Raw genomic sequence first — 461,373 nt, 5'->3', positions numbered from 1 at the left:
GTTCGAGGTTAACGAGTCAACTTGCTTTTGGTATGAGTAGTCCAATTCGTCGATGGTCGACCCCTGAACCTCAGCACGATCATTTATGTCCGCACAGTGTCCTCAAACCACCCATCTTTGAGAAGCTCTAGGCCTTGCCGCGTCTCGCGATCGAAGATCCTTCCCCATGCAACGCCGCTCGAGTGTTTCGTCCCCACAGAAATGACCCGCCCGAGCTCGCTGATATAGCGGGGAATAATCACGGTGATGTCGACCAAAAGTGTTGCAGGTCATAAGTCGTGGAGCTCGGGCGAGGAACGTTAAGTGGTGGCCGAAACCCGGGTAAGCGCTCCCTGGCCACGCAGATTCAGGAGGTCCATCCGAAGCCCCTCGCGTGTGGTACGCGAGGGGCTTCGGATGGACCGAATGCTTGGCGATCCTCCCGAGATTGTTCAACACTAGTCCCATTTAACAATCCTCATGAATCTAAACAAGCTGCCAGAAAAAGGAAAAAGGAACGACACCGTGCCATTGCGGCCGGTAGACCATAATTACTACAAAAAACACGGCCGTAACTGCGCATATGCCGTAAACGAGGAGGAACTTGAGCTTTGTATCGATCTTTCGGAATCGCAGCGCCACGTATAAGACAAGGAAAAACGAGGTAAACGTCGTCAGCCTCTGGAAGATGTTCACGAAGCAAGCGAGGAACTGGAAGACGACCTGGAGCATGGATCCATGAAAAAGAACCCTCTCCTCCCTGTCGTCATCCGAAGCCCCCACCCCAAACAAATGGGAAACGACAATCAGCAAAGCGTCCATGGCGGTCATGATCGGCGCCGCGAGCGCATCCCCCCCCGACCACGAGGACATGCTATACGTCGAGTACTTGTCAAAGTTCTTCTCAACGAAGCTCCACACGACATCAGGGGGAAAGGGCCAAAGCCAACGCGACGACGCCATAACCCAGCATGACTTTCTTTGTCGGTGCGAGCGCCGAGAGCGGAATGAGCGCGAGCATGACGATGGCGGTCGAGTGAAACAGGGAGCCGAAAATGACCGCCGCAGCGAAACGGATCCTCTTCCCGGACTCCAGCCAAGGTATCGCCGCGATGATGATTGCGGCGGCGATACCTTGGCGCATGAGGTTCATAAAGGAGGCGTACGTCAGAAGTGTCACATAGAGGAAGAGTGCGAGCACGGGATTGCAGTCCGACTTATAGACCACATACCCGACGCAGGCGGTCATGACCGCACTGGTGAAGAGAAGAAGGAGCTGCGGATTGGGGCTGACCACGTTCAAGGCCCGGAGGAGGTACAGGAACCCGGTTTCATACCAGGAGTGTGCCATCCACGCCGTCAGGTAAGCGTTCCAGTACTGGAGCGTATCCACTCCGACCGCATAGCTTCTCAGGCCGGAGAACGCGAACAAGACCAGGCAGGCCAAGATGATAAAGCATCGTCTCTCAGCATCCCCGCGCGACACGCCCGTGATTACACCGAGAACGAGAATCACGACTATTTCCATCAGATAAATCGTCATGCGCGCCCAATCACCTTGAGATAATCGGTTCGAATCGACTTGGCGATCGAGGGCCACGAAAACAACTCCGCAACGCGACGTGAGGCCAGGGCCATCTCCGCATAGGCCTCAGCAGAGCTGGCGGCGGCGACGATGGCTTCCCGCACGGATTCGGGAGAAAGGTCGCAGACCCATCCGGCTCCCTCTGCGAGGATGACGTCAGACATGTTGGTACCCGGGGTTACCACGCATGGCAACCCGTAGGCGCACGCCTCGAGCAGACCCATCGGCATCCCCTCGTAGCGTGATGTGAGGAGAAAGATGTCCGCGGCGCGCAGAACCGCATCCTTCGCATCCCCGTATACAGGGCCGCGAACGGCAACAACGTCTGAAAGCCCCGCGGCCTGTAGCTTTTTCTCCATCTCATTTGAGAAGCCGTTGACGGAGTTGCCGTAAATCGAGAGATGGAAGCGCGGTGAATCCGCGCGAGCATTCAACGGAGTAAGTGCTTCGAGGAGGATGTCCAATCCCTTTTGATAGGGCTCCACTCTGCCAACGAACACAATTTCAGGCACGTCGCCATGCCACGACTCCCGATGAGGGCGCTCCTTGGGCACTTCTATGCCGTTCGGCTCGATGAAGCTGTTCCGGTTCCATTTCTCGCCGGACTCATCGCGTTCCTTCTCGGTAAGGTAGTGGATCGCAGCGGCGCCTTGAGCGAAACGGTTGTAGAAAACGGCGTTGCAGATTCGTTTCTTAAAGGTTTTCTTCCCCTGGTCTCCGCTCGTGAGGGCGCAGTGCGGCTCAATCACATATGGTATACCCGAAGACAGCACGCCCAAGAGGGTCGCGTTGGGATGAAACGCATAAAAACCCTCGAAAACGATTAGGTCAGGGCCCCAGATTCGACTGGTGAAATCTTCAATGTTGAAAGCAAAGTCGTTAGGGTTCCTGTAGAAAGGAAGACCCCTCCATTCTTCGCGCTCGACAGGTCTCATGTTATACCAGACAACCTCTTCGAGTTCGGATAAGGCCCCGATCAGTGCAGGCACACAGTACGTAGGGCCCGCGAAGCCCTCAAACTCAAGGTTCGAGAGAAATAGAATCCTCATTCAGCCTCAATCCTAAATCCTTTTAAGCACCGCGTGCGTCAGCTGCCAGAACAGACAATACGCGGAATAGACTGGGTTTATCTTCTCCACTTTTCGGTAGGCGTTCCACGTGCGGGAAACTGCACGGAATTTATTAGCGGAGCGGGAGCCGCCATGTTTCCTGTTCTTTGCAAGCACCTCGTCGAGGCCGCCGGCTGGAACGCCACTCTTGAGGACCTGGAGCCAGACGACCATGTCTTCAGGGAAATCGAACGAATCCCCGAAATCGGGACAAACGAGAAGACTCAGGGGTATTTTCGAGAGGTCGAACGCGATGGTATGGCTGCAGGTCACGGTGTTCTTGAGAAAACCGTCGTAGTCGATGCTCTTGGGTACGTGTACGTAATTCCTATGCTGTCCGTCAGACTCAATGGTCTCATACGAGGTGAAACACATCCCCAGACCACAATCCCGCATGTACGCAAGCTGGTGATCAAGTTTATCCGGAAGCCATGCGTCATCGGCGTCCATGAACGCGACGAAATCGCCGGAAACGTGTTCGATACCGGTATTGCGCGACTTAGCCGCACCAACGTTGTGCTCGTTGGGATGAACCGAGATACGACGATCCTTATTCTCGTATTCCTTCGCAAGTCGAAGAGATGCGTCCGAAGAGCAATCTTCGACCACGATGAGCTCCCAGTTCTTATAGGATTGAGAAAGAACGGAGTCGAAGGTCTCGACAAGATACGGCTCAGCATTGTAGAGGGGCATAATGATTGAAACCAGGGGAGAATCGGTCATACGTTACTTCCCCCTCCTCATCGCCTTGAACGTTTTTACGAACACGCGGGTATCCAACCCGAGCGACTGATGGCGCACATAAAAGAGCTCACGAGCTTGCCTCTGACCACTTCTCCACGTGGATTCATTGCGGTCAGTCGCAGCCCACCAACCGGTGATGCCAGGCTTACATGCGAGCACCTCATCGCGTGCATCGCCGTATTCATACGTTTCCTCAAGTGTTACGGGACGAGGGCCAATGACGGATAAATCACCCGAGAGAACGTTAATGAATTGAGGAAGTTCGTCCAACGAAGTGCGGCGAAGAAAGCGGCCTACACGCGTGATTCGGGGATCATCGTCAACCTTCTGTTCGCGCTGCCATTGCGCCAACTGCTCGGGAGTCATGTACTTCTCAGGATGCTCGTGAGCATCAGAGACCATGGTTCGGAGTTTGAAGATATAGATAGGCTTGCCGCCCTTACCGACTCGCTTTTGGCGAAAAAACGGCTTGCCGGGAGAGTCAATCTCTATGGCGATGCATGCAGCTACGACGGGGATAGCCAATACCACACAGACGCCAGCAGAGAACACGATGTCAAAGGCTCGCTTGAAGGCAAAGTAGCCTGGCCCACCTTTCTTGGGAGCAGCAGCATTGGGATCGGCAGCGGGTGCCTTATAGCTTCCTGTCGCTACGAAACCTTGCGCCGGAGCAGGGTTCTCGACGGGAGGCGGAAATTCCGTCGCCACAGGAGCATGAGAGCCATTCTGCCGATCAATGACTTGACCGATCATTGACGTACCACAAGGAACATCAGTTATATATTCAGTTTTATCCGACACGTTCTCTTCCAACACTTCGTCCCCGGGTCGGGGATCCTCCCTGTTCTGTGTAGCGACCGTCTGCAGCTAGGCGATCGCCTTTTTAAAGTTGCGCATGACGCGCTGCTCGTTTGAAAGAACGGCAAGGCCAACGCGGGTGGTTACGCGCCGGCCGCACAGGTCGAGCTCCAAATAAGCAGTGCACTTGCGTCTATTAATGGTTTTGATGAGGCCTTCGTGGCCCAGCAGTGGACCAGCCGTTACTACGACCTGGTCGCCGTTTTTTTAGGGCCTCACTCATGGGCACTACGCGGTCTCCCCTATGCGTAAAGCTGCTTATGAGTTGGGCCTCTTCTTTTGCCAGCGGCACAAACTGACCGTCCTGGGCAAGCACCCGGGCAAAGTCGTCCATGCGCAGCAGATACTGTTGCACGGTGCGAGGGTCTGACGTATCGCAGATGAGATAACCGGGGAACAGAGGCTTGGTCGTGTTGACCCATTCGCCGTGTACCTTGATCTCGGTTTGATATTGGGGATAAAAGAGCTCTTGCATGGCACCAACCGGCACCATGCGCTCAATGCGCTCGCGCATTACGTCTTCGCGACCGTTAATGACTTGGATCACATACCACACGAGCACCACCCCCTTGCTGTCTTACGTGTGGCTCACGGGGTTTGGGTATGGCTTCGCCAGGGCGCTTGTGCGCAAAGGCGCTCCATATTCAAACCCTGAGCCCAGTCAGACAAGCACGTGGCTCTGCCCCACCGTGAACGGTATGTACAAATGCAGTTGCTAGAGGAGCGGACGCATATCGCAAAATGACCGCGCCCCAGTTGGCTGCGTGCGAGCCAGTCAAGCAGGTACGAAACTGGACCGCACGCAAACAGCTGTTGGACTGCTGTGGTTTGCCAAAGCAACTTATTGCACTACCTAAAGCGAACTAATTAATTAGACGCAAAAGCAAGAACAAAACGTGCATGGCAATCAATATTGGAGCTCGTGGTTTTTCTAACACCGCCGTTACGGCCGGATGCTGATCGACCCTGCGTTTTGCGACTTGCTGGAGCCGCGAGCACAGTTGAACTCATGTAACGTTAGGTATCCTAGCACAAGCTGGTAGCGAAACTGATTTGGCTTGTGGTGGACAACATATCGTTCATTTAGCGTGTTCAAGGGGGTTGTTTTGGGATGTTGTTCACATTGGCGCAGGATATTGGGGTGCTAACGGAGGTTATGGATGCTCCTGAAGCCCGAATTGACCAGCGAGGCGTTCTGGTAATTGCGTTTGTCCAACAAACTATGTACAGAGATGGGAAATAAATTGTGCAACTTTTTGTTGGCGTAGGTGGGGTTTGTGGCGCGTGGTTTTTTGGCATGAAAAAAGGCCTTCGGAATTCCGAAGGCCTTTGCATTCACGATGGTGGAGACGAGGGGGATCGAACCCCTGACCTCTTGACTGCCAGTCAAGCGCTCTCCCAGCTGAGCTACGCCCCCGTGACGAGGAGATACTATAGGGGAATGTTTTGCTTGATGCAAGAGGTTTTTGTTGAAACTTTTTCTTACGGGTTTTCCTGGGACGGGGCTGAATTGACTTATTTTGACTTCGGCAAAATAAGTCAATTAACCCACCGTCCCGATAAAACCCTCACGCAACAAATACGCTATCGCAGTTCCGACATGGACGGTTATCTTTGCAGTTGATCTTACTATGTTGCTAATGCCGGTATCGGCTAACAGGCCCAGCGGGGCGTGATCCAGTTCCCACTCTAGGCCGTGCTCGCTTACCTCGGTGTTGGGGGCTATGGCGATGATGGAGAACGTCTTGCCTTCGGCGCTTTCGATGGTCCACGATTCGCCTGCGTGCAAGATGCGGGCCGTGGTCTCGTCTTCGGCAATCCAGATAGGGGCATCCTCGTAGCCTGCGAGCAGCCCCAGTACGGAAAGCGCCATGTCCGGACGGCCGCCCGTAGCGCAAGTCGCAACTACTTCGGCACCCGGCCAGCGACGACGGACGGAATCGAGCGCCAGCGCCAGATCGGTATAGTCCTTGTACGGGTCGTGGCGCTCAACTTCAAAGTCGGTGGCGGCATCGACTAGCGCGCGACCCGCATCGCTCACCGTGTCGGCATCCCCCACATAAACGTCGCAGCCCAGGCCGGCGCCCAGCAGCGCGTCGAGTCCGCGGTCCACGGCGACAACGTGGTCGCACTCCCCCGCCAGCCTACGCAACAGATCTGCGCTCACCACCACGGGTGAGCCGCAGACCACTAATACCTTGCAAGCCACGGCCCTCGCCTATCCCTCAAATGCAAGCACGCGGGGCAGATCCAGCTCTTCGTAACTGTCGATAAAGATATCGCAATTGGCGCGCACGTCATCGCGCTTCATGCGGCCGTGCGGGTCATAAATACCCACACGCTTAAAGCCTGCGGTGCCAGAGCTCTTAAGGCCAAAGACTGCGTCCTCAAACACCCAAGCGCGCTCAAACTTTTGCCCATGGCGCTCATCTAGGCGGCGCAGCGCCAGCTCGTATACGTCGGGGAACTGTTTGGAGCGCCCCGCCTCGCCCGTCGTGGTAACAAACTCCATATAAGCGTCGAGCCCGGCGCCCGCAAGCGCAGACTTAACCAGCTCGGCCGGCGTGGACGTGGCAACGCACATTGCAATGCCCGCCGCCTTCGCCTGCTCCAAAAATGCAAGCAGGCCGTCGCGCGGCGGCACCTTGGAGTATCCATCGATCAGGATGTCGCTCAGCTCGCGATACAGCTCCTCGCCATTCGCGCCAATGCCCCACGTGTCGTGGTAGGCCTGGCACTCGTCTTCCAGTGACAGGTGCTCGAATTGGGCAAAGTCATCCACGGTCACGTCAATCCCGTGGCGGTGCAATAACTCTGGCTGAGCATAAGCCCAAACGGGGGTGCTATTAACCAGCGTGCCGTCGCAATCGAAAATAAAAGCAACCTTGGGAGCGGCGGTATGGGACATAAACGTACCTTTCGATGTCAAATGGTAAACAACCTGCTAAAAACGTTTTACCAAACGTAAACCTAACATTCTAGAAACCCTAATTGGTAAAGCTGTCAAGAGTTTTACCATCGCAATTCTGCCAGTGGTATAAACATGGCGCTTACCGATTAAACGCCACCGCAAATCCACTTTCGTCCATGAAACTAACGTACAGGTGTTATCGTAGTTTTTGTCGAAAGTTCCACCGAGCACGCGAGGTGGAACGAATCACAGAAACTTCGCCGTCCCTTCGATTCGTGCAGCCTTGGACCTTTCGCATCTAGTCACCAAGGCAACACGCTGCCGCGTCATGATGGGATCAAACGTGAGCGATACAAAGCTAAAGCCAACGGCTAAAAAGCCCGCAATCCGCAAACCGGCTCCGCACGCACCGGAGCTCTCCAAGGACGATGTCTACCTGTTTGGCATTGGAATGTGGGAGCGCAGCTGGGAAAAGATGGGCGCGCACCCCGACACGCAGAACCGTACGCGCGGCTGGCGTTTTTGCGTTTGGGCCCCCGACGTAAAGAGCGTCCATGTCATTGGCGAATTTAACGACTGGGATGAGGAAGCCAACCCGCTGGTGCCCGTGCATACGAGCGCTATTTGGGAAGGCTTTATTCCTGGCGCCGAGCAGGGCCAGCTCTATAAGTACCTCATCGAAACCAACGAGGGCGAAAAGCTTTACAAGGCCGATCCGTATGCCTTTAAGGCCGAGTGCCCTCCGGGTACCGCGAGCGTGCTGTGGACCCTCGATGGCTACAAGTGGAACGACGCCGCGTGGCTCAAGCGCCGCGCCGGCCACAACCATATGTCGCAGCCGCTCAATATCTATGAGGTGCATATTGGCTCGTGGAAGCGCCACGGCGACGCGCCGCAGGGCGAGCCCGACGAGTACGGCAACTACCCCGGACCCATGGATCCCTTCCCCGCGCAGCGCGGCGAGTTCTACACCTACGACGACCTGTCGGTGGAGCTCGTGGACTACGTGCGCGACATGGGCTACACGCATATCGAGGTCATGCCGCTTATGGAGCATCCCTTCGATGGCTCCTGGGGCTACCAGACGACCGGCTACTACGCCGCCACGTCGCGCTACGGCAACCCGCAGCAGCTCATGCACTTTATCGATGCGTGCCACGAGGCGAGCATCGGCGTGATCATGGACTGGGTGCCCGGCGGTTTTTGCGCCGACTCCCACGGCCTTGCAACCTTTAACGGCCACATGCTGTTTGAGCACGAGATTCACCCCAACTGGGGCACGCACAAGTTCGATTTCGCCCGCGGCGAGGTCCGCTCCTTCCTAGTCTCCAACGTGCTGTACTGGCTCGAGAACTTCCACGTGGACGGCATTCGCATGGACGGCGTGTCCAGCATGCTGTACCTCAACTTTGGCATCGACGATCCCGGCCAAAAGAAGTTCAACAAGTACGGAACCGAGGAAGACCTGGACGCCAGCGCGTTTATCCGCCAGGTCAACTGCGCCGTTGAGGCGCACTACCCCGACGTGATGATGATGGCCGAGGAGTCCACCGCGTGGCCGCTCGTGACCTACCCGCCGCAGGACGGCGGCCTGGGCTTCCACTACAAGTGGGACATGGGCTGGATGAACGACACCCTGCACTACATGCAGACCGATTTTCCATGGCGCCCCGGCAACCACGGGCTACTCACGTTCTCCATCATGTACGCCTTTACCGAGAACTTTATTTGCCCGCTGAGCCACGACGAGGTCGTGCACGGCAAGTGCTCGCTCATCGGCCGCATGCCGGGTGACTGGTGGCGCCAGTTTGCCGGTCTGCGTACGCTGGCCTTCTACCAGATGACGCACCCCGGTGCCAAGCTCAACTTTATGGGCAACGAGATCGGCCAGTTTATTGAATGGCGCTACTACGAGTCCATCCAGTGGTTCCTGACCGAGGAGTACGAGACCCACCGTCATCATCAGGCTTTTATCAAGGCACTTAACCACTTGTACACCGCCGAGCCCGCCCTGTACGAGCGCGGCTACACCGACGACGGCTTTACCTGGATTGACGCGGATAACTCTAAGCAGTCCATCGTGAGCTTTGTGCGCCAGGGCGAGGACGTCGATGACGACCTGGTGATCCTGATCAACTTTGACCCGGCGAGCTACGAGAGCTTCCGCGTGGGCGTGCCGCGCGAGGGTGACTGGGAGGTCATCTTTGATTCCGATCGTCTCGAGTTTGGCGGCAGCGGCTATGCGGGTGAGGAGCCCTACACCTGCTCGAGCGAGCCCTATCCCTGGAACGGGCAGATGGACTCCATCGAGATTAAGGTGCCCGGCCTGGCTGGCGTGGTGCTTAAGCGCCGCGGTCCCAGCAGCTACAAGCCGCCCGTGGTCGAGGAGCCCAAAAAGGCGACGCGCAAGCGTGCGTCCTCGGTGAAGCCCAAGACCGCGGCTGCCAAGAAGACTCCGGTTAAGGCGAAGGCCGCCGCAAAGCCCGCTGCCAAGGCTTCGGCCAAGTCCACTACGACCAAGAAGGCAGCCACTAAAAAGGCTGCTCCCAAGGCCAAGGCAGCTGCTGTTAAGGCTCCCGCCAAGAAAGCGTAACAAAGGTGTTACCACTGTAATTACCCGCCCCGCGGGGGCGTAGGATACAAGTCATAACCGTTCCGGGAGAAACATCCCCGGGGGAAAGGAACGTATGAATAAGATCTTCGACAACAAGCAGGAGTTTACTGAGCTCTATCGCGATGCCGTCATGAGCATTAGCGGCAAGAGCATCGAGGTCGCTAGCGACCTCGACCGCTTTAACGCCCTGGCCAAGCTCGTGGCCGAGAAGGCACGCACCGTTGCCACCAAGAGTGACGCCCGCGCCACCGCCGAGGGCAAAAAGCGCGTGTACTACTTCTCGATCGAGTTTTTGATCGGCCGCCTGCTCGACAACTACCTGCTCAACTTTGGCGTGCGTGACATGGTCGCCGAGGCACTCGACGACATGGGCTTTGACCTGTCCGTCATCGAGAACCAGGAGCCCGATCCGGCGCTGGGCAACGGTGGCCTGGGCCGTCTGGCCGCATGCTTCCTGGATTCCATGGCAGCCGAGGGCATTGCCGGCTACGGCAACGGCATGCGCTACCGCTACGGCCTGTTTAAGCAGGAGATCGTCAACGGCAGCCAGGTCGAGGCCACCGACGAGTGGCTTACCCACGGCTACCCCTGGGAGGTCCGTCGTCAGGACAAGGCCGTGACCATCAAGTTTGGTGGACGCGTCGAGGGCTTTGAGGAGAATGGCCGCACGTTCTACCGCACGGTGGACACGCAGGACATCCTGGCCGTCCCTTATGACATCCCCGTGGTGGGCTATGCCGGCGAGACTGTCAACAAGCTGCGCGTCTGGGCCGCCGAGCCGGTCGAGGAGCACTTCGATCTGGAGGCCTTCAACCGCGGCGACTACGCCCTGGCCGATGCCGAGCGCGCCGAGGCCGAGGCCATCAGCGCCATCCTCTACCCCAACGACGCCGGCGAGCACGGCCGTCTGCTACGCCTGAAGCAGGAGTACCTGTTTGTTTCGGCCGGCATCTACAGCCTGCTCGACACCTTTGAGAAGGAGCACGGCGAGAACTGGGAGCTGCTGCCGCAGTTTGTTGCCATCCATACCAACGACACCCACCCCGCCATGTGCGGCCCCGAACTCATGCGTATCCTCATCGACGAGAAGAAGCTCGAGTGGGACGACGCCTGGAACATCGTGACGCAGGTCGTGACCTACACCAACCACACCATCCTGCCCGAGGCTCTGGAGAAGTGGCCCATCGGCACGTTCTCCAAGCTCCTCCCCCGCGTGTACCAGATCATCGACGAGATCAGCCGTCGTTGGCACGAGTCGTTCGACACCACGCAGGAGGGCTGGCAGGAGCGTCTGCGTCAGACCGCCATCCTGTGGGACGGCGAGATTCGCATGGCCAACCTGTCCGTGATCTGCAGCCACAGCGTCAACGGCGTGGCCAAGATCCACTCTGACATCATCAAGAACATCGTGCTCAAGGACTTCTATGCCCTGACGCCCGAGAAGTTCAACAACAAGACCAACGGCATCTCGCACCGTCGCTTCTTTGCCGAGGCCAACCCCACCTATGCCAAGCTCGTGACCGAGGCCATTGGCGACGGCTGGCTTAAGGACGCCTTTGAGCTGGAGAAGCTCAAAGAGTTCCAGAACGACACCGAGTTCCTGAAGGCCGTGGGTGCCTCCAAGCGCGCCAACAAGGAGCGTCTGGCCGCCTACGTTAAGGCCGAGACCGGTCTGGTCATTGACCCCAACACCGTCTTCGATGTCCAGGTGAAGCGCTTCCACGCCTACAAGCGCCAGCTCATGAACATCATGAAGGTGATGGACATCTACAACCGCCGCATCGCCGATCCCAACTTCCATGTGACGCCGACGACCTTTATCTTTAGCGGCAAGGCTGCCTCGAGCTACACCTTTGCCAAGGAGACCATCCGTCTCATTAACTCCGTGGCCGACGTCATCAACAACGACGCCCGCGTGAACGAGGTCATGAAGGTCTGCTTTATCCCCAACTTCCGTGTGAGCAACGCCCAGCTCATCTATCCCGCCGCCGAAATCTCGGAGCAGATCTCCACGGCCGGCAAGGAGGCCTCGGGCACGTCCAACATGAAGCTCATGATGAACGGCGCCATTACGCTGGGCACCCTCGACGGCGCCAACATCGAGATCGCAGACCTGGCCGGTCGCGAGAACGAGGCCATCTTTGGCCTGACCGCCCCCGAGGTCGAGCAGCTCTGGGCATCCAACAGCTACTTTGCGTGGGATACCCTCAACGGCGACCGTGAGCGCCTGGGCCGCGTGATGGACGAGCTCAAGGACAACACCTTTGCGGGTCTTTCGGGCAACTTCGAGAGCATCTACAACGAGCTCATGAACAACAACGACCCCGACCTGGTCATGGCCGATTTCCGCAGCTACGTCGACGCCTGGGAAAAGCTCACGAACAGCTACGGCGACCAGGAGACCTGGAACCGCAAGGCCCTGCTCAACACCGCCTCCTCGGGCTGGTTCTCGAGCGACCGCACCATTCGCGAGTACCGCGACGAGATCTGGCACGCGTAAAGGCGCGCGAACTCCCCTATGCCAGCACGGCATTACTCGACGGGCGTGACGTTGCGCCGCGCCCGTTGCTAATGGGTTTAGGAACATCGATGACAGAAGGAGAAATCGATGAGTAAGAAAGAATGCATCGCGATGCTCCTCGCAGGAGGACAGGGCAGCCGATTGGGGGCACTTACCCAAAAGATCGCCAAGCCGGCGGTTAGCTTTGGTGGCAAGTTCCGCATTATCGACTTCTCGCTCTCCAACTGCTCCAACTCGGGCATCGACACGGTGGGCGTTCTGACGCAGTATCGCCCCTACCTGCTGCATGCCTACGTGGGCTCCGGCGAGGCATGGGATCTGGACAGCCGCGACGGCGGCGTGTCGATCCTGCCGCCGTATGAGACGCAGACCGGCGGCGCCTGGTATGCGGGCACGGCAGACGCCATTACGCAGAACCTCGACTACATCAAGGCCAACGACCCCAAGTACGTCCTGATTCTTTCGGGCGATCACCTGTATCGCATGGACTACCGCAAGATGCTCAAGACGCACATTGAGAACAACGCCGACCTCACGGTAAGCGTTATGCCCGTGCCGTGGGAGGAGGCCAGCCGCTTTGGCATCCTGACCACCGACCCCGAGGACGGCCGCATCACCAAGTTCACCGAGAAGCCCGATAAGCCCGATTCGAATCTCGCGTCCATGGGCATCTACATCTTCTCGGCCGACGTGCTGATCGAGGCGCTCGAGGAGGACGCTCTGGACCAGCGCTCGAGCCACGACTTTGGCAAGGACATCATCCCCAAGCTGCTCGGCGAAGGCAAGCGCCTGTACAGCTACGAGTTCCACGGCTTTTGGAAGGACGTTGGCACCATCGCCAGCTTCCACGAGACCTCGATGGATCTGCTGGGCAACAACCCCGAGTTCGATCTGTTCGACAAGCACTTCCCCATCATGTCCAACATCACCACGCGTCCGCCGCACTACATTGGTCCGGACGGCCGCTTGGACGACTGCCTGGTCTCCAACGGCTGCAAGATCTACGGTACCGCTCGCCACTCAATTCTTTCGACCGATGTCATCATCGAGGAGCGCGCCGTTGTCGAGGACTCCGTGCTGCTGCCGGGTGCGCACGTTAAGAGCGGCGCGCACATCTGCCGCGCAATTTTGGGCGAGAACTCCACGGTCGAAGAGGGCGTGAAGCTCGGCTCTGTCGATACCACCAAGGATACGGCCGTCGTTGGAAATGACGTCGTTATCGGGAAGGGGGAATGATCCGATGATCAATCGCAAGGCCATCGGTTATATCACCGCTAACTACTCTTCGACCTACGGCAGCGTGCTGCTCAAGGACCGCCCCATCGCGTCCGTTCCGTTTTTGGGCCGCTACCGCCTGATCGACTTCCCGCTGTCCAACATGATGAATGCCGGCATTAAGACCGTCGGCGTCGTCATGCCGGGCAACTACCGCTCGCTGATCGACCACGTGGGCTCGGGCAAGGACTGGGGCCTGGACCGCAAGAAGGGCGGTCTGTTCATGGTGCCCGGCAACGCGTATGGCACCACCAAGGGCGGCATGCGCTTCCTGCTGCGCGACATCATCTCTAACAAGACGCTGTTCCAGCGCTCGGACAAGCCCTATGTTGTGATGATGGGCACCAACATCATCTTTAATATGGACCTCAACACCATCATCGACGCGCACGAGAACTCCGGTGCCCAGATGACCGTGGTGTACTGCAAGGCCACGCGCAACGTCGACGACGAGACCAAGCTCGAAATTAACGAGAACGGCCGCCTGACGGGCGTGAGCGCCGGCGTCGTGTACGGCGACAACGCCTCTATGGACTGCTGCATCGTCAACCGCGAGACGCTGCTCGAGATCATCGACCATTACCAGGCCGCCGACTATCTGGACCTGCTCGAGGCACTCCAGGGCGACTTTGGCAACATCGACGTGTGCAGCTACGAGTACAAGGGCGAGGTCGTGGGCGTGTTTAGCGAGAAGTCGCTGTATCGCCGCAGCATGGACCTGCTCGACCAGACCGTGGCCGATCAGCTCTTCGATCCCGAGCGTCCGATCCTGACCAAGGCTCACGACGTGCCGCCTTCGCGCTATGCGACCGGCAGCCACGCGTGCAACTCGATCATCTCGGCCGGCTGCATCATCAAGGGCACCGTGCGTAACTCGATCCTGTCGCGCGGCGTCGTGGTCGAGGAAGGCGCTTCGGTGACCAACTCGATCATCAACCAGAGCTGCATCATCAAGAGCGGCGCCCGCGTCGAGAATGCCATCCTGGACAAGAACAACGTGGTTCCCACCAACACCGAGCTTCGCGGCACGCCCGAGAACATCCTGGTGCTGGGCAAGGCTCCGTTAACTTCCGACACCACCATCGTACGTTAACATTGGCACCGCAACATCGCTCGTAACATGTAGAATAGCCGCCCGGTTAGCGCCAGGCGGCTATTCTCGAATTGCAACATGGGAGACAATATGGCAGATTCCAGCAAAAAGATGCAGATCGTGTTTGCTTCGGCCGAGTGCGCACCGTTTGTTAAGACCGGTGGCCTGGGTGACGTGGCGGGCTCGCTGCCTGCAGCACTCGTGCGCGCCGGCGCCGAGGTTATCGTAATGGTGCCCAAGTACGCCACCATCAAGGACGAGTACAAGGCGCAGATGGAGCATTTTGCCGACTTTTACGTGAGCCTGGGCTGGCGCAACGAGTACTGCGGGTTGGAGAAGCTCGAGCGCGACGGCGTCACCTATATGTTCGTGGACAACGAGCGCTACTTTGCGCGCGACTATCCGTACGGCTTCTTTGATGACGGCGAGCGCTTTGCGTTTTTCTCCAAGGCCATCACCGAGAGCCTGCAGCACCTGCCCGAGGGCTTTGAGTGCGACATTTTGCACTGCAACGACTGGCAGACGGCACTGGCGCCCGTGTTCCTGCGCGAGTTCTACCAGGGCCTGCCGCTGTACGACCGCGTCAAGACCGTGTTCTCGATCCACAACGTGGCGTTCCAGGGCCAGTTTAGCGACACCGTGATGGAGGACATCCTGGGTGTGGCACATATTCCCGCAGCAGCTACGCAGCTGCGCTGCGACGCCTGCAGCATCAACTACATGCTGGGCGCACTGCACTATGCCGATGCCATCACCACGGTGAGCCCCACCTATGCGGGCGAGATCCAGACGCCCGAGTTTGGCGAGGGCCTGGACGGCGTGCTGCGCGAGCGCTCCTACGCGCTGCAGGGCATCCTCAACGGCATTGACGTGGCGGCCTTTGACCCGGCAACCGACAAGCGCATTGCCGCCAACTACACGGTTGACGACCGTTCCGGCAAGGCCGTGTGCAAGGCCAAGCTGCAGGAAGAGCTGGGGCTCGAGGTTCGCGACGACCGTCCGCTTATGGTGATGGTCACGCGCCTGACGCGCCAGAAGGGCTTAGACCTGGTCATGTACGCGCTCGACCGCATTTTGGCCGGCGGCGTGCAGGTGGCCGTGCTGGGCACCGGCGACCGCGACTACGAGGACGGCCTGCGCTACTTCCAGGACAAGTACCCCGGCACCATGGCCGCACGCATCGAATTTGACCCGGCGCTGTCGCAGCGCATGTACGCCGCCGCCGATATGTTCCTGATGCCTTCGAAGTTTGAGCCTTGCGGTCTGTCGCAGATCATCGCCATGCGCTACGGCACCCTGCCCATCGTGCGCGAGACCGGTGGCCTGAAGGACACCGTGCAGCCGTACAACGAGTTTACCGGCGAGGGCACGGGCTTCTCGTTTAGCAACTTTAACGGCGACGAGATGGGTGACGCGGTGTTCCGCGCGGCGCGCCTGTTCTGGGATAACCGTGACGCTTGGAACCAGCTGGTCACGCAGGCCATGAGCCAGGACTTTAGCTGGACGCGCTCGGCCGACAAGTATCTGGACCTGTACTTCTTTATGCAACCGGAGATTGAGAGGCCGGCGGCAGTTGTCGACGAGTCTGAGGCTGTTGCTGAGCCGGTGGCCGCGGAGGAGCCCAAGGCCGAGGAGAAGCCGGTTGAGGCTGAGCCCGCAAAGGCCGAGCCTGAGGTGAAGGCTGAGATTGCTCCTGAGGCAGAGGCCGAGGTCAAGCCCGCTGCAAAACCCGCAGCTAAGAAGACCACGACCCGCAAGACGACCGCTAAGAAGGTTACGACGACAAAGGCGGCGGCAACCAAAACCACCGCTACCAAGACAACGACCACGCGCAAGCGCACCACCGCAGCCGCCAAGAAGGCCGCCGAGGCCGAGGCTGCTCCCGAGGTAAAGGCTGAGGTCGCTGAGGCCAAGCCGGCCGCCAAGGTACCGGCAAAGACCGCTGCTAAGAAGGCGACCATGACCGCCAAGAAGTCAACGGCGGCCAAGAAGACCACGGATACGAAGTCGACGACCACGAAGGCAGCCACGACCAAGGCAGCCGCAAAGCCGGCCGCCAAAGTCGAGGAGACGCCCGCCGAGTCCAAGGCCGAGACAACCGTCGAGGCCAAGCCGGCCACCAAGACCACCACGCGCAAGCGCTCTACGACGACGGCCAAAAAGACCACGACCAAGGCTGCTGCTCCCAAGGCGGAGGCCAAGACCGAGGTAAAGGCCAAGCCCGAGCCCGAGCCTGCCAAGGAGACTCCGGTCTCCCCCGCCGCTCCGGCAGAGAAAAAGGCTCCGACCAAGAAGACCTCCGTCCGCAAGGCAACGGCTACTCGCAAGCGCCGCTAGCCCACAGACGATCAAAAACCTCATCAAACCCTAAGCAAGGGGCGCTCCAACCGGGCGCCCCTTCTCTGTAGGTAGTTGGTAAAACGATTTTCTAGGACAACCGTTCGCCGATGGTAAACGGATGTTGTTTATACAGCCTGTGTACAACAGATATACTTATATCCTGTGCGTAAAGCCCATGGCCAGCAGGCCATGATTCAATTGAACTGGACCGTACTATGAGATTGATACACAACAGCCGTCTGCCGCAGTTTCGCACTCCGTTTGGCGCTGTGACCACAGGAACTACCCTTTCGCTCTCCGTGATTCTGGAGGATGCCGACCCCAACCAGGCAACGCTCACCCTGCGTACCTGGGTCGATGAAGTCGGTGAGTCTCTGTACCCCATGACGCACGAGGGCGACGGCATATTTACCGCCGAGCTGGAGTGTACCGAGCCCTGTCTTATCTGGTACAGCTTTATCTGCAATATCGAGGGCCAGCCCGAGGTCCGCTTGGGTGCACCGCAGGGCCGCACCGGCGGCGAGGGTGTGACCTACGACTACGCCGAGGTCCCGTCGTTCCAGATTACCGTCTACAAGCACCGCGAGAACCGTCCCACCTGGTACGAGCGGGGCATGGTCTACCAGATCTTCCCCGACCGCTATGCCCGCGACGAGCATTGGCGCGAGCGTACGCTGGCCGAGATCGAAAAACCGCGCAACGGAATCCAGCGCCGCATGGTCGAGGACTGGAACGAGCCGCCCGAGTACGAGCGTGCCGAAGACGGCTCCATCAAGACCTGGGATTTTTACGGCGGCTCGCTCAAGGGTATCCAAAATGACCTGCCCCGCATTGCCGAGCTAGGCTTTACGGCCATCTACCTCAACCCCATCTTTGAGGCCGCGAGCAACCACCGCTACGACACGGCCGATTACACCAAGATCGACCCGATTCTGGGCACCGAGCAGGACTTTACGGAGCTGTGCAAGGCGGCCGAGAAGCTCGGCATTTCTATCATCCTGGACGGCGTCTTCAACCACACGGGCGACGATTCGATCTACTTTAACCGCTACGGCAATTATCCCGGCGTCGGTGCTTGGCAGAGCGAGGACTCGCCGTGGCGCGATGCGTTTTACTTCCATGAAGACGGTTCGTATGACTGCTGGTGGGGCGTGGGCAACATGCCCGCCATCAATGAGAGCTCCGAGCTGGTGCGCGAGAAGCTCCTGGGCAAGGACGGCGTGATTCGCAAATGGCTGCGCGCCGGTGCCCACGGCTGGCGATTGGACGTGGCCGACGAGCTTTCCGACGACTTCCTGGCCGAGATCAAAAAGGCCGTGCTCGCCGAAAAGCCCGATGCGCTGCTGCTCGGCGAAGTCTGGGAAGACGCCTCCAACAAGATCAGCTATGGCCATCTACGCCGCTATCTGCAGGGTTCTGAGCTCGACTCTGCCATGGACTACCCCTTCCGCGACATGGTCATCGGCTTTTTGATGGGCTACAAGAACGCATATCAGGCTGCCGAGGACATCGAGACCCTGCGCGAGAACTACCCGCGCGAGGCACTGGCCTGCGCACTCAATCTGCTTTCGAGCCACGACCGTCCTCGCATCATCTCAGTACTCGGCGGTGGCCCCGACGAGTCACAGCTGCCCGAGAGCGAGCGCAGCAAATGGCGCCTGGACGATAACTCGATGGGCCTGGCCAAGAGCCGTTTTTGGTTGGCGACGCTCATGCAGATGACCTTCCCGGGCGTACCCTCAATCTATTACGGCGATGAGTACGGCTTGGAGGGCCTCACCGACCCGGGCAACCGCCGTACCCTGCCGACCAAGGACCAACTCCACGACTTCGACACGCTGGCCATCGTTAAGAACGCGTCTGCCGTGCGCCGCGCGCTGCCCTTTATGGTCGATGGCGAGATCAAGGCCTTTGCGCTCAACGACGAAGTCTTGGCTTACACCCGCACGGGCAAAGACGGCGAGGCCGCGACGGTTATCATCAACCGCAGTCTGCGCAATTCGCACTGCGTGACGATCCCAGCGCTCGGCGAATGTGCAAGCGACGTTATCAGCGGCCACGAGTGCGAGATCCACAACGGTACCGTCACGCTCGACCTGTACCCGTTGGGCTCTTCGATCATCTATCACCATTCCGAGAAGCGCCTGCAGGAGCCGCTCGATCACGGCGCGGGCGTCGTGTGCCACATCACCTCGGTGCCGACCGATGACGGCAAACCCGGCACAATCGGTGCGCCCACGCGTCGCTTTATCGACCATCTGGCCGCCATGGGCATGCGTTACTGGCAGGTCCTGCCCGTCAATCCCACGGACTTCTTCCGCTCCCCCTACGCCGGCCCCTCGGCCTTTGCAGGCAATATCGACCTGCTGCCCGAGGGCCACGAGGAGCTGGCTGCCGACTTCGTCACCTGGAAGGCCCGCGGCGGCGAGGATGCCGACCCGCTGTACACGGCGTTTAAACATCGCAACGCCGACTGGCTCGAGAAGTACTGCGTCTACATGGCGGTAAAGAAGCACTTTGAGGGACTGTCACGCCACGATTGGCCGGCGGATGTCGCGCGCTACAACGAGTACCTGATCGATGACAAGCGATTCCACGACGAGGCCGAGCTGCAGGCGTACATGCAGTATCGCTTTGACCTTGCCTGGTGCGAGCTTATGAACTATGCACACAAGAAGGGCATCGAGGTCATCGGCGATATCCCAATGTATGTCTCGGACGATTCGGCCGACGCGTGGAGCGAGCCCGAAAACTTCTGGCTGTCCGACACCGGCAAGGCGATTGAGATTTCGGGGGCGCCGCCCGACAACTTTGCACCCGAGGGCCAGGTCTGGGGCAACCCCACCTTCCGCTGGGATCACATGAAGGAGAATGGCTATCGCTGGTGGCTCGACCGCCTGCGCCGTGCGTTCGCACTCTACGACCGCGTGCGCCTGGACCACTTCCTGGGTTTCCACAGCTACTTTAGCATCCCCGCCGGCAAGGCCTGTTCTGAAGGTCGCTGGCTGGCTGGTCCGGGCAAGGACCTGTTCCAGACGGCCTACGACGAGCTGGGTCCGCTCAACTTTATTGCCGAGGACCTGGGCTATTTGACGCCTGGTGTTCGCGCGATGGCTTCGACCTGTGGCTTCCCCGGCATGGACGTACTGGAGTTTAGCAACTACGACGTTCGCTGCGGAATTCATCCCACGCCGGGCAAGATCCTGTACACCTCGACGCACGACACCTCGACGCTTGCCGGCTGGTGCACGCACTCCTTTGCGGGCGGCGACGAGCCGAGCGGCATTGCATTGGCAGGCGAGCTCATGGGCAACGCCTTGGCCAGCGATGCTCCGCTCGTTATGATGCCGCTGCAGGACGTGCTGGGGCTGGGCGACGATGCACGTATGAACGTGCCGGGCGTGGCCACGGGTAACTGGACATGGCAGGCGCAGGAGGCCGACATTGCTGCGGCCGAACAGAAAACTGCGAAGCTCCTGCGCAGCACCCATAGATTCTGGGGCGAAGCGTGATAAAACCCCCGATATAGGGTACAGTTACAGCTGTTTGAATTTTTGCGGGCAGAGCGATCTGCCCGCTTTGTGCTGAAAAGGAAGTATTATGGCGCGCTACGATTACAAGTGCACGAGCTGCGGCAACGTGTTTGAGGTTGAGCACCCCATGTCCGAGACGCCCGAGGTCGTATGCCCTAGCTGCGGTGCCCCGGCATCCAAGACGTTTTCGGCCAGCGGCATTAAGTTCGACGGCAGCGGTTTCTACAACACCGACCAGCGCAGTGGCGGCTCCAGCACCAGCGCCACCAGTGGCTGCTGCGCCAACTGCCCGCATAACCACTAGTGACAAGCGGCCCCGCGATCAAGCCCGATCGCGAGGCCGCTTCTTTACGCTATAGGTAGCTAATTAATTTTTAATAATTAGCATATTTTAAAATCCGCCCATACCAGCAGAATAGGGATCGTCACAGGTACCATCGCTATACCAATGAGTAGACCCCACGTAATTGCCATTTTCGTCATAAACATCCATAGTTTTAATGACTACTTTGCCGCCGCCGTTAGAGGAGCCTCCCGAATAGCCGCTTCCACCAGAATAATTATTACCGCTATAAGAATTGTTGGAATAATTGTTTTGCTGAGAAGCCTGCTGCTGAGTCTGCGCCACTTCCTCTTGAGTCTTCGCCTCAGCCTCTGCTTTTGCCTTATTTACATCATCAATACGAGTTTGATAACGACTAATCTGTTCATTGATTTGATCAATGAACTTCTTAGAATCCTTTTTGGCATCTTCAAAAATAAGCTTCTGATTATCTTTATTAGAAATATCATTAAGAAGGCCATTGAGGCTATTAATATGCTGCTGGAGAGAGTCAGTATCTTCAGTAGAATTTACATCAAAATTAACATGGTCAGTTACAGAAGTATTCCACTCATCATTTTGAGCATTACGACAGTCTTTAATAATGGAATCGTATTTATTGAGCAACTTCGTCCAATCAGGGGAAGTGCCATCCGCATACTTAAAACTGTCATTAGAGATTTCTTTATTCAAAATCTCTTTATTATTTTGAGCATTTTTAATGGTATCAAGACGTTGCTCAAAAGTTAGTCCTTGATTCTCATTTTCATTGCAACAGCCTCAGGACTCAGCGCAACGCGTTGCGCTGAGTCCTGAGGCGCGAATCCGGGTAGGCAACCCCAGAGGGGCCGGAATCCCCCGGCCCGCGATGGAGGGAGGCCGGCATGTCCAGACCCAAGCCGTCCGGAAGGTCGTACGGGAGGCTCACGAGGCACGAGAGGAACACGGTCGAGAGGATGCTCGACCGCAACCGCAGCGCCCGCGAGATCGCCGCGGAGCTCGGCAGGTCGCCGTCGACCGTGACCAGGGAGGTGGCGGCGCACCGCTACGTCACCGCGCCGCGCTCGCGCTACGGCGAGCCCGCGCCCGCGGACCTGTCGGGGGCCTGCCCCAGGCTCTCCGCGTGGCCGAGGTGCTGCAACGGCTGCTCGCACAGGAGGGGCTACGGCTGCTCGAGGAGGCCCAGGGTGTTCTACAGCGCCAGGAGGGCGCAGGAGGCGGCCGACGCCGAGCTCTCGGCGAGCAGGTCCGGGATCGACGAGACCGAGGAGGGCGCCGCCGCCAAGCTAGCGGCCATCAGGGACGGGCTCGCGCGCGGGCTCTCCCCGCAGCAGATAGCGGCGACGACCCCCGGGCTCAGCGCCTCCACCGTCTACAGGTGGGTGGACGCCGGCTACGACGGCATGACGAACATGGAGCTCAGGCGCAAGGTCGGCTACAGGCCGAGGTCGCGCCGGGCCCCGAAGAGGGCGACGTCCCACTCGGCGCGCAGGTCGCACGCGTCGTTCCTCGCGCTCGGCGAGGACGCCTGCGCCGCGGCCTGGGAGATGGACACCGTCGAGGGCCCCAGGGGCGACTCCGCCAGGCTCCTCACGCTCCTGCACCGCCCGAGCCGCTTCCAGCTGGCCCTGCCGCTGCCGGACGGCACGTGCGCCTCGGTCCTGGCGGCGCTCTCCTCCCTGCGCGGGGTCCTCGGCGAGGACGGCGCGAGGCGCGCCTTCGGCGCCGTGCTCACCGACAACGGGAGCGAGTTCGCCGACGAGGGCGCCATCGCGGCGCTGTTCGGCGAGCGGGACGGCGAGACCAGGCTCTTCTACTGCGACCCCCGGCAGAGCCAGCAGAAGGGCGCGTGCGAGAAGAACCACGTGGAGATCAGGAAGCTGCTGCCCAAGGGCGCAGGGGCCAGGTTCGACCGGCTGACGGCGGCGGACTGCGCGCTGCTCATGTCGCAGGTGAACTCCGAGCCGAGGGGGGCGCTCGGGTTCCTGACGCCGGCGCGCGTGCTGCGGGCGGCCCTCGGGGAGGACGCCTCCGCCCTCATGGACGCGTTCGGGATAGAGGAGCTGGCGCCCGGCGAGCTCGACCTCACGCCCGGCTGCATCGACAGGGCCAGGGCCGCGAGGGGCGAGGGGCCGCTGGCGGGATAGGCGGCGGGCCGGGACATGGGCCGGAGGGCCCGTTGCGCTGAGTCCGGAACGGCTGCGCGGCGGGCTGGCGGAGCATGCGGCGGCGGCATGGGGGCACCGGCCTCCACAGCCTCTCCACCTGCGGAAACGAGGCGACGAGCAGGTGCCGGGGGCTATTTCCGCGTTGCGCTAGCTGCGGAAACGCGGGGCCCGTTCAGGCTGTTGCGTTGAGATTGAAAATCAACCCTCAAAAGTTAGTAACCCAGGATCAGCCTTAAAGGCAGCAACACTATCGCTAGCCTTTGAATACAAAACTTCAACCTGCTGATTATGTTCACTACATGCTTGTTTGTAATTGTAATCAGCATAACCACCGACACAACCAGCAATGAGCAGAGCAACAATACCGGCACCAATAATTACCCGCTTTTTAATCGAAGAATTCTCAACCTCTTCATTTTCCTGAGTATTATCTTCAGGATTGTCAATCTTGTCACTATTAAGTTCGTTCATTTTAACCCCTCAATATTAAATCTGCGAGCGGTTCATGCATCCAGAAACTTACCAAACCCAACCGCTTACTTTCATACCCCATTTATTAATCCCAGTTCCAGAAAAATCTTCCTTATGAGTTGCGGTGAAATAGGGACTGTTTGGTGGGTAGAAGCCGCTATTCAATCCCTATTTCACTGCAACTTAGTTGTTACTTGTGGACCAGGCGGGCGCAGAAGTGGCCGTCGTAGGAGTCGGCGTTTACCGGCACGCTTTGGAAGAGGCCTCGAGCGTTCTGGCGGACGGAGACGAGTTTCTTAGCCTGGGCAAACTCGGGCAGCTGCAGGATTTGCGCCTCGGAGAGCGGCGCCACGGTAAAGCCGGCACCCTCGGGAGAAGCCAGGAAGGCATCCACGACCTGAGTGTTCTCCTCAGCAAAAACCGAGCAGGTGGCATAGATAAGCTCACCGCCGGCAGCCACGCGCGCGGCGGCTTCCTTGAGCATCGTCTGCTGCAGTTTAGGAAGCTCAACCGTCACGTCCTTTTCGGTCAAGCGCCACGGAATCTCAGGATGACGGCGCATGGTGCCGGTACCCGAGCACGGGGCATCGATAAACACCGTATCGAACAGAACGGGTTTACCAAGCATCGCATCGAACGACGTGAGGACCGTATCGAGCTCGCACGCATCACCCGAGACGGTACGAACGCCCTTGATACCAGCCTTATGCAGGCGCGCAAGATTCTGATCACACTTGCGATCGTGCAAATCGAGTGCAGTGTGCTGACGGTCGTAGCCGGCACGCTTAGCCTGGCACATCATCACATACGTCTTGGTACCACGACCGGCGCCAATCTCTAGGCAGCGCCCGGGACGAGTAGCCGCAGTAGCGATGAGCTGAGCGTTAAGGTCCGAGGCCACGGCCGCCGCGCGTTCAAACACACCCGACGCAACTGTGGCCTGTGCATCGACCGGCGCATGGCAACCCGGGAACACAGGCGCAACAAACTGCGAGATATACGGATCGGGCTTGGTCGCAAAGGCGTTCTCATGCAGGGCCAGCGGAGCGGGGGCCAGATTACCGGCAAAGCTAAGCGCGCCCTCCGGTGTGTCAAACGAAGCCATAATACGAGCGCACAGCCAACGCGGCAGACCCAACAGGCGCGACAGACGAACCAATCGGCGCTCGGACTCATCGGCATCCGCCGCAGTGGCAAAGTCCTCGACGTTGTCCGCGACCTTATGCAGCACGGCATTGGCCAAACCGGCGGCAGACTTAGCTCCGCTGCGCACCAGCTCAACGCCCTGACTCACCGCAACGCGGCCAGGCGTATGCAGGTAGAGCATCTCAAAGGCCGAGATGCGAAGCGCCATGCGAACACGCGGCGCGACCTTTTTGGGTTTATCGAGAAACTGGTCGAGCAGCTCGTCCAAAATGCCCTGGGTGGCTGCAACACCAAGTGCCAAACGAGCCGCAAAAGCAGAATCGCGCTGGTCAATGGCCTTAGCTGTAGCGCGGGCAGAGAGCACGTCGCGTGCGTACATACCGCGGCGATCGGCCTCCATCAACACATCGAGCGCAAGCTTGCGCGCGGGGGAAAGCTTGCTCATGACAAAACACCCCACGTCAGATCGGCACCCTGCAGGCCGGCAGCCCAGGCAGAAGCAGCCATGGCACGCTTGCCATCGGGCTTAACCTCGAGCAGCTCAACCGCACCATCGGAAAGCCCCAGGTAGACACGCTTGCTCTTGACGGCAACAGTGCCCTCGCCAAGCGACACATCAGCCGGCGCAGCATCGAGCACGCGAACCGTCTTGCCGGCAATCACACAACGGGCGGGTGCGGTGTCAGACGAAGCCAGGACATGACGCACGCAATCGAGCGCCGACATCTGAGGATCCAAACGCATCTCCTGCTTAGAAATCTTGGCAGCATGCGTGACAAGGGACTCATCCTGCTCGGTCCACACCGCCGTGTCATCGGCAAGCGCGGGCAGCGTATCGGCCAGCAGATTACCGCCCAGCTGGCCAAGCTCCATCGTCAGTGCCTCGGCATGCTTACCGGCAACCGAGGTCGAGGCCTGCGCGCAATAAGCGCCGGTATCCACGCCATGTCCAATACGCATAATGGAAACGCCGGCAACATCGTCACCAGCAAGAATGGCACGCTGAATAGGAGCAGCGCCACGCCAACGCGGCAGCAGCGAAGCGTGAACATTCACAATACCGAGCGGCGCCATATGCAGCACCTCATCGGGCAAAATGCAGCCATAGGCAGCCACACAGAAAATATCAGCCTGCGCAGCCTGGAGCGCCTCAACAACCTCCGGCGTCATACGATTAGCCTCAACAACCGGCAACCCCAGCTCAAGCGCCTTGGCCTTAACGGGAGAAGGCTCAAGCTTCTTACCACGCCCACGAACAGCATCAGGACGAGTAATGACAAGCGCAATCTCGTTCCCAGCCTCAACAAGCGAAGCCAACGAAGGCACAGCAAAATCAGGCGTACCCATAAACACAATACGCATAGAGAACGTCTCCCCTCAACCAAAGCCGAGACGGCTACAAATAACAGCGGAAAGCCAAGTACCCAGCCCATCCGCAATAACATTTCAACAAGAACAAATATACCCAAAACCAAAGAAAGAGCCGCAATAAAAGCAGCTCTTCCAACAAAGCAATTATCAGCGAAGACGCCCCTCCCTGGCCCACGGCACCCGGGCGAGACAAGCAGCGTTAACGTAGTCCCCGGGGCACCCGTCTATATCGTCCCGCGCGCAGTTTCGCAGCGCAGCGAGAATGTTTGAGCACGGGATGATATAGGCGGGTGCCCCGGGGACGGACAAACCTACTCCGTCTCGCCCGGTCGAGCGCCGCGGGCCAGGGCGTCCTGGTACTCCTTGACGGCCTTGAGCCTCTGCATGGGCTTGAGTCGCTCGAACATGGTGTTGCCGTGCAGGTGATCGATCTCGTGCTGTAGGCACACGCAGAACAGATCGCCCGAGGCCTCGTAGCGAATCAGGCTGGCATCCAGGTCATACGCCTCGACGACGACATGGTCGGGACGCTCGATCTCGCAGCTAATGCCGGGAATGGACAGGCAGCCCTCGCTAAACGGCACCAGATGGTCGCTCTGCTCAACAATGACAGGGTTGATGAGCACGTACGGGTCATAGTCGTTCTTGTCGCTGTAATCGCAGTCGATGGTGACGAGTTGGATGAGCTCGCCGATCTGCGGAGCAGCCAGGCCGCAGCCGCCGTTCTCGAACATCATCTTCTTCATCTTCTCGGCAAGCGCCTCGATCGCTGGGGTGATTTCCTCGATGACAGCGCACTCCTGGCGCAGACGAGGGTCGGGCGACAGTACGATTCCGTTGGCTTCCATGGCCATCCTTTCGGGTTGTTACATCAAATCATAGGCGTCGACGTCAACACTCACGCTCACGCCACGCACGGAACCCACCTCTTTGAGGCAGGCATCGATATCATCAGAGACATGGTACCCCACGGGCGACTTCACAAGCAGGTGGAAGCGATAACGGTCCTTTGCTCTCTCGATTACACACGAAGCAGGGCCCAGCACCTGCGGCGCAGCACTCCCCGCCCTCAAAAAGTCGGGAGCGGCGACATGCCAGCGGCGCTTGAGGAGTTTCGCGATGCGACCGATGTAGTCTTGCGCTTCGTCTCGGTTCGCCGACCACACCAAGATGTTGACCAGGCGAACAAACGGCGGATACAGCGCGTCGCGACGCTGGTCCAGGTCGTAGTCGATAAAGATCGAACGGTCGTGCTCGGCGACGGCGCGAATGACCGGGTCCTTGGGCAGATAGGTCTGGATGATGACCTCACCGGGGCGATCGCCGCGACCGGCGCGGCCCGCGACCTGCTCCAGCAAATCGTAGGCACGCTCCCCCGCTCTAAAATCGGGCAGCTTTAACGCAAAGTCGGCATTGACCACGCCCACGAGCGTGACCTCGGGAAAGTCGAGGCCCTTGGCGATCATCTGGGTACCCAGCAGCACCGCGCAATCGGCCGCATCGAACTGCTCGAGCAGCTTTTTATGCGCGTCCTTGCCACGCGTGGAATCGGCGTCCATGCGAATGATGGCGACGTCCTCGGGCAGCATCTGGTGCAGCGCGTCCTCAATCTGCTGCGTGCCCAGGCCCATTTTTGCCAGATAACGACTGCCGCATTTGGGACAGCGGCTCGTGGGCGCCGGATAGGGTTGCACGCGCCAGGACGAACCGCAGGTGTGGCATTGCAACGTGTGCGTGCGTTCATGATACGTGAGCGCGGTGGAGCAGTGGTTGCAGGTGGGAACGCAGCCGCATTCGCGGCACATAAGGAACGGCGCAAAACCGCGGCGGTTGTGCAGCAGCACGGCCTTCTCGCGACGTTCAACCACGCGTTCCAAGCCTTCCATCAGCGGCTTTGAAAACATTGAGCGGCTGCCGTGCGAAAACTCGCGCCGCAGGTCGGCAATGCGGACCTCGGGCAGAACGGCGTGTCCCGGGCGCTCGGGCATCTCGGCACGAGTCCAGGTGGCACCGTTGTACATGCCGCGACGGCAGCGGTCGAGGGCCTCGGCAGAAGGCGTGGCCGAGCCCAACACAAGCGGGCAGCGATAGCGGCGAGCCATCTCGGCCGCCACCTCACGCGCGTGGTAGCGCGGGCTGGAACCCTGCTTGTAGCTGGTCTCATGTTCCTCGTCGATGATGATGAGGCCCAAGTCGCTGAGCGGGCAAAAGAGCGCCGAGCGGGCGCCCACGACCACACGTGCGGCACCGCTGGCGACCATATCCCACTGGTCCAGACGCTCACCAGCAGAAAGACGCGAATGGAATACAGCGACCGTCTCACCGAAGCGCGAGCGGAAGCGGCCGACAGTTTGAGCCGTCAGCGAGATCTCGGGCACGAGCACGCAGGCCGAACGGCCGGCCGCTAGCACGCGCTCGATGGCGGAGAGGTACACCTCGGTTTTGCCGGAGCCGGTGACGCCGTCAACCAGCACCACGTCGCCATGAGCGTCCAGACGGGCGCGCTCAATCTGTGCGAGTGCCTGTTGCTGACCGTTGGTAAGGGAGACCGGCGCCTTACCGCTTGCCGAGGACAGCGTGGTCTGCTCGTTGCAGCCACGCCAAGCACGGCGCTCCTCTACCACCACGACGCCGCGCTTTTCGAGCGCCTTGATGGTCGCCGACATGCTGTTATAGAGCAGGTTGAGGTCGCGCGTCGTGACCGGTCCGCACTGGAGCGCCTCGATGAGCTGACGCTGGCGAACGGCGGTTTTGGGCGGCGTATAGTCAAATCCCTCGGGCGTGAGCATGACCCAGCGGTTTTGGATAGGCTTGACGGCGGGACGTTCAACCGTCCACACGCCGTCGTCGCCCTTGACCACCCGCGGGCTGCCGCCCGGGGGCAAGAACAGGCGCAGACACTCGGAAAGCGTCGCGACATACTCGCGGCTCATCCAACGTGCGATACGGGCAGCCTCCGCGGTAAAGAGCGGTTTGCTGAGAATCGCCTCGACGGGCTTGATGCGCGCAGGATCGAGGACCTTGTTGCCTTGCAGGTCGCCCAGCTCAGACGCAATGTCAATGATATAGCCCGCGGCCGCACGGTTGCCAAAATGGACCAGGACCGTAGACCCGACTTGGGCCTCGTTGGCGAGGGATTGCGGAATGCCGTAAGCAAACGGCTCGGACAGCGCACGCGTCGGGATGTCGAGAACCACGCTCGCATAGGCGGCGACGGGTTCGGGTGCGGGCCCGGGCTGCGCCGGGGCGGCGGCAGGAGCCGCGGGCTTCGAAGCCTCCTCCGGTTCCGGCGAACCAAACAGCGACAGTTGCTCGGCCATGGCCCCAGCACCTCCCATCCCATTCGTCTTCAGAAACAAGAGCCCCGCTCGGGGTGAACGGGGCTCGGATACGTGCGTTTACACGGCTGCTACAGCGCCATCGTGCGGGCGCGGTCGATGCGCGCCAGGCAGTCGTCGCGGCCGACGAGTGCCATGGTCTCGCCCAGCGGAGGGCTCACCATGTTGCCGCAGACGGCAACGCGCACGGCTTGGAACACCACACGCTTCTTAAGGTCCATCTGCTCGGGCAGCGGTTCAAGCGCGGCGTCGATGTTGGCAGCCGTCCACTCGTCCACGCCCTCGAGCGCGGCCTTGGCGGCATCCAGAATGGCACCCATGCCCTCCTTGGCCAGGCCCTTGTTGACGGACTTCTCGTCATACTCGAGCGTCTCGGCCGTAGCGAAGATGGGAGCGGCGACGGTCACGGCGTCGGTCGGCATCTTGGTGCGCGGCTTGACGATGGCGGCAAGCGCATCGATCCAATCCTCGCCGTACTCGACATTGCCCTCGATGAGACCCGCCTCGTGCAGCTCGGGGACCATGATCTCGTCGGCAAACTGAGCATCGGACATGCCATTGATGTACTCAGCGTTGACCCAATCGAGCTTCTTGGGGTCAAAGGTCGCCGGGTTCTTGGAGATGCGATCGAGCGAGAACTTGCTGGCCAGGACATCGCGCGGGATGATCGTGGTCTCGCCGTCGAGCGACCAGCCGAGCAGCGCCAGGTAGTTGACGAAGGCGTCGGACAGGTAGCCGGCGTCGCGGTACTCCTCCACCGAGGTAGCGCCGTGGCGCTTGGAGAGTTTCTTGCCGTCGGCGCCCAGGATCATGGAGATGTGGGCGAACGTGGGCACGGGCGCGCCGAGGGCCTCGTAGACCATGACCTGACGCGGGGTGTTGGACAGGTGGTCGTCACCGCGGATGACGTGGGTGATCTTCATCATAGCGTCGTCGACGACGGTCGCGAAGTTGTACGTGGGCGTGCCATCGGAGCGGAAGATGACAAAGTCGTCGAGCTCCTTGGCGTCGAAGGTCACCTCACCGTGGACGGCGTCGTGGATGACGACGTCGCCGCGGTCCTCGGGCACCTTGATGCGCAGGACGTAGGACTCGCCGGCCTCGATGCGGCGGCGGGCCTCCTTGGGATCAAGATCGCGGCAGCGGCGCTGATAGCCCTGGAAGGGGTCCTTGCGCTCCTGCGCGGCCTTGCGATCGGCGTCGAGCTGCTCCTTGGTGCAGAAGCACGGATAGGCCTTGCCCTCGTCCCAAAGCTTCTGGGCAGCCTGCTTGTACAGGTCCAGGCGTTCGGTCTGGGCGTAGGGGCCAAAATCGCCGCCCACCTCGGGACCCTCGTCCCAGTCCAGGCCCAGCCAACGCATGGCGCGCAGGATGATCTGCGTGTTCTCGTCGGTGGAGCGGGTGGGGTCGGTGTCGTCGATGCGCAGGATGAACGTGCCGCCGTTTGCGCGGGCGAAAGCCCAGTTATAGATAGCGGTGCGGGCGCCGCCGATGTGCAGCTTGCCCGTCGGTGAGGGTGCAAAGCGGACGCGAACGTCTGATGCCATGGAAATCTCCTCGATTGCAGGATGGATGTCTAACTGCACCAGTATAAAGCATCAAAGCAACCTCCGCACATAGGGCACCGACCCAGTCATTGGGTAGCTAATTTTGGGACGGGGCTTTTTTAGCTACCCTATATCGAGATTGGTCTTAGGCTCCGAAGACTCCGGATTGGGTAGCTAAAAAAGCCCCGTCCCAAATTAGCTAACCAATGGCTCGGTGCGGAAAGGGTGTGAATGTTTGATTTACGCGCTATGATGTGCCCTTGCATAGAGAGCCCGGCGGAATGGTAACGGTCGCCGGGACACGTTTTTGAAAGGACAATCATGTCAGAAGAACTTCGTTCCATCCCGCCCCAACACGGGTCCTTTGTTTTTACGTCGGAGTCGGTGACCGAAGGTCATCCCGATAAGATCGCTGACCAGATCAGCGACGCCGTCCTCGACGCAATCCTCGCTAAAGAAATAGAGCTCCAGGAGCAGGGCTACATCGCCCCCAACGGCGTGCCGGCCAACGTGGAGAACGTCCGCTGCGCCTGCGAGACCCTCGTGACCACCGGCACCGTCATCGTCGCCGGCGAGATTCGCACCCAGGCCTACGTCGACGTACAGGAAATCGCCCGCGGTGTTATCCGCCGCATTGGCTACAACCGTGCCAAGTTCGGTTTTGACTGCGACACCTGCGGCGTTATGAGCCTCATCCACGAACAGTCACCCGATATCGCCCAGGGCGTTGACGAGTCCTTCGAGACCCAGACCGGCGCTACCACCGACCCGATCGACCTGATCGGTGCCGGCGACCAGGGCATGATGTTCGGTTATGCCTCCAACGAGACCAAGACCCTCATGCCCATGCCACACTACCTGGCAAGCCGCCTGGCCGAGCGCCTGGCCGCCGTGCGTCACGACGGTACCCTCGCCTATCTGCGTCCCGACGGCAAGACCCAGGTCACCGTGCGCTACGAGGAAGGCAAGCCCGTCGAGGTCACGACCATCGTCATCTCCACGCAGCACGCCGCCGAGATCGAGGACATGGGCAAGATCAAGGCCGACCTCATCGAGCACGTCATCACCCCGGTCATGGCCGCCGAGAACATGCCGTGGGACAACGCGGACATCTACGTGAACCCCACCGGTCGCTTTGTCGTGGGCGGCCCCATGGGCGACACGGGCCTCACCGGCCGCAAGATCATCGTCGACACCTACGGCGGCTACGGCCGTCACGGCGGCGGTGCCTTTAGCGGCAAGGACTGCACCAAGGTCGACCGCTCCGCCGCGTATGCCGCGCGCTGGGTCGCCAAGAACGTGGTCGCCGCCGGCCTGGCCGACCGCTGCGAAGTCGAGCTTGCTTACGCCATCGGCGTTTCCAAGCCCCTCTCAATCATGGTCGACACCTTCGGTACCGCGCATGTTGCCGAGGACAAGATCGTCGAGGCCGTAGAGAAGACCTTCGACCTGCGCCCGGGCGCAATCATCCGCGACCTAGACCTGCGTCGCCCCATCTACGAAAAGACGGCAGCCTACGGTCACTTCGGCCGCGAAGACGCCGACTTCACCTGGGAGAAAACCGATCGAGTCGAAGAACTCAAAGCAGCCTGCGGCCTGTAATTAAGAACCGCCAAGGTTTCAACGACATAAGCGCTTAAAAAAGAAGTACCGCTCCCAACCGGTACTTCTTTTTATTTAAACGGTGGTGAAGATGCTTCGATATGAGCCCACGCTGCGTCACCAGCTAATGAATTTTGCAGCACACGCGCCTCTACCATGTATCCTTAGTTCCGAGGGCTTTGGTATTTGGTCGGTCGCGAGTTCCGCACGAGCCGGAGAGCACTTAATGTGCTCTCCGTGCGAGCAGGACTGCCCGAGCAGGCGACCAAATACCAAAGCCCTCGGAACGACGGGACAAAGAAGGAGCAGCCATGGCAGGCAAGCCGCAAACACTAGCTACGACCTCGGCATTCGAGATCTTGGGCCCCGTCATGGTCGGCCCCAGCTCATCGCACACCGCCGGCGCCCTACGCTGCGCCCAAGTTGCCGCCAGCCTGCTGGAAGGCCGCATCACCAAAGCCACCTTTGGCCTGTGGAACTCCTTCGCCCACACCTACCGCGGCCACGGCACCGATCGTGCGCTCGTCGCGGGCATCCTAGGCCTCGACACCGATGACGAGAATATCAAGCAGGCCTTCGACCTCGCTCGCGAGCAGGGCCTCGAATATCACTTTGACATCAAGGGCGACGACGCCTCCATCCACCCCAATACCGTCGACATTGACATGGTAGACGACACGGGCGCCACGGCACAGGTCCGCGGCGAAAGTCTGGGCGGTGGGAAGATGCGTATCAGCCGCATCAACGGCGTCGGCGTCGACATCTCGGGCATGTACTCCACGCTCTTCGTGGCGCACCAGGATGTTCCCGGCGTACTCGCCGCACTCACGAACTTACTCGCCTACGCCCATGTAAACATCGCGTTTTGCCGTACCTACCGCACCGAAGTGGGCGGCCAGGCCTACTCCGTCTTTGAGACCGACGGCGCGCCCGACGACACCGTTATCCCCATGCTACGCAAACTCGACAATGTCGATTACGCGACCTTTATCGAGCTCCCCGGTTCTGCCTCGTCGCTCTCCCCCGGTGTCTCGGCAAAGGAGATCTTCGACGACGGCGAGCAGCTGCTCGATGCGTGCGAGGAACTGGGACTCAGCATCGGTGCCGTCATGGCCGTGCGCGAGGCGCGTCTGACCGGCGAGACCCACGCCGTCGCCGCCATGCGCCGCGTGCTCGACGTCATGCGCGAAGAGACCACAGCCCCTATCGCAAATCCGCAGCGCTCGCTCGGCGGACTTATCGGCGGCGAGGCCAAGCTCGTCGAAGCAACCCGCCGCAACGATTTGAGTGCAAGCCTGATGGGCGCCGTCCAGACCGACGCCGTTGCCCGCGCCATGGCCGTTCTCGAGCGCTCCGCTACCATGGGCGTGATCGTCGCCGCCCCCACGGCCGGCTCCGCGGGTGTTGTGCCCGGCTGCGTGCTGGCGCTCGCCGATCACCTTCAGCTCGACGACGAGCAGGTCATGGACGCGCTCTACTGCGCAGCCGCCATCGGTCTCAACCTCACCACGAGCGCCTGCGTCGCCGGCGCCGAGGGCGGCTGCCAGGCCGAGGTGGGAAGCGCCGCCGCCATGGCAGCCGCCGCTCTGGTGCAGATGCTCGGCGGCACGCCCGAGCAGGCTCTCGACGCCAGTTCCATCGCGCTGAGTAACCTGCTGGGCCTCGTTTGCGACCCCGTCGGTGGCCTCGTGGAGGTGCCCTGCCAAAACCGCAACGCCATCGGCGTGGCAGCGGCCTTTAGCTCGGCACAACTCGCCCTCGCAGGCATTAAGAGCTTGGTGCCGTTTGACCAGATGGCACATGTCATGCTCTCGGTGGGTCACGCGTTGCCGGCCACGCTACGCGAGACGGCAAAGGGCGGCATCGCGCAGGCACCGGCCGCACTTTCAGCCTGTGCAAAATGCGGTGTGTGCGGATAACGGCTAAGAACGACTCAAAGGTGGGACAAATGTCCCACCTCTTTTGAATGCCACCGTTTCCGTACCACAAACAGCAGGGCAATCGCTATAATGCAAGCCCAGTAAAAACACGATGAGCCGCAAGGCGAAATTCGAAGGATATGCATACGATGTCGCAAAACGATCGAACTCAACTGATTCCCGATCCGCAGCAGCCGAGCAGGCACGCCGGCGGCGTTCAGTCGCCGCGTCCTATCGCGCCGAGCCACGGTCAGCAGCGTGGTGCGGCAAACGCTTCTCAACGCCCGAACCAACAGCGACAGCAGCGTCAACAACGTCAGCAGCACCAGGCAAACGGCAATGCGCCCAAGCAGCCCCCCACGCACGCTCGAGGCGATCGCGGCCCCGCGCGCAAGTCCGCCGGCAACAATAAGTCGGGCAAAAAGACGACGCTCTTTGTCGTCCTGGGTCTAATCGTCATTGTCTATATCGTAGGCGTCGTAGCATTTTCGCAGGTAGCCTACCCCAACACCACCATCGCCGGCGTCGACGTCTCGTTCTCCAACGCTTCGTCTGCCGCCACCAAGGTCAACTCGGCATGGAAGCACTATAAGCTCACCGTGACAGGCGATGACTTTAGCTGGACCTATCAGCCCGAGTCCGATGAGCCCATTGTCGACGGCGAAGCTGCTGCAAAAGAAATCATCAACCACAACGAAGCCTTTATTTGGCCGGTCCGCCTTGTGGAATCCTTAAGCGGCAAGACCAAAACAACTGCTACCTCCAACGAAGTCGATCTTGATCAAGACGTCGACCTGTCCATGCTCTCCGACACCTTTGACCAAAAGAAGTTTGAGAAGGATCTGGGCGCTGCCATCGACGAGTTTAACGAGGGGCGTTCGGGCACGTTCGAGGCCAATAGCTCCTATGACGAGCAGGCCGGCAAGTTTACCGTCGAGAAGGCGCGCTCCAACGAAAAACTCAACCGCGAGCATGTCATTAAGTATGCCGAGCTCGAGCTTGCCTCGCTGGCCGAGACCGTAGATCTTTCCAAGCTCGGCAACGATGCCTATGAGCCGCTCAATGGAACGCTGACCGATGATCAGATTCAGGCCGCATGCGATGCCGCCAGCAACTTCCTGGGCGTCAACGTGACCCTCAAGCTCAACGGCGAGGATGCCGGCAAGGTTGATGGCAGCTCCGTGTTGCAGTGGATCAGCTTTGCCGATCCCGCCAACCCCACGCTCGATACGTCGCAGATCAGTAGCTGGGCAGCCGAGCTCGCCAACGGCTTTAATACCGTGGGCTCCACTCGCTGGTGGACGCGCGCCGATGGCAAGCAGTGCGCCGTCGAAGGCGGCGACTTTGGTTGGTCCATCGACAGCAGTTCGCTCGCCAAGCAGGTCGAGGACGCCATTAACAACAAGCAGACCGGCGAGATCGAGATCAAGTACTCCCAGAAGGCCGACACCTTTACCGCAAAGGGAGAGCCCGACTGGAAGGCGTATATCGACGTCGACCTGTCCGAACAGCACGCGCGCTACTATGACGAGAACGGAAATATCGTTTGGGAGGCCAACTTTATTTCCGGCAAACCGGGCGAAGACGCCACCCCCGAAGGCGTGTGGCAGATCAACAGCAACGACGGCGGCAGTACCCTGATCGGAGCCAAGGACCCCGAGACCGGTAAGCCCAAATACGAAAGCCCGGTGAGCTACTGGATGCCGTTCGAGGGCAATATGATCGGCTTCCACGATGCCACCTGGCAAAACGACAAGAGCTTCGATAATGCCGAGTCGTACAAGTGGTGCGGCAGCCACGGTTGCATCAACCTGCGCCTGGCAGACGCCAAGGCACTTCACGACCGCATCAAAGTCGGCCTGTGCGTGGTTGTCCACTCGTAGTACAACGCGCGCATTCCTACAACGTGGAACCACTGCGACCAATCTAACAGTTCCGAAAGAAACCGTCCTATGCGCCCGCCCCAACCGGTGGGCGCATATAATTATCGAGGTTCTTTCTATAAAGGAGACGCTATGCCGAATGTCCCCACGATCACCCCGGGCCCAGATGATACCGAGCGCACGCCCGAAGGTGCCACCGAAACGATTCCTCTGATTACAAACGTACATGCCGACAAGCAGAGCGGACGCACGAACGATACGGCCGAGATTTCCGATGAAGAGGCATATGCCAAGCTCAAGGCAAAGCGTGCCGAACGTCGACGCAAAAAGCTGATTCGTCGCGGTATTGCCGCCGGCGTCGTGGGTGCCATCGCGCTCACTGCCATTGTCGCAACCCTTGTTATCAATGCGCAGCCACAGGGCGCTAGCGATCCTGTGACCGACATGGCGACCGAGGGCACGTTTACCACAACGGTCGAGGCGAAAGGCCAGCTCAAACCCATTTCGTCCTCAGTGGTCTCCCCTTCTGTCGACGGAACGGTCGATTCAATCAACGTGCAGGCAGGCCAATCCGTCAACGAGGGCGACGTGCTTATGACCATTAAAAACGACGAGCTCGATCGCAACGTTGCCGAGGCGCAGCGTGCAGTTGCAGCCGCTCAAGAAGACCTCGCCAGCGCACAGAAAGCCGCAGCCGCTGCGCAGGCCACCCCAACGATGGACGATGATGGAGCTTCCGCAGCAGCTGGCATCACCGCCGCATCAGCGGACACAAACGCCGTATCGGCCGCACAGCGCAGCCTCGCATCGGCCCAGGCAAACCTCGATCAGGCGAACGCCAAGGCAGCCAGCCGTACGGTCACGGCCCCGAGCTCGGGCAGCATCGTGGAGCTCAACGCCAAGGTGGGCGCCACGGTAACAGGCGGCATGATCATGGGCGAAAGCGACACGAGCAGCGGAAAGCAGTGCATGCAGATCGCCGACCTATCTAAGATGAAGGTGACCGTGCAGGTGGGCGAAAAGGACATCGCCAAGATCGCCGTTGGACAGAGCGCCAACGTCACGTATCCCGCGTTTCCCGATATCGTGAGCCAGGGCACCGTCACGGCTATCGCGTCGGTGGCAAACTCCGATGCCGCCAACGGTGGCGGCGGCAGCGTAACCTTTAACGTCGACATCCTCATCGAGGCGCCCGACGCGCGCCTGAAGCCGGGCATGACGGCCGAGGTATCGGTGGTGACCGAGCAGCTCGACGACGTGGTGATGGTGCCGACGATGGCGCTCATGACCGAAGACGGCGAACACTATTACGTCAACGTGGCAACCGATGACGAGGGCAAGCAAACCCATCGCGTGAAGGTGGCCGTCGTGACGCAAAACGACAACGAAGCCGTAGTCGGCAAGACACAGGTCAAGCGCGACGACCAGGGCAACGAGATCAACCCCAACGTGCCGGTTACCAAGCTGCGCGATGGCGACACGCTCGTCATGGACACCGGAGCGGACGCAACGGCTGACGGCGGCTACAGCGCGGATTCGGGCAGTATGCCAGCCGATGAGGACATGTAATGCGTCCCGTTATCGACATCCGCAACGTGCACCGCATCTTTGAGAGCGAGGCGGGGTGCGCCCACATCCTGCACAACGTGAGCCTGGCGGTAGATCCCGGCGAGTTCGTCGCCATTACCGGCCCCTCGGGCTCGGGCAAGTCGACGCTCATGAACATCCTGGGCTGTCTGGACAAACCGACGGCGGGCGACTATTACCTGCAAGGGCTCAACGTGGCCGAGCTTGACGATGACGAGCTCACCGAAGTTCGCGCCCTGAGTATTGGCTTTGTCTTTCAGAGTTTCAACCTGCTGCCGCGCCTGTCGGTTATCGAAAACGTCATGCTGCCGCTGGCCTACACCAATGTGCCCCGTAGCCAGCGCGAAATGCGCGCCGTGCACGCGCTGCAGGCTGTCACGCTGCCCGTCGACCACTGGGACCACCGCATATCCGAGCTCTCGGGCGGCCAGATGCAGCGCGTCGCAATCGCGCGCGCCCTCGTCAATGACCCGCCCATCATTCTGGCCGACGAGCCGACGGGAAACCTGGACTCCGCCACTGGAGCGCTTGTGATGGAGACCTTCCATAAGCTCCAGAAGCGCGGCAAAACCATCGTGCTTATCACACACGACCCCAGCATCGCCGCCGAGGCCGACCGTGCCATGACCATCCGCGACGGTCGCATTCACGACGGCGCGTATATTCCACATGCACCGCGGACCCTGCGCAGCGCCGTAGATAGCCTGCCCATGATTTCCGCCTCCACCAACCCGCCGAAAGGAGTGGTGGCATGAGCGCCCGCGATCTCATCCAGGAAGCCCTTCACTCGCTCGAAGCCAACAAGGGGCGCAGCCTGCTCACCATCCTGGGCATTGTCATCGGCATCGCCTCGGTTATCGCCATGACTTCGCTCATCGGCGGTATCCAAAACAGCCTGGTCAACAGTCTGGGCCTCAATGCGGCACGCATGGTGCAAATCTATTCGTCGCAAGAACTCACCGAGTCGGACATCGAGAAGCTTCAAAAACTGGTGCCGCAGATAGAGCAGATCGGCATTGTCGACAGCGCGTATACCGAGTATAAGACCGGCGATAAAAGCTATACCGTCATGGCACAGGGTGTCGATAGCGACATGCTCGACGCCGTGGGGGCCAGCAAGCTCGTTGCGGGGCGTACCTATTCCCAGGCCGAGTCTCAATCAGGCTCGCGCGTGGCGCTCATCAGCCGCGGCGGCGCCGATCAGCTGTACGGCAACGAACAGGATGCGCTGGGGAAAACCATCAAGGTGTCCAACGGCGAGGTGCAGATTGTAGGCGTGATTGATGGCGGCAGCGACTCCATGGGCTCTCTCACGCTGTATATGCCACGCGAAACCATCTCAGGTCTGTTTGGCGACGAGAATCCCTCATTCCCCAGCGTGACGGCACTTGCCGCCGAGGGCACGGACATGGACGAGCTTTGTAAGACCATCGAGTCCAAGGTGCGCGCGATGAAGGGCATCGCGGAGGATGATGAGTACGACAGTGTATCGGCGACCTCCATGAAAAGCGCCATCGATGCGCTCAACTCCTTTATGGGCGCGTTCTCACTCATCATGGGTGCTGTCGCCAGTCTCTCGCTGCTTGTCGGCGGTATCGGCATTATGAACATGATGCTCACCAACGTGACTGAGCGCATCCGCGAGATCGGCATCCGCCGCGCTCTGGGCGCCAGTCGTCGCGATATCACCGCCCAGTTTTTGGCCGAGTCTTCGGCATTGTGCATCACCGGCGGTCTGCTGGGTGTCCTGATTGGCTATCTGCTGGCCTGGGCTCTTGCGATGTTTGCCGCAGGATCAGGGATTCTTGGCGAGCTCGGTGCCAGCGGGCAAATCACACCGAGCTTTTCAATCGCCACGGTGCTGCTGGCCTTCGCCGTCTCCGTCGGCATCGGCGTAATCTTTGGCTTCTACCCCGCTCGCCGCGCGGCAAAGCTCGACCCGGTGGAGTGCCTACGCTACCAGTAAGCCACCACCAACAAGTTGCGGTGAATTAGGGACTGAATACGCTATCTAGCAGCAAAAACAGACACTATTTCACCGCAACTTATTGAAGGGCTGCTTGCGCCAGTTCCGGGCGTCGTGCTCGAGCTTTTGGCGGATGACGGGCTTATACGGGTCGAGCTTGCTCGGGGCGCTCCTCCTCGCGGGTGGGAGGGCGCGCAGGCGCGGCGAGCGCCTAGCGCGCGAACTCGCGTAAAAGTGCGTCTTCCACTTCCCGAAGCGAAAGGGCCCCGCCTCCCTCGGCGGGACGGGTGACCACGATGCAGCGCGCTCCAGCGTCGCGCGCTGCGGCGAGCTTCTCAGCCGTGCCGCCTACGGTTCCCGAGTCCTTGGTCACAAGCCACTGGGCGCCCACCTGCCGAAGCATCGCCTCGTTGAGCTCGCGGGTGAAGGGCCCCTGCATGCCGATGACGTGCGACGGCGAAAACCCCGCGTCGATGCACTTCGTTATAGCACCGGGCAGCGGGAGCACACGCACGAAGAAGCGCTCCGCGAAATCGGCGACGCGCGTGTAGGGAGCAAGCTCCTTGCTCCCCGTCGTGAGAAGCGCGCGACCCGGGTTCTCGGAGAGAAAGCGCGCCGCGCAGGCGATCGACGCGACCGGCACGACGCCTTTGGGCAGCGCCTCGGCCGGGCGCGCAAGGCGCAGGCATCGTGCACCCACGGCGAGCGAAGCGGCCCGGATGTTGCCGCTTGCGAGCGTGGCGAAGGGATGCGTGGCATCGACGACGATGCACGCGCCGGAAAGCTCGCGCTCCATGTCGGCCTCGTCGAGCCTGCCCGCATGCACCTCGATGCCCGGAAGCTGGCCCAAAAGCTCGCCTCCGTACTCGGTTGCCGCGTAGGCACGGGCGGGGATGCCCGCCCCGCTCGCCCATTCGCACAGAAGGCGGCCCTCGGTGGTGCCGGCGAAGATGCGCAGCGCCGGCGCGGATGCGGGCGCCGTCACTTCGGGCCGCCTGGGCGCGTGATCTGGTAGAGCAGCGCGTTCATAATGGCGGCCGCCACGGTCGAACCGCCCTTGCGACCCCTCGCGACGATGGCCGGCACGCGTCGCGCGAGTAGCTCCTCTTTCGCCTCGACCACGTTCACAAACCCGACCGGCACCCCAACGACGAGCGCGGGCGCGATCTTCCCCGCGTCCATGAGCTCGGCGAGGCGCAGAAGTGCCGTGGGGGCGTTACCGACGGTCACGATGAGCGGACCCTCGATGCCGCAAGCTTTGTCCATGCTCGCAACGGCGCGAGTCGTGCCCGCGGCGCGCGCAGCCGCGGCGACATTAGGGTCGGCCATGTAGCACACGGCCTTGCAGCCGAGCTTTGCGAGCGCGGGCTTGCTTATGCCTGCGAGCGCCATGTTCGTGTCGGTGAGCACCGTGGCCCCTGCGCGCAGTGCGTCGAGAGCACAGTGCGCGGCGTCATGGGTGAATACGAGGGAATCGGCGTACGAGAAGTCGGCAGTGGTGTGAATGACGCGCTTCACGACGGGCTCTTCAAGCGGCGGGAACGTGCGGCCGCCGAGCTCTTCGGTGATGATCTCGAAGCTGCGCCGCTCGATGTCGCCGGGCGCCATCTCCTTGGAATCCATCTAGTACTCCACTCCTTCCCTTGCACCTATCCCCTGAGCGTAGGGGTGTTTCTCGCACCGCATCTCGGTTATGTAGTCGGCCTTCTCCACGATCTTGCGGGAAGGCGCGCGCCCGGTGAGCGCTACTTCGACGCCGCGCGCGGACATATCGAGCGCGCGGTCCACGAGCGCCTCGTCGACAAGCCCCTTCGAAAGCGCGTCGAGCGCCTCGTCGAGCACGAGCAGTCCCTCCTGCGCGCCCTCGAGCTCGGCGAGCGCGGAAGCGAGGTTCCCATCGTGCAGCTCGCGCGTCGCGGCAAGTTCTTCCGACGTCATGGACCAGGTAAACTTGTCCGACGCCTTCCCCGCGAACACGGGCACGCCGAAATGCTCGGCGAGCAGGCGCACCTCCCCGCTTTCGCCGTCTTTCAGGAACTGCACGACGACGACGCGGCGGCCTGCGGCGAGCATGCGAAGGGCGAGGCCCATCGCCGCCGTGGTCTTGCCTTTGCCGTCGCCATGATACACGTGGATCATACGCCCTCCTCGATAATGCGGTAGACATACTCCATGTCGAGCGCCACGCGCACGGAGTCGGCCAGGCGGTCGAACTCGCGCGCACGGTGATCGGCCGCGGACGCCGCGCCCACAGCACCCACGACGCTCTCGGGCAGGCCACGCATGCGCGCGAGCGAGCGCGCGAGGGCGAGCGCCACCCCCGGTTCGTCGAACAGGCCGTGGAGATAGGTTCCAAACACGTTTCCGCAGGCCGCGCCGTCTGGTTTGCCGCCAATCGTGCCCGCAGGGGCGCAGGAGACGATCGTTTCGCCGTCGTGGATCTCGTACCCGCGAGCCGTCATGCCGTTCCACACCGAGAACGCGCCTTGGGCGCCTGTGATGCGCAGCTCCGACTGGGCGAGGCGCTTTTCCTCCCTGAACACCGTACTTGCAGGGATGAGCCCGAGCCCGCGCGCGGTGCCAGCGCCTTCCCTGCCGTGCGGGTCGGAAAGCTCGTCACCCAAAAGCTGGTAGCCTCCGCATATGCCGAGCACCGGCGTGCCCGCACCCGAAAGCGCGCGTACACAGGCTCCGATGCCGCTAGCCGCAAGCCAGCGCGCGTCGTCGAGCGTGGTCTTCGAGCCGGGGAGCACCACCAGGTCGGGTCGGCCCAGATCGGTCGTCGAGGAAACGTAGCGCACGCCCACGCCGGGCACGCGCGAAAGCGGGTCGAAGTCGGTGAAGTTCGACAGATGTGGAAGGCGCACGACGGCGACGTCGATGACGCCGCGCGCCTCGCGGGCAGATAGGCGCGGCGCGAGCGAGTCCTCGTCGTCCAGGTCGAGCGTAAGATACGGCACGACCCCCACGACGGGAACCCCGCACATCTTCTCGAGCGGGGCCAAACCCGGGCGCAGGATTTCCACATCGCCGCGGAACTTGTTCACCACAAGCCCCCGCAAAAGAGCGCGATCCTCGGGCGCAAAGAGCGCGACCGTGCCGTAGAGCTGGGCAAACACCCCGCCTGGGTCGATGTCGCCCGCGAGCAGCACGGGGGAGGACACGGCGCGCGCGAGCCCCATGTTGACGATGTCGTTTTCGGCAAGGTTGATTTCGACGGGGCTGCCGGCGCCCTCGATGACGATGACGTCGTTTTCCTCCGCGAGCGAATCGAACGCCTCCAAAATCTGCGGCATGAACGCCTTCTTTCGCGCGAAGTAGTCCCTCGCAGCGAAGGCTCCCTGCGCCTTGCCGGCCATGATGAGCTGGCTTCGGTGGTCGCTTTCGGGCTTGAGCAGGATGGGGTTCATGCGCACGTCGGGCGCGATGCCGCACGCCTCGGCCTGCATGATCTGGGCGCGCCCCATCTCGAGCCCATCGGCCGTGACACCGCTGTTGAGCGCCATGTTCTGGCTCTTGAAGGGAGCCACGCGCAGGCCGTCCTGCGAAAGCACACGGCACAGCCCCGCCGCAAGCAGGCTCTTCCCCGCGTTCGACATGGTGCCCTGGATCATGATGGGCTTCGCCCTACCCACGGGTATCGACCTCCTTCGCCGAGCCTCGGCCATCCGCGCCCGCCATAGCGTCGCTGCAAGAAGCGCCGCCCCGTTCGTCGGGTTCGCCTTCGCCCGATGCGCCTTCCGCCCGAAGCGCGCGGCTGAACGCCATCGCAAGCCGGGCGTTCTCCTTGCGCGTGCGCACCGCGACGCGGCACCAGAAACGGGACAGTACCGAAAACGAGTCGCACGTGCGGACCAAAACCCCCTGTTTATACAGGCGCTCGGGGATGTCTTTCGCCGGCATGCGGACTAAAAGGAAGTTCGCATCCGACGGCACGACGGAAAGCCCGAGCGAGGAGAGCTCGTGGGAAAGCCACGCTCGCTCGCCCGCCAGTACATCGCGCGTGCGCGAGACGTATTCGACGTCTTCCAGGGCGGCGATGCCTGCGGCCTCGGCGACCGAGGAGACGGGCCACGCCTGTCCCGCCCGGCGAATCCCCTCGAGGAGTTGGGCGTTTCCGCTGATCAGATACCCCAACCGCAACCCTGCCATTCCGTAGAGCTTGGTGAACGCGGAGAGCACGGCCACATGGTGCGAACACGCGGCGCGTGCGGCCACGCTCCTTTCGCGGGCGTCGGGCGCAAATCCGAGGAAGCACTCGTCCACGACGAGCAGCGCGCCCACCTGCTCGCAGCGGCAAGCCGCGGCATCGATCACGCTGGGGTCGACGAGGCGCCCCGTCGGGTTGTTCGGATTGCAGAGGTACGCCACGTCTCCCGGCCCCTCGATCGCGCGGGCGAAGGAGGCGGGCACGTCGAAGTCGTCCGCTTCGGAGAGCGGGAACTCCTGCACGCATGCACCGTAGTACGATGCCGCCTCCGCATATTCAGAGAACGTCGGCGCGCACACGACGATGCGTTTCGGGCGCACCGCCGCAGCGAGCCGCCAGATGATGTCGGACGCGCCCGCGCCGCAGACGATAGTATCTTCGGGAATGCCCTGGGCGCGCGCTAGGGCGCGAACGAGGGCGAGGCTTTCCCTATCGGGGTAGGCGTCGATTCGAGAAAGCGACTTGCAAGCTGCGGCGACGGCGCGCGGCGAGGGGCCTGCCGGATTCACGTTCACCGAGAAGTCGATGAGATCGGAGGCGCCCCCTTCGCAACCGATGCCGAGCGATTGCGCGCTGCCCCCATGCGTACGGGCGCGCAGGATTCCCCCGGCAGCCCGGAGCGCGGCGTGGTCTTCCCTCATGCCATCGCCCCCAAGGCGAGCACGACCGCCGCGCGCGCGGCGCCGAAGACGACGAGCGCGCATACGGACGCGGCGAGCATGAGCCTTGTCGCCCGGGCGATGTCGCCCCACTCGATTTCGCGGGACGCGTCGCCTATCGTCGGTTTCTCAACGAGCTTGCCGAAATACACCGCGGGTCCTGCCAGGCGCAGCCCGAGCGCGCCCGCACACGCTGACTCGGTCTGCGCCGAGTTGGGGCTCGCATGGCGACGCCTGTCGCGGCGCCAGATGCGCGCCGCCCCGCGCGCGTCGAGCCCGACGATCGGGCACACGGCGATCATGAACAGGGCCGATAAGCGCGAGGGAATCCAGTTCACCGCATCGTCGAGGCGCGCCGAGGCGCGACCGAAGTCGATGTAGCGCTCGTTTTTGTAGCCCACCATGCTGTCGAGCGTGTTCACCGCCTTGTACGCCATGCCCAAGGGCGCACCCCCGATCATAAGGTAGAAAAGTGGCGCGATGACGCCGTCGCTCGCGTTCTCCGCCACCGTTTCCACGGCGGCGCGCGCGACGCCCTGCTCGTCGAGAACAGACGTGTCGCGTCCCACGATGAGCCCGACGGCTTCGCGCGCCGCGACAAGGCCGCCCTTCGAGAACGCGTGGGCCACGGCCAGGCTCTGGCGGCGCAGCTCGCATGTCGCGAGAACCTGATAGCTCGCCCATGCCTCGGCCACGAAGCGCAAGCCGGAGTGAACCATGCCGCAAAGATGTAGGATACCCCAGGTCAAAAGCCCACACGCAAGCGGAAGCGCCACGGCGAGCACAAGCCCTGCGGCACGCGTGCCCGCGGACGTTTGCGGGAATGCGCCTCGAAGGCGGCCTTCGGCCCACGTGATCGCGCGCCCCATGGCGACGACGGGATGGGGAAGCCAGCGCGGGTCGCCGAAGGCAAGGTCGGCCGCGAACCCGGCGGCGACGGCAAGAATCGTCATCACCGGGCATCGCCCCCCGAAGCGGGGCGAACGTCGCGAAGGCAGCGCCCATCCCAGGTGGCGGCCCATGCGCCGCCCGGCTCGGTATGCACGTCGAAATATCCCATTTTCGGGACAGCTAGCTCGGAGAGTAGCGCTTTCACGGTACCCGCGTGAACGACGAAGACGGCGCGCCTACTCCCCTGGGCGCGCTCCGATTCGCACGCCTCCCGAAACGCCGCGACGACGCGGCGGGTGAAATCGCTCTTGCCCTCGCCATGCGGGCAGCGCGTCTCGCACCAGGAGTCTACCCAGGCGTGGTAGCGCACATCCTCTTTAAGCTCGGCGGCGCTTCGCCCCTCGAAGTCACCGAAATCCATCTCGCGCAGACCGGGGCACGCCATAAGCTCCGCGTTCGGGAAGAGGATGCGAGCCGTCTGGTCGGTGCGGGCCATGCCGCTCGTGATAACACGGAACACGTCACGATCGCACGCGAGGTCGCGCAAAGCGCGCTCGCCCGCACTCGACAGGGGCTCGTCGGTGCCCGCCCCGCTGTAGCGATGGTCTTCCGTGCCCGCCGTGGCACCATGGCGCACGAAGACGACTTCCAAAGGCGCGCCCGCGCCCTGCGTCCCTCGAGGCGCATCGGCAAGGTTTCCTTTGATGACCTGGGGAATCCCGCACGTCATGCGCACGACGACGTCGGCGCGCGCAGCGAGCGCGCATCCCAGGCGCCCCGCGCGCTCGCGCCATTGGGCGTCTTCCGCACGCATGGGGACGACCCCCGAGCCGACCAAGGGCAGAATCACTGCGTCGAAGCCGATCAGCCGCTCGAGCGCCCGGTCAGCGTCGAGCGCGCGTACGAGTTCCTCAGCACGGTACGCGACACGGCCGGCAAAAGCCGCGGGCACGCCGCCCTCCGCAAGCTGCGCCGCGTCGACGAAATCGTCCGCCGCGAACCCGAGCCTTTCGCGCACGAAGGTCCTCTTCCCCGAATGCGCGCCACCTACCACGAGAATCATAGGAGCATGCCCCCCGCCACCAGCATGGCAAGCATCGCGAGCTCGGCCCATTGCAGAAACCATCCGGCCAAATCACCCGTCACCCCGCCGAAGCGGGACAGGGCAACATGGCGGTACCACGCGAGCGCCAAAAGCCCCGCCACCGCCATAAGGGCGCCGACGGCCTGAGCGCACGCGACCATCCCTGCAGCCGAAGCCGCAGCGAAAGCGCAAAGCGGCACGACGATCGCCGCGCGCTTCTTCGCAGGCGAGAGCCCCACGGCCATGCCGTCCGCCCGCGCGGCAGGCCAGCATTCTACGGCGAGCCCCGAAAGCGCGCGGGAGAACACGAGCGAGCACAGAAGTGCGAGGAACGACCCCGCCGTAAGCGGCAGCGCGGTGAACAGGGAAAACTGCAGAATAAGGTACACGACAACACCAATGACCCCGAAGGCGCCCGCCCGCGGGTCGTGCATGATCTCGAGCTTTCGCTCGCGCGGGGCCCAACTTGCAAGCGCATCGGAGGTGTCGCAGAGCCCGTCTAGGTGGATGCCTCCCGTCACCGCCACAGGCAACGCCACGAGCACGGCCGCGACGATGGTCGCGGGCGCGCCGAGCAGGTTCGCCATGTGCCCCCACGCCGTCATAAGGAAGCCTTCCGCAACGCCCACCAGGGGAAACGCGGCAAGCGCATGGGTTGATCCGAAATCGGTCCAGGCCGATTTCGGGACGGGGATGCGCGAGAACGTTCCGAACGCCGCGCCGATTGCCTCTGCTATCTTCACCTTGTAGGTCCTTCGCCTTTCATCCACACGGGAATCCCGCATACCACTTCGACTGCGCGGTCGGCCAGCGCCGCCACGCCCGCGTTCACGCGCGCGAGCGCGCGCCTCCATCCCTCGGTCCCCTCATCGTAGCGCATCCCATCGGCGAACACGTCGACGGAGACCACCACCGTATACGCAGCGGCCTGAGTGAGTCGTTCGATGCCTCCGAGCACCTCGCGCGCCACAGCGTCGGGGTCACGTGGGGACAAGCCGCCTTCCGCGAAGAGCTCGTTCGCAACCAGGTTGCCCACGTCCTCCAAAAGAAGCGTGCAGCCGCGCGGAAGCCCGGGCACTGCGGCGCCCACGTCACGCGTGCGCTCGAGGGTGGAAAACCCCTTGCCCTCGCGCATCGCCCGATGGCGCGCGATACGGCGGGTGCCCTCTTCCCCGAAGGGCTCCATCGTTGCCAGGTACACGCGGGGGCCGTCGTGCCCGAGGCACAGGGACTCGGCATAGGCGCTCTTGCCGCTCGCGGCGGCGCCGATAACGAACGTCACCGTCATTTCCCGGCCTCGAAATGCTCGTAAGCAGCCATGCCAGTCGCCGTGAACGTCTTCCCATCCCGGTACACGCGCAGCGCCGAATCCAGAAGGGGCAGATACGCCATGGCGCCCGCGCCCTCGCCCAAGTGCATGCCTGCGTCGAGGGGTGCCTTTATGCCGAGCTCGCGAAGGAGCTCCTGGCTTGCGGGTTCGCTAGATGCGTGGGTGCCCACGAGGTAGCCCAAGGCGTTGGGGCACAGGCGCACCGCGCACAGGGCCGCCGTGCAGGATATGACCCCGTCGAGGAGCGCCGGCGCCTTCGAGGCCGCGGCCCCCAGGTAGAAGCCACACATCGCCGCGATGTCGAAGCCGCCCACCTTCGAGAGCACGTCGATCGGGTCGGCGGGATCGGGCGAGTTCGCGTCGATAGCGCGCTCGACCACGTCGCGCTTGCGCGCGAGCGAGGTGTCCGAGAGCCCCGCGCCGCGCCCGACGAGGCTCCGCGCGTCCGCTCGGATGAGCACTGCGGCCACCGCCGCCGAGGTGGTCGTGTTGCCGATGCCCATCTCGCCCGCGGCGAGAAGGCGCACGCCGGCGCGGGCAAGCCCGCACGCGACGGCGATTCCGACCTCGATTGCGCGCACGGCCCCATCGCGAGACATGGCGGAGCCGTGCGCGATGTTGCCGCTCCCCCGCCGCACGTTCGCGCGCACCATGCGAGCGTCTTCTATGCCCCGGGCCATACCCACGTCGACGGGCACGACCTCGGCACCCGCGAACGCCGCCATGCGGCAGGCGCTCGTGGCCCCCTCGCACATGTTGCGCGCGACGGCTCGCGTCACGTCTTGCCCGCTTTGCGACACGCCCTCGGCAACGACCCCGTTGTCGGAGAAGAATACCGCGAGCGCACGGGGAAACTCGGCCACCTCGGCGCTCCCCTGAGCTGCGGCGATACGCGCGACGGCGTCTTCAAAGTCGCCCAATCCCCCCAAAGGATGCGCGATGGAATCCCACGCGGCGTACGCGGCGGCGCGGGCACACTCATCTGCGGGCGCGATCCGGGAGAGCGCGGCTTCGAGCACGGCGCCCGGCGCCGACGAGAACGCGCGCTCGACTTCCTCGCGGATGTAGGCAAGCGCGGTTTCGGTTGCTTCAGCCATGCCGTCTCCTCTCTGCGAACGACGCTGTGGCAGACGCGAACGCGCGCGCAACGTCGGGGTTCGCAGGATAGTACACATGCGGGAAGCCCGCAACCAGGGCCGGGGTGGTCGTCATGCACGGCCAGCCCTTGTCGCGCCGGGGCTTCTGCGCCCAGAAGTCGCCGCCCGGGCAGGTGGACTGCCAGTAGTGGAACTCGTGCGCGCGGATGCGTGTGCCGCGCGGCCCGTAGAGCCCGTAGCGTTGGGAAGTGAGCTCCACGTACCCGAAATGGGACAGCCTTCCCCCGTTCTCGCTTGCGCCCTCAAGGGCGCCCGCAACAGGCCAGCGCCGCCCCTCGCTATCGGAGATTTCGCGCTGCAGGTACAGAAACCCACCGCATTCGGCAACCGTCGGCATGCCGGATTCCACCGCACGCCGCACCGCCTCGCGCATCGGCGCGTTCTCGGAGAGCTGCCGCGCATGGAGCTCCGGGTAGCCGCCTCCCAGATAGAGGGCGCTTGTCCCCCGGGGCAACTCGCTATCACACAGGGGGCTGAAAAAGGCCAGCTCGCAACCCAGGTCCTCGAGCGCGCGCAGGTTCTCCTCGTAGTAGAACGAGAACGCCTCGTCACGTGCGACGGCGACGATGGGCCGCGCTCCCGCGATCGGCTCCAACCGGTAAGGTTCCTCGCGGATATCGGATGCCGTCGCCGCTATTTCGAGCAAGCGGTCGACGTCGACGCTCTTTTCCACCAGCTCGGCCATCTTGTCGATGCGCGCGGAGAGCTGCTCGACCTCGTCGGCGGTCACAAGCCCCAAATGCCGGCTTTCGAGCGAGAACGCATCGTCGGCGGGGATATTCCCCAAAACCGCGACACCCGTGTGCTTCTCGATCGCAGGCTTCGCGTAGGCGCAGGCAGCGGCGCTCGTCTTGTTCAGCACGACGCCGCGCACGTTCGCACAAGGCAGGAACTCGGCGATGCCGCGGATTACGGCGGCGAGCGATAAAGACGCCCCGCGCCCGTTCACCACTAAAACGACCGGCGTTTCCGTGTCGCACGCAACCTGGTAGCTGCTCGCATCGGCCACGCCGGGCGCCATGCCGTCGTAGAAGCCCATGACCCCCTCGAGCACCGCGACATCCGCGCCCGCGGCGCCGCGTGCGAGCAGGGCGCGCAGCGTCGGGGCGTCGGTGAAGAAGCCGTCTAAGTTGCCCGAGCGCGCGCCCACGACGCGACGATGAAAGAGCGGATCAATGTAGTCGGGGCCGCATTTGAAGGCCGCGCATGCAAGGCCGCGGCGCGCGAGCGCGCGCAGGAGCGCGCACGTAACGACCGTCTTGCCGCTCCCGCTCGAGGGCGCAGCGACCATGAAGCGCGGGATGGTCGTGCTCACCGGGCGCCGCCTTCCCCACCTGCACCACGCGCGCTGACGAGGAACACGGGGTTTTGCGCCTTCATAAGATGGTGCGAGCCTACAGCCTCGGCGCGGGCGGCCGACACCTGGCAAGCCTCGAACCCCTTAAAGCGCGAACCCGAGAGGAGCGCGCACGCCTCGGTGAGCGTCTCAACGGTGACGCATGGCACGCACAGGCGAACCTGCGAGTTCTTCTCGAGCGCCACCTCCACGATGGAGGGAAGCTCGCCCGCGCTCCCGCCGACGAACACGGCGTCGGGGACGGGCAGTATCGCGAGCGCTTCGGGGGCGACGCCGGGGACCGCATGCACGTTGCCGCACCCGAATGCATCCGCGTTCTCTCGGATGAGCCGCACGCCGGCCGCGTTGCGCTCGACCGCCCATACCGACCCCGCTCGCGCGACGAGCGCCGCCTCGATCGACACGCTCCCCGTGCCGGCGCCGACGTCCCACACGGTGTCGGTCGCGGTAAGGCGCAGCTTCGCGAGCGCGACGGCGCGCACCTCCTGCTTGGTCATGGGAACGTCGCCGCGGATGAAGAGCTCGTCGGGAATGCCCGAGGAAGCGTACGGCCAGCGGGAACTCGCGGCGCGGGATGCGCCCGCAGAGTCCGCCGCGGAAGAAGCCGCCGCGGGCGCAGACACGCCGGCCGGCACCTCGGAGGCTGCGCTAGAGCCCGCAGGCGACCCGGCGCCGCCTGCGAAATCGATAAGCATCACGTTCAAGTCGTCGAACGTCTGACCTGTGATTTCACTTGCGGTCGCGCAGGTGATGCGCTCGTCGGGGTACGACAGGCGCTCGGCCACCGTCACGCACGCGTCCCCGAAGCCCGCCTGCACAAGCTCGCCCGAAAGCCGCGAGGGATCTTCCCCGCCCGACGTGACGAGGAAGAGCTCACCTGCGCGCTCGGCCTCGGCCACGATGTCGCACGCCACGCCGTGAGCGCTCGCGAAGCGCCAATCCTGCCATGGACGCGCGAGGCGCGCGGCGAGATACGACACTGAGCTTATGCCGGGAATGACGCGCACGTCCACCTGCGCGTCGCCGGAGAGCGCCTCCACCAGGCGGCGCGCGCCGCTGAACAGCCCCACATCGCCCGTCATCACGACCACGGCGCGCTGCCACGACGCCGCATCGGTGAGCGCGGCGACGATGTCCGCCGTCTTCACGAGCTCGCATCTCACCACGTCGGGCGGCACGTCGATGCCGGCAAGCGCGCGATGAGCGCCGATGACCACGTCGGCGATGTCGATCGCGTCGAGCGCCGCGCGCGAGAGCAAGTCGGGGTTTCCGGGCCCCGCCCCGATGATCGTTACCTTTCGCATGGAATCTCCCGATACCCGCGCGGCGTGACCATACGGCCGCCTACGAGCTTCGTGTCCGCGTTGCCGACGAACACGGTGGTGAACATATCGGCGTCGATCTCCCCCAGCTCGGAGAGCCTGCACATGCCCGACTGCTGCCCCTCGCGCCCGATGTTGCGCACCCAGCCGCAGAGCGTGTCGGGGGCCTTCCATTCGAGCATAATCTTCGCCGCGCGTGAGAGCCTGTCGGCGCGCTTTCTGCTGCGCGGGTTGTACAAACAGATGCAGAAGTCGGCGCTCGCCACGGCGGCGAGCCTGCGCTCGATGACCTCCCATGGCGTGAGCAGGTCGGAGAGCGACACGACCGCGAAGTCGTGGGCAAGCGGGGCGCCGAGCACCGCCGACCCGCTCTGAGCCGCGGTGGCCCCGGCGATAACTTCCACGTCTACATCGGGGTAGTCCTCCGCAAGCTCCAGCACGGGGCTCGCCATGCCGTACACGCCCGCGTCGCCGCTGCACACGAGCGCCACGGCTTCTCCACTCTGCGCGCGCGAAAGCGCAAGGCGGCACCGTTCGACCTCGTGCATCATCGGCGTCGCGAGATGCGCCGCGTCGGGCACGGCGGCGAGCGCGAGCTCCACGTATTTCGTGTAACCCACAACGACGTCGGACGCCTCGAGCGCACGCCGAGCCGCAATCGTCATGCCGTCGGGGCCGCCCGGGCCGATTCCCACCACGAAGAGCTTTCCCATCACCGTTCCTTAAACGAAAGTTTAATAGTTACCTTGGAAAACGCGACGGTCACGCCGCCGTGAGCGAGCTTCGGGAAGATAAGTTTGCCCCCCTCCGCGAGCGCTGCCCGCTCGCACACGTTGTCGACCCCCACCGTCGCGCGCACGAAATCAGATGGCGAAACGCTGCCTTCGACCTGCGACAACTCCTCTGCGGAATACGTCGCAAGCGGGATATTGCGCGCGCAGCAGAAGGCGAGCAGACCCTCCTCGTGCGCCTTCACGTCGATCGTCGCCGCCTCGCGCACGGCCGAAGGCGAGATACCCACCTGCCCGCACGCGAGAAGAAACGCCTCCTCGATCGCTTCGGCGCACGCACCGCGACGGCATCCTATGCCCGCAACGATGCAGGGCACGACAAGGCGAAGCGGCTCGGGCGCAGGCGCCTGCGCCCGCACGCCCGCCGGCTTCCCCGTCTCACCGGCGGGCACGACCTCGCCCGTTGTCTCCGCCGCACGAACGGACGCACCTGCATTCGCGCCAGCGAACGGCGACACGACGATATCGGCCCGAGCGCGGTCGGACGCAATGTCAACCCCCTCAGGCGGCTGTCCCGAAATCGGCATGTCGGAATAGAGCGCCACGCGCCCGCCCGAAAGCAACCGCGCCGACACTCGCTTGATGGCCTCGGGATTCGAAACGGCGAGCCCCGCACAGCGCGCCCACGTATCCACCGCCCACACGCCGCGGACGTCGGTCGCCGTGGTGATGACGGGGATGGCCCCTGCCGCGCGTGCCACAGTTTGCGCAAGCTCGTTCGCACCGCCCAAATGCCCCGACAAAAGCGGGACGGCAAAGCGCCCCGCCTCGTCGATCGCCACAACCGCGGGATCGTTTGCCTTCGAGGCGACATGCGGCGCGATCGCCCGCACGGCGATGCCCGCCGCGCCCACGAACAGAAGCGCGTCCGACGCTTCCCACGCGAGCGCCGTCCATGCGCGCAGGTCGGCCTTCCCCTCGCCGAACCCGCGCGAAACGGAAACGTCCCAGCCAGGGTCGTCTTCACCTGTCTGCGCGCAATCGGAAAGCGCATGTGCGGTGCGCACCGCCAACGCATACCCCCTCTCAGTGAACGCTATGCAGGAAACCCTCATCTAGCGCACCACCATCGTCGAGAAGTAGCTGCCCCGATCGGGCACATCGTCGAGCGAGCGGTACACGCGCTCGCCCGGAAGCCCACAGTCCTCTACAAGCTCGGCACCGTCGAAGGCACCCTCCTCGCAAAGGAAGCGCTTCGTGTCCGCAAGCGAGCGGCGCGCCTTCATGACCACCTTCGTCCCCGGCCAGCCGATTGCACGGCGCACCCCGTACAGAACGCCTTTACTCATACGTCGCCCCCAATTTCCCGATAACTGCATCGGCGCCCGACGTGCGGAAAAGCTCGCGGCGCTCGGCGTCGAACACGACCGCGGCGATGTCGCATGCGCCCGCCGCGCGACGGCGCAACCTGTCCTCAATTGCCGCAGCGAGCGAGGCGCGCGCAGCGTCCCCAACGCCGGCGGCCTCGATTACCTCGAGCGCCGCCGTGGTCGTGACGGACGACATGATCTCGCGCACGGTCTTCGCGCCCGCGCCGGCCATGGCCGCGTGGGCGGCCAGAATCTCCGCGCGGCAGTCGGCGGTACGCGAATGGGTGTCCATGATGCCGCCCGCGACCTTCACCAACTTGCCGATGTGTCCCACAAGAAGGACATTGGTAAATCCCTCGCGAACGCAGCAGTCAATCGCATCGCCCACAAAGTTGGAGATGAAGACCACCGGCGCACCGTTTAGGTGGAAATGCCCCGAGATGAACTGCCCGCCGTAGTTGCCGGGCGTGAGCACGACTCCGCGCCGCCCCATAGCCGCATGCTGCCGGATCTCGAGCTCGATGCTGTCGCGCAAGGCAGCGAGGCTGCGCGGCTCGACGATGCCCGTCGTGCCCAGGATGGAGATGCCGCCCTCTATCCCCAGATGCGGGTTGAAGGTCTTTTTGGCAAGGGCAACACCCTCGGGTACCGAAATCGTCACAGCAATATTTCCAGAAAAGCCGTGCGCGGCGCACACCTCGCGCACCGCCGAAGTGATCATCGCGCGCGGCGTCGCGTTGATGGCGGCCGCCCCCACCGGCTGCTCGAGCCCGGGCAATGTCACGCGCCCCACGCCCACGCCGCCATCGACGGAAACTTCCGATTCGCGCGCGGGCACGTCCTTGCTGCCCGCAGCACCCGTGCCCGACCCCGCATGTTCCACGTGCGCGTACACGAGTACGCCGTCAGTCACATCGGCATCGTCGCCTGCGTCCTTTCGCACGGCGCACTGGGCGCACCCCTCGCCGATGCATGCGTCGACCACGTTCGCCTCGACGGGCAGCCCGCCGGGGGTGACGATCGACACGCGGCCGACGGGCTTTCGTGACAAAAGCATCTCGCAGGCCGCCTTCGCCGCGAGCGCGGCGCAGCTCCCCGTGGTGTAGCCGCAGCGCAGGCGGGTCGTCCCGGTATATATGTAGTGCTCGAAGGCCACGCTAGCTGCTCGCCTTCCGATACCCCGTGGAAAACGAAGGGTCGTAAAGCTTGCTGCGCTCGTACGACTCCGCTTGCGCGCCGTTGTGTGCAAGCCTGCCGCGAGCTCCGAGCACGCGGCCCACCACCACGAGCGCCGTGCGGTCGATGCCCTCTCGCGCGCCCGCATCGGCGAGCGTGCCCACTGTGCATCGCACCACGCGCTCCTCAGGCCAGGTCGCCTTGTACACGAGCGCCGCCGGCTCATCGGAGCTGCGGCCCGCGGCCAAAAGCTCGGCGGAAAGCTCGGCGAGCATACCCGAGCTCAGGAAGATGACCATAGTCGAGCCGCTTTCCGCCATGGTGCGCATGCCCTCGCCCGCGGGCATGGGGGTACGTCCGGAAAGCCGCGTGATCACGACCGACTGGCTGATTCCCGGCAGCGTGTATTCCTGGCGAAGCGCCGCCGCGGCACCGCAAAAGCTCGACACGCCGGGCACCACCTCGTAGTCCACGCCGCGCGCGTCGAGTGCGTCCATCTGCTCCTGGATGGCGCCGTACAGGCACGGGTCGCCCGTGTGCAGGCGCACCACTTCCTCGCCCCGCGCATCCGCCGCGCACATCACGTCGAGCACTTCCTCCAAGGTCATGTGCGCGCTGTCGTAGACGATGCAGGATTCCTTGCACTCAGCGAGCAGCTCGGGGTTCACAAGGCTCCCCGCCCAAACGACCACGTCGGCCGCGCGCAGAAGGCGCGCCCCGCGCAGCGTGATAAGGTCGGCGGCGCCCGAGCCAGCGCCAACGATATGAATCATCCGAGCCTTCCCTTCCCGTTTCTCATCGCAACCGTTGACGCCGCCATTCGCGCAGCGGACAAAACACGGCGCCTGCGGCGGCAATCGGCGCAAATACGCAGGCAGGAGGCGCAATGCCGCCCGCCCTGGCTTTGACACGTTCACAAGTGCCCACTATCATAGTAAAAGTTTCGGCAACGAGCATATGACAATCGGATAAAAGGAAATGACCGGCGCGGCGCCCGCACAGCCCGCGCTGGCTTGCGGAGGGAACCAGGTGGGAATCCTGGGCAAGGGACATTACTGTGTAGGACGCGCAGGCGAACCGCCTCGCGCCCCAAGCCAGACTGCTTCGCCTTTTCCTCACGGCATCGCCGTGGCGTTAGCTCCTTGTGAACCCCGAGGGGTGCGCTTTTCTTTCGCTTGTGCCGACAAGCAACTGTCGCCGGGGGACCGGCAAACCGAGGAAAGGAAAAACCATGTCCGACCAGATGTCACGCCGCGGCTTCATGGGCGCCGCAGCAACCGGAGCATTCGCGCTCGCCGGAGTCGCGCTCGCGGGCTGCTCCAGCACCTCCGCGAGTTCCGAGAAATCGAGTGAAAAGGAGAAGGCCGTGAAGCCGGTCATCCTCGTCACGAGCTTCGGCACGAGCTACAACGACTCGCGCCACATCACCATCGGCGCCATCGAAGACGCTATCCGCGAGAAGTACTGGCAGGACTACGACATCCGCCGCGCCTTCACCGCGCAGATCATCATCGACAAGCTGAAGAAGCGCGACGGCATCACGATCGACAACATGACCGAGGCGCTCGACCGCTGCGTGGAAGACGGCGTGAAGGAAATTGTCGTGCAGCCGACGCATCTCATGGCTGGCTTGGAATACGCCGACGTGAAAGACGAGCTCGACAAGTACGCCGACAAGTTCGACAAGATCTCGCTCGGCGACCCGCTGCTCACCTCCGACGACGACTACAAGAAGGTGGCCGCAGCCATTAATGAGAACATGGCGTCCTTCGACGACGGCAAGACGGCGCTGTGCCTCATGGGCCACGGCACCGAAGCCGATTCCAACGCCGACTATGCCAAGATGCAGGAAGTGTTCAAGAACGAGGGCTTGACGCAGTTCTTCGTCGGCACCGTCGAGGCTGAGCCGACCTGCGAGGATGTTATCGCCGCCGCGAGCGCCGCAGGGTACAAGAAGGCCGTGCTCGCGCCGTTCATGGTGGTCGCGGGCGACCACGCGAACAACGACATGGCAGACGAGACCGACCCCGACAGCTGGGCTGCGAAGTTCGTGGCCGCTGGCTTCGAAGTGACGTGCCTGCTCCAGGGTCTGGGACAGAACGCCGCGGTCGACGACATCTACGTCTCGCACGTGGACGACGCCATCGCCAAGCTGTAAACTCGCCGCGCACGGGGGCGCCGGTCGCGTCCCCGTGCAACGGGCATGCGCCTTCCCCGACCGACGGCGCATGCCCGTTGCATTCGCATCCCGCCCGCCCACCGCACGGCGCGGGCGGTCGAAGCGATTGAAAGGAACCCCCTCCATGTTGAAGAAAACCCTCGCCTTCGCCCTGTCAGCGGCGCTTTTCGCGTTCTCGCTCGCCGGCTGCGGCGGAAATTCAATCGACAGCGCAAAGGCAAGCGATGCCGATTCCCAGGAAAAGACCGAACAGGCGGCCGATGCGCCCGAGGGCGCAAGCGCTGCCCCCATCACCGCCGACAAGGTGGCCGACGGCACCTATCCGATCACCGTAGATTCCAGCTCGAACATGTTCAGGATTGTGGACGCCCAGCTCATCGTGGAAAACGGCTCCATGCACTGCGTGATGACACTTTCCGGCACGGGCTACGGCAAGCTCTTCATGGGCACGGGTGACGAGGCTGCCACCGCGAGCGAGGCCGACTTCATCCCCTATGTGGAAAACGCGGAAGGCAAGTACACCTACGACGTGCCCGTTGAAGCGCTCGACGAGGACACCGCCTGCGCCGCGTGGAGTATTAGAAAAGAGCAGTGGTACGACCGCACGCTCGTGTTCGAATCCGCCGGCGTCGATCTGCGCGCCGACGCACTGAAGTAACGCCATGCGGTCGATTCTTCCCAAGGGGGAAAACAGGAAGCGCCACAGAATCGCGGCGCGCGCGATCGCCTGCGTTCTCGTCGCCCTGCTCGCGCTTCCCTTCGCGGGGTGCAGTGCGAGCCCGAACGCGACCGGTGCCACGACGGGCTCTCAGGAATACACTGTGAGCGTCTCGCTTTCCGGCGGGTCAGGGCGCGCAAGCATCGCCTCACCCACCACAATTGTGAAGGATGGCGACACCTACACCGCGACCATCACCTGGTCGAGTTCGAACTACGACAAGATGACCATCGACGGCGTGGACTACGCGCCCATAAACGACGGCGGCAACTCCACGTTCGAGATACCCGTCACGCTCGACGAGGACATCGCCGTGTCGGCCGAGACCGTCGCCATGTCGACGCCGCACACCATCGACTACACGCTCCACTTCGACTCATCCACCATGAAGGAGAAATCGGGCGACGATGCAAGCGGCGACTCCCCCGCGGGAACGGCTTCAAGCGCCGCGGCCGACTTCCACAACCCAGATTTGGGCTGCGGCTGGGAGCCGACGGGGACGCTTCAGCTTGAATACGCCAAGCACTTCACTGTCGACGAGTTCGAAGGCGGCCTGCGGCTTATCTGCGTTTCGAACGGGGAGCGCTTCCTCGTGGTACCGCAAGATGCGAAGGTACCTGATGGGTTGAGCTCTGACATCGCGGTCATAAGGCGCCCCGCCGACAAGGTGTACCTCGTGTCGTCGGCGACGATGTGCCTGGTCGACGCGCTCGATGCGAACGACAATATCTTCATGTCGGGCACGAAGGCCGACGATTGCTCGGTCGCGGGCTTCAAAAGCGCGCTCGAAAGTGGGGCGATCGCCTACGGCGGCAAGTACAGCGCGCCCGACTACGAGCGAATATCGGCCTCGGGCTGCACGCTCGCCATCGAGAACACCATGATCAACCACACACCCGATGTGAAGGAAAAGCTGCAGAAGCTCGGACTCGTCGTGCTCACCGAACAGTCGTCGAGCGAGCCCGAAGCACTCGGGCGCGTCGAGTGGATTAAGCTTTTCGGCGTCCTGTTCGACAAGGAAGACGAGGCCGCGCACCTGTTCAACGAGCAGAAGGCCCGCGTCGAGCAAACGTCGAGGCTTGCGTCGTCAGGTAAAACCGTGGCGTATTTCTACATTAACTCGAACGGGGCCGCCGTCACGCGGCGGGCGGGCGACTACGTGGCGCAGATGATCGAGCTTGCAGGCGGCAACTACGCGCTCGATGACGCGCAGACGGCGTCGACGTCAGGTTCGTCAGTAACGCTCGAAATGGAGCGCTTCTACGCGACGGCGAAGGATGCCGACATCATCGTCTACAACGGCACCATCGACGAATCGGTTGCCACCTTGAACGACTTTGTAGGCAAAAACGCGCTATTGTCGCAGTTCAAAGCCGTGAAGAACGGCAACGTCTGGGTCACAAGCGCCGACATGTACCAGCAGATGACTTCTACCGCCGACATTATCGACGAGCTGCACGGGGCGTTCACCGGCGATGACGCGAGCGACTTCCATTATCTGAGGAAGCTCGGCTAGCACCATGAGAAGCCGACTTTCCATGACATACGACGAATCGGGGCGCGCCGCGCGGTGTCGCGTCGTGACGGCGCTGCTCGCCGTTGCCCTCATCGTGCTCGTCGGGGCCAACCTGTGCATCGGGAGCGTGCTCGTGCCCGCAGACCACATCCCCGGCATCCTTTCGGGCGGCGCGGCCAATTCCATGGAAAGCCAAGTCATCTGGGAGATTCGCCTGCCGCGCGTGCTTTCAGCCGTGCTTCTCGGCGGGGCACTTTCGCTCTCCGGGTTCCTGCTGCAGACGTTTTTCAACAACCCCATCGCCGACCCGTTCATCTTGGGCGTCTCCTCGGGCGCAAAGTTCGTCGTCGCGCTTACGATGATCGTGCTTCTGGGCGCGAACCAGGCTATGTCCTCGCCGGCCATGGTGGCCGCAGCGTTTCTGGGATCGCTTATCACCATCGGCTTCGTGCTCCTCATCGCACGGCGCATAAGTTCCATGGCCATGCTCATCGTGGCGGGCGTCATGGTGGGATACATCTGCTCGGCGGCGACGAACTTTCTCATCGCCTTCGCCGACGACCAGTCCATCGTGAACCTGCACAACTGGTCTTTGGGTAGCTTCTCGGGTTCGAGCTGGGACGACATCGCGGTCATCGTGGTCGTGGTGATCACCGTGAGCGCATGCGTATTCGCGATATCGAAGCCCCTTTCCGCCTTCCAGCTGGGAGAAGCCTACGCGAAAAGCGTCGGCGTGAACGTCGCACGCTTCCGCGTGGTGCTCGTCCTTCTAGCGAGCATGCTCTCCGCCTGCGTGACCGCGTTCGCTGGTCCGGTGTCGTTCGTAGGCATCGCGGTTCCGCATCTCGTGAAGTCGGCGCTGAAGTCGTCGAAGCCCATCCGCGTGATTCCTGCGTGCTTCTTGGGAGGCGCCATCTTCTGCGCGGGTTGCGATTTGATCGCGCGCACGCTGTTCTCTCCCGTCGAGCTTTCCATCAGCGCCGTCACTGCCATCTTCGGCGCGCCGGTGGTTATCGCGCTCATGCTGAAGAAGCGGGTGAGGTAGATGGGGGAATTCGTGCCGCGGCCCAAAACGCTCGGAGGGGACATTCCATGCTTAGACAGTCCTGAGCTCGCACGAAAGCGCCAGAAGACACTTTCGGCTCGTGCGGAACTGCGTGCGGAACGCCTCCTTCGAGCGGAGTCGAACCTCGAAACCCCGGTCGAAACGCAGGCTGACGGAGCGCCGCTTTTCCGCATAAGCGACCTGTCGGCGGGCTACGACAAGAAGGTCGTAGTCGAAGGCGTCGATCTGGAGGTTCGCGCGGGCGACGTCGTGGCGCTCATCGGGCCGAACGGCTCGGGCAAGTCGACCATCTTGAAAACCATCACACGCCATCTGGCACCGCTTGCCGGCGCGGTCGAGCTCGACGGGCGGGAGATTTCCCGATGGAAGACGGCGGAGTTCGCAAGGAACCTTGCCGTTATGCTGACAGATCGCCCCCGGACCGAGCTCCTCACCTGCCGCGATATCGTAGAGGCGGGAAGGCATCCCTACACCGGGCGAATGGGCACACTCTCGCCCGACGACCATAGTCGGGTCGACGAGGCCATGAAAACCGCACATGTGGAAGAGCTCGCCGAGCGCGACTTCATGCAGATAAGCGACGGGCAACGCCAGCGCGTCATGCTCGCACGCGCCATCGCGCAGGATCCGCGCGTGCTCGTGCTCGACGAGCCCACGTCGTATCTCGATATCCGCTACCAGATCGACCTGCTGCGAATACTTCGCCACCTTGCGAAATCGCGGAATGTGGCTATCATCATGTCCATCCACGAACTCGAGCTCGCGCAGAAAAGCGCCGACAAGGTGATTTGCGTGAAGGACGGCCGGGTCTTCCGCGCCGGCGCACCCGAGGACATATTCACGCGCGAGACGATTGGCGAGCTCTACGGCCTTAAACATGGCACCTTCAACGAGCGCTTCGGCAGCGTGGAAATTGGGCGCCCACACGGCGATGCGCACACGTTCGTCATCGCTGGCGCAGGTACGGGGTCGGCTGTGTTTCGCCAGCTCATCCGACAGGGCAAGGCGTTCTACGCGGGCGTTCTGCACGAAGGGGACATCGACTGCGAGCTCGCGCGCGACCTGGCGACGGAATGCGTGGCCGAGCGCGCCTTCGAGCCGATCGGGGATAAAACCATAGCCCGCGCCAAAGAGCTCCTCGTCCACTGCGCGCGCCTTATCGTGTGCCCCTCCGCCTTCGGCACCATAAACGCCCGCAACGCAGAACTCGTCGAGTTCGCACGCTCGCATGGTATCGAGGTCATGCGAGTATGCGAAGGCGCATCGGAGGATTCCCATTTGGAGTGGGAAGAATAAACTGGACTTTCTTTTAAGGATCCTCAGGCTACAGCTCCTACACCGGCGAGGTCTCCAAGGCGCCGGAGAACCTCGTGAACAGGGATTTCCACGCCGACGAGCCCAACTAGGCCTAATCCAAGCGAGATTCCAGACTCGACAGGCCATTAAGAGTCAGGTCGTTGGCGACCTCAGAGACGCGCTCGATAGGAACCGAGCCGTCAGACAGCGCCCACGTGCGATAGATACCGATAATACCCGACAGCAAAAACGCCAGATAATAGTCGAACATCTCGTCCTTGAGACCTTGGGGCAGCAGATCGCGTTCGGCAATCTCGTGCTCGAGCGGCGCACGAAGACGAGCCATAAAATCATCGAGCGGAATGTTCTCGATCAGCTGACGATTGAGCACCAAGTTGTTGCACAGTGCCTCGTTAACGGTTTTAAAGAAGGTCGCCGCCGCGCCAAGAGCGCGCTCATTGGTGTCGCCGTCCATTGAAGCAAGCGTTTTCTCGACCGAGTCGACAATCATCTCCACCACATCAACGGCAATGGCATCAAGCAGGCCGTCAACCGTACCAAAGTGAACGTAGAAGGTCTTGCGGTCGACATTGGCCTCGCGCGCGATGGCACTCACCGTAATGTCTGCCAGCGGCTTTTCCATGAGCAGGCGCTCGAAAGCCGAAAGGATGGCATTACGGCTGCGAACGATGCGACGATCAAGACGCGGTTTGCTGGTTGCCATGGGCGTGTCCCTTCGATATGCGAGCGTTCATCAACAGATGAGAGATAATCTACGTAAGAGGATTATCCCCCATACAGCACAAATATGCCTCGCATCATGAAGAACGCACGACTGCCCTACTGCGACTTAGGGTGCTTCTTCTTATTGAGTGCCGACGGAGATACGCGAATACCATCGCCTGTCTGGCGCACATAGGCTTTATGAGCCGGCTTAGCGGTCCCAGAAGCCTTCTGAGCCTGCATCTTGGGATCAACAGTTACAGCATTCGCGGGGTGCGGCTTAGTGGGCGTAGAGGGCGTCTGAGGCGTGCGGCCGAGCTTGCGCATCACGCGATCCCAGCGCGCATGGATGCTCTCGTTGTGGGCGCTCTTAAGGCCCAGCAGGGGCGCAGCCAAAATGGTCGGCGCAATAAACGTAATGAGGCGCCACAGCAGATAGCCAGCGGTCGAAGCCGACCCAAAGAAATGACCCAAGAACAATGCAAAGCCGCCCTCAGCGCCACCAGTTCCACCGGGCAGGGGGACCGCAGAGCTCAGCAGCTGGACAAAGGCGCTCGCGGCCATGACCGAGAAAAAGTCGACCTCGTGGTGGCCAAAGGCAAGCATCAGGAAATACGGAACCAGATAGAAAAACGCGAGCTGCAGCATGGTGATAAACACGGTGAGCAGCATGGAAGAAAAATGTCCGGCCGAAAGCTTGAACTTCTCGGAGAAGGAGTAGATCTCGCCATCGACAAACGTGCGCCATCCCTCGATCTTAGTGGCCGAGACACCAATGCGCTCAAGCCAATTGATGATGCAATGGGCGACGCGCGTGACGGTCTTAGGCATGAGCGCGACGGCGAAGATGCCCAGCAAGATGCAGCAGTGCCCACCAAAGCTAAAGACGCACAGCAACGTCATGTCGCCATAGCGCTCGGCAAAAAACGGCATGCGAGCAAGCAGTAGGATAGCGCCCCAGGCAACGAGGCCAAACTGGTACACGATAAAACGCGTGAATTGCGTGGCGCCGGCCTCGCCCACGTTTTGGCCGGCCTTGGTCAGGCGATAGATTTGAGCCGGGGTGGAGCCCATCATCATGGGCGTCAGGTTACCAAAGAAGATGCCACTCGCCTCGACCGAGATCAGGTCGCGGATGCCGACGGGCGAATTGGGATCGAGCCAGACGGCGATCGCATAGGCCACAATGCCAAAGAACAGGTACATGAACATGCAAAGACACGCGACAACGAGCCATGACGCCTGGACGCTCGACATAGCGGCCCAGAACTGCCCCATCTGCCCGGTTACCACCAGATAGACGATATAACCTACCAGCACGACGCCGATAAAGATGGCGCCGCGGCGTGCGCTCTTATTGTCATCTCCGCCCGAGGCCTCAACCTCGACCTGGGGCTTAGACGTATGCTGAGAGGACTCCGTCATGAGACTCCTTCTAACAGTCAAAATATCTTGGATATTGTACCCGTAAGGGCCATAGGCAGAACGCAAAGCTCTGGTTCAAACGGGAATTGCAGACGGTTGTTTGATAACAAAAAACCCGGACTTCCATGGGAAGTCCGGGTATCAGATGCGTGGTAGCCCGTACCAGATTCGAACTGGTGATCTCCGCCTTGAGAGGGCGGCGTCCTAAACCGCTAGACGAACGGGCCATAAGCCTCAGCAGAAAAGAAGTGGTAGCCCGTACCAGATTCGAACTGGTGATCTCCGCCTTGAGAGGGCGGCGTCCTAAACCGCTAGACGAACGGGCCACATGACATCTGCACTGCCGTGCTGCGAGGAAATATATTACGAGACAAAAAACGTCAGCGCAAGAAGAAATTCCAAATTGCCGAAAAATTGTCGTCAGGTTATGGAACACGCAGGTAAACTGGGTAGCTAATTCAAGTTGAGATGGACCAAAAGAGCTTCGCGATCGTTGGGAATATTGTCTTCGATCACGGCGTCGAGGGCGGAGTTGAGAAGCTGACCCAGTTCCGGCCCGGGCTTGACTCCGGCACGGATCAGGTCGCCGCCGTTGATGGCGAGCATCTTGAGCGTATGGGGCTCCCCTGCCTTCAGCAGCTCGTGCGCCAGCGCGCGCATCTCCTCAATCGTCTCAACGTAATAGAAGCACGATGGGGCCTTGCCAAGCGTGTCAGCACGCTTGAGGTCCATGAGCTCGTCAATCAGGCGGGCCGTGTCGACGCCCTCACCCGAAAGTGCGCGCATCATATTGAGCAGGCAGGAGCGCTCGGGGCGCAGCGCCTTATCGTGATATTTGATGAGCAGGCAAACGTCGCGCACCAGGTCGTGCGAGAGTGCCAGACGATCCATGATGACACGCGCCTTCTTGGCGCCGAGCTCGGGATGACCGAAGAAGTGTCCGCTTCCGGCATGATCGACCGTAAAGCAATCGGGCTTGGAAACATCGTGCAAAAACGCCGCCCACATAAGGCTCGACGAGGGCGCGACACCATCGCACAGCGCCAGCTCCCCTGCCACCGTCAACACGCGGGCGATATGCTCGTAGACGTTAAACGCATGGTAGACGCTGCGCTGGTCAAACCCGCGAGCGGGCGCGAGCTCGGGCACGGCGGCGCAAACAAGCTCGGGGTAGCGAAGCATCGCGTCTCCCCCGTGGCCGGTCGAAAGAATGCCTTCGAGCTCAATGCCCACGCGCTCGCGTGCCACGGCATCGAGCAGCGGCGCGCACTCGGCAAGCGCCTGTTTGGTCTTAGGCTCGATCATAAAATCGAGACGGCAGGCAAAACGCACCGCGCGCAGCATGCGAAGCGCGTCCTCGTTAAAACGACGCTTGGGATCTCCAACGGCGCGGATGAGCTTGCGCTTCAGGTCGCCCTGGCCATCGTAGCGGTCGACAAGACCGCGCTCGGGATGCCAGGCCATAGCGTTAACGGTAAAGTCGCGGCGCGCCAGATCGTCCTCAAGCGACGCCGCACGCTCCACACTCTGGGGGTGACGGCCATCGGTGTAAAAGCCGTCCAGGCGGTAGGTGGTGACCTCAATGCGCTCGTCATCGCAAATGGCCGTGATGCCGCCAAATTTAATGCCCGACTCAACCACGGCAATATCAGCCGCCTCGAGCGCCGCCTTGGACTCCTGCCACAGGCCGCTGCAACACATGTCCACATCGTGGCTGGGGCGCCCCATCAGGGCATCACGTACCCAACCGCCTACGTACCAAGCCTCAAGACCAGCCGCCTCAAGCGCGCGTAGGACACGGATGGAGGCATCGGTCGGCTGCGTACCGTTGAGCGAAACATTGCACATGCCTATGGCCTCCTGCGACTATCAAATTGGCTATCGATTGCATCTGCAAGAAGTCTAGCAAGAAACAGCCTCTACTGCACACGCAAGTCCGATAAACAAAAACGCATCCGTCTTGGTTTAAGACGGATGCGAATTAATCGAACTATTCAGGCGAGGTGCCGAAACTAGCAGACCTGGCGAACTTCGATGTTCTTCTTGTATTCGTCCACCTTGGCAAATTCGCCCAAACCGGGGCACTCGACCACGTTGGCGCCGGTGGCCATCGACAGGCGCAGGGCGTCCTCGACGCGCTCGGGGGCGTCATGCCACACGGACAGGAAGGCAGCGAGCGAGGAATCGCCAGCACACACCGTCGACAGCAGCTTGACGTCGAAGGTGCGGTTAGCAAACCAGATGTGCTTGCCGTTGGAGAAGTACGCACCGGCGCCACCAAGGGTCAGCAGCACGTTCTTGGCGCCCTTGGCATGAAGCTCAGCCATTGCGCCCTTAACAGACTCATCGTCGCCACCGCTCACCTTAATGCCAAAGATATCGAGCAACTCGTCGTCATTGGGCTTGATCAGCAGCGGCTCCATGACAATGAGATCTGCCAGCTGATGGCTCGAAATGTCGAGAACGAACTCGGCACCCTTGGCCTTGACGCGGCGCAGAACCTCGGCCAGGAAGCCCTCGGAAGTGTTGGGAGGCAGCGAGCCGCTGATTACCAGGCAGGTCATGTCATCGAGCGAATCGATGAGCTCAAACATCTCCTGCTCATTGGCCTCGTTGATGGCGGCACCGGCGTTGACCATGTTGTACTCGGTGTCGGGGCCGGCATTAAGGAACACGTTGACGCGCGTGATGCCGTCGGTCCACACAGGCTTGACGGGCACGCCCAGGGCCTCGGCGCCCTTAACGATGAACTCACCCGAGAAGCCGGCGAAGAAACCCAGGATCGTGGTGTCGACACCGTAGTGGTCAAGCGTAAACGAGACGTTGAGGCCCTTGCCGTTGGGCGTGTAGACGGCGTTGCGGGTACGCGTGACGGTATTGGCGTCAAGACCGTCGCAGGCGATGTTGTAGTCAATGGCGGGATTTGCAGTGAGCGTGTAAATCATGAATGTTCCTTTCACGAAGCAACGTGTTAATGAAAGTATATTCCACGCATCGACAAAAGGCTAGGACAACTCGGTGAACGGTGTGGAAGCGATGAAGTACGGCAGGACACCCCATTACAGTCTGAAGTGGGCCACCGATAAATTTCGATGGCGAGCATTCGGCGCATTGCCTACGATACGGGCAAGCCCCGAGGGGCCGCCGATCGGGCGCCTCCGGATGGCCGTCTGCCCCTGCCCCGTAGAGGGCCCGGGGGGTGTTGCCACCGGGGGCGCTCGCCGCTCCGGACGACTGATAGGAAACTGCCGGGCGCAAGCGCCACGGCCAGGTAATGTGGGTGTCGCAGGGAGGGGTTCCGATCGGCCTACCGATTGGAGGATAACACCGTGGCACCACCTAGAATGCCGGAAGCCGTCATCGGGCTCGATGTCGGGAAATTGTCCCATTGGGCATGCGTCGCGACCCGGGACGGCGAGATACTGCTGAGCGCCCCCGTCGCGAACAGGGAGGGCGATCTGGACTCGCTGTTCGGCCGCTTCCCCGACGCGCTCGTGGTCGTCGACCAGTCGCGCAACATAGGCGCCCTCGCGCTCGCCCGCGCCAAGGCGGCCGGGATGTCGGCGGCGTACCTACCGGGACTCGCGGCACACGGGGCCGCCAGGCTCTTCGCCGGCGACGCCAAGACCGACGAGCGGGACGCAATGGTCATCGCGAAGACGGCGCTGGGCATCCCCGACGCACTCCTGCCGGTCGGGGATCCGGGCCCGACGGTCGCGGCGGCGAGGGCGCTGGCCGCCCAGAGAAACTTCCTGACCTGCGAAAACACCAGGAGCAAGAACCGGCTGCGCAGCATCCTGCTGGAATCGTGCCCCGCCTTCGAGGCGTTGGTCGACCTGTCCGACGGTCCCCAGCTGAGGCTCATGGCATCCCTCGGCGGGGCCTGGTCGGTGGCCGACGCCGGGCCCCGCAGGGCGGCGGCGCTCACGCGCGGGGCGGCGCGCGGCAAGATCGAGGCCCTCGTCCGCTCGACGGCCTCCTCGACAAGGCCGGACGCGGCGGCCATCGCCGCCGAGGACCGGGCGGTGAGGCTGCTCGCGCGCAGGATCTCCGAGAACTCGGCGGAGATCGATGTGATCACGGCGGAGATATCCGCCCTCCTCGAGGGCGACGATACCTACCGATGCCTCCTGACGGTGCCGGGGATCGGCCCCAAAACCGCTTCCGAGCTCGCGATCTCCATAGATATCGAAGACTTCCCAAGCCACGACAGGCTCGCGTCGTACTGCGGCCTGGCGCCGCGCAACCGCCAGTCGGGGACCTCGATCTCCTCGGTGACGGCATCGCGCCAAGGCAACAAGAGGCTGAAGAACCTGCTCATATTCTCGTGCAACTGCCTTACCCGGACAGAGGGAAGATGGGGCGATTACTACGCTAGGTGCCGAGAGCGGGGCATGCCGCACGGCAAGGCGCTCAAGGCGCTGGCACGAAAGAGGCTGAAGGTCATCTACGCGATCATGCGGGACAGGGTGCCCTACGCCGCCTAGTCGAAGCGCTCCGAACAGATTGGAGCCCATCGGCCGAAAGGCCTGGCGTTAGCATGTCGCGATTCAATCTCGAAAACAGCATTGCCCAGTTGACAAAACTATAGGAACACCCCCCTGGCGGAACAAAAAGGCGCCCCGGCCGAAACCGGGGCGCCGCATGTGCACGAATATGTCGCGTTTCGATTACTGACGATCGAGCTTGCGGACAGCAACGCGCTTGCTGTACTCGTCGACGTGACCAAAGTCGCCAATGCCGACGGACTCGGCAACGTTAGCGCCGGTGGCCATAGCGAGCTTCATGGCCTCCTCGACGTTGTCGCGATCCCTGTACCACTTGTGCAGGAACGCAGCGAGGGTGCAGTCGCCGGCGCAGACGGAAGAAACCAGCTTGATGTTGAACTCACGCTTGGCGTACCAGATGTCCTCGCCGTTGGAGAAGTAAGCGTCGCCGCGGCTACCACGGGTGAGCAGCACGTTCTGAACGCCAGCGTCGTGAGCCATCTTCATGGCAACGCGAACCTCGTCGTCGGTGTCGACCGGCACGCCGAAGATGGCCTTCATCTCGTGATGGTTCGGCTTGATGAGCAGCGGCTTCTTGTGAGCGAGCTCCTTGAGCTTGTCGGAGGACAGGTCCAGGACGACGTCGGCGCCACGGGCCTGAGCGTGCTCCATGACCTGAGCCAGGAAGTCGGGCGTAGCTTTGGGAGGCACGGAGCCGGAAACGATCAGGCACTCGAGATCGCCCGCGGTGTCCAGGATGTTGTAGAGCTCCTCCTGGTGCTGCGGCGTGATCGGAGCACCCGGGTTCAGGATGCCGTACTCGTGCTGGCCATCGTTGACGTAGGTGTTAATGCGCGTGATACCGTCGGTCCAGACCGGGCGGCAGAGGCAACCCAGGTTCATGACCTCCTCGACGATGAACTTGCCCGTGAAGCCGGCGAAGAAGCCGAGCGCGACGGTGTCGACGCCCATCTTCTTAAAGGCGAAGGACACGTCGAGGCCCTTGCCGTTAGCCGTGTAGCTGGCCGAGCCGGTGCGGACGTTCTCGTCGGGCTCGAGCGGAGAGCTCGAAACCGTCATGTCGACAGCCGGGTTAGCGGTTAGCGTGTAGAACATTTACAGTACCCCCTGTATATATGAGGGCCGCGTGGCCGGCCCATTCCAACCACGCGGTTACCTCTGATACCAAATTAGCGAGCTGCGGACTCGAGCAGAGCCTTGACCTCGGCGGCGGTGTTGCAGGCGAGCGCCTTCTCGGCGAGCTCGTCGCACTCGGCCTTGGTCCACTGACTGATGGTCTTGCGGGCGCGCAGGATCGACGGAGCGCTCATCGAGAACTCCTCCAGGCCCCAGCTGATCAGCAGCGGCTCGAGCAGCGGATCGGCAGCGGCCTCGCCGCACATACCGACCATGATGCCGGCCTTCACGCCGCTCTCGATGATGTTCTTGAGCGAGCGGAGCACGGCGGGATAGTACACCTGGTACAGGTTGGAGATGGTGTCGTTGCCACGGTCGGCGCACATGGTGTAGCCGATCAGGTCGTTGGTGCCGATGGAGAAGAAGTCGGCAACCTCGGCAAGACGGTCTGCGAGCAGCGAAGCGGCGGGCGTCTCGACCATGATGCCGACCTCGATGTTCTCGTTGAACTTGCGACCCTCTTCGGTCAGCTCGGCCTTGCACTGCTCGACGAGCTCCTTGACAGCCAAGACCTCCTCGACGCAGGTGACGAGCGGGATCATGATCTTGACGTCACCGAAGGCGCTAGCGCGCAGCAGAGCGCGGAGCTGGACCTTGTACTGGTCGGGATTGGCCAGGCAGTAACGCACGGCGCGGAAGCCCATGAAGGGGTTGTCTTCCTTGACCATATGCAGATACGGAATCTTCTTGTCGCCACCCACATCGAGCGTGCGGATGATGACCGGAGCACCCTTGAGCGCGCTGGCGACCTTACGGTAGGCGTTGAACTGCTCCTCCTCGGAAGGAAGCTCAGCGGAGTCCATGAACAGGAACTCGGAGCGGAACAGGCCGATGGCCTCGGCGTCGTGATCGAGCGCGTTGGGCACGTCATCGGGGTTACCGATGTTGCAGGCGATGATCTTCTTGATGCCATCGGCAGTCACGGACGGCTTGCCACGGAAGGCCTCGAGGGCTGCCTTCTCGGCAGCGAAGGCCTCGGCCTTGGCGGTGTAGGCAGCGAGCGTCTCCTCGTCGGGATCGGCCTCAACGATACCCTTGCCACCATCGACGACAACGGTCATACCGTTGCGCAGCGCGGTGCAGCTGTTGGAAACCGAAAGGACAGCCGGAATCTCGAGGGCGCGCGCGATGATCGCGGAGTGCGACGTGCGGCCACCGGTCTCGGTGACGATACCGGCAACGTGGGCCTTATCGATCGTGGCGGTCATGGACGGCGTGAGGTCATGCACGACAACGACGGTGTTCTCGGGCAGGACGGAGAGGTCGACGACCTCCTTGCCCAGCAGCTCGGCCAGAATACCGGTGCGGATGTCGGCGATGTCGGCCGCGCGCAGACGGAACATCTCGTCGTCCATGGACAGGAACATGTTCTCGAACATGGTCGAGGTGTCCATGAGCGCCTGCTCGGCGCAGGTACCGCCGTCAATGGCGGCGTTGATGGCGTCGGTCATGCCCGGGTCCTGAGCCAGGACAATGTGTCCACTCATGATCTCGGCCTCGGCCTCGCCCACCGTCTCCTTCATGTGGTCGGCCTGAGCCTGGGTCTTCTCGCAGAAGACCGAAAGAGCGGACTGATAGCGCTCCTTCTCTGCTGCCGAATCAGCAACCTCGTGCGGCTCAAACGTCAAGTCGGGATCGACGGCGACCATGACGGTGCCGATACCGATGCCCTCGGAAGCGTTGACTCCCTGATACATTCCCATTCCTCTCTCCGTGTCATGTGATAAAGCGTTTTGCCATATCCATGACAAAAGAGCGCAGCTACCTTACAACAGGTCACTGCGCCCCCAAATATGAACTTAGTTGTTCAACATGCGACCCGTTTGAGTTCTACTCGCCAAGACCGCTCTTGATGAGCTCGATGGCAGCAGCCAGAGCCTCGGCCTCGTCAGCGCCGTCACACTTGACCTCGACCTCGGTGCCGCAGGGGATACCAGCAGCCATGAGGGCCATCGGGGACTTGCCGTTGACCTCCTTCTCGGGGGTGACGACCGTCACGTCACAGGCGTACTTGCCCATGGTGGAGGCGAACAGACCAGCCGGACGCATGTGCAGACCCTGAGGATTAACGAGGGTAGCCTTCTCAGAAACCATAGTTGACTCCTTTTTTGTGTTTAACCCCTGTCATGTATGTGGCAGGAGTCAGATTCACGACGTTGTTTATATTAACTCACATCAAACGGTTTTTCATTATGTTTCGGACGAATTGTTGGACAGATGTGTTTGTCGTCCGCTTGCTCGCCCACAGGGGGCCGGGTGCGGCCAGTGAGATTTCCTGCTCTACAGTCCTGCTCGCACGAAGAGCACATTAAGTGCTCTTCGGCTCGTGCGGAACTCGCGATAAATCTCACTGGCCGCGCCCGGCCCCCTGTGGGCGAGCAAGCTGCAGAAACTCGGTCGGTCCAGAGCAATATCGTGCGAACGGAATTCTGGCTAATGATCTGTTCGCGACAAAGACTCGATAGGTAGCCCCCTCTATGCCCTTTTGTAAGTTGCGGTGAAATAGGGACTGCATTTGGAGTTGAATCGTTTAAACAGTCCCTATTTCACCGCAACTTATGGGAGGGATAGAAAAAAGGCGGAGGCCCTGGGGAGGGACTCCGCCTTATATACAGGGGGCGATGTTATTCGCGGGCTGGGGGATTAGACCAGGCGGGCGTTGATCGTCTTGGCGATCTCGGCGGCGTCGGTGGAACCCTTGACGGTGGCACGGAAGTCCTCGTCCATGAGCGCCTCGGCGACCTTGGACAGGATCTTGAGGTGCGTGGTGCCAGCCTGGGCACCCGGGATGAGCAGGGCGATAGCCACGTTAACGGGAGCGCCGTCCATGGTGTCCCAACCGGTCACGCCGGACTCGTCCTTAACGACGATGACGGCAGCCTCGGTAATGGCGTCGGACTTGGCATGCGGGATGGCGAAGCCCTCCATCATGCCCGTGGTGCCCTCGGCCTCGCGAGCCAGGAAGGCGTTCATCACGGCGTCGGCGTCGCTGGCGATACCTGCCTTGACGGCCTGGTTGGAAACGAAGCTCAGAGCCTCGTCACGAGAAGCGAAGTCCTCGGCGACAAAGACATTCTCGACCTTCACGAAGTCGGCAGCCTCGGCCTTGGGGGCCTCGACGGCAGCGGCCTTGGGGGCCTCAACGGGCTTGGCTACAGGAGCGGCCTTCTGATTCTTCTCGAAGTCGTACTTCTTGAAGGCCACGAACAGGATGCCACCGACCACAGCGCCGATGAGGATCGCGAGGACCCACAGCGGACCGTTCTCGACAACAGGCAGGACCAGGAAGCCGCCGTGAGGCGCCGGATCGTGAACGTTGAAGAAGATGGTCAAGATGGAAGCGATGGAAGAACCGAGCATCATGATGGGCATGACGGGCCAGATGTTCTTGGTCATGAACGGAATGGCGCCCTCGGTGATGTGGGTGCAACCAAGGATGAGGTTGACGATACCGGCGTCATGATCCTCCTGGCTGAAGTACTTCTTGCCGACAACGACGGCGAAGGTGGTGATCAGCGGCGGAACGATGCAAGCGGCGGAGACGGCAGCCATGAAGTTGGTGCCGAAGTTGTAGGTCTCGGTGCCGACGCCAGCTTCGAGAGCGGTACCGAGCAGGAAGGTGCCAGTAGCGTAAGCAGCCTTGTTGACCGGGCCGCCCATATCAAAGGCGCACATGCAGCCGATGGCCAGGCCAAGAATCACCGGACCGGAGTTACCGAGGCTCTGCAGGAAATCCATCATACCCTGGTTAATGGCAGCCATGGGGCCGGAAATACCGAGCATGACCAGGCCGACGATGGCGGTAGAGCACAGCGGATACAGGAAGATTGCCTTCAGGCCATTAAGGCTCGCGGGAATTTTAGAGAAAACCTTCTCGAGCAGCAGGATGACATAGCCGGCGAGGAAGCCGCCGACGATGCCGCCCAGGAAGCCGAAGCCCACGCCGGCGCCACCGGCGTCGATCATGCCGGTCTCGGCGTTAACAGGCAGGCCCTGGATGGCAATCATACCGGCAACGAAACCGGGGACGAGCGCCGGGCGCTTGCCGATGGATTCGGCGATGTAGGCGGAAAGCACCGGAACCATAAGGTTCATGGCGATGCCGCCGATGATCTTGAGCATCGCAGCAAAGCTGTTGTAGTCGGCAGCCGTCGAATCAAAGGACGTGATGCCCCACAGGAACGAAATGGCGGTCAGAACACCACCGGCAACGACGAAGACCAGCATGTGGCTGACGCCGTTCATGAGGTGCTTGTAGATGACGTGGCCGATGGACTCCTTCTCCTCGACCTCGTCCTCGACATCGGCGGCAGCGGCAACCGTGTCGTCGCCCTTGGCGGCGAGCGCGCGGTCGATCAGCTTACCAGCAGCCTCGACAGACAGGGCCTTGGAAACACCAACGGAAACCATGGGCTTACCGGCGAAACGCTCAGCCTGGACATCCTTATCGGCTGCGACGACGACGGCCTTGGCACCGGCGATCTCGCTCTTGGTGAGCTCGTTCTCGACACCGACCTGGCCATGAGTCTCGACCTTAATGGTCAGACCGCGCTCGGCAGCTGCCTTCTCCAGCGCCTCCTTCGCCATGAAGGTGTGCGCAATGCCGGTCGGGCAACCGGTCGCGGCGATGATGTCAAACTTAGCCATGTGTCCCTCCTTCTTGAGTACAGCGCCCGCGGGCGCTCCCCTACACGCGCTTCGATGCGCGTTTTTCCACAACTGAAAGATACCAACCTACCGTCCGCGTGAGAAGAGACAAGGCGCAATTCTCCGGTGAAAGGTTCTTTCATAACCGTAAACGGCAAGTGAAAGTTTACCATCAACACTTGAAACGGCAAGGTGTATCTTGTAATTGAAAATGCCCGTATACTATGGCATTGCAAATCAAGTTAGATTTTCATGCCAACCAGGAGCCATCCATGACCGATAGTAGCAAAAGCGCACTTTCCCTCATTAGTACCCACCAGGGATACAGCGAGTCCGAGCAGCGCATTGTCGACTATATATTGGAGCACCAGTCCGAGGCGCCACGCCTCACGGCGGCTCAGCTCTCGCGCGCTGCCGCCACGTCCGAGGCGACCGTTTCGCGTTTCTGCCGCAAGCTGGGCTTTGGCAGCTTCCGCAGCTTTCAGTTTTCGTTGGCGCGCGACTTAGAGAGTCAGCGCAACGAGGGCCTGACCGACGAGGTCTCGCTCGACAACATGGAGCAGAGCCTTAAAAATATCCTCGCCGCCAAGGTGAGTGAGCTTAATGCGACCATCGACGGCATTGATCACGACACGTTGGCCGCAGTTGTACACGCGCTTAAGAACGCCGGCGTTATTGAGTTTGCGGCCGTAGGCAACACCAACGCCGTCGCGCTCGACGCGACGTTCAAGTTCTCGCAGCTGGGCCTGCGCTGCATGGCGAGCACCATTAGCGAGACATCAATCGGCTTTGCGCTCACGTTACGCCCGGGTGACGTCATCGTGCTAATCTCAAACTCTGGCAAATCGCGCCGACTGAATCGCATGGCAAAAGCGGCTCGCAACTGCGGCGCAACCGTAGTCGTCATCAGCAGCGATAGCAAGTCTCCACTTGCGCGCCTCGCCGACTACACCTTTAATACCGTCAATCACGAAGCGCTGCTGACAACGGGTGACTTCGCATTCTCCAAGATGAGCGCCACGATGATCATAGAGGTCATCTACAACTTCCTGCTGCCCGAAATCGAGAACGCCCGAGAGCATATCAGCTACTACGAAGAGCTCATCCAACCGGATAAGGTCGTGGAGTAAAACGCGAAGTGGGACAAAAAATTCAGTCTATTTTGTCCCACCAACACCGCTGATACGACCTAACCTCGAGCTTCTTCGAGCATCTGCTTTGCGTGCGCCAGGCTAGCCTCGGACTGATCGCCGCTCAACATGCGGGCGATCTCGGCGGTACGCGCTTCGCCGGTTACCTCGTCCAAATGCGTCTGGGGAACATCGCCTGGTTCCTTGCTGACAACATAATGCTTGTCGGCCATGACGGCGACCTGCGCCAAGTGGGTTACGACAATCACCTGATGCGTAGAGGCGAGATCTGCCAGCACGCCCGCGAGTGCACGCGCCGTGGAGCCACCGACACCGGCATCGACCTCGTCAAACACCAGCGTATCGACACCGTCCGCGTTACCGAGGACAACCTTGCTTGCAAGCATGACGCGGCTGAGCTCGCCGCCCGACGCAATGCGGCGCAGGGGACGTGGCGTCAAGCCGGCACCGCTGCGGTATAGCAGCTCGTAGCTCGAAGGACCAACGGGCGTCCACTCAGCACGGGGAAGATCGCGCGACTCCCAGACGAGCTCGGCACTACCCATCTCCAAGCGCGCCATCTGGCGGCCAACCTCGTGGCAGAAGCGCGGGGCCGCCGTATTGCGTGCGCGCTTAAGTGCCTTGGCAGCGGCAAACAACTCGCGCTCGGCGCTCCCGAGTGCCTCACGCGCCTTTTTGATCTGCTCATCGCCATCATCGACCAGGGACAGCAGCTCTTGCGAGCGATCGCGCATGGCAAAAACATCGTCCATGGTGGGACCCCACTGACGCAACAGGCCCTTGAGGTCGGAATATCGCTCACGCATGCGTGCGAGCTCGCGCGGGTCGAAGGCGACGCCATCGCGATAGGTACGAAGCTCGTTCGCGCAATCCTCAAGGGAGATACAGGCATCCGAAAGCGCATCGGCAATGTCGCCCAGTTTGCGATCGACGGTAGCCATTCGGGAAAGTTCTGCCACGGCGCTGTTCACGGCGTCGAGCGCTCCCCCTTCGGAGGCAAGCGATGCATGGGCATCGTTAGCTGTGGCAACCAGTACCTCGGCATGTTCGGAGCGCGGCAGCAGTTCCTCGAGTTCCTCATACTCGCCCGGTTTGGGGTCGACCTCGCCGATGCGCTCGAGCGCAAAGCGCGCTTCCTCGACGCGACTCCCCCGCGCACGTGAGGCCTCCTCGACGCGACGGACCTCCTTGGCAGCCGCGCGCGAGGCTTTAAAGCAAGCACGGTAGTGCTCGAGCGCCTCGAGCGCAGAGCGTCCCGCCCAGGCATCGACCATCGCAACGTGATGCGCCGGATCGAGCAAGCGCTGGTGCTCGTGCTGGCCGCACAGATCCATCATCACGCCGACGCGCTCCGAAAGCTCACGCACACTGGCAATGCGACCGTCAATCTTCACGCGGCTGCGGCCCTCGGCAGAAAGGCTGCGCTGTACGGTGAACCCCTCCGTGTCGTGAGGCCCGTCGAAGAGTCGCGCCTCGACGCTCGCCAGTGCCTCGCCCTCGCGCACCGTCGACGAATCCGCACGCTCGCCCAAAATTAGCTTGAGGGCCGAGAGCAGCGCGGTCTTGCCGGCGCCAGTCTCGCCAGTCAGGACAGTCAGGCCGGCACTCGGCACCAGCGTCGCCTCGCGAATGAGTGCAATGTTATAAACCTGCAGCTCATCGATCATGACGGACTCCGTAGAATACGCGGCTCACCGAGTTATAGAAGCTCTCGGGGCCGTAATCCAGCAGCAACACATCTCCGGGCCCGCGGCGCACCGCCACGCTCTCAACGGTGCCATCGCAGGTAATAAACTGTCCATCGATAGCGATCGCCGGAACGCTCGGGCGATCATCGGACATAAAGATTTCGACGACATCACTCGGCGAGGTCAAAAAGGCACGAGCCTGAATGGTGTGCGGCGCAATGGGTACGCAGACCATGCCCGTATAGTCGGGGCTCACGATGGGGCCACCGGCACTGAGCGCGTAACCCGTAGAACCAGTCGCCGTGGACACGACCACGCCGTCGCCACGCAGACGGTCGATATGATGGCCGGACACCGTGATGTCGAACTCGACCATATCGGACAGCGGACCGCGGGTAAGCGCCATGTCGTTGAGGGCGAAGGTGCGCACGACATCCTTCGTACCGTCTTCGCGCACGGACACGATATCCGCGGCGATGGTGGCGCGACGGCTCACGTGCAGCTCACCGGACAGGGCGTCGCTCACGACCTGCAGGATGTCGCGCTCCTCGGGGCTCGCAGCAGTTAGAAAGCCCAGGTGACCATAGGAAAGACCGAGGATAGGAATCTCACGATGGTTGAGGATGCGGGCAGCGCGCAGCAACGTACCGTCGCCGCCGAGCGTAATGACCAGATCGGAGCCGTCAATATCAGGCGTGCTCTGAATCTTGGATCGCTGGTCGGCAGCCCATGCGACCTCATAGCCCTGGCGAGTCAGCCAAAGCTCGAGCATCAGGCCGCTCTCGACCGCCTCTTGCTTGTAGTAATTGGGAACCAGAAAGACCTTCATAGCGTTGCAGCTTTCTCGCTCATAACCGATACCTGGGATTGCAGCTCGTCTTGCGAGCGATCGCCGGGGTCAAATCTCGTGCCGTACAGGAAAAACTCAACGTTGCCCTTGGCACCATGAATGGGCGACACGCACACATCGACCGGGAACAGGCCCTTGGCAGCAAAGAGTTCAACCGCCGCCACGAGTGTATCGCGGCGCACGGCGGGATCGGTCACAATGCCGCCCTCGCCCACCAGCGCCGCCGGAGCCTCAAACTGCGGCTTTACGAGCGTGCAGAATGCACCCGTAGGCGCCAGGCACGCCAGTACCGCATCGATAATGTTCGCGATGCTGGTAAACGAGACATCACACACAGCCAGGTCGATAGTGCCGGCATAGCCAAGCTCAGGCAGCTGCGTCACGTTTGTGCGCTCATGCAGCGTCACGCGATCGTCCTGGCGCAACGACCAATCGAACTGGGCGCGACCCACGTCCACCGAGACAACGGTCGCAGCTCCGCGCTTGAGCAGACAATCGGTAAAGCCGCCGGTAGAGCAGCCCACATCCAGACAGGCAAGGCCCGTCGGATTGATGCCAAACGCATCAAGCGCGCCTTCGAGCTTAAGACCGCCGCGGCCAACATAGGGAATGCGCCCCTTCACATGCAGCGGCAGCCCCGGGATCACCTTGAGGCCCGGCGAAGTCAAGCGCTCACCGCCACTCGAGACCAAGCCGGCCATAAGAGTGCGAAGGGCATCCGCGCGATCGGCGCAGATGCCCTGTGAAATCAGTTCGTCATCAAGACGCACGCGTTTCATGAATGCCATCAACCATTCGTATCCGGAGATGCGGCCTAGCTATCCTGGGATTCGTTTGCCGCATCCTCATCGTATTCCTGCTCGAGCTTGTCGGCCTCACGCGGCGTCAACTCAAACTTGTCGACCATATCGACCGCGCGGGAGCCCAGCTCAATCGCTTCGTCAAACAAATCGAGCGAACGCTCCAAGGAGGTATCCTTGGAGCGAACGGTAGCGATGATCTGATCCAGACGGTCCGAAATCTCATCAAAGTTACGGACAGAACCCTCTGGCATGGCTACTCCTCGACGGAGTCGGCCTCGACGGCCTCAGCAGCGTCCGCATCCTCGGCCAACACACCAGCCTCAGCCTGGGCAACCGCAACCTTAGCGGCAGCCTCGGCAGCCTGTGCCTCCTCGCGAGCGCGATCCTCGGCCAGCAGCTCCTGGTATAGGTCCTCGCCCGGCAGCTCCTCGCTGCGAGCGATCTTGCCCAGCACGCCGTTGACGAACGACGCGGACTGGTCGGTGCTATAGGCCTTGGCAAGCTCGACGGCCTCGTTGATCACGATGGCGTCCGAGACCTCCTCGTCGGTGAGGAAACGCATCTCGTAAACGGCGATACGCAGCAGATTGCGGTCGGCACCGGGCATGCGCATAAGATCCCAGTTCTTGGCAACGGAGCGCAGAGCGCAGTCGATGCGGTCGATATGCTCGTAGGCACCGCGGCACAGCTCCAGCGCATAGGGGTCGAGGGGACCCTTCGAGATCAGGAAATCACCCTCGAGGACGCGCTCGAGCGGGCTGTCCGTGGCCTCGGCCTGGAACAGCAGCTGCAGCGCCTGACTGCGGGCAAGCGTACGCCCGCGATAAACCTTAAGGCTCAAAGGTTACTCCTTGGGGAAAACGAGGCCGTCGATGCAAACGTCAACACGCTCAACCTCAACGCCAACCTGGGCATCGATGGCAGCGACCACGGCAGCGCGAACGGCCTCGGCGAGTTTCTTGAACGGATAGCCAAAGAACGCCACGACACGCACGGTGAGTGCGAGCTTGTCGCCAACGACCTCGGCCTCGACAGCCGGCTCGGAAGCCGGGGCCTTGGACGAGAGCATCATGGAGACAAGATTAGTGGCAAGGTCCTTGACGCCAACGGAGGCGATGCCCTCGACATCGGACACGGCGCGCGAGACGATGGCGGTCAGAACATCGGGCGAAATGCCGATGCCGTCAATCTTGATTTCTTGGGGCATGAGTCCTCCTAGAAGAGTTGGTTGCTAAACGCGGGAGACGAACTTGCCGTCGCGGGTGTCAACCTTGATGACCTCGCCCTCGTTGAGGTACATGGGGACCTGGATGACAGCGCCGGTGTCGATCGTGGCCGGCTTGGTGGAACCCTGGACGGTATCGCCCTTAAAGCCCGGGTCGGTCTGGACGATGGTGGTCTCGATGAACATCGGCGGGGTCACGCCCATGAGCTCATCGTCGGCGAAGAGCAGCTGGCAGATGTCATTCTCGCGCAGCCACTTGGAGTTCTCGCCCACCATGTCCTCGGGAACGGGAACCTGCTCATAGGACTCATTGTCCATGAAGATGTAGTCGGTACCATCGTTGTAGAGGTACTGGAACTCACGGGTGGTGAGCATGACGCTCTCGAACTTGGTGCCGGCGTTGCAGGTGTTCTCGACGACGCGGCCGCTCTTGATGTCGCGGGTCTTGTAGCGCACAAACGCGCCGCCCTTGCCCGGCTTGACATGCTGGAACTCGACGATGGTGTAGACCTTGTCCTTAATGCGGAGACCGAGGCCGTTCTTGAAGTCGGCGGTAGAAATGGTAGGCATAGCGACCTTTCTTGTTATGGGCAGAACGCACAAGCGTCCAAATTACATACGACCGAAATTATACACTTGCAGACGGCGCCTGCAGCGAGCGCATAAAAAGAGAACGCGGGGCGCCCGAATCATTTCGGACGCCCCGCCCCAAAAATCTATCGAAATGGGCTAGCAATCGATGACGTGCAGGTCGTGCGGGGTCTTGGTGAAGGGCTCATATCCGTTCTCGGTGACGACGCCGTAGTCCTCCAGGCGCACGCCGCCCACACCGGGCAGGTACACGCCGGGCTCCATGGTGATAACTGAGCCGATCGCGATGGTGTTCTTGCTGCGGTTAAAGTTGGGCAGCTCGTGGATGTCGATACCGACGCCGTGACCCAGACCATGGTTGTAGTAATCGCCATAGCCGGCATCGCCGATGATCTTCTTGGAAAGCTTGAAAATGTCGTTGCCCTCAACGCCCGGATGGATGGCGGCGACGCACTCCTCGTGCGTACGGCGCACGAGTGCGTACAGGTCGAGCTGCTCCTGGGTGGGCTCGCCCATCACGACAGTGCGCGTCATGTCGGAGCGGTAATCGCAATAACCCGCGCCATAATCCATGAGAACGAAATCGCCCTTCTCGATCACGCGGTCGCTCGGCACGGCATGCGGGTTGGCGGTGTTGGGACCGCTCGCCACGATGGAGCCGAAGGCAAGGCTATCGGCGCCGTTGGCGAACATAAAGTTCTCGAGCTCGTTGCGAACCTGCTTCTCGGTCATACCAGGCTTAATAAAGCCGAGCATGTGCTGGAAGGCGGCGTCGGTGATCGACTGCGCATGGCGCATGAGCTCGATCTCCTCGGCGTCCTTGATGGCGCGCATCTTGCGAATGTCGGCATGCATCAGCGGCAGCATGCAGGCGACGGAATGATCCTCCAGACCACGCTGAATACCCTGATAGAAGTTGATCTGCATGTCGTCCTCGACAGCGCAGACGCGGCACTTGTTGGCCGCGATTTTGCCGGCGACCCAACCGGGGATGGTGCCCTCGTCCATGTCGTAGACCCAGGGGCTGCCGGCGGGCGTGTTCTCCTCAAAGCTGTTGAGGTAGCGCGAGTCGGTATGGAACAGGCACTGGTCAGCCGTAATAAACGCCGCGTGCGGGAACTCGAAGGTGTAGTCGAAGACGCCCTTCACGCCCGTGAGCCAACGAAGATTGGCCTCGTCGCGTACCACGATAGCGTCGTAGCCGCGCTCGACCATCAGGGCACGGACACGTTCGATACGACCGGCAGGACCGGCAGCAATCTCAGACATGCAGATTCCTTTCTTATTGTCTCTATAAAGACGGGACGGGTCTCAACCGAACGTCGGAATCGCATGCGATCCGCAACCGATTGGAAACCCGTCCCACAACATGATACGAAAGACGATGGATGTCAATAAATCTTAGAGAAGTTCTTTGCGAGAAGCCAAGTAGGCGTGAGCATGGCGCTCAAGAACCTCGTCCTCAACGCTCGTTAGACGAATGGCGCCGAGTGCCGCGGGCAGCGGCAACATGCTGCGGTTCGAGCGAGCGAACTGCTGCTTGCGGAACTCCTCGATATATACGGCAGGCTCCAGATCGAAGGCAAGTTCCTCGATACCAAAGTCCTCCAGGCAGTCATCGACCTCAAAGACGTAATCGATATCGAAGTCGCAGGCATCATGTGCTAGGCGCGCCTCAAAGCGCATGCCCTCGGATAACAGCTGATAGGCAGGAACCTGCGAAGCAGCATCGCCCAAGCAAGCGCGCAGAGTACGCTCCCCCGTCTTGCCAAAATCGAGCGCATGGCGGGCGCTCGGGTTCGTGGCCATCAGTACGTCCTTACGGGCAGTCTGAGACCATTGAACTGCATTGACGAGCGCGACCTCCTCGCCCGCGAGAATCTCGGGAACGGTCTCAGTAAACTGATTCCAGCGGGACTTGCTGCTCGAAAGCATGGTACCAACAAGTACCACATAGCCGAGCTTGAGGTACTCGGGGTCCGCCTCGCGAACAAGGTCGAGGTCACACACGACCAAGCCCGGCTCAGGACGGAACGCGATAGCGGGAAGCGCATTGGCCGACGAAGCGACGAGCGGCTTCATGGTCGTCGCGACCGTGAGCATGGCGTCGAAGGTCGTCGGCAGCAACGCGCACTCGGTGCGGCCGCACCACTGATTGGCACACCAGCTAACAACCGAGCAGGTTGCGGCATCGCCAACGGCGACAACCAGATCGTCACAGGTAATGCCATTGGCAGTCAGGGCGCCAAAGATAGCATCGGCATCAGCAAGCGTGGCACCAGCAGGCGAAACCTCGAGGACTAGCGGCGACACGGCAAAACCGGCGTCGACCAGCGCATGCTCGACGACTTCACCAAAACGCTCGGATGTGGCGGTGTTCCAAACGACCATCGCGCGCTTAGGCTTGCCCACGGCCGAGGCAAACATACGCGACAGTTCATCGAACGCACCCAATCCGACACGGACATCGACGCTGCGGTTTTGGAAATTGATCAGTTGACGGCGAATCATAGCAGCCCACGCTCCAAAAGCATCTCGGCACAAAGGTAGGAAACGTCCTCGAAGGACTTGTTGCGAATATCAAGGGTAAGGTCGGCGGCCTGGCGATACAGCGGACGGCGATGCTCAAACAAGCGCGCGGCATGCTCGGGCGAGCGGAAATCGGGGCGCGTGTCGGACCGACGAATCTGGCGAATCGAATCCTCAAAGTCGCCCTCGAGGTACACGCACGTACCCATTTCGTGCATCAGCTCAATATTCACCGGCGTCTCGACAATGCCGCCCCCGCACGAAACCAACAGGCTGCGCTCACTTTGGAGCGAACGGAGCGCCGAGGTCTCGAGCTCGCGAAAACGATCCTCGCCCTCGGTCTCAAAAATCTCGGTTACCGACTTACCGCAACGGCGCACGACCAGTCGGTCGGTATCGATAAAACGCCGCTTGAACATAGTGCCGACGTTGCGCGCGAGCGTCGATTTGCCCGCGCCCAAAAAGCCGATAAAGAAGATATGGTCGCAGCCGTGTTTGGTGTGCTGGGACATGACGAGACCTATTCCTCGCAGGGAAGGTCGCGCAGGGCCCGGCGCTCAAAGATACGGAAGATCTGCGTATACCACAGGTCCTGCGTGGCCTGCGGCTTTACCAGGATGGTATCGACGCCGGCGAAGTTGCCGCTCCACACGTCCGTGTAGAGCTGATCACCGATCAGCACCGCCTCGTCGGCCGTGGCGCCGAGGCGCTTAAGACCCGCCTTGAGGGCAAACGGCGCCGGCTTCATGGCGTGGCTGATGGCCTCGAGTCCCAGCTCGCGTGCCGATGCCATGACCTGGTCGCGATGCCAGTTATTGGACACCATGCACAGCTTAAAGCCTTTGGCGCGGGCGGCGTCGAGCCAAGCGGAAATCGCGGCGGGGACCTGCTCGGTGTCGCGCGGCACCAGGGTGTTATCGCGATCGAGCAGAATGGCGCGTTTGCCGTCGGCCCAGAGGGTATTAAGGTCGATGCGATCGACCGAGGCAACGTATCGTTTGGGGCTAAAAATCCTCATGCTAATTCCAAGACTGTTGATGCTCTTCGTAGGTTTGCGAGAAGTACTCCTCGTCCTGCGTAATGTAGAAATACAGGTCATCGGAGTCGGTCGGCTCAAGCGTGGCCTTGAGTGCCTCGAGCGACGGAGAGCAGATGGGCGTGGGCGGTAGGCCCTCGTGCTTATAGGTGTTATACGGACTATCGCTCTGCAGGTCGTCGGCGGTAACCTCGCCACCGGTGACATACATCATGGTCGCATCGCTGTTGAGATAGCGCAGACCGTCGAGTTTGCCGGCAAGGCGGTTGTAGAAGACCGAGGCCACGTGCGCACGTTGATCGGCGTTGAGGCCCTCGCGCTCAACGATAGAGGCCAAGTTGACGATGTCGTAGTCGGACATCTCCACGCCGTAGCGTTCCTTGATCTTGGCTTCGCAGCTCGCAAAGTCAAGCGACTTGTACTCGGTCTTAAACTGATCGAGCATGGCGCGAATCACGTCATCGGCCGTCGGCGAATCGCCCAGCGAATAGGTCTTGGGGAACAAGAAACCCTCGAGCGAATCGTTGGCGGCGCCCTTAAGGAAGCTATAGTCGTCAACGTAGTTGGAGGCCTTGGCCTGGTTGAGGAAGTCTTCCTTAGAGATGCTGTCGTAGGCCTGGGCCACACGGTCGGCGACTTGATCGACCGTTAGGCCCTCAGGGATAGTCAGCGCATTGGAGCCCGCGTTGGGGCCTTCCATGAGCTGCTGAACAACCTTGGTCGCATCCATGAGTGTGGTGAACGAATAATCACCAGGCTTGAGCGACATATCGGCGTTGAGCTTTTTCACCGCCGCATAGTAATCCTTGGGATTTTCGACGATATGGTTCTCAGAGAGAATCGAGGCGATAGTATCGCCCGAGGCACCGTCGGGAATCGTGATAGTAACTTGCTGGCCAGCAGCGACTTTCGCATCCTCACCGCCAAAGAAGCCCTTGACGGCTGGCACGACAAAGAAAACGATCGCGACAAGCGCAAGCACGGCGACGACGCCACCGATAATCATAGGCACCGGGGAGCTTTTCTTTTGAGCACCGCGACGAGCATGCGTGTTGTAGCTCGAGCGGGTCGCCGGAGCAACGCCATGCGAACCACGAGCGTGATGCGAATGCGATTGGGGGGCCTGCGTTCGCTGGGTAGGTGCCTGCTGCTTAAAGCGGGTGCCGCCTGCAGGCTGGGCCGTACGAGCAGTGGGCTGCTGAGCCGCGTGAGAAGCCGAATGCTGAACCGAACGAGCAGAAGGCTGCTGACCCGTCCGTTGAACAGGTTGGGCCGAACGAGAGAAGGACTGCGCCGGGCGCGCGGCAGGCTGAGCTGCGTGCTGCGTCGGCTGTGCCGGACGCTGGCCAGGCTGGGCAGGGCGCGACGCCGGCTGCTGTGTACGATTCGGCTGGCGCGGATCGGAAGCACTAGGCATGCGAAACCTCCTCGTTTTTACGATCGAGCCACGTCTGCAAAAACAGGCTGGCGGCAATCATGTCGATCTTGCCCCTCATCTGCTTTTCGTTGAGTCCCTGCTCGCGCAGGATACGCTTGGCCTCTTGCGAGGACAGACGCTCGTCCTCAAACTCCAACGGAAGATCGAGCTCGTCGGCAATCTTTTGCGCCACAGCGGCAACGCGCTCGGCCTGAGGGCCGGGCTCACCGGCCATGGTCAGGGGACGTCCGCTTACCAGGATGTCGGGCTCATAGTCCTCAACCAGGTAGCGGAACGTCTTGGCCACACCGGTGACCTCGGCAGCCGGAAGCACCTTGACAGGCATCGCCATCTTGCCATCACGGCTCGAGACGGCGATGCCAATCCTGGTCTCCCCTATGTCCAGCGCGAGCGCAACCACAGCGACTTCTTAGATTCTTAGGCGCCGAGCGCGGTCTTAGCGGCCGCGAGGGCATCGGCGATGCCGGCAGCATTCTTGCCACCGGCCTGGGCCATGTTGGGACGACCGCCACCGCGACCGTCGACCAGACCCGCGATCTGCTTGATCACGTTACCGGCGTGGAAACCGGCCTTGACGGCGTCATCGGAGCCGGCAGCGAGCAGGGCCGGAGTGCCCTTCTCAGTCACACTGGCGACGACACAAGCGACAGGGCCGGCGACCTTCTGATGCACGGTATCCCATACGTTGCGCAGGTCGGCAGCCTCAAGGCCCTGGAGCTCAGCGACAACGAGCTTATAGCCGTCAAGCTCGACGGCGTCCTCGATGGCGCTGGAGATGGCGTCGGAGGAGCCACCGGTCAGAGCCTTCTTGAGCTTATTGGACGTCTCGCGCAGCTCGGCCTGCAGGTTCTCCACGCGGGCGGGAACCTCGTCTACGCGGCACTTGAGCGCAGCGGCGGCGGCGTCAACGAGTGCCAGGCGGTCGGCCATATAGTCGAGGGCACCCTTAGAGGTCACGGCCTCGATACGGCGGACATTGGAGCCCGTGGAGGACTCGGAAATGATCTTGAACAGGCCGATCTCGGCGGTGTTGGCAGCGTGTGTGCCACCGCAGAGTTCGCGGGAGAACGGCTGGTCCTCAGCGCCCACGGAGACGACGCGGACGACGTCGCCATACTTCTCGCCAAACAGGGCAACAGCGCCGGCAGCCTTAGCCTCGTCGATGCCCATGACACGGGTCACGACCGGCTTGGAAGCGAAGATCTGCTGGTTGACCAGGTCCTCAACAGCCTTGAGCTGCTCGGAGGACAGGGCCTCGAAGTGCGTAAAGTCAAAGCGCAGGTGCTCGGGCGTCACCAGCGAGCCGGCCTGGGAGACATGCTCGCCCAGGACCTGCTTAAGGGCAGCGTCGAGCAGGTGGGTGGCGGTGTGGTTGCGGCGCAGGAAACCACGGCGCTCGGCGTCGAGCGCGGCGGTCACGGTAGCACCGACGGTCAGCGTGCCCTCGGCAACGTGTGCGACATGGGCATACAGGCCGTTGTGGTTCTTGGTATCGGCAACGGTCAGAACAACGCCCTCGGCGGAAAGCTCGCCGGCGTCACCCTGCTGGCCGCCCATCTCGGCGTAGAACGGGGTGCGGTCGAGCACGACCTCGACGTCCTCGCCGGCGGCAGCGGACTCGACGGACTCGCCGTTGCGAACGATGGCGACAACCTTGGCACCCTCGATCGCATCGTTGTCATAGCCGTCGAACTCGGTCGCGGCGACCTTGTCGGAAAGCTCGACCCACACGTCGTTGAAGCTGCCCCAGGCATCGCCCTTGGCGTTGGCACGAGCGCGGGCCTTCTGGTCCTCCATGCAGGCGGTGAAGCCGTCCATGTCGACGTCGTGGCCAGCAGCGCCGGCGATCTCGACAGTCAGGTCAATGGGGAAACCAAAGGTGTCGTGCAGCTTAAAGGCAACGTCGCCCGGAAGGACGGAGCCGTCGGCAAGCGCTGCCAGGGCCTCATCCAGGTAGACGCGACCGTTGTCGAGCGTCGTGGAGAAGCGCTCCTCCTCGGAGGCGACGATACCCTTGACGAGCGCGACGTTCTTGAGCAGCTCAGGATAGGCCTCGCCCATCTGAGCGTTGACCTCGTCGATAAACTTGGTCAGGAAGGCGCCCTCGATGCCCAGCAGGCGACCGTGGAACACGGCGCGGCGGAGCAGGCGGCGAAGGACGTACTCGCGGCCCTCGTTACCGGGGAGGATGCCGTCGGAAATCATAAAGTCGACGGCACGGGAGTGATCGGCGATGATACGCAGCGAGCGGCTGGCACCGGAGTAATCGTCGGCGTCATAGGTCTTGCCGCTGATCTCCTCGCCCAGCTTGATGAGGTGCTGCATCAGATCGCCGTCGTAGTTGGCGGTCTTGTGCTGCATGATAGCGGCCATGCGCTCCAGGCCCATGCCCGTATCGAGGTTGCGGTGCGGCAGCTCCGGCATGGAGCCGTCCTCCTGGCGGTCGTACTGGGTAAAGACGAGGTTCCAGAACTCCAGGAAGCGGTCGCAGTCGCAGCCGGGCTTACAGTCGGGGCTGCCGCAGCCGACCTCCTCGCCCATGTCAAAGTAGATCTCGGAGCACGGACCGCAGGGGCCGGTGGGGCCGGCGGCCCAGAAGTTGTCGTCCTCCCCCAGACGCGAGATGTGGTCCTCGGCAACGCCCAGGGAACGCCACACGTCGTGGGTCTCGTCGTCCTCGGTAAAGACGGTGAAGTACAGGCGGTCGAGCGGCAGCTTGAACTCCTTGGTGATGAGCTCAAAGGCCCAGGCGCAGGCCTGCTGCTTGGAGACGCCGCCAAAGGAGAAGTCGCCGAGCATCTCAAAGAAGGACAGGTGACGGCCGTCCTCGCCGATGCAGTCGATGTCGTTGGTGCGGACGCACTTCTGGCAGGAGATCGCGCCGATCTCCTTCATGGTCTTCTTGCCCTGGTAATACTCCTTAAACTGGTTCATGCCGGCGTTGGCAAGCAGCAGCGAAGGATCGTCGGGGACGAGGGACGAAGAAGGATAGAGCTTAAGACCGCGCTCCTCAAAGAAGTTGAGGAACTTGGAGCGAATCTCAGCCGTAGTCATTGACGGGTAGTCAGCACTCATAGAGGGAATCTCCTCGGTTTCACATCGAAACAGTTCAAACGTAACGATATTACCATCCCACCGCGCCCATGCAAAAAAGAGGGCCGCCAAACAGCGACCCTCCAGCGAAAGTGCACGTTATTTGGGACCGAGCAAGCCTTTGAAAAAAGGCTGCTGTAGAATTACATATAAGAGTCACCCGGAAGGAGCGATCGATGAAAAGTAAACGATTTGTCCTGAATGCACTTCTGGTTGTAGCACTTTTAGCGCTCTTGGCCTTCTCATGCTGGTACGCAAACCAACCAGCATTTGGCTACTTATTGTATGCAGTAATGTCCGGCGATAAGGCTTACTACACTCTACGCGCAATTGACGTTCTCTTTTTCTATGTAGCCGGCCCCTTATCAATCGCTTTGCTCGCGTTTCTTGTCATTTACAACTTCAAGAAACGTTAATAGGACCTATTTAGAATCCGAATCGTCCATGGAACCGTCGATGCCGGTTTTGGTGTCGTCGTCCGTATTGGAATCATCATCCTTGGCGAAGGGGTTCTTGAAGAAGCCCGTCGCATCGGGCTGCAGACCCGAGAGCTTGATCCAGGGATTATCGAGCTCGGGCTTGGGCATGGCCTGGGCCTCGGGCGCAGTCTCGTTACCGATGAGCTCGGACTCATAAATGAAGGTGTCGTCGCCGAGCGCGTCGTAGGCGGCGACCGGGTTGTCATCGGCATCGCGGTACGGTGTGCCCTTAAAAACGGCGCCGTCATAGGCCACAAGCTGTCGGCCGGTCTCATTCTCGAAGTAGTACACGAAGATACCCTTGAGGGCCGCACACAGCGGGATGGCAATAATCATGCCGATGGGACCCATGAGTGCCGAGCCAATAACGAGCGCCGTGAGGCTCATGATGGGATGCACCTGCACTGAGCTCTGCATGACCTTAGGAGAAATCACGTTGTCTGTGACGTTTTGCGCGACCATCGTCACGATGAGCGTCCATAACGCCAACATGGGGCTGAACATGAAACCGAGCACCGTGGCGATTGCTGCGCTCACCCAAGGACCAACGACCGGAACCAAATGCATGATGCCGGTAAAGATAGCCATGAGCGCCGCATACGGATGGCCGATGATCATAAAACCGATAAAGGCGAGGAAACCACCGCAGATGGACGTCACGACCATACCGCGCATGTAGCCGCCGACAGAGCGAGAAAGGATGGCGACCATAAAGCGGTACGAGGTCTCCTTCTCCTGACCGATGATGGTGCAAATCTCGTGGTGCATGCGAGGGTAGTCGCAGGCCATCCAGTACGCAAGCACCAGACCAAGGAAGATCACGAACAACTGCGAGGCCGTATTGGTGATGAGCGGGAACACACCGCGGCCAAGCTCGGCAGCGATCTGAGACACGTACTTCGATGCCACGGTAACAAGCGACGAAAGATTATCGTCCAAATACTCCTTGAGCGGCGTGTTGTTGAGCGTCTTGGCATGCGAGATCATCTCGTTGAGATCGCCACCAGCAACACGAAGCTGCTCGGGCAGGCGGCTCAGGACTTCCATGATCTGGCCAAAGAGAATCGGCGACAAGATGCAAACGACACCGACGAGCACGGCAACAACAATAAGCGCGATAAGCGAACCGATGCCGCGATTCACGCCATGGTGCTCGAGCCAGTTGGTGATCGGGGACATCACAAAGGCAATGATGGAACCAACAGCGAGAAACTCGATAACCGGTGCCAGGATGCCCATAAGGTTAAAGATGACAGCAGCAATAACAATGCAGCCGACAACAGCCCAAATGCGCAGCGTCAGAATGCGGGTGTCGCGCAGCACGCGATCGGTTTGTTGGGGGTGCTCACTCATGAACGAATCATCACTCCGTCGGGGTCGATCTTGTCCTGAATCTTCTTAAGCGTGCGGCGCAGCAGACGCGAAACCTGCACCTGAGAAATACCAAGCTTCTTGGCGATCTCAATCTGGGTCATGCCCTTCACAAAGCGCAGCTCGATCACCTCGCGCTCGCGCGGCGAGAAATCACGGATGGCTTCCTCGATCACTAGACGGTCATCGGTAAAGTCGAGCTCGTTGTCGTCGTCGGCGTAACGGTCGAGAATCGAGGGGGCATCGTCGGAATCGGACGCACCAGGAGCCTCGATGGGCACCGAGGTATAGGCCGAAGACGATTCCATAGCCTCCAGCACCTCATCGACCGTCACGTCCAAGTACTCAGCGATTTCCTCAACCTTAGGCGAGCGCTGTAGCTCGTTGGTGAGCTTATCGGTAGCCTGGTTGACCTTGGCCGAGAGCTCCTGCAAGCGACGGGGCACGCGCACGCTCCAGCCCTTGTCGCGGAAGTGACGCTTAATCTCGCCCAAGATGGTAGGCGTGGCAAACGTGGTGAACTCGAGTCCGCGCTCAGGGTCAAAGCGGTCGATAGCCTTGAGCAGGCCCAAATAACCAACCTGCATCAGGTCATCGAGCGGCTCGCCGCGGTTCTTAAACTTGTTGGCAAGAAACCTTACCAGGTTCATGTGGGACATGACGAGCTGCTCGCGTGCGTCCGGGTCACCGGTCTCTTTATAGCGACGAAACAGCTCGCGGGTTTTCTCCTTGTCCCAAGCGGTCTTACCGCTCCGGGAACGTTCGGTCATATTAGATATCCGCCTTGAGGTCGAGGGAAAGCGTCAGGGGCGCCGTAGTCTTTTCGTAGGAGTCGCACACGCTCGCGAAGATGAGCTCGGCATACACCGCAGCCTGGTCGTCTTCATCGACCGTAGCCTGGTCCCCAAAGGTAATAGTCATGCCAACGTGGGTCTCATCGACATCGAATTTGATGGTGATGTCATCGCAGTCGACCGCGGTGCAACCAAAGATGAAAGCCTCCTCAGCAGCCATGCGGATGTCCTCGATGCGATCGACAGACATAGAGCACAGGGCACCAACGTTGGCTGCCGTCATGCGCACAAGGCGAGCGAGACGCGGGTCACCGGCAACGGTCAGCGTGATAGGGCAGTTTGCTTCGCTACTCATCGCAGGACTCCTCAGAGGTCTCGGCGGGCGTATAGGTGTAATACTGAGCCGGCTTGGATACAGACTTCTGACCATCATCGTCGCCCGCGGCGGCCTCGTCCTCGCCAATTAGGACGCGCTCGGTAGGCTGCTCGGCCTCCGCAGCGGCAGCGGCGAGCTTGCGATCGGCGTCGGCTGCAGGAGCCTTCACCTTATTGAAGAGCTTCTGCACAGCACCGGCGGCAGAGTCGGTCACGCTCGACACAGCATTGCTGGCCTCGGCCATGCTGCCCGTAACCTCGGAAATGTCGCGAACCACGGCTTCGACCTCTACGAGATTGGAGGTAAGGGCATCAACTGCCGTCTTGCTCGACTTAAGCAGCGGCTCCATCTGGGCAAGCGTCGGCGTAAGCTCATCGACAGCGCCATCGAGCTTTGTCACCACAGGCTGAGCCTCGGCGATGGTGTTGTTGAGGTCGTTCACGGTCTTATCGAGCGAGTCGACAACATTGCGGGTCTTGCGCAGGGTAAGCGCGAGCTCAGCGATGGCCCACACGCCGGCAACGGCGAGCAGCAGCAGGGCGATTTGAATGGGACTCATACAAGCCTCCCGGAAGAATCGAAATACAGACGCTTTTCATGGTACCCCAAAGGGGACCGAACATGCCAAGAGCAGCAACGTGGGACAAAATTATCAGCAGCTACTTCGGTGCATTCCCGCTGCGGTCGCGTTCGCTTTGCTCTACGCGCCATTCTTCCCAACCGCGGCCGGCAGGCTGCCAGAACACGCCGCGCTCCAGTCCCTCGGGCAAATAGCGCTGATCGACCCAGCCTTCGGGATAATCATGTGGATACTTATACACACCGTATTCATCGCTGCCCGGGCGATGGCGATCGCGCAGATAACTCGGCACCTCGCGAAGCCCACTAGAATGGATATCGGCCAGCGCCGCATCGATCGAAGCCTCACACGCGTTGGATTTTGGCGCCAAGCACACATAGAGTGCAGCCTGAGCCAGGTTAATGCGGCACTCGGGATAGCCAATGACCTCGGCAGACTTAAACGCGGCATGCGCCACCAAAAGCGCCTGCGGGTCGGCGTTGCCAACATCCTCAGAAGCGTGAATCATAATGCGGCGAGCGATAAACTTAGGATCCTCCCCAGCATCGATCATGCGCGCGAGCCAATAGATCGTGGCATCGGGGTCACTACCGCGCATGGACTTGATGAACGCACTGATGATGTCGTAGTGCATGTCGCCGTTTTTGTCATACGTAAAGCCGCGACGCGGGTTGGCAATCTTCACGTCATCCACGGTGATGGGATAGCGCTCCCCCGCCGCAGGCGCTGGCGTTCCCTCGGTATCGGGACGCGTGACGGCAATCTCGCTCGCAAGCTCGAGCGTCGTGAGCGCCGAGCGAGCGTCACCCGCTGCCAGCGTGCAAATGGTCTTGACCGTATCCTCATCGGCCGAGAACTTTCCGTTCAAGCCCTGTGGTGCCTCGAGCGCACGCTCAATAAGCGTGGCGATAGCCTCATCCTTCAGATGTTCAAGCTCCACCACGCGCCCGCGCGACAACAGTGCCGAGTTGACCTCAAAGTACGGGTTCTCTGTCGTAGCGCCAATCATAATGACGGTACGGTTCTCAACTGCATGCAGCAGGGCATCCTGCTGCGACTTAGAGAAGCGGTGAATCTCATCGATGAATAGAATGGTGCGGCGGTCGTAGGTATTCAGGCGCGTCTTGGCCTCGTCAATCACGCGACGCAGGTCCTTCACAGTACCCGTGACGGCGCTGACCTCGACAAACTCGCTCTTGGTATGGTTGGCGATAATGTGGGCCAGCGTCGTCTTACCCGTACCGGCCGGCCCGTACAGAATCACGCTCGAAAGCACGTCGTGCTCGATCGCGGCACGCAACCATGAGCCCTTACCGACGGCCTTTTGCTGGCCCACATACTCGTCGAGCGAATTGGGGCGCATGCGCACCGCAAGCGGCGCATTTTTAAAGGAACGCTCGCGCGTCGAGGCAGAAAAAAGGTCGTCCATAGCCATCCCGTGCATCCATCAAAATCGTTGTTCCTCAACAGTATACCGAAAATATACGAACTACCGTTCGTTAATATAGGTACGATGCGGAAACTTCAGCCCCGGGAACAGCTTGCTCGTCAGCTCACAGAAATAGCCGTCCGTCATGCTCGAAATGTAATCCACTACGGTCTGATCTTTATCATCCTGCCATGCATAGGTGCGATTGTAGTAGGAAAGCTGCCGCTCAATGCGCGAAATGTGATGCTTAAAGATATACGAAGACTCGTCGCCTTCGTTTATATCCTGCAGGCAACGGTCATAGAGCTTTTCGAACGCCTCGCGCAGCTCCGTTTCGGAGTCGCCCTCGATGCCGCCCTTGCTATAGATCTTCTCGTAGTTCTCGCGCTTAGCGCGGCGGATTTCCTCGAACAGGTCCTCGCTCATCTCGATGCGCGGCTTGCCATAGCTGTGCTCGACGATATCGATAGAGGCATGCGTGAGAATCCAGCTGTTGTATGCTCCGCCAAGCCCATCGTCAAAAGCGTCGGGTGACAGCAGGCCCGCCGCAATGGCGTCTTGGCGATCACGCCCCGCATAGGCAAGAATATCCGAGATGCGAACGACACAGCCCTCAAGCGTCATGGGGCGCAAGTGCTCAATTGCGCTATAGCCTGTGGCAATGCAATCCTCGACGGTTCGATCGAACTGGTCAAAGGAACCCATGTCCGAGAGCTCGAACACACGCTGCTCGTACTCGCCGTTGTGGCAGAGCACGCCATCGAGCGTCTGAAGCGACACGTTGCGACCGTACAGCGCATCGAGCACGCGGACCGACTGCACGTTATGGAAAAAATAACGACCCGTGCGCTCGTGATAGATATCGTTGAGGAATCGCTCGCCGGCATGGCCGAAAGGCGTGTGCCCCAAGTCGTGACCCAGACCGATCGCTTCAATCAGATCGCAGTTGAGCCCGAGGGCGCGACCGATATCGCGCGCAATGCGCGAGACGAGCTGCACGTGTAGACCACGACGCGACAAGTCGTCGTTGCTTCGAAAGCTAAAAACCTGCGTTTTGCCTGCATAACGGGTGTACGCCGGTAGATGGAGGATTTTTTCGGTATCGCGCATAAACGCCGGACGCATAAGCGTGCCTTTGTCCGCATCGCGATCGACACGACGAATGACCTGGTCGTCGTTGCAACGATACGGATTGACAGTGCCCGAAGCACGATTGGCGGCAATGCGCTCGACGAGCTCGGGCGACAACGCCGAAGGAATACGGTCCATACGCGCCTTGATGGCGGCCGTTTCTTGATTAGTTGCCATGGCATGCTCCTTAAGAACGATGCGCAATCGGTTACAGAGTGCAGCCCACGACCTCGATTATGGCAAAAATCGGCACTAAAAACGGGAGCAATGGCAGGGAGCGCGATTTTGTGAAGAGGCAGGAGAGGGCCAGGGCCAGGAGTGCGACGGCAAATGCCACGATGCCACCCATAGGGTCGAGCGTGCAAAGCGCGAAGAGTGCTTTGGCGTCCCCCATGCCAATCCCCGGGGCTTGACGAAGGCGCCGCCAGAGCGACTCAGTAAGCATAAGGGCAAGGTAGACGATGACCGCAAGACCGGCATGATCAAGTGCAGTGTTAACGCCCCTGTCGAGCCAAACGCCTGCTAACGCCGCCACGGCACATGCGCCGGCAAGCTCATTGGGAAACCGCCGCTCACGGGCATCAATCCACGCGCCGGCAAAGATGCAAATCCAAAACGGGATATAGATCATCGAAAACCTCCTTGAGCAGCTGCTCAAAAGCAAAAACCACCACAAAGGTGCCTGTCCCCTTTGCGGTGGTTTTGGTGGTGGTTATTTGGCGCCTTGCATGACCTCGTCAAGGGTAACGCTGACGGCGTGCTGCGTCGGGACCCAGTCGACCTTCAGGAACAGCGCGGCCACCGTGATGGGGATATAGCTGAACATAAAGATCGGGAAGGTAAACAGGTTAGTCACCAGACGCCACTTTTGCGGGCAGTGAATGTGCTTGTACTCAAAGATAGTCGTGAGCAGCGCCAGGATAAAGAAAGTCAGATACATCATGGCGAAGGTCATAATGAGCGAAGCGGCACAGGCCTGCATCTCGACTTCGGTAGCCAAAAAGCCGTGCGAGAGTCCACCCACGATCAGGAACGTCGCATTGGCGAGCATCAAGATGAGCGACAGCAGCATACCCGGGGCGATCGTCATGAACATGTCGTAGGCGGCAAAGCGATGGTAGCGGAAGGTCGACTTGACCAGGTGCTTACCGTAAGTAAAGAACACCTGGTAGAAGCCCTTGGTCCAACGCATGCGCTGTTTCCAGGACGCCTTAAACGTCACGGGTTGTTCGTCAAAGAACTCCGCCGGCGCATAGCCAATGCGAATGCCGTGAATGGCGCAGAACGTGGTGAACTGAATGTCCTCGGTCAGCGTGTGGAACTGCCAACCGTGCATGCCCTCGATAACGCTGGCGGAGATGAGGTAGCCCGAACCCGAGACAGCGCAAGAAGTCTTGCAGATATTGCGCGCGTTGTTGAGAAAGCGCGCCTCACGCAGGTACCAAGTGGCATTAGCTGCCGAGATCCACGAGCTGCCGAAGTTCTTGGAGTTACGATAGCTCGTGACCACGTGGAATCCCTGGTCAAAGGCATCGTTCATCTTGGACACGTAATCGCGGGAGATGACGTTATCGGCATCGAAGATAAAGTAGCCCTCAAACGTGTCGGGATACTCGTTAAGGATGCGATCAAAACCAAAGTCCATGACCCAGCTCTTACCCTTGCGGGCCAGGTCGTTGCGCTCATAAACGATGGCGCCCGCCTCGCGCGCGAGCTGCGCCGTGTTGTCGGTGCAGGCATCGGCGACCACGAAGACCTCGATAAGCTCGGACGGATAATCCTGATCCTTGATGGAGCGAACGAGGTTGGCGATCACGGCCTCCTCGTTATGCGCCGCGATAAAGAAGGCATAGCGGTGAAGTTTTTTGGCCTTGGGAGGCGCGACCTCGCCACGAAGAGCGCCAATGACAAAGAAGACCACCTGGTACAGAAAGCAGACCGTGAGCAGCGTAACCACAATCTGGTTAAAGATCACGATGGGCGTGTTAGTTTGTAAAAAGGCGAGCATGCAGGCTCCCGAGAACGCGTTACGTAAACAACCGTATATCATACCGCAGGCTTACCGAGTTCAAGAAACCACCTAATACCGGCTAGGCTTCGAGAAGGCCAAGCTGCGGGACGATGTCGTCGCCGGCGGCGGTGCGGCCAAGCGAGCGCGGGGCCAGGTCGTCAAGAACCGCAGCAAGATCCCAAGGCAGCTCGTCGCGGCATTCGATGCGCTCACCCGTCACGGGATGGTCGAATGCGACGCGCCAGGAATGAAGGAATTGCCTGGTCAGACCCTGATCGGCACGCGCATCGCACTTACCGTAGAGCGGATCGCCCACGCAGGCGTGGTTGATATGGCGCATATGCACGCGAATCTGATGTGTGCGGCCCGTAAACAGGTGGCACTCGACGAGCGTATAGCCGTCGTCGAAACGCGTGGAATCGAAGCGCTCGAGGACTTTAAAGGTCGTAATGGCCTGACGGGCAAAGGGGTCGTCCGAAACCGCCATCTTGACGCGGTCGCGCGTAGAACGGGCGATACCGGTATTGATGGTGCCCTCGTCCATGGCGATGTGCCCGTGAACGAGCGTGATATAGCGACGATCGAGCGTGCGCGTGCGAATGAGATTTTGAAGCGCGCGCTGCGTGTCGTCGTCCTTTGCCGCAAGCATGAGACCCGAGGTATCGCGATCCAGGCGATGCACGATCCCGGGGCGGTCCTCACCCTGTACGGTACCAAGATGGTCGATGCCGCAGTGGTAGACCAGAGCGTTCGCAAGGGTGCCGCTCTCGTGGCCATGGGCGGGATGGCACACCAGGCCCCGCTGCTTGGAGAGCACGATAAGGTAGTCGTCCTCGTAGCGGATATCGAGGGGAATGGCCTCGGGAATCACGTCGGTCGGGTCGTGCGGCTCGGGCAAGTCGACCGAGATGCGATCGCCGGCGCGTACGGCGCACTTTTTAGAGAGACAAGTCTCACCGTTGACGGCAACGGCGCCTCCCTCGATCAGATGCGCGCAGGCAGAGCGCGTGGGACAGCCATCGTTGGCGCCCAAATAGGCGTCAAGACGCTGACCAGCGGAATCGTCGGCAACAAGAATATGGATGTCGGCCATTAACGCTCATTCCTTTCGCGAATCTTGCGGGCACGCTCCCCACGCTGCTTGGCCTTGCGCTTAGCGCGGGCCTCATCACGGGCATTGAGCTCGGCAGTCGCATCAACCTCGCGGGCCGCGGGGCTCAAGAACATGTATCCGAAGAGGGCGAGCACGACGCCCAAGGTAATGCCGATATCGGCCACATTGAAGACGGGGAAGTCGATGAAGGTGGTGGCAATAAAATCGGTCACGAAGCCAAAGGCCAAACGATCGATAGCGTTGCCGATAGCACCGCCCGCAACCATCGCCATGCCCACAACCTCAAGATGGGCGAGCTGGGGTGCACGAATGAGGTACGCGGCAATAGCGACAATGACCGCCAGCGCCAGCACGGCAAACGCGATGCCATGCCCCTCGCCCATGCTAAAGGCAGCGCCGATATTGCGGACAAACAGGAAGTCGATCACGCCGGGGATAACAGTCACATGCAAAGCGTCGCCCACGGCACGAACCGCAAGCTTGGTCAACTGGTCAACAAGCAGCACAACGAGCGCCACCCCACCAGCAACACCCAACCGCCAACGCAAAGGCGGCGTCATATCCCCAGCACGACCCAAATCAATCCCCTACCCTCAAGAACATCGAATTACGTTTAATACAAAGAACTATCTTATATTGCCATACGCAGAACGCACGACATATCCACCAACGCAAGCGAAATAACCAGCTAAAAACGAAAGCGACATTCCGAATAACGGAATGTCGCTTAATAGCTTTCGACTAAAAACGCAAGTCGAAAGAAAGCCTCTAGCTCCAGCAATGGAAATGCCGCGTTATCGTCACCAACAGCGAAAACGTCCCTAAGCGAGCAAGGTGACGTGAAAGAGGAGGGAAGCGTACTTTGGTACGCGACCGACGATTGAACGTCAGATTGCCGCTTAGGGGCGTTTGCAGCGTCGGTAGGTTACGGCGTTCTACGAACGCCGTAACTTACAGCGCGTCAGCGCAGCGCTTGCAGATATGCGCGTGGCCGTTGTACTCGCCGACGGTGGTGCGGTAGTTCCAGCAACGATCGCAGCACTCGCCCTCGGCAGCCTCGATAGCGACGGAAAGCTCCTCGCCCTGGTTCAGCTCAACATCGGAGACGATGTAGAACTCGGCCAGGTCGACGGCCTTGTCGCCGGTCAGCAGCGCGTACATCTCGGCAGGAACGACCGCCTTAACGCGGACCTGCTGGCTCTTGGTGAAGGTGCCGGCGGAGCGGGCATCCTCGAGGGCCTTGGTCACGGCGCTACGAAGCTCGAGCGAAGCCTCGAGCACGCCCTCGAACTCATTGGCCTCGTCGATTGTGATGGGCGACTTGTACCAATCGAGCAGCGCGGCGTACTTCTGGTGATCGACGCAGCCGCCGGGCGCATAGGCCATGGCCTCGTCGACCGTGTAGGACAGGATCGGCTGCAGGTCGCGCATGAGCATCGAGAAGAGCTCGGCAAGCACGGTCTGGGCGCTGCGGCGCTCGAGCGAGCCGGGCTTGTCGCAGTACAGGCGGTCCTTCAGGGCGTCGAGATACACGTTGGAAAGCTCGGTAACCACGAAGTCATAAAGCGCACGGTAAGCGCGCGGGAACTCGTAGCAAGAGTAAGCGTCGTCGACCTCGGCCTGAACCTGGGTCAGACGGGCAACCATGAGCTTGTCGAGCGGCAGCAGGTCGGCAAAGGCGACACCGTCGGTCTCAGGCTCAAACTGGCCCTCGAGCTCGGAAAGCAGGAAGCGCAGCGTGTTGCGGAAACGACGGTAGGCATCGGACGTACGGGCAAGAATCTCGTGGTCGATGGACACGTCGGAGCTGGTGTCAACGGAAGCAACCCACAGGCGGATGATGTCGGCGCCCATCTCGTCACAGACCTTATTGGGGTCGATGACGTTGCCGAGCGACTTGGACATCTTGCGGCCCTGGCCGTCGAGCGTGAAGCCCTGCGAGACGACCGCCTTGTAGGGAGCATGGCCGTTGGCGCCCACCGAAGTGAGCAGCGAGCTCTGGAACCAACCGCGATGCTGGTCGGAGCCCTCGAGATACACGTCAGCCGGGTACTCAAGCTCGGGGCGATACTCGCAGACGGCCTTCCAGGACACGCCGGAATCCCACCACACGTCGAGGATGTCCTTATCGGCCTTGAGGTGATGGCCGCCACACTTGGGGCAGACGCAGGCCTCACCCAGGTAGCTCTCGGGAGCGTCGGTGAACCAGGCGTCGGAGCCCTTCTCGTGGAAGAGCTTGATGACGGCGTCGAGCGTGGCGTCGTTCATGACCTTCTCGCCGCAGTCGGCGCAGGTGTAGCTGGGGATAGGCACGCCCCAGTTGCGCTGACGGCTGATGCACCAGTCGGGACGCTGCTCGACCATGGCGCCAATGCGGTTGGCGGCGTGAGCCGGATACCACTTGACGTTCTCGCGAACCTCCTTGCCAGCCTGCTCACGCAAACCGGTCTTGTCCATAGAGACAAACCACTGGTCGGTAGCACGGAAGAGCACCGGGTGCTTGCAGCGCCAGCAGTGCGGATAGCTGTGCGTGATCTTCTTCTCGAGGACCAGGGTGCCGCGCTCGCGCAGGAACTCGATGATGTGCGGGTTGGCCTCATCGGTATCCATACCGCTGAAGGGGCCACCGGTGCCAAACTCCTCGCCGGTGTAGAACTTGCCGTCGTCATCGACCGGCATGCAGATGTCGGTAATGCCCTCCTTGAGGCAGGCAAAGTAGTCGTCGACGCCGTGGCCGGGCGAGTTGTGGACGATACCGGTACCGTCATCGACACCGACGTAATCGGCCAGCAGCGCCACGCCCTCAACACCATCAAAGATCGGCTGCTTGTAGTGGATGTGGTGGAAGGTCTCGGCGGGAACCACATAGGGCTTACCGTCGACCATAACCGGGGTGTACTCCCAACCAAACTCCTCGCAGCACTTGGGAGCCAGGTCCTCGAGCATGACCTCGGCACGACCCTCGTGCTCAACGGCGACATAGGCGGCGCCGGGCTTGAGAGAAACTGCCTGGTCGGAGGGGATGGTCCACGGCGTGGTCGTCCAGATGATAAAGTCGACCGGGCCGTCGAAGTTCTCGAGGCCTGCGGGCTTGGAGGTCATCTCAAAGCGCACGAAGATGGACGGGCTCGTCTCGTCGGAGTACTCAATCTCGGCCTCAGCGAGTGCGGTGTGGCAGTGCTTGCACCAATGGACGGGCTTGTGACCGCGATAGATCATACCCTTATCGAACATGGCCTTGAAGACCTCGATGTCGGCAGCGTCATGCTGGTGATAGAGCGTCAGGTAGGGGTTATCCCAGTCGCCGAGCACGCCCAGGCGACGGAAGCCGGCCTTCTGCAGCTCGATGTTCTCGACGGCGAACTTGTTGCAAAGCTCGCGGATCTTAGCCGTGGAGGTCTGGTTGAACTTCTCGGTGCCGAGCTTCTCCTCGACCTTATGCTCGATCGGCTGGCCATGGCAGTCCCAACCGGGGACATAGGGAACCTCATAGCCCTGCATCATCCAGTAACGGTTGATCATGTCCTTGGAGATCTTGTTCATGGCGTGGCCGATGTGAATCGGGCCGTTGGCGTACGGAGGGCCGTCGTGCAGCACGAACTTCTTGTGACCCTCGTTCTTCTTCAGAACCTGCTCGTAGACCTTGTTGTCCTGCCAGTCCTTGAGTCGCTTGGGCTCGGACTTGGAAAGACCGGCACGCATGGGAAAACCGGTCTTGGGCAGATTCATCGTCTGCTTGTACTCGTTTGCCACGGTACCCCTTTCATGTCGTGGGCGCGCACGCCCGTTGGGCACCAAAAAAGCGCCCGTCCCTACAAGCTGGGACGAAGCGCCACAAAACGGGCTATACGCCCGTAAAAGCTCTTCGTTTAACCACCCAGCTTAGATGCCCTCGCCCGCGTATTCGCGCGCTCGCATCCGTTACTCGGCTGGCCTGTATCGACGACCATCTCGGCGATATCTACTAAGACGTGCCTGCGCGGCACGTCCGTTGGGACCGCAGCTCCGGGGTGATTTTCATCGGTCGCATGCACGGGTTCTCAGCGCTCCCCGCTCTCTGTGGCATGCGGACGGCCGACTACTCGTCCCCATCAACGCTTATGCGGAGTATGCTAGCACGTTCCGCGCCGGCGAAAAACCCTCAACACTGGTTTCATACGTAAGAAATTTCTCGTGGTCGTTAGCCTTCTCTAGGAGCAAAATACCTGAAAGCACTTTAACTAACGAAAGAAGGCTGCCATGCGCACAATCGGAATGAGCGACTACACCGTCGGCGAGGATTGCTTTACCGAGCTGCCCGCCGCACTGGCGGAGTACGGCGCGAAGAAAGTCGCCATCATTGGTGGCAAGCGAGCCCTAGCTGCGGCGCTGCCGGGCATCGAGGCGGCGCTTGAAGGTACCGACGTCGAGATTCTGGAGACGCGCGTCTACGGCACCAACAGTACGCGCGCCAATATCGCCAAGGTCGTGAACTCCCCCGCTTGCCAGCAGGCAGACGTGCTTATCGCCTGTGGCGGCGGCAAGGCACTCGACACCGTCAAGACAGCGGCAATCGAGCTCAAGAAGATTGTCTTTACGGTGCCGACGATTTGCTCTAACTGTTCCGCCGCGACCGCCATTGCCGTCGTCTACAACGACGATGGATCGCTCGAGGGCTATTCGTACCCCAACCGACCGGCGCACATCTTCATCAATCCCAAGATCATCGCCGAGGCTCCGGCGGAGTACTTCTGGGCCGGCGTGGGCGACGCCCTGTCCAAGCAGCCCGAAGTCGAGTACGCCACGAGCGCCGGCGACCTGGAGCACACCGCCGGCCTTGGCCTGGCTCTTGCCCACACCTGTTCCGAGCCGCTGTTTACCTACGGTGTTCAGGGTCTTGAGGACGTTCGTCAGAATCTGTCGAGCGAGGCCGTCAAGCAGATCGCGCTCGACATCGTGGTCAACACGGGCTATGTCTCGAACCTGACCAACCAGAACGATTACTACTACAACTCGAGCGTGGCGCACGCGTTCTACAACGCCGCCTGCAGCATTCCGCGTGAGGGCACCTACCTGCACGGCGAAGTCGTAAGCCTGGGCGTGCTGGTGTTGTTCGCCTACACGGGCGACACCGAGAACCTTAAGCGCTATGCTGACTTCAACAAGCAGATGGGGCTGCCCGTAACGCTTGAGCAGGTCGGGCTTTCCGAGACCGATATCCCTGCCCTGTGCGAGCACGCGCACGCCACCAACGAGTGGAAGCAAGGCAACCCGGAGCCCTTCACCGACGAAAAATTCGCCGCCGCCATCAAGGCCGCCAACGCCTACGGCCACACGCTCTAGACCCAGGCCAAAACCACCACAAGGGAGCAGCACCTTTGTGGTGGTTTTTTATTGCTCCAGCATGCTGGGGTCGAACTCGCTAGCCGGGATCACGCGATAACCGTGGCGGAGCAGTAAATCAACGAAGACGCCGTTGCCCGCCGTAAGGGTGCCGCTGAATGTTCCGTCGTAGATGCGACCCGCGCCGCACGAGGGACTACGGTCCTGCAGGATGCACGCGGCGATCTCTTCCGGCCCGCCCGCCTGCTCGCACATATCGAGCGCTCGTTGGGCACCCAGGCGAAATTCGCGATCGACCGATATGCCCTCGCAGGTACGAACCTCTCCGTTCACAATCTCGGACGGCTTGCGCGGCGTGGGCAGGCCCCCAAAGACCTCAGGGCACACCAAGAGGACCTCGGTCCCTGTACGCTCGCAGGCCTCGACCAACTCGCGATGGTAGTTGTCGAGCCCGTTATACTTGCAGCTCTCGCCCATCAAGCAGGCGCTCACCACGATCTTCATTTCCATCCCTCTCAAGCAAAACGCCCCATTTGAGAAAGCTGCTCAAATGGGGCGTCGGCGTTTACTGGCTCGGCCGCGGCTTTACTGCTGCTTGGGCATCAGCGGATTCTCGCGCGTGAGGAGGTTCATGAACTCCTCGCCCGTGATGGTCTCCTTCTTATACAGATAACGAGCCAGCTCGTGGAGCTTAAACTTGTTCTCCTTCAGAATCTGCAAAGCGCGGTCGTGCGCATCCTCGATCAGCTTGGCGACAATCGCGTCCACGCGCTCGGCCGTACCGGGGGCGCAGGTGAGCGACGTGTCCTGATTGAGATACGCGTTCTGCACGGTACCGAGCGCCATCATGCCAAACTCGTCGGACATACCAAAGCGCGTCACCATATTACGGGCGAGCTTGGTGGCCTGCTCGATGTCGTTGGCGGCGCCGGTCGTCATCTCTCCAAAGATGAGCTCCTCGGCTGCGCGGCCACCGCAATAGACAGCGAGCTTGTCCAAGACCTCCTGGCGCGTCGTCAGGAAGCGCTCGTCCTCCTCGACCTGCATGGTATAACCAAGAGCACCGCTCGTGCGCGGCACGATGGTGATCTTCGTGACCGGCGCAGAGCCCTTCTGGCGAGCGGCAACGATGGCATGGCCGATCTCGTGATAAGAAACGACCTGCTTCTCGTGGTCGGACAGCACCGTGGACTTACGCTGTTGGCCGGCAATGACGACCTCCACCGACTCCTCGAAGTCGTCCTGGGTTGCACGCTTGCGACCCTCGCGAACGGCGCGCAGGGCGCCCTCGTTGATGATATTGGCCAGGTCGGCGCCCGAGGCACCGGGCGTGGCGCGGGCAATCGCGGTCAGGTCGATCGGCGGCTCGGTCTTCACGCTCTTGGCATGCAGCTCGAGGATGTTCTTGCGGCCGGTCAGATCGGGCAGCTCGACGGGGATGCGGCGGTCAAAACGACCGGGGCGCAGTAGAGCGGGATCGAGACTGTCGGGGCGGTTGGTTGCGGCAAGGACAACGATACCCTTATGGTTATCGAAGCCATCCATCTCGGTCAGCAACTGATTGAGCGTCTGCTCGCGCTCGTCGTTGCCGCTAAAGCCGCCGCCATCGCGCTTCTTACCGATGGTATCGATCTCATCGATAAAGACGATACACGGTGCCTTTTCCTTGGCCTGCTTAAACAGGTCACGAACCTTAGCAGCGCCGCGACCGACAAACATCTCAACGAACTCAGAGCCCGAAATGCTAAAGAACGGAACACCGGCCTCGCCGGCAACAGCCTTGGCAAGCAGGGTCTTACCGGTACCCGGAGGGCCAACAAGGAGAGCACCACGCGGCAGCTTGGCGCCGATCTCCTCGTAGCGCTGCGGCTTCTCCAGAAAGTCGACGACCTCCTTGAGAGACTCCTTGGCCTCTTCCTGACCGGCGACGTCCTTAAAGGTCACGCCCACGTCCTTGGAGGCGATCACGCGCGCGCCGGACTTACCCAGTCCGCCGCCGCCAAAACCGCCGCCGCCAAAGTTCATCGACGGGCCGTCATCGCCCATAGCCTTCTTCATGCGGCGGTTGAGCCACCAACCGATGAGGAAGAAAATCGCCATGGGAAGAATGAGTGTGAGCAGGTAGTAGGTCATCAAACCCGAGTTTTTATCGGGAACGACCGACTCCAGCGAAGCGCCAGACTCAAGCACGCGATCGGTAAAGCCCGCGTCATTCGGCACACCGGTCGTCTTGTAGGCGATGTTCTCGTCCTCGCCCTTCTTGGTGTAATAAATCGAGTAATCGTCCGTGTTGTACTCGACCTTGTCGACGCTCTTCTTATCGAGCGCTTTGACAAACGTCGAGTAATCGGTCTTCGTAATCTGCTGCGTGTGACCGATGTTGGGGAACAGAACGGTCGAGAGCACGAGGTAGACGACGAAGGCGATGAGCACGTAGAGAATCATATTCCGTCTACGTTTGTTGTCATCCATCTCCATCTGCTTGAACTCCATCTACTGGGGTTGATAATGCTTTCTAGAATACCCAACCCGGACGGCGATAAACCGACGCCGGGCACGAAAGGACAGAGATGGCATCACTGTAAGTCGGCAAGGTTCAAATCTATACAGGCGACGGCAAGGGCAAGACGACGGCTGCGCTGGGGCTCGCGCTGCGCGCGACGGGCTACGGGCTCGACGTTCTTAGGCTGCAGTTTGCCAAGAAACTGCACTGCGCCGAACACGATGCCGCGCCGCGCCTGGGGCTGCGCATCGTACAAGCTGACCGCGACACGCCCGAGGCTTGCGCCGCACAGATCATGGAGCTCGCATGCGAGCAGATATCACAGGTCGACGTTCTGATTTTGGACGAACTCGGCGAGGCCATGCGCCGCGGCTTCGTGACACGCGAGGATGTCGAAGCGCTGATCGCGATAAAGCCCGCCACCACGGAACTCGTGCTCACCGGCCGCGGGCTGCTGCCGTTGGCCGACCTCGCGGACTTAGTCACCGAAATACGTCCCATCAAACACTACTTCGACGAAGGCCTCCTAGCCCGCCAAGGCATCGAATACTAATTGATTCGTTTTCCGCCAACACCTACAGCTCATAAGGAAGTTGCGGTGGAATAGTACTTGTTTGACGGTCCGCAAGGGCTTTTCAGGAACTATTTCACCGCAACTTATCAGGGGTATCTGACGGATGAGCTAGGCGGTGGCGCGACCTAGCCAGTTGCCGCTGTGGTGGTAGATGGTGAACATGGTTGCGGTGATGAGCCAGGTTACGGGGTAAACCAGCAGTAGATGCTCGAGCGACGGATCGAAGGGCATGATCGCAAACACCCAGATCACCCTCAAGACAACGGTGCCAAAGATGGTGAGCATCATAGGCTGCAAACTCACGCCGGCGCCGCGGATGGAACCCGAGGCGTTCTCGATAATCGAGAAAATCGCATAGAACGGCGCAATGAAATGGAGGATAGTCGTGGTGTACGCCGAAATCGAAGCATCGTCGACAAACAAACGCGACAGCGGGCCCGAGAACACCAGCAGCACGGCAGACAGGCCACCAATGAGCATAAACGACAGCACGAGCGACGTATGGTAGCCCTTGCGCATGCGCTCGTAGTTGCGCGCGCCAAAGTTCTGCGCCGAGAACGTAGTGATCGATACGCCGAGCGCCTCGGTCACCATCCAGATAATGCCATCCAGGCGCCCAGATAGACCCCAAGCAGTCGTGACATCGGCGCCAAACGAATTAACCGACACCTGGATCAGCACGTTCGAGATCGAATAGGCAGCCGATTGAAAACCGAGTGGCAGACCACACGAGATCATACTCTTGCAAATACCGCGATCGATACCGAGCTTAGACAGCGAAAGACGCCATGCACCCGGAGCGCGCATCATGCGCAACACGATCATCGTTGCATTGGAGCAAATGGTCAGCGCCACCGCGATGCCGCAGCCCAGCGCCTCCATATGCAACACAGCGACAAAAATGATATCCAGCACCACGTTAACCAGGCAGCCAGAGGCAATGATCACGGCGGGGCCGCGCGTGTCGCCCACGGCACGCAGCAGTGCGGTTCCCATATTAAGCAGCAGTGCCGCAACCATCGCGGCAAAATAACAGCGAGCATAGGCCACGCCCTCGGCCAATAGTTCATGCGGCGTGTTCATAAGCACCAGCATGGGCTCAACGAACACTATGCCAAGAATCGAGAAAGCGATACCGCCCACCAGCGCGAGCGTCATGGCTGTATGGACCGAACGACTCAGTCGCTCATCATCGTGCTGACCAAAATACTGACCGGTAATGACCGCGCAGCCGGCGCCGGCGCCAACGCAAAAGCCAATGCAGAGCTCGGTGAGCACCATCGTAGCTTGAATGCCACCTAGCGCGAGCTTGCCGCCAAACTGACCGACGATATAGGTACCGATAAGCGTGTAGGCCTGCTGAAAAAACGAACTAAAAAAGATGGGAACGCACAGCGAAAGCAGCTGCTGCCAAATAACACCCTGCGTTACATCGATAGCCGTAGATTTCTTAGCCACACGCCCTCCCCAAAAGCGTACGTCAACCGACAAAACAGTAATTAAAGACCTAAGCTAATAGCAGCTTAGCACCGACCGACGTCGACCGAAACACCCCGAGTCAGAGCCCGGTGCAAACTATCTGCCTAGTGATACAGCCCCGGCTGGTAGTGATACTCGTTGCTCACGTGCGGGCACAGCTGCCAAAAGGCGACGGCACTCGCCGCGGCCACGTTGAGCGAATCGACCCCGTGCGCCATCGGAATGCGCACGGCTCGGTCGCAGCCCGCGATAGTCTTGGCGCCCAGGCCGGCACCCTCGGTGCCCATAAAGATCGCCAGGCGATCAACCTCCTGCAGCGCAGGATCGTCCAGCGAAACGGAGTCGTCCGTCAGCGCCATCGCAGCGCACGAAAAACCGGCTTCGTGCAGTGCCGCCAGGCCATCGTGCGGCCACACACGAGCCTCGCTGCCAATACGCGTCCACGGCACCTGAAACACCGTGCCCATGCTCACGCGGGCCGAGCGACGGTACAGCGGGTCGCAGCACGTCGGACTGACCAAAATACCGTCGACATTGAGCGCGGCGGCCGAGCGGAAAATCGCACCCACGTTCGTGTGGTCGACAATACCCTCGAGCACGCACACGCGCACCGGGCGCTCCCCCGCCGCCTCGACGACGCCACCCAAGAACTCATCAACCGGAATCTGCCGCGGGCGACGAAACGCCGCGAGCGCACCGCGCGTCACGTTAAAGCCCGTCAGCTGCTCCATGAGTTCCATGGAAGCCACGAACACAGGAACCGGACCTGCACCCTCGCGCACAACCAGGCGCTCAAACAGCGGCATCATCTGGTCGAGCCAGCGTTCGCCCAAAAGAAAGCTCACCGGCTCGTATCCGGCACGCACCGCGCGCTCAATAACCTTGGCACTCTCGGCGATAAAGATGCCCTTTTGCGGCTCTAGCACGCAGCGCAGCTCACGCTCGGTCAGTCGCACGTAGGCATCGAGCCGCTCGTCCTCGAGCGAATCAATTCGCAGAACCTCAACGGCATCAGTCATAGCAGCCTGCCCGCACCCTTCTTTACAGCACATCTATACCAAACGAGGCGACGCTAAGCGCCGCCCCATACATTCAATCAACCCGATAATACCGTTCACGCCAGGCGATTTACGCCTCAACGCGACGATACGTCACGAACTCATAATCGACACCCTCGTCGCCCTCGCCCGAGGCAATCGTGGCAACACCGCCACGCCACGCAATCTCCCACGCGGGATCGGCGTCCAAGTCGGGAAAGTACGTGTCCACGACATGCACGCAGTGGTTATGCGTGACCTCGGCCTCGACGCAATACGGCAAAAACTGCCGATACACATCGCCGCCACCGATCACCCATGCAACAGGCTCATAGGCAACCGCGGCGAGCGCTTCGTCAATGCTATGCACCACGTCGACGCCCTCGGGCGCAAAATCCTCGTCGCGCGTGAGTACGATATTGCGGCGGTTCTTGAGCGGACGCCCACCGGGAAAACTCAACAGGGTCTTGCGCCCCATAATAACCGGGCAACCTTTGGTGCACGCCACAAAATGGCGCATGTCGGCGCGATTGGACACCACCATGTCGCCCTCGCACCCAATGCCCCAATCCTCACACACGGCGACGATAGCAGATAGCTTACACGTCATGAGCACCACCTACACCGCAATGGGAATGTTCTTGACCTGCGGGCCGTGCTCATAGCCCTCGACGATCAGGTCATCGGTCGTAAACGCATAGAAGTCATGCACATCGGGGTTGAGCGTTACCTTGGGTGCCGCAAACTGCGGACGCTCGATAAGCTCGCGGACGATATCGACATGACGATCATAGATATGGGCGTCGGCGATCACGTGCAGCAGCTCACCGGGAATCATATCGACCGACTGCGCGACCATCATCAGCAAAATGGCGTACTGGCACACGTTCCAGTTGTTCGCGGCCAAAATGTCCTGGCTGCGCTGGTTGAGAATCATGTTGAGCGTCGGCTTGTCGTCCTGAGGACGCTGCGTCACGTTATAGGTCACGCTATAGGCGCACGGATAAAGGTGCATCTCGGACAGATCGCTAAACACGTACGTATTGGTCATAATGCGGCGACTATACGGCGTGTGCTTAAGGTCGTACAGCACACGGTCCATCTGGTCGAAGTCGCCCTCGGCGTAATGGCTCTTCTGACCAATCTGATAGCCGTAGGCTTTACCGATGGAACCGGTCTCATCGGCCCACTCATCCCAGATATGGCTGTTGAGATCATGCACGTTATTGGACTTCTTTTGATAGATCCACAGAATCTCGTCCATGGCAGACTTAAGCGCCGTACGACGCAGGGTGAGCGCGGGGAACTCCTCGCGCAGATCATAGCGCGCCGTGACACCAAAGTTTTTAATGGTATAGGCAGGGGTGCCGTCCTCCCACACCGGACGGACCTTTTGGCCCTCGGTGGTGGTGCCATGATCCAAGATATCGCGGCACATGGTTACAAACTGCTGATCAGCTTTGCTCATTGACCCTCCTGTCAGTCGCCTATAAGCGAGATTTATTGTAGCCCAGGCGCGCGAGTGTCGAATTGGACACTTAGTCCGGCACACGCAATGCACGGCAGCGCGGCTCCGCAAGCGGCAACGAGGCATCTTAGCCTTTTTCTGACATATGCCAGAAATGCCTTGCGCCCAACGACTAACGCGTTATCCTATTGTTGACATATGTCAGATAAGGAGTGTGCATGGCAGGAAGACGCGAAAAACTGCGCCGCGTCGGGATCATCCCCGAATACCGCGGCTTCACCCCCGATGGCCTGGCCAGCGGTGATGCCATCGACATGACCGTCGACGAGCTTGAGGTGCTGCGCCTGTGCGACCTGGAAGGTCTCAACCAAGAGGCGGTCGCCCAGCAGATGGGCATCGCCCGTGCAACGGTGGCGGCCATTTGCAGCCGCGCGCATCGCAAGGTGGCCGATGCGCTGGTCAACGGACGAGCGCTCGTCATCGAGGGCGGCAATATCGCGTACTCCCCCATCGCCTCGACGACGGCCGCATGGCCAGCAAAGGAGGTCGGCACCATGAGGGTGGCAACGACGTACGACAACGGCAACATCTTTATGCACTTTGGCCGCAGCGAGCAGTTCAAGATCTACGACATTCAGGACGGCAAGGTGCTCAACGAGCAGGTCGTGGGCACCGGCGGCACCGGCCACGGCGCCCTGGCGGGCCTGCTCGCCAACGGCGGTGTGGACACGCTCATCTGCGGCGGCATCGGCGGTGGCGCCATCAACGCGCTTGCCCAAGCCGGCATCACGGTATACGCAGGTGCCCAGGGCAGCTGCGACGCTTGCGTCGAAGCCCTTATTGCCGGCACGCTCGCACAGAACGGCGAGGCCACATGCGGCTGCCACGGCCATGACCACGGCCACGCCCACGAACACGGCGAGTCCTGCAGCTGCCACGACCATCACGAGCACGAGGGCCACGAGGGCTGTGGCTGCCACTAACGGCAAGCATCTCAACGTCAACACGCTTCCGCGCGTGCGACAACCTGCGAACGAACGGCGAAGGCCGCCTGGAATACGATCCAGGCGGCCTTCGCCATACACGACTCAATCAGTCGTTATTTCTTATTGCGCATCTGCGCTTCCATCTGGCGCAGCAGGTCCATATCGGACTTGGGGCCGCCCGTACCCAGGCCGCCCATGCCGCCCAGACCCATAGCGTCCAGGCCAGGGATATTGGGCATGCGCATCTTCTTGCCCTTCTTGCCCTTTTTGCCCTTCTTGCCGCCGGCCTGAGCCTGATTGGCCATCGTGCGCATGCGGCCCATCATCTTGTTCATCTCGCCCCACTGCTTCATAAGGCTATTGACCTCTGTGGGAGTCACGCCGGCGCCCTTGGCAATGCGGGCACGGCGCTGGCCGTTAATGATGGAAGGACGCAGACGCTCCTCCTTGGTCATCGACATGATGATGGCCTCGTTCTTGTCGAAGATGCCCTCGTCCAGGTTGCCGCCCATCTGGTTGAGCGCACGCTGGCCGCCGGGGAGCATGCCCAGGATGCCCTTCATGCCGCCCATCTTCTTGACGGCCTTCATCTGGTCGAGCATGTCATTCATGGTGAAGCCCTCGCGCAGCATGCGCTCGGCGGCCTCGAGCTGCTCGGCATCGGCGGCCTCCTGGGCCTTCTCGATAATGCCGACAACGTCGCCCATACCCAGAATGCGCTTGGCCATACGATCGGGGTAGAACGGCTCAAGCGAATCGGGTTTCTCGCCCATGCTCACGAACTTGATGGGCTTGCCGGTCACCTGGCGCACGGAAAGCGCGCCGCCGCCACGAGCGTCGCCATCGAGCTTGGAGATGATCACGCCGTCAAAGTCGGTGCGCTCGGCGAAGGTCGAGACGACGTTGACGATATCCTGGCCGGTCATGGCATCGACGACCATCAGCACCTGATCGGGCTTGACAGCCTTCTTGATATCCACGGCCTCCTGCATCATCTGCTCGTCGATCTGCAGACGACCGGCGGTATCGACGATGACCACATCGCGCAGGTGGTCGACGGCCTCCTGGATGGCACCCTTGGCAATGTCGACCGGGTGCGCGCCGTCACCGCGGAAGACTGGCACGCCGATCTCGCCACCGAGCGTGGCCAGCTGGTCGGCAGCGGCGGGACGATAGACGTCGCACGCGGCGAGCAGCGGCGAGCGGCCCTGCTTCTTGAGCAGGTAGGCCAGCTTTACGGCCGCCGTGGTCTTACCGGAGCCCTGCAGGCCCACGAGCATGATGACATTGGGAATGCGATTGCTAAAGACGAGCTTGCTCTCGGTTGAGCCAAGCATCTCGGTGAGCTCGTCGAGCACGATCTTGACGACGTTTTGCGCCGGCGACAGCGACTCCATGACCTCAGCGGTCATGCAGCGCTCCTTGGTCTTGGCGACGAACTCCTTGACGACCTTAAAGTTAACGTCGGCCTCGAGCAGTGCCATGCGAATATCGCGCATGGCCGAAGTAATATCGGCCTCGGTCAGCATGCCCTTGCCGCGCAGGCGGTCAAATGTGTCGTTGAGGCGATCGCTCAGGGAATCAAACACTAGTCACTCCTTAATTGGACTCGCCCACCAGGGCGCGGCAGAAATCTTTGGCATTGAACTCCTGCAGGTCATCGACCTGCTCGCCCACGCCCACGCGCAGGATCGGGAGCTTGAGTTTCTCGGCCACGGCCATGGCGATACCGCCCTTAGCCGTGCCGTCGAGCTTAGTCATGATAATACCGTCCAGGCCCAGCGCCTCGTTAAACTCGAGCGCCTGGTTCAGACCGTTTTGACCCGTCGCGGCGTCGATCACAAGCACGACCGAAACCGGCATGGGACCGGCGGCCATATTGGCGGCGCGCTTACGCGTCACGTTAACCACCTTGGCAAGCTCGCGCATGAGCTCAGGGCTCGTGTGCAGACGGCCGGCGGTATCGATAAGCACCAGGTCGCTGCCGCGCTTATCGGCCTCGTCGAGCACGTCATAGCACACGCTCGCCGGATCGGAGCCGCGGTCACGCTTGATAACCGGTACGCCAGCGCGCTGGCCCCACACATCGAGCTGCTCGATAGCGGCGGCGCGGAAGGTGTCGGCCGAACCGATCACCACGTTCTTGCCGCGGGCGGCCATGGCGCTCGCGATCTTGCCGACCGTAGTGGTCTTGCCGGCACCGTTAATGCCCACAAACAGCACGCAGCTCGGCGTATCGGAAAACGGATCGCGCTCGATGGGCACAAAGTGCTGCTCGAGCTGCTCGGCCAGGGCACGACGAAGCTGCGGAGCGGTCTTGAGGTTCTTCTTGGCCGCGGCGTCGCGCAGGTCATCGGAGACCTGAATGGCGATCTCGGCACCCATGTCACCCATGACGAGGGTGTCCTCTAAGTCCTCCCAAAAATCCTCGTCGACCTCGCCGCCAAAGTAAAAGACCTCGTTGAGGGCCTCGCGACTGCGCTCAAGTCCGCGCGAGAGAGCGTCAAAGAATCCCATTATGCATTCACGACCTTTCCGGTTTCGCGATCGAGTTTTTGCGAGACGACGCGACTGACGCCGTCGGCTTGCATCGAGACGCCATAGAGGACGTCAGCGTCCTCCATAGTACGGCGCTGATGCGAAATGACCAAGAGCTGCGTATCGGAACGCAACACATCGAGCGCGCCGATGAGCTTGGACAGGTTGGCGTCATCGAGTGCCGCCTCGACCTCGTCCAGCACATAGAACGGCACCGTGCGCGTGCGGTACACAGCAAAGAGCAGGGCGAGCGCCGTCAGGCTCTTCTCGCCGCCCGACATGAGCATCATCTTGGTGATGCGCTTGCCGCGCGGCTGCGCCACGACCTCGATACCCGTCTCGGCAGGATGCTCGGGATCGGTCATCTCCAGATGAGCCTGGCCGCCCGGGAAGAGCATAGCGAAGATCTCGCGGAAGTTCGCGTCGACCTTCTCAAACGTCACCAGGAACGCCTTGCGCATCTTGCGATCAATGGCCACCGTGATCTTGGTGAGCGCCTTGCGCGCGCTCTCCAAATCGGCCAGCTGCTCCTCGATGTAGTCGGCGCGGCGTTTGAGCTGCTCGTACTCCTCCATGGCAACTTGGTTAACGGGACCAAGGTTGTTGATCTGGCGCACAAGCTGGTTGAGTTCGCGCTCGGCGGCATCGCGGTCCGTGGGCGCCGGAAGCATGAGCGCTTCCTCGAGCACCGTCGTGCCATCGGCGGTAATGGCCTTGATGGCAGCCTCGACCTGCACCTCGAGCTTGCCACGCGCGACCTTGAACTCGTTTTGCGTGGCAGAGGCGGTATCGACTCGCTCCTTAGCGCGGGCAACCTCTGCCTTGGCATCCTCGATGGTCTTCTTGAGCGAAGCGGAGTCCGCCTCCTCCAGAGAGGCCTGGTCACGCAGGCGCGCTGCCCAATCCGACGCGCGTTCCAACAGGGCAGAATAGCGTTCGTGCATGGGATCGACGCGCAGGCGCAGCAGCTCGAGCGAGCGCGAGGCCTGGCGTGTTCCGCGGATACGACGGTCGATGCCCTCAAGACGATGCTCCAGGTCGGGCACGCGGCCCTTCAGCGAACGCAGGCGTTCGCTCGTCTGGGCTAGGCGAACCTTGGCGTCGGCGAGCTTGCCGGCAGCCTCGGAATCGTCACGGCGAACGCGGTCGAGTTCGTCGTTGGCCTCAGAAATCTGCAAGCCCAGATCGCTTGCCTGCGCGCGGGCCTCGTCACGCGAACGGGTGAGCTCGTCAACGCGCGGGCGCGCAGCGCGAACGGCTTCGGAGGCCTGCTCGCGGCGCTTGGAGGTGCGCACGCGCTCGACCTCGGCATTGTTGGCGCTTTGCTCCAAGCGGCCGATCTCGGAAAGCAGCGAGCGGCGCTCGCCCTCAAGACGGGCGATCTCACCGGCGGCATCGCCCTCGGCGGCACGGGCCTCCTCGACGGCAGCGTTGGCCTCAACGACTTGGTCCGAAGCATGCTCAAAGATGGCAGCCAGATCGGGTTCCAGGCCCTCGAGCTCACGGATGCGGCGCTTGCGCTCCAAGGCACCCGAAGCCTCGCCGGCATCAAGCCCCACGCGCACCAGGCCGCCGCAGGCGACGCGGGCGCCATCGGGGGTCACGTAAGTCACGCCTTCAACGACCGGCGCCGACAGCGCGGCAGCAAGATCGTCAACGACGTAATAGCCGCCGAGCAGCGCCTCGACGACGGGTCCGTAGCCTGCGCGCACGGACAGACGATCAACCAGGCGGGTACCGGCAGCGCCCTCAGCGGCGGTAGAGCCGCTCACGCCGCGCGCCACCAGCAGTGCTTCGCCCGAGGCCTTCTTTTGGTCCAGAGCCGCACGACCGGCACGCTCAAGCGTGGCGGCGTCATCAAACAGCAGCGCATCGATATCGCCGGCGAGCAATTGCTCAACCAGGCCCTCAAGCTCGCGCGGGGCCTCCAGCACGTCGCCCAGACGACCCAAGACATCGTCGCCCAGCGCACCCACCAGACGGCTCACGAGCGGCGAGCTGTCGGCCATGCGGGCATCGAGTTTCTTTTGGCTGGCAAGCTCCGAGCGCACCTCGGATAGCTTGTTGCGCGCCTCACTCTCGCGGGCACGCAGGTCCTTCAGGGCCGCGCGTGCCGTCTCGGTGGCCTCACGCGCATCAACCTGAGCCTGGCGCGCTTCCTCAAGAGCGCCCTCAAGCTCCTCGGCGCGGTCGCGACGGCTCTCGAGCGAGGCCATGACCTCCTCGAGCTGCTCGTCAATCTGCTCCAGGCGCGAGGCATACATGTTGTCCTCGACCTCGGCATTGCTCAGCGAGTCCTTCACCTTGGCAAGCTCGAGCGCGGCGTTATCGGCCACGCGCTGCACATCGCGTTGCTCACGCGTAAGCTGCGAAATCTGATTGTCGAGCGCCACGCGCCGCTCGTGGAGCTCAGCGGCGGCAGGACCAGCGGCGTCGACGTCCTCCTGGGCCTGCATGTGCGCACCGGTCACTTCCTCAAGCTGCGCACGCGCGTCCTCGAGCTCCTCGAACACGCGACGTCGCTGATGCTCGGAGCTCGAAATCTGCCCGCGCATGTCAGACAGGCGCGACACCATGTTGTGGCCCTTTTCCTCGAGCAGGCGCATGTCGGAGTTAATGCGGCCGACCACATCTTGCATATGACGGCGCTGCTCGCCCAGGTCGCCCACAAACAGGCCCTTTTCCTCGAGCATGACCTGAAGCTTCTCGAGCTCGCGCTCCTTTTCGCCCAAGCGGTACTGCGCAAGCTCCAGCTCGGCGGCGCCTTCCTTGGAACGGCTCTCCAGGTCGTTCCACTGCGACTGCAGCGAACGCAGCTCGTCGACGGCTAGCATCTGCGTAAGCTCGTTCGCACGCGAGGACAGCTCTTTGTACTTGCGCGCGCGATCGACCTGACGCTCCAACGGTCGCAGCTGACGGGCGATTTCCTTATTGATGTCGCGGGCACGCGTCAGGTGCTCGTCCATCGACTTAATCTTTTTGAGCGCACGCTCCTTGCGGCGCTTGTGCTTGGAGATGCCGGCGGCCTCCTCGATGAGGGCACGGCGCTCCTCAGGGCGGCTCTGCAAGATGGCATCGAGCTTGCCCTGGCTGATGATGGAATGTGTATCCTTGCCCAGGCCCGAATCGTGCAAGATGTCCTGAATGTCCATCAGGCGGCACGGGCTCGAGTTGATGAGGTACTCGCTTTCGCCCGAGCGATACATACGACGGGTGATGGCGACCTCGTCAAAATCGACGGGCAGCATATGGTCCGAGTTATCGAGCACAAGCGTGACCTCGGCGACACCCACCGGCTTGCGCGCTGACGAGCCCGAGAAGATGACATCCTCCATGGCCTGGCCGCGCAGCTGCTTGGCGCTCTGCTCGCCCAGGACCCACAGAATCGAGTCAGAGATGTTCGATTTTCCCGAGCCGTTGGGACCGACGATGACGGTCAGGCCCGGCTCAAACGTCATATGGGCGCGGTCGGCAAACGACTTGAACCCTTTGAGCGTGAGGGACTTGAGATACACGGTTCCTCGCTTACACGTGCTTCTTGTTCAGAATCACGCCGTTGGTGGTGTAACCCATGCGGTCGAGCGCTTCGAGCGCGGCGGCTCCCTCGGCTTCCTTCTTTGAGGAGCCGGAGCCGCGACCCTGACGAATACCATCGATCAACACCACGGCGGTAAAGGTGGGCGCATGCGCCGGGCCCTCGGAGCCAACGAGCTTGTACGCCGGGGGTTCGTGACCGTCGGCTTGCACGCACTCCTGCAAAAACGACTTGGGGTTCGCGGGATGCTCGGCGCGCTCGGAAGCCAAATGCGGCTTAAGCGTACGATGGATAAACTCCGCCGCAACGTCCCAGCCGGCATCCAGGTACAGTGCGCCCACGAGCGACTCGTAGACGTTCTCGAGCGCCGAATGCAGGCCGCGCGCACCGGTACCGGTCTCGGAGGCACCAAAGATGATGATGTCGTCGATGCCCAGCTCGTGAGAAACCTCGGACAGCGTAGCGCCCGAGACAAGCGACACCTTCAGGCGCGTGAGCTTGCCCTCGTCAAACTCAGGATAGGACTCAAACAGGGAGCGTGCGACCACAGCACCCAAAATGGAATCGCCCAAGAACTCAAGGCGCTCATAGCTGGCAGAAACCGGCTGGCCCTCGACTGCCGAGGGATGCGTAAGGGCCGCGCGCAGCAGCACCTTATTATTGAACTCGTGCCCCAGGATTTCCTGGGCACGCGTAAGTCGTTCGGATAAAGCCAAGACCTAGGCCTCCCTGGCGTTTTCGATCGCGTCGACGGCGTCGGCGACAGAGTTGAGCGAGAGTAGGGTCTCGTCATCGATCTCGAGGTTGAACTCGTCCTCGATAGCCGTAACCAGCTGCAGGCGCTCGAGCGAGTTGGCATCGAGGTCGTCAAAGGTGGTCTCCTCGCTAATTTCGGCAACATCGACGCCCAGAACGTCAGCAGCGACCTCGGCGATCTTGTCGAAGATTTCGGAGCGGTCCATAGCGCTTCCTCTCATAGTGCATGAATACCAAAAGAATGGTACCGCCCGGGCGGTACCAAGACACGGTTCTGATTCTACCCCACGACGTGCACCGCGAAGCACATAACAGCGCTCTAACTCGCTCTTATAAAACGATACCGTCCATAGAGTTGGCGACATTCTCGACCAGCCCGGCGCGCACGGCTTCGGCCGCCGCGAGCGCACCGTTTTTGACAGCCTCGACCGAGGTGGCACCATGGCCGATCAGGACCACGCCGCGCAGGCCCAAAAGAATCGCGCCGCCCTTGGCGTCGCCCGAAAGTTTGGCTTTAATCTCGCGCATCTGCTTTTTGATGAGCAGCGCGGCAATCTTGGTGCCGAGCGAAGACATAAAGACACCCTTGAGCTCCTGCAGCAAAAACTTGGCAGCGCCCTCGGTGGCCTTGAGCGCAATATTGCCCGACATACCATCGGCAACGACGACATCGAAGTTGCCTGAGGTGAGGTCGGTGCCCTCGCAGTTACCAACAAAGCCGGGAACGGCGGCCTTCATAGCAGGGAAACAGGCCTTGGTAAAGTTAGAACCCTTCTCGTCCTCGGCGCCGTTGGCAAGCAGACCGACGCGGGGATGCTCGATGCCCAGGACGACGCGGGCATAGGCGCTGCCCATCTGGGCAAAACGCACCATATCGTCAACCTCGACATCGGGGTTGGCACCCATGTCGCACAGCACCGTCAGACCGCCGGCGCGATTGGGCAGCGCATTGGTCAGACAGGGGCGCACCGGCTGCTTCTTGCCTTCGGCCTGATACCTAAACGGCGTCACGTAGGCGGTGGCAGCGGCGGTCATGGCACCGGTCGAGCCGGCGGAGAAGAACGCATCCGCGTTGCCCTTCTTAATGGCGCGGCAAGAAAGCACGATCGACGACTTACGCTTGGTCATCACGGCGCGAATGGGATCGTCATCCATGGCGATAACGTCAGGTGCCTCAAGGGCCTCAACACGTGCATGGGAAGCTGCAAAGGGATTGACGATTTCGGCCGGGCCAGTCGCCAAGACCTCGATATCGGGATCGGCGGCAAGCGCAGCCTCGATACCATCGAGAACAACCTGAGGTTTCTCGTCTCCGCCCACAACGTCTACACAAACGCGAACGTTACTCATATACATGCTCCTTATACAAAAATGGCCGACTCATTGAGCCGGCCATTGTGGTTCCATTTGGAACGGCATCGCATCCAGAGTATACCGTTACTCGATAACGATAACCTCGCGGTCCTTGTAGAAACCGCAGCTGGGGCACACGTGGTGCGGAAGCTTGACAGCGCCGCAACGGGGGCACGTGGACTGAGCCGCAGCCGAGATCTTCATGTTGGCGGAACGACGGGTGTGAGTGCGGATACGACCCTGCTTTTGTTTAGGTACGGGCATAGTGACCTTCCTTATGAACTATCCAGTGTGGCGATTACGCGCAAGTAGCGATACTACCACAGTTTTACTCATCAAGCTTGAGATTCTTCAATGCTGCAAATGGATTTTCCGTGGCAGCGGCCCATTCTGCCTCTGCCTGGGCGGCGCAATCGCATTGCTCGACGTTGAGATTGCAACCGCATGTGGGGCACAGACCACGGCAATCGGGCTTGCAGAGCACCACAAACGGCGTGTCCATAACGACCGCGTCATTGATGGGCTCACCCAGATCGACGATACGGTCCTCACCCAGGAGCTCGTAGCCGTCCTCGTAGGCCTCGGGATCCTCGGGCTCATCAAAGAGGTAGAACTCCTCAATCTCACCGGCAATATCAAACGAAGCGGGCTCCAGGCAACGGTCGCACTCGCCAGTGGCGTGCGCGCGGACCATACCGGTGAGCAAGACACCGGTACCGGCATTGGTAAAGACAACGTCGTAGTCGATGCCGTCCTGAAGCTGGTACTCCTTCTCGCCCACCGTGTAGGTGGCGACATCGACCTTACCGGTCAGCGGATACGAATCTCCAGGAAACTCGAGCTGCTCGGAAAGATCGACGGTAACGCTCGGGAACTCAGCCATTACCACTGACCATTCTGCTGGGCGGCACCCTCGTTAAGCTGCTGGCGACAACGGGTGACGGTGCCGGTCAGGCTCTTGAGGTTCTCCTCGAGGTGCGTAAAGACCTGCTCGGCGTAATCCTCGGCAGCATAGCGCGTCTCACGCTCATACTGCTGGGCGCGGTCGCGGATATCGTCGGCCTGCTGCTGCGCTAAGCGGACGATCTCCTGCTCACCGGCAATGGTGAGGGCCTGCTGCTGAGCATCGGCGATGATGGAATCGGCCTGAGCGGCGGCGGAAGCCATAAGCTCCTCGCGCTCCTTGAGGATACGGCGGGACTTCTGCCATTCCTCGGGATAGCTCATGCGAATCTCGTCGAGGATGTTAAAGAAGACGTCGGCGTCGATAACCTTCATCTGGGCGTTCTTGCCGAACGGCGTCTTAGCCTCTTCGATGAGCCCCTCGAGCTCGTCGACAAGACTCACGATCCTGTCGCCAGGAAAATTCTCGCCCGGCATCCGGTCTCCTTTCATAGGTAACATATCATCGTGTTAGTTTACCACATGCCACCAGGCATTAAAAAACGTCACGAAAAGCGATGTTTGAGCGCCTTGACCACATTGGACGGAACAAAATTAGAGACGTCGCTACCGAGCGAGGCAATCTGGCGAACCACCGAGCTCGAAATATAGCCGTACTGCGGCGCACTCATGACAAAGATGGACTCCAGCTCGTTATCCAGGCGGTAGTTGAGGTCGGCCTGCTGCAGCTCATACTCAAAGTCGGTCATGGCACGCAGGCCCTTGACCACGGCCCCTGCTCCCTGTTCGCGGGCAAAATCGACCAAGAGGCCGGTGAAGGGCAGCACCTCGACGCCGTCAATATCACCGAGCGCCTCACGGGCCAGCGCCACGCGCTCGTCGAGCCTAAACGTGGTGCCGACGCCGTTTTTGCCCTGCGACTCGGCAACGGCCACGATCACGCTGGGAAAAATGCGGCGGGCGCGACGAATGACGTCGATATGGCCAAACGTGATGGGATCGAAGGTGCCCGGGACGATTACGCGGTTAATGGTGTCACTCATGGGCATCCTCCGTGGGTGCGTCGCTATCGTTGCCATCATCCTCGCCGTTGCCAACCCAACGAAGCAGGTCGACCGAGGTTATGCCATAGCGCTTCTCCCGCATGGTCTCAAAGCCGGCCGGGTGAGCGCCCGTATCGGCCGCGGCGTGCTCAAAGAGCGCGTAGGCACCCTGCGCCAGCAAGCCTTGCTGAGCTAGGTTCTGTAGCAGCTCCTCGACCGGCTCAGCACCAAAAGCATAGGGCGGGTCGAGCAGAACCAGGTCAAAGGGACCGCCCGGCACGCGGCCGCGCGAAGCGCTTGCCAGCACGTCGCCCGTCACCACGCGCCAGCGTGCACGGTCGCGGCAGAGCGACTCGATATTCTTGGTAATCAGACGAGCAGCGTTGCGATCGATCTCGAACGTGGTGAGCGAGCGGGCACCACGCGAGAGCATCTCGATGCCCAAGGCGCCGGAGCCGCCAAAGGCATCCAGCACGCGGACCTCGTCCAGATCGAAGTCGAATGCCGACATGACCATAGATGCGCACGCCTCGCGCACGCGATCGGTCGTGGGGCGGGTGACATCGCGACCACGGGGCTCCTCGATCTTACGACCGCGCCATTCGCCGCCGATGATTCTCATCCTCCGCTGACCTCCTTAAAGATGTGTCGATACCGCATGGCGACCGCATCGCGCAGAGGACGCGTCGCCACGGAGTCAAGGTTGCAAGCATACCGCAAGAGCTCGACCGCGTCCAAATGGGCCCATTCGATCAATTCCTCGTCGGCATCGAGGTCAACAAAGCGCAAGGTCACGCCGCCATGCTGGCGGTAACCCAGGATTTCACCCTCGTGGCGCAGACGCAGGTCCATCTGGGCGAGCGTAAAGCCGTCCGAGGTCTTTTCGAGCGACTGGAGACGGTCTTGTGCCGCCGATGCGCCGCCGTTGCCCTTGGAGTGCGTCATAACCAGGCAGGTGCCCGACACGCTGCCGCGGCCCACGCGGCCGCGCAGCTGGTGCAAGGCAGCCAAACCAAAGCGCTCGCCATTCTCGATAACCATGACGGTGGCATTGGGCACGTCGACGCCCACCTCGACCACCGTAGTCGAGACGAGCACGTCAATCTCGCCACGCTTGAAGGCATCGATGACCCGATCCTTCTCCCCCGCCGGCATGCGGCCGTGAAGGCGCTCGATAGTGAGACCCGGCAGCGCCAGACGCAGGCGATCGAGCTCGGTCGCCGTATCGTGCAGCGGCACGGGGACCGTCACGCGGCCCTCGTCGTCGCGGGCGATACCGGGCACGTCCTCCAGCTCATCGGCCGAGTCACTCGGCTCCACGAGCGGGCAAATCACGTAGGCCTGCTGCCCCTTCTCGTGAGCCTCGCGAATGGCGCCATAGGCGAGGTCTCGACTCGACTCGGTGAGCACGCGTGTCGTCACGCCAGCGCCAGGGACTGGCCGATGGCGGATGATACTCGTGTCCAGATCGCCGTAGACCGAAAGCGCCAGCGTACGCGGGATGGGCGTTGCCGTCATAACGAGCAGATCGGCACCGGGGCCCTTCGCGCGTAGTGCGTTGCGTTGGCCTACGCCAAAGCGGTGCTGTTCGTCGATGACAACAAGCGACAAGTGCTTAAAGTTCACGTCTTCGGAAAGAACAGCATGGGTGCCAAAGAGGACATCGAGCTCGCCGGACTGCAGCTGCTCATGGATCCGCTCGCGCTCGGCCGCCGGAGTGGCACCCGTCAGAAGCGCCCAGGACATGCCGGTCTGCGAGAGCAGAGGGCCGGTCTTATCGGCATATTGGCGCGCCAGCACGCCCGTGGGCGCCATAACGCAGGCCTGCGTGCCGCTATCGGCAGCCACAGCCAGCGCGCAGGCGGCAACGGCGGTCTTACCGGTACCGACATCGCCCAGCAGCAGACGGTTCATCACGCGCCCGCCATCGCACATATCGTGCAGGATATCTTGGAACGCGGCCTCCTGCTCGTCGCTCAGCGAAAACGGCAGGGCTTGCTTGAGCACGGCCAGGTGCTCGCCCGCGGTGTGGGCATAGGGAACCACATCGACCAGACCGCCGTCGTTGCGCAGACGCAGCGCGAGCTGCAGGTACAGGCACTCCTCATAGGCCAAACGGCGGCGCGCAATGTCGCGCTCGGCCATACTCGAGGGAAAGTGAATCGAACGAAGCGCACGGGCACTGCTCATGAGCTTGCGCTTTGCACGCAGTGGTGCCGGGATGGGATCGAAGGGATTGCCGACGAGCTCAAGAGCACCGCTCACGATGCGACGCATCCATGCCTGGCTCACGCCGTCACTTACGTAGTGGACCGGCAAAATGGTACCCGCAGCACGACCGTCCTCAAGCTTTTCAAAGTGCGGCGAGGCCATCTGCTTAAAACCGTAGGCAAATTCAACCTTACCCATCACGGCCAGGCGGTCGCCCTGCTTAAGCTGCTGGGCAATCCAGGGCTGGCGGAAAAAGGCGACCTGCAGCACGCCCGTATCGTCAAGGAGTGAAACCTCGGTCACCTGCATACGCGGACGAGGCCGCTTTTGGACAATACGATCGACCGTGGCGATGATGGTGCACACGGCACCGATGGGCGCCATCTCGATGAACCAAGAACGGGTAAAGTCGAGGTATCGATGAGGGATATGGAGAAGGAGGTCCCCCACCGTCCGAATTCCCAGACGGCGAAGGGCCTCCTCACGTTTACCCGAAACATATTTGAGTCGCGCGATATCCTCGTCGAGCGCATTGCTCTGGGCAAAGCGCTCCGAGACGCGCGGCACGGAGCACAGCTCGGACATGGGCAGTTGCCTACTCGATCGAGAAGATCACGGGATAGAGCGGCTGCTCGCCACGATGGGCGTCGATCTCCAGATCGGGCTGAGCCTCCTCGATAGCGTCGACGATCTCCTGGAAGTCCTCATCGGACAGCTCCTCGCCGGCCAGAATCGTCAGCGCGTCACCCTCCTCTTCCTCCTGCATGCGGTTGATGCAATCGAGCGTGACCTGCTTCACGTCGGAGCCGACCACGTCAATGGAGCCGGCAATGATACCCATGACGTCACCGGAGTGAATAGGCGAGCCGTCGGAGGCGCTGGAATCGCGCACGGCACGGGTGACCTCGCCATCGCGGACCTCGCTGATGGCGTCGACCATAGCGGCGACGGCATCCTCGAGCTCGGAATCGGGCAGGACCGCAAACAGCGCGGAGAAGGCCTGCGGAACGGTCTTGGTGGGAACGACGGCGACCTTCTTGTCGGTGCAGGCAGAAGCTGCGGCCTCGGCAGCCATGCGGATGTTACCGTTATTGGGCAGGATGATGACTGAGGTCGCGTTGACCTGGTCCACCGCGCCCAGCAGGTCGGCGGTCGAGGGGTTCATGGTCTGGCCACCGGAGACGACCACGTCGACGCCAAGGGACTTGAGGATGTCGGCCTCGCCGGAACCGGCGGCAACGGCGACAAAGCCCAGCGCCTTGGCGGGCTCGGCGGCCTTTTCCTGATCCTCGTGGATCTTGGCGGTACGGTCGTGGGCCTCCATCTCCATGTTGTGGATAAAGACCTCATAGATCTGACCGAGCTGCAGCATGTGCTCGAGCACCAGGTTGGGGGTGTTGGAGTGCACATGGATCTTGTAGTCGGGATAGGCGCCCACGAGCAGCTCACAGTCGCCCATGGAGCCTAGGAACTTAAGGCACTCGTCCTCGTCAAACGGGGCGTCGGCCTTAAAGAGGAACTCGTTGCAGTAGCGGAACTCCGAGCCCTCCCAGTCGTCGTTAGCCTCGATCTCAACGCGACCAAGGGCCGCATCGCGGGCAGAGCCAGCGGAATCAAACGTGGCGGAGAAATCCTCGACAACGGTGCTGCGGCCAAGCGCGGCGGCAACAAAGTTCTCCAGGAAGATGGCAAAGCCAAAGGCGCCGGAGTCGACCACGCCGTTCTCCTTCAGAACGGGCAGCAGGTCGGGCGTGCGAGCAACGGACTGGTACGCCTCGACGACGATAGCATCGAGCGCATCCTCGGCCGAGAACTTCTTCTTCTCGCACTCATCGGCCTTGGTCGAGACATCGCGCAGGACCGTGAGGATCGTGCCCTCGATGGGCTTGCGGACAGCCTGGAAGGCAACCTTGACGGCGCGACGGAAGGCGAAGGCAATGTTGGCGGACGTAATAGGCTCGTCGGCAGAGACAAGACCCTCGGCCACGCCGCGAAGAATCTGCGAGGTAATAACGCCGGAGTTACCGCGAGCGCCCATGAGAGAGCCGTGGGTGATGGCACCGGCGATGGCCTGCATATCGGCATCGGCGGGAAGGGCAGAGAGCTCCTTGGTCACCGAGGCGAGCGTGAGCGACATGTTGGTGCCGGTATCGCCATCGGGTACGGGGAAGACGTTGAGCTTGTTGATCTCCTCGGCCTTGTCGGAAACGGCAGCCGCAGCGATCGGAAAACAGGTGCGAATGGTCTTTGCAATCATGGGTATTTGAATCTCCGTTTTCGGATGCTAGTTCAGACGGCTCTTGAGCGCGTCGATATGGATGCCGATCTTAAGGCTGGCGGGATCGATCTGGGCGATCTCCTGCAGGGTGAAGGCAACGGAGCTCGAAAGATTGTGGCAGACGGACTTCATGTTGACGCCGTTCTCGAGCACGACGTGAAGATCGACCGTAAGGCCGTTCTCGTCGGCGGAGACAAGCACGCCCTTGCGGAGGCGCTGACCGGCAAGCAGGCGCACGCTCTCGGCGCCTTGGAGCTGCTCAGCCATACCGACGACGCCATAGCACGTCATCGCGGCATAACCGGCAATATCGGCAATAACGTCGTTCGAGACGCTCAGGCTGCCGTTAATGGTCTCAGACACAAGAATCTCCTTATCTGGTGCTCGCGGCACCATGTCGTGGGAGCAATCATTGCAATATTCTACAACGACCGCGCCATGTTGAGGTGGTGGGTCGCGGGATTACATCCTCGACACGAAATGTTGATATGGCAACGTTCGAGTCAAGTGGTCGCGGCATGAAAAAACCCGCCGCATAAGCGACGGGTTTTACAACCTGGCTCCCCGGGTAGGACTCGAACCTACAACAGCGCGGTTAACAGCCGCGTGCTCTACCATTGAGCTACCGAGGAATTTAAAAGCCCAGCGGAATGGGCTGAGAAATTCTGGCTCCCCGGGTAGGACTCGAACCTACAACAGCGCGGTTAACAGCCGCGTGCTCTACCATTGAGCTACCGAGGAATAGGTGCATGCTCTCAAGCAACGAAGTTTATTATACGGACGAATCAGCTTAGGGCAAGAACTTTTTTGAGATTTTTTCCGACCTAGTCATTGGGGACGTCCCCAATGACCACATGAAAGCGCCCCCAAGCGGATGTGCTTGAGGGCGCTTCTTGCTTGACTAGCTTTCGATATAGTCTTTGAGCTTGCTGCTGCGGCTCGGGTGGCGGAGCTTGGCCAAGGTCTTGGACTCGATCTGGCGGATACGCTCGCGCGTGACGCCAAACTCGCGGCCGACTTCCTCGAGCGTGCGGGGATGCCCGTCGACAAGGCCAAAGCGCAGCTCGATAACCTTGCGCTCACGATCGGCAAGCGAGTCGAGCACCTGGGTGAGCTGCTCCTGCAGCATGGAGAAGCTGGCGGCATCGGGCGGAACGATAGCCTGGGAGTCCTCGATGAAGTCGCCCAGCTGGGAATCCTCTTCCTCGCCGATGGGGGTCTCGAGCGACACGGGCTCCTGCGAGATCTTCTGGATCTCGCGAACGCGGTCGGCGCTCATGTCCATCTCGGCACCGATCTCCTCGGGGGTCGGGTCGCGACCCAGGTCCTGAAGGAGCTGGCGCTGCACACGGACGAGCTTGTTGATGGTCTCGACCATGTGCACGGGAATACGGATGGTACGGGCCTGGTCGGCGATAGCGCGCGTAATGGCCTGACGGATCCACCACGTGGCGTACGTGGAGAACTTAAAGCCCTTCTGGTAGTCGAACTTCTCGACGGCGCGGATCAGACCGAGGTTGCCCTCCTGAATAAGGTCCAGGAACAGCATGCCGCGACCGACATAGCGCTTGGCGATGGAGACGACCAGACGCAGGTTTGCGCTGATGAGTGCCTGCTTGGCTTCGAGACCCACGTTCTCAATGCGCGTAAGACGACGCATTTCGGTACGCGTGAGCTCGAGCTCGCCTGCCTCGGCAGCCTCGAGCTTCTCGGTGGCCTCAAGACCGGCCTCAATCTTCATGGCCAGATCGACCTCTTCGGAGGCGGTCAGCAGGTCGACCTTGCCGATCTCCTTGAGGTACATACGGACCGGGTCGCCGGTCAGCATCACCGTGGAGGCATCGATGCCGCGCACGCGGGAGCGTGAACGGGACGTGCGCACGGTGCGCTTCTTCTTGCTCTTGGAAGAACCCATCTCGGCGTCGGCCTGACGGGCCATCTTGAGCTCGTGATCGTCGAGCGAGCCGGAATCGTGCTCGTCGTCGTCATCGAAATCGTCGGTATCGGTATCGTTATCGTCATCGTCGACGTCCATCGGGGCGTCGTCGTTTCCGCTCGCGGAGATAATCTGGATGCCGCTGTTGCGCAGCGCGGAATACACCGCGTTGAGCTGCTCATCAGTAACATCGATATCCTTCAGGGCGACCTGAATCTCGTCCTCGGTTACCGAAGTCCTGTTTGAGCCGTTGCCCATGAGCTTTGCAACGTAGGATTCCAGCCCAGTACCCGTGCTCTCAGTCTTTTTTGGCACAGATTCTCCCTTCGTAGTCCACAGGACTCAATACTTTAGCACACACATGGACGTCTATACCCAAAATAAAGACAGGATATAGGCGAGAATACGCTGGTTGACCACAACATCTAGGCCTGATCGGCGTCCGTGGTCTCCAAACCGATCAAACGGAACGGGTCGGCCACGCCTCCGATCGACTTTTGGAGCTCGCGCTGGCGCTGTGAATCTTGCACCGCCTGCACAGTCAGCACGCGACGGTCCTCATCGTCGAGTGAACGGTCCTGACGCAACTTGGCCTGCGCAGCTCGCATGCGACGTTTGATGGTGTAGAGCTCGAGCGTATCGAGCATAAAGACGATGTTCGTCTCGGTCGGGTGCTTACTCGTTGCCGAAATGCGCCCGGCGCTGACAAGCGACGCCGCCTCGGGACACACCGCGCGCGCCGCATCCATGCAGGCAGCAGGATCGGTGCCCGGCGGCGTCGCGAGCACGGCCCACGCAATGGACTCGTGACGCGGGTCGACCCACTCGATAGAACAAATGCGATCGGCATACGTGCGGAACAGATCGGGGTAGCTCGTGAGCATCGTCAGCAGCTCGCGCTCCCCCGCCAGGGATTTCCGCTCCAGATCGGTCAAAACGATCGGCATCGACGGAGCCGCCGCCGCGCTTGAACCATCGGCAACGGGCGCCGCGCTTTCCATCCCCGCTGGCACATCGATTGGCGGCAGATCCTCGTCGGCCTCCACCGGTGTCGCCCCATAGGCATCAAGCGGAACGTAGTCGTACGGGTCCTCCTCGACCGGTGCGGACACCGGCGGCGTCGCACCCGCGGCCCAGGCACCGCGAGACGTCCCCTGCGAACCAGACGCCCGACCGCCCGCGCTGCCCGAGCGCTCAGCTTGCACGCGTTGACGCTCGTAGTTCTGCTCACGGCGGCGCTCGGCATCCTCGCGCTTGGCGACATCGCGAAACACACGGCCCGAGCTCGCGCGCACGGTCTCCAGGTCCAAACCCAACAGATCGGCAATCTGGATAAAGTACGTGTCGATCATATAGCTGTCACGTAGCGGATAGATGAGCGTCAGCGCGTCCTCGAGCGCCTTGGCGCGACCGCCCGGTGTGGTAATGTCGCTCGACTCCTGTAGCGAACGGTACACAAAGTCCATGAGGGGCTCGGCGGCATCGATGCGCGCTTGCAGTGCCTCGCCACCATGCGCCGTGATGAACTCCATGGGGTCGTTGCCGTCGGGAAGCACCACGCAGCGAAGATCCATCGAATCCTGCTCGATAAACTGAATCGCGCGACGGGCAGCCTTTTGACCGGCAGCGTCGCCATCGAACATATATACAATGCGCTTGGCAAAACGAGTGAGTGTCTTAACGTGATGTTCCGTCAGCGCCGTGCCCAGCGTGGCGACAACGTTTTTGATCCCTGCCTCCCAGCAGGCGATGCAGTCGGTATAGCCTTCCACCACGATGGCGGTATCCTGCGCGACGATAAACTCCTTGGCCCAGTTAAAGCCATAGAGGTTTCGTTTTTTATGAAACACGCTCGTCTCGGCGGTGTTGAGGTACTTGGGCTGACCATCGCCCATGATGCGCCCGCCAAAGGCGATATTGTGACCCTGCTCATCAAAGATGGGAAACATCACGCGGTCGTAAAAACGGTCCGCGAGCTGCCCGCGCCCGCGGCTCACGGCCACATTGGCGTCAATCATCTCCTGCGGGGTAAAGCCCGCCTGCGACAGATGCGACACCAGCGCGTTGCGACCCGGCGCAAAGCCCAGGCAGTAGCGGCGACAGACGTCGCCGCCCATACCGCGGCTGGCGAAGTACTCGCGCGGACGGCTGTCCTTACCGCGCATAAGCATGGTGTGGTAGAACTGAGCCGTCTCAGCGCACAGGTCATAGATGCGGGCACGCTTGGTGCCTCGATCGCGCTGCGCACCGGTATCGTGCAGTTCAATGCCCGCACGGTCGGCCAAATAACGGATCGACTCGGGAAAACTCAGGTTCTCGCGCTTCATGATATAGGTGAAGACGTCGCCGCCCTCGCCGCAGCCAAAGCAGTGCCACACCTGCGTAGAAGGGATAATGTGAAACGAGGGGGTCTTTTCGCCATGAAACGGGCAGCAGCCCCAAAACTCATGGCCGCGGGGCTTGAGCTCAACCGTTTCCTGCACGATGGCAACCAGGTCCGACGCCGCGCGTACCTGATCTTTTTCCTCATCGCTAATCACGGATACTCACCCCCTGCTCACCCAAGTTATGAAGAATATCGTCGATATTACCCTCGACGGTCGCGATCAACTCGTCCAGGGAATCGAACACGCGAGACGGACGCAGCCAGCGCGTAAACGCCAGCGACACCGAGGCGCCATACAGGTCGCCCGCATAGCCGATCAAGTTGGCCTCGAGATGCGCCGAGGCGGCATCATCGGCATAGGTCGGCGGCAGGCCGACATTAACGGCAGCGGGCCATACGGTATCGTCGACCAGCACCAGACCCTCATAGACGCCATCGGCAGGCACCTGGATGCCGTCGGGCACCTGGATGTTTGCCGTGGGAAAGCCCATGTCGGAGCCCTCGTGACGGCCAGCCGCCACAACGCCGCGCAGCATATAGGGACGGCCGAGAAGCTCGGCAGCCAGCTCCACATGACCCTGACCCAGCTCATGGCGGACGCGCGTGGCGCAGACGGTCTGCCCGTTAACGCAGAGCAGGTCGTGACCGTAAACGTCAACCCCACGCTCAGCGCCCCAGGCGCGCATCTCGGCAACGCCCGAAGCGCCGCCGCGGCCGAGCCTAAAGTCGCTGCCGACACGAATGGAGCGAATGTCGACAACGCGCGACAAAAGCGCCAGAAACCCGACATGGTCGAGTGCCGCCACGGCAGACGTAAAGGGAACGGCCACCACCGCATCGACCCCGGTTTGGGCCAGGGCATGCAGGCGGTCAGCCGTCGTCATCAATTTTTGAGCGGGCGAAGGACTCACCACGACGTCCGGGTCAGGATCGAAAGTAATCACGACCGCTTTGCTGCCGTGATCATGCGCATCGCGAATAACCGCATCGATCAGCTCTTGGTGCCCACGATGTACGCCATCAAACACGCCAATGGCGATTGAAGCGGCACCCAAGAACTCGCACCCATCAAATGCATCGGCAGAAACGATAGGGGCCTCATCCAACTCACCCGCGAAAAAGATACGCGCGAGCTCGTGAGGCGCCAGCATCATCGAACACCGCCGATCGCCTGCGGAAAGACGTGCTCCATCACAAAGCGGCCGCCCTCGATACGAGCAAGCGCCTTCAATCCCCCATCGAGCACGAGCGCGAACGGCGCCTTCGCCATATCGAAATCCGCAAGCGCGCGTTCAACGGGAATGCGGCGACCACAAAGCAGGTCGTCTGCAAGATTACCCAGCAAATCGACACGCGTGGCACCAAGGGCGGCGATGGGATCCAGAGCGAAGCCGACAGCGGACTCGGCAGAGAGTTCCTCAACCGCATGACAGGCGCCAATGGAAACCACGCCGGAGGCCGTACGGCGCAGCGCGGAAATATGCGCAGCACTATCGCAGGCGCGACCCAGATCGCGAGCAAGCGCACGAATGTAGGTGCCTTTGCTTACCGAAAAGGCCACGGTCCAGACGCACGTTTCGCCCTCGCCGCTCACGGCGATCAGGTCGGCGGCATAGACCTCGACGGGGCGCGGAGGCAAGTCTACCGCATTGCCCTCGCGAGCACTCTTATAGGCACGAACGCCATTGACCGAGATGGCCGAAAAAGCTGGCGGCACCTGCAACTGCGGGCCAAGCATAGCGGCCAGCTGCTCACGAGCGTAAGCGAGATCGTGCAGCTCGGGGGCAACGGGTACCGTGCGGACGGCCTCGCCCTCCGCGTCATCGGTATTGGTCTCGACGCCAAACGAAATGTCGGCGACATAGCTTTTGGTATCGAGGGTTAGCATGCCCAGCAGACGGGTCGCCTGGCCGACGCCCACCACCATGACACCCGAGGCCATGGGGTCGAGCGTACCGGCATGGCCGACGCGTCGCTCATGGAGGGCGCGTCGGCACTGCGAGACCACATCGTGGGACGTGCAGCCCACCGGCTTATCGACAGCGAGCAGCATATTCAGTTGTGAAGGCGTACGACGAGCCATGTACCATCCAAAATGTTAGAGCTCGACGGTCACCGAAGCGGGATCCTCCCCCACCAGCTCGGCCAGCATGGGAAGTGCCACGGCGAGCGTCTCGCGAATCGTTCCGTTGTTGGAAAAGCCGGCGGCGGCATGATGCCCGCCACCGCCAAAGTTGGCAGCGATCTCGGACACATCGAGGTCACCCTTGGAGCGCAGGTTGCCGCGCACCTTGGTATCGCCCTCGATGCCCTTTAGGAACAGGCAGACCTCAACGCCCATCACCGAACGCACCACATCGACCAGACCGTCGCACTCATCCGAAGTGACGCCGCAGGCCTCGAGGTCGCTCTGGTACGCATAACTATATGCCACACGACCGTGCGCCACGGTCTTGATACGACCCATAACGATGGACTTGAGATGCAAGAACTCTACGCGCATGCTCTGGTAGACCTCGAGCGCGACGCGCGCCGGATCGGCACCGTGCGCGACCAGGCGCGAGGCGGCATGGAACGCAGCAGCATCGGCGTTTTGGTACTGAAAACGACCGGTATCGGTCACCAGGCCGCACAGCAGGCAGGTCGCGACACCGTTGCGAGCCACAATGCCGCAATTGTCTAAAAAGCGGTCGATGATCATGGCGCAGGCCGCGGCGCCGACGCACCTCAGGCTCAGCTCGGCAAATTCCTCACGCGCCGGATGGTGATCGAAGCACACCACATGAGACGAGCGGCGGAGCACCTCAGCGGAGTTGTTCAGACGCTCGACGACCGGCACGTCCACCGAGATGAAAAGGTCCGGATTGCCGGTATACGCAGATGCGGGCACCAGACGGTCGGCGCCCTCCATAAAGCGGTAGATGCGCGGAACCGGGTCATCGTCTGCCAGCAGCAGGGCAATGTCCTTGTTGGGGAAAAACTTCATAAGCGATAAGCCCAGACCCAGCACGGAGCCCAGGGCGTCACCATCGGGAGACGTATGTCCCGAAATCGCAATGGAGGACGCACCCTCGATGAGCTCGAGGATGCGTCGCTGAATATCTGCAGACTCGCACGATGCGAGGTCGGCGGAATTACTCATCTAAAGCTGCCTCCTGGGCGGCATCCGCTATGGGATAGCCGTCCTCGTCCTTTTCGATCGCAAGCGTGGCGGGAACGTTTTCCAGCGCGCGCGTGATGCGCTCGGCCTCATCGGTCGAGCGATCGATGCGAAAATCGAGCTCGGGCGTGACGCGCCAATCGAGCGAGCGGGCCAACAGGCTACGAATGCGGCCCTTGGCGCTGGCGAGCGCCTCCATGACCTCCTCGTAGCGGCTCGCGTCGCACGACACGTACACGCGCGCGAACGAACGGTCCACCGCGACCTCGACCGCGGTCAAGGTGACCAGGTCGAGACGCGGATCGGAAACCTCAAAGAGCAGGATATAACCGAGCTTCTCGCGAAGCTGCTCGCCCAGACGGCGGGTTGCCTGCGTTTGCTTCATAGCGCTACCCCCCTACTCGGTACGGGCAACCTGGTCGATGCGGTAGCCCTCAATGGTGTCGCCAGGCTTGATGTCCTGGAAGTTCTCCAGGCCAATACCGCCCTCGGAGCCGCTCTTGAGGCTCTTGGCCTCGTCCTTGTAGTGGCGCATCGAGGCGATTTTACCGTTGAAGACCACGATGCCGTCGCGCACCAGGCGCACAGAATCGGTCGCGGCGATCTCGCCCTCTTCGACGCGGACACCGGCGGCGATGCCGACCTTGGGCACCTTGAAGGTGTCCAGAACGGTCGCAGTACCCGTGGAGACCTCGACCTCGGTGGGCTTGAGCATACCGATGCGAGCAGCGTCGAGGTCCTCGAGGCACTTGTAGATGACGTCGTAGCAACGGATCTCGACGCCCTCGCGCTCGGCAGCGGAGCGGGCCTTGCCGTCGGGACGGACGCCAAAGCCGATGATGATGGCGTTGGAGGCGTCGGCCAGGACGACGTCGGTCTCGTTGATGGCACCAACGGCGGAGTGGATCGTGTTGATACGCACCTCGGACTGATCCATCTTGTCGAGAGAGTCCTGAAGGGCCTCGATGGAGCCCTGGACGTCGGCCTTGATGATCAGGTTGAGCTCCTTGACCTCGGCGTCGGCGATGGTCTCGAAGAGGTTCTCGAGCGTCACGTGCTTCACGCGGCTCTGCTCCTCGATACGGGCCTTGAGCGAACGCTCGTCGGCCAGCGCACGCGCCTCGCGCTCGTCCTCGAACACGCGGAACTCATCGCCGGCGTTGGGGACGGACTGCAGGCCCAAGATCTCGACGGCGTCGGAGGGACCGGCCTCGGTGACGGCGTTGCCCTTGGGGTCGAGCATGGCACGGACGCGGCCATAGGTGAGGCCGGCGACCAGCGTGTCGCCCACGCGCAGGGTACCGCGGGTCACGAGCACGGTGGCAACCGAGCCGCGGCCCTTGTCGAGCTTAGCCTCGAGGACGTTGCCCGATGCGAACGTATCGGGGTTGGCCTTGAGCTCGAGCACGTCGGCCTGGAGCAGCACGGTCTCGAGCAGGTCGTCGATACCGATCTTCTGCTTGGCCGAGATGTTGACGAACATGTTCTGTCCGCCCCACTCCTCGGGGATGATGCCGTACTCGGTGAGTTCCTGGCGCACGCGGTCGGGGTTGGCACCCGGCTTATCGATCTTGTTGACGGCGACGACGATGGGAACGCCGGCGGCCTTGGCGTGGTTGATCGACTCGATGGTCTGGGGCATGACGCCGTCATCGGCGGCCACGATCAAAATGACGATATCGGTCACCTTGGCGCCGCGGGCACGCATGGCCGTAAAGGTGGCGTGACCGGGGGTATCGATGAAGGTGATCTTGCGGTCGTTGATCATGACCTGCGAAGCGCCGATGGCCTGGGTAATGCCGCCCGCCTCGCCGGCAGCGACGCCGGTGTGGCGGATGGCATCGAGGAGGCTCGTCTTGCCGTGGTCGACGTGGCCCATGACGGTGACGACCGGGGCACGCGGCTTAAGGTCGGCGGGATCGTCGTAGAACGAGAAGGTGTTCTCCTCCTCGGGGGTAATGATCTTGATCTGGCGGCCCAGGTCGTCGGCAACGAGCTCGACGAGGTCGTCGGACATGGACTGCGTCATGGTAAGCGGCGTGCCCAGCAGGAACAGGCGCTTGATGATGTCGTTGGCAGGAACGTCGAGCGCCTCGGCGAGCTCCTGGACGGTAACGCCCTGGGAGACCTTGATGGCGTCGAGGTCCTCGGGGTTCACGCCCTGGGCCAGCGCCTCCTCAATCTTGCGCTCCTCCTGAGCCTTTGCGGCCTCGCGCTCGCGCTTCTCCTTGCGCTTTTTGCGACGACCGGTGGACTCGCGAGAGGCCTCCTCGACGGCGGCACGAGCCTCCTCGAGCACCTTCTCGCGGCTGTACTCCTCGGCCTCGCGAGCCATGCGGCTGTAGTGGTCCTCTTCGTTGTTGTGACCGCCCTTGCGCTTCTTGCCCTTACCCTGCTTGTCGGGGTTGGGGAAGTCCATGCCGGCAGCGACGTTGTTGCTGGCATTGGTGCGATGGCTGTGCGGACGGCTCTCGGAGGCGTTGCGCTCGGAGTTGTTATCGGAGGCGTTGCGATCGTTACGACGGCCACCGCGACGGTCGTTGTTGCCGCCACGACGGTTGCCGCGCTCGGCAGCGCGCTCGGCCTTGGCCTTCTCCTCGGCGTCCTTCTTCTCCTTGAGCACAGTCTCCTGTGCGGCGATCTGGTCGAGCAGCGAACGGAAACGCGAACCGGAGTCGGAAGCGGGAACGGCGCGGCGCTGGGCCTCGCGGGCAGCCTCCTCCTTCTCGCGGGCAAGGCGCTCCTGCTCAGCCTTCTTCTTGGCCTCGGCCTCGGCACGGGCGGCCTCCTCGGCAGCCTGGGCGGCGGCGAACTGGCGGCGCTCCTCCTCGCGTGCCTTCTCGGCGGCGATGCGCTCACGCTCGGCCTCGGCAGCGCGCGCTGCCTCCTCGGCGGCGGCTGCCTCCTCCTCGGCCTGCTTGGCGGCCTCGACTTCCTTGGCGCGGGCCTCGATCACCGAGGCGAGCTGCTTGCGGACCATGGCGACGTAAGCGTCCTCCAGGGCGGAGGAAGCGGACTTAGCGGGAATCTTCATTTCGGCAAGATGACCCATCAGTTCCTTGGAGGTCATGCCGAACTCTTTGGCCAGGGTGGACACACGGACTTTTGCCATATGACTTCACCTACCCTTTCTGGCACCTTGGGTGCCTAGAGACTGAACGAGCGTGGAAGACGCGCCGGGACCCGCCCGGCGCGAACGCGCGCTAGATCAGGTCCTCCGCATCATCGAAGGCGTCGGTGTCGTGGACACCGCAGAAACGGGAGCCGGGACGAGCCTGGTTGCGGCACTGGATACCGTCCTCGGACACGTACTCGCAGCGGCGGACGTCCTCGTCCTCCTCGTCACCGATCAGGTCGGCGGCGGGCTCCTCGTGAACGGGAACGTTCTTGAGGATGTCGGCGGCAAGCGTCTCGGACTTGATGTCGATGTGCCAGCCGGTCAGGCGCGCGGCGAGGCGGGCGTTCTGGCCCTCCTTGCCGATGGCGAGGGACAGCTGGTCGTCGGGCACGATGACGCCGGCGTAGGCCTTCTCCTCGTCGATGAGGACGCGGGTGACCTTAGCGGGCGACAGGGCGTTGGCGACGTAGACGGCCGGATCGGCATCCCACAGGATGACGTCGACGCGCTCGCCACGGAGCTCGCCCACGACGGCGCGAACACGGCTGCCCTTGGGGCCGACGCAGGCGCCAACGGGATCCAGGCGATCGTCGAGCGAGTGGACGGCGACCTTGGAGCGCTGGCCGGGCTCGCGGGCGATCGACTTGATCTGGACGGTGCCCTCATAGATCTCGGGCACCTCCTGCTCAAACAGACGACGCATGAGCTCGGGGTGGGTACGGGAGATGACAATCGGCGGACGGCTGTGCTCGCCACGAACCGGCTGCAGGTTGGAGTTGGGGTCGCGAACGTCGATGATCACGGCCTTGATGTGCTGGTTGTGCAGGTAGCGCTCGCCCATCGGACGCTCGTTGCGCTCGTTCTCGTAACGGCGCTGATCGAAGTGCGGCAGCTCGGCCTCGACGCCTTCGCGAATCTTGACGATCGTGAAGTCGGGCGTGGACTGCAGCACGGTACCGCTGATGAGGTCACCGATGCGGCCGGAGAACTCCTCGTAGATCTGCTCGCGGGCGGAGTTGCGCACGATGGCGTTGATCTCGGCCTTGGCGTGCTGGGCAGCGATGCGGCTCGTGTTCTTGGGGGTGACGTCGATCTCCTCGAACTCGGTGAAGTTGCCCTCCTCGTCCATGGAATCGTCGATCGGCTCCAGGCGGTAGACGTAGATCTTGCCGGTGGTGCGGTCGATGGTCACCTTGGCGCCCCACTCAAGATGCAGGATCTCGGCATAGCTCTTGGCGAGCGACTGCTCCAGGCGGTCGATCAGGTAGAGCTGGTCGATGTGCTTCTCCTGGCAAAGCTCCATCAGGGCGGACATCATGTCGGATGCTGCCATCTTACTTTCCTTCCTTCGCGGGCTTGAAGTCGTAGGTGGGCTTCAACTTGCACTTTTTAACATCAGAGAAATCGAGGGTGACGGACTCGCCGTCCTCGAGCTCGAGGGTCACGTCGGTCTCGGTCGAAGCGGCAATCTTGCCGGCGTACTTGCGACGGCCCTCGGTGGCGGTGGAGGTGAGCTCACAGTTCTCGCCCACAAAGCGGGCAAAGTCGCACGGGCGGCGCAGCGGGCGCGCCATACCCGGGCTCGACACCTCGAGCGTATAGCTCGAAGAGATGGGGTCGAGCTCCTCAATCACATCGCCGACCCACTTGGTGTTGGCCGTGACGTCATTGAGCGACAGGCTCTGGCCCTCGGCACCCTCGATACGCACACGCACGCAGGGGGCCTTGGTGGCACCCACGAGCTCGACGTCAACGATGTCGACATCGTGCTGGGGAGCAACGGCCTCGAGCGCGTCGATGATCGCCTGCTCGGTCTTAGTTTTGACCATTGCGGCACCTCCATCCATACAAAAAAGAAGCGGGGCCGAAACCCCACTTCTTTCAATTACAACTTCATTTGCAAGCAAACTATACCAATACCTGCGAAAACGTGCAAGCGTCAAAGAAATTCGCAGGTCAGCGCGCCCACAGCATCTCCACAAGAATAGGACAATTGACCGAAGACACCATGGCAGGTACATGCAAAACGAGGGACGGCCCAAACGGACCGTCCCTCGTTTATTGCATGTCAGCTTTGCGCGCAGCGCTTACTTGACCACCAGGTTGACCAGCTTGCCGGGCACGCAGATGGCCTTGACGACCGTCTTGCCCTCGAGCCACTTGGCGACGGCGGCCTCGGCGGCAGCCTGCATCTCCTCGTTGGAGGCATCGCGGGCAACGTCGACGCGGCCGCGGACCTTGCCGAGCACCTGGACCACGATCTGCACCGTGTCCTCAACGGACTCGGCCAGGTCGAACTCGGGCCAGGCGGCGGTGTAGGCGTTGCCCTCGCAGCCGAGGGCCTCGTGCCACAGCTCGTCGGCCCAGAACGGGCAGATGGGGGCAAGGACGCTCACGATATCCTTAGCCACGCCGTAGCACAGCGCCTTGTCGCGGGCGGTACCCTCGGTGGCGTTGAGGTAGGCGCTCGCCGCGTTGACGAGCTCCATGACGGCCGAGATCGCGGTGTTGAACTGGCCGCGATCGAAGTCCTCGGTGCACTTGGCGATGGTGCGGTGACGCTCGCGATAGAGCTTCATCGCAACCTCGTCGAGCGCGGACTTGTCGAAGGCCACGTTGGCGTCACCGGACTGGACGAGCTGCCAAACGATACGCCAGGCGCGCTTGATGAAGCGGTTGGCGCCCTCAACGGCCTTGGGATCCCAGTCGAAGTCCTTCTCGGGCGGAGCGATAAACAGGATCGCCAAACGCATGGTGTCGGCGCCGTAGGGCTCGATGACCGAGCTCGGGGGCACGACATTGCCCTTGGACTTGGACATGGTGTCGCCGTTCTCGTCCTTGACCATGCCCTGGCACAGCAGGTTGGTGAAGGGCTCGTCCACGCTCAGCAGGCCCAGGTCGCGCAGCGCCTTGGTAAAGAAGCGACTGTAGAGCAGGTGCAGAATGGCGTGCTCGATGCCGCCAATGTAGTTATCGACGGGCATCCAACGGTCGGCGGCCTCTCGGGAGAAGGGCAGCTTGGTGTTGTGCGGATCGGTATAGCGCAGGTAATACCAGCTGGAGCAGGTGAAGGTGTCCATGGTATCGGTCTCACGCTTGGCCGGGCGGCCGCACACCGGGCAGGTGGTCTCGTAGAACTCCTTGCACTCGGCAAGGGTCTCGCCTGCGCCCAGGTCAAGGTTCTCGGGCAGCGTCACCGGCAGCTGATCCTCGGGTACGGGCACGATGCCGCAGTGCTCGCAGTGGATGGCCGGGATGGGGTTGCCCCAATAGCGCTGGCGGCTGATGAGCCAGTCGCGCAGACGAAACTCGACCTTGCGACGACCACAGCCCATGGCCTCGAGGTCGGCCACGATTGCAGCCTCGCCCTCGGAGTGCTTACCACCGCGCATGCCGGTGTACTTGCCGGACTGGACGAGGGTGCCCTCGGCAGCGTGAGCGCAATCCCAGTCGACGGTCTCGGCATGGAAGGTATCGATGGTCTCGCCGCTGGCCTCGACGGCAGCGCGATCGTCATCGTCTAGGATGATCGGCACGATCGGCAGGTCGTACTTACGGGCAAACTCAAAGTCGCGCTGGTCGCCACAGGGAACGGCCATGACGGCACCGGTACCGTAGTCGGCGACGACATAATCGGCAACCCACACGGGGACCTTCTCGCCGTTGACGGGGTTTACCACATAGCGGCCCGTAAAGGCACCGTGCTTCTCGAGGGTGCCCTGGGCACGCTCGACGGCAGAGATATGCTTGGAGTCCTCGACGATCTTGGTGACGGCCTCCTCGTACTCCGTGCCCTCGACGAGCTCATGCAGGCCGGCGTACTCGGGAGCCAGGACAAAGAAGGAGACGCCAAAAAGGGTGTCGGCACGCGTGGTAAAGACGGTGATCTTGCCCTCATCGCCCTCGATGGGCTCGCCATCCTGGTCGCACAGGGTAAAGTCGACCTCGGCGCCCTCGGAGCGACCGATCCAGTTGGCCTGCATCTGCTTAACGCGCTCGGGCCAGCCGGGGAGCTTCTCCAGGTCGTCGAGCAGCTCCTGAGAGTACTCGGTAATCTTGTAGTACCACTGCTCAAGGTCGCGCTTCTCAGGCTCGGTGCCGCAGCGCCAGCACTTGCCCTCGGTAACCTGCTCGTTAGCCAGAACGGTCTTGCAGGTGGGGCACCAGTTGACCGGGTTCTTCTTGCGGTAGACCAGGCCCTTTTCCCACATCTTCTCAAAGATCCACTGGCCCCAGCGGTAATAATCGGGGCTGCAGGTCTTGACCATGCGATCCAGATCGTAGGAGAAGCCCATGCGCTTCATCGTGGCGAGCGCCTGGTCCATGTTCTTATACGTCCAGGCGGCAGCCTGCGTGTTGTGCTTGATGGCGGCGTTCTCGGCAGGCAGGCCAAAGGCGTCAAAGCCGATGGGATGCAGCACGTCATAGCCGCGCATGCGGGCCTGACGGGCCATGGCATCGCCGATGGTATAGTTGCGCGCGTGGCCCATGTGCAGGTCGCCCGACGGATACGGGAACATCTCGAGCACGTACTTCTTGGGCTTGCTGTCGTCGGTGTCGACAGCAAAGAGGTTGGAGTCCTCCCAGGCCTTCATCCACCGGGACTCGATGGCCTGCGCGTCGTAAACAGGAATCTCGTCCTTATGATCTGTGCAATCGCACATATCAGCTCCTTTGTTATCTCGGTTGGGGCGGGGCGTTCTTACCTTTGCTCGCTGCTGCGGACAGTCCTGCTCGCACGAAGAGCACATTAAGTGCTCTTCGGCTCGTGCGGAACTTGCAGCGAGCAAAGGTAAGAACGCCCCGCCACATCGTTAACTCGCATGATGATAGCAAATACAACAAGCGAGATGCCTGCGACTTGCAGGCATCTCGCTTTATCTAAATAACGTGGTTGGGAATCAACCTTTGTCTGAAACTCGTTCTAGCACGAACGGGTTTTCCAGGTGCCGCAGATTGCCGTGAAAGAGGAGCGTCGCGTACTTTGGTACGCGAGCGACGGTTTGAACGGCAAGGTGCGGTGCTTGGGAAAGCCGCTTAGCGGTAGCTGACGCTTTGCTGGGAGTCCTTCACGACAACGTCGTGGGCGCCGCCTTCGACGATGGAGGTGGAGCTGACCAGCGTTAGGCGTGCCTTTTCCTGGAGCTCGGGGATCGAGAGGGCGCCGCAGTTGCACATCGTGGACTTAACCTTGTAGAGCGTGCCGCCCACGCCGTCCTTGAGGGATCCGGCGTACGGGACGTAGGAGTCGACGCCCTCGACGAAGCTGAGCTTCGCGGCGCCGCCCAGGTCGTAGCGCTGCCAATTGCGAGCACGCGCAGAACCCTCGCCCCAGTACTCCTTCATGTACTGGCCGTTGACGTTGACGCGCTCAGTCGGGCTCTCGTCAAAGCGGGCGAAGTAACGGCCCAGCATCATAAAGTCGGCACCCATGGCAAGGGCAAGCGTCATGTGGTAGTCGTAGACGATACCGCCGTCGGAGCACACGGGCACGTAGACGCCGGTCTCCTCGTAGTACTCGTCACGGGCGCGGCAGACGTCGATCAGCGCGGTGGCCTGGCCACGACCGATGCCCTTGGTCTCGCGGGTGATGCAGATGGAACCACCGCCGATACCGACCTTGATGAAGTCGGCACCGCAGTCGGCCAGGAAGCGGAAGCCCTCGGCGTCGACAACGTTACCGGCACCGACCTTGACGTCCTCGCCGTAGTTGGCGCGGATCCACTCGATGGTGCGCTTCTGCCACTCGCTGAAGCCCTCGGAGGAGTCGATGCACAGGACATCGGCACCGGCCTCGATGAGCAGCGGCACGCGCTCGGCATAGTCGCGGGTGTTGATACCGGCGCCGACCATGTAGCGCTTGTCGTTATCGAGCAGCTCGTTGGGGTTAGTCTTGTGACTGTCGTAGTCCTTGCGGAACACAATGCCCATGAGGTGATCGTTATCGTCGACGATGGGCAGGGCGTTGAGCTTGTTGTCCCAGATAACGTCGTTGGCAACCTTGAGGCTGATGTTCTTGTCACCCACGATGAGCTGCTCACGCGGGGTCATGAACTCGGAGACCTTCGTCTGGTGGTCATCGCGGCTGGGGCGATAGTCACGGCTGGTGACGATGCCCAGGAGCTTACCCTTGGGAGTGCCGTCGTCGGTGACCGGCATAGTGGAGTGACCGGTCTTCTCCTTGAGCTCGATGACCTGCTCCATGGTCATGTCGGGGGTCAGCGTGGAATCGGACTGAACGAAACCGGCCTTGTGATCCTTGACGGCCTTGACCATAGCGGCCTCGGACTCGGCGCTCTGGGAACCGTAAATGAAGGACAGGCCACCCTCGGTAGCGAGCGCGACACCCATATCGACGCCCGAGACGGACTGCATGATGGCGGAAACCATGGGGATGTTCAGGGTGATTGCCGGCTTCTCACCGCGCTTAAAGCGGGTTAGCGGCGTCTTAAGAGAGACGTTGTTGGGGATGCACTGCGAGGACGAGTAACCAGGGACCAGCAGATACTCCGAAAACGTGTGGGACTCACCGGGAAAGAACGTAGCCATGTTTCTCCTTTTTCCATGCGACCGGTCGGCTGCAGGCCTCGTAGGACCCAGCCCAACCTTGGGCGCCCAATACTGGGGAAGTATCTTAACGCACTTTGACTGCTACAATGCATGATTTAAGAAGAGCACACGAGGGTTTGACGCAGGCTTTGCGTTTGCCCAGCAAACACTTTAGCGGGGAGACGTGGAGCGTATGGAGTACAAGACGACGGCAAAGTTGGTCATTCAAGCGTGCGACAAAGATCTGCCGGGCGTGTTTGGACACGGCTGCGTCTTGCTGCTGCAGGGTATCGCCCGCGAGCACTCGCTCAACCGCGCCGCCAAGAGCATGGGCATGGCGTATTCCAAGGCCTGGCGCATCGTGAACGAGGCCGAAGGTCAGCTGGGCTGCAAACTCATCGAGCGCGACGGCGCCCGCGGATCCACCCTCACCCCCGCCGGCGAGCGAGCCATAGCGGTCTACGAGGAGCTGCGGGCCGACGTCAACAACGTCATCGCCACCAAAGCAAGCGACCTCATCGCAAGCATTAAAGAGTAGCTAGTTTACGAAGGGCATTGTCTAGGGCGGACGCTACGACCAGGGGATTGTCGGTGCCGGCGAAGAGACGGATGGTGCTCCCCTGCTTGCCGCGTGGGGCCGAAAGGCGCGTCGCTGCGCCGCCGGCGAGCGATGTGCGGAACTCCCCCGACAAAGCATCGAACAGCTCCCCTGCGCTAAGCTCGATAAGATCGAATTCAACTGCCGGGCCAAAACCATGCTCGAGGATCCCCGTTGCAACCACATGGTCGGGATGCGAGCTCAGCCCGGGATAGCGCACGTTGCGTACCATCTCGTTCGCAGCCAAGTACTCGGCCAGCGCACGGGCGCGGTCGAAATGTGCCTGCATGCGGACATCGAGCGAGTCCAGCCCGCGCTCCAGCACACCGGCCTCGTCAGCAGGCATATCAAGCTTGGCCAAGCCACAGCCCTCAAGCAGGGCATGCGCGCACTCAGCCGCGGCATCCACACGATGACGCTTGAGCTGCGAGCGCGCCACCGAAGCGGCAACGAACTTGCGCGGCGCCTTACCAGCACACACGCGGTCGAGCGCCTCGAGCGACAGCACGGCACCCAGCCGCAGCGGATCGCAGCCAAAAGCCGACGCCACGGTGTTGTCCACAACCAACAGCGCATGGGCCTCGCGAGCCGCACGACCCAGCGCACGCAGATCGGGCACGCGCAGACCAAACCCGCCGATGGAGTTGACAAACCACCACAGGTGCGGCCCCTCGGCATCAAACGAAGCACCATAGCCCTCGGAAGCAGCAGCAAACGCCGCAACCGACGGCGGGTCCACGAGAACAACATCGCAGCCATCAAAGCCGCGCTCAAACGCATCGGTAAAGTCATCGGCAAACGCGACCAGGCGGTCACCGGGACGCACAATCCCCAGCTGAGACAGCGCTGCTGGCACATGCGAGGCCGCAAGCAACCGCACCTCACGCGCGCCGGCTCTCAAAGCCCAAGCCTCTTCTAGCTGTTGCACGTCCACGCGGCACCGTCCCTTCACAAACAAAAACCCACGATGCGGGTGTTACCCGCATCGTGGGCAACGGCTGCAGTATAGCGCCGATATGCGACGAATCGCCTAGATGTTGAGCGTGTGATAGTTCACGCTCGCACCCGGAGCGTCAACGGTCACACCATAGGCCTCAGGATAGATGCGCGTCGAGAACACCAGCGCGCCATCGTTCACAAACACCTCGACCGAGGAGACATCGCCAACAATGCGCACGTTACGAACCTCGTCGACGGGCTCCCAACGCACGGTACGACCGCAGCCGGCAGAAGCGCGACCCTCATCGGTAAATCGCATCTCAAAGCGCGAGGGCAGTCCGCCCTCGGCGGGCACATACGCCAGCTTCAGCTCGCCATCAACAATCGCGGTAAACGCGCCGTCGACACCGTCGACAGCAAGGTCAAAGCAGGTATCGCCGTCAACCTCCAACGAGCCCTCCCCCACACGCACCGAGGCATAATGGCGCTCGATCTCGCACGCCGGCTGCTGCAGCACCACGCCGCCGTCACCGGCCGTAAGCTCGCGCGGCACCGTCATGCAGTGCTGCCAGCCGCACGCCACGGTGGGCGCGTTGCCATAGGTCGGCTCATCGGACATACCCATCCAGCCAATCAGAATGTGGCGACCGTCCTCGGCCGTGAACTCCTGCGGAGCATAGAAGTCAAAACCGGCGTCCCACAGGCGGAACTCGCCCAGCTCATAGACACCGTCACCACCCGTAATGTCGCCCGTTACAGGCATGTAGCCCGCTGCATACACATTGCCGCGGTCCCAACGACCGCCCTCGAGCCCCTGGGGCGAGAACGACAAAAATGCAGCGGTATCGCCATTCGCATCGAGCTCGATATAGCCGGGGCACTCCCACATAAAGCCAAAGCGCTCGGGCGTAGACACACGACTCTCGAGCTCCCAACTCAGCATATCGGCCGAGCCATACACCAGGATCTCGCCCACATCGCGCCCGGCACCCTCGCCGTGCATGGCGCAAAATCGACTATCGACATGCGGCCCATCCACGCGACGACGCGCGCCCAGCACCATGTGGTAACGCCCGTCATCATCGCGCCACACCTTGGGGTCACGCACGTGGCAGGTCAAATCCTCGGGATAATCATCGGACGCCAGCACCACGCGCTTTTGGCTGAACTCCCGACCGGCAAGGCCATCAACGCTCTCGACATAAACAGTATCGGCGCGACGGCCGGTATTGACGTAGTCGTACGTGCCGTCCGCATCGGAAAGCTTAACGTTGCCCGTATAGAGCACGCGAATGCGGCCGTCCTCGGCAAGCGCGGAGCCTGAATACACGCCATGGCAATCGAACGGCTCGTCGGGCAGCAGCGGGGCGCCAACATATTCCCAGTTCATAAGGTCGCGGCTTGTGGCATGGCCCCACATCTTTACGCCACCGTTCACATCAAACGGGGCATACTGGAAGTACGCGTGAAACACGCCGCCCGCTTGGCAAAGACCGTTGGGGTCGTTGAGCCAGCCCGCCGGCGGCATAATATGGAAGCGCTGGCCATACGCGCCATGGCCGCACTCAGAGGCGGCAGCGTCAACAGCGGCAACCAGCTTTGCAAGGTCGCGGCCAAGTGCATTAGACATATCAAAGTCCTAACGGATCGAAAGTAACAAGGCGCCAGAGATCGACACCGGATACGGGAAACGCCCGCGAGCATACAACCCGCGGGCACCCTTCAATCAAAAGCTCTTAGGCCTGCTCGGAAGCCTTGGGCTCGTCCTTGTACAGGACAAACGAGACGCCAAAGGAAACCAGCGCGGCGACCGCAAACATGATCGCGTACTGCACGGGCTGGGCCAGGCACAGCAGGATACCGAAGATACCCGTAACGCCCGTACCGGAAGCGGCGAGCGAGGTGAGCGCGCAGACCAGGGCGCCGCAGCCGCCGCCGATGCAGCCAGCGATGAAGGGCTTAAAGAAGCGCAGGTTCACACCAAAGATGGCAGGCTCGGTAATACCCATGAAGGCGGACAGAGCCGAAGGAAGCGCTAGGCCCTTGATCTTGGCATCGTGGGTCTTAAAGGCAACGGCAAGCGCGGCGCCGCCCTGGGCGATGTTGGCGGCACTGGCAATGGGCAGCCAATAGGTCACGCCGTACTGGGCAAGCTGGCCCAGGTCGATGGCGGTGTACATCTGGTGAATACCGGTGACGACCGTGGGGGCATAGAACAGGCCGACGATAAAGGAACCGATGCCAAAGGGCAGGGTGAGCAGAGCCTGGATCAGACCGAGGACGGCATTCTCGGCCCACACAAAGACGGGACCGACAGCGATAAGCGTCACGAGCACGGTCACGAACACGGAGACAAGCGGGGTTACAAAGAGGTCGAACATCTCGGGAACGATCTTGTGCAGACGCTTCTCGAGGAAGGCAAGGATCGCGCAAGCGATGACGATGGGGATGACGTGGCCCTGATAGCCAACCCACTCAAAGCTGTACACGCCGGGAATGACGGTGACCATGGTCTGCACGCCCTCGGAGGCAACCGTGTAGGCGCTCTGCAGCGAGGAGTTGATGAACGCACCGCCGACGACGGCACCCAGGTACGGGTTGGCGCCAAAGGCCTTAGCCGCGGAGTAGCCGATTAGGATCTGCAGAATGCCAAAGGACGTTCCCGAGACCAGGTCGGCGATCTTATAAATAAAGTTATTGGTGTCGAGCGCGATAAAGCCGTTGGAGGCCATAAAGTTGAGGGCACTCATAATGCCCAGCAGCAGGCCCGAAGCCACGATGGCGGGGATGATGGGGACAAAGACATCGCCGAGCACCTTAATGGCACGCATAAAGATGTTCTGCTGCTGCGCCGCGGCCTCCTTGACCTCGGCCTTAGAGGCGGCATTGATACCGCCGAGGGCGATGAACTCGTCGTACACCTTATTGACGGTGCCGGTGCCAAAAATAATCTGGAGCTGGCCCTGGGCCTCAAAGACGCCCTTAGCGCCGTCGATATTCTCGAGGGCCTCCTTGTCAACCTTGGCGTTATCGGCAATCACCAGGCGCAGACGCGTGGCGCAGTGTGCGGCCGAAACAACGTTGTCGGCGCCACCGATGTTGTCGAGCACCTCTTGGGCTGATTTGCGGTAGTCCATGACTTCCCTTTCCTCCAACGGGCGCATGTGCACCCGGCCATCTTTGACACTTAAACTGTAATCGTTTTCAGTTTCATATGACTGCAATCGTTTTCATATAACGGTGAACGGTAGGAAAAAGCCGGCGAATGGTAGTTTTGAGACAAACATAAGGGCTCAGAGGCAGGCAGACGTGCCCAAAGCCTAGACATTCATAAGCTGATGGCCGAGCTTGAGCGTCTTGAGACCGCTCTCCCCCTCAACGCCATCGAGCGTGTTGAGCAACATATTGGTCGCCTCGACGCCACTGGTCAGGTAGCCATAATGCACGGTGGGAATGCCGCCCGTCAGCGCGCGCAAAAACGCATTGTCGCCAAAACCGCTCACGCGGTGTATACCCTCGCCCATGCCGCGAACCTCATCGATGGCACGCAGCGCGCCCGCCGCCATGGTGTCGGTCGCGCAGGCGATAAACGAAACATCGGGAGCGACGGAAAGCAGTTCACGCGCCGCACCATAGCCCGAGTCGAGCGTAAAGGACCCCTGGCGAATCAGGCTCGGATCAAGCGCCAAGCCCGCGGCGCGCAAGCCAGCCTCAAAACCGCGACGGCGGTCATAACCGGCCGCGCGGTCCCCCTCGGTAACTCCAATATAGGCAATCTTGCCGTCAACGCGACCCGCAAGCGCATGGCCCAGCTCAAAGGCGGCCTCGTAATCGTCGTGATAGACGCACGCCGCGCCCTCAACATTCTGGCCGATCAGCACGATGGGCACGCGGCACGACTCAATCGCCCGGCGATGCTCGTCTGTAATCATAGTTGCCACCAGCACAATGCCATCAACCGGATGGTTTTGGAACAAATCGAGGTATTCGAGCTCGCGATCGGCCGCGTTGTCGGTGTTTGCAAGCAGCATCTGGTAGCCACGGCGACCGAGCACCTGGCCAATGCCGGCGGTAATGCGGCTCACGGATTCCGAGTTGATCTTAGGCACGATGACGCCGATGAGCTTGGTGGAACCGGTGCGCAGCGCGCGAGCCTGGCTGGACCGCACGTATCCGGTCAGCTCAATCGCCTGCTTAATGCGCTCGGCCTTGTCCGTCGATATGTAGCCACCGTTGAGGTAGCGCGAGACGGCGGCGCTCGAAACGCCGGCCAGCTCGGCCACATCTTTCATCTTTACCACGAGTACCCCTGTCATTGAAATCGCTTTCACCATGATACCCGTGAGGAGCAACCGCATGACGTAGCGATTACATGATAGAGAAACGCGTGGAGACTAATGAGTCACTTGAGACATGACTAGCGATAATCACTTCGCAGCCAGTTTTACCAAACGAGAATCACCCTAGCTACATAATCGAAGAATGCGCCCATGTAGAGCTTGACCCAAGCAGTAGCCTCGCGGACTTTTCCTGGAGGGCCTCGGTGCCGAGCCTCGATGAGGCGCAGGACGGCCTCATGCCGGAGTTGCCGCATCAAGCATAGCCAACGAAGCGCGGGCGGGACGCCGCCAATGACCAACGCCCCAACAGTCAGTTACTCCTCCCCTCCCTAACATTCCCCAGAAAGTTCGCTATTGTTGACTGGGGTTCCCGTAAAAGAAACCCCAACAAAATAACTGCGGAGTGCTGACCTGGAGCTGCCTCCGGGCCCTATTGGCTACTCACCGAGAAGCTCCGCCATGAAATGGCCCCTTTACTACCCGCTCTGCGCGATTCGTGCACGTCCAACTTGTAGAGTAAATTCATCGCTCGCGTCGATTACGACCCCAGTATTTCCTTAGGAAACACACTCGATAAATCGTTAACACCCATAGCGAAAAGCACCTTTGTGCTGGCATCGTTACTGAGCTCGTCACTCAACTTGAGTGCATCAAGCAGTATATTTCGGCGTAACATCTTATAGTCATCCTCAGTCAGCACTAGCTCAAGATCGCTTAAAACCCCTACTAGATTGACATCGCGAGACGGAGACACCCTTGCGCAGAACAGACGCTCGTCATGCGCACAGATATTTCGAAAATCTTTAATGTGATCGTATGCAAGTCTTAGCCTTCGTGGGCTGATGCGCTTATGGACTTCATGCGTCTCGGAATAAAGGTCAGAAAACGACTTGGCAATGGAATTTCTCATGCTTTCTGGTTGAAACTCGAAAAACTTGAATGCCTGGCCAAGCATTAAATAATTCATAAGAACCCATACCGGCGTATTGTCGTGATTATTTTCATAATGACGAATGTAGTCCCTTTTATAATCACTGTTCCATTTTTTAGACCTACATAGCGCCTTCTCGAAATCACCGATAAGCGTGTCGATCTTTTTTCGATAGCCGGCCTCAGCCCGATAGGAATCTCTATCAAGGTATGCTTCTGGGTTATCTTTATGAGCCATGGCAAACCGATAAGAGCAGACGGTCTTAAGAACTGCTTCCGCCTTGTTAAAATACTCAAACATCAGCAGGCGCAACGTTCGATCGAATTCGAATAAACGATAGATATCAGAAAACTTGGTCCCTTTTACGAAAACCTCTTGGCCAGAGTCTTCCCGTTGGTCAAGAAACAAATCCTTGTAGCCGTTAACAACCGGATAGTATCCCTCACGCTCCAGAACTAAACGAGTATTGTTATCGCATTCGAGCCCACGGCTTTCAAGAATAGCAATCTGCTCGGTAATAGATTTAAATGGCTTATCCATATGGGCCCCTTAAACGCGAAAACCGCCTTTCGGCGGTTCCCACGGACCAAGCCGGACGTACCGTCGCAAGGCCTCATCACAACGTTTACTTTAAGGGAGAACTCGGGGGCCGTCAATCCAATACCACGAATCCCCCAAATCAGCCCTTAGAAGAGACCAAACGACCAATTCATGTGAAATAACCCCAAGCTCGTATTTCGCCACAACGAAGAAGTCATTTAGCGACAGCGGGCACGCTATTACGAGCCGCTGTCGCTATGGAGCCGCACCCTTATCCCCTCGGTGGGAAGGGATCGTGGCCATGGGAATCCCTTTCGCGGATTCTTCCGTCGCTACGATGGACGATCAGCTCAGACTCTTGATTGGAGCAAATGCGTCGACCGAGCTTTATCGCCTCGCTCTGGGTCGTCGTAACGAAAGAAGCGCGACTTGCCCCTTCGCCCTTAACCTGCCAATTGCCATCCGAACGCTTCGTAACGTGCTGATTTCTGCCTTTCATACTCACCTCGCCTTCAACTCTGAACTCGCCGATATGTCTACAGCATGAGATATGCGACAGATACCTACGTGCCGTTTTTCAAAAGTGTAGCCACTGGCGCGGACATAAAATGAAGCGCACGCAACGAGCACGTTGATGTTTTTGTCTTCCTTGATTATCAACTTCATCCGAACACTTCCCACATTCATCCGCACATGTGCGGATGAATGTGGGAACCCGATACCCTGAGGGCCGGACCGGCCGGCCCCGGGAGATCGGAGGACGGCATGTCCGGAAAGAAGAATAGGGGCTCCGCGAGGGCGGTCCCGAGGGCCTACGGAAGGCTCACGAGGCACGAGCGGGACACGGTCCAGAGGATGCTGGAGCGCGGGGCCTCGTGCAGGGAGATCGCGAGGGAGCTGGGCAGGTCGCCCTCGACGGTGAGCGCCGAGGTGGCGTCGCACAGGTTCGTGACGGCGCCGAAGTCCAGGCGCGGCGAGCGCGTGGACGCCTCCGCCGACCTGTCGGCGGCCTGCCCGCGCCTGGCCGCGTGGCCGCGATGCTGCAACGGCTGCGGCCGGTACCGCGCGATCGGCTGCAAGCGCCGCCCCCACGTCTTCTACGAGGCCCGGGCCGCGCAGCTGTGCGCCGACTCGGTCCTCGTCTCGTCCAGGCGCGGGATAGACGCCGACGAGCCCGCCGCGGCGGCCAGGCTGGAGGCGATAAGGGACTGCCTGCGCCGGGGGCTCTCGCCCGAGCAGATGGCGGCGCGCAACGGCGGCCCGGTGGACCTGTCGCCGTCGACCATCTACCGCTGGGTCTCGGCGGGCTACGACGGCATGACCAACATGGAGCTCAGGCGCAAGGTCGGCTACAGGCCGAGGAAGAGCGCCGCCGGCCGGGCGGCCACGCGCCACTCCGCCCGCAGGTCGCATGCCGCGTTCCTCGCCCTCGGGGAGGACGCGTGCGCCGCGGCCTGGGAGATGGACACGGTCGAGGGCGCGCGGGAGGACTCCGCCTGCCTGCTCACGCTGCTGCACCGCCCCAGCAGGCTCCAGCTCGCGCTGCCGCTGGAGGAGAAGACCGCCGGGTGCGTCGCGGACGCCCTGGGCGATATCAGGGAGGTCCTCGGCGCCGACGGCATGGGCAGGGTCTTCCGCGCCGTGCTCACCGACAACGGCGCCGAGTTCTCCGACGAGGCGGCGATCGCGGCGCTGCTCGGCGAGGGGCCGGGCGAGACGAGGCTGTTCTACTGCGACCCCGGGCGAAGCGACCAGAAGGGCGCCTGCGAGCGCAACCACGTCGAGATAAGGAAGCTGCTGCCCAAGGGCGCCGGAATCAGGTTCGACCGGCTCTCCCCGGCCGACCTGGCGCTGGCCATGTCGCACGTGAACTCCGAGCCCCGCGGCGCGCTCGGCTTCACGACGCCCGCCCGCGCCTTCAGGGCGATGCTCGGGGACGACGCGGCGGCGCTGCTGGACGCCTACGGCGTGGAGGACGTGCCGCTCGGCGAGCTCGACCTGACGCCGGGACTGATAGGGCGGGCGCGCGCAGAGAGGGGCGATGCCCCGCTGTCCTAGCCTGAAGGAAAAAACGGAATAGACGGACCGGCCGTCCGGCTGAGTCTGGGAAGAGGTGCCGGGCGGAGGGCGGAGCATGGCCACCGGACCCATCGAAACACATCTCCACCGTTCCTTCAACTGGGAAAACGGCGCCCCCGGACCCCAGGAGGGGCCGCGGGGGCGTTCAGCTAACTGCGGGAATGGCCTATTTGCTCAATGTGTTCGGCTGAGATCGGAAATCAACCATGTTTTTGTCTTCTGGCAGCCCTGCAAACCAAAGCGAAAGAGCAGAAAGGGTGCTGAAGTTCACATCCAAGGAGGTTCATATCGACAACCTGATGGACGAGCGCCTCTATATGAACGCGGCCGGGTACTACCATGGACTACCCGGCGAGCAGAGCGTTTCATTGGTAGCGTCTTTAGCGTACGGGATGGGCATCTACGCCAACTGGCTCTTACCGATCTACTGCATGTTCACGGTGCAAGAGAGCAAGATCGCAAACAATAGCGTCGTGATTATCGGGCGAATAAACGATGGGTACAGGAGCACCGACGCCAAATCGGTATCTTGCGAAATGACCACGTCGAGCGGCAGTTGAATCGCAAGATCAATTCTGGAAGTGACATTCCCCGCACGGATTCCCCCGCACGGCCTCGCGCAGCTATGTCAAGCATGCTGTAAAATAACGTCAAAAAAAGAGGGCCGACGCATCAACCCTCTTCAGGTGTCGCCCGAAGGCTTCCACCGCAATTGATTATATTTTAGTCGATATCCTATGTTTGTCTACGGGCCCAGCTCCAAAGAATGTCATCTCCATCTTTAGCATCCATCTTAGCTGCTGCTTCTTAAGAAGCAGCTATATAGCCACGAAGTGCATCCATCTTGCTCCTGGCCCCAGTCTTTACTATTTTATGAAAATCAGAGGAAGACAGAGAGCCGTGCAAGTCTTCCAGCACGCTAGAGTAGTTTCGAATTAACTGATAGCACTCAGTTTTGGAAACCATCATCTTTCTGAGCAGATAGACAATTAGGACGACATAATCAGTAATAGTTGAAAAGTCTATCGAAGGAACGCCAACCTCGGATGACAGCATCTGGCCAAGCTGATTTCCCACTTTTGCCCTCTTAAACCTAACGTCATAAACGGCACTGTTATGAGCAACCGCGTTACGGAGATCCTTGAGCACAAAGATAGTACGTTCGAGAAGCCCGGGACCGTCGTAATTGTTCGGAAGCTTTAGGTCATCGGATATGCTCTGTCTAACCGAGCCCTTTAAGCACGAATAGAAAACACCGAAGTTTCCTAGAGTCATGACCTCGAATAGCGCCCAAATAGGTAAGGGTTTATCACTGTCATAAAAATGCCTAACAACAGGGTTCTTGGAATAATTGTACTGAATCAATCTATTGATTTCCGCGCGCAGACCCAGGCGCTTTTTCATAGCAGCGCTATAGTCTTTACTTTTTCTAGGGTAATCACGGTACGCCACGAGCGTTCGAGAGAAAATATCCTCCAGCACGAACGAGTGAGAATCTTCAAGCACGGCTTCTAGCGTATAGTTCTTTAACGCAGTTTCAATAAACATTACGCTTGGATATAAGAGCGCCTTGACCGCCATATCAAACTCATTTAAGGCAATTACCTCGTCAAAGCTCGTTAAATCCAAGCAGTTGGAAGAATTGCCCACAAAACGATGACCCTTGTAGCCATGATAATAGCCGTAATTCTTCATCTTTCTTTTATGGACAGAGCCGTGCGTCTCTATCCCTTTATCCCTAAGATGTTTCATGAGGCCATTGAGAGTTTTCATTATGGGTCCTTAAGTGCGGAGCCGAAATTGAATTAATTATATCCGCTACCGGACACCACTAGAGCATTATCCCAATCGGTACCGTCCTCATTCCCCTAAAGCTGCAGCATATAACACGACTACGCCACCGGATCATTTGATGGCATCGCGAACGGATCGCTGCAGCTTATTCAACCGAAATTACGTCTCGCCTTGTTTTCGACTCCGTTCGATTTTCCACTTGCCCTTAGCCTCATCCCATGTTTCATGAATAGAATTGACCTCATCATGAACAACTTCCCTGACAAACTTCACCCAAACATCTAGTTCGCATCGATATAGACATTCCTGAGCGAATCGATCCGAGACCACCATGAAAGCAGCGGGTCTGGTATTGTCCCCAAAATCAAAACACGGAATAACAGCAGCATGAATCAGCTGATTTACAAACCGCCTGCCAGGAATACTCAGCTGGGAAGGCCGACCATAGTCGTACAAGTCATCGTCAGGAACGCGCCTAAGCAACGGCATCAGCTTATTTGTATTCCTGGGAGTTGCAGGATACGACACAATGTTCAGCTCATAGTCAGCCATCTCATCGCTTAACTTCCCCGCTTCAAACAAAGTGCGAACAATAAATGCAGAGAGAAGAAGGTCTCGCTCGACAATGTACTCCTTACGTTCAACAATTCGATTAAAGATAGAATGATGATTAGAACGGTAAGCATGCTTTGCTAAAAATCGAAAGCAGGAGACTAGTTCATCCATCATGCAACTGAGCTCTTTGCGCCAATAATAAGATTCCAATATCATCGCAACGCCGTATCTTCTCTGGACAAACTGTGTATGTAGACACTCACGGATCTATCCTTCCTTATCCAAGTAGAAAGTTTCTCGCTCTATTTGATCAGAAGTGAGATGGCACGAAACACAAAGGACGCACGACTATCGTAGGAAGTTGGCCCCGCACCAAAAATGCCCCTGCTAACATGAGGCGCACAAAGATGTCCAAAGCAGACGGGGCAAATCTTATCAATTTCGAACAATCCGAATAAGGCGATGAAATCAGAGTCGGTAAATCCAGACGGCAAATCGTAATCCTCGCGAAGCTCCGCTAAAGAAAGACCCAAGGTGTAAAAGGCGTTCTGCATCTCTGAAATTGCAGTCGAGCCAAGAGAAGCCCGCAACGCGTTGAATTTGGACGAATCCATTTGAAGCCCCTTGGACAAACGCCGCTGTCAACAGTTATCAATTCTAGGTGATACAGCCCTTCAGGAGGACGTGACTCACCTATGACTCGCGTAGAAACACCTGCACAGCAACAAAGGCGAAGACGTCGTCAATCGGAAGGTCTTGACGCATGACGCCTAGGTCCGCAAACAACGACAAACGTATTTCCCTCTTCGTATGACAGCCCAACACCCTAGAATTATTCGTGACAGTCGACGGATTTTAAAGTCTCAGTCAACTCGTTCAGCATGGTCGTAAGTCGAGCAATGAGTCTTTTCGCATCTTCTCTATGGTCTTCGGTGACCACATCGCCGTAAAGCCTATCGTATTTTGAGCCCTTGCCGTGCGCCGCCCCCGCCGACCGAAGGTTCTGAAGGTCACGGAGAGGCTTTAGATCAGCCACGATGTCATTCGCACTAAGAAAGACCTCCAGCTTGTTAATACTACCCTTCGCATCAGCGCCCTCTAGAGCACTTTCATCGATGTAGTCGACGAGGGCTCTCGTGAGGGCCATAGTCACGGCCTCAAATTCAGACTCGCCGTTGCCAGATGGAATGTGGATTTGTTCAAGAATGCCCTCGTCTGCACGGTGGAAAGGCCTGTACAGCGTCAAGCCAAACCGTTTGCTCCATGCTTTATCAAGTTCCATTCGCGCTCGCATAAGCATGGAAACAGGACCCGACGGATCTTTAAACCACATATTAAGCAAATCTGTCTTGAACACCTCATCGGAAATGTGCTGGTCAACGGGCGACATCTCGAAAGAGAGGAAATGGGTGCGCTCGCTCTCGGGAAGATCGCGCCCCAGATCGCCAAGATACACCATAACTCTGTCCGGATCGACATTGTCAATCTCGCACCTCCACTGGCTCCCACATGAAATGTGACGCTCGCTGACATCGAAGTAAGGGCTACTCCTGTACTTATCGAGTACAGCGGGCTTAAAGAAGACGGGAGTTAAGTAATGTGGGGCGCGAGGCTCCTTATCAAAGTAGGTGCCAAGCTTATTCGGGTCACATGTGTATCGAACGAGCGAGCCGTCAGGCCGTTCGCCGATGATGAACTCAGGGTACTGTTCTATTTTCTCATCGTACGGCCATACGCCACAAGTCTCGACGTCGCCGGGCTCGATAAAGCTTCGAGCGTAGAGCATCGACAGAAGATAGCCTTCATCAATATCGCTCGTGTACCACTGTCCGATATGGTAGTTTCCTCCGACTTCATCACTCTCTGCAATACACTCAGTGCTCCCCAAAGGAAAGCTGGACGAAGATGCCAGCCGCGCGTCCACAAAGTAGACGAAGAGGCATTGCTTAGCTGCAATAAAGCGCAGTATATATTTGGTCCTGACACGCACCTCGTCTCCAGCAAAGTCGACGACTTTTTCTCTCTCGCCACACTTGTCGACGCTATAGTAGCAACCGTCTTCGCCGCGGTAGAGCTCAAACAGCATGACAAATTCCTGGTTGACCAGAATCTGCGCTTGGTCGAGCGGATAGAAATACTGCTCGGCAACAATAAAGTCATAGCCCTCATCGCGTCCGTCATGATAAGTGACGCCATCTGCACATACGCAGAAGCCTGGTGAGAAACTGGAGGCATGCTTCAACCAATCATCACCTGCAAGAATCTCCTGTTTTCGTGTAAGGTCGGCAAAACAGCCAAAAACGGAAGGCCTTCCATCAGCAGCGTCATGGTGCGAATAGACGGTAGTCCATGCTCCGGAAAGGGGGTTCTTGACCAGCTCGATTACTTTCTCCTGCTCGAATGGTTTAGCGTCGAGCCCTAGCTTGGCTAAAACCCTTAAAACCGCTTCGTTCATATGCACCTCTTACCATTTGGCACCATCACCATAAATTGAAGCGAAAATGAACCGTGAGAAACTATCACGGACCAAAATCGTTTAAGGAAATTGTCCACCAATGCGGGGAAAAAGAAAAACCGCCAGGACGACGGTCGGAAGCTTTAAAAGACTAAGCGACAAGAAATAGAAGATATTCCCATCGGATCTGGCCAATGCATTCACCCATTAGCAAACGGCCTTGAATCGAATCGTACCAGCACTGCCGAGAAGACTAAACACAACACTTGATGAATAGCTTCCCGAACGGTGTCAGCCTAAAAATATGATGTACGCAATCAAACCGCCATCCATCAGAAGGCGTATTATCCTTCTTTATATTTCGAATTCTGTCAGAATCCTCAATCCCAAGATAATCGTCTTCTCCCTCGTAACGGTACGTTTCTCCGCTTAGCAGCTTCAGTCTCTCCAAGTTATTCAAATACAAAGACACATTCTCAGGACATTGAACGATAACATCGAATACGTTCGTATAATTTTCGCAAAGCACTCGCCACCGAGCTTTAATTGGCATGTCATCGTCTTCAACAACGCGCAAGTCAATAACCGGAATATGATCTTTACCGAGCCCTTTAGAGAGCCACGACATCATTTTGGCTTCATCGGGGGTTAGTTGCCCGATTATGCTAACAAAACTTGGATGGACGAGAGAAGAAACCCTTTTATCCATGGAGGACGCGAGTAAATTAACGTACAGGCCCCTTAAGTCCTGACTGTCATACGAATATGAAAGCTGCTGAATAGCCGGGACCACGACATTTGACGCAGGCTCACAGAAGCAATCCTCCGGGACGTCTTCCATCTTTTCTTCGATTTGCCGAATCGCCTCCTCAATATTGTTCTCACCGTTAACCACCCATTTCTTCCAGGGGCCAAGCAATACGCCAACGGTTCTGGGAACTAAACTCAGAGTGTCTCCGACCGATGAGAACACAGGATGCACAGCATCATCGTATGCTTTACTCAATACACCAGATGGCAGAGATGCAATTTCTTTGGAAAGCTCGCCCACTTTGTCTCTCCCTATTCATACCGACATCAAATCCATGATATACAACGCCCACATTGAGACAGTCAACAACGGGGTGATCGCAGCACCTAACGGCCTGATATTCTGAGCATCTCGCCTTCACTCACCTTCTTCTTGCACGACACATGTATCGCGTGTTCGCCCAAGATTGCAGTGCACGGCTTCAGCGCCGCACCCTTAACGGCGTTGAAGAAGTTCTCAAGAAACGGGGCGTTCATGTCGTAGTAGTTCATGTTCCTAAACAGCTCATAGATTGCCAGAAACGTTTGAGCAATGACCGCTACAACACTCATTACAAGAGCGTTGTAGGGCGACTGGGAAATCCAGATCAAGGACCTTAAGCCCAGTTGGGCAAACCAATCTCCAACGACCAACAATCCGTCTCGGGAAGCCTTAATAACCCATAGGGAAAGAAGTTGCGCATAAGGAGGTGACACATAATTTCTTTCACAAATTGACAAACACATAGAGGAACACGGTTCACGCGTCGTCATATGAGTTCAGGCGACCAAACAACAAATCATCGACGTAAGGGGCACGAGCCCCGTCTGCGAACATCGTATCGATCGACGATGGGTCGCTCGACGCGCTGCCCAAAGAGGAGGCGTCCGAGCTTGTCGGGGCCGAGCGCTATGAGAGGACGGCGGGCCGGGAGGCCTACCGCAGCAGCCACTACGCGAGAAATCTCGTCACCGGGGCCGAGTAAGTCGAGTTCAGCGTGCCGAAGCTCCGCGGGGCGGCCACAAGGACGGTGCGCGACGGGTTCGCCGAGACGCTTGCCTACACGGAATTCCCGCCGGAGCACTGGCGCCGGATCAGGACGAACAACGGGATCGAGCGCATTAACCGCGAGATCAGGAGGAGGACGAGAGTCATCGGGACCTTCCCGGACGGCAACTCGCCCCTCATGCTGGTGACGGCGAGGCTGAAGTACACAGTGGATCACGAGTGGAGCAAGAGAAGGGGCTGGACATGTCCAAACTAGAGGAGATGGACGAGCTGAAGGGAAAGGCGGAAGGCTAGAAGAGGACGGTACCGAGGACGGCTAAATCAATTTGCGAAAGAATCTTGACGGTGCCTCAATGCTCTATCAGGAACAAGGCAGCTGAGATTACCGAGCACAATTGGCTCTGCTCCGAGACAGACTAAAAGAGTACTATTTTTTCAGTCGTTTAGCCGTTTCTTTTCATAGGGTGTGATGTGAATGCTGTTTAATTTGATTATCCGTGCTGATGAAACCCTGCCCATGTTGACTTCTAGAATGTTTGAGCGAACTCCCGATGAGCTGGCGGACCGCTATAGAACTTCCACCAGCTTTGATTTTAATGCCCTCGCTCAGCTTCCTACTGTTATGGCGCGTGAATTTGAGTCGGACGATATGGGCGCCATGGCCAGGCTGGGCTATATGGACTCTCCGTCGATAAACCCAGTAATTTCTTCACCCGTTCTGCAGTTTCCATCGCATGCCTTATTGGATCTCGGCTTGCTCGATGAAAACTATTGGGAAAATAAACGTACTCATTGGAGGCTTTGCGAAGGGGACCCTTTTCGCCTGTTTTCAAAGTTTCTTGATGACCGTCCCTTGCCGGTCGAACCTGAAGCGTCTTCTGCGTGTGATCCAAATTTAATTGCCGTCATGATGCCATTCACCGAAGACCCTTCTATCGACCCTGTATATTTAGCGTTGGTCAAAGGCTCTAAGAGGGCGGGTAAGAAATGCATGCGCGTAGACGAGATGTTGACTCCCGTAGATATTACGGAAGACATATTTAATTTGATTGCGTCTAGCTCTTTGGTAATTGCTGATATTACCAATCTGAATCCAAACGTCATGTTGTTAGCGCCGGAATAATTTAGCCAAATATAGTCGGCCGAGATTGACCAATCCCGGCCGACCCATTTTAGCCAACACGCCCGCATCTATGACTTTCCTATCGCATTCCTACATCCCCTCGGGCTGGATCCCCCTCACCTTCACCGCCTGGGGGACGGCCTCCACCGAGTAGGTGTCAAGCTCCCTGCCGCGGTAGCTCGGGCCCCGCATCACGAACACCGACGCCTTGTCGAACAGCCTGCCGAGGGCGCAGAGGAGCGTGTCGTCGCCCGTGAAGAACTCATCCCACCCGCTCGGGGCGATGTTGCTCGTGAGGACCATCGCGTTCGGCCCCTCCTTCTCGTAGCGCCTGTCGACGACATCGAAGAACAGGTCGGTGCACGGCCTGTCGTAGACGCATCTCCCCACCTCGTCAACGATGAGGCACGACGGCTTGACGAGCGAGGAGACGACCCGCGAGGTGTTTCCCCGCTGGACGGCCTTCTGGAACCTGTCCCTGAGCTCGGTCGCCTTTATGTAGTAGGTCTTGAGCCCCCGCATGCAGCACTCGCGCCCGTAGGCCTGCGCGAGGTGCGTCTTCCCTATGCCGCCGGGCCCGACGAAGGCGACGTTGCGGTGCGCGTAGAGGTCGGCCAGCGACGGGAGCTTGCCCAGCGCGGCCGCGTCCCGGCCCTGGATCCTGGAGAAGTCGAAGCCCTCGAAGGTCTTGGGCTCGCGCCTGGGCAGCCTGCTCAGCCTCAGCAGCGTCTCGATGGAGGCGAGCCTCCTCTTCTCCGCAAGGTAGGAGAAGGTGGCTGCCACGGCGGCCATCTCCCCGTCGCCGAGGTCGAGGTCCGAGGCGAGGGTCGCGAGCTCCTCCGCCCCGACGGCGATCCCGAGCCTCGACGCGGCGTCGCTCGCGAGCTCGTAGGGGCTCGCCCCCGCGCCCGCCATCATTCGGCCCTCCCGAAGTCGAACCTCTCGAAACCGGGTTTCGTCCTGGGCGGGGCGATTTGCTCGACCACGGTCCCCACCGGCTGGGTCGGCAGCTCCTCGGGCTGCGCCGGCGATGTCTCCCACTGCCCCTCGCACCAGCTGTCGGCGCCGGTGCCGACGGCGTGGGCGACGAGCTCGCGGGAGAGGTCGTCGCTGTATATGTGCACTGTTAGCGCTAATCTAAAATTGACCACTTTCGCAAACGCATCTCGCCGAATGCGCTAACGCGCTTTCGCCGACCCCGCTAACGTACTTTCACCAACTGCGCTAACGGAACTATGCTCCGATCGGGTATCCGACCCGGGAGGAGCGGGATATGGAGCGAAACGTAATGGGAGAGCTGAACGTCTACAGGGGGTCCGGCGCGAAGCCGAACTTCAGCGAGATCGCGAGGAGGCACGGCATGGACCGGCACACGGTCGCCAAGTACCGGCGGGAGGGCGAGTCCGCCGCCGACGGGAGGTCCGCGAGGGGCAGCGCCTTCGACCCGCTCGAGGAGGTGATCCGCGCGAAGGCCCAGCTGCCCGGGATGACCAAGATGGCAGTCTACGCGTTCCTGCGCGAGGGCCGCGGGGAGGGGCTGCCCGGGTACGGCGCCTTCACCGCGTGGTGCCGGGCCCGCGACGTGCCCTTCGGGGGCGCGGGCGGCCGCGAGCCGCACCCGCGGTTCGAGACGCCCCCGGGCAGGCAGCTGCAGTTCGACTGGAAGGAGGGCATGAGGCTCGTCGACTCGGAGGGCGAGGTCTTCGAGTTCAGCGTGTTCACCGCGACGCTCGGCTACTCCCGGAAGCACCGCTTCATACCGGTCAGGAGCCGCACGCTCGACGACCTGCTGTCCTGCCTGCTCGCCACCTTCACCCGCCTCGGCGGCGTCCCGGAGGAGTGCATCACGGACAACATGTCGTGCCTGGTGACCGTCTCGGGCCGCAGGAGGACCAGGCAGGAGAGGGCGTGGCGGTTCGCGCGGGAGGCCGGCTTCGAGCTCAGGCTCTGCGCGCCGCGCTCGCCGCAGACCAAGGGCAAGGACGAGTCGGCCAACCGCTTCCTGAACCGCCTGCTCGCCTACGGCGGCGAGTTCACCGGGTGGAGCGGCCTCGCCGAGGCGGTGGCCCGGGTCGAGGCCCAGGCCAACTCGGAGCCGAACCGCACCACCGGCCTGCCGCCCGACGCGCTGTTCATGCGGGAGAAGGAGAGCCTGCGGCCCATCGGGAACCTCCGGCTCCTCGAGTCGATGGTGGGCGACGTGAGCGTCCAGACCGTCCCGCCGACCATGCTCGTCAGGGCCGCCGGCAGGGAGTGGTCCGTGCCCAGGCGCTGCATCGGCCGGCGCGTGAGCGTCATAGCGATGCCCGGCGGCCAGGTCGTTGTGAGGATGGCCGGCGAGGAGGTCGCCGTCCACGACGCCGCGTCCGGGCCGTCGAGGCCCATCAACTACGACCCCGACCACTATGGGCAGGCCCTCGAGGGGAAGCGGGGCCTGGCCGACGCGGACATCGCCGAGGCCGCGCGCGCCAACCTCGCGCTGCTCGACTCGCTCGGAGGGGCGTGATGGGCGCCGTCGCGGAGGGCAGCCCCTCGATCAGGGCGCAGGCGAACCTCTCCGCGCTCGGGCTGCACGAGATGGCGGCGTCCCTGCCCGACTACGTGAGGATGGTCGCCGCGGGCGAGCGGGGCTTCGCCTCCGCCCTCGAGGAGATGACGCGCGTCGAGGTCGCCGCCCGGGAGGTCAGGATCACCAACCAGCGCATACGTTCGTCGGGGTTCCCCTACGTCAAGGGGCTGGCGGACTTCGACTGGGACTTCCAGCCGTCGGTCCCGCGCGCAGAGATCGAGGAGCTCGCGACCCTGAGGTTCGTCGAGCGGGCCGAGAACGTCCTGTTCGTGGGGAGCCCCGGCGTGGGCAAGACGCACCTCGCCGTCGCGCTGGGCATCGAGGCGGTCAGGGCGGGGCGCGAGGTCAGGTTCGTGGACTGCGCCCGGCTCGTCGAGGACCTGGAGGACGCCTCGTCGCGCGGCATCCTCAAGAAGAGGCTCAAGTACTACGCCCACTCGAGGCTGCTGATCATCGACGAGCTCGGCTACCTCGACGTCGGCAGCGCGGGCGCGGACCTGCTGTTCCAGCTGATATCGACGCGCTACGAGCAGCGCTCGACGATCATCACCGCCGACGTGGGGATCGGCGGCTGGGGCAGGGTGTTCGGGGACGACGTGGCGGCGAGCGCGATCGCGGACAGGGTGTGCCACCACTGCCACCACTGCCACCTGGTCAAGATAGCCGGCAGGTCCTACAGGCTGAAGGACCTGCCGAGGGACGGACCCGTCAAGGCGTGACCGGAATCGGTGAAAATACGTTAGCGCAAGCGGTGAAGCCGCCTTTGCGCGAACGGCGCGTTTGATTAGTGAAACTGGTGAAAAATAGATTGACGCTAACATGCACCACGCGCCCCTCCCGGTTCACCCTGCACTCGCGGCGGACGTACCAGTAGGGCACGCCGTAGCGGTGCCCCTCGAAGCTCACGAAGCCGTCGAAGGAGATCTTCCGGCGCGGGCACAGGTACCGCTCGACCTCGGCCGTGACCTCGAGCGGCCTGGTGTTCGCCGAGCACGCCGCCTCGTGCTCGCGCATCGGGACGCATGCCGCCGCGCGCCGCCAGCGGCCTCCCTGCTCGGCGCACCAGAGGGCGGCCTCCCGGTTGAGGGCGTCAAGGTCGGTAAAGGACCTTCCCGCGAGGAAGTTCCCCTTCACGAAGCGGACGAGCCTCTCCACCTTGCCCTTCGTATAGGGGTGGCGCGGCCTGCACAACCTGGTGCGGAAGCCGACGACGCCCATGAACTCGGCGTAGTCGGCCTGCCAGACGGGCCGGCCGTCGGCATCGCGGCGGACGACCACGCTCTTCATGTTGTCGGTGAGCACGGTCGCGGGCACGCCCAGCGCCGAGAACGCGTGCAGCATCCCGATGAGGAGGTTCTCCTGGCGCGCGTTCGGGAAGAACTCGACGTGGGCGCCCCCGCAATGGTGGCAGACCATGGCGAAGCAGGCGATCCGCGCCCGCTCCCCGCCAGGGCGCTCGACCGCGACGAAGCCCCAGTCCATCTGGTAGGCCTCTCCGGGCGCCGTCCTGAAGCGCTGGCCGCGGCAGCCCTGCGGGGCCGCCTGCCGCCTCTTCGCGGGCACGAGGTCCCGGTGCGCGGCGATATAGGTCTTCACCGTGGTGAGGCCGCCGGCGTAGCCCTGGCCGAGCAGCCGCTCGAATATCACCTGCGAGTTGGTGACGCCCTTCCGCAGGAGGTCGTCCACCAGGCCGGTGTGGCCGGCGAGCACGCCCGGCGCGGCCCTCCTCCCGCTGTTCCCGTGGGGCAGGGCCCTGAACCCGTGTGCCCTGACCGTCCTCGCGCGGGAGCGGGTGAGCCCCGTCCTCCTGCAGAACTCCGCGAGGTTGCATGCCTGCGGGTCGAACCCGTCGCCCTCCTCCGCGGCCATCTCCCGGAGCGCCGCGTCTATAATCTCCTGTAGGTCATCGTGTCTCTCGTTCACCTCAATGGTCCTCCTAACGCCGGCGTGTTGGCACCACCAGCGTAGTGGCGGCGGGGAGGCACGGTGGCCATTATTCGGTGACCGGGATTGGTCAAAATAGTTTGACTATTAGCGGCTAAAATCGCCCGGCGCTAACAATGTTCGAAGTGGGCTATGCGATCGGAAGGGGCAAGCAGGCCATTTTGATATGCAAAGATGATGTTCCCCAGCTGCCTTTTGATATCAGCCACAGGAGGGTATTTACCTATAAGCGAGATAAAGACGGATTAGCGATACTTTCAGACAGGGTTATGAAAATCTTGACGAATGATCAGTGATTGCTTGCTCGCGTGGTCCGGCATGAGCCCCGGTACCCCCTATCGATAGTTTCCGGCCTCATGGAGCTGGCGCGTGTTGTCCTCGCCTATGCCGTACAGTTCTGCGGTCCCACTCGCCTGAAGGACAGGTGTTGATGTTAACCATGAAATGGTCCGAGTGATTACCAGGAAATAAGCGCCATGGGCACGAAAAATTGAGCAAATAAATCAATAGGGTCGCGCCCCGGGAACCGGGGCGCGACCCTCGCTGTACAGCTTCCCGTGCTGGCTACTATGGCTAGCCACCACGGGAAGAAAGAACAGATGGCCGCGCCCCTGGCCCCAGCGAAAGATATACGGTTCATTGAAGCAGCCGAACGCTCGAGGTCCGAAATCTGCATGTACACGGTCCGCGAGAACGATATCGTGGACAACACCGTGAAAATCCTGATACGAATGATCCGGGAGTTCGGGTGCGTGGACGGGTGAATCGGCATTGTGCAGTACGACTGCTTCGCGTGCCTCGCCGACAGACACATCGCCGAAGACGGAAACATGTACGCCCACGGCCCCATCTCCTACGGCGTCCCCGGGCCAAAACTGATTCGCGAGATCTTTGAGGGCATCCCGCACAATCTCGTTATCAAAACGCCCAAGTACGCTTACCAGCAGGAATATCGAATCATCGGGTCGCGCCCGGTCGAATGTCGTCTTTTACCAGACGAGAATCACCCTAGCTACAAAATTGAAGAATACGGTCATGCGGAGCTTGACCTAGGCAGCAGCCTCGCGGACTTTTCCTGGAAAGTCCCGGTGTCGAGTCTCGAAGAAGCGGAAGACGGCCTCATGTTGAAGCTCCCGCATCGCGTATAGTCAACCCAGTACAGGTCAGAGCGCCGCCGGGGACCAAAGCGGGACCGCTCCCCCTCCCCAACATCCCCCAGAAAGTTCGCTGATGTTGACTGGGGTTCCCGTAAAATAAACCCCAACAAAATATGTGCGGAGTGCTGGCCTGGAGCTGCCTTCGGACCCTATTGGCTGCTCACCGAGAGGCTCCGCTATGAAACGACCCCTTTACTACCTGCTCTGCGCGATCGCGTGCACGTCCATGGTCGGCGCGACGTTGCCTATGCCAGCCATTGCGGAGGCGATTCAGCCTCAAGAAACCGCCGAGCAGCAGGCGCAAGCCGACGCCACGAGCAGCGACACAGGCAAGGCCGAAGACGGCACCAACGCAAATGCGACAGCAGATACCGTAGAGGACGGCACCGCAACATCCACCGGCGCCAGCGCAGTCAACACGGAAAGCGCTGGCGGCACCCCCACCGCCAACGCCACAGACACCGCCGCGCCCGGCACCGCCGCCGCAACCGGCACCCCCGCCCCATCCCTCCGTGCCCAAGCCACCCCCACGCCCGAGGCCATCTCCGCCACGGCACAAACCGGCTACGCCCACTCCGCCACCGCAACCCAAAACGGCGTCACCTTCACCGTCTCGTGGAACGACGCCCCCGCGGGCACCGCGACGACCTTCCACGTAACCCAGGCCAACGGCTCGTCCCAGGCCAAAGCGCGCATGGACGTGCCCACCTATTGGGACGGCGGCAGCCAGGAAAGCGTCTGCGACCCGTCGCGCCAGGCATGGGCCAGCTACTACAGCCTTCGGGCCCGCGCTCGCGATCGGGCCCAAAGAATCCACGTGGGACCACAATTCACTTGCATGGAGCTAGCGAAGGTGCCTATCCCAAATCAGAAATGGTAAAACCAGCAGCAGCGCGATGCAGAGGGGCGCGGCCAGCAGAGTGACCACGCCCGAGTTGATGCGCTCGCGAATTTCTTGGGGGCTCAAGAGATGAGCTCGTTCACGCGCTTTTGCACAGACGCATAGAGGCTTCCGAGCTTCTTTGAATAGCCGGCGCGCCCCTGCTATGCGTCATACACGTTGCAATTGCCCCTACCTAGAAAGTGTATGGCACTTCGGTCAATCGCCGTTACGCTTTGGCCTACCTAGAACCGCAATCACGACGTTAACAAACACAAGCGCTGTTCCCAGCAGGAATAGCGCCAGGGAGGCGGCGATCCAGTTGCCGTCGGCGGTCTTGGGGAGCGTGACGGTGGAGACGCCAGCAGTCTTGGCCTTGGATGGCGTGGACGCCATGGTCTTGGTCACGGTCGTTTTGGTTGTCGTGATTGTCTTGGGCGTCGCAGCCGCGGGCTTTAGGACGGGATCCGTCGCGGACCCGGCACCGGGCCGCTCAACGGCAGGACCGGCACCGCCGGCCGGCTCGCCCGCGCCGCCGGGCACCTCGCGCCCGTCGGTCTCCCCCGGCGGCGCCGTGGCGCCCTGGGGCTCGATCACCACATGCGGCGCCATGTCGCCGGAAGCATTCGCCACGCCGCCGGCACCGAAGGCCCCTCCCGCAGGCGCCACGAACCGCGCAGACACAAGCGACCCGCCCGTGCACGCAACACCGCCGTCGGCACCGGTCGCATCGAGCCACGAGGCATCGACGGAAAGCCGACAGCCGGCCGCGCCAGCGCCAAGGCCCGCATCCTGCAGATACACGCCGTAGGCGCGCACGCCCGCTCCGGACCCGGCGCCCGCGGCAACGATGCGCCCGCCGCCGCGCACGGCCATGTCGCCTGCGATCACGCCGGCGAACGCCTCGTCCGTAATATCGGCCCCGTCCGCCCGGACATCGACGGTGCAGCCGTCCACCACGAGCGCCTGCGAAACGTGGATCCCGCACTGCGAGCCCGTCGCCGTCAGGGTCCCGGTGCCGCGAAGCGTCAGGTTGCCCCACACCTCCATACCGCACAGCGTGATGTCCGCATCGGGCGCATGCGACTCCGTCACGGAGTTTTGCCCGGCAAGCGTCAGCACCAGGTCGCCCTCGGCGCCGATGGCCCCACCCGCGTAGCCGTCAAGCTCCAGGTGGTCGGCATCGGTCCAGGCCCAGCCGGGGCCCGACGCGCCCGGCTCGCAGTACGTCGCGCCCGCGATGATGAGGCTCTCCGCGCCCGCGGCATAAGAAGGCCCGCCCAGCAAAACGCATAGGCAGGCCATGGCAGCGATCGCGATGTGATGACGGCTGGTGTGGGACTTGGCAGCAAACATACCCGCTCCGATCTTCGCAGGAGCCAATAGAATGTGCACCAGAAAATGCCCTGGTAGCAGCAGTTATTAGTTTAGCGAGATCGATGCGGGGGCAAAGATAAATCGCGTGGGTAATGTCGACAATTAGGTGTAAATCGTTTTGCCAGTCGGTGAAAGGAGGAATGCAGGGTTATGCGTTAAGACGCGCTATCTTTGACACTCACGTTGCATATAGCTTCTGGGAATCTACTACCCGTTCCAGTTTGCTTCACCTTCCGCTCGCATCAGAGCGCGCCAAAGCTCACTGAGTCGCTAACTCGCTGTAATTAGCGAAGACGATCCCCCCCCCCCCTCTATCCTGGATAAGACATGTAAAACCGATTTTATTATTCAGACCCTGTTGTTTATATATTCGTCTGTTGCCCCATCTCGAGAAATGATTTTGCATGGGTGCCCAATCACAATCGAATGGCTTGGTACGTCGCAGTTAACATAAGTGTTCGGTGCAACGAGAACGTCGTTGCCTAAACGAACGCCACCAACAATAGTTGAGTTGACACCAAGCCAAACGCAATCGCCAAGAACAGGCGCACCTTTTCGTTTGCCGCGGTTTTCCCGACCAATTGTCACACCTTTGTGCATATTGCAGTTGCGACCGATAACGGCATTCGGGTTTACCGTAATGCCAAAAGCGTGACCCAGATACAAGCCTTCGCCAATCGAGGTGGCAGGCGCGATCTCGAGACCATATTTGCAAGCCATCCTCTTTCGAAAAAGATGCCATAAAGGATTGTGCGAATTCTGGCACTTTCGAAGTAGCCAAACAAACCTCAAAGCATGGTTTGAGAGAATAGACCCCCCCCCAAAGCGAATACGGTCACTGCTGTATACATTCGACATTGCTATCACCCAGCTAATTCCCGTAGAACTCGCGATACCACTTCGCGAATTCACGAAGACCGTCCTCGAGCGGCGTTGCGGGTTTGTAACCAAAATCGCGCTCCAAGGCGCCAGTATCCGCATAGGTTACAGGCACGTCACCAGGCTGCATAGGAACGAGCTGCTTATGCGCCTCGAAATCGTAATCGGCGGGGAGCACGCCCTCCTCAACCAGCACACGCTGCAGCGTATCAACGAAGATCAGCAAGTTCTCGGGATTCGAATTGCCGATGTTATACACGCGATGAGCGGCCATTGGCAAACCATCAACACCGATCTTGACCTCAGGAGCGCCGTCCATGACCCTGCGCACGCCCTCCACAATATCGTCCACGTACGTAAAGTCGCGCTTACAATCGCCCATGTTGAAAATCTTAATCGTATCGCCACGACGCAACTTCTCGGTGAAGCCGAAGTATGCCATGTCGGGCCTTCCCATGGGCCCATACACCGTAAAGAAGCGCAGGCCCGTGGCTGGGATGGAGTAAAGCTTGGAGTAGGCCGCGGCCATTAGCTCGTTGGACTTCTTTGTGGCGGCGTACAGGCTCACCGGAGAGTCTACACGGTCGTCCTCCGAGAAAGGCACTTTCTCGTTGCCGCCGTAGACGGAGGAAGAGCTCGCGTAGACAAGATGCTTCACCGGGTGGCGCCTGCAAGCCTCCAATATATTGAAGAACCCTACCAGGTTGCTGTCTATGTAGGCCTTGGGGTTCTCGATGGAGTATCGCACACCGGCCTGGGCGGCCAAGTTCACCACAACGTCGAAGCCGTTCTCAGCGAACAGGCGCTCTATCAACGCGGCATCGCACAGGTCGCCGCGCACGAAGGCGAAACGCCCCGCCTTGTCCACCTCCGCCAGCATTCGCAGGCGAGCCTCCTTGATGCCAGGGTCGTAGTAGCTGTTCACGTTGTCCAGACCGATGATCGCGTCGTCGGTGGTTTCGAGCAGCCGCTTCACCAGAAACGCCCCGATGAAGCCGGCGGCGCCAGTGACGAGGACTTTTCTATCCTGCATATATACCCCACTCTTTCGTTTTAAGGAAGTCCTGAGATGGAACTCCCAACAAGTTAATTACAGACCTCAAAACGTTTTAAAGCCGCCGCCCTTGACCAGCTTCAGCAGCACCCTCCTACTCTTGGGCAAAGCAAAGCAAATCGCGAAATAGACAACGACGCACCCTACAATGTCCAACCCGACGCCAAGCCAGTTGCTAGATGCGAGTCCATACGTCACCCATGCAAATGCGCACATCATCGATGTGCAGAAAATGGGCTCCTTGAGCGACAACATAGTGCGCCCAAACGAAAGGCCAACCACGAAATATGTGACCACTTGGTTGATAGCAATCAAAAGGATTCTCAATCCCGCATCAGCCCACACGACGGCATCGAACCCTTGCATAGCCGCCACGGTCATAAGCGGCGTCATCAACACGAGGTACATCACCTGCACAAGCGTAGACACGCGCGGTTTACCAAGAGAGCGATACATCTCGCTGCTGTAGTATGAGAGCAGCACCATCGGCCCCTGCACCAGCCCATACAACCCGAACATGAGCGTCGCCTCGCCCCACTGATCGCCGAGCAACAGGGCCACCAAAGGCTCGCGGAATACGAAGATACCCGCAGACAACGGCAACAGGAACAATGCCACCATGAACTGGAAGCGTCGCAGATAAGCAACGTATTCTTCCCGATCAAACTGAAGGCGCGAAAGTGACGAGAACAAGATGGGCGTCGTAGCGTTCGTGATAATCCCGAAGCACCCGCTCACAAAGGTGACTGGCGTCTTGTAATATCCCAACTCAGCCGCACCCAGGAAATGCCCCACGATAAAGGTGCCCGCCCAAGAGGAAAGCCATATGGTGAACGACTCCAAAAGCGTCCATCCGCTGAATGAGAACATAGCCTTCAGCATGTTGAAGGAGTAGAAAAAACGCGGCTTCCACTCAGACAGCAGAGTCAGCCCCACTGCATTTACAATATTCGCCGCCAAAGTGCCAACGATAAGTGACCAGTAACCAAATCCCATAAACGCCAGTACAAGCGTCGAGCCGAAGTTAAGTAAGGTCGACGTCAGTCTCACCGGCATAAGCGACTTGAAATCGAGATTACGGTGGAACAACGCCATCTGAATGCTCGAAAACGACGTCAACGGGAGAGAGAGGCAGGCCACGGCCAAGGGAAAGCCCAGCGACGGATTGCCCACGAAGGTGGCCACCGGATCGTTGAATATGGCAATGAGACACCACAGGACCACCGATATGCCGAAGTTCGTCCAAAAGGCCACGTTAGCGTTGGCATGCAGGTCTTTTTTGTCTCGGAAGCTGTGTTGCACCAGGTACTTCTGGAACCCGGCGTCCGCGAACATGTCGGCAAAGCTCACTACCATGGTGACGGTCGCCACCATGCCAAACGCCTCTGGCGCCAGCAGCCTCGCTAAGACGAGCTGCGAGATAGGCGAGATGATTTTGGCGATAATCTCGGTTGCCAGAGACCACTTTGCCGCGCTTGCCGACCTCGCCCGGAGGTCTTTTGTGTCGGACATACTAAACCTCCATGAAGAAACGCCGGAGCGCGCTTACTGGCTGATTATCCATGCGCACGCACTGAATGCAGCTTTCGTTTGCCATCATTCCTCGTTTTCACGTTGGGGCAAAGAAACCATTTGCCCCAACGTCCTCTCCGCCTCAGCGGGGCTGAAAGGCGTAAACCCGCCCCACGGGTAGAAAGTCAGCTCGCCGACGAGAACGCGCCCCTTGCAGATGAAGAGGTCGACCCTCAAGAAAGGTACACCGTCACTCAGTTTCCTTGATAGCTCGAGCATCTCGCTGAGCTGCTCCGGGGCAGGGATCGTCTCTTCGGAACTCGCGTATCCCATCGCCAAAGGCAGCAGATTCCACTCAGTGTCGTAGAAATCGTTGTACCTCTTCTCAGAATCGTTCTTGTCCCCGTGGCAATAAGAAATCAGCCGGGGTTCCCCGTCAAAGCAGAAGAAGTCGAACTCGTCGATGCCTTCCCAGTTATCGTCTTCATCACGGGCATTATCGCCCTCGCTCTCCAAGAACTCCTCGGCGAACACGACGGGCTTCACGTTCTTGTAAGGCCATTCCCTGCACCCGTAAAAATAATTCTGCTTCAAATGACCCCGAAAAAAGTCCTTGGCACTGTTGAGATCGAAGTGTCCCTTGTCAGTGCAGATGAGCACGCCGCCGCAGTCGTGATTCGTTTTGAGTACGAACTTCTCCGGTAGCCCACTCACATCGATGTCATCAGCGGAATTCCAGGCGCCCAACGTCTTGACCACGTGCTCGGAGCCCACACGCGAGGCAATGAGGTCCTTAGCGCGGTACTTGTCGACCATGGTCGTGTACGCAGGGTTGTGATCGTTAAGCTTCAGCCACTGCATCTTCTCAGTGAAGGTCACCGGCGAGTCTATGCTAGGCCACATGCCCAACTTGGCGCGATGCATCAATCGAAGGTGCGTCCTGTCGGAAACCCATTTCGTTAGACCCTTCGACGTAAAGGCACAGTAGGCCATCCACGGGTCACTTAGGTATTTTTTAATTTTGCTTTCCATATATACAATTTCCTTAAGTCCGAGCTTAAACAAAGCGTTTTACTTTTTAATTCTCTGCGCTACACATGGAACAAGCCCTGGGCGTATGCAAACCACCAACGTAGACTTTGCTCGTATATGCCCGAAACGGTTTCGGGCACTATTTACCCCATCCAGACGAACGAATAAGACTCGATACCAAGCCCGGTATGAAGCAGATAGGCATAAAAGGCGTAGAAAAGGAACCAGACAACTAGAAAACAGCCAAGACAAAAACGGGCTTTTATTTTCCGAGCGTCCTTCACGAAGCCTCCGAAAATCACGGGGCCTAATACGGTGAAGTAATAGGCTATGCGGCCGGCGTTGGCAATCACATAAGAGGACGCCGAAGCCAAAATGCCTAAAGCGTAAAACACGAGCGGCATCCGGTTGGCTTTGAGCCGCGACGTTCCGTCGCTCTCAACCGGGGCAACATTCGCAGTTTCGCGGCTGACGAAATATGCGATCGCGAGGACGGTCGCCTGCGCAAAAACCATCAACCCGATGCTCGATTCGTTCACGGAGTAACGCGCATACCGGTCGACGAGCTTAGAGCCCGCATAAGCTGCCAGGAACAGCAGGGCAACCGATGCAAACATCTTCGCGGCGAACTGCGATCGGCTCTTGCTTTTGTTGGAAAATAGGTAGTAGATGAGGAATAGGACCCCTATCAGGGCGGACGCGTGCAAAAGAGCGCCAACAGCCCACCAAGCGCAAAAAAGCAACGGCTTATTCTGTTCTAAAAACCTGGTTGCGTAGAAAACCAGCGAGACTGCAATCATCTGGCACGTCAGACACATAGACAGCGGGAACACCGTTGCCGTATAGACGAACATCGCAAACGAGAGCGATGCCGTTCGTCTAAAATCCCAAAGCCTGAAAGCAAAAAAGGCGTTGGTGATCAGCGACTCGACGACGAGCAAGAACGAGTAATTGTTACAGATATGGAGCACCGCACTTGTGAAGACACCGTACGGAACGCTGAACGTATGGTTCCACATCGTGGTCCCATACGCGTAGAAGTACTCGATTCCCTCTTTATAACCCAGGGTATCCTGCCCAACCGCATACGACCTCAAGCCCCCGACGGCGGTAAGAAGAACCACGGCAGCGACCAGCCCAGCCTTACTTTTGCCGTTTTCCGACATGCGCGCAAGCGCCGCTGAAAGCAAAACGACAAGAAAGTAGAAAAGCGATGTTTCGATAAAGTTCATCCGAATACCAGCCTCACGAAACCGGGAAGCTCCGAATTGATTTCATAGCCCGAGCCTTTCAAATCCCTCGCACTGGCGCTTGACCCTATGCGATCCGCGGAGAGCGCGGCGTCGGCCCATTCGTCCAGAGCGTCGCCCAGACTTTTGTAAACGACGTTCTCGCAAATGCCAACCTCCCGCGTGATGGAGTCGCTAATCACGCAAGGGAGTCCGTTTGCCTGCGCCTCGACGACGACGTTCGGCAGGCCTTCGTAGACAGAGGGGAAGATGAAGACGTCCATAGCCGAATAGAGACGGCAGACATCGCTCCTAACCCCGGCAAACACCACCCTATCGGTCAATCCGAGCTCGGCAACGCGCCTCTCAACGGCCGTGCGTGTCTCGCCTTTGCCGACGAGAATGAGGACGGCGTCTGGCCTTCTCCGGGCGATTTCAGCAAAAACATCGACAAGGAAGAGGTGGTTCTTCTGCTCACTGAACCTCCCGACGTGCCCGACGACATAGGACTCGGCAGGAACGCCCAGTTCGCGCTTAACATCGTCCCGTGTCGAAGCGTCATAGGCGTAGTCCTCGAGGTTGAGCGCGTTCTTCATGAGATGGAAACGCGGCCCCGATACCCCCGCCTTGCCGAACATGTAGACGCCCGCCTCGGTAGACGGGGCGGCGAAGTCGGTCGCCGCAACCCTGACAAGGGGCTTGAAAAGATTGTGCAGCAGGGTCTCCTTTTTGCTGTTCGAAACTGTACCCGTGTTGCTTGACCTGAATATGGTTCTGGACACGCCTCCGAATCTCATGGCGAGCAAATCAAGACAGGAAAGACTGTGCTGAGACGACCTGACAGCACAGCAATAACCGCCGTCCCGGGCTATCTGCATGAGCCGCTTGAACGAAGCGACCGGCCCGGCCTCGGTCTTCTTGACTGTGTGCACAATTCTGCCGCCCATCGACTCGATTTCGGCGTCGTAAAAGCCCGGCACGTCGGACGACACACAGAAGTCGAGCTGATAGCGCGACTTGTCCAAAGCCCGGTAATACTTCATGAATACCGTCTCGGCCCCGCCGGTGTCCATCGAGGTCACGATATAGAGGGCCTTCTTCATTGGACGATCACCGCATCGGATTTCTCGATCAGCTTCTGCAGCGCCTTTTTAGCAATCGCCTTCCTGCGGTTGGCCGGAGATTCCTGATAGCGCTCGTATACCTCGGCCTTCACCGCGAACCTTGCGTCGCCTGAAAGATCCGCCATTGCGCGGAGCTGCGCTATATGTAGATGATGGTAGGCGGGAGAGGCGATACGCTTTTCCATGTCGTAATAAGACCAGAAGCCGGCGTCGTAGTCATCCAAATGGCAAGCCAACGTCTCCGCAGAGTGCTTGAATGGCCCGGCGAAGCGCGCGTCGACCAACGATGCGTCATAGAGACCGAAAAGGCTAAACACCCAACCGTTCATGACACTGCGCCTGGGGCGTTGAGGGTACTCCTCCAGGAACAGTTCTCCCCCGTCATGCGACGACACGCCGCCATTGTCCATGTCGATAAGCATGAACTCGGCAGCTTTCAGCGCCGCAACTCTATAGCACTCGTCCCCGAAAGCCGCATGGGCCCTCAGCAGCATCGAGCACCCCTCGCCTTGGGCCATCGAGGAGACGGAGTACTTAGCGCTGCCTATCGGACCAAATGCGTCCCAAGAGCCGTCATCCCGCTGGGCGCCGATCGCCCAATCCGAGCATACCCTTAGTGCGTCGAGAAAGCGCTCAACTTCATCCGACCTGAGAATGCTCAAGTCGTAACAGCCCAAACCGTATTGGAAAATGGCGATGGGGAAATGCACCCGCGCCCCACCGGCGATGACGCTAACAGGGACACCGCCCTCGTCGAGCAGAGTACTGCCAGTGACCTTGCCGGTCAAATCGTTGTAGTACCCGGACAACTGTCCGACATTATAGGCCCTGCCCATGCTCTGCTCTACGGCCACAGCCGTCTTGCCAGTGAGCATTTTGCTCCACCTTTTGAGCATGGTCATCTTCTGCGCAATCTGGCCCATCATTCACCTTCGTTTCTGTAATCGACTCCGAGCGAGCGCACAAGCCCCTCCACGTTGGCCTCCAAACGGAAGTCCCTCTCCCAAACGGCCCTTGCAGCGCGCCTCATAGAAGACCCTTCGGCCTTGCCCAAAAAGACGAATCGCTTTATGGCCGCGGCGACATCTTCCGGTCCACAGTCGCTAGGTAGGAGAAAGCCGTTGACGCCATCGCTTACTATCTCGTGGGTTCCGCCAACGTCCGTGGCGATGACGGGAATGCCGAATCCGCAGGCCTCCATGATCGAAAGCGGCAGGCCCTCGCTTGACGAGACGTTCACGAAGACGTCGAAATGCTTCGCTGCGTACTCCCCCAAAAGCGCGTCGTTCGGCAAAGCCCCCGCGAACTTCGCGGTGGAGTGCGTCAGCAACGAGCAGGCGGCCCTCGCCTCCTCGAGCTGTGGGCCGTCGCCGTAATGGGTCCATTCGACGCGAAGCCCTTCGGCATCAAGAAGGGTGACAGCCTTAGCAAGAAGAGGCACGCGCTTAACGTCGACAATACGCGAGCACGAGACGACCCGCAACGGGCAGGTCAACGGCTCGCCGGACTTGTCTGGCATCTCCCGCGTTCCGAGATAGGAGGTCGTCACCTTGCCCTCATGGCCCGGCCAGTTCGCGTTTATGTATTCCTCCCCGTCTTTCGAGCAGGGAAGCACTCCGGAAAGCTTGGATAGGAGGTATCCCCGGAAGGGCAAATAATGCACATGGGTACGATCTGCATACAGATCGTACCCATGTGCACGCGCAACGGCGCGTGCACATGGGTACGTGCCGGTCAGCCAAGCAGCGACCAAAGCGGTGTCGTAAAGCCAAAAGCTGTATATGTGCGTGGGCTCAAAGCCAAAGCGGACCAGTTCCTCCGCAAGCACGTCCGCCTTTGCCTTCGCCCTCGCGGCAAAGTAGCCCCGAAACACGCGCTTTCCGATTCCATGAACGGATTCTGTGGCATAGGCCTCACGAACGTCCGCACCGCCCAAAAGGGGAAACGCGATCCCTTTGACTGCAAGCAAAGCCTTGTCCTTGGAGGTATTACCGCAACCCAAGGCCAGGGGCGTCACATTGCCCGGCAGCGCGCAGGTGGGCGCGTCACCCGGCTGCGCCTCGGTCCCCACGGCGAGCACCTCGTCGAAATAGGTCGAAAGAACGCCTATCTCGTTCTCGAGATAGGACTCAGCGGCGACCTCGCCGCGGTTAAAGGGGAACCTCCTCGTCAGAAGGAGCAGCCGTCTCTTTTTTTTATCAGCAGTAATCGCCACAAATACTAATCCCTCTTGAATAGGTCGCGGGTATACACCTTGCCGGCAACATCGGCCAGATCGTCGCTCCACCGGTTGGCAATGATCACGTCGCACTCGGCCTTGAACTTCTCAAGGTCATGCGTCACCTCGGAACCGAAGAATTCCGGCGCGTCCAGCGTTGGCTCGTAGACAACGACCGGCACTCCCTTGGCCTTCACGCGCTTCATAACGCCCTGGATGGAACTGGCGCGGAAATTGTCGGAGTTCGACTTCATGGTCAGGCGGTACACGCCCGCCACGGGCTTCTCCTTGCCTTCGTATACCTTGTCCCACAGCAGTTGCAGTACCTCGTCTGCAATGTAGTCCTTGCGAGTGCGGTTGGCATCGACGATGGCCTCGATAAGGTTCTGAGGCACGTCCTTATAGTTGGCCAGCAACTGCTTGGTGTCCTTGGGCAGGCAGTAGCCGCCGTAGCCGAAGGAGGGGTTGTTGTAGTGGGAGCCAATGCGGGGCTCTAGGCACACGCCATCGATGACGTCCTTGGTGTTGAGTCCCCTCATCTCGCAGTAAGTGTCCAGCTCATTGAAGTACGCCACGCGAAGTGCCAGGTAGGTGTTGGCGAACAGCTTCACGGCCTCCGCCTCGGTGGTACCAAGAACGAGCTGCGGGATGCCCGTCGTGCCATCAGGGTTGGTGCGCTCAAGCTCGGCGGGGCCGACGCCTTGGGCGAGCAGCCCAGCAAACGTCTTTGCGGCCTTCACAGCTTCCTCGTCGTCCTTGGGCGCGCCCACAACGATGCGGCTAGGGTGCAAATTATCGTAGAGCGCCTTGCTCTCTCGAAGGAACTCGGGGCTGAAGATGATGCGGCTGTCGCCAAGCGTCTCGCGAAGCGACGAAGTGTAACCCACAGGGATGGTCGACTTGATGACAATCCAGGCCGTCGGGTTCACCGAGCGGATTGCCGAAATTGCGGCTTCAACAGACGAGGTGTCGAAAAAGTTGCGGTCCGAGTCGTAGTTCGTTGGCGTGGCCACGATGGCGAAATCCGCGCCTGTATAGGCCTCGGCGACGTCCACGGTTGCATGCAGGTCGAGCTTCCTCGTGCCCGCCTTAGCCTCGGCCAGGAAGAGCTCAATCTCGTCGTCCTGGATGGGCGACTGAAAAGCGTTAATCTTCTCTACCTTCTCGGAGACGATGTCGAGCGCGCGCACCTCGTTGTGCTGCGAGAGCAGAACGGCCAACGAGAGCCCCACATAGCCGGTGCCGGCGACTGCTATCTTCATTTTTTCGGACATATCATTCAACCTTTCGTTAAGAGCAGGCACACATATGAAATAGTTAGGATTTCGCCTTGCCGAAGAACTTCAGCGCCTCAGAGACGCAGGCGGCGGGCGATGAGGCAATGGCCTTTAAGGCGTAAATCACAGCCTGGCCTGGCTGGTTGCTGCGCTTCATAGCGAAGGCGAGCACGGCGTTGTGGCGAAATTCGATGTAGCGCACATCCTTCTTGCTGAGGCGCGGGTAGTAGCCGCGCACCACCTCGTGCCTTGCGACCTCGCCGTTTACCTTGTTCTTGCCAAGCGAGAGCCTCTCGCCGGAATGGAGGTACTGCCTCACGTGCACCTCGGGCATGTAGCCCATGTGGGCGCCAGCCTCTATGCAGCGCAGCATCAGCCACCAGTCTTGGCCGGTCGCCACCTCGCCGAAACCCTCAGTGCGGTCGAACAGGTCGCGCCTGAGCATATAGATGGCCGTTGGGCTTATCGGCGTTAGGAGGTGCGCGCGCAGCAGACCCTCGGTGGAGAAGTCCTCGCAATGGTCGAGCCTGCGGTGCTCCACAAGCCGGCCACGTTCGTCATACCACGAGACATCCTGCCAGCTCATGTCGAGGGAGTTTTCCTGCATGAAGGCGACCTGGGTGGACACCTTGTCAGGCAGGAACTCGTCGTCATCGTCGAGGAACGTGAGGTACTCGCCCGTCGCCTGGCGGCAGGCGTAGTTGCGCGCCGCCCCGCCGCCGGTCTGGCCGGAGGTGTGCAGCAGCCTAAAGTGCGGAAGGCTCGCGGCATAGGGGGCGACCGCCGCGTCGGTCTCGGCGCTTTCCGGCCACTCCGGCCGATTGTCGCTCACTACAATCAGTTCGATGTTCTCCGCGCCGTAGTCCTGCGCGGCGATTGAGTCCAGGGCCACGCGAATCCTGTCAGAGCGCTTGTAGGTCGGCACCACGATCGAGACGAGGGGTTTGTCAGCACTCATGCGCTACCTCCCCGTCTTCTTCTTGCCGAACATGACGCCAAAGGTCTTGAAGAAGACCTTCCAGTCTGCCTTGAGGCTGGCACCCTTCGCGTAGGCAAGCTCGAACTCCTGGCGCAGGCCGTTCTCGAAGGTCGCGAGGTTGCGCGGGCCCGACTGCCAGGCACCGGTAATGCCCTGCGGGACGGCAAGCACCTGCACCTGTTGCTCGTGCGTATAGTTCCCGAGCTCCTCGTAGGTGATGGCGCGAGGGCCGATGACGGAGAGCTGGCCCGCGAGCACGTTGAAGAACTGGGGCAGCTCGTCCAGGGAAGTCTTGCGCAGGACGCGGCCTAGCTTGGTGATGCGGGGATCGTTTGTGACCTTCCGCTCGCGGTGCCACTCCTCGATCTGCTCGGGGCTGAGGTACTTCTCCACGTCGTTGGCGTCGGCGACCATGGAGCGGAACTTGAGCACGCGGATGGGGCGACCGAAGCGCCCAGCCCGCTCGTGCGCATAGATGGGAGCACCCTTGGTGTCGGCCGCAATGAACGCGCAAAGAACCGTGCCAGGGATAAGAGCCACGACGCAGACGCACGCACTGAACGCGATGTCGAACGTGCGCTTCACGAAGCGGTAGCCAAGCGATCGCGTGTCGAGCGCACGGGACTCTGCAGCGAACTCGGGCGAGCCCGGGAGGCTCACCGCACCCGTGTTTGCAGCGGAGCCGACCCCAGCACCCGCCGTGCCCTTGCGCCGGTCCATGGCCCGAGCAATGAGCGTCGCCCCCACGGGCGCATTATTCTCTGTTACTTCTTTAGCAGTCACAATAAAACTTTCGTTCCTGTCCCCAGGAACCCCCCCCCCCAAATCCACAAATTCAAAAACCAAATAAATTGCCGGTGCAACGTATCCCTTACGTTTTGCTGGGAACGTCCAGCGGAAGCAGCTCCCTAAAAGCGGAGACGCCTTCGCCCACGTCCACCAGGCACCAGCGCTTATGACGGTCGACCTTTTTAACGCGGGCCTCTTGCCCCACAAGTGGACCCTGCTCTATGTGCAGCACGCCATCTTCTATGCGCGCCACGCTGTTGCGCACCACTCCGTCGTCGTCCAGCACGCTGCGGTACCACTCCTGCGCATCGTCCGGCATAGGCGCATAGGCCCGCTCCCTGCTGCCGGCAATGCGGCAGCCAAAGCTCAGTTGAGCCAAAGCCCTATCGAGCGCTGCGGCATCGTGCGTGGCGACGAAGAAATATTCCTTGTACATGGGTTTGGTTTGGAGCGACCAGGCGCCGTCCCGCTTAAACCAGAACTCCTTTTGCATCACAAAAGCGTCCTGCATCAGATCGTGCGGGATAATACGGCGGACCTTTTCGCAGGTCTCGCGCTCTTTACCGTTGGGGGTGTGGACCAGATACCAGCGGACGCGGCCATGCTGGCTGTTGGTAGTTGCGCCGTTGAATGCGCCCGGCAGTTGCTCTTGGCGCCGCGTTGTCTGCTCCATCTCTCGCCCCCTTTTCTGGCTTTGCGACGCACGCAAATACCGGGGCGTTTAGAACATCTTCTCGCTCGCAGCTAGGCGCAGTCGCAAAAGTACAGGTTTTTGTAGGGGGGTTATGGAGATGTGTCCTTTCGCGCCGCAATTTGTGCAATCTGGGAAAACAGTCCGAATTAACTTGTATAATGGCTCGCGTCGAAAGATACAAAAACCTGTACCTTTTTGCACAACAAAAAAGGCGCTCTACCAGCGGCTTTTTCTCGTTTTGGCATTAAAAAAGGCGACCGCCCTTTGTGGACGGTCGCCTTTCGTTGTTTCTGTTGGGTTGCCTTAGGCGCGGGTTTTAATCTCCTCGAGTACCTTGGCAACAAACTCGTCAACGCTCATCTGAACGGTCTCGTTGGAGCGATCGCGGACGGAGATGTTGCCGGCCTCGACCTCCTTCTCGCCCAGGATAAGCATGTAGGGCACGCGATCGATGCTGCGGGCCTCGCGGATCTTGTAGCCAATCTTCTCGTCACGGTCGTCGCAGACCACGCGGATGCCGGCCTCCTCCAGCTTGGCGCACACCTCGTGGGCGTAGTCGCGGCTCTTCTCGGAAACCGGAAGCGCCTTGACCTGCACGGGGGCCAGCCAGGTGGGGAACTTGCCAGCAAAGTGCTCAATCAGAATACCGATGAAGCGCTCGATGGAGCCAAAGCACACGCGGTGCAGCATGATGGGGCGCTTCTTGGTGCCGTCGGCGTCTACGTACTCCAGGTCAAAGTTGAGCGGCATCTGGAAGTCGAGCTGGACGGTACCGCACTGCCAAGTGCGGCCGAGCGAGTCCTCCAGGTGGAAGTCGATCTTGGGGCCGTAGAAGGCGCCGTCGCCCTCGTTGACCTCATAGTCCATATGCAGCTGCTCCAGAGCGGTGCGCAGGCCCTCCTCGGCGCGCGCCCAGTCCTCGTCGGAACCCATGGAGTCCTCGGGGCGGGTAGAAAGCTCAACGTGGTACTTAAAGCCAAACTTTTGGTACACGGAGTCGATGAGGTTGACCACGCCCACGATCTCGTCGGTCAGCTGGTCGGGACGCACAAACAGGTGAGCGTCGTCCTGGTTAAAGCAGCGCACGCGGAACAGGCCGTGCAGGGCGCCGCGCAGCTCGTGGCGGTGCACCAGGCCAATCTCGCCGGCGCGAATGGGCAGCTCGCGATAGGAATGCGGCTTGGAGGCGTACACCAGCACGCCGCCCGGGCAGTTCATGGGCTTAATGCAGTACTCTTCGTCGTCGATGACGGTGGAGTACATGTTGTCCTTGTAGTGGTCCCAGTGACCCGAGGTCTTCCACAGCTGCTTGTTCATGATGAGCGGCGTGGAGATCTCCACGTAGCCGGCCTTGTGGTGGATCTCGCGCCAGTAGTCCAGCAGCGCGTTCTTAAGGATCATGCCGTTGGGCAGGAAGAACGGGAAGCCGGGGGCCTCGTCGCGCATCATAAAGAGGTCCATCTCGCGACCGATCTTGCGGTGGTCGCGCTTCCTGGCCTCCTCCAGCATGTGCATGTGCTCGTCGAGCTCTTCCTTGGTGGCAAAGGCGACGCCGTTGATGCGGGTGAGCATCTTGTTGTCCTTGTCGCCCTTCCAGTAGGCGCCCGAGACGCCGGTGAGCTTAAAGGCCTTGAGGGCCTTGGTGTAGCAGATGTGGGGGCCGACGCACATGTCGATGTAGTCGCCCTGCTGGTAGAAGGTAATGCGGGCGTCGTCGTCCAGGTCGCCGATGTGCTCGACCTTGTACTTCTCGCCGCGCTCCTCCATAAGGGCGATGGCCTCGGCGCGGGGCTTCTCGTACACGGAGAACTTGAGGTTCTCCTTGACAATCTTTTTCATCTCGGCCTCGATCGCGGGGAAATCGTCCTCGCTGATCTTGACGCCCTCGGGCAGGTCGACGTCGTAATAGAAGCCGTTGTCGGTCGCGGGACCGTAGGCAAAGTCGGCCTCGGGATAGAGGCGCTTGATGGCCTGCGCCATGATGTGCGCGGCGGAGTGGCGGATGACGTGCGTGACCTCGTCCTGCGGGAGCTCGGCCACCGAACCGTCATTGTAGAGTGCCTTCATGGGTATGTTTTCTCCTCTCGGATGCCTGATGCAAGTGCGTGCGATGCGCTCGGCGTTTTTGACTTGCATCATTATAGGCAGGTTGCCTTGGTATACAAGCGCCCGCCGCACCTTAATGGCACGGCGGGCGATTTTCTACGCATGCTTCATCGTGTGGGGCGGGGTGCGCGTGTGGCTTGCGCGGGACGCGCGCTGCCCGTGGCTTGCGGCCGGCCCGGCGATGGATGCGTTACTGGATGCGAGTTCGGCAGTAGGGGCAGACCTTCCAGTGCGCATCGAGCGGGCGATGGCAGCTGGGGCAGACGTTTCGAACCTGGGTGTCGCACACCGGGCAGACGACGAAGTCCTTCTCGATGGGCGCGCCGCACTGCGGGCAGGTGCCGTACTGGGCAAGCTGACGCTCGCGCAGGGCCATGTCCAGCTCCTGCTCCTCGCGGTCGGCCGCGTAGGAGTGCGGGCGCAAGACCAGGTAGGCGATGAGGCCCACAAACGGGATGAGGGCGATGATGCCCCATGCCACGTAGGCGCTGGCGCCGCGGCGGCGAGCGTCGATGAACACATAGACGACCGACAGCACATACAGGGCGATGATAAAGCCGACGAAGGCATAGACGACGCCCATAAGCTGCGGCGACATGAGCTCGGAGATGTACTTGGACATTACAGGTACCTTTCGGAATATTAACAGTCCGGTCAAGTTTACCACGGGGTTTGTTTATATGGGACCACGGCTAGGGGCGGGGCTGGCGCGGACACAAACATCTCAATCTGTAACAGGTGGGAGCGGAATCCGGGTCTAGGTGTTACAGATCGAGACACAGGGGTCCCTCCGCGACTTCAATCTCGATCTGTAACATCTTGGGCCCCAAAACCCCTTTTACTGTTACAGATCGAGACATTCAAAATCCGCCGGAGGGTTTGTCTTGATCTGCCACTATTAACTGCGCCCGTTTTACCTGCTGGTTTGTTGGGAAATATCCCAATTTATCCCAAGTGCGTCGCAAACGGAACGCGCTACCTGCTCACGGGAGGAGCGAATATAGTGTCGCCCCGACACACCCGGCAGGGAGTGGCCCATGAGCATCTCCATGAGGTCCCAGGGCATGTGCAGCTCCATCACGCAGATGGTTCGCCACGAGTTGCGGAGATTCGACCATGGGATGTGCTCGATGCCCTCGGCCTCGCACCATTTCTTCCATCTATGATTGCACATCCCTCGGTTCATGGGCAGCCCGTCCCCGCAATCTGCTAGCCACTCGGAGCCTGCCGCGCGGCGCTCGCCTGCAATTTCGAGCAGGCGCCCGGCGGCATCCGGCAGCACCACGACGGTGCGTATGGACTTCCGCGTCTTGAGTACGCCGTCCGCCGTGGACTCGATGCCCGCTTGCTCCATCTGGCGCACGAGGTCGACCGTTGCGAGCGTTGTTGATCCTGCCGCGAATGGCAAGACCTCATCGGTACGGATGCCCAGCGACTCGCCCGAGCGACACGATCCAAAGCGCGCCATGATGAACGGCGCCTCGAGCGAGGTCCCGTGTAGCCGCCCCAGAATGCCCTTTGCCTCGGCGAGCGCGTACAGGCGCTTGGAGCGCTCGCGCGTCTTGCGCGTGGGCATGGTGTATTTCACGGTGGCGGCAAACGGGTCGATGGGCAGCACGACAAAGCCCGACACGGTGCCGTAAATCTTGCGCAAGGTGAGTAGGGCAGTGTCTGCCGTTGCTGCGGGGAGAGTCAGGAGCCATTCCTGCAGGTGCATGGGGCGCAGTTGGTCGACCGGCATCGAGCCCCACGCGGGGCCGACATAGTTTGTCCACGACCTTGAGACGAGGCTGCGGGTGTTCAGCGTGAGCTTGCCCACGGCGACCTGCGCCGCCATGGTCGGCTCGAGCCATGTGCCGTATGCCTGGGCGATGGTCGGCACCGGCTTGTCATCGGCACGCTCGACGTGGATGCGGTCGAGTTCGGCGCATGCCTCGCGATAGGTGCCGTACACCGTCTTGGTCTTACGTTTGCGTCCGCACGGCGTGTTCTACTGCCATCGGAGGATGTATTTCTTGCCACGCTTGGCCTCGGTGATTGAGCCCCACGCGCGGCGCCTCTGCTTGCGTGTCATATAATGTTCCAAGGTTGCCCGGAGCTATCTCCGTGTTACTCCGGCATCCTTGCTATCACCCCAACGCGCCAAGGTTCCAGCCGTGCGCGGTGGGGTTTCTTTTCGTTTAAGGTCTCCAATCTCCATAACGTGTTCGGTTTACATTTTGTTGCAATGCGGCATAATATGGGTAGCCCTTTGCTTAAAGCTCAGGACGTGGCCAGCCTCGGAGCCGAAATCCGGGGCCTTTTTTATGGGCGGATTTTCTCCACCAGCTCTCCTCTTTCGCTAATCTTGCAGGAATATTTTTTGTCCCCTGGATAGGCTGTTCTGAGGACATAGCCCTTTTTCGTTACGCCGAGGATAACGACATAGTCTTGATCGATTCCGGATGCGACAACTTGAACTTTGTCTTCGCGGCCCCTTTGCCTTTGAAGGTAAACGTTGGCGGGCACCCTGCCCTCCACTGTTGCTTTTAGGACCGGAAGCCTCACAACCCTGTTGAGATCAAGATTGACCAATGGGTTGAATTGCTCTCTGCTCTTCCCGTGCTTTGAGACGAGATGTAGCCATGTCGACTCGTATTGCATGTTTGTCACGGGGAACCCATCCCATGCAACAAGGTCCAGCAGATTGTCGTCATAGTATTCTCTTGAGAGATGTGACGCGCGCAGCATATCGCATGTAAGGCCTTGGTAGCAGGGCCCAAGGTCGAGATGCCCGTCGCGGTCGAGTGAGTATCCTGTTCGCATCACATATTCCTTCGTCCACGAAAGTGGAACACGTTGAACTTCTGCTCGGAAGGCCATGTCTCATAGCTCGCGAGGGTACTTGTATTTAAATTTCGACAGATGTCTCGGCATATTTGCAATTTTGCGGCACTTGACCCTTCGAGCTGCAGGTGTCCATTCCTTGAGGCGGCAAGGGCTCCGATGAATAAGTCTGCGAGCTGTATGAGGTCGTTCTCATGTGACTCGACTTCTTCGACAAATTTTACCGAGTTGCCAAATTGGAATGTGTCGATCAGGCACCTCCTCAATGTGTCCACTCGGTCACGTTCGTCAATGCGGCGATCGATAAATAGGCGGTATGAGTCTCTCCTGTCAAGCCAGTTGTTAAATACCTGGTAGTAGACCTTCTGAAACATTTCCTCAGTATCATCGAAGTTTGTCTCGCGCCTACTGACAACGACTGCGCGGAATCTCAGCTCGGAGTTTGAGAAGAACAGGTCAACCAAAGCCTGAAAGAAGGAAAGTCTGGACGGGCACACCGTTTTCCACCCGAATTCTCCCTGCACGTTGTAATAGGCCCTGAGTCGGTCAACCGTCCTTACAATCTCTCTCTTTTGGTCCAAGGGGCACATGATGCCTCCTATGGCCATAAAATCGTCTGCAAGAGAAGATGTGACGCAGCTTTCGTCACAATAAACGTTGCAGGTCGTGCGCTCCTCGTTTATATGCGCGGCATCACTTCCTGCTTCGCAGTTCGCCCGGACATCATTCGTGTTTAGCGGTCTCATGTGATCGCGCCCTTCTTCGGATTGCCAAATTTGTATCAGATATCGCGGTGCTAACGATTTGATTCGCGGCACCGCACCTAGGCGCCGAAGAGCTTCGCGAGCACACCGAGGGCCACCAACGCCTTGGGTACGAGATCCACGCTCTTCGTTGCAAGGTCGATGACCCTTACAGCGTGTTCGGCGAACCCTGCCCTGTTCTTCGCCTCGGCTGCCATGCGTGCCCGCGACAGCGCCAGCTCGAGTGCCTCTTTCGTCTCGTTGTCGAGAACGGGGTCGTTGCCGATTTCGGTCACCGCCTGGCTTACCTCTACCGAAACGTCCGCCGTCGCCGTGGCCTGCGAGACGCTGCTGGAGCTAACCGTCGTGCCGTTTCCGCTGTTCGTGAGCGTGGCCATGTTTGCCACGAGCCATCCCTTTGCGCGCTTTACGCCATCCAGAGTCTTGTCTCTGGGAATTGTTAGCGATCCGGTGCACCTGAGCGGGAAGGAAAACCCTTCCATCTGCAGCATGAGGTCGTCGATGTGTTCCTGGGTGCTCTCACCATAATCTCCCGCAGTGATGCAGTCACACTCGTAGATGAGATCCTCCACGTGCGTCTCCGCTAATGATTGAGACATTGTTATTACTCCTTCCCATAAATGAATTGAATAACGCGGCCTACGCGGACCTTACTTGATCCGCCTCCAGCCCTTCGCCTTCAGGCGCTGCAGCCTGAGCTTGGGACAGCTCGGCCTGGTCGCGTGCCGTCTCCAGGATCTTCGAGCACCTCTTCTCGGTGCTCTGCCGGTAGCAGGTGATCAGCTCGCCCTCCGCGCCCGCCGGCGCCGTCGGCTTGTCCTCGGGATGCTCCTCGTACCAGCCGAGCAGGTCGTTGGGATCGGTGTTGAATACTTCGCAGAGCGCACCTACGAGCTCTGCATTCGGATACCTCTCCTCGCGCTCCCAAGACTGAATAGTCCGGAATGACTTGCCGACATTTTGTGCAAGCTCCTTTTGGTTTAGCCCCAGGGCCTCTCGGCGCTCTCTTAGACGAAGGTTCATCCTCGCTCCTTTCTTTACGTTAAGCGAATAGTAAACAAAAAATGTCTTTACGCAAAAAAATGTTGCTTATTCGATTGATAGGGACATAAGACTGTTCGTCATTTAATTCAACATACAGAAAAACATCTCTAAGGAGAAACGAACGGATTTCAGTAAGGAGCTGGCGGGGAATATCCGCGCCGTACGCGCCCGAGCTGACCTTTCTCAGGCTGAAGTCGCTTCCAAGCTCGGAGTGAGCGTCAGCATTTTCGCGAAGTACGAGAGCGGCGATTACATTCCTGGAGCCGACAAACTCTTGGCCATCTCGCAGGTTCTTGGTTGTCCGCCCAACGACCTGATGGGCTGGAACACAGATGAGACCGCATAGGAATGGAGGAAGAGGGATGACCGGGAGGAACTACGAGCTGCCCGACGACATCACGACCCTGGGCGGCATGGTGATCTTTGAGTTAATAAATTGGGATATTCGGGGTGCACGCCCGCGTGGCTTTCATATCCCCAAATTATCCCAAGTGCGAGTGCTAACCCGTTTTTACGCGCTTGTGCCGTTGTTGCCGTACTTAAACCCGCAGGTAAGCAGTGTGTTCGTTTTTGTCGTTCTTTCGAGTCAGTACTGTAACATCTGGAACCCAAATCCTCGTCTAACTGTTACAGATCGAGACGATCGGTTGCCGTAGCTGTCGGCAGACGAGGCCAACATCCGTGCCGGGTCTCCCCTCGCCTGCCGTTGGCGGGTGTTGCGGGGCTGTTCGCCGCATTGCCGCCGCACTGGGGGTGTGCAGACCGTAGGATAGTCCTATTGACAGCCTGTCAACTCATCTGGGAGGCACTGTGACGGAAACGTTTGATATCGCGATTGTGGGCGCGGGCATTACCGGATGCGCCATCGCGCGGCAGCTCGCGCGCTATGACCTGTCCATTTGCGTGGTCGAGGCGGCTAACGATATTGCGCTGGGCGCGTCGAAGGCCAACGGCGGCCTGGTGCATGCCGGCTACGATCCGACACCTGGCACGGTTAAGGCGCAGGTCAACGCCCGCGGCTGCGAGTTATATGGCACGTGGGCCCAGGAGCTAGGCTTTTTGTTCCACCGCACCGGGTCGATGGTGTTGGGCTTTAACGACGAGGACCTCGCGCATCTGGAGCAGCTGCGCCAGAATGGCCTGGCGAATGGCGTACCCGAGCTGTCGATCGTCGGACCCGACCGCATCCACGAATTAGAGCCGCGCGCCAGTGCCGATGCAACGTGCGCGCTGTGGTGCCCATCGACTGGGTTTGTCGACCCGTTTGAGGTTGCCATCGCCGCGCTGGAGAACGCCGTGGCCAACGGGGTGACGTTTATGCGCTCCGCACCCGTGGAGGCGATTGAAGTCGCGGGGTCGGGCGGAGACGCGCACTTTACGTTGGCGACCCCCGCTGGCAACGTGCGCTGCCGTTACCTGATCAACGCCGCTGGCAACGGCGCCGCAGTCATCTCGCATATGGCAGGCGCCGAGGAATTCCAGATGGTCTGGCGTCAGGGCAACATCGTGGTGCTGGACAAGGAACCGCGCGCACTCATGCCGCTCTACCCCGTTCCCACGCCAGTGTCCAAGGGCGTTATCGTCACGGGCACCGTGCACGGCAACACCGTGATTACCGCGACAGCCGCCATTCGTGAGGCGGGCGACACGCAGACCTATGCGGACGACGTCAACGCGCTGCTGACCGGCGCACGCAAGCTGGTGCCCGATCTGGACACGCGCCGCGTGGTGCGCGCGTTTGCCGGCGGGCGTCCGGTCATTCAGGGTACGAACGACTTCTTTATTGGGCAGTCGGCCGTGGTGCCGGGACTGTTTCAGGCAGCGGGCATTCAGTCTCCGGGCGTGGCGAGCGCGCCGGCCATTGCCGAGCGCATGGAACTTGTGATGCGTAAGGCGGGCGTGGAGCTGCACGAACGGGACGACTGGGATCCGATTCGCCACGCGCCGGACGACTTTGACCGCGCGCCGCTTGCGCGCAAGGAAGAACTCATTGAGTCCGACCCCGCGTGGGGGCAGATTGTCTGCCGCTGCGAGACGGTGCCCGAGGCCGAGATAGTGGCCGCGATCCGACGCCACCCGGGCGCGGTTTCGGTCGAGGGCGTCAAGCGCCGCTGCCGAGCCGGCATGGGTCGGTGCCAAAGCGGCTTTTGCCAGAGCCGCGTGGTGGCGATTCTTGCCCGAGAGCTGGACTGCGACCCCAGCGAGGTATTACTGGAGGATGCCGGATCTTGGCTGGTCGAGGGACCGCTGAAGGGGGTGCGCTAGGATGGCGGAATTCGGATCGAGCGCGATTGATTGCGACGTCGTAGAAGCCGTGCAAACGCAAGTCTTTGACGTGGTCGTTATCGGCGGCGGACCTGCCGGCATGGCGGCCGCGCTGGCCGCGCATAAGGCAGGCGCACGCGTGGCCATCGTGGAGCGCGAGCAGCACCTGGGCGGCATCCTCCGCCAGTGCATCCACCCCGGCTTTGGCCTGTCGCACTTTAAACAGGAGCTCACCGGTCCCGAGTACGCGCAGCGCTTTATCGACCAGGTGCATGCAACCGATATTGCGCTGTTCCTGAACAGCATGGTGATTGGGATTGATTCAGGCGAGCCTGCGGAAGACACCGCGGTCCACACCGTCACGCTCATGAGCCCCACCGGCATGCTGCAGCTCACCGGACGGGCGGTCGTCCTTGCCATGGGTTGCCGCGAGCGTACCCGCAGCGAGATCAAGACCCCCGGCAGCCGTCCCGCTGGCGTGTTTACGGCCGGCCTGGCGCAGCGATACATCAATATCGAAAACCTCAAGCCCGGCTCGCGTGCCGTCATTTTGGGCTCGGGCGATATCGGGCTGATCATGGCGCGCCGCTGCACGCTCGAGGGGATTTCGGTCGAGGGCGTGTACGAGCTCATGCCGTACGCCAACGGCCTGCGCCGCAATGTGAAGAACTGCCTGGACGACTTTGACATTCCGCTGCACCTGTCCACCACGGTCACGCGCGTGATCGGGCACGACCGCGTGGAGGCCGTCGAGGTAAGCCAGGTCGACGAGCGCCTGGCGTCCATTGCCGGGACCGAGCGCATCGTTCCGTGCGACACGCTGCTGCTTTCGGTGGGATTGATTCCCGAGAACGAGCTTTCGGTTGCCGCGGGCGTGGAGCTTGACCCACGCACGCGCGGCGCCGTGGTGGACCAGAGCCTCCAGACAGGCGTGCCGGGTATCTTTGCCTGTGGCAACGTGCTGCACGTGCATGACCTGGCCGACAACGTGACGACCGAATCCGAGAGGGCTGGCGCAGCTGCAGCGGCGTACGCGCTGGGGGCTGGCGCGGGCGTCGTTCCGGACTGCGAGCTCACCGTCTCCCCTGCCGGCATTGCGGGATACGCGCTGCCGGGACGCATTACGGCTGTGACGCTCACCAAGCTTAACTTCCGCGTGCGGCGGCCAGTTGATACCGCCCGCGTGAGAATCTTGGCCGACGGCGAGGAACTGTTCGCCGGCAAGGTTCGCGCGTTTAAGCCGAGCGTTATGGAAAGTTTCCCACTGCCGGCAAAGGCGATTCAGCGCGCGCTCGACCTGGGTGCCAGCGGGATTGTCCTGTCCGTCGATCCCGTTGAGGAGGCATAGCTCATGAGCAAGAATGCGACCGAGACCTTGCAGTTCAACTGCACCACCTGCCCATCCGAGTGCCTCCTGACCGTAGAGGTGGAGCGCGACGCAAATGGCGCCGTGGTGGAAGTTCGCTCCGTGACCGGCAACAACTGCCCGCGCGGCGATAAGTTCGCACATCAGGAGCTCACCTGCCCCATGCGCGTGCTCACGACGACCGTGGCCGTCTCCGGCGGCGACGAAGCCCTGCTCCCCGTGCGCACGGCCGAAGCCATCCCGCTGGCACTCCACGCCCAAGCCATGGACCTCATCCGCGGCGTGGTCGTCGAGGCCCCCATCCGCATGGGCGACGTCGTGCTGGAAGATCTTCTCGGCACCAACATTGACCTAGTCGCCAGCATGAACATCGACCGAGCCCAAGTAGCTAATTAGGGACGGAGCTCTTTTAGCTACTCCACCATCCGCCCGGTCCTCCTCCGCAGTTGCGGTGAAATACGGACTGTTTTATGGCTTCAGGCCGCTAAACAGTCCGTATTTCACCGCAACTTATGAGGGCGCGCATGGGATGCAAAGGAGTGTCCCGAGGTGACGGCATAAAAGGAACGTCCCTATGTGCCGGGCTTGGGATACCATGGTGGCAGCCTAGCGAAAGGATGTTTCATGGCACATGTCGATGACCAGCGTGTGGCACGCGTGCTCGATGCGCTCGAGGCTCAGCACCCCGGCGCACAGCTGCTCGTAAACGACCCGTGGTCGATCTATTACCTGACCGGCTTTTATGCCGATATGCTCGAGCGTTTTTGCGGCGTGCTGCTCGCGCGCGATTGCGAGCCCGTGATCATGGTCAACGCCCTACATCAGCTGCCCGAGTACGACAATGCCCGCGTCGCCTACCACACCGATACCGATATCGTGACCGACGCCATCGCGAGTGAGATCGACCCAGCCAAGCCGCTTGGCATCGACACCGTCATGCGTTCCGGCTTTTTGATGCCGCTCATGGAGCGCCACGCCGCAAGCGAGTTTTTCCTGGGTGACTTTGCCGTCACCGCCGCACGCACCTACAAGGATGCCGCCGAGCAGGAGCTTATGCGCGTGTCCTCGGCCGCTAACGACGCCGTGATGGCCGATGCGATCAAGCTCGTCCACGAAGGCGTGACGGAACGCGAAATTGCCGACCAAATGCTCGGCCTGTACCGCAAGCACGGCTGCGAGGACTTTAGCTTTCCGCCGATCGTGAGCTTTGGCGCCAACGCCGGCGACCCGCACCACGAGCCCGACGACACCGTACTCAAGCGTGGCGACGTGGTGCTGTTCGACATCGGCGGGCGCCATCGCAACTACTGCTCGGACATGACGCGTACGTTCTTTTGGGGCGAGCCGGACGAGGAGACCGTACGCATCTACGATATCGTTCGCCGCGCCAACGAGGCCACCGAGGCGCTCATCGCACCGGGCGTGCGCATGTGCGACCTGGACCGTGCCGCGCGCGACGTGATTGAGGACGCGGGCTACGGCGAATACTTTACGCATCGCCTGGGTCACTCGATCGGCCTGCAGGACCACGAGCCGGGCGACGTCTCGCTCGTCAACGAGCAGGTCGTAGAGCCGGGCATGACGTTCTCCATCGAACCGGGCATCTACCTCCCCGACCGCACCGGCGTCCGCATCGAGGACCTTGCCCTGGTCACTGAGAACGGTGTCGAGATCCTCAACGCCTACCCCCACGATCCGGTCCGCCTAGACTAGGCAATGCGGCAAAGGGGCTGTCCCTTTGCCGCATCCTGCCAACGATTCGCCACGAAAGCGGGCTATCTACTACGTTTAACCCGCATGGGTCGACCATGCGGGTCTTTTTTAAAAACGAGTAAGCCGTCTACCTGCGGTTTTGATTTCACGATTTTCCGTGTGGTCGAGGGTAGTCGCCAAAACGTAGTAGATAGCCCCATTTCGTGGCAAGCGAGTCAACTCGGGGCACAGGGCAGCTAAAAAAGCCCCGTCCCAAATTGACTGCTTTTGAGTTGCGGTGATATACGGACTGTTTGAGGCTTCTGGCTTGTAAAACAGTCCGTATTTCACCGCAACTGATGAGGGGATGGGTTAACGGAGCAGCCCCGCTACTTCGCCGGCTAGGGTGATGGTGCCGGCGGCTACGAAGGGCTCGCCCGCGGCATCGAAGGCAGCGAGGGCCTCGGACACGCTCGGGTATACGCCCGCGAGCTTATCGGCACCCACCAGGGCAGCGAGCTCCTCTGCCGGCAGGGCGCGATCGGAATCGGTCTGGGTCACGACCGCGTGGGGGAACGCCGGAACCAGAACGTCAACGATACCCGCCACGTCTTTATCGGCCAGCGCTGCACACAGCAGCGTGGGGCGGTTCTCCACGCACGGATCGATCTCGTCCAGCGCGCTCACAAAGTTCTCGCAGCTCTGAGGGTTATGGCAGGCGTCGATCAGCTTGAGCGGATCGGTTCCCAGCACATCAAAGCGACCCGGCGTGGGGCAGCCCATAAGCGAAGCGTCGAGCGCATCGTGGTCGAGCTCGCGGCCAAGATAGCCCTCGCACAGCATAATCGCGCACGCAGCATTCTGCGGCTGATACGCCGGCTTGACCATGCTCGACGTATAGATGGCACGCGGCGTAGTACAGCTAAACTCCACGGTATCGCCTACATGCGCCGGTACCTTGGTCGTGGAATGGCTCACAACCAGCGGCACCACACCGCACTCGCGGCAGCGCGTATCCATTACGCGCTGAACGCTCGGCTCATGCGTGCCCTCGCCCAAAACAACCAATCGCCCAGGCTTAATAACCGCAGCCTTCTCCCCCGCAATGGCCTCGAGCGTATCGCCCAAAATACGTGTGTGATCGAGCCCAATACCCGTAATGGCAACGGCCACGGGATCAGTCGCACTCGTAGCATCCCAGCGTCCGCCCATGCCAACCTCAAGCACGGCAACATCCACGCGAGCCTCGGCAAACACCACAAGTGCAGCAGCCGTCAAAAGGTCAAACGGCGTGATGGTATAGGCGCGCTCCCCCGCCGCCACACGACGGGCATTCACTCGATGCCCCGCCTCAACAGCGGCCGAAACGCCACGGGCGAATGCCTCATCGCTCACGACGCATCCATCGACTTCCATGCGCTCGGGATAGCGTACCAGCTGTGGCGACGTATACAGCGCGGTCTTGAGCCCCTCACCATGAAGAATGGCAGCCGAAAAACGCGTAGTCGAAGTCTTGCCATTGGTACCGGCGACCTGAATGCAATCGAAATACTCGTCCGGACGTCCCAGCTCATCAAGCATATCGACAACTGTCTCAAGCAGAGGCCCAGCATCCCCAGAAATCCGCCCCGTATCAGCAGCAAGCCCAACAGCTTCATCAAACGAAAGCAACTCAAACGAGAACGGCACAGAATACGACCCAGAACGCTTAGCCATAACCCAAAGTCCCCTCAACATAAAAAGAGGCCCGAATCAACAACGAGCCCCTCCCATTCAAAATATCAGCCAAACACCGCTTTGCAGCGAGATCAAGGCCACGACCAAGTGGCCCTAACCCACCAGTTGCAAACAACCACGTAACCGCACTAGGAGCGGCCCGACGCTTTGCTCGATACAAGTTCCGCACGCAAAGGACAGCACTTAATGTGCTGTCCGTCTTGCGCAGGACTGTCCGCAGTAGCGAGCAAAGCGTCGGGACGCGCCCCCGAGTAAACCTTACGAGAAGTCAGCAACCTGAGCAGTCAAAGCCGCCAGGATCTCCTTGAGCTCAGCTGCACGGTCCCTCTTCTTCTGGACCACCGCGGGTGCGGCCTTGGCCACAAAGCCCTCGTTGGCAAGGGTCTTCTCGCAGCCAGCAAGCTCCTTCTGGGCCGCGGCGATCTCCTTCTCCAGGCGTGCCTTCTCGGCCGAAAGGTCAACCTTGCCCTCGAGCACCACAAAGACCTCGACACCGCTATCGACCACGGCAATGCTCGCAGCCGGCTTCTCAACATCGGTGCCCATGACCAGCGAAGCGGTGTTCGCCAGCGGCTCAATCGTGGAGCGCAGGCTCTCGAGCTTCTCGATGTCCTCGGCACCGGCGCGCACGACCACGTCGAGCTCCGCCTTGGGGCTTAAGCGATAACGCGAACGGGTGGCACGGGCGGCGGAAACGACGGCACGGCACAGCTCAAACGCGCGCTCGGCGGGCTCGTCGACGTACTTGGCGTAGTCGGCGGGCTCGGGCCACTTGGCGATCATGAGCGCCTCGGCGCGGTTCACGTTGCCCTCGGCGTCCAGGTCGAGCACGCTCGCCGGCATGTTGTCCCAGATCTCCTCGGTGACAAACGGCATAAGCGGGTGCATCAGGCGAATGGAGGTGTCGAGCACAAAGATCAGGTTGCGCTGCGCCTGTAGACGGCCCTCGCCCTTCAGACGGGCCTTGGTGACCTCGACGTACCAGTCGCAGACCTCGTTCCAGAAGAACTGCTGCACGCCGCGGGCCATGTCGCCAAAGGTGTAGTTCTCAATACCCTCGGTGACCATCTTCACGGCCTTGGCCAGGCGGCTGAACATCCAAGCGTCGGCCGGCGTCTCCACGACAGGCTCGCCGGGCGTGTAGCCCTCCATGTTCATGAGCAGGAAGCGGCTGGCGTTCCAGATCTTGGTCACAAAGCTCTTGGCCTGGTCGGTACGCGGGCTGTCGATGAGCTTCTTGGTCTTCTTGTCGATGTTCGCGTCAAACTTGACGTCCTGGTTGTTGGTGCACAGCGTGAGCAAGTTGAAGCGCATGGCGTCGGCGCCGTACATGCCAATGAGGTCCATGGGGTCAACGCCGTTGCCCTTGGACTTGGACATGCGGCTGCCGTCCTTGGCCAAGATCGTCGGGTATATGACGACGTCCTTAAACGGCACCTCGTCCAAGAAATACAGCGAACTCATGACCATGCGGGCGACCCACAGCGCGATGATGTCGCGTGCGGTGACGAGCGCCGTCGTGGGGTGATGGCCCTCGAGCAGCTCCGGCTTTTGCGGCCAGCCCTGCGTGGCGAAGGTCCACAGCTGCGAGCTGAACCAGGTGTCCAGCACGTTCTCGTCCTGATGCACGTGATGGCCGCCGCACTTGGGACACACATCGGTGTCCTCGGTGAGGGCGTCCTCCCAGCCGCAGTCCTCGCAGTAGAACACGGGAATGCGATGGCCCCACCACAGCTGGCGCGAGATGCACCAGTCCTTGAGGTTCTCCATCCAGGTGGTGTAGGTCTGCGTCCAGCGCGCGGGGTGGAAGGTGACCTTGCCGGAGTTGACGGCGTCGAGCGCCGGTCCCTTGAGCTTGTCGACGGCCACAAACCACTGCTCGGACAGCCACGGCTCCAGCGCGGAGTCGCAACGGTAGCAGTGCATGACGGAGTGGTCGAGGTCCTCGACGTGATCGAGCAGGCCGTGCTCCTCAAACCACTTGATGACGGCCTCGCGGCACACCTCGCGGTTCATGCCGGTGAACTCGCCGTAACCCTCGACGACCACCGCGTGCTCGTCGAAAATGTTAATCTGCGACAGGTCGTGGGCCTGACCCATGGCATAGTCGTTGAGGTCGTGGGCCGGTGTGACCTTGACAAAGCCGGAACCGAAGTTGGCGTCAACGTGGTAGTCGGAGAAGATGGGGATCTCGCGGTTGACGATCGGCAGCATGACGGTCTTACCCACGAAGGCGGCCTTCTCGGGGTCCTTCGGGGAGACGGCAACGCCCGTGTCGCCGAGCATGGTCTCGGGGCGCGTGGTGGCGACGACGATGTAGTCCTGGCCGTTGACCGGCTCGGTCAGCGGGTAGCGCAGGTGCCACAGGTGGCCCTTCTCGTCCTTATACTCGGCCTCGTCGTCCGAGATGGCGGTGGTGCAGTTGGGGCACCAGTTGACGATACGCTTGCCACGGTAGATCAGGCCGTCGTGGTACCAGTCGCAGAAGACCTTACGCACGGCCTGGGCGTAATCCTCGTCCATGGTGAAGCGCTCGTTGTCGAAGTCGACGGAGCAGCCCATGCGCTTGATCTGCTCGACGATGATGCCGCCGTACTCGTGGGTCCAGTCCCAGCAGGCGTCGACAAACTTGTCGCGACCGATCTCCAGGCGGCTGATGCCCTCGCTCTTGAGCTTCTTGTCGACCTTGGTCTGCGTGGCGATACCGGCGTGATCGGTGCCCAACACCCAGCGCGTGGACTTGCCGCGCATGCGAGCCATACGGACGATGGCGTCCTGGATGGAGTCGTCGGTAGCGTGGCCCATGTGGAGCTTGCCGGTCACGTTGGGAGGCGGAATGGTGACGGTGCAGTCGCCCACGCCCTCGCGGCGCTTATAGTAGCCGCCGTCGAGCCACTTCTGCAGGATCGCCGGCTCGTTGGTCGACGGATCGTAATTCTTGGGCATTTCTTCCATATATCTCTCCCTGTCCCGCCGGGGAGGAATGTAGGCCCGCTAGGGTCTGCATTCCTCCCCTTAGGTATCGATTACTTCAGTCTGATATGACTTCGCTGAGGCTTAAACAAACACACAGAATAACACAGGTAGTTGGGGTTATTGCGTATATATAAAATAGCCTCCGACCGCGGATGGTCGGAGGCTATTTGCAAGCACGTTTTTGGCTGGTTTACCCGTAGATGCGTTGGGGCTGTTCTTCGCCCTTAACCGCCGCTTCGGTTACGACGACCTTAGCGACGCCCTCCTCGCTGGGAAGGTCGAACATCGTCTGCTGAAGCACGTCCTCGCAGATGGAGCGCAGGCCGCGGGCGCCGGTCTTGCGGGCAAGCGCCATGCGGGCGATCTCGTGCAGGGCAGCGTCCTCAAACTCAAGATCGACATCCTCGAGCTGGAACATCTTGCGGTACTGGCGCACCACGGCGTTCTTGGGCTCGGTCAGAATCGAGACCAGGTCGTCCTCGTCGAGCGCCTGCGTCTGGGTGACAACGGGCGTACGGCCCACGAACTCGGGGATCATGCCAAAGGCGTTGAGGTCCTGCGGAAGCACCTGGCGCAGCAGGTCGTTCTCGTCGACCGAGGTGGGGCCGGCGATCTCGGAGTTAAAGCCCACGCCCTTGTTGCCCACGCGATCGGCGATGATCTTGTCCAGACCCACAAAGGCACCGCCGCAGATAAACAGGATGTTAGTCGTGTCGATCTGCAGCAGCTCCTGCTGGGGATGCTTGCGGCCACCGGTAGGCGGAACGCTGGCCACCGTGCCCTCAAGAATCTTAAGCAGCGCCTGCTGCACACCCTCGCCCGAGACATCGCGGGTAATGGAGAGGTTCTCGGCCTTGCGGGCAATCTTGTCAATCTCGTCCACGTAGATAATGCCCACCTGAGCGCGCTCAATGTCGCCATCGGCAGCATTGATGAGCTTGAGCAGGATGTTCTCCACGTCCTCGCCAACGTAACCAGCCTCGGTGAGCGCGGTGGCATCGGCGATGGCAAACGGCACCTCGAGGATGCGCGCGAGCGTCTGGGCCAGCAGCGTCTTGCCGGTACCGGTGGGACCGAGCAGCAGGATGTTGGACTTGGCGAGCTCCACCTCGTCCATGTCATCGTCAAGCTGCGAGTCCAAACCGTCGTCAAAGGCCGAAAGCGCAGCACCGCCCTCGATGACGCGGCGGTAATGGTTGTACACGGCAACCGACATGGCGCGCTTGGCGTCCTCTTGGCCCATGACATAAGCCGAAAGCTCGTCATAGATCTCGTGCGGCGTCGGCACGTGCGTGATGACCTGGCGGTCGTCCTCGAGCTCAAAGCCCTCGGCCTCGGGGTCCACGGCGGGCTGGGATGCAGCCTGGCCGTGGTCGTTGAGAAAGCCCGGCAGCTTGCCGTTGCGAGCGGCGTCCATAAAGTCCGAAGCCAGCGACTCCTCCAGAATCTCGGAACAGGCGGCGACGCACTCGTCACAGATAAAGATGTTGGTCGGACCCTTTACGAGGCGACGGACCTGCCCCTGCTCTTTTCCGCAGAAGGAGCAGCGGATGGGGTTGCCATTCTCGTCAAAGTTGTCCTGCATGTTTCCTGCCATCCTAGGCGTCCTTCGCGGCGAGATCGCGCGAGGTGACGATACGGTCGATCAGGCCGTAGTCGAGGGCCTCGGCAGCGGTCAGGTAGTTGTCGCGCTCGGTATCGGCCTGGACCTTCTCGATGGGCTGGCCCGAGGCATCGGACAGGATCTGATTGAGCTCGCGGCGGGTCTTCTTGATCTCCTCGGCAACGATCTCGATCTCGGTCTGCTGGCCCTGGGCACCGCCGCTGGGCTGGTGAATCATGACCTTGGAGTGCGGCAGGCAGAAGCGCTTGCCCTTGGCGCCAGCCGAAAGCAGCACGGCGGCCATGGACGCAGCCATACCGACGCAGATGGTGGAGACCTGCGGCTTGATAAAGTTCATGGTGTCAAGAATCGCCAGGCCGGAGTAAACCTCGCCGCCGGGCGAATTGATGTAGAGCGAGATATCCTTCTCGGCATCCTGGCTCTCAAGATGCAGCAGCTGGGCAACGACCAGGTTGGCGCTGACGGAGTTGATCTCCTCGCCCAAGAAGATGATGCGGTCGTTGAGCAGGCGCGAATAGATATCGTAGCTGCGCTCGCCGCGCGGCGTCTGCTCGATAACGTATGGCACGAGGGCGGAATCGAACTTAGCGATCATACGCATCTCCATTTCTCTCTTGCGGACCAAATTGGTTCTAGATAAACGTACGGTGCCCGCATGCTATGCATTGGCTGGCACCGTACGAAGCAACCGGATAACCGGTGTATAACTTTACCCCATCACAGGCGCACGCATGCGCTCGCGGGCAAGGTGGCGAGAATTACTCGGCGTCCTTGGCGGTCTCGTCGACCTCGGTCACCTTGGCGTTCTCGACCAGGTGGTCGACGGCCTTGGAGCGACGGATGGACTCACGGACGGCAGGCATGCGACCATCGGCGATGAACTCGGCCTTGGAAGCCTCGACGTCCTTGACGCCGGCCTTCTCGAACTCGGCGTTGATGTCGTCCTCGGTGACCTCAATCTTGAGCTCACGGGCGAGGGCGTCGAGCGCCAGGGACTCACGGGCAACGTCGTTGGCCTGCTTGTGCAGGTCGCCGATGAACTGCTCCATGGTCAGGCCGGAAGCGGGCAGCCAGGTGTCCAGCGTCATGCCGCGGGCAGCGAGGTTGGACAGGAAGTTCTGGCCAAGCTCCTCAAAGACGGACTGCTCGTAGTCGGCATCCATCTCGTCGAGCTGCAGGCGCTCGGCGAGAGCGGAGACGCAACGGTTCTCCTTCTCGGCCGGGAGGCGGGAAGCCTTGTCCTGCTCGATCTCGATCTTGATGGCGTCGCGCATAGCGTCGATGCTGTCGAAGCCAAAGTCGGACTTGACGAGCTCGTCGGTGAGCTCGGGGGTGTTGCGGACCTTGATGCCCTTGACGGTGACCTCGACGGTGTGGGTCTCGGCCTCCTCGCCCTCCTCGGCCTCGTCGGTCCAGGTGACGGACTTGACGTCGTCAACGTTGGTGCCGATCAGAGCCTCGTTGAACTCGGCGGGGTTGCTGTCGCTACCGGCGATGAGCATACGGCCCTCGGCGGCGAAGTTATCGGCGTTCTCGACGGCCTTGAGGTCGACGGTGACGTAGTCCTCGGCCTCGACGGCGCGACCCTCGACGTCCTCGAAGGTGGCACGGTAGTTGAGGAGCATCTCGACCTGGTTGTTGATCTCGGACTCGGTGACCTCCGCAGGGGGCATCTCGATCTCGACGGCGTCGAAGGAAGAGAGCTCGGCAGCAGGACGCAGGGAGAACTCGACGGTGTAGGTGTAGTCCTCGTGATCCTTGGCGAGGTCGAGCTCCTTGTAGTCACCGTTCTTGGTGGGGACGATGTCCAGCTCGTTGAGGACGGCGGGCTCGTTGGCGGCGATCAGGTCGTTGGTGGCCTGAGCGAGGGTTGCCTCGGCGCCAAGAGCGGAGTCGATGACCGGACGGGGAGCCTTACCGGCACGGAAGCCCGGGAAGCGGTACTTCTTGGCGGTATCCTTGTAGGCCTTCTTGATCGCGGCGTCGACGTCGGCGGCCGGGATGGTGACCGTTGCGGTGAGCTTGGCGTCCTTGACGTCAGAAGCGGTGATGTTCAACACGTTCCTCCTCATACTGCCCAGCTTATCTGAGGTGCTGGTACCTTTATGCAACAAAGAGTCGCGACGGCCGAAGCCGACGCAGATGCGTTGGTGCGGGCGAAAGGACTCGAACCTTCACGGGAATCCCACCAGAACCTAAATCTGGCGCGTCTACCAATTCCGCCACGCCCGCATGAGCGCACAGACTAGGAATGATAGCAGATACGAACGACAAGCGCACGCACACGTTTTACAGGCTCACGACCTCACCACGAGTGCGAAAGGCGGGGCGAGTTGCCCCGCCCCGCCAATTACGACTTGTTCGCCGACCCGCTACTCCCCCAGCAGGGCCTTCTCGGGCGTGATGGGCAGTGAGCGAACCTGATGGCCGGTGGCGTGCGCCACGGCCGAGGCCACGGCGGCGAGCGGCGTGTTGATGACGACCTCGCCGATCGACTTGGCGCCAAACGGGCCCGTCGGCTCGTAGCTCGGCTCAAAGGCCACGCGAATGCTGCCGATATCCAGGCGCGTGGGCAGCTTGTAGCTCATAAAGTTGCCGGTGCGTAGGCGACCGCGGTCGTCGTGCTCGACAATCTCGTAGAGCGCGTGGCCGATACCCTGGGCAATGCCGCCCTCGGCCTGGACGCGCGCGAGCGCCTCGTTGATCACGGTGCCGCAATCCACAGCCGCCGCGTAGTCCACCACGGTCACCTTGCCGGTGGCCTTGTCGACCTCGACCTCGGCAATGCCGGCCATAAACGGCGGAGGCGAAACGGGCAGGCAGGCAGAAGCATGCGAGGTGAGCGCGTCGCCGCCCGCGATGTTCTTGACGCACAGGTTGGCAAAGTCGCGCAGCGTGAGGTAGCGGTTCTGCTCGCGCGCGGCACGCTCGTCGGACAGGCGCACGTACTGGCCGTCGAAGACCACGTCGACGGCGTCCACGTCCCACATCTGGGCGGCCTTGGCGCAGATCTTCTCACGCAGCTCGCTTGCGGCGTTCTTGGCTGCCAGGCCCGTCACGTAGGTACCGGAGCTCGCGTACGAGCCGGCGTCGAACGGCGACACGTCGGTATCCACGCCGCGCACCACGATCAGCGAGCTCTCCACGCCCAGCTCCTCGGCGGCAATCTGCGCCAGGATCGTGTCGACGCCCATGCCGTTATCGGTGGCGCCGGTGCCGATGGTAATGAAGCCGTCCTCTTCCAGGCGCATGTCGATACCGGCTATATCCACGTTGGAAATGCCAGAGCCCTGCATGGTGAGCGCGCAACCCAGGGCGCGCACACGGTCGCCCAGGTCCACGGCCAGCGGCTTGTCGCGCCAGCCGACCATGTCCATCGCGCGCAGCAGGCAGCGGTCGAGCGCGCAGGCGTTGAGCTTCTCGTTGTAGTACTGCGGCATGATCTCGCCCTCGCGCACGATGTTCTTAAGGCGCAGGTCGGCGGGGTCCATGTGCAGCATGTCGGCGAGCTCGTTGACGGCGCTCTCCACGGCAAACTGGCCCTGGGTGGCACCGTAGCCGCGATACGCGCCGCCGCGGTTGGTATTGGTGTAGACAGCGTCCCAGCTAAAGCGGCTCGCCTTCACGTGGTTGTAGATGGGCAGGCTCTTGTGGCCCGACAGGCCGATCGTCGTGGTAGCGTGCTCGCCGTACGCACCGGCGTTGGACAGCGTATGCAGATCGATGGCCGTGATGGTGCCGTCGTTCATGGCACCCAGCTTAACGGTCATCTGCATCTGGTGGCGCGAGTTGCCCGCGGTGATGGTCTCCTCGCGGGTGTAGCAGCAATAGCTCGGACGGCCGGTCTGCTGGGTCACAAACGCCACGAAGATCTCGCAGCAGCCCGTCTGCTTGGAGCCAAAGCCGCCGCCGATGCGCGGCTTAATGACCTGCACCTGCGACTGCGGAATGTCGAGCGACTGCGCGACCATGCGGCGCACGTGAAAGGGCACCTGCGTGGAGGTGGTCACCGAGATGCGGCCGAACGCGTCGGTCGTCGCGAAGGCGCGGAAGGTTTCCATGGGCGCGGTCTGCGTGGCCTGGCTGGTGTAGGTGCGCTCAAAGACGATGTCGCTCTGGGCGAAGGCCTCGTCCAGGTCGCCAAAATCGCTGGTACCGCTGCACACCAGGTTGCGCGGGACATCGCCGCCCTGCGGGAACATAAAGGTCACGTCGCCCTCGGGGTGGACCACGATGTCGTTATCGAGTGCCTTGGTAAAGTCGAGCAGCGGCTCGAGCACCTCGTAGTCGACCTTGATGAGCTTGAGTGCCTTGTCGGCAGCCTCCTCGGTCTCGGCAGCGACGATCGCCACCTCCTCGTTTTGGTAGCGCACAAGGTTCTCGAGAATCAGGCGGTCGTAGGGACTCGGCTGCGGATAGCTCTGACCGGCGATAGTAAAGCGGCGCTTGGGCACGTCCTCGTAGGTGTAGACGCCCACGACGCCCGGCACCTTAAGGGCGCGAGACGTGTCGATGGAGCGGATCTTGGCGCGGGCATAGGGGCTGCGCTTGAGCTTGACGATCAGGGCGCCGGCGGGCACCATATCGCCGGTGTAGACCGGACGACCCTCGAGCAGGGCCTTCGAGTCCTTCTTGGGCTGCTTGTGGGTGATCTGCTTGTAGGAGACGCCGTCAGAGCTCGTGTCGTTGACGGGCAGCTCGGGCATCTCAAAGCCAACCTGCACGCCGGACTCGTTGAGGAAGCGCACGATAGCGCGCAGCTGGCTCTCGTAGCCGCTGCAGCGGCAAAGGTTACCGGCAAGCTGACGTGAGAGCTCCTCACGCGTGGCGACGAGGCTCGGGTCCTCCTTGGCGGCGCGGGCAAGCACCAGCACGTTCATGATAAGGCCGGGGGCACAAAAACCGCACTGCTCGGCGCCTTCGGCAGCCATCGCACGGGCAAGCGCCTCGGACTCGGCCTTGAGGCCCTCGAGCGTGGTGATGGAGCGGCCCTCGACGCGCGCGGCGGGAACCGAGCAGCTCAGAACCGGGTCGCCATCGAGCCACACCGTGCACAGACCGCAGTTGGTGGTCTCGCAGGCACAGCGCACCGACGCGCAGCCCTGCTCGCGCAGCAGCGCAAAGAGCATGGTGTCGGGGGCAATCTGAACCTTGACCTTGCGGCCGTTGAGCGTAAAGGAAAGATCGATGAGTTTGGCAGCCATTAGCGCACCTCGCTAGAATCGACGCCGGGCACGCGGCGGCAGGAATACTCATCCGTGGCAAACTTAGGAATCTGCACGCCCTCGAGCTCGTGCGCAAGCGCGGCCGAAAGCTCGATGCCGGCGGCGCGACGCACGGCCTGAATCGCCAGCGGGGCCGAGATGCGGCGGCGGTAGTCGGCCGAGCCCCACAGGTTGGTGCCATAGCTCAGCGCGCGTACGGACGCGGCCAGGGCGCGCAGCTCGTCCTCTGAAGGCTGCTCGTTCACCAGGCCACATGCCTCGCCCTGCAGCAGGGTCGCGCGCAGCGGGCGGGCGCCCACGGTGACATGCCAGCTGTTGTCCCACCAGGCGGCGGTGACGTTTAAGGAGGGGAAGTCAGTCGCGGCCTTGCGCACGGCTTCATAGCTCGCACGGTAATCGTGCTTAACGACCACGACGTGCTCGATCACGTCGCGCACATAGCCCATGTCCACGAACTCGGCGAGCGGCACGCGGCCGGCGCCCGTCAGCTCAACATACGAATCGAGCGCCAAAAATGCCGAGAGCACGTCCGAAAAACCAAAGCGACCGTAAATGCTGCCGCCCACCGTGGCGGTGTTGCGCAGCTGCACGCCCACGATATCGTGGACGGCGAACTCAAAGACATGGTTGACAAGCGCGTTGAGCCCGGCATGGCGCTCGAGCTGGCGCAGGGTACACATGGCACCGATGCGAAACTCGGTCTCGGTCTCCTCAATCTGATCGAGTCCGCAGGCCGAAAGGTCAATCGCCGTCGCCACGCGACGCGAACCCAGGCGCATCCAAATGCCACCGCTCACAATCTTGTTGTTGCGGTTCTTCTGTAAGAGCTCATAGGCTTCGGCCGCGTTTCCAACACGGACGTAGGTACCGAACTTGAGCACGTTCTCCCCCATCTCTTCACTTGTCCAGTACGTTTAAGTGTACCAAACGAGGGGCCGCACACCGTTTTAGGACAAAATCCACCCACCCATCCATAACTTGCGGTGATATACGGACTGATTAGTCGTTCTGGAACGCAAAACAGTCCGTATATCACCGCAAGTTATGAGGAGTCCTCCGGGATAGAAAAGGCTCCCAGCCGGAATGGCTGGGAGCCTCATCACATGCTATATCGAGCGAAGATTTAGCAGACGCCCTGGGCGAGCATGGCGTCGGCGACCTTCAGGAAGCCGGCGATATTGGCGCCCATGACAAAGTTGCCCTCCTCGCCGTACTCCTTGGCGGTGTCGTCCACGTTGTGGAACATGCCGCGCATGAGCTGCTCGAGCTTGCCGTCGACCTCCTCGAAGGTCCAAGACAGGTGCTCGGCGTTCTGGCTCATCTCCAGGCCGGACACGAGCACGCCGCCAGCGTTGGCAGCCTTACCGGGCATAAAGGCGACGCCGTTCTCCTGGAAGTAGGTCGTAGCCTCGATGGTCGTGGGCATGTTCGCGCCCTCGCCGACCACCTTGCAGCCGTTGGCGACGAGCGCCTGGGCGTCCTCGAGCAGCAGCGTGTTCTCGCGAGCGCAGGGCAGCGCGATGTCGCAGGGCAGCTGCCACACGCCGCGGCCGTCGCCCTCGTGCCACGTGGCATTGGGCTTCTCGTCAACGTACATGGCGAGCGTAACGCCCTTGTCGTGGCCGGAACGCTTCTTGTTGTAGACATGCTCGAGCACGGTGTAGTCAATGCCGTCGGGATCCTCGACCCAGCCGTGAGTATCGGAGCAGGCGAGCACCTTGCCGCCGAGCTGGGCGACCTTCTGGACCGCGTAGATAGCGACGTTACCGGAGCCGTGAACGACGACGTTCTTGCCCTCGAAGGAGTCGCCGCGGCTCTTGAGGTACTCGTCCACAAAGTAGACCAGGCCGTAGCCGGTAGCCTCGGTACGGGCGAGCGAACCGCCAAAGGAGAGGCCCTTGCCGGTGAGGACGCCGGTCCACTCGTTGGTCAGGCGCTTGTACTGACCGAACAGGTAGGCAACCTCGCGGCCGCCAACGCCCAGATCGCCGGCGGGAACGTCGGTGTTGGGGCCGATGTGGCGATAGAGCTCGGTCATGAAAGACTGGCAGAAGTGCATGATCTCGTTGTTGGACTTGCCCTTGGGGTCAAAGTCGGAGCCGCCCTTGCCGCCGCCCATGGGAAGGGTGGTCAGGCTGTTCTTGAGGATCTGCTCCAGGCCCAGGAACTTGAGCATGCCCAGGGTGACCGTCGGGTTAAAGCGCAGGCCGCCCTTGTAGGGTCCAATGGCAGAGTTGAACTCGACGCGGTAGCCGCGGTTGACCTGGACCTTGCCCTGGTCGTCGACCCAGGGGACACGGAACATAACGATGCGCTCGGGCTCGACGAGGCGCTCCAGCAGGGCGGCCTCCTCGTACTCGGGGTGGGCGTCGAGCGCCGGCTGGATGGTGCCGAGGATCTCGGTCGCGGCCTGGATGAACTCAGGCTGCTCGGGATAGCGGGCCTTGAGCTCTTCGAGAACTTTCTGCGTGTAGCTCATGCTTCCTCCAATGATGGGAAACGAAAAATGTTGATCGCGGCACCCCATGCGCCGCGAGCTTTATCGAATATGGATAATATCGCACTGTTGCAGCAAAGTTTCGCATAAGCCGACGAGCAGATGTTTCGTTTTGATTACGATGCAGGTAGAAGCGTTTTCGAGTGTCTGACGCGCAAAACCCGTGTTTCAAACCTGTTTCGTCCACGTGTTCCAAACCACCACATTGGGGACAGGCACCTTTGTGGGGGTTTGGTGGTTAGAGGACGAGTTGGTGGTAGTCGGCGGGGGTTACGCGGCCCTCGGTGGCGGCGCGGAAGGCGGCGAGGGCATCGCCCGAGAACGGCATGGCCCAGCACAGGCCGCAACCTGCAGTAATGGAGCCGGGCAGCGGCATGATGCGCCCGGGCACACCGGCATCCAGGCACAGCTGCTCGCATTCCATCACATCGAAGGTGCTGTCAAACGAAACGATGATCTTGCGTTCGTGGTCGAGGGCATCACCGGACGGGCCTTCGCGGTGTGCATCACGATACGCCGCGGCGGCCGCTTCCTCTTCCGCAGTATGACCACAGCCACCGCAGCCGCAGGTACAGGGCTCGGAACCATCGCAAGTGCAAGGCTCTCCCGTGTCGGGGCAAATATCGTGAGACATGGCAACTCCAATCGTCTAGGCGAGCAACTCGGCCGCCGCAAACTCCTCGGGCGTATTGACGTTTTCGAAGCAGAGCGTCGAGCCCGCGGCCTTAACAATCTGCGGCTCATCCATATAACCGGCCTGAACGCGACTGATCAGGCAGCGAATGCGCTGTCGGTCGCAGGAGAGCAGCTCTTGGGCAACCGGAGCACACGCATCACGGCGCCAGACGGCGCAAAGCGGCTCAATCCCCCGCTCCTCGCGCGGCACGCACACGTCGAGCGCCTCGGCCTCAACACGATCGGCAAGCGCGCCGATGAGTTCCGGCGAGACAAACGGCATATCACAGGCGACGATCGCCACGAGCGGCAGCCGGGCCGCAGTCAGCGAACTCGCGATGCCGCGCATGGCGCCCGCCGACCCCTCAAGGTCCGCCACCACACGCGGCACCAAGCCGCCAAACGCGCACTCCTCAAGGTAGGCAAGCTCGTTGGGACGCGAAGTCGTCACGACTAACTCGCCGGCAACTGGCGCCAGCCGACCCAGCACGCGCTCGATCAAGGGCTCGCCACAAAACGCCATGCGCGCCTTGTCGCAACCCATGCGCGACGACAGCCCGCCCGCTTGGACGACACAAGAAAGATCGGCACGTCTTACGGTAGTCATACGGCAAAACACCCCCATCGGCATGCTCGAAACCCGGTGCACGAAGCTAAATACCGTCGCCGATAAAGCGGGCGGCACGGCAAACCCATGCAAAAACAAAACAGCGCCTTTGCGGCACGCAGCAAGACCGCGAGCACAAAAGCGCTGGTAGCGTATGGCGGGAACGTATGTGAATCGAACACATCCAAGACGTTTTGCACGCCTCGCAACGGTTTTGAGGACCGCGGAGCCCACCGGAGCCCATCCGTTCCCAAGTGCGGCGGTATTTTACCAAACCGAGCAGCCAATCTAGCGCAGGGACCTCAGGCCGCCGGCATCCTTGTCGAGCACCGTAAAGCGCACGGCATCCAGGTGCTCCAAGATGCTGATGGCGCGTTTGCGCGACACGCCCAGGGCCTCGCGCAGCACGCTCGTGGTGGCAGCGCCGCCGGCTGCCTCAATGGCGGCGGCGACGAGTTCACGTGCATGGGCCTCGGCGGCAGCGGACAGGGCAACGTCGCGCTCGACCTTAACGATAGAGCGATTGAGCGAAAGCTCGCGCAGGGCGCGCGTCATAGTGTCGCGGCCGAGCTGCAACTGCTCGCCCACCTCGGGCAATGTCGGTGCATCGAGGCCGGCTTCGTCCAGCAAGGCAACGATACGTTCGCAGGCCTCGCGCACCACACGCGCCGCGGCGGCAGCGGAGTGCGGGTCGAACACCTCGGCGCCCTCGGAGGCACACACGCCGCGCGAGCAGCCCTCGGCAATCAGAGCCGCGGCAACGCCTTCATCAGCGGAAGGCCACGCAGCATGGGCAACGGCGCCGGGCGTAAAGCCCGTCTCCTTGGGAGACGCCGCATGCACGGCTGACAGGGTCGCCGCCAGAGCATCCATCGCGGCGTCGAGCACCACGGCGTCCGCAAAGAGGGCCGCATCACCCACGGCAAGCTTGCGAACGGAGCCCTGCGACACCAACCCGCGCAGTGCGGCATCGACCTCGCCGACGCCAAGATCCAAAGCCTCGGCAACATCAACCGCCGTAACCGGCAGCATCTGCAGCGCCAGCCAAGCACCCACACCGCCCGCGATATCGCCGGACTCAAGCGCCGCAAACAGTGCGCGCTCGCCGGCAGAAAGCTCGCGCGAGCGACGGCAGCGCGAAAGCAGCACGCGCCCGCCGCCGATGAGCATAACGGGCGAATACGACAGCACCACGGCATGGTCTCCGGCACACAGCGGCAGCGGCTCCTCCAGGCGCACCTGCACGGTACGGGTCTCGCCCACCGCCATGGGGGCCTCGCCCTCCAAAAGCATGATGCGGCCGACGACCTCGGCCGTGCCGGCCATCACATGCACACGCGCGCCCGACTCGAGCACGCGCGGCTTGGTGCCCTCGCGGCCCAGGTAGGTGAACGTCATCATAAAGCGCAACGTCTGGCCAAAGCGGTCCGCCACGCCCAGCATCTCGCCACGGTCAAGCGCCGCGACACCGTCACCAACTAGGTTGAGCGCCACACGCTGACCAGGCAGCGCGCGCGGCGTATCGCCATGCACCTGAATCCCGCGCACGCGACAGACCGTACGCGACGGCAAAGCCATCAGCTCGTCGCCCACCGCAACCGGCGCATCATGCAGCGTTCCCGTCACGACAGTGCCGACGCCCTTGATCGTAAAGCAGCGGTCAATCGGCAGACGAGGCGCGGCATCGCTCCGCTCGGCACGGTCGCGACAGGCACCCCAGCAAACACCCACCTGCTCGTCGAGCACCGCAAGCAGCCCGTCGATCCCCTCGCCCGTCTTGGACGACACGGGCACGATCGGCGCGCCCGCAAACACGGTGCCCGACAAAAAGTCATCGACATCGAGCTCGGCAAGCTCGGTCATCTCGGCGTCGGCCAGGTCGCACATCGTCAGCGCGACCACCATATGCGTAACGCCCAACAGCTCCAGCACATGCACGTGCTCGCGGGTCTGCGGCATTACGCCCTCAACGGCAGAGACCACCAGCACGGCAACGTCGATGCCTGTCGCACCCTGCACCATAGCGCGCAGGTAATGCGCGTGGCCCGGCACGTCGACAAGGCCAACGATCTTGCCGCTCGGCAGTGCCAGTTCGCCAAAGCCCAGCTCCACCGTCATGCCCCGGCGACGCTCAACCTCCAGACGGTCGGGATTCTTGCCGGTCAGCGCCTCGATCAGTGCGGACTTACCGTGGTCAACGTGACCCGCCGTGCCAACGATAACGGGGCACTCCACCAGCGTTTGAACCTCACTCATCGAGCAACCGCCTTCTTAACGCACGCGACGAGCGTCGTTGCCGCCGTCTCGATATCGCGGTCACCCACGAGCGTGCGCACGTCAAACAAAATGCGATCGTGCGAGGTTCGTGTGACGACCGGCGTGTCGAAGTCCTGGACAAGCGAGCGCTTAAGCGCGTCGACCGTCAGGCGCTCGTCAACAAGGCGCACGGCAACGCACATCGTGGGTAGCTCCATGGTAGGCAGCGAACCGCCACCGGGTGTCGAGGACTCCTCGACAATCTCCAACTCAACGGCGCACGGGCAACCGGCCTTATCGAGCCCGGCGACCATACAATCGCGCAGCTTACGGGCACGACGCTCCAGATGAGCCTGCGGAAGCGTGAGCATGCTGAGCACCGGCACCTCGCGATGGGCAACATCGGCACCGTCCATGTAGATGCGAAGCGTGGCCTCAAGCGCCGTGAGCGCCAACTTGCCCGGACGCAGAGCACGCATAAGCGGATGCGACCCGCAGGCCTGGACCAGATCGCGACGACCCATGATAATGCCCGCCTGTGCGGCACCGAGCAGCTTATCGCCCGAACACGACACGATATCAAGCCCCGCCGCGACCGAGGTCGGCGTGGTCTCCTCGCCGCCGCGAACCAGGATATCGTCGGGCAGCAGCGCGCCAGACCCCTGGTCCTCGTAGAACAGCAGACCATGCTTGTGGGCCAGGGCGGCAAGCTCCCGAGAGCTCACTTCCTCGTGAAAACCCTCGATGCGATAGTTGGAAGGATGGACCTTGAGGATCATGGCCGTTTCGGGCGTGATGGCGCGCTCGTAGTCGCTCAAATGCGTGCGGTTGGTGGCCCCGACCTCAACGAGCTTGGCACCCGAGGCCTCCATAACATCGGGGATACGGAAGCTGCCGCCGATCTCGACAAGCTCGCCGCGGCTGACGATAACCTCCTTGCCCGCAGCGTGAGTCGCCAGTACCAGCAGCACCGCGGCGGCATTGTTGTTGACCACGAGCGCGTCCTCGGCACCGGTGAGAGAGCGAATCAGCTGGGCAGCGTGCTCCTTGCGCGACCCACGCGAGCAGGTGTCCACGCTGTACTCGAGCGTGCTGTACCCGCGCGCGACCTCGGCCACGGCCTTGGCGGCCGACTCCGCGAGCGGGGCGCGACCCAAGTTGGTATGGATGACCACGCCCGTAGCGTTGACGGCGGGACGCAGGCTCGGCAGCGCGGAGCGGTGAGCACGCCACTCGATGGCCGAAGCCAGGTCGCGCTTAGAGCGCGGGGCGGCACCGGCGCGAATGGCGGCGCGCTCCTCGTCGAGCTCGGCCGTGACGGCGGCATGCACCACCGCGTCGCAGGTCTCCCCCGCCGCCTTCACCACCGGCCACTCGGCAAGCAGCTCGTTGACGGAAGGAATAGCGCGCAGGCGGGCGCGTACCTCATCGGACATGTTCTGGCTATCGCTCATGTGCAGCCTTTCAAAAGAAACGTGGATCAGTCGAATACATCAGCTGAGTCAATTACTCGTCATTATCCTCGCGCGCGACAATCTTTTCCACGCGAACGGCGTTTTCCTGGGTGAGCGCGGCGCCCGTCAACGGGTCCCAGCGCAGCGGCGTGTGGTCGAGCGGGCCAACGCCCAAGGCCTGCCGGCCACCAACCTCAGCACCGAATGCGCGTCCGCCGGGAGCGGCCGAGGTGAAGATGCACGCCGGATGCAGATAGGGCGTCGTCTCCACGCGCACGCGGTCGCGGCCCATGTCGCTCACAAGCTCGACGATCTCCCCGTCGGCGATGCCCATGCGCGCAGCAGCATCGGCATTCATCTGCACGGCATCCAGGTCCGATCCAGCCTCGGCGGCACCCTGGGCCGCAAGCCTGCGCGAGGTGTGCGACTCAAAGGGACGGTTACCGCTAATGAGGCGAAACATCCCCGGGCCAGGCTCCACCATGGGAGCGATCCAGTTGGGTACACGACCCATGCCGGCTCGTTCCCATACGTCGCTTGCCAGCGCAATCTTGCCGCCGGCAAGCGGAATCACCGGCTCACCCGTGCGCGTCGGCAGCGTTATGCCCGTATCGGCCCAGCCGCACTCCATGAGCTCGTCCAGATTGATCCCAAAAGGCGCCACCTGGGCAGCCGCCAGATCGTCAGACGTAAACTGGAAGTACTCGCCCACGCCACACGCCTGCGCCAGACCGGCAAAAATCTCCCGACCGGGACGTGTGTCGTCATGCTGCACAGGCAGCACGGCGTTGCGGTAGAACACGCGCGAATCGTTGGCGCCCACGACCGTCCCCACGCCGCGGTCGGCCTCCAGATACGTCACGTCGGGCAGCACGAAGTCGGAAGCGCGCGCCGTCTCGGACCAGCGAATATCAATCGTCACGAGCAAGTCGAGCTGCTGCAAGATGCCCAACCAAGCCTGCGCATTGCCATAGCCCGCACCGGGGTTACTGGCATAGACGATGAGCCCACGCAAATCGCCGGCAAGAATCGACTGGCCGATGGTCGTGCACAGACCGCGCTCGGGGTCGACGAGCGGATAGCGTTCGGACCCCAACTTGGGCTCACGTGGCATCGACGGCGTCGCGAAACGCGCAGGGTCCAAATCGCCCAACGCAAGCGGTGTGGGCGGGTTGAGGGCACCGCCCGCATGTCCGATGCAGCCCAGCAGCACATCGACCAAACAGATAGCGCGCGCGGTCTGGGTGCTATTGGCATACGCGATGCCGATGCCACCATGAAAGCCTGCATCCACCACAGCGGCAGGCGCGGCGGCAGCTAGCTCGCGCGCCGTGGCGACAATCTCTGCGGCCGGCACGTCGCACATCGACTCGGCCCACTCGGGCGTCCAAGCACTGGCCGCCTGCGCCAGCTCGTCAAAGCCTGTGGCGTAGCGGTCCACGAACTCGTGATCGTACAGGTCCTCGGCTACCAGCACATGTGCGATACCCAGCAGCAACGCCAGATCGCATCCAGGACGTACGCGCAGCCAGCGGTCGGCAAGCGCGGCCGAGCCGCTGCGCCGGGGATCAACCACGACGATCTTCGCCCCGCGCCGGCGCGCATCGTTGAGCGCGTCAACGGCCCCCATCGTCGACGAATCGACAATGGAACGCCCCAGGTACATGATGCAGTCGGTATGCGCAAGGTCGGAGGCGGGGCTATAGCCCAGGCTGTGCTCCCAACCGGTAAGTCGGCTTACCTCGCAGGCACCGTCGGCACCGTATACGTTGGGCGAACCCAGCGCATGCATAAAACGATAGGCCCAGTAGCGGTCGAACGAGGGAACGCCGAGCGTCATACCCAGTGCACGAGGCCCGCACTCGTCAACAATCCCCAAAAGACGCTCGGCAATCTGAGCAAACACCTCGTCCCAGGTAATCGCATCAAACCCCGAGCCATCCCGGCGGCGTCGCATGGGGTGCACAATGCGGTCGCGCTCGTCAAACGGCATTGCCAGGCGATGCCGTCCGCGGGCGCACAGGGCACGCGCCGCGCACGGATGCCCCGGCACCGGCAACTCGGCCACCACGCGACCGTCCTCAACGCGTGCCGCAAAGGCGCAATCGGCATAGCATCCCCCGCATGTGGTCACCACGGTGCGACCGTCACGCTTCACAGCAGATGCCATCTCGATTACCCCTTTCACAAGCCAAACACAGCAGGCCAAAAGCCCGGCAACGAGCCCCAGGCCAAAAAAGCCTCCCGCACGGCAACGCCCCGCGGGAGGCCCAACGTCAAACAGGCGGTACCTTACGCCTCGGACTTCCTGGCGTAGATAAACCAGTAGCCGAGCGCGACCAGAACCGCGCCGCCCACGATGTTGCCCAGCGTGGCGGCGGACAGGTTAAACGCAATGCCCGCGGCGTTGAGTGCATCGGCGCCGGCGACGTCGGCACCGTAGCCGCACGCATGCATCACGGCGCCCATGGGCAAAAAGTACATGTTGGCGACGCAGTGCTCAAAACCGCAGGCCACAAAGGCGGCGATGGGCAGCAGAATGCCCATAACCTTATCGACTACGGTCTTGCCCGCAGTGCCAATCCACACGGCCAGGCACACAAAGATGTTGCACAGGATACCGCGGAAGAAGATCGTCACCCAGTCGACCGTCACCTTGCCGGCGGCGACGCTCACCATGGAGTTGGCGACCGCCTCGCCGTTGAGCTTATAGATGCCGGCCATGTACACCAAAAAGACGATGAACAGAGCACCGACAAAATTGCCGACCCACACAACGACCCAGGCCTTAAGCATCTGAACCAGCGTGATCTTTTTGCTCTTGAGCGCGCAGACCATAAGCGAATTGCCGGTAAACAGCTCGGCGCCGCACACCAGCACCAGCACCAGGCCCAGGCAAAAGCACAGGCCGCCCACGACGCGCTGGGCACCCCAGCCCAGCGTGCTGTCGCTCAAAAACACCGTAAAGAACAGGCCGCCGAAGGCGATAAACGCGCCGGCGAACATTGCCAACAGAAAGGCCTTAGCGACCGGCAGGTTAGCCTTGGTCACGCCGGCGGTCTCGGTCTTGGCCTCGATCGCGGCGGGCGCCAGGCAATCGGGAGCGGGATACTCCACCTTGGAATCTGCCATGTCAATCACTTCTTTCCTATTCAGCAGAGACAAGCGCTGCTATTGCTCCTGTCCCAAGCGGACAAAGTGGGAAAAGTCGTTGGCAGCCACGGCGTCGTACACGGCGTCGACGGCGTCAAAGACTTCCGGGGACATGGGGTTGTAGAACTCCGTGTCGCCCGGCTGAATCCCAACGAAGACGATATCATCACACGATTGTTCGATTTCCTCGATCAGAATCGACAAAGGAAGCGAATGCGTGGTGAACATCGACTTGCGGGCCACATCGCGCTTGTCGAGCAAGCGGATGGACCCGACGGGCAGCGCCATGTCGGCGGCATCGACCAAAACCAAACGCGGCGGACGCTCGCGCTTGACCTCGATAATGTCGTCCTCGGGCGTTTGGCCGCCGTCGATGGTGTACCAACCGGCGATGGGTGCGTCCTCCATCTTTTTGGAGAGCACGGGGCCGGCGGCATCGTCGGCACGCAGCACGCTTCCCGCCGTGAGCACGATACCCGCAAACGGGGCGCCGTTCACACGACCATCCACAACGCGACCCATTATTGCAACCTTCCCGTCAGATACACGCCCGACACATCGCGCACGCGCTCAACCAGATCGCGAAACTTCATTAAGAACGCGACCTGCTGGGCATGCAGGCCAAAGTCGTCATCGAACACCGAGATTCCGGCCTTGGCCGACCCGCGAAAACCGCGCTCGTCGAGCAGCGTGTCGCAGGCCTCGAGCAGCGACGGCACCGCCGCCTTGTCGAGCTGGCACTCGCCAAAGGAACGGATGGCCTCGAATTTGGTCTTGGCCTCCCCCTCCGGCAGCGCGTCGACGAGCGAATAGAACACATCCACCGGCACCGACAGGCGCGGCTCAAAGCAGTCGAGCACGCCGGTGTGGTGGCCCACGGCGAGCGTGTAGTACAGTACGTCGCAGGCCTCCTGGGGAACGTCTTCCTCGGTCTCCACAAACTTACGCGTGAGCTCGTAAAAGACCACCTGGTCGGGCGCATGACCCAGGCAGGGGTCGGCGACGCCCTCGGCGGCCTCGTCGCTTGCGCGCGAGGCATCGCCAAAGGAGCCGCCGAGCATGCCGGGACCCGCAAAGTAACCAGAGCGGTCCGTGAGCTCCATCTAGCGACCTCCGGCCAGCACCAGATCCTGCAGCGCCGAGTAGACCTCGACGCGGCGCGGATCGTCCTGCTTGTCGATGAGCAGCGCCATGGCACCGCGGATATCGCCCTTGGGCGCGCCCTCGAGCGTATCCATAAACTCGTTGGCCAGGTCGCGGCCGTAACGGTAGCCGCTCATGGCGCGAGCCTCGCGCTCGATGGCAACGCGCAGCTTGTACGGCACGCCGGGGTGCAGAATATCGGCCTGCTCGCCAGCGGCCTCCACCGTGGTCTCGGCATGGAGCTTTTGGTCCAGCAGACCGAGCGCCATGGCAAAGCCGTAGACGGTCTGCGCGGGGCTGGGCGGGCAGCCGGGAATGTAGACGTCGACCGGCAGGATCTTATCCGTGCCGCCCCAGACGCAGTAGTTGTCGTAGAAGATGCCACCGGTGCAGCCGCACGCGCCATAGGACACCACGATCTTGGGATCGGGTGCGGCCTCAAAGGCGCGCAGGGCCGGCATACGCATGGCACGCGTCACGGCGCCGGTGTACAGCAGCACATCGGCGTGACGGGGCGAAGGCACGACCTTGATGCCAAAGCGCTCGACGTCAAAGACGGGCGTGATGGAACCGAAGATCTCGATCTCGCAGCCGTTGCAGCCGCCGCAGTCAACACGGTAGACGTACACCGAGCGCTTGATCTTCTTAAGAAGGGTCGCCTTGGCCTTCTCGATGCTCTCGTCGAGCTCGATCTTGGTCGGGCGGTACTGAAGCCGCTCGGGCAAAAGCGTGGGTTCGGCCATGGTTACTCCTCCTTCATTTCATAATCCATGATGATGCCCTCGACCGGCGCCGGACCGGCGGGAATCTCGGGCGCATCGGGGTTGAGCTCGCGGTCGATATACTCCGGGTTCACGCCGTGGCCGCCCAGATACTCCATGCCGGGGCCCTGGGGCTCGCCGGACGCAAGCGTCTCGTTGGCTGCCATGCCGGCAGCGTTGCCGGTCTTTACGGCCGAGGCAGCGCGCAGGGCGTCGAGCTCGCGCTTGCACTCCTGGCACATACCGACAGTACGGGCAGCCTGGATGGCCTCCATGCCGCCGGCCTTTTGCAGCAGGCGCTTGGCGTAGTCGATCTCCTTGTGCGGGGCAAACGGCTTGCCGCAACGCGAGCAGTGCTCGAGCGTGTAGACGCTCTTGCTGGTGAGGTCGTCCTTGCTCATGACGGCCAGTTCAAACTCCTCGGTGAGCTTGATGGCCTCCATGGGGCAGGCTTCCTCGCAACGGCCGCAAAAGATGCAGCGACCGTAGTCGATCGACCAGGTGATGGTATCGGCCGCAAGGTCGGTGTCCATGCGAATGGCATCGGCCGGGCACGCCACGCCGCAGGCTCCGCAGGCGATGCAGAGCTCGGCATTGTGCTCGGGCTTGCCGCGCATGTCCTTGTTGGTGGGAAACGGCGCAAACGGGTACTTGACCGTCGCGTCGCCGGCCTTGGCGTTAACCTTCCAAAGCTTCAGCATATTAGAGCGCCTCCTCATCGAGCGGGGCGGCCATGGTGCCCTCGCCCGCAAGCGGCGACTTGTCGCGCCAGACGTTCTCGAACTGCTCCTTGTCGAGCACGTGGTCGCGCTTGGCGGCGACATCGGTCACCGTCACGCGGTCGGTGCAGGAGTAGCACGGGTCGAGCGAGCCGACGATCAGCGCCGCGTCGCCCACGGTGTTGCCGCGGAACATGTAGCGCAGGACCGGCCAGTTGCTGTACGTGGCGGCCTTGGCGCGCCAGCGGTAGCACTTCTGGTTATTGCCGAGCATGGCCCAGTGCACGTCCTCGCCGCGCGGCGCCTCGGTGGCGCCGATGGCGTACTTGTGCGGGGTGTACTCCCAATCCGTGGTGAGGATGGGACCCGACGGGCAGTTCTCGAGCATGGTCTCGATCATGTCGATCGAATCGTAGACCTCCTGGATGCGGACGGCGGTGCGGCCGAAGGCATCGCAGGTGTCTGCCGTAGCAGCATGCATCTTCTGAACATCCGGATCGGCGTAGCCGTCGAAGGGATGGTCAAAGCGCACGTCGCGGGCATAGCCCGAGCCACGCATGAGCGGGCCGACCGGAGAGAAGTCGCGTGCGATCTTGCGGTCCAGAATGCCGATGCCACTCGTACGCTCAATAAAGTTGGGCGTGGAGAGCAAGACGTCGACGAGCTCCTGAACCTCGGAGCGCAGCTGGTGGATGGTCGTGAGCGTGGAAAGCTTCTGCTCGGCCAAAATGTCGCGACGCACGCCGCCGATCACGTTGAGGCCGTAGGTCTTGCGATGACCGGAAAGCTTCTCGGCCAGGTCCATGGACTTCTCGCGGACGCGGAAGAACTGCTGGAAGCCGGAGTCGAAGCCGGTGTAGTGCGATGCGAGGCCAATATTGAGCAGGTGTGAGTGCAGACGCTCGACCTCGAGCATGAGGGCGCGGATGTACTGGGCGCGCGGCGGGACATGAATACCCTGGGCGCGCTCGACGGCCTCGGCATAGGCCACAGAGTGAGCGCAGCCGCAGATGCCGCAGATACGGTCGGCGAGGAACGTCACGGCGTCATAGTTCAAGCGCGTCTCGGCAACTTTCTCCATGCCGCGGTGCACGTAGAACAGACGGTAGTCGGCGTCGACGATCGTCTCGCCCTCGACGAACAGGCGGAAGTGGCCAGGCTCGTCGGAGGTAATGTGCAGCGGGCCCATGGGGACGAGCGTGGTCTCCTTGCCCTTGGTGTCGGCCAAGAACTCGTAGTTTTCCATGTCGCTCGCGGGAGCGGGACGGAAGCGGTAGTCCATGGAGTCCTTGCGCAGCGGGTACAGGCCGCTGGGCCAGTCATCGGGCAGTACCAGGCGGCGACGGTCGGGCAGACCCTCGGGGATCAGGCCGAACATGTCGCGCAGCTCGCGCTCGCCCCACACGCAGGCGGGGACGAACGGCGTCACGGACGGGAACGTCATCTTGGCGGGATCGACCTCGGTGCGCACGGTCACCCAGCCGGGGTCCTCCCCCTCCATGGAGATGACGTAATACACGGCGTAACGGCCGCACAGGCTGCGCTCATCGTTGCCGATGATCACGGGAATCCAGCCGTAGCGCTCGTAGTACAGGTAGTGGACGGCCTCGGGCAGCTTGTCCTGCTTGACGGTAATCGTCAGCTGGTCCTCACACTGCCACTCGACCTTTTCGATGCAGCCCGGAACGGCGCGGCGCAGGGCCTCGACATGGCTCTCGCAGCGACGGGCATACACCTTGTTCTCAGTTTCAATCATTCGTTACTCCACCTCGCTCTGAGCGGTCTCGGTACCGAACACAGCGCGGTACATCGGCGTCGCGTGAAGTTCCTCGGTGCTCTGCTCGAGCACGATGCCGGTCGCGGTCTCCACACCGTGCACGAGGGGCAGCGGGGTGGCGATGCCAAACCACAAGATCATGACAGCCAGGATGATTTCGGGGATAAGCATGAGCGCCGGGGCCTCATGCTTGTCCATGCCCTGGGGCGCATGGCCGAATACCGACTTGAGTGCGATACGGGTGAGCGCGGAGATGGCCACGGTAAGACCGAGGGCGACCACGACGACCAGCCACATGGGACCGGCGGTAACACCGGCGACAAAAGTCAGGAACTCGGAGATAAACATGCCAAAGGGCGGGAAGGCACCAAGACCGAGCAGCGCCAGGACGGCGAGCGCGGCGGTTGCGGGGGCAACCTCGACGACGCCCTGGATCTTGGCCAGGCTACGCGTGCCAAAAGCGTGCTGGATGTTGCCGGACACGCAGAAGGCAAGCGTCTTGGTAAAGCCGTGGAACACGCAGTGCAGCAGGGCCGCGGCGATACCCAGCGGGCCACCGATACCCAGGCACAGGGCGATAACGCCCACGTTCTCCACAGACGAGTACGCAAAGCGGCGCTTGAGGTCGTCCTGGCGAAACATCGAGAGTGCCGCCACCAAAATGGACAGCGTGCCGACGATCAGCAGCAGAAGTTGCGGATACTCGGCACCCACGGCCTGGATGGTAAAGCCGTAGAAGCGCATGATCACAAGCATGGCGCACTTAAGCAGCACGCCCGAGAGCAGGGCCGAGACAGGGCTCGGAGCCTGGGAGTGGGCATCGGGCAGCCAAGTGTGCATGGGGAACAGGCCGGCTTTGGTGCCAAAGCCGATCACGATAAACGCAAAGGCGAGGCGCATGAGCGTCGGGTCGAACTGGTCGGCATACGGCAGCACGCACGACAGGAACGCGGCCTCGTGGGCGTTGGGAATCACGTCGGCGGCGTTGGCGTAGATCAGCAGCGTACCGAACAGGCCAAAGGCCACGCCGGCGGTGCAGACCATCGCATACTTCCAAGAAGCCTCGAGGGCCGTCTTGTTCTTGTAGATACCCACGAGGAACACGGTGGAAAGCGTGGTTGCCTCCACGGCGGCCCACGTGAGGATCATGTTGTTGGACAGGCACGCGAGCAGCATGGTGAACACAAACAGGCTAAACAGCGCAAAGTACTGCTTGGCGCGCTCGGCGGGCATGGAGCCCTCCTCGATATCGGCCTTTACATAGGGAAGCGAGAACAGCCCCGTAAGAAAACCGATAAAGCCGATGAGCAGCACAAAGATGGCGCCCAGCGAATCGAGGTGGAACCACAGGCCAAGAGCGCTCGCGGTTTCGCCGCTCATAAGGACGTCACCGGCCGTCATAATCGACAGCACCAGTACAGCTGCGACGGAGACCAGGTTGAGACCGGCAAATACGTTATAGGACGTATTCTTGGGCAAAAACGCCATGACCAGCGAGAACACCAAAGGAGTCGCGAGCAGGGCGAGAATCAACGTTTCCATGGACTACCCCCTCAGCTCGGACAGGTCGCGCGCATCGAGCGAGTGGGAGTCGTCCCAAATGCGACGCACGACGATGGACATGATGATGACGGCAAAGATGGCGTCGGTGGCGATACCGATCTCGATGATCTCGGGAGCGGTGGGAGCCAAAAGCGCGAGCGTCACGTGGCTGCCGTTTTCCATAAGGCAGTATCCGAAGATCTGCTTCATGATGTTGCGCTGCGAGATGATGCAGGTGAGGCCCACAAAGAAGTGAGCGAAGCTAATAGCGAGCGCAGGCGTTGCGACCTCGGCCGTGGGCAGGCTGATCTGCGTCACAACGGCAAAGCAGATCGCGACCTCGACGGCGATGATGCAGATGGCCCACGCGGGCTTAAGGCCGGCCTTGAGCGATGCGTCGCTCGGCTCGCCCATCTTCTTGTATGCGCGGTTGAGGATGTAAGGGACCAGGACGACCTTAGTGATAAAGGCAGATCCGGCCCACATAAGCAGCTCCTGCGCACCGGTGGTGGCACCGAGCGTAGCGAGCAGCCCCACGAGCACCAGCGACTGCACCGCATACCAGTTGATGGCATGTTTGATGTTCTTGGAGACGACCACCATGGTGGACGTGACGATCAGAAGGCCGCCAAGGATGTTGACGATCGAATAACCCATGTCGTTCTACCTCCTAACCGATCCAGCTGGCCGAAAGCGGGCCGCTGACGATAACCATGATGATGAGCACGATGAACACGAACGCCATCGCGCGGGGAAGCGGGGCTCCCGCAGCGACCTCGTCGCTCGGCTCGCCGGGCAGGCAATAGCCCATCCACTTGAGGAACCAGGCAAAGGTGGCGACGGTCTCGGCGACCATGATGCACACGAGCACCAGGATCGCGACGTTGCCGGCACCCACAGAAAAGCCGCCGGCGATGATCTGGAACTTCGAGAAGAACGTGTTCATGGGCGGCACGCCGGCAATGGCAAGAGCCGCGACACCAAAGCCCACGCCCGAGATCGGGTACTTCTTTACGATGCCGCGAAGCTTGGGCAGCATACGCGTGCCGAGCGTAAAGGAGAACGAACCGGCGATCAGGAAGAACAGGGTCTTGGCAAAAGCGTGGTTAAAGATGTGGCACACGGCGCCATCGAAGGCGAGCTGGCTGCCAAAGACCGAAAGGCCCAGACCAAAGAACACGTAGGAGAGCTGGGCGATCGTGGAAAAGGCCAGCAGGCGCTTCATGTCCTTTTGCGGCAGGTACATAAGGAAACCAAAGAGCATGGTGACCATGGCGTCGATAATGGCGACCCAGCCCACGATCTCGGGGATCTCGCCGGCAGAGACGAGTGCACGCGCGAACACGCACACGCCGACCTTAACCATCGAGGCGCCATGCAGGTAGGCCGAAACAGGCGTCGGCGCCTCCATGGCCGAAGGCAGCCACATGTACATGGGAACCTGTGCGGATTTGGCCCAGGCCGCAAACAGCACGAGCAAAAGGACGATAGCCTTGAGCTTGGCGTCGAGGCCGGCAATCGCGGTAATGGCGAAGGTGCCGGTATGGGCAAACACGATGGCGGCGCCCAGATACAGGCCAAGTGCGCCAATGTGCGTGATGATGAGGGCCTTCATGCCGGCCTTCTTGGCCGTAGGCGACATGTAGTAGCTAATGAGGCCCCAAGAGCACGCACCCGTGATCTCAAAGAACACGAGCTGGCCCAGGAGGGTCGAGCTGTACACAAGGCCGGCCATGGCGCCGATGAAGGTCGCGAGGTACGCGTAGAAGCGACGACGCGGCGCGTCGGGATGCTCACGGTTATTCTCGCTCATATAGGGGATCGAATAGATCACGACAAGCAGGCCGATACCCACAAAGGCGGGCGCGAGCAGCGTGCTCATGCGATCGAAGGTGAATCCCATGACGAGGGTCTGCCCAAACGAGATCAGGGGGACCTGCGTGTCGGGCATGCCGGCGCCAGCGAAATTCGCGGCGAGGGCGATGGTGCAGACCGTCGAGACGGCGGCACCCAAAACGCTGAACCACTTGGCGTACGGACGGGGGAACAGGGCGACAAGCACCGAGGCCACCATCGGGGCCGCGATAGCGACCAAGCCGAGAAGGGACAGACTGACTGCAAATGACATTGTTTCTCCCTTCTCCTACACGCCGACGACCACGAAGACAAACGCCAGAACGGCGATGCCCACGACGGCCCAGGTCTGATTGCCAAGAACCTTAAAACGCGAGCGCGAGCAGGAGTTCTCGATCACGCCGCATACGACAAAGTCGATAAGGCACTTCACCAGGAAGATGACTGCGCCCAGAACGGCGGCTGCGCCTACGGTTGCGGGCTCGCCCCAGGGGACGAAGATCGCGCAGAACCAGGCGACGACCAGGACCTGCTTCATGGACATGGCGAGCTTGGCCATCGCAAGCGACGGGCCGGAAAGCTCGGCGAGCGGACCCTCCTGAAGCTCCTGCTCGGCCTCGGCCTGATCAAACGGCAGCTTGCCGAGTTCCATGTAGCAGGCGATCGCAAAGGCGATGCCGGCGAGGATCACGGCGACCGGCGCATCGATGGCGCCCGTCATGATGTGCTGACCCATGGTAGCGATGTCGGTGGAGCCGCACACCAGGGCGGCGGCAAACAGCGCCAGCAGCATGGACGGCTCGATGAGCACGCTCATGAGCAGCTCGCGAACGCCGCCGATGCCGGCGTAGGCGTTGGACGAATCCACGCCGCAGAGGGCGAAGAAGAAGCGGGCGAGCGCCAAGCTGTACATGATGGTGATGGCGTCACCAAAGACCGGGATGGGGCTTTGTGCCGTAAAGAGCGGCAGGCCCATCGCGAGCATAAAGGCGACGGCGAAGAACAGCGGCGGCATAATGCGCAGCGCAAAGCTCGCGTCCTCGCTCTGGGACTCGGGGCGCGCAAAGAGCTTGGCCAGGTCGCGATAGTCCTGCATGATGCTGGGTCCGCGACGGTTGTGCATCTTGGCGCGGATCACGCGGCCGAGACCGGAGAAGAAAGGCGCGACGGCCATGACGACCACGCCCTGCAGAACGGCAAGTACGATGTTGTTCATGCTCTCCCCTCCTTAACCCATTTGCACGGCGAGCACGAGGAACACCACGAGTGCCGCGACGATGTAGCAGATATAGATGCTGTAGTTGCCGCCCTCGAGCTTAGTCGCGAGGTCGGCGAGCTTCTCGACACCCTTATGCGGGGCATCGACGAGAACCTTGTCGGGTACGGGCTCCACAGCCTCGGCCACACCGGTGAGCTTCTGGAAGAAGTGCGCGATGGACCAACAGACGGCCGTGCAGCGGTCACGCAACGTGTAGAGCGGCTGCATAAACCAGGACACCTCGGAGGCAAAGGTCGTGGCCACGACGGGCATATGCTCGTTGGGAGCATAGCCGCATGCCCACGGCTGGGACTTCTGCACCTTGCCGACGGTCTTGAGCTTGCGATAACCGCAGGCAAGGCCGACGAGCACCACGAGCGCAATAGCGATCGCGGGCGTGGAGGTGGCAGCGCCGGAGTACTGGTTCATGAGCTGCATGCCCTCGGTAGCAAACACGCCACCGTACGGATGCAGCACGGACGCGGCGACATCGACCAGCACGGGCGCGATCACGGGAGCGCCAATGCCCAGCACGACGCAGATGGCCGCGAGCAGGCCCTGCGCAAACACCATGGGGGCGGGAACCTCCTTGGCATTGGCCGCGGCCTCGGAGCGGGGCGCGGAGGCAAAGGAGACGCCATAGGCCTTGACGAAGCACGTGACGGCCAGCGCGCCGGTAATGGCAAGCGCGACGGCAGCGAACACGGCCACGATCATGACGGCCTTGTCGCCCTGCATGGCGGCGTTAAACAGCGACTGATAGGTAAACCACTCGGACACAAAGCCGTTGAAGGGCGGGATGGCCGAGATGGCAAGCGCGCCGACGAGGAAGCAGATGGCCGTTGCCGGCATACGACGGAACAGACCGCCCATCTTCTCCATATTGCGCGTACCCGTGGAGTACAGCAGCGCACCGGCGCCCAAGAACAGCTCGCCCTTAAACATCGCGTGGTTAAACGTGTGGTAGAGGGCGGCCATCAGAGCCAGGACGGCGATGCCGACCGAGTTGAGCGCCATGGCGGCCATGGAGGCGCCGACGCCGAGCAGAATGATGCCGATGTTCTCGACGGAGTGATAGGCCAGCAGGCGCTTGATGTCATGCTCCTGCAGGGCGAAGGCCACGCCGAGGACCGACGAGATCGCACCGAAGACCATGACCATAAGGCCCCACCAGACCTGAACGCCCGAGGCGGAGAGCAGGTCGAGACCAACCTTGAGGATGCCGAAGATACCGATCTTGATCATGCCGCCGGACATGAGGGCCGACACGTTGGACGGCGCCTCGGGATGTGCCTTGGGCAGCCAGCCGTGCAGCGGGATGATACCGGCCTTGGCGCCAAAGCCAAAGAAGGCGAGCACGAAGCACACGGATGCGACCGCGGGGCTAAACTGCGTAGCGCGGAAATCCGCAAAGGCAAACGAGCCACCGGCGAAGTTGGTCATGGTGAGGAAGCTCGCCATGATGAGCACAAAGCCCACGTGCGCGATCACAAAGTAGAGCCAACCGCCATGGATGGAGTTCTCGTTCTCCTCGATCACGACCAGGAAGTACGAGGTCAGCGACATGAGCTCAAAGGCGACCAGGAACCAAAACACGTTGTCGGCGGTGATGACGAGCATCATGGACGCCACGAAGGTGTTAAAGAAGAAGCCGGCGCGGCCCTTTTTGCCCGGGTACTCATCAAAGTAGTTGAGACCGTAGATCGAACCGGCAAACGCGAGCACCGAGATGAGCGCCACGAACAGGCCGGACAGCTGATTGAGCAGCAGCTGGAAATGAGCAAACGGGAAGAACACGATGGTGTCGACCGACGTGACATCGCCCAGCACGGCCTGGATACCGGCCACAAACGAAAGCACCGCGGCGACGGCGCCGATAAGGCAGCCGGCGGTCTTGGCGGCGTTATCGGCCTTGATCAGCAGAACCGAGGCGAGCGCACCGATGCACGAGACGGCAAGCGATGCGATAAACAGCGTCATGCTATCCATTGTTTACGCTCCCTTCTGCTTTCTCGGACAGGCCCTGGGCCACAGCGGTAACGTCGACGACCGGACCGTTTTCGATCGAGCGCAAGCGCTTGGCCTCGTCGAGCTCGCGATCGGCCGCGCCGCCCATGACGGTCAGCGCCTTGGTGGGGCACGCCGCCACACAATGCGGGCCGTCCGGATCGAAGGCGCACAGGTCGCACTTGACAGCGCAGGTGTACTGGCCGGGAGCCCACGTAAGCAGGCTGCTCAGGGACTTAGGATACGAAGGCGTCGGGTCGCACATGCCTGCGACACCGGCGATAGACGTGCCATCGGGATGGATGGCTCCGAAGGGGCACGCGATGGCACACAGCCTGCACCCGATGCACTCCTGCTCCTTGACGTGGATGCGGTCGCCATCGTGCTCGATGGCATTCACCGGGCAGACCTCGGCGCAGGGGGCACCCTCGCAATGGTGGCAGGCAAGGGCGGCCGAAATACCGCCGGTCTTCACGAGCGCCAGGCGCGGCGTATCCTGAAGACCCTGCATCCGGTGGGCGTCGGCACAGGCGGACTGGCATGTTCCGCAACCGATGCACCTCTCCGGGTTGATGTCGATGAAGCGGTTCATCCCCACTTCCTTTCAAAATAACGGGCCGGGCTCCCGAACGTACGGGACGCCCGGCCCAAAAAGCCAACGAGAACGGGACTACACGATTTGGTTCACGTGCGTCTCGTCGTCGAACTTGGCGGCGCCGGGCTCAACGTCCTGGGGAGCGGCGGCGTCCACCAGAGCCTGCTTGAGCTCGGTGTACTGACGCTCGACCTCGCCCTCGGCCCAGACCTGGTCGGCAATGGCGTCGACCTGGCAGGCGGAGAACTTGTCCTCGGGCGTGTGCGAGACCGGATCGACCTTGTGAATGGTCAGCTCGTTGCACTTGCCGATCCACCACTGGTAGGTCATGTAGACCGTGCCCTTGTTGATGCGATCGCTCACGTCGGCACGGCTGTATACCTGGCCGCGGCGGCTGTGAATCGAGACGATGTCGCCATTCTTGATGCCGCGCGCCTGGGCGTCCGCGGGATTCATGCGGACAAAACCGGGCTCGTCGGCAAGCAGCGCCAGCGTCTTGCAGTTGCCGGTCATCGAGCGGCAGCTGTAGTGGCCGACCTCGCGGACGGTGCACAGGATGAGCGGGTACTCATCGTCGGGAAGCTCGGAGGGCGCCTCCCAGTCGTGCGCCATCAGGTTGGCACGGCCATCCTTGGTGGTGAACTTGCCACCAGCGAACATGTCAGGCGTACCGTGGTCGTTCACATCGGTGCTCTTGACGGGCCACTGGGCGTAACCGCCCTCGGGAGCCATCTTCTCGTAGGTCGCGCCCACAAAGTTGGGGCACAGGCTAATGCACTCGTTCCAGATCTGCTCGGTGTTGTCGTAGTGCATGGGATAGCCCATGCGCGTAGACAGGTCCGCGAAGATCTCCCAGTCGTGACGGCACTCGCCCTTGGGCGGAACAGCCGCGTCAAAGTGCTGGAAGCTACGGTCGGATGCGGTAAAGACACCCTCGTGCTCGCCCCAAGAGGTAGCGGGCAGGATGACGTCGGCGAGCATGGTCGTCTGCGTCATAAAGATGTCCTGGCAAATGAACAGATCCAGCTCGGAGAGCGTCTTGCGCATGCCGGCCGAATCGGGCTCGGTCTGCACCGGGTCCTCGCCGTAGTTGTAGAAGCAGTGCACCTTGCCCTCGTCGACCAGGTGGCCCAGGTCGGTGAGCTTGTAGCCCTCCTCGAGCGGGAGCTTTTCCTCGGGCACGCCCCAAGCCTTGGCAAACTTGGCACGCACAGCCGGGTCGGTGACTTTCTGGTAGCCAGGATACAGGTTGGGCAGCATGCCCATATCGCAGGAGCCCTGGACGTTGTTCTGGCCACGCACGGGCGCGAGGCCGGAGTTGGGTTTGCCGATCTGGCCGGCAACGCAGGCGATGGAGGCGATGGTGTGCACCGTCTTCAGGTTCTGCTTCTGCTGGCATACGCCCATGCCCCAGCCAATGATGGCAGAGGGCTTCGCCGTGGCGTACATCTCGGCAGCTTGGTGGATCAACGCAGGCTCGACGCCCGTGATGTCCTGTACGGATTCGGGAGTGTAGTTCTTGATGGTCTCCCACCACTCGTCAAAGCCGTTCGTGTGCTCGGCGACGAATTCCTTGTCGTAGAGGCCATCGTTGACCAAGCAGTTGGCAAAGGCGTTGAGGAACGCAACGTTGCAACCGTTCTTGATCGGAAGGTAGAGATCGGCGATACGCGCGGTTTCGATATGGCGCGGGTCGGCGACGATGATCTTGCAACCCTTTTCTTTGGCTCGCACGATACGCCTTGCGACGATGGGGTGCGAATCGGCAGGGTTATAGCCGAAGAGGAAAATGCAGCCCGCATCCTCCATACCGGGGATGGAGCATGACATGCAACCTGAACCAACCGTGTCCATCAGACCGAGGACAGTAGGGCCGTGTCAAGTACGGGCGCAGTTGTCCACGCTGTGGGTGCCGATGCACGCACGCGTAAACTTCTGCATGACGTAGTTCGCCTCATTGCCGCCGCCTCGCGAAGAGCCGGTGGTCATGACAGCGTTAGGACCATATTCGTCAATTATGGCCTGCATCTTAGATGCGGTGAAATCCAGTGCCTCGTCCCAGCTTACGCGCTCAAGATCCGCGCCCTTGGTGCGGCGGATCATCGGGTGCAGTACGCGAGGAGTCAAGATCTTGGTGTCGTTGATGAAGTCGTAGCCGCTCATGCCCTTAAGGCACAGCTCGCTCTGGTTGGTGATGCCGTTGAGCGGTTCGGTACCCACGACCTGGCCGTTTTGGACCAAGAGGTTAAACTGGCAACCGGCGCCGCAGTACGGGCAAATCACTTTATGCTTCTCCATGACACCCTCCTTCCTTTCTCTGCTACCGAATACTCGGTACTTATTTGACAATCATTGGGCCTGTCGCCCGACGCTTACGCCTCGTTTTCGATGGTGGCGCGGGCACGCTCGGCAGTCAGTTCTGCCAGACGCTCCTCGTCTACCAGGGTGAGGCCCTTGGTCGGACACGCCTCGGCACATGCCGGACCGCCGGGACGGTCCACGCACAGGTCGCACTTGAGCACGAAGCTCTTAGTCTGCGAACCCACTCGCACGTCACCCATCAAGACGGGGACCTGCGTGGTCGCCACGCTCACGGCGCCAAAAGGGCATGCCATGACGCAGCTCTTGCAGCCGATGCAGTTGTCCTCGTTGACGCCGATGCGATGGTTCTTTGGATCAAAGAACAAGGCGCCCGTAGGACAGGCCTTCGCGCACGGGGCATCCTCGCAATGATGGCAAGCCACCGGTGCGGAGATCTCGTACGTACGCGTCACGCGCAGGCGCGGCGCGGCGATGTTGCCGGGAATATCGTGTGCCTCGATGCACGCCGCCATACAGGTTTGACACCCAATGCAGCGTGAAGAATCAGCCACGACTCGTTTATTGCCCATGTTGTTCACTCCCTCCTGAATCCCATGCCGGAGAGACCCTGTCGACGTTGCCCCAAGCCGCCCGTGGCCTGGCATCGGCGTATCGAGCGCATGCGGCGAAACAGGCACTCGGTAGAGTTTCTCCAACGATATACAGGTTAAATATACGCAGTTGCAGGGGGCAAACTTGAGCATAGGCCCTGCAATACGGGTGTATTGCAGGGGTTTTGCCAGGTTGGAATTATTCTCTAGAAGCTATAAAGGTGAGTGTATTACATGCGTACATCCAAGGGAGATTTCACGCTCGTTTCTGAAAGATGTAGTACGTTTGTAATATCGTTTACACTCAATTACTCTAGTGCAATAAAGTAGTGGTTGTAAGATTGGCTATTATTAGCCGATGTTGTATTTGACTATTCAAATTGCACGCTCATTAAGGGAGGCCAGTGATGTCATCGACTCAAAAACGAGCCATCCTGCAGGTGCGCATTCGCGAGGAAGACAAGCAGCATGCCGAGCGTCTCTACGACGCCATGGGCACATCGCTCGCCGAGGCTGTCCGTCTATTTGTCGCGCAGAGTATTTTGATGCGCAAGCTCCCCTTTCACCCGGTCGCCGTGCGCTCCAAGGACGGCACGTCCGCCTATGGACTGCTCAAAGCATATGGGGACCCCAATCGCCGCTCCGAGGAGCGCAATGCCTGGATTGAATACCTAGCCACAGAAAGCGACGATTCGGTTTTGGGTCCCGAGGAAGTAGATATCCATGAGTAGCACCATCATCGACGAGACCGTCATCCTTCGCTACCTGCTTGACGACGACGAGGTCCTGTCACCGCGCGCTGCCAAGGTCATCGCCACGCGCACCGCACGTGTCTACCCCGAAATCATCACGCGCGTCGTGGTCACGCTGCGCGACGTCTATAAGGTTCCCCGCGTTGAAATTGCTGCGGCCATGAAAAGGCTGCTCGATGACGTCATGGTCGACGAGCCCACCGTTGTCGCCCTTGCCGTCAAACTCTTCGGCAAGACCCATATGGACTTTACCGACTGCCTCCTCGCAGCCCGAACCGCCATCTACAACGATGATGTCGCGAGCTTTGGCAAGCCCATCATCCAAGGCATGATCGACTACCGCCGCCAGCGCCAAACCGCCGCCGACGCCCGCAGCCGAAGCACCGACGCCCGCGGACACGGCACCGACTCCACCATCGACAAGCTCCGCCACCACGGTCGCCACTAACCGGCAGGCAACGGCATCGCCCGCCCCTCAGCCCCATCCCCTCCTAAGTTGCGGTGAAATACGGACTGTTTCATGCCTTTAAAGGCCTCGATAGTCCGTATTTCACCGCAACTTATTGAAGGTTGGCTGCGAACGATTTCTCTATCGGGAGTCGGCGTAGGGTTTTGTTGTCGGAATACCGTAACCGCGCATCATGGCACCGAACGATTCTACTTCGTAGGTGTCCGAGAGTTTGAAATGAATGACGTTGTGGCCCATGGCGCGAAGGTTCGCATCGCGCATGAGGGCCGCTCGATAGGTTTTTGCCGCCGCTTGCTCCGGATCATTTTGAGCTTCGTCTTCAAACTTACCCAGCCCATGCAGCTCTGCCAGCGCCCATGAGCCGTCTGGCATCTGCCAGCCATAATCTGCTAGATAATAGCCAGCGTTTCCTGGTCGCGGTATCTCAACTTGAAGCTCAGGCGCGGCAACCCCAGCGAGAATCATCGCTGCTCTCGCCTCGGACTCGCCGCCATTGTCTGACCTGCCATCCATATGCTCAAAAACGTCAAAAGCACGCGCGATGCCATGCAACCCTCGGCAATTTGCCTGCGCATATGCCCGCAGCTCTTCGCGTTCGACATCGTACTCACGGGCCAAGCCATCGACATAGCCCAGCGCATAACGAAAGGCGCTCGTTCGAGCGATATCAACAACCGTTCGATACGGATCCGTCAGCGTAAACAGACCGAGACGCCACACTTCGCCCACCCGCCAGCGCTTGTATTCAACGAACTCATACGTATCACGCCTTGTAGACCGTGGCAGCAGTACTTGCACTTTATCCAGAAGCGTATACGCCGAGCCGATGCCGTAGAGCAGCGCTGCTGTCGATCCGCAAAACACAGCATCCGGTTCAACGACCGCAATAGCGGATGCCAGCTGAAAGATGCGATCTTCAACCCCAAGATTATTCCAATAGACCGGATCCGCATACACGTGGTTGTAAAGACGAAGCATGAGCTCTTCCTGCATATGCTCACGCGCACGGCGTTCATCCCAAGGATCAATTGTTATAAGCAGCTGTCCATCTTGATGAATTCCAACGGCCGAGAATAGCATTCTTGCATATGACTGCGGAAAATGTTTGCCTTTATCGAGCATGGCCAACCCCATAACCATCACGGCGGAGAGAATACCATTACGCTATCGCATGCTTCCGTCCGCAGGCCTTGCCAAAAGCTGACCAAAAGCTTGACGTCGCAGGTCAGAGCTTCAAAAAATATTTCCACTCTCGGTAGACGGTCGCTACGACCCTCCCAACGGCATCAAAATCCAACCTTACAAATAGTTGCGGTGAAATACGGACTACATGGGCCATAAAAGCCGGAAAACAGTCCGTATTTCACCGCAACTTAGGAGGGGATGTGGGGTCCCCGGCATGTATATGAAAACAGCTCTGGTCCCAAAAGGAGCCAGAGCCGTTCGTCTATCTTATGGAGCGGGCGACGGGAATCGAACCCGCGTCATCAGCTTGGAAGGCTGGGGTTCTACCATTGAACTACGCCCGCAAGATATGGTCGGGACGACAGGATTTGAACCTGCGACATCCTGCTCCCAAAGCAGGCGCGCTACCAAACTGCGCCACGTCCCGAAGGTGTTGAGCAGCTAAGGTCTAAACCTTGCGTGTCCCAAAGCGAAGGAAATTATAGGGGAGACTCCCCGCCTGTGCAAGCGCAGAAACCCTAGCTCCTCGAATGTGCGACAAAACGACTATGGAGCAGACCGATCACAAAGGCAACCACGGCAACCGGCGCCCACGCGGCACCGATATCTGCCAGTGGCAGCGCATCAAACGGTAGCCACGCGCCCGCAAAGAACGCGTCGCGAACCGAGGTGATCACGCTCTGCACCGCGACAACGCCGCCGACCCAGACCCATACCTGCGAATGCGCGTCGCAAAAGCCGTGCACCAGGCCCATAAGTACCAGCACGATGGCAACGGGATACAGGGCATTGAGCATAGGCACCGAGAACATGAGGATCACGTCGAGACCCACGTTGGAGAGCACGCACGAAAACGCTGCGAACACAAAGGCGAGAATCGCGAAGGGTCGGCGCATGGCCTCCTCGGAAGCCTCCGCTCCCCCTTCGACCACATACGTCTCGCAGAAGTAGCGTGAGCAGCAGCTGATAAGGCCGATGCACACGTTCATGCAAGCGAGGAAGAAAATCGCAAAGACGACAACCGTGCCAGCAAGACCAAAGTGCATAGAGGCAGAACGCGCAAGAATCGCGGCGCCGTTGGTGGCATCGGGCATAACCGTGCCGAGTTGCATTCCGGCAAGCGCCAGGCCGCAGTAGATGATGGCCATGAGCACGCCGGCGATCACACCGGAACGCGAAATCTCGAAGGTCACGCGCTTGTCGTCGGTAACGCCCAGCTCGTGAATGGTCTCGGCGATGATAATGCCAAAGGCGAGCGACGCAAGCAGATCCATGGTCTGATAACCGGTCAAAAAGCCCTGCACGGTAGCACCGGCATTGTAGGGAGTCTGCGGCGCGGCAGCCGGTCCCAGCGGCGAGATCACGGCAGCACCCACGACCAGCACGATGAGCGCAATGAGCGCGGAGCCCGTAATGCGCCCGAGCACGCGCGTGATAACGCCCGGACGCAGCGTGAGCGCAAACGCGACGACAAAGAAGCCAACGGCAAACACCAGGCGAGCCGTGCCGAGCGAAACGCCCTCGGGCAGTAGCGGCACCAGCATCTCGAAGGCCGTAGAGCTTGTGCGCGGAATGGCCAGGCACGGGCCGATGGCCAAATACACCGCCGCAACGAAGAATTCGCCAAACTTAGGATGCACGCGCCCAGCCAGCTCGCGGGCCGTGCCGGCGAGCGCGACGGCGATAAATCCCATAACAGGCAGACCGATAGCGGCAATCAAAAAGCCGATCATGGCAAGCGGCGTGGCCGTGCCGGCCTGAAGTGCCAGCAATGGCGGAATGATGAGGTTACCGGCGCCAAAGAGCATCGAGAACAGCGCAATGCCGACGGTAACGACATGGTCGGAGCGCAGACCGCGCGGTGCGGATGAGGCCATAGGCACACCTTTCGGGTCGAAACAAAAACGGGACGGGCAAAAACACCCATCCCGCAAGTATAAACGGTCTAGCAGCTTTAGCAGGCTAAATCGCGCAAAGCGTCAATCGCGGTATCGACTTCCTCGTCCGTGTTGAAATACCCAAACGAGAAGCGAACGACACCCTGGCGCTCGGTCCCGAGCGCGCGGTGCATGAGCGGAGCGCAATGGGCGCCGGGGCGCGTCGCAATCCCCCACCCTTGCATGAGCGCGTCCGAGATCTCGGCAGAGTCGATATCACCCACGTTGAGTGAGACGATCGCCGAGCGCACGGGCTGGTCAAACGCACCGTAGAGCTTAATCCCCGGAATCTCGCGCACGCCAGCGAGAAAGCGATCAGCCAGCGCTCGCTCATGCGCCGCGATCGCCTCGACCCCGCCTTGCGCCTCGATAAAGTCGAGGCCGGCAGAAAGGCCCGCGATGCCGTGGCCGTTGAGCGTGCCCGCCTCAAGACGCGTGGGCCACTCAAGCGGCTGCAGCGCATCGAAGCTGTGCACGCCCGTGCCGCCCATGGCCCACGGCCACACGTCAATGCCCTCCGCCACGGCCAGCCCGCCGGTCCCCTGCGGACCCATGAGTCCCTTGTGGCCAGTAAAGCACACCACGTCGAGCCCCATGGCCTGCATATCGATATGCGCCGTGCCGGCAGACTGCGAGGCATCGACGATCACCAGCGCGCCGGCCGCATGGGCCATGGCGGCCACGCGCGCAATGTCGACCTCATTGCCGGTCACATTGGAGGCGTGCGTCACCACTACGGCACGCGTGTCAGGCGTCACCAGCCGCTCGAGCTCGTCGTAGTTGAGCGCGCCGCTCGCATCGCAGCCCGCATGCTCAACGGTCACGCCCCGCTCTACCGCCAGGCGGTTAAGCGGACGTAGCACGGAGTTGTGCTCGAGCACCGTCGTGACCACACGGTCGCCGGGGCACACCACCCCGTTGATGGCGGTGTTGAGCGCCGCGGTTGAGTTGGGCGTAAAGCACACATGGTCCGCCCTCGGACAACCTAAAAGGCGCGCGAGCTTGGCACGGCAACCGTGAATCGTACGAGCGGCATCGAGGGCGCCCGACGTGGCGCCGCGCCCGGCATTGCCGAGCGAGTACATCGCCTGCGTCACGGCATCGATGACCGTCTGCGGCTTGTGCATGGTCGTCGCCGCGTTATCCAGGTAGATCATCGCACGACCTCCCACATATCAATCACGGTATAGCCCTCGGTGGGAACGCCCGCCGCGGCAAGCTCGCTGCGCAGCAGCTCCTCATCGGCAGGCAACGCCTTCCACGCCAGACCGCAGCCGGCAGCGACCTCCCCGGGCACGGGAATCGTTCGCCCGGGAAGGCCGCGCTCGATGCACAGGGACTCGCAGCCCATGGCGGCCGCCGTGGTGGGAAACGTGATGACAAGCGCCGGGCGCTTCTCCCTCATGGCAACTCCAACCAATACGCTACGGGCGCACGACACGCACGGCCTGCTCCATCTTCTCCACGATCACGTACATGTTGGTGACCTCGCCCACCGCAAGCTGGTCCTTAATGCCAAAGTGGTCCAGGCAGGTACCGCAGGTGAGAATCTCGACACCCTGCTCCGCCAGCCCCTTCAGGTCATCGAGCACCGGCGAACCCTCGACGGTGAGCTTGGCGCCGCCGTTGTAGAACAGCATGGTCGCAGGCAGCTCCTCCTGCTGCGTCACGGCAAAGATAAACGCCTTCATGAGCTTGTGGCCCAACTCGTCGTCGCCACGGCCCATGCAATCGGTGTAGACGGAAATGACGAGCTTGCCCTTGCCGGCGTTGGCGTCGCAGAAGGCAGCGCCATCCTGCTCGGGATCGGCCACGGCAACGGCACCAGAGGTCGCCACGGTCACGTGCCACTCGGCGTCAGAAACCTTCTCGACCGAGGCCGTGCAGCCTTTCTCCTGCGCCATCTTGGAAATGTTCTTGACGGCGGTCTCATTATCGACCGAGGTCACGACGGCGCCCTCGCCATCGAGCTGCTTCAGGGCTTTGAGCGTCTTGACGACGGGTAGCGGGCAGGCATCGCCCATGGCATTGACTTCAATTTTGGTAGACATAGCTTTTCCTTTCGAAAGAACCGTTCTAGAGAACGGTAAACAGTTACATAAACGTGCGGGCTAGCGAACAACGTGGACGGCAGGACCGCCTGGCACCGACTCGCACACGCGACCGACGACGGCGGCAATACGTCCTTCGGCATGCAGACGGCGCGCAAGCTCATCCACATCGGCAGCAGGTGCCGCGATAAGCAGGCCACCAGACGTCTGCGGGTCGTACAGCGCGTCGAGCATGCCCGGCTCAAGGTCCTCGTCGGCCGTCACGCGCGGGCCAAAGAAGTCCTGGTTGCGGTAGGAGCCCGCGGGGATAATGCCCAAACGCGCCATGTCGAGCACCTGGTCAAAGAGCGGCACCGCCCCCGACGCAAGCTCAATCTGCACGCCCGAGCCCTCGGCCATCTCGCACGCATGCCCGATCAGGCCAAAGCCCGTGATGTCGGTGCAGCCGTGAAGCTCAAGTCCCTCGGCCAGACGAATCGGAGCCTCGTTGAGGGTGCGCATCGAGTCAAACATGGCTGCGGCCTCGTCCTGCTCGATGAGCTCGCCCTTAATGGCCGTGGTGATGATGCCCGAGCCAACCGCCTTGGTCAGCAGTAACGCATCGCCCACGCGCGCGCCGCTGTTGGCGAGCATGCGGTCGAGCGCGACAAACCCGCTCACGGACAGGCCGTACTTGGGCTCGTCGTCGTTGATGGTGTGACCGCCCGCGATGGAGCAACCCGCCTCGACGCACTTGTCGGCGCCGCCCGCCAGAATCTGACCGGCAACCTCAACGCCCAGACAGCTCGGGATGCACAGCAAGTTCATGGCATGGCTCGGCCGCCCGCCCATGGCGTAGATGTCCGACAGCGAGTTTGACGCGGCGATCTGGCCAAACAAAAACGGGTCGTCGACCATCGGTGGGAAGAAGTCGATGGACTGCACGAGACCCAAGTTATCGCCAACGCGAAAGACGCTCGCATCGTCGGAGGTATCGAACCCCACGAGCAAGTTGTCGTTATGCACATTGGGTAAATCGCCCAGGACCTGGGCGAGGGCTCCAGGAGCCAACTTAGCGGCTCAACCGCTCGCGGCAGTCATAGACGTGAGCTTAATCTGATCGTCAGCCATCGATACCTCCTCTCATCGGTCAATCATTTTCTCCCAGTATACGCATGAATGCGAGCCTGCGGCGGATGCATTAATTGAGCGCCTGTGCGCGAATCGCCGCGCCGATGGCACCGGCAAAGCGAGCCTGGGGCGAGGTGGTCACCGGCGACCCCAGCAGCTCGCCCAACCGCTCCACCACGAAGGCGTTCTCGCACAGGCCACCGGTCAGGTAGTACGGGGCGCCCGCGGCCTGCCCGGCCATGGTCGCCACGCGCGAGACCACGCTGTCGATCACGCCACGCGCAATGTTCTCGCGCGGCTCACCGCGACCGATCAGGCTGATAACCTCGCTTTCGGCAAACACCGTGCACATGCTGCTGATCTTGGTGGGCTCGCCGGAACGCGCCAGGTCAGCCATCTGCTGCTGGGAAATGCCTAGGCGATCGGCCATGATCTCCAAAAAGCGCCCCGTGCCGGCGGCGCACTTGTCGTTCATGGCAAACTTGGCCACGCGGCCACTTTTAAGCTGAATGACCTTGGTGTCCTGGCCGCCTACGTCAATCACCGTGCCGTGATCGCCAAACAGGCGCACGGCACCGGTACCGTGGCAGGTGATCTCGGTCACGACCTTGTGCGCATAGGGCACGGCGACACGACCGTAGCCGGTCGCGACCACACGCACATCGTCGGCTGCCACGTCATAGCCGGCCGCTGCCAGCGCCTCGCGCAGCCGCTCGGAAGCATCGACCGAGGAGAACCCGGTTGGCTGCACGCACGTCCACGCCACCGAACCCTCCCCGTCGACCACAGCAGCCTTAGCCGCCGTAGACCCGATATCGATCCCGATCCCTATCATGGCTCTCTCCCAATCTAAACATCAAAGACAGCTGCGCGTTCAGGCGCCTTAGCTCTAGGTTTCTCAGGTGCCGGAGATTGCCCCGAAAGAGGAGCGCAGCGTACTTTGGGTACGCAAGCGACGGTTTGAGGAGCAAGATCCGGTGCCTGAGGAAGCTAGAGGGTTTCGATGAAGGCGGCGATGCGAGTCTCGATCTGGCCCATGTCACCGTTGCTGTAGTCGGTCTCGATCTTCATATACGGAATACCCACACCCTCGACAGCCCCCTGCATGCGCGCGCTCTCAACGTTGAAGGTGTGGCAGGCCTGTAGCACGCTCTCTACCACGCCATCGACATGGTACTTCTCGCACATGGCCAGCGTATTTTCCATACGGCCGTCGTTGGGCGTCATGACCGAGCAGTTGATGTCCAGGTAACGGTCGGCGATGGCGCGCAGGATATCGGGAGCCTCCGGGTCGATCATCATGGCCGCCGTGCGCTCACCCGAGCAGTCGTCCATGCACACGACCACACCGCCGTTGGACTCGATGGTGCGACCGATCTTGTTGATTACGCCACCCACTGGGCAGCCGGTGATCAGAATGCGCTTGGCATCCGCCGCGACCGGGCGCTCGCCCGCGTCGTAGGCCTCGCGCAGCTTGACAATCTTTTGCTCCAGCTGCTGCGCATAGGCCTCGATATCAAAGCTGAACGTGCCGGCAAACATGGTGCTCATCAGGTCGACGCCGCTCATGGCCGCCGGCTGGTTGGCCTGCAGCGCAAACATCTCGAGCTGGGCCGCACGCAAGCGGTTGCGACGACGGACGGCAGCGCGCAGGTCATCGTCGGTAATCGTGATGCCGTAGAAGTTCTCGAGCTCCTCCTTGAGCAGGCAGCACTCCTCGTACCAGCCTTCACGCTCGTAGGCGCGATCGCGACCCTGCGGAAGATGCAGAATGTGCGTGCGCTTGAGCTCGTTGAGTAGCTCGTACATCTTCTTCTTGCCGTCGCAGGTGGTCTCACCGAAGATCATGTCGCTAAAGTACGTAAACGGGCACTTTTGCGAATAGGCAAAACCATACGTCGACTTGATGAGCGGACACAGATTTGCCGGCAGCACCTTCTCGGCCTCGGGAATCACCTCATCGGACGTACCGCAAAGGGCCACGCTCGAGGCGCCCGCGGCATCGATAATCTCGAGCGGCGTATAGCTGCACAAAAAGCCGACCAGACGATTGCCCGCCTGCTTGTAATCCTTGACACGAATAAACGCCGCCTTGCGCTGCTCGTTGAACTCCTCAAACGTGGATGGCAACGGCTGCTCCATATTTTCCGACATATAACTCCTTAACAAACCTTTTGACCAACCAAGGAAACGGCTTTCCCAGGTGCCCGAGGTTGCCGTGAAAGAGAAGCGCCGCGTACTTTGGTACGCAAACGATGGTTTGAACGGCAAGATCGGGTGCCTGGGGAAGCCGCCGGGACGGATACCCCTAAATGGTTTCCAAGAAAGCCTCAATCCTGGTTTGCAGTTGGCCTGCATCCTCGCCGGCGTAGTCGGTCGTGATGTGCATAAACGGAATGCCGGCCTCCTCGGCAGCCTTCTCCACGGCAAACGACTCCATCTCGTAGAGCGTGCAGAACTGCAGGGCCACGTCGACGATGCCGTCGGCATGCAAGTCCTTGGCCATCTGGACAATGTCCTTCATACGCTGATCGTTGGGCGTAAAGACGGCGCAGTTAATCTTAAAGTAGCGCTCGGCGATGGCGTCGAGCATCTCGTCGACCGTCTCACCGGACTCGTCGACCAGGTCCTTGTAGTAGCGCGAGCCCGTGCAGGACTCCTCGCCTACCACAACGCCGCCGGCCTTCTCGATGAGGTTGAACAGCCTCCAGTTGGGCACGGCCATGGGCGTGCCGGTGTACAGGATGCGCTTGGTCCCCTTGGGCGCCACGCCCTCGCCGGCCTCAACGCGCTGCTCGCACTCGGCGGCCATCTCGTTGATGGCTCCGGTCAGACGCGGCGTGTCGTCCATAAAGGCGGCCTGAACGGTCAGCAGGCTGTCGAGACCGCTGATGGGCGCCGGATCGGCAGCGCGCGTGGCAGCCAGACGCTGCAGGGCGCGACGCTTCTCGTTGACGGCGTGGATGGCAGCCTTCAGGCGCTCGGGCGTAATCTTGACGCCGCACTCTTCCTCGATCTTGGCGGCAAGCTTTTTAACCTCGGCCTTCCAGGTCACGAGCGTCGACTCGTCGTGCACGTTGGGGATATCCATGACGTACATGTTCTTTTGCGTGGCAAAGAACTCGTAGGCCTTCTTCTTGCCATCGCAGGTGTTCTCGCCCACCACCAGATCACTCGACTCAATGTAGGGGCAGACCTCGCCCAGCTTAAAGCCGGCAAAGCTCTTGATGAGCGGGCAGGTGTTGCGCGGCAGATGCTCCTCGACCTTGTCGGTCGCCCAGTCGGCACCCGAGCACAGGCCAACGGGGATGCCATCGCAGGCAAGCACGATCTCCTCGGGCACGTACACACAGAACGAACCGACGATCTTGGTGGCCTCGCCGGCCTCCTTCTTGTCGAGCATCTCCTTAATACGGCCGCTGTGGATGTTGGTGGCGACAAAATCCAGGTAGGACGTGGACTTGGGGCGATTGTTCTGCGTCAGGAACATATCGCCGTACATCTGGCCCACAGCGCCCAGCAGCATGTCGTGATCGGCAAGATTCATGCCGAGGCTCTCCCACATCGGATGGAAATCGAATTCTTCAGCCATAACGGTTCCCCTCTCGAACCAAAAACGGATAACGGCGGTATCGATGCACGACGGACGGCGATTGCCCGGCCGTGCTCAAACCCGGAATTTTGGGGAACCCGCTTTGCAGTCGATTATTTAGTTGTGCGTCGTCTCTCCCGGAGCCGTGAACATACCTGCTCATATGCGGCTCCGAGCCATATATAGGGCACGCGCGGCAACGCGGCGAATGTATGTCGTCTGCGGCATATGCGTACCCTCCTTTACAAGTTGAGGTCAACTATATCAACGGTCGTCGACCATGCGAACACCGTTGACATTCGTACGACAGCGCCGTGTATCGTCGTTTAATAAATAATTATCTTGATTGATAAGAGTTTGCCATTCCTCATTCGGCGAACGGCAAGACAAAGCCGCCGAGGCTTATATCCCCGACGGCATTACCCGGCGCTATCGACAAACCAAATGGATCCTACTCGCATCGAAGTGCATGCGCAGCGTCTCGCCTGCTTGCGGCAGCTCGTCGACAGGCACGCCCACCTTGTTGACCTTCCACTGCAGACGCGTGGGCGCATCGCCGCGCGGCACGTCCAGCAGCACCAGCCGCTCAAAGCGCGAATCGCTCACACGGGCCACATGCAGGTCGTAGCTGTTACGACCCCGCTCAGCACGGTTGTCCACATGGAAGTAGCTTGCGCGAATGCCCAAGTACGCCACGCCATCGGGGACCTCCCGACCTACGTTAAAGGTCATGCCCCAGTCGAGGGCCTCAACTTCTTCGTCGCCGATCTTGCACGCCCGGCTTGTATTCTTGCAGCCCGTTAGGCGCAGCGCCGCCAGCGTCTGCGGACGGCGGACCACGTCCTCGACAGAACCGATCTCCTCAACATGCCCGTCGTGCATCACGCAGATACGCTGGCACAGGCGGCACGCTTCGTCGATGTCGTGGCTCACGTAGAGCACGGTACGGTTACAGACGTCGAACAGGTCGAGCATGTTCTGCTCGAGGGCGCTCTTAAGATAGGAATCGAGCGCGCTCATGGGCTCGTCGAACATAAAAATGCCCGGATGCGCCGCCACCATGCGGGCAAGCGCCACACGTTGTTGCTGACCGCCCGAGAGTCGCGCGGGATAGCGGTCGGCAAAATCGGACAGACCGAAAATGCCCAGATAGCGCTCGGCGAGCTTTTTGCGCGCGGCGGCGTCGCCCGCATCCTTTACACCGGCGCATACGTTATCGGCCACCGTCATGTTGGGAAACAGCTGATAGTTTTGGAACAGCAGGGCGCATTTTCGCTCCTGGGGCGACAGGTTGATGCCCGCCGCCGAGTCAAAAAAGGTCACGCCGTTGACGACGATCTTGCCCTCGTCGGGCGTCTCCACGCCGGCGATGCAGCGCAGCGTACAGCTCTTGCCGCAACCCGAGGCACCGAGCAGCGCCACACGATCCTCGCCGGCCTCAAGCTGCATGTCGAGCATAAACCCGGGATAGCGCTTTTTGATATCCAGAACGAGCGACATGGCCTATCGACCTCCCTGCAAAGCGGCATCATCGCGCATGAGCTCGGCCAGCGCCTCGCGATCGATACGCAAGGCATCGCCGCCCGCCGGGTCGAGCGAATCGCCCTGTCCGGCAAGATCTTTGGCCTGTTTGCGCTCCGCACGGGAAAGGCCCCGCTCGCGATACTTTTGCGAATGAGCGGTGTACATATTGATGAACAGAATGACCAGGAAGCTGAACGCAATTACGACCACGACCCAAAAGAGGGCTACCGACGTGTTGCCCCCCATCCACTCAAAGTAGATGGCGATGGGAATGGTCTGGGTAATGCCGGCATAGTTGCCCGCAAAGAACAGCGTGCAGCCAAACTCGCCCATCGCGCGGGCAAAGGCGAGCACCGTGCCCGCTGCGATTGAGGGCCAACCAAGGGGCATCATAAGCTTGGTAAAGATGCGACGCTCGGACCAGCCAAGCGTGCGCGCCGCATCGAGCATCTGCGTGTCGAGGCTCTCGAAGGCTCCGAGTGCCGTGCGGTAGACCAGCGGAAACGACACAACGACGGCCGAAATGACCGCCGCGGGCCAGGTAAAGACGATCGAGATGCCGTGCGCGATGAGCCACTGGCCCACCCCGGTCGAACGGCCAAACAGAATAAGCAGCAAAAAGCCGCACACCGTAGGCGGCAGCACCATAGGAATCGTAAAGACCGAATCGAGCAGGCCCTTGATGCGACTCGAGGTACCCATGGTCTTCCACGCGGCGAACAGGCCCAGCGCAAACGCGATCACCAGGGCAAGACCGCTCGTTTTAATGGACACCCAAAACGGGCGATAGTCGATGTCGCCCAAAAAGGAAGCCAGAGAGGTCAAGGGCCCCTGCTCATCCCGCAACACGACAGACGATGCTTCTACCATGTGAGCGCTATCAAGCCAACGCGCGCCGCCCTTGGCATCACCCGAGGCTGATGCAATCACCACATAACGGTCCCCATCCGCACCGCGCTCGTCAAAGCTATAGGTATACCCGCCGGCATCAAACGTTGTTTCCGCCGTGACATACCAAGGAAGATCCACGTCCCCCAGCTGCGCACCTCCCATGCAGTTTGCGCTGTCGAGCTCACAGACGAGGACCTTGAGACCCGATACACACTCGTTGTCCTGCAGATCCAATCCAAACTTCTCGACCGCCTTGGGCGATATCCACACCACAACGCGATCGGCAGCAGGCGCCACCACAAGGTCCACGTCCTCGTCAACGGGAAACCGGTAGCCCTCAGGCTGGCTCTCCATGGCACGAGCGGTCCCCTTGGCCAACCGCTCAAAACCCTCGATCCCATAGGAAAGCCCATGAGCGGTCGCAGCAACCTGGGCCCCGTCCTCAGCGTCCCCAGCAAACGCAAATCCCGGCACCCAGCAAAGCACGAAGGTCAAAGCACAGGCGACAAGCATGCGGAATCTATTAAGCACGAAAAGCTCCAAGCGAATACAAGGACGGAGTGAAACACAAAACGATGGAATTATCGCGCCAAGCCGCACTACGCGGAAAGCTCAAAGCCGTACTTAGCCCAAATCTTCTGAGCCTTCTTGTTGGTCAGACAGAAGTCGATGAACGCCTTGGCTTCGTCGGCATGCTCGGAGCTCTCGGCGACAGCGCCCGGATACACGATGGGCTTGTGCGAGTCCTCGGGACACACGAAGGCCTCCTCGATGCCGTCGTAGCGGAAGATATCGGAGCTGTAGACAAATCCAGCCACGCAGTCGCCTGTGGACACATAGGCGGCGGCGGTACCAACTTTATCGGCCAGTGCGACCTTGTCGGCAATCTCGGGAGCATACTCACCGTCGTCGCCCTCGGTGCCGGTGTAGAGGCCCACGGAGGCCAGAGCCTGGTTGGCGTACTTTCCGGCGGGAACGGTCTTGGCGTCGCCGATGGCGATCTTGCCGTCCAGATTCGCGACGCCGGCGATGGCCTCGACCTTGGTATCGGAGCCCTCGGCGCGAATGATCACAAGGTCGTTGACGAACATGTCCTCACGCGTGTCGGCGTCGACGAGCTCGGCGGCCTCGGCGTCGTCCATGGTGCCCTTGGAAGCCGTGATGAGCACGTCGACGGCGGCACCGGCGCGCATCTGCTCGACAAGGTCGCCAGACGCCTTAAACTGCGTGTCGGCAAAGGTGGTGCCGGTCTGCTCGGTGTAGAGCTCCTGAACCTCGGGCAGGGCCTTCTCGAGCGAGTTGGCGGCAAAGACCTGCAGCTCGACAGCTTTCTTGGAAGATGCCTTAGCAGAACCGGCATCGGATCCGGCCGGCTCGGACGTCTTGCTGCCCGAACAGCCGGCAAGACCAAGGCCGGCAGCGGCGACAGCAGAAAGCGAAACGAATCCGCGGCGAGAAACCATATCGAACATGTTCAACCCTTTCGAACGCTATGCCCGGGTACCCCACCGCGGGCTTTAATCTGCAATCAGATTATACTTCTGCGCGAATAATGATAGTGAGAAATTATTCTCGTCAGAGAATATAGTTCCGAATTACCGTGCATCTCGGCGTCGCTTCGGCGGAAAACAAAGGCGGAGCAGCCGTTCAGGTCGCCCCGCCGCAGTTAAACCGCTTAGTTGGTATGTCCGCCGCCAGCTGTCATCTGAGCCGCATGCTCCAGCTGGTCTGCTATGGCCTCCCAGCTTTCGCGGGCGGCCTTCGTAGAACCGGGAAAGTTTACGACAAGTGTATGACCTCGTTGCATGCAAATAGCGCGCGAGAGCATGGCGCGGCGCGTCTTGGTCATCGAATACGCGCGGATTGCCTCTGCAATACCCGGCACATCGCGGTCGCAGACGGCACGCGTCGCCTCGGGCGTCACATCTCGCATCGAAAGCCCCGTGCCGCCGCAGGTGAGCACGACATTGGCGTGGCACTCATCGGCAGCTTCCACAATGGCATCACCGATCTCGCTGACGTCGTCGCGCACGACCACATGTGAGGCGACCGTCCAGCCCTGTGCCTCGATAAGTTCCTCGAGTGCAGCTCCGGCCTCATCCTGCAAAAGATCGCGTGTGTCCGAGCACGTCACGATCGAAATCTTCAACTCCATAGCGTTCCTCCTATAGCGCCGTTCCCTCGGGCAGGTCGACGCGAACAACGTCCACGGCATCTCCCGCCTTGAGCTCGCACGGTCCTTCGTCAATACGCAACAGACAGTTCGCACGCTGCATAGTTCCAAGCAGCGCCGAATTCTGTGTCTTAGCCTCGGTCACCAACAACTCACCGGTCTCGGGGTCGCGCAAAACCGTGGCGCGATCGAAGAAGCGGCGATGCTGTCGCTTTTTCACGCCGTGCGTGACCGTCGCCTGCTGCACGGGACGCGTACCCTCGGCAAAGCCGCGCATCTTGCGAATCGCCGGGCGGGCGAGCATCTCAAAGCCCACATACGCCGCGGCCGGATTGCCTGAAAGCCCCAGGTAGGGCTTACCCCCGAGCAAGCCAAACGTGATGGCCTTGCCCGGACGCATCGAGATGCGGTCAAACAGTACCTCGCCCTCGCGCCGGACGAGCGCCGTCACATAGTCGTAATCGCCCGCCGAGGCGCCACCGCTCGTAATGACAAAGTCGCACTCCTGCACGGCACGATGCACCAGCTCGGCGATCGCTTGCTCATCATCGGGCGCTATGCCGTAGAATACGGGCTCGGCGCCGGCATCGAGTGCCTCGGCCATCAACGCCGACGAGTTGGAATCGCGAATCTGCCCGCGCGCCGGCAGCTCACCCGGCGCGACCAGCTCCGTGCCCAGCGAGATAATGCCCACGCGCGGAGCGGCATGCACCTTCACGTTCGCATACCCGGCGCTCGCCAGCAGGCCGGCGCCGGCCGGAGCCACAACCTCGCCGGCGTGCATCACAACATCGCCGGCATGGGCCTCCTCGGCGGCAGAGCGAACGTTCTCCCCCACCTTGGCCGGCGCCGAGAACCTCACACGCGAGCCCTCGTTGCCGTCACCGTCAAGCACATCGACGATCTCGTACTTCACAACGGCATCGGCACCTTCGGGTACCGGCGCGCCCGTCATGATGCGGACCGTCTCGCCCGCGCCGATTGCGCCCTCAAACACATGGCCCGCGGCCTCGTGTCCGATAACGTCGAGCGTCACCGGCGCCTCGCCAGATGCCTGCGCCAAGTCCGCCGAGCGCACGGCATATCCGTCCATAGCGCTGTTGGCAAACGGCGAGATGTCGATATCGGCCACCGCGTCCTCGGCCAAGGGAAGACCGGCGGCCTGCCACACGGGAATCTCGATGAGATCCGTCGGAGCAACGTGCGACAGGACAATCGACTGCGCGTCCTCCAGTGGAATGAGTTTCTCTGCCATATGCACCTCTTAATGCCACGGCGCACAACAGGGGCGCCGATTCTTTATGCTTTTCTCAGTATAATCCCCCGATGCACGGCCGCGACTCGGTCTGTACCCGCAAATACACCTGTCGGTTGCAGGCCGCGAAACAGAATGGAAACCAACCCACCGGCTCGTCGCGTTTACCGCGTTTTATAATGCTTGCGTTGCAACCTAAAAGAGGAACGTATGGCTCATAACGACAAAACCGAAAGCGCAAACGAAACGCAGGATCATTCCCAGCCGCTCGACGACGGCGGCTTTTTCTCCCTGAACGACGTCATCATGGCAGGCAGGCATCAACTTACCCGCTCCGAGCATCTCTTGGCTGCCGACACGCGCCGCAACGCCCGCAACCTACTTGCGAGCGCTAAGTTGCTCGTACTCGTCGTCATCGTCTCGCTCGCCATGGGCGTTGCCGCTTGGGCGTTTTTGGCCTCGCTGAATATCGCGACCGACTATCGCGAGCACCATGTGTGGGTCTACGCCTTGCTTCCCGTTGTGGGCGTTGCCACCGCATGGGTGTACAAAAACCACGGTCTTGCCGCCAAGCGTGGCAACAACCTGGTCATCGACTCCGCTCTGGGCACACGCCTCATCCATATGCGCATGGCCGTCCTCACCTTCGTCTGCTCCACGCTCACGCACCTAACGGGCGGATCGGCCGGTCGCGAGGGAGCCGCGGTGCAGATTGGCGGCACCATCGCCAGCAACATCTCGAGCCTCGCCCACCTCAAAAAGCATGACCACCACGACCTCATGCTCGCCGGCATCTCGTCGGCCTTTGGCGCCGTATTCGGCTCGCCCCTTGCCGGAGCTTTCTTTGGCATGGAGATGTGCTTTATCGGCAAGATCGACTACACGGCGGGCATCTACTGCCTGGTCGCCTCATTTACCGGCTACTTTACATCACTCGCCCTAGGTACCGAGTACGAGGCGAATGATATCGCCAGCGTTCCCAACATGACACCACGGACGGTTGTCATCGTTGTTATCAGCGCCATTATCTTCGGTCTGACGGCACGCCTCTTTGCCTGGTCAGTTCGAACCGTCAAGAGCCTGTACGGTCGCTTTATCACCAATTATCTTATTCGCGCACTCATAGGTGCACTCGTGGTTTTGGCCGCCTATGCCCTCCTCGACGCCTGGGACTACGCCGGCCTTTCCACGTGGCTTTCCGGCGCCGGATTTGCCGGCAACACCACCCTGGCGGACGCAGTCATCAAGTTGGTCGTCACAGCGCTCACCCTGGGCGCCGGCTTCCAAGGCGGCGAGGTCACGCCCCTGTTTGGTATCGGTGCGGCGCTCGGCGGCTGGATCGGTTGCCTCGTCGGAATCGATCCCAGCTTTCTAGCAGCGCTGGGCATGCTCGGCGTGTTCTGCGCCGGCCTTAACGTGCCTATCACCACCTGTATGATGGCCATCGACCTGTTCCACGGCACGGCAGCCGGGTTCTTTGTCATCGTGGCCTTTATCAGCTACCTAACCGCCGGACACCGCGGCGTGTACCCCGCCCAGCGCATCATCTCGCCCAAGCGCCGTTCGCTTATTGTGGATGAGGGCGGTACGGTAGCGGATGCTATCGAGCGCCACAACGACCTGATAGAGTAGACGTAAGTATTCGACGTGCAGCCACAATCGGGGGCAATTCGACCTGAGCGCGACCGCACCGTCACGTCATACGCCGGGAGTCGCCCCATGCACGCAACTGATTTTGGCCTCACGCTCATCATCGCCAACCCAGCCGCCCAGTCGGGTGCGGCGCGCGAAGTTGCCGAGCGCCTGCAACGCTTTTTGGATATGACCGCGCGCGCATCCCAGTTTGACCTGGTGCTGACCGAGCGCATGGGACACGCCAAGGAGCTGGCCGCACAGGCTCAGGGCTATCGCACCGTTATCGCCCTTGGCGGCGACGGCGTGATTCACGAGGTCGTCAACGGGCTTATGACGCAAGAGGAGGACACCCGCCCCGCTCTTGCCATCCTACCCGTGGGCTCCGGCAACGATTTTGCCCAAACGCTCGGCATCGACGATTTCTCCGGTAAGGATTTTGGCGCGCTACTCACCTGCGAGCTGCAGCGTCAGGACATCGGGCGCATTCGCTTATGGAACCCCACAAGCGGCAGCGGCGAGGCTACCGTTGAGTACTACGACCAGACGCTTTCGGTCGGCATCGATGCCGCCATCGGCCTTGGCACCACCGAGCTACGCAAAAAGACGAGCCTCACCGGCGCGCCGCTCTACACTCTTTCGGGACTTGAGCAGTTTGGCCTACGCTATCGCAATTACCCCATGACAGTCAGCTTTGACGGGGCGCCCGCCGAGCGCGTAAGGGCGATCATCATGGCGATTCAGCTGGGTCCTACCTATGGCTCGGGCTATCGCATCTGTCCCGACGCCGACCCCTGTGACGGCATACTCGACGTCTGCTACGCCTGCGGCCCCGTCCCTCGCACGGTTGCCCTGCCTATGTTTCTTTCGGCCAAGGACGGCCACCATACCAAGTTGCCGCCGGTTCGCATGCGCCGCTGCCGCCATGCCGAGCTCACCTTTGAGGAGCCCGACTACCCCATTCAGGCCGACGGCGAGCCCGTTGTCGCCTCGCGCATCGAGGTCGACATCCTCGCCGGCGCCCTCCACGTCTGGCACCCCACCCGCTAACCCCACCTAAGTTGCGGTGAAATAGGGACTGTTTATGCAGCAAAAGCCGCAAAACAGTTCCTATTTCACCGCAACTTATGAGGAGGCTATTCGTCGCTGCCCGGCTTGCGTCGGTTGGCTTTTTTAATCGCATTGAAGTGCTTGTCGTTGAGCCTGCGCTGGCGAGAGCGCTGAGGCACCTTGGTCTTTACGCGTCGGCGCGGTGGACGCCCGCGACGCTCAAGCTCAGCGCGCAGCTTACGCAGGCAGCTGCTACGGTTTTGGAACTGACTGCGGCTCTCGCGCGCCGTCACGGTAATCCCCGTGGGCCCATGCTTCATGCGCACAGCAGAGTCTGTCGTGTTCACGCCCTGTCCGCCCGGACCCGTCGCGCGAAACACCTGAACCTCGCAATCGCGTGCCAACTCCTCGACCGACATCTCGGCATAGTGCGCATACTCACGCCATCCCATCTTGTTCTCATCCATATCAACACCTCCCCTCATACAAAAAATGTGACAAAGGGACAGTCCCTTTGTCACATCGCATACCAATCGCTTGTGTTGCGCACTTAGGCGAAGGTGATCTCGCCGGTCTCGCAGTCCATATCGGCGATACGGGCCAGGCTCTCGACGCGGAAGCCGCGCTCGCGGAGCTTATCGCCACCGCCCTGGAAGCCCTTCTCCACCGCAATGCCAATACCGGATACCTCGGCACCCGCAGCCTCGCAGATCTTGATAAGACCCTCGAGCGCGCAGCCGTTGGCCAGGAAGTCGTCGATAATCAGGACCTTGTCGCCCTCGGACAGGAAGCGCTTGCCAACGATGACCGGGTACTCCTTCTGCTTGGTAAAGGAGTAGATGGTCGTGGCATACTGCTCGCCGTCGAGGTTGATGGACTGCGCCTTCTTGGCAAAGACAACCGGCACGCCGCCAAAATGCTGGGCCGCGATGCAAGCCATGCCAATGCCCGAAGCCTCGATCGTCAGGATCTTGTTGATCTCGACACCCTCGAACAGACGGGCCCACTCGGCGCCCATGTGGTCGAACAGTTCAACGTCGCACTGGTGGTTGAGGAAGGCATCAACCTTAAGGACGTTACCGGCCTTTACGATGCCGTCATGGCGAATACGATCCTCAAGCTCCTGCATGGCGCAACCCCTTCTCGCGGCAACGATACCGCGCGATTAATAAACGTTGTTCGATAGTCTACCACGGACCGACCCCCGCCCGCCTCACAAGCCGCATCGCACCACAAACCAGTCTTTTTGGGACGGCGCGAATCGTGGCAGGCAGCCTCCCAACACGCTAATGGCGGGCGCGCATCTTCACCAAACGCACCATGGCAAGCGCAAAGCCCACAGCGGCCACAGCCATAAGCACGTAGAACACCGAGCGAAAGCCAAACAGGAACACATCCGGACGACCTGTAACAAAACTGGTCACGGCCTCGCCCATTGCCACGCTCATCTGCCCATACAGGATATGCGACGCCGCCGTAATGCCGAGCGCCATGCCGGCGTAGCGTGCCAAACTACCCAGGCTGCCCGCAAAGCCGAGTGCTTCGCGCGGAGCCGAGCCCATATACAACGAATTGTTAGGGCTCTGGAAAATCGACGTACCGCACGACATAAATGCGACGCAGCACACGATCACAGGGATAGAAGAGCGCTCGTCGAGCGTGCTTACCGCAAAGAGACCGCACACGTACACGCCCAGGCCGACAGCCGTAGGACCCTCGCAGCCAACACGGTCCGAAACCGTTCCCGAAAGCGGGCCGATAAAGGCATTCACCATCGGCAGCGCCAAAAACAGCAATCCGGAAATGTCGGAACCAAAGCCGTGGGCGTCCTGAAAATAGAACGGCAGGATAAACTCGGATGCGCCAATACCAACGAACACGATGAGCATGCAGGCAAGGTTGATGGTGAAGGCCGAATTTGCAAAGCAGCGACGAGCGGCCTCGGCAAGGGGCATGGGGCGTTCGCCGACCTCTGGCCTAACATGCGGCAGTGTGTAGAGTCCCACGATAAACGAGATCACGCCAATGGGCAGGTTGATGAGGAAGATGCTCTCCCAGGGAAAGCTTGCCACCAGCATGCCGCCGAGCACGGGGTCACACATCATGCCGAGGGCCACGAAGGTCGCGAGAATACCCATGGCACGGCCTCGTTCGCGCGCCGGAAACGACTCGGTGATGATACCCATGTTGTTAGCCATGGCCGCCGCGCAACCGACGCCCTGAACAATGCGTGCCAGGATAAGAACTTCGAGCGAGGCCGAAAGGCCGCACAGCAGCGAACCGACCGAAAAGACGATGACGCCCAGCTGGAACACATTCACCTTGCCGCGCACGTCGCCCAGACGGCCAAACGGCAACATAGCCACGCAAGTCGCAAGCAGATACACCGAGCTTACCAGCTGAATGCGATCGAGGCCCACGCCCAGCTCCTTTTGCATCACGGGCAGCGCCACGGTCACGACGGTCGAATCCAGACACACCATAAACGTCATGATGAGCACGGTAAACAGAATCGCCCATTTGTTTTTGCCATGGGTGTCGCCCTCTAGAGCAATGTGCTCGCGGCGCAGCTGCTCTGCAGTTTTCTCCATATCCATCCTTTCGAGTGGCCTAACGCAAAAAACGGGGCCCCGATCGCCTACAAACAGTCGCGATTGGGGCCCCGCCTACGGAATCGGAACGAAAGGTCGCCGAAGCTTTCTGCCAGCATCGGCGCCTCGCACGAACGCTAGCCTAGCACTGCTCGAGCGCCTGCTCAAGGTCGGCAATCAGATCGGCCGTGTCCTCGAGGCCGCACGACAGGCGCACCATGTCGGCGGAGATGCCACAGGCGATGAGCTCCTCATCGTTCATCTGGCGGTGCGTAGCGTTAGCGGGATGCAGGCAGCAGGTGCGGGCGTCGGCCACATGCGTGGCGATCTGGGCGAGCTTGAGGCTCTTCATAAAGGTCTCGGCCGCCGCGCGACCACCATTAAAGCCAAAGCTCACAACGCCGCAGGTACCGTTTGGCATGTACTTCTGAGCGAGGTCATAGTACTTGTCGCCCTCCAGGCCCGGATAGCTCACGAAGCGCACCTTGGGATGGCTCTGCAGGAACTTGGCAACGGCCAGGCCGTTCTCGCAATGACGCGGCATGCGCACATGCAGGCTCTCGAGCGAGCTGTTCAAGAAGAACGCCGCCTGCGGGTTCTGCATGGGGCCAAGATCGCGCATGAGCTGCGCGGTGGCCTTGGTAATGAAGGCGCCCTCGCGACCGAACTTCTCGGCATAGGTCACGCCATGGTAGCTCTCGTCAGGCGTGGTGAGACCCGGGAACTTGTCCGCATGGGCCATCCAGTCAAACTGGCCGTGGTCGACGATCACGCCGCCCAGGTAGGCAGCATGTCCATCCATGTACTTGGTGGTGGAGTGCGTAACGATGTCGGCGCCCCACTCAAAGGGACGGCACATCACGGGCGTCGGGAAGGTGTTGTCGACCATCAACGGCACACCGTGGTCATGTGCGGCCCTGGCAAAGCGCTCAATATCGAGCACGGCAAGGGCGGGGTTGGCGATGGTCTCGCCAAAGACGAGCTTAGTGTTGGGTTGGAAGGCTGCCTCCAACTCCTCATCGGTGCAGTCGGGGGCGACGAACGTGCAGGTCAGCCCCATACGGCCCATGGTGTGGGCGAGCAAGTTGTACGTGCCGCCATAGATGGCAGAGCTCGCGACTACGTGATCGCCGGCACCGGCCACGTTAAAGATCGCGAGGAAGTTCGCGGCCATGCCCGAGCTCGTGAGCATCGCAGCGGTGCCGCCTTCCATCTCGCAGATCTTGGCGGCAACCAGGTCGCACGTGGGGTTCTGCAGACGGCTGTAGAAGTAGCCCGACTCCTCTAGGTCAAACAGCTTGCCCATGTGCTCGGACGTGTCGTACTTCCACGTGGTGGACTGGTAGATGGGCACCTGGCGCGGCTCGGCATCTCCCGGGTGATAGCCGCCCTGAACACATGTAGTACCGATGGTCTGCTCGCTCATATCTAGCTCCCTTGCCTGGGTTTTAGTTTTATTCGGTTCACGATACCGCTACCCCGCACCCCTCTCAACCCATCCCCAAGGTAGGTTATGGGACAAATCGATCAGGGGCATTTATCTCAAGCCTTGGCATTTGCTCGACAGAGAAAAATGAGGCATACATGAAGCTCTCGACGATTACATGCACCGTCACGGGTACCATAGGCGGGTACACCGTAACCAAGGAGACAACGATGAAGCAAATCGATATCGCCCAGCTCGACACCGCGGCCTGCCAGGCTCAGGCTGCCGAATACCACGCCCGTGGCTTTAACTGCGCCCAGGCCGTTGCCTGCACGCTCGCACCTGCCGTCGGGCTCGACCCCCAGACCGCCTTTACCCTAACCGAGGGCTTTGGCGCCGGCATGGGCGGCATGACCGAAACCTGCGGCGCCATCTCGGGCGCCGTGGCCATCATGGGCTTTGTAATGAGCGACGGCATGGAGAACCCCAAGACCAAGGGCCAGACCTACAAGCTGTCGCGCGAAATCGCAAAGCGTTTTGGCGAGAAGAACACGACGACCGTCTGCGGCACGCTCAAGGGCATCGGATCGGATAAGGGTCCGCTCCGCAGCTGCCCCGGCTGCATCGACGATGCCGTCGAGATTGCCTGCGATGTGCTAAAGCAGCTCGCCGAGTAAACGGCAGCAACAGAAAAACGACGGCCGGCGCGCTTGGAATCCATCCAAAAGCACGCCGGCCGTCGTCGTTAGAACTCGGCAAACTCGGGAGCACCGACCTCAATCTCCTCGCGCCCCGCCATAAGCTCGCGCATCTTAGCGCAAAACGGCTCCCGCTCCCCCGCTTTAAACACCAAATGAATCGTCACGGCATCCGTGTAATCGGTATCCGAAACCTTGGCACCCGAATCCTGCGCCAAACGAAGCACCTGCTCATACTGCGGATAGGCCACATGCACGTCAACAGGCACGACGCTTGTCATCTCGACGATCTGTCCGGCCTCCTGAGCCGCGGCCACCGCCGCCTGCGTCGCCGCAGTGTAGGCACGCACCAAGCCACCAGGCCCCAGCAACGTTCCGCCAAAATAGCGCGTCACCACGCAGCAAACATTTTTGAGCCCTGCACCGCGCAACACCTCGAGCGTCGGCATACCGCTCGTGCGGCTCGGCTCGCCGTCATCGCTCTGGCGCTCGCGTCCATCGACCAAAATCCACGCGGGAACATTGTGTCGAGCGTCGTAATGACGTTTGCGAACTGTCTCGATAAAGGCATTAGCCTCATCTTCGGACTCAATATGGACCAGCTGGGCAATAAACCGGCTCTTGCGGTCCACAAACTCGCCTGAAGCCTCAATATTCGATTGCAGAGTAAAATAGCTGTCCAACAAAGCCCCTCAACAACAAGCAAAGCAACAAACAGCCTCAATAATACGGCAAAGCCCGTACCGATTGTCAGGGTAACAAAAATGCCAAGTGGGCCTGTAAGCCGGGTTCTGTCGTGAACGGTCATTTATCTTGTCTGCACGTTACCGTGCAGCTCCACGCACGCTACCCGAACGCGGACCGGGCCGGCCCATAGCGTTCCTATTCGCGCTTGCTCCGGATGGGGCTTGCCAAGCCGCCGTGTTACCACGACGCTGGTGGTCTCTTACACCACCGTTTCAGCTTTTCCCTTTACGCCTTGCGGCGCAGGTGGGAGTCTTCTTTTCTGCGGCGCTTTCCGTCGGATCACTCCGCCCGGCCGTTAGCCGGCATCCCGCCCTCTGGAGCCCGGACTTTCCTCACGCGTGCTGCAAGCAGCACATCGCGCGACCGTCTGGCCCACTCAGCAGTGCAAGAGTGTAGCACACCGTTGCCACAGGCAATGGCACAACGCAAACGCTCGACACGATATACCAAGAACCGCCATGCGCTACAATGGTCCTGTCGATGGGCAACGTCGTCAGTCGAGACGCGACCGCGCTCCGCACCCCTCCGTCTACTCGGTGTGTTCCCGCCTCCTCCCCGAGGCGGGATGTCGGCATTTTTCATGCACCGACAACCCAATAGCAAACAGACAGCCCGGGTAGCATTGTGGGCTTATAGGACAAAATGTGTGTCCCGATAGAACACCCGTTTCCATCCATTAATCCAGCCAGAACGGGTACGGGTCCCTGTGGTGGAGGTCCTCCCACACTGCCCTGTCGCCCCACTCCGGCCCTCCGTCGTCACGCGACGGCGAGGCGGAGTAGACGCTGAACAGGAAGTCGATGTCCGCGTCGGTCGGCATCGTGGCGAGCTTCTCGCGCGCCGTCCTCGCGTCCCCCGAGTGCGCGTGGCACCACCAGAATACCGCCTTCACGCGCTTGACCGACGTCAGCCCCCGGTGGTTGCGCAGGACGGCCCTCAGCTGCGAGTTCACCCCTCCCTCGATCATGTTGTTGGTCGACGGCAGCGGGCCGGCCTTGGCCAGGGCGGGGTCGAGGTAGGTGAACAGCGTCCCCGCCGACACCAGCGACGACAGCGACGAGCGCGCCCGCCTCAGCCTCTCGTGGGTGTAGACCCTCCTGCCGTCCACCACGGTCCTGTCCTCCAGGAAGTCGGCCCAGAACCCGCACCAGTCGAGGTAGCGCTCGACCCAGAGCTCGGCCTGGTGCAGCGTCTCGATGCCCATGAGGTCGCGCGCGATGAGGTAGAGCTCGCGCCCCGCCTGGAGCTTCGGCCGCGTCGTCGTGTAGCGCTTGACCTGCGAGAAGGCGTGGAAGGTGCACCTCTGGACCCTGGTGCGCGGCCAGGTCTCGCGCACGGCCTTGGCGAACCCGCTCCCGCCGTCGGTGACGACCACCTCGGGCGCCGGGATCGGCGACATGAGGGCCGACCACGCCCTCGAGTTCTCCGACCTCGCCATGTACCAGGAGACCACCCGCTCGCCGCTGCAGCATATGAGCACGACGAGGTCGCGCGCGACCCGGATCCCGTCCACGTGGAGCACGCGGTGGAGCTCGCCGTCGGGGACGGGCATCGGCCAGACCTCCCAGAACTCGGCCGTCCTGCGCCTGAAGGACCGCCCGCCGCCCGGCATCATGGCCTGCGAGTCCCTCGAGAGGAGCCACCCGAGGAACTCGTCCAGCCTCGTCGCCGTGTCGTCGTACCTCACGGTCGTCGACGCGCCGCAGGCCGTGCACCTCCACCGCTGGGACCCCGACGAGGTCCTGCCGTTGCGCTTGGTCCGACCGCCGCAGTAGGGGCAATAAACGGCCTTCATGGGCACCTCTTCCGAAATGGTATTTAACGGTTCCGGAAAAGGTTATCTACCTGCGGGAACGATAGGAAACCGGACACACATTCTGTCCGAGCGGTTAAAAGCGGGCGCGGAATTTAAACGGCTGAAAAAGGGGCATCGACCTGCGCCGATGCCCCCAACGTGGACACACATTTTGTCCTATAAGCCGCATTGTGCACGGGTAGCATCGCGCACCTCGGCAGCAAATACAAAAAGGGACCCGTCCATTGCGGACGGATCCCTTAAAACAAGTGATCGTCAAACCGATTTACTCGGCGTCGGTCTCCTCGTCCTTCTTCTCGGAAGGCAGCGGGGTAACCTCGATCTCGACGCCCAGAGTCTCAGCAGCGGACTTCATGGACAGGGAGATACGACGACGGTCGAGGTCGATCTCCATGACCTTGACCTGAACCTTGTCGCCCACGTGGGTGACCTGAGAAGGCTGATCGACGTGCTTGTTGGCCATCTCGGAGATGTGCACCAGGCCCTCGATGCCCTCGCCCAGATCAACGAAAGCGCCGAACGGGACAAGCTTGGTCACAGTGCCCTCGACGATAGCGCCGACGGGGTACTTCTTGACCAGTGCGCGCCACGGATCCTCGGTGGTCTGCTTGAGACCCAGGGAGATGCGCTCGCGGTTGAGATCGACGTCGAGAACCTCGACCTCGACCTCCTGGCCGACCTTGACAACCTCGGAAGGATGGTTGACGTGGTTCCAGGAGAGCTCGGAGATGTGGATGAGGCCGTCGATACCGCCGAGGTCGACGAAGGCGCCGAAGTCGACGATGGAGGAAACGGTGCCCTGGAGACGCATGCCAGACTTGAGCTTGGACAGGATCTCGGAGCGCTCGGCCTTACGGGACTCCTCGAGCACGACGCGACGGGAGAGGACGACGTTGTTGCGGTTGCGGTCCATCTCGATGACGCGAGCCTCGATGCGGGTGCCCATGTAGGAGGTGAGGTCCTTGACGCGACGGAGGTCGACGAGGGAAGCGGGCAGGAAGCCACGCAGGCCGATGTCGAGGATCAGGCCGCCCTTGACAACCTCGATAACCTCGCCCTCGACGTTCTCGCCGGAGTTGAACTTCTCCTCGATGCGGTTCCAAGCACGCTCGTACTCGGCACGCTTCTTGGACAGGACCAGACGACCGTCCTTGTCCTCCTTCTGGAGAACCAGAGCCTCGATGGGATCACCGAGTGCAACGATGTCTGCAGGGTTAGCGTCCTTGCGGATGGACAGCTCGCGGACCGGGATAACGCCCTCGGACTTGAACCCGATGTCAACGAGCACCTCGTCATGCTCGATCTTAACGACAGTGCCGTTAACGAGATCGCCCTCATCAAAGTCGGTAATCGTACCGTCGATGAGGTTGTTCATCTCCTCCTCATTGACATCGTCAAGAGAGAAAATGGACGAGTTCTGAATCTCACTCAAAGGTGGACCCCTTTCGAACTACGGGGCCCCGATTGCTAGGACCTACAGAAGGGTGCGACAAGCACACAACGTTTAGGAACACTCGGGAGCCGACAGATACTAATGTGACGCTTATGCAATCACGTTCGTATAGGTTACGGGGAAATGAGTTCGATTTCAAGCGTGAACTGCGATTTTTTACTCGTGTGGAGACTTTTTCGTAATCTTATGAACACACGTCTCCACAACTTGACGATAACCAGCCAGGCATTCGGCTTTGGGGTAAAGTATCCGGAGCCAACGACTCTAGATTAAATTTACGAGAAAGGTGCCCGCGTGCTCAAAGCAGTCGTTTTCGATATGGACGAGACGCTTCTTAGCATCAACCTCAACGCGTTCATCCTTCGCTATTTTAAGGATGTCTCTTCGATGCTCGCGGATATCGGGCGCCGCAGCCGCGGTGGCACGATGGCGCGCCTCGGCACCATCTTGGTCGACCTCAACGCCAATCGCCGCAGCGGCACGGACAACCGCACCAATCTTGAGTTTTACCAAGAAGAGGTCGAGCGCCGATGCGGGATCTGCCTCTCCGATCCCCTCATCTACGAGGCGTTTACCTACTATGACCGCGAAGTTCTTCCGTACAAGAACGACGATATCATTAACGCCCACGCCATGCCGGGCGCACACGCCGCGCTCCAGGCCGTACAGGACGCAGGGCTGCGCTGCGCGCTCTTTACCAACCCCAGCTTTCCCCAGGGGGCCATCGAGTGCCGCATGGGTTGGGGCGACCTGGCCGACGCCCCCTTTGAACTCGTGACGCACATGGGAAACGCCACCCGCTGCAAGCCCGATGCCACCTACTATCTAGAGCAGCTTCAGGTGATGGGGCTCGAGCCACACGAGGTCCTTATGGTGGGCAACGATCCCAAGCGCGACTTCCCCAGTCCCGCCTGCGGCATTCAAACTGCCTATGTTGGCCAGGGAAAACCCGGCCGAGCCACCTGGCGCGGAACCATGGAAGACTTCGCCCGCGACTTTAACGCCGTAATCGAAGCCTTCTACGAACACCAAGTAGCCGACGAACTGTCGTAGGACCCCTCGCTCCAAACCAAATATCGCCGCAGGTTGAGCACAAGTCAGCGAAAATGCCCCTAAGCGAGCAATGTGCCTTGAAAGAGGAGGGCATAGGCCTTCTGGCCATGCCCGACGATTGAAAGGCAGATTGCCGCTTAGGGGCATTTGCAGCGTCGACTGGTTACGCGGTTTGGTAAAACCGCGTAACTAGCACACCTGGGTTTTGCCGATCATGATGTTGAGGATCTCGACGTCGGTGTCCTTCATGCCCACGCGGCCTACGTAGCCCATACTGGCGATTGTTTGCTCAACGGTATCTTGGATCAGGCCCTCGCCGGCGCGGAAGCCGCGACCCTGCATGGCCATATCATGGCCCAGAATCGCCGCATCGACGGCAGCCGAGATCTTGGCGGCACAGCTCGCCTTGGCGCCGTCGCACACGATGCCGCCCACGTTACCGAGCGTGTTCGAGACGGTCGCGCCAATCTGTTCGCGCGTGCCACCGCACAGCCAGGTAATCGCAGCGCCGGCGCCGCACGCAGCGCAAATAGCACCGCAAAACGCCGAAAGCGCACCAATATAGCTCTTGATATGCACGGCGATAAGATCGGACAGCATCACGGCGCGCACCAGGCGCTCGTGGTCGCAACGCAGGTACTCGGCATACTCCATGACGGGCAATGCGCAGGTAATGCCCTGATTGCCCGAGCCGCACACAATGGCGACCGGCAGCGCGCAACCGTTCATGCGGGCGTCGGACCCGGCGGCCGCACGGGCACGGGCGCGGCAGGCGACGTCATCGGCACGAGCACCCAGCAGCGTACGGCCCACCTCGGCGCCCCAAGCGTGCGCGAGACCCTCGGCACTGATCGCGCCATTCAGCTCAATCTGACGCTCAACGGCAGCGCGGGCGTCCTCAATGTCACCATCCTCGATAAAGTCGATGATGGTCTCGATCGACATGGGCGTGTCGGCGTTATCTGCCGCACGCTCGGCCACCACGCGCTCGGCGCAGGCGGCGCACTCCCCCGCCGACTTACCGCATACCGGAATACCGTCGAGCGTATGGCACGTGACATTAGTGTGGTGATCGGTAATCTCGACGACCGCGGTATGGCCCCCGGCCGTCGCAGTCACCTTGATGTAGAGGTTGGGCACACCCTCGACAAGCGACACATCGCAGTAGTCCGCATCGGCAAGCAGCTCGGCCACGCGGGCGCGGTCCGCGTCATCGACGCTCTCGAGCACCTCGAGCGCGCTCTTGGCGTCGCCGCCCACGGCACCCAGCACGGCCGCGGCCTCAATACCGTGCATACCGCCCGAGTTGGGCACGGTCACGCTCTTGACGTTCTTGATGATGTTGCCCGAGCAGGCAACATCCATATGATCGGGTTCGCAACCGAGCGTCTGGCTCGCCAGCGCCGCTGCATAAGCAACGGCAATGGGCTCGGTGCAGCCGAGTGCACAAACAAGTTCGCGGTTCAAAACATCGCAAAACGCGGCATCACGAAGGGAATCGGCAGGCATAGGTATCTCCTACTTGTATAACGGGCTGGGCTCTCAATAATAATTAGCTCTTTTATTTGATAACAATGCATCAAAAACCGCAACCCAGGTTCCGGTAGACGGCATTCAGGCGCAAACTGACGGCATTCATTCATGAGAAACCGGTCTTGTTGCATGCTAAAGCGTTTGACCAAAAAACGCCCAAGCGTTTACACAAAAGTCGCGCTATCATGCAGTCGAACGCGGTAAAACCTTTAGCAATCTCGCCGCACAGACCAGAGAGGAACTATCCATGAAGATCGGTATCGGTAACGACCACGCCGCCGTCGAGCTCAAGAACATCATCTCCGAGCACCTGAAGGAGCGCGGCTGCGAGGTCGTGAACTTTGGCACCGACACCTCCGAGAGCTTTGACTACCCCATCGCCGGCTACAAGGTGGGTAAGGCCGTTGCCAACGGCGACGTCGATCTAGGCATCCTGATCTGTGGCACCGGCGTCGGTATCAGCCTGGCTGCCAACAAGGTCGAGGGCGTACGCGCCGTCGTGTGCTCCGAGCCCTTCAGCGCCAAGCTCTCCCGCATGCACAACAATACCAACGTGCTCGCTTTTGGCGCCCGCGTCGTGGGCTCCGAGCTCGCCAAGATGATCGTCGACGAGTGGCTCGACGCCGAGTTTGAGGGCGGTCGTCACGAGCGTCGCGTTAACCTCCTCAACGAGATCGATCACACGCGCGCCCTTAAGATCGTCGACGAAGCCTAAACTATTCAGTGCCACAAGCTAACAGCAGGGGCCCGCTCGGAACACATGTCCGAGCGGGCCCCTGCATAGATTTTGGAATAAAAGGGCGCCGCGGATGGAGTTCCGCGGCGCCCAAGCCACACGCTAACAGCTTTAAGGAGTCAAAGCTGGTTTAGCCAAAGAAGCGCTTGATCTCAATCTCGGCGTTCTCCAGGCAGTCGGAGCCGTGGATCACGTTGGCGTTGACATCGACGGCAAAGTCGCCGCGGATGGTACCAGGAGCAGCCTCAAGCGGGTTGGTAGCGCCCATGAGGGTGCGCATCTTAGCAACAGCGGAGAGACCGGAAACGACCATCTTGACGACCGGACCGCTCGTCATAAAGTCGCAGAGACCGCCAAAGAAGGGCTTGTCGGCCAGATGGGCGTAGTGCTCCTCGACGGTAGCGCGCTCGAGCGTGGTCATCTCCATGCGCTCGATGACAAGGCCGCTGCGCTCAATGCGAGCAACGATCTCGCCGATCTTGCGGTCGCGCACGGCGTCGGGCTTAATCATGATGAAGGTCTTCTCGATAGCCATAAAAGTAGCCTTTCAAGTAGGTTCGCGCGTGCCCAAGTCCCATTCCGGCACCCGCCTGGACTGCATCGTAACAGAGTTTTAGCTGCAGTTAAACAAAAAGCTGTTTATTGAAACGTTGCAATTTATTAAAGCGCTCCATATGTGTCACTTCTGTTTCGAAGCCCGATTAGAGTACCATCCGACCGCCCATCAACTGCGCCGAACAGAGCAGGCGGTCGGTTGCCGCCCGCGAACGTATCCCCTTCACAACCTGCCCAAAGGTCCTACAGAAGTTCTCGACAAGCCCCTCCCCCATAGCAACAAAATACGGGCTCCCACATCAGCAGGCGCCCGTAAAGCGAAAACGATTTATCAATACATGGCCAAAACGGCTTCAGCCAAACCTCTACTTTGCCCCGTGACCCATCTCGACGACCTTGGTCAGCGATCCAAACACGCCCTCGTCAGCCACGAGCTGTGCCTCGGCACGCTGCAACTGCACGGCAACGGCGGCAGGAGCGGTGCCGCCCTCGGTCGTGCGCGCGGCGACAATCGACGGGATATCGAGCGCCTCGGTAATGTCGCGCTCAAAGAGCGGGCTTGCCTCCTGGAACACCTCAAACGGCAGGTCCTCAAGATTGCAGCCGCGCTTCTCGCACATCAGGACCAGATGGCCCACCACGGCATGTGCCTCGCGGAACGGCAGGCCACGCTTGGCCAGGTAATCGGCAACATCGGTGGCGGCAAGGTGCCCCACGCCGCACTCGCGCGCCATGGCATCCTCGTTGACGGTCCAAGTCGAAATCATTCCGGCCATAACGGACAGGCACTGCATGAGCGTATGGGCGGTATCGAGCGCGCCCTCCTTGTCCTCCTGCAAGTCCTTGTTATAAGCAAGCGGCAGGCCCTTCATGGTTACCAGCAGCTGCACCAGGTTGCCGTACACGCGACCGCTCTTGCCGCGGATAAGCTCGGCAAAGTCGGGGTTCTTCTTCTGCGGCATGATGGACGAGCCAGTGGAGTACGAGTCGGAAAGCGTGATAAAGCCAAATTCGGAGCTCGACCACAGTACGATCTCCTCGGAAAGACGCGCCAGGTGCATCGCCATGACGGATCCGGCGTAATGCAGATCGAGCAGAAAATCACGGTCGGAAACGGCATCGAGCGAGTTGGGGATCACGCCCGCAAAGCCAAGTTCGGCAGCCGTCATCTGGCGATCGAGCGGATAGCTCGTACCGGCAAGCGCAGCGGCACCCAGCGGGCAGTTGTCGGCAGCATCAAAGGCGGCCTTCAAACGCGTAAAGTCGCGCGCGAACATCCAGGAATACGCCAGCAGGTGATGCGACAGCAGCACGGGCTGAGCATGTTGCATGTGCGTGTAGCCCGGCAGAATCACCTTGTCGTACTTCTTGGCCGCATCCACCAGCACATGGCGCAGCTCAAGATTGGCCTCCATGAGCTCCTTGGCCAGCGCCTTGACGCCCAAGCGCGTATCGGTCGCCACCTGGTCGTTGCGCGAACGCCCAGTATGCAAGCGCTTGCCAGCCTCGCCGATGCGACGCGTCAGCTCGCTCTCGATGGACATATGAATGTCCTCATCGTTGATGTCGAAGGTAAAGTTGCCGGCATCGATATCCTGTTCGATTCCGGTCAGGCCCTTGGCAATCGCCTGCTCGTCCTCGGCACTGATGATGCCCTGGGCGGCCAACATCTTGGCATGCGCCTTAGAGCCGGCGATATCCTGCTTATAGAGATGTTTGTCGACCGGCAGCGACGCGCCAAACTCCTGCGTGACCTCGGCCACGCCCGCCTCAAAACGACCGCCCCAAAGAGCCATGGAACCGTCTCCTTTCTCCAAATACCAAAACAAGCGTCCAAAGCAATGTGCCCTGTCGCTAAAGCGATTTATCAACCGCTAGTTTTACACACTCCCTGCCGCGCGCGGGGCCATGTGGCTAATTTGCAAAGAAGTGACGCACCATGCACTTGGCGCCCAACGTCTCCCTCCGGATGTTGCCCTGCGAACCATCGATCCAGGCCTTCAGGCTCATAGGAACGTCCTCGACCCTTACAGCATCGAACTCGGGCGCGAGGGCAAGCAAAGCATGCGCGATAGCATTGAACATAATGGATACTCCTCATATATATAGGCACAGAGCCGCCAAATTGATAGAAGGAGCCCCGCCGGACAACCCCGGCGGGGCTCGGACTCAGCCGCAGACGCGGCATCATATATGCGGGCGGAACGTAGGGGCCACCGATGTTAAGAAGTGTCAGCAAGCATAACGAAAGGTAGGGACCCCGTGCGCCCGTTATGTATCACGCGGATGGGCCGCGCGGATACCAAGGGAAGGAGGCGCTAGGCCTGGGCAGCAGCAGAGCTGGGGCCCTGGACCTTTGCCCACGTCTTGAGCGACAGCGTATCGATCTCGATAAAGCCGGCGCTGGCCTTCTCGTCAAACGTGGTGTCGCGGTCGTAGGTAGCCAGGCCGTAGTCGTAGAGGCTGAAGGGACTCTTGCGGCCGACGACATGGCAGTTGCCCTTAAAGAACTTCAGACGGACAGTGCCGGTCACGAACTTCTGGGTATCGGCCATAAAGGCGTCGAGCGCGTTCTTGAGCGGGCTGTACCACTGGCCGTTGTACACGGCGGTGGCCCAATCCTGCTCGAGCTTGATCTTGGTCTTGAGCAGGTCGCCCTCGACGCAGATGTCCTCGAGCGCCTTGTGGGCGGTGATGAGCGTCAGGGCGCCGGGAACCTCATAGCACTCGCGGCTCTTGAGGCCCACCAGACGATCCTCGACCAGGTCAAGACGGCCAAAGCCGTTGTCGCCCGAAATCTTGTTGAGGGCGATGACGATCTCGGAGAGCTTCATCTTCTTGCCGTCGACGGCGACAGGCTTGCCGGCCTCAAACTCGATCTCGGTATAGGTCGGGGTGTCAGGCGTGTCCTCGGGGTTCTTGGTCATAACCCAAGCGTCATCGAGCGGCTCATTCCAAGGGTCCTCCAGGTGACCGCACTCGATGGCGCGACCCCACAGGTTGTCGTCGATGGAGTAGGGGTTGTCGTTGGCACCCTCGGGAACCGGCACGTTGTGGGCGTGGGCATAGGCGACCTCGTCGGGACGGCACTTCAGGTCCCACTCGCGAACCGGGGCGATAACCTTGAGCTCGGGGTCGAGGGCCTTGACGGCGGCCTCAAAACGGACCTGATCGTTACCTTTGCCAGTGCAGCCGTGGGCGACGTAGGTCGCGCCAAACTCGTGGGCGACCTCAACAAGCTTCTTGGCAAGCAGCGGGCGAGACAGGGCGGAGAGCAGCGGATACTTATTCTCGTACATGGAGTTTGCGGCGATGGCTTTGGTCAGGAACTCATCGGAGAACTCGTCGCGCAGGTCGAGCACCTGGCAATCGAGAACGCCCAGGTCGAGCGCCTTCTGCTTCTTGGCATCCAGTCCGGTCTCTTCCTGGCCCACGTTGCCGCAGACGCAAACGACATCGAGATTCTTCTCGTCCTGGAGCCACTTGACACATACGGATGTATCAAGACCACCGGAATATGCGAGAACGACTTTTTCCTTGCTCATGGCTGTTTCCTTTCGCCCTTGGTAGCTAGTTAGAACATCGGTCAGTTGCAAGTCATTTCAAGGTCATATACCGTGCAATATCAGGTTAAATAGCAAAAATCAGCACATACATGCCCTAGAAACATGCAGCAATGTCGTGCTAAAACCCAACGACCTCAAAATGACTCTGTTGAGGCAATTCGCCCCATGCGGACAGAGACGATTGTTATCGTCGTCGGGAAATTGCGCGCTGGCGTCGGATGGCATTGTCTGCAGTGGTGATGATCTTTACGAACTGCATCTGCCTCTCCTTTCACGTATCGCCGGGCGCAATTCAAATATCGTAAACGGTACCTTTTACTCGGTAAGCGGTTGTTTTTCCGTCTCCGTTTTCGATGGTCGCTATATTACGCTAAAGTGCCCGCAGCACAAGCGACAAATTCAAATTTCTGAAAAGTTTTTTCATTACTTTGTGAAGCGTGGTGCAAATACGCACCATTCCTGCGAAAATACGCCCGACTACGAGTTGATGGTTATAACGTCTGAAACAATCTCGAAACGAAAGGCGCATTTTTATGCAAACTTACGAATCGGACGCCAACATCGGCAACATTAAGATTCTCGCCGTCGATATGGACAAGACGCTGCTGACCGACGAGCGTGTGCTGCCCCAGGGTCTTGATGAGCGCCTGGACAAGCTCGCCGACGCCGGCATCGTATTCTGCCCCGCCAGCGGACGTCCCGCCCCCAAGCTCGAGGAGATGTTCGAGGGCATCAAGAACCGCCTCGCCTTTTGTCCCGACAACGGAGCGTGCGTGATCTATCGCGGCAGCTATATCTATAAAAGCAATATTGACGTGGAGCTGTATCAGCAGGTCTTGAACCGTGCCTCGGAGGATCCTCGCGCTGTCCCCGTCCTGTGCTGCTTCGACGAGTTCTACGTGCTTGCCCGCGACCATCAATACCACGACGAGATCAGCGTCTACTACAACACAATCAACTACGTAGACAGCTTTGAGGGCATTGATTTCGAGTCCAACAAGATTTCGGTCTTCTTCCCCGGCTACGACGCCGAGCCCGCTTTCCGCGAGACCTATAGCCCCGAGTTCTCGGACAAACTCTACGTCACCAACGCTGGGCGCGAGTGGATCGACTTTATGAACCTGGGCGTCGACAAGGGCGCCGGCGTCGCTCACCTGTGCGAGCACCTGGGCATCGATATTGCCGATGCTGCCGCCGTGGGCGACACCTACAACGACATCCCCATGCTGGAGCGCGTCGGTCACAGCTTTATCGTGGACAATGCCGAGGAGCACATGAACGCGCATGCCAAATGGCGCATTCCGAGCAACAACGACGGGGGCGTACTGACGCTCATCGACGCCATCTTGGCGGCTCGTTAACGTGGCTCGTCGGACCTGGCCGGGCGAGACGGGTAAGTTTTTCGTTCGGTCAGGTCCTGGGCTCGCTCGGAAAGCACATTAAGTGCTTTCCGGCTCGTGCGGAATCTACGAAAAACTTACCCGCCTCGCCCGGCCAGGTCCTAGGGTGACTTGCTTGCCGCCTAGATGGCGTCTTGGCGTCTAGATACTTGGCTGAATAATTATGGATGAAGGGAGTTCCTTGCTGAAAGGGACTCCCTTCTGGTTTGGCTGCTTTGGACCTGTGGCTGTTTTTCTATTTCGCGTCGGCCCAGGTTATGCCGGTGCTGGCTTCGGCGATTAGGGGGACGCGGAGGTCTACTACGTGCTCCATGACGTCGCGGACCATGGTGGTTAGGCGCTCGACTTCGTCGATGGGGCACTCAAAGTCCAGTTCGTCGTGCACTTGCAGGATCATGTGGGCGGCAAAGCCTTCCTCTTCCAGGCGGCGGCTTACGCGGGCCATCGCGATCTTGATGATGTCGGCGGCGGTTCCCTGCATGGGATGGTTCATGGCCGTGCGCTCGCCAAAGCCGCGGAGTTGCGGGTTTTTGGCCTTGAGCTCCGGAATATGACGACGGCGGCCGTACATGGTCTCGGCGTAGCCCGTCTGCTTGGCGCGTGCCACCACGTTGTCGAGGAACGTGCGCACGCCCGGGTAGGCCTCGTAGTAGCGGTCGATCATGTCGCGTGCCTCGGCCATCGAGATATGCAGCGACTGCGACAGGCCGTAGGCCTGCTGGCCATACACGATGCCAAAGTTCACGGCCTTGGCGCGACTGCGCAGGTCGGGCGTTACCTCGGACACCGGCACACCGAACACGCGCGCCGCCGTCTCGGCATGGAAGTCCTCGCCCTCGTTAAAGGCGCGCACCAAGTGCTCGTCACCTGAGAGATGCGCCAGCAGACGCAGCTCGATCTGCGAGTAGTCCACCGCCAAAAAGACGCTTCCCTCGCCTGCCGAAAACGCCGTCTTGACGGTACGACCCAGCTCCGAGCGCGTCGGGATGTTCTGCAGGTTCGGGTCGCTCGAGGACAGACGCCCCGTTGCCGTGATGGTCTGGTTGTACGTAGTGTGTACGCGACCGTCACCACGGCGTAGCGGGCCCAGCGTGTCCAGATAGGTGGACTTGATCTTAGACTTCTCACGCCAGTCCAAGATCAGACGCACGATTTCGTGGTCACGCGCAAGGTCGCTCAGCACCTTGGCGTTGGTCGAATAATAGCCGCGCTTAGTCTTCTTGAGGCCCTTGGTCGGAAGCCCCATCACATCAAAGAGCACGTGCGACAGCTGCATGGGGCTGCCAATATTAAAGGTCTCGTCACCCGCCAGGTCGCGAATACTGCGCTCAACCTCGGTAATCTGGGTCGCCAGACCCTCGGACAGACTGTGCAGACGGTCGGGGTCCACGAGCATGCCCGCGCGCTCCATCTTGGCAAGTACCGGAACGAGCGGCATCTCGATGCCATCGAACACGTTGGCGGCATTCTCACGGGCCATGCACTCGCGCAACGGTGCCACGAGCGCCAGCGTCAGAGCCGCAGTACGGGCGGCAGGCGCCGGAGCGTCCTCACCGGCACCCTCTGCGCCGCGCGCCGCAGGCAGCGCCATCTGCAGATACGTATCGGCAAGATATGCCTCATCGAACTCGGAGCGATCGGAATCCAGCAGATAGGCAGCGACCACGGTATCGAAGATACGCGTGGAATCGGTAGCGAGCGGATCCATGAGCTCGGGCTCAGAAGAATCGACGGGCGAAAGCTCGTGCAACAGCGCCTTCATATCCGGGCTCGCCACGCGACCCTCCATAAACAGACGCGCGAGCACGCCGGCAATCACGCCGTGAACGAAGTTGAAGCCCTCAACCTCAGCCGCCGCACAGCTGTCGCCCTCCTCGAGCGCGAACAGGCCCTTGGACGTCGCCAACCACAGCGTGCGCGTCAGTCCAAAGAGCGCGCCCTCTTCCTTGTCGTCGTCCACCACGGCGGCGACCCACTCGCCCGCCTCGATCGCACGCGAAACCTCGGACGCCACGGCAGCAAGCGCCTCGGCATCGCCGGCAGCGGTGCGCTCAATCGTGGGCATCTCAAACGTTCTAGCAGCGGCAGCAGCCCCGCCCTCGCCGCCGATCAGCGCCAAGAAACGGTTCTGCATGGCGGTGATACCAAGCGTGCCCAGCGCCGCGGACACTTCGTCGGCAGAAAACGCCGGGAAGGACGTTTCGTCAAAGTCGAGCTCGACGGGCGCATCGGTGCGAATGGTTGCGACCTTACGGCTCAGCAGTGCGTCGTCGATGTGTGCACGCAGGTTCTCGCCCATCTTACCCTTGACCTCGTCGGCATGCGCGATGACCTCGTCCAAGCTGCCGTACTGCGCGATGAGTGCACTCGCCTTTTTGGGGCCGATGCCCGGCACGCCGGGGATGTTATCGGACGTGTCGCCCTTCAGACCGTAAAAATCGGGCACGAGCGCCGGCGTAATGCCGTGATACAGGTCATCCACGCTCTCGGGCGTCATAATCGCTACATCGGACAGGCCCTTACGGGTCGAGACCACGTTGACGTGCTCGGTAACAAGCTGATACATGTCGCGATCACCGGTCACCAGCAGCATGTCACAGCCGGCCTGCTCGCCCAGGCGCGCCATAGTGCCCAGGATGTCGTCGCCTTCCCAGCCCTCGGATTGCAGAATCGGCACGTTGAGCGCGGCGAGCAGCTCCTTGATCATAGGGAACTGCGCATGCAGATCGGGGTCCATGGGCGGGCGTTGCGCCTTATACTGCGGCAGCATCTCCATGCGCACGCGCGGCTTGCCCTTATCAAACGCCACAACAACGCCGTCGGGGTTAAAGGCATCGATCATCTTAAGAAACATGTTCAGAAAGCCAAAGATCGCGTTGGTGGGGCGACCGTCCGGCGCGTTCATGGTGGGCGGCACGGCGTGGAAGGCGCGATGCATGAGCGAGTTGCCGTCGATAACGGCAAAGGTGCGGCGCTTGTCAGACATATTGAATACCTCGCTTTAGGCTGGGCACGGTTTGCTCACTCCAGTTTACACGCTCCCCGCCCCGCGGCCACCTCACATCAAGCTCCCCCGCCACCGTGAGCCCGCGCGTGATACGATGGCTCACGGTACATCAACCAGCACGATCGATCCGAAAGGAGCCTGCGTCATGGAGCGTCCCTGCGCATGGAAAAAGTACACGCCACAGCAAATCGAGGAGCTCGAGGAGCTTTGCCGCGGCTATAAGCATTTTTTGAGTGAGAACAAGACCGAGCGCCTGTGCGTCAAGGCCGGCATCAAGATGGCCGAGGAGGCGGGATACGTCGACCTGGAGACCGTAATCGCCGAAGGCCGCGAGCTCAAGGCAGGCGACAAGGTGTATGCCGCTAACCACGGCAAGGACCTTATGCTCGTCAACCTGGGCACCGCCCCGCTCGAGCAGGGCTTTAACATCCTGGGCGCGCACGTGGACTCGCCGCGCCTGGACCTTAAGCAGAACCCCGCCTTCGAGGCCGGCGACATGGCTTATCTCGACACGCACTACTACGGCGGCGTCAAGAGCTACCACTGGGTGGCCTCCCCGCTCGCACTCGTAGGCGTCATCTGCAAAAAGGACGGCACCACCGTCGACATTAACATCGGCGACAAGGCCGACGACCCGGTCTTTACCATCTCCGACCTGCTGATCCATCTCTCGAGCGAGCAGATGTCCAAGCCTGCCAAGGACGCCGTCGACGCCGAGATCCTCGACGTGATCGTGGGCGGCCGCCCCGTCAAGTTCGATGAGGACGACAAGGACGCTCCCAAGGAGCCCGTCAAGCAGATGTTCTTGGACATCCTCAAAGAGCAGTACGGCGTCGAGGAGGAGGACTTCCTCTCCGCCGAGATCGAGGTCGTGCCCGCCGGCCCCGCCCGCGACATGGGCCTCGACCGCTCCATGATCTTGGGCTATGGCCACGACGACCGCGTCTGCGCCTACCCCTCTATGCTCGCCCAGATCAACGTCACCAACGTGGAGCGCACGAGCATCACGCTCATCGTCGACAAAGAGGAGATCGGTTCCGTGGGTGCCACCGGCATGACGAGCCGCTTCTTCGAGAACACCGTCGCCGAGATCATGACGCTCGCCGGCGAGGGTAGCCCGCTGGCCCTGCGCCGCGCGCTCGCCCGCAGCCGCATGCTCTCCTCTGACGTGTCCGCCGGCTTCGACCCGGGCTATGCCGCCAAGTTCGAGACCAAGAACGCCGCCTTTATGGGTCGCGGCCTGTGCTTTAACAAGTACACGGGCAGCCGCGGCAAGGGTGGCTCCAACGACGCCGATGCCGAGTATGTGGCCCTCGTCCGCGACATCATGGACAAGGCAGGCGTGGATTTCCAGACCTGTGAGCTCGGCCGCGTCAACGCAGGTGGCGGCGGCACCATCGCCTACATCATGGCCAAGTACGGCATGAATGTCATCGACTCCGGCGTTGCCGTTCTGTCCATGCACGCCCTATGGGAGGTCGCCAACAAGGCCGATATCTACGAGGCCTACCGCGGCTACAAGGCCTTCCTCGAGCGCGCCTAACCAGCCCTTCATAACTTGCGGTGAAATACGGACTAAACTGGCCTATAAACGGCCAAAACAGACCGTATTCCACCGCAACTTCCTTTTTGACAGAGGAGAGTCCATGCTGCAGGTCATCATTTCGCCCGCCAAGCAGATGCGCTCGGCCCAAGATGCTTTTGAAGTCCTGGGCATTCCGCCCTTTGCGCGCGAGACGGCTCGACTGCATCGCGCGTTGCTAGATATTGAGCGAAATGAAGGCAGCGGCGGCCTGCAGGCGCTATGGAACGTGAGTGACAAACTGCTGGGGCCTTGCCTCAACACCCTGCATGAGTTCGAGCCCATCTTGGAAAACGGCGACCTCGACAATCCCGATATCGCCCGCAATACCTCCCCCGCCGTCATGTCCTATCACGGCATTCAATACCAGAGCATGGCACCCGAGGTGATGGATGCCGCGCAGCTCGCATGGCTGCAAGACCATCTGTGGATCCTCTCGGGCCTTTACGGATGCGTACGCCCCTTTCATGCCGTCGAACCGTATCGGCTGGAGATGGGTGCGAAGCTCGCCGTTGACGATGCCCGAGACCTCTACGCGTTTTGGAGCGACAAGCTCGCGCGGGTTATCGCCCCGGCAGGTTCAAACACCACGATCGTCAACCTCGCCAGCGTAGAGTATGCCAAAGCCGTTCTGCCCCACCTCGCGGGCGACGCCACAGCCGTCACGTGCCTCTTTGGCGAGGGTATCCGCAACGGGAAGCCCATCCAACGGTCGACCGCCAGCAAAAAGGCGCGCGGCTCCATGGTGCGGTGGATGGCAGAAAACAAGCTCGAGGATGCAAGCGAACTTACCGCATTCAACATCGGCTATCGCCACGTCCCCGAGCTCTCATACCTAGGCACCCTCGTGTTCATCAACGAACAGATGCTCTAGAGCCGGCACCCAACACTGACCCGCTCAGCCTTCTCTATATAACTTGCGGTGGAATAATTCCTATTTGAGCCTTTTTCGCACAATCAGGAACTATTCCACCGCAACTTTTATGAATTGGCTGCTAGGCTCGACACCTATTCAGCTAGACCGTCGGCCTTTGCAATCCCGTTTGTCGAACCGTCCTGATAGACAATCTTGACGTGCTCGACCTCGGACACCGCAACACCCGACGGGGGCTCCAGGCGCCATTCCGTCAGCGCGATATCCATCGTCGTGGGCACATCCCCTTGATCTTTGAGCTTCACCGTCAACGTTTTGAACGTCGCATCATACGTCACGCGTTCGATTTCCTCACCAGGAATAGACCCACCACTCAGCTGCAACTGCACAAACTCATCGCACGGGTACCAATAATCGCCCGGAACGGCGAGCGTATTGGCATTACCGCCAGTACTCCTCACCGTCATAATCGGCAGGCCCTCGTCGGCCTCAAACTCCCAGGCGGCGCCGCCGCGACCGCCAAACGTCCAAATCCAAAAGGCAATCACCAGCACGGCAAGCACCGCAAAGCCAATCGCGACCAACCCATGGTGCGCACGGCTTTCCTCGGCCGATACGTCCCATTGTGTCTCTCGATATAGATGCTTGTCTTCCATGTACGCCTCCCCACGGGCACGCTTGTTAGGCCAATCGTACCCATTCAGGCTATACTTGAGCCCATGACATAACGGGGAGCTTGCAGGACAAGACGGCAGGCTGAGACTGGGCGCGCCCGCCCTGACCCGCAAACCTGATATGGGTAATGCCAACGAAGGGAGCCGTGCCAATGAGCACACAGACCGAGCCCAAGCTCGTCACGCAAATCGACTTCGCCCGCGCCGGGCAGATCACACCGCAGATGAAGGAAGTCGCCGAGCGCGAGCATCGCGACCCCGAGTACATTCGCGAACGCGTGGCCGACGGCCGCATCGCCATCCCCGCCAACATCGTGCATATCAAAAAGGGCATGCGTGCCTTTGGCGTCGGCGAGGGCCTGTCCACCAAGGTCAACGTGAACTTGGGCATCTCGGGCGACAAGGCCGACGCCGCTGAGGAATGGAAGAAGGTCAAGATCGCCGAGGACTTTGGCGCCGACGCCATCATGGACCTCTCCAACTCGGGCAAGACGCGCCAGTTCCGCCAGCAGCTCATCGACGAGACGCCGCTCATGGTAGGCACCGTCCCCATGTACGATGCCATCGGCTACATGGAAAAGCCGCTGGTCAAGCTGACCAAGGACGATCTGCTCGAGGTCGTGCGTGCACACGCCGAAGACGGCGTGGACTTTATGACCATCCACTGCGGCATCAATAAATCGGTCATCAAGACCTTCAAGGAGACCGGCCGCCTCATGAACATCGTCAGCCGCGGCGGCTCGCTGCTGTTTGGCTGGATGGAAGTCACCGGTAACGAGAACCCCTTCTACGAGTTCTACGACGAGGTGCTCGAAATCTGCCACGAGTACGACGTAACGATCTCGCTCGGCGACTCCTGCCGCCCGGGCTGTCTCTACGACTCCAACGACGCCACCGAGACTGCCGAGATGATCGAACTGGGCAAGCTGTGCAAGCGTGCTTGGGCCGCCGGCGTCCAGGTCATGGTCGAGGGCCCGGGTCACATGGCGCTCGACGAGATCGCCGCCAATATGAAGCTGCAGAAGCGTCTGTGCCACAACGCCCCGTTCTATGTGCTGGGGCCACTGGTGACCGATATCGGCGTGGGCTACGACCACATCACCGCAGCCATCGGCGGCGCCATCTCCGCGAGCTCCGGCGCCGACTTCCTGTGCTACGTGACGCCGGCCGAGCACCTATGCCTGCCTAACGCCCAGGACGTGCTCGACGGCCTCATGGCCACTAAGATTGCCGCGCACGCCGCCGATATCGCCAAGAAGGTGCCGCACGCCCGCGACATGGACGACAAGATGGGCCAGGCACGCCGCAAGCTCGATTGGGACGCCATGTGGAAGTGCGCACTCGACCCGGTTACGGGCAAGAAGCGCTACGAGGAGTCCCCCGCCGCCACCGAAGGCACTTGCACCATGTGTGGCAAGATGTGTGCCGTCCGCACCGTCAACAAGATTTTCGAGGGCACCACGATCGACCTCGGCATGGAGGACTAGCCCTGTCGCCGCGGCCGCTTCTGGCAGCGAGCTGGTGCCTGTCAATTGTTGACGTGTGAACATTTGCTTGCATTTGCGTAAAGATTGCATCGCCCGCCCGGGTTCGACATAGAGTCGGCCCGGGCATCATTATAATGCTGGCTTATAGACCCATTTGATTCCGACCGAACAAGGGAGCGAACATGGATCGCAGTAAGGTACCTGCCGTTCTATCCATCGCAGGATCCGATTCCAGCGGTGGCGCCGGCATTCAGGCCGACATCAAGACCATCACGGCGCACCGCCTGTATGCCGAGACGGCCATCACCGCCATCACCGCACAGAACACCTTGGGCGTCACCGCCGTACAGGATATCTCGCCAGATATCGTAGCCGCGCAAATTGACGCCGTTTTTGACGATATCCGCCCGAACGCCGTCAAGATCGGCATGGTTTCTTCTGTCGAGATTATCGAAGTCATCGCCGACCGCTTGAGCGCCTGGAACGCAACAAACGTGGTCGTCGACCCCGTCATGGTAGCCACCTCGGGCGCACGGCTGATTGCCGAAGATGCCGCCGAGGCGCTCACCCGCCGCCTGTTCCCGCTAGCGACGGTTATCACGCCCAATATTCCCGAGGCCATGGCCCTGCTCGACTACGAGGTCGACTCCGAGCGCACGCAGCAAAATGCTGCCATGCTCCTCACCCGCCGCTTTGGTTGCGCGTCTCTCGTTAAGGGCGGGCATTTTGTCAACGAGGCCAACGATGTGCTAGCAGAGCCCGCGCCGCTCGATGACGAGGGCAACCACCTGGGCGATCCGCTCACCACGTGGTTCCGCCACAAGCGCATCGAGACCGGCAACACGCATGGCACCGGTTGCACGCTCTCGTCCGCCATCGCCTGCGCGCTGGCCCAGGGCATGGATCTTGCCGACGCCGTCAACGCCGGCAAGGCCTACCTAACCGGCGCTCTCGCCGCCGGCTTTGACATGGGCAAAGGCTCCGGCCCCGTTAACCATATGTGGCAGTATTAAGACTCGCAGTTCAAAACCACCGCAAAGGAGACAGGCACCTTTGCGGTGGTTCCCACAAACATCTCGATCTGTAACAGTTAGAGTCCATTTTTCGGCCCACCTGTTACAAATCGAGACATCCAAATTCCATTGAGAAGATAATCTCGATGTGTAACATTAACTCGGCAAAATCGACCCTAGATGTTACAGATCGAGACAAACGACCGATATCGACCTAAAATAATCTCAATCTGTAACATCTAGCCCGTTTTCGGCCTTACAACTGTTACAGATCAAGACAAATCAACGAAACAAGCCACCGCAAGGAGAACTATTGTGGTGGTTTGGGGCCGTGCTACTCACCGAGCATCTCTTGGAGCTTGGCTGCCACGGCGTGACCCAGGCTCTCATGGCTTTCGGGCATCATATGCAGATAGTCGATATCGCCCGGCTCGGCAAAGTCGGCGGCATTCAAAAAGTCGCAGCCAAACTGCTCAGCCACATGCGCGTAGTACTCACCAAAATGTTCCGAGGCTTCTACGGAATGCTCGTCAAAATCGGTCATATATACGTCGGCGATCTGCGGCTTAATCTTGATAGGCGCCATCAGCAGAATGCGCGGACAAGGCGCAGCGTCGGTCCACGGAAACGCGCGGACGGCGCGAATCAGCGCCATGGCGCCACGGGCGATATCGGAAGCTGTCACGTTAAAGACCGTCTTACAGTCGTTGGTGCCCAGCATGATCACAATGGCGTCCAGCGGCTTATGGGCCTCGAGCAGCATCGGAAGTGCGCGGATGCCGTTAAGATTGGTGTCCAGATGGCACATGTCGTCGCGTACCGTCGTGCGGCCGTTGAGGCCTTCTTCAATTACATGCCAGCCCTCGCCTAAGTCACGTTGGGCCACGCCGCACCAGCGCACATCCTGCGCATAGCGCACCGCGGTGCCGTCGCGCATGCCCGCCGGATCGTAACCATAGGTGTTGCTGTCGCCAAAGCATAGAGCGTTTTTCATCGTAAGCCCCTCGCTCAGTAAAAAGCCGACGGAAGCAGCCTCTCCCGCCGGCTCGACCTATCTGTCAGCACGTACCGATTACAGGTACTTGCGCCAATCGTCCTCGTCCTCATCATCCTCGGTAGCAGCCTGGGCCTGCTCGGCGGCGCGAGCTGCCGCAGCGCGAGCGGCAACCTGGGCATAGGACTCCTCGTTGCGCTCGGGGAAGTTTGCCAGCACGTGCTCGAACTTGGCAAAATCCTCATCCCAGCGCGTAGAAGGCACGGCAAAGAAGACTTGCTTGACCTTAAAGTCGCCCGACGCGAGCTCCTTGCGGAAGAGCTCGGCCACGGCCTCTGCGTCAAAGCCGTTGTTGTCGCAGCCCCAAGCGCCCAGCACGAGCTTCTCGCGACCTAGCTCGTCGCAGATGGCAAGCACAAAGCGAATGCGGTCGCGCAGGGCGTCCAGCAGAGCATCGTCGCTCACGCGATACTCCTGGCGGGCGCGCTTAACGTTGGGCGCGGCGGCCACGATCACGTCGGCGTATGCATGCACGTGGTTGCGGTCGAAGCGCACCGCAGGCACCACCAGCGCACGGTTGCGGTAAAGCTCGCAGTTGATGTTGCGGCGACGGTTCTCGCCGTACCATTTGCGCTGCTTATCGAGAACGTTGTACAGATACGAATCGGCGCACAGCGTGGCCTCCTGGCCCAGATAGCCCTGGATGTAGCCACCGCCCGGGTTGGTGAACGAGGCAAAGGCGAGCACGGCCATGTCGCAGAACTGCGCATAGCCACGACCGTTGTCCAGGATGGCCTGCGTGGTGGAGGCATCGAGCACGGTGACCTCAGGCAGAACCGGAGCGGGCTCCTCAGCAGGCGCGGACTCAGCTTCGGCGATTTCCTCGGCAGGCTCCTCGACGGGCTCGAGCGCTGCCTCGACCTCGGCAGCCTCCGCGCCCTCGACGTCCTCGGCAACCTGTTCTTCGGTGGCCACAGCACTCTGAACCTTGGCCTTCATCGCCGAGACAAAGCCGGCAGGCATACCGTCAAACTCGCGAACACCGGCAAGCGAACGCTCGATATCCTTGGCGCACGCTTCGGACACAGTTGCCACGTGACGCTCGGCGGCCTTGGCACGGGCCTCGCGCTTGGGATTGGGCTGACCCGCTCGGTTGGACCTGCGGTTACGGTTCCTGTTGTCGACGTCTGCCATAAGTGGTCACCTTTCTCGGTCTCTGCCGCTATCGGCTTTTCCCATCCATGATACCCCGCCGCGTACAAAAAAGACGGCCCCGAAGGACCGCCTTTCGCATCGATTTGCACGCACGGCAAGCACCGCCGCAATTCGCCACTAGTCGCGACGGCCGAGGATGTTCAGAATGCGCAGGAACACGTTGATAATATCCACGAACAGGTTAGAGGCCATAAGCACGGCGTTGGGCAGCGTAGGCGGCACCGTCGTGGCAACATAGGTGTCGTAGCCAATAAAGCCGGCGAACACCACGATCACGATCAGGTCGGTGATGGTCTGTGAGACGCCCATGAACATCAGCACGATCTCAACCAGAATAGTAGCGAGCAGAATGCCAAAACCGATGCCATATACGCGCTGGAAAAACTTGGGGAACGTCACGCCAAGCGCGCCAAAGACAAAGGTGATGGCGGCCGTGGCGATAAAGGCAGTGTTGATGGTGGGCAGGTCGTAGTTGGCAAGGCCAAACGACGCGGTCAGGCCAAAGGTGCTCGCAAAGATTACGTAGCCCACAAGGGACAGGCCCACGGACTGCTTGCTGGCGGCGGCCGACATCATGACCATGCCGACGATGGTCAAAATAAATGAGCCAAAGACCAGCGGCAAAGCGGCGCCGCTCATCATCATGCGCGCAAACGACATGGTGCTCGTAAAGTAAGCACCGACGCCCATGGCGCAAAAGCCCAAAAAGATCAGGGCAGACATGGCAAGATTATACGCACGCGGCGACATCTCCTTGGCACGGCTTGCGCCGGTTTCGATGGGGCCGTTCTGATAGCCCTGAATATCGTTCATAATTTCGTCCTTTCAAAAGCGCCGCGACAGCGCAGTAGCTGACAAGATTCCTGTCATTGTACCCGAATGCCGTACGTCCTTACCTACGGCGCTCGCCCTCAAGCGTACGATCAAAGGCCCAGACCCACCAACGCATCACGTGTGCCTGCGAGCCGTCTGCCCGCTCGCGCGTCTGGTCCTCCAGATACAACTCGGTCGCGTGCCCGCCAAAACGCACCCTATAGGTCGCCGTACGAATGCCGTGAACCGTCAGGCCAAAACCGGTAGACGAGACAATCTCGTCAATCGTAAAGCAGCGACCGTCAACCCAGCAGACGGTAACCGGCACAACCTGTCCGCCCGCGAGGATGCGAGCCACGACGTCCACATACTGCTTGTGTACGCGCCGAGTTTTGCCGTCTGTCTGTCGATATTCCATGCCTCCTATTATCGAACGCATGTTTGTATGTTGTAAAGCGAACAGACTGTGGTTTTGGAGTGTCGTAGTAATCACACGTGTCCGCATGGCGTGTTAGCAAAAAGAACACCCGCGGTCAACAGGGCAAATATTCAATTTTAGTGCCAAAAAGTTCACTTCTCCCATCAGAACTCGGTAAAGAGACCCGCAGGAGGTGATACGATTTATCATGTTTTTGTAACGTGCCTGCAAACTTCGAGAAAGCCCATATATGGACGTAACGTTCTCAACCTTCCTCGGCCAAATTGTGTCGAACCCAGTCCTTGCCGTCACCGTGATCCTCGCGTTGGGCGCCATCTTCGTCAATGGATGGACCGACGCGCCCAACGCCATCGCGACCTGCGTCACTACGCGTTGCATGCCCGCCCGTGCCGCCATTCTCATGAGCGCCGCATTCAACTTCCTCGGCGTACTCATCATGACGCACTTTAACGCGAGCGTCGCCAACACCATCTCACATATCGTCGACTTTGGCGGAAATAGCACCATGGCGCTCGCCTGCCTATGCGCGGCGCTGTTCTCCATCGTCGTCTACGGCGCCACAGCGTCGCGTTTTGGCATCCCCACTTCGCAAAGCCACAGCCTCATCGCCGGCCTGACCGGTGCCGCTATCGCCCTCGGCGGCGCGAGCAGCGTCAACGTCCACGAGTGGATGAAGGTTATCTACGGTCTGGCGCTCTCCATCGGCTTGGGCTTTGTCATGGGCTGGGTCCTGTGCAAGCTCGTCTCGATTCTTTTCGCCGCCGCCAACAGGCGACGTGCCAATGTCTTCTTTAAATACGCTCAGATCGCGAGCGCTGCGGCCATGAGCTTTATGCACGGCGCGCAGGATGGACAGAAGTTCATCGGCGTGCTCTTTTTAGGTGTGGCCTTTGCCAGCGGCCAGACGAGCGTCGGCGATGCAGGCATCCCCATCTGGATTATGCTGCTGTGCTCGGCCACTATGGGTATCGGCACCAGCGTGGGCGGCGAGCGCATCATCAAGTCCGTCGGCCAGAGCATGGTCAAGCTCGAAAAGTACCAGGGCTTCTCCGCCGACCTCGCAGGCGCCGCAAACCTGCTGCTTGCCACCCTTACCGGCATCCCCGTGTCCTCCACCCACATCAAGACCTGCGCCATCATGGGCGTCGGTGCCGTCAAGCGCCTTTCGGCCATCAACTTTGGCGTGGTCAAGGACATGATGTTCACCTGGTTCTTTACCTTCCCCGCCTGCGGACTCATCAGCTTTGTCATGGCCAAGCTGTTCATGATGTTCATCTAGTCAAACCGAGCGTCCATCCGGACCGTAATACTTCGCCCACCCGTCTTCGCCTCGAAAGGACCCACTCATGGCAAAGAAACCCGATTCGTTCTACTTCGACAACTACGTCGCCTGCGCCGACCTTGCCGTCCAGGCCGCCGAGCTGCTCACCAAGATTTTCGAGAACTTCGACCCCGCAAAGATTCACGATATGCTCAACAAGATGCACGCGATCGAGCATGCGGCCGACAAGAAGCACCATGAGCTTGAGGACGCCCTGCTCACGGCCTTTATCACCCCGCTTGAGCGCGAGGACCTGGACCTGATGAGCTGCTCGCTCGACACCGTGCTCGACCGTATTGAGGGCGTCGTGCAGCGCGTCTACTTCACCAACATCCAGAGCATCCATCCCGACGCCATCGTCATCGCCCACAAGGTGACCGACGCTTGCCGCGCCATGAAGGACCTGATGGTCGAGCTGCCCAACTACCGCAAGTCAAAGACCCTGCGCGAGCTGGTCATCCAGATCAACACCATTGAGTCCGAGGCCGATGAGCTCTACATCAACGCTATGCGCAACCTGCACGTCAATGGCAAGGACCCGCTCGAGGTCATCGCCTGGCGTGACGTCTACGCTTTCCTGGAGTACTGCGCCGACTGCTGCGAGAATGTGGCTGATGTTGTGGATTCGATTGTCATGAAGAACAGTTAATTGGGGGTACGTATCCCACCGGTCGCGGGCCCGACCACTAATACCTTTTTCACTCCGGCTGCAAGCAGAGTCGTTCAAAAGGTATTAGTGGTCGGGCCCGCTCCCTTACGTACCACCATTGGGAACTTTGGCTGAGGGGTTGAGCGTGGTGGGGCCTTTGCTGTGATGGCCCTTGATTGCTCGGGGTTTTACTTTGGTATTCGATGAGCGATTGGCTGATTGCTGCTTTGGGTACTGTTTGGGTTACTTTGGGTTTGTTTGATTTTTAATTGTTGGAGGGCTTGTATGTCTTATTTGGATCTGGCTCGGGGTCGGTATTCTTGTCGTGAATTTGAGGCTCGGGCTGTGGAGCAGGCTGTGGTGGATGCCATTGTTGAGGCTGGACGCATTGCTCCTTCTGCTTGTAATAACCATCCAACCCGTGTGATGGTGTTAGATACGCCCGAGCTTTTGGAGAAGGCGGCTGCTTGTCAGCCTCGGTTTGCTCGTGATGGGTCCATCTTTGGCGCTCCGCTCATCTTCCTCATTTGCAGCGTTACCGACGACGCTTGGGTTCGCCCCTATGACCAGATGAACTCCAGCGCTATCGACACCTCGATTGTTTGCGATCATATGATGATGGAGGCCGAGGAGCAAGACCTGGGAACGTGTTGGGTATGCCATTTTAAGCCCGAGCTAGCCCGAGAGCGGTTCAACCTGCCCGAGGGCGTCTATCCCTATCACATGCTCGTCTGCGGCTATCCTGCCGACCACATCGCCGATCCCGAGCATCGCGATGCCCGCACCATTCCCCTCTCCGACTTCCTCCTCAAGTAGTTTTTGGCACATGCCCTAAAATCTACTTTTTACCACGCGCCCTTTGCCGAGTTCTGCCCTATCACACGCAGAGCTCGGCGTTTTGTTTCCCAACCCGTATGCAGCCACAAAAGAGGAGCCCGCAGGTGCGAGCTCCTCTTAAGGACACGAGATTGTAGCTCTGGCGCTAGTCCAGGTCGTCGGCGGCAAAGTTGTCGATCGGGGCGAAGGGGTCAGCCACGGGAACAACCGGATCAGCGACAGGCAGCGGCTCGGCGGCGGGAACGGTCACTGCAGGAGAAGCCGCAGAACCGACCGGCGTGGAGGCCATAAGGTCGGACGGGAAGGAATTCTGCGCATCGTCCATGAAGTGCTGGATGAGCTTGAGGTACTCGGCTTTGAACTCCTCACGGGAAGCCTTCAGACGGTCGATCTCCTCGAGCTCGGCCTGCTTCTCGGTCAGGGCCTGACGGATGACCTCGCGGGCCTTGGCGTCGGCTTCGTTGCGGATGCGCTCAGCGTTCTCGTTGGCATCGTTGACGATGCCCTCGGCGGTCTGCTGGGCAGCAATCAGCGCAGCGGAGATCTGGCGCTCCTGAGCGGAGAAGTCGGGTGCGGGAGCGGCCACAGGAGCGGCGGGAACGGCCTGAGCGGCAGCGTCCTGAGCCTGGGCAAGCTGAGCCTGCGTGTCGGCAAGCTGCTGCTCGGTGGCAGTCAGACGACCCTTAAGATCGACAATCTTGGCAAGCATAGCGTCAACCTCGGAGGACAGCGTCTCCAAAAAGACGTCGACCTCGGCGGGATCATAGCCGCGCTTGGCCTCAGAGAAAGTCTGAGCCTGGATGTCAGCAGGGGTAATAGCCATAACAAGTTCTCCTTTATCATCGCCTTGGCGCCGGGCGCCCGACGTAAGTTACTAAGCCAGTTCTATACGAGTATACCTATAAGAAGCTGCAGAATCAGCCTCTGCACCAACTGCAACGCAATAATCGCAACGACCGGCGAAAAATCAACGCCGCCCAACGGCGGAATAAACCGACGAAACAGGTTGAGCCACGGACCGCAGACGCTATCGAGCACCGCGGCGATATCCTGCAGCAGGCCGCCCTGCTTCATGGGAATCCACGTCATAAAGCAGTAGACGACAATGAGCGTGGAATAGAAGTTGAACAGCGTGTTGACCAGCTGGACGATAGTGTAGATGTTGATGGGAATCTCCTCGTCTTGTCTTTACTTAAGATAGCCGTCAGCACGAAGCTTCTTGAGATCGGAATCTTTGACCTCGCAGCCGGCGGGCAGCACCATGAACACGCGGTCGCCCACCTCCTTGACCGTGGCACCCAGACCGCAGGCAAAGCCGTAAGAGAAGTCCAAGACGCGCTTGGCAACTTCGGTGCGTACGCCCACAAAAATCAGTGCGACAGGCTGCTTGGTGCGAACGCGGCGCACCACAGTCTCCACGTCGTCATAGCTCTCGGGGCGCAGGACATAGGCCGGCAGCTGCGGCGTGGCGTTGATGATATTGCTCGCATAGGCCGAGGCATCGCTCGGTGCAGGCGCGGGTGCAGCGGCGGCACGGGCGCGGGTATTCTCGGCGTAGCTCGACGGCGTGTCATAGGCACCGGGACGATAACCGCTCGCAACACTGTCCTGCGAGCGCGAAGGCGGGTTATACGTCGTGGCATGGCGGGAGTCATCGCCGACCAGCTGACCGGAGCGCGTATACACGGCAACCGACTCAGCTTCACCGCGGCGCGTCTGACCAAGCAGGCCGTTGCTCGGCTCGTCTTGGGTGTAGAAGCCCTCGCCCGAAGCACCGCTGTAGCCGTTGCCCTGATAACTATCGTCATAGCCGTCATCGTAGCCGTAGTCGTCGTCCTGGCCATAACCCTGGTCGTAACCCTGCTGGCCGCCCAGGTGCATCTTATTTTTAATCTCGTCAAGGAAGCCCATGGTTGTGTCCTCTCGCGGTTTAGTGCAGGCGCCCCGATAATCAGTGCGCACTTCAGAGCCTTATTTTACTGCAAACTCCGGGCTAAATACTACCCTGCCCAGGCGAACGAGCGTAGAGCCCTCCTCAAGGGCAGGCTCAAAGTCTTCGCTCATGCCGCAGGAAAGCTCAGGCAGGTTCAAATCGGGATGCGCCGCCTCCAGCTCATCCCTCAGCTCACGAAGCCCCGCAAAGGTGCGGCGTGCCATATCCTTATTCCCCCGGGGCGCCATAGTCATAAGCCCCTGTACGCAAATTCCCTCAAGTTCCGCAAGCTCACCCGCGGCGGCGCGAATCTCATCGGGCGAAAAGCCTCCCTTCGACTCCTCACCACTCACATTGACCTCAATGAGCACACGCTGGGGGCCGGCGAGTTCGCCTGCCTCAATCTTGCGGGCAGCACGGCTCGAGATCGCCTGCGCCAGATGCAGCGAACCCACCGAGTGAATCAGCTCGGCTGAGCCCAGCACCGCATTGATCTTATTGGTCTGCAGGTTGCCGATCATATCGAAGCGCACCTCGGGCAGCTCCGGATGCTCCGCCAAACCTGTGAGCTTGCGAACCAGCTCCTGCGGGCGATTCTCGGCAAAATGGCGATACCCCGCCTGGATGGCGGCAACGGTCTCATCGACACCAACGGTCTTGGACACGGCAATGAGGCGCGCGGCGTCGTGGGGACGGCCCGCGCGATCGAGCGCCGCATAAAAACGTTCCAGAATCTGCTCGCGGCGAGCGCGCATCAAGTCCAAATAGTTATCCATTGCCAATCGCCTCCGCTGACAGCCAAACAAGTAGTCCCATGCTAACGCAAGAGCGCGGCCCCGCATGTGCAAGGCCGCGCTCACTTAGGTATTTACAATCTTTCGACGAACGGGGTTACTTACTCCTCGTCGTCCTCGCCATCGTCCTCATCCTCAAGATGATCGAGCAGGTAGCGAAGACCCTCGCTGACCTCGTTAACGGGCACCTTGGCAACGTAGCGTGCATCGACGGCGGGCCTCATGATAACACCCTCGCCCGAAGGCACGCGCATGCTCTCGAGCTCATCCTCATCAGTGCAGGCGATATCACCGGCAGTCATACGCTGTCCGGTCAACAGGAAGGTCAGACGGCAGGCGGCATCGATGGAAATCGAGGCGATGCGATCGAGATAGCGCGATACCATGATGGCGCGGCGCAGGTCGTCATAGTTGCTGTCGTCGTCCATAAAATCGCCCGTGTCCATGCGGTTAAAGGTGCGGAAGAACTTCTCGTAGGCGGCGTGCACTGGCTCGTCCTCGACGGCCAAGTTGCAGATGATGGACATGTCGTTGGTGACGAGCGCAGAAAGCGAAGAGCCCAGCACCTGGTAGACGGCCTCAGCCTCGGCCTCGACCGTGCCGACAAGCTCCTTGGGCAGCGAGATGTCGGCCTTGATCATATGACGCGTGGCGCGGCAAATCTGGCGAACCTTATCGGTCATGCGCTGCAGGTTAAAGTCGACGTAGATGATCGTCTGCAGCAAGCGGAAGTCGGAGGCGACCGGTGACTGCGTGGCAATCAGGTTGTAGCAGACGGCCTCCAGGTTGGCGCAGCGTGCGTCAATCGAAAGCGTGCGCTTCTTGGTCTTGGTGGCGAGCTTGCGGTCGTCGGTCACATAGGCCTTCACGGCATCGTGGAGGGCCAGATCGACGGCCTCGTAGATGCTCAGCATCTCGTGACGGGCCTCGATGAGCTGACGGGAAAACAGTTTGCGCATGGTTCACTCCAATCAGTTGGGTGCGGTCATGCCGCCCGCACAGTGAATACGCACCGGACCAGATCCGATCGGCTTGGGACTAGTCGCACCGATCAGCCAAAGCGGCCGGTGATATAGTCTTCCGTCCGCGAGTCCACCGGGCTGGTGAAGATCGCGTCGGTTTGACCATACTCGATGAGCGTAGCGGGCTCGCCGGCAACTTCCTGCAAGAAGAATGCGGTGTAGTCGCTAATGCGAGCTGCCTGCTGCATTGAATGCGTGACGATGATGATCGTCATCTCGGGCGCCAGCTCGGCCATCAGATCCTCGACCTTAGAGACGGACGTGGGGTCGATGGCGGAGCAGGGCTCGTCCATCAGAAGGACATCGGGTTGCACCGCAAGCACGCGCGCGATGCACAGACGCTGCTGCTGACCGCCCGAGAGCGCCAAACCATCCTTGTTGAGCTGATTGGATACCTCTTTCCAGAGGTTGGCGCGCTTGAGCGATTCTTCCACGATGTCATCGAGGTCACTTTTGCTAGTCACGCCCTGCAGACGAGGGCCAAAGGCGACATTCTCGTAGATGGATTTAGGAAACGGGTTGGGCTGCTGAAAGATCATGCCCACGCGACGACGGAGATCGACCGGGTCGACACCCTCGGCATAGATATCGTTGCCGTCGAGCGTCATGGTGCCCTCGACGCGCGTGCCCTCGATCAGGTCATTCATGCGGTTGATGCAGCGCAAAAACGTCGACTTGCCGCAGCCCGAAGGGCCAATGAAGGAGGTGATGGCGTTTTTGGCGATGTTGAGGTCAAGCCCCGTCAGCGCATGAAAGTCACCGTACCAAAAGTTGAAATCCTTGGCCGTAATGGCCGCTTGCTCCAACGTGGGAGCGGACTGATAAACGGACATGGGACTCCTTAACTAGCGACGCTTGCGCGACAGGAAGCGCGCAAACAGGTTGAAGGTCAGAATGATCACCATCAGCAAGAGCGCGGTGCCGTAGGCTGCGTTCATGTTGATGCCGTCGTTGGCAAGCAGATACAGGTGAACCGTCATGGGGCGGCCGGAATCGAGCGGCGAAATAGGTAGATTGATGGCCTGCCCCATGGTATAGAGCACCACCGCGGTCTCGCCAATGGCACGGCCGATGGCGAGAACGATGCCCGTGGCAATACGGCCAAAGGCAGAAGGAAGCACGATCTTGGAGACAACCTGCCACTTGGTGGCGCCCAGGCCATATGCGCCCCAGCGGATATAGCGCGGAACGGCGCGAATGGCCTCTTCGGTGGTACGCATGACGATGGGAAGCATCAAGAGCGCGAGTGCCAGGGCGGCCGAGACCATCGAAAGGCCCAGGCCCATGGCCTCGACAAACAAGGCGTAGCCAAACAGGCCCATAACGATGGAGGGCACCGAGGCCAAAGCGTCAGCAGCGTAGCGAATGAGCTCGACGACCTTGCCCTGCTTGGCGTACTCGGCCAGATAGACGGCTGCCAGCACAGCGATCGGCGTGCAGATAAGCATGGCGAGCGCCGTCACGTAGACGGTCGAGACGATCGTGGGCCAAATTCCGCCCTCGGCGTTGACGCCCTGGGGCCAACCGAAGATAAAGTCGAGCGAGATGTGTGGCAGGCCGTTGATGACCACGTAGGCGATGATAGCGACCAGCACCAGCGTGGTGATGTAGGCAGCGGCACGAAACACGCAAAGCATGATCTTGTTGGACAGGTCCTTGTTGATGCGGCCCTTCTTGCCGTGGGAAAGGGCACGCTTGATGCGCTCGCGCGACGAGGTCGTATCGACCGTCGTGTCAACGGAATCGGACATAGCCTACCCCCTCTTCTTCTTGGAAATCAGACGGACGATGCCCACCAGCGTGGCGGAGATGATAAACAGGACCACGCCCATGCCGAACAGCGCCGAGCGATGCAGACCCGAGGAATAGCTCATGTCGAGCGCGATCTGGCTCGTGAGCGTCGAGATAGGGCTCGCAATGCTGTCGGGAATAACCGGGGCGTTACCTACGACCATGAGCACGGCCATGGTCTCGCCGATGGCACGGCCCATACCCAGCACGATGGCATCAACGATACCCAGCTTCGCGGCAGGTAGCACGACCTTATAGATGGTCTGCCACTTGGTGGCGCCCATGGCATACGATGCCTCGCGAATGCCCATGGGAATGGAATTGAGAGCATCGATGGTGAGCGTGGTGATGGTAGGGACGATCATGATGGCGAGCACAAACCACGCCGTCAGCGCACCAAAACCAAGGCCGCCGGTCAGTTGTGCGATAAACGGGCGGATGATGATCATGCCAAAGAAACCATAGATGATAGAAGGGATGCCGGCCAACAGGTCAACGGCGGGGCTGATGAGCTTGCGCACGCGCTTGCTGGCAATCTCGACCAGGTAAACGGCCGTACCCACGCCCAGCGGCACGCCCATGGCGAGCGCACCGACGGTCACCAGACCCGAGCCGGCAAGCAGCGACAAGATGCCGTAGTGGCCCTCGGAAGGCGCCCACGTAAAGCTAAAGAAGTCCGCCAGACCGATGTCAGTAAAGACGGGCAGCGCCGAGTACGTGGTAAAGACAAAAATCAGGATGACGGTAACGACCGCCAAGAACGCGCAGGCAAAGAAGATCCACTGCAGCGCCTTCTCCTTGATATAGGTACTGCGCGATACGAGCGCCAGCTCGCGCTTCTTGGGCGTCTGAACTTTTTGCTCAGTCTTGGAGTTTTCCTGTGCTTCCATGCTACTCACTCCCCTTCTCGTCGTTGGTGACGGGAATAAAGCCCGCCTCGCGAATCTGCTTGTCCATCTTTTCGGACGTCACATAGTCGATGTAATCCTGCGCCTGCTGCGAAGGCGCACCCTTCACAAAGAAGTAAAGGTCGCGCGAGATGGGATAGCCGCCACTCGCGACCGTCTTCTCGGACGCCTCAACATGATTGACCGAGACGGCCTTGACCGAGGTATTGGCGTTGAGGCTATCGACGAAGCCCAGTGAAATGTAGCCGATGGCCCCACGCGAACGAGATACCACGTCGCGCACCTGGCCCGTACCCGAAAGAACAGCCGAGCGGCGATCGAACGGCGTGCCATCCATCACGATGGTACGGAAGGCCTCGCGCGTACCGGACGCCTCGTCTCGGTTGATGACCTGAATCCTCAGGTCCTCGCCACCGACCTCTTTCCAATTGGTAATCTTGCCGGCGTAGATATCGCGGAGCTGCTCGGTCGAGAGGTTATCGACGGGGTTGTCGTCGTTCACGATGACCGCAATACCGTCGTGGGCAATGACGATGGGAGTCAGGCCCAGATCCTGTTCGTCGGCATTGAGCCCACGGGAGGAGCTGGCGATATCGGCCGTGCCGGCGCTGACGGCCTCGATCCCAGCGGAAGAACCCAAACCGGAAACGAGCACGTCGATGCCGGTCTCCTCCTTAAAGCCCTCGGCCGCAATCTCGGCGATAGGAAGGCAGGTCGTGGAGCCGGCCACGGTAATGGAAGAGGTAGAAGATCCCGAAGAACAGGCGCACAGCGTAAGCGTAAGCACAGCGGCGCTCAGGACCGATACGATCTTTCTCATAGCATCACGCCGATCGCAGCATGGCGCCCACAGGTGCCGTCCTCGTTACGGTAGGAATAAAAGCGGTCGTTCTGACACACGGTCGAAAGCTGGGTATCCACGATATTATCCGCGTCGACACCGACATCTACCAGCGCCTCGCGAATGGCAGCGGAAAGATCGAGCATGCGAGAGGTATTCGCATCGATGCAAGAGAACTCGGCGGCAAAGCGATCCATGAGTTCCTGGGATACCTCATATTCGTCACCCAAGATATGGGGGCCGATATAGGCGGAAACGTCGCTCGCATCGCAACCGGAAGCATCGCAAAGCGCCTGGCACGCCGTGGCGGAAATACGTGCAATCGTGCCCTTCCAACCGGAGTGCACCACGGCAAATCCGCCGGGGGCCACCAGCACCACGGGAACGCAGTCGGCAAAGCAGAGCAGCACGGGCACGTTATGCGCCGTGCAGACGATGGCATCACAGCCCTCGGCAATCTGCTCGCGAACGTCCTCAAGGTCATCGGCGCCGTTCGAGGTCACCGCAACGATATGATCACCATGGACCTGATTGGGAACGAGCAGGTTGTGCTCGCACTCGGCGGCACCCATAGCCTCGAGCGCACGACGACGATTTTCTTGAACAGCAAAGGGGTCATCGCCAACATGCGAGCCCAAGTTGAGTGAGGAGTACGCATCTTCGGAAACGCCACCGGCACGCTCGGTGAAGGCAAAGCGAACATCGGATGTCGCGCCCTCCACCAACGTAACTCCATCATGGTCGACACGCGAAACTTTGTCCGCACGTGCTGCCATACTAAAGCCTCCTAATAACACAAGTACCGCGGCATCGCCGCTACAGCCCGCGTTTATACGGCTGTCATACTTCTCTAAAAGGATACCTGCTGCGCTGGAGGCAATCGTAAAGGGAACGTAAAGAGATTGGAGGTTCTAGTTTACAAAGTCGAAATAAAAAGGGCGCGTCCATACGGACACGCCCCTGTGCACAACAATGCAAAGAACGACTTAGAAGCTACCGCGCTTCAGGAAGTCGGGAAGCTCGAACTGATCGTTGCCGAAGTTAGGAAGCTCGGTGCCACCGACGTTGCGGGTCGGAGCGGCCTGAGCCGGGCTCGTGGCAGGAGCGGTGCGCTGCGGCTCAGCGGAGGCAGCGGCCTTGCTCTGAGACTGCTGAGCAGCAAAGAGCTCGTCCTGACGGTTGACGTTGGAGTCGGAGAAGCCCGTAGCGATGACGGTGATACGCACCTGATCGCCCAGGGACTCGTCGACAACGGTACCGAAGATGATGTTGGCCTCGGGGTCGACGGCGTTGGCGACAACGTCGGCGGCGTCGCTGATCTCCTGGATGCCCAGGTCCTTGGAACCGGCGATGGAGAGCAGCACGCGCGTGGCGCCATCGATGGAGCTCTCGAGCAGCGGGCTGGAGATGGCCTGCTGGGCAGCGTCGACGGCACGGGTGTCCCCAGAAGAGGTACCGATACCCATCATGGCGGTACCGGCCTGCTTCATGATGGTCTTAACATCGGCGAAGTCCAGGTTGATGATACCGGGGACGGTGATGAGGTCGGTGATGCCCTGGGTGCCCTGGGAAAGGACGCCATCGGCAATCGCGAAGGCCTCGAGCATGGTGGTCTTCTTCTCGGCGATGTCGAGCAGCTTATCGTTAGGGATGACGATCATGGTGTCGACGCAATCGGAGAGGGTCTTAATGCCCTCCTCGGCGCTCTTCTTGCGCTTGCGGCCCTCGAAGGTGAAGGGCTTGGTCACGACGGCGACGGTCAGCGCACCGACCTCGTTCATCGCGATATCGGCAACGATGGGAGCAGCGCCGGTACCGGTGCCACCGCCCTCGCCGCAGGTGATGAACACCATATCGGCGCCAGCGAGCGCCTCGGCAATGTCGTCGCGGGACTCATCGGCAGCCTTGCGGCCAACCTCGGGGTTGGCGCCGGCGCCCAAGCCGCGGGTAAGGTCGGTGCCGATGTGCACCTTGATATCGGCATCAGAGATCGCGAGTGCCTGAGCATCGGTGTTGATGGCAACAAACTCGACGCCGCGGATGCCCTCTTCGATCATTCGATTGACCGCGTTGGTACCGCCGCCGCCGACGCCGACCACCTTAATGACGGCAAGGTAGTTGTTGATCTCTGTCTCGTGCATGTCGGTCCTCCGAACAAAGGTTATAGCCATAGCATGGGTCGACCCCTGCGCACATTAACCTTCAGGTTGAAAGTAAATGCAAAGGTAAACCGTATTATGTTTGCACATTATGAACGTATCAGTCAAATAATTGACCGTGAAAACCAAACAAACCAGATAAACGGCGTGGTATGGCCCCTCAACAAAGCATCAACCAGCGCTACGAGGTCGGAGCGTTCCTAAATGTATAGTTACCCGGAGAGCGCACATTGATATACGTTACGCCCTCTACCTGCGAAAGCAGCTTGGTGACTACGCGCTCCTTCTTGACGATATCGTTCGAATCGCCCAGCGACACCTCAATGCCGTTATTGAGGTTTGCCGAGATGGCTTCGACCGAAGGCGTGGAAATATCCTTGACTTGTCCCAAGAACTCGCTCGAAAAACCACGCACATAATCCAAGCCAGCCTTAACGGCCTTGGAGCTCACTGCCTGGCCGGAAACCGGAGCGACATCCGCCGAGACATCAGTCAACAACACCGCGCCATAGTGCTTAGCGAGCGCCAGCGCGGCATCGATTCCGGTCAAGGTATTTGAGCCCTGCCCTGTCGTGATGACGTTGCCTTGGTCGTCCACTTCGACCGACGTCGACAGTGGGGCGATCCAGGTGTCATCATCCCCGATGGCCCAGGCAAGGTCATCGGAACTGATATAGGCAATTGCGATGACCTTGCGCTCCATCGGCGTAATGATGAGCGTATGCGGGAACTGACGCTGGACATCCACGCCCGAGACCCACGGATTCTGCTTGAGGTCCTCGGTAATCTGGTCGGGATCGACGTTAAAAAGCGACGTTCCCTCGGGCAAATCGATCAGCTGGATAGCATCGTGCTTCGTCACATGCTCGCTGCCTTGAATCTCAATATCAGTGGCGGTAAACAATCCAGAGTTAATCACCACGATAGCAACGACGACGAGCACGGCCAAGACGGCCAAAACGCCGCCCACGATTTTGCCTTTGCCTGTAACGACAGAAGCGGCGTCTGATGTTTTATTTGCCATCGCCCTAAGTGAAGACAACGGGTTGACGCCTTTTTTACCCGAAGGCTTCTTGGCGGTAGCCGGCACCGATGTCAGCGAGCGCGGTTTCGATGCGCCCAGCGTGCGACCCGGACGCGCCGCCTTAGTTCCCGTCGAGGGCTTAGGAGTTGCCATAGGACGGGCAGGCTTGGCGCCCATAACAGGCTTTGACGTCACCGAGGGACGCGAGGACTTTTTTGCGGCCGGACGATTACCGAGCTGCGAGCCGACAACCGGACGACTGGTCTGTCGAGCATGCCCGACAGACTTAGAGTGCGCGACGGTATTGCGTTGAGGTTTGGCAGGCGCGCCGGAACGCCCTCCGGCGCGGCGGAAGGTGGGTTTCGATGCTCTAGAAGCCGAGGAATTTAACTTCCGGTCTGAGCTCGATGCCATACGCCTCCCTCACCTTTCCGTGCACATGTCTGATAACCGCGGCAACGTCATCGGCCGAGGCGGTTCCGTTATTAACGATAAAATTAGCGTGAACGGGCGAAACTTCCGCGCCGCCAATCGAAAAACCCTTTAATCCACAATCCTCGATAAGCTTGCCCACACTCGCATCGGGCGGGTTACGAAAGACCGACCCGCAGGATGCGCGACCCATGGGCTGCGTACGCTTGCGCCTCGTCAGGTACCGTTCCATGCGCTCGCGAATGTCGGCCTTGGGCGCCGGTTTAAGCTTGAGCACGCACTCGAGGATGATCTCATTGCGGGGAAGGCTACATTCGCGGTAGCCCCAAGTGATCTCGGACCCCGCATAATGCTTGATACCGGATGCCGGGTCAAACGTTACGACATCCTCAACCAGCGAGCCAATCCACTCGGTCCGTGTGCCGGCATTCATAGATATCGCACCGCCAACCGAGCCAGGGATGCCAACGGCAAACTCAAGGCCCGAGAGGCTACGCGACAGGGCATCGTTGACCAGGCGCGCAAACATCACGCCCGCACCGACCGTCAGCGTACAACCGTCATCGGCAACAACCGTGCGCTGAAACTCACGTCCGAGCGAAATGACGGCGCCGCGATAACCGCCATCGGCAACCAGCAGATTGGAGCCCTTGCCGATGATGACCCACGGCACCTGCTCGCGATCGAGCACCGCCACGGCGCGGCGGAGGGCATGATAGCTATGGCACGTCACAAAGAGGTCAGCCTTGCCGCCGATACGATAGCTCGTATGACGCGCAAGGCGCTCGTCCTCGATCACATCCGTGTCGATCATGCCCGAGAGCGCCATGACGGCGTTAAACAGACCCATTAGACTTAAGCGTCTTTCTTGGCAGTCAAATACTCGATAAACTCGGGGCCGACGGTCGTAACGTCACCGGCACCCATAGTGAGCAGCAGGTCGCCCTCGCCCACCATCTGCTCGAGCTCCTGATTGAGCTCAAGACGGCTGGAGCAGTACACGACCTCCTTGCCAGGATGCTTGGCGCGCACGGTATCGGCGAGCATCTTAGAGGTGACACCCGGGATGGGCATCTCGCCAGCCGAGAACACATCAATCAGCAGCAGTTTATCGGCATTGGCAAATGCATCGGCAAAGTCGTCGCACAGGGCCTGCAGGCGCGAATAGCGGTGCGGCTGGAACACGACGTCGACGTGCTTGTAGCCCAGCGACGAAGCGGCAGCAAGCGTCGCCTTGATCTCGGTGGGGTGATGGCCGTAATCATCGACCACGGTGATGCCATCGATATCGCCCACGTGGGTAAAGCGGCGGCGAACGCCCTCAAAGCTCGAGAGCGCCTTGGCGGCGGCGTCGATGTCAAGGCCCAGGACATGGGCGACGGTGAGCACCGCCGTGGCGTTGAGCATGTTGTGGCGACCGGGATTGCTCTTGATCTCCACGGCATGTTCAGTGCCATCCTCAAAGCGAACGATAAAGTCACTCTGGATACCCTTGACATCCGGGTGCATGCAGACGATGTCGTTGCTCTCGGCAAAGCCGTAGGAAAGCACGTGACGGCCCGTCGACTTGGCGAGCTCGACCAGATGCGGGTCCTCACCGCAGACGATGACGGTGCCGTCCTCGCCCACCAGGCTCATGAATTTGGCGAAAGTTGCCTCGATCTCCTCGATACCCGAGTAGTGATCGAGGTGATCGGCCTCGACGTTGGTCACAATGACTACGTTGGGGTTCAGGAACAGGAAGGAGCTGTCGGACTCGTCGGCCTCGGCGACAAAGTAGTCGCCCGAGCCGTTCTTGCCGTTCGTGTCATAGCCCTCGACGATGCCGCCGATCAAGAAGCTCGGATCCAGACCCATGCGGTCGAGCATGGTGGCGCACATCGAAGACGTGGTGGTCTTGCCATGCGTGCCGGCAACAGCGACGGTGGTGTAGCCGTGGCCCAAAGCAGAGAGCATCTTGGCACGGGGCCACACGGGAATACCAAGCTCGCGAGCGCGCACGAGTTCGGGGTTGGACTCCGGAATAGCGGTGGAGACAACAACCACGTCGGGCTTGACCTCGTCGATCGTGGCGGCCTCATGGCCCACATGCACCTTCACGCCAGCGCGGGTAAGCTGGCGGATATAACGTGACGTCTTAAGGTCGGAGCCGGTAACGGCATAACCGCGCTCGTGAAGAACGAGGGCGATGCCGCTCATGCCGGCGCCGCCGATACCGATAAAGTGGGCGCTCTTAAACTCGGGCGCGGAGGTTGCAGTCTGGGAATCAGCCATGTGCTCGTGTACTCCTTGCGTAAACACTGCCTGTAACCCGTTAACTGTACCGCACCTACCGCATCAGCGCGAGGGCGACCGACGATATCCCGTCTAACTAACGCAAACCCTCTACCGCATCCGCCAGAAGAGCGGCGGCCCTATCCTGAGCCAGACCACGCGCCGCCTGACGCATGGCGTCGCGCGCCGCCGCGTCATCGACCAGGTGCAGCAGTTCATCGGCAAAGGCAGAACCGTCGATATCGGCATCGGCGCAGAGCACGCCGGCCCCAGCGTCGACCAGATAACGGGCATTGGTGGTTTGGTGGTCGGCCGTCGCATGCGGGTACGGCACGAGCACCGAAGGCACGGCGAGTGCAGCGATCTCGGCCACGCTCGATGCGCCCGAACGCGAGAGCACCAAATCGGCAGCAGCCAGCATATCGCCCATGTTGTCGATGTAAGGCTGGACGCGGTAACGCTTCGCCTCCTCGGGCGTCAGCGCCAAAGCGCGCTCGGTCTCCTCAAAGCCGTCGGCACCCGTCGAATGCAACACATAGAGGTTCTTGCGCGAAAGCAGCTCGTTTTTGAGCGAAGCCACACGCTCGTTGAGGTGCTGGGCGCCAAGTGAACCGCCAAAGACGAGCAGCAGCGTAGCGTCCTCGGGAACGCCAAGTGCCTTGCGGCCGCGAGCGCGATCGCCCTCGATCACCGAGCGACGTACGGGGTTGCCGGTCATGAGCACGTGGTCAGGGTCACCTTCGCGCTCAAAGACCGAACGCGCTGCCGGCACCGAGATGCACACGCGGGCGGCGTGGGAGTTCATCATCTTGTTGGCCAGGCCCGGAACAGAGTTCTGCTCATGCAGCAGATACGGAACGCCCGCGCCCTTGCACCACCCCAGCAGCGGAACCTCGACATAGGCACCAAAACCGATGGCGGCGTCGGGCTTGCCGACCTTTGAGAAATGACTGGCGAGCGCACGCTTGGCTTTGTTGACACGCCACAGCGAGGTCAGCGCCGTCCAAGGACGGGAGCGGTCGAAGCCCGTGACCGTAATGGGCACAAAATCAAACCCAGCCTCGGGGACCAGACGACCCTCGAGCTTGCGCGACTGGCCCACGAACACAACGTGGTGGCCACGATCACGCAGTTCTTCGGCCAAGGCGAGCGCGGGGTTGATGTGTCCTGCCGTGCCGCCGGCTGCAATAGCAACGGTCATTTTATCGGTCATGATAGTCCCTTCGTACACGCGGTCCCTGGTCGTCGGTGCGCAGACGCGCCGACGGGTCCGAGTTCAAATCGATTCGATTATATCCGCCGCCCGCGTTGCGAGGGCTGGGGCGCTGAGGACGACCTTGCGGAGCCATTCGCGGGCGTGGACGAGCTGCCGGCTCGGATGCAGAGCCATCCAGAACGGTAAAGCCGCTACGCGAAGGTCGTTCACCGCGCACGTGGGGCACGCCGGCGGTACTCTCATCCATAACGGCAAAGCTCTCACGGCGGCGGTCATACTCATCGCGGCGGGCGCTCTCATACGAAACGCGCAGGATCAGACCGGCGAGCATAAGCGACACGATAATCGACGAACCGCCGTAGCTAATAAACGGCAACGGTTTGCCCGTCATGGGAAACACGTTGAGGATGCCCAGCGCGTTAATCAAAAACTGCACCGCGAGAATGACCGCGGAGCCAGACGCCATAAGCGCGCCCCGACGATCGGTCGCCTGCTCGGCAATGCGAAACGCCGAGTAGATCAGCATCGCAAACACCAAGAAGAACAGCACGGTTCCGACAAAACCGACTTCCTCGCCAATGATGGCCAGGATGTAGTCATTGTGCGCCTCGGGAAGATACGAGTACTTCATGGTTGAGTTGCCGATGCCACGGCCGAACAGACCGCCCGAGGCAAAGGCCATGATGGCAAGCGTGGCCTGATAGCCGTCACCATACTCGTCGGCCCAAGGGTTCAAGGCAACCTGAATGCGCACCATACGGTACGGCTCTGCGACAAGCGCAATCACGATCACGAGAATGCCGAAGATTAGCACACCGATGATAAATCTGGGGTCGAGACCCGCAAACAACGCCATGCACATGAGGGTCAACAGGATGATCAGGACAGTACCGAAATCGGGCTGGATAAAGATCAGAAAGAGCGAAATGCCCAGGTAGATGCCCATCTTGCGAAGGAATTCGTTGATGTTGCCACCGGGCGAAAAGAAGCGATCAAGCATGATGGCCGAATACGCAATGGCAAATGGCTTTAAAAACTCGGAAGGCTGGAACTGAATACCGGCGATGTTAAGCCAGCGCGTGGCGCCACGGCTGCCGCTGCCCACCAAGAACACCAGAAACAGTAGCCCTATCATGCCTATGAGGAAGATCCTGAGCACATCCTCCCCAAACCAGCTGTCCGGCAAAACGCGCACGATGGCAATCAGCGCCAGAACACCGACCACGGCAAACGCGGCCTGTCGACCCAGAAAAAACGTCGCCGAGCCATTCTCGTGCAGCGCCTCGACCGAAGACGCCGAGTACACCATCAGCAGGCCAAAGCATACCAAGGTAAACAAGCAGGCCATGAATATCAAACGGGGGCGCATGATACGGGCGGGAACGCCGGCAATATAGCGTTCGCTAAACGACTGCCCGCCGCGGCTGGAACGCGGTGTGATACGACGTGAGGAAGCACGGTCCGAGTCGGGCCTCCTCATACCTTGTCGGGGGCTCTCCTCTCTCACCGCAACCCCTATTCCATTTGTGATTTCGCTGCAGCGGCAAGCTGGGCCACGTAGTCCTTAAACACGCGGCCGCGCTCCTCATAGCCCGAGAACTCATCGAACGAAGAGCAGGCAGGAGAAAGTAAGATCACGTCACCACGGCTCGACAGCGAACGGGCGACGTCCACGGCGTCGCGTAGGTCATCCGCCTGGGCGATATCCACATCGCCATCGACATCGGCCTCGTCCATAGCGGCGGTGAAGCGCTCGCGCGCATCGCCAAAGCAGACGACCGAGCGCACGTTGTCCATAACGACGCGCGCGAAGTCCGTGAGCGGCGTGCCCTTATCGTGGCCGCCGAGCAGCAAGATCACGTCGTCATCGGGAAATGCCGTCAGTGCCTTCTCGACCGCATCGGTGTTGGTCGCCTTGGAATCGTTGACGTAGCGCACGCCGTCAATCTCGCCACACGGCTCCACGCGGTGCTCGAGCGGCTGGAACGAGGCAAGACCGCGGCAGACGCCATCGACATCGGCACCGACCGCCAAGGCAGCCGTGGCGGCGCACAGGGCATTGATAACATTGTGATGGCCCGAGATCTTGAGCTCGGATGTAGCGATGAGCGGGGTCTCGACGCCCTTCAGGCGCACGACCATCTTGCCGTCGCGCACAAAGGCGGCATCCTCGCCCTCAGGCTCGTCAAAGGCAACCTTGCAGATGCGACGACCCGGCGTGTAGATGTACTCATCGAACTCGTGAATGCCGGCGTCTTCGACGTCGACAACCGCCAGATCGTCATCGACCATATTGTCAAACAGTTTGATCTTGGCAAGCGCGTAGTTCTTATGGCTCTTATGCCAGCCCAAGTGGTCGGGAGTGATGTTGAGCAGCACCGCCACGCGGGGGTGGAGCTCGGTTGTCGTAGCAATCTGATAGCTCGAGAGCTCAGCCACAAACCACTCGTTGTGGCCTCGGCCGTCAATCTCGTTGACCGGCGGCTCGCCGATGTTGCCGACAGCAACGCTGGCCTCGCCGGCAGCCTTAAGCAGATAATCAGTCAGCGACGTGGTGGTCGTCTTGCCGTTGGTGCCCGTGATGGCAATCCAGTTATCGGGCGACAGGCGATAGGCAAACTCGGGCTCACCCATAATCTGGGCGGCATGCTCGCGCCCAGCCTTAATGAAGCCCGAGAACTCCGAGATGCCCGGGCACGTCACGCATACGTCATAGGCGCCCTCGACCTGTTCGGTCCCATAGACAAACGACGCACCAGCAGCCTCGAGCGCACGCGTGGCGTCATTGGGCTCAGAGGTGCCACCGCCATACACGGTAACGGCACTTACGCGCTCGGGATGTGCCAGCGCCCAGCGGGCGACATCGAGACCGGATTTGCCCTGACCCAAAACGAGCAGGCTAAAGACATCAGCAAGAGACATGAAAGACCACTATCCCAACTGGAAGAACAGAGCAAGGCCAACGGCACCAAAGGCAGCAGCGATAATCCAAAAACGGATGACGACCTTGGTCTCGGCCCAGCCCTTCTTTTCGAAATGATGATGGATGGGCGCCATAAGGAAGACGCGCTTGTGCGTAAAGTGGAAGTAGACAACCTGAATCATGACCGACAGGGTCTCAACGATAAACAGGCCGCCGATGATAAGGGAGACGACCTCGGTGTTGGTCATGATGGACGTGCAGGCAAACGCGGCGCCCAGGGCAAGCGAGCCGGTATCGCCCATAAAGATGCTCGCCGGATAGCAGTTGAACCACAGAAAGCCCAAGCAGGCACCGGCACACGCGGTGCAGAAGATGGACAGGTTCACGTCTCCGTGCAAAAACGCCATGGCAGCCATGGCGAGCATGGCAATCATGGAGGTGCCGCCAGCAAGACCGTCAAGGCCATCGGTCAGGTTCACGGCATTAGAAAGACCGGCGATCATCAGCCAGCAAAAGACAATGTAGAGCCACGGGAACGAAAGGCCGCAGATGGTGGTCGAAAGCACGCCAAGGTCAATCGTCAGGCCGCCGGGAAAACGAATCTCGGGGGCGACGCCGCACCAGTTAACGGCAAGTACCGTAAAGGTGACACAGATAATGGTTAGGCCGATCATCTTGGCATGAGGCGTCAGACCGAGCGAGCGCCCATGCGTAACGGAGGTCAGGTCGTCGATCAGGCCCAGCACGCCGGTCGCCAGCGTGGCGAGCAGCACGAGCACGAGCTCGGTGGTGAGCTTGCCCATCAGCAGGCAGGTCAGCGAAATCGCAACAAGGATGATGACGCCGCCCATGGTCGGCGTACCCTGTTTAATCAAGTGACGCTTGGGGCCGTCGGCTCGGACCTGTTGGCCGATACCCTCGACCTTGAGCAGCTTGATCCACCACGGCATGAGCAGCAGCGCAATGGCAGCGGCGATGCCAAGCCCCAAAAAAGCCTGATACGTTGGATACGAGGGATTGCCGAACATGGGCTAGCACACACCTTCCACAAAGCGGTCGAGCTCAACAAAGCGGGAACCCTTGACCAGTACAACATCATGTTTTTCAAGCGCGCCGCCCATGCGGTCGAGCACCTGCTGATAATCGGAGAACACCTGGATGCGGTCCTCGTCCATGCCCATCATGCGCGCGGCATCGGCCATAAGCTGGGCCAGCTCACCACCCACGCACGCCAGCATGTCGAGCTTCTTGGCGGCCGCATAGGCGCCCACGAGCTCATGCATGCGAGGAGCCTCATCGCCCATCTCGCCCATCTCGCCCAGGATCGCCATGCGAGACCCCGTGCACGAAAGCGAGCACAGTAGATCGAGGCCAGCAGCCATGGATTCGGCACTGGCGTTATAGGAATCGTCGATGACGCGGGCACCGCTCTTGGCGCGCTTGATCTCCTGGCGGTGACCGGTGATCGTGAGGCCCCTAAAGGCAGCATCGATCTGCTCGGGCGTCACGCCCAGGCGATAGGAAACCGCGGCGGCCTTAACGGCATTAGGAACGGACTGCACGCCGGGGATGGCAAGCATGGTATCGATCGTCTCACCCTGGCCAAAATCGAGCGTAAAGACCGGACGTCCCTCGTCATCAACACGAATGTCGCGGGCACGGACCTCATCATCGTCCGAGACGCCGGCCAGCATAACGTCGATACCAGCAGGCTGGGCGAACGTATCGCGAATGAACGGCGTAAAGTCGTCCTCACCGCCCAAAACCAGCAGCGGCAAGAAGTCGCCGGCGGCGCACATACCCTGGACAATCTCGGCCTTAGCGCGGGCGATGTTCTCGCGGCTGCCCAAAATGCCGATGTGAGAGGTACCAATCTTGCTCACGATGGCAAGGTTGGGATTGGCGGACTTGGACAGGCGCTCAATCTCGTGGAAATGGTTCATGCCCATCTCGAGCACCAGGACCTCGGTATCGGCCGGAGCGGAAAGCACCGTGAGCGGCATGCCGATCAGGTTATTGAAATTGCCCTTGGTGGCCCAGACACGATAGCGCTTGGCGAGCACGGCGGCGAGCACGTCCTTGGTCGTCGTCTTGCCGATGGAACCGGTAATGCCAACGACCAGGCAGCCAAGCTCCAGGCGATACGTGTGCGCCAAACGCAGCAGAAACTCCTCGGGATCATCGGTCAGCAGGATGGCGCACCCCTTGTCCTGCGCCAGCGAGACCAGCTCGGCCTCGGGCTCACGCGTCATCACGACGGCGCCGGCACCCGACTGGACGGCACGGGAAGCAAAATCATTGCCGTCGACGTTTTCACCGGGAAAGGCGACGAAAATCGTCCCTTCCTCGACCTGGCGCGAGTCGATAACGCACCCGCGGCATACCCGATCGGCTTCTCCCGTCACGGTTCGGGCCCCTGTTGCGGCCGCGAGGTTGTTGACGGCGATCTCTATCATTGCAGCTCCCCTGTAAACCTAATAATGCTATCGGCGTATTGTATCCCAGCGCCGCACATGCGTGGTGCAGGGCATGTGAACACCCTCATATGGGACAACAAACCACGCCCCAAAGATTGTAACCCCCTACTTCGTGTGCGGGATACCCAGCACGTCGAGCGCGTTGGCCATAATGGACTGGAACGGCACCGCAGCGGCATCTGAGCCGCTCGGCGTTCCGTCGAGCGTGATATAGCACAGCACCTTGGGCGATTGTGCCGGTGCAAAGCCCATAAAGGACGACATGTAGTTCTCCTTGAGGTAGCCGCCGTTCTCGTCGGCACGTTCGGCCGTACCGGTCTTACCCGCCACGTCATAGCCGTCAACCGCGCCGCCAACGCCCGTTCCCTCGGACACGACCGTCTGCATGCACGATGTCACCTGGGATGCGGCGTCCTCCGAAATCGCGCGCTCGCCTTCGCCCCAGTCCTTCTCGTCGCCTTTGCTGGACTTATAGAAGTGCGGTGTCATCATCACGCCGCCGTTGGCGATGCCGCCCACGGCGCGTGCGATCTCAATCGGCGAGACGGACAGCGCCTGTCCAAAGCTCATCGAGCCCAGCGTGGCGCCGTCATACTGGTCACGCTCCTTGACGATACCCAGGCTCTCGCCCGGAAAATCGACACCAGAGCTGTGACCGATGCCCCACTTGTCCACATAAGCGGCAAAGTCATCGGCACCGATCTTGCGCCCCACCAGGACAAAGCCCACGTTGGACGAACGGCGCATCATCTCGCGCACATCCATGGTCATGGCGTAGTCGCGCTTGTCGGCATCGGTGACGGTATCGTCGCCCACCTTGATGCTCGCCGGCACCTCAAACGACGTACTCGATCGCACGACGCCCAAGTCGAAGCCGGCGCCCGCCACGAGCGTCTTAAAGACCGAGCCGGGCTCGTAGGCGTCGGTGACCAGGCGCAAGTTCATATCCTCGGTCTTGGCGTTTTCCAGATTGGTCTGGTCGTAAGTCGGATACGAGCAGGCTGCCAAGATCTCGCCTGTCGTAGGATCGGTGACCAGCGCCGAGCCGTTCTTGGCCTTAGTCTTCTCAACTGCCTCTGCCAGGGCATCCTCGGCCGCACGCTGGATATTGACGTCGAGCGTCGTCACGATATCAACGCCGTCGACCGCAGCCACCTTTTTATAGGCACCGCCCGCGATATAGCTGCCGTCCCTCGCGCGCTCGCGTACGAGAGAACCGTTCGTGCCGGTCAGAAGCTTGTTGTATTGCTTTTCGAGACCCGTCAAGCCATCGTTGTCCACATTCACTACACCCAGCACCTGCGATGCCAGATTGCCGTATGGATATACGCGCTTCATGGCCTGCTCAAAAAGCACACCGGGCAGGTTCTTCTTCTCCAGCGTCGCAGCATCGTCTTCGTCCACCTGGCGCTTGATATACACCCAGGTTCCATCGGACTCAACGAGCTTGCGGCAGGTCTTTTTATCGATTCCAGTTGCCTTGACCAGCGCCGACACCGTCTTGTCAACGTCCTCGACAAGCTGCGGGTTCACGGCGATGTTGCGACATTCGACCGACGACGCCAGCACGTTACCGTTGCGGTCGTAGATGGTGCCACGTTTGGCATAGAGGGTCTGCGCAAGCAGGCGACGCGCATCGGCACGCTCGCGCAGTTTATCGGCTTCGACAACCTGATAGTCGGCAAGGCGAAAGACGCCCAAGCCCAAGCCAAGCCCAATGAATCCCATGACGGCTTTGCGGCGAGGCAGAGGCGTGCCTGTGAGCCATTCGGTCGGCGAACTCTTGCGCGACCTGGTGTTATGCACTTGAGGGCCGCCCGAGCCGCGAAGTCGCGACGCCGGATCGTTGCCACGGGACCGCCCGGCGTTGTAAGATTGCCGACCCGTTCCTTGATAACCAGAACGTCCCCGCGACGAGGGACGTCCAGAACCGCGGCCCCTATCGGAACCGCGGCGATAGTCATTTGTCATACTCAGCTACCGTCTTGCTACTGAGCGGTCGCGGTCGCGTTGGCGCCCGCGGCTGCATCCTGCGAAAAGTCAAGTGTAACGCTCTCGCTGGGCTCCACCATGCCATAAGCGCCCGCAAGGTCGCGAATGCGCGTGTCGGCGCCATAGACCGAATGCATGACCTCCAGGTCGGAGCTCTCATCGGTCGCCTTTTCGAGCGTGTTGGTAAGCTCGGCGTTGCTGTTGAGCACCTGGGCCGTAACGCCGGCGAGCGCCACGCGGGCGACGCCGATCGTCATGAAGATAGCCGCAATGATGCAAAACGTTTTAAGAACGCTCATGAAAACCGGGCTTACCGCCTGGTTTGCCTGACGGCCCGCGCCCGTGTAGACATCAAAGCGCGGCGTGCGCTGCTCACGGGGAGCAACGGGGGCCTGCGGCGTCTCACGATAGGCGGGCATGGCGTTCATATCATAGGCGAGTGCTGCGCTTGAAGTGTTGTAGCCCATGATATGCCGCCTCCCATCCCGAGTACGTTGGTAGTGTGTTTAAGCTTCGTTTATGGTGCGAGCGGGAGGTCCAATATCGCGCGGTCGCGCCTACAGACGCTGCGCCACGCGGATTTTGGCTGATCTCGCCCGAGGGTTGCGCTCAACCTCATCAGGCTGGGCAACCAGGGGTTTGCGGGTGATGACCTTGAGTATCGGCACGTTGCCGCACACGCACACCGGAATCTCCGGCGGACACGTGCACCCCTGGCTCAACTCCTTAAAGTGGTTCTTTACGATACGGTCCTCGAGCGAGTGATACGAGATGACGCAGATACGTCCGCCCGGGTTGAGCCACCTGGTGGCGGCATCAAGCCCTCGTTCGAGCACATCGAGCTCGTGATTGACCTCGATGCGAATGGCCTGGAAACTTTTCTTGGCCGGGTGTCCACCATGCCGACGAGCGGCAGCCGGGATACCCGCCTTGATGATCTCGACAAATTGGCCGGTGGTTTCGATCGGTTCTTGCTCGCGGCGGCGCACGATCTCGCGCGCGATCTGCGAGGCGAACTTCTCTTCGCCGTAGACGCGTAGAATCCGGGCGAGGTCGTGTTCGTTATAGGTGTTGATGACCTCAGCTGCGTTTAAGGTGTTATTACCCGGATCCATCCGCATGTCCAATGGGGCGTCCTCGTTATACGAAAAGCCCCTGCCAGGGATATCGAGTTGCGGCGACGAAACGCCCAAATCGAACAGGAAGCCATCGACCCCGGGCACCTCGGCCGAGCAAAGCAGCTCGTCCAAGTCGCCGAAGTTGCCCTTCAGCAGCCGGTGCGGAACGCCGGGAACCTCGCGGTCCAGACGGGCGCCAGCGGCCTCGAGGGCCATGTCGTCCTGATCGACGCCGAGCAAAAGGCCCGTCTCCCCCACCTGCGCGGCCATCTTTACCGAATGGCCGGCACCGCCAAGGGTGCAATCGCAGACAACGGAGCCGCTCTTTAGCCGCAGCGACTCAAGCACTTCGCCGAGCATGACAGGTTCATGCCGATATTCTTGTGTCAAGATCCCACGCTCCATCCGTTACCCGTGCCTTGCCCTTACGAGAAGAAGAGGTCCAGCAGGGCCTCATCGTCATCGTCCTCATCGGCCGCGGCGCGATCCCAAACCTCAAGGTGGTCGTAGTTGCCCACAACCGTGACCTCGCGGTCGAGGTTCGCCTGCTTGCGGAGAGACTCGGAAAGACCGATACGACCGGCGCTGTCCACGTCCATCGACGTGGTGCGCTTGTTGATCGCCCTCATGAGCTTCTGGTCGTTGATGTCACGCGGGTTAAAACCCTCGTGGCCCTCACGACCCGCGAAGAGTCCTTCGACCCACTTATCGAAGGCCTCGGCAGAGAACACGTACAGAGCATCGACATCCAGGGCTTTGAACACGCGAACGTGCTCTCCAAGCTCCTCGCGAAGGGGTGCAGGCAGGGATAGACGACCTTTTGCATCGAGATTGCGCTCGTATGCACCCGTCATTCCCATGTGCGCCCTCCCCTCGGTTACTCAGATGGCACGTACGCGGGGAACCACCCCGCCTGTCGACGTCATCAATAATATGGGGAACCGCCCCATTTTTCAACACCTTTCCCCACCCCTTCCCCCACCCCGCCCCACCACTCCACTCACCATATATTGCAAAACACCCCCAAGCATATGTTCGAAAACACAATATGTTGTGTTTGCAGCAACGGCGGGATGCCACCTGTAGAACCACACCCGCGAACCTCAACCTTCAAGTTGACCTTGAGGCGATTTTTACGTCCCTTTACATGCCGTTCACATCGCCCCCAAACTCCCCCACCCAAGGCCCGTGCGGCCCACCACCGCGACGCCAAGTGGCGAAAAATGGGACGGGCCCCAGATTGCCCATGCGCGCGCAAAAGCACGCCGCGGCAATCTGGAGCCCGTCCCCAAATACCTATAAATATGCAGGTCAGCGATGTGTTAACGATGTGCCAGCGGGTGCGCCGCCAAATAGACCTCGGTCAGTTGCGTACGATCGACATGCGTGTAGACCTGCGTGGTCGATATATCGGCATGTCCCAAGATCTCCTGTAGCACACGGAGGTCTGCGCCGCCCGCAAGCATATGGGTGGCAAAGGAGTGACGCAGCGTATGGGGATGGAGCCCCACCAGTCCCACCTGGCGCCCGTAGCGCTCACAGATGGCATGGATGCCCTGGCGCGACAGACGGCGGCCGTTCTTATTTAAAAAGACCGCCGAGGTCTCGGTTCCGCGGGCATGGGCCGCCAAGCGAGAACGCCCCTCAGTTACATAAAGCGTCAGAGCTCGCGCCGCGCTTCCCACCAGCGGGGACAGGCGTTCCTTCGAGCCCTTACCGCGAACGAGCACAAAGCCATCGTCGATATGGATATCGCCCACATCGAGTCCCACCAACTCGCTCACACGCAAACCGCATCCGTAAAGCACTTCCAAGATGGCATGGTCGCGCAAGCCCATCTCGCCCTCGGGGAAGTCTTGATCGAGCAGCGCCGAGACATCCTCCACCGATAGATACTCCGGCAAACGCTCAGCCTTTTTAGGCAGGCGCAACGCCGCCGTTGGATTTTGGGCCACAGCCCCATCGCGCACCAAAAAGGCATGCAGGCCCTTCACGGCCGCAAGCGCACGCTCCACCGAGGCATCCGAATAGCCCCCATCGCGACGGTCGGCGACAAAGCCCTCCACGACCTGACGGGTCACCTCTTCAAAAGACACAATACCCGCCCGCTCCAGATAGGCGCAGTACGTCGTCAGGTCACGACGATAGGCCGCAATCGTGTTGCGCGCCAAACCCCGCTCGACCGCAAGGTAATCGAGATACTCCCCCGCCGCCACGGCGAGCGACGAGGGAGTAGCTTCGGTATGTTCCTTATTCGCCGGCACCCTTAGTCCGTAGCGAGGTTCATGGGCGTCACCTGCAGACGGTCGACACCCTCGTGCTGGCCGATCGAAGCGCGCACGAACTCGCGGAACAGCGGCTGCGGGTTGGTCGGGCGGCTCTTGAACTCGGGATGAGCCTGGGTTGCCACATACCACGGATGCACGTCGCGCGGCAGCTCGACCATCTCGACCAGGCGCTCGTCAGGCGACAGACCCGAGATAACCAAACCGGCGTCCTCGAGCTGGTCGCGGAAGGCGTTGTTGAACTCAAAGCGGTGACGGTGACGCTCGTAGACGAGTTCCTCGCCATATGCCTCGCGAGCAAGGGTATCGGCGGCGAGCTTGCACGGATAGGCGCCCAGGCGCATGGTGCCGCCCTTCTCGGTCACGTCCTCCTGCGAGCTCATCAGATCGATGACGCTAAACGGGCCATCCGGATCGAACTCAGAGGAGCTGGCGCCGGCAAGGCCGACGACATTGCGCGCAAATTCGCACACGGCCACCTGCATACCCAGGCAAATGCCCAGATACGGAATCTTGTGCTCACGGGCAAACTCGGCCGCGAGGATCTTGCCCTCCAGGGCGCGCTTGCCAAAGCCGCCGGGGACCAGGATGCCCGAGGCGTCGCCCAGAACCTCGGAGACATTCTGCTCGTCGAGGCTCTCGCCGTCGACCAGCTGGACGTCCACATGGCGATCGTAGAAGACGCCCGCATGGTGCAGGGCCTCGATAACCGACAGGTACGCATCGGGCAGCTGCGTGTACTTGCCCACGACGGCGATCTTCACCTTGTCGGCGTGATGGTTGGCGTGATTCTGTTTGCGCAGGAACTCGTTCCACTCGCTCATGTCGCGCTCACGCGGGTCCAGACCCAGGCGCTCGCAAATGCGCAGGTCAAAGTCCTGCTCGGCAAGCAGCTGCGGAACATCGTAAATGCTCGCGCAGTCCTCGTTGGTAAAGACGCAATCGGTGTCGACGTCGCAGAAGCTTGCGATCTTTCCGCGGATAGCGTCATCGATATGGTGGTCGGAGCGCAGCACGATAATATCGGGCTGGATGCCAAAGCTGCGGAGCTCCTTGACGGAATGCTGTGTGGGCTTGGTCTTGACCTCGTGGGCGGCGGCGATATAGGGAACGAGCGACACGTGGATGTAGCAGACGTTCTCGGGGCCGGCCTCCTTGCGGTACTGACGGATGGCCTCGACAAACGGCTGGGACTCGATGTCGCCAATCGTGCCGCCCAGCTCGGTGATGACTACATCGGAGCCGGTCTGCTCCTCGATGCGGCGGAACTTGTCCTTAATGGCATTGGTGACGTGGGGAATCACCTGCACGGTACCGCCCAAAAAGTCGCCGCGACGCTCGCGGGCGATTAGGCTTTTGTAGATGGCACCGGTCGTAAAGTTGGAATCGCGGGTCAGGTTCTCATCAATAAAGCGCTCGTAATGACCCAGGTCCAGGTCGGACTCGTAACCATCCTCGGTAACGAAGACCTCACCATGCTGGAACGGGCTCATGGTACCGGGGTCGACGTTCAGATACGGGTCGGCCTTCTGCATCGTTACTTTGTAGCCACGCGACTTGAGCAGACGGCCCAGCGAGGCCGCGGTGATACCCTTGCCCAGGGACGAAACCACGCCACCGGTTACGAACACATGCTTGGTCATATTGAGTTACCTGCGCTTCCCGTAGAAGTTGTTTATCCACATCTTACGGGTCTTCATTGTAATACTCGCGCCGCGGACCGTTCGCAATTTTTCTCGCGTGCGATTGCATTTCTCAATCTTGAAACAAAACGCCGCCCGGTTTCCCAGGCGGCGTCGCTATGGCAAGGGTTACATGCTGCTATCGATCAGCAACCTCGTCCTCAAGCATTTCTTGAACGAGCATGCCGGTACGGACGCCCTCAAGATACCACTCGCCACGTTCGGTGAGGCAAATGCCATTTGCAAGCTGACCGCCGTCGTCGCTATAACGCGAGACGACATCAATCATGCCTTCGGAATCCAAGCGATCGATTGCGGCGCGGGCACGATACGGCGAAACCCCCACGCGCTCGGCAAGCGTTTTGCGCGAGAAACCATACGGCCCGCCATTGTCTTCGGTTTGCTGGTCGATTTCCATCAACACCAGCACCTCGACACGCTTCATATCGTTGACACTCGCACGACCCTTGCCCGCCATAGCAGCCTCCTCAAACCGAGCACGAGCATCTAACGCGCCGTGCGCGACCGACACACCTCACGATGGCAGGTAATATCCATCATGCGGCATCCCGCTAAGGATGAAACAGTTACGGTTATTGTATACCGCTCAAATTGTTTCTAGGCAGGTAAACGGCTATTTTTCGCCGAAATAGGCGCTTTATTGATCAAAAAGCCGTACCGGGCGCCAACCCGATACGGCCAAAATGCAATGCAATTACCGCGGTGCTTCAAACTTAGCGGTGGAAGAAACCGCGGCGCTCAAACTTGGGCTCGCAGCACACGTTGATACCCAGTTTGCGCAGTACCGTCTCGTCCGTCGGCGAGATAATCACGCTAAAGAAGGCATCGCAACCGCGCAGCTGCTCCAGGCCCGAAAGGACGCGAGCGGCCGTCTCACTCGTGGCCGAGGTGATCGACAGCGCCATAAGCGTCTCGTCGGTGTGGAGGCGAGGGTTTTTGCTGCCCAGGAAATGCGTCTTGAGCTTGCTGATGGGCTCGATCGCCTCATCGCTAATGACCTCGAGCTCAAGGTCGACGCCCGAGACATGCTTGAGGGCGTTCATAATGAGCGAACTTGCGGCGCCCAGGCGCGTGGAGGTCTTACCGGTCACCACGGAGCCATCGGGCATGACCATGGCACCCACGGGACCACCCGTCAGCTGCTCCCTGGTGAGGGCCGCCGAGCGCGCCGGTGAGTAGTTCTTATCGATGCCGGCTTTCTTCATAATAATCTTGAGACGGTCGACTTGCTCATCGCCCATGCCGGTACGGCGCACATTTTCGACCGCGGTAAAGTAGCGGCGGACGATCTCCATCTTGGAAGCGTCGCGGCAGGCATCGTCATCGGTGATGGCAAAGCCGACCATATTGACGCCCATGTCCGTAGGACTCTGATAGGGGCTCTTGCCCAGGATCTTTTCCATCAGAGCACGGACCACCGGGAAGGCCTCGACGTCGCGGTTGTAGTTGACCGTGGTCTTGTTGTAGGCCTCCAAGTGGAAGGAGTCGATGATATTGGCATCGTCGAGATCGGCCGTTGCTGCCTCATAGGCGATGTTGACCGGATGCGTGAGGGGCAGATTCCAGACCGGGAAAGTCTCGAACTTGGCGTAGCCGGCGGCGGTGCCGTGCTTGTGCTCGTGATAGAGCTGCGAGAGGCAAGTGGCGAGCTTGCCTGAGCCGGGGCCGGGAGCGGTGACCACGACGAGCGGACGAGTGGTCTCGACAAACTCATTCTTGCCATAGCCGTCGTCGGACACGATCAGGTCGACGTCGTGCGGATACCCCTCGATGGGATAGTGCAGCTTGGCGGGGATACCGAGCGCGTTCAGGCGGTTGCGGAATACATCGGCAGCGGGCTGGCCGGCGTACTGGGTGATGACCACAGCCGCGACGGCAAAGCCGTTGCCGCGGAACAGGTCAACCAGGCGCAGCACATCCTCGTCATAGGTAATGCCAAGGTCACCACGAGCCTTGTTTTTCTCGATGTGGTTCGCGTTGATCGCGATGATAACCTCGACATCGTCGGCGATGCTCTTGAGCATGCGGAACTTGCTGTCCGGTTCAAAACCCGGCAGCACGCGGCTCGCATGATAGTCATCGAACAGCTTACCGCCAAACTCCAAATAGAGCTTGCCACCAAACTGCGAGATGCGCTCCTTAATGTGAGCAGCCTGCAGCTCGATGTACTTCGCGTTGTCGAAACCCTGGCGCATGTGTGGCTCCCGTCCCGTTTCCATTTAATGTCCTAGGCGATTATAACGGAGCCCGCCCTCCCCGATACCCAGACCATCAACAGGCACCAACCAAACACGCTCACCACAACCACCGGGGACCCGGGGCAGCTCGTTTAGAACGGGGAACAAGTCACTCAGCACCAACAACAAAAACGTCGCAGGCAGAGCTGAAGCCAGCGAACGGGCACCAGAGCGAGCAAGCTTCCCCCTGCACCAACAAGGGGAACGTCGCAGGTTGAGCATAAGTCAGCGAGCGACGTCCAGAACGTACAAGTTGGCATGAAAAAGGCAAGGCATAGACCTTCTGGTCATGCCTTGCCTTTTGAATGACAAATTGTCGTTCTGGGCGGTGCGCAGCGTCGACTGGTTGCGCGGTTCGTAGAACCGCGCAACATGAGAGCGCCCCCTCCCGCGCACGGAACGGGAGGGGGCTAAAGGTAGGAGTCTACCGGTGGGTTGACCCCACCGGACAGACGATGACCAGGTGATCCTTTACAGGATCGTCAAGGTTTCCGTGGGGTACCCGTTGGGTACTTAGAGCATCACGCAAGCGACGGTCAGGATGATGGCGCAGACGACGGAGAGAGCGACGATGAGCTTAAGGGCAAACTTGAGCCAGGTCGTCCACTCGATCTTGGCCAGGGCGAGACCGCCCATGATGGCGCCGGAGGTCGGGGTGAACAGGTTCACAACGCCGATGGCAGAGGAGAAGATCATGACCATGACCTCGGGCGAGAAGCCGAGCTTAACAGCCAGCGGTCCCATGATAGGCATGGAGACGGTAGCCATACCAGAGGTCGAGGGGATCAGGAAGGACAGGCCGAAGTAGACCAGGAAGCTCATGGGAGCGAAGATCACGCCGGACAGGCCAGCCAGAGCATTGGCGGCAGCGTCGAGGACGTAGACGTCGAGGCCGGTGTTAGCCATGAGGACGGAGATACCACGGGCGAGGGCGATGACGAGAACAACGGACATCATGTCGGCAGCGCCGGTGATGAAGGTGTTAACGATCTGCTTCTCGGACAGGCCACCGATGATACCGATCAGGACGGCCATGAGGAAGAACCAGGTGGAAGCCTCGTCGAAGTACCACTGACCAATGGGCAGGCCGGTGATCAGGGCAGACCAGCCCTGGACGACGGCGTTACCGTCGGCGTCGTAGACAGCGCCAGCGTCGAAGAAGTTGGCGACGCCCTCGTTGAGGTCGGCCAGCGGAATGAAGCCGACGATCATGACGACGAAGGTGAAGGCAAAGGCGATCAGAACACCCTTCTGACGACCGGTGAGCTTGACCTCATTGTGAACCTCGGAAGCAGCCTTGCCGTGAGCCTCTTCAGCGTCCTTGAGCTCCTGCATCGACAGGATGGTGGAACCCTTGTCAGCCTTGACCTTCTTGGCATAGCTCATGACGAAGAAGATGGACATGGCAGTGGTAACAATCCACAGGACGGCACCGAGGCCGATGATGATGGACTGGTTGACCTCAATGCCAACGCCGGTCAGAGCGTCGACGGCAGCGCCGACGGCGAACGGGTTAACCGTGGAGCCCAGGCAGCCGCAGCCAGCGCCGAGCAGGACGGTGGCGGCACCGACCATCGGGTCGAAGCCAGCGGCCATCATGGTAGCGGCAAGCAGGGCGTAGAAGGGAACGGTCTCCTCGCACATACCATAGGTGGTACCACCGAGGGAGAAGATGAGCATCAGCACGGGAATGAGCATGATCTCGTTGCCCTTAAGCTTCTGCACCAGGACGGCGATGCCGTTGTCCAGGGCGCCGGTCTCGGTCATCATGCCGAGGAAGCCGCCCAGGATCATAACGAAGAGGCAGACGGGCAGAGCGTCAGCGAAGCCCTTAATCGGGGCGGTGCAGAAATCGCTCAGACGGGCGGCAGTAACCGCGCCGCCGGACGTGCCGGAGACGATAACGGTAATCACTGCAACAATTGCCAGCAGAGCAAGAAGAATGGTGAACGATGAAGGCATACCGCGCTTTTTCTTAGCGGTCTCAGTCATAGTTCTCATCCCCCCTTCATAAATCATTTACTGATCTCGCCCGAAGCGGCTCTTCCGTGCCGTGCCTGCCGCTCGATGCGAGATTTTTACCAGATAAAGCCGCTCGGGGTGTTCAACAATACACCCCGAGCGAGATGCTAGATGCACTTACTTGAGCGTGGCGTACATGACGGCCTTGATGGTGTGCATGCGGTTCTCGGCCTCGTCGAAGACCTTGGAAGCGGGGCTCTCGAAGACCTCGTCGGTGACCTCCTGCTCGGTGATGCCGAACTGCTCGCACTTCTCGGCGCCAATCGTGGTGTTGGTGTCGTGGAAGCTGGGCAGGCAGTGCAGGAAGATGGCACCCGGGTTGGCCATAGCCATGACCTCGGAGGTGACACGATACGGGGTGAGCTGAGCGATGCGCTCGGCCCAGACCTCGTCAGGCTCGCCCATGGAGACCCACACGTCGGTGTAGATAACGTCGGCACCGGTGACGCCGTCCTTGACGTCGGTGGTCAGCTTGATGGTGCAGCCGTTGGCCTCGGCGATGGGCTTGCAGGCCTCGATGACGTCGTCAGCGGGCATGCACTCCTCGGGGCCGCAGGCCACGAAGTTCATGCCAAGCTTGGAGCAGACAACCATGAGGGAGCGAGCAACGTTGTTCTTGCAGTCGCCCATGAAGACGAGGGTCTTGCCCTTGATGTCGTAGTTGAAGTTCTCCTGGACGGTCAGGATGTCGGCGAGCATCTGGGTGGGATGCCACTCAGTGGTCAGGCCGTTCCACACGGGCACGCCGGACTTAGCAGCGAGCTCCTCGACATCGTCCTGGGCAAAGCCACGGAACTCGATGCCGTCATACATGCGGCCGAGAACGCGGGCAGTGTCCTCGATGGACTCCTTCTTGCCCATCTGCGACGAACCCGGATCGAGGTAGGTGACGCCCATGCCCAGATCCATGCCGCCGACCTCGAAGGCGCAGCGGGTACGAGTAGAGGTCTTCTGGAAGAGCAGAACGATGTTCTTGCCCTCGAGATAGCGGTGCGGAACGCCAGCGCGCTTCATATCCTTGAAGTTCTTGGAGAGCTTGAGCAGGTACTCGATCTCCTCGGTGGTGAGGTCGAGAAGCTTGAGGAAGCTACGGCCGGAAAGGTTAACACCCATGGTTTGATTCCTTTCGAAGAAATGAATTACGTAAGTATTAGTGGTGCCCGTTTAACGGGCGAAGCCGGTGCGGTTGTAGGGGGACCGCACCGGAAACGGAAAGACTTAGAGGTCCTCGCGCCAGAAGGGCATGCTCATGCAGCGCGGGCCGCCGCGGCCGCGGGAGAGCTCGGCGGAGGGCACGACGAGAAGGTCCAGGCCCTCCTTGTACAGCACGTCGTTGGTGACGGTGTTGCGGGCGTAGACGCAGATCTTGCCGGGCTCGACGCACAGGGTGTTGGAGCCGTCGTTCCACTGCTCGCGGGAGGCCGCGATCGGGTCGCCGCCGCCGCAGGGGATCAGCTTGACCTGGTCGACGCCGGTGGCGTCCTCCAGGACGTGCTCGAGGGTGTCCTCGATCAGGCGGATGTTCACGTCGCCCGGGTTCTTGCCGGCGGTCAGCTCGTAGACGCGCAGGGTGCCCATGATGGCGGGGTGGATCGTGAACTTATCGACGTCGATCTGGGTGAAGACCGTGTCGAGGTGCATGAAGGCGCGCGAGACCGGGATGTCGAAGGCCAGGATGCGCTCGACCTTGGAGTCGGAGTTCCAGAAGATGTTCTGGGCCATGACGTCGATCGCGGCGGCCTGGGTGCGCTGGGAGATGCCGACGGCGAGGGTCTTCTCGTTGATGTTCAGCACGTCGCCGCCCTCGGTGTGGAACTGGCAGTCGCGGCGGAAGTACAGCGAGACGTCCTTGTAGTCGGGGTGGTACTTGAAGATGTACTTGCCGTACAGGGTCTCGCGGTTGCGGGTGACCGAGTACATGCGGTTGAGGTTGACGCCCTCGCCGATGACCGCGAACGGGTCGCGGGTGAAGTAGAGGTTGGGCATCGGGTCGATGATCAGGTCGGACTCGGACTCGGAGTTGACCAGGGAGTCGAGGGTCGTGGACGCCGTGAGGGGCATGTCGATCTCGGACTTGGTCATGCCGGCCATGGTCTTCTTGACGAACTCGAGGTTGTCCTCGATGGAGTCCAGCTTCTCGCGGACGATCTGCGGCATGTGCTGGCCGCGGATGCCGGCCTCGGCGATGTACTGGTCGGTGAACTCGGCGCGGGCGCCGGGGACCTGGTCGAACACCTCGGCGACGAGGTTCTCGAGGTAGAGGACCTCCACGCCCTGGTCCCTCAGGATCTGGGCGAAGGTGTCGTGCTCCTGCTGCGCGACCTCCAGGAACGGGACGTCGTCGAACAGGAGTCGCTCGAGCTCGTCGGGCGGCAGGTTGAGGAGCTCGTCGCCGGGACGGTGCAGGCAGACCTTCCTGAGCTTGCCGATCTCGGAAGGCACGTGCAGACCTTTCGTCATGGCCTCCTACCTTTCTTTCGGGCCCTTGTCAGGGCCGATTCGTTAGCGCCCCTCCGTGTGAGGCGTTATTGCTGACGACATATTTATATCCAAAATCAGCCCATACTTCCACCTTGCCCCCGAACGGTTTTTTATAGGGGGTGAACGGCATACACATATACTTCACGCATGGCACACTTCATCTTAATAAAGCGTATTTACGTGCTTAAACGCGTTTTCAATCCTAAAATCAAATGGAACTTAACTTTGTTAAATCATCCTCAAATTGCATATTTCCACTAAAGCTATGAATAGAATTAGCGGTTCATACCGCGTCTCAACCATTTTCATTTTTATTCAGAAAAAAGATTGTCCTATTCATTTCTGGTAAATAAATTACCGTTTACCAGACGCTTGATACCGTTCACCGGAAACTCAGTATAAGGCCCAGCGGATACCGGCTCGCTTTACGGCCCCATTTGTAACAACTTGACTTCTCGGTATAGAAAAACGGACCCGCTTCACTAGGGAAACGGGTCCGTTTTCGATTATCTTCGGCCAATTTAGATAACGCCCTCGAAGATCATCGGAATCCTAGCGATCAAACTCCGCCAGCGCCTCGCCCAAAAGCCTCAGGCCCTCGCGCAGAACGTCCTCGCTCGCGCAGTAGCCCAGGCGTGCGCCACAGGGAAGCTCAAAGCGGCTGCCGGGTACCAGCAGCACTCCCCTCTCGGACAGCAGGCGCTTGCAGAACTCCTCGTCGTCCTCGGGAATATCCAGCTGGATAAACGAGGTAGACACGCCCTGTGGGGCCGTCCAGGAAACGCGATGCTGCGTATCGATCCAAGCCTGCGCGATATCGCGGTTGCCAAACACGATCTTGCGATTGCGCTCGAGGATCTTGTCCTTGTGCTCAAGCACATAGGTCGCCAAGGCGTCGTTGAACACACCGCCGCAGATCATGGTGTAATCGCGATAGGTACGGATGCGGTTGGACACCTCTTCGTCGGCCACGACCCAGCCCACGCGGGCCGCAGGCGTCGAATAGGTCTTCGACAACGAGTTGGTGACAATGGCCCTCTCGTACACGTCGACCATCGACATAAAGGACTCAGTGTTTTCGAGCGGCAGATACACCTCGTCGCACAGCACGTAGGCGCCCACCGAACGGGCGATCTCGGCAATCTGGCCGAGCATATCGGTATCGAGCACCGTACCGATGGGGTTCGATGCGTTGTTTATGCAGATAAGCTTGGTGTTGGGGCGCACCAAGCGCTTGAGTTCCTCGATATCGGGCTTCCAGCCGAGTTCCTCGCGAAGCTCCCAATACTCGACCTCGGCGCCCAGCGTGCGCGGAATCTCGTAGAGCGGTGCGTAGGTGGGCCACTCGGCGATAACGTGGTCGCCGGGCTCGACCACGGCCATGATGGCGTTGAGGTTCGCACCCGTGCAGCCATTGGTCTGCAGAATGTGGTCGGGATTGACCTCCTGACGATACAGCTTGGCAACCACGGCCTTAAACTCCGGCGAGCCCTCGATCCAGCCGTAGTTCATCTTCTCGCGGTCCAAGCGCTCGTAGAACGTGGCGCCGTCCTGCTCATCGAGCGCGCGCAGCTCGCCCATGGTGAGCGACGAGATCGTCGACTGGGCGATGTCCCACGTGGCACTTTTCTCCCAAACGTTGAGCCATTCCTCAACGCCAATCGTCTTGATGTCCATGGCCAAGCTCCTTACAAAAGCAGTCATCCAATCGTGTTGACGTCCCTCATACAAGATTGGGGCGGTGCGAAAACCCGCACCGCCCCAATGGGAGACATCTAATTGCAGCTAGATGTATGTATTATGACCTGTACGGGTCCTGAAAGACCTTAGAGGTCCTCGCGCCAGAAGGGCATGCTCATGCAGCGCGGGCCGCCGCGGCCGCGGGAGAGCTCGGCGGAGGGCACGACGAGAAGGTCCAGGCCCTCCTTGTACAGCACGTCGTTGGTGACGGTGTTGCGGGCGTAGACGCAGATCTTGCCGGGCTCGACGCACAGGGTGTTGGAGCCGTCGTTCCACTGCTCGCGGGAGGCCGCGATCGGGTCGCCGCCGCCGCAGGGGATCAGCTTGACCTGGTCGACGCCGGTGGCGTCCTCCAGGACGTGCTCGAGGGTGTCCTCGATCAGGCGGATGTTCACGTCGCCCGGGTTCTTGCCGGCGGTCAGCTCGTAGACGCGCAGGGTGCCCATGATGGCGGGGTGGATCGTGAACTTATCGACGTCGATCTGGGTGAAGACCGTGTCGAGGTGCATGAAGGCGCGCGAGACCGGGATGTCGAAGGCCAGGATGCGCTCGACCTTGGAGTCGGAGTTCCAGAAGATGTTCTGGGCCATGACGTCGATCGCGGCGGCCTGGGTGCGCTGGGAGATGCCGACGGCGAGGGTCTTCTCGTTGATGTTCAGCACGTCGCCGCCCTCGGTGTGGAACTGGCAGTCGCGGCGGAAGTACAGCGAGACGTCCTTGTAGTCGGGGTGGTACTTGAAGATGTACTTGCCGTACAGGGTCTCGCGGTTGCGGGTGACCGAGTACATGCGGTTGAGGTTGACGCCCTCGCCGATGACCGCGAACGGGTCGCGGGTGAAGTAGAGGTTGGGCATCGGGTCGATGATCAGGTCGGACTCGGACTCGGAGTTGACCAGGGAGTCGAGGGTCGTGGACGCCGTGAGGGGCATGTCGATCTCGGACTTGGTCATGCCGGCCATGGTCTTCTTGACGAACTCGAGGTTGTCCTCGATGGAGTCCAGCTTCTCGCGGACGATCTGCGGCATGTGCTGGCCGCGGATGCCGGCCTCGGCGATGTACTGGTCGGTGAACTCGGCGCGGGCGCCGGGGACCTGGTCGAACACCTCGGCGACGAGGTTCTCGAGGTAGAGGACCTCCACGCCCTGGTCCCTCAGGATCTGGGCGAAGGTGTCGTGCTCCTGCTGCGCGACCTCCAGGAACGGGACGTCGTCGAACAGGAGTCGCTCGAGCTCGTCGGGCGGCAGGTTGAGGAGCTCGTCGCCGGGACGGTGCAGGCAGACCTTCCTGAGCTTGCCGATCTCGGAAGGCACGTGCAGACCTTTCGTCATGGCCTCCTACCTTTCTTTCGGGCCTTACTGGCCGAATGTATCAGCGCCCCTCCGTATGGGACGCTGCTTGCTGACAGCTCTAGTTATATCCAAAAACCACCTGCAATTCCACCTCGCCCCCGAACGGTCAGCAAAGTGCGATGAACGGTATATCTCATATGATTCCCCCATGATGCACTTCGGTTCTCTAAAGCAGGTTTTCAAAGGTAAATGTTCTTTTTTCTAAGGAATTAAGCTAGATTGCACAAATATTTTCATGTTTAGGAATTGCATAGCTAAAACGGTTTTCTGCATATATATGTCGTTTGTTCATGATTCAATTTGGATTCGATTATATTCAGCTCGCAATCATTCTTATTCATACATCCTCACCAATTGAGTATGGATATAGATTGTTTCTAAACGAGTTGGGCAGTTAGTTGCATGCCTTGGCAGCGTAAGAAGTAGGTAAAGATACCGTTCACGCGATACGTCCGTGCCACAGGTCGACTAAATTGAGACAATAGTGAATAGTGTTAGGCTACCGTCCCCTGTGGGGACTGAACGGACAGATGCATATGCCGAGCAAAATCGAAAAGAAGCAAGCCGCCGCAAAGCTGCGCAAGCCGCCGCGTGATTTTTCATATACACAAAACCGAGAGCTTAGCTGGCTGCGCTTTGACAACCGTGTGCTTGACGAAGCCTTCGACGAGACCGTTCCGCTGTTCGAGCGTCTAAAGTTCGTGTCGATTTTCGAGTCTAACCTCGACGAGTTTCTCATGGTGCGCGTGGGCGGCCTGTCCGATCTGGCAGAGCTCAAAAAGCAACCTGTCGACAACAAGAGCAATATGACCGCCTCCGAACAGGTCGATGCTGTCATGGCCGAAATGCCCGGGCTCCTTACCCGTTGGGAGTCCATCTTTAAGAGCATCGAGGGCAAGCTCGACACCTTGGGCGTTCACCGCGCCCGCATCGATTCGCTTACGCCCGAGGAGCGCACCTTTGTAACCCGCTACTTCCAGGCCTACGTGTCGCCGGTCATCTCGCCGCTGGTCATCGATCCTCGCCACCCCTTCCCCAACCTACGCAATGGCGCGCTCTATCTGGCCTGTGGTCTGGACGGCGCCACCGACGAGGAGAGCCTGCTGGGCCTTATCGAGATTCCCGCCTCGATGAACCGCGTGGTCGAGATCCCCTCGCCCACCGGCACCTACTCCTACATCTTGCTCGAGGACGTCATCCTCGCCTGCCTGGACAGCTGCTTTGGCTCCTATAAGCCGCTGGATCGTGCGCTGATCCGCGTCACCCGCAACGCCGACATCGATCCGGACGGCGAGGGCGTCGAAGAGGAAGAGGACTACCGCCAGCACATGAAGCGCATCCTCAAGAAGCGCCTGCGTCTGCAGCCGGTAGTGCTCGCGGTCTCGGGGTCGCTCGAGAAGGCAACGCTCAAGACCATCCGCAAGGCGCTCGAGCTTTCGCGCCGCTCTGTCTTTACCTGCGATATCCCGCTCGACCTGGGCTACGTCTTTGGCATTGAGGGCAAGATTCCCGAGCACCTGCGCAACGAGCTGCTCTTTACGCCGTTTAGGCCGCAGCCCAATCCCACCATCGACATGACCCGCTCCATCCGCGAGCAGGTGCTGCAGCACGACAAGCTGCTCTTTTATCCCTACGAGGCCATGAACCCCTTCCTGGATCTGGTGCACGAGGCCGCCTACGACCCCGAGTGCATCTCGCTGCGCATCACGCTCTACCGCGTGGCCAAGCAGAGCCGCCTGTGCGAGTCGCTGATCGATGCTGCCGAGAACGGCAAAGAGGTCACGGTGCTCATGGAGCTCCGCGCCCGCTTTGACGAGCAGAACAACATCGAGTGGGCCGAGCGTCTGGAAGAGGCAGGCTGCACCGTCATCTACGGCTCCGAAGGCTTTAAGTGCCACTCCAAGATCTGCCAGCTCACCTATCGCGAGGGCATGGCGCTCACCCGCCTCACGCTTTTGGGCACCGGCAACTTTAACGAGAAGACGGCCAAACTCTACAGCGACTTTATGCTCATGACAGCCCATCCCGGCATCGGTGAAGACGCCAACCTGTTCTTCCGCAATCTGTCGCTGGGCAACCTGCGCGGCGACTACCGCTTCCTGGGTGTGGCGCCCGTCGGACTGAAACCGCTCATCATGCGCGGGCTTGACCGCGAGATCCAGCGCGCCCTTGCCGGCGAGCCCGCCCGCGTGTTCTTTAAGCTCAACTCACTGACCGACCGCGAGGTTATCGACAAGATCGCCGAGGCATCGTGTGCCGGCGTGCGCGTAGACATGATCATCCGCGGCATCTCGTGCCTCAAGCCCGGTGTTCCGGGCAAGACCGAGAACGTGCATGTCCGCTCCATCGTCGGACGCTTTTTGGAGCACGCGCGCGTCTATGCTTTCGGCGTGGACTCGGACATGATTTACCTGAGCTCAGCCGATATGATGACGCGCAACACCGAGCACCGCGTGGAGATCGCCTTCCCCGTGCTCGACCCCACCTGCCGCGCCCTAGTGCACGAGTACATGGGCATGCAGCTGCGGGACAACGTGAAGGCCCGCAGCCTCACGAGCGACGGCACCTGGGTCCCCGTGGAGCGTGCAGAGGGTGAAAAACCCTTCAACTCGCAGGAAGCTCTGCTGGAGCGTGCCTATCGCAACGCCGAGGCCGCCGCGCAACAGCGCGCACAGGAGAAGGAACGCGTAGCCGAGGAGGCTATTCAGGCCGAGGTTGAACATGGGGCAGCTGCCAAACCGAAAGCGGTTGCCGCTCCCCCGGTGAATGAGCCCGAGGCTGCCGCAGAGCCCGCCGTGGAGAAAGCGCCCGCGCCCGCTACCGCGACTCCGGGGCCCGCCGCCGAGGCAAAGCCCGCCCCTGCTCCTGAGCCGCAGCCGGCCGCACCCGAGGTTCAGAAGGTCCAGGCGACCGTCATTGAGCCCGAGCCTGCACCTGTACCTCGGCCCGAGCCTCAGGTCACCAAGCCCGCACCCGAGACGAGTGCCCGTCGCGATAAGCCCGCTGGCAAGACCAAGGCCATCGAGCGCCATCGCCCCGGCCGCGTGCGCATGGGTCTGGGCCTGATCGGCCTGGGTCTTAAGACGCTCATTACCGGCAAGACGAAATAGTCGTTTGTAGAAGCAGTTTGTAGAAGCGCCCCGCATTTGAGGAAAGCCTCGGATGCGGGGCGCTTTTCCCTGCTACCATGGTGCGAACAACAACGCGAATGACAGGCAGGAATATGAAGCTCACTATAGAATCGATGACCTACGGCGCCGACGGGCTGGCGCACGCCGACAACGGCAAGGCCGTCTTTGTGCAGGGTGCCGTGGCAGGCGACATCGTCGAGGCCGAGGTCGTACAGGACGGCAAGTCGTTCATGCGCGCCCGCACCACCGAGATTCTGGAGCCAAGCCCCGATCGCATTCAGCCTCCCTGCCCCTTCGTGGGCATCTGCGGCGGCTGCTCGTGGGGCAATCTCTCACGCACGGCACAGCTCGCCGCCAAGGAGCAAAACCTGCGCTCCACGCTCGAGCGCATCGGCAAGTTCGCTCCTGAGCAGGTCGATGAGTTGGTACAGCCCATCTGCCACACCAAGGACGACTGGGGCTACCGCAATAAAATCGAGCTCGAACCGACCGTCGTCAACGGTCGCGTGCGCCTTGGCATGCACGGTGTCGACCCCAGCAAAATCGTGACCGTCGATATGTGTCCGCTGTTCGATAAGCGCTTCCCGAAGGCACTCAAATCGGTCGTCGGCGCACTTAACTATCTAAGCGGCAGCCATGACTTGGGGCTCGAACGCGTGGGCATTCGCGCATCGCGCCGCACCAAGGCACTCGAGGTCGCACTCTGGACGCCGACAGGCTCTTTTCCGCGCTCGCAGGTCTCCCGCGTGCTGGCGGACGCCGCTCATCCCACGAGCATCGTGCGCGTGATGAGCAAGGGCGAAAAGAAGGCCCGCCGTGTCTCTAAGGTGGAGATGCTCGCCGGTGAGGGCTCGTGGACCGAGAACATCGCTGACGGCCAGATGCGCCTGTCCGCCCCATCGTTTTTCCAAGTCAACACCAAGGGCGCCGAGATTTTGATCGAGCTCGTTATGGAGGCGCTCGATCCGCAGGAAGACGAGCTTGCCGTGGACCTGTACTGCGGTGCCGGCACCTTTACCCTGCCGCTCGCCCGCCGCTGCGACTTTGTCGCTGCCGTCGAGGCCTACGGCCCCGCCGTGCGCGATCTACGCCGTAACCTGGAAATCAACAAGCTTGATAACGTCGACGTCATTGGCGGAGACGCGGTGCGCGAGTTCCCCGACCAGGACGCCGATGTCCTAGTAGTCGACCCGCCGCGTGCAGGCCTAGCACCTGAGGCCATCGACCTCATCGCCAGCACAAGCGCTCGCGATGTCGCCTATGTGAGCTGCGACCCGGCCACCCTGGCGCGCGATCTCAAACGCTTTGTCGAAGAAGGCACCTTCTCCCCCGTAAAGATCACGCCAGTCGATCTGTTCCCACAAACCTTCCACTGCGAGACCGTCGTCCACCTTAGGCGCAACTAGCTGATGATTTTTCTGGGACGGGGATTAAATGATCAATTTGTACCGAATGATTATTTAATCCCCGTCCCTTTTAAACATTGGGAAATCGAGCGTGGCAAGCGGGGGTCTTCGGGGTATAAGACGGCTAATTGTATGCCGCCCTATGAAAGGAACCCTTATGCCCAGCGTTGCCGTTCTTGCCGCCGATGGCTTTGAAACGATTGAATGCCTGACCATGGTCGATGTCATGCGTCGCGGCGGCGTGCGCGCCACGCTCGTCTCGATTATGCCCACGCGCGAGGTCGTAAGCTCGCTGCAGATCCCCGTGACCTGCGATGCGCTCTTTGATGAGATCAACTTTGACGAGTACGACTGCGTCGTGCTGCCCGGCGGCCTGCCCGGTGCCACCAACCTGCGCGCCGATCAGCGCGTCTGCGACGTGGTCTGCGAGTTCGCCGCGACCAAGCACGTCGCCGCCATCTGCGCCGCCCCGTTTATCCTGGGCGAGCTCGACCTGCTCGAGGGGCGCCACGCCACGTGCTTCCCTGGCTTTGAGAAAAGCTTCCCCGAGGGCGCCTATACCGGCGAGAAGGTTACGCAAGACGGCAACATCATCACCGCCAGCGGCATGGCCCAGTCGCTCCCCTTTGCGCTTGAGCTGCTGCGCACGATCGCCGGCGACAAGGCTGTCGAGAAGGTCGCCGAGGGCATCCAACTATGATTTTGGCTTCGCAATCACCGCGCCGCATAGAGCTGATGCGCGAGGCAGGCTACAACATTCGCGTGATTCCCGCGGATATCGACGAAACGCCCTTTGATGGCGAGGCCCCGCTCACGCTTGTCGAGCGCTTGGCACGCGCCAAGGCGGCTGCCGTTGCTGCCGAGTATGCCGAGCCCAATGAGCTGACGGTCGCGGCCGACACCATCGTCACCTTCGACGGCAAGATTTTGGGCAAGCCGGCAACCGAGGGCGAGGCGCGCACCATGCTCCGTGAGCTTTCGGGCCGCACGCACCAGGTCGCAACCGGCGTCTGCATCGTTAAGGCAGGCGATACGGCCGCCCCGCATGCCGCCGAGAGCCTGTCGTTTGTCGATATGACCGACGTGACATTCTACGAGCTCACCGACGAGCAGATCGAGCACTACGTTGCCTCGGGTGAGCCCATGGATAAGGCAGGCGCCTACGGCATCCAGGGCACAGGCGGCCGCATGCTCGTGCACGATATTTCGGGCGACTTCTATAACGTGGTGGGCCTACCCATCGCCCGCGTCGCGCGCGCGATTCAAAAACTCTCGTAATTGCATCTGGCGCTGGGTATCCCCCAGCGCCTACAATTTTGGCGTACCGTACGGATCCCGACCGGGCACAAGGCGCGGCGGAAAACCGATAGGAGTTAAACATGGATACACTGCTCGAGGCCATTGACGTCTGCGATGTCGATGGCTTTTGCTATGGCAACTATACGGACGAGGAGGCCGGCACCGGTTGCACCGTAATCGTGGCACCCGAGGGCGCCACCGGCGGCGTTGACGTTCGCGGCGGTGCTCCCGCTTCGCGCGAGACCGACCTGCTGCGACCCGAGAACACCGTCGACAAGGTCCACGCCGTCTGCCTTTCGGGCGGATCGGCCTTTGGCCTCGAGGCTGCAAGCGGCGTCGCTCGCGAGCTTGAGAGCCGCGGCATCGGCCTTCCCGTCGGCCCCACGCAGGTGCCTATCGTGTGCTCGAGCTGTATCTTCGACCTCGCCTTTGGTAACCCCACCGTTCGCCCCGACATTGAGGCCGGCATCGCCGCCGTGCGCGAAGCACTCGACAACACCCCCACCAAGCTCGAACAGGGCAACGTAGGCGCCGGCACGGGCGCTACCGTGGGTAAGCTCATGGGCCCCGCTACCTGCATGAAGGCCGGCCTTGGCGCTGCCGCCGTGGCGCTCGGCCCCATCAAGGTGGGCGCCGTGGTCTCGGTCAACGCCTGCGGCAACGTTGTCGACCCCTTCACCGGCGAGTGGGTCGCCGGTATGCGCGCCGCAGCCGATAGCGACCAAATCGTCGACATGGAACTCGCAGCCTTTGCCGCCGCCGGATCCATGCAGATGCCGCTCGACCGCACCAACACCACCATCAGCTGCATCGTCACCAACGTGGAACTCACTAAGGCACAAGCCACCAAGGTCTCCCAGATGGCCGCAGACGCCTACGCACACGCCATCCGTCCCACGCACACCACCAACGACGGCGACACCATCTACACCCTCGCCAGCGGCAAACTGGGCGCCCAGGCAAGCGCCGCCGTTCCCCTAGACCTGCTGGGCATGCTCGCCGTAAGGGCCCTGGAAACCGCCATCGTAAACGGAGCCAAAACCGCAAAAACCTCCCACGGCATCCCCGGCGCCGCGAAGTAGCCTAACCTGACGGTTGCCCGGTGGGGCTTGGTTATGTTTGCTGCTCTACAGTCCTGGCTCGCACGAAGAGCACATTAAGTGCTCTTCGGCTCGTGCGGAACTCGCGACAAACACAACCAAGCCCCACCGGGCAACCTACCAACCAGATTCTTTTCAGCCCAGGCCCCTGTGTACCGCGCGTCGAAGATCTTCAAATTCAAATAACCTGACAATCGATTCTTGTAGCAGAGGCCCCTTGGCCTTTAGTTTGATACAAGTTCCGCACGAGTCGGAAAGCACTTAATGTGCTTTCCGTGCGAGCAGGACTGTTCGCAGTAGCAAACTAAAGGCCAAGGGGCCCAGTCAACCTATCAGCAGCGATTACTCAGCAGCTAGTTGAATTTGAAGATCTTTGAAGCAAGACGGTATAGGCCGAGTGTGGTTTTGTCACCGGCACGACCGCGCAGATTGGTGAAGAACCCGACCACGCCGTAGCGGGCACGACGATACATACGCTCGTCGTAGGCCTTCAAATCATTCCACAGCGTCTTTAGGCGCTCGTCGGCGCAATCTTCCTCGGAAAGCTTGGTGAGCACCGAGCAGATCGCCATCATCATGGTGAAATAGCCCATCATGTACGAGCGCAGACGCGACGACTCAACATCGCTGTACAGGTGGTACGACTCCATCATGATACGCGTCACACGGAACTGCTGGTCCAGACGCTTGACCATCGTGGCCTCGTTGACACTCTGGCCCTCGCGACCGATAAAGTAGTGATAGAGGTCGATGTCGGCGTAGTACATGGTCTTGCAACGCGGCAGCGGCACGTAGGCGTAGATGTTGTCCACATAGAACGTGTGCGGCGGCATGGGAAGGTTGGACTCGCGCAGCACATCCGTGCGATAGCACAGGCTGTGCATGAGTAGGTTCTGGTCCAGGCGGAAATGACCGATCTGATCCCAGGAAAAGATCTTCTTGCGCGGCAGGGCAAATTTGTAGCCAATAGCGGTATGCGTGCCCTCGTAAACCTTCTCGTACACGTAGTTCGAGATAAACAGGTCAACGCGCTGATCGCGCTCTTCAAAGCCACGCAGAATCGACAGCATAGTCGAAAGAGCCGCAGCGTCGAGCCAGTCGTCCGAGTCGACGACCTTGTAGTAAGTGCCCTGTGCCTCGCGCAGACCCGAAAGGACGGCAATACCGTGGCCGCCGTTCTCCTGGTGTACCGCGCGAATGATACCGGGATAACGCGCCTCCCACTCGTCGGCCTTGGCGGCCGTCTCGTCCTTGGAGCCGTCGTCCACCACGATAATCTCGATATCGGTGGCGTAATTGCTCCCCTCCAAGATGGAGGTGATGCAATGGTCCATGTCCTTGGCGGCGTTATACGAGGGAATACCGAATGTTATGACTTTATGCATGGCAGGCGATAATCTCATCCGAAAGATCGAGGGCGGAATTGGTCACGGCGTCCATATCGTAGTAACGATACTCGGCCAGACGACCCACCGGGTGGAAGTTCGTCAGGTTCTGGACGCGCTCAAGATAGCGCTCATAGAGCTCACGGTTCTCGGGCTCAAGAATGGCGTAGTACGGCGTCTCGCCCGAGCCGGGCGTATAGGCCTTGGAGTACTCCTTCATGATGGTGGTCTTGCCGGGCAGGACCTGACCGGTCATGTTCTTGAACTCGGTGATACGCGTGTAGTCCTCGCTCGTGGTGTAGTTGACGGTGCCCACGGGCTGGAACTGGTCCGTATCGAGCGTCTCGAACTTCATATCGAGCGTGCGGTACGGCAACGCACCCAAGTCGAGGTTGAACAGCTCGTCGAGTGGACCGGTATAGACAATCTCGCCACCATAGACCTTGCCGTCGATCTTGACGGTGGTCTCGTCGATCTCAAAGAGATCGCGGGCGTCCACGTCGCAGAACACGTCGATCAGGTCGTGGTCGAGCATGTGCTCAAAGAGCGCCGTGTAGCCCTCCTGCGGCATGCCCTGGAAGGGAGCTTGCGGGAAGTAGCGGTCATCATCGCCCACAAAGACGGGAACGCGGCCGGTGATCGAGGGGTCGATCTGATCGGGCGTCTGGCCCCACTGCTTCATGGTGTAATGCAAAAAGACGTTCTCGTAGACGTAATCGGCGACCTCGGCAAGATCCGGGTCGTTCTTCTTACGCAGCTCCATAATGGGCACCTTGACATCCTTGCCAAAGGTCTCCACGAGCTTCTGATACAGCTCCTCGCCGCGCTCGTCACCAAAGGCGAGCTTGAGACTCGCATGGTTGAAGGGCACGGGCATAAGGGTACCGTTGATGTTGGCGAGCACCTTGTGCTGATAATCCGTCCACTTGGTAAAGCGCGACAGGAAATTGTGCACGCGCTCGTTAAAGGTGTGATAGATATGCGGACCGTACTCGTGGATCAGGATTCCGGCCTCGTCAGTGCAGTCATAGGCATTGCCCGCAATGTGGCTACGGCGCTCCAAAACGGCAACACGATAGCCGATGGTCTCGGCAAGACGGCGGGCGCAAACGGCACCGGCATATCCAGCACCGACGACAATCATGTCGTACGCGCCGGCGTTAAAGCCTTCAGGCAGGCCTGAGGTAATCTGCATCGATACTCCTTGTCAAAAGCCACGGGCTCGTTAGCTGGGCTTTTCTCGAACATTCTTCGAGACATATTTATCAGAGCGATTATAGCGCTAATGCGTCCTATAATGAGCTTGCCACACAAGGAAAGCTCAAGCACCGCGGCGAACATAATTGAAAGGTAGACCCGCTAGCAGCGGGTTTATTCGTGAACAGCCGGGCGCCTGGAGCTTAGCGAAACGCTTGTAAGGAGTAACATGAGCGATTTCCTTAACCGTATGAAGTCTGCCGCCAAGGCCGACCTTAAGACGATCGTCCTGCCCGAGGGCGAGGATCCGCGCACCATCGTCGCGGCCACCAAGATCATCGAGGAGGGCCTGGCAAAGATCGTCATCCTGGGCAACCCCGACGAGATCGACGTTCCCGGCGCCACCGTCATCGACCCGCGCAATGCCGAGAAGCACGAGGAGTACGCGCAGAAGTTTGCCGAGCTCCGCGCCAAGAAGGGCGTTACCATCGAGCAGGCTCGCGCCCAGGTGATGGACGCCACCTACTTTGGCACCATGATGGTCAAGATGGGCGATGCCGACGGCCTGGTCTCCGGCGCCTGCCACTCCACCGCCGACACCCTGCGCCCTGCGCTTCAGATCCTCAAGACCGCCCCGGGCACCAAGCTGGTCTCGGCCTTCTTCGTGATGTGCACCGACACCCCGCAGTTCGGTACCGACGGCACGCTGATCTTCGCCGACTGCGGCCTCAACATCAACCCGTCCTCCGACGAGCTCTCCGAGATCGCCATCGCCTCGGCCCACTCCTGGTCCACCTTCATGGGCAACGTTGAGCCGCACGTGGCCATGCTCTCCTACTCCACCATGGGCTCCGCCGGTGGCGAGGTCGCAAAGAAGGTCCAGGAGGCCGTGAAGTTCTGCAAGGAGAAGGCTCCCGAGCTCGCCATCGACGGCGACCTGCAGCTCGACGCCGCCATCGTCCCCACCGTCGCCCAGCTCAAGGCCCCCGGCTCCTCCGTCGCCGGTAAGGCCAACGTGCTCGTGTTCCCCGACCTCGAGGCCGGCAACATCGGCTACAAGCTGGTCCAGCGCTTCGCCGGTGCTGACGCCTACGGCCCCATCCTGCAGGGCATCGCCAAGCCGGTTAACGACCTGTCGCGCGGCTGCTCTGCCGACGACATCGTGGGTGTCGTGGCCATCACCGCCGTCCAGGCTCAGATGGCTGAGTAGCGAACATATCCCCTCGGGACAGGAATTTCCGCCCGCTAGCAAAAGGCCTCCGGAGCTGTTGCTCTGGAGGCCTTTCGTTTACTTGCAAATGCGAGCGTTAGTTGTTCTTGGTCAGACGCTCGACGTCGTGGGCGATCATGTATTCCTCGTCGGTGGGGATGACCATGACCGTGACGGCGGAACCGGCGGCGCTGATGACCTGCGGGCCGTTGCCCACGGCCTCGCGGTTCTTGTTATTGTCGATGCGCACGCCCAGCCACTCAAAGCAGTCGCAGAAGGCCTTGCGGATCGACCAGTCGTTCTCGCCGATGCCGGCGGTAAAGGTGATGGTGTCCACGCCCGCCATGGAAGCGATCATGGAGCCAGCCTGCTGCATGGCCTTGTAGGCGAACATATCGAAGGCGAGCAGGCAGCGCTCGTCGCCCTCGGAGGCGCGTGTACGGATGTCGCGGGCGTCGTTGGAGATGCCCGAGATGGCAAGCAGACCAGACTGCTTGTTCATCATGTCATCGACTTCCTGATAGCTGTAGCCGCCCTCGCGCTGGAGGTAGCACACGGTGGCCGGATCAATGGAACCGCAGCGAGTGCCCATCATCAGGCCGTCGAGCGGCGTGAGGCCCATCGTGGTGTCGCGGCACACGCCGTCCTCGATAGCAGCGAGCGAAGCACCGTTACCCAAGTGGCACGAAAGCAGACGGTGGCAGCGCGAACCCAGGATCTCCTTGGCCATCATCCACTCATAGCGGTGGCTCGTGCCGTGGGCGCCGTACTTGCGCACGTGGTACTTGTCGCACACGTCCTTGGGCAGCGCGTAGGTATAGGCGACCTCGGGCATGGTCATATGGAACGAGGTATCGAAGACCGCCACGTTGGGCAGCTCCGGATACTTCTCACGGCAATACTCAATCGCCGCGGCCTCGCCGTAGTTGTGCAGCGGGGCGAGCGGGGCCACCTCGAGAATCTTGGCCATAACCTCGTCGTCGACAACTGCGGAATCATCGAAGTGCCAGCCGCCCTGAACGATACGATGACCAATGCCATCAATCGTAAAGTCGGTCTTCTCGAGCTCCTCGAGCACACGAGCGATAGCAGAGCGATGATCGGGGAAAGGGACCTCCTCGGTCTGCTTGGCGCCACCGTTCTCGGAGTGGCCAAAGATGCCCATGTCCGAACCGATACGTTCGCAGTTGCCCTTGGCGAAAACCTCGCGGGTATCGGTATCCAAAAGCTGATATTTAAGGCTTGAGCTGCCGGCGTTGACAACAAGTACGTTCATGAGACTCCTTTGCAGTGCAATACGGTCGACGCAGACCCCTTAAGGCGGCCGCATTTTAATAAGAAGTTATCACAACTTGATAAATAGCTATCAAGCATATCGCCCAACGAGCACAAAAGAGGGGCCGAACGGCGCTCGGTCGTCCAGCCCCTCCCCTCTTGCAATTACTTGCCGTTGACGATGCGCTCGACGTCGGAAGCGATCATGAACTCCTCGTCCGTGGGGATGACGAAAATCTTGACCTTGGAATCCTTGGCGGACAGGCACCAAGCGCCGTCGCCGCGCAGGGCGTTGCGGGCATGGTCCATCTTGACGCCCATAAAGGCCAGACGGTCGGCCACGCCAGCGCGGACAGCCGGAGCGTGCTCGCCGATGCCGGCGGTAAAGACCAGGGTGTCCATGCCGCACATGGAAGTAGCCATCTCGGCAGCCTTGGCGGCAATCTTGTAGACGAACATGTCGAAGGCGAGCTGAGCCTCGGGGTCGCCAGCGGCGGCGAGCTCCTCGACGTTGCGGCAGTCGTTGGTCTTGCCACCGGTCACAGCCAAAAGACCGGACTTCTTGTTCATCATCTCGTCGACCTCGTCGAAGGTGTAGCCACCCTCGCGCTGCAGGTAGCACACGGTAGCCGGGTCAATGGAGCCGCAGCGGGTGCCCATCATGACGCCGTCGAGCGGGGTGAGGCCCATGGTGGTATCCATGCACTTGCCGTCCTCGATGGCGCACAGGGAGGCACCAGAGCCGATGTGGCACACGACGACCTTGCGGGCCTCGCCGTTGGTCATCTCGGCGACCTTCTTGGAGATGTAGCGATAGCTGGTGCCGTGGGCGCCGTACTTACGGATGTGCAGCTTGTCGCAAACATCCTTGGGAAGGGCGTAGGTCTTGGCAACCTCGGGCATGTTGAAGTGAAAAGCGGTGTCGTAGACCGTAACGTTGGGCAGATCGGGATACTGCTCCAGGCAGTACTCGATAACGTTGGCCTCGGGGTTGTTGTGCAGCGGCGCCAGCGGGGCAACCTCGCGGATCTTAGCGAGGACGTCCTCGTCGACGAGGGAGGAATCACCAAAGTACCAGCCGCCCTGAACGATACGGTGACCAATACCCTCGATCTTGACGCCGTTGGCCTCGAGGTCCTTCAGGACGACCTCGATGGCGACCTTGTGGTCGGGGAACTCGATGTTCTCGGTCACCTTCTTGGAACCGTTGGCAGCGTGGGTGAAGGTACCGCCGGTAAAGCAGACGCGCTCGCAGGAGCCCTTTGCGGACACCTTGTGGGACTTGGTATCGATGACCTGATACTTAAGGGTCGAAGATCCTGCGTTGACGACCAGAACGTTCATGTGTCTCCCTACTAACAGGCGGTGTGGCGCCGCCAGGTTACATACGTTTCAATAATAAACCCAAACGCCCTCGCGCTCGGGTTTATTGCGTTGATATATAAGTTATCGGTGCTTGAGCTTCCGTTTCATTGCAAGGAAAAAGCGTCCTCAGATGAGGTTCTCGCCCAGATTTTTGCCGCCGAGGACGTGCATGTGAAAGTGCATGACGGTCTGACCGGCGTTGACGCCCTTGTTGGAGATGACGCGGAAACCGTCCTCCAAGCCCTTGGCCTTAGCGACCTCCTGGATGGCGTGAGCCATGGCACCCATGGTCTCAGCCGGCACGTTGTCGGCGATGTCACTGTAGTGCTTCTTGGGGATCACGAGCGTATGGACCGGCGCCTGGGGGTTGAGGTCGTCGAAGGCGATGACCTGGTTGTCCTCATAGACAACGGTCGAGGGGATCTCGTGGTTGGCAATTTTGCAGAAGATGCAATCACACATGGTTGGTTCCTTTCTCACAGACCAAGGTAATTATATTGGTCGAGATGGTTAGAACGAGAGACTGTCGTCGGTGTTGGCGGCTTCGCCGTCGGCGAGCACGTCGTTGCCGTCGACGTCCTTAAGGAGCACCGAAACCTTCTGCTCGGCATCGGACAGGCGGGTGCGCAGGCTCTTGAGGAGCTCGACGCCGCGGGTATAGCTCTCGAGCGACTCCTCGAGCTCCATATCGCCCGACTCCAAGCTGCGAATGATAAGCTCCAGCTCCTGCGAGGCCTGCTTGTACGTAAGCTGCTCGACCGGGGTCTTCTCTGCCATATCTGTTTCCTTTCCTAAAGGTTTATCGCTATGAAACGCGGGTTACTCGACCGTATCGACCGTTGCCGCCACTTTGCCGTCTGCCATGCGCACGCGGATGGCGTCGCCGGGGTTAAAGGTCTTGACGCTCGTAGCCACACCATCATCGCTGTACGCGATGGAATAGCCACGGGCAAGCACTTTGAGCGGCGACAGAGCATCGAGCGACGCGGCAGCTCGGCCCAGGTCGGACACTGGCTTGCTGAGCATCGTGCGCCCCTGATGCTCCAGACGGGAGCTCGCAAGCATGAGCGCATGGCGCTTGCCATCGAACCCCGAGGTGCTTGCAACCAGACGCTCGGGCAGACGCTCAAAGTTGGAGCGGAATGCCCCAACCGAACGCGTTATGGCGCCGGACAAACGATCGGCCGTCAGGGCAAGCTCAGACTCGCGACGCTCAACCATAAACGTTGGGTCGTTGAGGCACGGGCGACACGCAGCCGCATCGAGCGCATCGCCCAAGCGAGCCGTATAGGTATCCCAGGCACGGCGACCGCGCTGGTCGAGCATCTCCAGGTCGACCTGGGCCGACCCAATCATCGATGCCATCGCGGCACCCAGACGCTGATGGCGCGCCTCGAGCACATCGGCCAACTCCGTCATAGCCGGCGCCACCGATTCTGCCGCCGCCGTGGGCGTAGAGGCGCGTCGGTCGCTCACCATGTCGCAAATCGAGGTGTCGGGCTCATGGCCAATGCCGGTCACCACGGGCACAGGACAAGCCGCCACCGCGCGGGCAAGCTCCTCGTCATTAAAGGTCATGAGGTCCTCAAAGGAGCCGCCGCCGCGCACCAGCAAAATACAGTCGGGCGCCGGCGTAATGGAAGCGGCGCGGCGCAAGCCCTCAATGAGCTCGGCCGGCGCACCCTCGCCTTGAACCTTGGCGCCCACGCAGACGAGCTCGACGAGCGGGTTGCGACGACGCAATGTGCGCTTGACGTCGTCGATTACGGCACCCGAAAGCGAGGTGACGACTGCCACGCGGGAGCAGAACACCGGGATGCGGCGCTTGCGCGCTTCGTCCATCAGGCCCTCGCGGCGTAGCTTTTCGGCCAGTTGCGCCACTTGTTGACGCAGCAGACCCTCCCCCGCTAACGAGAACGAGCGGGCGACGAAGCTCATACGACCCGTAGGCTTGTAGAGATTGAAGCTGCCCTTAAAGCTTACCTGCATGCCGTCGCGCAAGTCGAAGGTGCGCTTAAGGTAGGCGCCCTTCCAGATGATGCAGTCGACGGCCGCCGAGTCGTCCTTGATCTGAAAGTAGCAGTGGCCGCTTCGGGCGTTTGGGCCACGAAAACCCGTGACCTCGCCCAAAACGCTCAGCTGCGGAATGGCATCGAGCGCACCGGCGGCGATCTCTACCGCCTGGCTCACGCTGAGCTCTTTGCGCTCCTGCTCGTCCGAACCGTCGAACTCGGCGGAAACGGCATTGCCGGTTAGATTCCAGCCTGCCACGCAGCCTCCTTTCGTCATCGTGCACAAGGGCTCCGGCCCTGCGCAAATTCAAGTCCAACACATAGTACAGCGCCGCGGGGACACAAATCCCCGCGGCGCCCAGCGACCCAATTTGTTATCGGTTGGAGTTTTTGTTGTAGCGAGCCATAAGATAGAGCAGCTGAATAATCGAGGTGAGCGCCGCAGCCACATAGGTAAGCGCGGCGGCCGTCAGGACCTTCTTGGCACCGTTGACCTGTTTGGAGCTCATGCCCGACTGCTCGATATACGCCACGGCGCGGCGGCTGGCGTCAATCTCGACCGGCAGCGTAACGAGCTGGAACAGCACGCTAAACGAGAAGAAGATCAGCGCGAGGGTCGTGAGTCCCGCGATGTTCATAAACAGGCCCATGAGCAGCACGATGGTCCAGGTGTTCTGGGTAAAGTTGACGACCGGCACGAGGGCGGTACGTACCTTCATCATGGCATAGCCGCTTTGACGCTGCGCGGCATGGCCTGCCTCGTGACAAGCGACAGCAACGCTTGCGACCGAGCCGCCCGAACGGTTGGAATCCGACAGATACAGGTTGTTGTCCTGCGGGTTGTAATGATCGGTGAGCTCGCCAGCAACGCCCTTGATGCCCACGGCACTACAACCGTTGGCATCGAGCATGCGGCGAGCGACCGTGGCGCCCGTATCGCCGTCCGAGCGCACCTTAGACCACGTCTTGTACGTCGAGTTGATATAGCTCTGCGCGGCAAGACCGAGCACCGTACAAACAAGAACAACCAGCAGGTACAGCGGGTCGATACCAAAGCCGTATCCATAGTAATAGGGCATGCGAATTCCTCCGAATCGAGTTACACGTTGGAGGCATTCTACCCACTCAAGCGGCTAGGCTTCCTTACAGGAGCTCGATTTTGCCGTCCTTCACGGTGAGTCCCATATTGCCGGAAAGCAGATCGTCCAGACGCGAGCCCACAAGCTCAAAGCGCCAGCCTTCGCGCAGGGGGCTCTGCTCGGGGTGCTCAATATAGTCGGCCAGGTCATCGCGCGAGGCGATGACCGAGGTCGCCACGCCCGAGCGCTCGGCAACCAGGCGAATGAGCGCATACATCAGGTCCGTCACGCTCTCCAACTCCGGAGAGATCTGGCGATGCCCGCGCACCATGAGCGGCAGGCGATCGTGCGGGCAGCTTGCGCCACGCTTGATGGCCATGAGCGCACCGTCCACGTCGCGCTCCCCCAACTGATCGGTACCGCGAATGCTACGGAACTCCTCAACGCGCACGGGATTGCGCTTGACGAGCGCAAGCAGCGTGTCGTCGGACATGACCCACTTGCGCGGGATGTTACGGCGCTCGGCGCGGTCCTCGCGCCAGGCGGCGAGCTCGCGCGCGATGCCCAGCTGGTGGCGGCTGCACGAGTTGATGCGCTTGACCTTGCGGAATGCCTCGTGACGGTCGGCGCGATAGTGCGACTCGTCAGCCAGCGGGCGTAGCTCGTCGAGCACCCAGTCCACACGGCCCAGCTCGCGCAGGCGACTCATCATCTCGGTATAGGCGACGATCAAGTACTTGACGTCATCAATCGCGTACTCAATCTGCTTATCGGTCAGCGGGCGACGCGACCAGTCGGTCAGCGACTCGGTCTTGGGCAGCGAGACGCCGCAAAACGTCTGAACAAGCGCGCCATACGAAATCTGCTGGCGCTCGCCCAAAAAGGCAGCGGCGACCTGCGTATCGAAAATCGGTCGTGGCAGCACGCCCACGGTATGGAGCATAACCTCCATATCCTGCGAGCAGGCGTGGAAGACCTTAGTCACGCTCTCGTCTGCCATAAGCTCGGCCAGCGGCGATAGGTCGTCGATTACCAGGGGATCGACCGCGACGCTCTCGGCAGGGGTGGCAATCTGAACCAAGCACAGACGCGGATGGAATGTGCGCTCGCGCAAAAACTCGGTATCGACGGCAATCGCGTCGAACTCACGGGCGCGCTGGCAAAAGTCGAGTAGAGCCTGATGTGTGGAAATGTACATATCAACCCATCGAATAAGGTTAGGCCCGAAAAACACGGGTAGGATATCGGCATTGCCTTACAACTATACTCGGTTAGTCACAGAACGGGAACGTAAGTATGCGCTGCCTTATCATCCACAACCCGGCATCGGGCCCCAGCTCAGATGAAATCTACGCATTCACGCACGCCCTCGCGCAGGGCGGCGACGAGGTCGTGATGCGTTTTATCGGCGATGGCATGGAGCCCGAGGACGCCGTGGCAGACGTGCGCGAGTTTGATCGCGTGGTCGTTTCGGGCGGCGACGGCACCGTCTCCAACGTGCTCGACCAGATGCGCGGATGCGGTGTCCCCACGCTCGTCTTCCCCTCCGGCACAGCCTGCCTGTTCTTCAACAACATCGGCAATGCCCCCGAGGCAGCGGCGCTTGCCAAGGCTTGCCGCGCCGGTCGCACGGTCAAAGTGGACATGGGCGAGCTCTTTTGGCTCGACGAGAACGGCAACGAGAAGCGCCACGGCTTTATCATCATCGCCGGCTCGGGCTTCGACGCCGAGATCATGATGAAGGCCGCCCCCACCAAAAACGACATCGGCGAGATCGCCTACTTCCTCTCTGCGCTCGCCACGCCCAACCCCACGGTGGCGCACTTTACGATTGAGCATGACGGCATTGTCGAGGAGCTCGACGGCATCTGCTGCATGGCCGGCAACACCTCGGTCATCCAAAACGACATCAACCTGTTCCCCGACTGCCGCATGAACGATGGCATGGTCGACATTGCGGTCATCGAACCCGTGCGCACCGTGCAGCTGTTGCCTACCGTGATCACCGCTGCGCTTGACCCCGCCGGCAAGGTACTCGGGCGCCCGCAGTTCAAGATCATCCAGACCAAGGAAGCCAAGATCACCTGCACCCCGTCGCTGGGCATGCAGTTCGATGGCGAGATTATCTCCAGCAATTCGGGCGTCTTTGGAGCCCGCGCGCTTCCACAATGCCTCGACCTCATCGTCGACGAATTCTCCCCGCTCGGAAAATAGGAGGACCCTATGAACGACAATCCCCTGCTCGGCTTTATCATCATCGTTTTGGCCATGCTCGTCGGCTATGCGATCAACGTAATCCACCGCCGGAAGAAGTAATTCCACATTGGCATGATATTCATCCAATTATCGTCTCCCCCACTGTTTATGCATTTGCCAAGCAGCGGGGGATTTTTCTTTGTGCCCCGTGCAAGGCGCTTTATTCAGGTACAGTAATTGCAGGGTGCCTTTATTTAACTAAAGCTACAAAATGAGTATTCTTATCCGCTCATCGCATATTTTAGGACGCTCATCGAGTACTTCATCGAATTAGATGAATACTCTTTAGACTTCCTATAGGCTAATAGATGTATTTATTAGCTGAAATCCTGCACGGTTCCGCAGGGTTTCAACGGTTGGGAGGGATTATGAGGTTTACTCATCCTGTCAACACGCTCAAAAAGCTCGGCTGCGGCCTTGCGTTTGGAGCAGCGGCCATCATGGCCATGCCGACTTCGGCACTCGCCTGCACCCAGATCTACATGGGCAGCAAGCTCACGGCAGACGGCAACACGTACTACGGCCGTTCCGAGGACTTCGGTCCGCGCTATGTCAAGCATTTTGGCATTGAGCCCGCACACAAGGACGGCAACGAGTACACCTCGGTCGAGTCCGGTTTTGAGTACAAGTCCAAGGGCGCAACCTACCGCTACACCTTCGTTCGCGACAACCCCTCGCAGTGGGAAGATCGCTACGACGCATATTCCGAGGCCGGCATCAACGAGAAGGGCGTCTCCTGCTCTGCCACGTTGAGCACCTCCTATAACGAGAAGGCCGAAGAGGCCGACCCCATCACCGAGGAGACCGGCATTGGCGAATACAGCTATGCCAGCGTCATCCTGGGCGAGAGCGCCACGGCCCGCGAGGGCGTCGAGCTCATCGGCAGCCTGATCGACGAGCAGGGCGTCTGCTCCAACGATCAGATCATCATCGCCGACAGCACCGAGACCTGGTTGTTCGCCGCGCTTTCCGGCCATCAGTGGATTGCTATGAAGCTCGCCGATGACATCGCCTCGCTCAACCCCAACATCGGCAACCTCACCTATAACGTCGACCTCGATGACACCGAGAACTGTCTCCATTCCGAGGGCATCGAGTCCATGCCTAAGGAGAAGGGCTTTGCCGAGTACACCGACGGCAAGTTCGACGTCGCCAAGACCTACGGCGAGAAGATCGACGAGGCCGGTATGCACCAGTGGTCGCGCTATATCCAGGGTCGCGATTACTTCATGGCCCCGCTGGCTGAAGGCACTGACTACGAGATCGTCAAGGACGAGCGCGAAGAGGCTCGCGCCACGACCGGCGCCCTGGTCCACGAGATGCAGCCGCTGTTCTTTCAGCCCGGCAAGTCCGACTGGAACACCTTTGAGATGATTCGTTCCTTCGCCGCTCGCGGCGAGAATGTCGCCGGCCTCAACGCCAACACCGACGGCGCCTATGCCATCGGCTCCAACCGCAACACCGAGATCCACACCTTCCAGATCCGTCACGGCATGGATCCCGAGATCGCGACCATCCAGTGGGAGATGCTCTCCAACGCTGAGTTCTCCGTCGCCATCCCCCTCTACTCCGCACTGCTCACCGAGGTCAGCCCCTACTTCAGCGATCAGGATGTCCCCTTCGATCACTGCGAAGAGGAAGACGTCGTGAACAACGAGGAGCCCAAGAACTCCATCAACTACGTCCTCATGGACATCAACACGCTCGCCTATGAGAACCGCGACCACTGCGCCACCGGCGTCCGCGCCTATCTCGACGCCCTGCAGAAGGAACTCATCGAGCAGAACCTGACCGTCGACGAGGCCATGCAGGCCGAAGAAGGCACCGAAGCCCGCACCGCCCTGGCCAACAAGGCCGGCAAGGCTGCAACCAAGAACACCTATGTTAAGTGCAAGGCCATGCTCGAGGAGATGCGCGACTACCTCCAGGAGGGCGATTTCTCCGAGGAGTTCGTCCCGAGTGACTACGATGTTGACAACAACTGCCTGGTCGAGTCCATCACCTACGCCGACGAGGCCCTTTCCGATGAGGACGTGGCCGAGCCCGAGGCCGAAGAGGAAGAGGTCACCGAGGAGAAGTCCGAGGGCAACAACATGGCCGCCATGGCCGTTGGCGCCGTCGTCATCATCGGTGTCTGCGCCTACGTGATCTATCGTCGCAAGAAGGCCTAAGGCCCTCATGTCCTAGCTGAGCGGGCAAGGCAGCGATGGCAGCCTCGCCCGCTCAGCCCGCTCTTTTGACCGGCGGGAAACCCGCCTGAAATCTTTTCAAAAAAGATTTCCCCGCACACACTTCGCTGTGCTATAGTGCAGCGCAACAGCAACTAGGTGCGACCGCGCCACGGCATCACGAAAGGAGCCACCAACATGAAGAACACGATGAAGTCTCTCAACAACTGGTGGTGGCGTGATGCGAATACGATCGGTCGACAGTGAGTCCCTCACGCCTGTTTTTGCGCTCTAGGTGATTGGAAGGCCTCCGGTTTCGACCGGGGGCCTTTTTCTATCTCGAGCCCGATCGCATTCGCATCACGCGCCTCCGCTTTTCTCTTGCACCCCCATTCCGAAAGGATTTTCACCATGTCTCAGAACACCACCGCCGCCCAGCCCCGCACCGTCCAGACCGCCGACCGCGGCAAACTCGATGTCCGCGCCCTCGTCCTGCTCGCCATCCTGCTCGCTGCCGGCTTCATCCTCAACTTCACCGTCGGCAAGGCCATCTCGGGCATCTCGGGCGGCATGATCAGCCCCGAGTTCATCATCTCGGCCTTCTGCCTCACCATCCTGGTCGTTCGCCCCAACATCGGCCAGGCGCTCGTTATTGGCCTCATCTCGGCTGCCGTGATCCAGATCACCACCACTTCGCCGTTCGTCGATTTTGCCGCCGAGGGCATCGCCGCCATGCTCATGGCCGGCATCGTCAACGCCGCTGGCAAGAACGGTCAGGTCAAGCCCGCCATCGCCATTGTCGCAACCTTCCTGACCACCTTTGTCTCCGGCGTCATCTTCATGATCATCAAGATGGCCATGCTCGGCGTGGTCGGCGAGCTCGCCGCCGCCATGCTGCCCGTCGTCGCCATGACCGCCGTCTTTAACGCCATTCTGGTCGGCGCCCTCTATCTGCCCATCCAGAAGGCCCTGAAGCTCAACTAACCCGCTCGGCTTTACGAGCCCCACCCCATCTTGGCGTTCATTCGTCGCTCGCGTACCCAAGTACGCTTCACTCCTCTTTCGCGCCAACCTGGGCCCCTCGTAAAGCCGTCTCCGCGCTTCACCACCAAAGACTGTCCCAAACAACGAGCTTTTGGGGACGTTCTTAAACGACTAGTCATTTAAGAACGTCCCCAATGACTATGAAAGGTATCCATGGAAACGATCATCAACGTCGACGATGTCTCGTTCTCCTATGGCACGCAGACCGAGCAGGCGCTCAGCCACATCTCGCTCAGCGTGAACAAGGGAGATTTCATCGGCATCATCGGGCCCTCGGGCGCCGGCAAGTCCACGCTTGCCGCCTGCCTGTCAGGTGCCGTGCCCCACCACTACACCGGCACGTTCTTTGGGTCCGTCATGGTTGACGGCCATGACACCTGCGAAGTCTCGCTGACCGACGTGTCACAGATCGTCGGCAGTGTGCTGCAGGATATCGACACGCAGATGGTCGCCTCGATCGTCGAGGACGAGATGCTCTTTGGCCTCGAGAACTTTGGCGTTCCCCACGACCTGATCGAGCAGCGCGTGAGCGAAACGCTCGAGACCGTCGGCATCAGCGACCTGCGCGACCGCGAGATCGCAACCCTCTCGGGCGGACAGAAGCAAAAGGTAGCCATCGCCGCCATCCTCGCCATGCGTCCGCGCGTCTTGGTTCTCGACGAGCCCACCGCGGCACTCGACCCCGCCAGCTCCACATTGGTCTTCGAGACGCTGCGTGAGGCAAACCGCGTACTTGGAATCACCATCGTCGTCGTTGAGCAAAAGGTCGCTCTGCTCTCGGAGTACTGCAACCGCGTGCTCGTGCTCAACCATGGCGAAATTGCGCTGCAGGGCGAGCCACACGAGGTCTTCGCGCATACCGACGAGCTCCGTGCCATCGGCGTCGACTGCCCTCGCGTCACGCGTATCTTCAATAGCCTCGAGGCCGATGGCCTGGTAAGCGGTACCCCCTGCTTGGATGTCGATGAGGCTGAGCGCCTGATTTCGGGCATCGTCGACCCCGCACGCGCGGCTATCGAAGCCCAGGCGCCCACCGGTTCCCCGCATGCACCGTCGTTGCGCCCTCATGCCAAGGACGCCGAACCCGTACTCACCTTCGACCATGTTGAGTTTGCCTATCCCAATGGCGGCGCCGCCGTACACGACCTTAGCCTGACGCTCTACCCCGGCGAGCTCGTGGGCATTGTCGGCCAAAACGGAGCCGGCAAAACCACGCTCACCAAACTGCTCACGGGTTTGCTCAAGCCCGCATCGGGCAGCGTACGCGTTACGGGCTTGGACACGGCATCGGTTCCCACGAGCCGCATCGCTCGCGAGGTCGCGACCCTCTTCCAAAACCCCGACCGCCAGATCTGCAAGGACACCGTGCTCGACGAGGTCGCCTTTGGCCTGGAGCTTGCCGGCATCGACCGTGCCGAGGCGCTGCGTCGCGCCCAGCTCGTCATCGACCGCTTTGGCTTGCCGGCCGACGAGGCGCCCTTCTCGCTCTCGCGCGGTCAGCGACAAATGGTGGCGCTTGCCTCCGTCGTAGTGGTTGAGCCCAAGATCGTCGTGCTCGACGAGCCCACGAGCGGCCTTGATTACCGCGAGTGCATGACCGTCATGGAAACGGTGCGTACCATGGCCGAGCGCGGTTGCGCCGTTATCATGGTCTGCCACGATATGGAAGTCGTCTCCGACTTTGCCGAGCGCATTGTGGTAATGGCCGACGGTCGCATCCTCGACCGCGGCCGCACGCACGAGCTATTCTCGAACATCGATCTCATGCGGCGTGCCTACGTGGAGCCTCCCCAGGTTATTGAACTCTCGCGCCGTCTGGCATCTTCCGTCTCGCCCGCTTTTGCGCAGGTGAGCGAGGTCACCGATGTCGTTCGAATTGCCAAGGAGATGGTCCACCGTGGTTAACGTCATCGACTACATGCCGGGCGATACGCTGCTGCATCGCCTGAATCCCGTCGTCAAACTGGGCCTCGCCGCCGCCATCATCGTCGGCATCTTCTTGTCCGACACCTACGTGGCGCTGCTGGGCTTTTTGGCACTCACCCTTGCGCTGGGTGCCTATGCCGGCGTCGTCGACCGTCTGTTCTCGCTGCTCAAGTTGCTGATTCCGCTCGCGCTTATCATGCTGGTGCTCCAGCTGGCCTTTATGCGCGATGGCAACGTGGTGTGGGGCTTTATCACCGATACGGGTCTCATCACAGGATCGAAGGCCTGTCTGCGCCTGCTGGGTGTGGCGTTACCACTCATCCTCATGCTCATGGTGACCAAGCTCAACGACCTTGCCAACGCCTGCGTCGAGGTGCTGCACGTGCCGTATCGCTATGCCTTCACCTTTACCACGGCGCTGCGCTTTGTGCCGGTGTTTGGTCAGGAGATGAACGCCATCATGGAGGCGCAGACCGCACGCGGCGTCGAGTACGACACCAAGAACCCCATCAAGAAGCTTAAGCTCATGCTGCCACTGTGTGTGCCACTGCTCATCTCGAGCGTGGGCAAGACCGATGCCACAGCCTTGGCGGCAGAACAGCGCGGCTTCTATCTGCGTACGCGCGCCAGCTCGTACAAGCGCTACCCCATCAAGGGCCTAGACATCGCCGTGCTCATCGTCAGCATCGCCCTCATCGCCATCGGCTTCCTGTTCTAGTTCACCACCGACAGCAACCGCCCAACGCAAAAGTCCTCGGCTCGCACCAAACGAGCCGAGGCCTTACTGTTTCACCAGATAAAACCTACCAAAATTAACCTGTCCCTTTTTGACAGGTCGGAAGCTAGAGGCGGTAGGGAGCGCCGCTACGGATGATGGATTCGCGCACCAGGACATCCATGGCGTCGAGGGTGATCTCGGGCATCTCTCGGTACTTTTGCAACACCGAGAGCTCGGTGCAGGCCAGAATGACGCGGTCGCAGCCGCTACGGGCGAACTCCCACATCACGCGGTCGAACTTATCCATATCGGGCTCACGTCCGGCCTTCACATCATCGTAGATAAGCGACATCACATCGTTCTGACGTTTCTCGCTGGGATAGACAACCTCAACACCCGCAGCCTTACATTCGCGGCCGTAGACACCCGCGCCCACGGTTCCGTCGGTGCCCATGATGCCAATCTTGTGCACCGGCTCGGCCGGCATACTCAGGTTGGGGTCGAACTCGCACTCCCCCATCACCGCACCGGCCAGAGCATAGCGCACCGACTCACGCGGCATGTGGATAATCGGCACCTTCGTAAACGACTGGATCTGGTCGTAGAAGTAGTGCGACGTGTTGCAGGGAATGGCAATGTGCGCACAGCCCAGCGACTCGAGTGCCTGGGCGCACTCTTTCATGGTCGCCAGCAGCTTGGCATGCTCGCCGGTCTTAATGGCCAACGTGCGGTCGGGCATGGTCGACTTGGAGAGCACCACCATGTCGATATGTTCCTGATCGCAGGCAGCAGCCGTATGACGCACCACCTGGTCGTAGTAATACGACGTGGCCTCGGCGCCCATGCCGCCGATAACTCCCAGCTTTTCCATCGCCGCCTCCTTGGTGACGCTTGCGCAATTGCGCGTATCATACCCGCGCCCGCCCGATGCAAACCGGACGGGCGCCGCGCTCATCTACTTGTAATACGTCTTGAACAGCTTAAAGTGGCGCAGCTTGGTGTGCCACATGCGCAGCCAGCGGTTAAAGACAAAGTCGCCCTTCATAAACGAAGGGTCGGCGCCCTTGCCTTCCTTGTCCAGGCGATGCACCTTAGCGCGCAGCTCGGGATCCTTGACGTACTTGTCGACGACGCCCATGGGGACGACCATCCACAGGGCCTCGTCCTGAGCCGTCACAAACTCCGGCTCAAACGGACGGTTGAACACATACTCGTCCACCACATACTTGGCAACGTTAAAGCCGCTGTTGGTAACGTAGTAGTTGCTGCGGCCCTGGCGCGTGTTGAAATCGAAGAACTTAAACGAGCCGTCGCGCTCGTCGTACTTAACGTCAAAGTTGGAATAGCCCACAAAGTGAAGGTCCTCGAGCAACTTGCGCACGCCGCCCATGAGCTCGTCGTTGGGCTCGGTAATGATACAGGCATGGTTGCCGACACCGTGGGGCTGATGCTCCTCGAGCAGCACATGGCCCAGGCACATCATGCGGACCTTACCGTTGCGGTCGGAATAGCTGGTGAGCACGCGCATGTACTCGTCGTTGCCGGGCACGCGGTCCTGCAAGATCAGGTCGTCGGTGTAGCCGCTGGCATAGGAGTCACGGATAACCTGCTCCAGCTCGGCGCGATCGGCAATCTCATAAGCCTTCTTCTGGCCCTCGAACTCATGCTGCCACCACATGATGCCGTCGGACGGCTTCAGGATCATCGGGAACGGGAAGTCGATCTGGTCGAGCACTTCGGCCGGCGCCTCGCCTTGCGCATTGAGCATCTGCGCAGTAAAGGTAAAGGTGTGCGGATACGGCACGCCATGCTTCTCGCACAGCTCGTAGAAGATCTCCTTCTTCTGGCACTGCTCGAGCATGCTGTAGGGTGCATAGGGCGCAACGATGTTATCCGCCAGCTCATCGGCATCCTTTGCCTGGGCCACCAGGGCAACATAGTTATCGCCGCAGCCCATCAGGACGATCGTCTTATCGGCATGCGCCTGGGCAATGCCGTTGACGGTCTCGAGCATCACGGGCATGGTATCGATGTCGACATTGGGCGTGTAGTCGATAATCTGGCTTCGATACGCAGGACCCGTCTGATACTTGCCAAAGACCAGACTCTTGACCTGATACTCTTCGTAGAAGGCGCGCGCCACCGAATAGGCGTTGATGTCGCCACCGAGCAGCACGGGGATGAACTCGCGCTCTGTAAACTGCAATGCCATGGAAACTTCCTATCATGAACTGCCCACACAACGGGCGGTCTTTGCGCAACTGATTTATTCTAGCGTGCCAAGCCGCCGGCGCCCAAAGCTCCACCGTATCTATGGCAATCGACGCAATCGTCCAGCACGAAGGCGGCGCTCACCGTTGTATGACAATGGGCAATGAACCTACCATTGTTGTAGGATTCAACATGTTGCCCGCCCCGTCGAAAGGTGCACCGTGCCCCAGGCTCATCCGATCAACAACCCCATCATTGACGCCGCCAAGCGCGAACTTGCGGATCGTGCCCGGACGGCAGCTCCCCTACGCACCGCAAACGATGCTTACAACGGGCCTGCTCGTATCGTCTCAATCAACACGTCGGAGCACAAAGGCACTCGCAAGTCGCCCGTCGCCGATGGACGCGACACCGTCATCGAGCAATTTGGCCTCGCTACCGATGCGCACGCCGGACATTGGCACCGCCAGGTCTCTTTTTTAGCCGCGGAGTCCATCCAGACGGCGCAGGCACGCGGGCTCGACGTACACGAGGGTGACTTTGGAGAGAACTTCACAACCCGGGGCATCAACCTGCTCTCGCTCCCCTTGGGCACGCAGCTCAAGCTTGGCAGCGAGGTGCTTGTCGAAATCAGCCAAATCGGCAAGGTCTGCCACACACGCTGTGCCATCTACTATCTAGCCGGCGACTGCATCTTTCCCCACGAGGGCGTTTTCGGCGTGGTACTAAAGGGCGGAGAGGTCCATATCGGCGACGATATCCAGGTAGTCAAACTCGGCGACGGCACCTGTTCGTTCACCCCCGCCGAGGCGCTCGAAGAGATTGAGCAGGCTCGCCAGGAGGGCACGCTGTAGTTGTAAAACCCCACGTTGAGATAGCTTTTACAGCCCCAAACCCCTCTTAAACAGGCCCCCGTAACGTTAAAGTTGAACTCTATGGTTTCTCAACAATTCATCATAACTGCAGGTCAAAGCCAAAGCCTCAAGTTCAACTTGACCCTTTGGAACCTTTAAGGTTCAAGTTGAGGTCGAAAGCAGTAGTAGAATACCGTTCGAACCATAACCTACGATTGATTGCAGAGGGACTGGATGCAGCATTCGAATCATCGCACCGCAGCGCTCATTGCGTCGAAGCCGGCTCGTATCATCACGAGCGCCGCGCTCGCCGTTGCGCTGACGGCCACGCCGATGCTCTCCCCCGTTGCGGCGTATGCCGCCTCGCAGGCAACGCAGGACCAGCTTTCCGCAGCCCAGCAGAAGATCGAAGCCGCCACGAGCGCCTACAACGACGCCCGCACCAAACTCGATGACCTGCAAAAGCAGATTGACTCCAATGAGGCGAGCATCGAGGAAATCGAGGCTAAGCTTCCCGAGCAGCAGGCCAAGGCAAGCTCTGCCATGCGCGATCTGTACAAGTATCAGAAGGGCACCAATCCCATCGGGAGCTTCCTGGTCAACGCGCAGAGCCTGGGTGAGTTCATCACGACCTGCAAATACACCAACCAGATCACGAGCTCGAGCGTCGACGAGATCGAAGAGCTCAATAACATGCAAACCGAACTTGAGCAGAACAAGGCCGAGCTCCAGCAGGCCAAGTCACAGCTTGAGGCAGAGCAGAAAAACGCCGAGGATGCGCTGGCGCAGGCCCAGCAGCTCCGCAGCGAGGCACAGGCAAAAGCCGAGCAGGAAAATGCCGCCGAGCTTGCCAAGCTTGAGGCCGATAAGGCCGCTGCCGCCGAGAAGCTCTCGGGCGAGGGCGTAAGCGGCAGCAATTCCAGCAGCCAGGCCACCAACACCAACACCACCATCGACACCACGGTGAACAACTCCAATACCGGTAGCTCCGATTACGATTCGTTCATTAATGAGTGGACAGGCCGCATCGACAATTATCTCGCCGGCTCCCCCATGGCAGGCCAGGGCTACAACTTTGCCGTCGCCGCTTGGAATACCGGTGTCGACCCCCGTTGGTCCCCCGCCATCGCCTGCATCGAGAGCACCAAGGGTGCTTATTGCGCCAATTCTTATAACGCCTGGGGCTGGAGTGCACGTGGCGGCGGTTGGCGCAGCTTTGGCAGCTGGAGCGAGGGCATCTCCGCTCACGTTGCCTATCTGGGCGCCAACTACGGCTCCACCCTTACCCCGGCTGCGGCCAAAAAGTACTGCCCGCCCACGTGGCAGGACTGGTACAACAAAGTCGCCGCTCAGATGAACCGCATCTAAGTGCAACTGCAAAGGGCCCCAATGGGGCCCTTTTCTTTTAGGTAGCGGAGGCATCGACGACGCCGGTCGCATTGGCAACCGCGACTATGACGATCATGCATAGGAGCAGCACACCCAATGCCTTGAGCCAGAGTTTCGCGAGCTTCTTGCCGCGATAGCTGTCGAGCAGTGCGAATCGCCGACGAAGACGGCGCTTATCGAGCAGCGCAAAATGCATAAGCACCATAAGGCCATCGACAAAGAAAAAATACTCGATTATGAGAAGCCACGTCGGGTAGCTTTGGTTTGCTCCCGTGGGGTGAAAGACGGCAAAGTGACTTCCGGCAAAGAACACAAGCAGCGAGAGGCAGACGAGCGTATTCCAAATACGCCCCAGAGACTCCGGAACGCGAGAGAGCAGACCGCATGCAGCGGAGGCGGCAGGCCTAGGAAGCCCTGCGGGGTTCTGGAGCCCTTGGGGCGTCAACACCGTCTCCGAGGCCGGAGTTCGGACAGGCGGCGCAGGAGGCCGCACGGGGCGACTCAGATCGCATGCCGCGCGCGTCGCCCGTCCCAACGCTTCCGCACTCGCAAAACGCTTGGCCGGGTCGAGCGCCATCGACATGCAGACGGCATCGGCAAGTGGAGTGGGAATGCCGCGCGCCTCGCATTGTTCGCGCATGTCGAGCCCTGGTTTAGGGTCGACTCCCGTCAAGCAGAAGAACAACAGGGCGCCAAGTGCGTAGACATCGCTGCGCACACTCGTCTGCCCAAACCCATACTGCTCGGGCGGCGCATAGGGTCGCGTGCCGAACTTGACGGTGTCGGCATCGGCGCCATCGCGCCATACGCGGGCGATTCCCAAGTCGATAATCACCAGCGATGAAAATGTCAGGCCGTCATCAGGCGTATAGTTAGCACCTGTCACGATGATATTCGACGGCTTGAGGTCACGATGGATCACCGGCGCCGACGTCTCCCCCGCCATTGAAAAACCGGCATGGAGCTCGCCCACGGCGTCGCAAAGGACAGGATACAATTCACGCGCATAATCGGGGGTGGCTCCCAGACGGTCCACCAGCGCCCCGAGCGTCTCCCCTTCGATGTATTCTATAACCACGTTGAGCTCGTCGCCCACACGACGACAATCGACGATTCTGGGCAGGTGCTCAAAACGCCTGCCTGCCCGCTGAGCGGCAAACAGACGCTCGTATGCCCCGCCGATTTGAGCCGAAGCATCGATGCGTTTACGGACAAAGGGGCCGAGCGAACCACCGCCGGTTCCTTCAAAGTACACGAGCTCGGTTGCTTCAACGGACGAGCGCTTAAGTACACGCTCCACGCGATAGCTGTCGTCGCGATCGAGCGACGCCAGGTGCTCGGCAAGCGCTGCGGTCAGCTCGTCATCGGAATATGTTGGGCTCTGAGTATCCATAGCCTCCATCATAGCGCAGGGCGCAGACACCCCATGGCATCCGCGCCCCGTTCGTTTGCGTCGTTGTTCGGCAGCTCCGCCAGCTCAGATATCAACCGCTAACTCACCGTCTCCTCGCCAAAGCGATACAGCTCCTCGTTGACCTTTTGGAGGCTGCACCCGCGATCGATACAAAAGATGATAATCGCATCGCGGCGGTCCTTGCAGTTAAGGACGCTTACCCCGGCAGCCGTCAGCGCACGGTTGGTCTCTTTGAGCGTCAGTGCCATCGCAAAGGCAATCTGCAGCACCTTATTGCGACTCGGATGACGCGCACCGGTAAAGATCTGATAGCCAAAGGTCTCATTGAGATCGGCCATACGAACCACGCGCGAGCGCTCCAAGCCCTTTTCCTGCAGTAGCCGCTTCAGGTAGTCCGAAAGCGATGGGGCGGCAAAGTCGTGTTCTTTGATATAGCCATCGATGTTTGGCGCGTCGAGAAGCTCATTAAGCAACTCCTCGGTCAGCTTTTTATCGGGCATACGGCTTCACCTCCCCCAGTGCATGCAACATGCTAGAAACCACTTACGTCAGAACGCTCCCAGCTAGCAACCTGGTCGGGAGACACTGTACCCAGCGCCTCGAACTTCCAGGAGCCGCCCGCCTTCAGATGATTGGTGTTTGCAAGAGCCGTTCCAACCTGGTTGCCATCGGCATCATACAGAACATACTCAATCTGAATGTAGCTCTTTTCCTTGTCCGTGTTATTGGTCAGCGTGCCCGTGATCTTATAGGCAAACTGATTGGAGGTGTCTTCAGCCTCATCAGCAATGGCATACGGTTCTTGCGGTTCTTTTTGCTCCTCAGCCTGCTGTGTCGCCTCGGCAGGTTTTGCCGAATCGCTCGCAGACGAATCGGTTGAATTGCCACCCATAGAGCCCACGGCACCGACGATAACCAGCACCACGATGACGCCTAGGACAATCTTGCCGATCGGCTTCTTTCCCTCTTTTGCCATTATTCATCCTTCCTACGATCCGGCTACCGCGCCGGCATACAGCACATCGTAGAAAGGATTGAACTTGAATTCATTAGCTGAGAGCTAAGGCTGCAGTAAACGGCCAATGCAGTTATCCAAACGCCGAGCAAACGCACTTTGCGCAACCGTCTGCTGGCAGCGCGTCAACCCACCGTTACGGATTCCCCAGTAAAGGCGCTGATCATCAACAGGACAAAGAACACCAGGTAGCTGGCACTCAGCGGGTACGCAATAATCAGGAAGACGACCCAGCCGACAGTGGTTTTACCGTCGGCACGGCGTTGCTCGCGATTGCGGCAAAGCCAAATCATCACGCCAATGGCCACAATCAGCAACACGAGTGCCGCTGCTGCCAACCCGGCAAGCGCAAACATTACGCCAATGCTCACAGCGATGACCGGAAGCAGCAGCAAACCGCACCCGCATCCACCCGGACTATATACGGCAGGCTGTCGGCGTCGCCTCATCGTCACGCCACCCCCATCATCTCTGAGCACTACAGCGCAATGGCCTGCTGAACAGGAACGATCTTATCGAGTTCCGGTTCGATCCGCCTTTTCTCGGCCTCAAGGTCAAACGCCACCTGAGCGCGCAGCCAATAACCATCCGTCAGGCCAAAATAACGGCAAAGACGGAGGTCGGTGTCGGCCGTCACGCGACGTTTTCCCAAGACAATCTGCCCGATACGCTGAGCCGGAATCCCGGTCTCTTTCGCAAGGCGATATTGAGAAATGCCCATGGGAACAAGAAACTCCTCTTTGAGAAGCTCACCAGGAGTCACTGGCGACAGCAAATCGGACGAGGTCTCATCACTTGTGATAATCGACGATTTCGACATTCCAAGCCATCTCCTGTCTCCACTCAAAACAGACCCGATAGCGCTCATTACGATGCAATCATAGTATCGCCTTACGTTAGTAACGTCAAACGTTTCTATAGACTTACATCTCTATTATATCGTACGTTTGTTCGTGTTTTCTAGAACAAATAGTCCTTCACGCCTTAGTCAAGCAAAAGCAATCGTTTGTAGACATCGAGACCTTTGAGTAGGATTTCCTCGTCGAAGAGCATGCTATCGGTATGCAGAACGCTTGTGGCATAGGCGGGGCAGCCATCCGAATCACTCGGGTTGTCTTGGTCCTCTGGCATACCCGTGCCCAGCAGGAAAAACACGCCCGGCAGATGGCGCTGATAGAACGCGAAATCCTCGGCGATCAGCAGCGGCTCGTCCACAAGTTGCAGCTCGGGCAAGGCAGGCGCAATGTGGGCAAACAACTCGGGGTCGTTATCGACTGGCGGATAGCCCTCGGCAAAGTCGAGATCGTACGTACAGCCCGTTGCGGTGCACGCCTCGTCGAGCGCACGGCGTACGCCCTCGCGCGCACGGTCGAACATGGCGTCCGTAAACACACGCAAGCTACCGGCAACATGGGCCTCCCCCGCCACCGCATTGCAGACGGTGCCTGCCTGCAGCAGGCCGAACTTGCCAATGCAGGGCTCATCGGCACCCAACTCGTCCATGAGCTCGCGCTCGGAAACTAAGAACTTGGCCGCTGCCAGCGCGGCATCGCGCGATTCCTCGACTGGAACGCCGTAGGTCTTGGCGATATGGATACTCGTTCCATGGATATGAATGTGCGTCTCGCTTGAGCGCGCCAGCAGCGGACCGGGGCAGCTCGCCAACGTGCCGGCGGGCAGATCGGGCCACACATGAAAGCCAAAAATGCGGTCGGCCCCATAGCGCTCGAACACACCACTCTCGCATACCGTCTTGGCACCACCGGTCGTTTCCTCGGCCGGCTGGAACACAAAGAGAACGTTGCGCCTAATGGCGCCCGGCTGTTCGCGAATCGTACGGTCAACATACGTCGCGGCGGCAAGCGCCATGGCCATGTGTCCGTCATGTCCGCAAGCGTGCATCTTGCCGGGATGGGTTGAGGCAAAGGCCGCTCCCGTCGCCTCCGCGATGGGCAGCGCATCCATATCGGCGCGAATCGCCGTGGCATGCGCGGCATCAACACCGGCGTCGAAGAAAGCACAGACGCAGCTGGGGCACGGATGGGTCACCTCGCAAGCGAGCGGTGCCAGCACGCCCTCGATATAGGCAATGGTTTGCGGAAGATCGAAATCGAGCTCCGGAATGCGATGGAGATCGCGGCGATAGCGACGGAGTTCTTGGAGCTCGGTCATAGAGAATCCCTTCGTGAGGCACATCTGTTGCAACTTATTGTGATACAGGATTGTGGCGCACATGTTTCCAGCATATCCCTGCATTTTTTAAACGTTATATACGAATACTCTTGTTTGGTAAAGTGCAACGTGATAGGGTCTTTACCACTTGATAGAGGCGCGGGCACGAAGAGCCGCGGGCGAGCCGGCAGGCTTTGACCCCGTGGGGAGGCGAAACCCGCCGAACTGGGTTTTCGGGCACGAACAACCTGGTGGGCCTGTGGGAAACACCCACAGGACTGTCTGCAGCAATGCGGGAGCGCTATCCGGACATTGGGTCCACGCTATGCGGATTCGATGCGCAGATGGCGCCGTCTGGATAGCGAGGTTTACGGGACATGGTATTGACCCCCAACGAGGCATATGCGGCCAAGCAGCCGTTTGTGGACAAGGAGACACTCGAGCATATCGTCGAGCAGTTCCCCACGCCGTTTCATCTATACGACGAGGCGGGCATCCGCCGCAACATGCAAGAAGTGCGCGACGCCTTTGCATGGAACCCGGGCTTTAAGGAATACTTTGCCGTCAAGGCCAACCCCAACCCGGCGCTCATCTCCATTCTCAACGAATACGGCTGCGGCTGCGACTGCTCGAGCTATACCGAGCTCATGATCGCCCGCTCGCTGGGTATCACGGGACACGACATCATGTTCTCGTCCAACGATACGCCGGCTGCCGACTTTGAGCTCGCCGACAAGCTGGGTGCCATCGTCAACTTTGACGACATCAGCCACATCGAGTTCTTTGAGCGTGTTGCGGGACCCATCCCCAAAACGGTCGGCTGCCGCTTTAATCCAGGCGGCCTGTTCCAGCTCTCCAACGGCATCATGGACAACCCGGGCGACTCCAAATATGGCATGACCACCGAGCAGCTCTTCGAGGCCTTCCGCATGCTCAAAGCCAAGGGCGCCGAGGACTTTGGCATCCACGCATTCCTTGCCAGCAACACCGTCACCAACGACTACTACCCCGAGCTCGCGCGTATCCTCTTTGAGCTTGCCGTACGCCTGGAGCGCGAGACCGGCGCACACGTCGCCTTCATCAATCTGTCCGGCGGCGTCGGCATCCCCTACCTGCCCGAGCAGCAGGCCAACGACATTCGCGCCATCGGCGAGGGAGTACACGCGGCATACGACGAGATCCTGGTTCCCGCCGGCATGGGCGATGTGGCCATCTGCACCGAGATGGGCCGCTTTATGATGGGCCCCTACGGCTGTCTGGTCACCAAGGCTATCCACGAGAAGCGGATCTACAAGGACTATATCGGTGTCGATGCAAGCGCCGTCGATTTGATTCGCCCTGCCATGTATGGCGCCTACCACCACATTACGGTGATGGGTCAGCCGGGCGGCGCCAACAAGGCCACGGCGCCCGTCACGAACACCTATGACATCACGGGCAATCTGTGCGAGAACAACGATAAGTTCGCCATCGACCGCGAGCTGCCGCATATCGACATGGGTGACCTGCTTGTAATCCACGATACCGGTGCGCATGGCTACTCCATGGGCTACAACTACAACGGACGTCTGCGCTCCGCCGAGGTCCTGCTGCGCCCCGATGGCGCGGCCGACCTCATCCGCCGCGCCGAGCGCCCGGGCGATTACTTTTCCACGCTCGACGTGCTGCCGTGCGGCCGAGAGCTGCTGGCCAAGTCGCGCGCCGAAAGCGCCCGCCGTCGCGCCCAAGACGAGCGCCTGGCAGTCGCAGCTCAATGGAACAAACGCATCCAGATCGCGGAGGCGAAGGAGAAGAACATGGATATCCGCAATCTCGAGGGCTCAATCGTCGCCCTGGTTACGCCGTTTAAAAAGGACGGCAGTGTCGACTTTGACGCGCTCGAGCGCCTTATCGATTTCCACTTGCAAAATGGCACCGACGCCATTCTCACCCTGGGCACCACCGGCGAGAGCGCCACGATGACCGATGACGAGGACAACTCCGTCGTCGCCGCTGTGGTCAAGCATGTTGCAGGACGCGTCCCCGTTATTGCCGGCTCGGGCTCCAACTCCACGCAGACCATGCTCACCAAGTCGCTCACCTATCAGGGCTTGGGAGCCGACGGCCTGCTGCTCATTACCCCCTACTACAACAAGTCCAACGAAGAGGGTATCTATCAGCACTTTAAGACCGTCGCCGATGCCGTTGACATCCCCTGCATCCTGTACAACATCCCCGGCCGCTGCGGCTGCGGTATCAGCGAGCGCAACGTAGAGCGTCTAGCCGCGCACCCCAACATCATGGGCATCAAGGAGGCCTCGGGCAACGTCGCCTACGCGGCCAAGATCGCCCACCTGCTGTCCGACGATTTCCGCATGTACTCGGGCGAGGATGCACTCACAGTGCCGCTCATGAGCCTGGGCGCTTCGGGCACCATCAGCGTGTGGGCCGACGTGCAGCCGCAGCTTGTACACGACATGTGCCGCGCTTATCTGGACGGCGACGTAGCGCGCGCCCGCGATATCCAGATTGCCGGCCAGCCGCTCATCAACGCCCTCTTTAGCGAGGTCAACCCCATCCCCGTCAAGGAAGCGCTCGCCCAGATGGGCATGATCGAGGCAAACTACCGTATGCCGCTGTGCCCCATGGCAGACGACACGCGAGCCGCACTTACCGATGCTCTGAAGGGAGCTGGTCTACTTGATTAAGACCGTCATTATGGGAACGGGCCGCATGGGCTCGCTCATCCGCACTACCGCCGAAGGCATTGTCGACGCCGGCGGGCAGCCCGTTTTTGATATCGTCGCCCAGATCGGTTTTGATCTGTCCGAGCTCGAGAGCGCCCCGGCGGCCGACGTTATCATCGACTTCTCGAACGTCGTGACCTTCGAAGCCGTCGTCGCCTATGTCGAGCGCACGGGCGCGGCGTTGGTCTCAGGCACCACAGGCTACACCCCCGAGCAGATGGACCGCCTGCGTGAGCTGGGCCAGAACACCCGCGTTATGCACTCGGGCAATTACTCCATCGGTATCGCAGCCCTGCGCCATCTGGTAGCGCAGGCTACACGCGAGCTGCCCGGCTTTGACTGCGAAATCGTCGAGACGCACCACAACCAAAAGGTCGACGCCCCCAGCGGCACTGCCAAGCTACTGCTCGACGCCGTCGTCGAAGCCGAGCCCGAGGCAGGCTACCACCCCGTCTATGGCCGCGAGGGCATGTGCGGAGCACGCGATCCCAAGGAAATCGGTATGCATTCGCTGCGCGGCGGCACCGTCGCCGGTGTGCACGAGGTGAGCTTCTTTGGCCAGGACGAGGAGGTCACGCTCACCCACCGCGCCACGAGCCGTCAGATCTTTGTCAACGGCGCCTTGGCAGCCGCGCAGAAGCTCGTCACCCGCGAACCCGGCTTCTATACGTTCGACAAGGTCATGTTTGCCTAACCAGGTATCAACCGAATCCACCCAAAGGAGAGATAGCAAATGAGCAACGCAGCCGAGATGGATGCACAGGAGATTATCAACTACATCGCCACCGCGCCCAAAAAGACGCCCGTCAAGCTGTACGTGCGCGAGAAGCCGGGCATGAAGGTTGCCTGGGGCGACGCACATGTCTACGGCGGCCGTCGCGGCAAGACCGTCTTTGGCGACTGGGACGAGCTCAAGACCATCCTGGACGCCAATGCCGACTCCATCGATTACTACGACGTTGAAAACGATTGCCGCAACTCCGCCGTGCCCATGCTCGACCTTAAGGGCATCAACGCCCGCATCGAGCCGGGCGCGATCATCCGCGACCGCGTCGAGATTGGCGACCGTGCCGTCATCATGATGGGCGCCATCATCAACATCGGCTCCGTTATCGGCGAGGGTTCCATGATCGATATGGGCGCCGTGCTGGGCGGTCGCGCCACCGTGGGCAAGAACTGCCACATCGGCGCCGGCACCGTGCTGGCAGGCGTTGTGGAGCCCGCCAGCGCCACGCCCGTCATCATCGAGGACGATGTCATGATCGGCGCAAACGCCGTGGTCCTGGAAGGCGTGCACGTGGGCAAGGGTGCTGTAGTTGCCGCCGGCGCCGTGTGCGTCGAGGACGTCCCCGCCGGCGCCGTCGTGGCCGGTGTCCCCGCCCGCGCCATCAAGATGCGCGACGAGAAGACCGACAGCAAGACCGGCCTGGAAGAGGGCCTGCGCCAGCTGTAGAAGTTACGCGGTTTTGCCAAACCGCGTAACGGCTCGACGCTGCAAACGCCCCTAAGCGGCAATCTGACGTTCAATCGTCGGTCGCGTACCGAAGTACGCTTCCCTCCTCTTTCACGTCACCTTGCTCGCCTAGGGGCGTTTTCGCTGACGTATGCTCAACCTGCGGCGCAATGTCAGCAACCAAGCCGAAAACAAAAAAGGCCGAAGTCCCAAAAGGCTTCGGCCTTTGTTTTTTGCAACGTCCAAGAGCAGTTTATCGATTCTCAATACTTCCGATGTTCTTGAGCTCGATGGAGATGAGGCCGTTGGGCTCGTTGACAAACTCGATGTACTCAGAGTTCGAACCCATCTCGGCCGGGAAGCTGATCTCGATGCCCGTATCGGTACGGATTTTGTGGTTGCGCACCGCCGCACGTTCGACCTGCTTGCGCTCCACGGGCACACGCTCAGGCACCTTCTCCTCAGTCAGTGCCGCACGCACGCTCTCCTTGATGACCGGCTCGTCCTCAAAGACTTCGTCGACAATATCCCAAGGCGGCAGCTCCTCGTCATCCTCGACTTTCTCGGCAACGGCAGCCTTAACCTTGGCGAGCGCCACGGCCGTGTTGGCACCGTGCTCCTCGGCGACTTCCTCGACCACACGCGTCACGGTGTCGATGACCTCCTTGCCCGATACCCCCGTGTCGCACTGCAGCAGGCCATCGGGAATGAGCATGCGATCCTCGCCGGCAATCTTGCGCTTCTTATCCACATAGCCGATCTCCATGGTGCTTGCACGCACGATTGCATAGCTCGGCACCTTTTGCGAGGGGTTCGGCAGAATGGCGTAGTGGCGCGCGATGTCGTTGCGCACCTCCCCCTCTTCGCGGCCCACTTCGTGCATAAAAGCCTGCTTGGAGCCCAGCAGCATCACGGCAAACCAGCGGGCATCCTCATCGTCGTCAAAATCAGCCACGAGCACGTCGGTGGACTCGGCTTTCTCGGCTTTGGTGAGCTCGGAGGAGATAAACTCCGCAATCTGCTGCGACAGGTCCACGAACTCGCGCTCGCCAAAGAAATAGCCCTTGAGCTCACCACCAAACGCAGAGTTCTCGGCAAACGTGGCGCGTTTGTTGTCGGCCGAGGTACGAGCGCGCCGCAGGTGCGTGGTTACGAAATTACGCACGGTGCGGCTCTCGATATCGAGCTCGCGCTGGCTCATAACGTTGACGGCAGAGTCAAAGTCCAGGATATGCAGAATCGCGTGATTGATTTTCATATACGGCATTCCGTTCTAGATCGATTTCGGCACGAACCAGTATAGCGGTCGATCCCGCCCCAGGCGCATCGAAGATTGGTGCATCGGGGACAGGTTGCTTTGCACCAATGGTTAGCGCAGGAGCTCGGACTGCCAAGCCTCGAGCTGTTCTGCCAAGCTCTTGCCGGCAGCGGGCATGTCGATCTGGGGGCGTTTGGGCAGAAGCGCACACTTAAGAATCGCAACGATAGTCTGCGAGACAAAGCGTCGCGTATCCTTGTCAAAGCCTTGCGCAGCCTGGAGCATCACGGGCAGGCTCTCGCGTAGATTCCCAGCGATATCCGCAAACCGCTCAGCACCCGTAGCCTCAAGCACGGAGAACAACGCATCTACAAAACGCTCGCGCTCGTTAGGCGACACCGCAAGCAGCATCTCGCGAATGGAGCCATCAACGTATCGAGCACCGGCGGACAGGCGCTCACAGTACACGAAGTCGCGACCATCAACCACCCAGCTAAAGGGATTATGCTGAAGCAGGCTGAACTCGGTGCTCTCAACGATGGCATAGTCCTCCTGTGTCTCGAACATCATGCCAAAGATCGACGACCGAGGTAGCGTCTTGTCGATTCGACCGGATAGATCGGCGAAGGCGTTGCCGCTCAGAAACTCCTCGACGAAGCCCGGACCATCATGGGAATACGCCCGTTCGATTCGCTCACGGGCGACATCGGGGCACATCGCCGCACCGTACACCGCAAGGTTTCCACCCTTGGAATGACCTCCGCACAAAAGCGGCCCGTCAATCGCATCCGCCGCCTCGTCTACATAACGCGCCGCGGATTCCTGGGCCGGCACAGGACACCGGAACGCCATGTTAAAGTCCTCTTTCCAGCCCACAATCGTGCTGTCGGTCCCCCGGAAGGCAAGATAGCTAAACCCCGCCGGAAATCGGAACGTCATGGCCGCAAACTGCTCCGTTGTCTCGGCATCACTCACGCTACGATAGCCGCAAACACGAACGCCACGGTAGCGAGGGCTTGCTGCCACGGCCTCCAACAGGGCACGACTCCCCTCCGGATCCCACAGGTCGCCAATCATGTCTTGGTAGCACTCGGCGCGCAGCAGCTCGCGTACGTCTAGGCCCTGCCAGTTCGTCAGCTCCGCCATATCACCCGGCAAACGCAAATAGGACAACCACGCAAAGACCAGGCTATCCACCGCGCAGAACGGCCGTTCCTCAAACGGATCAAACGCTGTCTGGGCATAGGTCAAAAAATTAGGCGAATCCGACATGGCCCTCCCATCAACTATGGTGCATTGGGGTCAGGTTACTTTGCACCAAAAAAGCGCCCGGGCCGCGTGGACTCGGACGCCTTCATTGTAGCTTTTCGCTCTAGCGAGCTTGATTTAGCAGGAGAAGTCGACGCTGTCGATGATGTCCTTGAGGGCCTTGGCGGAGACGGTGAGCTCATGCTGCTCGTCATCGTTCAGCGGCACGGGGACGCGGCAGACAACGCCGTCGCGGCCAACGACGGTCGGCATGGAGATGGCAAGATCGGACAGGCCATACTCGCCCACCATGAGCGAGGAGACAGGCAGAACGGTCTGCTCATCGCGCATAACGGCGGTGCAGATGCGCTTGACGGCCATGGCGACGCCATAGTAGGTGGCGTGCTTCTTCTCGATGATGGTGTAGGCGGAGTTCTTGACGTCCTCAGCGATGCGCTTCTCGGCAGCCTCATGCTCCAGGTGGCCGTGAAGCTCACAGAAGGTGTTCAGCGGAACGCCGGCAACCTGAGCGCTGGACCAAGCGACAAACTCGGAGTCACCGTGCTCGCCCATGACATAGGCCTGGACATCGCGCGGGTCAACCTCGACGTGGGCACCAAGCATCTGCTGCAGGCGGCCGGTGTCGAGCACGGTGCCGGAACCGATGACGTGGCCCTCGGGCAGGCCGGACATCTTGATGGCGGCGTAGGTCAGAACATCGACCGGGTTGGAGACGATTAGCAGAATGCCGTCGAAGCCGGACTTCTTAATCTCGGGGATAATGGACTTAAAGATGTTGACGTTCTTGTTGACCAGGTCCAGGCGGGTCTCACCGGGCTTCTGGGCAGCGCCAGCGGTGACGACGATCATGGCGGCGTCGGCGACATCGGAATAATCGCCGGCGTAGATCTTCATCGGCTCGGCAAACGTCATGCCGTGCGCGATATCCAGGGCCTCACCCTCGGCACGGTTCTTGTCCACGTCGATGAGGACCATCTCGGAGAACAGACCGCTCTGCATCAGAGCGAACGCCGAAGACGAACCGACGAAACCGCAGCCGACAATAGCGACCTTCTTCTCGTTAACCATTAGAAACTCCCATCTCTCTCCACAAACAAGCCGCCCGGGAACGACCCGAGCGGCTTGTCGTAATCCCAATACATCTAATCGGGTCTTTGATTATGCCCCTATTCGCAGCCAAAAATCGACCGTTTACCGAAATTGTTTGCAGCATTCGTAAAATAACTGCACGAAATCGGTTTCGAGCTATTGACGAGTCGAAATAGGTTTCTAATACAGGCCCGCCTCGCGAATGGCCTCGACAGCCAAAGCGATCTGATCGGGCGGCAGGACCAGCGCCATGCGCACGTGCCCCTCGCCCGAAGGGCCAAAGCTCGCGCCCGGCGTCACCACAACGCCGGCCTTCTCCATGAGCTCCTCGCAAAACGCCATGGAATCGGTGCGACCACCGGGAAGCTTGGCCCACACAAACATAGAGCCATGCGCGTTGGGACGCTCCCAGCCCAGGCCCTCAAGACCGTCGCACAGGGCATCGCGGCGTTCCTGGTACTTCAGACGCTGCGCCTCGACCTCATCGCGCGGACCGTTCAGGCACGCGATGGCGGCCTTCTGAATCGGGAAGAACATACCAAAGTCGATCTGGCCGCGCAGCTTGGCAAAGGCAGAGACCACATCCTCGCGACCGACCAAAAAGCCGATGCGGGCACCGGTGACGTTAAACGACTTGGAGAGCGAGAAGAACTCAACGCCCACCTCGAGCGCGCCGGGATACTGCAAGAAGCTGCCGCCGGGCTCGCCGTCAAACACGATGTCGGAGTACGCGTTATCATGGACGATCAACAGATCATGCTCGCGGGCAAAGGCGATAATCTCCTCGTAGACCTCGGGCGTGCCCACCGAGCCGACCGGGTTCGCGGGCAGCGACACGATCATGTACTTGGCACGATCGGCAACCTCGGGATCGATACCCGCCACATAGGGCAGGTAATTGTGCTCGGCAACCAGCGGATAGTATTCGAGCTTGGCATCGGCGATCTTGGCACCCGCCTCAAAGACCGGGTAGCACGGATCGGGAACCAAAATGGTGTCACCCGGATCGAGCAGGGCAAGGCCCAAATGGCCCACCCCCTCCTGCGTGCCGTTGCACGACTGCACCATAGACGGCGTAATGCCCGAAACGCCAAAGCGACGCTCATAGTAATCGCACACGGCCTGCTTGAGTTCGGGCAGGTCGCGCAGGGCATACTTCCACATCTCGGGATCTTGGGCTGCCTGCGTGAGCGCCTCGACCACATGGTCGTACGGCTTAAAGTCGGGCGTGCCCACGCTCATGTTGTAAATGGTCTTGCCCTGAGCCTTCAGCGCGAGAAGCTTGTTGTTGAGCGAGGCGAAGACCTCCGCGCCAAAGCGGTCGAGACGCTGCGATGCCTGCATGGTGCCACCTTTCGATATAAAAAACGCGGCGCTCCGACAAGAGCGCCGCGCGATACGGGCCATCAGATTGCAAAAGTGTAACGCTTGCAACCCCCGTATTGGTTCAATTTAGCCAACCTTAGTCAACTGGATTGAGCGCGTCGATCTGCGCAAGCCACAGACGCGAGCTAGCGTCACTCGGCATACGCCAATCGCCGCGCGGGCTGAGCGTCACCGAACCCACCTTGGGACCATCGGGCAGGCAGCTGCGCTTAAACTGCTGGGCAAAGAAGCGACGGTAGAACGTACGTAGCCACGTGTGGACGGTCTTGGCGTCGTAGACGCCCTCGAAGCTCTTGAGCGCCATGCGGTAGATCTTGCCCGGCTCAAAGCCAAAACGCAGCAGGTAGTAGAGGAAGTAGTCGTGCAACTCGTACGGGCCCACCAAATCCTCAGTCTTCTGCGCAATCTCGCCGTCGCCCGTGGGCGGCAGAAGCTCGGGAGATACCGGCGTATCGAGGATATCGAGCAAGACCTCGGCAATACGCCCGCCAAAGACATCAGCCGCATAGCGCACCAGATGGCGCACAAGCGTCTTGGGCACGCTCGCATTGACGGCATACATGCTCATGTGGTCTCCGTTATAGGTAGCCCAGCCGAGCGCCAGCTCCGACAGATCGCCCGTACCGATGACAAAACCGCCAGCCTGGTTGGCCAGATCCATCAGAATCTGCGTGCGCTCGCGGGCCTGGCTGTTCTCGTAGGTCACGTCCTGCACGGCCGAATCGTGCTCAATGTCCTTGAAGTGCTGCTCCACAGCCGCGTGGATCGAAACCTCGCGGAAGCTCACACCCAGGTCGCGGGCAAGCGACTCGGCATTGGACTTGGTGCGATGCGTCGTGCCAAAGCCAGGCATGGACACGGCTGTGATACCGGTGCGCGGCAGCCCCAGCGCATCGAAGGCACGCACGGTCACAAGCAGCGCCAGCGTGGAGTCCAGGCCGCCCGAAAGGCCGATGACCGCAGCCTTGGTACCCGTGTGGGCAAGGCGGGTCTTGAGGCCCGCAGTCTGCAGATCGAGGATCGTCTCGCAGCGCTCTGCCAAGTCGCCGTGGTCGGCCGGCACAAAGGGAGCACGGGGGAAGACACGGTCGATGTCGAGTGCATCGCGCAGGACAGGCTCTTTGGCCAGCACGCCCTCAAACGAAAATTCAACGGTTGTGGCCTCCGGCGCATCGTCCGCGCGCGTCCACGTCGTCGAGCGACGGCGCTCGGCAACCAGACGGTCGAGGTCAACATCGGCAACCGCCATATCGCAGGTAAGGAGCTTCGTCGCCGCCAGCTTAGAGCCGTTTTCGTAGACGAGGTTCTCGCCCGCAAAGACCATATCGGTCGTGGACTCGCCCTCGCTCGCGTCCGCATAGGCATAGGCACAGTAGAGGCGCGCACACTGATTGGAGATGAGGCTACGTCGGTAATCTGCCTTACCGATGATCTCGTCGGAAGCGGAGGGGTTGAGAATCACCGTGGCACCGGCAAGCGCCATCTCGGTCGAGGGCGGCGCAGGTACCCACAGGTCCTCACAGACCTCGACGCCCAGCACCAGGTCCTCAGCACCCTCATCACAGCAGCGGTAGACAAGCCCCGAACCCAGCGGAACCGGACCCTGACCGGCAAATTCAACCCACACGGGATCTGTGGGCGCCGGAGCAAACCAGCGGCGCTCGTAGAACTCGCCATAGTTGGGCAGATACTTCTTGGCCGTGAGGCCCAAAAGCTCACCCGCGCAGCACACGGCGGCGCAGTTGTAGATATTCTCGGCAACTGCAACGGGAAGACCGATGGTAAAGACAATCGGCAGCTCACGAGTCACATCGAGGATATGCACCAAAGCAGCCTCGCAGGCATGCAGTAATGTGCGGTTATGGAACAGATCGGCCGCGGTATAGCCGCACAAGTTAAGCTCGGGCAGCACCAGAGCACGAACGCCGCGCTCGGCAGCCTCGCGAACAGCCGCCAACGCAACCTCGGCATTGCCCTCGACATCGGCAACGCGAATCTGCGGCGACGCCGCCGCCACACGCAAAAAGCCATCGTTCTTATTAGCCGAAACGCAGCATTGCCTTGTTGATCTGGACACTGGAGGCCCCTTCTACCCTGAGATTCAGTCTAACGAACGTTCACATACCTCTAACTAGCCAAAGCAACCTCCCAGTTTACTGAGAGGCCAACCTGTGCTAAGAGCATGTATTTCAAAAAAATCTTTAATTAAAAAAGGAGAAATCGATAATCGACTTCTCCTTTAAGCGAGGCGAGTAAATTCCGAAACTAATGGCAGAATTTATCCATGTAGTCCTCAAAGTCGAACACTTCTACCACGACGCCCTCTTCCTGAAACTCTTTCAGTTGCTCCAAGAGATCTTTGTTAATAACGTCCATGCAGAAACCTCCTCTATCTAATCAATTGTAGTATATCTGCTTTCATGCAATTATCAACCAACTTGTTTAATTGCTCCTCGTTTGCCGATAGTCCCTCTTTTTTCAAAATGTCGCGCACCTCGTTCTTAGTAATCGGCTTTTCAAACAACGAAAGCAAAGCGAACGAAAAATCATTAACCGCACACATTCTATGGGTGGCACAACTCAGCAGTACTCTTAACCCCTCTTTTGAGCGTCCGACTTCTTTCACAAACGAACTTTTAACCAATTGAAAACCATTATCGTGCATTACATAATCGGCATCGATATTTGTATTCAGCAATCCATAATGCAACAGTTCTTCTATCGCCCTTGTCAGCTCGAGATCGCCCTGATCAAGGATAAGAGAAATGCTACAATCAGCCTCCAATAAACGGGCCAACTTAAGGTATACCAACTGGGAAACAGCATAGACATGATGGTATTCAGAATTATAGAAGTAGGCAAATGGCTCAACGAGCACGACAGAGGTCTTGGAATCCAGCCAGATTCGATCAGCTGGATTTAGACTAGTTAGCCGTCGCTTTACTTTGGTCAAATGTCCCTTATACCTGACAGCGTGAATAGAATCTAGGATCCAGGTCACCTCTGAAATATGAAGCCGCTGGGGCAAGTCAATTGTGTCGCTACCGTTTATGACCTCTTGCATATAAAAATCAATATGATGCTCATCAGATAAGGATTTTGCTTCATTTAAAGTTAAACCAGTGCCTGAAACATAATCCACTTCGAGGCGCAAATCCTCATATTGGGACTTCGGCATTACAGAGACACCATACTTATCGGGATGATTCCAAACATCCGACCCCATAACGAGACCAAAATTCGTAAATCCTCTCGTGGAATATGGAACACCACATACCTGTTTTGAATAATTCAAAACATTCTCTGTATAAGCTAAGGTGTTCAGAGCCTCTTCTTTAGTTTCGGTCGGAAAGCCAATCATAAAGAATAGATGAACAGGAATACCCGCATTGAGACAATCATGGATATTGCGATCAATCCAATCAACTCTCGTGTTCTTCTTCATTAGATCAAGAACTCTTTGGTTGTATGACTCGAGGCCAAACTGAATCTGCCTACATCCACTTTGGTATATCTTGTTGAAAACGTCTGTACTTAGGGTTGGAGAGAACCTCGTTTCTCCATGCCAGAAAAACGTTTTTCCCGATGCGTTTATTTCATCCGCGAGTTGCTCCATTCTTTTGCCTTCGAATGTTTCATCCACAAAAGAGAAAACTCTCGTGCCGTATTTTTCATTTAACCGACACATTATTTCAAATACTCTCGATATGGGCATCTTTCGGTAACAACCACCAGTAGCACCGGGAATGGTGCAGAAGGCGCAATGATTAAAACACTGCCTAGAGGAATAAACCGGCAATATTAACTCAGGCATGAAGTATTTAGAAAGGGCGAAGCCATCGAAATCGGGAACTGTATCGTTGATAAATGTTTGCTCAATCCGATGGTTTTTATATATCTTTCCACCTTTAGCATGGCAAAGGTTTGGAACACAGTCGAGATTGTCATCACCAGAGTCAAGAGCCTCAAGAAGACGTGCAAGCGGCTCTTCGCCGTCATACATCATTATCGAATCAATGTATTCAAAAAAGGGATGCCATTCTTTCATGCAGTCATCTGCTAAACGAGTAATGTAATTGCCGCCCAATGAGACGTGTTTAACAGATGGACATTCTTCTTTAATCAGTTTCGCTAACGTAACTGCGGAAATCAATTGGAAACAGCCGCTCACCGAAATCCCAATAAACTCGATTTTTTCCCTCTGAATACGCTTAAGAAAGGCAGTTTCATAGAAGGAAATAAACGGATTATGCAAGGTATCCGCAAGCGATTTCATTATTTCTGGTGTCGAATAATAATCATAGGGCAGATCTATGGAGTTGAACGTGTATTTAACTCCATATGAGACGTGATTTATGATATAGAGTGCATTTCTAAAAATGTTTTCAGCATATTGTCTTTCTTTTAGATTAAAGTATCTCTTTGATCTGAAAATATCTTTTGCTTCGTCAACATTAAGTGCTGACTTTTGTATCAACTCGATTGTTAATTGAACATTCGAACTAAACGAATCCTTTGATTCCCGATACCTTTTACAGCACTCTTCGACATGTCTAAAAGATAGGAGGTCATCGTAAAATTCCACGTTTAAGTCAACAATGTCAACTTTGTATTGTTCAACCTCTTGAAGATATGACTTCAAAACAGGCAAGGCAAGATACGGCCCCACTGGACTCCATCCTGGGGGAAATACTAAAAGCGTTTTAGGCATATCAACGTCACATCTTTCGCAAATAATTCAATTGAAACACAACTACCATCATAATTGAAAATACACCAAGTCCTGTAACGAGAATTGAGAACATCGCGATGCTCGTGAACAGCGAAACAAGGAGTGTTGAAATAACAACAGCAACCGATTGCAAAGACTCCCTAATTGAAAACAGGCTTATCGATTCAGATCCGTCTCTCGCCAAATCCTGCAGCGATGTTATGAGAAGCACATCTTGAATGGCGTTTCCGGCACCGACGATAAAAAGGAAAATAAACGATATCCCAGACGCATAGCGATAGCCAAACGCCAGATACGCACCGAGCGCAAGATACGTCACAAAACAATATGATTTAACGCAATCGGAACCACTGATTAAACGACCATATATTGTATTTCCGAACAACAGTCCGATTGTAAGACTACTCTGAAGGAATCCGTATTGTATCGATGACGAGTCAAATTGCAATTGCGCTATAGCTGGCAAAAGAGAATTCAGAGAGCCGAATGCCACGCCACTAGAAATATCGATTAATAGGAAACCAATTGCCAAGTGCTTCGCGCTAAGATCACTAAATGCAGTCCTGTTTTTTTCATTTTTGCTTATCCCCTCTTTATCATTAACCTCGATAACCGACGGAACATCTCGCAGCAACCAGAACGACGCGGCAAAAGAAAGCGCGTCTAATGCAAGAACAGCCTCCGCCCCAAATTGAGCGACAACAAAACCGCCGGCAACTGGCCCCAGAACCATCATCAAATTCTGCAGAAACCCAAACGAATTATTAATTACGTCGCGATTGATACTATTCGTATTGGCTCTTAACAACGAGTAAAAGCAGGGCATTTCAACCGTTCGGCAAAGCGATACCGCGCACGTAATAGCAAACATACTCCATTTACTATCAACAAAAATATAGCAAACGAATAATCCCGCGCGAATTAAGTCTGCCAATCTCATGGCCCGCAGTGTCCCGATACCCATCTTCTGAGGCAGCTGCGCGAGCGCAACTGAAAACAGAGAGGGGGCAAATCTGCAGCAGACCATCAAAGCAGTTGCAGAAACATCGTGAGTTACCTCGTAAATCAGCATTGGCAAAGCAATATTCGCACACCAATTGCCTATTTCGCTTATCCCTCTAGCAATATATAGGACCCGAACCGGATGGCTAGCTCTCAATACCGTGAACATCACGATTAACCTCGTATTTCAGGCCTCGTTCATCCCTTAATAGGAATCCATAATCAACCAAGTACCGCCTCAACACGGCATAATCAGGATAGAGCTGTGACAACACACGATTAACCTGAAGCTCCGTATAACTTGTATTTAATTCAAAGAAAGAGACGGCCCATAGCAGCATGATTCTTTTATAGCTTTCCTTTTTTGGAATTGAAACCAGCTCGCCATTCTTGAGAAATCGTTTTTTAAAGTCTATTAGCTCATCCATTCACATCCTCCATTTCATACGCATCTAATACTAAAAATGCATACGCTTTAGGTCATCTCATTCGGCTTCTATATTCGAACTAAACTCGAACTAATCTAAATGATTTGCTCAAACACTCTTCGAAAGCTCGTTTTTCACTCTGAGTAAAATGCCCTTCCCAGTCAGTCCACGAACAGGAAGGCAACTCACAACGAGCGGAGTCGAAGCCCTCTGCCGTCGGTCGTTCAAAATGCACGATAACCTTTTCGATGTCCCCATCTGTTATCAGGTCAGAATGAACGACCTCGGTACCGTCTTCGAATGTCATATATGGGTACATCACGTAAACCACCTCGCAATCGTAAATCCAGTTTAGCATCAAGCTATTGCACCAAAGACAGCAAGCCCCCCTTGATGAGTTGATGGTATCTGTTAAATGTCACGTACGATTCACATCTGGTGGGTACCCTGATGGCTACACGAAACGAAGCAGATTTACACCGGGAGGACCCCGTATGACAACCAAGTACACCGACGCGCCGCGCACGCGCGTCATGACGCCGGCATCGCTCAACAACGGCGTGCACGAGAACCATTCCATCGGACAGACCATGGCCATCGCGCCCAAAAAGGGCCTGTTTGACGACATTTCCATTCCCCAGATCATCGCCGGCGCCGCAGCTGCCGCCACGAGCGTTGCACTTGCCTCCAAGATCGGTATCGCGGGTTCAGTAATTGGCGCCGCCGTGAGCTCGGTCATCACCGTTGTGTCCTCGCAGGTCTACCGCCACTTTATCTCTGCCAGCACCAAAGCCCTCAAAGGTACGCACGCCGACGTCGACTACCCCGCCGGCGCCTATAAGCCCGTTGAGTTTGATGCCGAGGAGCACCTAGGTGGCGCCGCGACCACGCAGGAGATGCGCCAGGTTGCGGGGCGTGCGACCACGGCGCGCGTCGCCCCTAACAGCCTGCGCGCCAAGGCCGCGGCAGAGCGCAGCCAGACGCAAAAGAAGGTCATCGTCTTCTCGATCGCCATCGCCATCGTCGCGGTCATCGCCTGCACCGGCGCCATCCTTATAACCACCGCCGGTGAGGGTCTGGGCGAGCGCCCCGAGCCAATCCTTTCGTCGCGCACGACCGAGCACGACGCGGATAGCTCCGGTCAATCGCAAAGCCAGCAGGACGACCCGCAGGGCACCTCCGCATCCACCGACTCGTCCTCGAACACCCCCGATCAGTCGCAGGGCGCCGATTCCTCTGTGAACAACAGCGGTACGCAATCCGGCACAACCGACTCAAGCCAAACGACTGACGGCTCTCAACCGAGCACGGGCGACCAGACGAGCGGCAATACATCGGGCACGGGATCTACCGACAACGGCAACACCGACAGCTCGAATAGCTCGAGCGGAACCGCGTCCGGCACGGCATCTGACAGCTCGAGCCAAGGCACGGCATCGGGCAACTAAGCACGTTTGCCTCTCATAGATAATCGACCTATATAACGGGCGCGAACCGGCAACGGTCGCGCCCGTTTGCCTTGGGCGCCGAGGTGGCACGCCCCGTGCGATGGTAAGATGCTTTGGTGTGTAAAGAGGAGATTTGCCATGAGCAAGACAATAGTTAGGCCCACACTTTCGCTGGGCAACCACATCTATCTGTATCGCCTGCTGCGCGACGCAATCGGATGCGGCAAGCAAACGTTTATGACGCAGGTCGAGGAGGCACTCGCCGCTGGTGACATGGCCGCTTATGACCTGGGCTTCGAGTCCACGCGCGAGCTGCTCGAGGAGCTCGACGACTGCATTAAGCTGACCGTCTTTAAGGGCGGTCGCCTGTATGCCACGGTCATCGCCAACGAGGCCTGGGATGCCGCCCTTGCCAAGGGCGAGGACAAGCCCAAGGCTGCCAAGGGTGCCAAGCAGTCCTACAAAAAGAAAAAGCGCGGCGAGAAGGACCTCAAGGCCGTGCGCCCCAAGCACGTTAAGCGCGCCGAGCCCGAGCCCATGGCCGAAGTCGCTCCGGAGCCCGAGCCCGAGGCAGAGATCGAAGTCGCTATTGAGGTAACGGCAGAAGCCGAAACCGAAATCGCCGCCACGACCGATCCCGAAGTCATATCCGAGCAGCAAGCCACTGCCGAGCTCAACGAGGCTCCCAAGTCGACAACCGAAGAAGCCGCTGACCAGCCCGAGACGTCTGCGTTCCAAAACAGCGATGTCTTTGGCGACGAGGCCGAGGACGATCAGCCCGACGAGCCCGCCGATCAAGGCGCTACTGAGTCGACGCCGGAGCCCGAGACGCCGCAGCCCGCCATCTCGCTCACGGTCGTCTATGACCCCGAGAACGCCAACGCCGGCATAACCACCATGGCATCCACGCCCATCGACGCAAAGTCGAGCGTCGAGAACGAGAACGCGACGCAGGTTGAGGTTGAAACTGCAGCTGCAGACGCGCCCGTCACCGTGAAGCCCGCAGATTCCACGATCAAGCCGAAAACGACGCCGGAGCCCGCACCCGTCATCGAATCCGTGCCCGCCTCTGCTTGCGACCAAATTCCCTCACCGGCACCGGCTTCGGTACCCGTAGCGGCCCCAGCCCCCGCACCTGCAGCGCCCGCCATCCCCGAGGACTTCCCCATCGATTTCGCAACCGAAGTCTTCTGCCCCGGCCCATTGCTACACCAGTTGTCGACCTATCTCCCCTACGGCGCCGACACGCTCGGCATCGTCGGCGAGTACTACTGGATCGCCCGCGAACGCGGTACCATCGAGGCCGCGCGAAACCGCGCAAGCTTCCCCCTGCGTTACACGCAGGCAGGCGAGCGCCACGAAGTCACCGTGCGCATCCGCCGCAACACCACCGGCGGCCTCGGAGCCGCCTGGACCATCGACAAGGTCAACGCCCCGGCCGAGTGACAAAACGGCCCTGGATAGCCATTTGACCATCCAGGGCCGTTTGAAATCAGACCTTTTGGCTGTCATCAGCACATATAGACACCAGAGAAGCAAGCTCCTCCTCAAGTTGCGGAGCAAAATACCTAAAAGAAACTTGTGCTCCAATCGGTATCGACTCAATCATATTCGCAGCATTATCTGAAATACGGTACGATGCAGTTTCACCTGTCTTCAAATCCTCTATTGAGCAGACAGCGTCTTCAGCATCAATCGACCTAAGCACGCCTTTTCCTTGTAACATCACATCGGCATGCCCGCCAGCTATTTCTAATGAACCTGAGTCTGTCGCAGTCACTTCTCCGGAACCTCCGCGCGATATCTCTTCCTTTGTTGAACAGCCCACCAATGAAGCCATCAGCACCAAAGACAGAGCTAGACGAATCGCCCTACTTCGAAAAAGTCGTTCCATAAGTCCACGCATAATAGCTCTGATCATACTTCAGGAAGGATAAAGATGAATTCCAGCCGTCCGCTATGCCAATCATCTGCCTTGTCTCTCCAGTTTTCTTACCAGTAAGTGTGGCGTAAGCCTCCGCTGTTACAGAATGGGCTGATCCGTTGTACAAACTCGCATGTAAAACATTCGGTCTATTAGAGTTAATCTCATTTTGAATGCTCGCGATAGCCGGAGAGGAGACAGTGCGGGCGATAAGAGTACTTCCTCTGCTTGCGCAGTAATTTGTAAACCCCGTTGCACAGGTTGATATCGGCGTTCCACCCAAAACAACGCCGGGAACAGTCTGTTCTTCATCGGAAAGAGCATGGGTATTGGTGTAATTCCATATCTGCATATATTGCGAAGGGTCGCTATATAAATTGGCAATGCCATACAGTTCCGCAACGTTCGAAAAAGCTGTCACCATACAAGCATAGTGGGCGGTAAGCCTCTTAATCTCGCTTTCATCATATGACATAAACTGAGAAATGGAACGAAATCCAGATACTGTGTAATCCTGCATTTGAGTTGCGTAAATTACAACATCGTTCCAGCTTGAAGGTTTATTCGATAAAACGACAGGCCGTCCTTCTATGGAAACAGCCGGGATTGTTCTTCCGCAATTTGTTGTTATTGAACCGTCCAAAGATTGCACGCCGAATTCGAATGGATTGATCATTACGACTGGGTTATTGAAAGAATAAGACTCGACACCAAGATCTCCTCCCCGATCCATAGGGCTGACTAAGCCGTCTCCAAAACGATATCCCGTAAGTATTTCATCATCTGAAGCATCTAAAACCAAATAGCCCGCGGCTCTATTGGATGTCACAACCGGAACAATGTAACCAAGCGGGGACCCATCAACATCTACAAAAGGAATAGGGTCAGAAGGCGTATACGAATAGCCGAGGAGTCCCTTTATATATTTATCGGCAAGCTCTTGCGCAATTTCAGAAGTAAATTGTATCTGCTCACCATCAATATTGCCCGTCGAAGCAAAAACCTCTTTCGGACGTGCGGCTAAGGCGACAATTGAAGACGCGACAAGTTGCAGAAAACGACGACGCGAAAGCATATGTTGTTAGCGCCGGGCGATTTTAGCCGCTAATAGTCAAACTATTTTGACCAATCCCGGTCACCGAATAATGGCCACCGTGCCTCCCCGCCGCCACTACGCTGGTGGTGCCAACACGCCGGCGTTAGGAGGACCATTGAGGTGAACGAGAGACACGATGACCTACAGGAGATTATAGACGCGGCGCTCCGGGAGATGGCCGCGGAGGAGGGCGACGGGTTCGACCCGCAGGCATGCAACCTCGCGGAGTTCTGCAGGAGGACGGGGCTCACCCGCTCCCGCGCGAGGACGGTCAGGGCACACGGGTTCAGGGCCCTGCCCCACGGGAACAGCGGGAGGAGGGCCGCGCCGGGCGTGCTCGCCGGCCACACCGGCCTGGTGGACGACCTCCTGCGGAAGGGCGTCACCAACTCGCAGGTGATATTCGAGCGGCTGCTCGGCCAGGGCTACGCCGGCGGCCTCACCACGGTGAAGACCTATATCGCCGCGCACCGGGACCTCGTGCCCGCGAAGAGGCGGCAGGCGGCCCCGCAGGGCTGCCGCGGCCAGCGCTTCAGGACGGCGCCCGGAGAGGCCTACCAGATGGACTGGGGCTTCGTCGCGGTCGAGCGCCCTGGCGGGGAGCGGGCGCGGATCGCCTGCTTCGCCATGGTCTGCCACCATTGCGGGGGCGCCCACGTCGAGTTCTTCCCGAACGCGCGCCAGGAGAACCTCCTCATCGGGATGCTGCACGCGTTCTCGGCGCTGGGCGTGCCCGCGACCGTGCTCACCGACAACATGAAGAGCGTGGTCGTCCGCCGCGATGCCGACGGCCGGCCCGTCTGGCAGGCCGACTACGCCGAGTTCATGGGCGTCGTCGGCTTCCGCACCAGGTTGTGCAGGCCGCGCCACCCCTATACGAAGGGCAAGGTGGAGAGGCTCGTCCGCTTCGTGAAGGGGAACTTCCTCGCGGGAAGGTCCTTTACCGACCTTGACGCCCTCAACCGGGAGGCCGCCCTCTGGTGCGCCGAGCAGGGAGGCCGCTGGCGGCGCGCGGCGGCATGCGTCCCGATGCGCGAGCACGAGGCGGCGTGCTCGGCGAACACCAGGCCGCTCGAGGTCACGGCCGAGGTCGAGCGGTACCTGTGCCCGCGCCGGAAGATCTCCTTCGACGGCTTCGTGAGCTTCGAGGGGCACCGCTACGGCGTGCCCTACTGGTACGTCCGCCGCGAGTGCAGGGTGAACCGGGAGGGGCGCGTGGTGCACATATACAGCGACGACCTCTCCCGCGAGCTCGTCGCCCACGCCGTCGGCACCGGCGCCGACAGCTGGTGCGAGGGGCAGTGGGAGACATCGCCGGCGCAGCCCGAGGAGCTGCCGACCCAGCCGGTGGGGACCGTGGTCGAGCAAATCGCCCCGCCCAGGACGAAACCCGGTTTCGAGAGGTTCGACTTCGGGAGGGCCGAATGATGGCGGGCGCGGGGGCGAGCCCCTACGAGCTCGCGAGCGACGCCGCGTCGAGGCTCGGGATCGCCGTCGGGGCGGAGGAGCTCGCGACCCTCGCCTCGGACCTCGACCTCGGCGACGGGGAGATGGCCGCCGTGGCAGCCACCTTCTCCTACCTTGCGGAGAAGAGGAGGCTCGCCTCCATCGAGACGCTGCTGAGGCTGAGCAGGCTGCCCAGGCGCGAGCCCAAGACCTTCGAGGGCTTCGACTTCTCCAGGATCCAGGGCCGGGACGCGGCCGCGCTGGGCAAGCTCCCGTCGCTGGCCGACCTCTACGCGCACCGCAACGTCGCCTTCGTCGGGCCCGGCGGCATAGGGAAGACGCACCTCGCGCAGGCCTACGGGCGCGAGTGCTGCATGCGGGGGCTCAAGACCTACTACATAAAGGCGACCGAGCTCAGGGACAGGTTCCAGAAGGCCGTCCAGCGGGGAAACACCTCGCGGGTCGTCTCCTCGCTCGTCAAGCCGTCGTGCCTCATCGTTGACGAGGTGGGGAGATGCGTCTACGACAGGCCGTGCACCGACCTGTTCTTCGATGTCGTCGACAGGCGCTACGAGAAGGAGGGGCCGAACGCGATGGTCCTCACGAGCAACATCGCCCCGAGCGGGTGGGATGAGTTCTTCACGGGCGACGACACGCTCCTCTGCGCCCTCGACAGGCTGTTCGACAAGGCGTCGGTGTTCGTGATGCGGGGCCCGAGCTACCGCGGCAGGGAGCTTGACACCTACTCGGTGGAGGCCGTCCCCCAGGCGGTGAAGGTGAGGGGGATCCAGCCCGAGGGGATGTAGGAATGCGATAGGAAAGTCATAGATGCGGGCGTGTTGGCTAAAATGGGTCGGCCGGGATTGGTCAATCTCGGCCGACTATATTTGGCTAAATTATTCCGGCGCTAACAATGTTCTTCTTTCTAGAGAAGCGACTTATAAGGTACTCCTATTCTATAATCTTTTTTGTAACGTTACAGCACTGGTTATATTTCAATTCGATTTGCTTATGTCCTTGCAACCCAATGCGTCTTTACGTTTTAAACGGAATTAGAAAATCACTCATAGCAAAAACGGGCTTTAATCCCAAAGAGATGACTTTGATTATGAATCAAACCAGCAGCCAGGGCATAGCTGCAGTGCAATTGCTACAAGAAAGGCCGCCCTTGGAGGCGGCCTTTCTACTTGCTACTAGTCACGCGTCAGCTTGCGGTGAATACGATGCGGCTGGGCTGCGTCCTCGCCCAGGCGCTCGATGCGGTTGGCCTGATAGGCCTCGAAATTGCCCTCGAACCAATACCAGTTGCCCGGATTCTCGTCGGTGCCCTCCCACGCCAGAATGTGCGTGGCGACGCGGTCCAGGAACATACGGTCGTGGCTAATGACCACCGAGCAGCCCGGGAACTCGAGCAGCGCCGCTTCGAGCGAGGACAGCGTCTCGACGTCGAGGTCGTTCGTGGGCTCGTCGAGGAGCAGCAGGTTGCCGCCCTGCTTGAGCGTAAGCGCCAGGTTCAGACGGTTGCGCTCGCCACCGGAAAGTACGCCAGCGCGCTTCTGCTGGTCCTGGCCCTTAAAGCCAAAGCTCGCCACATAAGCGCGGCTCGGAACCTCGGTCTCGCCGACCATCATGTGATCCAGGCCGTCCGAGACGACCTCCCATAGGTTCTTATCGGGGTCGATGCCGGAACGGTTCTGGTCGACGTAAGAAATCTTGACGGTCTCGCCCACCTCGAGCTCGCCCGAAGTCAGCGGCTCCAGACCCACAATCGTCTTGAACAGCGTGGTCTTACCGACGCCGTTGGGGCCGATGACGCCCACGATGCCGTTGCGCGGCAGGGTGAACGAAAGGTCGTCGATAAGCACGCGGCCATCGAACTCTTTGTGCAGGTGATGGGCCTCGAGCACCTTGTTGCCCAAACGCGGGCCCACAGGAATGCGAATGTCAGTCCAGTCGAGCTTCTGGCTTGCGCGGGCCTCGGCCTCCATGTCCTCGTAGCGAGCCAGACGGGCCTTGTTCTTGGCCTGGCGAGCCTTGGGCGAGCTGCGTACCCACTCGAGCTCGGCCTCCATGCGCTTGGCGAGCTTGGCATCGCGGTTGCCCTGCGCCTCGATACGGGCAGCCTTGGTCTCCAGATACGTGGAGTAGTTGCCCTTGTAGGGATAAAGGTGGCCGCGGTCGACCTCGCAGATCCACTCGGCAACGTTATCCAGGAAGTAGCGATCGTGCGTGACGGCAAGCACCGCGCCCTGGTAGTTGTGCAGGAAGTGCTCGAGCCACAGGATCGACTCGGCGTCCAGGTGGTTCGTGGGCTCGTCGAGCAGCAGCAGGTCGGGAGCCTCGAGCAGCAGCTTGCACAGGGCCACACGGCGGCGCTCGCCGCCAGAGAGCACGTTGACCGGCATGTCGGAATCGGGCAGCTGCAGGGCGTCCATGGCCTGGCCGAGCTTGGAATCGATATCCCAGCCGTCGGCGGCGTCAATCTCGTCCTGGAGCTTTCCCATCTCGGCCATGAGGGCGTCCATGTCGCAGTCCGGATCGCACATCTCCTCGCCGATCTTGTTGAAGCGATCGACCTTGGCGATCATGTCGCCAAACGCCATGCGCACGTTCTCGATGACGGTCTTGTCGTCGTCAAGCGGCGGCTCCTGCTGCAGGATGCCCACGGTGTAGCCGGGGGTAAGCCTGGCATCGCCGTTGGAGACCTCCTCGATGCCGGCCATGATCTTGAGCAGGGTCGACTTGCCCATACCGTTGGGGCCCACGACGCCGATCTTGGCACCGGGGTAGAAGCTCAGGGTCACGTCGTCAAGGATTACCTTGTCGCCATGGGCCTTGCGAGCCTGATACATCTGGTAGATAAACTCCGCCATTTGTCTGTTTTATCCTTTCTACCTGTTGTTTCCCTATTCTTGATTCGCTTTAGTGGAAACGAAATGAGAAAACTAGCTCTGAAACGTAACGAAAAAGGGGCATGGTTGCCCATACCCCCTAATACTACCTGGGAAAAATCCCCCAGAACATACCATGAACTGCGTACGCTAGTTTTCCGCAACCTTAACGAACAGCCCGCTGAGATTTGCGCCACAGCAGATACGAGTAGACGTAGACGGCTCCGACCGAACCAAACGCCAGAACCGCAATCACCGCGGCGACGACTTCATTCGAAAGCACAGCACCTGCCACGCCCATCGCAATCAGGCCAACACCCAGCACCATAAAGCAGGCACCGCCAAAGCGCTGCGTACGGCGCCAGTTCTCGGGATCGGCAAGCGCCCAAGGCGTCTTGATACCGAGCGTATAGTTCTGCTTCACACGCGGCAAGTAGTTGCCTACGCCGATGAACAGCAAACCGATAGCACCGGAAATCAGCACGTTGACCGAACCGACCGCCGGCACCACGCCCCAGACCGTAAGCTCTCCCAGCCAGCTTACGGCACACATGAACAAGGTAAAGGCGATTACGAAGCCCTGATAGAACTTGCCCGAGGTTCGATATGCCTCACCTTTAGGATCGATGCGCGGCACCACGCAGAACATTGCAAGAAGTGCCAGAGGCAGCACGCCGAGCGCGGAGGCCATCCAGCTAGGGCCCCAACCGTCGACGGCGCCGTTCGCTCCCCAGTGCGTGGGAATCTGCGCAGGCAAGCTCGGCATCACCATGAGGTGCGCTACGACATTGGCGACGCACAGAGCAACCAGCGCAATCCACACGCGCGACGATACCCCCGTGGGGTGAATGCCCTTGTTTTCGTTATTCATCCTTATCACCTTCCGTGTTTGTAAAGCCCATAAACCAGCCAATTAAATCCTGCATGACGGTGGTGTTTAAGCTGTATACGATGTTTTGGCCATGGCGCTCGTCGGTCACCAACCCGGCGTTTTTGAGCGTCGCCAAGTGATGGCTCAGCGATGGCTTACTGATATCGAAATGCTCGGCAAGCTCCCCCGCCGTGCAATTGCCCTCGCGCAGCAACTCCAAAATGCGCCGTCGCGTTGGATCGGCAAGCGCCTTAAAACCCTCTCCCGGCATAGGACCTCCTCTCAGCATTTCGTTCGACGCGCACACTATACTCGATATTTAGATGTTTGTCTAACTATCTAATCGCAATGCTTCAATCCACATCAAAGCAAACGCCATCGCAACCTATGGGCGATTACCTATAATGACGATAGCTAAAACACGATTCGCTTCCCAATCGGAGGATGTCTATGGCCGAAACCGCTGCCGCTCTCGTCGAGACGCGCGATACCAAGCTCGAAATCATCATGGGCCGCGAGGCGCTCGACAAACTCGCCGCCGCCACGGTGCTGGTGCTCGGCTGCGGAGGCGTGGGCTCCAACTGCTGCGAGGCACTCGCCCGCGGCGGCATCGGTCATTTCGTCATTCTGGACAAGGACATCATCGCGCCCAGCAATATCAATCGCCAGGCCATCGCCTTTCACAGCACCGTCGGCAAGCGCAAAGTGGACGTGATGGATGCCATGATCCGCGATATCAATCCCGCCGCCACCGTTATCAAACGCACCGAATACCTGCTGAGCGACAACATCGACGAGTTCTTCGCGAGCGTTTTGGAGCAGACGGACGGCAAGCTCGACTACGTCGTCGACGCCATCGACACCATCTCGGCCAAGCTCACCATTGCCAAATATGCTCAGGACCACGACATTCGTTTGGTTAGCTCCATGGGCGGGGCCAACAAGCTCCATCCCGAGTGCCTCCGCTTTGCCGACATCTTCGATACGGTACGTGACCCCATGAGCCGCATTATGCGCAAAGAATGTAAGAAGCGCGGAATCAAGAGCCTACATGTACTGTTTAGCTGCGAGGAATCGGTTAAGACACAGCCCCGCGACCCTTCCAACATCCACGAGCGTACCGAGCTCGGAACCGCCAGCTTTATGCCGCCCATCATGGGCCAGATGATCGCCGGCGAGGTTATCCGCCAGATCAGTGGCCGCGGCACCGAGCACGTGCGTGCCGATGGCCAGCGCCTAGACTAGCGGAGCGCGCCGAGATGGAGCCCCGGTTATTTGATGCACACTGCCATCTTGATTTAATGGCTCACCCGGACGCCGTTGCCGATGAGGCAACGGCGCTGGGCTTGGGTCTATTTGATTGCGGCGTCGATCCACGCGACTTCGCTAGCGCACACGGGCGAACCCGTCGCCTTCCTACCGTCATCAAGGGCATCGGCCTCCATCCCTGGTGGCTCGCCGACGGCCGCTGCGGTCCCGCCGAAGTCAATCTGCTTTGCGAAGTTGCTGCCCAAGAGCGCTACATCGGCGAAGTCGGGCTCGACTTTTCCGCGCGCTTTGCTGGAAGTGAGCCGCTACAAATACAGGCACTTAACCGGCTCTGCGATGCACTCGTGCAGCATCCTCTTACCGGGCGCGTGATATCAATTCACGCCGTTCGTTCGGCAGGAGCCGTACTGGACGTCCTCGAATCGCATGGACTACTCATCCCAAACCCCGACTCCCCCGCTATCATCTTCCACTGGTTTAGCGGCACTTCGAACGAACTCGCCCGCGCGCGAAACGCAAACTGCTATTTTTCCGTGAACGAGCGTATGCTCGCCACCAAGCGCGGTCGCGAATATGCCCGGCAGATTCCACTCGACCGTCTACTGCTCGAGACCGATGCGCCAGCCGAGGCAAACACAGAAACAAGCGCGCAATCGCTCATCAGATCGCTCACAAGGACCTCGATGCGCATTGCCTCACTCAAAAACTGTGACGCAAAGCGCATCGAGTCGGCAGTTTTAGCAAATGCGCACTCTGTTTTTGACCTTCGCTAACTCCTGTGGGCAAAAATGCCAAGGGGCATGCAAATCGCACAACGCAGTCCCTATTTTGGAAGACAGTACAATTCGGCAGCATTACACCAATTCGTGCATGAGATCACGGTTGCGTGCATACAATTCGTCAAAGATATGACGGCGCGACGCATATAACTCGTGGGCAGTCATATCAGGCACGATTGTTTGCGCAACGCCAAGGACTTGGGCGAGCTCATCCCATGATGCATAGGCGCCACCTGCGAGAGCTGCCATGATGGCATCACCGAAGCATGCGCCCACCGTAACCTTGGCAACCGAGACCTCGCGCCCACATACGTCGGCGATAGCCTGCATCCAAACTGGATTCTTGGTTCCACCTCCGACAAGCATAATGCGCCCAATTGGCAGTCCATGTTCTCGCTCGATAATGTCGACATGGGATGCAACGGTATACGCGACGCCTTCCAAGGCGGCACGAACCATATGGGCTCGCGTATGCCTTCCGGTCAGGCCAAAGAAGACGCCACGCGCCTCGGGATCGTTGAGCGGAGTGCGCTCCCCCGCAAAGTACGGCAGACACAGGAGCCCATCGGCACCCGGCGCCACACCGGCGGCATCATGCGCCATAACCGAATATGCATCGGGGCCACCGTGGCCCTCGGCCTCCACGGCGTCGCGATACAGCTCTTGGCGCAGCCACGATGTGAGCGCACCCGCCGTATTGGTCCCCGCGCAGATCCCGTAAGTTCCGGGAATGATAAACGTCCCTGGCCACAGGCGGGCATCATCGACCATATGATCAGCTAGATAGATGAAATACGCCGTACTCCCCAACTGAACCATCATATCGCCGGGACGAAATACACCCGTCGAAATGGCCTCGGCACCAGAGTCGCCCGTTCCCACTAAGACAGGTGTCCCTGCCGCGAGCCCCGTCGCCTCAGCCGCACGCTGAGTAATCACCCCGGCAATATCGGTAGCCGACATTACCTCCGCCATCTGGTCAGGCCGGCAGAAACGAGCACATTCCCGAGCATCAACCTTCCAAGTGAAGCGGTCGTATAGGGGAAGAAAATCCTCCGCCAAATAACGGTCCACCGTAAAACGCCCCGTCAACTTTGCGCACAGAAACGATGACGCCGTCAGGAACTTCGCGGCACGTTCGTGCACCTCGGGCATATTCTCCTTAAACCACAAGATCTTGGGAGCAATATCTGACGAACAGGGATCGTGCCCGAAAAGCTCGCGTGCGCGATCTGACCCATATTCGGAAAGAAGCTCGTCAATCTGCGGTTTCGAACGTGCATCGACTCCATACAAAATCGCGGGCGCCAGCGCGTTGCACTCGGTATCGACCGGCACACAGTCGCAGCCCAATGCGGAAAGGCCCACGCATCCGATCTGTGCCGCGTTAACCCCCGATCGCGCCACCAGCTCGCGCGACAAGCGGCAAAAATCGCCCCACCAAACGGCCTCGGCATCATGCTGGTACCATCCGTCACACGGGTTGTCCGTCTCATGTCCACAAGAGGCTTGGCAAACGATGTTGCATCGATCATCGATTAAAACGCCTTTAGAGGCGCTTGTCCCAATATCAATACCCAGATAGAGCGCCATAGGTGCCTACTCCCCTCGCGCCGTACGAGCGGCAGCCATAAAACGAGCTACCCGCTCAACATCAACCGGGGCATCCAGCTTTCCGTCGCGCTTTAAGCAGGTGCCGACAAACGCGCCATCGTAGTGAGCAAATACGTCAGCCACGGTATTTTCGCGACAACCGGTGCCACATACCACGGGCACTTCGCCAACACGCTCACGGACCTCATCGGCAAGCTCGCCCGAAGCGCCACGACCGGCAGCCGAACCGCCGATGACCATCGCATCCGGTAGGCAATTAAAGAGAAGTGAATCGGCAATGTCCGCAGTCGTGCGGTCGTTGAGATAAACCTCCCCCTCGCTCGTGATGAAGTGAAAAAGCTTGAGGTCGTCCAGGCGCAGCGCCGCCTTGCGACGCATGGTGTGAGCGAAATCTCGGTTAATCAGCCCGAGATCACCGGCCCAGGCACCGCAAAAATTGCAACGCGTGAACTGCGCGTCGACGGCAGCGCACAGCTCGATTGTGGCATCACCATCGTAAATAGCTTCAGCTCCCCAAGGAGTCGACAAATCATGGGATAGAGCCCCGATTACATAGCCCATCGATGCAAGGGTTGAGGGAGAAACATGCTGCTCATAGGGCATCGAGAGCTCATTGGTAATCAAAATGCCATCGACACCGCCCTGCTGCAACGCCTCGAGATCGCGCTTGGCGGCTTCCACGACCTGCGACACGCTTCCGCCCGGGTAATACAGTGGATCGCCCGGCAGAGGACGCAGGTGCAGCATTCCAATAACCGGCTTTTCGGTCTTGAACATCGAGGTTAGAAACGACATAACGTGCTCCTTCTTAGGGTCATTGCAGGGACGTTACTCCCCCAGCACCTCGACGTACACTTTTCGCTTCTGCGGACCGTCAAACTCCGCAAGATAGATGTTCTGGGCACCTCCGCACACGATGTGGCCATCTTGGACGGGAAAGAAGCAACTGTTTCCACAAATCATGCTCTTGATATGCCCACAGGAGTTGTTACCGGTGGCTCCATAGCTCGGCAGGAAGTGTGCATGCGCATAGGGGGCATCGAGCGGGGCGATGCGATCAAGCGTCTCCATAAGATCCGTCTCCACGCAGGGCAGTCCCTCGTTTACCACGATTCCACAGGTCGTATGCGACAAAATAATCGCTGCCAAGCCATTGGTCACCGAGCTGCGTTCGATGGCAGCGTGCACATCTTCGGTAATATCGATGAACTGGTCCGGAGCAGTCGATAGATAGCTCAATGTCTCGAGCGTCACCATGTTTACTCATCCCCTTCAAGAAAACGCAGGGCATTACCCCAGTAGAGCCTTTCTCGCGCATCATCGCGCATGAGCACGGTATCGAGCGCCCGCTTGAGTTTGAATGCACGGAAACGCGGCGTATTGCTGGCGAACATCACTTGATGCGATAGCGCGCGCTCATACCACAGCGGCCCCATATCGACCGTAAAAAGGCGCTGCATCATCTCCTCGGGCGAATCGATGTAAGTGATAGAGGTGTCCGTGTAGCAGTTGGGATACTTGAGCAGCATCGCCACGGTCTCGCGCACCCAGGGCCAGCCAAAGTGGGTCAAACTAAAGCGCACATTTGGATGCGTTGCGATTGTGTGCTCAAATGCAAGCGGGTTACTGCGCGAGAGCTCTGCGCCCGGCTCCCAAGACATACCGGCATGGAAAACCACCGGCTTGTTATAGCGCTCGCACAGCTCGTAAAGCGGCTCGGCCACAGCATCATCGGGGGCAAAACCCTGCTTTGCCGGATGCAGGCAAAGCCCCTTTGCCCCCAACTCGGTAAAGGCGCGCTCCGATTCGTCTGCGGCACCGCTCACCTGCGGATCTACGCTCGCAAATCCCCACAGACGATCGGGGTGCGCGGCAACCAGCATGGCAATCTGGTCATTGGTGCCAAAGTGTCCTCCGCATGCCGTGGTTACATCGAGCGGCATGAGCACGCTCTTCCGCACGTCGCAGACGTCCATCTCGACTTGAAGCTCATCCCAATCCATGGGGCCCATATGCCCCATACCAAATTCTCGTGACCAAAAACCGAATCCATCAGGCTCATCACCCGGCGTACAGATCTCGCCATAGAGCATAGGATGGACCAACATGTCGATAACCATTTCGTACTCCTTTCCAGGCATTTGGCCCTAGTACGGCTCAAACGAACCAATCACTCGGGACGACAGTTCAGCGCCCGCCTTCATACACGCCGGAATATCAAGGCCATCGATCACGCCCTTGGTAAACCCGGCAATATACGAGTCGCCGGCACCCACGGTGTTAACGACCTTCTCCGCCGGCACGATCCCGCACTCATAGAAGCGCTCACCGTCATAGGCAATGCTTCCCTTCTCACCAAGCGTGGCAACTGCCACCCGCGGTCCCAGCTCCTGTACGTGACGTACCCAATCACGCAGCTCCGGAGTGTCCTCTTCAAACGACATGAACGCATAGTCAACGTAGGGAAAATGGTTCTCGCAGGCATATTCGGGATCCTGGCTGAACACCGAGAAGTCCATAACCACCGTCTTGCCCGCATCATGCCATTCGGGCAGGAGGTCCAAACAATTGCCAAACAGGTCGGTGTGAATGATGTCATGTTCTAGGATAAACGCCCGGTCATCTTCATTCGGTCGATATGCCTCCATTACGCCATCGATTGCCTCGAGATGTACGCGATCGACGCCGTCTTTCAACGCCATGAGCATCACCGAGGTGTCGCCATCCTCCACCCGCAGATGTGAGATATCGAACCCCTCAGCGGCCAGCGCCTCCCTCATCTTGTCTCCGTACTCGTCCTTGCCGACAACCGACACGGCGGATACCGAAACGCCCATTCGTGCAAGATGGATACCCCAGTCAATGCCATTACCAGTCGGATAGAACACGCCGATGTTTTGATAGACGTCCGCACAGCAAAAACCAGCTGCGCACGCTTTAATACCCATGGTCTTCTCCAATGTTCAAAAGGGGACCCACCACATGGCGAGCCCCCTTTTCGCGTTTCGCTTATTGTTTTGCATCGGCTGTCCAAAGCCTCATAGCCAGACCGCCGTACGCTTTCTTAAGCTATTCGACGATTGGTGCTCCGTGGCCCCAAGAACCTTCCATGCCGCACACGGTCGAGGCAAACCCGGCAGCAAAGTCGAGCGCGCGCTCGATGGCCTCGGCGCCATCCTCACCACGCTTAGCGGAATCGAGATAGCACATCAAAAACGAAGTGAGGAACGAGTCGCCCGCTCCCATGGTGTCCTTCATGTCCGTTACCGGTTTAGCCAGCTGGCGGTAATAACGCTCGCCGTCGTAAGCAATGCAGCCCTCGGCACCCGCCGTAGCCGACACAAAACGCGGACCCAGGCCCTTCACCCATGCCAGACGCTCGCGAATCTCGTCCTCACTCGCGGCATCCGCCGCACTAAAGAAGGCAAAATCGACGTAGGGTGCAATCTGCTCGTAGTACTCGTCGGTGGAGTCGTCCGAAAAGTCAAAAGAGACCGTGACGCCCGCAGCCTTCAGCTTGGGCAGCTCGCGCTCGGTAAAGCAATAGTTGCCCGAATGAACCACATCGAACTGCTTCATGTACGAAAGGTCAAAGCGATCGAGGACATAGCGCGCATCGCCACGGATACCGCCCTCGTTGGAGCCAAGGAAGACACGGTCACCGTCAACGACGGTCACGCGAGCCGCTCCGTTCTCGCCAATCATCTGCTCACACTTGTCAAGCTCGATACCCTCATCCTCGAGGCTTGCAATGACATGCTCGGCAGCGGCGTCATTGCCAAAAATGCCCATGTATGCGGAGCGTGCGGCACCGCATTTCTTGGCATAAACGGCGAAGTTCACCGCGTTGCCGCCAGGATACATGGTGTGGATATGCTCGTAGCGATCGACGACGTTGTCGCCAAATCCGAGCGCGTTAACGTTAAATGCCATGGTATTTATCCTTCTAGTACTCGACGACGCCCATGTAGCGACGGAAATCGGGATCGTGATCAAACACCTTGCCGCGTGCGGCACGCAGCTCGCAGTTCATGGCGTAGAACAGCACCGGGTCCAGATAAGCACGGACGCTCGCCGGCACGGCTTCCATACCGTACTCCTTGGCATCGAGCACCATCAGCGTATCGGTATGCGTCTTAAGGAACGCCAGGGCGCGCTCATCCATAGCACGGCACTCGCTGGAGCCCATCTGCAGGAAGTAAAAAACGCCATCCTGAGTAGCCTCGAAGGGGCCATGGAAGTACTCGGCAGAGTGAATGTAGCTGCAGTGCTGCCACTGCATCTCCATAAGAGAGCAGATAGCGAAACCGTAGGTCTGGCTAAAGTTGGGACCGCTGCCCAGAATATAGAAGAACTCGTGCTCCTGGCAAAGCTTGGCAAAGCGATCGCCCAGCTCGGCATTTACCTTCTCGCGTGCCGGGGGAAGAATCTTATCCATCTCGGCGATACCGGCATACATATCGGCAAGATCGGCGTAGCCCTCCTGCTGATCGAGCAGCTCTGCCGCAAGCGACAGCGAAATGCCAGCGGGGACCTCGGCCTGCGGCACGCCCTCGCCCCATGGGTAGACCCACGTGGTCCACTTGCCGGAGTCAATCTTGGATCCAGCGTTGTCGGTCTGGGCGATCACTGTAGCGCCGGCAGCAAGGGCAATCTCGCAGCCCTCGACGACCTCGGGGGTATTGCCGCTGTGGCTGCAAGCGATGACCAGGGACTTCTCGCCCAGACGACGCGGACGCATAATGTCGAATTCACGCGCGGTATAGATATACGAAGTGAAGGTGGTAGCCTCGCGCTGCAGAAGCTCATGAGCCGGGATCAAATCGATCATGGAGCCACCGCAAGCAATCCAGTAGACGCTGTCGAACTTGCCCTTCTCGGCAATTGCCTCTTTAATCAGATCGTGTGCGTTCATATCCAGTTCCTTTCTTGTTTGGCCCGCAATCAATGACGTTGGTTGCGTGGCCGATGGTTGTTTTAGTCAATCAGATATTTCTCGAATGCGGCCATGTTCTTGGCATCTGCGGCCGCCGGGTCATCGTAGTAACGACCGTCCGTGATTTCCTGGCCCAGCATGCCGTCGAAACCATGGGCGTTGAGCGTGGCGACGAAGGCGTCCATATCGTGCTTGCCATCGCCCCACACCAGATGGCCATACGGGTCACCGTCGATAAAGTGCATCTCGTGAATTGCCCCATCGCCAAAGGCGGCAAACCAGTCCTCGAGCGTCTCGCCTGCGACGCCCATCGCGGTTGTATCAACCATGGGCTGTAAGTACGGGCTCGCGACCTCGTCAATCATGCGCTTCGCATCGGAAACCGTCGTCACGAGGTTGCTCTCCTCGGGACGCAGGCTTTCCATCGTAAGCACCAGACCGTGCTCGCCGGCATACTCCGCCAGAATGGACAAGTGCTCGCGGCTGCGCTTCCAGGCTTCCTCGCGGTCCTCGTCCCAGTCGCCCCAGCCCGAGTTGATGGACATACGGTCGCACCCAAGTACCTCGGCAAGTTCAATGCCGTGTTTAAAGTACGCCAGGCTGCGCTGTTCATGCAGCGGCTTGCGTGCGCAGTACTGCCAAGGATAGACAACATTCTCGGGGCACAGAGTACGATACCTAAGCCCACGGTCTGCAGCCTTTTTCGCCAGGACCTCAGCCTCAAAGTAGCCCGTATGGTCGAGCGTCACATGCGGCTCTGCACACCACAGCTCAATAGACTCAAAGCCCAAGCGCTGCTGCACATCAAGGAAGTAATCGAGCGACCACATGATGTAGTGGATATTCATGCCCGCAATCTGCTCGCGACGCAGCGTCGGTTTGGATTCAGACATCTTATGCCTCCTTATTTCGATCGAACACGATTTGTCCGTCCGACATCGTCATATCAACCGCAAGATCGCGTGCGTCGCGATAATCGAGGTCGAACACATCCCGATCGAGCACGCAGATATCGGCAAGCTTGCCAACCTCAAGCGTACCCAGCTCGTCTTCGCGCATCAGATCGTACGCGCCCCCGGCAGTCCAAGCGCGCAAGAGCTCGACAAGCGTCAGCGTGTTGACCTCATTCACGGGCAGTCCGTCGGCGAAGAATCCACCGCACGCGCTGTATATTGACTCGCCCAGGCTCGGAATCAGCAGTGGCAAATCCGTTCCACAGCACACTGTGCATCCGGAATCTTCCATGCCGCGGCGATTCCAGCTGTGCAAAAGTCGCGTCTCGCCAATTTGTCGACGCATCATCGACAGGCAATCCTCGCGCCGGTCCAGCGTCAGAATCTGCGGATAGACCTCGCAAATTCCACCTAACTTGCCAAACTCGACAAGATCGGTCGGGTCAGAGTTCTCGAGATCGGTAATCGCATGGCGGCGAAGCATCCGTCCATGCTCGTCTCGAGGCAGCGAGGCATAGAGCGTCACGGTGCGACGAACGGCGCCATCGCCCTGGCAATGCAAGGAATATCGGAAGCCGTCAGCATCAATTGCACGCAGCTCGCTTTCAATCAGATCCCACTCTGGCTCCTCGACGACCGTCTTGCCGGCAGCGCCCGCATCGGCCGTATCCTCATAGGGGTCAATCATCTCGGCAAGCCCCGCCCATACGCCGCGATCGGTCATACGGTTGAAGCCAGAAAAACGAACGAACGGTCCCCGGAAGCGCTCTCGTGCCTCGCGAGCATATGCCAGATTTGCACCAGCGCCCACCGGCTGCGACATCATAGAGACGCGAACCGTCAGCTCGCCAGATTCCTCACGGCGAGCCATTTCGTCGGCAAAGCCGTAGTAGTCATCAAACGCCATCTCCTTGATGGCGGTAACGCCGCGCTCGTTAAGCATGCTCATGTAGTTCGAATACCCCGCGCGCACCTCGGGCAACGCGAGGAAATCGCTCATCATGCGCCAGATCTTCTCGGCATAGCACGCCTGCGGTGTAAAACCGTATCGCGCACTGGCGGCAGCATTGAGAACGCAGGTCTCCGCGCCCGGTGTAAAGCAGACGACAGGGATATCACCAAAAAACTCGTCAAACACAGCTGCCGTATTTGCGTTCTCGGCATCCGATGCCAACGTTTCGGATAGGTTGTGGCCAAAAGCCGCCGCGCAATCCGGATGATCTTCTTTCCATGCACGCAAGAGCGACACGGCCTCTTTGGCATCATCGATGCCGGACAGATCAGACCCCAACGTCCGCAGCGCCCAGCCTGTATAGAAGGTATGTACATCGATCAGACCAGGCATGACGGTGCGGTCGCCCAGATCAACTACCTCGTCCGCCTGGGTCAAATACGAAGCCACCTCACACTTGGTGCCAACCGCCTCAATTCGATTGCCACGGACCGCTACGAAACCTTCAAACGGCAGGTCCCCCGTACCGGTAAAGACGCTCTTAGACGTCAGGACCGTCAAACGATCAGACATCACAACCACCTACACCGGAAGCATGCCAGAAATTGCCGTTACGATCAGGCCAAACACGACCATGAAGATGAAGAACTTCCAAATGGTCTTCCACCATTGGCCAAACGAAATCTTAGCCACGGCAAGGCCGGCGACCGTCATACCCGCCACGGGGCTGATGGTGTTGATGGTCTGGTTGGCAAACTGGAGCGCGGTGACGGCCGCCTCGGGATTGAGGCCCATGAGCTCGGTCAGGGGGCCCATAACGGGCATGGTGAGCGCCGCCAGGCCAGAACTCGAGGGAACCAGCAAAGAGAGCAGGCCAAGGACGATATACATAAACGTGGTGTAGACGGCGGCGGGTGCACCGGCAAGCGCAGTAGCGAGCGCCTGGAGGATGGTGTCGATGATCATGCCGCCCTCGGCGATGACCAGAATACCGCGAGCGATACCGATAACGATGGCAGCGTACGCAAAGTCGGCAAGACCCTTAACGAACTCCTCTGCGATCGTCTGCTGGTCAAGACCGCCCAGGATACCGGCAAGCAAGCCCATGCCAAGGAACACGGCGGAAATCTCATTCATGTACCAGCCCTGGGTAACAAGACCCCAGACGATAATGCCCATACCGCAAGCAAAATCGATAAGCACGAGCTTCTGACGGATAGTGAACTCTTCCTCGATGGAGGCATCGGTCACGGAAAACTCAATACGCTTGAGCTTATCGTCCTCGTACACAATGGACGACTCGGGGTTTTTCTTGACGCGCATGGCGTAGCGCATGGCCCATGCGATACCGACGGCAGTGAAGATGACCCAAGAAACGGCACGCAGCCACAGTTGCGGATTACCCTCGATGCCAATGATGCCTTGGGCGATCAAAACATTAAACGGGTCGATGGTCGAAGCACAATATCCCAGGTTAGGACCAAGGAAGCAGATGATGAATGCCGTCATCGAGTCATAACCGATACCCATCATGATGGGAATGAAGATGGCATAGAACGGCAGGGCTTCCTCAGACATACCAAACGTAGTGCCGCAAATGGACAGCAATGTCATCGTGATGGGGATGATGAGGATGTCCTTGTTCTTGAGCTTTTTAATCACACGGCTCATGCCGGCATTCAAAGCGTTGGTCTTGGTGATGATTGCGAACGATCCGCCAATCAATAAGACGAACGCAACGACGTCGGCGGCCTCTTGGATACCCTTGGTGGGCGCTTGCAGAACCGCGAAGATATCCTGGCCCAGATTGATGGTCTCGCCGGTCTCGGAATCGGTGTAGTTCTTATCGACCTGTTCATAGGTTCCAGCAACGGCGACTTCACGCTCGCCCGCCGCTGTCGAAATCGTCTTGCGCTGATACTGACCAGAGGGAACGATCCAAGTCAGGACCGCAAAGACAACGATCAGCAAGAACATGATCGTATAGACATGCGGTAATTTGAACTTAAAACGTCTGTTTGTCTTCTTCGCCTTCGTATCTGACATAGATACCTCCAAAGAACTCGAGACTGCATCGCATCTCGCTTCAACGTTTGCACAATGCAAACGTTCTATGACGTCCCATAGATTACCAGCAGCTTTTCTCGTCATCAAGATAATTTCAAACTGATTGCCGCAACGCGGTTGAACGGTTGCGTTTGCGCCGTGAACGGTATGGAGACGCCCGGTGAGATGATCCACCGGGCGTCTCAATTCGCAATGTCCTAGATGTCAAAAACGTAGCGAGACCCAACGATCCGCTGACGACCGATGATAAACGGCCGCCGCTGCTCGTCGAAAAAGAAGGCTTCCATATAAAACAAGGGTTCGCCAACGGGAACTGCCAACAGCCGAGCGACCTCGGGCGACGCGCACGCGATCTCGAGTGTGCACGGGTCGGTAAACGCGGGCGTACGGCCCGTCCGGTTACGCACGAACTCAAAAATGGATTGGTTAGATAGAGGTGCCGTTGATAGATAAGCGTTGTCCTCGTAAACGTATATGTTGTTCTCGAGCATGACGGGGACTCCATCGGCAGTACGCACACGCTCAACGCAAATCAAATCAGTTCCAACGGGAACACCAAAGAACTGCGCTTCGGTGGAATCCGCCGGCAGTATCTTTCTCGAAATGACACACGCCCCCGGTTCCATTCCATTAACGCGGCATGCGTCCGAAAAACTCTGGACGTCATCCTTCTGGCGAATCTTGCGCTTGAGCTTGGGGGCATTGACAAACGTGCCTTTCCCCTGTCGCTTCGTTAGATAACCCTGCTGGACGAGCTCCTCAATAGCGCGTCGCACGGTAACGCGGCCAACTTTATAGCTCTCAGCCAATTCGAATTCGTTGGGTATCCGCGCACCTGCCTTGTAGGCGCCGGAGTTGATTTCGTTTTTGATGATATCGATAACCTGTTGGTACAGCGGTATCGCTGCTTTACCGTCAGTTAGCCCTTCAGTCGGTGGCATATACCCTCTCCCAGCACAATTAAGTCAAAAGCGGGCTCAAGGGCATTCAACAAGCCCTTGAGCCCGCATTAGCATAAAGTATGCTTGCTGCCGCACCAAAATGTTGGCTATTTACTCATCTGACCCGAAAAACGCGCCTTGATTATCAACTTCATCCGAACACTTCCCACATTCATCCGCACATGTGCGGATGAATGTGGGAACCCGATACCCTGAGGGCCGGACCGGCCGGCCCCGGGAGATCGGAGGACGGCATGTCCGGAAAGAAGAATAGGGGCTCCGCGAGGGCGGTCCCGAGGGCCTACGGAAGGCTCACGAGGCACGAGCGGGACACGGTCCAGAGGATGCTGGAGCGCGGGGCCTCGTGCAGGGAGATCGCGAGGGAGCTGGGCAGGTCGCCCTCGACGGTGAGCGCCGAGGTGGCGTCGCACAGGTTCGTGACGGCGCCGAAGTCCAGGCGCGGCGAGCGCGTGGACGCCTCCGCCGACCTGTCGGCGGCCTGCCCGCGCCTGGCCGCGTGGCCGCGATGCTGCAACGGCTGCGGCCGGTACCGCGCGATCGGCTGCAAGCGCCGCCCCCACGTCTTCTACGAGGCCCGGGCCGCGCAGCTGTGCGCCGACTCGGTCCTCGTCTCGTCCAGGCGCGGGATAGACGCCGACGAGCCCGCCGCGGCGGCCAGGCTGGAGGCGATAAGGGACTGCCTGCGCCGGGGGCTCTCGCCCGAGCAGATGGCGGCGCGCAACGGCGGCCCGGTGGACCTGTCGCCGTCGACCATCTACCGCTGGGTCTCGGCGGGCTACGACGGCATGACCAACATGGAGCTCAGGCGCAAGGTCGGCTACAGGCCGAGGAAGAGCGCCGCCGGCCGGGCGGCCACGCGCCACTCCGCCCGCAGGTCGCATGCCGCGTTCCTCGCCCTCGGGGAGGACGCGTGCGCCGCGGCCTGGGAGATGGACACGGTCGAGGGCGCGCGGGAGGACTCCGCCTGCCTGCTCACGCTGCTGCACCGCCCCAGCAGGCTCCAGCTCGCGCTGCCGCTGGAGGAGAAGACCGCCGGGTGCGTCGCGGACGCCCTGGGCGATATCAGGGAGGTCCTCGGCGCCGACGGCATGGGCAGGGTCTTCCGCGCCGTGCTCACCGACAACGGCGCCGAGTTCTCCGACGAGGCGGCGATCGCGGCGCTGCTCGGCGAGGGGCCGGGCGAGACGAGGCTGTTCTACTGCGACCCCGGGCGAAGCGACCAGAAGGGCGCCTGCGAGCGCAACCACGTCGAGATAAGGAAGCTGCTGCCCAAGGGCGCCGGAATCAGGTTCGACCGGCTCTCCCCGGCCGACCTGGCGCTGGCCATGTCGCACGTGAACTCCGAGCCCCGCGGCGCGCTCGGCTTCACGACGCCCGCCCGCGCCTTCAGGGCGATGCTCGGGGACGACGCGGCGGCGCTGCTGGACGCCTACGGCGTGGAGGACGTGCCGCTCGGCGAGCTCGACCTGACGCCGGGACTGATAGGGCGGGCGCGCGCAGAGAGGGGCGATGCCCCGCTGTCCTAGCCTGAAGGAAAAAACGGAATAGACGGACCGGCCGTCCGGCTGAGTCTGGGAAGAGGTGCCGGGCGGAGGGCGGAGCATGGCCACCGGACCCATCGAAACACATCTCCACCGTTCCTTCAACTGGGAAAACGGCGCCCCCGGACCCCAGGAGGGGCCGCGGGGGCGTTCAGCTAACTGCGGGAATGGCCTATTTGCTCAATGTGTTCGGCTGAGATCGGAAATCAACCCCCGAAAAACGCGCAACTACCGCGCTCCTAAGAAAGCGTGAGCAGCTCCGGCAGCTGGTCGATAATCTTGTCCGCGGCATCCTGGCTAAAGCCAAAGCGCTCCTCGCGCTTGGCAATGACTGTCAGGCCGGCTCGCTTGCCGGCAGTGATGCCAGGCACCGAATCCTCAACGCAGCAGCAGCGATTCGCGGGCAGCCCCAGCAGATCCAGCGCATGCAGGTAGATGTCGGGCTCGGGCTTGCTCTCCTTAAACTGCTCGCCGCTCACCACATACTCAAAGGCATCCGACAGCCCACACGCGTTGAGCACTTCCTCGATGCTAACCATGGGCGACGAGCTGGCAAGCGCCACGCGAACGCCACGGCGCGGCAGCTCTCGAATCGTATCCACGGCGCCTGGGTTAATCAAAGCCTGATAGTCGCGCGGACGCTTATGCGCCCACTCGTCCCAACGGGCCAACGCTTCCTCGCCAGTAAAATGCCCCTTACCGGCGCGCTCAAACCAATCGACCAGCATATGCAGAAAGAACTGATGCGAGGTACCGACCTGCCCATTCAACTCCTCTTGAGTCAGGTTCAACCCAAGCTCCTTGGCAAACGCGGCAGTCTCGCCCAGATAGTAATACTCGGTATCGACAATGACACCGTCCATGTCAAAGATAACGGCGTCGAACGGAAATGCGGACACGGCACCCTCCCTAACAAAAGGGCGCCTGTAAGCAGGCGCCCGAACCATGCATTATCGGCGATTCTAGCCCAGCAGCTTATCCAGCGCCACCGCAATACCGTCTTCGTTATTATTGGCGGTCACCATCTGGGCTACCGCCTTAACCTCATCGACGGCGTTGCCCATGGCTACACCCGTGCCGGCCCACTCAATCATGGACTTGTCGTTCTGGCCGTCGCCAAACGATACGACATCGCTGGCATCGATGCCGAGCTTGGGCAGGGCACCCTCGAGCGCACGGGCCTTGTCGATACCGGGCGCCGTGTACTCAAAGTACCAGTCGGCCGTAAACATGCCCGAAAGCGTCTGCTTAAAGGGCGCATACATCTCCTCGTAATGCGCCTGCAGGTAGGCCGGATCGCCCGCCGTCAGCAGCTTGTCCACGGGATAAGCGTCCACAACCTCATGCAAGCTCTCGACCTCGCGAATCTTAAGATCGCACGCATCGCGCTCATACTTGACGATATTCTTCTGCGAGCCGTCAGGCAGCGTGATCATGCAATGGTACGAATCCTCGACGTGCAGATTACGACCGAGCGAAATCATAGGGATCACGTCAAAACTACGCAGATGATCAATCAGACGGTGCAGCTCGTCAGCCGGCATGGCCTGGTCAAAAAGGACCTCATCGGTCTGAGCATCGACCACATGCGCGCCATTGAAAGCGACTAGCAGACCGTCATGGTTTTGAAGGTCGAGCTCCTGCGCCAAGGCGTGCAGCCCCCATGCGGGACGACCCGAAGCCAAGATGAGCTTAATTCCCGACTCCTGCGCCGCGAGCAGCCTCTCGCGCGTGCGCGGGCTGATGACCTTTTGGTCGTTGGTGAGCGTACCGTCGATATCCATTGCGATGGCTTTAATTGCCATATGCGCCTCCTTGCATCGTTTTTCCGTGGACCATCTTATCCGAGCCGGGGCACGTTCGCACGGCGCAGTGCATGACGGTTGCAAAACCACCCCATTTGAAAGAAGTAAAAAAGTGCTTGCAAAGACGCATCCCGACATTTAAGTTAAAAAGGACCGCCGTTGCGGTTTTTAGTAGATCGAGCATATGCAGTTTGAGTTTTAGCGTGTAAGAGAAGGAAGATCGGCAAAGTACAACCCCAAACGCAATGACAACTTAATGAGGTAACTGCCACATGTGAGGCACCCAGGGCATTGCTGTCTCGATTTTGAGCACGATGCCTTCCGCCTTGCATGGGCCGTTCCATCCCGCCCCTGCAGCAACTGCCTCACGGGCTCTTTGAAAACCGCATAGCACCCCAGCGTCAGCACATCACCCACGGCAAGCACATCACTCACGACAACCAACACATCAACAAACAGCACGAACATCAACCGATTGGAGAAGCTATGACAAACCACCACGCTGAAGACGGCGATAAGAAAAGCATTCTGGATGCCCGCATTGAGCGAGCATATGCAAACGAATATGACGCCGCCTTTGCCGCCGCGACCATCAAGAACTACGCGTCGCTACCGCTCGCGACGATCTTGGCCGACCACCCTCAACTGCTGAAGCGCTGCACAAAGATCATGGGCGACCCCGACATTCGCAAGCTGACAGACCCCTATGCCCCAAAACGCGACAACGATTCGTACGTTCTTACCGTAGGCTGCCTAGCCCATATGCTTACGGCGCTCGACACGAAACTCAAGCTCGAATGGAAACCCGACGAACGTCATGAACTCGAAAGCAAGCGGAACACCCTGCGCACCGCACTGTTCCTTCCGTTGGACGGCCTCAAGCGCTGCAACGTCGAGCTCAATACACAGGCGCGGCAAAAGCCCGGGACCACGGAGCAGAAAACTCCAAGACCCCATGCGGCCATCGTCGACCGCAACCGATATAACCGCATGACCGCGCACTTTTCCGCCGAGGGAGCAGCCATAAGGACGCTGATCGACCTGCTGTGCCTCCTGAGCATCAACGAGCTATTTGAGGGCTATCTCGCCCTTGTTCCCGCGACGGCACCCAAGTCGGTAGCAAAGATCATCGAGACCTGCAGACGCCAGTTTGAGCGCCATCGCAATGGCAGCGAGATGAACGCCAGCATCGCGCAGTACTACGCGGCTCATTACAAAAATGACGGATGTGCCCCTGTCGAGCATCAGCTGCGGCTCGCCTACACCACGCCCGCCGCAACGCTCCATCGCTTTGGAGCCCTTGGCGCTTGCGAGCCGCACGAACAGGCAGCCTGCCCCACAACCGAGCTCGATCTCAGACTCGGACGAACCCTGTAGCCCGCCAGCCCCTCCGCGGGCAACAATCCTATTCCACAACACAACCAACAGAAAGGAGTCCTCATGGACACCAATCATTCCCCCATCATCAGCCCCCTCACCATGCGTGAATCCGCCCGAGGTATCACGCTCACCAGCATTTACGATGAGATGCTCGCCCGTCGCGAGCTCTCCGTCATGGGAAACATCGAAACCCCGATGGCCCACGACCTATGCCAGCAGATCCGCCTGCTCGATGCCACCGACCCCAGCCGCCCCATCACCATATTTGTCGCCAGCGCCGGCGGAAGCGTGCGATCGGGTCTTGCGATCTATGACGCCATGCGCCTCGCTTCGTGCCCCATCCGCACCGTCTGCCTGGAATTCGCCGCGTCCATGGGCGCCGTGATCTTTATGGGCGGCGACGATCGCCGTATGGCGCCCCATGCAGAGCTCATGATTCACGACCCGCTGATCCCCCAGGGGGCAGGCGGCTCGGCACTTGCGCTGCAGGAAACCAGCCGACGTCTCATGCAGACCCGCAAGACCCTCACGCAAATCCTCTCGGACCGCAGCGGCCTCACGCCCAAGCGCATCCAGTCCCTCACTGCAAAAGACACCTACCTTTCGGCCGAGCGCGCCGTCGAGCTCGGCTTTGCCCACGAAATCCTCTCGACCACCAAGGAGGTCGCCCATGCCTAACCTCGCCAGCTGCCTCGCCGCACCTGAGTCCGCATCGTCCACCATCCTCGCCAAGGATCGAACGCTTTCCTGCGACACCCGCCAAACGGGACTCAACAACAACGCACTTGTGATCGGCCCCTCGGGAGCCGGCAAGACCCGAAACGTCCTCAAGCCCAACCTGCTGCAAATGAACGCAAGCTACATCGTGCTCGACACCAAAGGCACGCTCTGTCGCGAAGTGGGACCCGTGCTGGCAGCCCACGGTTACCGCGTGCAATGTCTCAACTTCGCCGACCTCAACACCGTCCCGGCCCTTGCGCCCGGCATCGAGCGCTGCGGCTACAACCCCCTGAGGCACATTCGCCGCAAGGCGGACGGCAGGCCCAACCAGCAGGACATCCTCTCGGTGGCAAAGGCCATCTGCCCCATCGAGGACAACAACCAGCCTTTTTGGGATCATGCGGCGGCAAACCTGCTGTCGTGTCTTATCGCCTACGTCACCGAACAGCTACCCGCCGACGAGCAGACGATCAGCTCGGTCATCAAGCTGATCGAGCACCTGCAGGACGGTGCCACGGGTCGATTGTTTGACGACCTGATCACGACCGACCCCCAAAGCTATGCCCTCTCGCTATGGCGGCGCTACGCCATTACGCAAAATGCCGAGCGCATGCACGCGAGCATCGTCGGCATCCTTGCCGAAAAGGTCATGTGTCTGGGATTCGACGGTGCGGCACAGCTCTATCGTGAGTGCCATCAGGTGGACTTCGCTTCCATGGGACACACCCCCTGCGCCCTGTTTGTAACCGTGAGCGATATTGACCGCAATCTCGATCCGCTGACCGGCCTCTTTATTTCGCAGGCGTTTATGGGCCTCATACGCGAGGCCGACAAGCAGCCCGACGGCAGCCTGCCCGTGCCCGTGCGCTTTATGCTCGACGACTTTGCAAACCTGCAGATTCCCCAGATCGACAACGTGCTCTCGATTATCCGAAGCCGCAACATCTGGGCAACGCTGCTGCTGCAGTCGGCCAATCAACTCGATGCGCTCTATGGCGAAGCGCGCGCTCGCTCCATCATGGGCAACTGCGACACGCATCTGGTGCTGGCGTTCCAGGATCCCGAGAGTGCCCGGGTGTTTTCCGACCGCGCCGACACGCTGCCCAGCACACTTATGGCGACGCCAATCGATCGCTCGTGGCTCTTTGTGCGCGGTCGTACCCCCGAGCAGGTCGAACGCTTTAGGCTCGAAGACCATCCGCTGTACGGGGAACTGCCCGAAGCGCAGCGAGACACCACGCAGGTCGAATTAACCCGCTAACAACGCCGCGCAGTCCGCCACATTCGACCGCAAACAGCAAGGGCCCGTATCCCAACGGATACGGGCCCCTTTCGGCAATGACCTATCTCAGCAACAAAGACTACTTGCGGTGAGCGCGGTAGAACTCGATGAGCGCCTGGGTCGAAGCGTCCTGCTCGGCCTTGGCGGCGTCGTCGTGGAAGGCCGGGGTGATCTGCTTGGCAAGCTGCTTGCCAAGCTCGACGCCCCACTGGTCGTAGGAGTCGATGCCCCAGACCGTGCCCTCGACAAACGTGATGTGCTCGTACAGGGCGATGAGCTCGCCGAGTGCGAACGGGGTCAGCGTGTCGCCGAAGATCGAGGTCGTCGGACGGTTGCCCTCAAAGCAGCGGGCCGGGACGATCTGCTCGGGCGTGCCCTCGGCACGAACCTCGTCGGCTGTCTTGCCAAAGGCGAGTGCCTTGGTCTGGGCCAGGAAGTTGCCCAGGAACAGCTCGTGCACGTCCTGACCGCTATCGGTCGCAGGGTTGGCGGTATTGGCGAAGGCGATGAAATCGGCCGGAACCACCACGGTGCCCTGGTGCAGCAGCTGGTAGAAGGCATGCTGGCCGTTGGTACCGGGCTCGCCCCAGAAGATCTCACCGGTGTCGGAGGTCACGGCGCTGCCGTCCCAGCGGACATGCTTGCCGTTGGACTCCATGGTGAGCTGCTGCAGGTAGGCCGGGAAGCGGTGCAGGTACTGGCAGTACGGCAGCACGGCATGGCTCTTGGAACCGAAGAAGTTGACGTACCAGACGTTGAGCAGACCCATCAGCGCGACGGCATTGTTCTCGAGCGGCGTGTTGCAGAAGTACTCGTCGATGGCGTGGAAGCCCTCAAGGAACTGCTGGAAACGCTCGGGGCCGAGCACGACGATCAGCGACAGGCCCACGGCGGAGTCGACGGAGTAGCGGCCGCCGACCCAATTCCAGAAACCAAAGGCGTTGGCGGGGTCGATGCCGAAGGCCTCGACCTTCTCGAGTGCGGTGGAAACGGCGACGAAGTGCTTTGCCACGGCCTCGGCGTTCTGCTCATCGGAGCCATCGATGGCGCCCTGAGCCTTGAGCTGCTCGAGCATCCAGGTCTTGACCTCGCGGGCGTTGGTGAGGGTCTCGAGCGTGGTGAAGGTCTTGGAGACGATAATCACGAGCGTGGTCTCGGGATCCAAACCCTTGAGCTTCTCGGCCTGGTCGTTGGGATCGATGTTGGAGATATAGCGGCAATCAATACCGGCGTCGGCATAGGGACGCAGGGCCTCGTAAGCCATGACCGGGCCCAGGTCGGAGCCGCCGATGCCGATGGACACCAGGTGCTCGATCTTTTTGCCGGTAACACCCTTCCACTCACCGGAGCGCACGCGCTCGGCGAAGGCATACATGCGGTCGAGGACCTCGTGCACGTCGGCGACGACATCCTGGCCGTCAACGATGAGCTGGCCCTTCTCGCTTGCCGGGCGGCGCAGCGCGGTGTGCAGGACGGCGCGGTCCTCGGTGGTGTTGATGTGCTCGCCGGAGAACATGGCGTCGCGGCGCTCCTCGAGCTTCACCTCGCGGGCAAGATCGCACAGCAGCTTGACGGTCTCATCGGTCACCAGGTTCTTCGACAGATCGAAGTGCAGGTCACCGGCGTCAAAGCTCAGCTTGTTCACGCGCTCGGCATCGGCGGCGAACCAGGCCTTGAGGTCGATACCTTCGGCCTCGAGCTTCTCTTGATGAGCCTCGAGTGCCTTCCAAGCGGCAGTCGACGTAGCATCGATAGGTGCGGCAACAGTTGCCATAGAGTCCTCCTCAGCATACGGGCGCACGCCTCCATGCGCCCGGACATTCAGATGCCACTATTCTAGCGCAGGTCAAGACTATAATCAGCGAGCGTTGCCAATCGGCCCCCAAACGGCAACCGACCAAAAAGGGACAGGTTTATTTTGGCAGGTCAAACGCTTTACCAACCAAAAATAACCCATCCCTTTATGCCAAATACTAGGCTGCGGCGCACACGCTGCCGAGCAACTCACGCAGAGGAGACCCAATGCCCTCCAGCAGTTCGGGCGCGATGATGGCAAAAACGGGAACCTCGCCGACGCCCACGACAGCAGGCACCTTGCCCTCCGAGACAATGCATCCATAAGGGACAAAACCGTCTTCGCCGGCATCGAGCGCCGCCATGCGACGCGCGAGTTCGCGCGCAAAGCCAGCAGTATCGGCATCGCCAATCGCCAATACAAAGTCCACCCCTTCGTCGGTCGCCAGGGCCACGGCTTCGTCGATCAGCTCGTCTCCCCCGTCACCCTCAACCGAGCCGCAGCGGAAAAGCACGCGCTCGAGCAGAGCTCGATCAAGCGAGCCGAGTGCCGCCGAGACAAGCTCATCACGCGTGTGCTTGTCGCCTCCCAGCACGACCAGTGCCTTAGTGCCGCCATAGTGGGCAACCAATCGCCCGCACCAGCGAGCCACATCCCCATCCGCAACCAAGCGTGTCGGCATACCAAACCCATAATTGACCATCTTTCCCACAACCCTTCCGTGCGTATAGGCGGTATCGATTGTTAGGCTCATGCTACGAAGCAAGGTTTTCCGAGCTGTTTCGCACTCTTTAGAGCTGCGTTAAAAAACCCGATGCAGCCGCACGACCATACCTACCAAAAAGGGACAGGTTTTGACGATGTCCGGACGAGCGGGTATTATCGAACAAGTATTCGATAAGAACATGTGTTTGATGGGAGGACGCGTGGGACACGAGCGTCACACCTATGTCTGCATCGACCTCAAGACGTTCTACGCCAGCGTCGAGTGCGTCGACCGCGGGCTCGACCCGCTCACCACCAACCTGGTCGTTGCCGACGAATCGCGCGGGCGCACGACCATCTGCCTTGCCATCACACAGGCCATGAAAGACCTCGGAATCCATAACCGCTGTCGCCTGTTCGAGATTCCCGACGGTATCGACTACATCAAGGCCGTACCGCGCATGCAGCACTACATGGAGGTGTCGGCGCAAATCTACGGTATCTATCTGGAATTCGTCAGCCCACAGGACGTGCACGTCTACTCCATCGACGAATGCTTTATCGACGTGACGCCCTATCTGGACCTCTATCACACCGACGCTGAAGGCTTCGCCTGCATGTTGCGCGACGAGGTCCTGGCGCGCACCGGCATCACGGCAACGGTTGGCATCGGCCCCAACCTATTCCAGGCCAAGGTGGCACTCGACATTACCGCCAAGCACGTACCCAGCCGCATCGGCATACTCGATGACGAGACCTTTCGCAAGGAGATCTGGCCCCATCGCCCCATCACCGACATCTGGGGCATTGGGCCCGGCGTGGCAGCACGACTCGAAAAATACGGCGTCTACGATCTGATGGGCGTCGCGGCGCTCGACGAAAACCTGCTCTACGACGAGCTCGGCGTCAATGCCGAGTATCTTATCGACCACGCCTTTGGGCGCGAGCCGACAACTATCGCCGATATTCAGGCCTATCGCCCGCAGGCAACCTCAACTACCACAGGACAGGTGCTCTCGAAAGGCTATGCCTATGAACGGGCCTACACCGTCTTGCGCGAGATGGTCGACAACGCTGTGCTGGACTTAGTCGATAAGCACGTGGTGTGCAACAGCATCTCGCTCTTTGTAGGCTACGCGAGCGAGCGCGCCGACATACGCCGCCTCGACGCCAGCGGTACAGCGCAATATGTGGACGGATGCGGGCACCTGCGCTCGAGCACGTCGAGCATCGAGCCCACTGCGACCGCTGGCCCCGAACTCGCGCCCCGTGCTCCCAAGCCCGTCCAGCGCGATGACGAAAGGCGTCGCCTGGTGCGCGAAGCGCAGGCAATCGATGGCATCTTTGTGGGAGAGCATGGCGGCAAACCGCGCGGTGGCTATGCCGCACTCTTTGCACACTCTAACGCCTCGCGAAAGCTGCCCGAGCGCACCAATTCGTTTAAGAAGATCATGGGCTATTTCGATGAGCTCTGGGCGCAGACTGTCGATCCCAAACGACCGGTCAAGCGCATCAACCTGGGCTTTAGCAATCTTGTGCCCGAGGAATTTGCCACCATCGATCTGTTCAGCGATATCGAGGCCGATGAGCGCGAGCGCGACCTGGCGCGCGCCGTCCTGGCCGTGAAAGGCAAGTACGGCAAGAACGCGCTCGTCAAGGGATTAAGCTTTACCGCCGGCGCCACCGCGCGCGAGCGCAACGATCAAGTTGGAGGACACCGTGCCTAAACCCAAACAACAGCCCATGCGCCCGCCGACCGCCTTCGAGCGCCTGGCGGACCCCGAGGGCAGACGCCGCGCAGCCGACCCCAACCTCACTGCCAACGGTGCCGTGCGCGCCAACCGCGCCGCACAGTTTATGCCCTTTGCCGCCCTCACGGGATACTACGAACTCGTGCGCAAGCAGGAAATCACCGTCGAGCAAAAACGTGAGCTCACGGAAGAAAAAGCCCTCGAGCTTTCGCAAAAGCTCGAGGGCCTCAAACGCGGCGACTTGGTGCGCGTCACCTATTACGATACGTACGGCTATCGTAGCCGCACGGGCATTCTCGACGAAGCGTTACCCGCATTCAAGCTGCTCAAACTCAGGGATATCGCCATCAACTTCGACGATATCCAAGGCATCGAGCTACGCGGACGAGCCTAGACAAGGACGCGCATCCAAGGCAAGGCCTACAGCTTCATAACGTAGTAACCCGCATCTCTCACGGCCGCCACGAGAGCGCCGCGGTCGATCGGCTGCTTAGAGCGTACGCGTGCCGTGTGGTCCGTATACGTCACCGTTGCCCACACGTCATCCAGCGCATTCAGGGCATTGGCCACGTTCTGAGCGCAGCCGTCGCAACTCATGCCGCCGATAAGCAGCTCATCGCTATAGGGGTAGTGGGACGGATCAGTATCCGCAACCACTACCTTCTTGGCCTTCTTGCCGCTCGCGCCATCGCTGCAACAACTCTTCCCGTGTGTCGAAGCGACAATGCGCCGCAGGCCAAAGAACATGCCGACGACAATCACGGCAAGCACAATGAGATTCGCAGGGTTGAGCAAGTCACTCATGCGTTCCCCTTTCAAGTAGCCCTATCTAGATACCCCCATGGGGTGTCCCCATCTTAACCCAAAAACATGTCCGTTCGGTCAATTAGTTTCCCTGTTCAAACTTTTTAGTTGACCAGGGCTTACTTTCGTGTATAAGTTTTCCTAGGCTAACAGCGAGGACCAGAAGGAGCGCCGTGACTCGAACCATAGACATTCCAACGTTTCAGGCAGCGGTCGTGCGCAACTGCTCCCCTACGCTCGCAGGTATCAAGCCGGCTTCGCTCTTTACCTATCCCGGCGTTTACGCCAACCAAAACGGAAAACCCGGCGCCGCCCTTATCGAAGGGCGACGCTCTCGCCTGCTCGCCGTCATAGCCCAATGCAACCGCGAGCTCCAGCCACTCGGGATCCATATGAGCGTTTTGGTCTGGCGCCCCTGCGGAGCGCTCATCTATGTGTACCGCCCTGCGGACCTCATGCGATACCTCTCCGACCCCCGCGCCACGACGGCGCTTGCCGCCGAAGGTTACGATGTCCACAACCTGCCCGCATCACTGGTGCATCTCGCCGCGCGCATCACGCTGGCAAGCAGCAATGCCGCAGAAAGCGCCTATGACGGCAGCGTCTGCGCACTCGCACGGAATAGGCACTGCGATACGGGGTGCACGTGCGAGTTCCCCCACGAAATTGGCTATTTTTTGGGCTATCCCTACGAAGATGTCCATCAGTTTATCGTCCAGCGCGGCGAAAACTATAAGGTCTTTGGCGCATGGAAGGTATACACAAACGTTGAGCAGGCGCTCACGACCTTCGATTCCTATCGCGCATGCACGCAATACCTTACCTACATCTATCAACAGGGCTGCACCCTGGGACAACTTGTCCAGGCAACCCGATAGAGCATACAAAACGCGGCCGCACGCCGCACAACCGAAAGGAAAACATATGAGCAAGATCGCAGTCGTCTACTGGAGCGGCACGGGCAACACCGAGGCCATGGCAAACTTTGTCGCCGAAGGCGCAAGCGGTGCCGGCGCCGAGGCAGAGGTCATCTCCTGCGCCGACTTCTCCGCAGACAAAACCGCCGACTACGACGCCTTCGCCTTCGGCTGCCCCGCCATGGGCTCCGAGGAACTCGAGTACGATGAGTTCCAGCCGATGTGGGACGAGGTCAAGGAGACTCTCGGCGACAAGAAGGTCGTCCTCTTTGGCTCCTATTCGTGGGCCGAGGGCGAATGGATGGACAACTGGAAGGCCGACGCCGACGAGGCGGGCGTCAACGTCGTCGATTCCGTCATCTGCTACGACGCCCCCGATGATGAGGGTGAAGCGGCCTGCAAGGCCCTGGGAGCGGAGCTGGCCTAACGAAGCCGTCAGAAAGTCGCAAGGCAACTGACAGCCGAGTACCGCACAACAACAGTCGCTCATGCCCAAACAAAAACGGGGACCGGATATTCACATCCGATCCCCGTTTGTTATATCGACAACCTCGACGCGTTGCTACGAGATATTGCCCAAGAACGCCTTGGTGCGTTCGCTCTTGGGGTGGTCGAAGACCTCGCTCGGCGTACCCTCTTCCACGATAACGCCGCCGTCCATAAAGACCACGCGGTCGGCGACATCGCGGGCAAAGCCCATCTCGTGCGTCACCACGATCATGGTCATACCGTCACGTGCAAGATCGCGCATGACACCCAGAACGTCGCGAACCAGCTCGGGGTCGAGCGCCGACGTGGCCTCGTCAAAGAGCATGACGTGAGGATTCATCGACAGGGCGCGGGCGATCGCCACGCGCTGTTGCTGACCGCCCGAGAGCTGGCTCGGCATAAAGTCAATGCGCTCGGACAGGCCAACCTTGGTCAGCTCCTCGATGGCGATCTTCTCGGCCTCTTCCTTGCTGCGCTTGAGCACCTTTTGCTGCGCGAGCATGACGTTCTTTTTGACTGACAGGTGCGGGAACAGGTTGAACTGCTGAAAGACCATGCCCAAGTGCGTGCGCACTTTGTTGAGGTCGACACCCTTGGCGCACACATCCACGCCCTCAACGATGATCGAGCCGCTCGTGGGATGCTCCAGACGATTGATGCAGCGAAGCATCGTCGACTTGCCCGAGCCCGAAGGACCCAGGACTACGACGACCTCGCCCTTGTGCACATCCAGATCGATATCGCGCAGGACCACGTTATCGCCAAAGGCCTTCTGGAGATTCTTGATGCTGACGACGACCTCGTTCGAGTTATTGGTTTCGCTCATGATAGGACCTCCTTACAGACCGGCGATGTGATCGGCGGGCGTCGCGACAACCTGTCCGGCGCTCTTGGTGGGACGCTTCTTTTTGGTTTCGGCCGTGCCCAAAAGCCTCGCCTCAAGACCGCTCACCAAGCGTGCAAGCGGCAGGGTGATGACCAGATAGAACAGGGCGGCAACCACATACGGCGTGATGGAGCCCGTCGTGGCCACGATGGTGCGGGCGTTCATGACGATCTCGACCACGCCCACGGCCGCGAGCAGCGACGTATCCTTGTAAAGCAGGATAAACTCGCTGGTCAGCGTAGGCAGGACATTGCGGAACGTCTGCGGAATCATAACGTAGAGCAGCGTCTGGAAGGCATTCATGCCCAGCGAGCGAGCGGCCTCGTTTTGACCCTTGGGGATCGACTGAATACCGGCGCGGAAGATCTCGCACAGGTAGGCGGACGAGTTCATGGCCATGACGATGACGCCCAACACATAGTCGTCCACCTTGACGCCGGCAAGCGGCAGGCCAAAGAACGCGATGTAGATCTGCAGGAACGCCGGCGTACCACGGATGATATTCACATAAATGCCGGCAAGGCAACGAAGGATGCGCGACTTGGAGATGCGCATGAGCGACAAGGCAAAGCCAAAGGGAATTGCCAGCGGAAACGCCACGAGCACGATCGAAAGCGACATAAGGAAGCCCTTAAAGACGATCGGCAGGCTTTGGACCAAAATGACCGGGTTCAAGAACAGGCGCAGGAACATATTGGAGTTCCAGGCCTCGACCCACGGCTGCTCCTTAAGGTCGGCCAGGAAGTTATCGAATGCCGTCACGCCCTTAATCTCGACGGAAGGAATCTTGGAGATCTTCTTGGTCGAACCATCGGCCAAAGTGTAGGTGCCGCTAAAGGCCTCATCGCCGCCCTCGACGGGGAAGGTCACGCCGTAGACCTCGACACGGAAAAAGCCGCCGGCAGGCGCCGTCTCGCCAAAGTCGATCTTGAGCGTCTGGCCGTCAGCCTTGCACGTGGGCTTCATGGGCGTACGATCCATGAGGTCCTCGCCCGAGAGCATCGTCAATCGCGTGTCATCGGTACCAAACGTCGTACCGTCGACAAACGTCAGCGAAAGACCGCTCAGTTCCTCGTCGGCATCGGCCTGAACTTCCCAGGTGATGCGCGTCTCGGTACCGCCGACCACAGCGCTACCCGAACCGGTATTGGGTCGGGCGGTAATCTTTGCGGTCTCAAGCGCCTGGGCGGTCGTGGGCGCATATGCCCCCGCACACACCAGCGCGAGCGCCACGGCCATGACGCAGGCTAGCTTTTGGAGCAAGGCGGGCAGTGGAAAACGCTGCTCCGCGGCCCCTTTGTTCAGTCGAGACAAGGTGGCTCCTATCGTAGAAGTTGCCGGCAAAACGAGACGGAAATGCTCTCCGTCAAGAGAAGCGCAAAGGCCCTCTCCGCCAAAACGGAAAGGGCCTGCGCACAATCAAGTAGCTATTTTACTTGATGTTGTACTTAGCCATGAGGGCGTCGACGGTACCGTCGTCGGTCAGGTCCTTGATGGCCTGGTTGATGTCGTCCTTGAGCTTGGTGTTGCCCTGGTTGATGGCGATGGCGTACTCCTCGCCGGTGCTGATCTGCTTGATGGTCTGGCAGGTGTTGAACTGCTCGGCGGTCAGCTGGCTGGCAACGGAGCGGTTGGTGACTACGGCGTCGCCCTTATCGGACTGCAGGGCGCTGAAGCACTCGGTGGCGTCCTTGTAGGGGACGATCTTGGCCTTGGGGAAGTTCTCCTGGGCAAAGGCCTCGGCGGTCGAGCCAGACTGGACGATGATGGTAGCGTCGGCATTGTTGAGCTTCTCGCTGTAGTTATCGGCCGTGATGTCGGTATTATCGACCTTGGTCACGATAGCTTGATCGTCCATGTAGTAGGAATCGGAGAAAGTGACTTCCTTCTCACGCTCGGGCGTGTCGGTGATAGCCGCGATGGAGACGTCGTACTTAGCGCCCGAAGCGACACCGGGTACGAGTGTGTCGAAGTCATTGTTGACGTACTCGACATCCAGGCCCAGCTTGTCGCCGATAGCCTTGATGAGTTCAAGGTCAAAGCCCTGATAATCGCCGTTGTCATCCTTGTACTCAAACGGAGCGTACTCGGCAGAGGTGCCGACGGTCAGCGTACCGTCCTTGACGAGCGCGTACTCCTTGGAGCCGTCGACCTTCTCGACCTTAGCGTCGTCAGAGCTGCTGGAACCGGCATTAGAACCAGAGGTGGCGTTGGACGAGCCGCAGCCCGTCAGAGCGAGGGCGAGCGCCATAGCACCCGTGGCGGCAAATGCGCCAAGCTTCTTCAGCTTCATAATCAGTCTCCTTCCAATGACCCCACGTGATTCAGAGGTCTGCAAAAACTGAGGGTTATTATGCACCCGCTTGGAAGAATCTGCAATTAGAAAACTGATTGAAACAAACCCATAACGTGAATGGAGCGTCCCACTTTATGGCAGCCATTACTGCTGCAATGACCTTAACAGTTTGATTTCAGCCGCATAACCTGCAAGTTCGTTCGGTGTCTCCAAAATGAATGGCAATGCGCGCAAGCGACCATTCGATACAATATTCTGCATAACCTGCATACCGCCACCAAATTCCTCGCTGCCAAGGTATCCCTTGCCGATGCACTCGTGACGATCTTTATGGGCGCCACAAGGGTTCTTCGAATCGTTGATGTGTACGGCATGCAGACGATCGATACCCACCACGCGGTCGAATTCGTCGAGTACGCCGTCCAGATCATGGATGATGTCGTAGCCAGCATCGCTCACATGGCAGGTGTCCAAACAAACGCCCAGCTTATCGGACAGCTCTGGGCACTTGGCGGCAACGCCCTTGATAATGCACGCCAGTTCTTCAAAGCTACGGCCCACCTCGGTGCCCTTGCCCGCCATGGTCTCGAGCAATACCGTCGTCTGCTGTCCCTCAAACATCACCTGGCACAGCGTGTCGACAATCATCTGAATGCCGGCGTCTGCCCCCTGTCCCACATGCGCACCGGGGTGAAAATTGTAGTAGTTGCCGGGCAGTGCTTCCATGCGCTGCAGATCCTCGGCCATGGCCTCCAGGGCAAACTCGCGCGCCCGCTCCTTAGCGGAGCAGGGGTTATAGGTATACGGGGCATGCGCCACCAGCGGTCCAAAGTCGTTTTGCGCCATAAGCTCGCGCAGAGCCGCCACGTCATCCATGTCAAGGTCTTTTGCCTTGCCACCGCGCGGGTTGCGCGTAAAGAACGCAAAGGTATTGGCACCAATGGACAACGCCGTCTCCCCCATTGCCCGATAGCCCTTCGTCGTCGAAAGATGACATCCGATTGTCAGCATCTCCAGCTCCCCCTCATCAGTTGCGGTGAAATACGGTCTATTAGTGCCTTATTTTGGCGCAAACAGGCCGTATTCCACCGCAAGTTATAAAAGGGGCATCAGAGATGTGGGCCGCCAGGCACCACGGGCGCCGGCGTCATGATCCCCTACGCGTCAGCGCCAAGTCCTAGAGGGCTAGACGGATTGCATCGATGATGTGCGCACAGCGCTGCGTGGCGGCAAGGGGCATGACGGGACTCTCGAGTTTCCCCGCCTGAATGAGCTGCGTCGCATGCTGGATTTCGCCGTAGAAATCATCGATCTCAAACGGGGCATTTATTTCTAGCGTTCGACCGTCGGAATACTTCACATGAGCGCGCTCGGGGCGATGGAGACGCTCGATTTCCAACGAGCCCCGCTCACAGGCAATCGTTAAGCGGCTTTCATATGTTGCTTTGCCGTCGCACGCCATATGAATGGGTATACCGCCGACGCTCATATGGATCTCGTCGGCCCAATCGACGCGGCCGCCTGATACGTCACGCCAGCGAACTTCACGGGACGAAACCTCGCACGCGCCCGAGAGCAAATCCTCATACCAACCGACCGCATAGCAGCCCATGTCATATAGACAGCCGCCCTGCAACGAATCAAGCAGATAGCCCGAAGGAGGTTCGCCGTAATCGAGCTTTTGCACGCTTTCAATCGAGACAATACGGCCAAGCTCACCCGACGCAAGCAAGTCCTTCACGCGAGTGCGCATCGGGCAAAACCGATTCTTCATCGCCTCCATAAACAGCACGCCGCGCTCACGAGAGGTGGAGGCAATCGAGAGAGCCTCTTCCTCACTCAAAACGGCCGGCTTTTCGCACAGCACGGCCTTTCCGGCGCGCAGCGCGCGACAGGCCCAACGCGTATGCATGCCATGCGGAAGAGCCAAGTAGATTGCGTCGACATCGGGGTCGGCAATCAGCGCGTCATAAGCCGCATTGCCGTTATCGTCGACCGAGACATGGCCATGCGCAGCATCGATCGAAAACGCTCGGCAAAATTCCTCGACATGTGCAGGAGTGCGGCCGGCCGCAGCCACCAGCCGTGCCCCGTCGACCTTCTTGAGCGACGATGCAAATCGATGAGAAATGTGCCCGGCGCCCAAAATGCCCCAACGAACCTCACGCGAATCATTACGTAAACCTCGGTCACCCACGATAGTCTCCCATTAGTTGCGGCGAAATAGTTCCTGCTATTGCCCTATTCTGCCGTAAACAGGAACTATTCCATCACAGGAACTATTCCATCACAAGATATAAAAGGATCATGAGGAGCGCGTTGTGCGGAAGGCTTTAAGCACAGCCGTTACGGGGCCAGGCTGGAAACGTCGGCGCACGTCATCGAGACGCTCGGGAATATCGATGTGCTGCGGGCAGTGACGTGCGCATTTACCGCACTTGACGCAATTGCTCACCAGCTTGGGCTCGCTCGTGCGCACCGCGCTCGCCGTAAAGTATTGAGACAGCCCCGTAAACCAGCTGTGCGCGTAGCTCGCGTTGTAAGCGGCAAAGCAGCCGGGAATGTTAATACCCTTGGGACATGGCATGCAGTAGCCGCATCCCGTGCAGGGCACACGGTTCGATTTCTCAAACTCCATCAACACGCGCGCAATCGTGTCGAGCTGGTTGGCCGTCATCGAATTCGGCAACGCGAGGTCTGCCAGTGACGAATTCTCGTCCACTTGCGCGGTATCGGTCATACCAGAAAGCAACATGGTCACCTGGGGATGATTCCACACCCACGAGAGCCCCCAAGCGGCAGGCGTATGCAAATGCCGATCGCATGCACCATCGAGAACAGCGCGCGCCCGCGGAGGCAATTTGCCTGCCAAGCGTCCGCCCAAAAGCGGCTCCATCACAAACACCGCGAGACCTCGCTCGGCGGCGGCCATGAGCCCCGCCGCTCCCGCCTGATATCGCTCTCCAGCGTAGTTGTACTGGATCTGGCAAAAGTCCCACACATACGCATCGAGCATCGTGAGGAAGTCCGCCGCGCTGCCGTGGTACGAAAAGCCTATCTGACGAATACGCCCTGCAGCCTTTTGCTGCGCGATCCAGTCCTCGATGCCCAGCGCCACCACGCGCTCCCACTGCGCAGGCGAGGTGATGTTGTGCATAAGGTAATAGTCGATATGGTCGGTCTGCAGGCGGCGCAGCTGCTCGTCGAAAAACCGATCGAAATCCTCCGCGCATTTGCACGAAGCATGCGGCAGCTTGGTTGCGAGCAAAACCTGGTCGCGCAAGCCCAGGCGTTCAAGCGAAGCGCCCACGCAAGCCTCGTTGCCGGGATAGAGATAGGCCGTGTCCAGATAATTAATCCCCTGCTCCACCGCACGGGAAATGATGGCATCGGCTGTCTTCGCATCCGGACGTCCCGGCGCACCGGGAAACCTCATGCAGCCCAGACCCAACGCCGAGATACGGTTGCCGCTTTTGGGGTCAACGCGATATTGCACGGCCCCTCCCTTCGCCATCAGCGCCCCGGCAAGGCGAAACACAATGGTCACGCAGCCGAAACATCGTGGAATCGCAATCGAGAACGTATCGTAACGCAGCAGAAATCGAGCTGTCACGGCACCGCTTTAACATCAGCAAAAAGCCCGATGAAAGGAGCCGGGCATGACCACGCGCGAAGACGCCTACCCCTACCCCGGCGAGCAATACATCCTCTCGGTCGACCGCTATCAGATCGAGGTCATGGACCATCTGGACGAGCCTCCCGCCACGGGTGCCGTCATCTTCTGCACCTTCCCCAAGGTCCGCGATGGCGTCGGATACCCCGCCCGCGTCTTTGCGGTCTGCCCTGCAGCGTAGCGTCCAGGCAAACGTTTCTTTTTTATAACAGCCGCCCCGCGCACCCACCAATCACCCTGGCAGCATACAATCCATCAGGCGCCCCTTACGCGGGCGCCTTTTACATGGGGAGATGATTCACATGCAGATCAACAAGGTCGCCTTTATCGGCAAGGGCGGCGTCGGCCTGCTCTACGGCAGCATGATCGCCCGGGCGCTCGGCAACGACGCCGTCGAATACGTCATGGATGACACCCGTTTTGAGCGTCACGCGGGCGATGCGCTCACTGTCAACGGCAAGCCCTGCGATCTCACGTCCGTCCGCGCCAGCGAGGCGACGCCCGCCGATCTGGTCATCCTGACAGTCAAGACCACCGGTCTCGACCAAGCACTCAAGACTATGGAGCGCGTCGTGGGACCCAACACGCTCATCGCCTCGCTATGCAACGGCATTACGAGCGAGCAAAAGATTGCCGAACGCTTTGGCTGGGAGCATACCGTTCTTGGTATCTGCCAGGGCATGGACGCCGTGTTCCTCAACGGCGCGCTCACCTTTACCAATGCGGGCGAGATCCGCTTTGGCGCGGCGGCCGGCACGGACCCCGCGACCGTCGCCGCTATCGACGGGCTCTACACGCGCTGCGGCATCGCCCATACCGTCGAGCGCGACATCGCCCACCGCATGTGGGCCAAACTCATGCTCAACGACGGCATCAACCAGACCTGCCTGGCCTACGGCGGGACCTACGGAAGCGCCACGGAGCCGGGCTCCGAGCAGCGTCGCTGCTTTGTTTCCGCCATGCGCGAAACGCTTGCGGTCGCCAACGCCGAGGGCGTTGAACTGACCGAGGCAGACCTGACGCAAATGGTGCACCTCATCGAGGGAATCGACCCCGCCGGTATGCCCTCGATGGCTCAAGACCGCATCGCAAGGCGCAAAACCGAGGTTGATGAGTTCGCGGGCACCATCTGCCGCCTCGCAGCCAAACACGATATCCAGGCACCGCAAAACGAGTGGCTCTATCGGCGCATCCGCGATATCGAGAAAAGCTGGTAGCGCCAACGCGCCGCATTCAACAGCCTTAACAGCAAAGCCGCCGCAAGGAGCACTCCCCTTACGGCGGCTTTCATCTTCGTCTATGACCGGCGGTCAATCTCACAACAGCTAGCGTTGCGACTCCGGAACCTCGTCCTCATCGTCGCGACAAAGGACAACACCGGTGCTTCCCAGCAGCGTGGCCGCGATCAGCGCGCCGGCCACGATAGGAGCAGCCCCGCATGTCCCCAGCATGCCCGCGACGAGCGCGGCCGTGGGGCCAAGGCAGCCAAGCATCAACGCGACGGCGGCAACGGCAATATCTCGAGCATTCACAAGACCACTTCCTCCAAGAGAAAGACCTTATTTCTCAAGAACCAGTGTGCCCCGCATCCATACGCCCAGCGTACCGCCACGGTAAGGGCTCTGTTAACTCAGACGCGCATAAAGAACGGGCGGCTTTACGTTGCCCTAAAGCTCGGTAAAGACGCCCGTCCGCCAAATATCCGTGATGCAGAAAAATTACCAACCGGTGTAGTAGTCGGTGGTTCCGGCAGCGCAGCCGGAGTCATAGACCTTGCAATCACCCTTGGAGCCCGTAAAGGTCGAGCCCTGGGCCATATCGCCCGCGGCAACAACGTAATAGCCGTCGGAATCGCGCCAGAAGCCCTCAGAATCCTGAGTCCATTCGCCCGTGCGATAGTGATAAAGCACATTGCTGCTGTAATAGGTCTCGCGGCGCCCGTTGTAGTTATTGACACCCGCAGAGCGCGTCAGGCCCGATCCGTTCGCGTAGGACGCGGCAGACGCGTAAGACGGAGTGTAACCGGCGTTGTAGTACGAAGCCTGGGCGGCCTCGGCAGCCTCCGCCTCGGCGGCAGCCTCGAGCGCTTCGCACTTGGCATCCTCAAGCGCAGCGCGCAGCTCATCGAGCTCGGTCGACTTGGCGTCGACCTCCCCCATCGTCAACAGGCTACCCGCACCGTCGATGCAACCCTGCAGCACAGCACGCTCGTCATCGGTAGCATAGTCGCCATACATATTCATAATGATCTGAGCGCGCATCTCAAGGGAATCGCGCTTGGCCTCCATCGAGGCGTTCCACTCCTGCATGGAACCATAACCATCGCCGCGATAGTCAACGGGCTGCACCAGCGTCGCCTCGGACGGCGTAGGTCCAACCGTATCGGATAGTGTTGCCGCGTGGGCATCGGTTGCACCGGCGCCCGCCAAAAGTGCCACGGTCAGAGCGGCGGAAAGGGCGGCGGCTTTCGGTTTTCGTGAATCGATCCTCATGTAGCTAGAAACCTCCGTAGTGCGTTTTTGCTGCGTTTGAGCTGCGTGTAATTCGATCGCGCTGCATAGTACCCCGAGCAAATCGCGACCTGCGGTTTTACTCAAAAGGCGCACGTCAATTGCGTAAAACTCACATCCTCTTAACAGGAGTTTTCCACATCTCGATTGCATAAAGCATGCCAAAAACCCTGTTTTTGCACCCTCTCTATGCAAATAAGGCGCCTGTGCAACCATTGTTCGCACAGGCGCCTTGAGCAGGCATTTTATGCAGTTATACCTATCGAGTCGCAAGGGGTCCTTGCACAAGTCGCCTTACTCGTCCAGCGCGGCGAAGGCCTGCTTCAGATCCCAAATGATATCCTCGGCGTTCTCGGTACCGATGGAAAGACGGATCGTGGAGGGCGTGATGTTCTGCTCGGCGAGCTCCTCGGCAGAGAGCTGGGAGTGCGTGGTGGTAGCCGGGTGCACGACGAGCGACTTGACGTCGGCCACGTTGGCAAGCAGCGAGAACACCTGCAGATGATCGATGAACTTCCAAGCTGCCTCCTGGCCACCCTTAATCTCAAAGGTAAAGATCGAGGCACCGCCACGGGGGAAGTACTTCTGATAGAGCTCGTGATCGGGGTGCTCAGGCAGGCTCGGGTGGTTCACCTTGGCGACGTGGCTGTCACCAGCCAGGAACTCAACGACCTTCTTGGTGTTCTCGACATGGCGGTCAACGCGCAGCGACAGAGTCTCGGTGCCCTGGAGCAGGACCCAGGCGTTGAACGGACTGATGCAAGCGCCCTCGTCACGCAGCAGGATAGCGCGGACGTAGGTTGCAAAGGCGGCGGGACCGGCAGCCTCGGCAAACGAGACACCGTGGTAGGAGGGGTTGGGCTCAGCAATCTGGGCGTACTTTCCGCTCGCCTTCCAATCGAAGTTACCGCCGTCGACGATCACACCGCCCAGCGAGGTGCCGTGGCCGCCGATGAACTTGGTTGCGGAGTGGACGACGATATTGGCACCATGCTCCAGCGGACGGAACAGATACGGGGTGCCGAAGGTGTTGTCGACGACAACCGGCAGACCGTGCTTCTTGGCGATCTCGGAGATGGCGTCGATGTTGGGGATGTCGGAGTTGGGGTTGCCGAGCGTCTCGAGATAGATGACCGTGGTGTTGTCCTTGATGGCACCCTCGACCTCTTCAAGGTTATGGGCATCGACAAACGTGGTCTCGACGCCAAACTGGGAGAGCGTATGCTCCAGCAGGTTGTAGGAGCCACCGTAGATGGTCTTCTGAGCCACCACGTGGTCACCGGCCTGGGCAAGAGCCTGCAGGGTATAGGTGATGGCAGCAGCACCGGAGGCGACGGCAAGACCTGCCACGCCATCCTCGAGGGCGGCGATACGGTCCTCGAAGACGCCCTGGGTGGAGTTGGTCAGACGGCCGTAGATGTTACCGGCGTCGGCAAGACCAAAGCGGTCGGCGGCGTGCTGGGAGTTGCGGAACACATAGCTCGTGGTCTGGTAGATAGGCACGGCGCGGGAGTCGGATGCAGGATCGGCGCTCTCCTGGCCAACGTGCAGCTGCAGGGTATCGAAACCAAAGGTGTGCTCGGGGTTGTTGATAAACTGGCTCATGATGATCTCCTTGATCGAACAAAAGTAATAAGAGTAAGAGAAGTGAGTCGCTGTCTCCTGATCACGCCGACGGGCGCAAACAGGAGCCCGGCATTCGTCTTGGTAAGCAATTCATATGCGGGCTTCCTTTCGCATCCCGGTTCCGTAGTTGGCTTAATTACCTACCGTCTTTGTGTGTTTTGAATAGTACGAGCATTGTTTTCCTCGGTCAATCACTTTAAAGCGCTAACCTGTTATCGGTTTTATAGATAACACTCGAAAGGACGGGCGCCGATGACCCTCCAACAGCTTCGCTTTTTGATCGCCGTGGCAGAGTCCGGTTCGATCAACGCCGCAGCCCAGCGCCTCTATACGGCACAGTCCAATATCTCCAATGCCGTCAAAAGCCTGGAGCAGGAACTTCATATCGAAATCTTTACGCGCTCCAGCCGCGGTGTTGCACTCACCAACGACGGCACCGAGCTTTTGGGTTATGCACGCCAGGTCGTAGAGCAGGCCGACATGCTCGAGGCCCGCTACGAGGGCGGCGGTACCCCGCAAGCCCGCCTCGCCATTTCCGCCCAACACTACGCCTTTTCGGTCGAGGCCTTTGTCAACGTAGTCGAGCGCTGCCGCGACAGCAAGTTCGAGTTCATCATGCGCGAGACCACCACAGCGCAGATTATCGACGACGTGCGCGCGTTTCGCAGCGATATCGGCATCCTCTATCTGGATGACTTTAATACCCGTGTCTTGCAGAAGGCCTTTACCGATGCCCGAGCGAGCTTTCATCCCCTCTTTGATGCAAAAGTCCACGTGTTCGTCAGCGAACGCCACCCGCTCGCACGCCGTTCGCAGCTGTCCCTTGCCGACCTCACGCCCTATACGCGCTACAGCTTTGAGCAAGGCACCTCGAACTCCTTCTATTACGCCGAGGAACCGTTTAGCTATATTCCCTGCAACCGCAATATCCGCGTATCCGACCGCGGGACGCTCACCAACCTGCTTATCACCTCGAACGGCTATGCGCTGTCGACCGGCGTACTCTCCAGCGAAATGCAGTGGGGCATGGCCTCGATCCCCCTGGCAGACGCCCCGACGATGCATGTGGGCTACATCATGCATGACGACCGCAAGCCCTCTCCCCTCTTGCAGCAATACCTCGACGAGCTCAACCGCATCATCCATGCCAACCAACTGTCGGAAGACGGGGTAGAAATCGTAGATTGCTAGCCCCCGGCGGGCATGGCGCTACAATGGTCACTCACGCGAAACGTACCCAACGAAAGGAACCATGTGAAGGTCATCATCTATACCGACGGCTCGGCCCGATCAAATCCGGGACGCGGCGGCTACGGCGCCGTGCTCAAATACACCAACCCCGCCGGCAAGACCTTCACCTCTGAGCTTTCGCGCGGCTACGCCAAGACCACCAACAACCGCATGGAGCTCATGGCCGTTATCGTGGCACTCGAGGCGCTCAACCGCCCCTGCGACGTCGAAGTCCATTCCGATTCGCAGTACGTCGTTAACGCCTTCAACAAGCACTGGATTGACGGATGGAAAAAACGCGGCTGGAAGACCGCCAACAAGCAGCCCGTCAAGAACCGCGACCTGTGGGAGCGCCTGCTCACCGCCAAAAGCAAGCACAAGGTTGAGTTCATCTGGGTTAAGGGTCACGCCGGCCATGAGCTCAACGAGCGCTGCGACGAGCTCGCCACCACGGCGGCCGACGGCAGCAACCTCGATATCGACACCGGCTTTAACGAGAGCGACCTGTAACGGCGTTTTCGTACGCTATTTCCTGCCCCTTCGCGCTACACTCATCCTGTAAACCGAACGGCACGAGGGGGATACATGCTGCGTATAGCGACCATCGGCACATCCATGATTACCGACGACTTTATCCAGGTCGTCAACGCCAACGACCAAGCCGCGTTTGTGGGCACGCTCTCGCGCGATGCCAATCGCGGTGCTGCCTTTACCGCCGAGCGCGGTGGCGAGCGAAACTTTACTTCACTCGATGAGCTCGCGGCAGCCGCCGACGTCGACGCCGTCTATATCGGCAGCCCCAACGCACTTCACTACGAGCAGGCCCTTGCCTGCATCGCCGGTGGCAAGCACGTCATCGTCGAGAAGCCCTTCTGCGCCACCGAGGCGCAAGCGCTGGAAGTCTTCCGCGCTGCCGAGGCAGCAGGTGTCGTGGCCCTCGAGGCCATGCGTCCCCTCCACGATCCCGCCTTCCACGCCATCGAGGACGCCCTGGGTGAGATCGCCCCCATCCGCCGCGCCTCATTGCGCTTTGGAAAATATTCCTCGCGCTACAACGAGATTCTCGCGGGACGCGCCACCAATATCTTCGACTGCAATATGGCCTCGGGTTCCCTCATGGATATTGGCGTCTACACCGTCGAGCCCATGGTCGAGATTTTCGGCATGCCCTCCGGCCTTACGAGCATGACCACCCTGCTCGATCCCACCACGCGACAGCTCACGCACGGCCCCATCGACGGCTGCGGTTCCATCCTCGCCAGCTACGGCGGTGGCCGTATCTCCGTCGAGCTCGCGCACTCCAAAATTACGAATGACCTGCTGCCCTCGCAGATCGAAGGCGAGCGTGGCACTATCCAGATCGACCATCTGTCCACGCCCCGCAACGTCCGCATCGACTATCGCGGCGACGTCGTACGCGGCTCGGCGACCGAGGCGCCGCGCGAACAGGGCGACAACGGCCGCGTGCTCGACCTGCCCAAATCGAGCAACACTATGGAATACGAACTCACAGACTTCATCACCGCCATCGGCGGCATCGATAACGTCAAGGAAGAGATTTGGGAGACCCCGGCGGGACGCCACGAGCTTGGCCACTACCGCGATGTCACGCTCGTCTCACTACGCATCATGGATGCCGTGCGCCAGCAGGCCGGCATTACCTTCCCGGCCGACGCAGGCAAGCAGGCATAGCGATGGGCCTCTTCGATACGTTCTTCTCCAGCGTCACCGGCGGCAGTCGAGAGCCTCAAAAACCATCAAACGTCGAGCTCGAGCTGCGCCGCAGGCTTACTGTGCTCGCAAGCGACGAGGCCACTCAAGACACTCCCCTGCGCTATTTCCTGCGCTGGGAGGGGCAAGTCCAAGGCGTTGGTTTTCGCTTTACCAACACCAACCTCGCGCAGGCACGCGCACTCACCGGCTGGGTGCGTAACATGGAAGACGGCTCAGTCGAGATGGAGATACAGGGAGCTCCGGCAAATATCCTATCTCATCTCGAGGCGCTTCATGCCTCCTACGAGCGCATGGGAACGCGTTTTCGCCTCATAGACGCTCAGGCCCGAGCCCCACTTGCCAATGAAGACGGTTTCAGTCCTCATTATTAGTATTGTGTGCTAAATACGGTATCATTTACCTACGACCGTTGATAGAAAAGAGGCGAGGCGCATGGCGGTGCAAAGAAGGAATACCAGGCAGCGAAAGCTGGTTCTTGACGCCGTGCGCCAAAGCTATAACCATCCCACCGCCGACGAAATCTACAACGCCGTGCGCGCGCAGGATGACAAAATCAGCCGCGGTACGGTCTACCGCAATCTCAATCTCTTGGCCGACGCCGGCGAGATCCTCTCCATCAAGACGCCGGGCGGCAGCCGCTTCGATCGCACGATCGAGCCGCATGCGCATATCATCTGCACCTCGTGCAGCCGCGTCATCGACGTACCGCTCCCCTTCGATGCCCAGCTCGACGCCAAAGCGTCCGAGCAAATCGGCTGGCACGTCACGTCGCACTACACCATCTTCGAGGGTCTCTGCCCCGACTGCCGGTAGATGTTTGGAACATGCCTTAAAATCCACCTTTCCGCACTTTGCAGCAAAAAGTAGATTTCTAGACATGTCCCAAATGTCTACTCAGCAAGTAGACGACGCAGCTCTTCTTCGACCGTGCGCACGTAGCGGACGCGGTCGTTAATGCCACGCATAGAGGGGTTGCAGCTCTCCATTAGATAAGGATGGCCCACTACGTTGAGCATGTCGCGATCGTTTTCGTTATCGCCAAACGCCATCATCTCATCGGGCGAAATACCCAGGGCACGACCGTAATCGGCAAGCGCGGAGCCCTTGCCCGAACCAAAACCGATAAAGTCCGTCCATTCGGTTCCCGATGTCATGACATCGACTCGATCGCTAAAGTGGCGCTCGAAATGCTTCAGCGCCGCCGGCTGATTCACCTCGGGCGTCTGGAAGGCAATCTTGATGACGTCCTCTTCGATGTCCTCGGGGCGGTCGACCACCGCCACATCGCAGTGGACCTCATAGCGCAAATGGTCGAAAAACGCATCGTTGCCGCTCATGGTGTAGAGGTGTCCCTCACACGAAAGGGTCACGTCGGCATGGGGATACGCAACCACGGCATTCGCGATATCCATAGCAAGGCTACGCTCCATGGAACGCTTGACAACGCCACGTCCCTCGCTCATCACCAAGGCTCCGTTTTCGCATACATAGGCGAGCTCATCGGCCACCGGGGCAAACAGGTAGCGCAAGCTCGCATATTGACGACCGCTCGCCGGCATAAACACGATACCGCGACGATGCAGCTCATCGATGAGCTCAAAGGCCTCGGAACGCGGCTCGCGCTCCCCCGGATGCAGCAACGTGCCGTCCAAATCGCATGCAATCAGCTTGATTCCTTCAAGACCCATATGCTTTCCCCCACAGCATCTCATCAACAGAAAGACGGACTTTGAATAGTTGCCTCTCAAAGTCCGTCTTACTTATACGCACGTTAACCGCGCGCCTTCTTTACGATCGTAAAGTCTGGAGCCATACTCACAACGGAGTCCGCCGCACTCGACGCAAAGCGCCGGTCCGAATCGAGTTCACGGGCAACCGTCGAGAGTCGAACGCCCTCGACGCCCCGGAGCATGCGGCCCAAAACAGGCTGCACCGGCGTATACATGCGCACGGTATGCTCGTCCGAATCGCCTCGGAAAAGCGGCGCGTGCATATTGCCGATCTCCCAGCACGCATGCGCGAGCGCAATCGGGTCCATGCGGTCAACTTCGACCAAATAAACCTCGGCACTGCGCAGGCGTACGACAACCACCACGGGCACCATGCCCGAACGGTCGATGACAAGCGCATCGCCATCGGCAAGGCGATCGCCATCGGCAGCGCCCAGCCGAATATCGACCGTACGCCCCAGCTCCGTCACGCCCACAAATGTGCGGGCATCGGCCTGGTCCCAATCGAGTAGTAGCTCATCGACCTCAAAGACACCGCCCAGCTCCCGGCGAAGCAAAAGCTCATAGGACGGATCGTTGAGATTTCCCAAGCATGTCGTCGAAACCAAGCGTTCAGGCATACTCTAACCCTCGACCTCAACGAGCTCGATATCAAAGTTGAGGTCCTTGCCGGCGAGCTCGTGGTTGGCGTCGAGCGTCACGGCCTCGGCCGTCACATCGATGACCACGGCGGGGACGGGCATGCCGCTGGGCGTGGACAGGAAGAGCTTCATGCCCTTCTCGATCTGCTCGATGTTGGGAACCTGCTCGGCCGGGAAGGTAATAACCATCTCGGGATTGTGCTCGCCGTAGGCATCGGCAGCAGGAATGTGCACGGTCTTCTTCTCGCCCACCTGCATGTCGACAACAGCGGCGTCGAAGCCCTTGATCATCTGGCCGGCGCCGCAGGTGAACTCCAGCGGCTCGCCGCGATCGTAGGAGCTATCGAACTGCGTGCCGTCGTCGAGCGTGCCGCGATAATGAGTCTTGACCTTCTTGCCCTGGTTGGACATGGTAACCTCCGTGATAAGGGCGGCGCACAACGCGGGCCGCCGTGAACATATGGCGCTAACTATACCCTAGTCATACAATTCAAAGACAGTTTGCAAAGAAACGCTGCAACCGGAGGAACCATGGCATATCCCGTATTTGACCTACACTGCGACACCGCCGACCGTATCGGCTGGGCCACACTCGATCTTGACCTGCGCTTTACCGCCGGCACCGACGGTTATTTCCCCGGCGACGAAACGCATCCGCAGGATTTCGACCTTATCGAGGGCAACGCCTGCGCCATCTCGCTCGCAAAGATCGGCAACACGCCGTGGGCGCAGTGCTTCGCTACGTTTGTCCCCGACGAGATTCCCACCGCCCACGCCGCGCGCTTCCAGGCGCAGATCATGGCGCATATGAGCGGCCAGGCAATGCTCAACCACGACCGCATGGTCAACGTGCGCAGCGCCGCTGATATTCGCCCTGCGCTCAAAGACGGCAAGGTCGCCTGCATCCACACCATCGAAAACGCCACGTTCTTTGCCGAGGACCCCGCGCTGATCGAGGTGCTCAAGAGCTTGGGCGTGCTTATGTCGTCACTCAGCTGGAACGCGCAGGGACCGCTCGCGAGCGGCCACGACACCCACGCCGGCCTCACCGCCGCCGGCATCGAGGCACTTACGCAGATGGAGCACGCCGGCATGATACTCGACGTCTCCCACCTCAACGATGAGTGCTTTGACGAGGTTGTCGCCCACGCCACGCGCCCCTTCGTCGCCAGCCACTCCAACTCCCGTGCGGTTTGCGGCGTCAAGCGCAACCTCACCGACGACCAGTTCCGCACCATTCGCGACATGGGCGGCATCGTCGGCCTCAACCACTGCAGCGAGTTCCTATCCAACGATGCGACCGACAAGACCACCGCAGACGTCACCTTCGACCAGCTAGCGGCACATATCGAGCACTGGCTCGACCTGGGCGGCGAAGATGTCATCGCACTCGGCGGCGACTGGGACGGCGCCAAGGTGCCCGCTTTCCTCTCCGATGCCAGCAAGATGCCCGAATTCCAGAACATGCTCTCCAAGCACTTTGGCAAGACCGTGATGCAGAAGCTCTGCAGCGATAACGCCCTTGCCTTCTTCGAGCGTTATTAATTTCACATCCCTTGAGCGGGCCGGCATACCGAACGGTCGAAATGCCGGCCCGTCCCCAATCTGAAGGACCGCTTTTGACGCAGCAGTTTACGATTTTCCTACCCCGACCGGATGGGATGCCCATCCCCGTCGTCGTTACCAAAAAGCGCGTCAAGAACTTCAACCTACGCGTCACATCGAGCGGTGAGGTCCACGCCAGCGCACCGCTCGGCGCCAGCCGCGAGCGTATCGAAGCGTTTGTGAAGCGCAACAGCGCCTGGATTATCAGCCGACTTGCCCAGCGCGAGCAACGTCAGACGACGGCGCAGGAGCCGCTCAGCCCCTCGTCCATCATTGCGCTTTGGGGCAAGCCCATCACGGTACAGGACGCACTCGATCACAACTTTGTATCACCCGCACCGCGACCCAAACAGGCCACCTTCGCAAGTTTTATGGGTACCGACGAATCGAACGAAGGCCCACAGGCCAAGCGGCGCGCAATCCTCGACGGCCTAACGTCCGACGAGCTCCAAGTCCATATCGACCAGCTCTATACGTCCGAGGTCACATCGGCGCTACGCGATATTGTGCACGCATACGAAATCGCAATGGGTGTCGCCGTTTCCCGCGTTTCCGTACGCAGCATGAAAACGCGCTGGGGCTCATGCACGCCCAAAACCGGCGCCATTCGCATCGCACGAGAACTTGCCGCCTACCCCGTCGAATGCCTCGACATGGTTGTCGCCCACGAGCTCGTCCACTTGCTCGAGCCAAGCCACAATCGACGGTTCCACGCCCTGCTCGACACGTACTGCCCCAACAATAGAGCCCTATCGCAGCGGCTCAAAAAACCGCCCGCCAACGAGCTCTAGCGTCGGCTAGCGCACGCGCTCGATCTCGACACCGCAGCTTGCCAGGGGAAGACCGACGGGCGCCCAAGGCTTATCGAGCTTAACACGTACGCCAAGCAGCAAGGGGTAACGACGCAGCAGCATCGAGGCCACACCCTCGGCTGCAGCCTCGATGAGCTTAAACGTATGCTCGCGCAGATAGCCGTCGACATCGTGGCACACCGAGCCGTAATCAATCGAGGCATCCAGATTGTCGTGCTCCCCTGCCGCGCGCAGGTCGGCATAGAGCACCAAGGACACGACAAACTTCTGCCCCAGGGCGTTCTCCTCGGGATACACGCCGTGGTTGGCAAAGACCTCGAGACCATCGATAGTAATGCGGTCGGCATGGCGCAGGTCGTCATAGCTCACATGGGGCACCGCCGTTGCGGCGGAAATCTCGCCCCTGCCACGACGGGCAAGCTCGGCACCCTCGGTCTTGGTTGCATTCTCGGGCAGCTTTTTGTTAGTCATCGCGATCGTCTCCTTCGTTCAGAACCCCGACCGCGCATACCGACTACACGCGAATCGACAGGTTCTTTTTATCATCGCTCCAGTTGCAAGCATTGCGCGCAGGGCATGCAAAACAGGCGCGCGACGCTTTGTCGGCTGCATAAAGCAGACGCTCGAGCGGCTGGCTGTTCACGCGCAGCTTTCGATGGCCCAGAATGGCTGTCTTAATGGCTGCGGCATCTGCCGGCTCAAACGCCACGTCTTCGGGCATGCCGCCAAGAATCGCATCAGCGACGCGTTCGCTTGCAACATCATGGGATATACCCGATTCATACTGTTCATCTCTGCCGATATCGTGAAGAAGTGCCGTGGCGTAGATGACCTCGCGGTCAAATCCGAGCTCTTCCTCGAGATTCTTGATCCACATAATACGGGCGACATCCAGCAGATGGTCGATACCGTGGCGGCAAAAGATGCGCCCCGATTCCAGCTGTGCAATGTTGCCCAGGTGCCGCCGGAACAACCCGTTGGCACAGATGTAATCAATGCGAGGCATGGCACCAAAGGGAGTTAGGCCCGAAGCCATAAAGCCGCGACGCGGCGTCCCCTCATCGGTCTTCGATGCAAAGTCGTTGACGACTCTCATGGTTAGCGGCCCAGCATCCTAAAGAATCGCTCCTCGAGCGATGGATCGGTCTCAAAGACACCGCGACGAGCAAGCGTTACGGTCTTGGTACCGGGCTTTTGCACGCCGCGCATGGTCATGCACATATGCTCGGCTTCCATCAGTACGATCGCTCCTTGGGGAGCAAGATAATCCATGAGGGCATCGGCAACCTGTGTACACAGCTGCTCCTGCAGCTGCAGACGACGGGCATAGACCTCAACCGTGCGAGCAAGCTTAGACAGACCCGCCACGCGGCCGTTAGGGATATAGCCGATCGCAGCCTTGCCATAAAACGGCAGCAGATGGTGCTCGCACAGCGAGTAAAACGTGATGTCGCGCTCGATAACTAAATCGTTCGAAGCGACGGCAAAAGTTTTGGACAGGTGCTCCTCAGCGCTCTGGTCCATGCCGCCGGCAATCTCGCCATACATACGGGCGACGCGTGCCGGCGTCTCCAGCAGGCCCTCACGAGTTGGGTCCTCGCCTATGCCCTCAAGCAACAGCTTTATGGCGGTCTCAACTTTTTCCTGATCGACCATCTAGGCCTCACTCTTCCGATTTTGCGTTCGCGCTATGGTACCACGCCCTCCGGCATCGGCCACAAGCTACATAGTATGGGTCGAATAGACCGGATCGCCTTGATTATCAACTTCATCCGAACACTTCCCACATTCATCCGCACATGTGCGGATGAATGTGGGAACCCGATACCCTGAGGGCCGGACCGGCCGGCCCCGGGAGATCGGAGGACGGCATGTCCGGAAAGAAGAATAGGGGCTCCGCGAGGGCGGTCCCGAGGGCCTACGGAAGGCTCACGAGGCACGAGCGGGACACGGTCCAGAGGATGCTGGAGCGCGGGGCCTCGTGCAGGGAGATCGCGAGGGAGCTGGGCAGGTCGCCCTCGACGGTGAGCGCCGAGGTGGCGTCGCACAGGTTCGTGACGGCGCCGAAGTCCAGGCGCGGCGAGCGCGTGGACGCCTCCGCCGACCTGTCGGCGGCCTGCCCGCGCCTGGCCGCGTGGCCGCGATGCTGCAACGGCTGCGGCCGGTACCGCGCGATCGGCTGCAAGCGCCGCCCCCACGTCTTCTACGAGGCCCGGGCCGCGCAGCTGTGCGCCGACTCGGTCCTCGTCTCGTCCAGGCGCGGGATAGACGCCGACGAGCCCGCCGCGGCGGCCAGGCTGGAGGCGATAAGGGACTGCCTGCGCCGGGGGCTCTCGCCCGAGCAGATGGCGGCGCGCAACGGCGGCCCGGTGGACCTGTCGCCGTCGACCATCTACCGCTGGGTCTCGGCGGGCTACGACGGCATGACCAACATGGAGCTCAGGCGCAAGGTCGGCTACAGGCCGAGGAAGAGCGCCGCCGGCCGGGCGGCCACGCGCCACTCCGCCCGCAGGTCGCATGCCGCGTTCCTCGCCCTCGGGGAGGACGCGTGCGCCGCGGCCTGGGAGATGGACACGGTCGAGGGCGCGCGGGAGGACTCCGCCTGCCTGCTCACGCTGCTGCACCGCCCCAGCAGGCTCCAGCTCGCGCTGCCGCTGGAGGAGAAGACCGCCGGGTGCGTCGCGGACGCCCTGGGCGATATCAGGGAGGTCCTCGGCGCCGACGGCATGGGCAGGGTCTTCCGCGCCGTGCTCACCGACAACGGCGCCGAGTTCTCCGACGAGGCGGCGATCGCGGCGCTGCTCGGCGAGGGGCCGGGCGAGACGAGGCTGTTCTACTGCGACCCCGGGCGAAGCGACCAGAAGGGCGCCTGCGAGCGCAACCACGTCGAGATAAGGAAGCTGCTGCCCAAGGGCGCCGGAATCAGGTTCGACCGGCTCTCCCCGGCCGACCTGGCGCTGGCCATGTCGCACGTGAACTCCGAGCCCCGCGGCGCGCTCGGCTTCACGACGCCCGCCCGCGCCTTCAGGGCGATGCTCGGGGACGACGCGGCGGCGCTGCTGGACGCCTACGGCGTGGAGGACGTGCCGCTCGGCGAGCTCGACCTGACGCCGGGACTGATAGGGCGGGCGCGCGCAGAGAGGGGCGATGCCCCGCTGTCCTAGCCTGAAGGAAAAAACGGAATAGACGGACCGGCCGTCCGGCTGAGTCTGGGAAGAGGTGCCGGGCGGAGGGCGGAGCATGGCCACCGGACCCATCGAAACACATCTCCACCGTTCCTTCAACTGGGAAAACGGCGCCCCCGGACCCCAGGAGGGGCCGCGGGGGCGTTCAGCTAACTGCGGGAATGGCCTATTTGCTCAATGTGTTCGGCTGAGATCGGAAATCAACCATAGACCGGATCGTCTCGCCAAAGCTCCACAGCATCGCAAAGCGCAACGTCCTCACGCTCAGCACGAGCGCGCGTGGCGTTCATATCAATCACGCGCTGATTGCTCGAGCCCCTAAAGCGCAATGAGATATCGTACAGATCCTGAACGAACGGACCATCCACCAGCATATCGAGGCAGGCAAGGATGCGGTCCGTCACCTCGGTATGGTGACGACCGCCCGGCATAAGCTCCTCGAGCACGTCGCCGGTAAAGCACCAAATAGTCTTCCCCGACTCCACGGGATAGGCCGCACGCACGCGTTCGATAAAGTCAACGAGACCCGCCTGATTCTCGGGTTCCATGGGCTCGCCACCCAGAATCGTCAGGCCATCAATAAAGGGATGGTCAAGACTGTCGATAATCTTGTCCTCGACGGCACGGTCGAACGGTTCACCCGCAGCAAAGTCCCACGCGACGGAGTTAAAGCAATTCTTGCACCCACGACGGCACCCACTCACAAACAGAGAAGTACGAACACCTTCCCCATCAGCAATGTCGAAATACTTAATGTTCGCGTAGTTCATAGGTAACTCTCCCGGGAGGCCGGGACATATCATCCCGTCCTCAAACATTCTCGGCCTTCGGCCTGCGAAACTGCGGGCGGGACGATATGTCCCGGCCTCATGCAAAGGGTAACTCAATGAACGAAGCGAACATCGAGTATAGGGTTCGAGGTCCAATAAATACTCAGCTGCAGCTCAACCGCCATCGCAAGTAAATCGCAGCTGCAGCTCAAATTATTTCCGCTAAGAACTTCGAGGAGTGAGCAGACCGCATGCCGCATCTCAGCTACATCAACTTGGCTGCCCGTAGCGAGGCCCCGGACCTTTGCTCGATATGAGTTCCGCACGAACAGGAGGCGCCAGTGGCGCCTCCGTCGTGAGCCAGGACTGTCCGAAATAGCGAGTAAAGGTCCGGGGCCTCGCTACGGGGCGGCCTGGGATGGTTATTAGAGATGCAGCACGCGGTCGCGGATCTCCTCGGTTCGGCCCTGGTTCCAGAACTGGGTACCGATGTAGCCGCACGTACGACGAGCGACGTTCATCTTCTCCTGGTCACGATTGCCGCAATTGGGGCACTCCCACACCAGCTTGCCGTCATCCTCGACAATCTTGATCTCGCCGTCGTAGCCGCACACCTGGCAGTAGTCGCTCTTGGTGTTGAGCTCGGCGTACATGATGTTGTCGTAGATGTACTGCATCACGCGAATGACAGCCTTGAGGTTGTCCTGCATGTTGGGAACCTCAACGTAGGAGATAGCACCGCCCGGCGAAAGCTGCTGGAACATGCCCTCGAACTTGAGCTTATCGAAAGCATCAATCTCCTCGGACACATGGACGTGGTAGCTGTTGGTAATGTAGCCCTTGTCCGTCACACCCGGAATAATGCCAAAACGACGCTGCAGGCACTTGGCGAACTTGTAGGTCGTCGACTCAAGCGGGGTGCCGTACAGCGAGAAGTCGATATCGCTTTCGGCCTTCCACTCGGCGCATTTGTCGTTCATGTGCTGCATGACGGCCATGGCAAAGGGCGTGCCTTCCTTCTCGGTGTGACTGTGGCCCGTCATGTACTTGACGCACTCATACAGACCGGCATACCCCAAGCTGATGGTGGAATAGCCGCCCACGAGCAGTTTGTCGATCGTCTCGCCCTTCTTAAGGCGCGCCAGGGCGCCGTACTGCCACAGAATCGGTGCGGCATCCGAAAGCGTGCCCATCAGGCGCTCATGACGGCACAGCAGGGCACGATGGCACAGCTCAAGGCGCTCGTCGAAGATCTTCCAGAACTTGTCCATGTCCTGATGCGAGCTCAGTGCGACATCGGGCAGGTTGATGGTCACAACACCCTGGTTAAAGCGGCCATAGTACTTAGGTTTGGTCGGGTCATAGTTCAGCGCGTTGGCAACATTGTTAAAGCCGTTGCCCGAACGGTCGGGCGTCAGGAAGCTGCGGCAACCCATGCAGGTGTAGCAATCGCCATTGCCGGCGGTCTCACCCTTAGACAGCTTGAGCTCACGCATCTTCTTCTCAGAGATGTAGTCGGGCACCATGCGCTTGGCGGTGCACTTGGCAGCCAGCTGGGTCAGGTAGAAGTACGGGGAATTCTCGTGAACGTTATCGTCCTCGAGCACGTAGATAAGCTTGGGGAATGCCGGGGTAATCCACACGCCAGCCTCGTTCTTAACGCCCTCGTAGCGCTGGCGAAGCGTCTCCTCCACGATCATGGCAAGGTCGTGCTTCTCCTGAGGCGTACGAGCCTCGTTAAGATACATAAAGACCGTCACGAACGGCGCCTGGCCATTCGTGGTCATAAGGGTCACGACCTGATACTGAATCGTCTGGACGCCGCGACGAATCTCATCGCGCAGGCGATCCTCAACGACCTCACGGACCTTCTCGGCAGACGCAGAGACGCCAAGCTCCTCGAGCTCGCGGGCAACCTCGCCGCGAATCTTCTGACGGCTCACCTCGACAAACGGAGCCAGGTGGGTCAGCGAAATCGACTGACCGCCATACTGGGAAGAGGCGACCTGCGCGATGATCTGCGTCGCGATATTGCAAGCAGTCGAAAAGCTGTGCGGCTTCTCGATCAGCGTGCCCGAGATAACGGTGCCATTCTGGAGCATATCCTCCAGGTTCACCAGGTCACAGTTATGCATGTGCTGGGCGAAGTAGTCCGAATCGTGGAAGTGAATCAGGCCCTCGTTGTGGGCATCCACGATCTCCTGGGGCAGCAGCACGCGCTGCGTCAGGTCCTTGGAAATCTCGCCGGCCATGTAGTCGCGCTGAACGGAGTTGACAGTCGGGTTCTTGTTGGAGTTCTCCTGCTTGACCTCTTCGTTATTGCACTCAATCAGCGACAGAATCTTGTCATCGGTCGTGTTCTTTTGGCGCTTCAGGCTCTGAACATAGCGGTAGATGATGTAGTGGCGAGCGACCTCGTAGCAGTCGAGACGCATAATCTCGTCCTCGACCAGATCCTGGATCTCCTCGACCGATACGGCGTGGCCGGCCTTCTCACATGCCTCGGCGACGTTTTGTGCCGCATAGATCACCTGGCGGTCGGTAAGGCGAGAGCCTTCCTCGACCTCCAAGTTTGCGGCGCGGATCGCATTGACGATCTTATCGATGTCAAAGGTAACCTCGGTGCCGCTGCGCTTGATGATCTTCATCCTCTTGCCTCTTTCGCATCGTAGCCTCATTGCGCTTCAGAGCCAAACGATGCCCGGCAGGGCTTACCCTGTCTTGCGGCGCCGTCGCGCAATCTGTGTTTTCGATAACCATAGGCCCTCATGCGGACAATCCTCGCAGCCAATCAAGGGGCTCAAAGATCCATCCAAATGGGGCGAATAAGGTCCTCGTTCTCCGTCCGCCATCTATCATACGACAAAGAGGCATCTATATCCTGTATTCTTTTTTTAGGTCAAACACAACATATAGTGTTTTAGCAGGTCAAAGCAATTGGTCAATTTGCAGACGCATTATAAATGAAAGCCTCTTGGCAGACTGCTAAAACGTTATCAACCCAACTACCTGCACAGCAGTTTTGAAACCCCCTCAACCGTGCCGCCGCCAAATAGCACCAAAACCAAGCCGCTCACGCCAAAAGAATCCAAAAGATTATGCTTGACCAACATGTTGCGGTCATGATGGGCCAGGACACATGCAATCTGCCGGCACCCCTACGGGATACAAAGACCATCGCGTACGGACCTTGGATCAATATTTGATGACTTATTTGGCGGCGCGCTTGGTGGCAAAAAACAAAACAGCCCAGAGGACATAGCCTCTGAGCTGCGAACATTTGGTGGGCGTTAGAAGATTTGAACTTCTGACCTCTTCCGTGTCAGGGAAGCGCTCTCCCCCTGAGCTAAACGCCCAAATGGAGCGGACAACGGGGCTCGAACCCGCGACCCCAACCTTGGCAAGGTTGTGCTCTACCAACTGAGCCATGTCCGCTTACGAGGATTAATCTTACGTGATGCCCGCATCCTATGCAAGAACTTTTTTTGAAAAGTTTTGCGACGCCCTCGCGAACCTCGCGAAGACATCAGCCACCACGGAAGGCGCAGGCAAACGCAAACTCGCCGCAAGAGGCCCTTACATCTCACCGAGCATGATCCAGGCAGAGCTGTCCTGCGCGAGTCTGCCGTCTGCAAGCGCTGATGAGGTGAGCAGGACCCTGCCCGCCGGCAGCTCCACGGGTGCTGCACCGAAGTTCGTCACGCACGCCCAGCCGTTATCGCGGCGATAGGCGATGACGCCGCCCTCAGCGCCCTCGGCACCATCCGCAAGACCGGTGCGCCCGTCAAGATCGAGCCACGCAAGATCGTTGGCGCACCCGCGCAGCTTGCGCCGCAGCCAGAGGGCGTCACGATAGAGCGCAAGCATCGATGTCGGGTCCGTTTCTTCCCTATCGGCAGCATAATCGGAAAACCATGCAGGCTGCGGCAGATGGGGCGCCGCATCAGCGTCCGCCGGCGAAAACCCAAACGATCCGCCCTGCGCGGGATCGTCCGCCGCTACCCACGGCAGGGGCACACGACAGCCGTCGCGCCCCTTCTCGCGCTTCGGTCCGCGCGTATTGGTTGCACTGGGATCTTCGAGTGCAGTCCACGGGATATCAGCCACCTCAAAAAGACCGAGCTCCTCACCCTGATACACGTATGCCGAGCCCGGAAGCGCCAGTTCAAGCAAAAGGGCCGCCCGCGCGCGGCGCTCGCCGAGTTCACGGTCCTCGTCATAAGACGACCCGTCGCGTAAGAGCCAGTCGAGCGCAATCTGGTGGTAGCGCGTCGCCTTGATTTGCGGCAGGGCATAGCGCGTCGCCACGCGCGGCACGTCGTGGTTGGAGAGTACCCAGGTCGAGGCGGAATCGGATTCGATAGCTGCCTTCAAGCCCTCCTCGATTGCAGCGTGCATGTCATCATAGGTCCAAGTGGCCTTGGCAAACTCAAAGTTGAATGTCTGGCCAAGCTCGCTGGGACGCGCATAGAGATACTGGCGCTCAGGCAGCACCCACGCCTCGGCAACGGCGCTGCGCGGCGGATTATAGCGGTCGAACACGCGGCGCCACTCGCGATAGATCTCGTGGACCTCGTTGCGGTCCCACAGCGGATGGGTGCCGTCGTCAACCGTGTCATCGCCCTCGGCGAGATGCCACCGGTCGAGGTCATCGCGGTCGAGATCCTTGGCGAGACCGTGCGCCACATCGATGCGAAAGCCATCGACGCCTCGATCGCTCCAAAACGCCAGGACGTCGCAAAAGAACGCGTGAACCTCGGGGCATGACCAGTCAAAGTCCGGCTGCTCGGGCGTAAACATGTGTAGATACCATTGACCGTCCGCAACACGCGTCCAGGCGGGGCCGCCAAAGTTGGCATTCCAATTGGTGGGAGGCAGCTCGCCATGCTCGCCGCGACCATCGCGGAAGATATAACGGGCGCGCTCGGGCGATCCGGGGCCGGCGGCAAGAGCGGCTTTGAACCAGGGGTGCTGGTTGGATGAATGGTTGGGCACGATATCGACGATGACCTTGATGCCGCGCGCGTGAGCCGCAGCGATCATGTCATCGAAGTCGTCAAGCGAGCCGAGACGTGGGTCGACATCGCAGTAGTCCGCCACATCATAGCCGCCATCGACAAGAGGCGAAGGGTAAAACGGGCTCAGCCAGATGGCCTCGATGCCCAGCCGCTCAAGATAGTCCATCTGCTGGGTAATGCCCGCGATATCGCCCAGACCCGAACCGGTCGAATCCTTAAACGAACGCGGGTAGATCTGATAGATCGCGGCATCGGACATCCATGAGCGCGAAGAGGACTTTTCTGCAGCCATGGGGTGAGCCTCCCTTGCAACGAGGTTTTGCGAGATGCCCACGATGATACGCCCAAAGCTGTCATTCGAGGCAAACAACGCCACAGCCACGCCCCAAAACGCTCGCTCCCTCTCGGGTTCGAGCCCAGGCGATGGGTACAAAAAAGCCCGGCTACCGTGGTAGTCGGGCTGCTGCGTTTGGAGCGGACAACGGGGCTCGAACCCGCGACCCCAACCTTGGCAAGGTTGTGCTCTACCAACTGAGCCATGTCCGCATATGTAAAACAAAACGGGCGCCGGAGCGCCCGGATGTTGCCTGGAGGCGAAGCCCGGATTCGAACCGGGGGTAAAGGCTTTGCAGGCCTCTGCCTTACCACTTGGCCACTTCGCCGAAAAAGGACCGCCTAAACGGTCCGGAAATGCAATGGAGCGGACAACGGGGCTCGAACCCGCGACCCCAACCTTGGCAAGGTTGTGCTCTACCAACTGAGCCATGTCCGCTTGCGGGTTATTAATTTACGCGAGTTGTCCAAAAGACGCAAGTACTTTTTTCAAAAAACTTGTCTGCCGCATGTTCTTAATAGCCAAACGCGCTAAAGCGATTGGCTAGGCGCACGATTCCAGCGCTCCGCTAAACAGCTTCACCATCTGCACGCGCGTGCCGGCGCCGTCCGTACGACGAGCAACCTCCACGTTATCGACGAGCATACGCATAAGCTTGATACCACGGCCGCGTTCCTCAGATGCGACCGGATCGCTCGTTTCATCGATAGAATAGCCGGCACCTCGATCAAGCACCTCAACCACAACGCGATCGCCATAGGCCTGAACCGTCAGGACGCACCCGATACCGCCCGCATGGTCATAGGCATTACCCAGCGCCTCCCCCGATGCCAATGCGACATCGTAGCGCTCGTCACGGCGCAACGGAAGCGATTCAAGGAGTTCGGCGATGCGATGTCGGTAGTATGGAAGATTCTCGATACCCTGACGGACCTCGACACTCTTACTCCAGCGAGGCAGCTCCCCCACCGGAATAGCGGGAATAGACTCCCGTGCCGGCCCCGCGACATGAAGGATATCGACAAGACGAGCAATCTTCAAAAAGCGAACAACTTCACCTGATGCATTGACGAGCGAAAGCAGGCCTTCTCGCCTCATGAGCTCACGAGCGCGCGTAAGCAGGAATGCCAAGCCCGTCGAATCGATAAAGCTAACAGTCTGACAGTTGATGACGACACGACGCACGCCGCGGCCAATCAAGGCATCCAACCGCCGACGCAGCGCAGGCACCGTGGCGATGTCGATATCGCCTGGTGGCGTCAAAACCGCTATGTCATTCCACTCATTCATACGACCATGGTTCCCCAAAAAAGCCCACTCGATGCATTCGTTTCCCCAACCGTACGGACTCAGCCCGCCCAGCGTCGTCTATGAACGACCCCGTAAAAACTCAAGGGACACCAATGCAATGTCATCGTCCAGCGCCGATTCGGTAAATCGGTCAAGCTCGCCCAAGACCTTGCCGCAAATGCCCGACACGCCCTCCCCCGAAACAGAAAGCAGAAGGTCACGAAGGCGCTGCTCACCAAAGAACGCTCCGGTGCGGTCGCGGGCCTCAATCGTTCCGTCCGTATACATGAAGAGCATGTCGCCAGGAGCGAACGTAAACACGCCTGTCTCGTACACCATGCTCTCAAAGGCACCGATTACGCCCGATTGGCATCCAAGCAGCTCGACCTCTCCCCCACGGGCCTCGCCGCCACCCAGCGGCATCGACTCTGGCCTAATGACCATGGTCGGAGGATGGCCCGCCGAACAATACGTTGCGCGTCCGGCTTTAAGGTCAATCTTGGCGATAAAGGCCGTCACGAACGTCTCGACCCTCGAAAAGCCCATGAGCATACTGTTAAGAGAGCGTGCCATGCGGGCCGGTCCAGCGCCCTCCCACGCATATGCCGTCAGGGCCGTCTTGACGAGCGCGGACATCGATGCGGCCTCAATGCCTTTGCCAGACACATCACCCAGAATCATGACGGCGCAGTCGTCGGGAAGACGGATGAGCGTATAGAAATCGCCGCCGACCAACGCCGAGTTCGTGGCTGACAGGTACACCGAATCGGTTGCGATACCCGGAACATCCCCCAGGGAATTTCTCATGCCGATCTGAAGGGTCTGAGCGATATGGCGCTCCTCGCGCTTTTGAGATTCGCCTTCGTAGATCAGTTCAAAGTCATGCGCCAAGTGCACCAAGTAGTCATATTCAAGATCATCAATCGGCTCTTGGCTACCATCACGAAGCAGCAGCGCGCGCGTCGTCGGGCTCTTCGCAACAGAAGCAGGAACAATTGCGTCGTTACTGTGCTTGCCATCACCTTTAGAGCGTGGTCGCCCCGCCTCGATGCCGGAGTCGACGTAGAGACCTTGACAAGGCAGACCATGCGCCCTAAGCCAGCCTCCCATAGGCATCGATTCGTCAACGCGAGTTATACGGACGTGTTTAAGGTCCTCGGCACTCGTACCGCCCAAAACAGATGCCTCAAAGCCATCAGGGCCAGCCCCCAGACGTGCCGCTGGCGCCGTCGTGGAAAAGAAAAGCTTCTCGGGATCGTCCGGCAAAGCAACGCGACTGCCACCTTCAAAATCTATGACGTAGGAATCCAGACTGGCGTCATACTCAACAGGGCAAAAATGGCAGTTAAGCATATTGCAGATCTCGGACGATACCGCCTGGGTAGCCGCGGCGGAATCGTCTAGAAAGGTAAACAACTCATCACGCAAGACATTGAGCGAGCGGCCAAGCTCGGCCGTGCGACGGGAGCGAAGGCTCGATGCCATGCCGACCAGCTGGATAGACAGGTAATCGCAAATGACCTCGAGCACATTAACGTCATAGGCGAGCGGTGCCTGGGGGCGTTTCCAACCAACTTCCAGCACGCCAAGAATCTGCGTACCGTAAAAAACGGGAAGACAGATCTCGCTGCGGTACGGAGGCATATCCTGCATGCGCAACAGGTGCTTAGAACGATTGTCCAGGTCCATGAACATACCGGAGGCGGCCTTATCACCCTCAAGGTCCTGTTGAATCGACAAGCGACAGGCACGCGACTCACGAAGAACATACGTCGGAATGCCAGCGCCATACGGCAAAAACTCAGGCAGGTAGCTGTCGTACAGCTCCTTGGAAACACCGCGAAGTTTAAAACCGCCGCTCTCAGAAAAATAGATAGCGGCACCCGAAGCATCGAGCGTTCCTACAAGCTGGTTCAAAACGGTATCAAGTAGGCTGGGCAGCTCATCGGAGCCCACGGTACTCATAATGACCGAGAGAGTGCCAGAGAGACGCTTGTTCGCAACTCTAAGCTCCGATAACGCACGCTTAAGTTGACGGTCGTGAGAATACTGTTCCTCGATACTGTGAAGCGCCACTAGGACACGTGGTGCGCGGCGCCCAAAGATGCGTGGAGGCGTTACGGAGCCCGCGCGAACCAAGACGGGGATAAAAGAGCCGTCACTCAGCTTGAGCATCAGTTCGTTCTCGAAGCCATCAGTTTCAAATGGCAGACGATGTTCCGTCGCACGTTCAAAAGCGGACGAGTACAGGACGTCTTTAACATCTCCACCGATGACATCGGCGCGTTCCTCGCACATCAACCCAAGTAAGCGATTATTCACATGCAGAATGGTTCCGTCGAGCTCGCAGATGATGACAGCATCGCTCGTGATCTCGACTAGTTGGGCAACGTCTGCCCACTCGTTGCGTTCAAGCGTTTCCATCGTGGACCCCACCGTCTATCGGTAACAAAAAAGCCTCCGAAGAGGCTTCTCAAATGCGATGGTGTCGGAGGCGGGACTTGAACCCGCATGACCAAAAAGCGGTCACTAGCACCTCAAGCTAGCGCGTCTGCCAATTCCGCCACTCCGACATGCTATGTTGTTGACTCACGGTTCGTTTTGTTGGACCCGCGCGTTCAACGAGGAAGATAATAACCTATGATTCGAGAACTGTGCAAGCACTTTTTTCAAAAAAGTTTACGAATTTGTTAATCCTTGATTATCAACTTCATCCGAACACTTCCCACATTCATCCGCACATGTGCGGATGAATGTGGGAACCCGATACCCTGAGGGCCGGACCGGCCGGCCCCGGGAGATCGGAGGACGGCATGTCCGGAAAGAAGAATAGGGGCTCCGCGAGGGCGGTCCCGAGGGCCTACGGAAGGCTCACGAGGCACGAGCGGGACACGGTCCAGAGGATGCTGGAGCGCGGGGCCTCGTGCAGGGAGATCGCGAGGGAGCTGGGCAGGTCGCCCTCGACGGTGAGCGCCGAGGTGGCGTCGCACAGGTTCGTGACGGCGCCGAAGTCCAGGCGCGGCGAGCGCGTGGACGCCTCCGCCGACCTGTCGGCGGCCTGCCCGCGCCTGGCCGCGTGGCCGCGATGCTGCAACGGCTGCGGCCGGTACCGCGCGATCGGCTGCAAGCGCCGCCCCCACGTCTTCTACGAGGCCCGGGCCGCGCAGCTGTGCGCCGACTCGGTCCTCGTCTCGTCCAGGCGCGGGATAGACGCCGACGAGCCCGCCGCGGCGGCCAGGCTGGAGGCGATAAGGGACTGCCTGCGCCGGGGGCTCTCGCCCGAGCAGATGGCGGCGCGCAACGGCGGCCCGGTGGACCTGTCGCCGTCGACCATCTACCGCTGGGTCTCGGCGGGCTACGACGGCATGACCAACATGGAGCTCAGGCGCAAGGTCGGCTACAGGCCGAGGAAGAGCGCCGCCGGCCGGGCGGCCACGCGCCACTCCGCCCGCAGGTCGCATGCCGCGTTCCTCGCCCTCGGGGAGGACGCGTGCGCCGCGGCCTGGGAGATGGACACGGTCGAGGGCGCGCGGGAGGACTCCGCCTGCCTGCTCACGCTGCTGCACCGCCCCAGCAGGCTCCAGCTCGCGCTGCCGCTGGAGGAGAAGACCGCCGGGTGCGTCGCGGACGCCCTGGGCGATATCAGGGAGGTCCTCGGCGCCGACGGCATGGGCAGGGTCTTCCGCGCCGTGCTCACCGACAACGGCGCCGAGTTCTCCGACGAGGCGGCGATCGCGGCGCTGCTCGGCGAGGGGCCGGGCGAGACGAGGCTGTTCTACTGCGACCCCGGGCGAAGCGACCAGAAGGGCGCCTGCGAGCGCAACCACGTCGAGATAAGGAAGCTGCTGCCCAAGGGCGCCGGAATCAGGTTCGACCGGCTCTCCCCGGCCGACCTGGCGCTGGCCATGTCGCACGTGAACTCCGAGCCCCGCGGCGCGCTCGGCTTCACGACGCCCGCCCGCGCCTTCAGGGCGATGCTCGGGGACGACGCGGCGGCGCTGCTGGACGCCTACGGCGTGGAGGACGTGCCGCTCGGCGAGCTCGACCTGACGCCGGGACTGATAGGGCGGGCGCGCGCAGAGAGGGGCGATGCCCCGCTGTCCTAGCCTGAAGGAAAAAACGGAATAGACGGACCGGCCGTCCGGCTGAGTCTGGGAAGAGGTGCCGGGCGGAGGGCGGAGCATGGCCACCGGACCCATCGAAACACATCTCCACCGTTCCTTCAACTGGGAAAACGGCGCCCCCGGACCCCAGGAGGGGCCGCGGGGGCGTTCAGCTAACTGCGGGAATGGCCTATTTGCTCAATGTGTTCGGCTGAGATCGGAAATCAACCCGAATTTGTTAATGCGCAGGTAGATCCGTATGTCCGGTCCCGAATCGGTGTTGCCTCCCGGCGCGTCCTCGGGCATGACCGATATTTTGCTGCGCACTTCGTGCTGCAAAATATCGCTCCCCCTGCGGAATGCGCCGGGAGGCAACACCGATTCGGGACCTACGTCCACGTACTCCAGACACCGTTCTCAAACATGTTATGGGGCTGATGCAAATTTGGTGGCTCGGCTTTGCCGAGCCCTTATATGGGGAGGTCGGAGCTAAAGCTCCGGCCTCACTCAATTTCTTATTAGATTAAGTGAGCGATCAAGGAATCGCACCCCTCTGCAGCGGTAACACAGGGCCCGTGCTGGACTTAGTTTTCAGAACATTCCGCAGACCAGGAAACCCCCTTATCCGCGGCTCCGAAGGAGCAGGATAAGGGGGTTTCCATGGTCGAGGACGTTCTGAAAACTAAGTCCAGCACGGGCCCGGACAATAACAACCGACTACAGGTCGATGTGCGATTCCTTGATCGGGAACGGCTCCGCGAAGTGGCACGCACAGCAGTGGCCCGGTGCGACTTCCTTAAACTCGGGAAGCTTCTCAGAGCAGATACCCTGAGCGATCGGGCAGCGAGTGTGGAAACGGCAGCCGGTCGGCGGATCCAGCGGTGACGGCGGATCGCCGGCAAGGATGATACGCTTGCGAGTCTTCTGGATATCAGGGTCGGGAACCGGTACGGCAGACAGCAGCGACTGCGTGTACGGATGGTGAGGCTCGCTATAGAGCGTCTTCCAGTCCGAAACCTCAACCATCTTACCCAGATACATAACGGCAACGCGATCGGAAATGTGCTGCACGACGGACAGGTCGTGAGCGATAAACAGATACGCGGTACCGAACTTGTCCTGAAGTTCCTTGAGCAGGTTCAGAACCTGGGCCTGAATGGAAACATCCAGAGCGGAGACCGGCTCGTCGCAGATGATCAGCTTGGGCTTCAGCGCAAAAGCGCGGGCGATACCGACACGCTGACGCTGGCCGCCCGAGAACTCATGCGGATAACGGTTGATGTGCTCGGGGTTCAGTCCGACAACGTCGAGAAGCTCGCGGACGCGCTCAATGCGCTCCTCCTTGGTGCCCACGCCGTGAATGGTCATGGGCTCGGAGACGATCTCACCGATGGTCATACGAGGGTTGAGCGAAGCATAAGGATCTTGGAAGATAAACTGCATCTCGCGACGCATGTCCTTGATCTCATGCTTGCTCATCTCGGCAACATCTTTGCCCTGGAAGAACACCTTACCGGCGGTCGGCTTGGTCAGGCGCATGATGGTACGGCCCGTGGTGGACTTACCGCAACCAGACTCGCCAACCAGACCGAAGGTCTCTCCAGGATAAATCTCAAAAGAGATGTCATTTACAGCAGAGACGACACGCTTGGAGAAGCGCTTGGCGAACATGCCGGACTCAGCGGGGAACTCCTTAGAGAGGTGCTCGACCTTCAGCAGCGGAGTACGCTCGTTGGTATCTGCCATTACGCCTCGCCTCCCTTCTTGGAATCCTTGCGCGTACGGGACGTCACAGGAGCGTTCTTGAGGAACTCGGGGTCGCCAGCGTAGTGGCACGCAGAATAGTGACCAGACTCGGTAACAAAACGCTCGGGGCGCTGCTTGCGGCACTTATCCGTCGCATAGGGGCAGCGAGGAGAGAACACGCAGCCCTCGGGCAGGTTCATGAGCGAAGGCGGGTTGCCATGAATCGGCGTAAGCGGCTTCTTCTCATCGATGGCCTGCTCCGGGATGGAGCGGATAAGGCCCCAGGTGTAGGGGTGGCGGCTCTCGTAGAAGATTTCCTCAGCAGTACCGAACTCGACGGGACGGCCGGCGTACATAACCATGATCTTGTCGGCCATATCAGCGACGACACCCAAGTCATGGGTGATCATGATGATGGCGTTGCCGTTCTTCTCCTGCATCTCCTGCATGAGCTCGATAATCTGAGCCTGAATGGTAACGTCCAGAGCCGTCGTGGGCTCGTCGGCAATCAGGATATCGGGATCGCAGGCAAGAGCCATAGCAATCATGACGCGCTGACGCATACCGCCAGAGAACTGGTGCGGATACTCATTGACGCGCTTCTCGGGCTCGGGAATACCAACGAGGTCCAAAAGCTCGGTGGCACGCTTGAGCGCCTCCTGCTTGGAGTAACCGCGGTGCAGACGAAGACCCTCGCCCACCTGCTTGCCGATCTTATAGACCGGGTTCAAGGAGGTCATAGGATCCTGGAAGATCATCGCGATGTCGTTACCGCGAATGTGCTGCATCTCTTCCTCGGTCATCTCGAGGATAGAACGACCGCGATAGCGAACGTCGCCGCCCTCGATCTTTCCCGGAGGCATCGAGATAAGACCCATGATGGTCATGGCGGTCACGGACTTACCGGAGCCGGATTCACCGACTACTCCCAGGGTCTCGCCGCGATCGAGCGTGTAGGAGACACCGTCGACAGCGCGAACGACGCCATCCTCGGTGTGGAAATACATCTTAAGGTCATCGACCTCGAGCAGATGCTGGCCCTCGGGAACCGGCTGGTCCTTCAGGTCCACATAGTTCTTGTTCTTCTTCATCCTTATGCGTCCTTCATCTTGACGTCGAGGGCGTCGCGCAGACCATCACCCAACAGGGTGAAGGCGAGCACCGTCGAGAGAATTGCCAGACCGGGCATGATCATCATCCAGGGAGCAGTCAGAAGATACTGCTGACCGTCCTGAATCATGGAGCCCCACGAAGGCGTAGGCGGAATAACGCCCATGCCGAGGAAGGACAGAGCGGACTCGGTCAGAATGGCGCCACCAATGTTCATGGTCGCGTAGACCACGATGGAGGCGACGGAGTTCGGGAAGATGTGACGTACAACGATACGAGCATCAGATGCACCCATCGCGCGCGCAGCATCAACATAGTCGTTTTCCTTGACGGTCAAGATCGCAGAGCGGAAGACGCGCGCAATCGAAGGCCAGCCGAGAATACCGATGGCGATAAAGACGTTCTGAAGACCACGGCCGATAACGGCGATCATGGCGACAACGAACAGCACGTACGGGAACGCCAGGAAGATGTCCGCACAGCGCATGATGATCGTATCCCAAATGCCGCCGTAGAAACCGGCCAGAGCACCCATGACCAGACCAATTAGCGTGGAGATCGCGGTGGCCATAATGCCGACGGACAGCGAAACGCGCGCACCGTAGATAACGCGGACGAGAATGTCACGACCAAGGGCGTCGGTGCCAAACGGGTGCTCTGCACACGGAGCCAACAGCGACGTCTCGGCCATAGTGGTCGAGTCGGAAGCCGTCGGGGAACCGAGCCAGGGCTTAGCCCACAGATCTGCAGTCAGGGCAACCACAACGACGATGATGATCCAGCAGACACCGATAACGGCGAGCTTGTTCTTACGAAGACGCTTAAAAGCGTCGCCCCACAGCGTGCGGGACTTGGCGGGAGCAGATGCGACCTTGGTGGCGGTAGCCTGCTCCTGAGACTGAGAATCAGTTTCCTGCATGAGACGTACCTCCCTTAGGCCTTATCCGACGGACCGCCAAGGCGGATGCGCGGGTCGAGGAATGCATAGCTAATGTCGACGAGCAGATTGATCACCATGACGACGACGACGATGAGCGTAACGCCGCCCATAACGATGGGCCAGTCACGCATGCTAATGGCGCGATAGACCTCATAGCCGATACCGGGCCAGTTGAAGACCGTCTCGGTCAGGATGGCGCCCGAAAGCATGCCACCAAAGTCGACACCAATATAGGTAACGACGGGGATGAGTGCATTCTTAAGCGCATGCTTGACGATGATCGCACGATTGGAGAGACCCTTGGCCTTTGCCGTACGGATGTAATCCTGGTTCATGACGTCAAGCAGCTGCGAGCGCATAATGCGGGCAGCATAAGCGGTCGAAACCGAAGCCAGCGTAATGGTCGGAAGCACATAGTGCATCCAATCCTGATACTGAGAGCTGGAACCGCCGGCACCCGAGATCGGCATGGAGATTGCACCGCCCGTGGCGTCCTTGAGGATGACGCCAAAGAACAGCTGCAGCAACATACCGAGCCAGAAGGCCGGGACCGCAACGAGGATCGACGTGGTGAGCGTTACCAAAATATCCCAGAAGGAATAACGCTTTACCGCCGAAATGATACCCGCACCGATACCCATAATTGCCTCGAGCACGATGGCGCACGCGGCAAGTTTGACCGTATACGGATACTTCTGGGCAAAGATATCCGTAACCGGCAGCTTGCGCTGATACGAATTGCCCAGATCGCCATGAAGCAGGCCGTTCATGTAATACAAGTAACGGTCCACGAGCGACGTTTGAACGGGGTCGCCGTTCTCGTCAAGGATCGCGTTGCCGTCCTCGTCCGTCTGGACCAGGTGATAGCGGACGCGAAGCTGAAGCTCCACCTCGGGGGACAGAGCCTTGTCTCCACCGATCAGCTTGATCGGATCTCCCGGCACGATATTCTGGAGGGCGAACAGAATCAGCGTAACGCCCAAAAACACCGGGATGAACTGAAGCACACGTTTAACGATGTACTTACCCATACCACTCCCCTATCTAGGGATTAACCTAAATGGGATGCCGATCGCCAGACCGGCATCCCAAAATTACCATCAGCCAGTTTACCCCAGGTTAGGGAGAACTGTATGTTTCCCATGAGGTCTACGTAAATACTTGACCCTCACGGAAGCTGCAAACTCTTAGGCGAGCTCAGCGGTACCCAGATCGGCGTGCTTCTGCGGATCGACATAGAGGTGCTTGATGCGATCGGAGCCGGCGATGGTGTGCGTGTAGAACATAATCGGGATGACCGGGCAGTCGGCAGCGACCATTGCGTCGGCCTCCTGCATCTTAGCGACGCGCTCCTCGTCGTCAACAATAGTACGAGCCTCGTCGACCTTGGCGTCGAACTCGGGGTTGTTGTAACCGGAGCGGTTGTCGCCACCGAGGGAGTCGGAGTGGAACAGCGGATACAGGAAGTTGTCCATAATCGGGTAGTCGGCAATCCAACCCAGACGACCGAACTGATAGTTAAAGTTCTGATACTGCTCGAGCAGGGCAGACCACTCAGGGGTATCGGAGACAGCGGTAACGCCAACCTTGGCGAGGTCGCCGATGATGGACTCCATGATCTCCTTGTGACCGCCGTCCTGGTTGTAGGACAGGGTCACGCTAATGCCACGATCCCCGTTAGCGCCAGCGGGAGCAACCTTGTCGAGGTACTCGTTAGCCTTGTCGACATCGTAGGCGCAGAACTCCCATGCGCCCTCCTTGTAGCCATCGATACCCGGAGGAACAATGCCGTCGGCAGGGGTACGGGTACCCTTGAAGATGGTCTTGCAGATGGCCTCACGGTTGATGGCCAGGGAGATGCCCCTACGCAGGTCGGCGTTGTTGAACGGCTCGGCCGTGGTGTTGCAGGTCAGATAGTACGTGGAAGGCTCGGCGCCGAGCAGCATGCGCTCGCCGTCACCCATGGTGTAGCCGTCCTTGGACACGCCGCGATCCTTCTTGGCGGCATCGATCTGAGCGACGGGAACGTCGCAGACATCGAGGTTACCGGCCTGGAACTCCTTGTAAGCGGTCTCCATGTCCTTGATGACCTGGAAGTGGATGCCATCGATCTTGGCCTTGTCGCCATAGTAATCGTCGAACTTCTTGACGTTGATCTCCTGGCCATCCTCCCACTTGCCGTCCATCATGAACGGGCCGTTACCGACCGGGGCAAGATAGAAGCTCTTGACATCGGACTCGGCGCACTCGGGAACCGGGGCCAGAGCCGGATGAGAGGCGACGAAGGGGAAGTCGGCGTAAGCGGAAGACAGCTTGACGACGAGGGTCTCATCGTCGGGGCACGTAACACCGCTGAGCTCGGTAGCGTTACCGGCAAGCAGGTCGTCATAACCCTCGACCATGGAAAGGTGATAGGAGACCTCGGAAGGGCCGTACTCGGTAGCGATGGCCGACTTGGTGTTGACCAGACGCTCCCAACCGAGCTTGAAGGACTTGGAAGTAACGTCGTCACCGTTGTGAAACTTGGCCTTCTTGATCTTGAAGGTAAACTCGGTGGCGTCGTCGTTGGACTCAAAGGACTCGCAAGCCAGCGGAACGATCTCGCCCTTCTCGGCGTCGTAAGAGGTCAGAGCGTCAAAGAGCTGATACTCGACCTGAGTGCCCTGGTCCTCCTGGACGTTGTAGGGGTCGATGCAGACCGGGTTGTTGATGTAGAAGTTCAGCGTCGAACCGGACTCAGAACCGGAAGCGTCGCCACCCTTCTTGCCGCATGCGGCAAGAAAAGCCATGGAGCTCGCAGCAAGGGTACCGCCAACGAAGGCGCGACGACCCATAACGGGCTGGTGGAACATAGAATCAGCCATGCCATCCTCCTTATGAGATAGGACAAAGAAATGTTCAGTCGGACACATGTCGAGACAATCCGATCCGAACCATCAAAACGTCGCCCGTCGCTATGGCTGGTTATGCACAACGGACCAACGTTTCGCAATACAGTAGCGCATTTTATGCACGATTTGGGGCTAATTCCGGTCAACGGTCAAGAATTTCTTTAGTTGGGCGAAGTATGTGGGGATATTTTGACTCTGTTACAAATTTGTAAACAAAAAGGGTCCCGCACTTGCGGAACCCTTTTCAATTATTTTATGCGGCTCGTGTTTAGTAGCCCACGATGCCTTGCGGGAAGAAGAACATGCACAGCACGACGCACACGGCAAACACGACAGCCATGATGACGGTCAGGCGATCGAGGTTCTGCTCCATAACGCCTGTGGCAGAGCTGGAGTTATACAGCGAGCTAGCGATCATATCCGAAACGCCGGTGCCCTTACCGGAATGCATCAGGACGAGAATCGTCAGCGCCACGGCAGAGACAGCCCAAACGACAAACAGAAGAATCTGGAACGGACCCATAGATAAGCTCCTTAATAGAACAATTCAAACTCCAGTACTGTACCACAATCCCCAACACTCCCCCACCCGCCATTTAGGTACGGGGTAGAAATGGCAGAAATATTAAAAAGGGGGTTGTCCGGTCGTGGACAACCCCCTTACTAGAAAACGGTATTTGTTTTCTATTAGGCCTCGATGGCGAGCACGCGACCCGTCATCTCGGCGGAAGGCTCAATACCAGCCATGGTGAGCATGGTCGGAGCGATATCGGAAAGACGGCCGTCCTCGATACCGGTGAGCTTGGCCTTCTCATCAACGATGATGAACGGAACGCGGTTGGTAGTGTGAGCCGTGAACGGATGCTTGGAACCGTCGGAAGCAACGTCAAACATGTGGTCGGCGTTGCCGTGGTCGGCGGTGATCAGCGCAAAGCCGCCCTTGGCGAGAATCGCCGGGACAACCTTGGACAGGGCATCGTCAACAGCCTCGACGGCCTTAACGGCGGCGTCGAAGACACCGGTGTGACCAACCATGTCGCAGTTCGCGAAGTTCACGATGTAGAAATCAGCGCGATCCTCGTTGATGGCGGCGACAAGCTTCTCGGTAACCTCGGGAGCGCTCATCTCAGGCTGCAGATCGTAGGTAGCGACCTTGGGGGAAGCGACGAGCACGCGCTCCTCGCCTTCCTTGGGCTCCTCGATGCCGCCGTTGAGGAAGAACGTCACGTGGGCGTACTTCTCGGTCTCGGCGGTGTGCAGCTGCTTCAGGCCATTGGCGGCGATAACGTCGGCCAGAACGTTCTCGGGGAACGTCTTGGGGAAGGCGACCTCGACGTCAAACGTCGGATCGTACTCGGTCATCGTCACAAAGTGCGAAAGCTTGATCTGCTCGCGCTCAAAGCCGTCGAACTCCTTGTCCGTGAACACGCGGGTCATCTGACGAGCGCGGTCGGGACGGAAGTTGAAGAAGATAGCCGCGTCGCCCTCGTGGATGCCCTCGTTGTGGGCAGCGAAGGGCTCGACGAACTCGTCGCCGCGCGGATCCTTCTCGTAGTAGGCCTTGATACCGGCAACGGGGTCGACATCGGCATCGGACGCGTTGACCATGACGTCGTAGGCGCGCTGGATGCGCTCCCAACGATTATCGCGGTCCATGGCCCAATAACGGCCCGAGACGGTGGCAACGCGAGCGTCGCAACCGGTCTCCTCGGAGATCTTAGCCAGGAAGGCGCAGAACTCACTCATGTAGCCAGCGCCGGACTGCGGGTCAACGTCGCGGCCATCCATGAAGGCGTGGACGCGAACGGTCTTGACACCGTGCTCGGCAGCCATCTTGACCAGAGCCTCGACGTGGTTCATGTGAGAATGAACACCGCCAGGACTCATAAGGCCCATGAGGTGGAGAGTCTTGCCGTCAGCCTTGGCATCGTCCATAGCCTTGACGAAAACCTCGTTCTTGGCGATGGAGCCGTCCTTGATGGCATTGTTGATGCGCGAAAGCTCCTGGAACACGATGCGGCCGGCACCGATGTTGAGGTGGCCTACCTCGGAGTTGCCCATCTGGCCGTCGGGAAGGCCCACGTCCTCGCCCGAAGCACCGAGCGTGGTGTGAGGATACTTCTCGTACAGGCTATCAAGGAAGGGCGTCTTGGCAGCGGCGACGGCGTTCTCGCCATCGGCCGGAGCCAGGCCGCAGCCGTCCATGATAATCAGGAGTGCAGGAAGATGACGCTGTGCCATATGTCCTACTCGCCTGCCTTGACGACCATAGAGGCGAAGTCGGCAGCCTTGAGCGAAGCGCCGCCCACGAGGGCGCCGTCAACGTCGGGCTTGGCGACGAGCTCAGCGATGTTGCCGGGCTTGGCAGAGCCACCATAGAGAACGCGGATGCCGTCGGCGAGCTCCTCGCCGAACATCTCCTTGAGGGTCTCACGGATAGCGCCGCAGACCTCCTGAGCATCCTCGGCGGTAGCGGTCTTGCCGGTGCCAATGGCCCAGATGGGCTCGTAGGCGACGACGACCTGCTTGGGGCAGGTGATCTCAAGACCAGCAAGGCCAGCCTTGACCTGGTTCACGACGTGCTCGACATAGGTGCCGGCCTCGCGGACCTCAAGGGACTCGCCGCAGCAGAAGACGGGAACAAGACCGGCGGCAACGAGGGCCTTGGCCTTCTTGTTCTGATCCTCGTCGGTCTCGTGGAAGTAGTCGCGACGCTCGGAGTGACCGATGATGCAGTAGGTGCAGCCAGCGGACTTGAGCATGTCGCAAGAGGACTCACCGGTGAAGGCACCCTTGGCCTCCCAGTACACGTTCTGTGCACCGAGGGCGATGGGGGCAGCCTGAATGCGGTCATGAACCGTGGTGATGTCGATGGTCGGAGGGCAGACGAGCACCTCGACGCCAGCCGGAACCTCGGGCAGAGCCTGAGCCAGCTCGTCGGCGAGTTTGGCGGCCTCGGCGACGTCGTTGTTCATCTTCCAGTTACCAGCGATGAGAAGGGTGCGATTAGGCATCGAGAAGCGCCTCCACTCCGGGCAGGGCCTTACCCTCGACGAGCTCCATGGAAGCGCCACCACCGGTGGAGATCCAGCTCATCTTGTCGGCCAGGTTGAACTTGTTGACAGCCGCGACAGAGTCGCCACCGCCGATGATCGAGGTGCAGTCGGCCTCGGCGACAGCCTCGGCGATAGCCTGGGTGCCGTGAGCGAAGTTGTCGAACTCGAAGACGCCCATGGGGCCATTCCAGAACACAGTCTTGGCGCCCTTGACGGCCTCGGCGTAGAGCTCCTCGGTCTTAGGACCGATGTCCATACCCTCACGATCGTCGGGGATAGCGTCGGAAGCGACAACCTCGGGAACAGCGTCCTCGCCAAAGTGATCGGCAACGCGGTTGTCGATGGGGAGCAGGATCTTGACACCCTTCTCCTCAGCCTTCTTGAGCATCTCGCCGGCGCGCTCGACCCAGTCCTCTTCCTTGAGGGACTGACCAACGGACAGGCCCTGAGCCAGGAAGAAGGTGTAGGCCATGCCGCCACCTATGATCAGGGTGTCAGCGGAGTCGATGAGGTGATCGAGAACGCCGATCTTGGAGGAAACCTTGGAACCGCCGACGATGGCGACGAAGGGGCGCTCGGGCTCGGCGAAGATGCCGGTCAGCGTGTCGACCTCCTTCTCGAGCAAGAAGCCGGCGACGGCAGGCAGGTAAGCGGCGGGGCCCACGACGGAACCCTGGGCGCGGTGAGCGGTGCCGAAGGCATCGAGAACGAAGACGTCACCATAGGAAGCGAGCTTCTTGGCGATCTCGGGATCGTTCTTCTTCTCACGCTTGTCAAAACGGACGTTCTCGAGAACGAGGACCTTACCCGGCTCGACGGCGGCGACAGCCTCAGCAGCCTTCTCGCCGTAGGTGTCGGCGACAAAGGCAACGTCGAGACCAGAGAGCTCAGCGAGCTTCTTGGCGACGGGCTCGAGGGACAGCTCGGGCTGGAAGCCGGTGCCCTCGGGACGACCGAGGTGGCTCATGAGGATGACGCGAGCATTGTGCTCAACGAGGTAGTTGATGGTGGGCAGGGCAGCCTTGATACGGGTGGTGTCGCCAACGACGCCATCCTTGATAGGCACGTTAAAGTCAACGCGGACGAGAACGCGCTTTCCGTCGACATCGATGTCGCGGACGGTCTTCTTGGTAAAGGCCATGTTTGCTTCTACCTTTCGTACGTGTCTGCCTCCCATTACGGCAGACGATTTCTTATAAAAAGGGCGCGACCCTAGGGTGTAAGCCCTATAAGGCCGCGCCCTTCTTTAGACGCTCAACGAGCTATTCGCTAAAAGCTAAATTAAGCAACGAACTTCTCGAAGTACTTGATGGTGCGGACCATCTGAGAGGTGTAGGAGTTCTCGTTGTCGTACCAAGAGGTGACCTGAACGAGGGTCTGGCCGTTGCCGAGGTCAGAGCACATGGTCTGAGTGGCGTCGAAGATGGAGCCGTGGGTCTCGCCGACGATGTCGCGGGAGACGATCTGGTCCTCGTTGTAGGCGAAGGTCTCGGGGATGGTCTCGGCGTAGGCCTTCATGGCAGCGTTGACCTCGTCGACGGTGACCTTCTTGTCAACGACGGCGTAGAGGTTGGTCAGCGAGCCGGTCGGCGTCGGGACGCGCTGGGCGGCACCGATGAGCTTGCCGTTGAGCTCGGGGAGAACCAGGCCGATGGCCTTGGCAGCGCCCGTGGTGTTCGGGACGATGTTCTCGGAGCAGGCGCGGGAGCGACGGAAGTTGCCCTTGCGCTGCGGGCCGTCGAGCGGCATCTGGTCGCCGGTGAAGGCGTGGATGGTGGTCATGATGCCGGACACGATGGGAGCGAAGTCGTTCAGACCCTTGGCCATCGGGGCGAGGCAGTTGGTGGTGCAGGAAGCAGCGGAGATGATGTTGTCCTCAGCGGTCAGCGTCTCATGGTTGACGTTGTACACGATGGTGGGCAGATCGCTGCCGGCCGGAGCGGAGATGACGACCTTCTTGGCGCCAGCATTGATGTGGGCCTGAGCCTTAGCCTTGCTGGTGTAGAAGCCGGTGCACTCGAGAACGACGTCGACGTCAAGGTCGCCCCAAGGCAGGTTGTTAGCGTCGGCCTCCTTGTAGATCTTGATCTCCTTGCCGTCAACGGTGATGGAATCCTCGCCAGCAACGACCTCGTGATCGCGAGCGTAGTTGCCCTGCGTGGAGTCGTACTTCAGCAGGTAAGCGAGCATATCGGGAGAGGTGAGGTCGTTGATAGCGACGATCTCGGAGCCCTCATGACCGAACATCTGACGGAAAGCCAGACGACCGATGCGACCGAAGCCGTTAATAGCAACCTTTACTGCCATTGTGTCTCCTTTCGTAAGGCCCCCGCGAGCTACAGCGCCCGCCGTTGAGGCCCACAAACTAACCACTCGCCTAATATACCTTTTTTTTGACTTGAATTTCACGAGAATGCTCGAAATTGAAAATCAAATTTACGTTAAAACGTTTTAAATACTAAAATAGCAGCTAAATCCATATATAAGTCGTTACTTCAAACTACCTGTTTGCTTCAATGAGCTTTTCAAGCCGTAAAACACGATGGTAGAGGGCTGACTTCGACAAGGGAGGGTCAGCCATCTCCCCCAAATCACGCAGCGACAGATCAGGATAGCGCTCGCGCAGGTCGCAAAAGACCGCCAAGGCATCCGGAAGCGCATCGCGAAGGCCACGCTGCTCGAGCTCATCGATAAGCGCAAGCTGATGTTGGGCAGCACCGGCGCTTCTGGTCTGGTTGGCGAGCTCGGCATTCACGCGACGGTTCACATCGTTCTTAACCAACTTGACCGCGCGCGCCTCCTCAATCTCGGCAACGCTGCGCTTGGCACCAATCAGCTTTAATAGATGCTCGATTTCCTCGGCGCTCTTAATGTACACGGCATATGACCCCCGCCGTGCATTAACACGAGCATGGACCCCAATCTGCTCCAACAGATCGCAAAGTCCCTTGGCATATTGCTCGCCCTGCACAGCGATCTCCAAATGAAAATCGCCGCGTGGATCGGCCACGAAGCCGCCCGCGATGAGCGCGCCGCGGATATAGGCAAGTCTACAGCAAGGACGGGCAACGATATGTCGGGGTACGCCGGCGACAAGTCCTCCCCTACGGTCGAGGATACCCAGCAGAACCAAGGCCTTATCCAGGTCTGGCTGATCAGGCAAGGTGATGAGGTAGTTTCGAACCTTATGCAAGACAGATTTGCGGACGGTGAACTCCGTTTTGAGCTTAAGGATACGATGCGTCAGCGTGATCATCGTGCGCGCGACGGCTCCCGTCTCAGTCGCAACCGTCAAACGATACCGCCCAGAGCCGGCAAGCGAGAGCGTACCGCTCACGCGCGTGAGGGCGGCGAGCGTCGACAAGTCGCAGTATTCACATTCGGGTTCGCAGCGCGCAAGCTCGTCGCGCACCTCAGCGGTAAACGACATGCAGGCCTATGCCTTCGTGTTGGCGCGCGACAGGTCGCGGTGGGAAATGCTCACATGATACTGAGCGCCTTCCAGGTAACGGGCCGTGGCCTCGGCAATGGCAACGCTGCGGTGCTGGCCGCCCGTGCAGCCGATGGCGATAGAAAGCTGCGGCTTACCCTCCGCGATATAACCGGGCATGACCGTATCGAGCAGCTGTGTCCAAGCCTTCCAAAACTCCTGCGTCTTGGGATGGTCCAGAACAAAATCGGAGACCTTTTTATCGAGACCGGTCATCGTGCGCATCTCGGGATCGTAGAACGGATTGGGCAGGAAGCGGACGTCGATCATAATATCCGCTTCGACGGGCATGCCGTGCTTAAAGCCAAACGAGAACACGTGGACGTCCATGAGCTGCTGGTCGGACAGCTCGGAAAATGCCATACGTAGCTTGTTGCGCAGCGCAGAGGTACGCAGACGGCTCGTGTCGATAATCATATCGGCTCGGTCGCGCACGCCCTGCAGCTGAAGGCGCTCGCGCTGAATGGCATCGGCCGTAGTCTCCCCCGGCTTGGCAATGGGATGACGGCGGCGATTTTCGCTGTAGCGACGAATCAGCACCTCGTCAGAAGCCTCCAGGAACACGATGTCGCAGCTCATCTCGCGCTCTTCGAGCGCGGCGACCGCATCGAGCAGCTCGTCAAACAGTCCCTGGCTACGCAAATCGCAGGTGACGGCGAGATGCCTGCCCACGCCCGTATTGATGCCGACGAGCTCGGCAAGCTGGGCGATGAGACGCGGAGGCAGGTTATCGATGCAAAAATAGCCCATGTCCTCGAACACGTGCATGGCCTGTGTGCGGCCTGATCCGGACATTCCGGTGATGATGACGATATCGGGGATGCGCTCCGAGCGCTCCGCCGCATCCATGGCATCTCCCTTTTGCATGTGTTGCCTCCCGAAAACAAGCGCGGGACCCAGCAACCCGGATCCCGCGCGGTCAATTGCCTATATTGAGTATACCGCCCCGAGCGGATACGAGGCCTGTCTTACGCCTCAAGCGCAGCCTTGAACCAACTCGTAATACTCGTGGGGTGCGTGATGGCGGTGCCGACGACAACGGCCCAGGCACCAGCATCGATCGCGGCGCGAGCCTCCTCGGGCGTATGCACGCGACCCTCGCAAATGATGGGAAGGCCGGGGAATTCCTCGGTCGCCTGACGCAGGAGCGGCAGATCGGGGCCATCGGCCATGGTGCAGTCGATGGCGGCGACGCCGTGAGAAAGTGTGGTGGATACCAGGTCGAAGCCCATATCAACCGCACGGCGAATGTCCTCGATGGTGGCACAATCCGCCATCAGGAGCACACCCTCCTCGTGCAGCGGGCGGAAGGTATCCTCGACCGACTTGCCATCGGGACGCGGACGATCGGTGGCGTCGATCGCCACGATATCGGCACCCGCAGCAACGCAGGCACGAGCGTGACGCAGCGTCGGCGTGATGTAAACGCCCTCGTGCCCGTCCTTCCACAGACCGATGACGGGAACCTCACAGCGACCCTTAATGGCGGCAATGTCGGCAAGGCCCTGGCAGCGAATGGCGGCGGCGCCGCCAAGCTCGCAAGCGCGAGACATTTGAGCCATGGTCTCGGGCGTACGAAGCGGCTCGCCCATATACGCCTGAACGCTCACGACGAGCTTGCCCTTCAGGGACTGGATCAAAGGATCAACGGTCATGTTCGACTCAACCTTTCTCAAAACAGCCTTCTGAGACACCGCACCTTGACGTTCAAACCGTCGCTCGCGTACCGAAGTACGCTTCGCTCCTCTTTCACGTCAATCTGCGGCACCTCAGAAGGCGCACTTGGTAGTTATGTTTACTTCAACGATGCAAGAAGGTGTTCGGCGGCACCGATGAGCGGCGCGTCGCCCTCCAGAGAGCCGATGAGAATCGGCGTGTCCTGAAGCGGGTCGAGCGCCTGGCTGGCATAGCCCTCGTGCACCGAGTCCTTCCACGTCTGTGAACGCCAATCGGGACCTTGGTGAATCACGCCGCCCGAAAGCACGATGACCTCAGGGTCCAGGATGTTAGCGAGCGAGCCCAGGCTGGCGCCCAGCGCAAAGCCGGCGTCATGAATGACCTCGGTCGCCTTTGCGTCGCCTGCGCGGCACAGGTCGTTCACGTCACGGCCGACCGAAGGACGGCTGGGGTCGACGCGGCCAAAACGCTCATCGTACATGCGCCCGATTGATGTTCCGGAAGCAACCGACTCCAGATGGCCGGAACGCCCGCAGGCGCAGGGAATGCCGGCGGCAGCCGAGCACTCGATGTGGCCCATATGGCCGGCAGCACCATGGAAGCCCTGCATCACGCGGCCGTTCTCGACATATGCGCCGCCGATGCCCGTACCGATGCCCAAACACAAGACGGAGAACTTGCCCTTGCCGACGCCCCAGTGGGCCTCGCCCAGAGCATGAGCCTGCACGTCGCCTACAACGGCAACGGGAAGGCCGAGGTCCTCGCGCAGACGCGGCCCCAACTGAACGCCGGACCAGCCGGGCATAATCTCATTGGCATACGCGATGGCGCCCGTCTTGGGGTCGACGACACCGGCAGCGCCGATGCCAACTCCGAGGACCTCGACATCGGGATTTGCCTCAAGAGCTGCCTTGATAGACGCCTCGATGCGCTGGAAGACCGCTTCGCCACCCTCCTGGGCCTCGGTGGGAACCTCAGCCTCAAAAACGGGATGGGGCACACCGCCGTCAGCCGGGTACTCCATGATGGCAGTCGCGATCTTAGTTCCGCCGATATCGACAGAGCAGACGTACTTGTTCTCCATGTCGTTCTCCTTCGGAGACAAAACAACTACAGGAAATGCGCCGTCAGGCTAGCCGTCACAGCGCGGTAAAGGTTTTCCAGGTGCCCGAGATCGCCGAGAAACCGTGCGGCCATTGGCCTAATGGGTCATGGCCGCACGGTTGAACGGCGAGGTCGGGTGCCTGGGAAAGCTTTAAAGGAGACCGTTGTCCTGGAGGACCTTGCGAATCGCCTCGACGTTCTCACCGGTCATGGCCTTCACCGGGCGCGGCATGGTCGGGCTGTCGAAGATGCCCATGAGGTTCATAGCGGTCTTGAAGGCGCCGACGCCACCGGCATAGCCCTGGACGCCCGAGGTGACATCCCAGATGTGCGAAATCTCATTGAGGCGATCCTGCTCGGCTTTGACGGTAGCCCAGTCACCAGCCTGAGCGGCCTTCCACTGACGAACGTAGCCCTCGGGCTCAACGTTGGCGAGGCCCGGAACGGAACCGTCGGCGCCACCGAGATAGGCACCGTCGACGACGACCTCATGGCCGGTAAGGATGCTCATCGGATGGCCGTTCTTCTCGTTCTCCTGAATGAGGTAGCGGAACGAGATGTCATCGCCCGAGGAATCCTTGACGCCAGCCAGGACGCCCTCGGCGCCGAGCTTAGCAAGGAGCTTCCAGGGGAGCTTGGTGTGGACGCACACGGGGATGTCGTAGGCGAAGATGGGCAGGTCGAGTTCCTCGTGAAGGATGCGGAAGTGCTCCTCGACCTCGGTCATGCCCTGCAGGGCATAGAACGGGCAGGTGGCGACGAGCGCATCGGCGCCCAGCTCCTGAGCGACCTTGCCGTGCTCGATCATGCGCTCGGTCTCGGTGTCGATGATGCCGACCAGAACGGGAACGCGGTGGTCGACGATACGGACGGCCTCTGCGACAATCTGGCGACGGCGCTCGTCGGTGGAGAAGACGACCTCGCCCGAGGAGCCCAGGAAGAACAGGCCATCGACGCCGGCATCGATCATGCGGTTGATGCTGCGCTCAAAGGAGGCAACGTCGAGCTGGTGGTCTTCGGTATCGGGAACAACGACGGGAGGGATAACGCCGGTGAATTTCTGAGTTGCCACAAGAATCTCCTTAGTTGTCTGGCGGGCAGCCCTATGCCGCCCACTCTTGTTGGCGGTGTCCAGGCCGTCTAGGCCAAAGAACACGAATAGAACGTTTGGTTAAAGAAGTCGACGACTTCGTTTTCGAACGCATTGATGCGCTCGTGAGCGTATTTGGCATAGATGATATGCCTCCGGTCACACTCAAGACCGTTGAATACGGCAAACTGGCCCTTGGGATCACTCACGGTATCCATGAGCGATGTGCCCATGAGCACCGAGCCACGAACCCGAGGCGACAGCGTCTCGAGACCGCTGGGAAGCGGATTGGCAAGCGCCGTGCAGGCAAGGCCCCGCTCGTCCAGAGCAGAAACCGCCAGCGCGACACCGCCGCCAAGGCCCTCGCCCCATGCAAAGATGCGGTCGGGATCCATGCCATCAAGGTTGCGCGCAACCTTCGCCAACGCGCAGCCCCAACGGACACGCTCGACAAAAGCAGGCGAGGTAATCCCCTGCTGCAGATCGCTGGATCCAATAGTCTCATCGTCCAGCGCAAGCACGGCATATCCCATGGCGGCAAACCGCGTCATGTGATGCCATCCCCGCACGGGTCGGTCGATGTCATGGAACATCAGACACAGCGGAACAAGCTCGGATCTTCGGGCGCAACCAGAGGGCTCAATCAAACGGCCGTGCACGACATACCCGCCGAGCTCAAAGGAAACCTCGGAGTAGCGCGCGCACGGATTGGCGAAATCAATCGCCGTAACGGTCAGCCCGCAAACCTCAAGGTCCGAAGCGGCTGTCTCCAACTCGGAAACATCCGCAGAAGCATCGCCGCGCCAATCCCGGAAATCAGAGAGCCTTGACGAAACCGTCCCAGCAATTCCCGCAAGCTCGGGGACAATCAGCTCATCGATATTGCTCTCGCACTTAGACATGAGCCTCCCCTCCCTTGCAGAAAAATGGAATGATCAGATCGTCAAAATCCTGAATCTCCTCGTGACCGAAGCCTTCAAAGAACTCATGACGCTTTTCACAGGTCAGGTTGTTGTAGACTGCAAACTGCGTCGCCGGAGGACAGACGATATCGGCTGTGCCCGTGCCAAACAGCACGGGGCATTTGACTATGGGGGCAAAGTTCTTGGAATCGAAGTACGCCAGCTTGGCATAGGCCTCGTCAATACGAGTCGAGTCCTCGTCAAACCAGCGAGACCAATAGCGCAGACCCTCGTAGGCAATGTCGTCGGCATCCAAATCCCAGACCAGGCGGAAATCCGACAGGAAGGGATAGAGGATGGCGGCGCGATTGATAAGCTCGCTGTTAAGCGCACAGGTCGCAATGCCCAAACCGCCGCCCTGCGATGCGCCGTTCACAAATACACGGGCAAGATCGATGCCCTCGAGCTCACGAACAATACGGCAAAGAATGCGGATATCTTGGTGCAAGCGGACATAGTAGAGGTTGGCCGGGTCGCCGTCGATACCGGCGACGATATGGCCCGCGACCGTCGTGCCCTCAAATCCACCAATGTCCTCGGAGGGACCTCCTTGGCCGGGGCAGTCGAGGGCGATGAGTGCCATGCCCATGCCCGCAAACGACGCCTGCTCAAACCAGCTGCGGCTTGCACCCGGATACCCATGGAACTGAAGTACCAATGGCACGGGCTCGTCCGAGACAGGTTTAAGGTACTTGGCGTGCAGGCGAGCGCCGCACATGCCGGTATACCAGAGATCGAAAAGCTGGCAGGTCACGGCATCGGTGACCGATGCCGCCTCGATCGCATAGTCAAGCCCGACGGCGTCAGCCTCGGCCATGCGATCCTTCCAAAAGAGATCGAAATCTGATGGACGGGACATAGCGCCTCGATATTCACCAAATTGATGTTGTAGCTCCTGAGCACTTGGCATGGCTCGTGAACCCAACCTTTCGAAATCGCAACGGAGGTGCGCCCGGCAAGGGAACCGGGCGCACGGGAGGGAAAGCGAAGTTACTCGCCGAGCTTGGGATGCAGCAGCGACGGCGCAGCGCCGAGCAGCATCTTAGTGTAGGGGTCTCGAGGATGCTGGAAAACCTGCTTGGCCTCGCCCTGCTCGACGATCTTGCCGCCATTCATGACGATGATGTCGTCGGAAATATAGCGGACCGTCTGGATGTCATGGCTGATGAACACCATAGCCAGGCCGAGTTCCTTCTTAAGGTCGGTCAGCAGGTTGAGAATCTGCGCGCGGACCGAAACGTCCAGAGCCGAGGTGGGCTCGTCGGCGATGATGGCATCGGGGTTCAGCGACAGGGCACGGGCAATTGCGACGCGCTGGCGCTGGCCGCCCGAAAGCTGGCCGGGAAGAACCTCGGCGGCGGAGGAGGGCAGACCGGTGAGCTCCAAGAGCTCCTTGACGCGCTTCTCCTGCTCGGCCTCGGTACCCAGGTTGTGGACGCGCATGGGGTCGAGCAGTTGCTCGCGAACGACCATGCGGGGGTTGAGCGCCGTGGCCGGGTTCTGGAACACGACCGAGATGACGCGACCCATGTGGCGACGGTCCTCGGCGGTACGCTTGGTGACGTCCTTGCCCTTAAAGTAGACCTTGCCGCTCGTGGGGGCCTGCAGGCCGCACATGACGTTAGCCGTGGTGGACTTTCCGCAACCGGACTCGCCGACGATGCCGATGGTCTGTCCGGGCATGAGCTTAATCGTTACACCCTGGACGGCGTGAACCAGGTTGGGGTGCAGAATCGAGCCGGTACGGGTCCTAAAGGTGACGTGGACGTCATCAAGGAAGATGATCGGCTCGACGCCGTTGACTGCGGTCTCGCTCATCTACATCACCTCCGCGTGAGGGGTCAAACCATTTGCCTTGAGCACCTCGTCGGGGAGCTCGGAATAGAAGTGCTCGGTGCCGGGCACGCGCTTGAAGACCGGACGGGTGTCCAGGCCAATGCGCGGATGGCTCGAGCGGGGCGCGAAGCGATCGCCCTTGGGGAAATCGCGCGGGCTCGGAACGGCGCCGGGCACCTGGTGCAGGCGGCCCGAACCGCTCTCGATGGACAGGACGGAACCCAGAAGGCCGCGGGTGTACTCGTGAATCGGGTTGGTGAGCAGCTCCTTGGTGGGCGCCTGCTCAATAACCTGGCCGGCGTACATAACCGTGATGTTGTGGGCGACCTCGGCGACCAGCGCCAGGTCGTGCGAAACGAAGATCATGGCAAAGCCGAGCTTGGCCTGAAGGTCGTTGAGCAGCTTGATGACCTGCTTCTGGACCGTAACGTCCAGAGCGGTCGTGGGCTCGTCGCAGATAACCAGCTTGGGGTCGCGGGTAAGGGCCATAGCGATCAGAACGCGCTGACGCTGACCACCGGAAAGCTCGTGCGGATAGCTCTCGAGCGTACGCTTGGGGTCGAGGCCCACGAGCTCCAGGAGTTCCTCGGCGCTACGGGTGCCGCCGCGCTTGGTGAGCTGCTTCATCTGGGCAGAGATGAGCATGGAGGGGTTGAGCGAGGACAGGGCGTCCTGATAGACCATGGCGATATCGGTACCGCGCAGGCCGAACCACTCCTTCTTGCTCATCTTGAGCAGGTCGCGGCCCTCCCAGAGAACCTCGCCGGAAAGATGCTCGTCATCGTCGGTCAGGCCCATGATGGCCAGCGTGGTGATGGACTTACCGCAGCCGGACTCGCCTACCAGGCCCATGGTCTGGCCGGGACGGACGTCAAAGTTGACATGGTCGACGACGTTGATATCACCGTGATGCTCAAACTGAATGCAGAAGTCACGGACCGAGAGAATCGGCTCAACGGACTCATCGGGCACATGGCGGTCGTCACGCTTGAGCTCGACATCGCGCAGGGCGCCAAGGCGAGCGGAGAGGGACTGGGCCTGCTCCTTGTAGGCGCGAACGGGGTCGGAGACCAGCAGGTCGGCCTCGCGACGCTTGGAGGAATCGGTCGGATCCAGGGCGGCGGAGGGAGCAGCGGCCATGGCGTCGGTAATGCCCTCGGAGAGGATGTTGAGCGCCAGGCAGGTGATCATGATAGCCAGGCCCGGGAACAGCGCCTGCCACCAACGGCCGGCGAGCACGCCGCCGCGGGCGTCGGCGAGGATGTTGCCCCAGGTAGCGGTGGGCTCCTGGATGCCGGCGCCGATGAAGGTCAGCGAGGCCTCGAAGATGATGGCGTCGGCGACCAGGGTAACGGTGAAGACCATGATCGGGGCGATGCAGTTACGCAGAACATGCTTGATCAAAATCCACGGAGCCTTGGCGCCGGAAACGATGACCGCGCGGACATAGTCCTCACCGTACTCGGACACGATGTTGGCGCGCACGATACGGGCAATCTGCGGAGTGTACATAAAGCCGATGGCGAAGATGATCGACGGCACGGAGTTGCCCAGGATGGAGACGAAGACGGCCGCGAGGGCGATGCCCGGGATGGACATAATGATGTCCAAGATACGCATGATCGTCTCGGAGACCGCCTTGCGCGAAACCGCTGCAAGGGCGCCCACGACCGAGCCGCAGACCAGAGCCATGGCAGTGGCGCCAAAGCCGATAATCAGCGAGTAACGACCACCGTAGAGCATACGCGACAGAATGTCGCGACCCTTATCGTCGGTACCGAAGATAAATCCGTTGCCGGGAGCCTGGCGAGCCGTAAAGATCTCGACCGGGCTATAGGGGGCAAGAAGGGGCGCCAGAATCGCAGTCAGGGCGACCAGCACCAGCACGACGGCGGCAATCTTAGAAGACAGCGTCATCTTCTTCCAGCCACCGAGCTTGAGCCCCTTGGAGGCAGCCTTCTCGAGCTGCTCGGTTTGCTTCTCTCGAATCTTTACCATAATCTACACCGTCCTGATGCGCGGGTTGATGAGCAGGTAGAGCATGTCAACCACGATGTTGATGATGATGAAGGCAAGAGCAACGACGATAACGACGCCCTGAACCAGGTTCGCCTCGTTGCCCTGAACGCCCTGCAGAATCGCGGTGCCCATGCCGGGGAGGTTGAAGATAACCTCGATGACGACGGCGCCGCCCATGAGGTAACCGATCTTAAGACCGAGGGTGGTGACCGGGGTGATCAGCGCATTGCGAAGAACGTTGATGCCGACGACGACCTTCTCGGGAACGCCGGCGCCGCGAGCCATACGGACATAGTCCTTGTCGAGCTCCTCGACCATGGCGGTACGCACGATACGAGTCATCTGGCCCGTCAGCGGAAATGCCAAGGCGATAGCGGGCATGATCATACGTCCCAGATAGCCAACCGGATTCGTGGTGAAGTGAGGCAGAGCACCCGATGCCGGGAGCACCTTAAGGTAGGAGGAGAACAGCAGGATCAACAGAACGGCAAGCCAGAACGACGGGGTTGCCAAGCCGGCGATGGAAAAGACGCGGATCACTTGGTCCGGCCATTTGTCGCGATACAGTGCCGCGATGACGCCGAGCAAAAACGAAACGACCGCACCGATGGCAAGACCGATGAAGGTCAGCTGCATCGTGACGGGCAGGGCCGTGGAGATGCGCTTGGCAACGGAGTTGCGAGCAGCACCATAGGTGCCCATGTCGCCATGAATCAAATCGCCCATATAGCGCACGTAGCGCACGGGCCAGGGGTCGTCCAGGCCATACTTCTCATGGTACTCGGCAACCGCCTCGGGCGAGGCACCGTCACCCAACGCCGTGTAGGCGGGGTCGGTCTTGGAGAACGACATAAGGAAGAACACCAGGACGGTGACGCCCAATGCCATGATCGGCAACGCCACAAGACGCCTTCCAATCAAACGTAGCAAGTTGTTCACGTTCTCTCCCCTTTCTTTTGTCGGTAGGACCAACTGGTATATGAGTACGGATACTCATTACAAGACCCGAGCGACATCGTTGCCGCCCGGGTCTTTGTTTCAACTATGAGGATACGGTCCCAACGACCGACATCCTGCATACAGACTCAAGCGAGTCTTACGCCTTGACGGTCGCAACGCCCCTGAAGGACATGCTCGTCGTGCCGATGCCCTTGAAGCCATCGAGGGCCTCGCCGTTGGGCGCAGTGGACGGATCGTCCCAGGAAGCGGAGACGGTCTTGACGTGGACAACGGGGTACAGAACGGCGTTGTCGGCAATGATGTCGAAGCACTCGTTCCACTTCTTCTGCTGCTCGTCGCCCTCGGCGGCAAGAGCCTCGTCCATGAGACCGTGGAGCTTCTGCCACTCAGCGGACTCCTTCCACGGGCAACGGGTCTGCATCCAGACGTTGTCGCCGTACCACCAGTTGAGCAGCAGGTCGGGGTCGGCGCCGAAGCAGGAAGGATCGCCAGGGGCAAGGAGGATATCGTAGGCCTCGCCGCCGTCGATGGCAGCGTAGGTGGCCGGCGAGGTATCGGTCTGGATGGTCACCTCGAAGCCGAGAGCGTCGAGGTCGTTCTTGACCTGGGCGGCCATGCCCTTAATCTGCTCGTTGTCGGTGGTGCGCAGGGTGATGGCACCCGGGGTGATGCCGGACTCCTCGATGAGCTTCTTAGCCTTCTTGGCATCGGTCTTGTACACCGTGGAAGCCTCATGATAGTTAGTGAAGCTCTTGGGCAGGTAGCAGCTGGCAGCGGTGGCAAGGCCGGCGAAGGTGTTGCTGACCATCTTCTCGGTGTCGAGCGCATACATAACGGCCTGACGGACCTTGACGTTGTTCCAAGGCTCCTTGGCGACGTTGAACATGATGAAGCGGGTGCCGAAGCCCTGGACG

Annotated in this window: 401 protein-coding genes, 15 tRNA genes, 1 other RNA gene, 2 pseudogenes and 1 riboswitch (1 of these 420 running past the window's edge); of the genes and pseudogenes, 93 read left to right on the top strand and 326 right to left on the bottom strand. The window is 60.2% G+C overall.

Annotated elements, in window-relative coordinates:
* Positions 1–465: 465 nt before the first annotated feature.
* From LCQ44_RS10020 to LCQ44_RS08195, 10 genes are all read right to left on the bottom strand, one after another.
* The gene (locus tag LCQ44_RS10020; RefSeq protein WP_263633862.1) at positions 466–942 is read right to left on the bottom strand and encodes an EpsG family protein; all 477 of its coding nucleotides are present in this window, start codon (positions 940–942) and stop codon (positions 466–468) included.
* Positions 905–1,522, bottom strand: coding sequence for an EpsG family protein (locus tag LCQ44_RS10015; RefSeq protein ID WP_263633861.1), 618 nt, complete (start codon positions 1,520–1,522; stop codon positions 905–907). Before LCQ44_RS10015 ends, LCQ44_RS10020 begins: the two co-directional genes overlap by 38 nt.
* Entirely contained in the window at positions 1,519–2,613 is a 1,095-nt protein-coding gene (locus LCQ44_RS08225) for a glycosyltransferase (RefSeq protein WP_225093565.1), read from the bottom strand. The genes LCQ44_RS10015 and LCQ44_RS08225 overlap by 4 nt, the downstream gene beginning before the upstream one ends.
* 12 nt (positions 2,614–2,625) lie before the next feature.
* The gene (locus tag LCQ44_RS08220) at positions 2,626–3,396 is read right to left on the bottom strand and encodes a glycosyltransferase family 2 protein (protein WP_117629359.1); all 771 of its coding nucleotides are present in this window, start codon (positions 3,394–3,396) and stop codon (positions 2,626–2,628) included.
* A gap of 3 nt (positions 3,397–3,399) precedes the next feature.
* Entirely contained in the window at positions 3,400–4,230 is an 831-nt protein-coding gene (locus LCQ44_RS08215; protein WP_225093564.1) for a sugar transferase, read from the bottom strand.
* A 54-nt stretch (positions 4,231–4,284) separates the two neighbouring features.
* Positions 4,285–4,443, bottom strand: coding sequence for a hypothetical protein (locus LCQ44_RS10060; protein WP_338149110.1), 159 nt, complete (start codon positions 4,441–4,443; stop codon positions 4,285–4,287).
* Positions 4,412–4,837 carry a transcription termination/antitermination NusG family protein gene (locus tag LCQ44_RS08210; protein WP_225093563.1) on the bottom strand — a complete coding sequence of 142 codons (426 nt, stop codon included), beginning with the start codon at positions 4,835–4,837 and terminating at the stop codon, positions 4,412–4,414. Before LCQ44_RS08210 ends, LCQ44_RS10060 begins: the two co-directional genes overlap by 32 nt.
* A gap of 779 nt (positions 4,838–5,616) precedes the next feature.
* A tRNA-Ala gene (locus tag LCQ44_RS08205) sits at positions 5,617–5,692 on the bottom strand.
* A gap of 126 nt (positions 5,693–5,818) precedes the next feature.
* Positions 5,819–6,484: a thiamine diphosphokinase gene (locus LCQ44_RS08200; protein WP_225093562.1), complete on the bottom strand. Its 666-nt coding sequence runs from the start codon at positions 6,482–6,484 to the stop codon at positions 5,819–5,821.
* A gap of 9 nt (positions 6,485–6,493) precedes the next feature.
* Entirely contained in the window at positions 6,494–7,183 is a 690-nt protein-coding gene (locus LCQ44_RS08195; protein WP_225093561.1) for an HAD family hydrolase, read from the bottom strand.
* 331 nt (positions 7,184–7,514) lie between these two features.
* Between LCQ44_RS08195 and glgB the strand changes: the two genes are divergently transcribed.
* The 7 genes from glgB (at position 7,515) to LCQ44_RS08160 (ending at position 20,866) form a co-directional block, all read left to right on the top strand.
* On the top strand, positions 7,515–9,779 hold the full coding sequence (glgB, locus tag LCQ44_RS08190) for a 1,4-alpha-glucan branching protein GlgB (protein ID WP_192923943.1): 2,265 nt from the start codon (positions 7,515–7,517) through the stop codon (positions 9,777–9,779).
* A 94-nt stretch (positions 9,780–9,873) separates the two neighbouring features.
* A complete protein-coding gene (locus tag LCQ44_RS08185) occupies positions 9,874–12,300 on the top strand; it encodes a glycogen/starch/alpha-glucan phosphorylase (protein WP_225093560.1) in 2,427 nt (808 codons plus the stop codon).
* 108 nt (positions 12,301–12,408) lie between these two features.
* A complete protein-coding gene (locus LCQ44_RS08180) occupies positions 12,409–13,557 on the top strand; it encodes a glucose-1-phosphate adenylyltransferase (protein ID WP_006233920.1) in 1,149 nt (382 codons plus the stop codon).
* Positions 13,558–13,561: 4 nt separating this feature from the next.
* Positions 13,562–14,689: a glucose-1-phosphate adenylyltransferase subunit GlgD gene (gene glgD / locus LCQ44_RS08175; RefSeq protein ID WP_117736345.1), complete on the top strand. Its 1,128-nt coding sequence runs from the start codon at positions 13,562–13,564 to the stop codon at positions 14,687–14,689.
* Between the two features lie 90 nt (positions 14,690–14,779).
* Positions 14,780–17,026, top strand: coding sequence for a glycogen synthase GlgA (gene glgA / locus LCQ44_RS08170; protein ID WP_225093559.1), 2,247 nt, complete (start codon positions 14,780–14,782; stop codon positions 17,024–17,026).
* A 218-nt stretch (positions 17,027–17,244) separates the two neighbouring features.
* Entirely contained in the window at positions 17,245–20,541 is a 3,297-nt protein-coding gene (locus LCQ44_RS08165) for a 4-alpha-glucanotransferase (protein WP_225093558.1), read from the top strand.
* Between the two features lie 88 nt (positions 20,542–20,629).
* Positions 20,630–20,866, top strand: a complete 237-nt coding sequence (locus LCQ44_RS08160; protein ID WP_225093557.1) for an FmdB family zinc ribbon protein — start codon at positions 20,630–20,632, stop codon at positions 20,864–20,866.
* An 87-nt stretch (positions 20,867–20,953) separates the two neighbouring features.
* On the opposite strand, the gene LCQ44_RS08155 is transcribed toward LCQ44_RS08160, so the two are convergent.
* Entirely contained in the window at positions 20,954–21,577 is a 624-nt protein-coding gene (locus tag LCQ44_RS08155; RefSeq protein ID WP_225093556.1) for a hypothetical protein, read from the bottom strand.
* 191 nt (positions 21,578–21,768) lie between these two features.
* Between LCQ44_RS08155 and LCQ44_RS08150 the strand changes: the two genes are divergently transcribed.
* Positions 21,769–23,031 carry an IS30 family transposase gene (locus LCQ44_RS08150; protein ID WP_225093555.1) on the top strand — a complete coding sequence of 421 codons (1,263 nt, stop codon included), beginning with the start codon at positions 21,769–21,771 and terminating at the stop codon, positions 23,029–23,031.
* A gap of 219 nt (positions 23,032–23,250) precedes the next feature.
* Here LCQ44_RS08150 and LCQ44_RS08145 read toward each other — a convergent pair whose 3' ends face one another.
* The 6 genes from LCQ44_RS08145 to gltX form a co-directional block, all read right to left on the bottom strand.
* Positions 23,251–23,523 carry a hypothetical protein gene (locus LCQ44_RS08145; protein WP_225093554.1) on the bottom strand — a complete coding sequence of 91 codons (273 nt, stop codon included), beginning with the start codon at positions 23,521–23,523 and terminating at the stop codon, positions 23,251–23,253.
* A 190-nt stretch (positions 23,524–23,713) separates the two neighbouring features.
* On the bottom strand, positions 23,714–25,114 hold the full coding sequence (locus tag LCQ44_RS08140; RefSeq protein ID WP_138112501.1) for an RsmB/NOP family class I SAM-dependent RNA methyltransferase: 1,401 nt from the start codon (positions 25,112–25,114) through the stop codon (positions 23,714–23,716).
* Positions 25,111–26,031, bottom strand: a complete 921-nt coding sequence (gene fmt, locus LCQ44_RS08135; RefSeq protein ID WP_225093553.1) for a methionyl-tRNA formyltransferase — start codon at positions 26,029–26,031, stop codon at positions 25,111–25,113. Before fmt ends, LCQ44_RS08140 begins: the two co-directional genes overlap by 4 nt.
* Before the next feature lie 320 nt (positions 26,032–26,351).
* Positions 26,352–26,888 carry a peptide deformylase gene (gene def, locus LCQ44_RS08130; protein WP_138112497.1) on the bottom strand — a complete coding sequence of 179 codons (537 nt, stop codon included), beginning with the start codon at positions 26,886–26,888 and terminating at the stop codon, positions 26,352–26,354.
* Between the two features lie 18 nt (positions 26,889–26,906).
* Positions 26,907–29,360, bottom strand: coding sequence for a replication restart helicase PriA (gene priA / locus LCQ44_RS08125; RefSeq protein WP_225093552.1), 2,454 nt, complete (start codon positions 29,358–29,360; stop codon positions 26,907–26,909).
* Positions 29,361–29,449: 89 nt separating this feature from the next.
* Positions 29,450–30,925: a glutamate--tRNA ligase gene (gene gltX / locus LCQ44_RS08120; protein ID WP_138112493.1), complete on the bottom strand. Its 1,476-nt coding sequence runs from the start codon at positions 30,923–30,925 to the stop codon at positions 29,450–29,452.
* A gap of 321 nt (positions 30,926–31,246) precedes the next feature.
* On the opposite strand from gltX, the gene metK reads away from it, so the two are divergent.
* The 6 genes from metK to LCQ44_RS08090 all read left to right on the top strand — a co-directional run bounded on the left by metK (position 31,247) and on the right by LCQ44_RS08090 (position 39,882).
* The gene (gene metK, locus LCQ44_RS08115) at positions 31,247–32,527 is read left to right on the top strand and encodes a methionine adenosyltransferase (protein ID WP_022094972.1); all 1,281 of its coding nucleotides are present in this window, start codon (positions 31,247–31,249) and stop codon (positions 32,525–32,527) included.
* Positions 32,528–32,838: 311 nt separating this feature from the next.
* Complete coding sequence (gene sdaAA, locus LCQ44_RS08110) at positions 32,839–34,446, top strand: L-serine ammonia-lyase, iron-sulfur-dependent, subunit alpha (RefSeq protein ID WP_138112491.1); 1,608 nt, start codon at positions 32,839–32,841, stop codon at positions 34,444–34,446.
* A 149-nt stretch (positions 34,447–34,595) separates the two neighbouring features.
* Positions 34,596–36,329 carry a L,D-transpeptidase gene (locus LCQ44_RS08105; RefSeq protein ID WP_225093551.1) on the top strand — a complete coding sequence of 578 codons (1,734 nt, stop codon included), beginning with the start codon at positions 34,596–34,598 and terminating at the stop codon, positions 36,327–36,329.
* 132 nt (positions 36,330–36,461) lie between these two features.
* On the top strand, positions 36,462–37,898 hold the full coding sequence (locus LCQ44_RS08100) for an efflux RND transporter periplasmic adaptor subunit (RefSeq protein WP_225093550.1): 1,437 nt from the start codon (positions 36,462–36,464) through the stop codon (positions 37,896–37,898).
* Positions 37,898–38,671: an ABC transporter ATP-binding protein gene (locus LCQ44_RS08095; protein ID WP_161115673.1), complete on the top strand. Its 774-nt coding sequence runs from the start codon at positions 37,898–37,900 to the stop codon at positions 38,669–38,671. Before LCQ44_RS08100 ends, LCQ44_RS08095 begins: the two co-directional genes overlap by 1 nt.
* Entirely contained in the window at positions 38,668–39,882 is a 1,215-nt protein-coding gene (locus LCQ44_RS08090; RefSeq protein WP_161144926.1) for an ABC transporter permease, read from the top strand. The genes LCQ44_RS08095 and LCQ44_RS08090 overlap by 4 nt, the downstream gene beginning before the upstream one ends.
* Positions 39,883–40,093: 211 nt before the next feature.
* Here LCQ44_RS08090 and cobK read toward each other — a convergent pair whose 3' ends face one another.
* Genes cobK through cobM form a run of 17 tightly spaced genes read right to left on the bottom strand, consistent with a single transcriptional unit; the run spans position 40,094 to position 55,942 of the window.
* Positions 40,094–40,867, bottom strand: a complete 774-nt coding sequence (gene cobK, locus LCQ44_RS08085; protein WP_161144927.1) for a precorrin-6A reductase — start codon at positions 40,865–40,867, stop codon at positions 40,094–40,096.
* On the bottom strand, positions 40,864–41,505 hold the full coding sequence (locus LCQ44_RS08080) for a precorrin-8X methylmutase (protein WP_161145596.1): 642 nt from the start codon (positions 41,503–41,505) through the stop codon (positions 40,864–40,866). The genes cobK and LCQ44_RS08080 overlap by 4 nt, the downstream gene beginning before the upstream one ends.
* Complete coding sequence (locus tag LCQ44_RS08075) at positions 41,506–42,021, bottom strand: cob(I)yrinic acid a,c-diamide adenosyltransferase (protein ID WP_161145595.1); 516 nt, start codon at positions 42,019–42,021, stop codon at positions 41,506–41,508. It lies immediately after the preceding gene.
* Positions 42,018–43,517 carry a cobyric acid synthase gene (locus tag LCQ44_RS08070; protein ID WP_225093549.1) on the bottom strand — a complete coding sequence of 500 codons (1,500 nt, stop codon included), beginning with the start codon at positions 43,515–43,517 and terminating at the stop codon, positions 42,018–42,020. The genes LCQ44_RS08075 and LCQ44_RS08070 overlap by 4 nt, the downstream gene beginning before the upstream one ends.
* Positions 43,510–44,733, bottom strand: coding sequence for a pyridoxal phosphate-dependent aminotransferase (locus LCQ44_RS08065; RefSeq protein WP_225093548.1), 1,224 nt, complete (start codon positions 44,731–44,733; stop codon positions 43,510–43,512). The genes LCQ44_RS08070 and LCQ44_RS08065 overlap by 8 nt, the downstream gene beginning before the upstream one ends.
* The gene (gene cbiB, locus LCQ44_RS08060; RefSeq protein WP_161161406.1) at positions 44,730–45,704 is read right to left on the bottom strand and encodes an adenosylcobinamide-phosphate synthase CbiB; all 975 of its coding nucleotides are present in this window, start codon (positions 45,702–45,704) and stop codon (positions 44,730–44,732) included. Before cbiB ends, LCQ44_RS08065 begins: the two co-directional genes overlap by 4 nt.
* Positions 45,704–46,768, bottom strand: coding sequence for a histidine phosphatase family protein (locus LCQ44_RS08055; protein ID WP_225093547.1), 1,065 nt, complete (start codon positions 46,766–46,768; stop codon positions 45,704–45,706). Before LCQ44_RS08055 ends, cbiB begins: the two co-directional genes overlap by 1 nt.
* Positions 46,702–47,511, bottom strand: a complete 810-nt coding sequence (locus LCQ44_RS08050; RefSeq protein WP_225093546.1) for an adenosylcobinamide-GDP ribazoletransferase — start codon at positions 47,509–47,511, stop codon at positions 46,702–46,704. Before LCQ44_RS08050 ends, LCQ44_RS08055 begins: the two co-directional genes overlap by 67 nt.
* Positions 47,466–48,014 (bottom strand): bifunctional adenosylcobinamide kinase/adenosylcobinamide-phosphate guanylyltransferase, encoded by a 549-nt coding sequence (locus LCQ44_RS08045; RefSeq protein WP_225093545.1) that lies wholly within the window; start codon positions 48,012–48,014, stop codon positions 47,466–47,468. Before LCQ44_RS08045 ends, LCQ44_RS08050 begins: the two co-directional genes overlap by 46 nt.
* Positions 48,011–49,153 (bottom strand): nicotinate-nucleotide--dimethylbenzimidazole phosphoribosyltransferase, encoded by a 1,143-nt coding sequence (cobT, locus tag LCQ44_RS08040; RefSeq protein WP_225093544.1) that lies wholly within the window; start codon positions 49,151–49,153, stop codon positions 48,011–48,013. The genes LCQ44_RS08045 and cobT overlap by 4 nt, the downstream gene beginning before the upstream one ends.
* Complete coding sequence (locus LCQ44_RS08035) at positions 49,146–50,528, bottom strand: cobyrinic acid a,c-diamide synthase CobB (protein WP_225093543.1); 1,383 nt, start codon at positions 50,526–50,528, stop codon at positions 49,146–49,148. The genes cobT and LCQ44_RS08035 overlap by 8 nt, the downstream gene beginning before the upstream one ends.
* Positions 50,525–51,874, bottom strand: a complete 1,350-nt coding sequence (gene cbiE, locus LCQ44_RS08030; RefSeq protein WP_225093542.1) for a precorrin-6y C5,15-methyltransferase (decarboxylating) subunit CbiE — start codon at positions 51,872–51,874, stop codon at positions 50,525–50,527. The genes LCQ44_RS08035 and cbiE overlap by 4 nt, the downstream gene beginning before the upstream one ends.
* A complete protein-coding gene (gene cobJ, locus LCQ44_RS08025; protein WP_055310656.1) occupies positions 51,862–52,605 on the bottom strand; it encodes a precorrin-3B C(17)-methyltransferase in 744 nt (247 codons plus the stop codon). The genes cbiE and cobJ overlap by 13 nt, the downstream gene beginning before the upstream one ends.
* Entirely contained in the window at positions 52,605–53,690 is a 1,086-nt protein-coding gene (locus LCQ44_RS08020; protein ID WP_225094248.1) for a cobalt-precorrin 5A hydrolase, read from the bottom strand. The genes cobJ and LCQ44_RS08020 overlap by 1 nt, the downstream gene beginning before the upstream one ends.
* A 48-nt stretch (positions 53,691–53,738) precedes the next feature.
* Positions 53,739–53,972 carry an SAM-dependent methyltransferase gene (locus LCQ44_RS08015; protein ID WP_187359579.1) on the bottom strand — a complete coding sequence of 78 codons (234 nt, stop codon included), beginning with the start codon at positions 53,970–53,972 and terminating at the stop codon, positions 53,739–53,741.
* Positions 53,965–55,149: a cobalt-precorrin-5B (C(1))-methyltransferase CbiD gene (gene cbiD / locus LCQ44_RS08010; protein WP_225093541.1), complete on the bottom strand. Its 1,185-nt coding sequence runs from the start codon at positions 55,147–55,149 to the stop codon at positions 53,965–53,967. Before cbiD ends, LCQ44_RS08015 begins: the two co-directional genes overlap by 8 nt.
* Before the next feature lies 1 nt (position 55,150).
* Complete coding sequence (cobM, locus tag LCQ44_RS08005) at positions 55,151–55,942, bottom strand: precorrin-4 C(11)-methyltransferase (protein ID WP_195361483.1); 792 nt, start codon at positions 55,940–55,942, stop codon at positions 55,151–55,153.
* A 458-nt stretch (positions 55,943–56,400) separates the two neighbouring features.
* Between cobM and LCQ44_RS08000 the strand changes: the two genes are divergently transcribed.
* The 5 genes from LCQ44_RS08000 to LCQ44_RS07980 all read left to right on the top strand — a co-directional run bounded on the left by LCQ44_RS08000 (position 56,401) and on the right by LCQ44_RS07980 (position 61,944).
* Entirely contained in the window at positions 56,401–57,327 is a 927-nt protein-coding gene (locus LCQ44_RS08000) for a sirohydrochlorin cobaltochelatase (protein ID WP_225093540.1), read from the top strand.
* A gap of 145 nt (positions 57,328–57,472) precedes the next feature.
* Positions 57,473–58,006, top strand: a complete 534-nt coding sequence (locus tag LCQ44_RS07995) for a hypothetical protein (RefSeq protein ID WP_195568108.1) — start codon at positions 57,473–57,475, stop codon at positions 58,004–58,006.
* A 4-nt stretch (positions 58,007–58,010) separates the two neighbouring features.
* Positions 58,011–59,582: an ABC transporter substrate-binding protein gene (locus tag LCQ44_RS07990; RefSeq protein ID WP_225093539.1), complete on the top strand. Its 1,572-nt coding sequence runs from the start codon at positions 58,011–58,013 to the stop codon at positions 59,580–59,582.
* Between the two features lie 22 nt (positions 59,583–59,604).
* Positions 59,605–60,627 (top strand): FecCD family ABC transporter permease, encoded by a 1,023-nt coding sequence (locus LCQ44_RS07985; RefSeq protein WP_225093538.1) that lies wholly within the window; start codon positions 59,605–59,607, stop codon positions 60,625–60,627.
* Positions 60,628–61,944 carry an ABC transporter ATP-binding protein gene (locus LCQ44_RS07980; RefSeq protein WP_225093537.1) on the top strand — a complete coding sequence of 439 codons (1,317 nt, stop codon included), beginning with the start codon at positions 60,628–60,630 and terminating at the stop codon, positions 61,942–61,944.
* A 112-nt stretch (positions 61,945–62,056) separates the two neighbouring features.
* Here LCQ44_RS07980 and LCQ44_RS07975 read toward each other — a convergent pair whose 3' ends face one another.
* From LCQ44_RS07975 to LCQ44_RS07950, 6 genes are all read right to left on the bottom strand, one after another.
* On the bottom strand, positions 62,057–62,668 hold the full coding sequence (locus LCQ44_RS07975; protein ID WP_157757975.1) for a TetR/AcrR family transcriptional regulator: 612 nt from the start codon (positions 62,666–62,668) through the stop codon (positions 62,057–62,059).
* Between the two features lie 116 nt (positions 62,669–62,784).
* Entirely contained in the window at positions 62,785–64,092 is a 1,308-nt protein-coding gene (locus LCQ44_RS07970; RefSeq protein WP_225093536.1) for a lysylphosphatidylglycerol synthase transmembrane domain-containing protein, read from the bottom strand.
* Positions 64,093–64,242: 150 nt separating this feature from the next.
* Positions 64,243–64,319 (bottom strand) — tRNA-Glu (locus LCQ44_RS07965).
* A gap of 22 nt (positions 64,320–64,341) precedes the next feature.
* A tRNA-Glu gene (locus tag LCQ44_RS07960) sits at positions 64,342–64,418 on the bottom strand.
* A 127-nt stretch (positions 64,419–64,545) separates the two neighbouring features.
* Complete coding sequence (locus tag LCQ44_RS07955) at positions 64,546–65,940, bottom strand: CCA tRNA nucleotidyltransferase (RefSeq protein ID WP_225093535.1); 1,395 nt, start codon at positions 65,938–65,940, stop codon at positions 64,546–64,548.
* A gap of 164 nt (positions 65,941–66,104) precedes the next feature.
* Positions 66,105–67,037: a 1-phosphofructokinase family hexose kinase gene (locus tag LCQ44_RS07950; RefSeq protein ID WP_225093534.1), complete on the bottom strand. Its 933-nt coding sequence runs from the start codon at positions 67,035–67,037 to the stop codon at positions 66,105–66,107.
* Between the two features lie 384 nt (positions 67,038–67,421).
* Here LCQ44_RS07950 and LCQ44_RS07945 point away from each other — a divergent pair, with 384 nt between their 5' ends.
* The gene (locus LCQ44_RS07945; RefSeq protein WP_225093533.1) at positions 67,422–68,579 is read left to right on the top strand and encodes an IS110 family RNA-guided transposase; all 1,158 of its coding nucleotides are present in this window, start codon (positions 67,422–67,424) and stop codon (positions 68,577–68,579) included.
* Between the two features lie 183 nt (positions 68,580–68,762).
* Here the strand turns inward: LCQ44_RS07945 and LCQ44_RS07940 are convergent, their stop codons facing one another.
* The 4 genes from LCQ44_RS07940 to LCQ44_RS07925 form a co-directional block, all read right to left on the bottom strand.
* Positions 68,763–69,695, bottom strand: a complete 933-nt coding sequence (locus LCQ44_RS07940) for a 1-phosphofructokinase family hexose kinase (protein ID WP_006233969.1) — start codon at positions 69,693–69,695, stop codon at positions 68,763–68,765.
* Positions 69,696–69,769: 74 nt separating this feature from the next.
* Entirely contained in the window at positions 69,770–71,473 is a 1,704-nt protein-coding gene (gene ptsP / locus LCQ44_RS07935) for a phosphoenolpyruvate--protein phosphotransferase (RefSeq protein WP_225093532.1), read from the bottom strand.
* 133 nt (positions 71,474–71,606) lie between these two features.
* Positions 71,607–71,870: an HPr family phosphocarrier protein gene (locus LCQ44_RS07930; RefSeq protein WP_022094575.1), complete on the bottom strand. Its 264-nt coding sequence runs from the start codon at positions 71,868–71,870 to the stop codon at positions 71,607–71,609.
* 549 nt (positions 71,871–72,419) lie between these two features.
* Positions 72,420–74,423 carry a fructose-specific PTS transporter subunit EIIC gene (locus tag LCQ44_RS07925; protein WP_195503159.1) on the bottom strand — a complete coding sequence of 668 codons (2,004 nt, stop codon included), beginning with the start codon at positions 74,421–74,423 and terminating at the stop codon, positions 72,420–72,422.
* Between the two features lie 272 nt (positions 74,424–74,695).
* On the opposite strand from LCQ44_RS07925, the gene LCQ44_RS07920 reads away from it, so the two are divergent.
* Positions 74,696–75,553, top strand: a complete 858-nt coding sequence (locus LCQ44_RS07920; protein WP_225093531.1) for a MurR/RpiR family transcriptional regulator — start codon at positions 74,696–74,698, stop codon at positions 75,551–75,553.
* A gap of 59 nt (positions 75,554–75,612) precedes the next feature.
* Here the strand turns inward: LCQ44_RS07920 and LCQ44_RS07915 are convergent, their stop codons facing one another.
* The 25 genes from LCQ44_RS07915 to ileS form a co-directional block, all read right to left on the bottom strand.
* Entirely contained in the window at positions 75,613–77,241 is a 1,629-nt protein-coding gene (locus tag LCQ44_RS07915; RefSeq protein ID WP_138374856.1) for a DNA repair protein RecN, read from the bottom strand.
* Positions 77,231–78,091: an NAD(+)/NADH kinase gene (locus tag LCQ44_RS07910; RefSeq protein ID WP_035138200.1), complete on the bottom strand. Its 861-nt coding sequence runs from the start codon at positions 78,089–78,091 to the stop codon at positions 77,231–77,233. Before LCQ44_RS07910 ends, LCQ44_RS07915 begins: the two co-directional genes overlap by 11 nt.
* A complete protein-coding gene (locus LCQ44_RS07905) occupies positions 78,088–78,891 on the bottom strand; it encodes a TlyA family RNA methyltransferase (protein WP_148331517.1) in 804 nt (267 codons plus the stop codon). Before LCQ44_RS07905 ends, LCQ44_RS07910 begins: the two co-directional genes overlap by 4 nt.
* A 35-nt stretch (positions 78,892–78,926) precedes the next feature.
* Positions 78,927–79,166: an exodeoxyribonuclease VII small subunit gene (locus LCQ44_RS07900; protein ID WP_006233978.1), complete on the bottom strand. Its 240-nt coding sequence runs from the start codon at positions 79,164–79,166 to the stop codon at positions 78,927–78,929.
* Between the two features lie 2 nt (positions 79,167–79,168).
* Positions 79,169–79,756: a transcription antitermination factor NusB gene (nusB, locus tag LCQ44_RS07895; protein ID WP_225093530.1), complete on the bottom strand. Its 588-nt coding sequence runs from the start codon at positions 79,754–79,756 to the stop codon at positions 79,169–79,171.
* Positions 79,757–79,759: 3 nt separating this feature from the next.
* A complete protein-coding gene (locus tag LCQ44_RS07890) occupies positions 79,760–80,122 on the bottom strand; it encodes an Asp23/Gls24 family envelope stress response protein (RefSeq protein ID WP_195503163.1) in 363 nt (120 codons plus the stop codon).
* Between the two features lie 24 nt (positions 80,123–80,146).
* Complete coding sequence (gene efp, locus LCQ44_RS07885) at positions 80,147–80,710, bottom strand: elongation factor P (RefSeq protein WP_006233983.1); 564 nt, start codon at positions 80,708–80,710, stop codon at positions 80,147–80,149.
* 159 nt (positions 80,711–80,869) lie between these two features.
* Positions 80,870–82,000: a M24 family metallopeptidase gene (locus LCQ44_RS07880; RefSeq protein WP_225093529.1), complete on the bottom strand. Its 1,131-nt coding sequence runs from the start codon at positions 81,998–82,000 to the stop codon at positions 80,870–80,872.
* Between the two features lie 132 nt (positions 82,001–82,132).
* Positions 82,133–83,242 carry a hypothetical protein gene (locus tag LCQ44_RS07875; RefSeq protein ID WP_195503165.1) on the bottom strand — a complete coding sequence of 370 codons (1,110 nt, stop codon included), beginning with the start codon at positions 83,240–83,242 and terminating at the stop codon, positions 82,133–82,135.
* Positions 83,239–83,772, bottom strand: coding sequence for a shikimate kinase (locus LCQ44_RS07870; RefSeq protein WP_006233986.1), 534 nt, complete (start codon positions 83,770–83,772; stop codon positions 83,239–83,241). The genes LCQ44_RS07875 and LCQ44_RS07870 overlap by 4 nt, the downstream gene beginning before the upstream one ends.
* Before the next feature lie 8 nt (positions 83,773–83,780).
* A complete protein-coding gene (locus LCQ44_RS07865) occupies positions 83,781–84,278 on the bottom strand; it encodes a YqeG family HAD IIIA-type phosphatase (protein ID WP_195503166.1) in 498 nt (165 codons plus the stop codon).
* Position 84,279: 1 nt separating this feature from the next.
* Positions 84,280–85,713 carry an endolytic transglycosylase MltG gene (gene mltG, locus LCQ44_RS07860; RefSeq protein WP_225093528.1) on the bottom strand — a complete coding sequence of 478 codons (1,434 nt, stop codon included), beginning with the start codon at positions 85,711–85,713 and terminating at the stop codon, positions 84,280–84,282.
* On the bottom strand, positions 85,706–86,134 hold the full coding sequence (ruvX, locus tag LCQ44_RS07855) for a Holliday junction resolvase RuvX (protein ID WP_225093527.1): 429 nt from the start codon (positions 86,132–86,134) through the stop codon (positions 85,706–85,708). The genes mltG and ruvX overlap by 8 nt, the downstream gene beginning before the upstream one ends.
* 17 nt (positions 86,135–86,151) lie before the next feature.
* The gene (gene alaS, locus LCQ44_RS07850; protein ID WP_225093526.1) at positions 86,152–88,809 is read right to left on the bottom strand and encodes an alanine--tRNA ligase; all 2,658 of its coding nucleotides are present in this window, start codon (positions 88,807–88,809) and stop codon (positions 86,152–86,154) included.
* A 440-nt stretch (positions 88,810–89,249) separates the two neighbouring features.
* On the bottom strand, positions 89,250–90,659 hold the full coding sequence (locus LCQ44_RS07845) for an AI-2E family transporter (protein ID WP_225093525.1): 1,410 nt from the start codon (positions 90,657–90,659) through the stop codon (positions 89,250–89,252).
* Positions 90,656–91,447, bottom strand: a complete 792-nt coding sequence (locus LCQ44_RS07840; protein ID WP_022094589.1) for an RNA polymerase sigma factor SigF — start codon at positions 91,445–91,447, stop codon at positions 90,656–90,658. The genes LCQ44_RS07845 and LCQ44_RS07840 overlap by 4 nt, the downstream gene beginning before the upstream one ends.
* 1 nt (position 91,448) lies before the next feature.
* Entirely contained in the window at positions 91,449–91,826 is a 378-nt protein-coding gene (locus LCQ44_RS07835; protein WP_225093524.1) for an ATP-binding protein, read from the bottom strand.
* The gene (locus LCQ44_RS07830) at positions 91,819–92,406 is read right to left on the bottom strand and encodes a hypothetical protein (protein ID WP_225093523.1); all 588 of its coding nucleotides are present in this window, start codon (positions 92,404–92,406) and stop codon (positions 91,819–91,821) included. Before LCQ44_RS07830 ends, LCQ44_RS07835 begins: the two co-directional genes overlap by 8 nt.
* A 100-nt stretch (positions 92,407–92,506) precedes the next feature.
* Complete coding sequence (locus tag LCQ44_RS07825) at positions 92,507–93,856, bottom strand: replication-associated recombination protein A (RefSeq protein ID WP_225093522.1); 1,350 nt, start codon at positions 93,854–93,856, stop codon at positions 92,507–92,509.
* 60 nt (positions 93,857–93,916) lie between these two features.
* Complete coding sequence (locus LCQ44_RS07820) at positions 93,917–95,164, bottom strand: deoxyguanosinetriphosphate triphosphohydrolase family protein (protein ID WP_195919164.1); 1,248 nt, start codon at positions 95,162–95,164, stop codon at positions 93,917–93,919.
* 31 nt (positions 95,165–95,195) lie between these two features.
* Positions 95,196–95,618 carry a prepilin peptidase gene (locus LCQ44_RS07815; protein ID WP_225093521.1) on the bottom strand — a complete coding sequence of 141 codons (423 nt, stop codon included), beginning with the start codon at positions 95,616–95,618 and terminating at the stop codon, positions 95,196–95,198.
* An 81-nt stretch (positions 95,619–95,699) separates the two neighbouring features.
* Positions 95,700–96,995 (bottom strand): glycosyltransferase family 2 protein, encoded by a 1,296-nt coding sequence (locus LCQ44_RS07810; RefSeq protein ID WP_225093520.1) that lies wholly within the window; start codon positions 96,993–96,995, stop codon positions 95,700–95,702.
* An 82-nt stretch (positions 96,996–97,077) separates the two neighbouring features.
* Positions 97,078–98,091: an RluA family pseudouridine synthase gene (locus tag LCQ44_RS07805; protein WP_225093519.1), complete on the bottom strand. Its 1,014-nt coding sequence runs from the start codon at positions 98,089–98,091 to the stop codon at positions 97,078–97,080.
* Positions 98,091–98,690: a signal peptidase II gene (gene lspA, locus LCQ44_RS07800; RefSeq protein ID WP_225093518.1), complete on the bottom strand. Its 600-nt coding sequence runs from the start codon at positions 98,688–98,690 to the stop codon at positions 98,091–98,093. The genes LCQ44_RS07805 and lspA overlap by 1 nt, the downstream gene beginning before the upstream one ends.
* Positions 98,691–99,063: 373 nt before the next feature.
* Complete coding sequence (ileS, locus tag LCQ44_RS07795; protein ID WP_422110609.1) at positions 99,064–101,841, bottom strand: isoleucine--tRNA ligase; 2,778 nt, start codon at positions 101,839–101,841, stop codon at positions 99,064–99,066.
* Positions 101,842–102,351: 510 nt separating this feature from the next.
* Here ileS and LCQ44_RS07790 point away from each other — a divergent pair.
* Complete coding sequence (locus LCQ44_RS07790) at positions 102,352–103,434, top strand: iron-containing alcohol dehydrogenase family protein (protein ID WP_215693515.1); 1,083 nt, start codon at positions 102,352–102,354, stop codon at positions 103,432–103,434.
* Positions 103,435–103,482: 48 nt separating this feature from the next.
* Here LCQ44_RS07790 and LCQ44_RS07785 read toward each other — a convergent pair whose 3' ends face one another.
* Together LCQ44_RS07785 and ftsH are read right to left on the bottom strand one after the other, a co-directional pair.
* Positions 103,483–103,938 (bottom strand): 2-thiouracil desulfurase family protein, encoded by a 456-nt coding sequence (locus tag LCQ44_RS07785; RefSeq protein ID WP_138112401.1) that lies wholly within the window; start codon positions 103,936–103,938, stop codon positions 103,483–103,485.
* 81 nt (positions 103,939–104,019) lie between these two features.
* A complete protein-coding gene (ftsH, locus tag LCQ44_RS07780; protein ID WP_171021520.1) occupies positions 104,020–105,912 on the bottom strand; it encodes an ATP-dependent zinc metalloprotease FtsH in 1,893 nt (630 codons plus the stop codon).
* A gap of 122 nt (positions 105,913–106,034) precedes the next feature.
* Between ftsH and LCQ44_RS07775 the strand changes: the two genes are divergently transcribed.
* Positions 106,035–106,490 carry a cob(I)yrinic acid a,c-diamide adenosyltransferase gene (locus LCQ44_RS07775; RefSeq protein WP_138112399.1) on the top strand — a complete coding sequence of 152 codons (456 nt, stop codon included), beginning with the start codon at positions 106,035–106,037 and terminating at the stop codon, positions 106,488–106,490.
* A 129-nt stretch (positions 106,491–106,619) separates the two neighbouring features.
* Here LCQ44_RS07775 and LCQ44_RS07770 read toward each other — a convergent pair whose 3' ends face one another.
* The 4 genes from LCQ44_RS07770 to thyA form a co-directional block, all read right to left on the bottom strand.
* On the bottom strand, positions 106,620–107,969 hold the full coding sequence (locus tag LCQ44_RS07770; protein ID WP_225093516.1) for an MATE family efflux transporter: 1,350 nt from the start codon (positions 107,967–107,969) through the stop codon (positions 106,620–106,622).
* A gap of 125 nt (positions 107,970–108,094) precedes the next feature.
* Positions 108,095–109,009, bottom strand: coding sequence for a TrmH family RNA methyltransferase (locus LCQ44_RS07765; protein ID WP_195503179.1), 915 nt, complete (start codon positions 109,007–109,009; stop codon positions 108,095–108,097).
* Between the two features lie 109 nt (positions 109,010–109,118).
* Positions 109,119–109,637 carry a dihydrofolate reductase gene (locus tag LCQ44_RS07760; RefSeq protein ID WP_225093515.1) on the bottom strand — a complete coding sequence of 173 codons (519 nt, stop codon included), beginning with the start codon at positions 109,635–109,637 and terminating at the stop codon, positions 109,119–109,121.
* A 9-nt stretch (positions 109,638–109,646) separates the two neighbouring features.
* Positions 109,647–110,495 carry a thymidylate synthase gene (thyA, locus tag LCQ44_RS07755; protein WP_055309513.1) on the bottom strand — a complete coding sequence of 283 codons (849 nt, stop codon included), beginning with the start codon at positions 110,493–110,495 and terminating at the stop codon, positions 109,647–109,649.
* A gap of 218 nt (positions 110,496–110,713) precedes the next feature.
* On the opposite strand from thyA, the gene LCQ44_RS07750 reads away from it, so the two are divergent.
* Positions 110,714–111,478 carry a DUF134 domain-containing protein gene (locus tag LCQ44_RS07750; protein WP_225093514.1) on the top strand — a complete coding sequence of 255 codons (765 nt, stop codon included), beginning with the start codon at positions 110,714–110,716 and terminating at the stop codon, positions 111,476–111,478.
* A gap of 116 nt (positions 111,479–111,594) precedes the next feature.
* Here LCQ44_RS07750 and ffh read toward each other — a convergent pair whose 3' ends face one another.
* The 27 genes from ffh to LCQ44_RS07615 form a co-directional block, all read right to left on the bottom strand.
* Complete coding sequence (gene ffh / locus LCQ44_RS07745) at positions 111,595–113,070, bottom strand: signal recognition particle protein (RefSeq protein WP_225093513.1); 1,476 nt, start codon at positions 113,068–113,070, stop codon at positions 111,595–111,597.
* A gap of 10 nt (positions 113,071–113,080) precedes the next feature.
* Entirely contained in the window at positions 113,081–113,998 is a 918-nt protein-coding gene (gene ftsY, locus LCQ44_RS07740; protein ID WP_161145468.1) for a signal recognition particle-docking protein FtsY, read from the bottom strand.
* Complete coding sequence (smc, locus tag LCQ44_RS07735) at positions 113,998–117,534, bottom strand: chromosome segregation protein SMC (protein ID WP_225093512.1); 3,537 nt, start codon at positions 117,532–117,534, stop codon at positions 113,998–114,000. Before smc ends, ftsY begins: the two co-directional genes overlap by 1 nt.
* Before the next feature lie 10 nt (positions 117,535–117,544).
* Positions 117,545–118,270 carry a ribonuclease III gene (gene rnc, locus LCQ44_RS07730; protein ID WP_055286400.1) on the bottom strand — a complete coding sequence of 242 codons (726 nt, stop codon included), beginning with the start codon at positions 118,268–118,270 and terminating at the stop codon, positions 117,545–117,547.
* 3 nt (positions 118,271–118,273) lie between these two features.
* Positions 118,274–118,516 (bottom strand): acyl carrier protein, encoded by a 243-nt coding sequence (locus LCQ44_RS07725; protein ID WP_117847660.1) that lies wholly within the window; start codon positions 118,514–118,516, stop codon positions 118,274–118,276.
* 124 nt (positions 118,517–118,640) lie between these two features.
* On the bottom strand, positions 118,641–119,660 hold the full coding sequence (gene plsX, locus LCQ44_RS07720) for a phosphate acyltransferase PlsX (protein ID WP_225093511.1): 1,020 nt from the start codon (positions 119,658–119,660) through the stop codon (positions 118,641–118,643).
* 87 nt (positions 119,661–119,747) lie between these two features.
* The gene (rpmF, locus tag LCQ44_RS07715; protein ID WP_225093510.1) at positions 119,748–119,927 is read right to left on the bottom strand and encodes a 50S ribosomal protein L32; all 180 of its coding nucleotides are present in this window, start codon (positions 119,925–119,927) and stop codon (positions 119,748–119,750) included.
* 64 nt (positions 119,928–119,991) lie between these two features.
* Positions 119,992–120,546, bottom strand: a complete 555-nt coding sequence (locus LCQ44_RS07710) for a YceD family protein (protein ID WP_225093509.1) — start codon at positions 120,544–120,546, stop codon at positions 119,992–119,994.
* Entirely contained in the window at positions 120,546–121,043 is a 498-nt protein-coding gene (locus LCQ44_RS07705; RefSeq protein ID WP_022094019.1) for an ATP synthase subunit B family protein, read from the bottom strand. The genes LCQ44_RS07710 and LCQ44_RS07705 overlap by 1 nt, the downstream gene beginning before the upstream one ends.
* Before the next feature lie 68 nt (positions 121,044–121,111).
* The gene (gene coaD, locus LCQ44_RS07700; protein WP_195363927.1) at positions 121,112–121,609 is read right to left on the bottom strand and encodes a pantetheine-phosphate adenylyltransferase; all 498 of its coding nucleotides are present in this window, start codon (positions 121,607–121,609) and stop codon (positions 121,112–121,114) included.
* Positions 121,602–122,231 carry a 16S rRNA (guanine(966)-N(2))-methyltransferase RsmD gene (gene rsmD / locus LCQ44_RS07695; RefSeq protein WP_195363926.1) on the bottom strand — a complete coding sequence of 210 codons (630 nt, stop codon included), beginning with the start codon at positions 122,229–122,231 and terminating at the stop codon, positions 121,602–121,604. Before rsmD ends, coaD begins: the two co-directional genes overlap by 8 nt.
* The gene (recG, locus tag LCQ44_RS07690; RefSeq protein ID WP_225093508.1) at positions 122,228–124,405 is read right to left on the bottom strand and encodes an ATP-dependent DNA helicase RecG; all 2,178 of its coding nucleotides are present in this window, start codon (positions 124,403–124,405) and stop codon (positions 122,228–122,230) included. The genes rsmD and recG overlap by 4 nt, the downstream gene beginning before the upstream one ends.
* A 10-nt stretch (positions 124,406–124,415) precedes the next feature.
* Complete coding sequence (locus LCQ44_RS07685; protein ID WP_225093507.1) at positions 124,416–126,077, bottom strand: DAK2 domain-containing protein; 1,662 nt, start codon at positions 126,075–126,077, stop codon at positions 124,416–124,418.
* 27 nt (positions 126,078–126,104) lie between these two features.
* Entirely contained in the window at positions 126,105–126,494 is a 390-nt protein-coding gene (locus LCQ44_RS07680) for an Asp23/Gls24 family envelope stress response protein (protein WP_187361832.1), read from the bottom strand.
* Between the two features lie 161 nt (positions 126,495–126,655).
* A tRNA-Asn gene (locus LCQ44_RS07675) sits at positions 126,656–126,730 on the bottom strand.
* Positions 126,731–126,764: 34 nt separating this feature from the next.
* Positions 126,765–126,839: transfer RNA gene (locus LCQ44_RS07670), tRNA-Asn, on the bottom strand.
* 160 nt (positions 126,840–126,999) lie between these two features.
* Positions 127,000–128,349, bottom strand: coding sequence for an RNA polymerase sigma factor RpoD (rpoD, locus tag LCQ44_RS07665; protein WP_195245813.1), 1,350 nt, complete (start codon positions 128,347–128,349; stop codon positions 127,000–127,002).
* Positions 128,350–128,459: 110 nt separating this feature from the next.
* Positions 128,460–130,574 (bottom strand): DNA primase, encoded by a 2,115-nt coding sequence (dnaG, locus tag LCQ44_RS07660; RefSeq protein WP_195245814.1) that lies wholly within the window; start codon positions 130,572–130,574, stop codon positions 128,460–128,462.
* Positions 130,567–131,574 carry a riboflavin biosynthesis protein RibF gene (gene ribF / locus LCQ44_RS07655; RefSeq protein WP_225093506.1) on the bottom strand — a complete coding sequence of 336 codons (1,008 nt, stop codon included), beginning with the start codon at positions 131,572–131,574 and terminating at the stop codon, positions 130,567–130,569. The genes dnaG and ribF overlap by 8 nt, the downstream gene beginning before the upstream one ends.
* Positions 131,571–132,503 (bottom strand): tRNA pseudouridine(55) synthase TruB, encoded by a 933-nt coding sequence (gene truB / locus LCQ44_RS07650; RefSeq protein ID WP_225093505.1) that lies wholly within the window; start codon positions 132,501–132,503, stop codon positions 131,571–131,573. The genes ribF and truB overlap by 4 nt, the downstream gene beginning before the upstream one ends.
* 15 nt (positions 132,504–132,518) lie before the next feature.
* Positions 132,519–133,562: a DHH family phosphoesterase gene (locus LCQ44_RS07645; protein WP_161145269.1), complete on the bottom strand. Its 1,044-nt coding sequence runs from the start codon at positions 133,560–133,562 to the stop codon at positions 132,519–132,521.
* Complete coding sequence (gene rbfA / locus LCQ44_RS07640; RefSeq protein WP_195245816.1) at positions 133,555–133,965, bottom strand: 30S ribosome-binding factor RbfA; 411 nt, start codon at positions 133,963–133,965, stop codon at positions 133,555–133,557. The genes LCQ44_RS07645 and rbfA overlap by 8 nt, the downstream gene beginning before the upstream one ends.
* A 12-nt stretch (positions 133,966–133,977) precedes the next feature.
* Positions 133,978–136,692: a translation initiation factor IF-2 gene (infB, locus tag LCQ44_RS07635; RefSeq protein ID WP_195245817.1), complete on the bottom strand. Its 2,715-nt coding sequence runs from the start codon at positions 136,690–136,692 to the stop codon at positions 133,978–133,980.
* A 91-nt stretch (positions 136,693–136,783) separates the two neighbouring features.
* Positions 136,784–138,031: a transcription termination factor NusA gene (gene nusA / locus LCQ44_RS07630; protein ID WP_006234042.1), complete on the bottom strand. Its 1,248-nt coding sequence runs from the start codon at positions 138,029–138,031 to the stop codon at positions 136,784–136,786.
* A gap of 1 nt (position 138,032) precedes the next feature.
* Positions 138,033–138,527, bottom strand: a complete 495-nt coding sequence (locus LCQ44_RS07625) for a ribosome maturation factor RimP (protein ID WP_117637769.1) — start codon at positions 138,525–138,527, stop codon at positions 138,033–138,035.
* Between the two features lie 258 nt (positions 138,528–138,785).
* Positions 138,786–141,362 carry a leucine--tRNA ligase gene (leuS, locus tag LCQ44_RS07620; RefSeq protein WP_138112361.1) on the bottom strand — a complete coding sequence of 859 codons (2,577 nt, stop codon included), beginning with the start codon at positions 141,360–141,362 and terminating at the stop codon, positions 138,786–138,788.
* Positions 141,363–141,735: 373 nt separating this feature from the next.
* Complete coding sequence (locus tag LCQ44_RS07615) at positions 141,736–143,247, bottom strand: IMP dehydrogenase (protein ID WP_006234046.1); 1,512 nt, start codon at positions 143,245–143,247, stop codon at positions 141,736–141,738.
* Between the two features lie 193 nt (positions 143,248–143,440).
* Between LCQ44_RS07615 and LCQ44_RS07610 the strand changes: the two genes are divergently transcribed.
* Positions 143,441–143,785 carry a winged helix-turn-helix domain-containing protein gene (locus tag LCQ44_RS07610; protein WP_138112359.1) on the top strand — a complete coding sequence of 115 codons (345 nt, stop codon included), beginning with the start codon at positions 143,441–143,443 and terminating at the stop codon, positions 143,783–143,785.
* Here the strand turns inward: LCQ44_RS07610 and LCQ44_RS07605 are convergent.
* From LCQ44_RS07605 to LCQ44_RS10105, 6 genes are all read right to left on the bottom strand, one after another.
* A complete protein-coding gene (locus LCQ44_RS07605; protein WP_225093504.1) occupies positions 143,775–144,746 on the bottom strand; it encodes a PLP-dependent transferase in 972 nt (323 codons plus the stop codon). The genes LCQ44_RS07610 and LCQ44_RS07605 overlap by 11 nt on opposite strands.
* A gap of 129 nt (positions 144,747–144,875) precedes the next feature.
* Positions 144,876–146,414 carry a glycoside hydrolase family 32 protein gene (locus tag LCQ44_RS07600; RefSeq protein WP_225093503.1) on the bottom strand — a complete coding sequence of 513 codons (1,539 nt, stop codon included), beginning with the start codon at positions 146,412–146,414 and terminating at the stop codon, positions 144,876–144,878.
* 106 nt (positions 146,415–146,520) lie between these two features.
* Entirely contained in the window at positions 146,521–147,921 is a 1,401-nt protein-coding gene (locus LCQ44_RS07595; RefSeq protein WP_225093502.1) for a PTS transporter subunit EIIC, read from the bottom strand.
* 183 nt (positions 147,922–148,104) lie between these two features.
* Complete coding sequence (locus tag LCQ44_RS07590; RefSeq protein ID WP_225094247.1) at positions 148,105–149,076, bottom strand: LacI family DNA-binding transcriptional regulator; 972 nt, start codon at positions 149,074–149,076, stop codon at positions 148,105–148,107.
* 586 nt (positions 149,077–149,662) lie between these two features.
* Positions 149,663–150,595: an Abi family protein gene (locus LCQ44_RS07585; RefSeq protein ID WP_225093501.1), complete on the bottom strand. Its 933-nt coding sequence runs from the start codon at positions 150,593–150,595 to the stop codon at positions 149,663–149,665.
* A gap of 271 nt (positions 150,596–150,866) precedes the next feature.
* On the bottom strand, positions 150,867–151,094 hold the full coding sequence (locus tag LCQ44_RS10105; protein ID WP_225093500.1) for a DUF2188 domain-containing protein: 228 nt from the start codon (positions 151,092–151,094) through the stop codon (positions 150,867–150,869).
* Positions 151,095–151,360: 266 nt separating this feature from the next.
* Here LCQ44_RS10105 and LCQ44_RS07575 point away from each other — a divergent pair, with 266 nt between their 5' ends.
* Complete coding sequence (locus LCQ44_RS07575) at positions 151,361–152,653, top strand: IS30 family transposase (RefSeq protein WP_225093224.1); 1,293 nt, start codon at positions 151,361–151,363, stop codon at positions 152,651–152,653.
* A gap of 828 nt (positions 152,654–153,481) precedes the next feature.
* On the opposite strand, the gene LCQ44_RS07570 is transcribed toward LCQ44_RS07575, so the two are convergent.
* The 6 genes from LCQ44_RS07570 to LCQ44_RS07545 form a co-directional block, all read right to left on the bottom strand.
* Positions 153,482–154,447: an Abi family protein gene (locus LCQ44_RS07570; RefSeq protein ID WP_225093499.1), complete on the bottom strand. Its 966-nt coding sequence runs from the start codon at positions 154,445–154,447 to the stop codon at positions 153,482–153,484.
* Positions 154,448–154,627: 180 nt separating this feature from the next.
* The gene (locus LCQ44_RS07565; protein WP_225093498.1) at positions 154,628–155,197 is read right to left on the bottom strand and encodes a hypothetical protein; all 570 of its coding nucleotides are present in this window, start codon (positions 155,195–155,197) and stop codon (positions 154,628–154,630) included.
* A 128-nt stretch (positions 155,198–155,325) separates the two neighbouring features.
* Positions 155,326–155,637, bottom strand: coding sequence for a hypothetical protein (locus tag LCQ44_RS07560; RefSeq protein ID WP_225093497.1), 312 nt, complete (start codon positions 155,635–155,637; stop codon positions 155,326–155,328).
* 218 nt (positions 155,638–155,855) lie between these two features.
* Positions 155,856–157,478: a hypothetical protein gene (locus LCQ44_RS07555; RefSeq protein ID WP_225093496.1), complete on the bottom strand. Its 1,623-nt coding sequence runs from the start codon at positions 157,476–157,478 to the stop codon at positions 155,856–155,858.
* Positions 157,479–157,731: 253 nt separating this feature from the next.
* Positions 157,732–158,529 carry a DUF4393 domain-containing protein gene (locus LCQ44_RS07550; protein ID WP_225093495.1) on the bottom strand — a complete coding sequence of 266 codons (798 nt, stop codon included), beginning with the start codon at positions 158,527–158,529 and terminating at the stop codon, positions 157,732–157,734.
* Positions 158,530–158,615: 86 nt separating this feature from the next.
* Positions 158,616–158,840 carry a hypothetical protein gene (locus LCQ44_RS07545; protein WP_225093494.1) on the bottom strand — a complete coding sequence of 75 codons (225 nt, stop codon included), beginning with the start codon at positions 158,838–158,840 and terminating at the stop codon, positions 158,616–158,618.
* Between the two features lie 443 nt (positions 158,841–159,283).
* Here LCQ44_RS07545 and LCQ44_RS07540 point away from each other — a divergent pair.
* Together LCQ44_RS07540 and LCQ44_RS07535 are read left to right on the top strand one after the other, a co-directional pair.
* Positions 159,284–159,570, top strand: a pseudogene (locus tag LCQ44_RS07540) (transposase); the annotation flags it as partial.
* Positions 159,571–159,751: 181 nt separating this feature from the next.
* Positions 159,752–160,399, top strand: a complete 648-nt coding sequence (locus LCQ44_RS07535; protein WP_225093493.1) for a hypothetical protein — start codon at positions 159,752–159,754, stop codon at positions 160,397–160,399.
* 90 nt (positions 160,400–160,489) lie between these two features.
* Here the strand turns inward: LCQ44_RS07535 and LCQ44_RS07530 are convergent, their stop codons facing one another.
* The gene (locus LCQ44_RS07530) at positions 160,490–161,317 is read right to left on the bottom strand and encodes an ATP-binding protein (RefSeq protein ID WP_117746924.1); all 828 of its coding nucleotides are present in this window, start codon (positions 161,315–161,317) and stop codon (positions 160,490–160,492) included.
* Between the two features lie 355 nt (positions 161,318–161,672).
* On the opposite strand from LCQ44_RS07530, the gene istA (LCQ44_RS07525) reads away from it, so the two are divergent.
* Entirely contained in the window at positions 161,673–162,905 is a 1,233-nt protein-coding gene (gene istA / locus LCQ44_RS07525; RefSeq protein ID WP_225093492.1) for an IS21 family transposase, read from the top strand.
* Complete coding sequence (gene istB, locus LCQ44_RS07520) at positions 162,905–163,687, top strand: IS21-like element helper ATPase IstB (protein ID WP_225093491.1); 783 nt, start codon at positions 162,905–162,907, stop codon at positions 163,685–163,687. Before istA (LCQ44_RS07525) ends, istB begins: the two co-directional genes overlap by 1 nt.
* Here the strand turns inward: istB and istA (LCQ44_RS07515) are convergent.
* Positions 163,677–164,891: an IS21 family transposase gene (istA, locus tag LCQ44_RS07515; RefSeq protein ID WP_225093490.1), complete on the bottom strand. Its 1,215-nt coding sequence runs from the start codon at positions 164,889–164,891 to the stop codon at positions 163,677–163,679. The two genes, istB and istA (LCQ44_RS07515), sit on opposite strands and share 11 nt — an antisense overlap.
* A gap of 794 nt (positions 164,892–165,685) precedes the next feature.
* On the opposite strand from istA (LCQ44_RS07515), the gene LCQ44_RS07510 reads away from it, so the two are divergent.
* Complete coding sequence (locus LCQ44_RS07510; protein WP_118256115.1) at positions 165,686–166,060, top strand: hypothetical protein; 375 nt, start codon at positions 165,686–165,688, stop codon at positions 166,058–166,060.
* Between the two features lie 187 nt (positions 166,061–166,247).
* A complete protein-coding gene (locus LCQ44_RS07505; RefSeq protein ID WP_225093489.1) occupies positions 166,248–166,949 on the top strand; it encodes a hypothetical protein in 702 nt (233 codons plus the stop codon).
* Between the two features lie 219 nt (positions 166,950–167,168).
* On the opposite strand, the gene LCQ44_RS07500 is transcribed toward LCQ44_RS07505, so the two are convergent.
* The 20 genes from LCQ44_RS07500 to LCQ44_RS07405 form a co-directional block, all read right to left on the bottom strand.
* Complete coding sequence (locus tag LCQ44_RS07500) at positions 167,169–168,305, bottom strand: hypothetical protein (RefSeq protein ID WP_118328471.1); 1,137 nt, start codon at positions 168,303–168,305, stop codon at positions 167,169–167,171.
* A gap of 369 nt (positions 168,306–168,674) precedes the next feature.
* On the bottom strand, positions 168,675–169,046 hold the full coding sequence (locus tag LCQ44_RS07495; protein WP_117564570.1) for a serine O-acetyltransferase: 372 nt from the start codon (positions 169,044–169,046) through the stop codon (positions 168,675–168,677).
* A gap of 151 nt (positions 169,047–169,197) precedes the next feature.
* The gene (locus LCQ44_RS07490) at positions 169,198–170,238 is read right to left on the bottom strand and encodes an NAD-dependent epimerase/dehydratase family protein (RefSeq protein ID WP_117638206.1); all 1,041 of its coding nucleotides are present in this window, start codon (positions 170,236–170,238) and stop codon (positions 169,198–169,200) included.
* Positions 170,239–170,304: 66 nt separating this feature from the next.
* Complete coding sequence (locus LCQ44_RS07485) at positions 170,305–171,771, bottom strand: lipopolysaccharide biosynthesis protein (protein ID WP_117564572.1); 1,467 nt, start codon at positions 171,769–171,771, stop codon at positions 170,305–170,307.
* Between the two features lie 84 nt (positions 171,772–171,855).
* Positions 171,856–172,836 carry an ATP-grasp fold amidoligase family protein gene (locus LCQ44_RS07480; RefSeq protein WP_117855789.1) on the bottom strand — a complete coding sequence of 327 codons (981 nt, stop codon included), beginning with the start codon at positions 172,834–172,836 and terminating at the stop codon, positions 171,856–171,858.
* Between the two features lie 110 nt (positions 172,837–172,946).
* Positions 172,947–174,035 (bottom strand): EpsG family protein, encoded by a 1,089-nt coding sequence (locus LCQ44_RS07475; RefSeq protein WP_225093488.1) that lies wholly within the window; start codon positions 174,033–174,035, stop codon positions 172,947–172,949.
* Positions 174,032–175,135 carry a glycosyltransferase family 1 protein gene (locus LCQ44_RS07470; protein ID WP_225093487.1) on the bottom strand — a complete coding sequence of 368 codons (1,104 nt, stop codon included), beginning with the start codon at positions 175,133–175,135 and terminating at the stop codon, positions 174,032–174,034. The genes LCQ44_RS07475 and LCQ44_RS07470 overlap by 4 nt, the downstream gene beginning before the upstream one ends.
* Complete coding sequence (locus tag LCQ44_RS07465) at positions 175,132–176,082, bottom strand: D-glucuronyl C5-epimerase family protein (protein ID WP_117855790.1); 951 nt, start codon at positions 176,080–176,082, stop codon at positions 175,132–175,134. Before LCQ44_RS07465 ends, LCQ44_RS07470 begins: the two co-directional genes overlap by 4 nt.
* Positions 176,079–177,371 (bottom strand): glycosyltransferase, encoded by a 1,293-nt coding sequence (locus LCQ44_RS07460; RefSeq protein ID WP_117647295.1) that lies wholly within the window; start codon positions 177,369–177,371, stop codon positions 176,079–176,081. Before LCQ44_RS07460 ends, LCQ44_RS07465 begins: the two co-directional genes overlap by 4 nt.
* 5 nt (positions 177,372–177,376) lie before the next feature.
* Entirely contained in the window at positions 177,377–178,648 is a 1,272-nt protein-coding gene (locus LCQ44_RS07455) for a nucleotide sugar dehydrogenase (protein WP_271807643.1), read from the bottom strand.
* Positions 178,649–178,691: 43 nt separating this feature from the next.
* Positions 178,692–179,609, bottom strand: coding sequence for a glycosyltransferase family 2 protein (locus LCQ44_RS07450; RefSeq protein ID WP_117564578.1), 918 nt, complete (start codon positions 179,607–179,609; stop codon positions 178,692–178,694).
* 3 nt (positions 179,610–179,612) lie between these two features.
* Positions 179,613–180,413, bottom strand: a complete 801-nt coding sequence (locus tag LCQ44_RS07445; RefSeq protein WP_225093486.1) for a sugar transferase — start codon at positions 180,411–180,413, stop codon at positions 179,613–179,615.
* Between the two features lie 88 nt (positions 180,414–180,501).
* Positions 180,502–181,092, bottom strand: a complete 591-nt coding sequence (locus LCQ44_RS07440) for a hypothetical protein (RefSeq protein WP_117847613.1) — start codon at positions 181,090–181,092, stop codon at positions 180,502–180,504.
* Positions 181,093–181,416: 324 nt separating this feature from the next.
* Entirely contained in the window at positions 181,417–183,180 is a 1,764-nt protein-coding gene (thrS, locus tag LCQ44_RS07435; protein WP_117855028.1) for a threonine--tRNA ligase, read from the bottom strand.
* 229 nt (positions 183,181–183,409) lie between these two features.
* The gene (locus LCQ44_RS07430; RefSeq protein ID WP_035138069.1) at positions 183,410–183,841 is read right to left on the bottom strand and encodes a double zinc ribbon domain-containing protein; all 432 of its coding nucleotides are present in this window, start codon (positions 183,839–183,841) and stop codon (positions 183,410–183,412) included.
* 291 nt (positions 183,842–184,132) lie between these two features.
* On the bottom strand, positions 184,133–185,173 hold the full coding sequence (locus tag LCQ44_RS07425; protein ID WP_225093485.1) for a site-specific integrase: 1,041 nt from the start codon (positions 185,171–185,173) through the stop codon (positions 184,133–184,135).
* 350 nt (positions 185,174–185,523) lie between these two features.
* On the bottom strand, positions 185,524–186,027 hold the full coding sequence (locus LCQ44_RS07420; protein ID WP_225093484.1) for a hypothetical protein: 504 nt from the start codon (positions 186,025–186,027) through the stop codon (positions 185,524–185,526).
* Positions 186,024–186,791 carry a DUF3800 domain-containing protein gene (locus tag LCQ44_RS07415; RefSeq protein WP_225093483.1) on the bottom strand — a complete coding sequence of 256 codons (768 nt, stop codon included), beginning with the start codon at positions 186,789–186,791 and terminating at the stop codon, positions 186,024–186,026. Before LCQ44_RS07415 ends, LCQ44_RS07420 begins: the two co-directional genes overlap by 4 nt.
* A 77-nt stretch (positions 186,792–186,868) precedes the next feature.
* Entirely contained in the window at positions 186,869–187,381 is a 513-nt protein-coding gene (locus LCQ44_RS07410; protein ID WP_195403931.1) for a hypothetical protein, read from the bottom strand.
* A 67-nt stretch (positions 187,382–187,448) separates the two neighbouring features.
* The gene (locus LCQ44_RS07405) at positions 187,449–187,832 is read right to left on the bottom strand and encodes a helix-turn-helix transcriptional regulator (RefSeq protein WP_195403932.1); all 384 of its coding nucleotides are present in this window, start codon (positions 187,830–187,832) and stop codon (positions 187,449–187,451) included.
* 112 nt (positions 187,833–187,944) lie between these two features.
* Between LCQ44_RS07405 and LCQ44_RS07400 the strand changes: the two genes are divergently transcribed.
* The 5 genes from LCQ44_RS07400 (at position 187,945) to LCQ44_RS07380 (ending at position 193,197) form a co-directional block, all read left to right on the top strand.
* Positions 187,945–188,199, top strand: coding sequence for a helix-turn-helix domain-containing protein (locus LCQ44_RS07400; protein ID WP_338149109.1), 255 nt, complete (start codon positions 187,945–187,947; stop codon positions 188,197–188,199).
* Positions 188,200–188,663: 464 nt separating this feature from the next.
* On the top strand, positions 188,664–190,118 hold the full coding sequence (locus tag LCQ44_RS07395) for an NAD(P)/FAD-dependent oxidoreductase (protein ID WP_225093482.1): 1,455 nt from the start codon (positions 188,664–188,666) through the stop codon (positions 190,116–190,118).
* Between the two features lies 1 nt (position 190,119).
* Complete coding sequence (locus LCQ44_RS07390; RefSeq protein ID WP_225093481.1) at positions 190,120–191,466, top strand: NAD(P)/FAD-dependent oxidoreductase; 1,347 nt, start codon at positions 190,120–190,122, stop codon at positions 191,464–191,466.
* Positions 191,467–191,469: 3 nt separating this feature from the next.
* Positions 191,470–191,880 carry a DUF1667 domain-containing protein gene (locus LCQ44_RS07385; RefSeq protein ID WP_225093480.1) on the top strand — a complete coding sequence of 137 codons (411 nt, stop codon included), beginning with the start codon at positions 191,470–191,472 and terminating at the stop codon, positions 191,878–191,880.
* A 228-nt stretch (positions 191,881–192,108) separates the two neighbouring features.
* Positions 192,109–193,197 (top strand): M24 family metallopeptidase, encoded by a 1,089-nt coding sequence (locus LCQ44_RS07380; protein WP_225093479.1) that lies wholly within the window; start codon positions 192,109–192,111, stop codon positions 193,195–193,197.
* Positions 193,198–193,548: 351 nt separating this feature from the next.
* On the opposite strand, the gene LCQ44_RS07375 is transcribed toward LCQ44_RS07380, so the two are convergent.
* The 30 genes and pseudogenes from LCQ44_RS07375 to LCQ44_RS07230 all read right to left on the bottom strand — a co-directional run bounded on the left by LCQ44_RS07375 (position 193,549) and on the right by LCQ44_RS07230 (position 229,927).
* On the bottom strand, positions 193,549–194,913 hold the full coding sequence (locus LCQ44_RS07375; protein ID WP_422110594.1) for a bifunctional folylpolyglutamate synthase/dihydrofolate synthase: 1,365 nt from the start codon (positions 194,911–194,913) through the stop codon (positions 193,549–193,551).
* 258 nt (positions 194,914–195,171) lie between these two features.
* The gene (locus LCQ44_RS07370) at positions 195,172–197,868 is read right to left on the bottom strand and encodes a valine--tRNA ligase (protein WP_225093477.1); all 2,697 of its coding nucleotides are present in this window, start codon (positions 197,866–197,868) and stop codon (positions 195,172–195,174) included.
* A gap of 211 nt (positions 197,869–198,079) precedes the next feature.
* On the bottom strand, positions 198,080–199,486 hold the full coding sequence (clpX, locus tag LCQ44_RS07365) for an ATP-dependent Clp protease ATP-binding subunit ClpX (protein ID WP_225093476.1): 1,407 nt from the start codon (positions 199,484–199,486) through the stop codon (positions 198,080–198,082).
* A gap of 1 nt (position 199,487) precedes the next feature.
* Positions 199,488–200,108, bottom strand: coding sequence for an ATP-dependent Clp protease proteolytic subunit (locus tag LCQ44_RS07360; protein WP_022095182.1), 621 nt, complete (start codon positions 200,106–200,108; stop codon positions 199,488–199,490).
* 163 nt (positions 200,109–200,271) lie between these two features.
* Positions 200,272–201,573 (bottom strand): trigger factor, encoded by a 1,302-nt coding sequence (gene tig, locus LCQ44_RS07355; RefSeq protein ID WP_225093475.1) that lies wholly within the window; start codon positions 201,571–201,573, stop codon positions 200,272–200,274.
* Positions 201,574–201,661: 88 nt separating this feature from the next.
* Positions 201,662–201,745 (bottom strand) — tRNA-Leu (locus LCQ44_RS07350).
* Between the two features lie 140 nt (positions 201,746–201,885).
* Positions 201,886–204,717, bottom strand: a complete 2,832-nt coding sequence (locus LCQ44_RS07345) for a molybdopterin-dependent oxidoreductase (RefSeq protein WP_225093474.1) — start codon at positions 204,715–204,717, stop codon at positions 201,886–201,888.
* Positions 204,717–205,631, bottom strand: a complete 915-nt coding sequence (locus LCQ44_RS07340) for an FAD binding domain-containing protein (RefSeq protein WP_161145192.1) — start codon at positions 205,629–205,631, stop codon at positions 204,717–204,719. Before LCQ44_RS07340 ends, LCQ44_RS07345 begins: the two co-directional genes overlap by 1 nt.
* 230 nt (positions 205,632–205,861) lie before the next feature.
* A complete protein-coding gene (gene gdhA / locus LCQ44_RS07335; protein WP_161145193.1) occupies positions 205,862–207,217 on the bottom strand; it encodes an NADP-specific glutamate dehydrogenase in 1,356 nt (451 codons plus the stop codon).
* A gap of 256 nt (positions 207,218–207,473) precedes the next feature.
* Positions 207,474–207,869 (bottom strand): putative Se/S carrier protein, encoded by a 396-nt coding sequence (locus LCQ44_RS07330; protein WP_161145194.1) that lies wholly within the window; start codon positions 207,867–207,869, stop codon positions 207,474–207,476.
* A gap of 15 nt (positions 207,870–207,884) precedes the next feature.
* Complete coding sequence (gene mobA / locus LCQ44_RS07325) at positions 207,885–208,517, bottom strand: molybdenum cofactor guanylyltransferase (protein ID WP_225093473.1); 633 nt, start codon at positions 208,515–208,517, stop codon at positions 207,885–207,887.
* A gap of 155 nt (positions 208,518–208,672) precedes the next feature.
* Positions 208,673–208,769: transfer RNA gene (locus LCQ44_RS07320), tRNA-Sec, on the bottom strand.
* Positions 208,770–208,805: 36 nt separating this feature from the next.
* Positions 208,806–210,773 (bottom strand): selenocysteine-specific translation elongation factor, encoded by a 1,968-nt coding sequence (gene selB / locus LCQ44_RS07315; RefSeq protein ID WP_225093472.1) that lies wholly within the window; start codon positions 210,771–210,773, stop codon positions 208,806–208,808.
* Complete coding sequence (gene selA / locus LCQ44_RS07310; RefSeq protein WP_225093471.1) at positions 210,770–212,227, bottom strand: L-seryl-tRNA(Sec) selenium transferase; 1,458 nt, start codon at positions 212,225–212,227, stop codon at positions 210,770–210,772. Before selA ends, selB begins: the two co-directional genes overlap by 4 nt.
* A gap of 52 nt (positions 212,228–212,279) precedes the next feature.
* Positions 212,280–214,397, bottom strand: coding sequence for a molybdopterin-containing oxidoreductase family protein (locus LCQ44_RS07305; protein WP_225093470.1), 2,118 nt, complete (start codon positions 214,395–214,397; stop codon positions 212,280–212,282).
* A gap of 122 nt (positions 214,398–214,519) precedes the next feature.
* Positions 214,520–215,359, bottom strand: a complete 840-nt coding sequence (locus LCQ44_RS07300) for a formate/nitrite transporter family protein (protein WP_225093469.1) — start codon at positions 215,357–215,359, stop codon at positions 214,520–214,522.
* A gap of 39 nt (positions 215,360–215,398) precedes the next feature.
* On the bottom strand, positions 215,399–215,902 hold the full coding sequence (gene hycI, locus LCQ44_RS07295) for a hydrogenase maturation peptidase HycI (protein WP_055286177.1): 504 nt from the start codon (positions 215,900–215,902) through the stop codon (positions 215,399–215,401).
* Positions 215,902–216,483: a formate hydrogenlyase maturation HycH family protein gene (locus LCQ44_RS07290; RefSeq protein ID WP_055286175.1), complete on the bottom strand. Its 582-nt coding sequence runs from the start codon at positions 216,481–216,483 to the stop codon at positions 215,902–215,904. The genes hycI and LCQ44_RS07290 overlap by 1 nt, the downstream gene beginning before the upstream one ends.
* Positions 216,484–217,266, bottom strand: coding sequence for an NADH-quinone oxidoreductase subunit B family protein (locus tag LCQ44_RS07285; RefSeq protein ID WP_006234107.1), 783 nt, complete (start codon positions 217,264–217,266; stop codon positions 216,484–216,486).
* A 2-nt stretch (positions 217,267–217,268) separates the two neighbouring features.
* A complete protein-coding gene (locus LCQ44_RS07280) occupies positions 217,269–217,985 on the bottom strand; it encodes a formate hydrogenlyase complex iron-sulfur subunit (protein WP_225093468.1) in 717 nt (238 codons plus the stop codon).
* Position 217,986: 1 nt separating this feature from the next.
* Complete coding sequence (locus LCQ44_RS07275; protein WP_225093467.1) at positions 217,987–219,759, bottom strand: hydrogenase large subunit; 1,773 nt, start codon at positions 219,757–219,759, stop codon at positions 217,987–217,989.
* A gap of 3 nt (positions 219,760–219,762) precedes the next feature.
* On the bottom strand, positions 219,763–221,322 hold the full coding sequence (locus LCQ44_RS07270) for a hydrogenase 4 subunit F (protein WP_225093466.1): 1,560 nt from the start codon (positions 221,320–221,322) through the stop codon (positions 219,763–219,765).
* A gap of 3 nt (positions 221,323–221,325) precedes the next feature.
* A complete protein-coding gene (gene hyfE, locus LCQ44_RS07265; protein WP_022095199.1) occupies positions 221,326–221,979 on the bottom strand; it encodes a hydrogenase 4 membrane subunit in 654 nt (217 codons plus the stop codon).
* 13 nt (positions 221,980–221,992) lie between these two features.
* Positions 221,993–223,450, bottom strand: coding sequence for a hydrogenase 4 subunit D (locus LCQ44_RS07260; RefSeq protein WP_055286165.1), 1,458 nt, complete (start codon positions 223,448–223,450; stop codon positions 221,993–221,995).
* A gap of 15 nt (positions 223,451–223,465) precedes the next feature.
* Entirely contained in the window at positions 223,466–224,392 is a 927-nt protein-coding gene (locus LCQ44_RS07255) for a respiratory chain complex I subunit 1 family protein (protein ID WP_022095201.1), read from the bottom strand.
* Between the two features lie 12 nt (positions 224,393–224,404).
* Positions 224,405–226,423, bottom strand: coding sequence for a hydrogenase 4 subunit B (gene hyfB, locus LCQ44_RS07250; RefSeq protein ID WP_195919484.1), 2,019 nt, complete (start codon positions 226,421–226,423; stop codon positions 224,405–224,407).
* A complete protein-coding gene (locus LCQ44_RS07245) occupies positions 226,416–227,033 on the bottom strand; it encodes a 4Fe-4S dicluster domain-containing protein (protein ID WP_022095203.1) in 618 nt (205 codons plus the stop codon). Before LCQ44_RS07245 ends, hyfB begins: the two co-directional genes overlap by 8 nt.
* A 78-nt stretch (positions 227,034–227,111) precedes the next feature.
* Positions 227,112–229,199, bottom strand: a complete 2,088-nt coding sequence (gene fdhF / locus LCQ44_RS07235) for a formate dehydrogenase subunit alpha (RefSeq protein WP_465038248.1) — start codon at positions 229,197–229,199, stop codon at positions 227,112–227,114.
* Positions 229,185–229,334, bottom strand: a pseudogene (locus tag LCQ44_RS10125) (hypothetical protein); the annotation flags it as partial. The gene fdhF and the pseudogene LCQ44_RS10125, both read right to left, overlap by 15 nt.
* 74 nt (positions 229,335–229,408) lie before the next feature.
* Positions 229,409–229,927 carry a 4Fe-4S dicluster domain-containing protein gene (locus LCQ44_RS07230; RefSeq protein ID WP_022095206.1) on the bottom strand — a complete coding sequence of 173 codons (519 nt, stop codon included), beginning with the start codon at positions 229,925–229,927 and terminating at the stop codon, positions 229,409–229,411.
* A 428-nt stretch (positions 229,928–230,355) separates the two neighbouring features.
* On the opposite strand from LCQ44_RS07230, the gene LCQ44_RS07225 reads away from it, so the two are divergent.
* Together LCQ44_RS07225 and LCQ44_RS07220 are read left to right on the top strand one after the other, a co-directional pair.
* The gene (locus LCQ44_RS07225) at positions 230,356–230,679 is read left to right on the top strand and encodes a type II toxin-antitoxin system RelB/DinJ family antitoxin (protein WP_225093465.1); all 324 of its coding nucleotides are present in this window, start codon (positions 230,356–230,358) and stop codon (positions 230,677–230,679) included.
* Positions 230,672–231,148 (top strand): PIN domain-containing protein, encoded by a 477-nt coding sequence (locus LCQ44_RS07220; RefSeq protein ID WP_225093464.1) that lies wholly within the window; start codon positions 230,672–230,674, stop codon positions 231,146–231,148. Before LCQ44_RS07225 ends, LCQ44_RS07220 begins: the two co-directional genes overlap by 8 nt.
* 141 nt (positions 231,149–231,289) lie before the next feature.
* Here the strand turns inward: LCQ44_RS07220 and LCQ44_RS07215 are convergent, their stop codons facing one another.
* From LCQ44_RS07215 to LCQ44_RS07140, 16 genes are all read right to left on the bottom strand, one after another.
* On the bottom strand, positions 231,290–232,291 hold the full coding sequence (locus LCQ44_RS07215; protein WP_225093463.1) for a hypothetical protein: 1,002 nt from the start codon (positions 232,289–232,291) through the stop codon (positions 231,290–231,292).
* 333 nt (positions 232,292–232,624) lie between these two features.
* Positions 232,625–232,698: transfer RNA gene (locus tag LCQ44_RS07210), tRNA-Gly, on the bottom strand.
* A gap of 6 nt (positions 232,699–232,704) precedes the next feature.
* Positions 232,705–232,781 (bottom strand) — tRNA-Pro (locus LCQ44_RS07205).
* Between the two features lie 91 nt (positions 232,782–232,872).
* Positions 232,873–234,231, bottom strand: a complete 1,359-nt coding sequence (gene brnQ, locus LCQ44_RS07200) for a branched-chain amino acid transport system II carrier protein (protein WP_225093462.1) — start codon at positions 234,229–234,231, stop codon at positions 232,873–232,875.
* Positions 234,232–234,308: 77 nt separating this feature from the next.
* Positions 234,309–235,448 carry an aminotransferase class V-fold PLP-dependent enzyme gene (locus LCQ44_RS07195; RefSeq protein WP_225093461.1) on the bottom strand — a complete coding sequence of 380 codons (1,140 nt, stop codon included), beginning with the start codon at positions 235,446–235,448 and terminating at the stop codon, positions 234,309–234,311.
* Positions 235,445–235,696, bottom strand: coding sequence for a putative Se/S carrier protein (locus LCQ44_RS07190; protein ID WP_117765837.1), 252 nt, complete (start codon positions 235,694–235,696; stop codon positions 235,445–235,447). The genes LCQ44_RS07195 and LCQ44_RS07190 overlap by 4 nt, the downstream gene beginning before the upstream one ends.
* A 19-nt stretch (positions 235,697–235,715) precedes the next feature.
* Positions 235,716–236,342 carry a sulfurtransferase-like selenium metabolism protein YedF gene (gene yedF, locus LCQ44_RS07185; protein WP_225093460.1) on the bottom strand — a complete coding sequence of 209 codons (627 nt, stop codon included), beginning with the start codon at positions 236,340–236,342 and terminating at the stop codon, positions 235,716–235,718.
* A 60-nt stretch (positions 236,343–236,402) separates the two neighbouring features.
* Positions 236,403–237,452 (bottom strand): selenide, water dikinase SelD, encoded by a 1,050-nt coding sequence (gene selD, locus LCQ44_RS07180; RefSeq protein WP_263633817.1) that lies wholly within the window; start codon positions 237,450–237,452, stop codon positions 236,403–236,405.
* A 70-nt stretch (positions 237,453–237,522) separates the two neighbouring features.
* Entirely contained in the window at positions 237,523–238,287 is a 765-nt protein-coding gene (locus tag LCQ44_RS07175; RefSeq protein WP_055286143.1) for an acyl-CoA dehydratase activase, read from the bottom strand.
* 155 nt (positions 238,288–238,442) lie between these two features.
* Entirely contained in the window at positions 238,443–239,606 is a 1,164-nt protein-coding gene (locus LCQ44_RS07170) for a double-cubane-cluster-containing anaerobic reductase (RefSeq protein ID WP_225093458.1), read from the bottom strand.
* 154 nt (positions 239,607–239,760) lie between these two features.
* The gene (locus LCQ44_RS07165; protein WP_225093457.1) at positions 239,761–241,044 is read right to left on the bottom strand and encodes a double-cubane-cluster-containing anaerobic reductase; all 1,284 of its coding nucleotides are present in this window, start codon (positions 241,042–241,044) and stop codon (positions 239,761–239,763) included.
* 429 nt (positions 241,045–241,473) lie between these two features.
* On the bottom strand, positions 241,474–242,544 hold the full coding sequence (locus LCQ44_RS07160) for a sulfate/molybdate ABC transporter ATP-binding protein (protein WP_225093456.1): 1,071 nt from the start codon (positions 242,542–242,544) through the stop codon (positions 241,474–241,476).
* Between the two features lie 3 nt (positions 242,545–242,547).
* Complete coding sequence (modB, locus tag LCQ44_RS07155; RefSeq protein ID WP_225093455.1) at positions 242,548–243,990, bottom strand: molybdate ABC transporter permease subunit; 1,443 nt, start codon at positions 243,988–243,990, stop codon at positions 242,548–242,550.
* Between the two features lie 68 nt (positions 243,991–244,058).
* Entirely contained in the window at positions 244,059–244,931 is an 873-nt protein-coding gene (gene modA / locus LCQ44_RS07150; protein WP_225093454.1) for a molybdate ABC transporter substrate-binding protein, read from the bottom strand.
* A 203-nt stretch (positions 244,932–245,134) separates the two neighbouring features.
* Positions 245,135–245,614, bottom strand: a complete 480-nt coding sequence (locus LCQ44_RS07145) for a MogA/MoaB family molybdenum cofactor biosynthesis protein (protein ID WP_225093453.1) — start codon at positions 245,612–245,614, stop codon at positions 245,135–245,137.
* A 10-nt stretch (positions 245,615–245,624) separates the two neighbouring features.
* Positions 245,625–246,887: a molybdopterin molybdotransferase MoeA gene (locus tag LCQ44_RS07140; protein ID WP_225093452.1), complete on the bottom strand. Its 1,263-nt coding sequence runs from the start codon at positions 246,885–246,887 to the stop codon at positions 245,625–245,627.
* Between the two features lie 210 nt (positions 246,888–247,097).
* Here LCQ44_RS07140 and LCQ44_RS07135 point away from each other — a divergent pair, with 210 nt between their 5' ends.
* The gene (locus LCQ44_RS07135; RefSeq protein WP_225093451.1) at positions 247,098–248,519 is read left to right on the top strand and encodes a chloride channel protein; all 1,422 of its coding nucleotides are present in this window, start codon (positions 247,098–247,100) and stop codon (positions 248,517–248,519) included.
* A gap of 87 nt (positions 248,520–248,606) precedes the next feature.
* Positions 248,607–249,569: a diacylglycerol/lipid kinase family protein gene (locus tag LCQ44_RS07130; RefSeq protein ID WP_225093450.1), complete on the top strand. Its 963-nt coding sequence runs from the start codon at positions 248,607–248,609 to the stop codon at positions 249,567–249,569.
* An 86-nt stretch (positions 249,570–249,655) separates the two neighbouring features.
* Here LCQ44_RS07130 and LCQ44_RS07125 read toward each other — a convergent pair whose 3' ends face one another.
* The 4 genes from LCQ44_RS07125 to LCQ44_RS07110 form a co-directional block, all read right to left on the bottom strand.
* The gene (locus LCQ44_RS07125) at positions 249,656–250,036 is read right to left on the bottom strand and encodes a peptide chain release factor-like protein (RefSeq protein WP_390397475.1); all 381 of its coding nucleotides are present in this window, start codon (positions 250,034–250,036) and stop codon (positions 249,656–249,658) included.
* An 83-nt stretch (positions 250,037–250,119) separates the two neighbouring features.
* Positions 250,120–250,698 (bottom strand): xanthine phosphoribosyltransferase, encoded by a 579-nt coding sequence (locus tag LCQ44_RS07120; RefSeq protein ID WP_022095227.1) that lies wholly within the window; start codon positions 250,696–250,698, stop codon positions 250,120–250,122.
* A gap of 157 nt (positions 250,699–250,855) precedes the next feature.
* Positions 250,856–252,160 carry an MFS transporter gene (locus LCQ44_RS07115; RefSeq protein WP_225093449.1) on the bottom strand — a complete coding sequence of 435 codons (1,305 nt, stop codon included), beginning with the start codon at positions 252,158–252,160 and terminating at the stop codon, positions 250,856–250,858.
* 142 nt (positions 252,161–252,302) lie between these two features.
* On the bottom strand, positions 252,303–253,586 hold the full coding sequence (locus tag LCQ44_RS07110; RefSeq protein WP_195361339.1) for an O-acetylhomoserine aminocarboxypropyltransferase/cysteine synthase family protein: 1,284 nt from the start codon (positions 253,584–253,586) through the stop codon (positions 252,303–252,305).
* A 230-nt stretch (positions 253,587–253,816) separates the two neighbouring features.
* On the opposite strand from LCQ44_RS07110, the gene LCQ44_RS07105 reads away from it, so the two are divergent.
* On the top strand, positions 253,817–254,263 hold the full coding sequence (locus tag LCQ44_RS07105) for a C-GCAxxG-C-C family protein (protein ID WP_225093448.1): 447 nt from the start codon (positions 253,817–253,819) through the stop codon (positions 254,261–254,263).
* Positions 254,264–254,331: 68 nt separating this feature from the next.
* Here the strand turns inward: LCQ44_RS07105 and LCQ44_RS07100 are convergent, their stop codons facing one another.
* The 4 genes from LCQ44_RS07100 to rpsA all read right to left on the bottom strand — a co-directional run bounded on the left by LCQ44_RS07100 (position 254,332) and on the right by rpsA (position 258,279).
* Positions 254,332–254,970 carry a YigZ family protein gene (locus tag LCQ44_RS07100; protein ID WP_225093447.1) on the bottom strand — a complete coding sequence of 213 codons (639 nt, stop codon included), beginning with the start codon at positions 254,968–254,970 and terminating at the stop codon, positions 254,332–254,334.
* A gap of 78 nt (positions 254,971–255,048) precedes the next feature.
* Positions 255,049–255,410: RNase P RNA component class A (gene rnpB, locus LCQ44_RS07095), an RNA gene on the bottom strand.
* Positions 255,411–255,707: 297 nt separating this feature from the next.
* Positions 255,708–256,826 carry an IS1249 family transposase gene (locus LCQ44_RS07090; RefSeq protein WP_225093446.1) on the bottom strand — a complete coding sequence of 373 codons (1,119 nt, stop codon included), beginning with the start codon at positions 256,824–256,826 and terminating at the stop codon, positions 255,708–255,710.
* A 286-nt stretch (positions 256,827–257,112) separates the two neighbouring features.
* A complete protein-coding gene (gene rpsA, locus LCQ44_RS07085; RefSeq protein ID WP_022095232.1) occupies positions 257,113–258,279 on the bottom strand; it encodes a 30S ribosomal protein S1 in 1,167 nt (388 codons plus the stop codon).
* A 315-nt stretch (positions 258,280–258,594) separates the two neighbouring features.
* On the opposite strand from rpsA, the gene LCQ44_RS07080 reads away from it, so the two are divergent.
* Positions 258,595–259,353: an HAD family hydrolase gene (locus tag LCQ44_RS07080; protein WP_138374463.1), complete on the top strand. Its 759-nt coding sequence runs from the start codon at positions 258,595–258,597 to the stop codon at positions 259,351–259,353.
* A 189-nt stretch (positions 259,354–259,542) separates the two neighbouring features.
* Here the strand turns inward: LCQ44_RS07080 and LCQ44_RS07075 are convergent, their stop codons facing one another.
* The gene (locus LCQ44_RS07075) at positions 259,543–260,862 is read right to left on the bottom strand and encodes an L-cysteine desulfidase family protein (protein WP_225093445.1); all 1,320 of its coding nucleotides are present in this window, start codon (positions 260,860–260,862) and stop codon (positions 259,543–259,545) included.
* A gap of 271 nt (positions 260,863–261,133) precedes the next feature.
* On the opposite strand from LCQ44_RS07075, the gene rpiB reads away from it, so the two are divergent.
* Positions 261,134–261,601: a ribose 5-phosphate isomerase B gene (rpiB, locus tag LCQ44_RS07070; protein WP_117762860.1), complete on the top strand. Its 468-nt coding sequence runs from the start codon at positions 261,134–261,136 to the stop codon at positions 261,599–261,601.
* A gap of 151 nt (positions 261,602–261,752) precedes the next feature.
* On the opposite strand, the gene ndk is transcribed toward rpiB, so the two are convergent.
* From ndk to LCQ44_RS07050, 4 genes are all read right to left on the bottom strand, one after another.
* A complete protein-coding gene (gene ndk, locus LCQ44_RS07065) occupies positions 261,753–262,157 on the bottom strand; it encodes a nucleoside-diphosphate kinase (protein ID WP_035138006.1) in 405 nt (134 codons plus the stop codon).
* Positions 262,158–262,542: 385 nt separating this feature from the next.
* Positions 262,543–263,973 carry an argininosuccinate lyase gene (argH, locus tag LCQ44_RS07060; protein WP_161144720.1) on the bottom strand — a complete coding sequence of 477 codons (1,431 nt, stop codon included), beginning with the start codon at positions 263,971–263,973 and terminating at the stop codon, positions 262,543–262,545.
* Between the two features lie 118 nt (positions 263,974–264,091).
* Positions 264,092–264,262 carry a hypothetical protein gene (locus tag LCQ44_RS07055; protein ID WP_161144721.1) on the bottom strand — a complete coding sequence of 57 codons (171 nt, stop codon included), beginning with the start codon at positions 264,260–264,262 and terminating at the stop codon, positions 264,092–264,094.
* Between the two features lie 233 nt (positions 264,263–264,495).
* A complete protein-coding gene (locus LCQ44_RS07050) occupies positions 264,496–265,722 on the bottom strand; it encodes an argininosuccinate synthase (RefSeq protein WP_035138001.1) in 1,227 nt (408 codons plus the stop codon).
* Between the two features lie 554 nt (positions 265,723–266,276).
* Here LCQ44_RS07050 and LCQ44_RS07045 point away from each other — a divergent pair.
* Entirely contained in the window at positions 266,277–267,104 is an 828-nt protein-coding gene (locus tag LCQ44_RS07045) for a Cof-type HAD-IIB family hydrolase (RefSeq protein ID WP_117746767.1), read from the top strand.
* 274 nt (positions 267,105–267,378) lie between these two features.
* Here LCQ44_RS07045 and polA read toward each other — a convergent pair whose 3' ends face one another.
* Entirely contained in the window at positions 267,379–270,129 is a 2,751-nt protein-coding gene (polA, locus tag LCQ44_RS07040) for a DNA polymerase I (protein ID WP_225093444.1), read from the bottom strand.
* A 166-nt stretch (positions 270,130–270,295) separates the two neighbouring features.
* Here polA and LCQ44_RS07035 point away from each other — a divergent pair, with 166 nt between their 5' ends.
* A complete protein-coding gene (locus LCQ44_RS07035) occupies positions 270,296–271,693 on the top strand; it encodes an aminopeptidase (RefSeq protein ID WP_225093443.1) in 1,398 nt (465 codons plus the stop codon).
* A gap of 103 nt (positions 271,694–271,796) precedes the next feature.
* Positions 271,797–272,606, top strand: coding sequence for a YaaA family protein (locus LCQ44_RS07030; protein ID WP_225093442.1), 810 nt, complete (start codon positions 271,797–271,799; stop codon positions 272,604–272,606).
* A 134-nt stretch (positions 272,607–272,740) separates the two neighbouring features.
* Here the strand turns inward: LCQ44_RS07030 and LCQ44_RS07025 are convergent, their stop codons facing one another.
* A complete protein-coding gene (locus LCQ44_RS07025) occupies positions 272,741–273,262 on the bottom strand; it encodes a hypothetical protein (RefSeq protein WP_225093441.1) in 522 nt (173 codons plus the stop codon).
* A gap of 170 nt (positions 273,263–273,432) precedes the next feature.
* Between LCQ44_RS07025 and thiC the strand changes: the two genes are divergently transcribed.
* Positions 273,433–274,767, top strand: a complete 1,335-nt coding sequence (gene thiC, locus LCQ44_RS07020; protein ID WP_195192436.1) for a phosphomethylpyrimidine synthase ThiC — start codon at positions 273,433–273,435, stop codon at positions 274,765–274,767.
* A gap of 182 nt (positions 274,768–274,949) precedes the next feature.
* Entirely contained in the window at positions 274,950–275,780 is an 831-nt protein-coding gene (thiD, locus tag LCQ44_RS07015) for a bifunctional hydroxymethylpyrimidine kinase/phosphomethylpyrimidine kinase (protein ID WP_225093440.1), read from the top strand.
* A 334-nt stretch (positions 275,781–276,114) separates the two neighbouring features.
* Here thiD and LCQ44_RS07010 read toward each other — a convergent pair whose 3' ends face one another.
* The 4 genes from LCQ44_RS07010 to LCQ44_RS06995 all read right to left on the bottom strand — a co-directional run bounded on the left by LCQ44_RS07010 (position 276,115) and on the right by LCQ44_RS06995 (position 279,220).
* A complete protein-coding gene (locus LCQ44_RS07010; RefSeq protein WP_225093439.1) occupies positions 276,115–276,774 on the bottom strand; it encodes a GDSL-type esterase/lipase family protein in 660 nt (219 codons plus the stop codon).
* Positions 276,775–276,852: 78 nt separating this feature from the next.
* A complete protein-coding gene (locus LCQ44_RS07005) occupies positions 276,853–277,968 on the bottom strand; it encodes a TIGR02452 family protein (RefSeq protein ID WP_225093438.1) in 1,116 nt (371 codons plus the stop codon).
* Positions 277,969–278,106: 138 nt separating this feature from the next.
* Positions 278,107–278,802, bottom strand: coding sequence for a Bax inhibitor-1 family protein (locus LCQ44_RS07000; protein WP_117746759.1), 696 nt, complete (start codon positions 278,800–278,802; stop codon positions 278,107–278,109).
* A 79-nt stretch (positions 278,803–278,881) separates the two neighbouring features.
* Positions 278,882–279,220, bottom strand: a complete 339-nt coding sequence (locus LCQ44_RS06995) for a hypothetical protein (RefSeq protein ID WP_225093437.1) — start codon at positions 279,218–279,220, stop codon at positions 278,882–278,884.
* 250 nt (positions 279,221–279,470) lie between these two features.
* Here LCQ44_RS06995 and LCQ44_RS06990 point away from each other — a divergent pair, with 250 nt between their 5' ends.
* The 3 genes from LCQ44_RS06990 (at position 279,471) to LCQ44_RS06980 (ending at position 282,027) form a co-directional block, all read left to right on the top strand.
* Positions 279,471–280,520, top strand: a complete 1,050-nt coding sequence (locus LCQ44_RS06990) for an inorganic phosphate transporter (RefSeq protein ID WP_117640318.1) — start codon at positions 279,471–279,473, stop codon at positions 280,518–280,520.
* A gap of 67 nt (positions 280,521–280,587) precedes the next feature.
* Positions 280,588–281,211, top strand: coding sequence for a DUF47 domain-containing protein (locus LCQ44_RS06985; RefSeq protein WP_006234238.1), 624 nt, complete (start codon positions 280,588–280,590; stop codon positions 281,209–281,211).
* Between the two features lie 285 nt (positions 281,212–281,496).
* Positions 281,497–282,027 (top strand): nitroreductase family protein, encoded by a 531-nt coding sequence (locus LCQ44_RS06980; protein WP_225093436.1) that lies wholly within the window; start codon positions 281,497–281,499, stop codon positions 282,025–282,027.
* Positions 282,028–282,193: 166 nt separating this feature from the next.
* On the opposite strand, the gene LCQ44_RS06975 is transcribed toward LCQ44_RS06980, so the two are convergent.
* The 32 genes from LCQ44_RS06975 to arcA (LCQ44_RS06820) all read right to left on the bottom strand — a co-directional run bounded on the left by LCQ44_RS06975 (position 282,194) and on the right by arcA (LCQ44_RS06820) (position 318,748).
* On the bottom strand, positions 282,194–282,871 hold the full coding sequence (locus tag LCQ44_RS06975) for a DivIVA domain-containing protein (RefSeq protein ID WP_118080366.1): 678 nt from the start codon (positions 282,869–282,871) through the stop codon (positions 282,194–282,196).
* Positions 282,872–282,933: 62 nt separating this feature from the next.
* Positions 282,934–283,179, bottom strand: coding sequence for a YggT family protein (locus LCQ44_RS06970; protein WP_225094245.1), 246 nt, complete (start codon positions 283,177–283,179; stop codon positions 282,934–282,936).
* Positions 283,180–283,236: 57 nt separating this feature from the next.
* Entirely contained in the window at positions 283,237–283,959 is a 723-nt protein-coding gene (locus LCQ44_RS06965; RefSeq protein ID WP_055251691.1) for a cell division protein SepF, read from the bottom strand.
* 60 nt (positions 283,960–284,019) lie between these two features.
* Positions 284,020–284,757 (bottom strand): YggS family pyridoxal phosphate-dependent enzyme, encoded by a 738-nt coding sequence (locus tag LCQ44_RS06960; protein ID WP_225093435.1) that lies wholly within the window; start codon positions 284,755–284,757, stop codon positions 284,020–284,022.
* Between the two features lie 119 nt (positions 284,758–284,876).
* On the bottom strand, positions 284,877–285,734 hold the full coding sequence (locus LCQ44_RS06955; RefSeq protein ID WP_006234247.1) for a phosphate signaling complex PhoU family protein: 858 nt from the start codon (positions 285,732–285,734) through the stop codon (positions 284,877–284,879).
* 92 nt (positions 285,735–285,826) lie between these two features.
* Positions 285,827–286,630, bottom strand: a complete 804-nt coding sequence (gene pstB / locus LCQ44_RS06950) for a phosphate ABC transporter ATP-binding protein PstB (RefSeq protein WP_089571588.1) — start codon at positions 286,628–286,630, stop codon at positions 285,827–285,829.
* Between the two features lie 12 nt (positions 286,631–286,642).
* Positions 286,643–287,548 (bottom strand): phosphate ABC transporter permease PstA, encoded by a 906-nt coding sequence (gene pstA / locus LCQ44_RS06945; protein ID WP_225093434.1) that lies wholly within the window; start codon positions 287,546–287,548, stop codon positions 286,643–286,645.
* Between the two features lie 3 nt (positions 287,549–287,551).
* Positions 287,552–288,478, bottom strand: a complete 927-nt coding sequence (gene pstC / locus LCQ44_RS06940; RefSeq protein WP_225093433.1) for a phosphate ABC transporter permease subunit PstC — start codon at positions 288,476–288,478, stop codon at positions 287,552–287,554.
* A 1-nt stretch (position 288,479) separates the two neighbouring features.
* Positions 288,480–289,316, bottom strand: coding sequence for a phosphate ABC transporter substrate-binding protein (locus LCQ44_RS06935; protein WP_196025628.1), 837 nt, complete (start codon positions 289,314–289,316; stop codon positions 288,480–288,482).
* Positions 289,313–290,113: a purine nucleoside phosphorylase YfiH/LACC1 family protein gene (locus LCQ44_RS06930; RefSeq protein ID WP_225093432.1), complete on the bottom strand. Its 801-nt coding sequence runs from the start codon at positions 290,111–290,113 to the stop codon at positions 289,313–289,315. The genes LCQ44_RS06935 and LCQ44_RS06930 overlap by 4 nt, the downstream gene beginning before the upstream one ends.
* Positions 290,114–290,323: 210 nt before the next feature.
* A complete protein-coding gene (gene ftsZ, locus LCQ44_RS06925) occupies positions 290,324–291,478 on the bottom strand; it encodes a cell division protein FtsZ (RefSeq protein WP_022094491.1) in 1,155 nt (384 codons plus the stop codon).
* A 199-nt stretch (positions 291,479–291,677) separates the two neighbouring features.
* A complete protein-coding gene (locus tag LCQ44_RS06920) occupies positions 291,678–292,466 on the bottom strand; it encodes a cell division protein FtsQ/DivIB (RefSeq protein ID WP_225093431.1) in 789 nt (262 codons plus the stop codon).
* Between the two features lie 424 nt (positions 292,467–292,890).
* On the bottom strand, positions 292,891–293,802 hold the full coding sequence (gene murB, locus LCQ44_RS06915; protein WP_006234257.1) for a UDP-N-acetylmuramate dehydrogenase: 912 nt from the start codon (positions 293,800–293,802) through the stop codon (positions 292,891–292,893).
* Between the two features lie 5 nt (positions 293,803–293,807).
* The gene (gene murC / locus LCQ44_RS06910) at positions 293,808–295,226 is read right to left on the bottom strand and encodes a UDP-N-acetylmuramate--L-alanine ligase (protein ID WP_055286074.1); all 1,419 of its coding nucleotides are present in this window, start codon (positions 295,224–295,226) and stop codon (positions 293,808–293,810) included.
* A gap of 97 nt (positions 295,227–295,323) precedes the next feature.
* Positions 295,324–296,439 carry an undecaprenyldiphospho-muramoylpentapeptide beta-N-acetylglucosaminyltransferase gene (murG, locus tag LCQ44_RS06905; RefSeq protein ID WP_089571582.1) on the bottom strand — a complete coding sequence of 372 codons (1,116 nt, stop codon included), beginning with the start codon at positions 296,437–296,439 and terminating at the stop codon, positions 295,324–295,326.
* A complete protein-coding gene (gene ftsW / locus LCQ44_RS06900) occupies positions 296,429–297,922 on the bottom strand; it encodes a putative lipid II flippase FtsW (RefSeq protein ID WP_225093430.1) in 1,494 nt (497 codons plus the stop codon). Before ftsW ends, murG begins: the two co-directional genes overlap by 11 nt.
* 35 nt (positions 297,923–297,957) lie before the next feature.
* Positions 297,958–299,364, bottom strand: a complete 1,407-nt coding sequence (gene murD / locus LCQ44_RS06895; RefSeq protein WP_225093429.1) for a UDP-N-acetylmuramoyl-L-alanine--D-glutamate ligase — start codon at positions 299,362–299,364, stop codon at positions 297,958–297,960.
* Between the two features lie 9 nt (positions 299,365–299,373).
* Positions 299,374–300,393: a phospho-N-acetylmuramoyl-pentapeptide-transferase gene (gene mraY / locus LCQ44_RS06890; protein WP_117746963.1), complete on the bottom strand. Its 1,020-nt coding sequence runs from the start codon at positions 300,391–300,393 to the stop codon at positions 299,374–299,376.
* A gap of 3 nt (positions 300,394–300,396) precedes the next feature.
* On the bottom strand, positions 300,397–301,821 hold the full coding sequence (locus tag LCQ44_RS06885) for a UDP-N-acetylmuramoyl-tripeptide--D-alanyl-D-alanine ligase (protein WP_055286068.1): 1,425 nt from the start codon (positions 301,819–301,821) through the stop codon (positions 300,397–300,399).
* Between the two features lie 126 nt (positions 301,822–301,947).
* Positions 301,948–303,570, bottom strand: coding sequence for a peptidoglycan D,D-transpeptidase FtsI family protein (locus LCQ44_RS06880; RefSeq protein WP_225093428.1), 1,623 nt, complete (start codon positions 303,568–303,570; stop codon positions 301,948–301,950).
* A gap of 260 nt (positions 303,571–303,830) precedes the next feature.
* Positions 303,831–304,301: a hypothetical protein gene (locus tag LCQ44_RS06875; protein WP_022094483.1), complete on the bottom strand. Its 471-nt coding sequence runs from the start codon at positions 304,299–304,301 to the stop codon at positions 303,831–303,833.
* Between the two features lie 90 nt (positions 304,302–304,391).
* A complete protein-coding gene (rsmH, locus tag LCQ44_RS06870) occupies positions 304,392–305,357 on the bottom strand; it encodes a 16S rRNA (cytosine(1402)-N(4))-methyltransferase RsmH (RefSeq protein ID WP_225093427.1) in 966 nt (321 codons plus the stop codon).
* A gap of 20 nt (positions 305,358–305,377) precedes the next feature.
* The gene (locus LCQ44_RS06865; protein WP_006234269.1) at positions 305,378–305,812 is read right to left on the bottom strand and encodes a division/cell wall cluster transcriptional repressor MraZ; all 435 of its coding nucleotides are present in this window, start codon (positions 305,810–305,812) and stop codon (positions 305,378–305,380) included.
* A 462-nt stretch (positions 305,813–306,274) separates the two neighbouring features.
* Complete coding sequence (xerD, locus tag LCQ44_RS06860) at positions 306,275–307,216, bottom strand: site-specific tyrosine recombinase XerD (RefSeq protein ID WP_171025140.1); 942 nt, start codon at positions 307,214–307,216, stop codon at positions 306,275–306,277.
* Positions 307,217–307,218: 2 nt separating this feature from the next.
* Positions 307,219–308,880 (bottom strand): CTP synthase, encoded by a 1,662-nt coding sequence (locus tag LCQ44_RS06855; RefSeq protein WP_055286060.1) that lies wholly within the window; start codon positions 308,878–308,880, stop codon positions 307,219–307,221.
* A 178-nt stretch (positions 308,881–309,058) separates the two neighbouring features.
* On the bottom strand, positions 309,059–309,397 hold the full coding sequence (locus tag LCQ44_RS06850; RefSeq protein WP_040358312.1) for a helix-turn-helix domain-containing protein: 339 nt from the start codon (positions 309,395–309,397) through the stop codon (positions 309,059–309,061).
* A gap of 256 nt (positions 309,398–309,653) precedes the next feature.
* A complete protein-coding gene (locus tag LCQ44_RS06845) occupies positions 309,654–311,135 on the bottom strand; it encodes a DUF1846 domain-containing protein (RefSeq protein WP_225093426.1) in 1,482 nt (493 codons plus the stop codon).
* A gap of 555 nt (positions 311,136–311,690) precedes the next feature.
* Positions 311,691–313,178 (bottom strand): YfcC family protein, encoded by a 1,488-nt coding sequence (locus LCQ44_RS06840; protein WP_369831688.1) that lies wholly within the window; start codon positions 313,176–313,178, stop codon positions 311,691–311,693.
* Between the two features lie 138 nt (positions 313,179–313,316).
* Positions 313,317–314,312, bottom strand: coding sequence for an ornithine carbamoyltransferase (gene argF, locus LCQ44_RS06835; RefSeq protein WP_006234279.1), 996 nt, complete (start codon positions 314,310–314,312; stop codon positions 313,317–313,319).
* 105 nt (positions 314,313–314,417) lie between these two features.
* The gene (gene arcA, locus LCQ44_RS06830) at positions 314,418–315,659 is read right to left on the bottom strand and encodes an arginine deiminase (protein WP_055309804.1); all 1,242 of its coding nucleotides are present in this window, start codon (positions 315,657–315,659) and stop codon (positions 314,418–314,420) included.
* 573 nt (positions 315,660–316,232) lie between these two features.
* Positions 316,233–317,357 carry an aminotransferase gene (locus LCQ44_RS06825; protein ID WP_225093425.1) on the bottom strand — a complete coding sequence of 375 codons (1,125 nt, stop codon included), beginning with the start codon at positions 317,355–317,357 and terminating at the stop codon, positions 316,233–316,235.
* 149 nt (positions 317,358–317,506) lie between these two features.
* A complete protein-coding gene (gene arcA, locus LCQ44_RS06820; RefSeq protein WP_055309804.1) occupies positions 317,507–318,748 on the bottom strand; it encodes an arginine deiminase in 1,242 nt (413 codons plus the stop codon).
* 557 nt (positions 318,749–319,305) lie between these two features.
* On the opposite strand from arcA (LCQ44_RS06820), the gene ppk1 reads away from it, so the two are divergent.
* The 5 genes from ppk1 (at position 319,306) to LCQ44_RS06795 (ending at position 325,687) form a co-directional block, all read left to right on the top strand.
* On the top strand, positions 319,306–321,879 hold the full coding sequence (gene ppk1 / locus LCQ44_RS06815; RefSeq protein WP_225093424.1) for a polyphosphate kinase 1: 2,574 nt from the start codon (positions 319,306–319,308) through the stop codon (positions 321,877–321,879).
* Positions 321,880–321,977: 98 nt separating this feature from the next.
* Positions 321,978–323,306 carry a 23S rRNA (uracil(1939)-C(5))-methyltransferase RlmD gene (rlmD, locus tag LCQ44_RS06810; protein WP_195620553.1) on the top strand — a complete coding sequence of 443 codons (1,329 nt, stop codon included), beginning with the start codon at positions 321,978–321,980 and terminating at the stop codon, positions 323,304–323,306.
* Between the two features lie 157 nt (positions 323,307–323,463).
* Positions 323,464–324,006, top strand: coding sequence for a DJ-1 family glyoxalase III (locus LCQ44_RS06805; protein ID WP_022094094.1), 543 nt, complete (start codon positions 323,464–323,466; stop codon positions 324,004–324,006).
* The gene (locus tag LCQ44_RS06800) at positions 324,003–324,584 is read left to right on the top strand and encodes a Maf family protein (protein ID WP_006234292.1); all 582 of its coding nucleotides are present in this window, start codon (positions 324,003–324,005) and stop codon (positions 324,582–324,584) included. Before LCQ44_RS06805 ends, LCQ44_RS06800 begins: the two co-directional genes overlap by 4 nt.
* Before the next feature lie 101 nt (positions 324,585–324,685).
* Complete coding sequence (locus LCQ44_RS06795; RefSeq protein WP_225093423.1) at positions 324,686–325,687, top strand: P1 family peptidase; 1,002 nt, start codon at positions 324,686–324,688, stop codon at positions 325,685–325,687.
* A gap of 371 nt (positions 325,688–326,058) precedes the next feature.
* Here LCQ44_RS06795 and LCQ44_RS06790 read toward each other — a convergent pair whose 3' ends face one another.
* Together LCQ44_RS06790 and glf are read right to left on the bottom strand one after the other, a co-directional pair.
* On the bottom strand, positions 326,059–327,090 hold the full coding sequence (locus LCQ44_RS06790; RefSeq protein ID WP_225093422.1) for a glycosyltransferase family 2 protein: 1,032 nt from the start codon (positions 327,088–327,090) through the stop codon (positions 326,059–326,061).
* On the bottom strand, positions 327,083–328,285 hold the full coding sequence (gene glf / locus LCQ44_RS06785) for a UDP-galactopyranose mutase (protein ID WP_225093421.1): 1,203 nt from the start codon (positions 328,283–328,285) through the stop codon (positions 327,083–327,085). The genes LCQ44_RS06790 and glf overlap by 8 nt, the downstream gene beginning before the upstream one ends.
* Positions 328,286–328,516: 231 nt before the next feature.
* Here glf and pta point away from each other — a divergent pair, with 231 nt between their 5' ends.
* A complete protein-coding gene (pta, locus tag LCQ44_RS06780; RefSeq protein WP_055309798.1) occupies positions 328,517–329,497 on the top strand; it encodes a phosphate acetyltransferase in 981 nt (326 codons plus the stop codon).
* 97 nt (positions 329,498–329,594) lie between these two features.
* On the opposite strand, the gene LCQ44_RS06775 is transcribed toward pta, so the two are convergent.
* From LCQ44_RS06775 to rnd, 7 genes are all read right to left on the bottom strand, one after another.
* Entirely contained in the window at positions 329,595–330,773 is a 1,179-nt protein-coding gene (locus tag LCQ44_RS06775; protein ID WP_117820680.1) for an acetate/propionate family kinase, read from the bottom strand.
* A gap of 164 nt (positions 330,774–330,937) precedes the next feature.
* On the bottom strand, positions 330,938–332,116 hold the full coding sequence (locus LCQ44_RS06770; protein ID WP_006234305.1) for an acetate/propionate family kinase: 1,179 nt from the start codon (positions 332,114–332,116) through the stop codon (positions 330,938–330,940).
* Between the two features lie 147 nt (positions 332,117–332,263).
* Positions 332,264–332,599, bottom strand: coding sequence for a histidine triad nucleotide-binding protein (locus LCQ44_RS06765; protein WP_225093420.1), 336 nt, complete (start codon positions 332,597–332,599; stop codon positions 332,264–332,266).
* Positions 332,600–332,647: 48 nt separating this feature from the next.
* Positions 332,648–332,914, bottom strand: coding sequence for an exodeoxyribonuclease VII small subunit (xseB, locus tag LCQ44_RS06760; RefSeq protein WP_117773930.1), 267 nt, complete (start codon positions 332,912–332,914; stop codon positions 332,648–332,650).
* Between the two features lie 42 nt (positions 332,915–332,956).
* Positions 332,957–334,408: an exodeoxyribonuclease VII large subunit gene (gene xseA, locus LCQ44_RS06755; protein WP_338149090.1), complete on the bottom strand. Its 1,452-nt coding sequence runs from the start codon at positions 334,406–334,408 to the stop codon at positions 332,957–332,959.
* A 115-nt stretch (positions 334,409–334,523) separates the two neighbouring features.
* On the bottom strand, positions 334,524–335,228 hold the full coding sequence (locus tag LCQ44_RS06750) for a zinc metallopeptidase (protein ID WP_225093419.1): 705 nt from the start codon (positions 335,226–335,228) through the stop codon (positions 334,524–334,526).
* A gap of 64 nt (positions 335,229–335,292) precedes the next feature.
* Entirely contained in the window at positions 335,293–336,426 is a 1,134-nt protein-coding gene (gene rnd, locus LCQ44_RS06745; protein WP_006234315.1) for a ribonuclease D, read from the bottom strand.
* A 98-nt stretch (positions 336,427–336,524) separates the two neighbouring features.
* Between rnd and LCQ44_RS06740 the strand changes: the two genes are divergently transcribed.
* The 5 genes from LCQ44_RS06740 (at position 336,525) to LCQ44_RS06720 (ending at position 343,340) form a co-directional block, all read left to right on the top strand.
* The gene (locus LCQ44_RS06740) at positions 336,525–337,442 is read left to right on the top strand and encodes a diacylglycerol/lipid kinase family protein (protein ID WP_055309791.1); all 918 of its coding nucleotides are present in this window, start codon (positions 336,525–336,527) and stop codon (positions 337,440–337,442) included.
* Between the two features lie 410 nt (positions 337,443–337,852).
* Positions 337,853–339,655, top strand: a complete 1,803-nt coding sequence (locus LCQ44_RS06735) for a C69 family dipeptidase (RefSeq protein ID WP_225093418.1) — start codon at positions 337,853–337,855, stop codon at positions 339,653–339,655.
* A 408-nt stretch (positions 339,656–340,063) separates the two neighbouring features.
* Positions 340,064–340,636, top strand: coding sequence for a hypothetical protein (locus LCQ44_RS06730; protein WP_225093417.1), 573 nt, complete (start codon positions 340,064–340,066; stop codon positions 340,634–340,636).
* 213 nt (positions 340,637–340,849) lie between these two features.
* Entirely contained in the window at positions 340,850–342,601 is a 1,752-nt protein-coding gene (locus LCQ44_RS06725; protein ID WP_225093416.1) for an ABC transporter ATP-binding protein, read from the top strand.
* The gene (locus tag LCQ44_RS06720) at positions 342,594–343,340 is read left to right on the top strand and encodes an energy-coupling factor transporter transmembrane component T family protein (RefSeq protein ID WP_022094111.1); all 747 of its coding nucleotides are present in this window, start codon (positions 342,594–342,596) and stop codon (positions 343,338–343,340) included. Before LCQ44_RS06725 ends, LCQ44_RS06720 begins: the two co-directional genes overlap by 8 nt.
* A gap of 124 nt (positions 343,341–343,464) precedes the next feature.
* Here LCQ44_RS06720 and LCQ44_RS06715 read toward each other — a convergent pair whose 3' ends face one another.
* Together LCQ44_RS06715 and LCQ44_RS06710 are read right to left on the bottom strand one after the other, a co-directional pair.
* Positions 343,465–344,211, bottom strand: coding sequence for an aspartate/glutamate racemase family protein (locus LCQ44_RS06715; protein WP_040358337.1), 747 nt, complete (start codon positions 344,209–344,211; stop codon positions 343,465–343,467).
* 84 nt (positions 344,212–344,295) lie between these two features.
* A complete protein-coding gene (locus tag LCQ44_RS06710) occupies positions 344,296–345,552 on the bottom strand; it encodes a carboxylate--amine ligase (RefSeq protein ID WP_195520510.1) in 1,257 nt (418 codons plus the stop codon).
* A 220-nt stretch (positions 345,553–345,772) separates the two neighbouring features.
* Between LCQ44_RS06710 and LCQ44_RS06705 the strand changes: the two genes are divergently transcribed.
* Both LCQ44_RS06705 and LCQ44_RS06700 read left to right on the top strand, forming a co-directional pair.
* The gene (locus LCQ44_RS06705) at positions 345,773–346,405 is read left to right on the top strand and encodes an MOSC domain-containing protein (protein ID WP_225093415.1); all 633 of its coding nucleotides are present in this window, start codon (positions 345,773–345,775) and stop codon (positions 346,403–346,405) included.
* Positions 346,406–346,639: 234 nt separating this feature from the next.
* Positions 346,640–347,773, top strand: a complete 1,134-nt coding sequence (locus tag LCQ44_RS06700) for a coiled-coil domain-containing protein (protein WP_225093414.1) — start codon at positions 346,640–346,642, stop codon at positions 347,771–347,773.
* Positions 347,774–347,810: 37 nt separating this feature from the next.
* On the opposite strand, the gene LCQ44_RS06695 is transcribed toward LCQ44_RS06700, so the two are convergent.
* The 6 genes from LCQ44_RS06695 to LCQ44_RS06670 all read right to left on the bottom strand — a co-directional run bounded on the left by LCQ44_RS06695 (position 347,811) and on the right by LCQ44_RS06670 (position 352,395).
* The gene (locus LCQ44_RS06695; RefSeq protein ID WP_225093413.1) at positions 347,811–349,187 is read right to left on the bottom strand and encodes a serine/threonine protein kinase; all 1,377 of its coding nucleotides are present in this window, start codon (positions 349,185–349,187) and stop codon (positions 347,811–347,813) included.
* Positions 349,188–349,285: 98 nt separating this feature from the next.
* Positions 349,286–349,708, bottom strand: coding sequence for an XRE family transcriptional regulator (locus LCQ44_RS06690; protein WP_225093412.1), 423 nt, complete (start codon positions 349,706–349,708; stop codon positions 349,286–349,288).
* A gap of 32 nt (positions 349,709–349,740) precedes the next feature.
* On the bottom strand, positions 349,741–350,184 hold the full coding sequence (locus LCQ44_RS06685; protein ID WP_225093411.1) for an FxLYD domain-containing protein: 444 nt from the start codon (positions 350,182–350,184) through the stop codon (positions 349,741–349,743).
* Positions 350,185–350,348: 164 nt separating this feature from the next.
* The gene (locus tag LCQ44_RS06680) at positions 350,349–350,672 is read right to left on the bottom strand and encodes a hypothetical protein (protein ID WP_225093410.1); all 324 of its coding nucleotides are present in this window, start codon (positions 350,670–350,672) and stop codon (positions 350,349–350,351) included.
* Positions 350,673–350,701: 29 nt separating this feature from the next.
* On the bottom strand, positions 350,702–351,043 hold the full coding sequence (locus tag LCQ44_RS06675) for a HigA family addiction module antitoxin (RefSeq protein ID WP_022094130.1): 342 nt from the start codon (positions 351,041–351,043) through the stop codon (positions 350,702–350,704).
* A 164-nt stretch (positions 351,044–351,207) separates the two neighbouring features.
* Complete coding sequence (locus tag LCQ44_RS06670) at positions 351,208–352,395, bottom strand: N-acetyldiaminopimelate deacetylase (protein ID WP_225093409.1); 1,188 nt, start codon at positions 352,393–352,395, stop codon at positions 351,208–351,210.
* Positions 352,396–352,539: 144 nt separating this feature from the next.
* Positions 352,540–352,707, top strand: a riboswitch (Lysine riboswitch).
* Positions 352,708–352,772: 65 nt separating this feature from the next.
* On the opposite strand from LCQ44_RS06670, the gene dapA reads away from it, so the two are divergent.
* The 3 genes from dapA to dapD are packed head-to-tail and all read left to right on the top strand — an operon-like array spanning position 352,773 to position 356,574.
* Positions 352,773–355,082, top strand: coding sequence for a 4-hydroxy-tetrahydrodipicolinate synthase (dapA, locus tag LCQ44_RS06665; RefSeq protein ID WP_225093408.1), 2,310 nt, complete (start codon positions 352,773–352,775; stop codon positions 355,080–355,082).
* Positions 355,075–355,815, top strand: coding sequence for a 4-hydroxy-tetrahydrodipicolinate reductase (gene dapB, locus LCQ44_RS06660; RefSeq protein ID WP_225093407.1), 741 nt, complete (start codon positions 355,075–355,077; stop codon positions 355,813–355,815). The genes dapA and dapB overlap by 8 nt, the downstream gene beginning before the upstream one ends.
* Before the next feature lie 39 nt (positions 355,816–355,854).
* On the top strand, positions 355,855–356,574 hold the full coding sequence (gene dapD / locus LCQ44_RS06655) for a 2,3,4,5-tetrahydropyridine-2,6-dicarboxylate N-acetyltransferase (protein ID WP_006234339.1): 720 nt from the start codon (positions 355,855–355,857) through the stop codon (positions 356,572–356,574).
* A 253-nt stretch (positions 356,575–356,827) separates the two neighbouring features.
* Here the strand turns inward: dapD and LCQ44_RS06650 are convergent, their stop codons facing one another.
* From LCQ44_RS06650 to LCQ44_RS06615, 8 genes are all read right to left on the bottom strand, one after another.
* The gene (locus LCQ44_RS06650) at positions 356,828–357,832 is read right to left on the bottom strand and encodes a nucleoid-associated protein (protein ID WP_022094136.1); all 1,005 of its coding nucleotides are present in this window, start codon (positions 357,830–357,832) and stop codon (positions 356,828–356,830) included.
* 111 nt (positions 357,833–357,943) lie between these two features.
* Positions 357,944–359,104 carry a DUF2974 domain-containing protein gene (locus tag LCQ44_RS06645; protein WP_006234342.1) on the bottom strand — a complete coding sequence of 387 codons (1,161 nt, stop codon included), beginning with the start codon at positions 359,102–359,104 and terminating at the stop codon, positions 357,944–357,946.
* A 114-nt stretch (positions 359,105–359,218) separates the two neighbouring features.
* A complete protein-coding gene (locus LCQ44_RS06640; protein WP_117735270.1) occupies positions 359,219–360,169 on the bottom strand; it encodes an L-lactate dehydrogenase in 951 nt (316 codons plus the stop codon).
* 201 nt (positions 360,170–360,370) lie between these two features.
* Entirely contained in the window at positions 360,371–361,534 is a 1,164-nt protein-coding gene (locus tag LCQ44_RS06635) for a pyridoxal phosphate-dependent aminotransferase (protein ID WP_006234344.1), read from the bottom strand.
* A 118-nt stretch (positions 361,535–361,652) separates the two neighbouring features.
* Entirely contained in the window at positions 361,653–363,653 is a 2,001-nt protein-coding gene (locus tag LCQ44_RS06630) for an NAD(+) synthase (protein ID WP_225093406.1), read from the bottom strand.
* A gap of 312 nt (positions 363,654–363,965) precedes the next feature.
* Positions 363,966–366,287: a B12-binding domain-containing radical SAM protein gene (locus tag LCQ44_RS06625; protein WP_195245733.1), complete on the bottom strand. Its 2,322-nt coding sequence runs from the start codon at positions 366,285–366,287 to the stop codon at positions 363,966–363,968.
* A 7-nt stretch (positions 366,288–366,294) separates the two neighbouring features.
* Entirely contained in the window at positions 366,295–367,479 is a 1,185-nt protein-coding gene (locus LCQ44_RS06620; RefSeq protein WP_225094243.1) for an MFS transporter, read from the bottom strand.
* On the bottom strand, positions 367,457–367,738 hold the full coding sequence (locus tag LCQ44_RS06615) for a DUF2087 domain-containing protein (protein ID WP_055251466.1): 282 nt from the start codon (positions 367,736–367,738) through the stop codon (positions 367,457–367,459). The genes LCQ44_RS06620 and LCQ44_RS06615 overlap by 23 nt, the downstream gene beginning before the upstream one ends.
* Positions 367,739–368,232: 494 nt before the next feature.
* Between LCQ44_RS06615 and LCQ44_RS06610 the strand changes: the two genes are divergently transcribed.
* The gene (locus LCQ44_RS06610; protein WP_225093405.1) at positions 368,233–369,186 is read left to right on the top strand and encodes a hypothetical protein; all 954 of its coding nucleotides are present in this window, start codon (positions 368,233–368,235) and stop codon (positions 369,184–369,186) included.
* Positions 369,187–369,324: 138 nt separating this feature from the next.
* Positions 369,325–370,632: a hypothetical protein gene (locus LCQ44_RS06605; protein WP_225093404.1), complete on the top strand. Its 1,308-nt coding sequence runs from the start codon at positions 369,325–369,327 to the stop codon at positions 370,630–370,632.
* A gap of 46 nt (positions 370,633–370,678) precedes the next feature.
* Here LCQ44_RS06605 and LCQ44_RS06600 read toward each other — a convergent pair whose 3' ends face one another.
* Positions 370,679–371,080: a hypothetical protein gene (locus LCQ44_RS06600; RefSeq protein WP_225093403.1), complete on the bottom strand. Its 402-nt coding sequence runs from the start codon at positions 371,078–371,080 to the stop codon at positions 370,679–370,681.
* Positions 371,058–372,185, bottom strand: a complete 1,128-nt coding sequence (locus LCQ44_RS06595; RefSeq protein WP_148345610.1) for a hypothetical protein — start codon at positions 372,183–372,185, stop codon at positions 371,058–371,060. Before LCQ44_RS06595 ends, LCQ44_RS06600 begins: the two co-directional genes overlap by 23 nt.
* Before the next feature lie 141 nt (positions 372,186–372,326).
* On the opposite strand from LCQ44_RS06595, the gene istA (LCQ44_RS06590) reads away from it, so the two are divergent.
* The gene (gene istA, locus LCQ44_RS06590; protein WP_035138955.1) at positions 372,327–373,634 is read left to right on the top strand and encodes an IS21 family transposase; all 1,308 of its coding nucleotides are present in this window, start codon (positions 372,327–372,329) and stop codon (positions 373,632–373,634) included.
* Positions 373,631–374,458: an ATP-binding protein gene (locus tag LCQ44_RS06585; protein ID WP_006235234.1), complete on the top strand. Its 828-nt coding sequence runs from the start codon at positions 373,631–373,633 to the stop codon at positions 374,456–374,458. Before istA (LCQ44_RS06590) ends, LCQ44_RS06585 begins: the two co-directional genes overlap by 4 nt.
* Before the next feature lie 387 nt (positions 374,459–374,845).
* Here LCQ44_RS06585 and ettA read toward each other — a convergent pair whose 3' ends face one another.
* The 3 genes from ettA to LCQ44_RS06570 all read right to left on the bottom strand — a co-directional run bounded on the left by ettA (position 374,846) and on the right by LCQ44_RS06570 (position 377,685).
* The gene (gene ettA / locus LCQ44_RS06580; RefSeq protein WP_225093402.1) at positions 374,846–376,525 is read right to left on the bottom strand and encodes an energy-dependent translational throttle protein EttA; all 1,680 of its coding nucleotides are present in this window, start codon (positions 376,523–376,525) and stop codon (positions 374,846–374,848) included.
* Positions 376,526–376,709: 184 nt separating this feature from the next.
* Positions 376,710–377,414 (bottom strand): SdpI family protein, encoded by a 705-nt coding sequence (locus LCQ44_RS06575; protein WP_117641067.1) that lies wholly within the window; start codon positions 377,412–377,414, stop codon positions 376,710–376,712.
* A complete protein-coding gene (locus tag LCQ44_RS06570) occupies positions 377,407–377,685 on the bottom strand; it encodes an autorepressor SdpR family transcription factor (RefSeq protein ID WP_022094448.1) in 279 nt (92 codons plus the stop codon). The genes LCQ44_RS06575 and LCQ44_RS06570 overlap by 8 nt, the downstream gene beginning before the upstream one ends.
* Before the next feature lie 179 nt (positions 377,686–377,864).
* On the opposite strand from LCQ44_RS06570, the gene LCQ44_RS06565 reads away from it, so the two are divergent.
* Together LCQ44_RS06565 and LCQ44_RS06560 are read left to right on the top strand one after the other, a co-directional pair.
* Entirely contained in the window at positions 377,865–378,659 is a 795-nt protein-coding gene (locus LCQ44_RS06565; RefSeq protein WP_225093401.1) for a tRNA threonylcarbamoyladenosine dehydratase, read from the top strand.
* 14 nt (positions 378,660–378,673) lie between these two features.
* The gene (locus LCQ44_RS06560) at positions 378,674–379,456 is read left to right on the top strand and encodes a TatD family hydrolase (protein WP_225093400.1); all 783 of its coding nucleotides are present in this window, start codon (positions 378,674–378,676) and stop codon (positions 379,454–379,456) included.
* Between the two features lie 81 nt (positions 379,457–379,537).
* Here the strand turns inward: LCQ44_RS06560 and LCQ44_RS06555 are convergent, their stop codons facing one another.
* The 11 genes from LCQ44_RS06555 to LCQ44_RS06505 all read right to left on the bottom strand — a co-directional run bounded on the left by LCQ44_RS06555 (position 379,538) and on the right by LCQ44_RS06505 (position 390,925).
* Positions 379,538–381,055, bottom strand: coding sequence for an FGGY-family carbohydrate kinase (locus LCQ44_RS06555; protein WP_196022582.1), 1,518 nt, complete (start codon positions 381,053–381,055; stop codon positions 379,538–379,540).
* 6 nt (positions 381,056–381,061) lie between these two features.
* On the bottom strand, positions 381,062–381,871 hold the full coding sequence (locus tag LCQ44_RS06550) for a BtpA/SgcQ family protein (RefSeq protein ID WP_117786628.1): 810 nt from the start codon (positions 381,869–381,871) through the stop codon (positions 381,062–381,064).
* Between the two features lie 33 nt (positions 381,872–381,904).
* Positions 381,905–382,333: a secondary thiamine-phosphate synthase enzyme YjbQ gene (locus LCQ44_RS06545; protein ID WP_117735290.1), complete on the bottom strand. Its 429-nt coding sequence runs from the start codon at positions 382,331–382,333 to the stop codon at positions 381,905–381,907.
* 2 nt (positions 382,334–382,335) lie between these two features.
* A complete protein-coding gene (locus LCQ44_RS06540) occupies positions 382,336–383,196 on the bottom strand; it encodes an amidohydrolase family protein (RefSeq protein WP_225093399.1) in 861 nt (286 codons plus the stop codon).
* 27 nt (positions 383,197–383,223) lie between these two features.
* Entirely contained in the window at positions 383,224–384,024 is an 801-nt protein-coding gene (gene frlD / locus LCQ44_RS06535) for a fructoselysine 6-kinase (RefSeq protein WP_117757390.1), read from the bottom strand.
* 121 nt (positions 384,025–384,145) lie between these two features.
* Entirely contained in the window at positions 384,146–385,009 is an 864-nt protein-coding gene (locus LCQ44_RS06530) for a PfkB family carbohydrate kinase (RefSeq protein WP_035138847.1), read from the bottom strand.
* A 13-nt stretch (positions 385,010–385,022) separates the two neighbouring features.
* Positions 385,023–385,991 (bottom strand): SIS domain-containing protein, encoded by a 969-nt coding sequence (locus tag LCQ44_RS06525; protein WP_022094440.1) that lies wholly within the window; start codon positions 385,989–385,991, stop codon positions 385,023–385,025.
* A gap of 62 nt (positions 385,992–386,053) precedes the next feature.
* Positions 386,054–386,905 carry a sugar phosphate isomerase/epimerase family protein gene (locus LCQ44_RS06520; RefSeq protein WP_117745875.1) on the bottom strand — a complete coding sequence of 284 codons (852 nt, stop codon included), beginning with the start codon at positions 386,903–386,905 and terminating at the stop codon, positions 386,054–386,056.
* A gap of 1 nt (position 386,906) precedes the next feature.
* A complete protein-coding gene (locus LCQ44_RS06515) occupies positions 386,907–388,490 on the bottom strand; it encodes an amidohydrolase (RefSeq protein WP_225093398.1) in 1,584 nt (527 codons plus the stop codon).
* A 9-nt stretch (positions 388,491–388,499) separates the two neighbouring features.
* Positions 388,500–389,963: a YfcC family protein gene (locus LCQ44_RS06510; protein WP_148332757.1), complete on the bottom strand. Its 1,464-nt coding sequence runs from the start codon at positions 389,961–389,963 to the stop codon at positions 388,500–388,502.
* Between the two features lie 218 nt (positions 389,964–390,181).
* Positions 390,182–390,925 (bottom strand): GntR family transcriptional regulator, encoded by a 744-nt coding sequence (locus LCQ44_RS06505; protein WP_035138851.1) that lies wholly within the window; start codon positions 390,923–390,925, stop codon positions 390,182–390,184.
* Positions 390,926–391,179: 254 nt separating this feature from the next.
* Between LCQ44_RS06505 and LCQ44_RS06500 the strand changes: the two genes are divergently transcribed.
* Complete coding sequence (locus LCQ44_RS06500) at positions 391,180–392,472, top strand: IS30 family transposase (RefSeq protein ID WP_225093224.1); 1,293 nt, start codon at positions 391,180–391,182, stop codon at positions 392,470–392,472.
* A 254-nt stretch (positions 392,473–392,726) separates the two neighbouring features.
* Here the strand turns inward: LCQ44_RS06500 and LCQ44_RS06495 are convergent, their stop codons facing one another.
* Both LCQ44_RS06495 and LCQ44_RS06490 read right to left on the bottom strand, forming a co-directional pair.
* On the bottom strand, positions 392,727–393,386 hold the full coding sequence (locus tag LCQ44_RS06495; RefSeq protein ID WP_308196326.1) for an HAD family hydrolase: 660 nt from the start codon (positions 393,384–393,386) through the stop codon (positions 392,727–392,729).
* A 63-nt stretch (positions 393,387–393,449) separates the two neighbouring features.
* Positions 393,450–394,292, bottom strand: a complete 843-nt coding sequence (locus LCQ44_RS06490; protein WP_225093396.1) for a Cof-type HAD-IIB family hydrolase — start codon at positions 394,290–394,292, stop codon at positions 393,450–393,452.
* A gap of 330 nt (positions 394,293–394,622) precedes the next feature.
* On the opposite strand from LCQ44_RS06490, the gene LCQ44_RS06485 reads away from it, so the two are divergent.
* The 3 genes from LCQ44_RS06485 to LCQ44_RS06475 all read left to right on the top strand — a co-directional run bounded on the left by LCQ44_RS06485 (position 394,623) and on the right by LCQ44_RS06475 (position 397,653).
* Positions 394,623–395,669: a hypothetical protein gene (locus LCQ44_RS06485; RefSeq protein ID WP_225093395.1), complete on the top strand. Its 1,047-nt coding sequence runs from the start codon at positions 394,623–394,625 to the stop codon at positions 395,667–395,669.
* 63 nt (positions 395,670–395,732) lie between these two features.
* Positions 395,733–396,350: an ATP-dependent Clp protease proteolytic subunit gene (locus LCQ44_RS06480; protein WP_195362242.1), complete on the top strand. Its 618-nt coding sequence runs from the start codon at positions 395,733–395,735 to the stop codon at positions 396,348–396,350.
* Positions 396,343–397,653 carry a VirD4-like conjugal transfer protein, CD1115 family gene (locus LCQ44_RS06475; RefSeq protein WP_225093394.1) on the top strand — a complete coding sequence of 437 codons (1,311 nt, stop codon included), beginning with the start codon at positions 396,343–396,345 and terminating at the stop codon, positions 397,651–397,653. The genes LCQ44_RS06480 and LCQ44_RS06475 overlap by 8 nt, the downstream gene beginning before the upstream one ends.
* A 100-nt stretch (positions 397,654–397,753) precedes the next feature.
* Here the strand turns inward: LCQ44_RS06475 and pgi are convergent, their stop codons facing one another.
* Complete coding sequence (gene pgi, locus LCQ44_RS06470) at positions 397,754–399,448, bottom strand: glucose-6-phosphate isomerase (protein ID WP_117564424.1); 1,695 nt, start codon at positions 399,446–399,448, stop codon at positions 397,754–397,756.
* Between the two features lie 199 nt (positions 399,449–399,647).
* Entirely contained in the window at positions 399,648–400,172 is a 525-nt protein-coding gene (locus tag LCQ44_RS06465) for an iron-containing alcohol dehydrogenase (RefSeq protein WP_225093393.1), read from the bottom strand.
* A 157-nt stretch (positions 400,173–400,329) separates the two neighbouring features.
* On the opposite strand from LCQ44_RS06465, the gene LCQ44_RS06460 reads away from it, so the two are divergent.
* Both LCQ44_RS06460 and LCQ44_RS06455 read left to right on the top strand, forming a co-directional pair.
* On the top strand, positions 400,330–401,901 hold the full coding sequence (locus LCQ44_RS06460) for a Y-family DNA polymerase (protein WP_225093392.1): 1,572 nt from the start codon (positions 400,330–400,332) through the stop codon (positions 401,899–401,901).
* Positions 401,894–402,319 (top strand): hypothetical protein, encoded by a 426-nt coding sequence (locus LCQ44_RS06455; RefSeq protein ID WP_225093391.1) that lies wholly within the window; start codon positions 401,894–401,896, stop codon positions 402,317–402,319. The genes LCQ44_RS06460 and LCQ44_RS06455 overlap by 8 nt, the downstream gene beginning before the upstream one ends.
* A 26-nt stretch (positions 402,320–402,345) precedes the next feature.
* Here the strand turns inward: LCQ44_RS06455 and LCQ44_RS06450 are convergent, their stop codons facing one another.
* The gene (locus LCQ44_RS06450; RefSeq protein WP_225093390.1) at positions 402,346–402,729 is read right to left on the bottom strand and encodes a heavy-metal-associated domain-containing protein; all 384 of its coding nucleotides are present in this window, start codon (positions 402,727–402,729) and stop codon (positions 402,346–402,348) included.
* 173 nt (positions 402,730–402,902) lie between these two features.
* On the opposite strand from LCQ44_RS06450, the gene LCQ44_RS06445 reads away from it, so the two are divergent.
* Both LCQ44_RS06445 and LCQ44_RS06440 read left to right on the top strand, forming a co-directional pair.
* Complete coding sequence (locus LCQ44_RS06445; protein ID WP_225093389.1) at positions 402,903–403,607, top strand: DUF3793 family protein; 705 nt, start codon at positions 402,903–402,905, stop codon at positions 403,605–403,607.
* A 46-nt stretch (positions 403,608–403,653) separates the two neighbouring features.
* Positions 403,654–404,073, top strand: a complete 420-nt coding sequence (locus LCQ44_RS06440; protein ID WP_225093388.1) for a flavodoxin — start codon at positions 403,654–403,656, stop codon at positions 404,071–404,073.
* A 135-nt stretch (positions 404,074–404,208) separates the two neighbouring features.
* On the opposite strand, the gene LCQ44_RS06435 is transcribed toward LCQ44_RS06440, so the two are convergent.
* The 6 genes from LCQ44_RS06435 to LCQ44_RS06410 all read right to left on the bottom strand — a co-directional run bounded on the left by LCQ44_RS06435 (position 404,209) and on the right by LCQ44_RS06410 (position 410,813).
* Complete coding sequence (locus LCQ44_RS06435) at positions 404,209–404,961, bottom strand: amino acid ABC transporter ATP-binding protein (RefSeq protein WP_225093387.1); 753 nt, start codon at positions 404,959–404,961, stop codon at positions 404,209–404,211.
* 12 nt (positions 404,962–404,973) lie between these two features.
* Entirely contained in the window at positions 404,974–406,335 is a 1,362-nt protein-coding gene (locus tag LCQ44_RS06430) for an ABC transporter permease subunit (protein ID WP_225093386.1), read from the bottom strand.
* Between the two features lie 118 nt (positions 406,336–406,453).
* Positions 406,454–407,314: an ABC transporter substrate-binding protein gene (locus LCQ44_RS06425; protein WP_225093385.1), complete on the bottom strand. Its 861-nt coding sequence runs from the start codon at positions 407,312–407,314 to the stop codon at positions 406,454–406,456.
* 147 nt (positions 407,315–407,461) lie between these two features.
* Positions 407,462–408,328: a deoxyribonuclease IV gene (locus LCQ44_RS06420; protein WP_225093384.1), complete on the bottom strand. Its 867-nt coding sequence runs from the start codon at positions 408,326–408,328 to the stop codon at positions 407,462–407,464.
* Positions 408,329–408,494: 166 nt separating this feature from the next.
* Positions 408,495–409,514: a Gfo/Idh/MocA family protein gene (locus LCQ44_RS06415; RefSeq protein ID WP_225093383.1), complete on the bottom strand. Its 1,020-nt coding sequence runs from the start codon at positions 409,512–409,514 to the stop codon at positions 408,495–408,497.
* 108 nt (positions 409,515–409,622) lie between these two features.
* The gene (locus LCQ44_RS06410; protein WP_225093382.1) at positions 409,623–410,813 is read right to left on the bottom strand and encodes an aldo/keto reductase; all 1,191 of its coding nucleotides are present in this window, start codon (positions 410,811–410,813) and stop codon (positions 409,623–409,625) included.
* A gap of 163 nt (positions 410,814–410,976) precedes the next feature.
* On the opposite strand from LCQ44_RS06410, the gene LCQ44_RS06405 reads away from it, so the two are divergent.
* Positions 410,977–411,171: a cyclase family protein gene (locus LCQ44_RS06405; protein WP_055309748.1), complete on the top strand. Its 195-nt coding sequence runs from the start codon at positions 410,977–410,979 to the stop codon at positions 411,169–411,171.
* Positions 411,172–411,292: 121 nt separating this feature from the next.
* A complete protein-coding gene (locus LCQ44_RS06400; RefSeq protein ID WP_055309747.1) occupies positions 411,293–412,207 on the top strand; it encodes a ketopantoate reductase family protein in 915 nt (304 codons plus the stop codon).
* A 108-nt stretch (positions 412,208–412,315) separates the two neighbouring features.
* Here the strand turns inward: LCQ44_RS06400 and LCQ44_RS06395 are convergent, their stop codons facing one another.
* From LCQ44_RS06395 to LCQ44_RS06385, 3 genes are all read right to left on the bottom strand, one after another.
* Positions 412,316–412,522, bottom strand: a complete 207-nt coding sequence (locus LCQ44_RS06395; RefSeq protein ID WP_055309746.1) for a hypothetical protein — start codon at positions 412,520–412,522, stop codon at positions 412,316–412,318.
* Between the two features lie 186 nt (positions 412,523–412,708).
* Positions 412,709–413,482, bottom strand: a complete 774-nt coding sequence (locus LCQ44_RS06390; RefSeq protein ID WP_055309745.1) for a hypothetical protein — start codon at positions 413,480–413,482, stop codon at positions 412,709–412,711.
* Positions 413,483–413,794: 312 nt separating this feature from the next.
* Positions 413,795–415,105: an O-acetylhomoserine aminocarboxypropyltransferase/cysteine synthase family protein gene (locus LCQ44_RS06385; protein ID WP_225093381.1), complete on the bottom strand. Its 1,311-nt coding sequence runs from the start codon at positions 415,103–415,105 to the stop codon at positions 413,795–413,797.
* Positions 415,106–415,378: 273 nt separating this feature from the next.
* Here LCQ44_RS06385 and LCQ44_RS06380 point away from each other — a divergent pair, with 273 nt between their 5' ends.
* From LCQ44_RS06380 to LCQ44_RS06360, 5 genes are all read left to right on the top strand, one after another.
* Positions 415,379–416,317: a LysR family transcriptional regulator gene (locus tag LCQ44_RS06380; protein WP_225093380.1), complete on the top strand. Its 939-nt coding sequence runs from the start codon at positions 415,379–415,381 to the stop codon at positions 416,315–416,317.
* A 12-nt stretch (positions 416,318–416,329) separates the two neighbouring features.
* Positions 416,330–416,866, top strand: a complete 537-nt coding sequence (gene rnhA / locus LCQ44_RS06375) for a ribonuclease HI (RefSeq protein ID WP_161115755.1) — start codon at positions 416,330–416,332, stop codon at positions 416,864–416,866.
* A 75-nt stretch (positions 416,867–416,941) separates the two neighbouring features.
* Positions 416,942–418,048: a Gfo/Idh/MocA family protein gene (locus LCQ44_RS06370; RefSeq protein WP_196032630.1), complete on the top strand. Its 1,107-nt coding sequence runs from the start codon at positions 416,942–416,944 to the stop codon at positions 418,046–418,048.
* A 2-nt stretch (positions 418,049–418,050) separates the two neighbouring features.
* Positions 418,051–418,461, top strand: a complete 411-nt coding sequence (locus LCQ44_RS06365; protein WP_161115753.1) for an acylphosphatase — start codon at positions 418,051–418,053, stop codon at positions 418,459–418,461.
* Between the two features lie 61 nt (positions 418,462–418,522).
* Positions 418,523–418,903: a Fur family transcriptional regulator gene (locus tag LCQ44_RS06360; protein WP_192919574.1), complete on the top strand. Its 381-nt coding sequence runs from the start codon at positions 418,523–418,525 to the stop codon at positions 418,901–418,903.
* A gap of 77 nt (positions 418,904–418,980) precedes the next feature.
* On the opposite strand, the gene LCQ44_RS06355 is transcribed toward LCQ44_RS06360, so the two are convergent.
* From LCQ44_RS06355 to LCQ44_RS06345, 3 genes are all read right to left on the bottom strand, one after another.
* Entirely contained in the window at positions 418,981–419,778 is a 798-nt protein-coding gene (locus LCQ44_RS06355) for an HAD-IIB family hydrolase (protein ID WP_225093379.1), read from the bottom strand.
* Positions 419,779–419,861: 83 nt separating this feature from the next.
* Positions 419,862–420,440: an urease accessory protein UreE gene (locus LCQ44_RS06350; protein WP_225093378.1), complete on the bottom strand. Its 579-nt coding sequence runs from the start codon at positions 420,438–420,440 to the stop codon at positions 419,862–419,864.
* 3 nt (positions 420,441–420,443) lie between these two features.
* Complete coding sequence (locus tag LCQ44_RS06345) at positions 420,444–420,872, bottom strand: FKBP-type peptidyl-prolyl cis-trans isomerase (RefSeq protein ID WP_225093377.1); 429 nt, start codon at positions 420,870–420,872, stop codon at positions 420,444–420,446.
* A gap of 120 nt (positions 420,873–420,992) precedes the next feature.
* Between LCQ44_RS06345 and LCQ44_RS06340 the strand changes: the two genes are divergently transcribed.
* Positions 420,993–422,006: a dipeptidase gene (locus LCQ44_RS06340; protein WP_225093376.1), complete on the top strand. Its 1,014-nt coding sequence runs from the start codon at positions 420,993–420,995 to the stop codon at positions 422,004–422,006.
* Positions 422,007–422,122: 116 nt separating this feature from the next.
* Positions 422,123–422,857, top strand: coding sequence for a M48 family metallopeptidase (locus tag LCQ44_RS06335; protein WP_225093375.1), 735 nt, complete (start codon positions 422,123–422,125; stop codon positions 422,855–422,857).
* 6 nt (positions 422,858–422,863) lie between these two features.
* Here the strand turns inward: LCQ44_RS06335 and folB are convergent, their stop codons facing one another.
* The 3 genes from folB to folE are packed head-to-tail and all read right to left on the bottom strand — an operon-like array spanning position 422,864 to position 424,534.
* Positions 422,864–423,349 carry a dihydroneopterin aldolase gene (gene folB, locus LCQ44_RS06330; RefSeq protein WP_225093374.1) on the bottom strand — a complete coding sequence of 162 codons (486 nt, stop codon included), beginning with the start codon at positions 423,347–423,349 and terminating at the stop codon, positions 422,864–422,866.
* A 43-nt stretch (positions 423,350–423,392) separates the two neighbouring features.
* Positions 423,393–423,974 carry an HD domain-containing protein gene (locus LCQ44_RS06325; protein WP_225093373.1) on the bottom strand — a complete coding sequence of 194 codons (582 nt, stop codon included), beginning with the start codon at positions 423,972–423,974 and terminating at the stop codon, positions 423,393–423,395.
* A 2-nt stretch (positions 423,975–423,976) separates the two neighbouring features.
* Positions 423,977–424,534, bottom strand: coding sequence for a GTP cyclohydrolase I FolE (gene folE, locus LCQ44_RS06320; protein WP_225093372.1), 558 nt, complete (start codon positions 424,532–424,534; stop codon positions 423,977–423,979).
* A gap of 215 nt (positions 424,535–424,749) precedes the next feature.
* Here folE and LCQ44_RS06315 point away from each other — a divergent pair, with 215 nt between their 5' ends.
* Positions 424,750–426,042, top strand: coding sequence for an IS30 family transposase (locus tag LCQ44_RS06315; protein ID WP_225093224.1), 1,293 nt, complete (start codon positions 424,750–424,752; stop codon positions 426,040–426,042).
* A 221-nt stretch (positions 426,043–426,263) separates the two neighbouring features.
* Here LCQ44_RS06315 and nrdG read toward each other — a convergent pair whose 3' ends face one another.
* The 11 genes from nrdG to LCQ44_RS06260 form a co-directional block, all read right to left on the bottom strand.
* Positions 426,264–426,833: an anaerobic ribonucleoside-triphosphate reductase activating protein gene (gene nrdG, locus LCQ44_RS06310; RefSeq protein WP_225093371.1), complete on the bottom strand. Its 570-nt coding sequence runs from the start codon at positions 426,831–426,833 to the stop codon at positions 426,264–426,266.
* Between the two features lie 425 nt (positions 426,834–427,258).
* On the bottom strand, positions 427,259–429,481 hold the full coding sequence (nrdD, locus tag LCQ44_RS06305; RefSeq protein WP_225093370.1) for an anaerobic ribonucleoside-triphosphate reductase: 2,223 nt from the start codon (positions 429,479–429,481) through the stop codon (positions 427,259–427,261).
* A gap of 633 nt (positions 429,482–430,114) precedes the next feature.
* A tRNA-Val gene (locus LCQ44_RS06300) sits at positions 430,115–430,189 on the bottom strand.
* A gap of 3 nt (positions 430,190–430,192) precedes the next feature.
* Positions 430,193–430,268: transfer RNA gene (locus LCQ44_RS06295), tRNA-Gly, on the bottom strand.
* 141 nt (positions 430,269–430,409) lie between these two features.
* Positions 430,410–432,143, bottom strand: a complete 1,734-nt coding sequence (locus tag LCQ44_RS06290) for a glycoside hydrolase family 13 protein (RefSeq protein WP_225093369.1) — start codon at positions 432,141–432,143, stop codon at positions 430,410–430,412.
* Positions 432,144–432,321: 178 nt separating this feature from the next.
* A tRNA-Gly gene (locus LCQ44_RS06285) sits at positions 432,322–432,397 on the bottom strand.
* A 42-nt stretch (positions 432,398–432,439) separates the two neighbouring features.
* Positions 432,440–432,513: transfer RNA gene (locus LCQ44_RS06280), tRNA-Cys, on the bottom strand.
* 34 nt (positions 432,514–432,547) lie between these two features.
* Positions 432,548–432,623: transfer RNA gene (locus LCQ44_RS06275), tRNA-Gly, on the bottom strand.
* A gap of 105 nt (positions 432,624–432,728) precedes the next feature.
* The gene (locus LCQ44_RS06270; protein ID WP_225093368.1) at positions 432,729–433,475 is read right to left on the bottom strand and encodes an anti-sigma factor antagonist; all 747 of its coding nucleotides are present in this window, start codon (positions 433,473–433,475) and stop codon (positions 432,729–432,731) included.
* Positions 433,476–433,553: 78 nt separating this feature from the next.
* On the bottom strand, positions 433,554–435,899 hold the full coding sequence (locus LCQ44_RS06265; protein ID WP_225093367.1) for a GAF domain-containing SpoIIE family protein phosphatase: 2,346 nt from the start codon (positions 435,897–435,899) through the stop codon (positions 433,554–433,556).
* Between the two features lie 59 nt (positions 435,900–435,958).
* A tRNA-Leu gene (locus LCQ44_RS06260) sits at positions 435,959–436,048 on the bottom strand.
* A 240-nt stretch (positions 436,049–436,288) separates the two neighbouring features.
* Here LCQ44_RS06260 and LCQ44_RS06255 point away from each other — a divergent pair.
* Positions 436,289–437,581 (top strand): IS30 family transposase, encoded by a 1,293-nt coding sequence (locus LCQ44_RS06255; protein ID WP_225093224.1) that lies wholly within the window; start codon positions 436,289–436,291, stop codon positions 437,579–437,581.
* A 714-nt stretch (positions 437,582–438,295) separates the two neighbouring features.
* Here the strand turns inward: LCQ44_RS06255 and LCQ44_RS06250 are convergent.
* From LCQ44_RS06250 to LCQ44_RS06150, 21 genes are all read right to left on the bottom strand, one after another.
* Positions 438,296–439,324: an ABC transporter ATP-binding protein gene (locus LCQ44_RS06250; protein ID WP_022094888.1), complete on the bottom strand. Its 1,029-nt coding sequence runs from the start codon at positions 439,322–439,324 to the stop codon at positions 438,296–438,298.
* Positions 439,324–440,415 carry an ABC transporter ATP-binding protein gene (locus tag LCQ44_RS06245; RefSeq protein WP_055310514.1) on the bottom strand — a complete coding sequence of 364 codons (1,092 nt, stop codon included), beginning with the start codon at positions 440,413–440,415 and terminating at the stop codon, positions 439,324–439,326. The genes LCQ44_RS06250 and LCQ44_RS06245 overlap by 1 nt, the downstream gene beginning before the upstream one ends.
* Positions 440,416–440,417: 2 nt before the next feature.
* Positions 440,418–441,353, bottom strand: a complete 936-nt coding sequence (locus LCQ44_RS06240) for an ABC transporter permease (protein WP_006236141.1) — start codon at positions 441,351–441,353, stop codon at positions 440,418–440,420.
* Positions 441,354–441,367: 14 nt separating this feature from the next.
* Positions 441,368–442,405, bottom strand: a complete 1,038-nt coding sequence (locus LCQ44_RS06235) for an ABC transporter permease (RefSeq protein ID WP_161144843.1) — start codon at positions 442,403–442,405, stop codon at positions 441,368–441,370.
* A gap of 156 nt (positions 442,406–442,561) precedes the next feature.
* The gene (locus tag LCQ44_RS06230) at positions 442,562–444,238 is read right to left on the bottom strand and encodes a peptide ABC transporter substrate-binding protein (protein ID WP_225093366.1); all 1,677 of its coding nucleotides are present in this window, start codon (positions 444,236–444,238) and stop codon (positions 442,562–442,564) included.
* Between the two features lie 295 nt (positions 444,239–444,533).
* Positions 444,534–444,788 (bottom strand): preprotein translocase subunit SecG, encoded by a 255-nt coding sequence (gene secG / locus LCQ44_RS06225; protein WP_006236144.1) that lies wholly within the window; start codon positions 444,786–444,788, stop codon positions 444,534–444,536.
* Between the two features lie 164 nt (positions 444,789–444,952).
* Positions 444,953–446,506 carry a 2,3-bisphosphoglycerate-independent phosphoglycerate mutase gene (gene gpmI, locus LCQ44_RS06220; protein ID WP_225093365.1) on the bottom strand — a complete coding sequence of 518 codons (1,554 nt, stop codon included), beginning with the start codon at positions 446,504–446,506 and terminating at the stop codon, positions 444,953–444,955.
* Between the two features lie 5 nt (positions 446,507–446,511).
* Positions 446,512–447,279, bottom strand: a complete 768-nt coding sequence (tpiA, locus tag LCQ44_RS06215; protein WP_089572945.1) for a triose-phosphate isomerase — start codon at positions 447,277–447,279, stop codon at positions 446,512–446,514.
* Positions 447,272–448,462, bottom strand: coding sequence for a phosphoglycerate kinase (locus LCQ44_RS06210; RefSeq protein WP_006236149.1), 1,191 nt, complete (start codon positions 448,460–448,462; stop codon positions 447,272–447,274). The genes tpiA and LCQ44_RS06210 overlap by 8 nt, the downstream gene beginning before the upstream one ends.
* Positions 448,463–448,602: 140 nt before the next feature.
* The gene (gene gap, locus LCQ44_RS06205) at positions 448,603–449,628 is read right to left on the bottom strand and encodes a type I glyceraldehyde-3-phosphate dehydrogenase (RefSeq protein WP_055286941.1); all 1,026 of its coding nucleotides are present in this window, start codon (positions 449,626–449,628) and stop codon (positions 448,603–448,605) included.
* 193 nt (positions 449,629–449,821) lie between these two features.
* Complete coding sequence (gene whiA / locus LCQ44_RS06200; RefSeq protein ID WP_022094879.1) at positions 449,822–450,751, bottom strand: DNA-binding protein WhiA; 930 nt, start codon at positions 450,749–450,751, stop codon at positions 449,822–449,824.
* Between the two features lie 6 nt (positions 450,752–450,757).
* Positions 450,758–451,678 carry an RNase adapter RapZ gene (gene rapZ, locus LCQ44_RS06195; protein ID WP_022094878.1) on the bottom strand — a complete coding sequence of 307 codons (921 nt, stop codon included), beginning with the start codon at positions 451,676–451,678 and terminating at the stop codon, positions 450,758–450,760.
* 101 nt (positions 451,679–451,779) lie between these two features.
* Complete coding sequence (locus tag LCQ44_RS06190; protein ID WP_006236154.1) at positions 451,780–452,466, bottom strand: N-acetylmannosamine-6-phosphate 2-epimerase; 687 nt, start codon at positions 452,464–452,466, stop codon at positions 451,780–451,782.
* Between the two features lie 140 nt (positions 452,467–452,606).
* On the bottom strand, positions 452,607–453,572 hold the full coding sequence (locus tag LCQ44_RS06185) for an ROK family protein (protein WP_006236155.1): 966 nt from the start codon (positions 453,570–453,572) through the stop codon (positions 452,607–452,609).
* Positions 453,573–453,743: 171 nt separating this feature from the next.
* The gene (locus tag LCQ44_RS06180; protein ID WP_196025586.1) at positions 453,744–454,664 is read right to left on the bottom strand and encodes a dihydrodipicolinate synthase family protein; all 921 of its coding nucleotides are present in this window, start codon (positions 454,662–454,664) and stop codon (positions 453,744–453,746) included.
* A gap of 68 nt (positions 454,665–454,732) precedes the next feature.
* On the bottom strand, positions 454,733–455,584 hold the full coding sequence (locus tag LCQ44_RS06175) for an acetylxylan esterase (protein ID WP_118081942.1): 852 nt from the start codon (positions 455,582–455,584) through the stop codon (positions 454,733–454,735).
* Positions 455,577–456,554, bottom strand: a complete 978-nt coding sequence (locus LCQ44_RS06170) for an acetylxylan esterase (protein ID WP_225093364.1) — start codon at positions 456,552–456,554, stop codon at positions 455,577–455,579. Before LCQ44_RS06170 ends, LCQ44_RS06175 begins: the two co-directional genes overlap by 8 nt.
* An 80-nt stretch (positions 456,555–456,634) precedes the next feature.
* Entirely contained in the window at positions 456,635–457,462 is an 828-nt protein-coding gene (locus tag LCQ44_RS06165; RefSeq protein WP_118081936.1) for an ABC transporter ATP-binding protein, read from the bottom strand.
* Positions 457,463–459,478, bottom strand: a complete 2,016-nt coding sequence (locus LCQ44_RS06160) for a dipeptide/oligopeptide/nickel ABC transporter permease/ATP-binding protein (protein WP_035138893.1) — start codon at positions 459,476–459,478, stop codon at positions 457,463–457,465.
* A gap of 3 nt (positions 459,479–459,481) precedes the next feature.
* Positions 459,482–460,438 (bottom strand): ABC transporter permease, encoded by a 957-nt coding sequence (locus LCQ44_RS06155; RefSeq protein ID WP_035138896.1) that lies wholly within the window; start codon positions 460,436–460,438, stop codon positions 459,482–459,484.
* A gap of 157 nt (positions 460,439–460,595) precedes the next feature.
* Positions 460,596–461,373: the final stretch of an ABC transporter substrate-binding protein gene (locus tag LCQ44_RS06150; RefSeq protein ID WP_225093363.1), read on the bottom strand. The gene runs 836 nt beyond the window's last position; 778 of the gene's 1,614 nt are visible here — the last part of the coding sequence; the start codon falls outside the window, past its right edge; it ends in the stop codon at positions 460,596–460,598.

This window comes from Collinsella aerofaciens (assembly GCF_020181355.1).
GTDB lineage: Bacteria > Actinomycetota > Coriobacteriia > Coriobacteriales > Coriobacteriaceae > Collinsella.
This window is presented reverse-complemented; position numbering and strand designations above follow the sequence as displayed.

What these genes read in the sequence shown, in the direction of transcription:
- LCQ44_RS07045 (WP_117746767.1), top strand. Translation starts at nt 266,277, where the DNA reads ATGCAAACTTACGAATCGGACGCCAACATCGGCAACATTAAGATTCTC.
- LCQ44_RS07900 (WP_006233978.1), bottom strand. Translation starts at nt 79,166, where the DNA reads ATGCCAGAGGGTTCTGTCCGTAACTTTGATGAGATTTCGGACCGTCTG.
- LCQ44_RS06550 (WP_117786628.1), bottom strand. Translation starts at nt 381,871, where the DNA reads ATGTCGTTTCTAACCTCGATGTTCAAGACCGAAAAGCCGGTTATTGGA.
- LCQ44_RS08225 (WP_225093565.1), bottom strand. Translation starts at nt 2,613, where the DNA reads ATGAGGATTCTATTTCTCTCGAACCTTGAGTTTGAGGGCTTCGCGGGC.
- LCQ44_RS07915 (WP_138374856.1), bottom strand. Translation starts at nt 77,241, where the DNA reads ATGATCGATGAGCTGCAGGTTTATAACATTGCACTCATTCGCGAGGCG.
- LCQ44_RS06690 (WP_225093412.1), bottom strand. Translation starts at nt 349,708, where the DNA reads ATGCCCGATAAAAAGCTGACCGAGGAGTTGCTTAATGAGCTTCTCGAC.
- LCQ44_RS08080 (WP_161145596.1), bottom strand. Translation starts at nt 41,505, where the DNA reads ATGGATTCCAAGGAGATGGCGCCCGGCGACATCGAGCGGCGCAGCTTC.
- LCQ44_RS06875 (WP_022094483.1), bottom strand. Translation starts at nt 304,301, where the DNA reads ATGGGCTACAACACTTCAAGCGCAGCACTCGCCTATGATATGAACGCC.
- LCQ44_RS06770 (WP_006234305.1), bottom strand. Translation starts at nt 332,116, where the DNA reads ATGAACGTTCTGGTCGTCAACGCAGGATCTTCGACCCTTAAGTATCAG.
- LCQ44_RS06865 (WP_006234269.1), bottom strand. Translation starts at nt 305,812, where the DNA reads ATGGGAATGACGGGTGCATACGAGCGCAATCTCGATGCAAAAGGTCGT.
- thrS (WP_117855028.1), bottom strand. Translation starts at nt 183,180, where the DNA reads ATGAAGGCACTCTACAATGACGGTTCGGTGGCCGAGCTCCCGCAGGAC.
- rnhA (WP_161115755.1), top strand. Translation starts at nt 416,330, where the DNA reads ATGGCGCTACAATGGTCACTCACGCGAAACGTACCCAACGAAAGGAAC.
- LCQ44_RS07145 (WP_225093453.1), bottom strand. Translation starts at nt 245,614, where the DNA reads ATGGAGTTGAAGATTTCGATCGTGACGTGCTCGGACACACGCGATCTT.
- ftsH (WP_171021520.1), bottom strand. Translation starts at nt 105,912, where the DNA reads ATGGAGATGGATGACAACAAACGTAGACGGAATATGATTCTCTACGTG.
- dapD (WP_006234339.1), top strand. Translation starts at nt 355,855, where the DNA reads ATGAGCAACGCAGCCGAGATGGATGCACAGGAGATTATCAACTACATC.
- mobA (WP_225093473.1), bottom strand. Translation starts at nt 208,517, where the DNA reads ATGACTACCGTAAGACGTGCCGATCTTTCTTGTGTCGTCCAAGCGGGC.
- LCQ44_RS06635 (WP_006234344.1), bottom strand. Translation starts at nt 361,534, where the DNA reads ATGCAGGCATCGCAGCGTCTCGACCGCTTTGGCGCGGAGGTCTTCGCC.
- LCQ44_RS06230 (WP_225093366.1), bottom strand. Translation starts at nt 444,238, where the DNA reads ATGGCTGATTCTATGTTCCACCAGCCCGTTATGGGTCGTCGCGCCTTC.
- murC (WP_055286074.1), bottom strand. Translation starts at nt 295,226, where the DNA reads ATGGCTGATTCCCAGACTGCAACCTCCGCGCCCGAGTTTAAGAGCGCC.
- LCQ44_RS07805 (WP_225093519.1), bottom strand. Translation starts at nt 98,091, where the DNA reads ATGGCCGACATCCATATTCTTGTTGCCGACGATTCCGCTGGTCAGCGT.
- gdhA (WP_161145193.1), bottom strand. Translation starts at nt 207,217, where the DNA reads ATGAGCTACACGCAGAAAGTTCTCGAAGAGCTCAAGGCCCGCTATCCC.
- argH (WP_161144720.1), bottom strand. Translation starts at nt 263,973, where the DNA reads ATGGCTCTTTGGGGCGGTCGTTTTGAGGCGGGCGTGGCCGAGGTCACG.
- glgB (WP_192923943.1), top strand. Translation starts at nt 7,515, where the DNA reads ATGATGGGATCAAACGTGAGCGATACAAAGCTAAAGCCAACGGCTAAA.
- cbiB (WP_161161406.1), bottom strand. Translation starts at nt 45,704, where the DNA reads ATGACGATTCTTGCCGTCGCCGCCGGGTTCGCGGCCGACCTTGCCTTC.
- LCQ44_RS07535 (WP_225093493.1), top strand. Translation starts at nt 159,752, where the DNA reads ATGCTGTTTAATTTGATTATCCGTGCTGATGAAACCCTGCCCATGTTG.
- LCQ44_RS07725 (WP_117847660.1), bottom strand. Translation starts at nt 118,516, where the DNA reads ATGGACCGCTCCGAAATCTTCGACAAGATCGCCGAGGTCGCTGCTGAC.
- sdaAA (WP_138112491.1), top strand. Translation starts at nt 32,839, where the DNA reads ATGGCAGGCAAGCCGCAAACACTAGCTACGACCTCGGCATTCGAGATC.
- rnd (WP_006234315.1), bottom strand. Translation starts at nt 336,426, where the DNA reads ATGTACATTTCCACACATCAGGCTCTACTCGACTTTTGCCAGCGCGCC.
- LCQ44_RS07275 (WP_225093467.1), bottom strand. Translation starts at nt 219,759, where the DNA reads ATGATTGAAACTGAGAACAAGGTGTATGCCCGTCGCTGCGAGAGCCAT.
- LCQ44_RS07870 (WP_006233986.1), bottom strand. Translation starts at nt 83,772, where the DNA reads ATGTCCCAGCACACCAAACACGGCTGCGACCATATCTTCTTTATCGGC.
- thiC (WP_195192436.1), top strand. Translation starts at nt 273,433, where the DNA reads ATGAGCACACAGACCGAGCCCAAGCTCGTCACGCAAATCGACTTCGCC.
- fmt (WP_225093553.1), bottom strand. Translation starts at nt 26,031, where the DNA reads ATGCGTATTGTGTTTATGGGTACGCCTGATTTTGCTGTGCCTTCGTTG.
- LCQ44_RS07465 (WP_117855790.1), bottom strand. Translation starts at nt 176,082, where the DNA reads ATGATGGGCCAGATTGCGCAGAAGATGACCATGCTCAAAAGGTGGAGC.
- LCQ44_RS06265 (WP_225093367.1), bottom strand. Translation starts at nt 435,899, where the DNA reads ATGGAAACGCTTGAACGCAACGAGTGGGCAGACGTTGCCCAACTAGTC.
- glf (WP_225093421.1), bottom strand. Translation starts at nt 328,285, where the DNA reads ATGCAGATTACCTCAGGCCTGCCTGAAGGCTTTAACGCCGGCGCGTAC.
- LCQ44_RS07835 (WP_225093524.1), bottom strand. Translation starts at nt 91,826, where the DNA reads ATGAGTAGCGAAGCAAACTGCCCTATCACGCTGACCGTTGCCGGTGAC.
- LCQ44_RS07765 (WP_195503179.1), bottom strand. Translation starts at nt 109,009, where the DNA reads ATGACTGATGCCGTTGAGGTTCTGCGAATTGATTCGCTCGAGGACGAG.
- selA (WP_225093471.1), bottom strand. Translation starts at nt 212,227, where the DNA reads ATGAGCGATAGCCAGAACATGTCCGATGAGGTACGCGCCCGCCTGCGC.
- LCQ44_RS06730 (WP_225093417.1), top strand. Translation starts at nt 340,064, where the DNA reads ATGTCTCAGAACACCACCGCCGCCCAGCCCCGCACCGTCCAGACCGCC.
- LCQ44_RS07285 (WP_006234107.1), bottom strand. Translation starts at nt 217,266, where the DNA reads ATGGCCGAACCCACGCTTTTGCCCGAGCGGCTTCAGTACCGCCCGACC.
- LCQ44_RS08165 (WP_225093558.1), top strand. Translation starts at nt 17,245, where the DNA reads ATGAGATTGATACACAACAGCCGTCTGCCGCAGTTTCGCACTCCGTTT.
- ftsW (WP_225093430.1), bottom strand. Translation starts at nt 297,922, where the DNA reads ATGAGGAGGCCCGACTCGGACCGTGCTTCCTCACGTCGTATCACACCG.
- LCQ44_RS06290 (WP_225093369.1), bottom strand. Translation starts at nt 432,143, where the DNA reads ATGGCTGCAGAAAAGTCCTCTTCGCGCTCATGGATGTCCGATGCCGCG.
- LCQ44_RS07230 (WP_022095206.1), bottom strand. Translation starts at nt 229,927, where the DNA reads ATGGGCAATAAACGAGTCGTGGCTGATTCTTCACGCTGCATTGGGTGT.
- ftsY (WP_161145468.1), bottom strand. Translation starts at nt 113,998, where the DNA reads ATGGGATTCTTTGACGCTCTCTCGCGCGGACTTGAGCGCAGTCGCGAG.
- LCQ44_RS07050 (WP_035138001.1), bottom strand. Translation starts at nt 265,722, where the DNA reads ATGAGCAAGGAAAAAGTCGTTCTCGCATATTCCGGTGGTCTTGATACA.
- LCQ44_RS07545 (WP_225093494.1), bottom strand. Translation starts at nt 158,840, where the DNA reads ATGAGTGTTGTAGCGGTCATTGCTCAAACGTTTCTGGCAATCTATGAG.
- LCQ44_RS06170 (WP_225093364.1), bottom strand. Translation starts at nt 456,554, where the DNA reads ATGCCAAGTGCTCAGGAGCTACAACATCAATTTGGTGAATATCGAGGC.
- LCQ44_RS07840 (WP_022094589.1), bottom strand. Translation starts at nt 91,447, where the DNA reads ATGACCGAACGTTCCCGGAGCGGTAAGACCGCTTGGGACAAGGAGAAA.
- LCQ44_RS06335 (WP_225093375.1), top strand. Translation starts at nt 422,123, where the DNA reads ATGCCCATCCCCGTCGTCGTTACCAAAAAGCGCGTCAAGAACTTCAAC.
- LCQ44_RS07125 (WP_390397475.1), bottom strand. Translation starts at nt 250,036, where the DNA reads ATGGATGAGAACAAGATGGGATGGCGTGAGTATGCGCACTATGCCGAG.
- istB (WP_225093491.1), top strand. Translation starts at nt 162,905, where the DNA reads ATGGGCGCCGTCGCGGAGGGCAGCCCCTCGATCAGGGCGCAGGCGAAC.
- LCQ44_RS07115 (WP_225093449.1), bottom strand. Translation starts at nt 252,160, where the DNA reads ATGGAGAAAACTGCAGAGCAGCTGCGCCGCGAGCACATTGCTCTAGAG.
- LCQ44_RS07590 (WP_225094247.1), bottom strand. Translation starts at nt 149,076, where the DNA reads ATGAAAGATGTGGCCGAGCTGGCCGGCGTTTCGAGCGCCGCCGTCTCG.
- LCQ44_RS07820 (WP_195919164.1), bottom strand. Translation starts at nt 95,164, where the DNA reads ATGGCAACTAATCAAGAAACGGCCGCCATCAAGGCGCGTATGGACCGT.
- LCQ44_RS10105 (WP_225093500.1), bottom strand. Translation starts at nt 151,094, where the DNA reads ATGAAAGGCAGAAATCAGCACGTTACGAAGCGTTCGGATGGCAATTGG.
- LCQ44_RS07415 (WP_225093483.1), bottom strand. Translation starts at nt 186,791, where the DNA reads ATGAGACCGCTAAACACGAATGATGTCCGGGCGAACTGCGAAGCAGGA.
- LCQ44_RS07260 (WP_055286165.1), bottom strand. Translation starts at nt 223,450, where the DNA reads ATGTCATTTGCAGTCAGTCTGTCCCTTCTCGGCTTGGTCGCTATCGCG.
- mltG (WP_225093528.1), bottom strand. Translation starts at nt 85,713, where the DNA reads ATGCCTAGTGCTTCCGATCCGCGCCAGCCGAATCGTACACAGCAGCCG.
- LCQ44_RS07170 (WP_225093458.1), bottom strand. Translation starts at nt 239,606, where the DNA reads ATGTCGGAAAATATGGAGCAGCCGTTGCCATCCACGTTTGAGGAGTTC.
- ndk (WP_035138006.1), bottom strand. Translation starts at nt 262,157, where the DNA reads ATGGCTATCGAGAAGACCTTCATCATGATTAAGCCCGACGCCGTGCGC.
- thyA (WP_055309513.1), bottom strand. Translation starts at nt 110,495, where the DNA reads ATGAGCAAAGCTGATCAGCAGTTTGTAACCATGTGCCGCGATATCTTG.
- LCQ44_RS06245 (WP_055310514.1), bottom strand. Translation starts at nt 440,415, where the DNA reads ATGAAGAAGAACAAGAACTATGTGGACCTGAAGGACCAGCCGGTTCCC.
- LCQ44_RS06480 (WP_195362242.1), top strand. Translation starts at nt 395,733, where the DNA reads ATGGACACCAATCATTCCCCCATCATCAGCCCCCTCACCATGCGTGAA.
- selB (WP_225093472.1), bottom strand. Translation starts at nt 210,773, where the DNA reads ATGAGTGAGGTTCAAACGCTGGTGGAGTGCCCCGTTATCGTTGGCACG.
- LCQ44_RS07560 (WP_225093497.1), bottom strand. Translation starts at nt 155,637, where the DNA reads ATGGATTCGTCCAAATTCAACGCGTTGCGGGCTTCTCTTGGCTCGACT.
- LCQ44_RS07385 (WP_225093480.1), top strand. Translation starts at nt 191,470, where the DNA reads ATGAGCAAGAATGCGACCGAGACCTTGCAGTTCAACTGCACCACCTGC.
- LCQ44_RS06405 (WP_055309748.1), top strand. Translation starts at nt 410,977, where the DNA reads ATGACCACGCGCGAAGACGCCTACCCCTACCCCGGCGAGCAATACATC.
- rapZ (WP_022094878.1), bottom strand. Translation starts at nt 451,678, where the DNA reads ATGCAAAAGGGAGATGCCATGGATGCGGCGGAGCGCTCGGAGCGCATC.
- LCQ44_RS06685 (WP_225093411.1), bottom strand. Translation starts at nt 350,184, where the DNA reads ATGGCAAAAGAGGGAAAGAAGCCGATCGGCAAGATTGTCCTAGGCGTC.
- LCQ44_RS07615 (WP_006234046.1), bottom strand. Translation starts at nt 143,247, where the DNA reads ATGGCTACGTTCTTTCCCGGTGAGTCCCACACGTTTTCGGAGTATCTG.
- LCQ44_RS07555 (WP_225093496.1), bottom strand. Translation starts at nt 157,478, where the DNA reads ATGAACGAAGCGGTTTTAAGGGTTTTAGCCAAGCTAGGGCTCGACGCT.
- LCQ44_RS08045 (WP_225093545.1), bottom strand. Translation starts at nt 48,014, where the DNA reads ATGACGGTGACGTTCGTTATCGGCGCCGCCGCGAGCGGCAAGAGCGCC.
- nusA (WP_006234042.1), bottom strand. Translation starts at nt 138,031, where the DNA reads ATGGCAGCATCCGACATGATGTCCGCCCTGATGGAGCTTTGCCAGGAG.
- LCQ44_RS06365 (WP_161115753.1), top strand. Translation starts at nt 418,051, where the DNA reads ATGGGCCTCTTCGATACGTTCTTCTCCAGCGTCACCGGCGGCAGTCGA.
- LCQ44_RS06595 (WP_148345610.1), bottom strand. Translation starts at nt 372,185, where the DNA reads ATGCTTTCGCGTCGTCGTTTTCTGCAACTTGTCGCGTCTTCAATTGTC.
- LCQ44_RS06380 (WP_225093380.1), top strand. Translation starts at nt 415,379, where the DNA reads ATGACCCTCCAACAGCTTCGCTTTTTGATCGCCGTGGCAGAGTCCGGT.
- LCQ44_RS07585 (WP_225093501.1), bottom strand. Translation starts at nt 150,595, where the DNA reads ATGGATAAGCCATTTAAATCTATTACCGAGCAGATTGCTATTCTTGAA.
- LCQ44_RS06515 (WP_225093398.1), bottom strand. Translation starts at nt 388,490, where the DNA reads ATGTCTGATCGTTTGACGGTCCTGACGTCTAAGAGCGTCTTTACCGGT.
- LCQ44_RS10020 (WP_263633862.1), bottom strand. Translation starts at nt 942, where the DNA reads ATGGCGTCGTCGCGTTGGCTTTGGCCCTTTCCCCCTGATGTCGTGTGG.
- LCQ44_RS06955 (WP_006234247.1), bottom strand. Translation starts at nt 285,734, where the DNA reads ATGCGCAAACTGTTTTCCCGTCAGCTCATCGAGGCCCGTCACGAGATG.
- LCQ44_RS07970 (WP_225093536.1), bottom strand. Translation starts at nt 64,092, where the DNA reads ATGACGGAGTCCTCTCAGCATACGTCTAAGCCCCAGGTCGAGGTTGAG.
- LCQ44_RS07030 (WP_225093442.1), top strand. Translation starts at nt 271,797, where the DNA reads ATGCTGCAGGTCATCATTTCGCCCGCCAAGCAGATGCGCTCGGCCCAA.
- LCQ44_RS06850 (WP_040358312.1), bottom strand. Translation starts at nt 309,397, where the DNA reads ATGGCGGGCAAGGGTCGTGCGAGTGTCAACGATATGAAGCGTGTCGAG.
- def (WP_138112497.1), bottom strand. Translation starts at nt 26,888, where the DNA reads ATGGAAGCCAACGGAATCGTACTGTCGCCCGACCCTCGTCTGCGCCAG.
- LCQ44_RS06160 (WP_035138893.1), bottom strand. Translation starts at nt 459,478, where the DNA reads ATGGTAAAGATTCGAGAGAAGCAAACCGAGCAGCTCGAGAAGGCTGCC.
- LCQ44_RS06680 (WP_225093410.1), bottom strand. Translation starts at nt 350,672, where the DNA reads ATGAGGCGACGCCGACAGCCTGCCGTATATAGTCCGGGTGGATGCGGG.
- LCQ44_RS07195 (WP_225093461.1), bottom strand. Translation starts at nt 235,448, where the DNA reads ATGATCTACCTGGATAACGCGGCGACGACCATGCACAAGCCGCAGACG.
- LCQ44_RS07300 (WP_225093469.1), bottom strand. Translation starts at nt 215,359, where the DNA reads ATGGCAGATTCCAAGGTGGAGTATCCCGCTCCCGATTGCCTGGCGCCC.
- LCQ44_RS07455 (WP_271807643.1), bottom strand. Translation starts at nt 178,648, where the DNA reads ATGTCCGAAAAAATGAAGATAGCAGTCGCCGGCACCGGCTATGTGGGG.
- LCQ44_RS07025 (WP_225093441.1), bottom strand. Translation starts at nt 273,262, where the DNA reads ATGGAAGACAAGCATCTATATCGAGAGACACAATGGGACGTATCGGCC.
- pgi (WP_117564424.1), bottom strand. Translation starts at nt 399,448, where the DNA reads ATGGCAACTGTTGCCGCACCTATCGATGCTACGTCGACTGCCGCTTGG.
- priA (WP_225093552.1), bottom strand. Translation starts at nt 29,360, where the DNA reads ATGGCCGAGCAACTGTCGCTGTTTGGTTCGCCGGAACCGGAGGAGGCT.
- LCQ44_RS06510 (WP_148332757.1), bottom strand. Translation starts at nt 389,963, where the DNA reads ATGTCAGATACGAAGGCGAAGAAGACAAACAGACGTTTTAAGTTCAAA.
- LCQ44_RS07105 (WP_225093448.1), top strand. Translation starts at nt 253,817, where the DNA reads ATGAAGCAAATCGATATCGCCCAGCTCGACACCGCGGCCTGCCAGGCT.
- LCQ44_RS06725 (WP_225093416.1), top strand. Translation starts at nt 340,850, where the DNA reads ATGGAAACGATCATCAACGTCGACGATGTCTCGTTCTCCTATGGCACG.
- LCQ44_RS07570 (WP_225093499.1), bottom strand. Translation starts at nt 154,447, where the DNA reads ATGAAAACTCTCAATGGCCTCATGAAACATCTTAGGGATAAAGGGATA.
- LCQ44_RS06485 (WP_225093395.1), top strand. Translation starts at nt 394,623, where the DNA reads ATGGGCCGTTCCATCCCGCCCCTGCAGCAACTGCCTCACGGGCTCTTT.
- LCQ44_RS07175 (WP_055286143.1), bottom strand. Translation starts at nt 238,287, where the DNA reads ATGATAGGGATCGGGATCGATATCGGGTCTACGGCGGCTAAGGCTGCT.
- LCQ44_RS07790 (WP_215693515.1), top strand. Translation starts at nt 102,352, where the DNA reads ATGCGCACAATCGGAATGAGCGACTACACCGTCGGCGAGGATTGCTTT.
- LCQ44_RS07055 (WP_161144721.1), bottom strand. Translation starts at nt 264,262, where the DNA reads ATGTTCAATGCTATCGCGCATGCTTTGCTTGCCCTCGCGCCCGAGTTC.
- secG (WP_006236144.1), bottom strand. Translation starts at nt 444,788, where the DNA reads ATGGGTCCGTTCCAGATTCTTCTGTTTGTCGTTTGGGCTGTCTCTGCC.
- cobT (WP_225093544.1), bottom strand. Translation starts at nt 49,153, where the DNA reads ATGGCTGAAGCAACCGAAACCGCGCTTGCCTACATCCGCGAGGAAGTC.
- LCQ44_RS07925 (WP_195503159.1), bottom strand. Translation starts at nt 74,423, where the DNA reads ATGGCTAAGTTTGACATCATCGCCGCGACCGGTTGCCCGACCGGCATT.
- nrdD (WP_225093370.1), bottom strand. Translation starts at nt 429,481, where the DNA reads ATGAAGATCATCAAGCGCAGCGGCACCGAGGTTACCTTTGACATCGAT.
- LCQ44_RS07090 (WP_225093446.1), bottom strand. Translation starts at nt 256,826, where the DNA reads ATGAAGGCCGTTTATTGCCCCTACTGCGGCGGTCGGACCAAGCGCAAC.
- LCQ44_RS06570 (WP_022094448.1), bottom strand. Translation starts at nt 377,685, where the DNA reads ATGCCGGGAGAGGGTTTTAAGGCGCTTGCCGATCCAACGCGACGGCGC.
- arcA (WP_055309804.1), bottom strand. Translation starts at nt 315,659, where the DNA reads ATGACGAAAGGTCTGCACGTGCCTTCCGAGATCGGCAAGCTCAGGAAG.
- LCQ44_RS06735 (WP_225093418.1), top strand. Translation starts at nt 337,853, where the DNA reads ATGAGGTTTACTCATCCTGTCAACACGCTCAAAAAGCTCGGCTGCGGC.
- glgA (WP_225093559.1), top strand. Translation starts at nt 14,780, where the DNA reads ATGGCAGATTCCAGCAAAAAGATGCAGATCGTGTTTGCTTCGGCCGAG.
- LCQ44_RS07390 (WP_225093481.1), top strand. Translation starts at nt 190,120, where the DNA reads ATGGCGGAATTCGGATCGAGCGCGATTGATTGCGACGTCGTAGAAGCC.
- LCQ44_RS07375 (WP_422110594.1), bottom strand. Translation starts at nt 194,913, where the DNA reads ATGTTGAGGGGACTTTGGGTTATGGCTAAGCGTTCTGGGTCGTATTCT.
- LCQ44_RS06165 (WP_118081936.1), bottom strand. Translation starts at nt 457,462, where the DNA reads ATGAGCGAGACCGCAGTCAACGGCGTCGAGCCGATCATCTTCCTTGAT.
- yedF (WP_225093460.1), bottom strand. Translation starts at nt 236,342, where the DNA reads ATGTCTACCAAAATTGAAGTCAATGCCATGGGCGATGCCTGCCCGCTA.
- LCQ44_RS07440 (WP_117847613.1), bottom strand. Translation starts at nt 181,092, where the DNA reads ATGGAGCAGACAACGCGGCGCCAAGAGCAACTGCCGGGCGCATTCAAC.
- LCQ44_RS06605 (WP_225093404.1), top strand. Translation starts at nt 369,325, where the DNA reads ATGAGCAAGACAATAGTTAGGCCCACACTTTCGCTGGGCAACCACATC.
- pstC (WP_225093433.1), bottom strand. Translation starts at nt 288,478, where the DNA reads ATGGAAGCACAGGAAAACTCCAAGACTGAGCAAAAAGTTCAGACGCCC.
- LCQ44_RS07380 (WP_225093479.1), top strand. Translation starts at nt 192,109, where the DNA reads ATGGCACATGTCGATGACCAGCGTGTGGCACGCGTGCTCGATGCGCTC.
- rpiB (WP_117762860.1), top strand. Translation starts at nt 261,134, where the DNA reads ATGAAGATCGGTATCGGTAACGACCACGCCGCCGTCGAGCTCAAGAAC.
- tpiA (WP_089572945.1), bottom strand. Translation starts at nt 447,279, where the DNA reads ATGCCTAATCGCACCCTTCTCATCGCTGGTAACTGGAAGATGAACAAC.
- LCQ44_RS06525 (WP_022094440.1), bottom strand. Translation starts at nt 385,991, where the DNA reads ATGAACGCACACGATCTGATTAAAGAGGCAATTGCCGAGAAGGGCAAG.
- metK (WP_022094972.1), top strand. Translation starts at nt 31,247, where the DNA reads ATGTCAGAAGAACTTCGTTCCATCCCGCCCCAACACGGGTCCTTTGTT.
- LCQ44_RS08055 (WP_225093547.1), bottom strand. Translation starts at nt 46,768, where the DNA reads ATGGTTTCTGCAATGGGCCGAGCTCGCGATGCTTGCCATGCTGGTGGC.
- polA (WP_225093444.1), bottom strand. Translation starts at nt 270,129, where the DNA reads ATGTCTGACAAGCGCCGCACCTTTGCCGTTATCGACGGCAACTCGCTC.
- LCQ44_RS06855 (WP_055286060.1), bottom strand. Translation starts at nt 308,880, where the DNA reads ATGACCAAGCATGTGTTCGTAACCGGTGGCGTGGTTTCGTCCCTGGGC.
- hyfB (WP_195919484.1), bottom strand. Translation starts at nt 226,423, where the DNA reads ATGGATAGCATGACGCTGTTTATCGCATCGCTTGCCGTCTCGTGCATC.
- LCQ44_RS06840 (WP_369831688.1), bottom strand. Translation starts at nt 313,178, where the DNA reads ATGAGAACTATGACTGAGACCGCTAAGAAAAAGCGCGGTATGCCTTCA.
- LCQ44_RS07905 (WP_148331517.1), bottom strand. Translation starts at nt 78,891, where the DNA reads ATGAAACGCGTGCGTCTTGATGACGAACTGATTTCACAGGGCATCTGC.
- LCQ44_RS07575 (WP_225093224.1), top strand. Translation starts at nt 151,361, where the DNA reads ATGTCCGGAAAGAAGAATAGGGGCTCCGCGAGGGCGGTCCCGAGGGCC.
- LCQ44_RS07610 (WP_138112359.1), top strand. Translation starts at nt 143,441, where the DNA reads ATGGAGTACAAGACGACGGCAAAGTTGGTCATTCAAGCGTGCGACAAA.
- LCQ44_RS06995 (WP_225093437.1), bottom strand. Translation starts at nt 279,220, where the DNA reads ATGGAATATCGACAGACAGACGGCAAAACTCGGCGCGTACACAAGCAG.
- LCQ44_RS06640 (WP_117735270.1), bottom strand. Translation starts at nt 360,169, where the DNA reads ATGGTTAACGAGAAGAAGGTCGCTATTGTCGGCTGCGGTTTCGTCGGT.
- LCQ44_RS08185 (WP_225093560.1), top strand. Translation starts at nt 9,874, where the DNA reads ATGAATAAGATCTTCGACAACAAGCAGGAGTTTACTGAGCTCTATCGC.
- LCQ44_RS06490 (WP_225093396.1), bottom strand. Translation starts at nt 394,292, where the DNA reads ATGGCAATTAAAGCCATCGCAATGGATATCGACGGTACGCTCACCAAC.
- cobM (WP_195361483.1), bottom strand. Translation starts at nt 55,942, where the DNA reads ATGATTCATATCGTTGGCGCTGGCTCGGGCGCCGCCGACCTTATCACG.
- LCQ44_RS07975 (WP_157757975.1), bottom strand. Translation starts at nt 62,668, where the DNA reads ATGGCAACCAGCAAACCGCGTCTTGATCGTCGCATCGTTCGCAGCCGT.
- gltX (WP_138112493.1), bottom strand. Translation starts at nt 30,925, where the DNA reads ATGGCATCAGACGTTCGCGTCCGCTTTGCACCCTCACCGACGGGCAAG.
- LCQ44_RS08100 (WP_225093550.1), top strand. Translation starts at nt 36,462, where the DNA reads ATGCCGAATGTCCCCACGATCACCCCGGGCCCAGATGATACCGAGCGC.
- LCQ44_RS07815 (WP_225093521.1), bottom strand. Translation starts at nt 95,618, where the DNA reads ATGATCTATATCCCGTTTTGGATTTGCATCTTTGCCGGCGCGTGGATT.
- LCQ44_RS07345 (WP_225093474.1), bottom strand. Translation starts at nt 204,717, where the DNA reads ATGGCTGCCAAACTCATCGATCTTTCCTTTACGCTCAACGGCCGCAAG.
- cbiE (WP_225093542.1), bottom strand. Translation starts at nt 51,874, where the DNA reads ATGCGAAAGGTAACGATCATCGGGGCGGGGCCCGGAAACCCCGACTTG.
- LCQ44_RS07215 (WP_225093463.1), bottom strand. Translation starts at nt 232,291, where the DNA reads ATGCTCGATAAAGGCAAACATTTTCCGCAGTCATATGCAAGAATGCTA.
- LCQ44_RS07680 (WP_187361832.1), bottom strand. Translation starts at nt 126,494, where the DNA reads ATGGTGCCGCGAGCACCAGATAAGGAGATTCTTGTGTCTGAGACCATT.
- LCQ44_RS07450 (WP_117564578.1), bottom strand. Translation starts at nt 179,609, where the DNA reads ATGAGTGCTGACAAACCCCTCGTCTCGATCGTGGTGCCGACCTACAAG.
- pstA (WP_225093434.1), bottom strand. Translation starts at nt 287,548, where the DNA reads ATGTCCGATTCCGTTGACACGACGGTCGATACGACCTCGTCGCGCGAG.
- LCQ44_RS06930 (WP_225093432.1), bottom strand. Translation starts at nt 290,113, where the DNA reads ATGGCAGCACGTGCGGACAAAGTTTCGCGTGTCGACCATGATGGAGTT.
- LCQ44_RS07495 (WP_117564570.1), bottom strand. Translation starts at nt 169,046, where the DNA reads ATGGCTTGCAAATATGGTCTCGAGATCGCGCCTGCCACCTCGATTGGC.
- LCQ44_RS06585 (WP_006235234.1), top strand. Translation starts at nt 373,631, where the DNA reads ATGATGGCGGGCGCGGGGGCGAGCCCCTACGAGCTCGCGAGCGACGCC.
- LCQ44_RS06700 (WP_225093414.1), top strand. Translation starts at nt 346,640, where the DNA reads ATGCAGCATTCGAATCATCGCACCGCAGCGCTCATTGCGTCGAAGCCG.
- LCQ44_RS07980 (WP_225093537.1), top strand. Translation starts at nt 60,628, where the DNA reads ATGGGGGAATTCGTGCCGCGGCCCAAAACGCTCGGAGGGGACATTCCA.
- LCQ44_RS07845 (WP_225093525.1), bottom strand. Translation starts at nt 90,659, where the DNA reads ATGAGTGAGCACCCCCAACAAACCGATCGCGTGCTGCGCGACACCCGC.
- LCQ44_RS06255 (WP_225093224.1), top strand. Translation starts at nt 436,289, where the DNA reads ATGTCCGGAAAGAAGAATAGGGGCTCCGCGAGGGCGGTCCCGAGGGCC.
- leuS (WP_138112361.1), bottom strand. Translation starts at nt 141,362, where the DNA reads ATGTGCGATTGCACAGATCATAAGGACGAGATTCCTGTTTACGACGCG.
- LCQ44_RS07470 (WP_225093487.1), bottom strand. Translation starts at nt 175,135, where the DNA reads ATGAAGAAGGCCCTCTATATCGTGACCTCGATGGACACCGGCGGGGCC.
- LCQ44_RS06620 (WP_225094243.1), bottom strand. Translation starts at nt 367,479, where the DNA reads ATGTTCACGGTATTGAGAGCTAGCCATCCGGTTCGGGTCCTATATATT.
- frlD (WP_117757390.1), bottom strand. Translation starts at nt 384,024, where the DNA reads ATGGGTATTAAAGCGTGCGCAGCTGGTTTTTGCTGTGCGGACGTCTAT.
- xseB (WP_117773930.1), bottom strand. Translation starts at nt 332,914, where the DNA reads ATGGCAGAGAAGACCCCGGTCGAGCAGCTTACGTACAAGCAGGCCTCG.
- LCQ44_RS07255 (WP_022095201.1), bottom strand. Translation starts at nt 224,392, where the DNA reads ATGAACAACATCGTACTTGCCGTTCTGCAGGGCGTGGTCGTCATGGCC.
- LCQ44_RS06600 (WP_225093403.1), bottom strand. Translation starts at nt 371,080, where the DNA reads ATGGAACGACTTTTTCGAAGTAGGGCGATTCGTCTAGCTCTGTCTTTG.
- LCQ44_RS07995 (WP_195568108.1), top strand. Translation starts at nt 57,473, where the DNA reads ATGTTGAAGAAAACCCTCGCCTTCGCCCTGTCAGCGGCGCTTTTCGCG.
- LCQ44_RS08075 (WP_161145595.1), bottom strand. Translation starts at nt 42,021, where the DNA reads ATGATCCACGTGTATCATGGCGACGGCAAAGGCAAGACCACGGCGGCG.
- LCQ44_RS06390 (WP_055309745.1), bottom strand. Translation starts at nt 413,482, where the DNA reads ATGAGGATCGATTCACGAAAACCGAAAGCCGCCGCCCTTTCCGCCGCT.
- LCQ44_RS08095 (WP_161115673.1), top strand. Translation starts at nt 37,898, where the DNA reads ATGCGTCCCGTTATCGACATCCGCAACGTGCACCGCATCTTTGAGAGC.
- LCQ44_RS07950 (WP_225093534.1), bottom strand. Translation starts at nt 67,037, where the DNA reads ATGATTTACACGCTCACTGCAAATCCCGCCATTGACTACAACATCGCC.
- LCQ44_RS07225 (WP_225093465.1), top strand. Translation starts at nt 230,356, where the DNA reads ATGTCATCGACTCAAAAACGAGCCATCCTGCAGGTGCGCATTCGCGAG.
- ptsP (WP_225093532.1), bottom strand. Translation starts at nt 71,473, where the DNA reads ATGTATCAGGGAGTCAACGCTTCCGAGGGCATCGGTATCGGCACCGTC.
- glgD (WP_117736345.1), top strand. Translation starts at nt 13,562, where the DNA reads ATGATCAATCGCAAGGCCATCGGTTATATCACCGCTAACTACTCTTCG.
- LCQ44_RS07220 (WP_225093464.1), top strand. Translation starts at nt 230,672, where the DNA reads ATGAGTAGCACCATCATCGACGAGACCGTCATCCTTCGCTACCTGCTT.
- recG (WP_225093508.1), bottom strand. Translation starts at nt 124,405, where the DNA reads ATGTCCGAGCTGTGCTCCGTGCCGCGCGTCTCGGAGCGCTTTGCCCAG.
- LCQ44_RS06270 (WP_225093368.1), bottom strand. Translation starts at nt 433,475, where the DNA reads ATGAATGAGTGGAATGACATAGCGGTTTTGACGCCACCAGGCGATATC.
- LCQ44_RS07530 (WP_117746924.1), bottom strand. Translation starts at nt 161,317, where the DNA reads ATGATGGCGGGCGCGGGGGCGAGCCCCTACGAGCTCGCGAGCGACGCC.
- LCQ44_RS07750 (WP_225093514.1), top strand. Translation starts at nt 110,714, where the DNA reads ATGGCAGGAAGACGCGAAAAACTGCGCCGCGTCGGGATCATCCCCGAA.
- LCQ44_RS08105 (WP_225093551.1), top strand. Translation starts at nt 34,596, where the DNA reads ATGTCGCAAAACGATCGAACTCAACTGATTCCCGATCCGCAGCAGCCG.
- LCQ44_RS06805 (WP_022094094.1), top strand. Translation starts at nt 323,464, where the DNA reads ATGCCCAGCGTTGCCGTTCTTGCCGCCGATGGCTTTGAAACGATTGAA.
- LCQ44_RS07130 (WP_225093450.1), top strand. Translation starts at nt 248,607, where the DNA reads ATGCACGCAACTGATTTTGGCCTCACGCTCATCATCGCCAACCCAGCC.
- LCQ44_RS06695 (WP_225093413.1), bottom strand. Translation starts at nt 349,187, where the DNA reads ATGGATACTCAGAGCCCAACATATTCCGATGACGAGCTGACCGCAGCG.
- LCQ44_RS06350 (WP_225093378.1), bottom strand. Translation starts at nt 420,440, where the DNA reads ATGCCTGAACGCTTGGTTTCGACGACATGCTTGGGAAATCTCAACGAT.
- arcA (WP_055309804.1), bottom strand. Translation starts at nt 318,748, where the DNA reads ATGACGAAAGGTCTGCACGTGCCTTCCGAGATCGGCAAGCTCAGGAAG.
- whiA (WP_022094879.1), bottom strand. Translation starts at nt 450,751, where the DNA reads ATGTCGTTTACCGCTGAGGTGCGCGACGAGCTTGCGCGCTGCGAACCC.
- istA (WP_225093492.1), top strand. Translation starts at nt 161,673, where the DNA reads ATGGAGCGAAACGTAATGGGAGAGCTGAACGTCTACAGGGGGTCCGGC.
- LCQ44_RS07330 (WP_161145194.1), bottom strand. Translation starts at nt 207,869, where the DNA reads ATGTCTCACGATATTTGCCCCGACACGGGAGAGCCTTGCACTTGCGAT.
- dapA (WP_225093408.1), top strand. Translation starts at nt 352,773, where the DNA reads ATGGTATTGACCCCCAACGAGGCATATGCGGCCAAGCAGCCGTTTGTG.
- LCQ44_RS06775 (WP_117820680.1), bottom strand. Translation starts at nt 330,773, where the DNA reads ATGAACGTACTTGTTGTCAACGCCGGCAGCTCAAGCCTTAAATATCAG.
- LCQ44_RS06765 (WP_225093420.1), bottom strand. Translation starts at nt 332,599, where the DNA reads ATGTGTGATTGCATCTTCTGCAAAATTGCCAACCACGAGATCCCCTCG.
- LCQ44_RS08015 (WP_187359579.1), bottom strand. Translation starts at nt 53,972, where the DNA reads ATGAGTAAAGGCGTTCTGTACGGGGTGCGCCGTGCAATCGGCTGGCCG.
- LCQ44_RS06845 (WP_225093426.1), bottom strand. Translation starts at nt 311,135, where the DNA reads ATGCGCCAGGGTTTCGACAACGCGAAGTACATCGAGCTGCAGGCTGCT.
- LCQ44_RS07485 (WP_117564572.1), bottom strand. Translation starts at nt 171,771, where the DNA reads ATGTCCGACACAAAAGACCTCCGGGCGAGGTCGGCAAGCGCGGCAAAG.
- LCQ44_RS06440 (WP_225093388.1), top strand. Translation starts at nt 403,654, where the DNA reads ATGAGCAAGATCGCAGTCGTCTACTGGAGCGGCACGGGCAACACCGAG.
- murG (WP_089571582.1), bottom strand. Translation starts at nt 296,439, where the DNA reads ATGACCGATAAAATGACCGTTGCTATTGCAGCCGGCGGCACGGCAGGA.
- LCQ44_RS06615 (WP_055251466.1), bottom strand. Translation starts at nt 367,738, where the DNA reads ATGGATGAGCTAATAGACTTTAAAAAACGATTTCTCAAGAATGGCGAG.
- folE (WP_225093372.1), bottom strand. Translation starts at nt 424,534, where the DNA reads ATGGTCGATCAGGAAAAAGTTGAGACCGCCATAAAGCTGTTGCTTGAG.
- folB (WP_225093374.1), bottom strand. Translation starts at nt 423,349, where the DNA reads ATGACTAACAAAAAGCTGCCCGAGAATGCAACCAAGACCGAGGGTGCC.
- LCQ44_RS06435 (WP_225093387.1), bottom strand. Translation starts at nt 404,961, where the DNA reads ATGAGCGAAACCAATAACTCGAACGAGGTCGTCGTCAGCATCAAGAAT.
- LCQ44_RS06625 (WP_195245733.1), bottom strand. Translation starts at nt 366,287, where the DNA reads ATGCCTAAAACGCTTTTAGTATTTCCCCCAGGATGGAGTCCAGTGGGG.
- brnQ (WP_225093462.1), bottom strand. Translation starts at nt 234,231, where the DNA reads ATGGCCTCATCCGCACCGCGCGGTCTGCGCTCCGACCATGTCGTTACC.
- LCQ44_RS06710 (WP_195520510.1), bottom strand. Translation starts at nt 345,552, where the DNA reads ATGGCATTGCAGTTTACAGAGCGCGAGTTCATCCCCGTGCTGCTCGGT.
- murB (WP_006234257.1), bottom strand. Translation starts at nt 293,802, where the DNA reads ATGGGTCTGTTTAACGCCGTCATGGCGCTCTCGGGCATGATCGACACG.
- LCQ44_RS07710 (WP_225093509.1), bottom strand. Translation starts at nt 120,546, where the DNA reads ATGGCTGAGTTCCCGAGCGTTACCGTCGATCTTTCCGAGCAGCTCGAG.
- cobJ (WP_055310656.1), bottom strand. Translation starts at nt 52,605, where the DNA reads ATGGGAAAGCTCTTCGTGGTGGGAATCGGCCCGGGCGGCCCCGACGGC.
- LCQ44_RS07340 (WP_161145192.1), bottom strand. Translation starts at nt 205,631, where the DNA reads ATGGGGGAGAACGTGCTCAAGTTCGGTACCTACGTCCGTGTTGGAAAC.
- LCQ44_RS06315 (WP_225093224.1), top strand. Translation starts at nt 424,750, where the DNA reads ATGTCCGGAAAGAAGAATAGGGGCTCCGCGAGGGCGGTCCCGAGGGCC.
- LCQ44_RS07165 (WP_225093457.1), bottom strand. Translation starts at nt 241,044, where the DNA reads ATGGCTGAAGAATTCGATTTCCATCCGATGTGGGAGAGCCTCGGCATG.
- LCQ44_RS06960 (WP_225093435.1), bottom strand. Translation starts at nt 284,757, where the DNA reads ATGGATAACTATTTGGACTTGATGCGCGCTCGCCGCGAGCAGATTCTG.
- LCQ44_RS06325 (WP_225093373.1), bottom strand. Translation starts at nt 423,974, where the DNA reads ATGAGAGTCGTCAACGACTTTGCATCGAAGACCGATGAGGGGACGCCG.
- LCQ44_RS06345 (WP_225093377.1), bottom strand. Translation starts at nt 420,872, where the DNA reads ATGTCCAACCAGGGCAAGAAGGTCAAGACTCATTATCGCGGCACGCTC.
- LCQ44_RS06520 (WP_117745875.1), bottom strand. Translation starts at nt 386,905, where the DNA reads ATGTCTGAATCCAAACCGACGCTGCGTCGCGAGCAGATTGCGGGCATG.
- rsmD (WP_195363926.1), bottom strand. Translation starts at nt 122,231, where the DNA reads ATGAGAATCATCGGCGGCGAATGGCGCGGTCGTAAGATCGAGGAGCCC.
- LCQ44_RS06965 (WP_055251691.1), bottom strand. Translation starts at nt 283,959, where the DNA reads ATGGGCTTCCTTGACGAGATTAAAAATAAGATGCACCTGGGCGGCCAG.
- LCQ44_RS07075 (WP_225093445.1), bottom strand. Translation starts at nt 260,862, where the DNA reads ATGCCTGCCGATTCCCTTCGTGATGCCGCGTTTTGCGATGTTTTGAAC.
- LCQ44_RS06670 (WP_225093409.1), bottom strand. Translation starts at nt 352,395, where the DNA reads ATGACCGAGCTCCAAGAACTCCGTCGCTATCGCCGCGATCTCCATCGC.
- pta (WP_055309798.1), top strand. Translation starts at nt 328,517, where the DNA reads ATGAGCGATTTCCTTAACCGTATGAAGTCTGCCGCCAAGGCCGACCTT.
- LCQ44_RS06800 (WP_006234292.1), top strand. Translation starts at nt 324,003, where the DNA reads ATGATTTTGGCTTCGCAATCACCGCGCCGCATAGAGCTGATGCGCGAG.
- LCQ44_RS06425 (WP_225093385.1), bottom strand. Translation starts at nt 407,314, where the DNA reads ATGAAGCTGAAGAAGCTTGGCGCATTTGCCGCCACGGGTGCTATGGCG.
- LCQ44_RS08000 (WP_225093540.1), top strand. Translation starts at nt 56,401, where the DNA reads ATGTCCGACCAGATGTCACGCCGCGGCTTCATGGGCGCCGCAGCAACC.
- LCQ44_RS06210 (WP_006236149.1), bottom strand. Translation starts at nt 448,462, where the DNA reads ATGGCCTTTACCAAGAAGACCGTCCGCGACATCGATGTCGACGGAAAG.
- LCQ44_RS07595 (WP_225093502.1), bottom strand. Translation starts at nt 147,921, where the DNA reads ATGGACTACCGCAAATCAGCCCAAGAGGTGCTCGACAACATCGGTGGC.
- LCQ44_RS06935 (WP_196025628.1), bottom strand. Translation starts at nt 289,316, where the DNA reads ATGAGAAAGATCGTATCGGTCCTGAGCGCCGCTGTGCTTACGCTTACG.
- pstB (WP_089571588.1), bottom strand. Translation starts at nt 286,630, where the DNA reads ATGTCCGTTTATCAGTCCGCTCCCACGTTGGAGCAAGCGGCCATTACG.
- LCQ44_RS07825 (WP_225093522.1), bottom strand. Translation starts at nt 93,856, where the DNA reads ATGGACGACCTTTTTTCTGCCTCGACGCGCGAGCGTTCCTTTAAAAAT.
- LCQ44_RS06790 (WP_225093422.1), bottom strand. Translation starts at nt 327,090, where the DNA reads ATGCATAAAGTCATAACATTCGGTATTCCCTCGTATAACGCCGCCAAG.
- LCQ44_RS06540 (WP_225093399.1), bottom strand. Translation starts at nt 383,196, where the DNA reads ATGGTTATCGACATGTTGGTCCATCCTATGCTCTATGGCGAGATCTGT.
- LCQ44_RS08150 (WP_225093555.1), top strand. Translation starts at nt 21,769, where the DNA reads ATGTCCAGACCCAAGCCGTCCGGAAGGTCGTACGGGAGGCTCACGAGG.
- LCQ44_RS07940 (WP_006233969.1), bottom strand. Translation starts at nt 69,695, where the DNA reads ATGTTCTACACGCTAACCGCTAACCCGGCTGTCGACATGACGGTTTCG.
- LCQ44_RS07785 (WP_138112401.1), bottom strand. Translation starts at nt 103,938, where the DNA reads ATGAAGATCGTGGTGAGCGCCTGCTTGATGGGCGAGAGCTGCAAGTAT.
- LCQ44_RS06370 (WP_196032630.1), top strand. Translation starts at nt 416,942, where the DNA reads ATGCTGCGTATAGCGACCATCGGCACATCCATGATTACCGACGACTTT.
- LCQ44_RS07160 (WP_225093456.1), bottom strand. Translation starts at nt 242,544, where the DNA reads ATGTCGCTCGTTCTGGATATCAAAAAGCGCTATCCCGGGTTTATGCTC.
- hyfE (WP_022095199.1), bottom strand. Translation starts at nt 221,979, where the DNA reads ATGGGTTATTCGATCGTCAACATCCTTGGCGGCCTTCTGATCGTCACG.
- LCQ44_RS06505 (WP_035138851.1), bottom strand. Translation starts at nt 390,925, where the DNA reads ATGCCACCGACTGAAGGGCTAACTGACGGTAAAGCAGCGATACCGCTG.
- LCQ44_RS07865 (WP_195503166.1), bottom strand. Translation starts at nt 84,278, where the DNA reads ATGAGGATTTTTAGCCCCAAACGATACGTTGCCTCGGTCGATCGCATC.
- LCQ44_RS07830 (WP_225093523.1), bottom strand. Translation starts at nt 92,406, where the DNA reads ATGAGTCCCATTCAAATCGCCCTGCTGCTGCTCGCCGTTGCCGGCGTG.
- plsX (WP_225093511.1), bottom strand. Translation starts at nt 119,660, where the DNA reads ATGAGTAACGTTCGCGTTTGTGTAGACGTTGTGGGCGGAGACGAGAAA.
- LCQ44_RS07880 (WP_225093529.1), bottom strand. Translation starts at nt 82,000, where the DNA reads ATGTCTGAGATTGCTGCCGGTCCTGCCGGTCGTATCGAACGTGTCCGT.
- gpmI (WP_225093365.1), bottom strand. Translation starts at nt 446,506, where the DNA reads ATGGCACAGCGTCATCTTCCTGCACTCCTGATTATCATGGACGGCTGC.
- LCQ44_RS07930 (WP_022094575.1), bottom strand. Translation starts at nt 71,870, where the DNA reads ATGGTTTCTGAGAAGGCTACCCTCGTTAATCCTCAGGGTCTGCACATG.
- nrdG (WP_225093371.1), bottom strand. Translation starts at nt 426,833, where the DNA reads ATGAACTACGCGAACATTAAGTATTTCGACATTGCTGATGGGGAAGGT.
- rsmH (WP_225093427.1), bottom strand. Translation starts at nt 305,357, where the DNA reads ATGGAGCGTGGGATCTTGACACAAGAATATCGGCATGAACCTGTCATG.
- LCQ44_RS06500 (WP_225093224.1), top strand. Translation starts at nt 391,180, where the DNA reads ATGTCCGGAAAGAAGAATAGGGGCTCCGCGAGGGCGGTCCCGAGGGCC.
- LCQ44_RS06990 (WP_117640318.1), top strand. Translation starts at nt 279,471, where the DNA reads ATGGACGTAACGTTCTCAACCTTCCTCGGCCAAATTGTGTCGAACCCA.
- LCQ44_RS07190 (WP_117765837.1), bottom strand. Translation starts at nt 235,696, where the DNA reads ATGAGGGAGAAGCGCCCGGCGCTTGTCATCACGTTTCCCACCACGGCG.
- LCQ44_RS07875 (WP_195503165.1), bottom strand. Translation starts at nt 83,242, where the DNA reads ATGATTCGCCGTCAACTGATCAATTTCCAAAACCGCAGCGTCGATGTC.
- LCQ44_RS07685 (WP_225093507.1), bottom strand. Translation starts at nt 126,077, where the DNA reads ATGATTGCAAAGACCATTCGCACCTGTTTTCCGATCGCTGCGGCTGCC.
- LCQ44_RS06825 (WP_225093425.1), bottom strand. Translation starts at nt 317,357, where the DNA reads ATGGACATCAAGACGATTGGCGTTGAGGAATGGCTCAACGTTTGGGAG.
- LCQ44_RS07120 (WP_022095227.1), bottom strand. Translation starts at nt 250,698, where the DNA reads ATGCAGGAGCTTGAGGATCGTATTCGCCATGACGGCATCGTAAAGGCC.
- LCQ44_RS06575 (WP_117641067.1), bottom strand. Translation starts at nt 377,414, where the DNA reads ATGAATAACGAAAACAAGGGCATTCACCCCACGGGGGTATCGTCGCGC.
- LCQ44_RS07370 (WP_225093477.1), bottom strand. Translation starts at nt 197,868, where the DNA reads ATGGAAGAAATGCCCAAGAATTACGATCCGTCGACCAACGAGCCGGCG.
- LCQ44_RS07140 (WP_225093452.1), bottom strand. Translation starts at nt 246,887, where the DNA reads ATGGCAGAGAAACTCATTCCACTGGAGGACGCGCAGTCGATTGTCCTG.
- LCQ44_RS08145 (WP_225093554.1), bottom strand. Translation starts at nt 23,523, where the DNA reads ATGAACGAACTTAATAGTGACAAGATTGACAATCCTGAAGATAATACT.
- LCQ44_RS08140 (WP_138112501.1), bottom strand. Translation starts at nt 25,114, where the DNA reads ATGAGCAAGCTTTCCCCCGCGCGCAAGCTTGCGCTCGATGTGTTGATG.
- mraY (WP_117746963.1), bottom strand. Translation starts at nt 300,393, where the DNA reads ATGTTCGGCAATCCCTCGTATCCAACGTATCAGGCTTTTTTGGGGCTT.
- LCQ44_RS06560 (WP_225093400.1), top strand. Translation starts at nt 378,674, where the DNA reads ATGGAGCCCCGGTTATTTGATGCACACTGCCATCTTGATTTAATGGCT.
- LCQ44_RS10015 (WP_263633861.1), bottom strand. Translation starts at nt 1,522, where the DNA reads ATGACGATTTATCTGATGGAAATAGTCGTGATTCTCGTTCTCGGTGTA.
- LCQ44_RS06565 (WP_225093401.1), top strand. Translation starts at nt 377,865, where the DNA reads ATGGCCGAAACCGCTGCCGCTCTCGTCGAGACGCGCGATACCAAGCTC.
- ettA (WP_225093402.1), bottom strand. Translation starts at nt 376,525, where the DNA reads ATGGCGGAGTTTATCTACCAGATGTATCAGGCTCGCAAGGCCCATGGC.
- LCQ44_RS07985 (WP_225093538.1), top strand. Translation starts at nt 59,605, where the DNA reads ATGACATACGACGAATCGGGGCGCGCCGCGCGGTGTCGCGTCGTGACG.
- rlmD (WP_195620553.1), top strand. Translation starts at nt 321,978, where the DNA reads ATGACAGGCAGGAATATGAAGCTCACTATAGAATCGATGACCTACGGC.
- LCQ44_RS07035 (WP_225093443.1), top strand. Translation starts at nt 270,296, where the DNA reads ATGGAGCGTCCCTGCGCATGGAAAAAGTACACGCCACAGCAAATCGAG.
- thiD (WP_225093440.1), top strand. Translation starts at nt 274,950, where the DNA reads ATGGATCGCAGTAAGGTACCTGCCGTTCTATCCATCGCAGGATCCGAT.
- LCQ44_RS07000 (WP_117746759.1), bottom strand. Translation starts at nt 278,802, where the DNA reads ATGAACGATATTCAGGGCTATCAGAACGGCCCCATCGAAACCGGCGCA.
- LCQ44_RS07010 (WP_225093439.1), bottom strand. Translation starts at nt 276,774, where the DNA reads ATGAAAAACGCTCTATGCTTTGGCGACAGCAACACCTATGGTTACGAT.
- alaS (WP_225093526.1), bottom strand. Translation starts at nt 88,809, where the DNA reads ATGAGTGCTGACTACCCGTCAATGACTACGGCTGAGATTCGCTCCAAG.
- modA (WP_225093454.1), bottom strand. Translation starts at nt 244,931, where the DNA reads ATGTTCGATATGGTTTCTCGCCGCGGATTCGTTTCGCTTTCTGCTGTC.
- LCQ44_RS06555 (WP_196022582.1), bottom strand. Translation starts at nt 381,055, where the DNA reads ATGGCGCTCTATCTGGGTATTGATATTGGGACAAGCGCCTCTAAAGGC.
- LCQ44_RS07270 (WP_225093466.1), bottom strand. Translation starts at nt 221,322, where the DNA reads ATGGAAACGTTGATTCTCGCCCTGCTCGCGACTCCTTTGGTGTTCTCG.
- LCQ44_RS06610 (WP_225093405.1), top strand. Translation starts at nt 368,233, where the DNA reads ATGACAACCAAGTACACCGACGCGCCGCGCACGCGCGTCATGACGCCG.
- LCQ44_RS07920 (WP_225093531.1), top strand. Translation starts at nt 74,696, where the DNA reads ATGACCGATAGTAGCAAAAGCGCACTTTCCCTCATTAGTACCCACCAG.
- LCQ44_RS08090 (WP_161144926.1), top strand. Translation starts at nt 38,668, where the DNA reads ATGAGCGCCCGCGATCTCATCCAGGAAGCCCTTCACTCGCTCGAAGCC.
- LCQ44_RS06985 (WP_006234238.1), top strand. Translation starts at nt 280,588, where the DNA reads ATGGCAAAGAAACCCGATTCGTTCTACTTCGACAACTACGTCGCCTGC.
- gap (WP_055286941.1), bottom strand. Translation starts at nt 449,628, where the DNA reads ATGGCAGTAAAGGTTGCTATTAACGGCTTCGGTCGCATCGGTCGTCTG.
- truB (WP_225093505.1), bottom strand. Translation starts at nt 132,503, where the DNA reads ATGGCTCGTCGTACGCCTTCACAACTGAATATGCTGCTCGCTGTCGAT.
- ileS (WP_422110609.1), bottom strand. Translation starts at nt 101,841, where the DNA reads ATGAATCTGCCCAAGACCGGTTTTCCCATGCGTGCCGGTCTTTCCAAG.
- LCQ44_RS07305 (WP_225093470.1), bottom strand. Translation starts at nt 214,397, where the DNA reads ATGGCATCTGCTGTGAAGCGTGACGGTCGCACCGTGGTGACCACATGC.
- LCQ44_RS08065 (WP_225093548.1), bottom strand. Translation starts at nt 44,733, where the DNA reads ATGAGGGAAGACCACGCCGCGCTCCGGGCTGCCGGGGGAATCCTGCGC.
- LCQ44_RS08160 (WP_225093557.1), top strand. Translation starts at nt 20,630, where the DNA reads ATGGCGCGCTACGATTACAAGTGCACGAGCTGCGGCAACGTGTTTGAG.
- LCQ44_RS07500 (WP_118328471.1), bottom strand. Translation starts at nt 168,305, where the DNA reads ATGTTTGCTGCCAAGTCCCACACCAGCCGTCATCACATCGCGATCGCT.
- LCQ44_RS06650 (WP_022094136.1), bottom strand. Translation starts at nt 357,832, where the DNA reads ATGAAAATCAATCACGCGATTCTGCATATCCTGGACTTTGACTCTGCC.
- LCQ44_RS07955 (WP_225093535.1), bottom strand. Translation starts at nt 65,940, where the DNA reads ATGTGCAATGTTTCGCTCAACGGTACGCAGCCGACCGATGCCTCCATC.
- LCQ44_RS07490 (WP_117638206.1), bottom strand. Translation starts at nt 170,238, where the DNA reads ATGCAGGATAGAAAAGTCCTCGTCACTGGCGCCGCCGGCTTCATCGGG.
- LCQ44_RS06645 (WP_006234342.1), bottom strand. Translation starts at nt 359,104, where the DNA reads ATGTCGGATTCGCCTAATTTTTTGACCTATGCCCAGACAGCGTTTGAT.
- ribF (WP_225093506.1), bottom strand. Translation starts at nt 131,574, where the DNA reads ATGATGCTGGCGCCTCACGAGCTCGCGCGTATCTTTTTCGCGGGTGAG.
- infB (WP_195245817.1), bottom strand. Translation starts at nt 136,692, where the DNA reads ATGGCAAAAGTCCGTGTGTCCACCCTGGCCAAAGAGTTCGGCATGACC.
- LCQ44_RS07135 (WP_225093451.1), top strand. Translation starts at nt 247,098, where the DNA reads ATGGCTCATAACGACAAAACCGAAAGCGCAAACGAAACGCAGGATCAT.
- LCQ44_RS07760 (WP_225093515.1), bottom strand. Translation starts at nt 109,637, where the DNA reads ATGACGTGTAAGCTATCTGCTATCGTCGCCGTGTGTGAGGATTGGGGC.
- LCQ44_RS06885 (WP_055286068.1), bottom strand. Translation starts at nt 301,821, where the DNA reads ATGATAGAGATCGCCGTCAACAACCTCGCGGCCGCAACAGGGGCCCGA.
- LCQ44_RS06475 (WP_225093394.1), top strand. Translation starts at nt 396,343, where the DNA reads ATGCCTAACCTCGCCAGCTGCCTCGCCGCACCTGAGTCCGCATCGTCC.
- LCQ44_RS07245 (WP_022095203.1), bottom strand. Translation starts at nt 227,033, where the DNA reads ATGAACCGCTTCATCGACATCAACCCGGAGAGGTGCATCGGTTGCGGA.
- rpmF (WP_225093510.1), bottom strand. Translation starts at nt 119,927, where the DNA reads ATGCCCGTACCTAAACAAAAGCAGGGTCGTATCCGCACTCACACCCGT.
- LCQ44_RS07360 (WP_022095182.1), bottom strand. Translation starts at nt 200,108, where the DNA reads ATGATCGCTAAGTTCGATTCCGCCCTCGTGCCATACGTTATCGAGCAG.
- LCQ44_RS06385 (WP_225093381.1), bottom strand. Translation starts at nt 415,105, where the DNA reads ATGAGCCAGTTTATCAACAACCCCGAGCACACCTTTGGTTTCGATACC.
- LCQ44_RS07505 (WP_225093489.1), top strand. Translation starts at nt 166,248, where the DNA reads ATGAAACGACCCCTTTACTACCTGCTCTGCGCGATCGCGTGCACGTCC.
- ftsZ (WP_022094491.1), bottom strand. Translation starts at nt 291,478, where the DNA reads ATGCACGAGACAGAGATCAACAACTACCTTGCCGTCATTAAGGTGGTC.
- LCQ44_RS06465 (WP_225093393.1), bottom strand. Translation starts at nt 400,172, where the DNA reads ATGGTCAATTATGGGTTTGGTATGCCGACACGCTTGGTTGCGGATGGG.
- LCQ44_RS06460 (WP_225093392.1), top strand. Translation starts at nt 400,330, where the DNA reads ATGTCCGGACGAGCGGGTATTATCGAACAAGTATTCGATAAGAACATG.
- rbfA (WP_195245816.1), bottom strand. Translation starts at nt 133,965, where the DNA reads ATGAAGCAAACGCAGGCAACCCGCCGTCTGGGCGAGCAGCTTCGCGAG.
- LCQ44_RS07705 (WP_022094019.1), bottom strand. Translation starts at nt 121,043, where the DNA reads ATGCCGGGCGAGAATTTTCCTGGCGACAGGATCGTGAGTCTTGTCGAC.
- LCQ44_RS08180 (WP_006233920.1), top strand. Translation starts at nt 12,409, where the DNA reads ATGAGTAAGAAAGAATGCATCGCGATGCTCCTCGCAGGAGGACAGGGC.
- LCQ44_RS06975 (WP_118080366.1), bottom strand. Translation starts at nt 282,871, where the DNA reads ATGGCTATTACCCCTGCTGACATCCAGGCTCAGACTTTCTCTGAGGCC.
- LCQ44_RS06530 (WP_035138847.1), bottom strand. Translation starts at nt 385,009, where the DNA reads ATGGCATTTAACGTTAACGCGCTCGGATTTGGCGACAACGTCGTCGAT.
- LCQ44_RS06715 (WP_040358337.1), bottom strand. Translation starts at nt 344,211, where the DNA reads ATGGAAAAGCTGGGAGTTATCGGCGGCATGGGCGCCGAGGCCACGTCG.
- LCQ44_RS06880 (WP_225093428.1), bottom strand. Translation starts at nt 303,570, where the DNA reads ATGGGATTCATTGGGCTTGGCTTGGGCTTGGGCGTCTTTCGCCTTGCC.
- LCQ44_RS07645 (WP_161145269.1), bottom strand. Translation starts at nt 133,562, where the DNA reads ATGAGTAATTCCGCCGACCTCGCATCGTGCGAGTCTGCAGATATTCAG.
- LCQ44_RS06675 (WP_022094130.1), bottom strand. Translation starts at nt 351,043, where the DNA reads ATGTCGAAATCGTCGATTATCACAAGTGATGAGACCTCGTCCGATTTG.
- LCQ44_RS07600 (WP_225093503.1), bottom strand. Translation starts at nt 146,414, where the DNA reads ATGTCTAATGCACTTGGCCGCGACCTTGCAAAGCTGGTTGCCGCTGTT.
- LCQ44_RS07890 (WP_195503163.1), bottom strand. Translation starts at nt 80,122, where the DNA reads ATGCCCCAAGAAATCAAGATTGACGGCATCGGCATTTCGCCCGATGTT.
- LCQ44_RS07290 (WP_055286175.1), bottom strand. Translation starts at nt 216,483, where the DNA reads ATGGAGCTCACGGACCGCTCTGGTTACTTTGCGGGTCCCGGCATGCTC.
- LCQ44_RS07430 (WP_035138069.1), bottom strand. Translation starts at nt 183,841, where the DNA reads ATGTCCAAGTACATCTCCGAGCTCATGTCGCCGCAGCTTATGGGCGTC.
- LCQ44_RS07110 (WP_195361339.1), bottom strand. Translation starts at nt 253,586, where the DNA reads ATGAGCGAGCAGACCATCGGTACTACATGTGTTCAGGGCGGCTATCAC.
- LCQ44_RS06740 (WP_055309791.1), top strand. Translation starts at nt 336,525, where the DNA reads ATGCGCTGCCTTATCATCCACAACCCGGCATCGGGCCCCAGCTCAGAT.
- LCQ44_RS07005 (WP_225093438.1), bottom strand. Translation starts at nt 277,968, where the DNA reads ATGGCAGACGTCGACAACAGGAACCGTAACCGCAGGTCCAACCGAGCG.
- efp (WP_006233983.1), bottom strand. Translation starts at nt 80,710, where the DNA reads ATGCCTACCATTTCTACCGCCGACTTCAAGAACGGCCTCGGTCTCCGC.
- LCQ44_RS06980 (WP_225093436.1), top strand. Translation starts at nt 281,497, where the DNA reads ATGTCTTATTTGGATCTGGCTCGGGGTCGGTATTCTTGTCGTGAATTT.
- murD (WP_225093429.1), bottom strand. Translation starts at nt 299,364, where the DNA reads ATGTCTCTTGCTGATGTCTTTAGCCTGCTCGTTTTGGGTCAGGGCAAA.
- LCQ44_RS06400 (WP_055309747.1), top strand. Translation starts at nt 411,293, where the DNA reads ATGCAGATCAACAAGGTCGCCTTTATCGGCAAGGGCGGCGTCGGCCTG.
- LCQ44_RS06450 (WP_225093390.1), bottom strand. Translation starts at nt 402,729, where the DNA reads ATGAGTGACTTGCTCAACCCTGCGAATCTCATTGTGCTTGCCGTGATT.
- LCQ44_RS06175 (WP_118081942.1), bottom strand. Translation starts at nt 455,584, where the DNA reads ATGTCTAAGTGCGAGAGCAATATCGATGAGCTGATTGTCCCCGAGCTT.
- LCQ44_RS08220 (WP_117629359.1), bottom strand. Translation starts at nt 3,396, where the DNA reads ATGACCGATTCTCCCCTGGTTTCAATCATTATGCCCCTCTACAATGCT.
- LCQ44_RS06355 (WP_225093379.1), bottom strand. Translation starts at nt 419,778, where the DNA reads ATGGGTCTTGAAGGAATCAAGCTGATTGCATGCGATTTGGACGGCACG.
- LCQ44_RS06750 (WP_225093419.1), bottom strand. Translation starts at nt 335,228, where the DNA reads ATGCCCTATTACTATGGATACGGCTTTGGTATCGACCCGCTGTACCTG.
- ppk1 (WP_225093424.1), top strand. Translation starts at nt 319,306, where the DNA reads ATGCCGAGCAAAATCGAAAAGAAGCAAGCCGCCGCAAAGCTGCGCAAG.
- LCQ44_RS07280 (WP_225093468.1), bottom strand. Translation starts at nt 217,985, where the DNA reads ATGCTGAAGCTTTGGAAGGTTAACGCCAAGGCCGGCGACGCGACGGTC.
- LCQ44_RS07990 (WP_225093539.1), top strand. Translation starts at nt 58,011, where the DNA reads ATGCGGTCGATTCTTCCCAAGGGGGAAAACAGGAAGCGCCACAGAATC.
- LCQ44_RS06340 (WP_225093376.1), top strand. Translation starts at nt 420,993, where the DNA reads ATGGCATATCCCGTATTTGACCTACACTGCGACACCGCCGACCGTATC.
- LCQ44_RS08195 (WP_225093561.1), bottom strand. Translation starts at nt 7,183, where the DNA reads ATGTCCCATACCGCCGCTCCCAAGGTTGCTTTTATTTTCGATTGCGAC.
- LCQ44_RS07910 (WP_035138200.1), bottom strand. Translation starts at nt 78,091, where the DNA reads ATGAAGGTCTTTCTGGTTCCCAATTACTACAAGCAAGAGGCGGTCGAG.
- LCQ44_RS07625 (WP_117637769.1), bottom strand. Translation starts at nt 138,527, where the DNA reads ATGGTCAAAACTAAGACCGAGCAGGCGATCATCGACGCGCTCGAGGCC.
- LCQ44_RS07810 (WP_225093520.1), bottom strand. Translation starts at nt 96,995, where the DNA reads ATGCTCGCCTTTTTACAAACTAACACGCCCATCGTGATCTTTAACCAG.
- argF (WP_006234279.1), bottom strand. Translation starts at nt 314,312, where the DNA reads ATGGGTGTTAACCTTTCCGGCCGTAGCTTCCTCAAGCTTCTCGACCTC.
- LCQ44_RS07405 (WP_195403932.1), bottom strand. Translation starts at nt 187,832, where the DNA reads ATGAACCTTCGTCTAAGAGAGCGCCGAGAGGCCCTGGGGCTAAACCAA.
- hycI (WP_055286177.1), bottom strand. Translation starts at nt 215,902, where the DNA reads ATGGGTCGCGTTGTGGATGGTCGTGTGAACGGCGCCCCGTTTGCGGGT.
- LCQ44_RS06420 (WP_225093384.1), bottom strand. Translation starts at nt 408,328, where the DNA reads ATGCTGACAATCGGATGTCATCTTTCGACGACGAAGGGCTATCGGGCA.
- LCQ44_RS06250 (WP_022094888.1), bottom strand. Translation starts at nt 439,324, where the DNA reads ATGGCAGATACCAACGAGCGTACTCCGCTGCTGAAGGTCGAGCACCTC.
- LCQ44_RS06545 (WP_117735290.1), bottom strand. Translation starts at nt 382,333, where the DNA reads ATGGTGACGCTCGAGACATTGAGCTATCTATCGACTGCTCCGGACCAG.
- LCQ44_RS06240 (WP_006236141.1), bottom strand. Translation starts at nt 441,353, where the DNA reads ATGCAGGAAACTGATTCTCAGTCTCAGGAGCAGGCTACCGCCACCAAG.
- LCQ44_RS08050 (WP_225093546.1), bottom strand. Translation starts at nt 47,511, where the DNA reads ATGCGGGATTCCCGTGTGGATGAAAGGCGAAGGACCTACAAGGTGAAG.
- LCQ44_RS07475 (WP_225093488.1), bottom strand. Translation starts at nt 174,035, where the DNA reads ATGAACTTTATCGAAACATCGCTTTTCTACTTTCTTGTCGTTTTGCTT.
- LCQ44_RS06190 (WP_006236154.1), bottom strand. Translation starts at nt 452,466, where the DNA reads ATGACCGTTGATCCTTTGATCCAGTCCCTGAAGGGCAAGCTCGTCGTG.
- LCQ44_RS07565 (WP_225093498.1), bottom strand. Translation starts at nt 155,197, where the DNA reads ATGATGGATGAACTAGTCTCCTGCTTTCGATTTTTAGCAAAGCATGCT.
- coaD (WP_195363927.1), bottom strand. Translation starts at nt 121,609, where the DNA reads ATGAGTGACACCATTAACCGCGTAATCGTCCCGGGCACCTTCGATCCC.
- LCQ44_RS06235 (WP_161144843.1), bottom strand. Translation starts at nt 442,405, where the DNA reads ATGGGTAAGTACATCGTTAAACGTGTGCTTCAGTTCATCCCGGTGTTT.
- LCQ44_RS06360 (WP_192919574.1), top strand. Translation starts at nt 418,523, where the DNA reads ATGGCGGTGCAAAGAAGGAATACCAGGCAGCGAAAGCTGGTTCTTGAC.
- LCQ44_RS06795 (WP_225093423.1), top strand. Translation starts at nt 324,686, where the DNA reads ATGGATACACTGCTCGAGGCCATTGACGTCTGCGATGTCGATGGCTTT.
- clpX (WP_225093476.1), bottom strand. Translation starts at nt 199,486, where the DNA reads ATGGCAGGAAACATGCAGGACAACTTTGACGAGAATGGCAACCCCATC.
- LCQ44_RS06185 (WP_006236155.1), bottom strand. Translation starts at nt 453,572, where the DNA reads ATGGAGAACAAGTACGTCTGCTCTGTCGATATCGGCGGAACTAAGATC.